Here is a 327,427-nt window from a genome sequence, read left to right as displayed (position 1 = left end):
GAGTTGCAGGAAGAACTGGGACAATATGATTACGGGGCTAGGTTCTATGATCCGGTGATTGGCAGATGGAATGTGGTGGATCCGTTGGCGGATGGGAGAGCTGAAATGACGCCGTATCATTTTGTTAGCAATAATCCTATCAATAGAATAGACCCGGACGGGAGATGGGATTGGTACCAATCAAATGTAACGGGAACCGTTAAATGGTTCGATGGTACTGGGGAACAGGATGGATACAGGCATGTTGGAGAAGCAGGTGCTGTAAAATCAAGTGATGGTGGGATTGTGAATTTAAACGCAAACGGAACAGCTACTAACAGTGAGACGGGGGAGGAAGTTACCTCATCCACTAGTGGATTGACCAGTATCGTTCCCAAAGACCAGACAGGAGCTTTAGCTAAGTTTTTTTATGATGTTTTATCAGGAGGAGCATATAGTCGTCAGGCAAATGCATTGGATGTTCTAGATAGGGATGGAATAGGCGCATACAATAATCAGATGATTGCTGATGCTCGTACTGAAATTCGAGGTGATTGGATGGTTGGTGCATACCATGGGGCATCGGTATCAGCTCCTAAGGCCGCTACAGGAGGAGGACGAGTGTTTTGGTCAGGTGGTGAAGATGCAATGAATGCAGCCGCGAACTATGCTAAGGTAAATGGAATGACTACATTGGAAATGACAAGAGCAGGGCAGAATTTGACAAAGTTAACACAAGGTATGCCTTGGGAAAAAGCAGGGCCAATGTGGCAACGGTTATCTTCGGCTTATGCAAAAGGAGCAACAGGTTCAGTCCACGTATTCCAAAATGCATCTACAGGAGTACGATTAAATAGTGTTTGGCGAACTGTTGAGTATCCATTATTGAATGGGAAAAATAATTTAATCTTTCATAATGTCTTTAAGCCATGATTACAATAGATAAAATAGGAATATATAAGCGTTTCAATGGGGATATTGATGGTTGGTCAAGAGTTGGGACCAAAGAAGAGAAATCAATTATGACTGACAAAGATTGGTTTTTAATTGAAGGTTTCATTCAAGATATAAACCTTGTCAAAAAAAGCCTTACTTCGGATTCTTTTATGAAATTAGTAAGTGAAAGACTTAATGAAAATTGTGATACTGATGAAACTATTCAAGCATTAAAGGAATTAACTTAAAACAATAAAAGCTCAATTGGTAGAGCTTTGTTATACCCCCTACTGGTCTTAGCATCTCGTTAAGACCAAAATGTAACTTACATAATAAAGCTCGGCAATTTTTAAACTGCCGAGCTTTGTTTCTGTAAAAGTTTAATTAACTTGGCTTTAATTGCTCCAGATGCCCTGTCGTGGAGTTTCTTTATAATGGTAAGGAGTTGCTGGAAGAGCTAGGACAGTACGATTACGGCGCTAGGTTCTATGATCCGGTGATCGGAAGATGGAATGTGGTGGATCCGTTGGCGGAGAAAGGAAGGAGATGGTCTACCTATACCTATGCGTTCAATAATCCTATTTTATTTATCGATCCGGATGGAATGTTTGGTGATTATTATGGTACTGATGGTAAATGGCTAGGAACTGATCATATTGAAGATGATAGAGCATACGTTGCCAAGGATGGCTCATATACCAAACAAGGCGATGGGTATGCTATAAAGAAGTCAGGAATTACAGAGCTAGAAGTTGGCAATAATGAATTAATGCAATTGGCATCAACTTCTTATGGAGAATCCGGGACTTCAAATGTTAAAGAAGAAGTATACGGGATCGCCAGTGCAATTATGAATAATAAGGAAGCGAGAGGTGATGATGCAACGATTTCGTCCACTATAAAAGGCTTTGCTTTTGCTGCAACAGATGGTAATCCAAGAACTACCCAATTTAACGATGCCAGTAACGGCGAAAGAAATGGCACCTTTATGCAGACAGCAATAGGGGGAGCAATAAATGCAGTAAATGGTGGAGTAGATTATTCAAATGGCGCGACGCATTGGGCGGGTTCAGATATAGGTTCTAGTGCAGAAAAAAGAGCCACCGGCGGTTTGTTGTTTACTGATCAATCACATGATATGCAAAGGTTAGGTAGTAAGACTGTTAACGGTGCACCAATTACAACTCACTATTACAATAGCAGTGGAAAGGCAACTGGAGTAAGAGGCAGTTATTCTTATCGATGGGAAACAACAGCAGCACATGGAGGTACAACATTCATGAAAAAAACTAATTCTTTTATTAAAGCATCGGGAGAAAGGCGTTACTAAATATTATGAGAAAATTTATAATAATAATCCAGATAATTGCAATATGTTCACTTTTCGGTTATGTGAACGCTCAAGGACTTAAAAATGATCAAAACCATGTTAATAAGCGTCAACAAGTAAAAAGTATTGAAGGCGTTTATATTAGTTTGTCAAAATCTAGAGTTCTTGTCAACAAAGAAATTCAATGTGAACTTTTGCTTTTTGAAACAACCAAAGGTATAAATAAATATGTAGCTAAAATTGAATCCAAAGAAGTAGCGCAATCCATTAATTATTTTAGTCAAGAAGGTAATCACGAAGATTTATTTGTATTTGGCTTGCAAAAATTCCATCTGCAAAATAAAGTTGATCCTCTTTCTTTATCTGCCTACATGATTTTCAGGAATAGTAAAAAGTATCTATGTTTTATTGGTAAAGGGCAATCAGCATCAGGAACTGGGGTACAAGTGTCTTACTTTAACATTTTTGAACTCGATCGATTAGGCAAGGCGATTCTTCATTATGAATTCAATAGCCGTTTTGGAAATATCCATAGCATCGTTGATTACAATAATAATGGTAGTATAAATTATTTCAAGATCGTAAATGGAAATAAAATAGGTCAGTATATACTTACGATAAATAATGTTAAAAGTGGTAAGCCGATAAATAATAGATCGGTTCTGTTGGATTATAAATTGAATGACAAATTCGTGGTATTGAAAAATACCTTCTAAACTGTTAGATTATGGGGCAAGGTTTTACGATCCTGAGATAGGCAGGTGGAATGTGGTGGATCCATTGGCGGAAAAGTTTCATTCAGTTAATCCATATGCCTATACTGACAATAGTCCGATAAATAATATGGATCCAAATGGAATGGAAACGTTATATAACGAAGATGCTCAAAATGCGGTTCGCCAATTGCAAAGCCAAAATTCTTCGCAAAATCGAAACCATCCTCCAGATTGGTTTGTGGATAATTCAAATGGTAGTGTGTATTATTTTAGGGGTATAAAGAATATGACACAAGAAATTCTCGATAAATTTGGCTTTGGGATATCTGCTAAAAATTTAGAAAATTTTGGACCAGATAACATGTTTGGTAATAACCCAAAAGGACTTTATGAAAATTCATTAAGTCAAAGTATTCTGGTTATTGAGAATTCAAAATCTTTTATGGCGCAGAATGGGTATAGTGCAGTAGAAAATGTTACGGTTAAGGAACAGGAATTCGTTAGTGGGGGACGAATGGATGGGAACGAAAATATTAAAACGACTATTTCAGAAATATCTCAAATTGGTAAGACAAAGTTAACATATGTTTTGCCAAGCCTTGTAAATTTGAAATACGATGTTATGGAGGTTTCATCAGGAAATAATTCGAAGCTTAGTGCTTTTAGCTCAGCGAGTTCAAGTTCAAAAATAAATTATAGCATAAACAAACCTATTGGGCAAAGCATAAGGGCTACAGCTAAATATTATGAGAATAAGCAGCCAACAGCATCGAAAATTGGTTTTCTATTGAAGTTTATTTCTAAGCTTTTTTAGACCCAATTTAGTTAAATTTACAAACCATGAAAAATATAAGTGTAGTTTTTATTTTATTGATTGTTAGTGTATTTAATGGCTGCGGCCAGAATCAACCAAATACTGGCCAGTTTTATCTTGAAAAGAAAAAGGATTACGAAAAAAAATTCGTTGATCAGTTTCCAGAAAAAGTTTCTTCTTCATCGGATAGTAATCGTGTTTTTTCGTATAGGTATGAATCAAAAAATGATGTAGCATTCATGTTATATGAATACGGTTTACCCGAAAAGGAATTAAAATTGGTTAGAAATAGATCTCAAAAACAGGCAGTTGCTACTTACAATTATTTAGATTCATGTTTGTTGATTGTTAATCGTTTTGAAACAAAAAAGACAATGGATAATTATGAGTTGCCTGATATTAAAGATAGTACACTTCTTGATAAAGAATGCTACCATAATAAACTTCCTATTCCAAATTTCATTATTTACGAGGGGAATAATGGCAATCAGAGTTTTGGATTAGATACGTCCTTCACCATTTATGTATTCGAAGCAAAAAAAATAAATTCCTGGTTAAAAGAATTTAACATGAAACCTGCTTATCAAATGCCAAAACAATGGCAAAATGGTTATTCAAAGGGGATTGCTATTAGTAAAGAAAAAAGAACTGTAATATACTGGACTGTCATTTGGTAATCGGTTTTAACTTATCCCCATCTATCCGTAGTCTTGTGAATTGGAGATAGGGTGCATAAACCAATTTGATTGACCCCATCCCACCAATTTTAGTATATAGCGAAATTAGCTATAAATCAGGATCTTGCTGATTATTTGTTTTTGGTGAAGAGGGGTCAATATGCTATGGTTTATCCAACCAAAGCATATTTAATAAAAATTATATGATAAATAACAAGCTAGATTTCTTAAAAAGAAAAAATAAGGGAAAGTTTTTGCTGAAAAAATATGAAGATATGTTTATTGCTGCTGGTTTGAATGATCTAGAATACATTGATTTAGAGAAATCAGATAACTTAATAAACAGAGTTAGAGAGGTTTTTCCAGGAGTTCAAGGACAATCTGAAATTCTTTCAGATAATATTACTGCTTTTGATTCAGAATTATTGATTAAAGCATTTTCAATTGCTGATTCTGAATATTGTTATGTGTATTCTGATGATGTGTATTATTGTGGGATGTATCTGACTAATTCGAAATCTGCACAACAATGTTGTTTAGATATTGCAAAATTAGGTTATAGTGGTACATGCTTTCTTCTTGATAAGGAATTGAAGTTTTTAGTTCGGATTAACTTCTATAATGAAGATCATAATGAATATAGAAATAAGTTTGATATTCAGCTTAAACAAGCTAATCTCAAATAGATAGAATACCCTCGCTGGCGCACGACTGTGGCGTGTGATAAATAAATATAATTGTGACAAAGTCCAGAAATGCTGGGCTTTGTTATTTTAGGCCAGTTGGAGTTTGATTAACCTTGCTCTGGTTTAAGTTGTGCCGTGAGTGAATAATGAGGCTGTACTTATTATTGATAGTAGGTTCATCATTTCGTTGTGCAAGCGAATTTTGGCGCAAGTCTCAAGTGGAATTCCAATTGTTTACTGAAGTTTTATTTTTGTCACATCATTTTCATAGAGAAGCGCCATTTCTGATGGAGTTGCTACACCACTCCAATTCTGGGCATCGATTGAACTAGATAGCCGAAGCCCGCGCCGGTGGCCCTTATCGGGTTTCTTTTGACGGATGATATTTCGTTGTTAAATTTCGTCACCTATAAAAAGGCGTTCATGGTAAAAAAGCGATCGTTCGTCAAAAAGTTTAGGGACATTTCGTTTTTTTCTTGACATTCGGCCGTTGTTCTATGGTTTAGTTACTTATTTAGTAGCCATTATCGTCGATAAATCTATAAGCGTTTATGAAAAGGATTATTTTATTTTCGCGTTTTTTTTTGCTAGCCCTGTTATTCTTTAGCAAAATTGTCTATTCACAATTGCCGGTTGCATCGGTCAATAATCTTACCGGCGGGGGAACTGTGAGTATTCCGCTACACCAGTTACAGATTGGAAAAATTTCTATGCCTATCAGTGTTTTCTACAATGGTAGCGGAATCAAAGTGAAACAGGCCGAGGGAAATGCAGGGCTTGGCTGGAACCTGCAGGCTGGGGGAGCAATCTATCGCCAATTGAGGGGGCTACCTGATGAAACACAAAAGGATGATCAGGGAAATCAGCGTTTAGGCTGGCTCAGCAATACGAATGGGACAAAGATCAATGCTTTTAATATTGTAAACGATAACAATCAGTCGACCTGTGCGGATGAGGCTACAGACCTCGGATATATCAATGCTAACTTTTCTGATCTTTCTGATACTGAGCCTGATGTATTTGTTGTGAGTGCTCCGGGGCTTGATTGTAAGCTTGTGTTTGATGCAGACCATACCGTAAGAACAATTCCATATATGGATATTAAGGTGACCTATGATCTTGAAACATCGGTGCCTCAGCATTATTCGAGCTACGGGAGGATTAAAAGTTTTGTAATTACAACCGCATCAGGTACAAAGTATGTTTTTGCCGCCTTAGAAACAGCAAGGAAAGCTACAAATTCTTCAAATCCAAACGCGATCAATTTTTTTAAGCGTGAGTACCAGCAGTTCCAGAATGGAATCAGTTATGTTGCTGCCTGGAAGCTGACAAGTATAAAGGATATTGGAGGCGCTGGTTTAGATTTTTTTTATACTGAACCTTCTTTTACTGGTGGGACTGATCGGGTTGCGCTCAGTCAGGGAACAAGCAATACAACATTATATCCTTTTGCCATTACCAATTGGACTTTTGCTATTAACCTTTCCAGGGTTACCTATGGTGGGTGGGATGATGTAGCTTATGAACAGGGCTTAAATTTTTATTACCATAATGCTCCGACCTCGAATGTTCCGTTGATCGATTCTATTACCGGAATGGGGAAAAAATGCGTCTTTCAATACGACTTTTACAAATCTAATAATAATGGCAATGTTTACCGTTCACTTTTGATGAATGTTTCTGCTGGTCAGAATGATCTTTTATCCTTAGGGTACAATGGCTTACTTGAAAATCGAAATATAAACCTTCCGGACTCTGCATCGATGGCCGTAGATGTTTGGGGATATTACAATGGGAGTACGGAAACATCCTTGCTCCCTCAGGTTTACATAAACCCATCCAGTTCGGCCTATGAACATTACAGGAATATTCCGGGAGGGAATCCAGGGGTATTTAGTTATAACATTCCAGGTTCGGTAAGGCCGGTATCGCAGTCTTCCATGATGGCCGGTACGCTCGCCACGATATATTCACGGTATACGGGAGGCAGTACCCGGTTGGAATATGAACCCAATGATTATTATGATGCAACGGCCGGAACGGTAGTACAGGGCGGTGGTTTACGAATCAAAAAAATCAGTTCAACAGACGGAACTAATCCTTCTGGCGATATTATCACCAACTACAGTTATGTTGATCCGACAACTGGACTGTCTAGCGGAAAACCTGTAAATGTGCCTTTGTTATCTTTTACTACCCCGTTTTATGGATCTGGTACAGCAGAATATATGCTACAGAACTCGGTAATCCGGTTGGAAGAAAATATCTCCCAGGAAGAAACGGGGGTACTCTACAGTCACGTGCGAGTTTCGAAAGCAGGAATAGGAAGTTCTCTTTATGAGTACCTGCTGCCGGCTACCAATTGGGATGCCAGCTGGGGCAGCGACTGGTTTCCAACGCTAAATAACTTTGGAAGAACATCTTGTGTCAGCGGTGGCTATATGACCAATGAAAAAAATACTTACCCTTTCGCGCCGAACACAAATTATGACTTTGAAAGAGGGCTTCTTAAAAAACTTGCGCAGTATGATGAGAATGGAAACAAAGTAAGGGAATCAGTTTACAACTATGCCAGGACTGGATCGCCTTTGGTAATCGGTGCCTTAAGATTTGAAGAAAATGCGGGCGCTATGGCTTATGCAAAATATACTGTTTTTTCTGGAGTGGGTAATTTAACCGTGCAGGAAGACAATACGGTTTTCGATGCGCCATCACTGAGCCAGGCGAATCATACCACAACGAGTTATACCTATGGCAGTTCAGCGCATAAGGAAGTAACAGCAAAAAACCAGGTGCTGAGTGATGGAAGTATCGCAAGGACCTTTTTTAAATATATTAAGGATTATGGTGCTTCTCCTTCAGCTGATCCCTTTGTACAATCGATATATAACCTCTCACAGCAAGGAATAAATATACCGTTGGAGTCTTATAATCAGCTAGAGCGGAATGGCATAAACCGGACGATATCGGCATCTCTTACCGGGTTGAAAACATGGGGGTTTTCTTATCGTCCGAGTCTGGATCTGCCGGATAGCCAGTTTAGTTTTCTTAACGCTGCCGGGGTGAGCGATTTCCAACCTTCATCTATTTCTGGCGGTGTCTTTTCGAAGGATTCAAGGTATATTAATAAACAGCAAATACTTGACTATGATAAAAATGCTAACGCGACAACCGTTCTAATGAATGGGATTAATCGTAAGGCTGTGGTTACCGATCAATTGAATTCTCAGCCTGTAGCTGTATTCGAGAACGCCGGGATTGGTGAGATCGCTTACGAAAACTTTGAATTTCATTATCTGGAAACTAATTTTACTTACAGTGTTAATCCAAGTAATAACAGTTTCGTCTTACAGCCAAGGTCGGGAAATTATGCCTTCAATATAACTGCTGATAATGTGCTCTCCCGGTCAATAACAAAGTTGGCCGGTAGAAAGTATTACATTTTTTCTTTGTGGATGAATACTTCTGTTTCAGGAAACATCAATATTTCGCTAAGCGGTACACAGGCCGTCGTCCTGCCATACCCGAGTACCGGGGGACAGTGGAAGTACTACCAGGTAAAAGTACCTGTTGCCAACCTTCAGGCTAACTTTACGCTATCTTTCCAGTGTTCCAGCGCTGCGCTGATTGATGATATTATTTTTTATCCCGCCGATGCAACGGTATCCAGCTTTGGATACGATAAAGATTCTTTTCTGAAGACCTCCGCTACGAATACCAATGGAATTGCGGAGTATTATCAATATGATAAATACCTCAGGCTGAAGAATGTGTTGGATCAGGATAAAAACATTGTATTGAAAAAGACCTATATATCAAAAGAAGATCAGGATAATTTTAAAGCTGAAATCGGGGGATATCAAAATCCGCTGGTAAATTATCCCTATACGTTTATAGATGGTAGCCCTGGTACTACTTGGAATTCAGCGGGAATTTCCTATACCTGGAACTTCGGAGATGGTACCGGTACACAATCGACCAGCCAGCTTTTTGGTGAGCTATCACATACCTATGCTGCCGCGGGAAGTTACGTAGTAACGTTTACGAAAACCCTGCAGCCATTTGGGACCGTTAGTGCCACCCAAACAGTTGTCGTGGGCAATTCTACCGATCCGGTAAAGGTTTATGGTGCTGGTTCAATGACGTTGACATTTTCTCAGAATTCGGTGATTAAATACGTTTTTAATGCTGCTGATCTTGCTACTGGCATGTCAACAGTAGAGCCTGGAGTATACGATTTGAAGCTTGCTGCAAGTGGACAATACTCCTCGTCAAATCCATCCGGATACAAGGCTGTTGGCTACCATGCTTATTCGACCCCAAATACTGGTTTAGTTGAGGATTGTCGGGCGTCTATGCCAACTTCAAATCAATATTATTTTAATGGATTAAATCTTACAGGAAAGTACTCCATTAGCTTCTATCTGGATACTAATGCAACATGCATACCTAACGAAATTGAATAACAAGGTCAAAAAGAATACGATCATGAGAACACAGTATATATTTACTACAATATTTTTGGCATTAATTTCTTTGGTTGGCTCTGTTTTTGGGCAAAACCGGAGCTACATCCAGGAGGATGTAGTAAAGGTGCCGGGAATAAGTACAGACGTTCAGGTCTTTGCGCTCCCTGTAGCAGACCGGACTACGTCGCGTACCTATTTTGATGGTCTGGGCAGGCCTGTTCTGTCTGTCGCCGTGGGGGCGAGCCCTGGTGGAAAAGACATTGTCCAACCTGTTGTATACGACAACCTTGGGAGGCAGAGCATTAGTTACCTGCCCTATGCCTCATCAAATGCGGGCGGGGCATTCAGGACGAATGCAAGCTCAGAGCAGTCCGGTTTTTATGCAACTACGGGGCAAAAAACGGCGGTTGATGCAAACCCATACAGTCAGCAGCTTTTTGATAACAGCCCATTGCAGCGGGTGCTTCAGGCAGGGTCTTTTGGCAGCGGTTTTCAGCCTGGTCAGCACCAGACAGGTTTTACCTACCGGACGAACCTTTCCAGCGAAACCGTCCGGAGATGGAATGCGGACGGGTCGGCCAATGGTATCTTTGATGCGGGCACGCTCTCTGTAAACGGGGCAACTGATGGAGAAAACGGTCAGATTATGGTCTATACCGACAATAACGGGAAAACGGTGCTAAAAAAGCAGCTTTTGGACCAGGGAGGCGTAACATGGGTGGAGACCTATTATGTTTACGACGATCTGGGTCAATTGGTTTTTGTGGTGCCGCCCAAGGCTGTAGCACTTATGGCCAGTTATGGGAACTACAGTCTTCAGCAGGCAGAAATACAGAAACTACTCTTTGTTTATGTTTATGATGACAGGGGCAGGCAGGTTGAACGGACGGTTCCGGGAGGCGGCACCAGTTACCTGGTGTACGATCCTTTTGACAGGGTCGTGCTTGCCCAGGATGCAAACCTGAGGTCACAGCAGAAATGGAACTATATCAAATATGACAGCCGTAACACCCCGGTGATGCAGGGTATTTACCATAACAGCAGTTATACCACAAGGTCGTCGATGCAAGGGCTGGTGAACGGTCTGGATTTTTCGGTCAATACGGCCGAGGAACGGAACGGGGATGGGGCAAACGGTTATTATACCAATAACTGTTTCCCGAACTTGGAGATTGAGCCTTTGGCCTACAGTTATTATGATGATTACGATCTTGACGGCAATGGTTCGGCCGATTATACCTATCAGAACCAGGGCATGGGCGGAGAAGGCGCACAGGCTGCCTATATTAGCGGAATGCCGACGGTAGTGAGAAAACGCACTGTGGGCAGCGGTCTTTCCAATGTCTGGCTGACCGCTGTGATGTTCTACGATGCGAAAGGAAGAGTGGTCCAGAGCCAGAGCAACAACCAACTGAATACAGCAGTGAGCAGTACAAGTACGACCGTTCTGGGCTTTACCGGCAAGGCAGTCAGGGCGAGAACGGTGCAGGTAGCCTCGGTAACGACCGTTGTGCAGACCGAATATGGTTATGACCACAGGGACAGGCTCAAAACGGTGGATGAGTCCCATAATTGGGGAACTGCGGTAAGGGTGGGTGCTTATGAATACAATGAACTTGGACAGTTGGTGGACCGTAAGCTGCACAGTACCAACGGTGGCGGAAGTTACCTGCAGTCTGTAGATTACCGTTACAACATCCAGGGGCAGATGACCAGTATCAATAACAGTAGCCTGAGCGTAGATGAGCGGAACGATGATTACAATGATGTGTTCGGGATGGACCTGTTGTACAGTCAGGGAGATGGGGACATCGGTAGTAGCGGTTATTTCAATGGGATGCTATCTGCGGTAAAGTGGAAAGTCAATGCACTGGGCGTGGCCACGGGGAACGAAAGGAGTTATAGGTTTGTTTATGATAAGCTGATGCGTTTGAATGCGGCTGTTTATGCAGAGCGCAGCGGTGGCGGTGCCTGGGACGGTAATGGAGCTTTTGATGAAAAGAACATCAGTTATGACCTTAACGGAAATATCTTAACTTTACAGCGCAATGCGATATTGAGCGGCAGCATAACTGCAGTTGACGACCTGAACTATAGTTACGACGGAAACCAACTCAGCAATGTAAGCGATGGAACAGGTGGGGCCTATGGTATCTTTGGTTTCAAGAACCTGACCGGTTCGGGAGCAGGTTACGCTTATGATGCCGCGGGCAATATGACCGGTGATGCGAAGAAGGGCATCAGCCTTGACTATAATATACTGAACCGTACCGATAAGGTAACGATAAATACTGCAACAGGGCGGTATATTGCCTATACCTACGATGCAGGCGGAGGGCTGATCCGCAAGCAGGCCTTCGATAACAATAACCTGGTGAAGACCACCGATTACATCGGAGGTTTTGTTTACGAGGATAATGTGCTGTCCTATTTTGGTATGGCAGAGGGCAGGGTCCGCAACAGCAACGGTACGCTGAAGCTGGAGTATATGATCAAGGACCAGCAGGGCAATGTGAGGGTGAGCTTTGAGGAGCAGGGCGGGGTGGCCGTGGTAAGGCAGGAGAACAGTTATTATCCGTTTGGACTGACAATGCCGGGAAGCGTGATGCCGACGGCGGCAAACAAAAACCTGTACAACGGTGGCAGCGAATGGCAGGACGACTTTGGAGATCTGCCGGATCTGCAGCAGACGTTTTACCGGATGTACGATGCGGCATTGGGCAGGTTTGTATCGGCTGATCCGATGGCGGAGGCGAGTGAAAGCATGACGGTTTACCAGTATGCACTGAACAGCCCGTTGATCTTCAATGATCCGTTGGGGGATAAGGCAGCTGGGGGAGTAACTGGACAATACGCTGATTTTTGGAATACTGCACTTTCCTATACCAGGAGTTATGGCGCATCTTGGGATGGCGCATCTGGCTTTAGTGCCTTTGGGTCCGATCTGGAAGGTTTCACGAGAGGCGCAGCAACCATGAGTGAGAATGGCACTTGGGGAATGAATGGTTGGGCTCAGGACTATGCTTCTGCATCACAGGCTTTTTATGATAATACAGGTACTAGGGCACTGAATGCTGATAAAGATGGTTACATTTCTACCGGATTCTATTACAGAGATGGACAAGGGAAAGCTGTAACTAAGAATGGTGTAAGTGGAGAAAGTACTGCTTACTTTGTTGGTCAGAAAAGTGTTGGGGAGAAAATTTGGGATTACTTTTATGATGAAGGCGCCAAAAAAAGGGTTAGTAGCCTTCTCAAAGGAGATTTTTTGGGGTATATTGATTATGGCGATGCGCCTGTGATCAGTTTAGGAGGGGTAGGAAATGCAGGGAAAACGATAAACGGAGTAAGAGTTGCACTTAGCGGTTCTAAAAGCGCTTCTCCAGTACTCTATACTGTTTACAAAGCCATAACGAAAAATGGTGGGGTTTATTGGGGAATGACTAAAAATTTAAGTTTGCGAACAGCGCAGCATGGAGAAAGATTTGTTTCAATTATCGGARTCCACGTAGGTATTGCTGGGAGAGGGGCAGCGAGGGGTGTAGAGCAGCTCATGATTGATGGAGCCGGTGGAATTAAAAATTTAGAAAATACAATAAACAGTATAGGTTTACATAATCCAAATATTTTAAAATATTACCAAGATGCAGTTAAATTTTTAACTAATTAAGGATTGAAGAGAATATAGTAATATTTTGAGTAAAAAATCTTTAGTATTGTTAAAACAAAATTGGGGATTGATATTCAGGCCATTTGCCATATGGGCATTGGGATAGTAAGATAATTAGAATTAAAATTCTTAAAGAGAAATAAAATTATTGTAATAGCCAAATTTGGCTATGTCATGAAGCAAACTATTATTTAATATAAAATGGCAAGAGTGAAAGTTAAAAGTGGAGATATTTATCAGATTGGTCTACCCAATAATCTTGGTTTTGCATATGTAAAGTGTGTTAATCTCTTGGAATTTATGCCTGATACTCAATATGCCACGATGATTATGGTTTATAATATCAGGTCTTCTATATCATTACAATTGGGTAGCGAAATCATAGATAAAGAACTTATCTTATGTCCACTTTTGATTGCAGGAATCTTGCCTGCAATTAAAAGTGGAACATGGAAATTAATAGGGAATATACCCACAAGTGCAGCTGATTTTATATTGCCGGAATACAAGAGGGGTGAGCCGGATGATAGCCCCAAAAAATGGTATTTTATATCTAATTTGGATATTCGTGAAAAAGTGGAATCTGATTTTAATCAGGTTAAGCATTTAGAAACTTTCGGAGCGACAGGATCTGAACTTGTTGGGGTAAAAATTGCAATGGCACTGCTGCAAGATGAAGGTAAAGCAATAGAGGAATATTTTGAGCTTGATGAGTTTTATATTAAGTATTATTATAATGAGGTTACTACGATAGCTCCTTATTATAAGCAACCAGAATACATGCAAGGAAAAGCCATTCGATGATCTGCAGCATGCCGAATTATTATTGCCCGGTCATATTCTTATAATTGAGGTTTCACAAGAGGCACAGCAACCATGAGTGAGAACGGCACCGGGGAATGAACGGTAAGGCTCAAGACTATGCTTCTGCATCCCAGGCTTTTTATGATAATGCAGGTACCAAGCCGGATGTACGATGCGGCACTGGACAGGTTTGTATCGGCTTATCCGATGGCGGAGGAGTGAAAGCATGACGGTTTATCAGTATGCGCTGAACAGCCCGTTGATCTTCAATGATCCGTTAGGGGATAAGGCAGCTGGGGGAGTAACTGGACAATACGCTGATTTTTGGAATACTGCACTTTCCTATACCAGGAGTTATGGCGCATCTGGCTTTAGTGCCTTTGGGTCCGATCTGGAAGGTTTCACGAGAGGCGCAGCAACCATGAGTGAGAACGGGACTTGGGGGATGAACGGTTGGGCTCAGGACTATGCTTCTGCTTCACAGGCTTTTTATGATAATACAGGTGCCAGAGCACTGACTGCTGATAAAGATGGTTACATTTCTACCGGGTTCTATTACAGAGATGGACAAGGGAAAGCTGTAACTAAGAATGGTGTAAGTGGAGAATACACTACGGTCTATATTGGCAAACAAGAACACTCTGCGCGAGCGGCAGGAAGCTTTACAGATGAACTTGGGCAAGTGTTGAATCTAGGAGGTATAGTTTGGGGTGGAACTGAACTAGCTTTGCAAACAATTCGACAAAATAATGGTCCACAAGCAATTGGGCGATTCCTGGGATTTGGAACGCAAAGGACTGCCGGAGCGTTGAAAGGAACACTAGGGTATGGTGTAATCGAATTAGGTTCCTGGCTTTACAATGGAAAGTCCATAGAGCAGAATATTTTTGACAAATAAAGATTTTAGACAAGATGATATTAGATCTTTTAATGTTTATAACGCATAGTTTTTTAATGCTTATTAAAAGGGCGAATCCAAAAGGCATTGTGCTACGAAGTCTCAACATCGTTTCTGTGATGATTGCCAATATACTTGTATTCCTTTTTTCGGTCGTTTATATGTTCTTAATCAGTTTAAAGTTAATAGGTTATAGCAGGCCATTGGTCGTGACCATAATATTGCTGCTTTGGTTAATGGCTTTTATTGGAATGCGATGGAAGTACAGAAATGTTTACAGTAAAGTAATAAAAAAAGCCACAGGCAGGTACCCCTTCAGTGATCGAAAAATTACTGTTCTCTTTTTTGTATGCTTTTTGACTTCCTTTATAATTGTTGGTTTTGGAGTTTTATGTTTCAGGATGTATTTTTACGGATAAGTTCAACGCCAGCAGTGTCCTTTCTAAGGGTTTCTTTAATTTCCTCATGATCTGATCATTCGCTAAGTGCAAAAATATGGCTCATCGGAGAATGCCTTTTATGGTGGGGCTGAGAACATGCAAGCAACTGGGCAATGGGGTCTTTATAACGGCTGGGCAACCGATTACATTTCGGCAGCTAACGAGTATAATAGCCTTGTTGGAGACAGTGCCCATGTTACTACAAATATAAATGATGGATATATTCAAACAACAGCATGGTATAGAGATGCTGGAGGTAATGGGGCTACGGTTAATGGGAATAGCGCATACGGAATAATTTACAAGGTAGGTATGAGTGCCTCGGATGGCACGCCTGAAAGAAAAGGTGTTGGGCAGCTAGGGGAATTAGAGAGTCTGATACCGGTTTGGGGTTCTGGACGTGCGGCTATCGATCACTTTCAAAATGGGGAATACTGGAGAGGATTAGCTTATACTGCGTTAGCTGTGAGTGACGTTTTTCTAGTAGAATCGGTGGCAAAGGGCATTGGCAAAGGGGCTTGGAAATTAGGCTCCCATTCTTGGAGCGCAACGCGCAAATGGATGGTAAATAAAGGGTATGCTGGAGCAGGTGAGCCCCTGCATCATTGGGCTATTACTCAAGCCATCGCTAAAAAATATGGGCTAGAAGCTGTTTCAGATCAGCCGTGGAATCTAGTCAAGTTCTCTAATCAAAGCATACACATTAGAGCAGGTCACGGACTAAATTATTTAGGACAACCGGGTTATAGCATGTTGGGACAATTTTGGCATGGCACACCAACTTGGTTTAAAGCTGGAGTTGTTTCAGTGGGCGGGCGTAGTGTAAATTAATTATAAGGTAAAATGAAAGTGGAATTAAATTACCCAATTATTGTTCTTTCTAAGAAGGATAACATGGTTTATGTTTATTTTAAAGAAAAGGATTTTAAATCAACAAGTGAAGAACTTTTAAAGAAGATCGACTTTGCAAATTTGGAGGTCATAGATAGCTTAGGGCATAACTATAAAATAAACAAGGCTTATAAAATAAAATACCTTGGATTGTGGGGATATAACCCACTATTGAAAGGAAGACAGATACTTATTGATTTTGAATATGATTCAGAGGTTCAAATGATATCACTTGAAGATTTTAAAGCGGAAATTATCAAAAGACTCGAGAAAAAAAAGAAACTTTGGGAGATGAGCTACGATTTTCAAGAATTAAAACATAGAGTATATCACAGTCCGAGCTTTAGTACGATAGCTCAGCTACTAAAATAGTTTTTTATAACATTAGCGAAAAACATTAAATCTTAGTTGGTATTGAGCCAACGTTTTTCCATTAGGTTTGCAGCTTATATATGAAAAATATTAAATTATCTATCAATCAGGTCTTATCTGATTGGGATCCTTTAAATGTGGGTAGAGATATAGCCTCAGATGAATATAGCAAATACATTGGTGGTATCTTGAAATACATAAATAATCAAGAACAGTTAACCAGTTATTTGGAGAAAATCCTTGTGCAGGATCTCGATACAGGGTACGATAAGCACAATCGCGAAGATAAGGATTCAGTTGCGCTCATTGTTGAAAAGTTAAAAAAATTGGTTCTCGAGGAGTAAAGGCAAGCGATAGTATGAACAGCTGTTATGAGCTTGTCCGATCGCTAAAATATTAATCGTTACAACCAGATCGATCGAACTGGTTGTAATTGCATAAGCCAGGGTTGGCTGAACCTCATTCGTTAATTGTATATGTTGTGTAATTTACTGAATTTAATTTGTTATAGGTTGATTGGCAATGAAGCGAAAATTTGAAATTCGTAATATATTGGCGCGGTTGTAGACGCTAATACATATAGCTTTATTAAAGGATGTCAGCTTTTAAATGATAAAAAGTATAAGAGCGGAGCAGAAAAAGTCGGAGTCGACTATAATTAACTTATAGTAAAGCTTGGCAGAACTTCTGGGCTTTGTTATTTCTTTAGCAATCCAAGCCAGCTTGGCTTCGATTGCCCGTATGTGCCAGCGTGGACTTTGGAAAGCTGGCTTTTTACCTTACATGCAGTGATCCTGTTTGAGGCACTTTGCTTTTGTCAGATGCTTTCACATCTTATAATAAAATTGATTTTTTATATTTGAATATGAAGGAGTTTGCCTTGCATACCATCCTTAAAACAGATGGCAGATATTTGGAGATCGTTGACCAATTCCCTTCCGGAGCCTGGTATAAGCTGATGGAGTTGGAGGGTGACCATGTGATGGGCATTGATGCCAGGGTTATATCTGAGGGGATTGAGGCGGGGACGTGGGAGATTGTGGAGTGATTGTCCGGAAAGCTTTGGTTTGTTCAGTTTGTTAGGACTACAAGGAAATTGTGATTTCGAACAGTAGCCGGACGGATCACCTCCATTGGTCCTAAGGTGTTCTTATTTAATGAGCATATTGTTGCTGTAGATTTTGTTTGAAATTTATTTCGTTGTCCGGTAGAGCAGTCGCTAAAGCTGGCCTAGGTGGATATCCTATTGGGCAGCAGTCTGTCAACAGCATTGTCTAAATATGATTTCTATCCGGGAAATTTTATCCAGATGATCCATATAGTGGAAGGGTTGAACAAACTGGAACACTTTTTTGAGCAGCTGTCCCAGCGGTAGACCGAGGAAGTGGAATATAAGACCAATGCGATCAGCGGGATGCTGGAACCTTTGATTATCATCTTTTTAGGTCTGGTAGTAGGGGTAATCCTGATTGCGATGTACCTGCCGATGTTCTAGATGAAGGGTGCTTTTTTAGCGCATTATTTCTTCACTGGCATTTAATTGTTTGGATAGTTTTTGTAATTAAAACATTTTAGATATGATCGTATTGTATTCTGGCCTATAACCTCAAGACTGTTAAATTTTATCAAGATTTATTTCGTCGCATAAAGAGAGGGGTTGGTGTAAGATTTCAGATACAAATTAAAATTGTTGAAAGACGATTGAATTATTCCTATTTTAAGTTTGGTCATAAAAACTGATATGTTCGTGTAATTTTTTTGGTTTTGTTTTTTTTAAAATGGTATTTCGTGACATCTAAAATTATTAAACAAGTACAGATATGTCTCTCAGAACTTCCTCCTATTCCAGTTTTATTTTCTATCAGCAAGCTCTAAACAGGAATAATATTTCGTGATCTTTTTAATTGCTCGACCCAATTGATCAATAAAAGTACAGATGGCCTGGTTTGTCCAAATAAATATGGATTCATTTGCTATCCTTTTACTGATTGACCACACACTCCTGTTTCATCCAAATCTAATTATCATGAATTTATTTTAATTGATGTTCCTGCATCCCGATAAAACTGTCCAAAATCTATATTTAAACACGTTATGCTCAAAAAAATATTAGCATCAGTGGTGCTGCTTTTAGGCACACTATATGGTGTCCGCGCCCAGATTGACCCAAAATCTCTTTCCAGCATCACCAATGTGGTCCCTGCATCGCCTGACGTATCGGCAATTGCCCGCTATGGGGGAATTCCGATAAACAGGTCGACCGGTGCAGTTAATTACTCCTTACCGCTTGTGAATATATCAGCAGGGAAATTAAGCTATGCGCTAAGCCTATCTTACGGAGCGGAGGGGATCAAGGTAGATCAGACTGCGGCTCGAACAGGCCTGGGCTGGGTGCTCAACGGCACCGGGGTAGTCAGCAGGACTATTATGGACGAACCGGATGAGTTCGCGACAAGGATCACTGCCCCCTCCAGCCTTGCCCAGTCAAGAGCGCTGCTGGACTTTCTTGAAAAGGGTATAGAACAGACTGATGGTTTTGACAACCAGCCGGATGTGTTCTCTTTTTCGGTCAATGGAATCTCTGGAAAATTCGTACTCGATGCGCAGGGGAATGTCCAGCAGATCCCCAGGACTGCACTGCGTATAGAGACCAACTTCTCCGGCACTGGTTATAACATAAAAATCACCGATCAGGCAGGGGTTGCCTATTACTTTGGCGGGACCGCTGCAACTGAATATACCAAGACACTCAACAGCGGAGTGGGTTGCGGAAGCAACCGCCCGACATTGAATGACGGGGCGCCCACGGCCTGGTACCTGACCAGGATCGAGCATCCCCTTGGAAAGAACCCCGGTAGGGACAACCTGCAGTTCAGTTATACGCCGGTCACCTTTAGTTACCCTTCAGGTGTAAGCCAGACGCAGATCAGGACACCGTACAATACAACAGTGACGGGCTGTGATTTTGTGGGCGGGACCATCGAGGCCTGCGCGACGATACATGAAAATACAACCTGCGTAAGCAGCCTGCAGACCAATGGTTATTATTTATCCGGGATCACCTCAAGTGATGGCAGCAGGGTACAGCTCAATTATACGTCCGATCGGCTGGATCTGCCCGGTGATGTATCACTGACCGGGGTGGAGCTCTTCAATAGTCGAAATGACCGCATCAGAAAGTTCGTGCTCGACTTTGAGCAGGTACAGAGTACCAGTGCGATGCTCTCTCCCCTGGTTGGTTCCCCAACGGGTGCAACCTATAGGATGTACCTGAAGAAACTGACCGAATACGGAAGGACCGAGGTGCCACTTGGTAACCATGACTTCAGGTACTATCTGCCATCGGCTCTGCCCGCAAGGCTTTCTTTCTCCCAGGACCACTTCGGGTTCTTCAACGGGCAGCAGAATGCCAGTCTGATCGGTGCCCCGTCCTATATGCTCCCTACGCTGATGAACCCTTTCGAGACGGGTAACCGTGAGAGCAGTTCAACCCATTTTGCCTTTGGGATGCTGAGTGGTATAACCTACCCGACCAAGGGGCGGGACTCATTGGTCTATGAGGCCAATATTGTGCGTGAAAGTACCCTGGTGGAGCCGCCCTTACAGAACGTTCCTTTGAGTGTCCGCGGCGTTGGGCAATCCAGTTCCGTAACGGTGCAGTCGCAGGATTTTTATATTGCCTATAACCAGGTAACGGATCTGGGTTACAGTGTTGATACCTTCCAGGATACGGGTTATGAATATGATCCCCTGCATAACTTCGGAAGGATACAGCTTTATGATATCACCACAGGTACCTACGTTGTAAGCCTGTTGAAGGTCAACCCGCCAAATGTCAACAGTGTAAGGGTTGTGCTTACCGCCGGACACACCTACAGGTTTATACTTGCCTCGTTCGGGGATATCATAAGGACCGATGGATCGATCAGCTATAGGGACGGTGCGCCTACCATACAGATGGTCGACAAAGTGGTCGGGGGTGCCAGGCTTAGCCGTTCTATCAGCTATGACGGGAATACACAGGTATTGTACAAAAGCTACAAGTATACCGAGATTGATGGTGTCTCTTCCGGTGCCCGCGCCCAGTCCGCTCCGCAATACTACGGTGTGCTCAACAACAATAAGGATTGCTCCAGATATGGTCAGGTAGGTGGGTATACCGATTGCTGGGGCACTACATGTACTTATATTACGGGACATTCGAACAGCACGGTATCGTTGTTCGGGAGCATGGGTTCGCATGTTTACTATCAGTCCTGTCTGGAGAGCAATGGAGGGGATGATTTTGAAGGCGGTGGGATACAGACGAGGTATTCCTTCAGTCCTGAAAATCCTGCCCTGGTATTTTTGGGACAGGAGATCCAGAATACGCCGATGAGCAATTTTTCCTGGCAGAGCGGTGATGAGATCTATTCACTTCAGTTCAAGAAGAAAAATGGGGAGTTGATCAAAGTGAAGGAGACGGACCGTCACTTTACCATAGCGCCCGGACAGTCTGCGATCAGGGGATACGTGATCAAGAAGAACTTTAGCGTACGCTGTGTCTCGGATGTCCAGGTAGCGCCGGATGAGTGGGAGTTCGCTCCATACGACGCGGCCTATTATGAGCTGATCTCTGGCTGGAAATACCTCGATCAGGAAACGGTAACAGACTATGACCTCAACGGTGGGCAACCGGTTACGGTACAATCAAACTTTAACTACAACCCATCTACCCAACTGATGTCCTCAACAAATAGATTGTCAAGCGATGGCGGTACCCGGTCCACGGAGTATTTTTATAGTGCTGATTATGCATCGGTTCTCGGGCTGGATCCCGCACAGGCCTCAATACTCTCGCAGATGAGCACAACGGGCAATACCTCGGCACCGGTTTTAACCCTCAATAAGGTCAATGGAAACGTGGTAGAGGCTTCAAGGATAGACTATCAGTACAATCCGAAGACCAATCACATTGTAGCCTCTTCCATCAATGCCTTCAATACTGTTGGCCAGATCTATGAACCATCGGTACAGCTTATTGAATATAATGATGCGGACAGGCTGACGATGACCTCAAAGAGGGGCGCATCGCCTGTGTCTTATCATTGGAGGTCTGACAATACCAGTCCAAACGCCATGGCAAATAATGCCTCTCCTTCAGAGTTCTATTCAGAAAATTATGAGGAGGATCCCTTGGCGCTGGTGGGGCAGGCCCATTCAGGCAGCAGGTATACTACTGCCACCTCAATAAGCTGGCCTGCACCGAACGGAAAAACCTATCTCATTTCTTATTGGTACAGATTGTCCGGTAAATGGTACCAAACCAGGGCGGGCTATAACGGAGCTACTCATACCTTAAGCGGTGGGGATGCATATGATGACATCAATATTTATCCAGTCGATGCGCTGATAACCAGTTATACCTTTGAGCCGCTGGTGGGGATGACTGGACAGACCGATGCGAAAGGGTTATCGACATTTTATGAGTACGATGGTTTTGGAAGATTGTCGCTGGTTAAAGACCAGAACGGTGATATTGTCAAGCATTTGGTCTATAATTATATTACTTCTGCAGTTGGTACTTATGGTAATGATCTGCTTAGCCAGGTATTTACGCGTAATAATTGCGCCACGGGACAGATACCCGGGCAGATAACTTATACTGTTCAGGCCGATACCTATACGGCTACCAGTAAATCCGCTGCCAATGCACTCGCACAGGCTGATATCAATACGAACGGTCAGGCCTATGCAAATGCCAATGCTGTTTGTACAACCTGTAGTGGAAATGACAAAAAGATAATCAATGGGATATGTGAAACAGGGGTAAAGGTCTATACATCCTCTATTCCCAAGCCTGGTGGGGTCTACCAGTGCAGATACCATTACCAGTTTTCTGACAATACATTTAGTATAGAGTATGTAGAACAAAATATGCCATCACCTTGCATTCCTGAATAACGCCATGAAAAGAACAATGATCTTCACAGGACTTTTCCTGTTCAGCTTTTATAATACATTTTCTCAAACCCCTAGCGCTGACCGTAATTACGTGATGGAAAGTACGGTGAGGGCCGCAGGACATAAGACCGTGGGCAGCCTGGTAGGTTATCCGGTGGATTCCGTGAACCGTAACATCCGGTATTTCGACGGTCTTGGCCGTCCTTTGCAGGCGGTACAGTGGCAGGGGAGTCCGGGCAAAAAAGATATAGTGCAGGTCAGCGAATACGATGCCTTTGGCCGGGAAGCGAAAAAGTACCTTCCCTATGCGGAGCAATCGGGAGCTGACGGTAGTTATAAAGCCACTGGCATTTCTTCCCTGGATGCTTATTACTCCCCTGGCAGCTGGGATGCCGGGGTGGTAAGGACAGGTTCGCCCTTCAGTCTGACAGTATTTGAGCCGAGTCCTTTGAATAGGACGGTAGAACAAGGAGCACCGGGGGCAGACTGGCAGCCGGTAACGGGAAGTACCGCTGGTCATACGGCAAAGATAGTGTACGGGAGTAATATCGCAAACGATGTGCTGATGTGGCAGGTCAGTGGGGCGGGCGCGTCGGCAGGGGCATATTTTCCTGCGGGCAGGCTTTATAAAACGGTGTCGATGGATGAGAACTGGGTTTCTGGCAATGCCGGTAATACCGAGGAGTATAAAGACCTGGAGGGAAGGGTAGTGCTGAGAAGGGTATACAAAAGCGATACCGAAAAACTGAATACCTATTATATCTATGATGGCCTTGGGAACCTGCGGTATGTGGTGCCCCCAGCGGTGACGGTCAACAGTTTTACCGAAGCGGATTCAGATCCGGTGTTCGGCTATTTTATATATGGTTACCATTACGATGGCAGGAGACGGCTGGTGGAGAAAAAGGTGCCGGGCAAGGGCTGGGAGTATCTGGTATATAACAAGTTGGATCAATTGGTTTATAGTCAGGATGCCAACCAGCGCAACAATCATCAGTGGAGCTGGACAAAGCGGGATGGTTTAGGCAGGGTGGTGCTGACAGGGGTTCAGAACGGGATTGACATGTCCAGGCAGACCCTTCAGGGTGATTATATTGATACGATGAGCGGTCAGCTCTGGGAATCGCGGACGGGATCAAGGTCAGAAGGTTATACTGCTGACACCCATCCAATGGCAGGGGAGGAATATGTTAACATAGAGTTTCACAACATGAACTATTATGACAATTACAGCTTTCCGGGCTATAACAGCAGTTATGCGGCGAGTGTTGCAGTAAGCTATAAACTGAACGGGCTTTTAACAGGAAGTTTCGTGCGTATACTGGGCAGTGCCACCAAACTATTGACGGTTACCTATTATGATGAGGACGGGAGGGTGAAGGAAACGGTATCCGATAACGCCAAGGGCGGCAAGGACCGTACGGTGAACACTTATAACTTTGCAGGAGAACTGACCTCAAGTGTGAGAACACATGAAGTTGGTGGTGCGGTAACCACCATTGTTTCTGGTTATGATTATGACCATGTTGGCCGTAAACATAGCACCAATAAGCAGATCAATAACGGCAGCGTAACCGGACCGAATATCGTGCTTGATGAATTTGTGTACAATGAAATAGGCCAGCTGGCCATGAAGAAACTGCATAATGGTATGCAGACCACTGGTATGGCCTATAACGAACGGGGCTGGCTGAAGAGCAGCATCAGCGGGGAGTTCAGTATCCAGCTGGACTACCAGGAGAATGGTGGCAACCAGTGGAACGGGAACATCAGCAGGCAATACTGGTCGCAGAATATTTCACCTTCAACCTCGCCTAATGTGTTCAGCTATGGTTATGACAAACTGGGCCGGTTGACCAGCGGAACGAGTACCGGGATCTACATGAGCGAGGTGCTGAACTACGACAATATGGGCAACATCAACCAGCTGGGCAGGAACGGCGGGGCAATGAACCAGTATTATTATAACGGGAACAGGCTGGATAGGGTAGACAATGTTGCAGGAACCTATGTCTATGATGCGAACGGAAATGCCACTACTGATGGCAGAACTGGGATGAGCCTGAGCTATAACCTGTTGAACCTGCCTTCTGGTGCCAGTGGAAACGGTAAGGTATTGAGTTACGTTTATGATGCCGGAGGCAGCAAGCTGAGAAAAGTCATAACAGAGAGCGGCTTGACCACTTCGAGGGAATATATTGACGGGATCGAATATGATGGGGACAATATCGACATTATCCATACCGAGGAAGGTGTGGCGCAGCGGAACGGCGATAACAGTTACAGTTACCATTATAACCTTTCTGACCATCTGGGCAATGTGCGCTATACCTTTGATGTTTACAATGGCCTGATCAGGCCGTTGCAGGTAGACAATTATTATCCTTTCGGCAAGCGCAATCCTTTAGCATCCGGAAATAATAAATATCTTTACAATGGAAAAGAGGCTCAGGATGAGCTTGGAGGACAGTTGGATTACGGGGCAAGGTTTTATGATCCGGAGATAGGCAGGTGGAATGTGGTGGATCCGCTGGCTGAGAAGATGCGTAGGCATTCACCATATAATTATGGTTTCAACAACCCGATAAGGTTTGTTGATCCTGATGGGATGGCGGGTAACGATTGGGTAAAGAAGGATAATCGTTGGACTTTTGATGATAACATTAAAACTGCAGAACAAGCAACTAATGCGGGTTACGATGATTATAAAGCACCAGGTTCTGTAGTAAAAGCGAAACTAGGGGATGATGGAGAAGTGGGTAGTGTATATTTAGGAGAAAACGCAGCAGATACACATTACGTATCAAGTAATCAAGAAAGTAGTATGAAAGATGCTTTAAGTTGGGCGTCAACTGCTTTAACAGCTGGTGGCGCAGGATTTGAACTGGCAGGAGAAAGCCACGTAACATCTTTATTTAAACAAGGAGTTCGAGGAGGGTCTTCTGGAAATTACACCTTAGCGGGAAGAAATCTTTCTTTGTTTGGTAACGCAAGCATGACTTCAGCATCAGCTCCTACAAGTGCAATGACAACTATCGGAAAAGGGATTGGTACAACTGCAACGGCTATTACAGTAGGGGTATTAGCTTATGAAGCTTATCAGGTTAACCAAGGTAAAATGGATGGAGGAAGATTTACCTATCACTTGGGAGCTGCCGCAACCTCTTTCGGTGTGGGAATGCGATATGGGGGACCCTATGGAGCCGTCGTTGGATTAAGTGCGTCATCAGCTGAATTTGCATATGACACATCGAAGCAAACTGTTATGACTATGAATGGACAGTGGAATAACTTTGTTCAATCAATTATAAACGCTACAATGGGAGGTAGATAAAAATGTAATGGAAATATTTAAAGTAAATTTTAAGAATCATATTATAAATGGATGGCCAACAATTTTGGTAATAATAATTTGTTTAGCTTTTCCTTTTGGATTATCAACTTTTACTCATGAAAATGCTAAATCTTTTTATTGGATTGGAGCATGCATATTCATAATTGTTGCCCTTCCTGCTATAATTGTACACTTGAATTACTATATGGTCAACAAGGGAGATGTATTTGAATTTTGTTTTGAGAAAAGTGAAATAGTTATAAAGCAGAACGGAACTTCAACACGTTTTACCCTCAACGATATTGACTTTGTTAAACGATCTATGTCATTCAATCAGGCAGCCAATAGATCCACTATAGTTCCCTGGGAAGGATATAACCATTCCTATATTCAATTAAAAAACGGGCGAACATTCACAATAACAAGCCTTTTGGTTCCAAATCTAAATTTGCCATTAGAAGCGAACAAGATAATTGTTAAACAAAATTTCTACAGATTGGCTAAGAAATATTAATTGTTCATGATTATACCTTTCCCCAGCTGGCAACATTGTGTATTTATTCGGTCAGCTGGTGTAGGCCTGTCGCTGGTCTCAAAATAGAAAATAAAACGCCCAGCAGTTTAAAAATATGGCACCAATACCTATAGCAGCTATGTCGGCAACCAGCTCAAAACAATCAGCGGGTTTACTAATAGAAGCTATGTCTATAACGAAAATGGAGTAGCACGCAACAGCAATGGAAGTTATAGCTATGAATATAACCTGTTGGACCATTTAAGAAATGTAAGGGCGAGTTTTCTGAAAAACCCGGTATCGGGTACAGTGGAACCGATACAGAGGGACGATTACTATGCCTTTGGATTAAGAAAACCTGCAAGTGGGGGGACGAATAAGTATCTTTATAATGGTAAAGAATTTCAGGAAGAACTTGAACAATATGACTATACAACGAGGTTCTATGATCCGGTGATCGGACGTTTTAAATCAGCGGATTTTTACTCGGAGTCTTTTCCTTGGATGAGTAATTATCAATATGGATCAAACTCTCCATCAAGTAAAATAGATTTAGATGGCTTAGAGGGGTTTAGTACTATTTTCTTGGAGAATACAACTTTTATGCCTGCGGAACTACCGATGGAGAATGCTGTAGGTAATTTAGCTAAGGCGGGCGGGGAAGTGAATGGTGCGCGCATCTCAATACCGACTGAAGTGGTATTTGGGGGCATTAATTGAAACAGTTAGGCAAATATAACATTTCAGCCGCTACTAACATTGGTATATGGAGTATAACAATGTTTAAGCAATAAGTTCAGTTTCAAAACTATTATCTACGAAAATTTCGTCACCTCAAAACGCACGTTCATGTTAAAAAAAGCATCGTTCATCAAAAAGATTTCCCAAAATTTGATTTTTATCCGATTTTGACGCACGGATTAATATGTTCCGGAGAACACTTCGCAGACATCGCAAACCGCTCATCAATCATTACAATATTTCATGAAAAACCTAAAAGCTCTTTTTAAGCTCATCTGTCTGGCTGTGCCTTTGTTCCAGATTGGCATATCCAATGCGCAGATTGTCAATGTAAGCCAGTTGTCTGGGGCGGCGACGATCAATATCCCGGTGTATACGATTACTCGAGGGAAAATTGCTGTACCAATTTCACTTTTTTACTATGGTAACGGGGTAAGGGCAAAGGATATTGAAGGCGCTGCGGGGATGAACTGGCAGCTTTCGGCCGGAGGGGTGATTACCCGCGAACTGAGGGATGTACCCGATGACCTGGCCGATAACTCAAAAGGATGGCTTTACAATAACAATGCTTCAAAGATCAGTAATTTTTCCATTGCCAACGATGGAAATGCAGGGACCTGTGGTGATGAGGATGCGGACCTGTCCTATATCAACAGCAATTTTGGAGATCTTTCGGACACTGAACCGGATGTATTCAATATCAATCTGCCGGGCCTTTCCTGTAAGCTTGTCTTCGATGGAAACCACCAGCCCAGAACCATTCCATACAGGGATATTAAGGTAAGCTATACTACGGATTATATTGGTATAGAACACTTCAAGATTATAAGCGACAAGGGGATTACTTACGAATTTAACACCTCTGAACTGGTCAACCGCAAAGCGTTTTCTGCAAATGCATCTGCAATACAGTTTTTTAAGCGGAAATTTCAGGTCTCCCAGTCGGTAGACTTCAGAAGAAAATGGTTCCTGACTTCCATAAAAGACAATGAGGGGAATGAAGTTACTTTCAGCTATGGTAAATATAATGACTATTACCGGGTAAGTAGGAAATATTTTGACTTTTATATCGGTAATTCTACGAATAAGACCACTCAGTTTTATGTGGAAGATGGCAATTTTACGTATATGCTTACCGGGATCGACTATATCACGGATGACGCGCCCACCGGGGTTCCAAAATTCGGGTTTACTTATTCCTACAATGCCAATACTTATATGCCGCTCCTTCAGAGTATTTATGGCATGGGCCGCGGTTGGTCACTGGCTTATCATGAAGCATGGGTGTCCAATGTCAACTATAAGCGGTATTTTTTAAAGGAATTCAGGGAAGCGTCTGAAGAAAGCCAGGTACGTTATCGTTTTGATTACAACGGTCTTTCGGTGGGTAGCTTTAACACAGTATATACTTCTCTACCCGATTCAAGTTCGAAGCAGCTCGACCGGTGGGGTTATTATAATGCCTCTACAGCCAGTTCGCTTTTGCCCGAGGTGTATATTAATCCTGCAACAGCTGGTATGGAGCGGTTACGGTATGAGCCGGTTCCTACGTTAAGCGGATACTATCCCTATTCCCTCAGTGGGAACTCAAGGGCGGTTTACCCCGCTGCACTGATCAGCGGGAGTCTTTCCAAAGTGAGTATGCTTGACGGGGGGACTACTGAAATTGAATATGAATCCAATACCTATTTTGATCCGCAGGCTGGTGCAGATGCCAATGCGGCCGGAATACGGGTAAAGAAACTGACTACTCATGATGCGACAAATCCTGGGGTTCAAAAGATAGTAAGCTACAGTTATACCGATCCTATAACAGGCCGTACGAGCGGGAGGGCACTATCGCTACCGGTATTTGCTTTTATAAGGCCTCAATCGTTCAGCGCTAATCCAGAAGCTGACTGGAAGAACGCGGTTGTACGCTCCGATGAAGACCTTTCTGAGGTTGATGATGGGGTGATGTATGGTTTTTTTAAGGAAAGTATTACCGGACAAGGTTATATGACTTCCGAGTTTTCTCTTCCTGCCACACATTTTGACCTGACTGCTGGTTTGGACTGGAGCAGGGTGATTACCAATATAGCCGGATGTAACGGAACGGGTGGTACGCTCAACAACGATAGGGATCTGTATCCTTTCGTACCGAATATGGATATTGGTTTTGAAAGGGGGATGCCAACAAGGGAAGCGGTATACAATGAAGCTGGTCAGAAATTATCGGAAACGCTTTACAGCTTTTCCAGAGTAGGCAGCGCCCAGTATATCCCGGCATTTAAAAGGGAATACAATAACGGGGTACTCGCCTATGCCAAATACAACATACTTACCGGGGTAGAAAGTACGGTCCAGCAAAAACAGGACTTCAGTTTTGATGTGGCAGGCGGCCAGCAGCAGCAAAGTACAAGCAGTTATTTCTATCAGGGTAACGGGCATATTTATCCAACAAAGGTGGAGTCCCAGAATGGAGACGGGAAACTGCTGCGCGTGCTCACCAGGTACACAAAAGACTACGATGTATCTACAGCAGTTGATTCGGCGGCACTTGCCCTAAAGGGCATGGCGCTGAAAAATATCAATGTTCCTATTGAGAGCATCAACCAGATAGAACGTAGCGGAATCACCAGGACCGTTTCAGCAAGCCTGACCAAATTTGCGGTATTTAACCCTGGTGCTGAGCAGCCTTCCAAAACATTGGTGTTCAGAAATAGCGCAGGTGTTACGGACTTTCAGCCATCCAACATCCAGTCGGGCAATTTTACGGGTGATGCAAGGTATTATACGACCGGGAATTTTACAGATTACAATTCGTACGGACAGCTCCTTTCTGCAAATGATGGTAAAGGGCATTCGAGCTCAGCCTTATATGACGATTATTCTAGATTGCCTTTAGCCAGCATTACAAATGCAAGGCATGACGAAGTATTATATAGCAATTTTGAGGAAGGAAGTCTTACAGGCTTATGGTTCGAAGCTAACGGCCAGTCTTCCGTGACAGCCCATAGCGGTAAATATAGTGTGGTTACAGGGCCTTCAGCAGTATTATATAAAGAACTGAAGAAAAAAACAGGTGCAGTAGCCTATGTTTTTTCTGCCTGGATAAATTCTGGCACGGCCAATACCCTTAATATTTCTATTACCAACAATAGTACCAGCCAGGTGGTTTCCAATACGGTAGGTATAGCTGCTGGCAATTGGAAGTATTACCAGCTGAGGATACCTGTTGAAGCAATGAATCAGGATTTCAGGCTTAGGGTATGGGGATCGGCAGCTTTGCTAATTGATGATGTGGTTTTTAGACCAGAGGAAGCCGATGTGCAAGCGAACTCTTATGATGTAACCACACAGAATAAGCTTGCGACATCTGGTGCAAACGGGGTGTTTGCGCAGTTTGGTTATGACAGTGCAAACCGGATAAAATATGTATTTGATCAGGACAGGAATATTGTGCAGAAAACTAGTTACATCCTGGGTACGAACCAGGATCAGTTTGCGCCAAGTTTTTACACGGCCCAGAACCAACTTGTGAATGAGCCGGTCTACTTTAGTTTAACTAACTATCCTGTGTCTACAGCGGACGGGTTGACTTATACCCTCAACTTTGGGGATGGAAGCCCAGTAGTTACCATTTCTGGTCCCAATGATTTAAGGCATACCTATACACAGGTGGGCAGTTACACGGCAAGCGTAACTAAATCTTCACCTTATTATGGTTCAGTTACCGTTAGCACGAACGTGGTTGTATCTCAGGCCCAGGTAACCTCTACGCAGCTTTCTTCTCTATCGGGAGATATCATACTCACTTTCTCTAATGCGAGTAATCAGATCGTAGCGCAGTTTACCCAAAGCCAGCTCAGCGCAGGAACAAGTACAATTGCACCGGGCGTTTATACTTTAAGGATTGGCACCTCATCAAGTGCTTACAGTAGTTCAAACCCTTCCGGTTATAAAAGTGTCCGTTATACAACCTATGGGCCTGACTATTCAAATCCAATGCCCTATTGTATGCCTTCCGAGCCTGGAAAAAACACCTATGACTTTACTATTGATCTTACAGGAAAAGCCAGGCTTAGTGTTTCAACAGACGCCCAGGTATGTCCGGTTTCGGAAATAGAATAAATTCAAAAATCTAAAGACAATCATGAAAAGATATATCGTTTTCTCCGTTTTTATATGCTTAAATGTCTGGTTGGGTATGTTGTCAGCATCTGCCCAGAACAGAACTTTCGTGCAGCAGGAGGTAGTCAAAGTTGCAGGCGTGCTCACCGAGCAGCAACTGAACGGCTTGGGTCCAACAGAAAAGCAGGTGACCAGGACCTATGGCGATGGTTTCGGGCGTGCCCAGCAGGTAATCGTTGTTGGGGGCAGCCCGAACGGAAAGGACCTGATCCAGCATAAAAGTTATGACAATATGGGAAGGGAAAGCACAAGCTACCTGCCTTATGCCTCGGCGAACAATAATGCAGCCTTTAGGGGCAATGCAGCCACTGAACAGAATACTTTTTATAATACTTCCGGTCAGAAGACGGCTACCGATGCCAGTCCTTTTTCACAGCAGGTGTTCGAGAACAGCCCGTTGCAGCGCGTGCTGCAGCAGGGATCTGTGGGGACTGGTTTCCAGCCTGGTGAGCATTATAAAACAATGGCTTACGGCACAAACCTTTCTTCCGAAACGGTGCGCAGGTGGCAGCCTGATGGCAGCGACGGGGGGACATGGACCGCAGGCACATTAAGCGTAAGCACCGTGACCGATGAGAACGGTGCAAAAACGACTGTGTATACCGATGCAATGGGGCAGACGGTATTTAAACGCCAATGGCTGGGTCAGGGCGGTGTAAGCTGGCTGAATACCGGTTATGTTTATGACGACCTTGGTCAGCTGGTTTTTGTTGTGCCGCCAAAGGCTTTTGCACTGATGGAATCGGTTGGCAACTATTCTTTGGCACAGCCTGATGTAGCCAAACTGATCTTCAGTTATGTGTACGATGAAAAAGGCAGACAGGTGGAAAGAACAGTACCGGGAAGTTCGGCGGTTTATATGATCTATGACCGGATGGACAGGCTGGTACTGGCACAGGATGGAAACCTGCGCACGATGGGGAAATGGAACTACATCAAATACGATAGCAGACAGAGCCCTATAAGTCAGGGGATCTATAATGATGGGAACGGCCGTGCCGCACTACAGGCCTATGTATCGGGACTTAATTACAACAATATTTATTTTGAGGCTCGCAATGGTGATGCGGGCACGGGTTATTATACCAACAATACCTTTCCCACAGTCAATATCGAACCGCTGGCCTACAGTTACTTTGATAATTATGATCTGGATGGTAACGGTTCTGCTGATTATACCTACCAGGCCCAAGGGCTTGGAGGCGAAGCTACCGCATCTGATTATATCAGTGGTAGACCAACAGTCATCCGTAAACGTACGGTAGGTACAGGGCTTTCCAATATCTGGCTGAGCACAGTGATGTTTTATGACCGCAAGGGGCAGGTGATCCAGACGATTGGCAATAACCAGCTCAATGGCAATTTGGCTTCTGTTAAAACCTTTGTGCGTGATTTTACAGGTAAAACAACACTGACCAAAATCACCCATTCGGCTGCTGCAACAGTCACCGTACAGACGGCGTATGCCTTTGACCATATGGACAGGCTGAAAACAGTGGATGAAAGTTATAACGGTGCGGCAGCTATACGTGTGGCGGCCTATGAATATAATGAAATCGGGCAACTGGTGGATAAAAAGCTCCATAGCACCAATGGTGGGGGGAGTTACCTGCAGTCGGTAGATTACCGTTACAACATCAGGGGGCAATTGACCAGTATCAATAACAGTGAACTGTCCGTTGATAGCAGGAATGATGATGCAAATGATGTATTCGGGATGGAACTGCTTTATGAGCAGAGCGATGGGGGGATAGGAAATACCGGATATTATAATGGAATGGTCTCGGCGGTGAAATGGAAGACAAATGCCCCAGGGGTCACCAGTGGCAACGAAAGAAGTTACCGTTTTAATTATGATGCCCTGCTCAGGCTAACGGCCGCGAATTACGCCGACCGCCAGGCGGGCAATGGCTGGGGAAATATTGGCGCTTTTGATGAAAAAAATATCGGATATGACCTGAACGGAAATATATTATCTTTACAGCGCAATGCGATATTGAACGGCAGTATTACCGCTGTTGATGACTTGAACTATAGTTACGATGGCAACAGGCTTGCCAATGTAAGCGATGGAGCAGGGGGAAGCTACAATGTATTCGGTTTCAAGAACCTTACCGGTTCTGGAGATCCTTACATATATGCCGATAACGGAAACCTAACCACTGATACCAAGAAGGGGCTTACGTTAGCTTACAATATTCTTAACCGTACAGAAAGGATTACGATAAATACCGCTTCTGGCAGGTATATCGATTATACCTATGATGCAGGTGGAGCGATAATCCGTAAGCAGGCGGTCGATAATGGAAGCCTGGTAAAAACAACCGATTACATCGAGGGGTTTGTTTACGAGAATGGAACGCTGGCCTATTTTGGTATGAGTGAGGGAAGGGTGAGGAATGCTGCTGGCAGTCTGAAACCGGAGTACATCATCCAGGATCAGCAGGGCAATGCACGGGTAAGTTTTGAAGAGCAGGGCGGTGTAGCAGTGGTACGGCAGGAAAACAGTTATTATCCTTTTGGTTTGAGCATGCCGGGCAATGCATTGCCGACAGCAGCGAACAAAAACCTATATAACTCTGGAGCGGAATGGCAGGATGACTTTGGGGATATGCCCGATTTGCAACAGACCTTTTATAGGATGTACGATGCAGCGCTGGGCAGGTTTATTGCGGTTGACCCGATGGCCGAGGCAAGCGAGAGTTTTGGTACTTATCATTATTCTTTCGATAATCCGGTGATGTTCAATGATCCATTGGGTGACCAGGCAGATCCAACAACACAAAGTTATGGAGGGATGCATGGGGGCTACGGGAGGGTAAGTCCCGGGTCGGGTAACCATTGGAGTGATGGAATGACATATAATGATTGGAATCCCTGGACTGGAAGCGATACCTATAGGAATTTATTGGCGGATGGTTATTCTGACTGGGGTGGAGACCTAGTTAAATATGGCCAGTCTGGAAAAATGACATATGGAGAGCGAAAAGGTAAAAGTGGATACTGGATTGATAATAACGGAAATCCAAGTTATGGTGGGCCAGGTCAGCTGTCCACAATAAATATTGGTAGGAAATTTGTTGAAACGGACGATAAACATATAGCTACAAGTTTGGCTAAAGCTACATTAGGATTTATCTCTGCAGATATTCTAATATTGGAACCTACAGATGCTGTTTTACCTAAATGGGTTGGATACGGAGCTGCTGCTGCTTTGGCTGGTACATACCTTTATTTTAAATCTGACCATAATGGACGTGACTTTTATTACGTCACTTATACTAAAACAAGCAGTGCTGGTAAGGTGTACGTGGGTAGGAGTAGTGGTACAGGATTTCCAGATCAAATTGTCAAAGAAAGAGATTATAACCATCATATGAAAGGTTTTGGCCCAGCTGTGCTTTCTTCGTTTGTGCCCGCCGGAATTCCAGGGGGATACTCGACAAGAGCTTTAGACCCTTCATACTGGTTTATCAGAGGTAGTGAACAGCTACAAATAAATCATTACATATCTCTTGGGATTTCTGCTAATAGCATTAACGGAATCGGCCCCAATAATCCTAATATAGGTAAGTACATCCAAGAAGCTTCTAGATTTATATTTTAGGCATATTAATCAGGAAAAAAGATATTATATCTTTTTTCCTGATTTTTCATAATTCTTAATGAGTTGGTTTAGTGTTATTACTTCTATATCACTAATAAGATGCTCTTGCTGGTATGGCACAATTACATCAATGACATAATCATATTCAAACTGATTATTGATTTTTCCTCTTTTTAATATTTTAACCAAATTGTTTTTACGTTTGAAGCCAAGTTGGAGGTGATTTACTTTGTTCCAGAAGAAATTAACCGCTTCGCCTGAACCTTCTTGAAAATAGACGAAAATATCATTAGATAGATAATTCAGACTTTTAATATTATGGAATTCAGGCTTTGGGTTCAATAATTGATCTTTCCAATCTAAATATGTGTTAATAATATGCTTTTTATTAACTTCACTCCATTCTTTTGGAGCTTGAGACTCTATAGCAAGAATAGCAATATCTATAATATTCGAGAGATTTTCAGCTTGCTCTTCGTAAGTTAATTTTTTCATGAGAAGTCTATTTAGGTGGATTCTGTAAATAAAGGTTTGGTATAATTAATATTGATTATATAATTGCCTTTGGGAAAAAAATAATTTGGCTTAACAAATTTTAAAGTTGGGAAATTAGTGATTTTTAGCCTAAATATTGTGAAAGCAAAAAAATAAAAGATTAATGAAACAAAACTTTTATATGGCACTTATAACCTTGGTTTTTGCAGGTTGTGAGAATTCGTCAAAAAATATCGGAAATCATGATATTAATAACAATTCTGTGATAACACAAAATAGCATCATCTCTAAAGATCCAGTATCTATACCTAAGGTAGAGAAAATTGATCATTTGGGCTATGATAAGGTATTGCTTTTTGAAAAGGATTCGGAGCGAGAGCTACTTTATATCAATATGGCAAAGAAAAATCTTAATTTTAAAATATCATATAAAAATGATACGTCCAAATTCGAACTCTCAGGAAATGCAAAATTACTCAATATTGGAGAAGAGTCGATTTCTGATGAAAACAATAACAATATAGATGTGGCCGAATATGTCTACTACTATCAAGGTTGTGAACTTGTATTCAGGATTGAAGAAGATGGGGCAACAGCTGCATCCGTTTTTCCAAGAGCGTGCAAAACAAATCAATTTGAGATGCTCAAATACAAAAGGGTTTTGAAAATTGTAAAGAAATAAAATAATTTAAGTGGTATTAAAATGACTAAAGAAGAAATATATAACTTTTTAAAGTTAAATGGCTTTAAGTTAGTTCACCAAGATACTTCGGAGTATTTTAACGATTATTTCGATGTATTTGCGAATGATGTATTTGCGGTAAGATTTAGTAGTACAAAATCTTTTGAAACTGTTGATATACGCAGTAATAAAGAGGAAGAGAATTGGTATGATTTGGCTTTAATAAAGGCATTATTATTTAATGAAGTAGAGCTAAATCAGGTCACTACCATCCAAACTCATATTGAGTTTTTAAGACAAGAATTCCACCGAATTAGTCAATTGTTTGATAAGCAACAATATCTAAACACGAAGATAAGACTTGACGAATTAGGGAATAAGCGAGCAAAGCAAATGTTTCCATCTCAGTTTTAGCATTTAGCTTCCCTCACTGGGTTAAGTTTGAATGATGGCAAAAGCAGAGGTAAAAAAGACCTTACTGTCCGTAGTCTTCAGCGCAGCGTTTGCTTCAACCTCATATTTTTTACATTCTCAATCAAATGGAAACCTTATTTCGGAAATTTTGAAAAATGGCCTAGAAAGAAGAAAATTACTGGAAGTTTGATCATATGGGGTATTTCAGGGAAAATGGCCGGTCGTTCCGTTTTCAAAGTGACGCCGCATTTCGCTTCAAACTGACGCTCGATTACGGAGCAAAGTGGCCGTTTTGAAATGATGTTTGGACCTTTCGTTAAATAAAATAATATAGTATAAAATGGAAACCGACAATTTTAAAATATTAAGAGATAAATGCCTTTTGTTTAATCAGTTCATGATTGATAAAGGATATATTCCTCGGGAACTAATTGAAGCTTATCAAGAAACGAATAAATTGATAGAAATTGCTTATCAGGAAAGAAAAATTAAGCCACTCAAAGCTGCAAGTAAAGATATTGATGATCAGGTAATGAGGCACATGCCACTGTCAGTTGCCTTCGAATTGAAAAAGCTTTTTAAAGAACGGTTAAATGTTGATTTTGAAGCAGTTGATGAGGCTCGCATAAAAGCACTAAAAAAAATTTTAAAGAAAGGAAAAATCAGCTCAGAAAACGAATACGAATTAGTGTTAAATCGCATTGACGAAATTTACGCAGATGATAGTAAATCAGAAGAAATTGAGGAATTAAATAACCTTATCCTGATTTATGATAAAGGCAAGTAATTGTCAATAGTATAATGAAATCGTTAGTAGATACTAGCCCGGCTAACAGTCGGGCTTTGTAATTTAATTAAGGTAAGCTTTCTTTATTTTTGCATTGAACAAATGATTTTTGATACCCTGGAAACCGTATTTTTAGGTAAAATAATATGAATATAGGATTAGCAGTAACAATTACGCAGGAAATCAATAGTAAATAGAAGATCATCCATTCAGTTTCAGATGAGCTTAAGCTGTATTTTCAAAATCGGGATTATGGAGGCGGGATCAAAAGCCTCACCATCGGTATAGTTTGTGTCTCTCCCGGTTTTGAAAAATTTTTCAAAAATGAGAAAGCGAAGTATACCAAAGGCAGAAAAGAATCGATTGTTGAAGGTATACCCTATATAGTGGAAGATTCTTTTGAATATACTGTCAAACTTGAGTATGAAGCCTTCAGAAATGCAAATGACGAGGAAATAAGAAAAATCTTGGCCATGGAGATTTTAGCATCCTTAGTGATTTTTGAAAAGTTTAAATCAAAAATAAAGGACTTTGATTTAGATCGTTTTGAAATGGATTTACACGAATACTTTAAAAGTCAGAATCTGATTTAGTAAGCTTGGAAACTGCCAATCGATTACCAATAATGTGTTCCCTGTAAGGATGCAGAGACGCTGGGATACTTCCTTATTAATGGTATTTACGTAAATATTGGATTTTAGGGGGGCTTATCAAAACTATTTTATGCAGTTCTTATTGAAAGCTGGGTATTTAGTCTAAAATTATGATAAGGGATCATTGAAATTGGTTTATATTTATTCCGAAAAAATGTGACTCTGAAGCTAATCCTGTTTTGGCTTCAGAATTTATTAAGAAAAAAAGATTTTATGATCGGACAATCAAAAAAAATTGAAGAACTTGAATTGCTTAAGGAAGAGGGAATATTCTCGGATCTTGAAAATCTTGCTTTGACTGATGGCTATGTTATTTCAATATTAAAAAATAGTGTAACTGAATTCCAGAACATTGTTAAGCAGAATGGTAGTGACGGTGTGTTCCGTGAAGTAATGTCCTCTACAATAGAAAAGATTGAAGGAAATGAAACTGGATTGGATACCGAAGGTAAAGAAGCAATCTGCTTGTATTTTGAGAAAATGATGGATGCAGTTGAATTAGAATCCTCCGGTGGAATATTGAATACTTGGTTATATGGATTTGATCCACTAGACTTTGAGACAATCGTATAAGTCACATCAAGAATCTTTTTAAAGTGTTATCCAATAAAGGAATTGAATTTATTTTGAATACCAGACTTTAGTTCAYGATAAAAATGGTAAAAAGTAAAGTCTGGATATATATAGCAAATTCCATTACCTAATGAATTGGGATTTGCCTATGCTAAATTAATTGATTTATTGGAAATCGACACTAATGCTCTATATCCAACACTCATCAAAGTTTATAACCATAGGTACAAAAGTCTTGATAAGTCTCTATCAGATATCTTGGATATGCAATTAATTTTATGTCCATTGTTGATTGCAGGGATTCTACCAGCCGTAAACCAAGGGGTATGGAAAATTCTTGGCAATGTGGGGCTTAAAGCAATGTAACTAAGGTGTATTTCGAAAAGATAAGATTTAATTTGAAAATATTGATTGATGTTTTTTAGTTTTAGGAAGTTGATTACAGTCAAATAGTTGCAATCTATGGAGGCTATACCTTTTATTGGCTCAAGGTAAAAAAGAAATAAAATATTAGGGTTGAGATATTAGACATGAAATTGAACCCAGAAAAATTAGGTAATTGAATGGCTTTGAGTGGAACAAGGCCCGATTGGGCAAGGTATCAGAGGGAATAAAGGCAAAAAGTTATATCCTTTTGTCTTTAGTATCAATTCTCTAAAAAAAGTACAACGATCTCAATGGGGTAATCAGTAAAAAACTTTACTAGCTGCAAGAATTTACAGAAAAGAAACTGGATGGTCTGGGCTGGAAAGTATCAATTACAGATTGACAATTGTTATTGGCCAGACTATCATTCATTGGAGAAATGATGGCGATGTTATAGCAAAAGAATATCCTACACACTATTATGGTTAGAACAGGTGGTATACAGGTTTAAATGAAATGAGCATTGTATTTAATAACTTAGATGAAACAAAACTTATATATCACACTTATAACCTTGATTTTTACAGGCTGTGGAAACCCGTCAAAAAATGCCAGAAATGATGTTGCTGGTAGCAATTCTTTATCCGTAAAAGACAGTGCTGTGAAAACTCAGGATAATAATATAATTTCTAAGGATACCCTAGTTGCCCCTAAGGTAGAGAAAATTGATCATTTGGGCTATGATAAGGTATTGCTTTTTGAAAAGGATTCAGAGCGGGAGCTACTTTATATCAATGTGGCAAAGAAAAGTCTTAATTTTAAAATATCGTATAAAAATGATACGTCGAAATTCGAACTCTCAGGAAATGCAAAATTACTCAATATTGGAGAGGAGTCGATTTCTGATGAAAACAATAACAATATAGATGTGGCCGAATATGTCTACTACGATCAGGGTTGTGAACTTGTATTCAGGATTGAAGAAGTTGGGGCAACAGTTGCATCCGTTTTTCCAAGAGCGTGCAAAACAAGTCAATTTGAGATGCTAAAATACAAAAGGGTTTTGAAAATTGTAAAGAAATAATTTGATTGTTATGACTCTTTATTAAAAATAACCTGAGGATATGAACATGCTATTTTTTGGAGTGTTAAAATTCTAATTATCAAAGATATATGGATTCTGTACAAGTCCCGTCTATTCCGCGAAAATAATTTCATAGTTTAGCTAAAATCCTGTGAGTTAAACGCTTGCAGGATTTTTCGTTTTCTGGAAGCACTAAGTTATTCATTTCTTCGTAAGAAAAAGGTGAGCAATTCAGCGAGCACATTAAACGGTAGGGGAGCAAAAAAAATGGGAAAATAGGATGGGAGTCTATTTTCAGAATCAGGATCATGGAGGGGGCATCAAAAGCCTTATAGTCGGCGTAGTATGTGTTTCTCCCGGTTTTGATAAATTTTTCAAAAATGAGAAGCGATGTATACCAAAGGCAGAAAGAATCGATTATGAAGGTATACCTTTTACGGTGAAGATTCTTTTAAATACACGCTCAAACTTGAATATGATATTTTGAAAAAAGCAGATAAAGAGGAAATAAGAAAAATCTTGACCGTGGAGATTTTAGCATCCTTAGTGGTTTTTGAAAAGTTTAGATCAAGAATAAAGGACTTTGATTTTGATGGTTTTAGAAAAATTCTTTAAAAGCCAGGAGCTGATTTAGTAAGCTTGGAAGCCGCTAAAATCAATTGTTGCTTCAGGTTCAGCGTTACATTCATTATGTGACAGAATTTGTACTAATTATCAGATTTAATTTGCATTTTAGAGGCGATAATATCTTTCGGGATATTGTCGCTCAAAACGCTTTATCTAATGAGAATACAGACTACCAAAAAACTTGATGCTTATACGCTGACTGAAATCCTGATCGTGCTTGCGATCATCGGGATCCTGATCCTGCTGGCACTGCCCAACCTGATGCCGCTGATCACCAAGGCTAAAACGACTGAAGCGAAGCTGCAGCTGGAACATGTGGCCAAGCTCGAACAGAGTTATTTCTATGAACACTCGAAATATTCGGCCGATCTGGTGGAGATCGGTTTTATCCAGGAGAAACTGACCTCGGATGCGAAGGACGGGAAGGCCAACTATAAGGTTGAAGTGACTGCGGCATCGAACAATACCTTTACGGCAAAGGCCACTGCGGTGGCGGATTTTGACGGTGACGGGACTTTCAATGTATGGCAGATCGACCAGGACAAGAACTTAAAGGAAATTGTGGCGGACTGATGTTGTTTTTGCAGGGAGGGATTATGATGGTACTGGCTGGGATGGTGTATCAGGATTTTAGGTTCAGGGGCATTTACTGGTGGCTTTTTCCGCTATTGTTAATGCTTTTTGTACTGGATGTTTGGCTACGATACTCTTTTGCCCGCCTGGCAGCTACGGCTGGAAGTAATATCATTTTTCTTGTGGTACAGATGTTCTTGCTGACCGGTTATGTTTCATTTAAGAGGCGGAAGCTCACTAATATTTTTAAAGGTTATTTTGGGCTTGGGGATCTTCTTTTTCTCTTGTGCATAGCATTTTATTTTTCTTGTTTGAATTATATTGCTTTTTACCTGCTGAGCCTGATGGTGGTGATTGTACTGACGCTGATCTTTGGCGGCCGTAGCCGTGCAAAAAAGGAAAAGATTCCGCTTGCGGGTTATCAGGCGCTGCTCTTGATCCTGATCATGACAGTCAGTTTTTTTATAAAAAGCGTTAATATCCATTCGGACGAGGTATTTTTTAATCTTTTGCCCTATGGAAATTAGAGCGGAGATATTGGCGCTGGTATCCAAGGAAACCGCTATGCAGTATAGGGTGTTTCCAAAGGAGAATGGTCCACAGGGTGGAATCGAACTTTACTGGGACGGGAATGGTGATGAAGGATCCCTTAGGGACGAACTCGAAGTTGTTCTGGGCTGCGGGGTGAGTCTGTTGGCGCTGGAAAATGCAGAACTGAGTAGACTATTGTCCAAGCATTATCTTGGTGATGTCTCGGTGGGTGCTGAAAAAAAGGAGGTTTCGGTGATCTCGGCGGGGGATGATTTCCTGGGTGTGTTGATCGAGGAGGCGAGAAGGCTCAAGAGCAGTGATATCCATATCGAGACTTTTGAAAAACGCTCCCGGGTACGCGTGCGGATCGATGGGATGATGATTGAGCGTTACCAGATCGAAAAAAAGGATTATCCTTCACTGATCAACAAGATCAAGATCATGGCCAACCTGGATATTGCCGAAAAACGCCTGCCACAGGATGGACGGATCCAGTACAGTTCGGCAAGGCAGAGTGCCTTTGATATCCGGGTTTCGGTGCTGCCTACCCTTTATGGGGAAAAGGTGGTGCTGAGGCTACTCAACAACAGCAGTACGGACATCGACCTGAATACTTTGGGATTGTCCGATCAGGATATGCGGCATTACCTGGAAGGGGTACAGCGCCCGAACGGGATCATCCTGATCAGTGGTCCGACAGGGTCTGGAAAGACGACGACCCTGTATGCAACACTTAAACTATTAAATAAAAGTACGCGCAATATCCTCACGATCGAGGACCCCATAGAATATACCCTGGAAGGGGTCAACCAAGTACAGCTCAGGGAGAATATCGGGCTGGGTTTTGCAGCTACCCTGCGGACTTTTTTAAGGCAGGATCCGGATGTGATCATGGTCGGGGAGATCCGCGACCCGGAGACGGCCAATATGGCCATCCGTGCGGCTTTGACTGGTCACCTGGTTCTGTCAACGATCCATACCAATTCGGCATGGGGTACGGTGGCTAGGCTGATGGATATGGGCATCCCGGGTTTTCTGGTCGCCAATACACTCAATACTACCGTGGCGCAGCGCCTGGTGAGGCTGCTTTGCCCTATTTGCAAAAAAGAGGAAGCGCTGGATACGGGGCTTTATCCGAGGCAGTTCAGGGCGCCTTCAACAGTCGAAAGGCATTTTGTTGCTGCAGGCTGCGAGAAATGTTATTATACCGGTTATAGTGGCAGAAAGGCGGTCTATGAGGTCGTGCCGATCGATGCAGACCTTTCCCAGCAGATCAGGAACGGGAACATGTCCATTGATGGGGTGCTGGCCGAAAAAGGAATCAATACCCTTTCGGGAAATGCCTTTTCGCTCTTTGCGGATGGTCTCACCAGTCTGGAAGAAATTTACCCCTTATTGTTAGCCATCTAGATAATTTTTACGCTCAGAATAATGAAAAACACAAATATATTTTTTAAGACAGGTTGTCTAGTGATGTTACTGCTCGTGCTGAGCTTCTTTAAGGGGTATTCACAGGGAACCGAACAGTCGCAGCGGCTGAAAGCAGTGGAAGAAAGGCTAAAGAATCTTGCGGTGACGGTGCCGGGGCTTAACCAGCCGGTCCAGATCTCGATTTCGGGTGCCTCTGCGCAGGAGTTTTTAAGGGCGCTTGCCCAGTCGAACAACCTGAACATCAATATCGATCCCCAGCTGAGCTTTAAGGTCTATACCAATTTCAGGAACGAAACGGCACTGAACGTGCTGCTTTTTATGGTGAAGGAATATGACCTGGACATCAACCTGATCGGTTCGATCATGTCGGTGACCAAAGCTGCGGTAGCGAAAACCGTTGTAGCGCCGCGGGATATCCGGGTGAATTATAATTCATCGAACGAATATTTGGGTTTTGAGCTCAATAACGATACCTTGGGTCAGGTGGCCAAGAAGATCAGCCAGCTTTCCCAGAAAAATGTGGTGGTGCCGGTCAACCTGATGGACATAAGGGTAAGTGGTTTTATCGCGGCGGCACCCTTTGAGGTAGCACTGGAAAAACTGGCCTATGCCAATTCCCTCAAGATGGACAGGACCAATGACGGGGTGTTTATCTTTCAGTCTTTGCGTGAGGGTGAAGAACTTTACGTGAACGGGGACAAGGCCACTGCAGTGAAAAAATCCAATAAACCGTCTGGACAGGGCGGCGGACAGCCACAGGGGAATTTTAACCTCAGTGCCAGGAAAGATGCACAGGGCAACCGGACAGTAAGCGTTGATGCACTGAATACCCCGATCCTGGACCTGATCAAGTCGGCTTCTGCCGAGGCGGGCGCAAATTATTTTATCTATTCGGATATCAAGGGTACGGTGACTACCAGGCTCAGCGGGATCGGTTACGATTCTTTTCTGACTGCGCTTTTGCAGGGAACTGAATATACCTATAAAAAAGATGGCGGGGTCTACCTGATCGGGGACAGGAAACTGGAAGGCCTTAGGGCTAACCGGATCGTGCAGTTGCAGCACCGGTCTCTGGATACCATCCAGATGATGATCCCGGCAGAATGGAAAAAAGGGGTGGAGATCAAGGAGTTCAGGGAGCAGAATACACTCCTGCTTTCAGGATCATCACCACAGGTGAATGAGATCGAAAACTACATTAAACAGATTGACCGCGTGGTGCCGATGGTGCTGATTGAGGTAACCCTGGTGGATGTACGCAAAGGCAAAACCGTCAAGACCGGGATTTCTGCAGGGGTATCGGACAGTGTGAGGACCGGTGGCACGATCCTGCCGGGGATCGATTATACTTTTGGGGCCAATTCGATCAATGATTTTCTCTCACGGCTGGGGCGCAACGGCTCGGTGAACCTGGGCAGGGTGACCCCGAATTTTTATGTCAAGCTGAGCGCACTGGAGAACAACAGTAATGTGGATATCCGCTCGGTGCCGAAACTCTCTACGCTTAATGGGCATTCAGCAAGCCTGAGTATTGGGAGTTCGCGTTATTATAGCCAAAGGACACAGAACGTGATCCCTTCGCTCAATGCGCAGACGGTGGTAACCGAGCAGTTTACGGAGGTGAATGCCAACCTGGAAATCGATATCAGGCCGGTGGTGTCGGGCGATGACCAGGTGACTTTAAATATTAAAGTGAACATCTCGGACTTTATCGGTAATCCGCCGCTGAACGCGCCGCCGCCCAAATCCACGAGTAAGTTTACCTCGATGATCAGAGCGAGAAATGAAGATATGATCGTGCTGGGCGGCCTGGAAAGGACAGAAAGTAATGAAAGCGGATCCGGTATCCCTATACTTTCGCGTATCCCGGTACTGAAATGGCTATTTAGCAGCAGGGAAAAATCCAATAACAAAGTGGTGACCCTGGTTTTTATCAAACCTACAATCCTGTACTGATCATGTTTGCGCCTTTTGACCATTTGCTCGGGATTGAGATCGTGCTGCTCCAGGAGGGGCAGTACCGCTGCAGCTATGCTGTGGTGTACAGGAAGGGAAATGCCCTGGAGATCCTGGAACATAAACAGGTTGAAGGATCTTTGGTAAAGGTGCTGGAATCCCTTCCAAGGAAATATCCGGTTGCATTGGCACTGAGCGGAAAGGGGATCATCCACAAACAGCTTGAGGCTAAGGGGAACGGACAGTCCGGTTTTTTTAAAGCAGCTTTTCCATCGGTGGAGCAGAAAGAATTTTATCTGCAGGAATTACTGCAGGAAAAGCAGGCCTGGATCAGTATTGTCCGGAAATCCCTGGCTGATGACCTATTGGGTAAACTGAAGGCGGCAGGACTTAAGGTGTATGCCCTGAGCCTGGGCGGGCTGCCCGTTGTGGGGATATGGGACCTGCTTGGGGAAACGGATGGGGGATTTTCGGCTGATGGACATGTTTTTTCGGTGGCCGAGGATGGAAGCTTTTCGGGTTACGGTCATACAGCGGTGCAGGCAGGAGAAAGTAAGGTGGCGCTGGGGAAAAATAAAGTAGCTTCCAGGTGCATATTGCCTTATGCGCTGGCCTTCCAGCTTTTTCTGCATGACCGGGTTGAAATGGTCAAAGCCGACAACGAGAGGGTTGATCTTGTTTTTAGCACCTTTTTGGAAGATTCCGGCCTTAAAAAAATGGCTTCAGTATTTGTTTTTGTGCTTCTGGGCCTGCTGCTCATCAGCTTTTTTATGCTGAGTCATTATAATGCGGAGAATGCAGTTTTGAACGAAAAGGCGGGTCATTTGACGGCTACAGCCGATCAGGGCGATGTACTGAAAAAAGAGATTGCCCAGCAGAAGGCCTTGTTGAAGAAAATGGGATGGAACGGTGGATACAGTTATGCTTTTCTGCTGAACGAGGTCGGAAGCTCCAGGCCCAGGCTGCTGAACCTGACGCAGGTGCAGTTCGGGGAGGAAAAGAAAACGGGTTCTGTGGAACCGGCGGAAAATACGATAAAGATATCGGGAGAAACTGCCGACCTGAGCGCAGTGAACAACTGGATATTTATGCTAAAGGAAAAAAAATGGGTGCGCAGTGTCAGGCTGTTGCGCTACCAGCAGGAGATGGGCGCTGATCGTTATTTCTTTAATCTTTTGATCGGATATTGATATGTTGGAGAAATTAAGTTTAAAGACGAAAAAACTGGCTTTAGGGCTGTTGATGCTGCTGGTGCTTTACCTGGCCTATGTGCTTTCCTTTAAAAAGGCCATTTCGGCAGCGGTGCTTAATACCCAGCTGAAAGCGGTTGGCGCGGGTGGTACAGAACCGCCATTAGCGGTGGCGCAGCTGGAGCGGGAACACGGTTTCTATCTGGCTGTGCTGAAGGGCTATCAGGTACGTTCGGAAGACCGCGAAAGCAGGCTCTGGCAGTCGGTTTCGGGGATGGCGATCACGACGGGGACCGCTATCGGTTTTTCTCCGGAAACAGTTACGGCATTTTCGGATACTGCGGCTGTGGACAGTACGGTGATTTTTGATCGTTTTACTTTTTCGGGCGGGTATAAGAACCTGGTGAGGTTGCTGGATACCCTTTCGAAAGCAAAGGGGATCGGCAGGATCGCGGCTGCGAATCTTGGCAAGGAAAAGGTTTCTTCGCAGGATGAGGGGAAAGAAAAACTGGTGCTCAGACTCAAAATGGCTGGGGTAGGAAGATAACCAAAATATGCCTGACATTTTATTTGTAATGTCTTAACTGGTACGATCTGATATTCCGTGAAAAACCACTGCCTCGCGGAGTTGAAGTAAAACAATCATGGCATATTATAATTGGTATATCAATAGAAAGTCAGCGGGTTTGTAATTGTGTTTTTGACACTTCATATCAGCAAATGTCGATCTTGAGAATTTTAGCTGTTTTTGAAGTCTTATTTTTATTACAGTTTTTTGATTTTATGTTCGGTTTTAATGCGGTGTTGTTTGGGTTGAATGTGTGTTTTGGCGTTTGCTGTGATGGATTCGCCGATTTCTTTTTTTTGTAGTTATTTTTTTGGAATATATTTTTTTATTGGGATATTGTCTGCATAAATTTCTACTGATCATGCATTTATCTATTTCAAACGCTCTCGGTTCCGGCAGCCTTTTGTGGCACCGGGAACAATCCCTTTTTATTTGTTGTCAGGTACGGAATTTAGGTGGCTGAAATCAGCTACCGGCAATGGATCCTCCGTTTTGACCTTAGAAACAAATTAAAATTACGCTCATGATAAGCTGTTACGTGATCGGTGAACTTTCCACCGTAGAGTCGCTCTGTACCTATATCCTTGATTATCCGCTTACGGTCCTGAAGGGCTATTCGGTGCAGCGGCCCGAAAGTTTTGATGCGGTGTATTCGCTCCGGCCCGATATTGTTTTTATTGATTCGGCACTTAATGGTGAACAGGACGCCTGGCTGGAACGCATCAGGCAGTTTTCTTCGGTCGTACTGGTGTCTTCGGGGACCGAACAGGCTTTTGCGGCCTTTGAGCATTTTGCCTTCGATTACCTGATCAAGCCTATAGCTTTTAACCGCTTTGTGAAAAGCATCAACAAGTTCGACCATCTTTCCCATTTGGCAAGTTCCGTCTATGTCAAAAACAGGCCGCAGGCTATCGATTCGTTTTTTATAAAGGCAGATTCCAAGGGCTTTAAGGAGGTACTGATCAGATGCGATCAGCTGATCTATATCGAAGCACTGCAGAACTATGTGATTCTGCATATGGAAGGGGGACAGCGTTTTTCCTGCCACAATTCAATGAAGGAAATGGAGGACAGTTTATGTGGGGCCTCTTTTAGCAGGATACATAAGTCTTTCATTATCAATGAGGAAAAGATCACCTCGATCGAGGGGAATATCCTGATCATGAACGGGAACGAAACGGAAAGACTTCCGATAGGCAATACTTACCGGAAGGCTTTTTTTGAAAAAAAAGCACATAAGATGATTAGAAAACAGAAGACAGCGGTGCAGGTACTTTCCTATTCCAAACTGGCGATGTGGCTATTGGGGTTTGGGATGCTGATTGTGGAAATGCAGGCATCGGTTGAGATTTTTATACGGGGCTGAAGAGAATGAAGAATAAAAAATTTTTGATATTGCTGCTGCCGCTATTGGCCGCCTGTAGTGAATTTATTGAACCATCGATCGGATCACGGGAGATTGATCTGCTTGCCCCTGCCAATCGGCTGGAGACCAACAGCTATCAGCAGACTTTTTGGTGGAACCCGATGGCCGATGCGCTTTATTATCGGCTTCAGGTGGTTTCGCCGCGTTTTGACAGTGTGAGCAAGGTTTTGCTGGATACGCTGATCAACAAGGATAAATTTGTCTATACCCTTGATCCAGGAAGCTATGAGTGGCGGGTGAGGGGAGAGAACGGTAGCAGTGCAAGCGCTTATACGCAAAGGTCGCTGGTGATCTATCCTTCTTCGTTGAGTGATCAGGTGCTGCAGCTGAGCCTGCCTTCAAACGGCCTTTCGGTATCGAAGCCGCAGGTGCGGTATGAATGGCTGAAACTTTTTGGGGCCACAACTTACCGCTTACAGGTGGACCGGAACAACTTTCTTGACGAAAAGAACATGGACCTGAACATCACGACCGAAAACCTGGTTTTTCTGCAGACCCTGAGCGCGGAGGGCAATTACCAGTTTAGGGTAAGGGCAGAAAATGCCACGCAGAACTCAAAATGGAGCACGATAAGAACGCTCACTTATGATGCCACCGGGCCCGAGCGTCCGGTGCTGAGTACGCCCCTGAACAGGCAGTTGGTTTCAAGGCCGGTCAGACTGGTCTGGAACAAGGTTTCGGATGCGGACAAGTATGAGCTATGGGTATACAAAAGCGATGGGGACACGCCCTACAATTCCAGTTATCCAAAAATCCTGACCGCAACCGAGTTCAGTTTTGATGCGGGGGATCCTGGCGAGGTGGTGGCCTGGAGGCTGAGGGCGTTTGATAAGGCGGGCAATGTTGGGGCATACAGCGAACTGCGGACTTTTACCATTCAATAAAGGCTGATGAAAGATAAGAAAATGACCTACCTTTTGATCTGCTGCGTAGCGGTGGTATGGGGCGTGATCTTTTACCGTGTGTTTTCCGGCCTGGCATCCGAAGCACCTGAGCTGCCGGTAGCCAAAACCCTTAAGGGGGGGTATTTTAACCTGGTCGACCATGCAGGCGATACGGTACGGCTTGATCTTTCCTATAACGATCCCTTTTCGGAAACTTATGCGGAAACACCGCCGGAAACGCTTCCTGAAAAGAGTTCATTAATTTCCCAGCCCCAGGTGGTACCTTTAAAGCCTAAAACGGACTGGTCGGGGATTGTTTACAGCGGCCAGCTCTACAACAGTGTGCAGCGCAGGCACGTGGCGATTATCAATGTCAAGGGCCGTGAAGTGATGCTTAGTGAGGGGGAGCGTGGGGAAGGACTGAAATTTGTCAAACGTATAGGTGACTCCATCAAAGTGGAGTACCAGGGCGCAAGCCGGTATTTATCGATTATTAGATGAGATTTTTATATATAACTTTATTGCTGCTTCCGATGTGCACCTTCGTGGCCAGGGCGCAGCGCATGCGGAATTATTTTGATGCGGATAGCTATACCCATACCATCAGTTTCGAGGGCTATAAGGCGGTTTTTCGTCTGCAGTCGCCAGATAAAAGCCCTCAGGCTATCGGGATGGACGTGAAATATGCCTGGTTCAGCGGGAACCGGATCAACTGGACCCAAGGGGGCTATAGTGGTAAGCTCCTGGATGGACCTTACTCGGAATTCTATGAGAACAAGGCATTAAAAACACAAGGGTATTTTGACATGGGCCTGAAAAGCGGAGAGTGGAAAAGCTGGAATGAAAAGGGACTGCCGGATTCGGTGGCGAACTATTCCAACGGAAAGCTCAGCGGACGTTTCGAACGTTATGATGCATCAGGTGGGCTATTGGTAAAAGGGAAATACCGTAAAGGACTGATCAACGGGAAACTGGAAAGGCGCGTTTCGGCTGACAGCGTGCTGGTGACCAGGTATAAAAACGGAAAGATCAGCCCGGAAAAACCTTCAAAGATAAAGGCTTGGGTGAAAAAAATATTCAGGAAGGATAAAAAACGTACAGATGGAACAAAGGGCAAGGAGAGACCAAAAAACTAATGATTCCTTTGAAGATTGTTTCAGCGGTTTGACATTGGATGGCGATTGGTGGAACCTAGGTGTTGTTGCTAAGCGCCATAAATTCCCAGGCCCATGTTAAAGGCCGGCGCACTGTATTTTGCGGTGATCTCCGCTTTTCTGATCGCGGTCATCTGCGCTTCGCTGATCATGATCGCGGCCTATTACAGGGAAAGTTACCTCAGGGAGCTGAGACGGGCCAGGCTGGAGAGGAACATGGATTCCTCGGTTGCTTATGTGTTAAAGCATCGGGGGTCTTTGGGGATGGACAGCATAAGGATGGATCTTTTGGGAGAAGGCACGGACAGCGTGAGCATCAACAGCGGCTTGTGGGGGATTTTTGAATGTCCGGTCATCAGGGCATTCGTCTCTACCGATACGATAAAGAAAAGTTTTTTGATCGGCATGGATACGCGGATGGATACCCTTGCACTTTACCTGAGCGATGAGGACCGGCCGTTGTCGGTCAGTGGCGATACACGGGTTACTGGAGATGCAGAAGTTCCGAAATCGGGGATGCGCAAATCTTATGTGGAGAACAGGCCCTATTCAGGGGACAGGCTCGTTTACGGGAAAATACTGGAAAGTGGTCGTACACTTTCTCCCTTATCGGGCGATATGATAAAGGCGCTGGAAAAGGAACTGAACAGAGATCTTTCAACAATGGAGGTGTTAACTGGGCAAAATATGGAGGTTTCCTTTTTTGGACCTAGAAAGGTCTTTTCGGTTCCCCAGGCCGGACAGGTTACCGGGGAGCTCTCGGGACAGCTTGTGCTGCATTCGGATACTTCGGTATTTATTTCCAGGACTGCAAAGCTGAACAATGTTATCGTTTATGCGCATAGCATTACCGTGGAGGAAGGATTTGAGGGCAACTGCCAGCTATTTGCAAGGGATTCCATTGTCGTTGGTGACAAAGTAGTGCTGCATTATCCTTCGGTGCTGGGACTGGTAGCTAAGGAAAAAATGGTCGACCAGGCCAGGATTTTGGTGGGGAAAGATGTAAGTATCGCTGGAATGGTGTTTAGCTATGAGCCAAAAAGATCGGCGCTGCAGACCATGATCAGTCTTTCAGAGCGGACGGAGGTAAAGGGAGAGGTTTATTCAACGGGCCTGGTGAAGCTGGGTAAAGGGGTGAGCGTGGAAGGCAAGACTTCCTGTAACCGCTTTATCATGCAGACGCCGACAACACTATATGAGAATTTTTTGGTGGATGTCACGCTGAACCGCAGGGCAAGGGACAGGCATTATCTTTCTTCGCCATTATTTGAGGCAAAGGTACAACAGAAAGGGATATTGAAATGGTTAAACTAAAGGCGAAGAAAATAGAAGCTTCGACACTCGTCGAAGTGCTTATTGCCATGGTGGTGATCATGGCGGTATTCTCGGTGGCTATTGGTGTGTTCAGCAATGTGCTGAGCGGTGGGATTTCCCTAAAAAAAATACAGGTGCAGGCACAGATGGAGGTGCTCATCAAACAGTTCAGGGAAGAAGGTTTAAAGGAGGATCGGATGCTGAAGATTGACAGTGTGGATTATGAACTGATCTGCAGTGAAAGTGATATCCAGGGCATGTCGCGGCTGGAGATCAGGGCGAGCGAGCGGGGAAGGTCCTTGGGCAGTCTAAAATGTTTATTAAGCGGTGATAATGGAAAAGGGGAAGATTGAGGCCTATACACTGATGGAAATCGCAGTGTCCATGCTGCTGGCAGGGCTCTGTATCAGCATCTGTTATATGGCCTATGGGCTGATCGGGAATTATTTTAGTGCCTTTGAAAAAAAGAACAATAGTGTACAGCTCGTGCTTGGCCTGCAGCGGGCGATGGGCAGGGACATTGATCAGGGCAGGGTTTTGCTAAGGACTGCTGATGGTTTTGAAGTGCGTCAGGACAGTATCCTGGTCCGCTACCGTTTCGGTGGCGGGGTAATCAGCCGGGAGGTGGAAGGCTTGAGAACAGACAGTTTTGTGTTTGCGCCGACAGAAGTAGGTTTTCGTTTTGAAGGCCGGGAGGCTGTTGAAGGAGATACGGTTGACCAGGTGGGCTTTGTGCTCGGCCTGGAAAAAGGAGGAAAAGTGCCCATGGTATTTAAAAAGTTTTACAGTGCCCAGGATTTATTCAGATAATCAGCTATGGCATCAATAGATATATCGGCGTACGGAAAAAAGAACAGACCAAAGGCAAAGCCTGGGGGTAATGGGCTATTGGAGCTGCTGGGCAAGGATATTTCCTTTGGTGATGGCCAGCTCAGTGACCGAAAAAAAGAAGGTTTTTACAATGAGCTGGGCACGCTGATCCGTTCGGGAATTGATCTCCGATCGGCTTTGGAGCTTACTGCGGGATCCTATACCAATAAAAAGGATATGGCGCTTTTTGCTTCGGTGCTGCAGCAGGTGATCAGCGGAAAATCCCTTTCCGAAACGATGCAGGGAGAAAAGAAATTCAGTGCCTATGAGTTTTACAGTATCAGGATCGGGGAGGAAACCGGAAGGCTGGCTGAGGTGCTGGGTGAACTGGCGAAATACTACAGGGCCAAGATCAGCCAGCGCAGGAAGATCATAGGGGCAATCACCTATCCGCTGCTGGTCCTGGTGACTTCGTTTGCCGCGGTATTTTTTATGATCAAGTTTGTGGTACCGATGTTTGCCGATGTTTTTAAACGTTTTGGTGGAAAACTGCCTTATCTGACCTCGTTGATTGTTAGTTTTTCAGACTGGTTCGACCGTTATATCTACCTGATGCTCGGCATCATTGTACTGATGGTGGTACTGGTCCTGGTGAACCGGAAAATGCCTTGGTTCAAGAAGTATAGTGCGCTGACGCTGCTGCGGATCCCGGTGGTGGGTGAGATTACCAAGAAGATCTACCTGGCACAGTTTGCCAATACGATGAGGCTGCTGACCGAGACCAATACCCCATTGCTTCAGGCACTGGAACTGGTGCGGCAGATGATTACTTTTTATCCGGTGGAACAGTCGCTCAGGCTGGCCCAGGGGGATATCCTGTTGGGCAGCAGTCTGTCAACAGCATTGTCCAAATATGATTTTTATCCGGTAAAGTTTATCCAGATGATCCGTATAGCGGAAGAGGTGAACAAGCTGGAGCACTTCTTTGAGCAGCTGTCCCAGCAGTATACCGAGGAAGTGGAATATAAGACCAATGCGATCAGCGGACTGCTGGAGCCTTTGATCATTATCTTTCTAGGCCTGGTGGTTGGGGTAATCCTGATCGCAATGTACCTGCCCATGTTCCAGATGAGCAGTACTTTTTAAAATATTAGTCGCCAAAAAAAGTCATCACTCCAGAAGCTCAGTTCGTCACTTGATTCCGATCGTTCGTCAAAAAGATTTAATAATTTTTTAACAGTAGCCTATCTTTAAAATGAAGATTTTATAAATACCAATGGATAGTATGATGTAGTAGTAACTATCGTCAACTAACTTTTGGCAAAATTATACCAATCCATTATTCTAAAAATAGGAAATATGCTAAAAAACCTCTCAACACTGTTGCTGATTTTCAGCTCTTTTGTTTTTCGCGTACATGCACAATTTGGAACTGCCTCAGTAATGCCGCCGGGCCCCGAGGCAGCTGCACTTTCAAAATATGCTGATGTTCCTGTTAGTTATTATAGCGGTAAACCCGAAATCGACATTCCACTGTATACACTAAAATCGGGAGATATATCAGTGCCATTGTCAATTTCTTACTATACATCCGGCGTCAAAGTCGAAGATCCGTCTACCTGTTTAGGTGTGGGCTGGGTAATTAACTCTGGTGGCGTGATCTCAAGATCAATCCGCGGTAGTTCTGATGGCGTTGGTACCAATGTTAATAATGGATTGCCAATTGCCTCGTCAACTACGGTTGCTGATTATATTACAATCTCCAATTTGGCGGCGACACCTTACCCAAGTATCGAGCCCGATATCTTTTACTATAATTTTGCAGGATATTCGGGATCTTTTTACTTAAAGGGCGATAAAGTGCTCCTAAAAAAAGCTGCAGATATAAAGATAGAACCCATTATTGTCGTAAATCAAGCTATTCAAGGCTTTATTGTAACTACCAAAAATGGTACCCGATATTATTTTCGACATGGAGCAGCAAGCGCGGGTGCGATTGATACAACTGAATGGTTTTTAACTAAAATTGAGGACTTTAATAATACGCACACTATAAATTTTGAGTACAACAACAGCGGGAATGATTTTGTTGTGCCACCGAAAAATTCAAAATTCTATTATTTTTTTGGTCAATCCCCTGTTCCGCATCAAATATTTAATACTCCTGGAGTAATGTGGCATAATGACAATACAGGGCCGGTTATTAGTAAAATCTACACATCTGAACACGATTCTATCAGTTTCACATTTAAAAATCTTATATACGATGAGGTTGTCAGCGGCACACATACGGCGCTCGATAAAATGTTTGTTTATAATTCAAAGAAAGAAGAAGTAAAGGCTTTCAAATTTGTATCAAATAACATCAAAACAATAAAGCCTTATTCAACGGTAGGATATGGATATCCTCTTACAAATTACGACTACGCTGTCAACTATAGATTGTATCTTGATGGGTTAAGCGAGTTAGGTGAAAATGGAGCAGAAATTAAACATCGCTTTGAATATTTCGGTCGTAGTGTTTACAACACTGATTCTCTTCCAAGCAGATTATCACTTGGTCAGGATATGGGTGGCTTTTACAATGGAATAGACACTAATCAAACGCTTATTCCAACTTATCATGATGCACTTAACCCCATGATTGTAGATGTTGGGACTGTTGGATCGCCGGGCGCTGTAGATCCTGCTTATCCATATGATGTAGTATACATACCTGGAGCCAACAGAGAAATTGATTTTAATTACCTAAAAATGGGTACACTCAAATCTATTCAATATCCAACTGGGGGTAAAACTGAATTTTATTTCTCGCAACAGGCTTTTCCGGCGACCGGTCTGCCATATTGGGGATTAAAAATTGATATGATAAAATATCTTGATCAGAATAATAATTTATTACGCAAGAAAAGATATGAATATTTGAACGGTAGTTCAGGACACAATATTCCACCGTTTTTAACATATACACATTATAGTCCTGATCTAGGTTCAATAAGTATGTTTCCAGGTCTGTTGATCAGTGGTATTGGAAGCCCATATTACCATACTTATAAAACAGCCGTAGAACTCACTCCGGTTGGAAGGGAAGATTTTGGATTGTTTGAAGGACCTACGGTAGGTTATGGTACTGTCTATGAGATTGAAGACGGAATCGGGGTAACCACCTACCAATATCAAAATGAAAGCGGCTCGAATGAAACGCTCACCCATGAAGTGAAGACTATAAATAATTTCGGTTATTGGGGGCAAATCGGACTTGGAGACTTTTGGCCTCTGGGGCCTTTTCCACAGGAAACATGGAAAAGAGGTAGCCTATTAAGTAAAAAAATATATGACGCGAGCTCCAATGTGATACAAAGTTCAGACTATCATTATTCATTTCTTGTTACGGATACAATTCCAGCTATAAAGGTTCTTACTGTTGTTCAGGATGGGTATTACTTTTACTATGAATATAAAAATTTTTCAACTTATTCGAAATTAGATAGTGTAACAGAAAATAACCGAGGCGTAATAACTCATATTGCCTATGAATACAATAACCCTATTTACAGACAAAAGACCAAGGAAACAAGAGTATCAAGTAGTAACCATGTTAAGTCAACTCAATATCTATATCCTTATGATTTTTCTGTAGAGCCGTACTTGTCTATGACAACGAAATATAATATCGCTCCGGTAGTCGAAGAGAAAGTCAGTTATGATGGGGTGGTCAGATCGACAGTAAAAAGTTCGTATGATTTTTTCAATAGTAATACTATGATAAAGCCCTCCCAAATTCAAAGTCAGTTATATGGACGCCCATTGGAGCCAATGATCAGCTATAATGAATATGATGCAAAAGGTAACTTAATTAGTTTAAGTAAACCGGGTGGAATCAACACCGCATACGTTTACGGGTACAATGGTGGATACCCAGTTTTAGAAGTACAGAATGCGACATATTCAGCTATGCAAGTTGCGTTGGGCGGTACCTCAACTGTCACACAGGTACTAAATTCTTCTCCAGATAAAGCAACAATTGATGGTTTGGTTTCAACACTTCGCAATGCGCTGCCAAATAGCAAAATTTCGAGCTATGTATATAAACCACTTGTGGGCATTTTGAGCACTACAGATGCCAAGGGCTTGACAACATATTTTGAATACGATGAATTTCAACGTCTGATGAATACAAAAGATCAGAATGGAAATATAACTAAAAGTCTAGATTATCATTATAAACAATTTTAATACTTCGATATGAAAATTTCTATTTGCCTAACAATGTTATTGTTCTTTTTAACGGCCTTGAATCAAAAGTTATCCGCTCAGGAGAAGAACGAGATTAATAGATCAAAAGAACAGCGGATTTACTATAGCAAAAATTTACTTATAGATTCAGCAAAAGCAGAACAGGTACTTGCAATACAGGGCAGTTATAAGAAAGGCGTATCCCTGGTGATTGCAGATTCAAGCCTTAGTGAAACGGGCAGGCATGCAAAAATACAATTGCTCATTAGAGATAAGAACAGAAAGCTTCGCAGCTTACTTACCCCTGCACAACAGCAGAAGATTATACCGACCACCGAGCGGGATGTCCGGGATAACCCAAAACAAAATAACTAGTAATGGTTCCTATCTAAACTAACCTCCGATGAATTCCAAATCTCACACTATACAACCTGTCAGCAGATGGGTATACAGGATTATTTTACCGTTTTTGCTTCTTTTCCCATTTTTTGGCGCTTTTGGACAAAGTGGTATGGGACAGTACGATGCGATACCGATTGCAGTTGGTGCCTGTGGTAATACCAGTTTTTATGATTACCGTTCCAATGCCTATCCCTATTCAAACACGTATGGCAACATAAGTCCTGATATTTGGTATACATTTACATTATCTGCTTCCACCAATGTTAATATTTCCCTTTGTGGCTCAGGTTTTGATACTTATTTATGGATTCTTGACCAGAATGGTAATCAAGTTGCCTATAATGATGATAATGGTGTGCTGTGTTCGGGTACAAGTTCTTCCGTTAGCCAAATTTTTTCGGCGGGTACTTATTTTATCGTAACTGAGGGGTACGGAAGTTATACAGGAAATATCAATCTCGCAGTTGATATTATGGGCAATGGGAGCGGTCCTTCATCGGGGGCAGGTATGGCATATGCCATTAATGCCGGAATTTTTTCCGGATCGGGCAGTTTCACAGATACACGGAGTAATGCTGACGCCTGTTTAGGAAACAACTACGGACAGATGAGCAATGATATCTTTTACCGATTTACTTTGACAAATTCCGCGACGGTGAGCTTATCGCACTGTGGAAGTAGTTTTGATACCTATATGTACCTTTTGGACCAATCAGGTAATTTGATCACCTTCAGTGATGATAGTTGGACAACGGGCCCTTGTCCGGGCTCTCAATCTTATATCCAGACTACCCTTGGGGCAGGAACCTATTATGTGGTTTCTGAGGGATACAGCACGAATACAGGTAGCATCACTACAAATATTAGTGTAAACGGAAGTAGTTCCGGACAGTCAATCAGCTACACGAGCCCAAATACACAATCTGTTGGATTGGCTGTTAACCTAAGTCCAACTGTAACGGGAGGCTCGATATCGGCCACTAGTACCGTATCAACCTTTACAAACAGTGGGGCAGGGTTGTATAATCCTATTTCTACCGCCACCGATGCGGCTGGAAATGTTTATGTCGCAGATGCAGGGAATCATATGATTCGGAAGATTTCGCCCAATGGAACCGTGAGCACTTTGGCTGGGGCTGGCTATGCCGGTTATGCAGACGGACAGGGCACATCGGCAGTTTTTCAGCATCCGAGTGCTATTGCGGTAGATGGTTCGGGAAATGTTTTTGTTTCCGATCAGCAGAACCACCGTATACGCAAGATTACCCCTTCTGGTTCGGTTACTACATTTGCAGGTAGTGGTTCACCTGGTTTTGCAGATGGAACAGGTACCGGGGCGAGTTTTCAATATCCAATGGGATTGGCATTTGATGGATTGGGTAATCTTTTTGTAGCAGATGCGTACAATCACAGGATCCGAAAGATCACACCGTCTGGAACGGTAAGTACGTATGCAGGTACTGGGGCAGTTGGAAGTGTAAACAGTACAGCACTTTTGTCTACCTTCAATTACCCGATGGGGCTAGCACTTGATGCAGCCGGAAATCTGTATATAGCTGACCGGTTCAATCATATGGTGAGAAAGATCAGCGCTTCGGGTAATGTTACTACCCTTGCGGGAAGTGGTTCAATCGGTTCATCTAACGGAGCGGGTACGGGGGCAAGTTTCAATTATGCCAACGGTGTTGCCGTTGATGGTTCCGGCAATGTTTATGTGGCCGATCAGCAGAATAACATGATCCGAAAAATTACTCAGGCTGGAGTGGTGACTACGCTAGCTGGTACCACTTCTGCCGGATCTGACGATGGTGATACCAATGTTGCGCGTTTCACTTCACCATATGGATTGTGCATTGATACGCAAGGAAACTTATACATTGCAGAAAATTCATCTAACCGAATAAGAAAGATTACAATGGGTGGCTACACAATTAGTCCGGCACTCCCTTCCGGTTTAGCGATTAATCCGCTTACCGGTGTTATTTCAGGAATACCAATAAATACATCGCCGATGACAGTGTATACTATTACTGTTTCAGGCACATCAGGAATTTTAACAACGACTATCAGCTTAGAGGTAGTATCCGCAGTAAGTTGCCTTCAACCAAGTTTGGATCAAAATTATGTGGTTACTTACATACCCCGTGAGGAAAATTTCACAACAAGATCTTCGGTTATGGCCGCCAGCTGTGATAAAGATAGGATACAAACAAGCATCGCTTATTTCGATGCACTTGGCAGACCTCTACAAAACGTGCAGGTAATGGGAAGTCCATCAGGAAAAGATTTGATCGTTCCAATGGCCTTTGATGCTTATGGGCGAGAGGCACTCAAATATCTTCCATATGCAGAAAGTACAAATGGCGGTGCTTACCGTAGCAATGCGCTGTTGCCAGGGGTTGGTCAGTCTTTTTTTTACAATAATGGCTCGTCCGGCATCACATCAAATCCATTCCCCTACTCAAAAACAATATTTGAGACGAGTTCTCTGGGGGTCGCTCTAGAGCAGGGAGCACCTGGGGCAGTTTGGCAACCATTAGATAATTCTATTGCAGAATCAGGCCATACTTTAAGAACGGATTATGGAAAAAATAATAGTGATTTGAGTAATTCTACAACTGGATTCGCAGTAAGGATTTTCCGAGCTGAACTAATTAATTCTCCTGGCCAGGAACATATCACTACACTTTCAAGCCCAGGCTTTTATCCGAGCAATCAACTTATTGTTAAGATCATAAAAGATGAGAACTGGAATCCATCAGATGGAAAAGCTGGGACAGTAGAAGATTATAAGGATAATGAAGGTCATACTGTGTTGAAAAGGCATTTTAATCTAAAAGGAAATGTTATAGAAGTAATTAGTTGCTATTATGTTTATGATGACTTAGGAAATTTATGCTATGTACTGCCCGCTGGTGCAAACCCTGATAACGGCGTACCCTCCCAAAGTGAACTGGATAATTATTGCTATCAGTATAGGTATGACAGTCGAAAAAGATTGATCGAGAAACAATTACCTGGTAAAAAATGGGAATTAATGGTCTACAATCCCCTTGATCAGCTTGTGTTTAGTCAGGACCCAAATTTAAGAGATACGGGCAAATGGTTATTTACTAAATATGATGCCTTTGGTAGGATAATTATTACAGGCACTTATGATAGTGGCTCTGATCGTGCAACTCTTCAAGATGCTGTAAATTCTCATGCCACAAACTTTGAGGAAGTAGCTGCAACGGGCATTGGCTATACAAACAATGCGCTTCCGCAATCTATTTCATATTACCATAGCATAAATTACTACGATAACTATAATTTTCCAAGCAATGGATTTGGTGCACCCTCAGCCAGTCAGGCTAGTGGCGATCGTGTAAATACACTATTAACTGCCACAAAAACGACTGTACTTGGTACTGGAACTATGCTATTAACTGTTAATTATTATGATTTGGAGGGAAGAATCGTTCAACAGAAGAGTGAAGACTTGATGGGGGGAAGTGATGGAGTTAGTAAAACTTATAATTTTCAAAATGAGTTAAGATATCAGGCAAGAACTCATTTACTTTTAGGTGTGCAAACTGATATAAATAATGAATACAGATATGATCATCTGGGAAGAAAAACAGAAACCCTACAGCAGATCAGCACAAATGGCCTGGCGGGACAAAATATTACTTTAAGCAAAAATATTTACAACGAACTTGGGCAACTAACACAAAAGCAATTGAATGATAATTTGCAGCATACAGATTATTCTTACAATCAACGTGGATGGTTGAAGACCAGTACAAGCAATGAATTTTCACTTCAATTAACCTATAATGATGGTGTGATTCCACAATTTAATGGCAATATTTCCGGGCAGACGTATACAAATGGACAAAGTAATTCCTTTGAGTATAAATACGACAAACTAAATCGATTGGAAAAATCAACAGCAGGTAATAATTTAGGTGAAGAGATAAGTTACGATGTGATGGGCAATATCGTAAGTCTGAGAAGGGATAATTTTGGATTGAACAATTACAGCGGTTACAATGGAAATCGATTAACTAGTATATCGGGCTTCATTAATAGTAACTATGGATATGATAATAATGGTAATCTTAAAGTAGATACCCAAAAAGGCATTACTGATATAGAATATAATTTCCTCAATCTCCCAAGAGTTATTTCCGGATCACAGAGTATTACTTTTACTTATGACGCTAATGGCAATAAATTGAGAAAACAAAGTAGTTTAACTGGCGATCGTTATTATATAAATGGAATTGAATACGTTGGTGGAGCAATAGAACTTATTCATACTGAAGAGGGGGTGGCAAGAAATCAGAATGGCAATTATAGCTATGAATTTAATCTGCCTGATCATCTAGGTAATGTTAGAGCAACATTTTATAAGAACCCTAATAACCAATCTTTGGAGTTGTTACAAAGGGATGATTATTATGCATTTGGTTTACGTAAAGACCCCAAAACACTTGTATCTTCTAACGATAACAAGTATCTTTATAACGGTAAAGAGTTTCAGGATGATTTAAAGGAATACGATTATGGCGCCCGATTCTATGATCCGGCACTTGGAAGATGGAATGTAATAGATCCAATGGCTGAAAATGATCGGAAAACGAATCCTTACGCTTATGTTTTTAATAATCCCATAAATGTAACAGACCCTGATGGAATGTTTGGGGAACATAGGACCTGGGATGGGATTTGGCAGGCTTCAGAGGGTAAGGATGAGGACGCAGAATTATGGAAAGGCCTAAATTTTAGAATTCATGCAAGTAGTGTGATTGGACGAAATGATGGCTCGAACGATGCCCAATCTGCTGGTTTAGATCAACTTGAGGCTAGTTATCAAGCTCAGGTTACTGATAGAGGACCTAAGCCAAAGAAAAAAACTTCGGAGCAGATAGAAAAGGAGCATAAGACAGAGCTTAAAAAATATGGAAAGATTGTTGCTTACTCAGTCTTGGGCGCTTATTTCCAGACAGGTGAGGGAATTTCAGTGGAGTATGGAGAAATAATAACGGATAGTGGCTATGGACAACGTTATCGTACTATATCTGTTGGATGGGGAGTTGGAGGAGGAATAACTAGCGGCGGAGGTGCGATAATATCGAAAGGTGACTACGAAGCAACATTCAGTGATTGGTCCGGAGACAGTTTCGGAGGATCTGCGAGTTACTCTGTAGCTACCGTATCTTTAGCCTCTGCCAGTGCCTATTATACAATTGGCTTTGCTGTTGGGTTTTCGAGTAATTTAGGCGTTAAAATTAAAAGTAGCCCGAGTGCAAATATCAACATTACTACATTAGTTGGTAAGCCGTACAAGTTGCGAGATTATAGTGGCTTTTCAGGTAATTATATCAAAACAAATGGACAACACTAGATGGTTGGTTAGAGAGTATCAAATAAAAGGAACGCTGACAGAGTTAAAAGCTGTCAGCGAAATAATTTCAATTTTGCAGAAAAAGGGGTATACGATAACAAGCAATACCCCTTCATTAATCGCTTTTGAAAACAATAGATTGATACAGTTAAATACCAGTAGGACGAGAATTTCTGAGGGAAGGATTATTTTCGATCAAAAACTCGATGGATATTGCTTTATCTATATTGATAAACACTTTTATGATTTATTGATTTTAGGTATTACTGTAATATTGTTTACCTGTATAGCGGGTTGGATGGGTTTAATAGGAAGTTTGATTTTATCAATTATCGTATTTGGCTTTGCTTATTTCAATTATAAGAACGTTGTAGGTAAAGAATTCCTTAATGATTTAAAGCTAAATCCTGACTCAAACGTTTAATAATATTTTAGATCTCATACGACCACCTGAAAAGATGAGATTAAGGAAGGTACTTTGATAAATAGAAAATGGATTTGTTCTATTTTGTTAATTCGGTGTTTCACAGATCCTATGATGCCTTTACACTTCCCCGTTGTTCTATCGAATGGTTCGTCGATCATTAGTGGCAGGCTGTAAAGGCAACAGACTATGCCTTTGCTGAAACAGTGTTTGAAGCCTCCCCTTTAAACCGGATACAGCAGCAGGGGGCACCGGGCGAAGCCTGGCAGATCAGCGGAGGGCATACCCTGAAAACTGAATATGCTTTTTTGGCCTTCTGATCCGTAATATCCTGCAGTTGTTTTATATGAAAAATCCAAAGACAGAATATCTTTCAGTCTGTGATAAAAATTATCCTTAGGAACATGATCTGAAAGTTGAAAACTCATGAACAGCTTTTCCTGATATTTTTTTCTTCCTTGCATATCATCAATTTACCGAATAATACCTCCTTTAACTGGATTCGTTTTCAACACTTGTGAGTTGTGCAACAGTCACGTGTCGCGTGTGGGAGATGAATAAAATTGTAGTAAGGTCCGGCGGAGATGTCGGGCTTTGTTATTTACTTGGCGAACGCCTTTTTAGTCTTGAAGTTCTGTATGTAAAATGGTAGCCAAAAATGAAAGTTAAGTTAGACAGTATAGAGCAAATGCTATCCGTAATTCTTTTAAGGTATAAAGAGTTGTATGTTAATGAGATAGAAATAGAAAATGATTATTATTGGAGACTTGATGAAAAAGAGATTTATACTCTTGATGAAGAACCCAAGGACTTTACCATAGGTCAATTAACCGATGATTGGGAAACCGTTCAACACAATTTTAAGACAGACGACTTAATTCCATACGATTTACAAAAAATATCAAGTATTCTCACGGCTTTAAGTGTCGAGAAGCCTGTTTTGATTTAAAATTATAAGTAATCAACAATAAAGATGCCGAAAAGTAGCCACCAATTTGGTCTTAGCGTCTCGCTAAGACCAAAATGTAGCTTGGATTGTTATTTCTGTAGGAGTTCGAGTTTGATTAGCCTTGCTTTTATTGCTCCGTAGGTACGAGAATGGAATTTGGCAAGCTGGGTAATCTTGATGCCTTCGCTGAAACGCTCCGAAAGCAATTCATCTTCTATATTGTTGGCTCATTACAGGCTTATGACAACCGCGAGACAATGGATTATTCAAATGGCGCTATTAGTTGGAGTGCAACCCCTTTGACTCCCCAAGCAAGAGCTAAGGATAGTAATTTTCAGCAAGTAAGTTCTGGGAAATTCATCATTACTGTAGTGGCGGCAATTCAACATTTTTTAAATTTAGATAACAGCTAATAAAATTTTGAGCTATGATAAAGAAGATAATTATTGTATTATTGATATGTTTATATGTTACGATTGGATCAACAAAAGCCCAATCTTATAACATACAATCTTTTGAGGGCAATAAAGCAAACATTAATTTGTATTATAAGCCTTCAAGTGGGATGCTAACCATTAGTTATTTACGAGATACCTTATTGATAAATAACTATATGAGTGTTGATACTGTCAATATATTAAATAAAGTTTTTTTACAAATCAACTACGTGAAAAGGGCTGGGTCAAACGAGGACGTAATAAACCAGTTAATACTGTATGTTTCCAATGGCAAGCTCTGCCAAGCTCTACATGTTAACTCACTTACGACTTACGATATCAGACCCAGTGAGTATTCACTTTTTAAACTGAAGGTAACATTGGCTGGGCATGATACAAACACCTATAAGTTGAGTTTAAATATTCATAACGAAAAGAGCTCTAAACGTAGTCCTAAGTTGAATTATAAATATAATAAAACAGCGTTTTTAGCTTTTGATAAAAAAAATAAAGCTTTTTACAACAGCTACGAGCCTACAATGGGTTACTACACATTTCATGATCTAAACGATAACAGCACTAGGAAGAAGTATATAAAAAGTGATATTCCTATAGTTAAAGTAGAAAAGGATAAGTATTACTACATCGATGGCCATTGGTACACTAGAGACAAAAGCGATTTTTATTCCATGCTGTTATAAATCTATGTCATTTCAGCTTAACAGCCCGGCTAACAAGATAGGTGGCCTTATGTAAGAACCGAAGAGAGCTGTTTGGATTCTGTTTTACGCTGCTTCCATTTACTCAGAAGGTTAAGGCAGATGGCAAGTTCATCAGCAATCTCTCCAATAGACCCTCGGCTATTGGATAAGGCGGTATTAAAAAAGCATAACTGTATGCAAGAACTCTTATTTTACAACAGGAAACAATTGACTGAAGCTTTACAAAAGGGGGGATTAATTATCCAATCTTACAGATCCCGTCCGATATTAATTTATGGCAACATCCTGAACGTGACATGCGTCCACCAGTGTTTTAATCCATAAATTTAAACCTATTATGCGCTTACTTAAAATTTCAGCTATTGTTTGTTTTGTCGGTCTTTTATTTCAGATTTTTGCTTTCATAAATTTGAAAGTCAGTTATAAATCTGAAGTTGATTTAATGGAGACACATGTTGAAGTTTCCAAGATGAGTTTAAGAGAAAAAAATAAAGAATATCAACGAATAGCGGTGATAAAACAGAATATCTTACACCAACGGTTTGTTGCTAAAGTTCTATTTTGGTTTTTTTTGATTGGTCTGATCATTTCCGTTGTGATATTATATAGACGGATGTGATGAGCGGTTGTGATAAGTTTGATTAGACGATTCAACAGTTCATCCCCAATCATAATTAATTTAAAGCAATAGATAAGTACGCTATGGGCATCAGTTAGAAGGATATCTACGGCTCTGTTTAATTTGGGCTGTCAACAATATGAGAATAATATAAATGCTGTTATTGATGAGTCTATTTGGGTGCAAAAATGAGGGGGACGAGCCCTATAAAACATCAAATAAAGATAAAAGAAAACTCATCTAGTTTTAGCGTCCCGCTAAGGCCATTTAACTTGCATAGCAAAGCCCGGCAGTTTTAAAAATTGCCGGGCTTTGTTATTTCATGAGCAGTCCAAGTTGGAGAAGACTAGCCATATAATTTCATATGTTCTGGGTATACCATAAAAGATAATTAAATGGATCAGGGGTGAATTGAAACAGAAATCAGGAAAGAAACTTATTAGTGGTCATCTATTTCGTATCAACTGTTGTTCCGATTGAGGGTTGGTTTTATTTGACGACGGAACAACAAGGGATTAATATGAGGTGGGTGCCGATTTTCTGATCGCTCCAGAATTGAAGTGATGATAAAGCAACCATTAATTTAGTTTTAGCAGATCTTTTTTAAATAAAAAAATGCCTGTTGTGTTTTAGCGGTTTTGTGTCTGGTGACACATTCTGGTTTTTTTTCTGCGGATTCTGCTCAGTGTTTCACGGCTGATGCCGAGGTAGGAGGCGATGTTCTGTTGGGTAGTCTGCTGTTCGATTTCGGGATGGTTTTGGAGTAACAGGTCATAGCGTTGTTCGGGGCTTCGGGTGTGCAGCAGTATTGCCCTTTCTTCGCTTAGGATAAAGTACCGCTGGGTGATGAGCCTGCCCAACAGGTTGCCTTCGCTGAAGTCAGCGTAGTAAGCATTCAGCTCGAGCCAGGTAAGGGACTGCAGTGTGCAGTCCTGAAGCACTTCTATGTACTCATTTGCAGGCTGCTGGGTGAAAAAGCTATGTACAGAGATCATCAGATCGCCTTTGCCGGTAAACCAGGTGGTGCATTCGTTTCCGCTGTCGTCAATGAAATAGGCGCGCAGGAATCCACTGCGTATGAAGTAGATACGGCGTGCAGTTTCGCCGGGTGATAAAAGTAATTTTTTGCGCTCGAAAGTTTCAATTAGGCTTTCTTCTTTCACCCGGTTTTGCATGGGGGTTGGAAGGGGGATGATGAAGCTTAATGTTTCCAGTAGGTCGGCTTCGCAGTCGTTAAATTGTGGCATGGTGATCGATTGTGTCACAGATCAACCATTGTTATTTTTAAACGGGGTAATATTGTCCTGTCGGGACGGATACTCTTTTATAACGGCTTATTGAGCGGTTTAGTACGGGTATTGCTGTTCGGGTGATGTTAATGCTTTTGTTTATGATCTGACCAAAAAATGGTATCAGTGAAGAAAGTGGAATAACGTATCAGAAGGGGCTGAACTGGATATGACTGGACCTTGCCAGTTTGCAAGACTTCTGAAATATACGCAGTGAAAACCATGTAAGAAAGGATCTGATCACTGTGGGGCGTTTTTGCTTATATCTGGAACAGACCATTAGTCCATGATGAATTTACTTTTTCTGCCTGTGAGAGTTGTTGCCAGTTAACGGGCAAGGTGGGAATTTATCTAAATATCAACCTATGTACAACAAGTTTAGTGAAAATCTGCTGGGAGAACTTCATGCCCGGCTGGAATCTTTGTCCCTCGTTGAATTGTCTCCTGTGCCACTGCTTAAGGCGCAGATTGCTGCAGTTGCGGATGCGCTGAAGGAATTGACTGATTTTGTAGCTGCCCATCCGCCTATGGATGCACAGGAAGAGATCGGTTATTATAAATTCACCTATCCCAGGTTTAAGTCTTTGATCGTGTATTACACCGCATACCATCATTTTTTGGTGGGTGTTCCCGAATCCGGGCCGAAGGCGAAAAAGAAATATTATCTCTCCAGGCTGAGCGCTATTGCTGCTTTTTTTGAGCGGCATACGCTGCATTATGATTATTTCAGATTGGATGGATGCATGCTGGATGACCTTTTTTATACCAGGCGTGATCCAGGGAATGTACTTCAGCCGGTTGTATTGGGTTATGAGCCGTTTTTGGGTACTGCGATGGCTGAGCTGGTCAGCTCATTTTTAGCACAGGAGCGCTTGCGTAATGAAATCCTGGCGCTGTTGCATGCGCTTTCGGGGCGGGGTCCTCTGTCTTCGACAGTGGTTGACCCTTTGGGCGGTCTGCAGCGGGAGTTCAAATGGACGGGGGAGGATATCCACCTGATCGAGCTGGTACATGGCATCCATTTAACAGGTCAGGTGAATAATGGCAGTATCGGGATTGTGGAGCTGTTCAAGGTGGTGGGTACGTTCTTTGGGGTGAACCTTCGGGTGCCCAAACGCGGCTTTGATGACCTGAAGGCGAGGAAAACGATGAGCAAGACAGCATTTCTGGATATGATGAGACTAGCGGTGCTGAAGAAAATGGATGAGGATGATGCCTATGATCCGGAAAAGGCGAGGCGGAGGAATGGGTTTTAGTAGATGTCTTTAGTAATAGCGCAATATGGGTTATCGGGTGTTTTAAGAGCGGTTCAGATTCCAATCTATCCAATATTGGATAGGAGGATCTGGAGCTTGCGCAACTTTGCTTTATCAAATCCCGGTACAATGGGGTGCCGGGAAAAAGTTGAGCGGTTATGTTGCAAGGTTTTTCTACGCTTCAGTTTATGGTGGTGTTATTGGTTCTGGCACTGGTCTGGTATGGTGGTGTTTTGCTGTTTTTTTATCTGAAAAGAAAGCGTGGGCCATTGGATTTCAGGAACGCTGGAAAGCAGGATGGTGGGCATGCTCCCCAGGGTCAGCAGCATACCGGTCCGGTTAGTGCAGGAATTCCTTTGGCGGATGACCTGATGGGCAAAGCAAAATTACCTGAAGGCATGAGCTCAGTGGGAATGGAAGAGATCGGTTTTGTGGATCTCGAAGGGCGTGAGGTGGAGGATCAACAGGGGCTGGTGCCGGATCTGTTGGAAGAAATCAAAAATGTGTTTTTGTTGCTGGCAAAGGAAGACGGATCAAAAAGGGATTTCCTGAAGCTGATGAAAGCGGTGAAGGAGAATTATCCGGGCATGGCTTCGCATCCCAGGATCAGGCGAATCAATGAATTTATCAGTTCGCATGCGGCTTTTCACCTTTCTGTGGAAGAGCTGGAGAATCTCTGGTATTAACTTATCGTTTCTGATCGGTCGGTCATTTATTTCCAGTTCAACATCAATCAATTTATTTTCATCTGTTTTTTATGAAAAACCAATTCAATAGTCCTTTTAGGACGCTTTTTGCCAAACTTTTATTGGTAGTATATATCTTTTGCTGGTGTCAGTTTTGGTCTACATTCCCACTTTTTGCGCAGGATGGCGATGCAGGGATTCAGGAAGCGACAAATAAGGTTAAGGGGTATTTTGATAGCGGCTGTGACCTGATGTATGCCATCGGTGCAGTGATGGGTATTATAGGTGCGGTCAAGGTTTTTAACAAGTGGAATGCTGGGGAGCCGGATACTTCCAAGGTGGCTTCTGCCTGGTTTGGTAGCTGCGTGTTTCTGGTGATTGTGGCTACGGTTTTAAAATCATTTTTCGGGATTTAGTTATGGCTATAGTATATCATATCAATAAAGGCGTGGGAAGGCCGATTGTGTTCAAGGGCTTAAAGGCGCAGTATATCGCTTATCTGGCTTTGGGTTTGGTGCTGCTGTTGATCGGTTTTGCGGTGGGTTATGTGTCGGGTGTGCCGTTGGTGGTTTTGATGGTATTGGTTGCGCTGTCTGGCGGTGGCCTGTTTGCAGTGGTGTTCCGCATGAGTGCAAAGTTTGGGGAACATGGCTTGCTGAAGTATCTGGCCAAGCGTGCCTTGCCTAAATATCTGGTGTTCCGCTCGAGACGGTTGTTTACAGGATTAAAAAACGTTCGGTCATGATAGAGGCAGCTGATATATTTCCGATATATAAGGTAGAGCATGACTGCATCCAGTCGATGCAGGGGGATCTGACGGTGGTGTTCAGGTTAAACTTGCCGGAAATTTTTACGCTTTCGGAAAGGGATTACGAAAGTTATCACCAGGCCTGGGTAAAGGCGATCAGGGTGTTGCCTGTTGGCACGGTGCTGCATAAACAGGATTGGTTCCTGGAAAGTCAGTTTAAGGCAGATTTTTCGGTGGAGCACAGCTTTTTATCGGGAGCCTCGGAACGCTTTTTTAATGAGCGGGAATTTCTGGAACATGAGTGTTATGTGATGCTGACCGCGAAGCCGATGGGACGGAAACTTTCAAATTCGGCTTACAGCAATATCCTGCGCAGGCGTATTGTGCCGGAACAGACGATAGATCCTGCTGTGTTCAGTTCTTTTTTGGATCATGTGGGGCAGTTTGTCCGGATTTTGTCTGATAGTGGTTTTGTATCGCTGGTGCGCTTGACTGATGATGAGGTTGCTGGAACGGCAAATAAACCAGGCTTGATCGAGCGTTACTGCTTTTTATTGGGCAAAGCGGAAATGCCGCTGATCTCAGATATCCATTTGCGTGATGAAATACGGGTGGGTGATAAACGCTGTGAGCTTTATACGCTTTCCGATGTGGAAGAACTGCCTGCACTGTGCGGCCCACGCATCAATTATGATAAATACAGTTCGGACAGGTCAAAGTTCAGTATCGGTTTTGCCAGTCCACTGGGATCGCTGCTCTCCTGCAACCATATTTTGAACCAGTATATTTTTATAGGTGATAGGGATAAAGTGCTGAAGAGGTTGGAGGCAAAGAAACTGCGTTTGCAGTCACTGTCGGCGTATTCGAGGGAGAATGCATTGTCCCGCGATGCGGTAAATGACTTTTTAAATGAGGCGGTAGCATCACAACGTTTGCCGGTAAAAGCGCACTTTAATGTGCTGGCCTGGTCTTCGGACCGATCGAAGTCGTTGGATCTGAAAAACCTGGTGGGCTCGGCGATGGCGGGACTGGATGCCTCAGCAAAACGGGAAACGGATGGACAGGCGCAGATCTGGTGGGCTGGCCTGCCGGGAAATGCGGCAGATTTTCCAATGAATGACTCCTTTGATACTTTTTTAGAGCAGGCGGCTTGTTTTTTTAACCTGGAAACGGCTTACCAGAGTTCTTTAAGCCCATTCGGGATTAGATTAGGGGACCGATTGACAGGGAAACCGGTACACGTGGATATCAGCGATGAACCCTGGGAAAAGGGGCTGATTACTAACCGGGCAAAGCTTTTGATCGGGCCATCGGGATCCGGGAAATCTTTTGCAGTGAACCATATGATGCGCTCTTATTATGAGCAGGGAGCACACTGCATTTTGGTGGATATCGGGCACAGTTATAAAGGGCTTTGCGAGCTGGTGGGAGGCTATTATTTCACCTATAGCGAGGAGGATCCGATCAAGTTTAATCCATTTTACCTCTCCGATGGGGATCAGATGGATACCGAGAAAAAGGAAAGCATCAAAACTTTGCTTTTGGCGCTTTGGAAAAAGGATGATGAACCCTATAGACGGTCAGAATATGTAGCGATTTCTAATGCCCTGAAACTGTATTACGAGCACCTGGAGCTTAGGAGTGATATTTTTCCCTGCTTTAATTCCTTCTATGAGTTTCTGATGTCGGAATATATGCAGGTATTATCTGATGGAAAAGTAAAGGAGAAGGATTTTGATATCGGGAATTTCCTTTATGTGCTCAATCCCTATTACCGGGGCGGGGAGTTTGATTACCTGCTCAATGCCTCGGAAAACCTGGATATGTTATCTGAAAGGTTTATTGTTTTCGAACTGGATAATGTGAAAGATCACCCGATTTTATTTCCGGTAGTGACGCTGATCATTATGGAAATGGTGATTTCCAAGATGCGAAAGCTGAAAGGTATCCGAAAGGTGGTGCTGATCGAAGAATGCTGGAAAGCGATAGCGAAGGAGGGTATGGCTGAATACATCCGCTATTTATTTAAAACGATGCGTAAGTTTTTTGGGGAACCGATCGTGGTGACCCAGGAGATTGAGGACGTGATCTCGTCACCAATTGTGAAACAGGCGATCATCAATAATGCGGATTGTAAGATCTTGCTCGATCAGCGTAAATACCAGAACAAGTTTGACCAGATCCAGGAGCTATTGGGGCTAACGGATAAGGAAAAGGCGTTGGTGCTGTCACTGAACAAAGCAAACGATCCCAAACTGAAATACAAGGAAATCTTTTTCTCGCTGGGTGGGCAGATGAGTAAAGTCTACCGGACAGAAGTAAGTTTAGAGGAGTATTTGGCTTATACCACCGAAGAGCGGGAAAAGATATTGGTGCAGGAATACGCGGCGCGTTATGGCAGCATCCAGAAAGGAATATCGGTTCTGGCGGCTGAGATGAGGGCTAAGCAGAAGGAATTAACAGATACACTTCATAAACCAATCCAATCGTAAACAATGCTAACCAAATACAAATCAATCATGAAAACAAAAACTCTTTTTCTGTTGCTCAGCGTGCTGGGTTTTACTGCCTGCAAAAGTAATGGGAACCTGCAATCTTTTATCCCAGGTACCTATGTGGATGACGCCAAGGGAGAGTACAGTGAATCTTGGGATACACTGATCATTGGGGATTTTAACAAAGTCAAGGGTTCCTATTCTATAGTTCGAAAGACGGGTTTTAGGCGGCTGGAGAATGGAAAGCTGGGCCGCTTGGAGCATGATACTGAGCGATGGATGGGGATTTGGGATGAGGAAAGCGGGTCGGTCCAGGTGCCCAGGAATTCCAAGATCATCAGCTTTTATCCCGATTCTGGAGTGCTGCTGCTAGGAACTCGGGAATTTCGAAAGTTGGTCGGAAATTAATCTGAAGGCAAGTCATTTGCCTGGCTACATGTATAAGGGATAAAAATCAATTAACGTATGAAAAATCTATTGGGCCGGTCTGCTGACCGGCTGGGAAAACTATGGACTAAAATTCGGAGCACGATGAAACAATATATGGTAATTCTGCCGGTAAGTACGATGACTTTGATCGTGGGGCTACCAAAAGGAGCAGATGCGCAGATCGCGGTGGTAGAAGTGATCAAGGCGGGCGTAAAAAAAGTAATCAAGGCGGTAGACCTGAAGATCCAGCGATTGCAGAATGAGACGATTTGGCTGCAGAATGCGCAGAAGGTTTTGGAAAACCAGCTATCCAAATTAAAGCTGACAGAGATCGCAGACTGGACGCAACGGCAGAAGGAGCTTTACCGGGAATATTACGAGGAACTCTGGAAGATCAAATCAGCCATTGCCTATTATAAAAAAGTGAAGGATCTGACGGCGAAACAGGTTGCTATTGTGGATGAATACAAGTGGGCCTGGAACTTATTCAAGCAGGATAAACATTTTGAAGCCTCGGAACTGGATTATATGCAAAAGGTGTATTCGGGGATATTGGATGAAAGCATCAAAAATATTGATCAGCTGCTATTGGTGGTCAATTCCTTTAAAACGCAAATGAGTGATGCGGAAAGACTGGAGATCATTTCAAAGGCATCTGAAAAGATGGATGCGAATTATACCGACCTGAAAAGTTTTAACCGGGGCAATGCGGTCTTAAGTATTCAACGTGCTTCTTCAATAGAGGAAAGCGCTAAACTAAAAGAAATCTATGGAATCGAAAATTAAGTGTTGCGCTAAGGCCGGAAACGTTTCGGTATTGGCGGTTGGTCTAGTAAAGCGTTCGGCTTTTAAAGTGAGGGCTTCGGTGCTTGGTCTGTTGGTTTTGATGTTCTGCTATGGTGGCGCAGCTCATGCACAGACCTTTGGCGAATTTTTTAACCAGAAGAAAACGCAGAAAAAATACCTGCTGGAACAGATTGCTGCTTTACAGCTTTCCTTAAGTTATGCCAAGAAGGGTTACCAGTTGGTCGATGGGGGACTGCAGACCGTGCGTGATATCACAAATGGAGAATTCAGTCTGCATGAGGCATTTATTTCTTCCTTGAAAACGGTAAGCCCGGCGGTTCGAAAAAATGTGAAGGTGGCAGAAATCCTGGCATACCAGATCAGTATCGCAAGATGGTTTGGGGAGTTTAAGGGAAATGCCATGCTTTCGCCAGCTGATCAGCTGTATATCCTGGAAGTGAAAGCAGCAGTACTGGCGGACTGTTCGCTTGATCTGGAATCGCTGCTTTTGGTGGTGACTTCGGGCAGGCTGGAGATGGGGGAAGCTGAGCGGATCAGGCGCATTGATCTGTTATATGAAGCGATGCAGGATAAGGCTGCTTTTACTGCCGATTTTATGGGAAAGGTGGAACGGTTGGTTAGGAACCGGGAAAGGGATCATTTGGATATTTTAGACTTGAGGAGGGCTTATGGTTTTGAATAGGGATCAGTTTGAGTATTTCGCTGAGTTATTGCTCGGCTCAGTATTAAAAAGACTTTTTAGGCGCTTTTCCGTGGTACTTTGCTGCCTTTTGACCGTGTTTTCTTCCCCTGGTTACGGCCAGTCTACTGAAGCACAGCAGTTGCTTTTAAATGTCGAAAAGCTCAGTCAGTTGAAGAATATTTTAGCCGATATGAAGAAAGGCTATTTGCTGATTTCCAGTGGTTATAAGGCGGTAAAGGATATCGCTGAAGGGAATTTTTCCTTGCATGAAGTCTTTCTGGACGGCATGATGCTGGTGAGCCCGGAGATCAAAAGATATCACAAAGTGGCGGATATTATCACTTATCAGGGTCGTATCGTTTCCGGATATAAGCGCGCGTTTAAGCGTTTTTCCGCTTCGGGCAATTTTTCGGAAGAAGATATCGCTTATATGGCCGGGGTGTACAGACAGCTTTTTGAGCTGAGCAAGGATAACCTGGATGAACTGCTCACAGTGATTACTTCGTCGAATCTGCGCATGAGTGACCAGGAAAGGTTGGCAGCGATTGACCGGATCTTTGCGGATACGGAAGAAAAGCTGATGTTTTTGCGGGCATTTAATGATCAGGCGGCCATGCTGGATCTGCAAAGGAGCAAAGAAAGAGCGGATGTAAAGGGGCTGAGTAATGTGCTTATGGGGAAGAATTAAGCCTGTTTAAAGGGATAGCTTGGTTGGTGGATGGGTTTTTAGCATCGCTATCAGCCAGATCAATATAATCAGAACAACAAATCAAGGGTTTATGAAAAAAGTGGTTTATCTGTCTGTGGCCTTCTTAGCAGTAATATTTCTGCCTTCTTATGTGATGGCTCAGGGAATGGCACAGAGTATTTCCGGCCTGCAGCCTGTGCTGGACAGGGTATATAGTGAAATGTTGCCGCTATGTTCGGGCATGATCAATGTCGGCAGGGGACTCGCTGGTTTTGGGGCTTTGTGGTATATCGCTTCACGCGTATGGCGGCAGCTGGCATCGGCGGAGTCTATTGATTTTTACCCGTTGTTGCGGCCATTTGCATTGGGCATGGCGGTGATGCTTTTTCCGGCGGTGCTGGGCATGATCAATGGGGTATTACAACCAACGGTATCGGCTACCAATGCCATGGTTGCTAACAGCAATAAAGCAATCGAGCGGTTGCTTAAAATGAAGGAAGCCGCAATAAAAAAGAGCCGCTATTGGCAGATGTATGTCGGGGAAGATGGCAGCGGGGATATGGATAAATGGCATAAATACGCTTATCCGAAGGATCCAAACGGGGAAGAAGAAACTTTTTTGGATGGACTGTCGCGTGGGCTGGAGTTCAATATTGCTAAGGCATCGTATAATTTCAGAAATTCGATCAAGCAGTGGCTGAGTGAGGTGCTGGAGATTCTTTATGCCGCGGCTGCGCTGTGCATCAATACCGTGCGTACCTTTTTTCTGATCGTACTGGCCATCCTTGGACCACTGGTGTTTGGATTTGCGGTCTTTGACGGTTTTCAGAATACTTTGACGGTATGGATCGCGCGTTATGTGAATATTTTTCTCTGGTTACCCATCTGTAATATCTTTTCGAGTATCCTGGGAAAGGTGCAGGAAAATATGCTAAAGCTGGATTTAGCGCAGATCGAACAGCAGGGGAATACTTTCTTTTCCAGTTTAGATACCGCTTACCTGATTTTTTTGATCATCGGCATCGTGGGTTATTTCTGTGTACCGAATGTGGCCAATTATGTGGTGCATGCAGGTGGGGGAAATACGATCCTGCAAAAAGTGAATTCGATCGTGTCTGCTACTACCCGTTCTGGATCGCAGGCTGCAAAGTCAGGTGGTGGGATGGTGGCAGATGCGCTGGGCGATGGTTACCGCAACATCAAGCAGAGTTTTTCTTCCGGTGCACAGGGCGATTATTTCCCGGACAATCCCCACCAGCAACAGCGTATTGAAGGAAGGTAGCCGCAGGGCTGGCCCCTGCCTATCATTTAATTATTAAGTATTCACCGATTATTTCATTCATATGTTCAGCCAGTTTAAGAATATCGATACTGCTTTTAAGCACATCCGCATGTTCAGCTTTTTTCTGATACTGGCCTGCTTTGGGATAAGCTGTTTTGCGGTTTATCAATACTACCGGTTTTATAACCTCAAGGATCAGCGGATATACATATTACATAATGGTAAGCTGTTAACGGCTTTGGCTTCTGACCGTAAGAGCAACCTACCGGTAGAACTGCGTGACCATATCAGGACCTTTCACCAGTATTTCTTTGCCTTGGTCCCTGATGATAAAGCGATCAAGGCGAGTGTCACCAGGGCGTTATACCTGGCCGATGAATCTGCCAAAAAGCAGTATGATAACTTTCAGGAAAACGGTTATTACAATAACCTGATTGCAGCCAATATCTCCCAGGAAATCACCATAGACAGTATACAATTGGATGTGGACCAGTTTCCTTATCCTTTCAGGTGTTTTGCCACACAAAAACTGGTACGGTCTTCTTCGACGGTTTTTAGAAAATTGGTGAGTCAGGGGATGATAGATGACCTTAAAAACCAGACGGATAACAATCCCCATGGCTTTCTGATCAGGAAATTTGAGCTGCTGGAGAACAGGGCTGAACCGTTAAAGGGGGAGGAACCATGAGGATCTGGAACTATTTTTTAAGGGATAGGGCAGCGAAAAGTGATGGTGCTATTGGTGGTGGAACGTTGCCTCTAGGTAAGCGGGATGTTGGACGGATAAATAAAAACGATCTGGCATTTCAATTGGCCAGGAAAATTCTTAAAGCCCAGCGTTTAGTGGCTACCTATTTAAACAGCAAAACAAGAGGCATTTCTAAGTCAAAAATCCGGCTATCCTTGGTCTGCTTTATAGCGCTTGGCTGCATGTACTGTCTGTACCTTATCCTTTCAGCGGTGCTGCTCTTTTTGCCATAAAATTATTAACCGATAAAAAACAATCAAGATGGAAAACAGGAAAAAAATAGACAAAAAGAAAGTGTTGCTGATTTTTTTGCCGTTGCTGGCAGCAGCTGTATTGACCACCGGTTTTTTTATGCTGGGCGGTGGAAAGGGCGAGGTCAAAGATACTGCTGTTCGTGGAAAGGTAGATTTTTCGCTGCCTGACGCGGCAATCAAAAAACAGCAACCGGCAGATAAAATGGCTTTTTATGAGCAGGCGGAGCGGGATTCTGCTTCGAGGGGATCCGCTTCACTTTCACGCATGAGCGAAAACCTAGGTTTTAAAAACAGTCGGGAGGAGCAGACCGGAGAGATCTCGCTGAAACTCGAAGCCTTGAAACGTGAGATTGACCGCCCGGCGGAAACTGCCAGTGGTGTTGGGAGCGTTGCTGGTACTAGAGCTGGATATGGTCCGGGTGATGTGGCCGGTTCTGCTAATGGAAACATGAAAAACGATGTGGATAGGCTCGAGGCACTGATGAAGATGATGCAGGATAACAAAAATGCTGGCGAAGATCCGGAGATGAAACAGCTGAATGCGATGATGGAGAACATTATCGATATCCAGCATCCTGAACGGGTAAAGCAAAAAATCGCTGGAGCGAAAAAAATCAATACTGATAGCCTGTTCAAAGCAATCCCTGCGGTGATCGCTTCAGATAAAAAAGTGGTTCAGGGCGCAACAATCAAGCTTTTATTGCTGGATACTTTACGGGTGAACGGGGTATTGATCCCAAAAGGGCATGAACTTTTTGGGGCCTGCAAGATTACCAACCAGCGCCTGCTGCTGGATATCAAGCAGATCCGTTTGGGCAATGCGATTATCCCTTCTGATCTGTCGCTGTACAGTTATGATGGCATGCTGGGGCTGGATGCACCGGAAGCGATATTGACTGAAACGGTGAATGATGGGGCAGGGAATGCCATTGGTGATGTGGCGCTGAATACGTTTGATCAGTCCTTGGTCACGCAGGTTGCGGGGGCCGGGATCGATGCGGCGAAGTCAATGCTGACTAAAAAGCTGCGCAAAATTAAGGTGAAGTTAAAAGGTGGTCAGGCGGTGCTGCTTCGTGACAATAAATTAAAACTGCGTTAGCTCATGGATCCGGGGATAAATAGAGCGGAACAACTGTACCTGGCCTGGGAGGAGCGGCAGAAATCACTTTCTGGGCTTATGGGTGCTAATCTGGATGAGCGTAAGATGAGGCAATTGAAATATAAGTTTTTATCTCAGGGACTTTTTAGGGTATCGGTCAGGCCATCGGAAATGGAACGGCTATATATCCAGGTGCTCCAATCGGTAACGGCTAAACTTAGTAGGCAGCTTTACCCAAATCGGGTGTTACGTTTTTTTGTAGGGCTTAAGGCTGCGCTGATCGATAAACCAATGCACCTCCGACGGTTTTCCAGGCTTAGGGATGAAAATATGTATGCGCTAAAAGGGCGGCTTTCTTCATTGGGATTAGGAGGGATGGGTATGAAGCTTGAAGATCAGCTCGATTATGAAAGGCAGCGAGTTGTTTTGGAAGTCGTGCGGGGTTTAAACACAGGCGAAAAACTATCGCTTCAGGTTTCGCTGGATAAGGAAGATCTAGGGAGTTACCACTTTAAAGGGTTTGATGCAAGGCTGTTGCAGGTGGATGGAACTGAAAAGTCCTGTTTTTTTTCTAAGAGCACTGGAGTTGATCTGGCTGAAGCGATCAATCTGTTGCGTGGTGGATCTGTGCTGAAAAACTATCAAGGGTTGGATGGTAAATGGGAGAAAAGCTGGGTGAGGGTGAATGATACCGCTAAGGATTTTTCTCACTCGCCATTACTGTTTTCTTCTAGTATCGGGCAGGATTATGATCTCAAAAAACAATTATTGAATCATGCCATTGCGCTTGAATGTTACGCGATCAGTACTGATTTGGTATTGCGTGGATTGGAACAGGGGAACAGGGTGGAAATCAGTGTCCCGGGGAAAGATAAATTTTATATCCGTGCCGGGCCGTTTGAAAACAGGCTGGAATTCTTTGATTCGGCTAAAAATGAAATTGGCTTTGAACAGCTTAAAGAAATGTTTGTGCCAGTGAAATTGCAGCCTTCGTTTGAACTAGGTACGGTCAAGCCGTTGGAGCAATCAAAGGAATCGCAGCTGGAGCTTAGCAGATAAAAAGAAATTTTATGGTTGAACTTATCGATAAGGTAGGGCTGGCAGCTGAGCTGAGCGCATATCTCGAAGAACAGCATGCGCTGGGCTGTAAATGGGTGGTTTATGACAGTGACAATCCGATCTCATCGGAGTTTGAGCTGAACTGTTTTGCTGATGAAGCTTCTGCCTTTTTCTTTGAACGGGAACACCAGCAGATCTTTAATTGGCACCTGGCAATACCGGTTGCTGATATGATCAACGGGCTTAAAGTCCTGGAGAAATTGGAAGTTGGGCCGGCCCATAAATTAAATAATCCTAAAACTTTATTAAAAACAAAAGCTATGAATTTAAACAATTTAGAAGACCGAAAGGAAGAAATGAAAGCGCTCGGTGCATCGGAGCAGACCATTGCTAAAATGGAGGAACTGATGAAAAATGGGGATGCCAAATTTAAAGTTCATCAGGTGATGCCTGCCAACAAGGGGCAGGTGGATGTGGAATTTTATTTACAGCAGTCCTCCAAATCGGAGTATTATTTCCTCAATAAATTTACGGTCGCCCATAACCTGGGTAAGCCTTTGGAGCAGGATCAGCATTACCTGATTATTACGCCGGGTGAAAAGGGTAAGGCCGGTGCTGTTAAACAGTTTGATCTGGTTACCGATGCAGTTGAGGCTTTCAAAAAACGCGAAGGTGCTGCAGAACTGGCGATCGGAAAAGACGCGGCCCATAAACAGACGGTAGCAACTTTGGACGAGGGCAAGGTAAATTTTGTAGCCAAATCTTTCAGGGGGATTTTTTATGGAAAACCAGCGATGCAGACCATGTGGCCTGACCGGGGCAAGGGATTTACGGTTCAGCAGTCCGCCCAGATGATCCAGGGTTATGCGGTATACCGGGATGATTTGGTGAATTTTAATTCGGGAGAGGTTTATGCGGCCTGGGTGAAGTTTGATATGGATAAAGGGGCTGGGGCAAACGGTAATTTCAATCTGCAACAATACCATGATCCACAGTACGGCTTTGATCTGCCTAAGGTATTGGATAATTATAAGATCAAAGAGTTGTCTGTTCCTGAGAAACGCGAAAAACTGGAAGCGGATCTGCGCAATGGGTTGACGCCATTAGTGAGCGTGGAGAAAGATGGGCAATCGGTAAAACTTTTGCTGGAAGCGGTTCCAAGGTATGGTAAAGTGAATTTTTATACCCCTGAAGGCACGATGGAAAAACGTGAGCAGTTCTTGACCAAAGCTGCCTTAGCCACTGTGCTGGATGCCGGACAGGGGAAGGAGAAAAATAAAGATAAACAGCAGGAAGCAGGAATGGGGATTGGGAACTAGGTCTGTCTTGCTATTTATTGGAGGCTATTGATTCCGCTTGGAGGTAGTGGGAGTGCTATGGAAGAGGAGAATAAAAAATTGGTTGCTGTTGGTTACGCCAGAATTGTGCGCTTTGGGGACCTGCGCGACCTGGACCGCCAGGCTCAGCGAATATATGATTTCTGCCAGGAGCACGGTATCGAACTCAGGGTTGGGCTTTCTGAGGAAGGTGATAGGGGCATGTCATGGAAGATTTTGGAGGATATGATGCAGCATGATTATGGTACGCTGGATATGGTGGTTGTGGCTGAGATGGACGCGATCTCCAAGGACGTAGGCTGGTTATTGTTAAAACAAGCGGAATTTGAGGCCGAGTATGGGGTAACTATAGTATCGGCCAAGGGTAGTCAACTAAGCTTGGATAAACATGGCGGCATGACCATGGGTTAATTTTAATTCATTAATTTTTTAGTCGATAAAACTATTAATATGAAAACATTTGATTCGTTAAAGGCGCTTGTTCTGGGAGCAGAGGAAGACGCACTGAAGTTTTTTGGTAAAGGTAATAAGACAGCTGGGACCAGGCTCCGCCTTGCCATGCAGCAGGCTAAGGCGCTCGCACAGCAGATCCGTATTGAGGTCAGTGAAAATAAAAAGAAGTCGAAATAGATTGGTTTTGTGGTTTGTTGGGGTGCCTGGCCGTTTTGGTCAGGCATTTTTTTTACTGGATGCCTTTTTCTTTTGCTCTAAATATATTTTATTAATATAAGAAGCAACAAGTGGGTCGGATAAATATTCAGAACTATCGTGGTGGTCATCTGAGTTATTTTCTACCGCAAAATTATCTATTGCTGGGTTTATTGCAAAATTTTCCTCATCGAGAGGATTCAAAGAAACTATATCTAATCGATCATAAATATTAATCCATTTTCCGTTCAAGCAAGCTGGTCTTTTTAAAGGGATTTCAAGCTGCGCTTTTATGCGCTTCATCCCCAATGGAGAGCCAAGGGTAATGAAGAGCTTTAGATCAGGAGCATTTTTGATCAGCACACCAAGTATATTGTAGCTTATTACAGATCCAAGCGAATGGGCGATAACCATATCGGTATCGGGAGAAATAGCGGAACTGACCTCCTGATCGATCTTATTACGGATCAACTTAACACTTAAGTAGGCTGCGACCTCTGTAGTTGTTTTTACTAGAGAAAGATTCCCCAAATATCTAATATTATCTAGTTTCCTAGCGATTGCTAGCCAGGGGGCATGGTTGTACCATGCTTTCTCCCTTATTTCTGGCTGTTCATGGGTTATATTTAAAGCTTGAAGATCGATATCCGAAAGTATTTCCTCAAGGACTTTCTCCTGCAAAGTCTCAATGGGATCATCCCCCGGGGAAGAAGATTTTAGGATGTAGCTGCCTCCGTTCTTTTCCTTTTCGTATGCTTCCTGCAAAGAGATCAGTAGATCTCCATAATAGGGAAAGTCAAAGACCAGGTCCGCAGGGAATGTCAGACTGGCATTTTTAAACCCATTTTTCAGCGCTGAAATCCATTCCTGCTTGATCTCCCCAGCATCCTTATTTTGTTGGTTTATACCATGAATCATTAATATTCTCATAATTTTTGTTTTAATAGTGCAATTAAAAGTTTAACCCCTTTTTCATCGAAGGAAGTCCAAAGGCCAGGAATCAGGGAGGTGGATAGTTCAAAAAGATTATCATCATTGCTCAGATTCATATAGGACCAGCCCTGTGTTAATAGCGGCATAAAAGAGCTGTTGCTTTTTTTGCGTTTTAAACCAACATCCTTTCCATTTAGTTCGGTAAATTTGTTTAATAGTGCTACATCAAACAGCACGGGCTCTTTTTCACGCGCCATGTGATCGTATACAGATCTTATTTCGTTAAAATCTCCGGATAAGGCATAAGCATATGCTGCAAAAAGTCCAAGTGTCGGATCTATAGCTTTATATCTTCTGATGTAGTCTGCAAACATAGAGAGCTTCTTCTCGCTGGGCGAAAAGACGCCGAATTGCGCAGCTGCAATGATCTCTGCTTTTTGCTTTTTGATTTCCTGCTCTAATCTCACATAATCAAAACGCTTGTAACTGAACGGAGAGGGGATATAGTTGATGTTGATCAGGCGTTTGTCTCTAAAAACAGCATTGGCATGGTAACCTTTAATTAATGTAAAAGGGATGCCCGTTCCATCCTCCAATTGAATGAGAACTGTAGATGAGCGATCGGTAGATGACTCAAAGAATATTCCAGAGTTTGAGGTCTGCTTTGCTATTTCTTGTTCATGTCCGTCTGTCCAAATTTTTTCTGGAAGGACTCCCGTGATTTTCAAGCCGGTATTCGCTTCCATACCAGGAAGGATATCAGACTCGCTTAGAGAATCCATTATGTCAGTAATGTTCCGATCAATTTCTTTCCGGACCTCTGGTTTGTTTATAAAAGATTTTGGAAGACCAAAGTTCGAACCATCTTCATCAGGTTTTTCCGGTGGATATGAATGTGCAGTTCTTTCCGGCGCGTAGCCTGTTATTTTTGAAAGAAAAATAGGATTTCTGGATGTAATTTCTCCTAAGGGTTGTTGTTCTTGAAACAGGCCTAACTCAATCAGTTTTTTTGGTACCGCATTTTCTAGGTAGTCATTGAGCTCATATGCTAGGACGACGTGTCTATATTCAGTGCCAGTGGATAAGGTCGTGATTATCTCGGGAATTACCCCATTTAAGCCTTCCAATAAGCATTCAGTGTAAATACTTTCATAGGTTCCAGAAGATGTCAAAATCTCGTGGGAAGGTTTACCTGGCAGACTGGCATAAAACTCGTCAACCTTCATCAATGAAGCTTCCTCATTATCTGTTTTAAATATTGAAAGGCCATTGTTTCCGAGAAAATTAATAGCGGTATTGGCAGTTCGGCATGCATCGGAAATAAATACCACATTTTTGATTTTGGTGAATCTCGAATACATTATACTCTGAGAAAGACCGATGCACTGACCTGGGTTAGACTTTGCGTCTGAAAGTGTCCATACCTCTTGTCTGGGACCAGCTAGGTAGCCATGCCCTGAAAAATAAATAACCATTTGTTCATATTCATAGGTTTTTACATAGCTATCTACTGCTTCTAAAATCTCATCATACCTTACGGGTACATTTTCGTCAGTAAAAAGACTTGTTATGAAGCCTTGACTAAGTGCCCATTCATTCATTTTCTTTGCATTATCCTGTGCAGCAGAAAGTGGTGGAAGGCCATGGGTATTGTTTACCCCAATAAGTATTGCACATTTTTTCATCGTGAGCGTTTAATCGTGTTGTTTTAGGATGAGCTAATTTATTAATTTTTAACAACTATCTGTTTTCTGATCAATCAATTTTGAATCAGGTGGGTGGCAACGTTTTTATTAATTAGTAGGGTTTTTGAAATAGGTAGCGATCTAAAGAAATTTTTTTTCATTATATCCTTAAGCAATTTTTAACTTCATGGCGATGAAAAACGCTGATCAACAGGAAAACCTTATTTTAGCCATTGCCATAGACGAATATGGCGAACCACACGGACCTCTATATAATGCCAAAACCGACCTCGGCCGTTTTTTAAAGGTGATGGAGGAACGCTATAATTTTGAGCTGTTTTGTCCTTTATTAGATGACCAAAGAGCGACAAGGGCAAATATTCTTGAAGAATTTGAGAAACTTGGTCCGAATACAACTGAATGCAAAAATCTCATTATCTACTTTGCAGGGCATGGAGAGATAGATAAAAACACGAAGCTGGGTTGCTGGGTACCGATCGATGCTGGTGAAAAAAAATATAACTATATTCCCAATTCTACAGTCAACGACTATATCAGGGCAATCAGCGCCGATCACGTGCTGCTGATCTCCGATTGCTGTTACTCAGGAACGTTTATTTTCGAGCATGGTGTCCAGGAAAAGATAGATGCGAGAACTTCCTTGACCAGTGATAACTCAAGATGGGTATTGACCTCTGGGGAAATCACCAAAGTCAGTGATGGAATAAAAGGTGAAGGTAGCCCATTTGCACAATGTCTTAATGCTTTTCTGGAAAGTAACAAAAGCCCTGATTTGAAAATGACCAGCGTTTTTAATGAAGTTATCGTGAATACCAAAGGTCGCCAAGGACAGCAACCCGGTGCTGCGCGGTTAAAATATTATGCCGGAATAGCTGGCGAGATGACTCTTGAGTTGGACAGAGATGCCCCAAAAATATATCCAGAAGGAAAACAGGATTTTGAGTTTCCAGGGATAAATCTTCCAGAAACGTATATTTCGCGGCACATCACTTATGCCGCGGCAGAAGACGGCGATTTTGCTTCTTTTTTTGCACAGGAAGCTGGTAGGGTTTATCTAGAAGATCTCATCAAAACACAAAAAAAGATCGTACTTCTGGGCGGAGCAGGTTCGGGCAAATCCATTGAGTTGATTCGTTTGGCTTTAAAACTAAAACATATTGATCACCCAATGACCCCTATCCTGGTAAAGCTGAATATGTTCCAGGAACAAAATCTCGAAGACTTCCTTCCCCGGGGATGGGATCAGACCGATCCTGCAGCTCTCGTCATATTTTTGGATGGACTCGATGAGGTACAACCGGAATTCTTTGGACAGGCAGTTCGGGCGATTAAGGATTTTTTTGAAACAAATTATCAGATTACAGCTGTTGTTTCCTGTCGGACTAATTTTTATGAAAACCCCTCTAATGACAATCTGGGGACCTTAGGCGGTTTCAAAGCTTTCTTTATCAGTGAAGTGACGCTCGAGATCGTTGAGTCTATTTTGTCCAGAATTCAGGGTATAGATGCAGAAACCTTTATTGCTAAAATTTATGATGCCCAGTTTCTGGATCTGATTCAAAAACCATTTTTCCTGAAAGTATTGATCGCTTATTATCTGGAAAACGGGGATTTTAGCGGTGGCAGAGGAAAGATCATGGAAAAAAGTATAGTCGATCAGGATAAAGGCTTTCTGCGGAAAACCGAAGGGGGTGAAACAAATGAAGTAACGTTATTTTCCATGCTTGAAAATATTGCATTTGTGATGGAGATGACAGGGAAAAACTACCTGACGGATGAGGATCTTCACAGTATTTTTCCGGATCAAGAGAAATATCTCCAATGTAAAACATTACCGGCATTCAACTACGATCGGGCTAAAGATAACTGGAGCTTTGAACATAACAATATTCAGGAATACCTAGCTTCAAGGGTTCTTGCCAGACAAACATTCGGTAAATTACAGAAGCTTTTATTTATCGAGTCAGCAGGGTCAAAAAGAGTTAAGCCGACTTGGACCAATACCCTTTCTTTTTTGATCAGCATTGATAAAGGAACGACGGTTACCCAGTTGGTAGATATGATTCTTCAAGAAGATCGTGAGGTGATCATCAAATTTGAAACTGATAGATTTGATGAGCAGCAGCGTACTGATATTTTTAAAAATATCTTTAATTTTTATGTTGATAAAGAAATCTGGGTAAGCTCAAATAAGTTTAGTCCCGCAGATCTGGTTCGATTTGGCAGAACTAAAGAAACATTACATTATTTAAAAAACATTCTTAGTGATAGGGACAGTTCGAGAATAAAAAAAATAAATACAACTTATCTTTTGCTTTATTTCGATTTTAAAGGCTTTGAAACAGAAGCGATGGAATTTCAGTTCCTTTTATTGGATTCTCTTTTGGAAGAAAGTCATGAGCCGGCAGATATACATAGAATGATGTCGTTGATTGCACGAATTCCAGAGGTAAATGATGATCATATCCTGAAGATCGTAGAAAAATTCAAGAAGCATAAAAACCAATACATACGGGCCGGATTATATGAACTCATTACTGTTTCTGCTTTGTTGGAGAAATACATAGATATCCTCTTGGACGGATTGTCCCTTAACGAATTGCCTGACGCAATCGAAGATAGAGAGAATTTCAGTTTAGGGGATGAGGATTATCATTGGGAAGAAGCAATAAAAAAGGTCATTTCAGCTAACGGTTTAGAATCTATTTTTAAAATATTAAAAGACACTCCCCAAAAAAGGTTGTCAGTTGTACATAATCACCGCGAAACTTTGGAGCATCTGATAAAAAATGCGATTTCAAGCTACGATCAAGACGCCGATATTTTTCAGGTAGTATTCGACCTTGCAATAGTCCTGGCCAAAGAATATGAAGAAACTAGTGTGGAGGTGCTCTCGCAGTTTTTCAAAAAAACAGCTAGCAATGGAAAGGCATTAAGCAAAATCTCTGAAATAGAAAATGATGATGAATTTTATTATCTGCATAATTTGATCATTAATTTAATAGATAGTGATGCTTTAAGTGAATGGATCGATTATTCTGCGAAAACAAATGTTAATGAAAAGCTACTGAATTTTATCAATCATTACCTTTGGGAGCAAGGCAATCAAGTATCATGGGCACAGGATTTCGACGCAGAGGTTAGGCAAAAACTTGAAATAATTCTGGTAAAACCTGTTGCTGTCCAGAGACCCGATATTTGGGGGCAACGTATGACTAATAACTTTGAACTACTCTTCAGGCCCGACCTAATAAAGATCGAAATCGAGAAAGTTTTTGAACGTTTGAACAGACGAGAGATAAATCAAGAAGATATCAGAATACTTTCGAAAGATAATCGCAATGATGATAGATTATATATTCCCAGTATTTGTATGATCATCTTGCGCAGATTTACTCATAATAACAGAATTGGCAATTTGTCAGAAATTGTTAATTGGGTTGATTACGGGCCTAGTTTTTTGGGGTTTAGGATTTCTCAGATCCATCAACAATTGAAAAGTTATAGCCAATTAAATGTAGAACCAGCAATGTTGGACTTTATCAGAAGTTGGACAGTTTTTAAAGGTGATCCATTGGATATATCATGGTATTTTATTAACCGCTTTAAATTTGAAATGCCAACGGATAAAATTCTTGAGTTTACCCTTTACTATAATTTTAGCTGGGAGCTTGGGGTCAGACAACCGGGGGGGATTGAAGCGCTGGAAGCGCTGGTAGGTCTTGGACCGTTACTACAGCGGGTTGTAGAAAATATCAACAATCCCGAGGTTAAAGGATTGGCCTGGTTGGGCAATGCATCTTATGCATTAAGAAAAAAAATGCGGGATACATACCCATCTATTATCCAGCGCCTACAGGAAAGTCAGGAAGAGGAATATAGGCATGAGGCACTACTTGATTTTTGGTTCGAATTAACTGGAGAGCCGGAACGATTGGAAATTTTCATTACAAATGTTTACAGCCGGTCACTAAGGTTCAAAGGTATTGATATTCTGTCAACCGTCCCGGTGAATTCAATTGTTCTAAACGAAATTTTACTTAGCGATTTAAATAATGATGAAATCGTTTACGAGGAGCGGTTAACCGCTGCCAATTACCTTTTGAAGAACGGGGATTCGAAGGGGTTTGATTTTCTTTTCAAAGAGTTGCAAGAGCAGGCAGAAGAGGCATTCGACTATAGAAGAAACCTTTTTGGTTTTGCGTTCATTCAGGATATTAAAAGCCTTGATCGGCTAATGATACTTTTGGAGATGGCCAAAAAATCCAAGTATCAAGGCGATATTTTCAATAATCTTGAATCAAAGGTGCTGGAAGCACTAAAGAGTGTAGCTAGTATGTCGGAGGACAATTATAAAGCAGTCAGCGCAAAAATTACTGATTTGATCAATCAAAAGAACAAAGATATTAAGAATTGGAGCAATTTATATTATTTTATTATACAGCTTGAGGAGCAGAATGTTGGTAATAAAATTTCTGGAGCAGACATAGGAAATGCGATTGAGGAATATAATGAACTTCAATAGACTCGTTGTTCGCAAAATTCTGCATATGTTACATAAGTAGGGTTTACCTGTTTGCTTCAACATCAGATTTTGATGGAAATAAAATCAATGAAATTGATTTTCAGTCAAGTACAACAATTTTTCTTAACTATTTAATGGATATTGCCAACGATGAGATAAACTCCAAAGAATAGATTTAATTTTTACATCTCAAAGGGATAATTAATTAGTTTTCGGATTTATGAACGTTCAGCCAATTGTTGGGATAGAGAGGGACACAAGCGAAATTGTGCCGATTTCCAAGGTTACTCAGACCGGATTAAAATGCAATTGTGTCTGCTACAATTGTAGTGGCAGGCTTGAAGCGGTTCTTAATACTGTTCGGCGGAAACATTTTAGGCATAGTAACAAGGGAAACTGTAATCCGATGCCGGAAACGGAGCTGCATTTACTTGCAAAGCAGATTATTTTGGATAACAACAGGATACATGTGCCTTATTTGGGAATGCTTGATTATTGCGATCCGGTTGCAGAGGTTGGCTATAACGATTTGATTCCAGATGCAACGATTACTATTGATGGGCATCCTTTTTATATCGAAGTAGTAGTGACCAATCCGATTGATGTGTTAAAATTTGCTAAATACAAAGCGGATCATGCGAAGGTAATGGTGATTGATCTTGAAGAAGAGGATAGGGATTTAGAATATGAAGCGCTAGCGGATATTGTACTTAAAAAAAGTTCCAATAAATATATGTTGGACTATGATGAGCATCCTCGTATTGTTCCTGATAGTGAGGACGGTTCTGGATTAGGGTGGATTTTAGCAGGTATTGCTGCGGTTTTGTTATTGTTGAACTTAGGAAAGAAAAAGCCTGTTAAGCGATACCAGTCTAAGAGAAGATAGGTAAGGAGAAATAGTTATTTTTCTAGGTTCTTTTTTGTTGGGTTCTAAAGAATCGTAAAGTTTAAGCTATATGCGGAACCGTAAGGCGATATTTTTTGCGATTGCTTTGATCAGTCCATGGTCATCCTCAATTGTCCGTTCACGGGCATCCCATTCTTTGTTCTGGTTTTGTACCAGTGTCAGTTCTTCACCCTGTAAACTGATCTTTATTTCCTTTGTTTCGTTATTGATGATCTTGGTGAGAACCGTATAGGTGTAATCGTTGTTCTCAAAGGTGATGCGCATGGGTAGACTCATTGGGGCAAAGATAATGGATTGAGGGCTTTGCCCGAAAATCTTTTATTCCACAAATTTTTAATATTTGCTGCTGTTGTTGAGGTAGGGATCGCATTTCAGGTATAGGTAGTTTTCGTCCTCGTGCCAGCAAAAAGTAAAGCAGCACTTCCAAAGCCTGTTATTCTCTACGACGGCACCTGTGCAAAATCTTTGGTCAAAGCCTTGTCTTTTCAGTTCGGTTTTCTTGACCATGCTTTCTCCGATATCTCCCGGTTTAAGGTCGTAATCCAGAAGTATTCTGTAATTGTTTTTTATTGCTTTGAGTACATCCGGAAAAAGTTTGTTTTCTTCTGCACGTTTTACTGACCGGATGCGGCTGTTGAAGTTGTTTTTGCAATCTACATTACAAAAGATTTTTCCTGCTCTGCCGTGGAGTTCTTTTTCGCAGTAGCGGCAGCGTGTTTTTTCAGTTGGTGTGGTATGCTGGTTCACGGACTTGTTCTTGGTTTTCAATGGTTTACAATATCTAATATCGGATAATTTTTTCTGAAAACTGTTAGGCTGTTTTGGAAACTGTTATCTATTTTCCTTATCAGATAAGTTGATTTTTTCTGCTGTAATTTTTTGGGCTGCATGGAATTTTGGTCTGGAATTAAATTTTATAGATTATGAAAAAACACAACATTTTGGTGTCGGAGAGTTTCTCACGAGGAAACAGGCGTTACTTTTTAGATTATAAGGTTGCCAGTAACAGGAGCAATTATATCTGTTTTACCAGGAGCGACGCGCAAGAAGACGGCACTTACAATATGGAGCGCTTGCGTGTATTCCAGGAGGATTTTGAAATGCTGATCGGAAGCTTTTCTTCATTGATGACAATGGCCGCTTATTATGGGCAAGGCTATGAATCCGTTCAGGATATGCACTTTTTGAACCAGAAGAAGGAGGTGCGGGGGATTAAAGGAATGGAGGTAGAACTGCGGCCAAGGGAAAAAATGCTGGAGAATGGTCCGGCTGCAATGACCGATACTGAGCTGCTGGCCATGCTGATCGGTTCGGGTACGCCCAATGAATCGGCGATTGACCTGGCTTACCGTATACTGGGTAGTGTAGAAGGAAACTTGCAGGAATTATCTGTTTTGGATTTTCCCGGGCTTTGCCGTTTTGCGGGGATGGGGATTGCCAAATCGAGTTCGGTTATGGCGGCGATGGAACTGGGCAGACGGCTTGGGCAGTATTAGATTATTGTTTTCTGATTTTTTTGCCTCTGGCGCTCGCCAGGGGCTTTTTAATTCTGGTTTTTTTACGGGTCAAAAAGTTTGGGTTTTAGTGAATGATAGGTTTGGGAGGAATAAGGTAGATGTGAGCGGTTAAGGTGTTTTTAACTGCACAAAATTTTGCTTCTACCTTTTTTGAACACAAATTTCTGAACAATCCCTTTTCCGCCAAGACCGGTGCCCTGCGGGTTTGCTGGAAAAAAATCTTCCCTGTGAGCTAGCGCTCACGAGGTTTTTTTTTCCGCAAAGTCTTGTCTTGAAAAATGGATTGTGTTCAGGTGAGGGTGACTATCAAAAAGGCAGGAGGCTCCTGCCGACTGATATTTTTTAAACCCAGAGTACCATGAACACGATAAAAGGCAGAAGCCCACCGATCCTATTTTTTTGACCTTGTTAGCACCGAAGGTGCTAGCAGGATTTGGCCGCTGATGGCGGCTGTTTCAATTTTTTTTCCATTCACATTTAAATTTTAAAAAATTATGAAAACGACAGTAATTAATTCTAGTGCAATTGCAAATAATGGTTCAGTGGATAATAAAGCTCATGGCTTAACTGGTGCCGCTGCTGCTAATGGTAGTGCGATTGTGCCGAACAAGGATTTTGATAAATCCTCGGATAATACTAAAACAGAGGTAAAAGCAGGGGCAAAGGTGGAAACCCTAAAAGGTAAAATGGACGACGAAAAAGGGAAAACAGAGGTGGCAGATAAAACCGAGCGTAAAACGCCTGCCGAGAAGGTTAAGACTGCTAGAAATTTGGATACTACGATTAAACTGGCTTTAGATCTCACCCGCCGTATCAACCAAAGGGGCAAGTTATTGGAAACCATTGGCACCTTAGAGGCTTTCGAGGTGGCGCAGCAGGATGATGCGGAGGAAACGGACGTTAATTTCTTTCAGGGATGTACGCTGACCATTGAAGATGACAATGGCAGGGAGTTTTCGACCAAAAACCCTTTTATCATTAAAGCGGTGGCGGATGATGTTAACCGTCTTTGCGTGGATAAATTGGCAGAGATTGAAAGCGAGATTTTTATTCCTACTTAAAATGCTCATGCCCTTTGGTGCGTATCAAAGGGCATTTATTTTTTGATTGAATTTTTTGAGAGATGAAACACGATTTTAATGAGCGCAAAGAAAACCGCATTAATTATGCGAAGGTTCAGGCTGCCAAAAACGAAAAGGAATCCGATCGGCTTTACAGCTCGGCCACAGATATGGCTTCGGTCATTCCCATGGGACAACCGATTTTAATTGGTCACCATAGTGAAAAACGTGACCGCAGATACAGGGAGAAGATACATGATACCATGGGGCGTTCTGTGGATAAGCAGAAATAGGCGGCTTATTATGCAGACAAGGCAGAAACCATTGCCTCGAATGATGCTATTTTTTCCGATGATCCCGAGGCCTTAACAAAATTAAAGGAGAAACTCTCTCGGCTGCAAGCCTTGCAGGATTTTATGAAATCTGCCAATAGGTGTTTGAGGAAACAGGATAAAGCGGCCTTTTTATTATTGCCCTCAGCAACCGCTGAAATCTGGGCGCAGCTGAATGATACCAGCCGCGGCGGTTATGTTGGCTTTCCCTCTTACCGTTTGACCAATAACAATGCAAAGATCAAAACGGTAGAAAGCCGCATTAAAATGCTGGAAGCAATCAAGGCAAGAGCGGAATTTGATATGCAGGTTGGCAACGTCCGGATATGGGAGAACAAAGAGGCAGGAAGGCTTCAAATGATTTTTGAGGGTAAACCTAATGAAGAAATCCGCAAGGAATTAAAACGCCATGGTTTCCGCTGGAGCGGCTCACAGGGGGCTTGGCAGCGCCATATTTCAGCGAATGCGCTTTATTGGGCTAAGCTGATCGCAGCCAAAGCAAGTTAATGTTTGACCAGCTGGGAGGAATTCGTTTCCTCTCTGCTTAATTTTTAGATCATGAAAGCTTTACATGAATTGACCAATACGATGAAAGGGAGACTTTTATTCGAACTTTTTCCCGATGAAATGCCTGCGCTGCTGGATCACCTTGCCGAGGTCTGCGCTGATTTCCGCAAGAATCAAGAAGCCTATAAAAAGGATTGGCATAACGGGTTTATGCCCTTTGATTACTGGTTCAGCCTGTCCGAAGAATGTGCAGGCTTGCTAAAAAAGCATGGTCACGCCATGCGTAAAAACAGCAAGGTGTTTTCTGACCAGCTTTTTTACGGTTATACCGCGCTTTTTGTCAATGACCGAACCGTTAAATATGCCGCCCGTTCGGGAAACAGCAAATTTAAACAGGCGGTAGAACTTCTTTATACCTAAACGATGAGCCATGAAACAATATATCACAGACAACGAAGGGAATCTAATTGAAGTAGATGACCTGCAGGCGGCCATTTATCAGGTTGCTGATTATATCCACTACCTGCACAGCGATGATGCGCCCGAGATGCACCGCTTTGATCAGAAACGGCAGGCCTACTGGCGCGATATTTTTATCAAGCTGAACCTGTTAAAAAATAGAAAGGAGTCTGATTATGATCACAATTAAGGTATCCCTGCTGTTAAAACAGAAATTGCGGGAAGCAGAAACCGAGATCATCAGCGCAATACAAAACGAGGTGATTCGGATCGAAAGGCGTGTGGATAGCAGGGAGCTGGAACAGTATATTGAAGGCCTGCGCTTAGATATGAATGGAGCAATCTGGGTAGATACTTCTTTTGGGGATATCACAGAAAAACGGCTGATCGATTTTCTGTCAGACAGGGAGATATGCCTTGAGTTTCTGCTGGATTTGCTAACCCTGCTCGAAGAAATCAGTTAATTTTTTTGGTTTGGCTTAGCTGCCTAAAGCCCTGATCACTTTTTTTCGGGAGGGGCTTTTTCGCGGCGCTTTAAGTGATGGATGAAGTGAAACGGATGATCTGGGGACGCTTTAAAATATGAGATAGTCGGAAGCTATCACGGATAACCTTGCCATAGGATTATATATGATATATTTGTATTTTGTTGGCCGTTGACGAAAAAAATGATCAGCCTAAAGGGAGTTGGGGCTTAAGGCTAATGCATTGATAACCAGAAATACTCAAAATGAAACGATCCATAACAGTAACTGCAATCTGTTTATTCCTCACGCTTTTTGGCTGCGGTGGGGATAGGCTTAATAATAAACCCTTAACTATTGAGGGTGTTAAAGCGATGTCTGTGCCGGTAGAGCATATTCAGGCTACCAAAGAGCAGATGGAAAGGCGGAAAAGATCGGAGGCGGTCTGCAGATCTCATGCAGTACCCATTTATACCAATCCCAATGCAATGTTCCTGGATCCGGCGGATCAGGTTGCTGTCAGGACCAGTGATGAAATCGTCGACAGGGCGATAGCATTGTGCTATCTGGAGCTAAAAAGTGAAAAAGCTRACAGAAAAATGCTTGCCGAGGTTGAAAAGAAGTATAAGGTGATGGAAAAGCTCACCGCTGCTGAAAAAGAATTTGCACTTAATGAAAATCCCAGTTCACAGCAGCTAACCGATGCCAACTGGAGGGCGGAGGGTTATCACGTTATGCTCTGGGCACTCGGTTATATCGATACGCTGGTATACCCCGATAAACTGTGTGATGTAAGGAGTGATGTAAAGCATTTGTTCTCGCGGAGCGAAAAAGAATTCAGGGAGCAGGCAAAACTTAGGAGCAAGGCCGAGATTCTTGATCAGGCCGATCTGATATTACGTTTAGACTGGGCATGTGTTAATTCCAGGGTAAATAATGAGGCGGTTCCGGGAAACCTTGATAAAGGTGTAGTTTATGAAAGGCACTATGCGCTCAACTGGATTATCAGGCTGATGGATCAGGATTGGGATGGTGTCACGACTGATACCTAAATCTTTTTTACTTCCTTAAAAAAGCCTTGGAACTGTTAAACTTAGAATGTTTTTCTAGATTAGTGCTCCTGGCAAGACCATTAACGAACTTTTTTATTGAAGATTTGAAGCAAATTGCTGATCTTAAAATTCCTAAATAGTTTTGCTCGAAAAATTTGAATTAGGTTAATTGAATCTCCCTGGATCATTTTAGGAAATTCAAGGTTCGGCTCCGAAAGGGAGTCGAACCTGGTGGTGCAATTGGTTGTGAATTAGTGTTTTGAGTTTTGTTAATTCTGGTTTGATGCCAAAAACTCACCTTTAATTAATTCTTATTTCTTTATTAAAGGATTCTTTAGGATGTCGTGTAAAAATCAATTAAGTGCTAACTGAAATGTATATACCAGCTTCCAGGATTTTGATCAAATGATAAAACTCAGCACTTCTGGAATTTGTTGTAGTACTAAGTGTTTAGGTGATATGTTGTGAAAAGTTCGTTAATGAAGATTGCTTTAGTAGAAAGCTTTTTAAAACTATCAATCAATAGAAGGCGAAAAATTATATAACAAATTCATAAAATTATATAAAGTTCTTGCGAGAGAAAAATGTTACTTGCGATCATGAAAGTCATCGCGTTTTTTATGGTTATCTGCATGAGCCTAGTTTCAGTTGTTACTGGAACAGTACAGGCTATGCAATACGATAAAGAGCCGAAATGCTGTATGCAATCGGGTATGGCTAAGCCATGCAAGTCGCACAAAACGGATAAAGCAATGGGCATGTGTTTGACCAAACTATGCTGCAATGTGCCAGGATTCACCATAAACAAAGTGGTTCAAATAGTACCAGCCGCTCCTATAGAGGTTGAAAACTGCTCAGGTAATCTGGCGCGTGAAAGTACAATTGACTTTTCATTCCCTTTCTGGCACCCGCCGAAAGTATTGTTGATATAAATAAACTAAAATTGACGCTGGTTTTTTATCACAACATTAAAATATTCAAATGAAAAAGTTCCTTATCATCACATCAATGATGTTGATCAGTCTATCTACCTATACGTTCGCAGGCAACACACCATGCTGCAACCGTAAAATGAACAATTGCACCAAATGCTCAAAATCCTGTACAAAAGGAGTATGTGAAGATTATTGCAGTAAACAGTGCAAAGATACTGGTGGATGCAAAAAATGTAAATAATTACAAAGCCGGGAACTTTTCCCGGCTTTGCTGTTTATAACAGCCGGTAGCCAACTGATGTGATCAAACCATTTTGCTATGGTATTGGCAGCTTTTTTTAAGAAAGATAAATACTGGGTAAATAACTAAATTTAAGCTACCAGCCAATGAAAAACAACAACATGGAACACACCTATAAAATAACCGGAATGAGCTGTCAGGGCTGCCGGACCAAAGTTGAAAATGCGCTGAATACCATTGATGGCATTTTCGCAAACGTGTCCCTGGAGCCCGCCGAAGCCATCATTACAATGGAAAAACATATACCAACTGAGAAATTGCAGGAGGCGCTTTCTGCTGTTGGACATTACGGCATTGAAATGGGCGCTGTTGAAAAACATGTTTTAAAAGCAAATGAACATATAGATGATCACCATCATGGATTATCCCAAGGGCAAAATTCCTCCAGACAAGAGCTTGGTGGAAAAGAAGCTGGAGCATTATTTTATTGTCCGATGCACTGCGAAGGCGAAAAGACCTATGATAAGCCAGGGCACTGCCCTGTGTGTGGAATGGACCTGATAAAACAGCCCGTTCTTAAGCATACGGCAAAATTTACCTGCCCCATGCATCCCGAGATCATTAGTGACAAACCCGGCGCATGCCCAATCTGCGGCATGGAGCTAATTCCATTAGGGGTAGATATTGAAGAGGAAGATAAAACTTATGAAACCCTGCTCAAAAAATTCCGGGTAGCCACAATTTTTACCATACCCATTTTTGTTATAGCCATGACTGAAATGATTCCAAATAATCCCTTGTTTGATTTATTGGAACTTAAGTACTGGAACTGGGTTCAGTTCGCGCTTTCTATTCCGGTGGTTTTTTATGCTACCTGGATGTTCTTTCAGCGGGCATGGCAGTCTATCATAACCTGGAAACTGAATATGTTTACCCTGATCGGAATTGGCGCAGGGGTAGCATGGGTTTTTAGCCTTGTCGCACTTCTTTTTCCTGATTTTTTCCCTGATCAGTTTAAAACACATCATGGTACCGTTTTTGTTTATTTTGAGGCGGCAACCGTGATCCTGACCTTGGTATTGCTTGGCCAGCTTTTGGAAGCCGGGGCACATAGCAAAACCAACAGCGCCATTAAGGAGCTGCTGAAGCTGGCCCCGAATACAGCAACAAAAGTGGTTGGGGATAAGGAAATATCAGTATCTATTGATGACATCCATAAAGGAGATCTGTTGAGGGTAAAGCCAGGTGAAAAAATCCCGGTAGATGGTAGTATTAAGACCGGGGAAGCTATTATTGATGAATCCATGATTTCAGGTGAACCCGTTCCTGTGGAGAAAAATATTGGGGACAAGGTAAGTTCGGGCACTATCAATGGAAATAAAACCTTTGTGATGCTTGCGGAGAAGGTGGGTTCAGAAACGCTTTTGTCGCAGATCATCGAAATGGTGAATTCGGCAAGCCGCTCAAAAGCGCCCATCCAAAAAATGGCGGATAAAATCTCAGGTTATTTCGTGCCTGTTGTGGTATTGATTTCTATTGTAACGTTCGTGGTATGGGCTGTATATGGCCCCGATCCGGCCTACGTTTATGCTTTTGTAAATGCAATAGCGGTATTGATTATTGCATGTCCATGTGCGCTGGGCCTTGCTACGCCAATGTCAGTAATGGTGGGAGTAGGTAAGGGTGCCCAGTCTGGTATACTGATCAAGAATGCTGAATCCCTTGAGAAAATGAATGCGATTGATGTAGTGATCGTAGATAAGACTGGTACAGTAACCGAAGGTAAGCCATCGGTAGAAAAGGTGGTCAGTGTAAATCCGGATTTTACAGAGCAGGATGTTCTTGAAAAAATTGTGGCTTTGAATAGCAGCAGCGAACATCCATTGGCTCAGGCAACTTTGCGTTATGGGGAAGAAAACAAGATAGATGTTAAACCCATATCAAACTTTGAGGCGATCACGGGAAAGGGAGTAATGGGTATCTTGGATGGAGAAAGGTTGGCTTTGGGGAATCAAAAATTAATGGAACATGTTAAAACGACAATTAATCCTGAATCAGAGGAACAGGTTAGGGCCGCTCAAAAGCAGGGTAAAACCGTTTCTTATTTAGCTGTAGGAAATAAAGCTGTCGGATTTGTTGTGATTTCTGATAAGATCAAGCCTTCCAGTGCAGATGCAATCCGAAAACTCCAACATGAGGGAATCAAGGTAATCATGTTTACAGGCGACAATGAGGATACAGCAAGAGCAGTAAGCGAAACCTTGAATTTGGACGGTTTTAAGGCTCAGATGCTGCCGGAGGACAAACTGAATGAAATAAAAAAACTACAGGCCCAAGGCAAAAAGGTAGCCATGGCAGGCGATGGCATCAATGATGCACCTGCACTTTCTCAGGCTGATATCGGCATTGCGATGGGCACGGGAACGGATGTAGCCATCCAGAGCGCAGCCATCACATTGGTGAAGGGAGATTTAAACGGGATCGCAAAGGCCCGGTTGTTGAGCCATAAGGTTATGGCAAATATCAAAGGAAACCTGTTTTTCGCTCTTGGATACAATATATTGGGGATTCCGATAGCAGCAGGTATTTTATATCCGTTTTTTGGGATTTTACTTTCTCCAATGATTGCTGCATTGGCGATGAGCTTTAGTTCCGTTTCTGTTATCTTGAATTCTTTGCGCTTGAGAAGTACAAAGATTGATTAGATTTTAATGGACACTGAAAGCCTATGCAATGGCGACATGTTTTACCATTGATGGGGGAAGCTGATGTTGATCTGGTTTTTTTTTAGCGGTTGAAAACATAAAGTGCACCTTTTGACTTTATGGTCACTACAAATAAAATCAAATTTATTTTGGGTCATTAATTTTATATCGTAATATTTATACTCCACTTAAATGCAGGCAGTTCCACAACCGATAAAAATAGTGTCGAATTGAATTCAGGCGTGTTGAGTACGATGTGGAAGCATCCGCCACAGCCATCATAAACAGCCCCCTGCCCGATGAGTTTGCTGATGCCTTGAGGCTTGCAAAATAACCTCAATCAATTGGATAATCAAATTTGAGGGTGCAGTGCTCTATTCTTTATTTACAGGCTTTGCAACCGGTAATATCATATAATAACGGCGCGGGTATCAGTAAATTTTATACTTTTACACCGTGAAATTCATTGCCCTGGTTTTATCTCTCATCGTATTTACGCTAACCGCGGTACCATGCTGTGCTTTAGCGCGAGAAGATAGCCATGCACTGAAAACCGATAAAGCGGAAAAACATGCTTGCAGTGAACATAGTGATAATTGCTGCAAAGGTTGTTCACCGTTTTATGTCTGCGGTACCTGTATTGGCTTTACCATCACTACACGTTCAACGATCGTTTTTGCGGTCCAGCTTTTACCTGTTCAGCACAATACGGCTTATATTCCACTTGAACTCCAGGCTATTTCTATTTCCATCTGGCAGCCGCCCAAACTTTCGTAGTTTATTTTCCTATCGTCCTAAACGGACATATTTATCGAAATCATTATTTAAAGATCATTATGAAAAGAACGATTGTGGTTTTGGCTATACTGTTGTTTACAGTTACCGCCTTTGCCCAAAATACGTATAAAGCCGTCATCAAAGACGCAAAGACGAACCAGGTACTTTCAGGAGCTACATTAAAAGTGCTTGGAACGACCATTGGCACGAAATCAGATAGTGCAGGTAATGCAAGTATTAGTGGTATACCTTCAGGTAAACAGACCATTCAGTTTAGTTATGTAGGCTACCAGACTAAAACGGATACACTGACCTTTCCCCTTGCTGAAACTAACCTTTTGACCGTTTTACTTACTGCAGCTGAAGAAGACGAGGACTTGGAGGATGTAGTGATCTCAGCGACAAGGAGCAGCCGTACCATTGATAATATTCCTACACGGGTCGAGGTCATCGCGGGGGAAGAACTGGATGAAAAGGGAAATATGAAACCTGGCGACATCCGCATGATGCTGGCAGAAAGTACCGGGATCCAGACCCAGCAGACTTCTGCTACCAGCGGAAACTCCAGTATCCGCATACAGGGACTGGACGGAAAATATACCCAGATCATTAGAGATGGTTTTCCGTTATACGCTGGTTTCTCGGGTGGATTGGGCCTGCTTCAGATTGCCCCATTGGATCTGCAGCAGGTAGAGGTGATCAAAGGTTCATCTTCTACGCTTTACGGTGGTGGAGCAATTGCTGGACTGGTAAACCTGGTTTCTAAAAAACCGACGGAAGCGCGTCGGCTTAATTTCCTTTTGAACGGTACTTCTGCTTTGGGACTGGATGCCAGTGCTTTTTATGGACAGAAATTTGATAAAATAGGTATCACGGTTTACGGTGCATATAACAAAGGAACAGCCTATGATCCTTCAAATGCCGGTTTGACCGCTATCCCCAAGTTTGACCGTTTCACCCTGAACCCCAAATTATATTTTTATTTCAATGATGCGACTACGCTTTCGGCCGGAATCAACGCTACAACTGAAAAACGGATCGGTGGCGATCTGGAATATGTGAAGGGAAATGGCAGTGTTGCCCATTCTTATTTTGAACAGAATAAAACCGGGCGTTACAGTTCTCAGGTTGAATTGGATCATAAACTAAGCGAAAGGGAAAAGCTGGTCATTCGCAATTCAGTGAGTTATTACGACCGCAGCATCGATCTTCCAAACTACCTGTTTTCAGGCGTTCAGGTATCTACTTATAGCGAGGCAAATTATAGCCGTAACGGAGAAAAAGCAGACTGGGTATTGGGTATAAACTTTCTGACCGATAATTTTAAGGAAGATCAGAACAGTAAGAATGCACTAAGAAGTTACAATTATAACACGGTCGGCGCATTTGCGCAGAACACCTGGAGCCTTTCAGAGAAATTTAGTATCGAATCTGGGGTAAGGGGAGATTACCACAATGAATACGGGTTTTTCTTTTTACCGAGAATTTCTGGATTGTGGAAGATCAATGAACATTTTTCTATCCGCTTGGGCGGTGGTCTGGGTTATAAGGCGCCAACTGTATTTACCGAAGATGCAGAGCGGATCCAGTTCAGAAATGTAGCGCCTTTAGATGTGGCAAATACAAAGGCGGAACGCTCTTATGGTGCCAACTATGATGTGAACTACCGCACCTCGTTGTTTGACGGTGCGGTTGGATTCAGCATCAATCAGATGTTTTTTTATACCCGAATCAATAACCCGATATTGTTGACGGCTGCTACTGGAACCAATCTGGCCTATGTCCAACCAACAGGTAATTTAGATACCAGGGGTATGGAAACAAATGCCAAAGTGACCTATGGTGATTTTAAACTTTTTATAGGTTATACGCTAGCTGATGTGAACCAGCACACGGGAAGCACCAGTACAAGTTATCCGCTGGTTTCAAAGCACAGGTTAAACAATGTATTGATGTATGAGCTTGAAGATAAGTGGAAGATTGGCGCCGAGGCATACTATTTCAGCAAACAGATGCTTAATGATGGCGCCACTGGTAAAAGCTATTGGACTGCTGGCCTGATGGCAGAAAAGCTATGGGAACGGTTTTCAATTTTTGTAAATTTTGAGAATTTAACGGACACCAGGCAGACCAGCTTTGATTCGATCTATACTGGAAGCATTACAAGTCCTGTTTTCAGGGACATCTATGCACCTGTCGATGGATTTGTGGTAAACGGAGGGATAAAATTCAAACTTTAAACCTTTAGTAATTGACTTTTCTGTATAATTATTGCACACTTTACACCGGCCAGGGATTTGATATCCAAAAAATCCCTGGCTTGCTGGATAATTGAAGTTTTCAGCGCGATAAAAAGACAGGTCTGTTTGGCAGCCACCTAAATTAAGTTAAAAATCGATCTTCATTTCGATGTTATGTTTTTGCCCATAGAATCCATACTAGGCTGTTCCGGATAGGGTATTTTGTTGGCGGATGCTACGGTTTATCCTTTGTAAGCAGAGGTAATAAGGGCAGGCAATAGTGCCGGGATTCGGAATTTTTAATAGTTCTTTTTGAATTTTGGTTGAAATGTTTAGTTTTAGGGCTGGAATACGGTTTCCTAGATAAAAAACAATACCCGGGCCATTTGGCCCTTTAAAAAACAGTTATGGACAAATTCAAACAGGTACAGGAAGTGATCGCTTCAGTTGAAGCTGATGTAGCAAAATTTTATGATGGTGGAAACGCTGCAGCTGGTACGCGTGTACGTAAAGCTATGCAGGATCTTAAAAACCTTGCCCAGGAGATCAGGGCTGAGGTGACCGAGAAAAAGAACAGCGCAAAATAAACAGGAGACTGTTTTGGGAAATAAGGCCACTGGTTTAGATCAGTGGCTTTTTTGTGGGTATAGATGTTTAATGCTTTTGTTTTTTTTGGCAACGCCGGGCTATCCGCTCATATGGCTTCAGGCCTTAACCACGGACTGGTATCCGCGGCTATCGCTGTCGCAGAATAATACGTATTCCAATGACCCGGTGTAATTTGATGATTATTTAAAATTTCTGCCTCCCGGAATGGCTGAGGCTGGAGCACCTTTTTCTGTTACATCTCTGTTGCCGGAATATGGTGCGGTCCTTTCATCGGATCTGGAGAAAGCGACTGTCGGGAAACCATTGTTCTCTTCCCTGTCCATTGATCGCAGGAGGCTGGTGAGATCAAAGCAGCGCTTGACGATCACATGGATCACTTCGCCTTCTATCTGCAGCTTCCCTTCAACCATAAGTAGTCTGGATTGGATGATTTCTTTTCGGAATTTTTCGAAGAGGTTTTCAAAGACGACCAGGTTGGTAAATCCTGTTTCATCCTCAATGGTGATAAAACATACGCCTTTGGCTGTTCCGGGTCGCTGGCGGACCAGGACGAGACCTGCTACTTTGATGGTCTGTCCGTCTTTTGCCTGGGCAAGGTCCTGGGTTGGCAAAACGCGGAGGAGGCTTAACTGTTCACGCACAAAACTGACCGGATGTGCTTTTAATGATAGGGATGTGGAGGCATAGTCCTGGATCACATGCTCGCCTTTGCTCATCAGGGGCAGGGTGGCCTGCATTTCCAGGCTGCTTTCTGAAGGCTGGTTTTCAAAGAGTGCAACCGGGCGGTCGGCCATGGCGGATACTTCCCAAAGGGCAGCTCTTCTGTCCAGACCAATGGAGCGGAAGGCATCGGCATCGGCAAGCCGTTCCAGTGCAGATAGGCTGAGCCCAGCATCCATCAGTTCGTGGATATGACTATATGCTTTTTTTCTGCCATTGGTCAGGTATTCGATATCTTTAGCATTCATGCCCTTGATCTGCCTGAAACCTAAGCGGAGCGCATGATATTTTCCGGACCTTTCTTCCAGCCGGTTATCCCAGGTGGAATAATTGATGTCTATGGGCCTGATTTCCACGCCATGCTTTTTAGCATCGATGACGATCTGTGCAGGCTGATAAAAGCCCATGGGCATACTGTTGAGCAGGGCTGCGGCAAAGACATCGGGATAATAACATTTGAGCCAGCAGGAAACATAGACCAGCAGGGCAAAACTGGCTGCATGGCTTTCTGGGAAACCATAGCTTCCAAATCCTTCCAGCTGCTTGAATACGCGTTTGGCAAAGTCCTCGGTATAACCTTTGCTGGTCATGCCGGTGATGAGTTTTTCTTCAAATTTGGAGACCATACCTTTAGCTTTAAAGGTGGCCATGCTCCTGCGCAGTTCATCGGCTTCTGCTGGGGTAAAGCCTGCGGCAACAATGGCGATCTTCATGGCCTGTTCCTGAAAGAGGGGAACGCCCAATGTTCGGTGCAGGATATCTTTTAATTCTTCGGAAGGATATTCCACGTTTTCTTCTCCGTTACGCCGTCTTAAGTAGGGATGGACCATATCACCCTGGATGGGGCCCGGACGGACAATGGCTACTTCGATCACCAGGTCATAAAAACATTTGGGTCTCAGGCGTGGCAGCATGGACATCTGGGCACGGCTTTCGATCTGGAAAACGCCCAGGGTATCGGCATGGCTGATCATTTCATAAACCTTGGGATCTTCTTTTTCGTTGATCTTGGCCATGGTCAGATCAAGGCTGTAATGTGCTTTGGCCAGATCGAATCCTTTTCTGATGCAGGTGAGCATGCCCAGGGCAAGTACATCGATTTTGAGGAAACCCAATGTGTCGATATCGTCTTTGTTCCACTCGATATTGGTCCGGTCTTCCATTCTGGCGTTCAGGATGGGGCAGAGGTCGGTCAGTTTGCCCCTGGTGATGACAAAGCCTCCGGTATGCTGGCCCAACTGTCTTGGAAAGCCCATCATCTGGGCAGTAAGGCTGAGTACTTTTCTAAGCAGTGGATCATTGGGGTTAAGGCCCTGCTCGGTAAGTTTTCCGCCTTCGAACCATTCATCGGTAAACTCCCAGATGGAGGAGGAGAGCCGGTTGATGGTATCCACCGATAGCCCCATCACTTTACCCACATCGCGGATCGCGCCTTTCTGGCGCTGCTGGGTGACGGTGGCTACAATGGCCGCGCGGTCGCGCCCGTATTTATTGTAGATATATTGGATTACTTCTTCCCTGCGTTCATGTTCAAAGTCCACATCGATATCAGGCGGCTCATTACGGGCGGAAGAGATAAAACGCTCAAAAAGGAGGTCAAATTTGGTGGGGTCTACCGAGGTAATGCCCAAACAGTAGCAGATGGTGGAATTGGCGGCAGAGCCGCGGCCCTGGCAAAGGATATGCTGGCTCCTTGCAAACCGCACGATATCATAAACGGTGAGAAAATAGGAAGCATAGTTCATTTCCTTCACAAATTTCATTTCATGGCTGATGTTATCGGTTACTTTTTTGGGCAGGTGCTCGCCAAAGATTTCGTGGGCACCTTTCATGGTCAGGTATTCCAGTTCCTCTTGCGGCGTTCTGCCCTCAGAGGTGATTTCCTCTGGATAGATGTATTTTAAGCTGTCGAGACTAAAAGTGCAGGCATCGGAGATTTTTACTGCATTTTTGAGTGCGTCGGGATATTGGCGGAAAAGTCTTTTCATTTCCTCTTCCGGTTTCAAATGGTGCTCGGCATTCTGGAAAAGCAGGTAGCCTGCATTATAGATGGTGCATTTTTCCCTTACGCAGGTCAGCACATCCTGCAGTTCACGTCTTTCGGGGCTGTGGTAATAGACATCATTGGTTGCCACCAGCGGGATACCGGTTTTTTTGGAGGTTTCTGAAAGGCGGAACATCCTTTTCTGGTCTTCTCCCTGATAGCTCCTGTTAATACCTAGGTATAGGTTTTCCCCGAGTGCCTGTTTGTAGGTCTGAAGGTCTGCATAAAAGTCCGCCTGAAAATCAAAATTCCCTGAAAGGCTATCGGGCGCGATGGCGATGAAAATAATATCTTTTGAATATTCGAATATGTCTTTTTTATAAAGTTCGCAACTCCCTTTTTCGGTGCGCAGGTTGCCAAGGCTGAGCAGGGCGGACAGCCTTCCATAACTTTCAGTGTTTGTGGGATAGGCAAGCAGGGATGCACCGTCCATGAGGTTTAACCTGCAGGCAGGGATGAGCTGGAAATCAAGTTTTCTGGCAGCGGCGTGTGCACGCACGATCCCGGCGAGGGTATTGTGATCGGTAATGGCAATTTTTTTATAACCCATCCTGGCTGCTTCTTCCACGATTTCTTCGGGGTGCGAAGCGCCGCGCAAGAAACTGAAGTTACTGGTGACCTGAAGTTCGGTATATTCCATCGCTTTTCTTTTTAGGGTTTAGGCAAAAAAGCCATGGATGAACCAGGCCGAGTTTTCTGCTGCATAGTGGCCTGAGCGGAAGAGCCAGTAGCGGTTTCCTTTTTCATCTTCAACGGTATAATAATCACGGTGTTCTCCTTCTTCCAGCCACCAGGCACGCTCCAGTCTTTCCGGCCCGTCTGCTTTTTTGATGCTGTGGCGCACGCCCTGGTAGATAAAGAGCATGGGCGGATAATCGGGGATAGGTGCAGTAACCTCGATGCGTTCCGGTTTTGGAAGCAGCTGTATGGGGCGGTTCAAGGGGTTATGGAAACTTATTCCGCTGTCTTCGCTGAGATCTTTGGCCTGTTTAACTGCCCTTTCCGGCCAATAATCTGCCCTTGGCAGATAACGGTGGATGGCGTTTTTACCTACTTTTCCAGCGACGCGGTCCAGTAATTCTGCCAGTGGCTGGCTGTCAAGGCCGGCCTGACCGGCCCAGATTTTTTCCTGTGGACGTTCCATTTTTTCGGTCTTTTCAGCACTTAGCGTGAAAAGCTCGATGCCCATGCCAGGTGCAATTCCAGAAATGTTGAGTGCAAAGAGTTTCATCAGGTGTATGGGATCATCACTTGGACGGTTGGTGCCGATAGCCGTTGATATTGTTTTTCCATCTATCCGGTAACCTTTCAGTGCTGCTTTTCTCAGGCCCAGGCCTTCTTTTTTAAGACTTAAGCAAAGTTTTTCCAGTAGTCTTTCGATGGCGATTTCTATGGCCTTGGCGGTGCGGATAGGCTCCAGGCAGGCCAATCTTTCTTCGAATTCCTGAATGGTCGTAATTGGGATGAAGGCCTCAGGTTCATCGCCCATGGCCTGTGCTATTTTGATGAGCAGGTCCTCGCCAAACCTTCTGCGCAAGGTGCTGCGCGGCATCTGGATGAAACGTTCGATCCTGTTTAAGCCCAGTTTATGCAGTTTTTCGGTGGTTTCATCCGGGATCCGCAGGGCAGCAGGCGGAAGGGATAGCAGGGCAGAATGCTGTCCATATGGCAGTACGATTTCGGCGCCCTTTCCGTAGTGTGAAACAGCCCAGGAAGTACCAATGGTATCGGCGATTGCCGCTTTCACGGTATAACCCGATGACTGGAGTCTGCTGGTGATGTGTTTAAGGTAGGCTTCTTCTCCGCCCCATAAATGACAGCATCCCGTGATGTCAAGCAGGATGCCATCAGGATCGGTAGAAGAGAGCGGGGTATAACGGATGGCCCATCTGGCCAGGCCTTCGAGCAGTTTTTCTTTTCTTCCCGGTTTTTCATCAAAAACTTCGAGCTCATGGACAATGGCGCGCGCATCTGCAAGTGGCATTCCGTTGTGGATGCCCTGGGCGTTTGCTTCCTTGTTTGCAGCGATGACCATCATACGGCCGTGACTGGCTCCAGCACATACCATGGCCCGTTCTTTCCATTCCGGGCGGCGGATGGTCTTCCAGTCCGTTAGCAGAAACGGAAACCATATGCTTAAGAACCGCTTTGTCATCTCTATCCTGCCTGCAGTTCATGGATAGGTAAGGCCCTGATGTTTTCTTTTTGTGGCTGCTCGAATGTGCTGCCAGACCAGTATACCTCAAAGGTGCCGCCCTCGCCGTTGCGCACTTTTAACAGTTCTGCTTTCCAGCTGGGCTGACCAACGCCCGGCATGCCTTCGGGCAATATGCTGGGTAATGGACTGATCTTCCAGCGGGCTAAACAGGTGGTATTGGAAAGAATCCTGGGGTTTTCCCTTAAGAACAGGGCCGTGACCTTGCTTTTTTCGATCACCAGCTGAAATCTTCTGGAAGTGGCAAAATTCAAGTCCGGGATTTCGGAGACCACAGCCGCGAGCCCCTCGCATTTAAGTGCTTCTTCGGTTACCCATAAGAGTTCTTTTTCATTTTGCAGGTCGATGAAGATAATGGATGTCGCATTTAGCGAAAACCTTTTGGCTGCCGGCGGGAAGAATTTTCTGGAGGCACTGATCCAGATACAGGGACTGCCGTCTTTCATCAGTGCGGCCAGTATCCCGCTGATAAAGCCACTGCTGGCCGCGGTCTGTTCGCGGCTTTCCGATATGAATTCATGGATGCCCTGCAGGGGAAAGCACTGACCTGGAAAAGCAGGTGCAAAAAGCTCAAGACCGGAGATGTTTTGCTGGTTTTTGGATACGGTCTTATAACCCTGCATGGAAAGGATCTGCTCCCTTAAGCCCTCAATGACCTGTTTTTTTGCTGCCTGTTCCATGATCAACCTCCTTTTTTAGAATTACATGGACAAATATAATGCTAAAAATATTAGTATTTTGAAATTATTTTGCACATTTGTATTGGATATGGAACAGCTGAGTTTTTTTAGGGAATCGGGCCAGACACCAGGGCTGCCAAAAGAGGTGCTGGAGTATGTGCCGGGATTTATCGATGTTGAAGAGGCAGATGTTCTGCTTTCATCTTTTATTTCAACTACCCCCTGGACGCAGAAGATCGTGAAAATGTATGATAAAGAAGTAATTACGCCCAGGCTTTCTGCATGGTACGGGGATCCTAAGGGGACAGATTATAATGCCCTTGGGAAATCCACGCCTTTGCCCTGGACAGCTGATCTTTTGAAGCTGAAGGGTTCGGTCGAAGAGGCGGCAGGGATCAGCTTTAATAGTGTACTGCTTAACTATTACCGGGATGGACAGGATTCGGTTGCCTGGCATAGTGACAACGAAACGGTGATGGGTTCACATCCCGTTATTGCATCTGTGTCTTTCGGGCAGGTGAGGGGCTTTGATATCCGCCGGAAAACTGATCATGCTGAAAGATATACCGTCAGGCTTGAGCATGGTTCGCTGTTGCTGATGAAAGGAGACCTGCAGACCAAGTGGGACCATAGGATTGCAAAATCGACCAGGCCTATGGGGCCAAGGGTCAATCTGACTTTTAGAAAAATCATTGGGACCTGAAAATTCTCATATAATTGCATGATTATCTGGTATCGCCATGGCGACTTCAGGGCTGAAGCGCCTGGCAGGATAGAGGTGAATGCTATTCGAAAAGTTCCTGGCCCGATCAATTAACATATAGTATTTCTTTGCCAAAGTTCTGGTTTAAATCAGCGCTGCATCGAACTTTTCGCGGAGTAAATTGTTGAATCATAAAAAGCAATATGGAAACCACAGGAGACCGCCAGCAGCCAAAAAAAGAAAAGGGAGAGCAAAAAGTCCTCCTGGATCCTGCCATCACTGCAGAGACGGATGAGCTGGATCCCGGATTCCAGCTGGATCAGACAGCTAATGACAAGCCTGCAGAGGCAGGCAATAATATACCTAATCAAAAACAGAACATGGAACAGTTCAGAATCGAAGTGGCAGTAGAGAACCAGGGCAGGTTTTACGACATCCGTCCTTTGGGAAATGCCCGGTATGAAATATCAGAAAATGGAGAAGTTATCGGCACTATTCAATTGGATGAGCGAGATCATGCCCGATGCGAAAGCCAGGGCTGCGAACTGGACCTTCCGGCATTGCATGCGGTCCGCGAAGGCATACAGGCTTATGAAGGTTGGGATGAGGCTATAGGGCATGCCTAGCAAAGCCTGACCTGCTTAAATAATTCCTTGATAATGAGTTTCACATTTTTCGTCAAGCTCATTCAATGTGCAGTGTTTTAGGCTAAGGGGTAGGGAATTCCATTTTCCCTTCTCGCCTGGCAGTTCTTTGGACCAATACCAAACCGGTTGATTGATCTTTACTGGTTAAGTTGGCGGGGCAATATCGATAGCAGGTCTGTATTCATGTATTTTTTCATATAATCTATTGTCTTTTACGCAGGCATATACCCTTGCGGCGATTTTTAACCGGATTGCATTGAGTACTGACATCTTGTTTTCCTTCTATATCCATTTTACGGTGATAGTAAGCTTTGATATCCGGGATAAACCTTCTGGCCAGAACGGCAGAGTTATGTAGCAGGGCTTTCACTTTTTTTATTGGCGATCTTTGAGATCCGGGTTTTCTTATGGATCGTGGTGCCCGATTTATAAGGGAAGGGCGCTATTCCAGCGTATGATGCGAACTTTCTGATGGTCCTTATGTTTTTAAATTCGTTGGTGCAGATGAGGATTTTCAGTGCGACCACGGGAGAGCGGTTTTTTCCGTTTTCAACATAATACCTAAAATTATTTCAATCAGTTGCTATTATCAGCGAGTCGCCTTTTTGTCATTGAAAGCCAACAGGTAAATAGTATTTTTAAATATATTTATCTAGTTGCAATAAGTGCCGGTTTTATCCTTTCAATAATTACTGAGTATCTGTTAAATGCATGGGAACTACCGGGACTTGTTCCATAAGCCTATCTTTATTATAGAAGGGTATATCTAAAAGGTCTGGTAGTTCACCACTTTTTTTTTCTAAAAGATAATAACGAATGATTTTATACAAATCTAATTGTGTTACCAACTTGCTTGAGGAATATTCAGAGGTAAGTTTAGGTGCCCAATTATACGGATAAACTTGCTTCTTATCATCTAATTGTTTTTTGGCTATAGCGAAATCGACTAACCGCAAATACTTTTTTGATCTTCTTTGTATTGTATTTATTTTTCCATAATATACTTTAGCTAATGAATCACGTTTCATAACTATCGATTGAGATGCACTTACATGATTTGATAAATTAAGATAATAATGATATATGCCCCTAACATAGCCCAAAGACTTGAATTCTGATTCCACCTTTGTTTTCGTCAAAGATTGCCCAGATACAAACTGACATACAGTAACCATAAAAAACAAAAGAATATTCTTTTTCATTAAATCAATTTTTTAAACGGTAATACATTCTTGATGGATATTCTTTATTATTTAAAGTAAAAGTTGGTTCAGGAGACCCATAGTCGGATGGTATGTCCCTTGGATGGTGTTCAATAACATCATAATCTCCCATTTTACTGCTTATTTTCGTTGCATAGCCCTCATTGTCCACTTCGACAACAATACCAGAATGTAGCCAGCCATTAGGAAGGCCTTTATAAGGTTTCAAATAAATTATACGATCACCAACTTGAACGTTTCCCGTGACCAAATTAAACTTTGAAAAGTCAACAGAAATTACCCACTTTGGCTGATTCTCTGCCGCCAATGTTTCTTTTGCCTGATCTTTAAATGCCCAATAATGACAATTAAATGCTTCTGGGTTATAATTTCCATCACTAAGAATTTGTGGCTGCGATTTTGTAAAGACAGCGTTGTAGTCATTTCCATTCGCTGACAATGCCGCTCTCCATGGACTTGTTGCAGGTGCCCGATCCCGCGGCCGGTAACTATTTTGTCTAATAGCCTCCAGGAAATTATCAAACTCTTTTTCAGTAATAGTAGGATTCGATGTCAAAAATGATTGAACCCAAGCTACGAAAATTCGGTTATCGGCAGTATTTCCTCCATTTTCAAGCACATAGTTAACTATTTTATTTGCTAAAAATGGTTTGTTCAAAAAGAAATCCTGAGCAGATGGAGCTAACTTAACTAAATCGATGAGAAGGTTTACATCAGGAGGAACAACTATTCCCCCTATTTCGCCGATAGTTGTCGTATTGTTAGGATCGACCGTGCCATTTCCATCTGGAGTTTGGTAACCATAATATTGTGAATAATATGTAACGCTATAATCGGCTAGACCAGTTGAATTTCCCCAACTTAAAAGATTTTGAATTGAGCCAAAATCAGGGGGAGCAATGTAGGAATTATAATCATCAGATACTACAAAGGCTTTTATAGTGTCCCATACCTGCTGTAAATCTAGTCCATAACAACCTGGTCCGTCTTCACCATTTTCCTTCCAAACAGAAAATGTGATCCAACAACGTACGTGTTGCCAAAAGCTCGTCATAAGCAATTGATTTTTTAGTGTTGATTCATGACTTGTTTCTTTTTGCAAGGATCGCTTCCCATTTTCAATAATCGACGAGGTCATTTTTTTTAAGAAAAAATTAATAGGTAAAAATACCATGCGTCTATGTTTAAAATATGCTGCAATATACTCTTTACCATCTTCGAGATTGACAGATATCACAAAGTCAATAGTCTTGCCACTTTGACTATCGATAAGAGCTTGGTGTTTGTTGTAGTAACAACTAAGCTTGTCATTGACATTTGCAAAAACTATATCCACATCATCTGTTACTTTAAATTGCAAAAACTCCTCTCCACCGGACTTCTTTATTACTGCATTACTCCAATCAAGTTGATAAGATTGTCCTTCCCCAGCAAAGTAAACATTCTGTTTTTTGTAATGGTCAAAAAAGGATTGAATTTGCGACTGTTCAATACCAATAAATTGGGGGTTTGATTCAACTCTTTCTTTCCGGCAAGACTGAAAGAAAAAACATATTGTAAATATCGGGATCATAACCCGAGAAAAATTGAAATTCATGAGAACGTTAAAATTTGAAATAAATATAATGGTTTTAACATGAAAATTCTTGAAATAAAAAATAATTACCGCCTACTAATTCTTCACCTTTCCCAGTCTCCGATTGTCACTAAAGATCGCACAATGCCCAATTCAAATAGATTCTGTTAAAAGTCTGGCAGGAATTTTTTTAAATGCAAAAATCTGCCAAGAAATAAATTTCCTTTTTTCTTGCGAAAGCACCGAATGCCACCGACAGGTTGAAAGAAACCGGGGATCTTTTTTCCGGAGTTTTGGGTAAGGGGATAGATATGGCTGCAGTAATCAAAAAAGCACAGGGAATATTGGGATAAAATTTAAAACGGCAGTATTTTTGTTTAGAAGCTCAGGCTTATGGAGAAGTTTTAAAAAAGAAAAAATTGCTCCTTTATTGGTATTAAAAAGGGACGGAATTTTTCATCCCTCATCTTATAAGCTTATGAAGCCAAAGCTGAAGCTTTTTGAAGGTCAGCCATATTGATAATCGTCGGTCCGCGCGAGTATCAACATGGTCTTTTGTTCTTTATCAAGGGATGTAGGTTGTGGGTCTGTATTCGTGTTTTTTCTCATACAATCTATTGTTTTTGACACAGGCATATACCCTTGCGGCGATTTTTAACCGGATTGCATTGAGTACTGACATTTTGTGTTTTCCTTCTATGTCTATTTTGCGGTGATAGTAAGCCTTGATATCCGGGATGAACCTTCTGGCCAGAACTGCAGAGTTATGTAGCAGGGCTTTCATTTTTTTATTGGCAATCTTTGATATCCGGGTTTTCTTATGGACCGTGGTACCAGATTTATAAGGGAAGGGCGCTACTCCAGCGTAAGATGCGAACTGTCTGATGGTCTTTATGTTTTTAAATTCGTTGGTGCAGATAAGGATTTCCAGTGCGATCACGGGCCCGACACAGGGCACTGACTGCATTAAGGTCATCAGTCGGTTTGTTTCTTCATCCGCTTTCCATGTCGCCTCGATCGAATCTTCAACGTCCTGTATATCCAGTCTAAGGGCATCGATACTCCTGGAGCAAAGCCTGTTATTCTGTTCGATCAGGCCTTTCTTCACAAAGCCTGTATTCTCTTTTAAGGGTACCCGCATCGCGATATGAAGCGATTGTAAGCGCTTTCTTAAAGTGGATAAACCGGCCAATTGTTCGATGATCGGCCGCTTTGGTACCCTTAATCTTAATACATCCCTGGATTTATAGAGGTACAGCGCGATTCTTTCGGCGTCTTTTTTATCGGTTTTTCCTCGGATTAAACCCAAAGAATTTTTAATACGAAGGGGCGAGTCGACGACAGTATCGATTTTAAGCGTCTTCAGTTTGTTGATCAGGTAATTGCCATAGATTCCAGTATCTTCCATGCCAACAACGGCGTTTCTGGTGGTAAACTTCAAAGACGCTTTCAGGTGTAGCATATGGTCCTTGATCGCTTTTGGTTCATTGGGGATGGTATTGTGGACCAAAATAGATCCCCGAACCATGACAGCGATATCCAGGGTTTCTTTTGATATGTCGATCCCGATGAAATAGACATACTTTTTTGTCTTATTCAGTGCATCCATAGCTGACGGTTTTATAAGTCCCATCTTAAACGGTCAGGCGTTTTCTACAATTTAGATCTTACCTTTAGCAAACGCTCTGACTCACCTGACCGTTCTTTTAATTTGTGCTGACCATTAACTTATCGGGCCTCTTGCTTGCTGATTGGTCTTTCCAGAGTGTGCGCCTAAGTCTTCTCCCTATAATCATGATAAGTCAATTAAAATTTTGATGGGACTTGATTTCAAATCCAGTTTATTTAATACATACTTTTTTGTCTTATTCAATGCATCCATAGGCAATGGTTTTATTTCCCATCTTGAACGGTCAGGCGTTTTCTACAATTTAGGTCTTACCTAAGCAATAAGCCTGACTCACCCGACCGTTCTTTTAACTTGTGCCGACCATTAACTTATCGGGCCTCTTGCTTGCTGATTGGTCTTTCCAGAGTGTGCGCCTAAGTCTTCTCCCGATAATCATGATAAGTCAATTAAAATTTTGATGGGACTTGATTTCAAATCCAGTTTATTCGATATAGGCAGTTTTCCGGTCGCTTTTAAACAAATTTAGAAATCAAAAGTGATTTAATCAATTTGGTTTTTTTAAAATATACCTATTCGGGCCGGGCCATCAGTTGTATCTTTTGTTCTGGAACGATGCCGCGTCTGTCCCTGACGGGGGGAAGTATCATGGTCAGGGTTTCTTTAGCAGAGTTCCCTGTGGCTATCGGAAATATAAATAATCTGCACAACTAACACTTGGATATATTAAACTGATAACACGCACACAACCGGAAGCCCGACAGTAGGGTATGGCCAGATCAATAGATTAACAAATAGGTAATATGAGCATAATTTGCCTGGTTTACATTTGGCTAACCTAAGCTAAATGTAGTCAGGTGATGTTCAATTGTGGGTCCCTGATTTTAAAATGTAAAATATATCTTACGAAAAGAGTATGGAGGGTTTACAGTTTTGCCTTTGGAATATATAAACCTTGGATGGTCCGTCCACCAAAGATCAATTTAAAATCTAACTAAAATTAATTAACAAATGAAACTTATCAGGAAATTGCCTTTTAGGCGTTTATCTCGTATAGCTGAATAACCTGACACCAATGAGGCTGATTGTTGAAAATAAGCATGTCACAATGCAAGGCTGTTAAGCCGGCCTTTTGCATTTAAAGGCGGATCATATTTTTACCAATTATCTATTAACTATGAAAACAAAAATGAATCTACTCACACTTTGCGCGGTAACTGTCATTTGCGGATGCAGTAAGCCAATCGTTACTGAAGATCCGGCAGATTTGAGTGCTGGCCTGGTGCCCGGAAAACAATTGGTAGCCGCTGCGCTAGGGCGGGTAAGCACTGTTGTACACCCAGGGATGCTTCATTCTGCGGCTGATTTTACGCGGATGACCAGTAAGGTAAATGCAGGGGCACAACCCTGGCTGGATGGCTGGAATAAACTTGTAGCCAATGGCCGTTCTGCAGCCACCTATGTTCCGCGGCCGGTTGATACCATTGTGCGTGGAAGAGCAGCAAGCGGAAGGGCTGAAAATTATATCCTGGCCTGTCAGGATGCTGCAGCTGCCTATCAGAATGCACTACGATGGAAAATTAAGGGCGATGCTGCTTGTGGCGCAAATGCCATAGCGATTATGAATGCCTGGGCTGTTAAGTGCAAGTATATTGATGGGGACAGCAACAAACAGCTGGCGGCAGGCCTGCAGGGTTACCAATGGGCCAATGCTGCAGAAATTATGCGGAGTTATAATGGTTGGTCGGCAGCAGATTTTACGGCTTTTAAAAATTTTATGCTGAATGTATACTATCCGGTTTCGAGCGATTTTCTGAATAGACATAACAATACCTGTAATACACATTACTGGTTTAACTGGGATATGTCCAACTTATGTACGGTGTTGGCCATAGGCATTCTTTGCGATGATGTGGCCAAGATTAATTATGCAATAGATTATTACCAGCATAGCGGGACCGGCACCGCCTTTATCGGAAGAGTGACTACGGCTACATATCCAAATGGTATGGACCAGGGCCAGGAGGCGGGGAGAGATCAGGGGCATGCAACAATGGAGGTTCCTCTTTTCGGTACTTTTTGCCAAATGCTGTATAATCAGGGACAAAACTTTTTCGATTATAACCCCTGGAGCCATGTTAATCCGCCCCTTTTAGGGGTTAGTGAATATATCGCGGCCTATAACATCAATACAACCAATACCGTCCCGTTTACAACTTATAACAACTGTGAAAATTCAAATCATACGGTTATTTCAAGCGCTGGACGTGGCACCATACGCCCGGGATGGGAACTGGTTTACAATTATTATGTGAAGGTAAAAGGGAAAACAGCTGCCTATACTACCCAATTTGCTGCAAAAGTACGGCCTGAGGGCGGTGGTGGAGATTATGGACCAAATAGTGGAGGTTATGATCAGCTCGGCTTCGGAACCCTTACTTTTTCCCGTTGATCGGCAATTGCTTAATACTTCAAGACAAAGACTTTATCGATCAGGATGAAGTCTTTGCCGTATATGATGCGGTTGTTAGTTTATCTGCTGAATTTACTTTATAAATTTTTAAAAATTTTTGATTATGGGAGCGGTAAAATGGCGTCCTTGAGTGGTTTTGTGATCCCGAAGGGCTATTTGACCAGGTATAATTTTTAAATGGAACAACTGTTTTTTGCGGATGCGGGACCAAAATACCGGATTGCAGGCAGAGGTTTTTCCAGGGCCGGATTTTTTGTAGGTCCACAGGTAAAGCGTGAAAGGGGAAATACGGGATTGATATGAAGTTTTATTCAGGGGAAGGGAGATCACTGCTTAACAAAACTGGATAAAAAAACCGGGAAGAATGAGTCTTTAGGTATTCAAGTTTGTATAAGAAATCATCAGATAAGGCGTTATTGTATAGTTTGGTTAAAAAAGTCTCCACCATACCCGCATCCGAAATAGCCATAGCATCAAAAAACAGCATTCTTTGGAAATCTGTATTGGTATGTAAAATGCAAATGTATTTTCCAACAATGTTTATACTTACTACGTCATCCGTGTATATAGATTTTCTTATTTCTATATCTTGGGCATATTCTTCTCCAAAATGATTGATATTTTTAGCAATCTTATCTGGATCTTGAGTATAGCTCAGAAAGCTGTCGTTTTTATTGGCATCTATGTATAATACGATCGGGTTCTGCTTCATAAAGGTTCGTTTCTTAAACTTAATAAAGCTCTGGCGTAAAAACAAGTTGTTTTCATATTTTGCAGACTATTGGTCAGGATAGCAAGGTTGCCATTCTTTTTTATGGACAATATACAGCAGTGTTAATCTGTAACATGGACTTTTGCGGCATAAAGCGCTTCGCTGTTTATTCCACGGTTCCCTGTACATTTTAACTTGATGCTGTCTCTGTCTGGCAAAAAAAGTATGGTGCTGATCCAGGTGTTGAGATAAAAACTTCTCGTGGATTTTCGTTTGTATGTTGTTCTGTTTCCAAGATTAAGGCTTTCTGGGCATAGCTTAAGGAATGCTTTTTTAGTAGTCATTGTATTTAATATTGTAGCGTTCAATTTTTTATTTTAGAAAGTCCCTCATGATTAAGTACCGTTATTTTTGTTCCGTTCCTATCAATAATCTGCTGATCCTCAAAATCAGATAAGGTGCAGCTTACCGTTTCAGTGGCTATGCAGGCCATCGCGGTAAGATCTTCCCAGGAGATATTTATTAAATTATCATTTACCTTTGTCTGTCCATAAAGCTGGAACAGTGTATCCGGCCATTTTTTTTCTCGCTGAATTATAGGCAAGATCTAAAAGCTGCTTTTCCTTTTCCCTATTATCTCTTGAAAGTAAATGGATAAATTTTCGGACCACCTCATGGCTATATTTATCAGTCGGGGGGTATTGCAGCGAACAACACAACAGAAAATGATGAAATACAAAAAAATAAAACCTTGCAAAGAATTAGACCCCTTTATTCATTTCTATTGGGAACTGAAGGGGAATGAGCTTGAAAGACAATGGGAGCGGGTTTTTCCAGATGGCTGTGCTGGTATAGTAGTGAATTTGGGAAATACTTGTTTGACAGATAATGGCTCGGTTTCGATGGACTTTGGGAAAACTTATGTAGTCGGTGCAATGAATTCTTTCAAAGACAGCTTAATTGACCGCGATACACGTTTAATGGGCGTGTGCCTGAAACCTGCAACTTTTGCTAATTTCTATAACTATGCTTCACAAAATGAGTTGACTAATGATACCGTTGAGTTTGAAAAATATAACTCATTTAATGTTGATAAAATACTTGACAACCCATTTAATTATTTTGACCATTTTTTTTCAGAAAGAATAAAAAGCAAAAACAACCAACTGCGATCAGCTATCGATGACATACATTCAACGAACGGACAAATCAGTATTTATGAGCTATCAAAACGGAATTTCACAACGGTACGACAATTGGAGCGAAATTTTAAAAAGCTCATTGGTCTGTCACCAAAAGAATATTCAAATATTATCCGTTTTCGAAATGCTTTGAGTTTAATCAAAAATTCAAGGCAAAACCGGAGCTTATTGGATATTGCATTTGAATGTGGCTATTATGACCATTCGCACCTTAGCAATGAAATCAAGCGAAATACTGGACTTTCACCGTCACTACTTTAATTTGTCGCATTTTTACAAAGTGCAATAGGTTGTAGAAAAGTAATTTTGCCGAAACATTAAAATTTAAAATATATGCGAACAATATCACTTTTCATTGCAATGAGCCTAGATGGTTACATTGCAAAACCAAATGATGACCTAAGCTTTTTGAAACTTGTAGAAAAAGAAGGGGAAGATTATGGTTATGCGGAATTTACGTCCAAAATTGACACCATAATTATTGGTAGAAGAACCTATGACTATGTAGTTAACGAAATCGGAGCATCTCATTACGATAACGGACAACGGGATGTTTATGTCATAACAAGAACTGAAAGGCCGAAAGTAGGCAGAACGACTTTCTATACGGGAGATATAACTGAATTACTCAAAGGTTTAAGGTCTGAAAAAGGAAAGAATATTTATTGTGACGGTGGTGCTGAAGTTATAAATGAATTATTGAAACAAAACTTAATAGACGAGTTTATCATTTCGGTTATCCCAGTTTTATTAGGTAACGGGATAAGACTTTTTAAAGACGAAAGACCTGAGCAAGCAATTGAACTCAAAACAGCAAAAACATTTGATACTGGACTGATACAATTACGGTACGCGCGGAAAAAGTAAACAAAGGACGACCAACAATGGGTTGCATTAGGCGGCCTAAACAGCAAACTCAATGGCAGCTTACTTTTGTTTCACAGATAGCAACTCGTACGTCAAATGGAAAATAATTGTCCTAGAAAAGAAGTGTCTTGTACCCATTTAGGTTTGCAGCTTTTGTGATAAATTTGGTTATCTCCTGCGGACCTGGCCATTTGCTGTATCTTTTGTTCTGGAACGATGCCTGCTCTGTCCCTGACAGGACAGTTGGTATGCAAGACAGGGATATTAATTAATGATTTTTTGGACTAAGCTTCCTCTATTTCGGAGCTATTTTTTGATAATCTTTACTGCATATTTCAGAGGAAATGGGGAAGAACATGAATTCTTAATTTTTAAGCTATTTAAATACAAAACCTGCAAGTATCATAGTAGTTGCAGGTTTTAGCTGTTACCAAAACAAAGGCTTGGGTTCAGTTTTCCAAAAAATTATCCTGAATTCCTCTGAATGGTTGCCGTCTCCTATGGTATGGCTGTCCTGGCCTTCGCCCAGGCGGAGCTTATGGAGCATTCCGGAGTGGGAGCCCACCCAAAGGGTCTGCTCGTCGTCGGAAATAGCCATGCCGCTGATGCTAGAGCCCAAATGGTGTCTCCATAAAGTTTTTCCGTCTTTGTCAATTGCCCTGATATAGCCATACGCGTCGCCAAGGATATAATATTTGGAGGCTGCTATTCCCGAATAAACGCGCATCTGGTCATCCAGTAGCGTAAAATCCCCGTTTTCTTCATAAGCAGGTATAGAGATGCCGTTCAATCTGTCTGTATCTACGCCGATGCTGATCCCGTTGTAGAAATGGCAGGAATTGGTCAGCAGCTGGCTGCCGTCTTTGGAAAACAGACAGTAATGCGGATAGGAGGATTGTGGCCCGATTACTCCAATCTGGTTCCCTTGGGGATCGAGAATGCGGTGATCGCTGCACTGATCGGCTACTATGATGAACTGGTTGTCGTCAGATATGGCGGCATTTTCCATATCAATGTTAGGGTTCCATTCTTCATCATCTTCATCTGCTACCGGATGGATCATCTGTTCTCCTTGGCGGGACAGGATGAAAATGCCTTCAGCGGTTGTCAGTAGGATTTTTTTGCCGTCGTTGAAGGGGACCATTTCGGTAATGCCGTGATCTGAATCTTCGCTGAGCGTAAATTCTGCGATTATTTCCCCCTGCCAGCCTTGGGTTGTGGTAATCTTGTCCTTTACCGCAATGGCAAATACCGCTCCGATTTTGGATTTACCGATGGCGCGGATATTTTCATCCAGTTCCACGAGGTCGCTGCCGTTTAGCAAAAAGGCCTGTCGCTGCTCATAAGGGGATCCGGTAAGGAAAATAATCTTTTGCCCTTCGATGAACTGGAGTTGGCAGATGCTTTGTGAATTGTTGTTCATCAGGCCGGTCAGCGGTGCATGTGCAGGTGGGAAATCCTGCCTGAATTTTTGAGTTTCTCCTTTTTCATTGGCTTCTTTTAGCAAGGCCAGTACCGCCTGGGCAAGGTGTTCCCGATCATCGCTCGGGTCTTTTCCTTTCCAGTTGTCCCAGCCATGTTCTTCTGCAAAGCGGACCATTTCGTTTACGGCGCTGGCATATTCGGCGCCTTTTGTTTGCCATTCCTGCTGAATGTTGCTGTTTTTTTTCTTGAAGAGATTAAACACGGTATCGTTTTTTTGTTTTTCCAATATAGAAATTATGCGTCGATGTGAAGTATTTTATCGACCGTTTTGCAGCCGTTGAGATAGTTTGCACTATTTGCCGAGCGTGATTTTTCTGATTAAATTATTTCCCTGGTCTGACACATATAAGATGGTTTGGTCAGGACTTAGTGCCAATCCGGCTGGATGGTTGAACGATGCCGTTAAGGCGGCACCGTCAGCGTGTCCCTTGATGCCTGAACCGGCCAAAGTTGTGACCATGCCTGTACTTGAAATTTTTCTGATCACATTGTTCGATGCATCTGCAACATATAGATTGGCTTCCCTGTCCATCACGATTGCCTTGGGATTGTAAAATGTTGCAGCTGTGCCCAAGCCATCCCCCCGGCCATAAATGGCAAAATTTCCGGCGCTCTGCATCCCTGCGAGCACTGTAAAAGAACCACTGTCATTAACTGATTTACAGATACGGTGATTGCCGGAATCGGCCAGATAAATGTAACCTTTATCATCTACCCAGATCTGATAAGGTTGTTGCCAAAATAAACCACTAGGCCCTGAGGTTCCCGAGGCCAGTTCGATAATATCTCCCGTGGCACTGCGCTTATAGATCCAGCCATATCCGCTATCGGAAAAGAAGATCTGATCGTTTTTATCCACAAAAATACCTGTTGGTGCGGTAATTCCGTGGGGCTTATTCTTGATTACTGAGGTAACTGCACCGGATATACTGATTTTGCGAATGGCATAGTTGCCTGAATCTGCAACAAAAATTTCATTCTTTGTATTGATAGATAAGCCAACCGGATTTAAGAAGCTGGCATTTGAACCCAGGCCGTCGCTGTAACCTGATTGTATTTTTCCGGCAACAAAAGTGACGTTTCCCGATGGGCTGATTTTGCGGATCATGTTATTCCCTCCATCGGCTACAAATAAATTGCCCTGACTATCGGTAGACATTCCGCTCGGGTGTTTGAAATAGACTGTTGTCCCAATGCCGTCGGTCGGCGTAAAATCCCCCAAAATAGTACTGACTATCTGATCAGCTGAAATTTTTCTTATCTGGAAATTGTTTGCATCACCAACATACATGGTACCGTCTGAAGTCAGTTCAACAGAGACGGGATAATTAAAACTTGCCGTGCTGACGGGGCCATTAACCACGCCACTGCTACCGGTCCCTGCATAAGTGGTGACCGATCCTGTTGGGGTGATTTTTCTGATTGTCTGGTTTCCAGAGTCAGCCGCATATAGATTACCTGTAGCATCGATGGTCAATCCCATCGGGAATTTAAACGATGCGACATTGCCGCTACCGTTGGCAGACCCTGGCTGGCCGGTTCCGGCCAACGTGGATACGTTGCCGTTTTTATCGATCTTCCGGATGCTATGGTTCTGCCTGTCTGTTATGAAAAGATTATCTGCTGCATCTATTGCGATATCTTGGGGGGCATTAAATAATGCCGCTGTACCCAGACCATCGCGGTTTCCCTGGTTTACGCCTCCTGCAAAGGTGCTTACATTGCCTGTCGCATCTAGTTTTCTGATCAATGAATTATTATCGGTGATATAGATATTCCCTTTTGAATCTATGCCTATACCTCTTGGAAATGTGAATGAGGCTGAAAGTGCCGGTCCGTTTACAATTGCCAAAGGACCATTTCCAGTTGTTTGTACACCGTTTCCGGCAATGGTGGATACCGTTCCGTCCGGCGTAATTTTACGGATGTATCCTGTTCCGCAATCTACGGCCAGAATATTTCCGGACCGGTCGAGTACCATGCCCGAGATATTACTAAAAATTGCGTCTGTTCCCTTGCCGTCCTTATGGCCAGCGATACCGGTTGTACTCCCGGCCAAAATTGAAGCAGTTCCGTCTGGTGCAATCTTCCTGATGCAGTATTTCCCTTCATCTGCTACAAATACGTTGCCATTAGCGTCTGCGACTATACCGTTCGGGGATTTTAGTTTGTTTATGTCCGCAACAAAAATCCCCGCAAATGTGCTAACTGTTGACGTGGTTGCACCGGGTGAGGGAATAGTCGGCCCAGGCTCTGTTCTTGGTTTTTGGCATGACAAAATAAAAAAAGAAGATATAAGGATGCCACAACTGAATAGTTGGACCGTGTTTTTGGAGAGTTGTGTTAACATTCGAATAATTATATATGCAATTATAACAAATATTGGATATAATGTCTTGCTACAATCAATTTTAGCAATTGGGATTCCGAGAATAATGTTTGTTGCTGGGTTTAGTTAATGTTGTTAGGGGGTGGGTTGTTTTTGGCTGACCCCTAAAGGACCGGGCAATCTGCTATATCTTTTGCTCCAAAAGGATGCCGCTTCTTTCCCTGGCAGGGAGATTGCGTCCAAGTTAAAAAATGGAATGCACATTTTTTTATCCGGTCCAAAGTTTATCGCATACGTTTTCGATCTCTTTGCCTTGGTACTGAGGAGATGAGGCGGTTCACCTTGCGGTGCAATTTGGCATAGTCAAAGGGCTTAAATATGATCCCTTCGGCTTGGCTGGGTATCTGGTAGGCTTCCGATTCCAGCATTGCTGTGATCAAAAGGACGGGGATGTCCTGCGTCGCGGGATCACCTTTGATGGTATTGCACAGTTCCCTTCCGTCAGCATTGTCGAGCAGGATATCCATGACGATAAGATCGGGTTGGAAGTCTGTGATCGCAGTCTGGAGCTCATCGCTATTGTTGATGCCCGTAACAAGGTAGGACTGGTCCTCCAGTACCGCCTGAATAACTTCGGCATTGCTCTGATCATCATCCAGTACAAGAATCTTGAACATAAAATTTTCCTGTTAAATGAAATTAAATAAAGCTATTGTCCGTTTGTCTTCTGGGAAGCATGGGCGGTATCCGGCGATTGTCATTTATGATCGCAGTCTAAACTGGATATCTACGGTTCGCCATGGTGGCGGGTATCCGATTAAATGCCGTCTTTTGGACCTTGCCTTTGATCCCCTGTGGATTTATGGAAGAGCTTAAATTTAAGTAATAAGGGGATAAAAAACAAAAATTGATGGTAAAAACATTGTGATGGTGGTTTATTGATTTCCCTTTGGGATACCGGAGCTGTCAGCTTCTAAGCATATCGTCAGATCTTTGATAAAAGGTCATCGATCGGTTGACTAATGGTCAGGATACGGTGTTTTTTTCTGAAACAGGGATTTTAGCTGTTTTTCAGGGGGACCTAACCAAACCGTCCCTAATATTGCCTTTGGGTCTGCCATCCGCCTCAGCCAGGTGTCTACAAAACATACTTTGAGCTGTGCCATACCGATGGAAGTAAAGAAAACCCAGCAGGTACTAGGGACTTTATCAAACCCAGTCACGATAGCAATTTAGAAACAATACCATTGGAGCAGGGCAAATCCTAAAACGGGAAGTTTAAAATTTTTGCAATACATCAAAGTCCAATTCCCCCAATATTGGATAATAGCAGCAAAATAATGCCCAAAATTGCGGTAAATTAAACTGTGCTATGGAATCATTTGGCTTTGAGAAACTTCCTGAGATCATCCGTCAGTTATTTGAAAAAGTAGAACGGATCGAAGAAATGGTCTCAGATCTTAATCCGGTTGACGACGGATCGAATGACCTTTTAACGGTTAAGGAAGCTGCTGATTACCTGAAGGTTTCCGTGCAATCCTTATATTCTAAAGTCAGTAGAATGGAAATACCGGTAAGCAAGCCGGGCAGGCGATTGTACTTTAGCCAATCGGAACTCAAAAATTGGGTTTCAGCTTCCAGACGTAAAACTGCATCTGAAATCATTCAGGAATCGCAAAGTAAAAGCAATCATTCGGATAAAAAGGACATGTTCATTTAGCTTGTGCCAAGTTTTTCCTCATTTCGGTGCAGGATAAAAATCGCTGGTCTTTTTTCTTGACCATCACGGACACTTTCATCCTCAACATCTTTAAGCAGCATCCTGGCTGCCGCCTGGCGCTTGGTCTTATCCACGATTTTTGCATAAATTTCGGTATTTTTTAAGGAGCGGTGACCTAGCAGTTTAGATACCGTGTAAATATCAGTACCCAGTTCAAGCTGAAGTGTAGCAAAAGTGTGCCTGAAACTGTGGAAGGTGATATTCTTAAAAATGCCCGCGGCAGTACACCAGTTCGTGAAGAATGATTTAAGCTGACTGTACTTCAGACCAGGAAAAAGTAAATCTCCCGGTTTCATTCGGTCTCCAAGGCGGGCTACAGCCTGATCCGATATTGGCATTACCTCTGCCTTCTCTGTCTTACCTTGCGAAAATTGAATTTCGAAACTGCCCGGTCTGCCCCTAAGTTCAGACCAGTGTAAGGTACTTACGTCTGACCACCTAAGGCCGGTAAGTCCGGAAAAAATCGCTGCATTTTTCATCAGATCCGAACTGGCAGGCGTATCTGCCAACTGCTGAAATTCTTCCATCGTCAGTCTTTCCCTGTTCGTTTCCTTTGGTGGTATAGGATCGACCATGGCATGCAGATCCAGCGGGATGAGCTTTCGTCTGTAGACATGGCGTAATACCGCCCGGAATTTGGCATAATAAGTAACTGCTGTATTCCTTTTGATCGGCCGCCCGTAGCGCGAGATCCCAGGTCCGCTCAACAGATAGTTTTTGTAATCCTCGCACAGAAAGTCAGAGAGTTCAGGCAGACGCAAATCCTGACCGCTAAAAGCGATAAAGTAACGCAGTCCCATTTCCCAGTGATCGTTCATTGATTTCCGGCGGCTTTTGGACACTTGCCTAAAAATCTCGGTAAAGCTTGCATTTCGATCCTGTTCTGAAATGATCCCGAAGCGCCTGTTCTGTATTTCTATCTGGCGTTGCGCACAGACAGTCTGTGCGGTGAGCAGTGTTTCTTTGTTATGAATGCGCTGCAGTTCATTCTCGGGTTTTGTGAACAGGTATAATTTCAGCGTAACCGAACGCTGGGCTTTTCCGGTCTTACTATTTAAAAACGGTGGATAATAATCCAGATAAAGGCTTTGCCTTCCGGTACTAAGATTTTTCCTTCTGAGTGTAACGCTTCCCATAACTTATTAACTTTTATAGAATATTTGATTCAATGCTGAGCGGAGTACATAGCTGAACTTTCCGCTAGAGAATACTTCGAGATCGTTCCGTTTGATCAGGTCATAAAGTGCTTTTTCTGATATACCAAAATGCTGTTGGGCATCAGCCATACTTATGCAGTAGACTAATGCAGGATTTTTAGTTCTTTCAGTTCGCTGAACCGGCTGGAAATCGATCTGTTTAAAGGCCTTATCCAGATGCTTTCTTTTGATCAGTGTTTTCCGTTCGCTAAGCTGTATTGCTTTAATCCTGCCATTTTTGATCTGCTGATAAATTATCCTTTCACTGCAATGAAGCAGGCGCGCGGCCTGTTTCACCGTAAGGAACTCTGCGGGCTGGTCATTGATCGCTTTTGTACGGATACTAAGCGTCTGTTCATTGCTGGCAGTAATCTTTATATTACGGATTTTTTGTTTGTAGTGCCGCCTGTTACAATTCAGGCTGCAGTACTTCGTGACCGTGGTTTTTGCCAAGAATGTCTTACCGCAGTGTTCGCAGATTCGCTCAACTGTTATATTGCTACTCATTTCATCCTTTTTTGCTGCATCTGCTGCAGGTCGACAGGACTTTTAGACCCTAAAACATCGGTGGTAATTTCCCCCTCAAATAGTGGCTTATTAGCGCCGTTTAATGTTTTTTAGTGTCGTTAAGTGTCGATAAGCGACATAATTTCACCCATGATTTTTTTGGGAAAAATTTCAGTCGCTCGAGCAACAAATGAGCAACAAAAATGCGAAAAATAGTGGTAAACCTCCAAGAAATTGGTGGAGAAATATTAACATAACTTATTAACAATCAGTAAGTTGATTGTCGTAAGTTGTCGAAATTAGTGGTTGTTTTGGGGGATTATTTGCCGATACAAAACTTCGTAAATATATTCTCCAACAAATCATCGGTAGTCACTGTACCCGTAATTTCACCAAGATAATGAAGCGCCTGTTTGATGTCCATTGCTAAGAAATCAGAGGTAACCGGATTATCTACATTAGCCAAAACCCTTTGCAGGGCATGTTCGGTTTGTTTTAAAGCTTCTACATGGCGGATATTCGTTACCAGGGTTTCGCTGGTATTAATATGGTGCAAGTTAACCTGCTCCAATAAAGTGGTTTTTAATTCATCGATACCCTGTTTCTCTTTAGCCGAAATAAAAACAACATCTAAAGCTTCGAAAGCTTTACGCTGTGCATCTGCCATGAGGTCGGCTTTATTGACTAAAATTAAATAGGGGATAGCCAATTGCGCTAAACCCCGAACCTGCTCTTCAATTTCTGAATTACTTTGAGCGGCATCGGCCATGTAAATAATCAGTTTAGCCTGTTTCATTTTCTCTAAGGTACGTTCTACGCCTAAAGCTTCGATAATATCAGCAGTATCTCGGATTCCGGCCGTATCGATAAAACGGAAAACAATGCCGCCAATGGTGAGTTCATCTTCAATGGTATCGCGTGTGGTTCCGGCAATGTCCGAAACTATAGCGCGTTCTTCGTTCAGGAGTGCATTCAATAGAGTAGATTTACCCACATTAGGTTTGCCAGCAATAACAATTGGAACCCCATTTTTAATCACATTTCCCATTTCGAAAGAGGAGATTAAACGTTGCAGAACGTAGTTGATTTTGTTCACGAGGTTTTTTAGCTGTTCGCGGTTGGCAAACTCTACATCCTCTTCTGCAAAATCGAGTTCAAGCTCAATCATCGAGGCGAAATGGATCAATTGCTCTCGTAAACCCTTTAATTCATTGGCAAAGCCGCCACGCATCTGTTGCATGGCCACATCATGCGAAGCCTTCGAATTTGAGGCAATTAAATCGGCTACTGCTTCGGCCTGACTTAGATCGAAAGCACCGTTTAAAAAGGCACGTAAAGTAAATTCGCCAGGTTTGGCAGCGCGGGCTCCTTTACTAATTAACAGGTTAATAATCTGTTGGATAATATAATTAGAGCCATGGCAGGAAATTTCTACCACATTTTCTTTGGTATATGATTTTGGGGCAACAAATAAACCCGCTACCACTTCATCAACAATATGATCGCCATCTTTAACCAGACCAAAATGTAAAGTATGCGAGGCCTGCTTTTCTAAATCTTTTCCTGCAAATACGGCATTGGTAAGTGAGATAGCCTCCGGACCAGATAAACGGATTACGCCAATGGCGCCAGAACCTGAGGGAGTAGATAAAGCAATAATGGTATCTTGATTGTTCATGTGTGGTATTAAAGTTGCAAAAATAAGGCTAATCTGTGGGTATATCGTGTAAGGGAAGTAATTTTTTTAAGCATTGATTAATCGGTTAACTGACGCCAAACGCAAATCGCTCAACGCCAAATCAACTAGCAGCCCTTCGACTCCGCTCAGGGTGACTTATCGAGGGGAGATCGATTAATTGACTCTCAATGCTAAGCGCCCAACTCCAAACTGGTTAATGAGTTAATTGACTTCGGACTCCAGACTGCCGACTTCGGACTATAAACTCATTCCGCTTTTCAATATTAAAGGTTATCTTAAAACATTTTAACACCGATTGTGTTTAAACCTCAAATCAGAATAAGCTTTTATGACGAACAATTTACCCCTGACCGTTAAACGATCGATAGAATTATTGGGTCTAATGGCCATTGTAGCCGTTATGGTAATTGGAAGAGATATTATCATGCCGATGTTGATGGCTTTTTTTATCAGCATTATGTTGCTACCGGTGTATCGCTTTTTAAAAAGAAAAAAAATACCCGAATCGTTAGCCATTATCTTATCCATTTTATTAGTGGCACTGTTTGTAGCTTTGATTATTTGGTTTTTTTCGAACCAGATTGGCATTTTGGTTAAAGATTTTCCACAGATAAAAGCGAACGTAACACAGCATATCAATTCATTAAGTGATTGGATCAGTCGCATTACCCATTACGATGATAAGGAACAAAAAGCCTTCATAAAAACTAAAAGCGACGATTTGATGAACATGGGCACCTCGCTTGCAGGTGGTGCTGCCGTTACCTTAAGTGGCATTTTTGTATTTATCGGTTTGTTGCCCATTTATATTTACCTGATGCTTTTTTATAAAGACATTTTATTGCGCTTTATCTTCATGTGGTTTAAAACAGATGATCATCCAAAAGTGAAAGAAGCTATTTATGAAACCGAATCGATCATTAAAAGCTACCTAATCGGACTGTTAATCCAGATAACCTATATGACGATTTTGTTGGGTGGAATATTGATGTTAATTGGTATAAAACATGCTTTGTTAATCGGGGTAATCTTTGCCATCTTAAACCTGATTCCTTACGTGGGAGCCTTAATTGGTAACTTGATAGGGGTGCTGCTTACGCTTACTTCATCGCAAGAATTGTGGCCGGTAATTACCGTTTTAGGCGTAATTGCATTTGTTCAATTTTTAGATAACAACATACTCATGCCGCGTATTGTTGGCTCTAAGGTAAAAATCAATGCTTTATTTGCCATCCTAGGGGTATTTATCGGTGGCAGTATAGCCGGGGTTTCGGGGATGTTCCTCGCACTGCCTATTGTGGCTGTACTCAAAATTGTCTTCGATCGCACAGAATCATTCAAACAATGGGGTGTGCTGCTGGGAGATGAACGCCCGGCTAAAAGTCCGATGACTTTTCCCAACTTTAGGAAGAAAAAACCAGTGGCTACTAAAACGGGAATAGAAAAGGGATAAGGCTAAGGGGAGAGAATGGGAAATGTAGTCAGTTCTGTGGTAATCATTGTAATTTGCGGGAGGCAGTTGCTGCATAGGTTTCCCGCAGATTTAAGAAGATAAACGCAGATGATATTTAATCTCTCTTCGTCGTGATAATCTTAACCTCCAAATTTACGCACTCTATAAATAGTTATTTCTGCGGTAATCAGTGTAATCTGCGGGAGCAGTTGGTGTATAGGCTCCCCGCAGATTTAAGAAGATAAACGTAGGCGATATTTAATCTTTCTTTACAGTAAAAATTATAACCCAGTTTTAACTTCCAAATTTACGCACTCTATAAATGAGTGATAACATGAAATACCGTCCCAGTCGGTTAACTTGCTTATCCACAATTACGTTATCGAACACATCTCTTGATATCCCTGAGTTCTGATCAAAAAGATCGAATCCTTCTACACGGATAGCGGCCATATCGTTCTTCATAAACTTATATTCCATTGATAAACGAAGCAAAGTTGGATTACGCACCGCACCGTTATCAAAACCAGAGTTAATCTGTTTGGTAAAATCGTAGCCCAGGGTAAGGTCTTTAAAGAAATAATTACGACCTTCTATGCCACACTCAAAACGGTTAGACTGGCGGTCGGTAAACGTATCATTCGAATATTTAGTCAGGTTTTGCGAATAAGAGGTTTCTACCTCAAAATTAACAATATCTTTCAGGTCTACCCTAAATTCGAGTTCCTGGCGCCAGGCCATATTGCGTGCTTCTATTCTGCTGTTATCGGTAAAAGTAATGTTGTTGTTCAGTTGCCCAGAACCAGAATAACCAATGGTAAACTTTCGCTCTGGCGAGAGCGGTTTACTGATGTCGTAATCGCCCTGTAGGGTGTAATATCCATCTGTGTTAATGTAACTGGTAAGCTGATTAACAGTGCCTGGTACACGCTCTTTAGTGGTTACAATCCTATCGTTGGTGCGTTCGTACTTAAAATTGGCCATGATCACTTTTCCGGCGCTCCAATCGGCTTGTTTGTAATGGGCATTGATACTCTGGATAAACTCGGGCTTTAGATTAGGGTTACCCGTAACCACGTTCTGTAAGTTAGAATTGTCGGATATAGGTTGTAATTGTAAGAATCCAGGTTGGTTATTTCTGCCCCAATAATTTACATCCAGCGATTGCTGGTTAGAAAATTTATACGAGAACCGACCAGAGGGGATGAGGTTAAAAGTACGGTTAACGGTTTCAATATTATTACTTAAATTCTGTCCCTGAAGTAAAGCTGGCTGTGCATTGATGCCTAGTGTATAGTTCAGCTTTTCGCCGATATACCGGTAATTCAGCCCTACTTTATTGGTTATGAACTGGTAATCGTAAATATTGCTAAGGTTTGGATTAAATACCTGATTACCATTAGCCACATCATAAGCATCTCTCGAATTATTTGTTGATGATCGGTTCCAGCTGTAGTTTACTTCTAAAAAGGTTTTTTTCCAAAGAGGCTCCATATATGATGCACCTACATTAAGGCCTAAATTCCGGCTATTCTGGTTGTTCAGCTGGTTTTGTAGCACCGAATCGGCTGCGTTAGTATGAATGTTGATGTATTTGTTGTACACATTCCCAAAATTTTCGCCATTGGTGTAATTGATGTTACCCCAGGAAGTCAGGTTCCGGCCTTTCTTCGAAAATTTATGGTTGTAAAATATATTGGTACGCGCATTCAGGTTATTCGAATTACTGAAATTATTGCTTTCTCTTCGCGTAAACAAGGTATCCTGGGTAATAAGCGAGCTACCCGTATTATTGCCGCTATTGGTATTGTAAGAAAAGTTTGGAGAAATTTTAAGGTAATTCATCGTATCTATTTTATACTCCAAATTACCGCCAAACCAATGGCTATAGTTATCGCTCTTACTGTTGTTTCGGGCATCTTCAAGTCTGCTCAACGGATTTTGCCCCGCATCTTGTAAAACACTTTGTGTATAGGTAGAACTAATGGTGTTGTTTTTATTGTTGTTGAAATTATATCCGGCATCTGCCGAGAGTTTGGTGTTAAACTCATTTTTATAGTTAAGTCCGGCAACATTTCTGGTTGTAATGCCATCGCCGCCACCACCACGCATATTGGCATTTGCCGAAGTGCCATCGAATGAAATCTGCTGTTCACCCTTCATGCTATTTCCCCGTATATTGGTATTATAGCGATCGGCGTTGCCCAAACCTGCAGAGGCCCTGGCAAAATAACCTTTCTTTTTATCTTCTTCAATGGTCAGGTTCAGCACCTTTTCCGGCTCGCCCGTTTTAATGCCTGTAAGTTTGGCCTGATCGCCATAATCATCGATGAACTGAAGGTTTTTGATAATATCGGCAGGAAGATTTTTAATGGCTGTGGCTACATCTGTTCCGAAGAAATCTTTACCGTTAACACGTATTTTGGTTACAGGCGAACCCTGACTGGTTACATTCCCATCCTTATCCACCTTAATACCGGGTAGTTTTTTCAGTACTTCGTCAACAGCATCGCCATCTCTAACAGGAAAGGCTTTGGCGCTAAAACTCACGGTATCTTCGGTTACTTTAACAGGAGGAACACCCGAGATCACTACGCCCTCTAATGTGTTCGATGATGGTTTAAGTTTGATATCGGTGATGTTTAAAATACTACCCTTTTCGATCTGATACTGTTTAATAAATGTATCGAAGCCTATAAAAGCTGCTGATAAGGTAAACTGTTTAGATTTAATTTTATCCAATGCAAATGTACCATCATTATTGGCAGAGGTGCCTATACTGTCGGCGCCGAATTTAATCCTGACTACCGCACCGGGTAGTGGTAAGCCTGCAGTATCTAACACTATACCCTTCACGGTATAATTTTGTGCGTTACTGTTTGTGAAAATACCTGCAAAGAGCAGGAGTAGCAAAATCGATTTAGTAAAAGCCCTCATGAATTTATTTGTGTGTGGCATAAAAGTACGGAGCAGCGCGTTAACCCTGTTCAGCGTAATCAACATGTTACTGATTTTGGCTATTTTAGCTATTGATGTGATGGTTTTTTGCTGCCTTCCTCTTGGGTATCAGGCCGAATGGCAGACGTAAGTTGGTAGGAGATGGTATTTAAGATTGAGCTACCACTCATCAGGTATTTTATTTTGTATGTGCCTTCAGTACCACATTCCGGCCAAGGGTTTTAAACCTCACGGCATTGTCTTGTTCTACAGTAATGGTAATGTGGCCTGTTTTACTCGTGTTTATATCGCTTACCTTGCCAGACTTACCGATATGCGTTCCTTTAACCACAACGCAGTAGTCGCCATCTTTTAAATTTGTTGTTTCCATTTTAGTTTTTACAGGCCTGAGTTTGTTTCTGAACCCCGTAATTTTATTTCAGTATTTAATTGACTTAATTTAATTGCAACGGGTAACCAAGCGAGCATACAGCCTGGAATAACGGCAAGTAGCACAAAGTTTTGTTTTTTAACAATCAGATATAAAAGTGCACTAAACAGAAACAACATCACAATAGCACTTCCAATTAACAGGCCGCTCAATTGTTTTTTCTGTTTGTTTAATTCGGTTAGGCTAAGTTCGGATAGTTTGTTGTTTTTCATAGTGGAACAGTTAAGCTTCTAAGTAAAATTATTAAATTTTTAATGTTTTTAAAACCCTGAATGATTAAAGATGTAAAATGCTGGTTATCCAGTCTCATTTAAGCACAAATTCCATTATCTTGTAAACGTTCGGTTTAATACATCCAAAACCATTATTTTTGGTTGAAAACTGACGCTGTTTTAATGCTTATACCAAATATATCATGATCAAAAGATTAGTATCTTTATTGTTGCTATTGATTTCTTTCGCGGGCTTTTCGCAGGAAACTACTAAAACCTATCTTTCCGGAACGGATAAAGACCATACCAAACAATGGGATTTTTATTGTACTGCCGGTCGTAAAAGCGGCATATGGACTAAAATACCTGTGCCATCTAACTGGGAATTACAGGGCTTTGGAACTTACAACTATGGGCATGATAAAGTTAAAGCCAGCGAACAGGGCATTTATCGTTATGAGTTTCCGGTGGGTAAAATCACAGGAAAAAAAGTATTCCTGGTTTTTGAAGGCGCTATGACCGATACTAAGGTTAGTATTAACGGAAAGCTGGCGGGAGACCTGCACCAGGGCGGATTTTATCGGTTTAAATATGATATTACCACACTGTTAAAACCAGGACAGAAGAACCTATTGGAAGTTACGGTTGATAAAGTATCGGCAAATGCGTCGATTAATAAAGCCGAAAGAACGAGCGATTTTTGGATTTTTGGTGGCATTTTCCGTCCGGTTTACCTGGAAACTGTACCAAACAAATTTATAGAAAGAGTTGCTGTTAATGCTAAGGCCGATGGAACCTTTCAGCTTGATGTTTATGGCCAAAATTTGGCTGCTGATGATATTCTTGAAGCCCAGGTGAAAAAACTAACTGGCGAAAATGTAGGGAAAGCATTTGCTGTAAAAGCGAATTTAGCGAATGGTATGCAGACCCTGAAGGCTACTTTCTCAAACCCTTTATTATGGAGTAGCGAATTCCCCAATTTATATCAGGTGGTGGTGCGGATCAAAAATAAACAGAAAATTATTCATCAGGTAAAACAAAAGTTCGGTTTTCGTACGCTTGAACTGCGTAATGGCGATGGTTTTTATGTTAATGGTTCGAAAATGATTTTAAAAGGTGTTAATCGCCATAGCTTTTGGCCCGAAAGCGGACGTACATTAAGTCGCGAGGTACATTTAATGGATGTGAGGCTAATGAAAGAAATGAATATGAACGCTGTTCGCATGTCGCATTATCCACCCGATGCGGAGTTTTTGGATATCTGCGACTCGTTAGGACTGTATGTGATTAATGAATTAACGGGCTGGCAGGCAAAATACGATAACACAGTTGGGCACAGGCTCGTAAAAGAACTTGTAATCAGGGATGTAAACCATCCATCTATTGTTTTTTGGGCCAATGGCAACGAGGGAGGGTTTAATACCGATCTTGATAATGATTATGCTTTATACGATCCTCAGAAACGTACCGTAATTCATCCATGGGAGAAATTTAACGGAACCGATACCAAACATTACCCAGATTATAACTATATGATTAAGGCCGCTGCTTCAGGACAGGAGGTTTTCTTTCCGACTGAATTTATGCACGCGCTTTATGATGGTGGTGCTGGTGCGGCTTTAGATGATTTCTGGAATCAAATGTTGATTCACCCGCATGGTGCCGGTGGTTTTATTTGGGCTTTGGTGGATGAAAACGTAATCCGTACAGATAAAAACGGTATTTACGATGGTGATGGAAACCATGCGCCTGATGGAATTATTGGCCCACACCGCGAAAAGGAAGCCAGTTTTTACACCATAAAAGAGATATGGTCTCCGGTTTTTGTCGATCTGGTAAAAATTGACAGTGATTTTAATGGTAAAATCGCGATCGAGAACCGTTTCAATTTTACTAATCTTGATCAATGTACTTTTAAATGGAAATTGCTTAGTTTTCCCTCAGCTAACACAGCAGGAACAAAAGCTATTGTAAATGCCAGTGGAGCAACGGCTTCTAAGCTTAAGCCTGGCGCAAAAGGTACGCTTGATCTGGCTTTGCCAAAATCGTGGACACAAAGTGACGCTTTATATTTAACCGCTTATGGGGCTGATAAGAAGGAAATATTTACCTGGAGCTGGCCGATAAAAACTGCCCGTTTGGTTGCAGAGAAGCAAGAAACTACGCTGTCCAACTCAGTAGTAAAAGCCGAAGAAACTAACCAGTCGCTCCTGATTAAACAGGATGGTATGAGCTACTATTTTGAAAAGGCAACGGGTTATCTGGAGAAAGTTGTTAAAGGGAATACCATTATTTCTTTGTCAAAAGGTCCGGTGTTGGCTGGTGTAAATACCGAATTGAAAAATTTTAGCCATAAAGCAGAAGGCGCAAAATATATCGTTGAGTCTGATTATCAGGGTGCTGGTAATTTGCATGCGAAGTGGACATTTGAAACCGGAAAGCTGGTAAAACTCGAATATCAATTTAACCAACAGGGTGATGCTGATTTTATGGGTATTACCTTTAATTATCCTGAAGATAAAATTACCGGAATGAAATATCTTGGCCGTGGCCCGTATAGGGTTTGGAAAAACAGGCTAAAAGGGCAGCAGTTTGGGGTTTGGCATAAAGATTATAATAATTCGATCACTGGTGAAACCTGGGGCTACCCTGAGTTTAAAGGTTATCATGCCGAAGTGAACTGGGTGACTGTAGAAAATAAGGAAGCCCCGTTTACGGTTTACATACCCGATCAGGATACTTATCTGCAAATGTTAAGGCCTGCCCGTGAAGCTGCGGCACTAAGCAACAACAATGTAGAGCCCGCTTTCCCAGAAGGGAGTATAGGTTTCTTAAAAGGGGTAAGTGCCATCGGGACCAAGTTTCAGTCTGCTTTATTATTGGGACCCCAAAGCCAGAAAAACAAAACAGACGGAAAAACTTTTAAGGGGACGCTATTATTTGATTTTGGAAAATAAGCGTTTTGACTCCTAGGTTAAAACAGGACAGCAAAATCCTATTTAATCTGTATTTTTAACGATATGAAGATTGTGTTTTTTTCTGCGAAGCCTTACGACCGTGAATTTTTTGAAAGCTGTAATAAACATTATGATTTTGAATTAGAATTTTGGGAAACTCATCTGGGGCCTCATATTGCCGACGCGATAAAAACAGGTACTGATGCTGTTTGTGTATTTGTGAACGATAAACTAACGGCTGATGTTATAGCCATACTGGCACAAAAAGGGGTGAAAATTATTGCTTTGCGTTGTGCAGGCTTTAACAATGTGGATCTGAATGCGGCCAAACAATACGGGATTCGCGTTTGCCGCGTTCCGGCTTATTCGCCACAGGCTGTGGCAGAACATGCAGTAGCCATGTTGCTTACCCTAAACCGTAAAACCCATAAGGCCTACAACCGCATACGCGAACAGAATTTTTCGCTTTCAGGTTTAATGGGGTTCAATCTTTTTGGCAAAACAGTTGGCGTAATCGGCACAGGGAAAATTGGCGCTGCTTTCTGTAAAATTATGCTTGGTTTTGGCTGTACTGTACTGGCTTCTGATCCTTTTGTGGATAAATCATTACAAATTGCAGGAGTAAAGTATTTGCCTTTTCATGAAGTGATAAAAGAAGCTGATATTATTTCGCTGCACTGCCCGCTTACACCAGAAAACCATTATCTGATAGGATCAAATAGCTTATTGACGATGAAAAAAGGTGTTACGCTAATCAATACAAGCAGAGGCGGGTTGATTAATACACGAGAGGTGATTGAAGCACTAAAAACAGGCCAACTTGCGGCGCTGGGAATTGATGTATACGAGCAGGAAGAACAACTCTTTTTTAAAGATCTTTCAGCAAGTATTATTGGTGACGATGATATTCAGCGGCTAATTAGTTTTCCGAATGTTTTGCTTACCGGGCATCAGGCTTTTTTTACGCAAGAGGCCTTAACAGAAATTGCGGAGTCTACCCTAAAAACGGTTAAAATATTGTTAGAAGATAATGCTGAGGCGATAGTTTCAGATGCAATATTGGTGTAATAAGATAGATGGTTACATGGAGTTTTTTGAGAAACTGATCTCTCCAAAACCTCCATGCGCCCATTGTATTGCTATTTAGTAATAAGAAGTATTAAGGTTGCTGTTCTGCTTTTCAGCAGCCTCAATAGGGGCATAATTAGAAAGAATAAGTGCTTCCCCTTTTTTCACACATACATCATGTTCAAAATGTACAGATGGACTTCCATCAGCAGTTCTGATCGTCCAGCCGTCATCATCTAGAAAAACGTCTTTTTTGCCCATATTTATCATAGGTTCTATGGCCATTACCAGGTTTTCTCTTAGGAGTAAACCGTTGCCTTTACGGCCATAATTCGGTACCTGTGGATCTTCATGCATATCTTTCCCTAAGCCATGGCCTACCAGATCTCTTACTACGCCGTAGCCTTGCTTTTCGTTATGGCTTTGGATAGCTGCACCAATATCGCCAATGCGTTTGCCCACAACAGCTTCTTTAATTCCAAGAAAAAGCGATTCTTTAGTTGTTTTTACCAGGTTTAGTACTGCTGGCGATACTTCGCCGACGATAAAGGTATATGCATGATCGCCATGAAAACCGTTTTTTATGGTACCCACATCTACTGAGATAATATCGCCATCTTTCAGCTCATCTTTAGTCGGAAAGCCATGTACAACCACATCGTTTACCGAGGTAATAATATGGAAAGGAAAACCATTATAGTTGTAAAAGGAAGGTACAGCGCCATTATCAAGTATAAATTCGTTGGCTATTCTATCAATCTCGAGGGTTGTAATGCCTGGCTTTAATATTTTAGCTACTTCTGCAAGGGTATCGCTAACCAGTAGGGCACTGATCCGCATCAGTTCTACTTCTTCGTTGGTTTTATATAAAATCATTGCTGCAAATTTAGCAAAAGAAGCGGAAAGGAAAAAAGTTGAAAAGGTAGTGGCTAAAAGGCTTGAATGTTTGCGTGATCGAATGACTGCACGTTAGAATGATTGATTGTTTTTTCGCTAAATTAAGAGCACAACCGGTAATCGGGTGTTAAAATTTTATTTCTGATTCTACTCAGGGTTTCTAAGCGCATGCCAAGGTAGCTGGCCAGATAACGCTGCGGTATTCTGTTGATATCCAAATCGCTTTCCTGGAGTTTACGGTACCTGCTTATTGCTTTTGGTATCCTGGCCAGGATTGATCTTTCTGATGCTGCATAATAATGAAGCGCCAAAAGCTTTCTGCCGATTAGGTTGGCCTCTGGATAGTTTGCGTACATCGAATCGATTAGGGTATAAGGAATGCAGATGAGTTGACTTTCTTCCAGGGCCTGAAGATATTCTATCGAATGATTGGGCTGCTGATCGGGATGACGTATGGCGCCAATTAATTCATTTCCACAGCTAAACCAAGTGCTGATATCTTTTTTGCCATCGCGTATGAAGCCACGAACGAGTCCGTGTACCAAAAAATAGAGCGAAGCATTACTGTCTATTGGTGAAAGGATGTGTTTGTTCTTTTTAACATGGATGAGCTTACAAGATTTTTCATGTTCGGCCTTAAAGGCTTCAGATAAAGGATAAAATTGCTCAATATAATCGAAAAGCGGGCGTAAAAACGATGTTGAATAAAGCATAGTTAAGGCTTGTTAGATTTCTGAGAAATGGATTAAAGCATATTTATTTGAAATACCATACTCATATGATGATCAGAAACCAAAGGTATCTGGCATTTCAATATTTAGAGAAATAAAACGTGGTTGTGGCCTCTAACGATACGATCGTTAGAGTAAAAAAAGAGGGAATAACAGGTTAACGGCTTAATTCCTGTGCAAAATAGGTGGTTGGCATTAAGCCCGTTTCTTTTTTAAATGCATTGTAAAACGTAGCCAGACTTTTAAAGCCAGCTTCAGAAGCAATAGCTTCTATTGTTATTTTATCCGATTGGAGCGGGTACTGTATTAGGAAATGATTTACCCGGTAACTGTTTATCCAGTCGCGGAAATTTTTGCCGATGTGTTTATTAATTACGAAAGAGCAATGATGGATCGGGAGGTTAAGTTTTGCCGCTAGGTCGATAATCTGAAAATCGTGTATCAGGTAAAGGCGTTCAGCTTCCATTATTTCTTTCATGGCAAGGGCATAGTCAGACAGTTGCGCATCTAAAAGATTACTTTTTTTGACAGCTTTAAGTATACGTTTTGGATCTTCTTCCAATAAAGGAGCTAATGAGGAATCAGTTTCAGTTTTTTTGGTTGCAGCTTTTTTAGTCCAATCAACAGCTACCAGCAGGTAGCCATAAAAAATATAAGGCTTGTGAAGCGCATATAATAAAATGACTAATAGAGCCAAACAATTGAGCACAATAAAAGAGGCATTAACATATGGGATGTGTAAGCTTCTTAAAATAATGGGCACTAAACTAAACAACTGGAAAAAGGTCGCAATCCGGAGAAAAAAGATGATCCATTTTCTGCCTTCACCTTCGAGTATTTGTTGTGGTTTGTTTTTTAAACGGAGTACTGCAATCCAGGTAAGACACAAATAACCAAATACCAGCATTGGCCTAAATAAGTAATGAAAATATGGAGGAAACAGGCCACTTTTTGCTTTTAGTGAGAAGTAACCATTTTCTGCTAATTGGTTTCCTATCAAATCCCAATCTAGTGTTGTAGAAAAATGCCAGGGGATAACGTGGATAACAGCCAACAAAGCTGGTACAAAATGAAGCCATTCTATTTTTTGTAAACTTTTACGATCTTGAAGAAAGCCTGTTATGTAAAGGTAAAAGCAGGCTGGGGCAGCGTAATAAAACGGAGTAAAAGTTTGATGAAAAAAGGCTAGGGTATTAGGTTGACCCGATTTAAAGAGCAGCGAAGTTAAAATCTGCCCAAACCGGGCAAAAAATATAACCGAAAGTAGAACGTTAAGCAGCTTATTCCCTTTTTTTGCGAAAAAAAGATGCATAGAGAATAAAAGTAAGAATAGGCAACTGGTACTAACTATAAGGTTCAACGACTGCATATTTCCAACCAAGATAAAACATAATTGTTAAATTAAGTTACCTTCATTGTAAATGTTTGATGTGCAAAAGATGCTAAGAATGGAATGTTTTGGCTAAAAATAGGCTAATATTGCTGCTGTTGCCATTGCTTTTATACTATTCCGCAATAATGATTTGGCATAAACGTTTGTTTAATTTATAAAAAACAATAGTTTTGCGGCCCGTTTATTGTGAGCGGAAAGGAATATATTTAATTAATGGATGTTTACCATCCCGATAAAAGAAAAATTATGGACAAATTTAAAAAAGTGCAAGATCTAATCTCTTCTGTTGAAGCAGATGCAACTAAATTTTATGATGGTGGTAATGCAGCAGCAGGTACACGTGTACGTAAAGCAATGCAAGACCTAAAAGTTTTAGCCCAAGAAATTAGAGCTGAAGTAACTGATAAAAAAAATAGCGCTAAATAATTTGTTTTCGCTTTTAAAAAGAAAGCCCGCGTGTTACGTGGGCTTTCTTTTTATATGCTAGTCTAGGCCATAGCCTTTTATCTATCCTTAACCGTTATTTATTCCGTTTACTGGTAATAAGTTTATCGGTGAAGAAATCCCGGAAATCATTGTAGTAGAGGTCGCCAACAGTAAAGCTGGTATGGTTAGAAAGTGTTACTCTTGTTCCCTCAACATGTAAAATATGATTGATGGAAATAATATACCCCCTATGCAGCTGGATGAAGCCCTTTTTAAGGTTCAGTTGTTCTTTAACATCTTTCAAACTTAAATAAGCAATAATTATCTTCTCTTTTGTATGTATTTTGATATAGTTGTGGAAACTTTCAAAAGCAATTATATCTGCATACCGCACTAAAACCGCTTTGTGGTCTTCTGATTTATTTTTGACCAAAAAATAAGTTTCCTGCCCTATATTTTCTATTTCTTCCTCAAAAACACGGTTTACCGTTAAGGCAAATTTAGCATATCCATAAGGTTTAAGTAAATACGCATCTGCTTCTGCTTCGAATGCTTCAAAGGCATATTCTTCATGAGAGGTGGTAAATATCAGTTTCCTGGTTTTGGAGCGGATTGCTTTAGAAAGTTCGATTCCCGAAATCTGTGGCATTTGAATGTCCATAAATATCACATCTACCTGGTCAATCTTTTTAAGCTCGTTCAAGGCCACCACCGGATCGGTGTAACTCGCCAGAAGCTTCATATTCGGAGTATCTGCTATATATTTTTCAAGCCCCGAAATTGAGTTTTGTTGGTCATCAATGGCTATACACTTAATCATTTGTTAATTTTCCTTTGTATACATAACGAAATTACGCCTTTTCATACCGAAAATAGAACGCTTTATCCTGTTTCGTAGTAAATTTTCTTTCAGTTGGCTAATTTAGGGTAAAAAATTGCGTTATGATGTATACAGGAGTGATTAAATGGTATAATCCGATACGAGGTTTCGGATTTATTGCACCCGATGATGGAAGGGAAATGGTTTATGCAGATAACCAGAAATTGATAGGGATTTACCGTCGTTCTTTAGTTGTAGGAACCAAAGTTCGCTTTAATTTAGAACAAGGGCAGGTAGGATGCCAAGCTACTGATATTGTAGTTCTAAATATAGGTTCTGATTAACATTTGCACCGATCTATAACGAAAACAGACCGATCTATGTAACCTAGTGCTGAAGATAAAGACAGAATGCGATCTTCGTTTACAATCAATGAAAATGTAGAAATTTTAATCTAGACGGCGTTTGTTTGGGAGCAATAAACATTAAAATTTTTTATTTAACATCTACCTATTAACTTTTCATATCTAGATTATCTCTCTTCCTATCTAAATTAGCGCTCTTTTTTAGATAGGAATTATTTTTTTTCAGCTAACGTTTTTGCTTAAATTCGTCATACTCCTTAGGGTAAGGATATATTTAAAGCAATTGTTTATGAATTTCAAAACCTTGGTTCTTTTGTTGAGTACAGTTTCTACTGCACTTATTGGTGGTCTTTTTTATGCGTACTCTTGTTCGGTTATTCCAGGCCTTGCACGTCTTTCTGATGCTTCTTTTTTACAAGCCATGCAATCAATCAACCGGGCTATTTTAAATCCGTTGTTTTTTATTTCTTTTATGGGTACGCTAGTCATATTACCCATAAGTGTTTGGTTTTTTAGAGAACAAGCTATGGTATTTTACCTGCTTTTAGCGGCAACCTTATTATACTTTGGCGGTGTTTTTCTGGTCACCATCATTGGTAATGTCCCCCTTAACAACCTTTTGGATGGGGCAGACCTGAGTAGACTTGGTGCAACAGACCTCACTGCATTGCGAGAAAAATTTGAGCCCAGCTGGAATTTATTCCATCGGATCAGAACCATTGCCTCATTTATCTGTATTGTACTGGTAGCGTATGCAGCAATATTAAGCCGCGAAGTTTAAGGCTTGTATGTCAGGTTTATTGGCAGTTATAAATCCCTGTTTATCTGTGTGCATCTGTGGTTGAAAACGCATAATTTAGCTGTCGGAATCTCGTCAATTGAAACCTAATAATAACTAATTGTATCTATTTTGGTCTTTTTTTAATGACAAAGGCTTTAAAAACTGCTTGTTTTTCTTTTTAGGGCGCAAAATACGCCGATTTATGTAAAAAATTGCAAATGTCAAGAGATAAGTAAGATAAGACTCGATACAAGCCAGTGAAACCGATTGTATTTATATTATCTTTGTGTTATCTCTATGCGTGTTTACGGTTCATATTCTGATAGCGAATTGGCATTCTTGTTAACTCAAGGTGATGAGTTGGCGTTTACCGAAATTTATAACCGCTTTTATGGCCTGCTTTTTATCCATGCCAATAAACGCTTAAATGACGATGAAGAAGCAAAGGATGTATTACACCAGTTGTTCGAATCGCTTTGGGTTAAACGTTTACAGGTAGCGCCTGATGGTAATTTATCAGCATATTTATATACAGCAGTGCGTAACCGTGTACTGGATGTGTTTGCGCATCAAAAAGTAGAAAGCAAATACGTTGATTCCTTGCAGGATTTTATAGATCAAGATCATGTGTTAACTGACTATATGGTGCGCGAAAAGCAGATGGCGCTATTAATTGAGCAGGAAATTGATGCTTTGCCGCCAAAAATGCGCGAAATATTTATATTAAGCCGTAAAGAGAATAAATCGCATAAAGAAATAGCGGTCGAATTAGGGCTTTCTGAGTTAACTGTTAAAACGCAGGTTAAAAAAGCACTACGAATCCTTAAAACTCGGCTTGGGGTAGCAGTTTATGTTGTTTTCTTGTTAAAAACCTATAGTTAGCCACTGTGGTTGTAATTTAAATTCGATTTTTTTTCTTTTAAATGGGTGTTGAATCAAATTATTAAAAAAAAAATAATTTTTTGATACCCCCAAGGCTATAGCTTCGCCGTATATATAATAATCAACCAAACTAGATTTCTTTTTAATGGAGAAAAATGCAAAAAAGCTTTTAGATAAATACCGTGCAGGCCATTGTACGCCAGAAGAAATTGCTATTGTAGAAGCATGGTACCTTCAGTTGCCTTTCGAAAAAGAGGCTCCTGACCACTTGCTCATTGAAACCAGTAAAGAAGAAGTATGGAACCGGTTAAGCCCAGGAAGAAGATCTGTAAAATTGGTCACGGTTAAGCGCATAGCGATAGCTGCCAGTATTATTTTATGCTTTAGCGTAGGACTCTATTTTATGGCAGGTCGTAATACTTTGCCATTAACAGCTAAAACCGAATTAAAAGATATTCTTCCAGGTGGAAATAAAGCTATGTTAACACTAGCCGATGGAACGGTGGTAAATCTGGATGATGCTAAAAACGGTCAGATTGCGAGCCAAAACGGTATCGAAATCCGTAAGGCAAAAAACGGCCAGCTCGAATACATCATTAAAGAAATCCCAAATGCATCAGTTACAGGCTCCAATACGATTAGCACGCCCCGCGGCGGACAATACCAGGTAAGCCTGCCCGATGGTACAAAAGTTTGGCTTAATGCAGCCACGACCTTAAAATACCCTTATGCCTTTGCTAAAAACGAAAGAGTAGTAGAACTTAATGGAGAAGCCTACTTTGAGGTTTCAAAAGACCATACCCGCCCTTTTAGGGTAAAAACAGAGGGCCAGACGGTAGAAGTTTTGGGTACTCATTTTAATATTAATGCCTATAATGATGAAGCCGCTGTTAAAACCACGCTTTTAGAAGGTGCTGTAAAAGTGAGCAATGCCTCTGGTAGTGTAAATCTGCACCCGGGAGAACAATCGAAATTAAATATAAACACGGCTAAATTAATTGTCGATCAGGAAATTGATATTGATAAAGAAATGGCCTGGAAGAATAATATTTTCTCTTTTGATAATGATGATCTCCAAAGCATTATGCGGCAAATTTCGCGTTGGTACGATGTAGATGTAGTTTATCAGGGCAAAATTTCAACAGAAAAATATGTAGGCGAAATTCCGAGAAATAGCAACCTGGCAGAGGTATTTAAAATATTAGAACTTAATCACGTTCATATTGATGCAAAAGGCAAGGTGCTCACTGTAACTAGAAATTAAACAAGAATGGCTTTTCTTTAAACAGCCGAGAAATCAACCAACCAATTCACGAACTAACTAAACTTTATGATGAAAAAACTACCAGAAATTTAGCATCCTACCTTAAAAAAAACCGAAAGCGCGATAACGCTTCCGGTAGAAATTTGGACAAGCAGCTTGCTTCGAAACCCAGCTGCTATTTTTTAACCTCATTCATTACAAAGGTATGAAATTAACTACCCTTTACAACCCCGTGTGCGACATGCGGAGGGTAAAGATTAAATTTTTATTGGTCATGAAATTGACTACAATTTTACTACTGGTTGGTGCCCTACATGTTTCGGCAGCCACCTTTTCACAAACCGTAACGCTCTCTCGAAGAAAAACTTCGCTAAAACAGGTTTTTAAGGAGATCAAAAAGCAAACGGGCTATTTTTTCTTTTATAAAGGTCAGTTGTTGCAGGATAAACCCGAAGTAATTATAGAATTAATGAAGGCTTCGCTAACCGAGGCGTTAAATGCCGCTTTAAAAGATCAGAACCTCAGTTTTAATATTGTTAACAAAACTGTCGTAATCAGCGGTAAAGAGGATTTACCGGCGCCAACCGCAGTTGTTAACGCCAAAATTGAAGTAAAAGGTGTTGTTGCTGATAAAGCTACAGGAGAAACCATTCCGGGCGTTAATATTTCCATTAAAAATGGTGCAAGCGTAGGCATTACCAACGATAAAGGCGAATTCAAAGTAAATGTTGATGAAGGAAGCATTTTGGTTTTTAGTTATGTGGGCTACGACTTGTTTGAAACCAAGGTTACAGGTACTAAAACGTTAAACGTTAAGCTTGTCTCTAAGATGACCCAAATGAACGATGTAGTGGTAACGGGTTATCAAACGATTAAAAAAGATAACTATACCGGTAATGCGATTACGATATCCGGAGATCAGCTGAGAAGGGTAAACCCACAGAGTTTGCTTCAAAGTATCGGAACATTCGATCCTTCATTTAAACTGATAGATAATAATCTTGCAGGCTCTAATCCCAACAGAATTCCTTCTATCAATGTTAGAGGAGCTTCTGCACTGCCAAGCGGCGATGGGCAGGTGCTGAGAAGAGATGATATTCTTGGAACAGCGAACATGCCTGTTTTTATGCTTGACGGATATGAAGTAAGCGTGCAGAAAGTATTTGATCTGGATGTGAATAGAATTGCATCGGTTACCTCATTAAAAGATGCGGCTGCAACGGCAATTTATGGTTCACGCGCGGCCAATGGTGTAATTGTGATAACGACTAAAATACCTTTAGAAGGGAAACTAAGGATAGAATACAACTACGAATTGAATCTTACCGCTGCAGATCTAACTGATTATCAGGTGTTAAATGCAGCTGAAAAACTAGATTATGAAGTTTTGGCAGGATTATATAATTCTTCGAAACAACAGGTATCTCAAGATCAGCTCGATGAAATCTATTACCATAAAAAAGCCAATGTTGTTGGTGGTGTTAACAGTTATTGGCTATCGCAACCCCTGCGTAATACCATAGGGCATAAACATGCTGTAAATTTAGATGGAGGTTCACAAGCATTTCGGTACAATGTAAACCTTCGTTACCAAACCAGGCCCGGAGCAATGAAAGGATCGGAAAGGGACCAATATTCAGGAGGAATGAGTTTTCAGTATAATGTAAAGAAAATTCAGTTCAGAAATGAATTATCCATAACACAAGTAGGCGCTACCGAATCTCCATATGGCGATTTTTCTAATTATGTACGGATGAATCCTTATTACCCATTGCAAGATGCCAATGGCATGACGATGAGGATTTCTGATATATATGAAAAACAAGATCGATCGAGAGAATATGTTTTTAATCCGCTGTTCGATGCTGGCTTAAGCAGTTTCAACAAATCGAAGTACACCGAAATTATTGATAACCTTTCTGCTGATGTAGAGGTGGCGAACAACCTTCGGTTAAGGGCTCAAATGAGCGTAACCACACGGTCAAATTCTGATGACATATTCACCTCTCCACTAGCAAATAAATATTACCTGTACACAACAGATAAAATAGATGAAAAGGGCGAATACATGAATAGGGAAATGAAAGAAACCTATTGGGATAGTAATATCAGGTTAACCTGGCTAAAGCAGATTGGTGGCAATTATTTTAACGCATTAGTAGGTGTAAATGCCCGTACAGAGCTGCGCGATCAAAAAGAATTTACCGCTATCGGATTTGCTAATGATCGTTTTACGAGCATAGGATTTGCCAAGGGGTACGCTGAAGATGGAAAACCGCAAAGCAGGCTCGAAAAAGCACGACTTTTTGGTTCTTTCTTTACGATGAACTACTCCTATAAAAACCGCTACCTTATGGATGGAACCGTTCGTATTGATGGTTCTTCAAAATTCGGAGTGAACAATAAACTGGCTCCTTTTTGGTCGTTCGGCTTAGGATGGAATGTACACCAGGAGGAATTTCTGCAAGGTAATCCTGTAATTAGCCAACTTAGAATAAAAGCCTCTACGGGTCTCACCGGTTCGGTAGAGTTCGATCCTTACTTATCAAAAACCATTTATAAATATAATACAGGAAACTGGTATTCATCTGGTATTGGTGCCGGAGTAAACAGTTATGGAAATGATAACCTTGGGTGGCAAAAAACGAGGATGACGGATATTGGTATCGATATCGGTCTGTTTAAAGATCGTGTAATGATTACGCCGAGAATATATAAGAAGTTTACCAAAGATATTCTGGCCGATATTACATTACCGCCATCAACAGGATTTCTGTCTTATAAGGAAAACCTTGGCGACATGGAGAACAAAGGCGCTGAGCTGGGGCTAACCATAGATGCAGTAAGAAGTAAAGACTGGTCGGTAAACCTGAATGCAAGTATGGTTTCCAACAAAAACAAAGTGGTGAGAATCTCCAACGCATTAAAAAAATACAATGACAGGGCAGACGAATTGCAGTCGGTAAAACCAGGAGATGGTGGTTACAGGGGCATTCCCTTACTTAGATTTAGCGAAGGGCAACCTTTTAATGCCATTTATGGCGTTCGCTCGCTAGGCATAGATCCGGAAAACGGACGTGAATTATACCTGAAAAAAGATGGTACACTTACATACGACTACGATAAGAGAGATTATGTTGTAATTGGCGATCCTAATCCTAAAGTGAGCGGTTACTTTGGTGGAACGGTTAACTACAAAAGATTTAGTCTGTATGTACAGTTTCAAACTTTTTTCGGTGGCGACAAATATAACCTGACACTGGTAGAGCGTGTTGAAAATGCTGATCCAAAATATAATGTTGATAAGCGTGTATTCGAAGAAAAGTGGAAGCAGTCTGGCGACCTCTCTTTTTATAAAAATATAGCGGATAATGGCGAGACTGATGTAAGCTCGAGATTTATACAGCCAGATAATCTGATCAATCTTCAATCAGTAAACCTTTCTTATGATATGAATAAAAAAATCGCATCTAAATTATCGATGTCGAGTCTCATGTTTCAGATAACGGCCAATGATGTAGTGCGCTGGTCATCAGTAAAAGAAGAAAGAGGCATTAATTATCCGTTTACGAGGAGTTTAACCTTTTCTGTTAGAGCAGCTTTTTAAGCTATTAATGAACAGATTTAAAATATAAGAACATGAAAATTAGATTGTTAATATGCCTTGTCTTGATAACAGGGTTATTGAGTTCCTGCAAGAAATGGCTGGAAGTTGAGCCGGAATCAGAAATTGCTGCTCCAATTTTATTCAGTACAGAAAATGGCTTTATGGAAGCCATAAACGGCGTATATAACCGTAGTACAGAATCAGATCTGTACGGTAAAGAACTCACATTTGGCACAACAGAGGTGCTGGCCCAAAATTTTTCGATGCGTGATGACGGACAGGATTACAGACAGACCTCATTGTACAATTATAAACATGGAGAGTTTATCAAGCGCAAGGATAAAATATGGGCCGGTTTATACAATGCCATTGTAAACTGTAACCTGATCCTTGAAAATGTAGATGCAAAAAGGAGCATTTTTAGTGGCGCCAATTATTCCATTGTCAAAGGAGAAGCACTTGCCTTAAGAGCATACTTGCATTTCGACCTGTTGCGTCTTTTTGCGCCTTCTTATTTGAGAAACCCCTCTGCAAAAGGAATTCCATATGCTAATAAATACACGAAAGAGATTACTCCCGTTGCTAACGTATCAGAAACCCTTGATTTGATCATCAAAGATCTGGAAGAGTCGAAACAATTATTGGTTGTAGATCCGATTCGGAGTGCCAGTTATATGGTGAATTATCCCTTAGTAACCGATACGCTGAAAAATACAGAAGAGAAAAACCCAAGTCTTTTCTTACAGAACAGAAGGCATCGTTTAAATTATTATGCTGTATGCGGAACGCTTGCCCGGGTTTACCTTTATAAAAATGATAAGGTTAAGGCCTTACTTAACGCTAAGGAGGTTATTGACTCGAAAAAATTCCCATGGACAGCAAAAAGTGATTTTGAGGCATTCGAAGATTCGAAAAAAGATCGTATTCTTTATAAGGAACTCGTTTTTGGATGGTACATTCCAGGTGCTGCAAAAGAAATAAAAGACAATTGGTTTCAAAGTGGCACTAGGGGTTTTTACTTGATTGAGGATGCCGCAGATTATATTTACGAAAAGGCAACAGCCGGAGCGAGTGATTCCCGTTATAAATACTGGTTATCGGCTACTTCCAGCCAATCGTCAAGGTCTTACGATATCGTTAAATACCGCAGAAACCCCTTAAGTGCTGAAACAGGCGCAAATTTACATTATCTGATGGCTCCTGCAATCAGGCTTAGTGAGATGTATTACATCGCTGCCGAGTGTTCATATGCAAATAATCCCACAACCGCGGTCAATTACCTTACACAGGTTCGTGAAGCGAGGCAAATAGGTGACCCTTTGACCATAAACAACGAAGAAGATTTATTAAAAGAACTGCTTAAAGATGCCCGTAAAGAATGGTTAGCCGAAGGCCAGTTATTCTATATGTATAAGCGGCTTAATAGAGGTATAGTAGGGCAAACTGGTGTAACCATTCCTGCTTCCGATAACATTTTCGTACTTCCTCTTCCTAACGATGAGATTGTTTATGGTGGCAGATAAAACAATTTGAAATTCTATTAATAGCAAATTATGAAAATATATATATTAATATTCGCAATTATCTGCCTTGTTTCATGCAAGAAAGCAGAAGAAATGCGTTTTGATCACAGTGCTAATGTCTATTTCGACATTTATAATGGTGATAAAGACAGTATAGTAAGAACCTTTGCCTATAATCCTACACTGGCCCAGGATACCGTGTGGCTACCTGTACGTTTATCCGGAATCAGAGCAGATGTAGAGCGGAAATTTAGTGCACGGGTAGATGCTGATTCTTCTACGGCAACTCTCGGAATTCATTACGAAGCTTTGAAAACTCAATATTCAATCCTTCCTAATAAAGGATTAGGATACATTCCTGTGGTTATTTATAATAAGGATAAGGAACTTGAAAACAGATCGGTTTCCATACTCATCAAATTAACCGGTACACCAGATCTGGGCATCGAAAACCCATATCTGATCAGGGCAAAAGTGGTGTTCTCCTCCAAACTGGAAAAACCAAATTGGTGGGATACCTGGCCGCTTCCTCCTTATTCGAGAACCAAACACGAGTTGTTTATTCTGGTAACCGGGCAAACCTCCCTTACTACCGATGGACTGGACGCACCAAAAAACCTCTATTATATAGGTTTATTAACCACTATGCTAAATAATCCATTTAATTGGGTAACTAAAAATGAAGCAAAAGGCTATGTAATTGAAGAGGTAACTGCAGGTAATACTAATAGTTATTATTTCTACAATAAAAAAAATCCGGCCAAAAAAACGCTGTTGAGAAAAAACATGCAGAATGGCAAATACTATTTTATAGATGAAAACGGTAATGAGGTTATTTAAATGTAAAAACATGGATATTAAAAAATTAATCTTGTTAATAATTGGTGTGGTTTCTCTTGCCGCATGTCATAAAGACCTTGGCAATTATGATATCGATATGCCTATTGAGCCTAAACTGGCCAACCTCGATTCTGTTTACACTGCAAGTGTAGGTGATAGTTTGATCATCAAACCAAAAATAGAAGGTGTGGATGCGGCCAATATAGAACTTCAATGGAAAATCAGTGTAATGGAAGGGAATGACGTTCTTTATACCGGACCAGCTTTAAGAATCATATTTGGTTTGCAGGCTAAAAGATACGCTGCCCGTCTTACAGTGTTCAACAAAGCAAATGGAATGAAATATTTCCATAAGTTTTACATAGACGGGGGAACCGAGTTTGCCAGTGGTACAACGGTATTGAGTGTCGAAAATGGAATAACACAGTTTTCATTTGTAAAACCGGACGGTAGTGTAAAGGCCCGTTTATACAGGGCAATGCAGGGGAAAGATTTGCCTGCAAACCCTACAAATTTATTTCTGCTTAGGAATGCATTTACGGGCGGCACAATGTTAGGGTATTGGATTATTACAAAAAATGGCGGAATCAGGTTGGAGCCCAATACCATGCAGGAAGATCCAAAATACCCAAATACACTTAAGGATAACTTCTTTACGCAACCGGATAATCTTGAGGTTGGTTCACTGATCTCGCATCCTCAAGGGGTAATGATGGGCGTTGTAAATGGTAAGTTTTATGGTGGAACAACGAGCACATGGGATCAGGCTGCTACTTATGGAATGTTCGGCTTACCTGCTGATGGTGATTACGAATTGGCCCCGTCTTTTGTAATGAGCTTTACGCAATCGGCTACCTATTTTATTGGCTTCGACAAAAACAGAAAGCAATTTGTCAGGATCAATCTTTATGGAGCGCCTGTTTATTTTGGTACTCAATACTCGGTTACCACAACAAATGCTTTCGATCCATTAAATGTAGGTATGGATCTTATTCATTTGGAGCAACTTAATAACGCAGATTGTTTTGCCTATAGTAAGGGAACCGATGGAAAGATTTATGAATTAAAGTTCAATGTTCAGTTTAACGGGCCGTTTACCTTTACCCCTCAACATAAGCGTCTTTTTGTACGCCAGGAGTTAATTAACGAAAATACAAAATGGAGTGGTGCTAAAAATGGGGTAATCTATATTGCCAATGGTAGTAAAGTGTATCGGTATAATCCTGTAAATGAAGAGCTTATGGAGCTTGTTACTAGCTTTAGTGGTAAATCGATTACGATGCTAAAACTTACTGAAGACGAAGAAACATTGATGGTAGGAACAGAAGAAACCGTTTCATTTCTAAATATAGCTACAGGAATGAATGGTGTACTCATTAAAAAGATCGAAGGAATTCCCGGCGCTCCGGTTGATATCGCGATCAGAAAATAATGCTGTTCCACGCTTGGGCTTAAATCTGAGCGTGGAACTTATTTAAACATAAAGAAACATACAAATGAAAATCATAAAATTAGCAGTATTGGCCATTTTGTTACCAGTTTTAAGCTGGGCACAAGCGCCGAATTTTAGTTTAACAGGTAAAATAGGCACATTGGGAGCACCAGCGAAAGCCTATATCGATTACATGGACAATGGTGTAAGTCACGAAGATTCAGTAGCGCTTGTTAACGGAAGTTTCAAGTTTGCCGGACATATTTCTGGTAATGCCTACGCCCGTATGGCACTCGATCATACTGGTGGCGGTAAAGGTAAGGCAGTTTATACCGGAGATGTTATTTACTTTTATTTTGGTAAGGAACAGGTAACGATCACTTCAAAGGATTCTTTGGAAAACGCTGTTTTTAGTGGTTCGAAAGTTTACCAGGAATATGATGCCTATAACAAAGCTATTGGTGGTACCATTATGGCACTTACCAAAGCCGTTAATATAGATTTTAACCGTGGCACACCCGAGCAGCAAAAAGATACCGCTTACATGAAAGCAGTAGACCTGCGCTTCAGAAAAAACATCCAGAACAGAACCGATAAACAATTTCAATTTGCTAAAGAACACCCAAATTCATATTTCGCTTTGGTAGCACTTTCAGAAGCTGCCGGAAGTAAGGTTGATGTAGCCAAAGTTGAACCGCTTTTTATTGCCTTGAACAAAGCGTACCGTGAAACCGATATGGGAAAAGAACTCGCTCAGCGTATTGCCGCAAGTGGCATTACTGCTGTTGGAAATGTTGCGCCGCTTTTTACACAGAACAATGTGGTAGGCAAGCCAGTTTCGTTAGCCAGTTTAAAAGGAAAAGTGGTACTGGTTGAGTTTTGGGCAAGCTGGTGCGGTCCCTGCAGGGCCGAAAATCCGAACCTGGTAAAACAATATCAAACCTATAAAGATAAAGGCTTCGAAATTATTTCGGTTTCATTGGATAATGTAAAAGAACGCTGGTTAGAAGCGATTGAAAAAGATGGTTTAGACTGGATTCATGTTTCTGACCTGAAAGGATGGAACAATGAAGTAGGCCGTTTATATGGTGTACGCGCAGTACCTGCAAGTTTTCTGGTAGATGCGCAGGGTAAAATTATCGGTAATGGCTTGCGTGGTGAACCTTTGAACAAAAAGCTTGCTGAAATATTCAATTAGTTATTGGTTGATAAAATATAGATGATGAAAAAGATGCTAACGGCATGCCTGATGCTGGTTTCGCTGCTCACTTTTGGAACTGCGAAATATCGGGAGAAAATTGTATTGAAGGTTTTGTATGTTGGATATAATCCCGATAAACCAATGCCGAAAAATGTAGTTTATTATTCAACTACACCAGCTGTTGTCGAAAAAATATACAAAACCAGAATGGCAGATTTTAAAACCTTTTTGGAACAGCGCTTTACCGAGGTTAAAGTAATAGATGTGGCTGATTATAAGGTAGAAATGTCTGATGAGGTAGATGTAACCTTAATGGATGCCGGCCCTGTTAACATGCCCGCAAAATTTAGTCGCCCAATGGTTTTAATGCACGCCATGGCACCCAATGTGGGTTTACCTTTAGGTTTAAAGTTCGACTGGTACTGCCAGTGTCTGGATGACGAAGCCTTGAACATCAGAACCGATCATCCCATTTTTAATACCCCAAATGCTGTAAAATTAACTATGGTGAAAAAACCCACGCCTGGTTCTTTTTTTAATGGTCATCAGGGAGTTGGTACACCCAAAGAAATGAATAGGTGGCAGGTGGTAAAGCAAGGCTTTTCTTCCAAAGAACCTTATCTAATCGGCATGGTTTCGCACGGCGAAGGATTTAACGATTCGCCAGATGCTGAATCTATTTCAGGTGGCGTTTGTCTTAAAAATGCCGAAGCAGTGGCATTAGGTCGCCAAGGAAATTATTTTATGTGGGGTTTTGCAGGCTCTCCTGATTATATGACAGATGAGGCCAAAGATGTTTTTGTAAACACGATCTGTTACATCAAAAAATTCGATCATCTTCCGGCTATTGTTAAAAAAGTACAGATCGAAACCCGTAGTGGCATAGATGAACTGATTTATCGGTTAAGCAAAGATCTTTATAATCAGGCCATTGTATCACGTCGTGAAGGGAACCTGCGTATGCTGAAAATGCAACAGGAATTAAAAGATAAAAAAGCAAAAGGTGAAGATATTGGCCATGGCAACGAAATGTTTTTGAAAATGCCGGTAACCAACGATACCCAATCTTTTGAGGACTATGTAAAAAGTTATGCCGGAGATAGTTTATTTGCTATTTATGGTACTAATATCAGTCTCTATCACAAGTATTACCGTCAAAATTATGAATATTTCTATCCTTCTAGCGTGTATACCCTTCTGTTAGACCGTGATGCACAAAAGCTAGGTATTTCTAACCGTAAAGTGGCGCTTTTAGATAAATGTGTAACTTTATTGGAGGCCAACAAAGAGGTAGCGATGGCGCAACGTTTGCTCGAACGTTACACTACTCAAAAATTCAACAAAGCAGCTGAATGGAGAAATTGGCTCAATCTAAACCTTAATAATCTATTTTATACCGAATCTGGTGGCTTTAAATTCATGGTCAATACCTATGGAAAAAGCTTTCCTACTGGTCAACAGCAAAGTTACCAGTTGCCAAAAGCGATTGTTAATGATGAGCCTACCACGGCCGATCCGGTTGCGGTTTCTGCAAGGTTTATTCCTGGTAATGGCAATAAAAAAGACAGTTTGCTTATCGAAGCCAAAATTTTAAAAGGCTGGCATATTTATGCCTATGTATCTAAAGATAATCCATTTGTGGTTACCGAAACCAGATTGGAACTTCCTGAAGGTGCAGTGGCCGATAAAGAATGGAAAACAACAGCAGCTATTCCTTATCCGGGCAACGAGGGCATGTTTATTTTTGAAGGAAAGGCAAACTTTAGGATAATGGTCGATTACAGCAAGGCAAAAGCAGGCACTAAAATTAAATGTGGTCTGTACTATCAGGTGTGTGATGAAACCAAGTGTTACCCACCGAAAGAAAAAATATTGGAGATCCTTATTTAAGCTATCTATGCGATCGGCATGGCCGGTAAAATGGCCTTGCCGGTTTTTTAACCCTTTAACTTAAAATATGAAACTTTTTTTAAGGCTTTGCCTTTTGGCTTCTTTGTGCCTGTTTACATGTATTTCTGTATCGGCACAAACTGCTGTAAACAAAGCTGATTCCTTGCACAATAAGCTTTTATCAGAAATGATCGGTTTACCTGCAGCCAATTTTACTTTAAAAGATCTCGATGGAAATGCAGTATCGCTAAAGGATCTAAAAGGGAAAGTAGTTGTGCTCGATTTTTGGTCGACATGGTGTGTGCCCTGCAAAAAATCTTTTCCTGCGATGCAGCTTGCCGTTAATACCTATAAAAATGATCCTTCTGTAAAGTTCTTATTTATCCATACCTGGGAAACCACCAAAACACCAGTTGAAGATGTAAAAAAATACATCGCACAATCGGGTTTTAATTTTCAGGTGCTAATGGACCTGAAAGATGGGACTGGACGTAATGCTGCGGTTGAAGCTTACGGCGTAAGTGCCATCCCTGCAAAATTTATTATCGATAAAGCAGGCAACATTGTATTTAAACTAACCGGCTTCACCGGAACCGATGCCGCTGCGCTCCAGGAAATTTCTGAGCGGATTACATTGGCAAAAAATCATAAATAACAAATGAATAACGCTATAAAGGGAATAGTAGTAACGATAGTTATGCTTCTCGGCTTAAATGCTGTGGCCCAGAAAAAACAGGTTGCCAAATTTCAGAAAACCATTGCCGAAGCAGTTAAAAAGGCGTACCCTGCAAGTGTACGGATGTGGGGTTTCGATGTACAGCAAAACCAAAGAACCAGTGCTCAGTTTAGTGGGGTGGTGGTTAGTGCCGATGGTTATATCCTAACCGCTGCACACACCATTTTGCCCGGTAAAAATTATAAGGTTTTTTTTCCTGATGGCCGCGAATGCATCGCGCTGGCACTTGGTAAAATAGAAAATAAAGAGACGCCAGGCATTCCAGATGTGGGCATGATGAAAATTACCGATAAAGGCACCTATCCATTTGCTGAGATGGGTTATTCGGCAAGTTTGCTTAAAAACGAACCTTGTATCAGCATTTCTTATCCCGAAACCTTAAATCAAACGATGCCAACCTTAAGGTTAGGGAATATTGCAGAAGTGAAAAATGAATATGGTTTTATCCGCTCCACCTGCAAAATGGAACCAGGTGATTCTGGCGGCCCTTTATTTGATTATTATGGCCGCGTAATCGGATTGCACAGTGCCATTGATGTTTCGGAAGAAATGAATTTCGAAATTCCTGTTGACCTTTACCGCCGTTATTGGACGGCTTTAAACAGCGAAAAACTTTATACCGTTTTCCCTGAAAAGAGGGATAGTGTGAAAACAGATCCCTTGTCTTTGCTATTACAGAAAGAAAGCAAACAGAAGGCTTTACACCCTGATTTTAATATGCCAACGCTTAAAAACAGCTGCTTTTCCATCAAAAGTATGATAAAAGGAAAAAACCAGGATATTTACGCCGCTTTATTGAATGTTAACACAGCAAATGGAGCTAAAAAACAACTTCTACTCAGTAAAAACACGATGGTTGGCGAACAAGCAAAAGGTGATATTAATGGAGTTGCGGTGCCAATTAAGTTAATAGGAAAAGATCAGGAGAATGACCTGGTTTTATTTGAACTTGACCAACGGATAACCGGTGGGATTGATTTAAATATTTCTGATAGCGACAGCGTTAGAATAGAGATGGGTAAACTTCTTTATAGCATTGATCCTGCTGGCAAGGTGATGCGCAGTGTTTTGGGCAGTAAGCTATTTAATTTGCCGAAAATTAATAGTCAGCCTTATTTAGGCGCAATGGTGGTTTATAATTCCAGTCCCGTTCAGTTTTCGTTAATCAAAGAAGGCAGTCCGGCAGAAAAAGCAGGCATAAAAGTTGGCGATGAACTGATCAGCATGAATGGTAAACTGATAAAAAAAGCGAGTGAATTTGCCCCAGAAATAATGAAATATTGGGCAGATGATGAGGTTTCTTTTGAATGGGAAAATGCTTCAGGTAAGATGAGTAAAACATTAAAACTAGAGGGGCGGGGTCACTCGGTATTTAATCACCCGGCAGAGAAATTTGAAGGTGGAAAGTCGGAGCGAAGAGATGGCTTTAATGCCATTTTTACTCACGATTCAGCCGTTAAGATCAATGCATGCGGTTCTCCTGTTTTCGATTGGAAGGGTAATTTTTATGGGATTAACATCGCCAGGTTTAGCCGAACAACCACTGTAGTGGTTCCAAAGAAAACGATAATAGATTTTGTTTTGAAGACTATTCAGTAAAGTATCTTCCTAATCTTGTCTAAAAATAAATGTCATTCTGAACGCAGTGAAGAATCTCAGGCTAAAGAGAGTCGGACCAAAATTTCTCTATTGGAATAAATCTATCTTAAAAAGATTCTTCACTGCGTTCAGAATGACAACTATGGGATGTCACCCTGAGCGTAGTCGAAGGGCTTTTATTTGCGATTTATTAATCTCAACAAGTCTTCGACTACGCTCAGACTGACAACCACGGCGTTTAACTTAATGACATTAATGATGCCGCTACGCCCGGGGCTAAGCACTTTTTTTCTGCAAGGAAGCTGATGCATACGTAATTACCTGAATTTATCTAAACACCCCGGCCCTGTGATGAATTAACTTTGGTAAGCTCGCTTTCGGCTTTGTTTACTACACAGCCCCCGGTAAAATAAACCTTATTGTAGCGGCTATCCTTTTTGTTGCAAGACTATAATCGTTTATGCAATTAATTCACAAAAAGATAGAAGCGGAAAGAAGGACTGCTTAAACCGAAGAGCGCTGCACCTGCTTTCCAAAAAACAATACGTTATGCATAATTATTCTTTCAAGTAGGTGGTGTCTCACCGACCACTGAGGAAGATTCTTCACTGCGTTCAGAATGACAACTAAGGAATGAAACGATGAGTCTATTTCTTCAGCAAGGTATCAATCTCTGTATTAAATTCTTTCACAAATTCATCATAAAATTTACCGGTTGCGGGGCCATTAAAACCCGTATGGATCTGCGCTACATTGCCCTGTTTATCGATGATTATTGTGGTTGGAAACGATAAAAAAGAATCGAGTGCAGGCAACGATTCTGATACGACCTGCTTATCGGCAGTACCTGCAATAACCTGGTCGTAATCTATTCCAAAACGTTCGCGGAAACGCGTCATCACCTTTTTTGCATATTCAGGTTCGGTTGAGCGTTCATAATGCAAAGCAATAATTTCTACACCACGTTTCTTGTTTTCTTTATACCAGGGCGCAATAAAAGTAGCTTCATCAACACAATTTGGGCACCAGCTTCCGGTTATGGTTAAAATCACCACCTTGTTTTTATATTTTTCATCCTTTAACGAAATCTTTTTACCGTTTACATCAGGAAAGCTAAAATCAAGCGTTTTGTAGCCTTTTTTCAGGTAGGTAAGTTTGTAAGGATCGGGCAGTGCAGCATCTTTATTTTTAGTTCCGGTAAAAGGCTGGCTTCCCCTTGCGCCTAAAATTTCGCCGGTTAATGAGCCATCTGCTTGGAAAGTTCCTTTGTAATAGGAAGGAGAGGAGCCAATAAAGCTCGAAAGTTGAAATTCATTTCCTTCTACTACACCTTCCAGATAACGTGAATCGCCTGTTACACGGAGAAAAGTGCCGGTAAGTTTGTTACCAGTTTGCTTAAATAAACCTACTGTTTTCTCTTCCTTACCATTTGGCGATTTAAAAACTACATCATAACTGCCAGAATAGTCTGCCTTTGCAGGTTTATCTGTTGTTTTAAAACGGTAATTTTTTCGTTCAGCAACAATGGTTAAAGGTTTGCCGGCTTTATCCTGTTTCCTTAATGTGCCTGTTAATTGATCACCATCTATTGCAAATGCGAGTTCGTTATCAAATTGATCCAGTTTTACGAAAAGCGAATCAGCTGTTTGTTTTACAAGGCCACCTTCGAAACTTTCTTCAGCATTGCGGAAGTATAATTTCTGCTGACCGCTTTTTTCGCTGATTTCGAAGTTAAAGGGGATTTCTAATCCTTCCTTAACCTTAGCTATTCCACGCCAGATGCCGAGGGCAACAAAAACATTTTGTTTTTTCTCTTTAAGCTTTGCTGCTTGATTATTTGCTAATGCAATATGGTTCTGAGCATAGGTGAAAGTTATTGATATAGCCAATACGGCTGTTAAAATGGATTTTAGTTTCATTGGGATGTGTATTTGTCGACTAAACTAGTAGACAAATATATGGATGTAATTGGCAAAGAAAAAATTTTTCAACAAAAATCTATAAAAACTATAGGATAAATGGAATTAATTATACCTTTGCCCCAGTTATTTTAAAATACTTATCAAGAAAGGCGGAGGGAATGGCCCTGTGAAGCCTTAGCAACCATCTAAATTTTTAGAAATGGTGCTAATTCCATCCCAGATGAATCTGGGGTAGTTAAGTCAGTTGTTTGCGTTATCCTTATAAGAACTATATGGAGCACTTCTGATTTAAGGGGTGCTTTTTTTTTGCCCTGAATGCGTTCTTGAAATTAAATTATGCATTAAATAAAATCATTCAAATGAAAAAGACAGACGAGCTGAAATCTATTAATGTAAACCTTAACGCATGCTTCCGAATGCGTGGAGTCTGTTAAAATTGCTCCATTTTAACAGGCTTTTTTAGGCTAACCATTCCTTTTTCTCTTTAAAAACAAATACACTTTTAGCCGTGGTAAAATTGTTTTACCCAAAATTATTATCCCTTTTAATTGATTATTAACTACACACTTATGTTTAAAATTTTAAAGTCAATAGCGTTTATCTTTCTGCTCTTTATTGTGCAAAAGCTTTCCGCTCAAAATGCCGCGGTTACCGGAACGGTAAAGTCGGCAGATGGTGAAACACTCCCTGGTGTTTCCATTTTAATAAAAGAAACCAAACAAGCCACCATTTCTGATGCAAAAGGAGCTTTTTCTATTCATGCACCAGATAAGGGTACATTGGTATTTTCTTATATCGGTTTTAAGAGCCAGGAAATACAGATCAATAAAAACGCCGGCCCCATTTCGATCATTCTTCAGTCAAGCGATAATGCGCTTGATGAGGTAGTGGTTACTGCATTGGGTATTTCGAGGCAGAAGAAATCGCTTGGTTATGCTGTTCAGGAATTAAAAGGACAGGATTTGGCCGAAGCTAAAGAGTCTAACCTGGTAAATGCACTGGCCGGAAAAATAGCAGGTGTAAGGGTAACCAATAGTCAGGGGAGCATGGGTTCCTCGCGTGTGGTCATCAGGGGGGAAACATCTATTGCCGGAAATAACCAGCCATTATTTGTGGTTGATGGGATTCCGGTAGATAATTCTCAGTTAAATTCGGCTGGGGCCAGAGATTATGCCAATACCATTTCAGACATTAATCCAGAAGATATAGAATCGATGAGTGTATTAAAAGGACCAAATGCCGCTGCATTATACGGTTCGAGGGCTGCGGCAGGTGTCATCCTCATTAAAACCAAAACAGGTAAATCGAAAAAAGGATTAGGCATTGCCATCAATTCAAACGCGGTTTTAGAAACCTTGCTTACGCTACCCGTGTATCAAAATGCTTTCGGTCAGGGATCGGAGGGCAAATTTAGTTATGTAGATGGTGCAGGTAAAGGCATTAACGATGGAGTAGATGAAAGCTGGGGTCCTAAATTGGATGGTAGGCTAATCCCACAATTTTATTCGAAAGGAGTAGCCGTTCCATTTGTGGCGCATCCTGATAATGTACGTGATTTCTTCCAAACCGGATATTCATTAAACAATGGGGTATCTATTGCAGATGCAGGCGAAAAGTACGACTTCCGATTATCGTACAATAACCTGAAACAGGTAGGTATAGTACCAAACTCCGGACAGGGCAAAAATTCATTTGTATTGAATACTACAATAAAAGTAACACCCAAATTAAGTTTAACCGCAAATGCAAACTACAGCAAACTTAATTCTGATAATTTACCGGGAACGGGTGGTTCGAGATCTACCAGTACCATGTTGCAGTTTACCTGGTTCGGCCGTCAGGTTGATATCAACCAATTGAAAGATTATTTGGATGAAAATGGAAAAACGTTTAACTGGAACAATAGCTATTACAGCAATCCTTATTGGGTAGCTTACGAAAATACCGTATCACAAAACCGTAGCCGGATTATTGGAAGTTTAGCGCTGAATTATAAGATTATTGATGGACTTGATTTCAATTTCAGATCAGGAACGGATTATTATAATGATAGGCGCAAAGTTAGGATTGCATATGGTACCAATGGAACGCCTTTTGGCTCTTATACTGAGAGTGCCTTTACAGTAAGTGAAAATAATACAGATGCGACATTAAACTTTAACAAACAGTTGAATGACGATTTTAGTCTTGAATTGTTAGGTGGTGGGAACATCCGCAGGCAATATATCGAGCAGAACGATCAAAGTGCGCCTAAATTGGCCATTGCAGGACTGTATACCCTTAAGAATTCACGCGATCCTTTAATTTCATCAAATAATTTATCGCGGTTAAAATCTTACAGTGTTTATGCCTCTGGACAGATTGGTTTCAGGAATTACCTTTTTGCCAACATCACGGCCCGTAACGATTGGTCATCTACCTTACCAGCGCAAAACAGATCGTATTTTTACCCATCATTTAACGGAAGTTTTGTAGCAACAGAAGCATTTGACATTAAAAGTGAAGCGCTTAACTACTTAAAAATACGTGGAGGCTGGTCTAAAGTAGGTAAAGATGCAGATCCTTATCGCTTGATCAATACTTATGCATTTAGTGCGCCATTTAACGCAAACCCTCAACTTACCACAAGTAATATCGACCTTAATCCTAACCTTAAACCAGAAACTACCACCTCAACAGAACTGGGCGTTGAGGCTGTTTTCTTTAACAAAAGGTTACGTTTCGATTTAAGTGCATATAACACCAATAGTTACAATCAGATTTTGGCTGCCGATGTAAGTCAAAGTACCGGGTTTAGTTCAAAACTGCTTAATGCCGGAAAAATAAACAACAAAGGTATAGAAGCACAGTTGGGGATTACACCAATTAAAAAACAGTTTACCTGGGATATTGATTTCAATTTTGCTGCGAATAGAAGTAGGGTAATTGAACTTGATGCTGAAAAATTATTGACGAATTATATTGTGGCTACCAACTCAGCACAGGTTATTGCTACCGTTGGACAACCTTATGGATCATTGTTCGGAACCGCCTTTTTAAGAGATGGCAATGGAAATATCATTGTAAACGCTACAGGTGCGCCAGCAACAAACCCAACCAAACAGGTACTGGGAAAATATACACCAGATTGGATTGGCGGGGTGTACAATACCTTCACGTATAAAGGCATAAGTTTAGGTGTATTGGTTGATGCGAGTATTGGTGGTTCTATCTACAATGGTACCTATGCAACAGGCACGTATACAGGAGTATTGGCTTCTACACTTCCTGGAAGAGCAACAGAATATGGCGGAATCTCATATTATTATCCGGATAATAAAAAGGAAAATAGCACCGTAAGGGTAAACGGAACCACTCCGGCAGGTGTAACGGTTTATGATGATGGGATTGTTTTTGATGGCGTAACTGCCGATGGTAAACGCAATGAAAAAGTATTGCCTGCGCAACAATATTATAAATCGTTCAGAAACATTGATGAAGCAAATATATTCGATGCTTCATATGTAAAACTCCGTGAGGTTAAATTAAGTTACAACCTGCCATCAAAATGGCTCCGCCCATTAAGTTTACAGGGCGTTTCAGTATCGCTTGTGGGACGCAATCTTTGGATTATCCACCGCAACACAGTAGATATCGATCCGGAAGTAGCTTTTAATACGGGTAACGGTCAGGGTTTAGAAAGTCTTTCTAATCCAAGCACACGCAGTTACGGTATAAACCTGAATGTTAAATTTTAATCTTACCATCATGAAAAATAAAAAACTATATATACTGGCTATTCTGGCAATTGCATTTTCATCTTGTAATAAAGAGCTTGATGAGGTAAATATTAATCCGAATGCTCCGGAAATTCCACAACCAGATTATTTACTTACTGGTACCACTAAAACTACAGCTGATACGTATTGGGGGGTAACCAATAACATGAACTCGAGTCTGCTTTTTGCACAACAATGGGCTAAAGTTCAATATACCGAAGAAGATCGTTATATCTTTTCTAACAGTAGTTTTACTTCGTTATGGTCTACCGGTTATGCGCAAAGTATTGCTGGCTTTAATAAAATTATCGAATTGGGCGATGCACAGGGCAATCCAAATTATAAAGGTGTAGCCCTGATACTGAGATCGTGGGTGTTTTTGTTACTTACCGATGCTTATGGAGATATACCGTACGCACAGGCTGGGAAAATCAAACAGTTTGTTACACCAGTTTACGATAAACAAAAGGACGTTTACTACGGTATTCTTAACGATTTAAAGACTGCACAGGCAGCTTTAGATCCAGCTTCAGGAAAAGTTATAGGGGGAGATGTGATTTATAGCGGCAATATTGCTTTATGGAAAAAGTTTGCCAATTCTTTACGCCTTCGTATCGCATTACGCATTGCAGATAAAGAGCCAGCTAAAGCTAAACAGGTAATAGATGAAATACTTGCAGAAGGTGGTACTTATATTAATAGCAAATCGGAGAATGCACAACTGTTCTACAGTGATTCACCTCAGCAAAATCCGGTAGCAGCCTCATTCGAAACCAGGAATGATTACCGGATCAGCAAAACCATTGTGGATAAACTTTTTGCACTAAATGATCCTAGGTTACCAGTTTATGCAAGCAAAACTGATAATGCTACACCTCAAACGTATGTAGGCATTCCGAATGGCTCAACAAATTCAGAAGCCAGTGCAATAGGTTTGGCAAATTCTTCCAGACCAGGAACTTATTTTTTAGCACCAAAAGCACCTGCTGTGATTTTTAGCTATGCCGAACTGCTTTTTGATAGGGCAGAAGCAGCTGCAAGAGGTTTTACTGCCGAAAATGCCGCTGATCTGTATAAACAGGCCATCAGGGCATCATTTGATCAATACAGTATTGGTGGAAGTGTTGTTGATGATTATATTAATCAGACTTCAATACAATATGATGCAGGTAATTATAAAAAATCAATCGGTGAACAAAAATGGATCGCTTTATTTGGTCAGGGGTTAGAAGCCTGGACAGAGCAGAGAAGGTTAGATTATCCGCAATTAACTGCATCTGTTAATACCGTGTTGAATGGCAAAATTCCGGTACGTTTTATTTATCCAGGTTCTGAACAATCGTTAAACGGACAGAATTATAAAAATGCGGTGAGCAGTCAGGGTGCAGATTTATTAACCACCAAACTTTGGTTTGATGCTTTTTAATCCGATAGTGGTAATAGTGGTGTCAGATGTTGCCATCTGACACAAAAAACAAAAACGTCCCGGTTTAAATCGGGACGTTTTTGTTTGAAATTTTAAAGAAAGAGGTATCTCGTGTGTTGGAGTTCCTGCTTTCTTCCAGGTATTCATCTGGCTAAGTCTTCGGCAGCATTACTTGCCCTGTTTTTCAGATCTTCGGTATATCCTTTTGCTTTATCTACCCATCCCGGAGCCTTATCCAATAGCTCATCAACTATCGATTGGCCGGTAATTGGATCTTTCTTCGTGATATATTTTACACCGGCATAAACTGCGGCGCCAATAATTGCTGTTTTTAAAATTCCCATGTTCTTTCTTTTTTTTCTTAATTAAACATTTTGAGACCGTTAAAAGTTTTAGACAATTTCTTATACCGGTTGTTACATATTGTTGTTGCATGGCGCATTTTTATTCCGCTCATTTAACATTATTTTGTCGCTGTACTGCAGGATATTACGTATAATACGCTATTTATTCATTGCAATTACTAAAGTTAATAATGCCGGATAATAACAGCTGGCTTCACATTAAAAAAAGAATTTAGCTCGTTTCTCAGTTCCAAATGATTGCTTTTTAAGCAAGTAATTGCGTGGCCGGCTTGCCTCGCCATGATGAATTTTCTTAAATGCCATCGATAAACATCTGGTATGGCGATAAAAATTTTACAGATTATCACTATTAAATTTATATATTTCGAGCAAATTAACCTCCAGTAAATCGATTAAACCAAATATTGCTGCATGAATAAGAAAAAGCTGTTCAATGAAATTAAGGAGTTGAGCATCATAAATTCTTTCTCGAAACACGAACAGCTTGTACAGAGAATCATCAATGGCCTAAACCATAAGCTGATTGCTAAGGGAGATATTTTGCCTTCACCCGATTAACATTGAAAACACAAATGAACAAGTCAGATCAAATTACCGGTTACATCAAGCATGGGGCATTGGCGATTACCATTTCACTCTTTACCGTTGGCAATATTAACGCCCAAACCATTATTCCTATTGAAACCGCGCACAATGCCGTGGTATTACAGGCCGATGTAAAGAAAGATGTAAACACTATCTTTTTTGGAAAAAAACTGGCAAATAAGCAAGAATACGCCCAAGTTACTGCGCAATATAAACAGACTGAAGATTATACTGGTCAGCTAAATTCGGTGTATACACCTTCAGGATCAAGGAATTTGGTAGAACCAGCTATTAGCGTTACCCATGCCGATGGCAATAACTCACTCGATCTGAAATACGTTGATCATACCGTAACGGCTATTGATAATAATGTGAGTCTACTTAAAATCAGGTTGAAAGACCCGGTTTACAATTTCGAAGTCACCATGTTTTATAAGTCTTTTTATAAACAAGATGTAATAGAACAATGGACGGAGATTAAACATAATGAGAAAGGTACAGTGGTATTACATAAATACGCCTCGGCCAATCTGCACTTAAAATCACCACGTTTTTGGTTAAATCAGTATCATGGCGATTGGGCCAAAGAAATGCAGCCAGAACAAAGTGAAATTACCCATGGTATTAAAACTTTGGATAGCAAACTGGGTACGAGGGCAAATTTGTTTCAACCTTCTGTTTTTATGATTTCGTTAGATAAGCCTGCTGAAGAAAATGAAGGCAATGTTTTGTATGGTGCGATGGAATGGAGCGGTAATTTTAAGATCGATCTTGAGCTGGATTACCAGGATAACCTCCGCATTATTGCCGGAATGAACAATTATGCTTCGCCATACAGCTTAAAGCCAGGTGAAGTTTTTACAACCCCTGCTTTTTTGTACACTTTTTCTGATCAGGGAAAAGGAGACGCCAGTAGGAAATTGCAAGATTGGGCACGTAATTATAAGATATTAGATGGAAAGGGTAGCAGATTAACCCTTTTGAATAACTGGGAAGCTACTTATTTCGATTTTAATGAACAAAAATTGGCCGATTTGTTAAAAGATACCAAAAAACTGGGTGTCGATTTCTTTTTACTTGATGATGGTTGGTTCGGGAACAAATATCCACGTAACGATGATCATGCCGGGCTTGGCGATTGGCAGGAAAACAAGAAGAAATTGCCAAACGGAATAGCATCTTTAGTAAAAGAGGCCGATAATGTAGGAACCAGATTCGGAATTTGGATAGAACCCGAAATGGTTAATCCTAAAAGCGAACTTTATGAAAAACATCCAGATTGGGTGGTAAAACAGCCGAACAGACCTGAATACTATTTTAGAAACCAATTAGAGCTCGATCTGAGTAACCCAAAAGTACAGGATTTTGTTTTCGGTGTGGTAGATGGTCTGTTTACCAAAAATCCTAAACTGGCTTACATTAAATGGGATTGTAATGCCGTAATTTACAATGCATACTCCGCACATTTAAAAAATCAATCTCATTTTTACATCGATTATGTAAGAGGATTGTATAGTGTATTGCAAAGAATCCGTGCAAAATATCCAACTGTGCCTATGATGTTATGCTCTGGTGGAGGTGGTAGGGTAGATTATGCTGCCTTACAGTATTTTACAGAGTTTTGGCCTAGTGATAATACCGACCCATTAGAGCGCATATTTATGCAATGGGAATACTCTTATTTTTATCCGGCCATTAGTAGTTCCAACCATGTAACCGATTGGGGAAAACAGCCAATAAAATTCCGTACCGATGTAGCCATGATGGGTAAATTGGGTTTCGATATCGTAGTGAGTAAATTACCTGAAAAAGAGCTTCAGTTCTGTCAGGAGGCCATTAAAAACTATAATGATGTAAAACAAACGATCTGGCAAGGCGAACAGTATCGTTTGGCTAATCCACGTACCGGTAGCATAGCATCGATGTTATATGTAAATGCGCAAAAAACAGAAGGGGTAATTTTCAATTACCTGGTAAACTTCCGTTATGGTGAAAATAGTAAGTATCCGATTAAATTGAACGGTTTAGATGCGACAAAGAAGTACCACATTAAAGAAATTAACCTTTATCCAGGAACAAAATCATCAATAGATGCTACTAAAACCTATACTGGCGATTTCTTGATGAAAGTGGGCTTTAATCCTATTCTTAATGCTACAAGAACTAGTGTGGTGCTAAAATTGGAGGAAGCAAAATAGTACGGCTCGTCTTTAAATATAGTCCGTCATTGCGAGAAGGCTTTTTCAGCCGACGAAGCAATCTTACAACTATCACTGGTAGCGAGCACTTTAAGATTGCTTCGTCGTTCCTCCACGCAATGACGATTCTTCGCGAGGTAAGATAACAAAAGGATGCCTAATCCGTATTCTATGTGTTGGTGGCCCACCAAACAATTATCCTTAATTCAACTCTTACAATTGGTCATTCTGAATGAAATGAAGAATCCTTTAATTCACGATATAGGCCCTTCGACTACGCTCAGGGTGACAGACCAAGGGAGTCGACGGAAGACTTCAGACTACCGACTGAGGACTAACCTTCATCCTCTCCATTCATAAACGCCCGCGGACTTTTTCCAAATTGTTTTTTAAACTCCCTGCTAAAATATTTTGGATCGTTAAAGCCAACCTGATAAGCCACTTCATAAATGGTAAACCTATTTTGTTTAAACAGCTCCATCGCTTTCTTTAAACGGATCGATTTAACGAAATCATTTACGGAGAGGTTAGTAAGTTTTCTAATTTTTTTATACAAAATAGGCCTACTCATACCAACCATTGAAGCTAATTCAGATACCCCAAAATCTTCATCGGCGATATGTTCATCAATGTATTTTAAGAGTTTTAGCATAAAAGCTTCATCAATGGCATTTATGGTGAGCTCTTTCGGCTGTAAATGGATGTGTTTCAGGAATTTTTGACGCATTGTCTGTCTCGACATCAGTAGATTGCGAACATTCAGTAAAAGCAATTCAGGACTAAAAGGTTTGGTGATATAAGCATCGGCTCCTGTTTCCAAGCCGCTAACCTGGTGGATATGAGAAGAACGGGCTGTAAGGATAATAACAGGTATGTGGCTGGTCCGTTCATCTTCCTTAAGTCTGCGGCAAAGCACTATACCATCCATTATCGGCATCATAATGTCGCAGATAATCAGATCGGGCAGCGTTTCTACTGCTGTTTCCCAACCCATTAATCCATTTTCACTTTCCGCTATCTGGTAATGTTTGCCAACCAGTGATGTAATTAGTAGTCTGATTTCGCTATTGTCTTCCACCACCAATATGGTTTCGGTTGAAATATCAGTTTCTTTTTCGGATTTTAAAATTGCTACCGCTTGTTCTGCTTGTTGCGTATAGATATCAGGAAGGCTTGAATAATCTTTTACACCATCAAAAAGAGCCGTTTTAAAATGTGATTTCCCTTTCTTTAATCTTACGGTAAAGTTGGTGAAACCACGCTCGCCATTTTCAGCAGGTGTGCTTTCTACGGCAATATGCCCTTTGTGTTCCTCTACAATTGCTTTAGAAAGTGCCAAACCTATTCCCGAACCGATTTGATTTGAATGTTGCTCATCTACCTGGAAATAATCGCTAAAAAGATTCTTTAAGCTTTCTGCAGGTATGCCCAACCCATTATCTGAAATGCTAATCGCTACTTCATTCTCCATTTCCAATAGAGAAACAGATATTTTGCCACCTTTATTGCAGAATTTAAAGGCATTAGATAACAGGTTAAACAATACTTTTTCGAGCTGCCGTTTATCAAAAAACAGACTGATGTTTTCCTGCTCGTGTACAAACTCGTACTGTATATCATTTGTTTGGGCGAGATGAGAGAAGGAGATGAAAATTTCGTTAATAAAATCGACAATATTATCTTCTGTAACATGTAGGGTAAGGTGCCCGGTTTCAGCTTTTCTAAAATCCATTAATTCGGTAATAAGCCGCATTAGCCTATTTGCATTATTTTTTATAGGAATAATCTGCCGATTTAGCTCGGTATCGGTTTGATATTGCTTAGAAAGATTTTCTAACGGGCCAAGAATTAGGGTAAGTGGTGTTCTGATTTCGTGGGCCACATAGGTGAAGAAATTCAGTTTCATTTTCTGGATGTCTTCCGTACGTTTAAGCAGGGCACGTACAAAAAGATAACGTACAATTAAAAACAGTAAGCCCGAAAAGAAAGCCAAATAAATAAGATAGGCCCACCAGGTAGCCCAAAAGGGTGGAAGCACCGTTATTTTAAGGGTTGCAGCTTTGCCACCAGGATTGCCATCATTATTGCTTCCTGTAACCATAAAGGTATAATTGCCAGCAGGAAGATCGGTATAGGTAACACTGGGTACATCGGTTTTTACCCAATTTTTACTATGACCTTTGAGGATATAACGGTAACTGTTTTTTTCTGGTTTAATGTAATTTAATAAGGCAAAACCGAGGCTGAAATTGTTGTTGTCGTGTTTAAACGTAATTTGTTTGGTGCTTTTGATATCTTCCTTTAACAATCCATCTGGTGCATTTACTGCTACGGGTTGATCGAATAGTTTGAGTTCGGTAAAAGTGACTGGTGCAACATTCTTATTAATATCAATTTGGCTGGGATAAAAGGCCGTTAAACCATCGTAACCGCCAAAAAATAATTCGCCTTTACTATCTTTTAAAAACGATCTGATATTAAAATCGTTACCCGCTAGTCCATCACTTTTGGTATAATTAATAAACTTTCCTGTTTTGGTAACCAATTTGGATAATCCCTTATCTGTACTGATCCACAAGTTATTTTCCTTATCCTCAATTATTCCCAATACATTACCATTTGGCAGGCCATCCTTTTCGCTGTAGTTCCTGAATTTTCTGCTTTTATTATCAAAAATGCTCAAGCCTCCAAAAGAAGTTCCAACACAAATATTTCCATTTTGTATTTGAATGATGCAATTAATATAATCTGAATTTAAACTGCCTGCACTGTTCTTTTTCTGATCATGATAATAGGCTGTAATTCTTTTAGTAGATGGGTGGTAAGCATATAATCCGGCCTTGGTTCCAATCCACAGATTTTTAGCCTTATCTTCAAATATAACCTGGATGTAGTTGTTCCTCAGGTACTGCTCTAAAGGGCTTTTAACAGTTGTAGAAGCATATTGTCCATTTGTTTTTTTTAATGTAGATAATCCATCTTTGGAGCCTACCCAAACAGTACCATCGCTATCTTCAGTTATTGCAATTATTTCGGCGCCACCCAGGTTGTTTTTTACATCTTTAACATTAATTATTTTTTTGAAATTATGGCCTGAGGGGCTAAATACGTATAAGCCCCCGCGATGTGTACCCACCAATAATTGACCTGTTTTATCAAGACAGAGCGTTTTAATTAGGTTCGAATTGAGTCCATTGCTGTTATTTGGTTCCGATTTATAGTAGGTAAAGGTGTTGTTGCTCCTGTTTATATAATTTAAGCCGCCGCCTTCGGTACCCACCCACAGGTTATGGTATCGATCTTCGGCTATGGCACTTACAATGTTGCTGCTCAAGCCCTGGTGTTTTTTCGAATTCCGGAATACGGTAAATGGTGTAGCAGATGGATAGACTACGTTTACACCTTTATAAAAGGTACCAACATACATCGAACCGTTTAAATCCTCAAAAATGCTATGGATGGAGTTTTGGCTTAAGCCGCTGCTCTGTTCAGGATCGTAACGATAATTGCTGAATTTTTGGTTAATGGGATCGAGGATACTTAATCCTTCCTGTGTACCAATCCAGATGTTGCCCGCTTTGTCGCAGGTTAGTTTTCTAATGTCGTTATTTACAATCGAATTTTGATCTGTAGCACTGGTTTGGAATCGTTTAAATGTTTTATGTTCGTAATCGAATAGATTTAAACCATTATACGTGCCTAACCATAGCCGCTTTTGTTTATCGATTACAATACTTTTTACAGCATTAGAACTGATGCTGTTCTTGTTATTGGGATTATGCCTGAAAATTTCGAAACGATATTTGCCTTTTACCTGGTAAATGCGCACTAAACCATTATAAGTGCCTACCCAAAGGTTTTGTTTTTCATCTTTAAAAATCGAAAAAATCCAGTTGAGTGCAGATTTACGATTGGGCTTGTCAAAAAGAAATTTCTTGAAAATCTGCTTTTCAGCGTCTATCACCAAATTTAGCCCATTGTATGTTCCAATCCAGATGTTTTTTTGAGGATCTTCATAAACGCATTCTACCGAATCGCAGCTAAAGGAATGTACAGAGCTCCGTTTGTTGATGCGGAAAAAATGGTCGGTTTGTCCGTTGTAAATATTCAACCCGTTTTCTGTTCCCACCCACAACCTCCCCTTGGTATCGCTCAGTAGGGCCGAAATTACATTGTTCGAAATGCTATTTTGATTATCTGGGCTGTTGCTGTAAATTTTAAGGCGGTAGCCATCATAGCGGTTTAGGCCGTGCTGAGTACCCATCCAAATAAACTGGTTTTTGTCTTGCGCAATGGCCATCACCGAATTTTGCGACAGGCCATTTTCCATCCTAAGGTGGTTAAAAACAATAGGCTTCTGGGCACACAAAGAGGTGCAGATAAAAAGCATTGACAAAAACCATAAAGCGTTTAAACGCAGATTCATAAAATTAAGCTAGTTTTTTGGCCATCCTATAGCTAATAGTAAAATAGCTTTTGATGTATTTCCTTTAAATATAGCGTGAACTTATTAAAATATTGAAAGATTACAGTTTTTCTACCCTTTCATTTACAATTTTCGACCTTTTTCATTTTGCACCCAATTAGTTTTGGAAAAGCTAATGCAAGGTGATAAAAGAGCTATCATCAGTAGAAATTAACCATTCCTGTTATTGGCTTAACCAAATTTAACTAACAACCAACGCTGCAGTTAAATGTGATATCAACCTATCACAAAGCTGACAGTAAATATTAACCAAACCAACCATGAAACAAAAACTACTTTCACCAAAAGCAGTGCTTTTAAAATTTAGGGACTTGTATAGGCAGTTCTTGTTCGTACACGTGAATCAACAAAAATGGATGATCAACTAAATCAACGTCCTTAAGCAATCAACAACCAAATTTATGAACCTATTTACACTGAAAAGGCATTGCCTGATGCCTGCGCTTGCGCTGCTGTTTTTTAGCGCCTGCAAAAAAGATACCTACACCTCTGAAGTTTTTATTAAGAAACAATGGAAGGTAGACCTATCGGCCTCAAAAGTTTTGCCAGCCATTAGCGGGAGAACAGACCATGCCGTAGCGATGGTATACCTGATGGATAATATGGAAGTGCATTACGACATCTATTTCGACAAGGCACTCGAAAACAGTGATACCCCTGGAAGTGCCAAAATCTATCTCGGCACTGAAACCACATCGGGTGCAGTTTTTATCGATTTAAAAACACCTGCATTTAATGCCAACCGCGAAACTTCAGGATCGGTAGGAGTTGATGCGGCAACGGCCACAAAACTGCAGAGCGAAAAAATATATCTGCAGATTTCTTCTACCCAGCAACCTAATGGCCTGGTGCGCGGACAGCTTAATTAAATAGGAAACCTAAACCAAACAAAATGATTAAAATAATTACTTTTCAAAATCGGGTGTCGGGTTTTAGAACACTTTGCATAAGCTGTTTGCTTTTTGCATTGGGCAATAACATGCTTTACGCCCAAAAAACAGGCGACTCGTTGGTGAAAGATTCTGTGATGGCAAAATTACCTTTACAGGATAGGCATGTAGACCAATGGTTTAAAACCATATCAAAACTCCGTAATGTTGCCGGTACCACCACCATTTATAACGAAGATGTAAATACCACTCCGGTTTCTGACCTTACCAATGCCATAGCTGGAAGAATCCCAGGTTTATACAGTAACAGAAGTTCGGGCCGCACAGGGCCACTGTTCGATGTTTCTTCGTTTACACTTCGCGGCCAATCGCCCCTAATTGTGGTAGATGGCGTTGTGCGTTCGTTTACGAGTTTCAATTTAGACGATATCAAAAGCATAACTGTATTAAAAGATGCGGTTTCGGCCAATATGTATGGTTTAAGATCATCGGGCGGTATTGTTTACATCACCACCAAAGATAAATCGCTGGAAAAACCCTTCGAACTGAACTTTTCGGCGCAGTACGGCGTGCTGAACCAGTTTAAAAGACCAAATTTTATTACAGGTGGTAGTTATGCCGAACTATACAACGAAGCACAACAGAATACTTTTCCAGGCGCCACACCAACCTATCCGGCTGATTTAATCGCCGCTTATAAAAACGGCACCAATAATCCCTTTTTACAGCCCAATAACGACTGGTACAACAGTATTTATAAAAAGAACGCTGCACAACAACGTTACACCATCAATGCGGCAGGGAACGGCAAAAACTATCGCTATTATACTTCTGTAGAGCATTTCAGTCAGGATGGAAACTTTATTTCCGGTCCCGATAATAGCTACGAAACCACCAATTACTATAAGCGCTACAACTTAAGGACCAATGCCCAGATCGATTTTAACGATAACATCCAATTAGGGCTGAACATTTTTGCATCGATAGAAAATAGTAACGAACCAGGCAACCTGGCTTCAAATATCATGAACAGCATTTTTCAGACTTCGCCACTTGGTTACCCTGAAAAAAATCCGGATGGCACTTATGGTGGCAGCAGTCAGTACAGCAACAACATTTTGGCCAGTACCATTGCTTCGGGTTATAACAGTTTTAACGAACGTTCTTTAAATGCCGATGTAAGTTTAAAATTTAAGCTAGATGACATTACAAAAGGATTGTGGGCCAAAGGTTTGTTATCGATCAATAATTATTACCTGCAAACCATTTCTCGTAATAAAACTTTTGCTATTTATTATCCTGTCACCACTAGTACGGGTACCAGTTATACAAAAGTGGGCAGCGATGGTACCATTATTGCCAACAGTGGCGCACCAACCTTAGGCACGCAGAACAAGCAGACTTTTGTTAACGGTTTGTTGGGTTACGATAAAACCTTTGGCAAAAGCACATTGAACGTGCTGGGTACTTTTAACTTAACCAACCTGATTGATTCTTATACCCAGCTAAATCAGATTTATCAGAATGCGGGCATTAGTGCCAATTACGATTTCGATCAAAAATACCTTGCCGAAATTTCGATGGTTTACAGCGGATACAACCGTTATGCACCAGGCAAAAGATGGGGCTTTTTACCCTCGGCAGGTTTGGGATGGGTGCTTTCTAAAGAAGATTGGTTTAACAGTAAAGTTGTTAATTTTTTGAAAATACGCGGAAGTATAGGCGAAACCGCCTGGGCTGATCCAGGAAATTATTATACTTACTTACAGAATTATACTATCGGATCAACCGGTTATAACTTCGGCGCTACAGCTACTGCAGTTTCGGGCAGTTTAGAAAATGCTTTGAAAAACCCCAACATTACCTGGGAGAAAGCTTTAAAAGTTGATGCCGGAATTGAAGCACAGTTTTTAAAAAACCGTTTAAATGTAGAGGTTAATTATTACAATAATAAATATACCGACGAGCTGATTACCCCTGCAAATGGTTATGCTTCGGGAATTATCGGGCAAAGTTACCCAACCGTTAACGGCGGAAGCACCAGGTACAATGGGCTAGAAGCAAGCGTTCAGTTTGCCGATCATAAGAAAGATTTTTCCTACTTCGTTAAAGGCAATTTTACTTACGCCAAAAACAAGGTGATCAGTTTACAGGAAGGTAATTATCCTTACCCGTGGATGTACCGTGCTGGCCAACCTGGTACCACTTTTGGTTACGAGGCTATCGGTTTTTATCAGGTAGGCGAGGATATCAACAAAACTGCAAATATCCCTGGTTACACGCCAAGTCCGGGCGACATCAAATACAAAGACTTAAATAATGATGGCGTAATTAACTTTTTAGACACCAAAGCGCTTAATACCCGTCCGCTTTTCATTTTTGGTTTAAACTTTGGTTTTGCCTATAAAGGTTTTGATTTTAATGCTCTGGTTGAAGGCAGGTTACCAAGGGAGATCTACTACAATCCATCATCAATGCTCGCCTTTAACAACGGTTATGGTTATGTACTCGATTATACCACTGAAAACCGCTGGACACCGCAAAACCCGGTAAATGCAACCCTGCCACGTTTAACCCTCGGTAACGACACCTACAATACCCAAACTTCGAGCTTTTGGTACAGAAGAGCCGATTATATCCGCCTTAAAAATGTAGAAATAGGTTACACCGTGCCAGTTAAATTATTGGCGAGAGCAAAAATCAGCAAGCTGCGGTTTTTTGTTAACGGTTACAACCTCTTAACCTGGAGCAAACTCGATTATTTCGACCCCGAAACAGGTTTGTCTGGCTTTGCCAACTACCGCATTATCAATGGTGGTTTATCACTTAAACTATAAGCGTATCCAAGATGAAGAATTTTAATAAAATTACCCTAATATACACCCTGTTTGCCATATTATTTGCCAGCGGGTGTAAAAAAATGATTGAGGATGGACCTTTAGAAAATGCCAATAAAGACCTGGTATTCGATCCAACTGATTCACTTGGCGTTTATGCCGAAGCTTTCCTCAATAACACCTATTCGAGCCTGCCAAATGGTTTTAACCGGATATCTTCCAACATGCTCGATGCCGGTACCGATGATGCCATTCCATCTTCAACCTCCGCACAGGTGCAGTTCTATTCAAATGGCGCCTTTAACCAGGTGGCTTTGCCCGATAATACCTGGGATGCCAATTATGCGGGCATCAGAAAAGTAAATATTTTTCTGGCGAACATCGATCAGGTGCCCATTAAAACCACAGGATTTAAAAAACGCTTTAAAGCAGAGGCACGGGCATTAAGGGCCATGTTTTATTTCGAACTGGTTAAACGCTGGGGTGGTGTTCCCTTAATCGGTAATAAAATTTTCGAGCTGAACGATCAGATAAACCTTCCGCGCAATAGCTATCAGGACTGTGTAAACTACATCAATAGCGAACTTGATGCTGTTATGCCCGATCTGTTGGGTCCAAATGCAACAAGTGGTTATACCACCATCTATTTCGGACGTTTTACACGCGGTGCCGCCATGGCATTAAAATCGAGGTTGCTATTGTATGCAGCAAGCCCTTTAAATAATGCTGGTAATGATGCCTCAAAGTGGACGGCCGCCGCATTGGCTGCCAAAGCAGTGATGGATAGTGTTGTAGCGGGCAAATTTGTTTATGGTTTATCAACCTCAACAGCAACGGCCCATTACACCACCACGAATATGAGTGCATTGGCCCCATCTACTTCCTTAAGCAATTATGTGGCAGGGGTGAATAAATTTTTAAATGTGTTTTCTTCAAGGTATAATGCCGAAATCATATTGCCTTATTTAAGGGCTACCACTACCGATGTAGAGCAGAACAATGAACCTGTGGGCTATACCCGGCAGGGACAGGGCTTAACTAACCCCACTCAGGAACTGGTTGATGAGTTTGAAACTTTTGCCGGTAAAACCATCCAGGAGAGTAGCTCCGGTTATACGCTTGCCGCACCATACTATAACCGCGATCCGCGATTGGCCGGAACGGTTTCATTTGATGGCTTATTTTGGCTTAACCGTAATGTTCAAACTTACGATGGAGGTAAAGACAGGCCTAAAGGATATGGTAATGCCGTATCGGATGAAACCAGAACAGGTTACTACCTGCGTAAATTTATGACGGGTACCACCAGCGAAAGTGCCTATACTGCACAGAACCATAATTTTCCGATTTTCAGGTATGCCGAAATCCTCCTCAACTTTGCCGAGGCTCAAAATGAAGCTGTAGGGCCAGATGCCGATGTATATAAAAGTATCAACGCCATTAGGGCAAGGGTAAATATGCCGGCTTTGCCAACGGGTTTAACCCAACAACAGATGCGTGATAGGATCCGCCACGAGCGTAGGGTAGAAATGGCTTTCGAAGAACAGCGTTTCTGGGATATCCGCCGCTGGAAAATTGCCGAAAATGTATTAAACGGAACATTACATGGGATTAAGGGAACGCTAAATGGTACCATGGTAAGTTATGCTATTGTAACGGCAGCACCTACCAGGTTCGAGTCTGCTAAAATGTACCTCTACCCAATACCATTTAAAGAAATGGCATCTAACAGCAACATGGTTCAAAATCCAAACTGGTAGCTAATCAACAACATGATGAAAAGATTTTTAACATATATTATATTACTATCAGCCCTTTTGGTACAAACCGTGTATGGGCAGGTAGGAAAAACGGTTTCGGGTGTAATTTCCGATAACCGTGGCCCAATACCCGGTGCCAGCATTTACGAAAAAGAAGCCACGGCCAATGGTACCACTTCCGACCAGGATGGTAAATTTACCTTGCGCCTTAAAAGTTCCAGTGGCGTACTGATCATTAAATCAGTAGGTTATTTAACCAAAGAAATCGGCACAGAGAGCAGAACCAGTGTAAATGTTACCCTCGAGGAAGACGCCAAAGGACTGGAAGAAGTGGTTGTATTGGGTTTCGGTGAAAAAGCAAAAAAAATTACCAATACTGGGGCGGTGAGTTCTATTTCGGGTAAAGAAATAAGACAAAGTCCTACAGCGAGCATTCAAAACTCATTGGCAGGCCGTTTACCAGGGTTTTTCTCCCAGCAAAGAAGCGGTCAGCCCGGTAAAGATGGTGCAGCTTTTCAGATCCGAGGGATCAGCACCTACCAGGGAACAACCACGCCTTTAATTATTGTGGATGATATTGAGGTAACTGCTGATCAGATCAATATGCTCGATCAGAATGAGATCGAAAGTTTAACCATCTTAAAAGATGCTTCTACAACAGCCGTTTATGGTGTACGTGGTGCCAATGGTGTTGTGGTGGTGCGTACGCGCAGGGGAGAATCAGGCAAGCCACAGTTAACCTTTAGACAGGAAACTGGTTTAACCCGATCGGCTGTGAATTTTAAAACCAACGACGGTTATACTACCTTAAAAATGCTGAACGAGTACACCACCGAGCAGTACATGGATCCGGCCACCCAATACCCTAAATTTTTTGGCGGGAATAACCTCGAGCATTACCGCCTGCAGGATGACCCTTACAATTATCCATTTGTGGATTGGTGGGATGAACTGACAAAAGATTACAGCATACAAAACCGCAGTAACTTTGATATCAGCGGTGGTACTCAAAAAACGAAATACTTTGTTTCGCTTGGTTATTTCAGTCAGGGTGGGATGTACAAAGATTTTACCAAAGATGAAGGTTACAATGGCGATTATCAGTTCGACCGTTACAATTTCCGCTCAAATGTAGATTTAGATCCCAATAAAAATTTGCATATCCGTTTTGATTTATCAGGAAGATTCGGGGTAACCAATTCACCAAACGATTCGCCCGGGAACGGTGGTGCACCAACCCTGCAATATTTATGGAACGGGCAATTATCGGCTTTTGGCTTTCCCGCTTACAATGCAAACGGCACTTACGGTGGTTCTACCAGCGGGTCGACAAAAATAAACCCAATAGCCAATTTAAGATGGTCGGGTTATAGTCGCGATTACACCAATAACCTTGGGTTTGTAACACAGGTAGATCAAAAATTGAATTTCATTACAGAAGGACTTACCGCAAATGCATTGTTATCGTATGCCAGCGATTATAGTTTCAATCGCTCTTTAAAAAGAAGCTCCTCTGAAATACCTACTTATTACTATGATGCCAATACCAGCAGTTACCTGCCAGTTGTAAACAACCTCTACCGTTTGGGTAAGTTAACAAGGAGCGGAGGTTATACCGGATCGAACCGTTTAACCAATTTACAGGCCTCATTAAAATACAACAGAAGTTTTGCCAACCATAATATAAATGCTTTTGTATTGCTTAACCAAACTACAAAAACTGAAGAAACGAGTGCTGTTGCTTATGATCCCTACAATGTGAGGGGGATTGTTACATCTTTCAGTTATAACTACAAACAGAAATACCTGCTCGATTTTAAAGGTGCATACAATGGATCGGATAAATTCCAGTCGAGCAAAAAATACCAGTTTTTTCCAGCGGTAAGTGTAGCCTACAACATCAGTGAAGAACCTTTTTTTAAAAACAATATCAATTTTATTGATAATTTAAAAATCAGGGGATCTTATGGTATGGTGGGTAACGATGGTATCGGATCATCTGTATATTCTTACGAGAAAACCTATGTTGGCGGAAGTGGTAAAGGCTATATTTTTGGCGAAACAGGCAATACAACCTATGGTGGTTTAATTGAACCCACTTTGGCCAATACCGAAATTACCTGGGAAACCCAACGTGATGCCAATATTGGGCTTGAGCTTAGGATGTTTAAAGGCCGATTGGGTTTGAATGTTGATTTTTACAAAAAACGCCGCGAAGATATTTTAACACAGCGTGCATCAGTTGCTGCTGCATTTGGTGCTTCGCTACCTTTCGTAAACCTGGGCATTGTTGATAACAAAGGATATGAAGTAGAGTTAACCTATAAAGACAATCTTTTCTCTAACAAACTATCGTATTTTGTTAATGCGCAGATAAGTCATTCAGAAAACAAAGTAATTTTCCGCGATGAAGGTGCCGTACGCTACCCTTGGTTAGGTTTAACCGGAAAACCTGTTGGTGCCCTCTTTGCTTACCAGGATGCAGGGCTTTACCAATCACTGGCTGATTTATATAACAGTCCGAAATTGATCACCGCCACCCCTTTAAGCAATTTATCGCTCGGAGGTGTTAAACTGGTTGATTTAAATGGCGATGGTATTATCGATCAATACGATTTAGGTTATATCGGAACCAATCAGCCCGAGTATATTGCGGGTTTAAGTTTTGGCTTCTCTTACAAAAACTTCGATTTCAGTACCTTATTCCAAAGTTCATTTAAATATTTCATCAATATCAACCGTGGTGTAATCGGTTATAGCCGTCCCGAAAATCAATCTATTCCTTATAACCTGGGCCGTTGGACACCCGTTACCCGTCAGGAAGCTACATTCCCTGTATTGGCAGGCAGTGGTTCGCAAAGTGGTGTGTTTTCTACTTACTGGACAAAACGCGGTGATTACATCCGTTGGAAAAACGTAGAAATAGGTTACCGTTTACCCACTTCGTTTGCTAAAAAACTCCACATGAACAACATCAGAGTATATGCCAATGGTTACAACCTTGGCTTGCTTTACACGGCGTTGCCTGTGTTTATAGATCCAGAATCGGTAACTGGAACGGCCAGCACCACAAACCTTGGCGATGTAAACGAATACCCGCAACAGAGCATATTCAATTTTGGGATCCAGTTTGGGCTATAATTCAAAAAAGATAAAGAAATGAGAAAGAAATTTTATATCATCAATATCATTGCAGTAGCACTTTTTAGTTTGGCTGCATGTAAAAAATCTAGTTTTTTGGATAGGAAAACAGAAACTTTAACCGAGGATAAGGTTTTTGCAGATAGCGCGCTTACCATCGGCTTTGTAAATGACATGTATGCCTATACCGGACAAGACATTGTTTTGCAGCGGGCGGGTTATATCACCAGTCCCAATGGTAACGATTGGGCCTGTTTTGATGAACAGACAAGTTTAGCACTAAGTTACTATAGTACACCACAAACAGGGGTAATTCAGGGTACCTATACCGCTAGCAATTACTCACTGAACAATTACTGGACAACTTATTATAAAAAAATCAGACAAGCATCGCTGTTTTTGCAGAGTATAGGTAAAACGCCGATTTCAGCTGTTCGTAAGAATAGGTTGATTGCTGAAGCGCGTTACCTTAGGGCATTCTTTTATATCGGTTTGATCCGCTTTTATGGCGGTGTACAGTTAATGCCCGATGTTCCACTCAATGCAGATGAAATTTTAATATCCAAACGCAATACCTACAAAGAATGTGTTGATTATGCTGTTGCCGAACTTGATGAAGCAGCAAAAGGTTTGCCCAATGCATTGGCGCAGGAAGCCGCAGAATACGGACATGCTACGAGAGGTGCTGCATTGGCCCTTAAGGCAAGGATTTTACTTACAGCAGCGAGTCCGCTTTTTAATGGTAAATCGCATAGTACAGATGCTTCCTTATTGCCTTATATTACCTATTCGGCAACTTATAATGCAACACTTTGGCAGAAAGCAGCTGATGCATTAAAAGCAGTGGTTGATCTGCCTGATTACGCATTGGTAGAAGATAATGTAACCCGTCCTGGCCATGGTTTTTGGAAAATGTTTATCAAAGGCAGAAAAAATACCGAAGTAATTACACCTTTCGTGGTTTCTTCGGGAGCAGTGAGCTTTTTGGGCGGAACAAATTTTGAATCTTATCGTTTTCCAAGAAGCAGACAATCTACTACTTATACCTTTTGTAACCCGACCGAATCTGCGGTAGAAAATTTTGGAACTAAAGAGGGGAAGGCAATTGATGATCCTGCTTCGGGCTACAATTCCAATAATCCTTATATAAACCGCGATCCACGTTTTTATTTCTCTATCATTTACAACCAAGCGCCTTTATGGAAAAGTGGTTCGGGTACTACATTGGTTCCGGTTGATATCTATTTTAACAAGGCCACAAATGCACTGGCTGCTGATGGGATACAAGCTTATTATACCAAAACGGGATACTATTCGAGGAAAATGGCTAACGATTCTACCGGTACATCCGCCAGTATTGAAAGATGTTTGCCGGTGATCCGCCTGGCAGAAATATATATGGGCTATGCAGAGGCATTAAACGAATTGGGTCAAACAGAACAGGCTGTTTCATGGCTTGTCAAAATCAGAAAACGTGCAGGGATTACCGCGGGAACTGATAACCGTTATGGCATCGTTGCAGGCATATCGCAAGCTGCATTTAGAATATTGTTACAAAAAGAATCTGTTGCCGAGTTTTTCTCAGAGGGGCATTTCTGGTACGATACCCGCAGGTGGAGAACAGCAGAGCTAACCGAAAGCAAGAATATTATGCAGACATACATCTCAAAGGAAGCCAATGGAACTTTTACTTACGATAGAACAAAGCTGGCATTATCGGTTAATTGGCAACAACGAGCTTATCTCGCACCAATTCCTCAAACAGAGATTGATAAATCGGCAACGTTAATGCAAAACCCAGGTTGGTAATAATCAGCTTAAACAATTTTTTTAGTTGAGTTAGTCCCAGACCAGTTGCCTGCCAAAATAAGGTAGGCAACATCATGGTCGGGTAAAAACCTTAAACCTTTTATACACCATTACGATATCAATACGATCATCTTAAATATCCACTATGCCTACCGATCAACAAGAAAGCCCGGTTTTAGCTAAACTCAAAACCTCAATTGATATCAGAACACTTGAGCCCATTATGTTTTATTCGGGGAAGGATGATGAACTACAGGTTTTTTTAAATGAAAGCGAATATGGCGAACTGATCATTATTTCACTTGCTAATGATCAGTTTTTAGTGAAAGAGGTATTGTTAGAAGAAACAAATGAAAAACTCGAGTGGAAACAGGATCATAAAGGACTGAGGATTTCGGTACCCGAAGGATTACAAAAAAGTAGTGGGGATATGGGGCGTGTATTGAAAGTTACTTTTTGAGTCGTGAGTTGGCAGTTCAGCGTCAATTACTGATAAAAGCCCTCGGAGTCGAAAGGAATAGTTTGAAGTTAATTAACCAATAAAGATTGCTTAGGCTCCAGCTTATCTGGCCCCGCAATGACGGATTGGGTAATGGAGCATCTACTAATGAACTAATGACAAGTGAACTAATAAACCAATAACAATCAATTAACCATAAACCTTTAACCATTAAACAATGAAAAACAAAAAACAACTTTGCTTTGCACTGCTTTTGATGATTTCAAGCGGTCTTTTAATGACTGCCTGTAAAAAAGCACCTGTTTCAGAACCAGAAACACTTGGCACAAAACCAACTACATTGGCACTAAACTCTGAAACCACACCGCCTAGTTTTGTAACCAACACCAAAAACCTGAATATTGTAATGTTTGTGCCTACCGATAACCCGGCGCTTTCTGATTACAAAACCCGCTTAACCTCTTTATTGGTTCATTTTCAGGGCTGGTTCCATACCGAAATGTTAAGGTATGGCTATGATAAATACATGGGATTGCCCAAAATCGATTCAACCGGATTGGTGCGTTTTATCGAAATACCAGCTCAGTTTGCACAATCTGCCTATCCTTACGATGCCAGTATTTCTGCAACTAAAATCCTGAACGAAATTGCGGCCTACAAAGCCACACACGCTTCAGAGTTTTCAAATTCAAGCCATACGCTGATCTTATTGCCCCAGCGTACCGATGGTAGTTTTGATCAGCCTTTTTACGGTTATGGTAAAAATTGCTTCGCTACTGACAATTCGAACATGGCGGTTGATAAAATCCCTAATGCAACATCAAATTTACTTGGCGGCATGCTGCACGAGCTGGGACATGGCTTAAATTTACCGCACGATCATGCCAAATATGCTTCAGAACAACCAACTTTAGGTACTTCTTTAATGGGATCAGGAAATGTAACTTTCAGTAAAGGTCAGCCAACATTCTTAACCGAGGTTGATGCTGCCATTTTAAACCGTAACGAAGTGTTCCAGAATCCTTTGCCTACAGAAATACCTTACGAAGCAGCCACCACCACGATTGATGCGCAGTTTGCCTACAATGCAACAACACAGGCTTTCAATGTTACAGGTTCATTTACAAGTAATAAAGAGGTAAATGATATTCTAATTTACATGGACCCAGATTTGGGTAGTAGCGATGCTGATTATAATGCCGTGGCATGGAGATCGAACCCAGGTACTGGAAATACAATTTCGGCAACTATTCCTTTTAGCGAGCTTTATTATAAAAACAACGAAGCTTACAACATCAGGGTGAAATTGCTATTGAAAAATGGTGCTAATGTGAGCAAAACCTATTCATTTTCATTTTTAAATGGTGTGCCGCAAATCGGTGCAAATGGTTCTGCTAAATTTCATCAGAATGCCAGTTATGGTGGCTATGGTATATCATTACCTGTTGGCCAGTATACCACCGCCGATTTAATAAGCCGTGGTATTAGCAATAACGATGTATCATCCGTTAATTTAGGTCTTGGTGTTAAAGTAATTATGTATGATGGAGATAACTTTACCGGAAGTAGTATCGAATTAACGTCGTCAAGTACTTACGTTTCTACTTTTAACGATAAGGCATCATCCATAAAAGTGATTGCCCTTTAATTATTATTATTTATAAACAGGCTTATTTTTAATGTTTTAAACCAAATCAAAAATGAGAAAACCGCTTTTTTTAAGTCTGTTATTTGTACTGTTTGTCCAGCTATTGGTTGGGCAAACAGTACAAAATAATGCATTAGAACAGTTTAGGACAGAAAAATTCGGCATGTTTTTACATTGGGGCTTGTATGCCCAAACTGCTGGCGATTGGAAAGGCCATAAGGTTAAAGGAGGAGAGCATTTTATGCTTTACGAACGTATTCCGGTACAAGAGTACGGAACCATTGCCGATCAATTTAATCCCATAAAGTTCGATGCAGATGCCTGGGTTAAACAAGCCAAAGAAACAGGGATGAAGTATATCGTTTTTACGGCCAAACATCATGACGGATTTGCCATGTACAACTCAGCCAGCAGTGATTATAACATGGTGAAAAGGAGCCCCTTTAAGCGCGATCCAATTGCAGAGCTGGCAAAAGCCTGCAAAAAATATAAAATCACGCTTTGTCTTTATTATTCCTTAGGGAGAGATTGGCAAGATCCGGATGTGCCAACCAATTGGCCTGTAAAAGCGGGCAGAAGCAACACCTGGGATTATCCGAATGAAGATGAAAAAGTTTTTAACCGCTATTTCGAAAGAAAGGTTAAACCACAGATCACGGAGCTTTTAAGTAACTATGGCCCAATTGGCGCACTTTGGTTCGATACGCCTGAGCTTATCAGTAAAACAGAGAGCCAAGAACTTAAAGCGTTAGTTAATAAATTACAGCCAAACTGCTTGGTTAACAATAGAATTGGGAATGGTTATGGCGATTTTTCAATTTCTGAACAGTCTTTGTCGCCATCATCAAAAAAAGCATGGGAGTCTTGTTTAACCATTGGCCAAAACTGGGGTTACAACAAACACGATAGCCTTTGGAAATCACCAGAAATGCTGGTACGGCACTTGGTAGAAGTAGTAGCTAATGGTGGCAACCTGCTGTTAAATGTTGGCCCTAAAGGCGATGGTACATTTCCAGATTGGGCAACTGCCCGATTAAAAGAAGTAGGTAAATGGATGGATATTAATCATGAGGCCATTTACGCCAGCCATCCATGGTTAGCTATAAAAGAAAATAGGAGTGAAAAGACCGACAATATTTCCATCGAAGAAAGTAAAAATGCCATTAAAGATGCCGTTTTTGATGGTACACCAAAATCTTTAACACCAGATGTTTACTATACCGCAAAAGACAAGACTGTATATGCTTTTTTAAGAAGCTGGCAAAAGCCAGATGTACTGTTAAAGCAGATAAACAAAAGCACACTGTCTGTTAAAGATATTGAACTCCTGGGAAACAATAAAAAAATTAAATGGACAGTAAATAGTGAGGGGCTTAACCTTGATTTACCAGGTGATTATAATAAAGGAAATCAAATTCCTGTTTATGTATTAAAAATAACAGCCAACTAATGAGGTTACTACATATATTATCTATATTACTTGTTTATTCAACTGCGTTTGCGCAACAACAGGGAATTATTCCTATGCCAGTGCAATTTGTAAAAGGTAGTGGCTACTTTGCCCTTAACAATTACAGTAGTATTGGTTACAATAACGAACAGTTAAAAACAATAGCCTATTATTTTCAGAACGAATTATTAAGCCAAAAAGGAATTACCATTCAACAGAAAGCGAAATCGGCAAATATTATGCTATTGCTAAAAACAGGGAGGAAAAATGCAGATTCATGCGCTTATCAGATCAGTATCAAACCTGGCCAGATTATCGTTTCTGGTACACATCCCAATGGCATTTTTTATGGAGTGGTTTCACTGCTGCAATTGGCGCTAACCAATAAAAACACCCAGCTTCCTGCTGTAGAAATAAGTGATGCACCGGCTTATGGCTGGCGTGGCTTTATGCTCGACGAATCGCGCCATTTTTTTGGCAAACAAAAAGTGAAATCCATTTTAAACTGGATGGCTTTTTATAAACTAAATACTTTTCATTGGCATTTAACCGATGAGCCTGCCTGGCGCCTAGAGATTAAAAAGTATCCAAATTTGGCCCTTATTGGCGGTATTGGTGATTATTTAAACCCCAATTTGCCAGCACAGTTTTACACACAGGCCGATATTAGGGAAATTGTGGCTTACGCTGCTGAACGCTACATTAAAGTAATACCTGAAATTGATATGCCCGGACATGCTACTGCAGCCAATAAAGCCTATCCAGAATACTCAGGAGGCGGTTCAATAGGGCATCCAGAGTTTACCTTTAACCCTGGCCTGGAAAAAACCTACGGTTATTTAACCGATATTCTAAAAGAAACCAATGTGCTTTTTCCTTCGGGATTAATCCATTTGGGAGGGGATGAAGTGAGCTACGGAAATGAAAAATGGAAAAGCAATCCAGATATTTTAAAACTCCGCGAGCGTGAAAAGCTTAAGGATGATGCTGCGGTAGAACACTATTTTATGAAACGTATGGCCGATTCGCTCTACCAATTAAATGCCAAGGCTATTTTTTGGGATGAAATGGCCGAAGCCGACCTACCCAAAGAGAAAACCATTATGTTTTGGTGGCGCCAGGAAAAACCTGCTCAGCTTCGCACTGCTTTAAGTAAAGGTTATCAAACAGTTTTATGCCCACGCTTGCCATTGTATTTCGATTTTGTTCAGGATAGTACCCATCAATACGGTAGAAAATGGAATAAATTATATAGTCCGATTGAGCAGGTATATCAGTTCGATGCACAGTCTTTTGCCGAAAATAAAAAAGAAAAACAGCTTATTTTAGGTATACAGGCAAACCTTTGGACAGAAACAGTAGATAATGACAACCGTTTAGATTATTTGCTTTTTCCGCGGATTGCCGCCCTGGCAGAGGCTGCATGGACGGCGCAAAATCATAAAGATTTTAAAACCTTCAGTAATAATTTAACCCAGCACCTGGCGCTTTATGGCAAAGCAGGAATTTATTATTATCATCCCTCAAAACCTTTACAAAACCCAGAAATACCGGTTAAGAGAAAGAAGCCATTAAATTATAAAGATTAACACGCACACGAATAAAATTTGAATATGAAGAATATATTAAAGTTTGCCTTGGTTACCCTTGCTGCTGTAGTTGTAGAACACCCTGTAGATGCGCAATGGACAGGGCCGAAGAGCAAGCCTACAAAAGAAGTTGAAGTTAAATACGGAACCCTAACACCGCCAAACCGTACCGATGCCGATATGGAAGCCTTTCGCAGTTATGGTTTAGGGCAGTTTATCCATTGGGGAATTTATTCTATCGCGGGTAACGAATGGAATGGGGTAAGTGCAAGGGGAGGTGCAGCAGCATCAGAATGGATCCGATCCTGGGGCGGGCCTACAGCGCCAAAAGATTGGGCCAAAACTTACGATAACCTGTACAAACAGTTTAACCCGAAAAACTTTGATGCTAAACGCTGGGCTAAACAAGCTAAGGATATGGGCGCGAAGTATGTGATTTTTACCACCAAACATCATGATGGCTTTGCACTTTGGCCAACCAAATATTCTGATTATAATGTTTCTGCATCGCCGTATAAAAAAGATATTGTAAAACAGATTGTAGATGCTTATACCGCCGAAGGTATTGATGTATATCTCTATTACTCGATTTTAGAATGGAATAACCCAAATTATATGGGGAAAGCTCCAAAAACAGACGAAGAGAAAGAAAAATTCGGTAAATTTTTAGCTTATACCCGAAACCAGCTTTTAGAGCAACTGGATAACTATCCGAAAATTAAAGGTTTCTGGTTTGATGGTACCTGGGATGCCTCGTGGAAAAGTGCCTACGAATTTACCTACAATTTAGAAAAAGAACTCCGAGAAAAACATCCTGGATTAATTATTGGCTCGCGTTTCCGTAACGATGAACATGGCTCAAGACACTTCGATTCGAATGGTAATATTTTAGGCGATTACGAACAAGGCTGGGAGCGTAAGTTACCTGCAGAATTTGAGTGGTTAAACGGTAACGATTGGGATGCGGTAATGACTATCCCGCCAAACGGTTGGGGATATATGAAAGATTGGTCGGGGATTTATACCAAAACTACCGACGATTTATTGGATATGCTGATGCGTTCGGTATCAATGAATGGCAATTTTGTACTAAACTTTGGACCCGATGGCAATGGAAATATGCATCCCGAAGAGGATAAAATTGCAAAGGAAATTGGCGAATGGATAAAAATAAATGCCGAGGCGGTATATGGGGCGCGCCATGCTGCATTAACCCCTTCTAAATTAGGTTACTTTACTCAAAAAGCCGATAATCTTTATTTAACTGTTTTTAACCAACCCGTAAATGGCATTGTGCGTATTGCGGTGCCTAAAAATGCCAAACAAGTTCCCGGTACAGCTGCGCTTTTAGTAAACAGTAAGAATTTAACCTTAAAACAAGCAGACCTTGGTTTGGATCTGGATAAGAATACCTATTACGATGTAATACTGCCAAAAGATTTTCAATCCAACAAAGCATTTGTAATTAAAATGAAACTGGTGGCGCCAAAAGCAAAAGCAGCAAAGTTAATGGATGCTAAAATGTAGCCTGGATGAATGGTTTTTTCTTAAATGTTTTAATACGATTTATAGTAAACCGTGCGGTTGTATACTATCAAACCATGCTGTGCGATAAATGGAAGTAATGGCCGAGAGGGCATAAACCGGGTTTTGACAGGAAAATTTAAATGTAAACGACAAGGTAATGAATAGGTTGATTAGTGCCCGAATTTTACCTTCTATGCTAAGCGTACTTTAGACTGGTTATCTGATGTTACGCCTGGTAAATACATTTATTTGGTTAGTTAATGATTGCGTAGCGATGGATGTTTCTACGCGATCTTAATCCTAACCCCGTGGGTATACATCCATATCAGAATTATCAAATCAAATAATCCTTAAGCCTGATATCTTAATATAAATCACGGGTACGATAATATAAATCATGGGTGCGGTAATATAAATCGCAAGTGCAATAATATAAATCGCGGGTGCGGTAATATAAAACGTGAGTGCAGTAATATAAAACGTGAGTGCAGTAATATAAATCGTGGGTGCAGTTATATAAATCACACTATTGGCTTGATACATTTAATATTGTATTAAACCGGTGTCGTAACCTTAACAATTTAATAACGCTAACTAACTATCTTACTAATAACATCGGTTCATCTTTGTTAAAAGATCCTAACCAAATAATAGGATAATTTAAGCACAATGATATGAGACTGATTTCTTGCGTAGCGCTTTTAATGGTTATACCGGCAGTTGGGCTTTTAACCAAAGCCAATAAATTTAGTGAAGATAAAAGGCCTGAAGCCCCAGTGCATGAGCATATTGTAAATGATTCAGCTTCATTAAAATTGTTTAAACCTATTGGTATGGCTGCTAAGCTTGAGGCTGCACCTGTTGTATTTACAACTGATTATCGGTTGAGTTTTTTTAAGCCTGTGTATCTCCACTCAACCCCTTTATTTACCATTCATAAAATAAAGTAGCGCAGCCGCGCTAAGAAAAATATGGACAGGAGGTCGTTATTAGAAGTAGACTTGGCTCATTAGTCGCTTTCATGTCTGAAAAGCTGGCAGATCATGTGGTGTCAGATATTTCTATCTGACACTCTATTTAGTATTTAATTCGAATTCTGTGTTTTTCATAGGCTGTATTATAAATATAGATTTGTCATCCTGAGCCTGTCGAAGGACCTGTTTAAATATCCCGAAAGGCGTTTCGACAAGCTCAACGTGACAAATTCGAATGGAAATTACAAATATGATACAGCCTGCAATTTTAATCGACTTTAGATTAAGGACTTCAAACTAAAGACCCCAAACTATTTACCTTCCCACCAGGCTAAAGGAAACTTAATTTCATCAACGGAGCTTGCAATCATGTCGGGTTTAAAAGCATAATGCCCTAAAGTATCTTTGCTTGAGATACCCGAAAGTACCAGAATGGTTTTATAGCCCATTTGTACACCTCCTTGTATATCAGTTTCCATGGTATCGCCAATAACCGTAGTTTCACTGGTTTCTAATCCTAAAAATTTACGTGCCGAGCGCATCATCACGGGACTTGGTTTGCCTGTAACAAACGCTTTTCTGCCGGTTGCTTCCTCAATCATGGCAGTGGTTGCGGCAATGCCTAAATTATTCCACCCTGGTTTTTTGGGCGATGGATCTCTGTTGGTAGTAATAAATTTAGCTCCCGCAAGAATCATATCAACAGCACGCTGCACCATTTCGAGCGTAAAGTTTCTACCTTCTCCCAGCACAACAAATTCCGGATCGGTGTTTACCAAAGTAATACCATGATCGTGTAAACTGCTTAGTAAACCGCCTTCTCCCAATACATACGCGGTACCATTCGGGCTTTGATCGGACAGAAATTTTCCAGTAGCCATCGCACTGGTGTATACATGACTTTCTTCTACCTTTATACCTAATCCTTTAAGTTTGCGTACTACCTCCAAAGCTGTTCTCTGACTATTGTTGGTCATAAATGCAAAAGGAATATCTTCATCAATTAAGTTCTTAATGAATTTATCAGCACCAAATATCAATTCTTCCCCGCTATAAATCACCCCATCCATATCTATTAATAATCCTTGTTTCATGTTTTGTAGATTTAATCTGTTTATGTGCAAACTTAATATTTTCTTGTTCAATCAATGTTAAAATAAAGTCTTTTGAGCATGGAACGCTAAATAATTTTAAGCAATTTTCTTGTTAATTTATTTAACATAAACTTAATATGCAGGCTGTAGCGTCACTCCAACAAGTTACGTATTTGTATAAAATACTAAATAATGAAAAACGCCTTCAAACCAATTGCCATTCTTCTTTTAATCGCATTGAACACTTTGTTCGCCTGTAAAAAGAAAACCGATGATCCGACAGACTTTACAGTAGATGACAAAAACTTAACCGACTGCCCGCAAGGTTCAACCTGCTATTTTCAATATGTTAATTATGCCTCGCTTGTAGATAATCAGCTCACCTTAGCAACAGGCCAGTACCGTGTTTTTTGGACAAGGAGCGAGGGAAATTATGCTTCAAGGATTTTGTATTTTCTTGCTCCAATGACAGGTGATCGGTTCTTGTTGAAAGACAAGGATGTAGCTGAGGGCAGGGTGAAATATGTGTCCGGTTGCCCTTCATGTAATTCAATCGGTTCATTAAGAGCTATTGCTGGGGCAGTTAAAGGTGTAAAAATTGCTAAAAGTAATGCCGGATATGAAAAGTGGCTGTTAGAATCGAATATTGTGTTGGCTTTGGAAGGTAGTACAAGGCCACTAGATACAATATACATTAAGCAATATTATTATGCTGCCGTACAGTAATAATTAAGTTTATAGATTCTAGATGTATATAGGCGCCATTTTTCGCCAGTAATGGGGGCGGTGCGCGTTGCTCTCCCAGGTATGAAACTGATTGGGGATACCTTTCTCCCATAACAGGCTGCTTAGGTGCTGGTTTCCACTCAAAAATGGATCAGTTTCGCCCACAGCAAGAATAATTTCCATGTTTCGAACTGCTGATAGCAATCGATCATCGTTTAGGTTAGCAATATACTGCGCTGGCATATTAAAATAAACTTTTTCGTCGTGAAACCCGTTCAGTAGGTCTCTAAAATCGCCTATACTGTCTGTAAGGTCATATCTGCCGCTTATGCCAACGGCTTTTTTAAATAACCAGGGATATTTCATAGCCAGGTTTATAGCATGGTAAGCGCCCATACTACAGCCTGCGGTTTCTATGTAATCGCCATCATTTTTCTGATAGATAAGCGATAATACTTCTTCGAGGAGATATTTTTCATATTGTAAATGCCGGTCTATGCGTACCGATGGAAACACCTCATCGTTATAAAAGCTTTCTCCATCTATACTATCCACGCAGAAAATTTGGAGTTCGCCATTTTCAATCTGTGTACTTAATGAAGCTATAATTCCCCAGTTTTCGTAATCGTAAAACCTGGCCATACGGGTGGGGAAAAAGATAACTGCTCTTCCGGCATGACCGAAAACCAATAATTCCATATCCCGTTGAAGATGATGGCTGAACCACTTGTGATATTCCCTGTTCATTGGCTTCAATTCTTTTGCGGAAAATTAAGGCATGTATGTTATCGGGATATTAATTAAGCGTAATGATTAACCTAATTTCTCTTTAACAGTAGCTGCCCACAAACGATAACCTTCTTCGCTCAGATGCAATCCATCGTGATCGTAAAGTGCAGGGTCTGGATTGCCTTCTTTGTTGAGCATTTTCTTAAATACATCAATAAATTTCCAATTGCTATTGAGTTTAATGATTTCGCTTTCGATAAGGTTATTGGTATATCTAAACTGATCGGCCATTTGCCAGCGGGTAAGACTGGGTTTTAGCGATATAAAATAACAGGGTAATATGCCAAACCGCTGGTTAACTTTAACCATGAGCTGCTGGAAAAAGATAAATATCTCTTCAGGGTTTCTGCCATCGCCAAGATCGTTATCGCCTGCATATACTACAAGTGCCTTCGGCCTGTAGTCTATCATAATCCGCTCAAAAAACCATACACATGCTGCTAACGTAGAGCCGCCAAAGCCTAAATTGGTTACTTTCATGTCATCAAAATCATCTTCGAGACTATTCCACAACCGGATAGATGAACTGCCATAGAAAATAACACCAGGATGCTCCCGATCTAAGCGATGCGCCCTTTCCAATTGTTTAACTTCTTCTTCGTACCAGTACATATGGTTAAAGATAAAAAGATCTGCCTGTTGAAGGAATGTATTGTATGTTAAGTTTATGTTATTAGGTGTTGTTTTATTGGTTCATTAGTCATTTGTTCATGCGTATCGCACAATTTTACAGGCGCTCAAAACTTAATGCCCTAAACTTCTTAATGATGAAATAAATAAGATTTAAAGACTTTTCCCTTTAAGGGGATAAGAATATTAAGATCAAATTTGCATGATCTTAATGCCCTAAACTGCTTAATGATGAAAAAATAAGATTAAGGATTTTTACCATTAAGGGAATAAGAATATTAAGGTTGAATTATCGCCCTTAACTTAATAGCCACTAAATTGTTTCCGGTTGTCCCATTCTCTTTAGGATGCGGTAATGGGAGCGAAGTGCCGATAAGAAAGTGCTGTTTTCATGATAGGGCAATCCAAATTCTAACGCAGTTTGTTTTACAATGATGGAGATCCGTCCATAATGAACATGGCATATTTTAGGGAAAAGGTGGTGTTCTATTTGCCGGTTCAATCCACCAAGAAAGAATGCTGAGATTGGCGATTGGGTTGCAAAATTAGCTGTAGTTCGCATTTGGTGTTCGGCCCAGGCTTCTTCCATATTGCCTTCTGCATTGGTTATTGGAAAAGTTGTTCCTTCCACCACATGAGCAAGTTGGAAAACGAGTCCCATGGTTAAGCCCTGAGCCATGTGTAACACCACAAAACCGATTGCAATCTGCCACCAGGCAAGCGGTATAACCAGTATCGGTAAACCAATAAAAATAAAGTAGTACAGAAACTTATAGAAAAAGAGGTTAAAGTATTCAACCTTCGGATGCTTGTTCTGGCAGGCACCCACACTTTTTTGAAAAAACTTTTTATAATCTTTACGAAACACCCAGGAAAGCGAAGCCAGGCTATATAAAGGGAAAGCATACCATTGCTGGAAGCGCTGGTGTGGTTTTAATTCATCTTCTGTACAGATGCGTATAAGGCCTGGTGCTACTTCTATATCTTCGTCATGGCCCGGTATATTGGTATAGGTATGGTGTACCACATTGTGGGTAATGTTCCACACATACGGATTGGCGCCAACCATATTAAAAAGAAAACTGAAAAAAGAATTGATGCGTTTAGAACTCGAAAACGCACCGTGAATGGCATCGTGGCAGATATTAAAACCAATAAATGCACAAGTTGCACCAAGTAAAATGGTAAGTCCCAAAAGTATAGTGCTATGCACGTTTAAAAGGAGTATGGAAAAGTAAAGTGCCAGAAATATAGTAAGGAAAAGAAAGGCTTTAAACCACATCAGCACATTGGCATTGATACTTCTATTGTTTTCTTTAAAGTCGTTGTTTACTCTGCGGCGAACTTCCGAGTAAAATGTATTCCCTGTTAAACATGGGAATTTTGCTTTTGATTTCATGATCCTGTGCGCTAATCTACCCCATGTACGAGGTCGATAACTCCAAGTTCATTAAGCTTTATGTATAACCTGGCTAATTGGCCAAGCTTAGTTATAAACGTAAACTACTGTGTTTTAGTTTTCGGCGAAGATAATAAATTAACTGTGATGCATCTGGCAATCATCTTAAATAATTACAACTTTCTTAACAAGAAAGTAAATAATTTACTTTCAATGGCTGTATCAATAAATTAATAATGAGATGAAAGCAAAAAGAAAGGGTAAAATATTGGTCACTAATATTTTAGCTCCAGATTATATTCAATCGGAGAATTCAATTTAATTAAGACACAGACTACTCGCTGTAGTTCCTCTTACTAGCAGCATAAATATGGTACCAAATGTAAAAAATCCATATTAATACCACTGTGCTATAAACCAATTCGGGTTCAAATGAATCCTTGGTAATTAACAGTGCAATGGAGGAGATCAGGGCAGTCAGGAAGAAATAAAGAATATTTTTCATAACGTACTGATTTAATGAATGTTGGATTTAGTAAATATAATAAAATATCTCGTTTGGAGCAAGAGTTTTACGAAATAATTTACCTGATTCTGATGAAAGCGGTTTTTTATCTTATTTATAAGGCGTTTTTTCTTCATTTAATTTGTGTTTTACTTGTTGTTATGCATAATTATAGCGGTTTGAAGCTTATTTAGTTGTCCATAGTAATTAGTTTGAATTGTTGCTTTAATTAATACGGATCTTTATCAGGATAACGTCTGTGAAGTTGTTTTACTTTAAAATGAAGTAAATAAGTTTAGCGGCTAGTAAGTAAAAGTGTTAAATGGTTAAGAATTAAGTTGAAATGCACAAAATTGTGGCACAAGAGAATTTATATTTTTTTGTAAGTTTACGCGGCACAACCAATCAAGAAACCAATAACACACACAAATGATTAAATTTTCTTTAAGCTTAATTTCTTTTACACTAGTTTTTTTTGGATTAAGAAACTTCTTTAGCGAACCAAAAATACAACGCGTATCACCCCCTGAATTAACGATAACCAATTTCGCAGGACCTGATGTTACACCCAGCCCAGCCTGTTTAGCCGTAGCGCCAACCGGAGAAGTATATGTTGGTGTTGATATGATCGGCTCTTTAGGCAAAGATCCTGGTAAAGGTCATATTCTTAAATTGATAGATAAGGATAACGATGGTAAAATGGACGAACATGTAGATTTTGCCGAAGTGGATAATCCACGCGGTATTATTGTTCAAGGTAGCCAGGTATATGTATTACATACCACTTTTTCTAAAGAAACAAAACAGGCTACAGGCATGAATTTAGTAGTTTTCGAAGATAAAGATGGCGATGGAAAAGCCGATGGACCCGAAAAACCGCTTATAGAGCATATCAGTAATGCCAAATATATCCGCGAACGTGGTACCGACCATGCTACTAATGGCATTAGAATGGGTATTGATGGATGGATTTACATTTCCGTTGGAGATTTTGGATTCCATGATGCGGTAGATCGTTCAGGTAAAAAACTAACTATGCTAGGTGGTGGAATTATGCGTGTTCGTCCTGACGGAACTGAAATGGAAGTATATACACATGGTACACGTAATGTTTATGATGTTGCTATTGATCCTTACATGAACGTTTTTACCAGAGAAAATACCAATGATGGCGGTGGATGGAACGTTCGTTTCTCGCACCATATACAATCTGGAGAATATGGTTACCCTGTGTTATTTCAGAATTTTACCGACGAAATTATTCCTGCGCTTGCAGATTTAGGTGGAGGATCGGGTACCGGTGCATTGTTTATGGATGAACCGAACTGGCCTGAACAATATAACCATGTACCAATGATGGCCGATTGGGGCAGAAGCATGCTTTATATTCATAGAGTTACCACTGATGGCCCAACCTTTACGCAGAAAGATGAAGAGTTTATTAAACTTCCTCAGATTACCGACCTTGATGTAGACGGTTCAGGAAGACTTTATCTATCGGCTTGGGATGGCGCTGGTTATTCTGGCAGCCCGAATAAAGGCTACGTTGTTCGGGCAGTGCCAAACAACTGGACATACAAAGCTTTTCCTGATGTTAAAAAAGCTTCAATTAAAAAACTAACTGAGCTACTTAAATCGAATAGTGCGGTAGGCCGTTTAACCGCTTCGCAGGAATTGGTTTTGCGCAACAATAAACAAGCTATTGCAACGGCCTTAAAAGTGGCTTCCGATCAAAGTTTAGCGCTTGATGTCCGTATAGCCGGTATTTATACCTATGCACAGCTCACCAAAGAAAACGGTATTGCAACTTTAGTTGAATTTACTAAAGATAAAGCAGTTAAGGAATTTGCCTTAAAAGCACTTGCAGATCGTAAAGCCAATATAGACAAAGTACCAGCTGAGCCATTTTTAGAAGGTTTAAAGGATCCTTCTCTTCGCGTTCAGGCTGCTTCGATAATTGGTTTAAACCGTTTGGGCAGGGCAGAAGTTGCCAATGTGCTTTTACAAACGAAGGTGCCTGCTTCATTTACAGTACCTGCCAAAGGTACTGAAGGTCCTCATGCAACGCCAAATTCAGCCATTATTTTGCCTCACTTAGCTGTTAGGGCCTTAGTTGATCTTCAGGCGGTAGATGCTTTGCTTGCTGCAGTTAAAACTGAAAATTCTACCCTTGCACTTTGGGCATTACGTTATATACATACCGAAAAAGCGGTTAACGGACTGATCGAAAACTATAAACAATCGACAGATGAAAAATTAAAACAGCAGATCCTGGTTACCTTGGGCCGTTTGTATAAAAAAGAAATTGCCTACGACGCTTCTTGGTGGTGGGGTACACGTCCTGATTCTCACGGACCATACTTTAAAGCTGTTTCATGGGAAGGTTCTCCTATTATCGAGAAATTCCTGAAAGAAGAGGCTACGAAAGCCGGAGCACAGGGAAAACAATTTTTCGTTGATTTAAATGCGCGTCAAAGGATGGATATCCCTGAGTTTGCCGAAGAAGAAAAAGTAGCTGCAGCTGAAGAACCAAAAATTGATTTAGATAAAATCAAAAACAAAAAAGGTCAGGTAGGTAAATCATCTATCGAAGATGTATTGTTGGCGATCAATAAGTTACAGGGCAATCCGTTGAAAGGAAAAAATATTTTCAACAGTCAGGGTTGTATTGCCTGTCATAGTTTGAGCAAAAGCGAGAAAATGAAAGGCCCTTTTATGGGGCAGATCGGCTCTATTATGAGCCGTGAGCAGATTGCAGAATCGATATTAAAACCTAATGCTTCAATTTCTCAGGGATTTGCTTCAGTAATGATTACCGCCAAAGGCGACCATACCTATATGGGCTTTATCACAGAAGAAACGGCTGCCAAAGTAGTGATTCGTAATATTGCAGGAGAAGTTTTTACCATCAAAGTGGGCGATATCCTGTCGAGAAAAGAAATGGAAACTTCGATGATGCCAGAAGGCATGGCCAATTCATTATCATATGAAGAACTGGCTTCATTAGTTTCTTTCTTATCTGAACAGAAAAAATAATTTCTCGTAGTAAAATTGATAAGTATGATCTGTAAACCATGAAGAAAAATCAGCTTATCACAATTATATGTACCATCATAACCTTGTTTTGCTCAACGTTTGCAGTAGGGCAAAACAAGGAAATTGATTCAACTTTTAAGATGCCTTCGCATCCAAGGTTATTGATAAGTCATGACCTTGAAAAACAGATCTTAGAAAATGTAAAACGCGACGCGAGGTTTAAACAAATCCATCAAGCCATACTATCAGAAGCAGATCATGTTTTAAATAAACCCGTATTAGAGCGGGTGATGATCGGAAAACGTTTGCTTGATGTATCTAGAGAAGCACTTAAAAGGATTTATTACCTCTCTTATGCTTTTAGGCTTAACCATGATAAAAAGTATGTAGCCAGAGCAGAAAAAGAAATGCTGGCAGTTTCTGGTTTTAAAGATTGGAACCCAAGTCATTTTCTTGATGTGGGTGAAATGACAATGGCTTTATCAATAGGTTACGATTGGTTATATCAGGATTTACCCCAATCAACCAGAAGTATAGTCGCACTTGCCATTCTCGAAAAGGGAATACAGCCTTCAACAAACAATAAGTACAATAACTGGTTAAATGTTACCAATAACTGGAATCAGGTTTGTAATGCGAGTATCTCGTTTGGTGCAATAGCTACTTTCGAAGAACACCCGGCCTTATCGGCGAAACTGATTAACCGGGCAATAAAAAGTGTAATCCTACCCATGCAACAATATGGTCCCGATGGTGCTTATCCGGAAGGTTATGGCTATTGGGAATACGGCACTTCTTTTAATGTAATGTTTATCAGTGCTTTAGAAGGTGTTTTTCATCAGGATTTTAATTTAAGCGCTCAGCCAGGGTTCCTTAAAACAGCTGATTATCTGGCTAATGTGACCGCTCCTTCAGGAAAACCTTTTAATTATTCAGATAGTAGAGCGGTGGCAGAATTTAATCCCGCACTTTTTTGGTTTGCATCGAAACTGAACGACCCTGGTTTACTTTGGGTAACTAAAAAACAGCTTGATGAACAAATGCCTTTACAGAATAGATTACTGCCATCGGCAATGTTGTGGGGAGCAAAACTATCGCTTAATAACATTCAGCCTAAAACTGCACACTTTTGGATCGGAAATGGCCCTAATCCAGTTGCTTTGATGCGGAGTTCGTGGACAGATCCGCTGGCTACTTTTGTGGGCTTTAAAGGTGGCTCACCCGGCGTTAGCCATGGTCATATGGATGTAGGCTCTTTCATCATGGAATCGCAAGGGGTGCGTTGGGCAATGGATTTTGGGATGCAGGAATATGAATCGCTCGAATCGAAGGGTATTAATCTTTGGGATACTAAACAAAATTCACAGCGCTGGAAAATATTCCGCTATAATAATCTCGCACACAATACACTTTCCATTGATAGTACTTTTCAGCTTGTTAAGGGCAATGCTGCTTTCATCAGTAGCGCTAATAATGGCCTGTTTATGAATGCTGTTGCCGATCTGAGTAGCTTATATGCTGATAAACTAAAAAAATCAATTAGAGGGGTGGCCTTGATCAATAAAAAAACAGTACTGATCCGCGATGAAATAACCGTGGGAAACACTGATGTAACCCTTCGGTGGTCGATGGTTACACCTGCTACAGTACACATTATTGATAAGCATACCATAGAATTAAGTTATAAAAGCAAAAAATGTTATCTCTTTGTAGATACCAAAAGCGAAGTTAAAATGAAAACCTGGTCAACAGATCCGGGAACCGATTATGATGCTAAAAACCCGGGGACTTCTATTGTAGGGTTCGAAGTAAGGCTCAAAGCTAATAGTGAACAGGCCATATCAGTTTTTCTAGATGCTGGGAAACCATCACAAAAGAACTTTTCTGCTAAACCGATAACCAGTTGGCCGAAAAATAAATAAGCTTGGTAGCTGATGTGTTTCCAGATTTACCTTCTAAGGCTTGATTTTACTGATAATTCTTTCTAAAAGCTATATTCATGAATTTTATTGTTATTGCCGAGCAATTTTTACCATAAAAATGCGCCAGTTGTTTTGGTTTAAAAAAACAAAACTTACATTTAGCGATTAAATCTATATACCTAGTCGATGAGCAGATCGGGCAGGTATGACCACCAGTTATGGAAGACCATTTTTTTGAACAAATTATTAAGAACCCTCTTGAACAACCAAATATTCCACCCAATGAAGTGATATCCCTTTGGGCAGAAAAACTAATTCAAGTGCTTTTTCCTGAAAATTCTCCTAAAGTATTTTCAACAATTATAGATGTAAAGGAATATGTTGCTATTTTGGAACTTGAACTTTATGATATCATATCGGCCAGTTGTAAGCTTAAAAATAGCGAATGTAAAAATGCAGCAGGTCAGTTTTTTGAAGAACTTCCAGCGCTTTACCGTGTATTGAACACCGATATAGTCGCCATTTATGAAGGCGATCCGGCTGCACAGAGCAGGTTTGAGGTAATTAGAACCTATCCGGGTTTTTATGCCATCTGTTTCTACAGAATTGCCCATATGCTTTATAATTTCGGTATACCGCTGGTTCCAAGAATTCTTACCGAATATGCCCATTCTAAAACAGGTATCGATATCCATCCGGCAGCCAGTATTGGCGAATACTTCCATATTGATCATGGAACTGGGATTGTTATTGGCGAAACCAGTAAAATAGGCCGTTATGTGAAACTTTATCAAGGAGTAACACTTGGCGCACTGAGTGTTAAAAAAACATTAGCGGGCAGCAAACGCCACCCAACAGTAGAAGATAGGGTAGTAATCTATTCTGGGGCAACCATACTGGGCGGCGAAACCACCATTGGGCACGATAGTATCATCGGGGGAAACGTATGGCTTACTGAAAGTATCCCAGCTTTTTCTACGGCTTATCATTCTCCAATAATTACCATTAGAAACCATAAAGAAACCAATTAATATATTAAAATATGGCAGGAATAATCGATCTGATCGGAAATACGCCAATGGCTGAACTTCAAAAGCTGAATATTAACCCGGCGGTAAGGGTATTTGCCAAATTAGAGGGAAACAATCCGGGCGGTAGTGTTAAAGATAGAGCTTCGCTTAATATGATCAGAAGTGCGATAGAACGTGGGGATATAGCTCCTGGAACTAAACTGGTAGAGGCCACAAGTGGTAATACCGGAATTGCATTGGCTATGATTGCAAGTTTATATAATTTAGAAATTGAACTGGTTATGCCAGCCAATTCTACACGCGAACGTAAGGTAACTATGGAAGCCTTTGGTGCAAAAGTAACCCTGTTAGAAAGTATAGAAGAATGCAGGGATTATGCGGAAGAAAAAGGTGTTTCAAAGGGATATTTTTTATTAAATCAATTTGCAAACCCTGATAATTACCTGGCTCATTATAAAACAACCGGACCAGAAATATGGAGAGATACAGAGGGGCAGATTACGCATTTTGTAAGCTCAATGGGAACAACGGGAACCATTATGGGCTGCTCCCGATTTTTTAAGGAAAAAGATAATAATATTCAGATTGTAGGCTGTCAACCTACTGAGGGCTCTTCAATTCCAGGTATCAGGCGTTGGCCAGAAGAATATCTACCAAAAATATTCGATCCGCTACGGGTAGATCGGGTAATGGATATTGCGCAGGAAGAAGCAACCTTAATGTCGAGAAGAATGGCTAAAGAAGAAGGTTTGTTTGCAGGCATGAGCTCTGGCGGTGCCTGCGCGGCTGCTTTGAAGCTTGCTGGTGAACTAGATAAAGGAACCATTGTTTTTATCGCCTGCGATCGGGGAGACCGCTACCTGAGCAGCGATCTTTTTGGTTGAGCGTAAATCAATAATCTTGTTGGGCTTTTTTTGATAAAAGCATGCGAACCCTTTGAATAATGACCTCCATTTCGAAGGGTTTTTCTATGTAATCGTCCCAATGGGTTTTATAATAAGCGCTATTATGGATGCCATTTCGCGATGACATGAGTAGGATAGGAATGGACCCATGTGCCGATAACTTTAATTCTGTGCATATGGCCCGCCCGTCGGTCATGCCCAACAAAATATCGATTAAAATAATATCAGGTTGGAAGGCAGCAACCTTGGTGTGTAAATCAATCGCGTCGGAAAGATCCATCGTAATGTATCCTTCAAATTCGAAGATCATCTTTATAGCATCAAGTGTTGCGGGGTGATCTTCAATAATTAATATTTTTGGTTGGGATAAAGAGAACATTTCTTCGTGTTATTAATTAAGGAAAGCTAAGATTGCCAGTACCTCGCTTTTTAAGCAATAACTCAAATATTTTCGAGTCTGTTCTGGTGAGGCTATCAAGAGAATTACGCAGGCTCTGGTTTACCAGGCTTAAATTGGTAAACATCGCTCTTAGGCTATCGTTTTCATCTCGCAGCTCCAAAAGCTCATTGGCAATACCCCCAAAATCTCTAATCCAGCTTTCAAAACAGTTTTTATCAATTTCTAATGCATTATAAATTTCTTCAGGATCTCGGCCGTTGTAAAATTCTTGGATGCTTTCAATAATTTTGGTAGGAGTGTTATTCGGTTTCATGGTTGGTTTTCCAGATGCTGTTTGCGCAGAAGGCTAAACCGTCCCCTGTTTAGATCTCCTGCGGTACAGCAATGTTTTAAAATTTTTCGTTTAAGGATAGGGACAAAGAAATAGAGCATTTAAAGATTATCAAAATTTTTGTCTACGCAGTAATACGCACCAATTTTAAATGTTTGTATTTCAGGTAGTAAAATAAAATGTAATTGGTATTCGGTTCATTATATATAGTTTTTGATGAATTAGCGTTTTAAATAAACCATGCCGCCAGGCGTGTAACAAATCATCCCGGAAAAGACCGTTTCTGTCGACATGGTTCAAAATATGAGTACAATCCAGACAAAATGCATTAAGCCTGTTTGTAAAAAAAACGGTATCGCACCGCTTGCACTCTATCAGCTATATGCAAAGAGGGTGCGGCAGGTGGATCTTAGCGGTACGCATTTCTACGCACAGGTATTCAAGTTGTTGTAGTAAAGCACGTTAAGTGGTTCTTGCTAATTTATTGTTGAAATAAAGACAAAGAAAAAGTAACCTATTTTCGTATATTATTTAGGACGATTTAGTGAGATCTAACATCCAAGCGTGCATATTAGTTTCGCCATCTATCCCCAGTTTTTTACGAATTCTATATTTGCGGCTTTCTACAGCACATACACTAAGTTTGCAGGTTCGGGCAATTTCTTTAGTATCAAAATTTAACATGATGTAAGCACAAAGTGTTAACTCAGCAGGTAGTAGTTGTGGTGAAATCTGAAGTAATCTTTCGATAAAGGTAGATTCAGCCTCACTAAACCGTTTCATAAATGAAGGGTCTCTGGCGTGTGCAAGTTCGATAAGTGCTTTTAAAGAAAAATGTTCAACAGGTTTTTCTGTTTTTGCATCGAGCTGTTTACGGTAACCTTCCACCTGTTCTTGAAGCAGAATACGTTGCCTCCGAAAATGTGCGTTATGCCGCGTTAATAACCTTAATCGTTGGCCATAAAGACCGAGGCTGATGAGCACTCCTTCAATTATCCCAGCTAAAGTGAGTAAATTATAACTGTAAGATTGAAAGGGTATTAACTCCGATAAACAAAAAACAAGGTAAATAGAAATCAAGGCCACGGGGATCCATCCCAGGACGTAACACCAGATAAGAGGATTTTTTTTGGCATAACCGCGGATGATAATCACTTTAATGCTACTGAACAGAAAAAGTAATGAGGTTAATAAAAATAAAACATGTGTAAGTACATTGGTGATGCTTCTTGCATCCCATAAAGAGCAGATTAGGATTAAACCCCATCCAAACATTAACACCTTGAAGAATTTATTGAGTTGCGGAAGTTGGCGTTTAAGTTTTAAAAAATAACTGTTAAACAGAATCGTAGCAATGTAACCAGCTGCAATAAAAAAATGGGCATGCACTAAAATAAACCTGGCTATCGAAGGGCCTAGCAATAAGCCATAGCCTTGAAGATAACAGACCATTACAATGAAATAAAGCAAAATAATCCGCGCTATATAAAGCGCAAAGAGTTTACTCCGCGTAACAACGTACATAAAAACATGAAAAATGAGAATCATCAATGCAATGCCCATATAAATAGGTTGCACGCTATGTGCTTTAAATAAAGCATGGTTTAATACCGATTCGGTAACAAGCTTAACCGGTACAAGTAAAGTATTCATTGCCCGCATTCTTACATACACTTCGCCAATTGGAGTTTTTACCTGCTTTAAGGGAAATACATAGCCGGTACCCAGAATGTTATCATTTTGTTTCAGGTTGAACATGCCAGCGCTTACCTGGTTTATCATCCCTCGTTCATCCCGATAAAATACGGTAATAGAATCGATGTTTGCATAATCGATAAATAGATAGGGAGTGGTTTGGTTGTTATTTTTAAAACGGAGCTTCATCCACCATACTTTACCGCTGGTGCCACCGTTAAAAATTGCCGACTTGCCTTTTGAAAAACATTCTGGCTTAAATTGCGCTACCTTTTCAAAAGATGTTGTTTCGAGCGTGTCCTGCCAAAAGTATCCTGCTTTGCCAATGTTAACAAAAGTTTGTTTCTCCACCCGGATCACCGGTTGAGCTACGCAAAGACTGCTTTTTATCAAAAAAGCAATAAGAATAAAAATGGTCTTCATGAATTAAACCAATGTAAAAAAGCTGGGATGACTTATTACAGAGGAGAAATTATAGCTTTATAATAGAAATTCCAAATTTTATCTGAAAAAGAACATCATGTTAATGGTTTGGCATTCGCTTCAAATTTGTATTTTAGACCAAGCTCAAAATTATATGCACCAGCTGATTATACAATACGCTTTCTTGCTTGCAATTATTCTGTTTGTGGTAATGCTCGCACAAAAAATCCGTGTGGCATATCCTATTTTATTGGTAATTGCAGGTTTAGCCTTAAGTTTTTTACCAGTACTTCGTAATATTGAGATTGAACCAGAACTCATTTTTGTAATCTTTTTACCTCCATTGTTGTATGAAGCTGCTTGGAATACTTCATGGAAAGATTTCTGGAAGTGGCGTAGGGTAATCAGCAGTTTTGCTTTTCCAATTGTTATTCTTACCTCTAGTATTGTTGCGCTGATTTCCCAAAGCCTTATTCCGGGTTTTACATGGGCCCTGGGTTTTTTGTTGGGGGGTATTATTTCTCCGCCAGATGCGGTATCAGCATCAGCAATACTTAAAAATGTTAAAGTGCCTAAAAGGCTCACCACAATATTGGAAGGCGAAAGTTTACTAAACGATGCATCCAGTTTAGTGGTGTTCCGCTTTGCTTTAGCCGCAGTAATGACCGGAAGTTTCGTGTTTAGTAAAGCTGCTGGTAATTTTGTAATTGTTATTGTAATGGGAATTTTGGTCGGAATTGCAGTAGCCTTAGTTTTTTATGCTTTGCACAGATGGTTGCCAACCACTACAAATATTGATATTATCCTTACTTTTTTAACGCCATATGTAATGTACATAACCGCAGAGGAGTTTGGGTTTTCTGGTGTGTTGGCTGTAGTAAGTGGTGGTTTGTTTCTTTCGGCCCGCAGAGACCAGATTCTTACTCACCGTAGCAGGTTACAGGGTATAAATGTTTGGGAAGCGGTAGCTTTTGTGCTGAATGGCTTTGTTTTCTTGTTAATTGGTTTAGAGTTTCCGGTAATTATTCGTGGTTTGGGCAACGATGGGCTTTTACCAGCCATCCGTTACAGTGCCATTATTTGCGCGGTTTTAATTGTTACGAGGTTAGCAAGTACCTATGGTGCTTTATACTTTACGCGTTTCATTAGTCGTTATATTACCACTGCCGATCCCAATCCAAGCATGAAGGCACCCTTACTTTTTGGCTGGGCAGGAATGAGAGGAGTGGTTTCTTTGGCTGCAGCGCTTTCTATTCCGGTCGCATTAAAATCAGGTGAAGCTTTTCCTCAGCGTAACTTAATCTTGTTTATCACTTTTAGTGTAATATTGGTCACTTTAGTTTTGCAAGGTTTAACCTTGCCCGCATTGATAAAATGGGTGGATATGCCCGATCCGGATTATACTGTTCCTTTCGAGCAACAAAAACAAATGGTGAGAAAGAAATTATCAATGTTATCGCTTAAAATCCTGGATGAAAAGTATCATGATGCCTTATTGCATAACGATATGATCAGATCGATAAAAATTCGCATTGAGGCAGAAATGGAATTATTGAGAGATTGGGAAAAAGAAGAAAACATTTCAAGGTCTGACGGCTTTTATCACGACTATCGCATAGCACTTGAAGATATTATGGCTGAACAGCGCATTTTATTGAAAGGATTAAATAAAAAAGAGCAGATTAATGATGAGCTGATTAGAGAACAACTAGAGCTGCTTGATCTGGAAGAAGAAAAACTTCGCAGGCATTTTAGTCATCGGGATATATAAATCTCTTTAATACACTAAAACCGGTTAGTGTTGTGTTAATAGTAAAATGGCGGTTCTATTTTCCCGCTGATTTCGGTGATAATCGCTGAACATATAAATCAGCGTATTCCGCGTAATCAGCGGGAGTATAAAATGACAATTCATACTTAACTTAGCACTAGTTTATTTTGTGTGTAAAACTTGCCATATCAACAAAGCAATGATTAAAATATAATCATATATTTGCTAATTAATTTAGTAAGCATGTCGGTAAAGGTTAATATTACTTCAAAGGGAATACAAAAGGTTCTTAGAAATTATAATGAAAGGCAAGCCATTGCGGAGTACATTTGGAATGGTTTTGATGCCAATGCGAACATCATACGGGTAGATTATATAGCCAATTCGCTTGGCCTTTTAGAGCAGTTAACTATTGCTGATAATGGTTATGGAATTAATTTTGATCGCTTACAACAAAAATTCGATCCTTTCTTCGAATCTGAAAAATCCATTCAGATTGTAGCGCCAAAGCATACTTCAAAAATGCATGGCCGTAATGGAGTAGGGAGGCTTACTTTTTTTACTTTTGCGCATGATGCCGTTTGGCACACCACTTACCAATCAGAACAAGGGTTTCGTTATGGCGAAATACACATTAGTACTGGTGGTCTAAACAGCTATAGTCACGATTTTACCACCGCTCCAGGCAGTTCTGGTGAAACTGGAACAACTGTTTCATTTACTAATCTGAGGATCAGTCAGCAAGATGTAGAAGAAACGGTACTTCCTTTCCTGATAAACGAATTCTGTTGGTTTATTGAATTGAACAGGCATAAAAACTATTCGGTCATTGTAAATGGCAAAACATTGGATTTTAGTAGCAATGTTAAAACTTTAGAAGAGTTTAATCTTTTTTACCCCGATACAGCCGTTACTTTTAAGATTAAATACGTTCATTGGAAAGAAAACCTGCATAAAGAACTGTCTAAATACTATTTTTTGACCGGTGGCGAAGAAATTTATAAAGATTACACCACCCTAAATAAAAAGAGCGACGATTATTTCCATAGTGTTTATATCGATAGTGATTTTTTTCGTGATTTCGATTTTAAGAGTTTCGAAAATGAAGGACAGGTGGCCATATTTGGAGCCGCTAAGTCTTCCGCAGAGTATCGGTTTCTAATTAAAGCGTTAACAGAATATCTTAAAAGTAAACGTAAACCATTTTTAAAAGAATATGCCATTCGCCTGGTTGAAACTTACGAACAGGATGAAATATTTCCGGTTTATGCTACCGAAAGAGAAAAAGAATTAAGGAAACCAGCGCTGGTTAATTTAATTAAGGGATTATATGAAGTAGAACCTAAATTGTTTAGTAGTTTAAATACCGATCAGAAGAAAACTTTTGTGCGATTGATGGATCTTTTAATGCGCTCCAACCTGCGTGATGAGATTTTTGAAATGTTCAATGGTATGATCGAATTGGAGGCCGAAGAGCGGGATGAACTATTGCAGTTGATAAAAGGCCTTGAACCGATGAAAAATTAGATTTATATTAATAAGTAAAATTAGTAATTTGTTGCCGATAAAAACAGCTTTAGATGAAAAGATACCTATTATTGATCAGTATTTTACTAATTAACATCCCATTATTGTCTGCACAGCATAAGAAGAGAAATCTTAATATTGTTTTTATCGGCAATAGTATCACGCAAGGCGTTCAGATCGCCGATGCTGCTGATGCCCCACCTGCTGTAGCCGTAGCTTACCTGCTTAAGCAAAAAGGAATAAACGAAGTTAAATTCAGTAATCAGGGCCATAGCGGTTATACCACTTTTGATTTTTTACCCAGTGCAAGCCGTACTTTTAACAAAGTTGAAGAAGCAGCCAGTGCATTTACCAATAAAGAGGCATTATTGATTTTTTCGTTAAAGCTCGGTACCAACGATAGCGCTATAAAAGGACCGCATGGAGCTCCGGTTTCGCCTGATCGATATATTGAAAATGTAAAAACCATTGTAGATAAGTTATTGGCCGATTTTCCTAAGGCCATTGTGGTGTTGCAGCATCCTATCTGGTATAGTCCCAATACCTATAATAGCTCAAAATATATGGAAGAGGGCTTGTTGAGATTACAGGCTTATATTCCAAAAATTGATAGCCTTGTGGCAAATTATGGTTTAACTAATCCAAAGCATGTTTTTGTAGGGGATAAAAAAGCATTCAATTATTTTAAAAAACACCACCTTACCGAGTTGATTCCTGAGAAAGGGCAGGCTGGTACTTTTTACCTGCATCCAAATAAATTAGGCGCCGCATCTTTAGGCGAATTTTGGGGCAAAGCGATTGAAAGGATAGTGAAAAGGAATTTTTAAGGCCTTGCCTGGCTATTGATTTTAATAGATTACTAAGAATCAAGTACCCGTATAGCCATTTAAAAATACTTCTTTATTGTTTTTTGCGCACAGTTAGCTACGATTATTCACAAAACTTGTGATTTTGATATTATATAGTCATTTTTATAGCAGCAGTTTAGTTGTTTGGTCCGTTTTATGAAGAACACTTATTATTAAATCTTACTGTTTTTGTATGACTGAGCAGGTAGGGTATTTTGGAGCAAACATTCCCATAAAAATTTACGGGTTGAGTGAAAAATCGGTTACTATAGGATTCGGAACAGCAATCGATCACGATTTGCTGGCCCTGATCACCGATTTTAATCAATTGTTGTTGCAAAACCCTTTTTCTGGTTTAATAACCACAGTTCCGGCTTATACTACATTAACTGTTTTTTTTGATCCCTTAAGTGTGATGTTATCAGATCTTCCGGGTCAGGTTTGTTTCGAAAAGGTATCAGCACATTTAAATAAAATTGCTCAAACAAAAAGAGAAAAATCAAGCAAAATACCTGATAAATTGATTATTCCTGTATGTTATGGTGGCGATTTCGGACAGGATCTTTCAACGGTAGCCCGCACAAACAGGCTTAGCGAAACTGAGGTAATTGATATACATACTGCCGGGCAATATACGGTTTTCATGATCGGCTTTGTGCCGGGTTTCGCCTATATGGGCGGAATGGATGCCAGATTATCAACCCCTAGAAAAGAGATTCCCAATGCTAAAATACCCACTGGATCTGTAGGGATTGCAGGCAATCAGACCGGTATTTATCCTATGGAGACACCTGGCGGATGGCAGATTATTGGAAGAACACCATTAAAGATGTTTGATGTAAACCGCTTACAGCCATCACTTTTAAAGGGAGGGGATATGGTTACTTTTAAAGCCATTGGTATAAAGGAGTTTAATGCTTATGCTGAAATATGAGTATGAAAATCAGCATCATTAAGCCAGGTTCATTAAGTACCATTCAGGATATGGGACGATACCGATATCTTTCGCAAGCTGTACCTATATCGGGCGCCATGGATGAGCTGGCCCACCGGTTAGCGAATAAAGCAGTTGGTAACGATGATAATAATGCTACCATTGAGTTTACCTATGCCGATGCTTCATTTAAAGCTGAAACACCTGTTCTAATTTCTTATTCTGGCGATGGTGCAACCTTAGTTTACAATAATGAATTAATGCCTGCAGAAAAGCCATTGTTTTTTCCGGCAGGTTCCGTTATAAAGCTGATCCATAATGCAATTGGGCTGCGTACCTATTTGGCTATTGCGGGTGGATGGAATGTGCCTGATCTAATGGAAAGTAAAAGTACCTATCTTACTGCTGCTTTTGGGGGCTTTAAGGGAAGGGCATTGCAAAAGGCAGATGTTTTGATCGGCGGTGCTTTACTTAGCGATGTATCAAATGGAATATTGAATCATTTGATTGAAAGATCGTTAACCTATCCAAATTGGCGCATTTCGCGCGAAAGCTTACTGCCAGAGAATAGACAAAGCATTAGAGTTGTACTTGCCAATGAAATCAGCTGGTTTGACGCAACATCCATTATTTCATTTTTAACCAATTCTTATACCATCGATAGAAGGAGTAATCGTATGGGGTATCATTTATCTGGAAAGCCATTGGTGAGGAAAGTTAAAAAGGAATTGCTCAGCACGGCAGTAACCCCTGGCGTTATCCAGGTAACTGGAAGTGGCGATTTGGTGATACTCATGGCCGACTGCCAAACAACAGGTGGTTACCCACATATCGCCCACGTTGCAGCGGTCGATTTACCTTTATGTGCCCAGTTAAAACCCGGCGATACTATTCATTTTTCTGAAATTTCGAGAGATGAAGCAGAAGCACTTTACCTTGAACGTGAACACGATTTATCGTTGATTACCATGGCAATAGGCCTTAAATATATTAAAACATGAAAATGATCGATCTTAATTGCGACATGGGAGAAGCATTTGGGAATTATACCATGCCCAATGATGAAAAACTGATGGATTATATTTCATCGGCAAATATTGCCTGTGGTTTCCATGCCGGCGATCCGGCTGTAATGCAGCAAACTGTAGCTTTAGCCTTAAAAAAAGGAGTGGCCATTGGTGCGCACCCTGGTTTGCCCGATCTGCAGGGCTTTGGTCGTAGAGAAATGAAGATTACCCCAAATGAGGCTTATCAGCTTACTTTATATCAAATGGGTGCATTAAGCGGTTTTGTCAAAGCTGCAGGTAGTAAATTGCATCATGTTAAAGCACATGGCGCATTGTATAATATGGCTGCAAAGGATACCGCTTTGGCAAAAGCCATTGTACAGGCCGTTTACGATTTCGACCCTGGTCTGATCTTATATGCTTTAGCAGGAAGTAAGATGATCGATGAAGCTGAAAAAAAGGGGATTGTAACCGCATCAGAAGTTTTTGCCGATCGCAGTTATCAGGATGATGGTTTACTTACCCCTCGGTCAGCAGACAATGCTTTAATTACGAATGAAGAAGATGCCATCAATCAGGTACTGGGATTTGCTTTAAACCAGGAAGTAAATAGTGTAAATGGAAATCGCATTGCGGTTAAGGCCGAAACGGTTTGTTTGCATGGCGATGGTGAACACGCTGTTGCTTTTGCTAAATTAATAGCCGAAAGGTTAAAAAAAGAAGGCATAGCTATTAAAGTCCCAACTATATGAAGCCAAAATACAATTGGAGTGTACTTTTAGGGGCAGCTTTTTTAATGGCTTCATCAGCCATTGGCCCTGGATTTTTAACACAAACCGCAGTTTTTACCCAGCAATTAGGCGCAAGTTTTGCGTTTGTGATATTACTGTCCATCATATTAGATGCCATTGCACAGTTAAACATCTGGCGGATTATTGCTGTTGCCGATAAACCTGCTCAAGATATAGCCAATAAGGTATTTCCAGGTTTGGGATACTTTATTTCTTTCCTGGTTTTTTTAGGTGGCTTGGCTTTTAATATTGGTAATATTGCCGGCGCTGGCTTAGGACTCAATGTATTATTCGGCATTAGTGTAGGACAGGGTGCTGTAATAAGCGCAATTATGGCAATAGGTATCTTTATTTACAAAGAAGCAGGCAAGGCAATGGATGTTTTTGCCAAAACCATGGGGCTGATTAAAATTGTACTTGCCTTAATTATCGCTTACACCAGTTCGCCACCATTGGCAGAAGCTGCATTAAGGGCAGTAAATCCTACGCAGTTTAGTTTTACGGCAGTATTAACCATAGTTGGTGGAACAGTGGGTGGTTATATCACCTTTTCGGGTGCTCACCGTTTATTGGATGCCAGGCAAACTGGGATCCATAATTTAGGTGCTGTAAATAAAGGGGCATTAAGTGCCATTGGATTGGCCTCTATTATGCGTTTGTTGTTGTTTATTGCAGCTTTAGGGGTGGTAAGCAAAGGTTTTACCTTAGATCCATCCAATCCAGCTGCTTCGGTTTTTAAATTGGCCAGCGGCGAAATCGGATATAAGATTTTTGGTGTGGTAATATGGGCTGCGGGAATTTCTTCAGTTGTGGGCTCCGCCTATACCTCCATTTCATTTATTAAGAGTTTTCATCCGTTGATATTAAAGTTTAATAGAGAGATTATCATTGCCTTTATATCTATCTCTTGTGTTATTTTTATCCTAATCGGTAAACCAGTTAAAATATTACTCACTGTAGGCGCTATTAATGGTTTTATTCTGCCAATTGCCCTGGGGATTATGCTTATTGCGGCCTATAGAACTAAAATTATCGCAAATTACAAACAACCGCTTTGGCTAACGCTAACGGGTTTAGCTGTGGTATTAACCATGGTTTGGATGAGTTACGGAACCATTTTACAGATGATTAACGGAGAATAAATCTTTATTAAATGACTACAATTACGAAATATCTTTGCCTTTTATTACTATTAAGCGCTAGTTGTTTTGCACAAGAGGTTACTAATCCCATAGCCGTTGAGCCTGGAGTTTCTCTTGCATTAGCAAGTTCCAGAAGTGCAGCCGTAAGTAATATTCAATATAAACTTCACTTTACCATTCCAACAGAACAAACAGCGCCAATTCAATCAACTGAAAATATTGATTTTAAGTTAAATAAGTTAATTCATCTGCAGATCGACTTTAAGCAGAATGCACAGCATATAAAACGAGTATCGGTTAATGGCAAAACGATACCGATTGATTTTAAAGCAGAACATATCTTAGTAAAACAAGAGTATTTAAAAATAGGTGCTAACCATATCGAGATCGGATTTATTGCGGGTAACGAATCATTAAACCGAAACAAAGACTTTTTGTATGCGCTCTTTGTTCCTGATCATGCCAGAACGGTATTCCCGTGCTTTGATCAACCCGATTTAAAAGCTAAATTTTTACTTTCGTTAACTGTTCCAACTGATTGGAAAATAATGGCTAACGCCGTTAAAAAAGATTCAGTTGTGCAAGGGAATTCTACTACCTATCATTTCAATAATTCGGATAAATTACCCACTTATTTATTTTCCTTCACTGCGGGTAAATATACCTTGATAAATAGGGAAATGAAAAATAATAAAATGGAATTTTTGCACCGCGAAACTGATTCAGCCAAAATTAAGCTCAGTGTGGATTCTGTTTTTGTAGCACATCGCGATGCCATCGATTTTTTGGAAGACTGGACAGCGATAAAATATCCTTTTCAAAAAGTGGGTTTTGTTAGTATTCCAGATTTCCAGTTTGGCGGTATGGAACATCCTGGGGAGGTACAATATAAAGCATCAGCATTGTTTTTAGATCAAGGTGCAACCAAGGATCAGTTCATTTCGCGTTCTAATCTGATTTCGCATGAAACCGCACACATGTGGTTTGGCGATCTGGTAACCATGAAATGGTTTAACGATGTTTGGATGAAAGAGGTTTTTGCCAATTTTATGGCCGATAAGGTAACTGAAAAGTTAATGGGTAAAAGTACTTTCGACCTTAAGTTTTTACAAGACCATTATCCGGCAGCTTACGGGGTAGATAGAACACTGGGCGCCAATCCCATTCGCCAGCAATTGGATAATTTACAAGAAGCAGGATCAATGTATGGAAATATAATTTACCATAAAGCACCAATTATGATGCGTCAATTGGAATTATTGATGGGAAAACAGAATTTTCAACAGGGTATAAGGGAGTATCTGAAAAAGTACAGTTATAGCAACGCTACATGGAATGATTTGATTGCCATTTTAAGTAAATATAGCAAAAGTGATCTCCATAGTTGGAACAAAGTTTGGGTAAATGAACCTGGTAGGCCGGTTTTTAGTTATGAAATTAAATACAAAGGAGATAAAATTAGCGATTTAAGCTTAAACCAAAGCAGTGAGATGGGGCAGCCACGGGTATGGCCGCAATCTTTTACGGTTAAGCTGGTTTACCCATCGGAGCATAAGATTTTGGTTGTAAATGCTAAAAATGCTAAAGCAGATTTAATTGAAGCAAAAGGTCTTCCAAAACCACAGTATATTTTATTTAATGCAAACGGTGCGGGATATGGCCTTTTTCCGATTGATAAAGAGATGATGGCAAATCTTTATGATCTTGCTGACCCGTTAGAACGGGCATCAGCCTATATCAATGCCTACGAAAATATGCTTTCGGGCAAAAGCACTAAGCCTAAAGAACTTTTGGCTGTGTTTTTACAAGGATTATCGGTTGAGAAAAACGAGATGAACCTTAGATTAATTACGGGATACCTAACCAATATTTACTGGACTTTTCTTACTGCTGAAGCACGGAATGCGATGTATGAAAGTATGGAGAAAACAATATGGAATGCAATGGAGCAACAGCAAACGCAAAATAATAAGAAGATTTTGTTCAATGCTTATCAGAATGTATATCTGAGTGCTGATGCTGGAAAACGCATGTATAATATCTGGCTCAAACAAACCGCACCAAATGGAATTAAATTGTTAGAAGATGATTATAGCGCGTTAGCTTTAACGCTAGCCCTTAAAACAGATACTGCAAATACGATCTTAAAAGATCAGTTGGCACGGACCAAAAATGAAGATCGTAAAAACCGGCTTATTTATTTAATGCCTGCCTTATCTTTAGATGTTAAGGAAAGAGATATTTTTTTTAACGGCTTAATAGACCGGAAAAACCGCCAGAAAGAAGCCTGGGTAACTACGGCTTTATCTTATTTACATCACCCCATTAGGCAAAAAACATCTATCCATTATCTGAAAGAAAGTTTAGATTTATTGGTAGAAATACAGAAAACAGGGGATATATTTTTTCCACAATCATGGTTGGCGGCTATATTTTCGAGTTATAACAATGAAAAAGCTAATGCAGTTGTGCAGGATTTCTTGAAATCACATCCTAACTACAACCCAAAATTAAAGGATAAAATTTTGCAGACTACAGATAATCTTCGCCGGGCAAAGATCATTGTACATTAACTTTAATGTAAATAAATTTGTTACATACAGGTTTAAGAAGAATTTATACTTTTGTCGCGAGAGCGTTAATTTAGATTGAAAGGGGTAAACATGAATTTGTTTGCCCTTTTCTTTTGCGATTAATCGTAATCGTCATGCTGAACTCGGTTCAGCATCTTTCTTGCTATAAAGACCCTGAAATGAATTACCTTCGGTGAGCTCGCTAATGCTCCGTTCAGGGTGATGAAGCTAAACCTCCTCAATTAAATTGACATAATCAATTACACTAATTAAAAGACTCTGTTTGACTGTTCAGATCGTCTAACAAACTGTTCAATAAAATATCTCTTTTATCTTCAATTGAAGAATCATCCTGGATAAAAACGGTAAGGTTCGTGTTTTCTGTTGTTTGAGTTTGCATATAAGGCTGCGGTTTATGTTTGTCAATTAAATGTCTACAATTATCTAACGTCGATTTTGGAATATAGTTTGTAACTTTTTTATTCGAACTTGTAATGTCTCAATTGAACATAGTATAAATCAATATTGACCAAACATTGGACTCGTATTTAGGTTATATCTTTCAGGACAAAACAAATTCTATTAATCTGGAAATCGATGAAACACTACGACGCAATAATCATAGGCGCAGGTCAGGCAGGAACGCCTTTGGCCAAAAGACTTGCCGAAGCAGGCAAAAAAACAGCGATTGTTGAAAAAAGATATGTTGGCGGTACATGTATTAATGATGGTTGTACACCAACAAAAGCAATGATCGCTTCTGCAAGGGCAGTGTATCAAGCCAGAAGAGCAACTGAACTGGGCATAGAAGTTGGAGCGATCAAAATTGATTTTAGAAAGATAAAGCAACGCAAGGACGATATCGTAAACCAGTTCAGGTCATCATCTGAAAAAGGCCTTAAAAATACCAAAGGACTTGAGCTTATATTTGGAACAGCAAGATTTAGTAGTGAAAAAGAACTGTCTATTGCACTCAACGATGGCGGTGAAGAAAAAGTAACTGCCGAATGGATTTTTATCAACACTGGTGCAAAAACTACCATACCGGATATTGAAGGATTAGATGAAATTAATTATCTTACATCGACAACAATTTTAGATCTTAAAACTGTTCCAGAACACCTGGTGGTTATTGGCGGAAATTACATCGGGCTTGAGTTTGGACAAATGTTTAATCGATTTGGCAGTAAAGTAACCGTTTTGGAAAAATCATCAGGCATATTAGCGAGAGAAGATCAGGATATCTCATTAGCACTTACTGAAATTTTAACCGACGAAAACATCGAACTGATCACTGATGTTAAAATCAAGAAAATAGCGCAGGATAAAAAACAGATTAGCATTACGCTGGAGTCTGGGAAAATAAAAAAAGAAATAACTACGAGCCATGTGTTGGTAGCCGCAGGCCGTACGCCTCAGACTGCAGATTTAGATCTTGGAAACTGTGGCGTAAAATTGGATGACAAAGGGCATATTCTTGTCAATGAAAAACTCGAAACCAATATTAAAGGGATTTATGCACTCGGTGATGTAAAAGGTGGCCCTTCATTTACACATATTGCTTATAACGATTATACCATTGTTTACCGGAACCTAATGGAGGGCACAAATTATGCTATTCACGATCGGCCGGTGCCATATTGCATGTTTACCGACCCTCAACTTGGGCGGATAGGTATTTCTGAAAAAGAAGCAAAAGAAAAGAAATTGAATTATAAAGTTGCCGTTCTACCGATGTCGAATGTTGCACGGGGTATTGAAACAAATGAAACTTTAGGGCTGATGAAAGCAATTGTAGATGCTGATAGTAAAAAGATACTGGGAGCTGCTATCCTGGCCTCAGAAGGCGGAGAAATCATGTCTGTTCTTCAAATGGCGATGGAAGGCGGGATTACTTACGATAGGATCAGATATTGTGTATTCGCACACCCTACATATTCCGAATCGTTAAATAATCTATTTATGAAAATCGATAACTAAGTATGATCCAATTAAAAGAGATAAGTAAGGAATTTGGAGATACCTTAGCGGTAAATAAAGCCTCTTTTAAGGTAGAAGAAAAGGAAACGCTGGTATTGTTGGGCACAAGTGGCTGTGGTAAAACCACCACGCTAAAAATGATCAACCGGTTAATTGAGCCCGATGCAGGTCAGGTTTTTATCAATGGCGAAAATATAACCAATCAAGATCCTGATGTTTTACGAAGGGGGATTGGTTATGTGATGCAGAACATTGGGCTTTTTCCACACTATACCGTCGCTGAGAATATTGCCGTTGTGCCGAAGCTTTTAAAATGGGATAAAGAAAAAATTAAAGTCCGAACGCAGGAGCTGATCAAAAAACTCCATCTTCCTGAAAATAGCCTGTTGATGTTTCCACATGAGCTTAGTGGTGGGCAACAGCAGCGTGTAGGCCTTGCCCGTGCTTTGGTTACAGACCCTTCTGTATTGTTAATGGACGAACCTTTTGGCGCTTTAGACAACGTTACCCGAACCAGTATCCAAAAAGAATTTAAGGGATTAGAAGAACTAAAAAGGAAAACCATTGTAATGGTTACGCATGATGTTCAGGAAGCTTTTGAATTGGCAGATCGCATTTGTTTAATGGATAAGGGGAAAATCATCCAGATCGGAACACCCAAAGAATTACTTTATCAACCGGTAAATGATTTTGCAAGGAAATTTTTAGCCGGACAAAGGTTAGCCCTCGAATTTAAAGTAGTTAAAATACAGGATATTTGGCCTTATTTACCTAAAGGGACACTACAAGATGGGAAAAGCCTTTCTACTGATATGAATATATGGGATGCGATGGAGTTGTTGCGGAGTTCTGATCGGAGTGAACTTCTTGTTTCTGGTGCCAATAAAGAAAGCAAAGCCATTAATTTCGAACAGTTAACCAAAGGATTTAACCAATTTCAAAACGCGCAGGTACATGAATGAGCATCAGCAAACTTTATGGCAGTTTATGCATGAGCAATCTGATAAATTGTTTGCTCAAACCCTGCAACATGTTGGTTTAACCTTTATTTCCTTACTTTTTGCCATTGCCATTGGCTTACCATTAGGCATATTGATTGCCAGAAAAAGAAAACTTTCTGGAACGGTTTTAGGGATTGCCGGCGTATTGCAAACGGTTCCGAGTATTGCCTTATTGGGTTTTATGATTCCCGTTTTAGGGATTGGTGCAAAACCTGCAATTGTTGCGCTGCTCATTTATGCCTTGTTACCGATTATCCGCAATACCTATACAGGAATTATTGGCATTGATCAGCATGTTAAAGAAGCGGCCAGGGCAATGGGCATGAGCAAAAGTCAGATTTTGCTAAAGGTTGAGTTGCCATTGGCTATGCCCGTTATATTGGCGGGTATCCGTACTGCAACAGTCATCAATGTAGGCGTAGCCACATTGGCCTCTTTTATTGCTGCGGGTGGATTAGGGGAATTTATTTTTGGGGGCATTTCGCTCAACAACACCAACATGATCTTAGCTGGGGCTATTCCTGCTGCGCTATTGGCCATTATTCTCGATGCTTTACTTTCCCTGGTACAGAAAATGGATTTTAAAAAGCTGAGAAAAGCATTGTACATTTTGCCTATTGTGATTTTAATTTTAGGTGGTTTTTATGCACTTCCATCGGCTTATGGTTCTACCTTAACCGCCGGATTTACTCCTGAATTTATGGGCAGGCAAGACGGCGATCTTGGATTGAAATCTATCTATGGCTTAAAAATCCATACCATTGTAATCAGTGATGCGGTAATGTACAAGGCCGCTTTTTCAAAAGAATTGGATGTGATTAGCGGTTATTCTACTGATGGCCGTTTGAAAGCTTTCGATCTGAAAATTTTAAAAGACGATAAAGTCATTTTTCCGCCTTACTACGCTGCACCAATAGTTCGGAATGAAGCTTTTAAACAATTTCCAAAGCTGGAAGAAACATTAAATCTGTTAGCAGGCAAAATAACTGATTCAGTAATGACCGATCTTAATTACAGAACAGATTACCTCCACCAAACACCGGAACGTGTTGCAAAGGATTTCCTCATCAGTACTGGTTTGTATAAAGCACCAAAAAACGGACATAATGGTGTAGTGAGGATAGGCTCAAAGATTTTTGGTGAGCAATATATTCTGGCCGAAATGTACAGCATGTTGATTAAAGGAAATACAGATTATGAGGTATCTACCAAAACAGGACTTGGTGGAACAAAAATCTGTTTTGATGCACTGATGAATGATCAGATCGATTTTTATCCCGAATATACCGGAACAGGTTTATTGGTTTTGTTGCAACCGGATCCAAAAATTGCTAAGGAAATGGCGCACGATAAAGATAAAACTTATGATTATGTCTACAACGAATTTGAGAAAAAGTTTAATATCAAATGGCTTAAACCTATAGGTTTTAATAATTCTTATGCTTTGATGATGCGGCAAAAACAATCAAAAGATCTGAATGTTAATACCATCACAGATCTTAAAAACTATCTAGATAAAAATTAATGACACTGGTAGAAGAATACTTGCAGATCAGGAAATACTCCGAACAAATTTGCGAACCATTGCAAACAGAAGATTATGTAGTACAGCCTATCGTGGATGTAAGTCCACCGAAGTGGCATTTGGGACATACCACCTGGTTCTACGAAACCTTTATATTAAAGCCGTTTTCTGTTAATTATCAGGTGTATAACGATGAGTATAATTTCGTTTTTAATAGTTATTATGAAACCGTTGGTAACCGCGTAATCCGGACAGATCGTGGTAATTTAAGTAGACCGAGCGTAAATGAGATTTACCAGTACAGGGCTTATGTAGATGAAGCCATGGTGAAATTCCTGGCCACGACACTAAAAGATGAAGTAGAAGAATTGTTGATTTTGGGTTTTAACCATGAGCAGCAGCACCAGGAACTTTTACTTACCGATATTAAATATATTTTAGGAAACAACCCACTTTTTCCAACTTATTCAAAGAACCAAAAAGAAGTTTTAACCATAAGTAAAATAGAGCCTGGCTTTATCCAAATTTCTGAAGGTGTTTATGAGATCGGTTATGATGGAAAGGATTTCAGCTTTGATAATGAATTAAACAGGCATAAGGTTTACCTGCACGATTTTTCAATCAGTAAAACATTGGTGAGTAATGCAGAATTTATTGAATTCATTAGTGCAGGCGGTTATGAAAATTTCAATTTCTGGCATGCTGAAGGATGGGATTGGGTGAAAAACAATAACATTAATGCACCAATGTATTGGCATTTAATAGGCGGAAAATGGTTTAATTATACTTTAGCTGGCCTTTTAGCTATTGATTTAACCGCACCGTTAAGCCACATCAGTTATTATGAAGCTTATGCTTTTGCAAGCTGGAAAGGCATGCGTTTACCCACTGAATTTGAATGGGAGATAGCAGCCAAACACTTTAACTGGGGCGAACGATGGGAGTGGACCGAAAGTGCCTATTTGCCATATCCTGGTTTTAGTAAAGCACCGGGTGCCATTGGCGAGTACAATGGAAAGTTTATGGTTAACCAGAAAGTGCTTCGCGGTGCATCAATTGCCACGCCCGAAAATCACTCGCGTATTACTTATAGAAATTTCTTCCACCCACATTTAAGGTGGCAATATACAGGCATCCGATTAGTAAAATAGTATAGATATGACCACCACCACTATCGAAACAGCGACAGACAACAAAACACAGTTCCTTCAAGAAACCTTGGCAGGCTTACACTCCGAGCCAAAATTTATGCGCTCTAAGTATTTTTACGATGCTACCGGAGACCGTATTTTTCAGCAGATTATGGAAATGGAGGAATATTATTTAACCAATGCAGAAATGGAAATCCTGCAATACCAAGCCAACCAGATTTCTCAGGCGATATCGGCTGATGGAAGCACTTTTGATTTAATCGAACTGGGTGCTGGCGATGCAACAAAATCCATTCACCTGCTAAAATCATTGTTGGATAGTCAGTTGAAATTTAGTTATTTTCCGATTGACATTTCCGCACATGTAATTTCAGATCTGGAAGAAAGTTTGCCTAAAAAACTTCCTGGATTGGATATGAAGGGTTTAAATGGTGATTATTTTAATATGCTTAAAAAGGCCACAGAATTATCCAGCCGCAGAAAGGTTGTGCTTTTTATGGGCGCAAATATCGGAAACATGAGTATAGCCGATGCCGGAAAATTCTGCTCGTCATTAAAAAAACTGCTTTCTCCTAAGGATTTATTGATCATTGGATTCGACCTAAAAAAAAATCCCCAGCAGATTCTTTCTGCCTATAATGATAAAGGTGGAATTACCAGATCATTTAACCTCAATTTGCTTCATCGCATCAATAAAGAATTGGATGGCAATTTTGATCTGAACAATTTTGAGCACTATGCCAGTTACGATCCAGAATCTGGAGCCTGTAAAAGTTACCTCATCAGTTTAAAAAAACAGATTGTTAATATTGGTCAAAATGCCATTCATTTTGCAGAAAACGAACATATTTTTATGGAAATATCACAAAAGTATTCGCTTAATGATATCGATCAGCTTGCAGAAAAAACCGGATTTAAACCGCTTAAGCGTTTCTTCGATCAACATCAGTATTTTGTAGATGCCATCTGGAAAGTAGACTAACTGCGGTTATCCAAAACCTGGAGCAGTTGATTTAAATCCTCTTCTGTATTATAAAAGTGAAATGAAATCCTTGTGCCTTTGCCACGTGGTGAGCAAAGTATTTTGGCTGCAGCGATTTTGTCAACTGTTTTTTGATCCAATGGCATGCTCATAATAGTAGATTGGTATTTTCGCTCCAATGTCCAATCTGGAATTAAGCCTCTTGAATTTAATGCTAGCCTGGCTTTGTTGGAAATTGCTTGTGCGGTTTTTTCAATCCAATCGAAACCGATTGAGCCAAGCTCGTTTAAGCTTTCGTTTAGTGTACCAAAATTTAAAGTGTCTAAATGCCCGGGTTCGAAACACATAGATAGGTGGTCTTTACCTTTTAAGAAAGGTGCTGTAGGTAAGTCGGCCAGTTTGTTTTTGCTATAAATCGCATCTTTCATCTGATCGGAAAGAAAGGCATAACCGTTTCCATACCCCGCTAAAAGCCATTTATAGCCACTTCCGATTAAAGCATCCAAGCCTGATTTTTCAAAGTTAAAATTTGTTGTGCCTAAAAACTGAGTGCCATCACCGATCAACAAAAGATCTGGATATGTAGCTTTTAATTTCTGGATAAATTCATCATCCATCCTTAATCCACTAATATATTGTACCATACTAAATGCCAGCACGGTAGGTTTAAATTTTTCAATGGCAATGATGATGTTTTCTTCTAGCTTTTCATCAATGGCTATGCTATTGTACCCAAAACCCATACTGATTACAGGATAACTCACAGATGGATATTCCTCCTCCAGTAATAGAAAACGATGGTTTTTGTCCAATCCACTCAGTAAAGTATTAAAACCTACTGAAAAATTCTGAACCAGATAGGTGTTCTCGGATTTTGAACTGAAAAGTTTAGCTATGTTATTTCTGAGGTCAGTAATGATGGGCAGATTTTCCATTCTGAAAATACTTCCTCCTGAAATAAAGTTTTGATCATGTTTAGTTCTCCATTCTGCCAAATTGGTAGATAAAATGCCAGAATTAGCGGTGTTGAGATAGGTATATGCTGTGAGGATCGGAAAAGATAGGTTCATGCCCAAATTTAAAAGAATTGTGCGTTAAAAAAATAGATGCTGCCACCGAAATTGATTTTTATACAAACCTATGAGAATCACGTTTGTTAGATTTATACAATCTGCTAATGTTATATGGAAAATCAAACATCAATACTGGTTACGGAACTTAAAAAATTATTAAATGGGGGTGGAGCGCATGTAGGGTTTAAAGATGCTGTTGCCAATTTGCCTTTTAATCTATTGGGCGAAAAGCCTTACAACTTACCTTACAGCATTTGGCAATTGGTAGAACATATCAAAATTGCCCAGTGGGATATGCTCGAATTTAGCAAGGATGGATCGCATCGATCGCCTAAATGGCCAGAGGAATATTGGCCTAAAGAACTGGTGCCTAAAGATGAACATGCCTGGAACAATACACTAAAACAGATTGATGCTGATCTGAAAGAATTTATTGCTTTGTTAGATTCTTCAGACTTATATGTGCCAATTCCGCATGGCGATGGACAAACTGTATTACGCGAAGCCCTACAGATTGCCGATCATAATGCCTACCACGTTGCCGAAATTGTAGTCATCAGACGTTTATTGGGTGCCTGGAAAAGTTAATGGAAGTTGTCTCGTTTGGGCCTGTACTTTGCCGCTTATACAGCCTGTTACTATTGTTTTAATCCACTAAATTTAACTGTCCGTTCTCGTAAATTGATTTAAAAAAAGATTATGTTACAAAACTCAAAAGCATTCAGCTCGTTTTCTGTAGACGATGTACAGAAAGCAAAAGATTTTTATCAAGGCGTATTGGGTATCGAAGTTAAAGATAACCCGATGGGCGTAATTGAACTGGTTATTTCCGGATCAGCAAATGTATTACTTTACCCAAAGCCAAATCATGTTCCGGCAACTTTTACGGTACTTAATTTTCCTGTCGAAAATATAGATCAAGCGGCCGATGAACTTATTGCCAAGGGAATAAAATTCGAGATTTACAATGAAGAATATTTCAAGACGGATAGTAAAGGCATCTCACGGGGAAACGGAGGGCCAAACATTGCCTGGTTTAGAGATCCTGCGGGCAATATTTTGTCTATTTTGGAAACGGCCTAAGCCTAGCTAGACTTTCGAAATTGGCAAAGCGCAAAAGCCATAGCGTAATCTAAAAGTGAAATTCCATGGCTGGTGGCTCACCAGCCAAAGATAATCTTGCTCTAATTAAGACTTCCGAAGTTAGCCAGGCGCATTGCCATTGGCGCAAACTTCGGAAGTTTAGTCTATAAGTTCAAAACATTGATGGGCAATTTCATATTCTTCGTTGGTTGGAATAACCAGGATTTTTACTTTAGCGCTTGCCTTGTTAATTTCTTTCAATTCTCCATTATAGGCTGTATTTTGATCTGAATCTAATTCAATACCCAGATAATTCAGCTCCGAACATACAGACTCACGCATGTTACTGTCGTTTTCGCCTACACCAGCGGTAAATACTATCGCATCTATGCCGTTTAAAATAGCTGCATAAGCTCCAATAAATTTCTTGATCCTATAGGCATAAAGTTTTAGCGCCAAAATTGCAGCTGCATCGCCTTCACTAACCATTTTTCTGATGTCGCGCATGTCGCTCGAGCCTCCTACACCTAACAATCCTGATTGTTTGTTAACCAAGGTGCTTAACTGTTCTAAAGTATATCCAGAATGCTCCATTAAATGAAAAATAACCGATGGATCGATGTCTCCAGAGCGGGTGCCCATCATTAATCCACTTAATGGGCCAAATCCCATACTCGTATCTATCGATTTACCATTTCTAATGGCCGTAATGCTGCAGCCGTTGCCCAAGTGGATGCTGATAATTTTTGTATCAACTTTATTTAACCATTTAATGGCCTGTTCACTTACATATTTATGGCTGGTACCATGAAATCCATATACCCTGATGCCATGTTCTTTGTAATACCATTCCGGAATGGCATAACGATAGGCCTGTTCTGGTATGGTTTGATGAAATGCTGTATCGAAAACGGCAATTTGTTTCGCGTTTACAAAAGTCTGTTCGGCTACTTCAATACATTTATAATTAACCGGATTATGTAGTGGGGCAAGTGAAAACAGCCTTTTGATCTGATGTTTTACCTCATCTGTAATAAGGGTTGCACCTGTAAAATGTTCACCTCCATGCACTACTCTATGGCCAACAGCTGCAATATCATCAGGGCTGGCTATTACCGCGTATTCTCCCTCAGTTAGCAATGCTAAAACCTGTTTTAAGCCTTCGCCGTGGTTAGCAATAAAACCTGATTGTTCTATGCTATGCTTTTCGTTGTTGCGATAAACTGTATGTTTAACAAACGAGCCTTCAATGCCAATACGCTCTACCAGACCGCTGCAAGCCGGAGCTTTTTCTGGCATGTTAAAAAGCTGGTATTTTAAGGAACTGCTTCCTGAGTTGATTACTAAAATGTTCATATTAAATGTCTTGGCATTGGATCGCTGTAATTACAACGGTATTAAAAATATCATCTACAGTACAGCCACGGCTTAAATCGTTTATTGGTTTATTTAAGCCCTGCAACATTGGGCCAATAGCCAGTGCACCGGTTTCGCGCTGTACGGCTTTATAGGTGTTGTTGCCGGTATTTAAATCAGGGAAGATTAATACACTTGCTCTACCTGCTACCTCAGAGCCTGGTAATTTTTGTTTGCCTACAAGTGGATCTACAGCAGCATCATATTGTATCGGACCTTCAATTTTCAATTCCGGATGCCTTGCTTTAACTATGGCAGTGGCTTCTCTTACGCGTTCTACATCTTCACCTTCGCCTGATGTACCAGAAGAATAAGATAACATCGCTATCCGGGGTTCAATGCCAAATTTGGCGCTGCTTTCTGCTGAAGAAATTGCTATTTCTGCCAGCTGTTGGGCAGTAGGATTGGGGTTAACCGCACAATCTCCAAATATGGCCACCCTTTCTGGCAGGCACATAAAGAAAATGGATGAAACCACCGATACGCCTGGCTTGGTTTTAACAAACTGTAAAGCAGGCCTGATGGTGTGCTGAGTGGTATGAACCGCACCCGAAACCATCCCATCAGCATCACCCTTGTAAACCATCATGGTTCCGAAATAAGAAACATCGGTCATCATATCCCTGGCCATTTCGAGGTTTACATTCTTGGCTTTACGTAGTTCGTGCAAGGTATCTACATAATCGTTATAATGAGCCGATTGGCCAGGATTATGTATTTTTATAGCATTGGGATCCAGATTTAATCCAAGTCTTTTAATCGTGTTGGTAATTTCGGTTGGGTCGCCCAAGAGCGTGATGTCTACAATATCCTGGGTAATGAGTTTCTCCACTGCTTTTAAAATGCGTTCGTCATTTCCTTCTGGTAAAACAATATGTTTTTTATCGCGTTTGGCCCATTTAACCAGTTGGTATTGAAACATGTGCGGAGTAATTCCCTGATAGCTAAAAGTGATAATTTTATCATCAAGCGCTTTAATGTCGACATATTTTTCGAAAAGCTCTATTGCCACTGCAATTTTCTTCTTGTTTTCGATTGTAATTTTGGAGTGGATACTGCCAATGGTTGTAGTGGTTTCGAAAGTTCCCTTTTTAACCGCTATTATTGGAATAATGGTTTGTAAACCTTCAATCAATTTAATAATGGGCTCATCCGGTAAACTGCCTGCGGTTAAAACAATGCCTGCAATTTTTGGGTAATTGGCTGATAAGTTGGCCTGAAGTGCGCCTATAATGATATCGCCACGATCGCCGGGAGTAACAATAAGCAGGTTATCTTTTATGTGCCTTAAAAAATTGGGCAGCATCATGGCACCGGTCACAAAATTATCAACCTGGTTATCCAATAGTTCAGATCCAAAAAGCACCTCACCACCCAGTGCCAATGTAATTTCTTTCATTGTTGGACTTTGTAGGCCTGTTTCGGTAGGAATAACGGCGATAAGTAATTCGGCAGGCAATTGATTGGTTAAAGCTTGTTTAATACGGTCCGCCTCCTCTGGATTCACCATATTGGCCACTACGCCTAATACCTGCACATCGCGCAACAGGAAGTTACGGTAAATGTTGATGGCAGATTTAAAAAGCTGACTTGCTGTTTTATTCTTTCCCGATACCACTATTAAAACTGGTGCACCTAAGTTTTTGGCCATTAAAGCATTCGATTCGAACTCAAATGCCATACCTTCGCCTAAAAAATCGCTGCCTTCAATTACCGTGAAATCGTAATTATCTTCCAGTTTTTTATATTTACTGATAATGGTATTGATAATTGCTCCACTATCTTCTGCTTGATGCAGCATTTCTTGCCGGGTAAAGGCAAAAGCATCCTCATATTTAACAGGGAGTGAGAAATAATCCAACATGGCTTCTACATGTTCATCTTTTTTATTCTGATCGTCTTGCGCAATAATGGGTTTAAAGTAACCTACTTTTTGCGTTTTAGCCAATAACATATTGATCATTCCGAAAGCAATTACTGATTTTCCGGTATAGGGTTCGGCCGAAGCAATGAATATATTTTTAGTCATAAATAAGGGTCAATGTATAGGAATAACCAATCACGGCCAATATAGTTGGAAATATCTATTTTAAAAACTAAAAGAGGTTAAGTTTTTAATTGCCTGATTAGAAAACCGGAGTCAACTATTCCAACAACCATAAACATGAATAGGAAAGGCATGAATTGGACGTATGACAAATATAGATTTGTCATCCTGAGGGGTAATTTATTGTATAAAAGTCAATATAGATGACAGAGATTTTTTTGTGCAATAATAAGCTGCGAGGCATCGTCATTGCTGAGAAGGCTTTTTCAGCCGACGAAGCAATCTTACAACGATCGTTACTTACCTGCGCTTTAAGATTATTCATTTTTGCAGTTGTTTTTAAAGGCATTCATGAGCTCGCTTCGTTCGGTTATCTTCGTTCCTCGCAATGACGAGCTTTCTATTGGATTCTGTCAATGATAGCCTGTCGAAAGACCAGTTTAACAGATAGTAAGTGTTTCGATTACTTGTGTTGCGATTCAAATTGGTCCCTTCTTACCAATGATGGCGCTGTAACAGCTAAATTGAATCGTTTTTATGCATTTGATTCAATCAATAACTTTAACATTTTTAGCCTATGTATTAGTGGTAGGTTCACTTTTGCATCAGGATTAAGCTTTAAAGGCATAAAATGACTTTCCAGAAAATGGGCATAATCGGTAATTACGGTAGCCTGATTAAGATAAATTGGAACCTCTTGCTTTCCTGCCTGGGTAAAAAAATCTTCTAGCTGTTGTATTTCTTGGATGGTCATACTACAAAGTTATCATTCTATTTTGAGCAGATTGAAATAATTTTTTTTAACAGGTGGTATATGCCTAATGCTCAGTCATAATGATTTTTAAATATTGTCCGTTTATATCTTAAGTCTATTTTTTTACTAAAAATTTTAGTTTAAATTTGTTTTCCCTAATTAATTGTTTTAGTGATTTAATCACATTGAAAGAGAATGAACAATAGTGAAATGAAAAGTGATATCCTCCGTTCAGATATGATTCAGGATATTTCATCACTTAAAAAAGAATATTGCCGAAAGGAGACCGCATGGCACCGAGATTGGAAATTGGCTTTCCCGCCATCATTTAGAGAAGTTGCTTTTTATGATGCAGCCAATGCTGATATTCACCGTGCTGATGTATTTTCCCCATCAGGTTATACCATCGAGTTTCAAAATTCTCCGATCACATTGATTGAACTTAATAGCAGAGAGGCGTTTTATCCAAATTTAATATGGGTATTGAATGGCAAAAAATTTAAAGGATTTAAAATATTGAAACATTTGCCTGATGTAGATGACCCAAAGCTAAAGGATTACGAGTTTTGCCATTCCGATCACCTTTCGATGGTGAGGAAATCGGAGGTAATGCAGGGGCTGCCCAATCCAAAAATACTTAATTTTTACCATCCCGAACTTCAGGGCATTAAGCTCACCTCAAACCTTTATTCTTTTTGTTGGAAACAGCCACATAGTGTATGGTATTTAGCTACCGCAAAAATAATTGTAGACTTAGGTGGGCATTTTTTATATGAGCTAAAACAGCGTAACCAATTAAATGGAAATTATCCTTACCTGAAAATGTTAAGTAGGAAAGCCTTTATCGATTGGCATACCCCGCCAGAGCTTTAAGTATAACCTTCGAAAAATAAATTCAGTAATTAATGATAAGATCTGGAGAGATCAAAGTGTGACGGGAAAAGTAGCGTATTAAATCCCTTTATCTAAGAAATTTAATACGCTAAACCGCATTATTTCATGCTATCGTTAATTTTATTGATCATCACCAAATGGCTTTGAACTATTGGTGCTGTTTTAGTCGCAAATGCCTTAAGATCTGCATCTTTAGCATCTCTTAATTCATCTTCCATTAATTTTAGTGTAGATTTATGCCCACTCACCATGGCATCAACATAAGCTTTGTCAAAATCTGCACCTGATTTTTTGCTCAGGTCATCCATTTTTTTCTTGTGCTCATCGTCTACAGTGCTTGGTAGTGTAATGTTTTTTTGTTTCGCAATGGCCATTAATTCGGTGTTTGCCATGCCGTGGTCTTTTACCATCATGGTTGCAAATTCTTTAACCTGTGGATTGCTACTTTTTTCGAGGGCCAGTTTTCCTAGTTCTACTTCAGCCATACCGCCAACTGCTGCCTGTGTAGTAAACTTCGCATCAGCTTCATCTACCGCAATTCCTCCGGTGGCAGCTGCATTGGTTGAACTGTCTTTAGCCATGTTTAAACTATCGGCACTTTCTTTGGCATCCTTGTTTCCTCCATTGCAGGCCTGAAATGCTAATGCAGAAATGGCGAATACATAAATTAACTTTTTCATATGCTTTGTTTTTTGTTGTATCTACATAAACATGTTTTAAACTAAAAGGGTTTTAAGCTTTTAAAATAATCAGATTTCGGTAAATGTCAGGTGCTCAGCTGAGTAAGCCGGTTTTCGTTGTAGGAGTGATGGAGAAGGTTTTGAAATTACTAATTCTTATTTGGGCTTGATCTAAATATTAGATATATTTTCCCAGGTAAAGTGATGGCTTTTTTTGCGTCACTAATAGGTGCAAGTTTGCCTATAACCGGCTTTCTAATCTGGTATGGTAGGAAATTCAAAAAGAAAGCTGTAAAGAAAGCGCCCGTTTTAACCGAAGGCGATAATAAGCCTGCTGGTTTTAAGCCGAGAGCTAAAATTCCGGAAAAAAAAGTGGAAGAAGTTTTGGAATAACACCATTTGTTTTTAACACATATTCCTGAGACGATCGTCATGCTGAATTTAATTCAGCATCTTTTCTACTATTAAGACCCTGAAATGAATTCAGGGTGACGAAACAAGAAAACCCGGACATTGTCCGGGTTTTCTTGTTTTAATGCCTTACAATTTTACCTTTTTAGTTTTTGGTTCTGGTTTTTCAGGTAATTGTATCGATAAAATCAAATCAATGCTTTCCGAGTTGGTTTCATAATCGGCTGCAATTTTTTCCCATCTTTTTAATTCTGATTGTAAGCTTTCGATTTCCTTGCCCAATGATTCGATCTTATTCTGGATTGATTTTCTAACGTTTGTATTTGCCATAACACAAAATTATGATTTGATGGCATATCTTTAAACTTCTTTGTGATGAAGATGCCTGTAAAAAATGCTAAGTGTTCTCTTTCAATGAGTTTTATTCTTATAAAATTTTCAACAATAGTGAAGAATCACCGAATTTGCTTACGATACCCAATAATTGTGCAATGATTTGCTATTTTTACCCAACATCCCCAATAAAATATGAAGAAAAATAATAACTGCGATCTTGAAACTTGTTTTATGTGCCAACTCACATTAAAAGAATGGCATTCTGCTATCGAGGGCCATAAACGAAATTTTATCGCTAAAAAAGGGGAAATAATTATCAAAGAGGGCGATCCGGTGAGTGGTGTTTATTTTGTTACTTCGGGTAATGTAAAAGTGCATAAACAATGGGGCGACAAAGAATTGATTTTACGTTTTGCAAACGATGGAGCCATAATTGGACATAGGGGAATCAGCAGCAGTATTTCTACCTATCCAATATCGGCAACAGCTTTAGAAACCACCAAACTTTGTTTTGTAGATATCGATTTTTTTAAAACTACCATAAAAGTAAACCAGGAATTTGCTTACGGTTTGTTGATGTTTTATGCAGATGAATTACATGCCTCAGAAAAGAAAATGCGTAATTTAGCTTTAATGTCGGTTAAGGGGAGGCTTGCCGTGGCTATTCTAGGATTAAGAGACCAATTTGGATTAGATGCCGAAGGATTTTTAAATTTAGCATTAAGCCGTCAGGATCTGGCTGCTTTTACCGGTGCCACTTACGAAACCGTTTTTAGGACCATGAACGAGCTGTTAGCAGAAAAGTTAATAATAGTGAAAGGAAAGCAAATTGGCATTTTAAACGAAGCTGGACTAACAGATTTGAGTAATAAATAATTAAGGTTTATAATTTTAATTTTTTAAAATTTATTGTTGTTATACTGAGCGTAGTCGAAGTATCTTTTCAAAATATTTATTTCGCTTAGCTTAATTAATAACCAGTTTTTAAATTATTAATATAATATGTTGGGAATCGTTTTATGTGGTGGGCAGAGTTTAAGAATGGGCACTGATAAAGGTTTGCTCAGTCATCAGGATAAATTATGGGCACAGATGGCAGCTGATAAATTAAGTGCGCTTGATCTCCCGGTAAAATTTTCAGTTAATCCATCGCAGCATGAAACCTATGCAGGTTATTTTGGGAATGAACACCTGATAGTTGACCATTCTTTACCTGATATCAAGGGACCATTATTGGGGGTGCTTTCTGCGCACTTATCAAATCCAGAGGAAGATCTGTTCTTATTGGCCTGCGATATGTTGTTGATGGAAGTCAGGTTGCTGGAAAAGCTAATCCATTCACTTAAAGCTGATGATTCTTTCGAGGCTTATATTTTCACCAAAGATGGTCAGCAAGAACCTTTATGCGGGATTTATAAAGTTGAGGGTTTGAAAAAAATTGTACACCTGCTTCAAACCAATGGTTTGGCCAAACACAGCATGAAATACGTTTTAAGTAATTTGCGAGTTTGCGAAATTGCCATTGAGGACCAGGATTATCGTTATTTCAGTAATTTTAATTCCCATGCAGAAATAAACGGCTTATAACAATTGCAAGGCTGATTGATCAATTTTAGTGAAATTGTCTTTTTCTCCTTCACAAAGCACACAACAATAACCTTCTGGTAAATCTTTAAATGCCGTACCTGGGTTAATGTTGTTTTCAATTTCGCCAATGCGCTCATTGTACACTGTTAAACAATTGTTACACTGATATAAAAACTCGCCATCTTTTTTTATCGTTTCTTCAGTTTGAAAGCTCTGTTTTTGATTACCGGTTTTTATCGCATTTAAACGGTATTTGTAAAACTTAAATATCGAACGCCTTACTTGTTCTGGTAATAAAAAACTAGGATTACTCCTGCTAAAAATTTCGCCGGTACGCTCGTTGGGGTTAAAATCCTTAGCACAAAGGATATCGTAAACGGGGAGTAGTTTTAAACCCAGTATATTAATCAAGTGGCGTTTTTGGATCAGGATACTACTGAAAACCTCACTTTTTTTGCGTGTTTTAATGCCAAAGCAGATTCCAAACGTCCTGGTATCATCAATGCTCAAATGTTTAACAAGGAAATTTTTTAACGCTAGACCTTCGTTACAATTGTCTTCCACCTGAAAGTTAAGTTCGTTGGCCGCATGCCGCATATTGATCTCAAATTCTTCGAGCAAGCCATTCCAAAGGTTTTTGTCTTTTTCATCAATCCCTTTTATAATAATGGTTTTCCAGGAGGTACAGCACAACTGACCGAGTTTGGTATCTAAACAAAGCTGGCAGAGTTTCTTTAAGAATGGAATGCTGAACAATTCATCGCGCCTGTAGATACCCAACCAATATTTATTGTTATATCGGTTTAAGCCCTCGTAATAAGGTAGGTTAAAAGAAGATAGGGACACGGTATTTTCGGCCTGTTTAAGAATGAAGTTGTCCTGATCTAAAAGTGCAAAGAGCGCTTCACCATTGGCTTGTGGATTATCTACAAACTGTGACTGATTGTTTTTGATAATACCCTCCAGCGCTTTGGTAACCTGTGCAATATGGTTGGTGTAACAAAGCTGATTCCATTCATAGGTTACATTGGTTTTTGGAAACCGGATAATCAAATGCCAATAATGTTCGGATTGTGAAGAGGCAATCCAGTTGATATTACCCGTTAACATGGGGGTAAAACTTTGGTCGCTATCGCAGATATTGACTTTAACGGAAGGTCTAAAGTCGATATCGTCTAAAACATCTTTGTATACCCCTTCAGTAAGCCAGGTTTTGCGGATAAAAATCTCTTCAGCAGGATAAGAACTGATAATATTCGGGAAATTATTGGTGTCTACTTCATAATCGATCCCAAATTTATCCATTTCGCCTGTAAATATGGCAATATTATAGGTTGTAGTATCAATCAATAACTGCTGGCGGAGGCCAAAACGGACATATTGGATCCGCGCTTTTGTTGCCGCAACCAGGATATTATACAAATTGCCCGGTGATATGATGCCGCCTGGAAAGTTAATGATGATGGTTTGATACATGATTTAGCTATTTAAAAGTCCAAATTCTACTATTGCCTTTGGGAAGTTTTTGTTTTCGTGCCCTGGTCTGCATAATTTTAAAAGCGCAAACCTTTGGATATTAGTGAGTTTTCGCCACTGGTTTATGGAAAGCTGTAATGCTAATTCTGTCGCCTTTTCTTTTAGCATCGTAGGGATTTGATGTAGGTTTCCCCAATCGGGTAGCGGATCGATAGCTAGCGTGGTAGCTTGATTTCCAGTATATTTTGTAATCAGGCCAATCAGAAATTGATGGTACTTATCTGTTTGTTCCTGAGTTGAAACCGGTAGTAAAGCCAGTTGGATTCTTTCTGATGGATGAAATTTACTCCATTCAGCCAATTTTAGTTTTATTCCTGCGGCATCCATTTTAAAACGTACGATCATCGGGATACAACGCACATTTTCTTCAATAAAATCTTCCTCGAACTTAAAATATTCAATCCCTTTTAGGTTTTTAAATTCTGAAGGACCTATTTTTACTTTCATCACTTTGTTCAATTTTAAATATTATTCTCTGAACCTTCATTAAAGAAAGAGAACTTACTCTTCTTATTCTGTCATGTTGTTCGTAGGAGTCCTATGGACAGGATGACAATTCATACTATGATACACGCTTATGAAGAATCACGAAAATCTATCATTTCTCTACTAAAACCTGCTTAGGTTCCGTTTTTAATACATTTACAAAAGAATCTAATATGGCTTTTACCTCGGGCCTGCAACTGCCACAGCCCATTCCAGCGCCAGTTAACTGGCAAAGCTGCAAATGATCTTTACAGCCGTCTTTAATTTTGTTGATCAGGTTGCCTTCGCCAACATTGTTGCAGCTGCATACGGTTTTGCCGATAATGGGTTCGGTTGTTTTGCCACTTCTTAACAATTGAAGCCGCTTTTCGCTCAACTCCATTTTATTTTCGATCAGGTTGCGGAATTCCAAAAACTCACTTTTATCGCCAATTAATATGGCTCCAACCAGTTTATCATTGTGTACAATACATTTTTTATAGTAGCGCTTTGCTTTATCAATAAAAACAATTTCCTCATAAGTCGGATCGTTGTCCGGTATTTCGGCCAAACCTAATGAACAGAGTTCTAAACTGTGCATTTTAAGGATATTCATGAGCAGGCTGCCCTGGTAAAATTTAGCAATGTCTCCGCAAAGAAACCGGGCTACAATTTCGGCCTGTTGTTCTGCTGCTGCGGTAATGCCATACATCTGGCCATTAAATTCGGCAATTTCTCCAATAGCATAAATGTCTTTTTCGTTGGTTCTCAGGTATTCATCAACTACAACACCTCTCTTGCATTCTATACCTGCTTCTTTAATCAGTTCGGTATTCGGAACAGTACCTATGGCAATTACTAAAGATTCGCAATCGATCAATAAACCACTTTTTAAACGGATGCCCGAAATGCTTTTTTCACCGATAATCCGGTCTACTTCATCATTGTAAAAAATCTCAATGCCTTTGCTGATCAGTTCTTCATGTAGTAACTGACTGCCTAATGCATCCAACTGGCGACCCATTAATCTTGATATCCGTTGGATAATCGTCACTTTTGATCCTGTTTCGGCCAAAGATGTAGCGAGTTCGATACCCAATAAACCGCCACCAACAATTACTACTTTTCCATTTGTGGTATCCACGTGTTTTTTAAAACTGTCGGCATCGTTACGGCTGCGCATGGTAAATATGCCGTTTAGTTTCGGGATATCTTTAAGCACAAAAGCCCTGCTTCCCGTGGCCAGGAGCAGGATATCGTAATGGTGGGTTTCTCCGTTACTATCAATAACGGTTTTATTTTCTTTGTTGATTTTTTCGATACCTAACCCACGGTGCAGTTTAATTCTATAATCGGTTTCTTCACTATCGCTCATTTTAATGAGGTTATGCCATGGTAAAGTGCCAATAATGTAATCGGGGAGAAGTACCCTGTTGTAAAAAGGGAAATTCTCTTTGCTAAAGATCTCGATATCATCTTCGGTATTTAAGGCCCTGTAACTTTTAACAAAACCACAGGCACCAGCTCCCGCACCAATAACAATGATCTTTTGTCGGGCTTTTTGATATAATTTTACTTCTACAGCACTAAATTTAAAATCGGGTTCTTTGCTTAGTGGATCAACCAGGTTATTGGTGAGGTTATTCACCCGGTTTAGGTCACTTTTTAAGATTTTGCCCCAGTGCATGGGCATAAAAACCACTCCAGGTTTAATATCTTCCGAAAATTTTGCTTTTACACGAACATTTCCACGTAAACTGGAAATTTCGATAATATCATTGTCTTTAATGTTCCGGGCTTCAGCATCAATTGGGTTGATCTCTAAAAAAGATTCACTAATATGCTGGTTCAATTTATTTACCTTGCCTGTTTTGCTTCGGGTATGCCATTGATCTCTGATTCTTCCGGTGGTTAAAATCAATGGATGTTCCGGTGTTAAAGCTTCCGATTGGTTTTGGTCATCAAATGATAAAATATTGGCTTTTTTATCTGGTGTGTAAAACTGGTGATCGGTAAATAACCTGGCTGTTCCGAATGCTTTTTCTTGCTTCGGGTAAGGCCATTGAACGGCTCTTTTTTTTCTTAAAATCTCATAATTAAGTCCGCTGATATCAATGTTGGTTCCTTCCGTAAGGGCTGCATGCTCGTTATATATTTCGGAAGCACTTTTGAAATCGAAACCGTGATAACCCATTTTTTTTGCAAACCGGCAGATAATTTCCGAATCTGGTAAGGCTTCTCCAGGTGCTTCGGTTACTTTACTGAGATAAGAAATATAGCGGCCTGCATTGGTCATGGTGCCCTCTTTTTCTACCCAGGCAGCTGCAGGTAAAACCACATCAGCGTATTTTAAGGTTTCTACTTTGTTGCTAATATCCTGAACAACTACAAATTTCGCTTTTTTTAATCCTTCTTCGGCTACACGAACATCTGGTAGGCTAATCAATGGATTGGTACATAAAATCCATACTGCTTTGAGCTTTCCTGTATTCAGTTCATCAAACATTTCGGTTGCAGTTAAGCCCGGTTTAGATTGTATGGTGCCCAATGGGATCTGCCAAAATTTTTCGACCTCATTGCGGTGACTTTCGTTGGCTAAAACCCGATGTGCCGGCAATAAATTGCTTAAACCACCAACTTCTCGTCCGCCCATAGCATTTGGTTGTCCAGTGAGTGAAAAAGGTCCGCTTCCAGGTTTGCCAATATGGCCGGTAATCAGGTTTAGATTGATTAATGAAAGGTTTTTATTAGTACCCACCACACTTTGGTTAAGCCCCATGGTCCACATGCTGATGAAACCTTTTGCATTGCCGATGTACGATGCGGCCAAGCGGATATCACTTTCTTTTATGCCACAAACAACTGCTGCTTCGGCCAGTGAGGTTTCGAAAACGGTAGCATGGTATTTTTCATAACCATTGGTGCTGTTGATGATAAAATCAGCATCGATTTTTCCATCTTCAATTAAACATCGGCCAATGGCGTGGTGAAGGGTAATATCGGTGCCTGGATTGAGTTGCAGATGGACATTGGCGAGCGAGCAGGTCTGCGTTTTTCGCGGGTCACTGACAATGATCTTTAAGTCTGGATTTTTTTGCTTTGCGGCTTCAACACGGCGCCAAAGGATAGGATGGCACCATGCTGGATTTGCACCCGCAACAAAAATGCAATCGGCAATTTCAATATCATCGTAACTAATGGGCACAGTATCTTCACCTAAGCTCATTTTATAACCAACAACCGCACTGCTCATACATAAGCGGCTGTTGGTATCGATATTATTGCTACCGATAAAACCTTTAATCAATTTGTTTACTACATAATACTCTTCCGTTAAACATTGTCCGCTTGCATAAAAAGCCACACTATCGGGACCATGTTTTTTAATCAGTGCTTTAAAAACGGCTGCCGTTCTTTCTAGTGCGGTATCCCAACTAACCCTTTGTAGGGGCATATTCTTGTTGTAGCGCATTTCGGGGTACAGCAGTCTGTCACTTTTGTCATTCGCCGTGTAATGAAGATTCATGCCTTTACTGCACAACATGCCTTTGTTTACAGGGTGGTTTTTGTCTCCTTCAACTGTTATCCGCTCATGGATATCTTTATTTACCACAATACCACAGCCCACTCCGCAATAGCAGCATGTTGTTGTATTATTTAGCGATATATTCTTTTCTTCTTTCAAATGATCAACGGTATTGTAGGTAGATTTTTACTTTTGGTATGACTATTTGCTCGGTGTAAGTACAAGATCTTCTATCTCTGCGCTTTTCTGTGCCATAATGGTTCTGAAAATAAATATAGCAATGCCAATTCCGAGGATGATAAAGCCTAGAAAGGTAAATGCACTGGTATAATCGATCAGATCTTTTTGAATAGAATGCCCATTTTCGATTACATTTTTAGTAGCATGACCAGCTTTGGCTTTAAACATAAATGCAATAAGCATAGCGCCGATATTTCCGCCAGCACCTACAATACCTGCTACACTACCAACCGCAAGTGGATTAATGAAAGGAACAAGGCTGTAAGTTGCGCCGTTGGCCATTTTTAAACTTAGACCGAAAACGAACATCATAAAAATAGCCATTCCAATATTGCCCGATTTTGCGAACCAGATCAGGCCGATTCCTTCTATCAGAAGCAATAGCGCAAGTAAAAGTGTTTTGCCATCAAATCCCCAGGTTTTACCGATTTTATCAGCAACAATTCCACCCAATGGTCTGGCAAAAACATTGATCCAGCCAAAAATACCTGCAACCATTCCGGCTATGGCGATTGTTGCACCGAATGAATCAGTAAAAAAGATCGGGGCGAAGTTGTCAACCGTTATTTCTACACCAAAACAGGCAGCGTAGGCAATGGTTAAAATCCAGGTGCGGTAATCTTTTGCGGCGATTAAAAATGTGTTTTTGGTGCTTTTTATGTTTTCATCTTTTAAATCCTTAAAATCTCCCTGTGGGGTATCTAAAGTATAACGGTGATATAAAAAAGCACATACTAAAAGCATTACACCGGGAAAAATCATAGCATAACGCCAGCTGTCTTCAGTGCTACAAAAGCCCAGAGCGGTAATGCCAGATGCGATTAATGGCATAAATAAATTGGCAGCACCACCACCTGCATTACCGAAGCCACCTGCAGTTGCATTTGCGGTTCCTTTAATGTTCGAAGCAAACATAATGGAGGTGTGGAATTGGGTAATTACAAATGAAGCGCCGATTACGCCAATGGCCAAGCGGAAAAGTAAAAATGAAGTATAAGAATGGCTGGTTCCGATTAACAGTACCGGAATGGCACACAGTACCAAAAGCCAGGTGTAAATGAGTTTAGGACCAAATTTATCAATTAGCCGTCCGATCAGTAAACGGGCAATAATGGTAGCTGATACTGAAGCAATCTGAATGTTGCCCACCTGATCTTTGGTAAGGTGTAATTGCTCTCTTGCAATTTTCATTAAGGGGGCCATGCCGAACCAGGCGAAAAAACAAAAGAAGAAAGTTAGCCAGGTGATGTGAAAGGTTTTCATCTGAACACCTTTGAACGAAAATATATTTAATTTATCTAGCGGTTTAGTAATGGAGTTTAGTGTCATAACGATCTGTTTAAGCGTAAATAAATAAATGGGTTCTTTTAAAATTTATAGCCTAAGCCTACGCCAACGTTCCATTCGCCATTTTTGACTGCGGTTTTAGGGTTGTAGTATAAAGGGAGTTGTAAAGCTACATGCCGAAATGCAGCTGTTAAGCCAAAACCAAGGCTAGGTGTAAGTAATTTGTTTTTTGGGGCACCCGATGCCACTTTGTCTTCTTTAATTCTTAAAGTAGGTAACAGACCTAATAATACACTATAGGGCTTTTTGCTGAATTTAATGCCCGGTCCAGCGCAATTGAGAAATGCACCGCCATCTACATATCCGGCAACTAAAGTGCCGTCAAAAAGAACAGCTTTTGTTTGCGATTTGGCCGAAAAAAAGAACAAGGTAAGTGCAAGGCAGCATGATACTGCTGCATAATTTTGAATTTTCATGTTTGTTTGGTTTAAGTTTATACCGAATATAGTTAATCTTACTGGGTCAGGTTAAGATTTTGGTGTTGTACCAATGTAAACGGTTCCGTTTTCTATCTTTACAGGATAGGTTTTTATTGCGCATTCATCACCGCTTAAACATTCGCCAGTGCTCAATGAGAATGTTTTTTTGTGGAAAGGGCAGGCTACCTTAGGTTCATCGGTAGTAGATCCAATCATTCCACGGCTTAATGCCATCTGTTTTTTATGCGGGCACTCATTTTGTGTGGCGTACCACTCATTTCTTCTGGTGAAATAGAAAAGTGCAATCTGATCTTCACCATGTTTTACGCAAACGCCACCGTTCTCAATGGCATCCTCGACTCGGCAGGCTGCTAGCCAATTTGATTGTTCATTCATAATTTTTGGGTTTTATAAGGTTTGTAAAGATTATTTATTAAACTGTTTTCCATTCGGCGGTTCTTTTTTGTCCGCGCATCTCAACAAATTCTATAGTTGGATCTTTGTCTTCCGGTGCATTTACAAAATGAGAGAAGCGTTTTCTGATCGCAGGATTTTCTACAGCTTCTTTCCATTCGCATTTGTAAGAGGCAATTAAGTTTTCAATTTCATTTTCCCATTGGGCGGCCATTCCTAAACTATCGTTAATGATTACGTTCCGCAGGTAATCTATTCCACCTTCCATTTTGTTCAGCCAGGTTGCTGTTCTGGTAAGGGGATCGGCAGTGCGGATGTAAAACATCAAAAATCTATCAATGTATTTAATACAGGTTTCACTATCTAAGTCTGTTGCCAGTAAAAGGGCATGTTGAGGTTTGCTACCGCCATTACCACATACATATAAGTTCCAGCCTTTTTCAGTAGCAATAATGCCGAAGTCTTTGCTCTGTGCTTCTGCACACTCTCTGATACAGCCACTTACAGCTGATTTAAACTTGTGCGGTGCACGGATACCCCTGTATCTTTCTTCGATCCGGATGGCGAAACTTACACTGTCATGCAAGCCAAATCTGCACCAGGTACTACCTACGCAGCTTTTAACCGTTCTTAAGCCTTTTCCGTAAGCATGTCCGCTTTCAAAACCTGCAGCGATTAATTCCTCCCAGATAATAGGAAGGTCGTTAAGGTGTGCACCGAACATATCAATACGCTGACCTCCGGTAATTTTGGTGTAGAGGTTATATTTTTTAGCTACTTCGCCAATTACTATCAATTTATCGGGTGTAATTTCGCCACCCGGAACCCTTGGTACCACTGAGTATGAGCCGCCTTTTTGGATGTTGGCTAGAAAACGGTCGTTACTATCCTGGGCCACATCATTTCCTTTTTTAAGGATCATTTCGTTCCAAAGGCTGGCTAGGAGCGATGACACTAATGGTTTACATACCTCACAACCGTCATTTTTGCCTAAAGCATCCAATACTTCATCATAACTTTTTAGTTCGTGGATATGAATAAGGTCAAAAAGTTCTTGTCGGCTATAGTTAAAGTGTTCGCAAATTACATTTTTGATATACTTACCTTGTGATTTTAAGGTATAAGTCATCAAATCTTTAACCATTGGCAAGCATCCACCACAGCCTGTGCCTGCTTTGGTGCATTTTTTTAAGTCATCAATGTTTTCGCAAGAGCCATCAGCAACTGCAGCGCAGATATCGCCTTTGCTCACGCCTTCACAGCTACAGATCAATGCACCATCGGGTAAACCTGTAATTCCGGCTCCGCCAGCAGGCTCGCTTCCGCCACGTGCACCCAGAATCAGTTCTTCAGGGTTTTCTGGTAATACAATCCGGTTATTAGAGGTCTGCAACAGCAGGTTGTAAGCTGTTGCATCTCCAATTAATATACCTCCTAAAAGGTATTGCCCGTCATTACTAACATTTATTCTTTTATAAACGCCTTTGTGTTTGTTTTCGAAGATGATGGTGCGGCAATCGGGTTCGGTAATAAAATTATCACCAAAACTGGCCACATCGATACCGATCAGTTTCAGTTTAGTGCTCATATCAAACCCTGTAAAGGTTTTTTCACCTTCGCAAAGGTTTGCAGCCAACACTTCAGCCATTTCGTAACCAGGAGCAATTAAGCCATAAATCATTCCATCGTACAAAGCGCATTCACCAATGGCAAAAATAGCCGGATCATTGGTTTGCATTTTTTGGTCCACAACAATTCCACCGCGCGGACCAACCTCGATACCGCAGGCTTTTGCCAGTTCATCACGTGGTTTTATACCAGCAGAGATGACAAGCATATCTACATCTAAAGCAGTATCATCGCTAAACTTTAATGCGGTAATACGGCCATCGCCTTCAATACTTGTCGTGTTTTTATTTAAGTGGATCTGTAAACCAAGATCTGCGAGTTTAGATTTAAGCATATCGCTACCTGCAGTATCAATTTGTCTTGGCATTAAGCGCGGTGCAAATTCAATAATGCTCGTTTTTTCGATGCCCAGATCTATTAATGCTTTAGCAGCCTCTAGTCCCAGTAAACCACCACCGATAACCGAAGCTGTTTTGGCCTTTTTGGCATAACCGCTAATCAGGTCAAGATCTTCAATGGTACGGTAAACAAAAACACCTTCTTTCTCGATACCAGGGATATTGGGAACGAAAGCCCCCGAGCCGGTTGCAAAAACAAGAATATCGTAATGATAATCAAGGCCACTGGCTGTATAAACTTTTTGAAGTTCGCGATCTATTTTAACGATTGGATTATTTAAGAAAAGGGTAATATTTTGCTCTTGATACCAGTTTTCAGTAGAAAGAGAAAGATCATCAGCAGTTTTTCCGTTAAAATATTCACTTAAATGAACACGGTCATAAGCTCTGCGGGGTTCTTCGCCAAAAACAATAAGATTAAAAGAAGAGGTTTTTGATCTTAGCTTTTCGCAGAATTTATATCCCACCATTCCATTTCCTATTACGATTATTTGTGGTTCTTTCATAAATCTTAAAGGTATTTTGTGTTTGTTGGTTTCTGTTGGTTGTTTTTTGTTTCGAATTATTTGTTTTATTGTTTTTTATTGATAATAATCGATTCAAAAATTCATATTTTAATATTTATATGATTTTTGATATTCAAATATAGGTTAAAATTCAATTAAAAGTTGTTTTTGTGTGATTTTTATCATAAAAAATTTAATTTTTTAATAAATTTTCATCACTTTTATGTTTAAATAGTTAAATCATTAAAATTATGAATCAAAAAACTAACGATTTTGGACTTTTTATAATGGGTGGAGGTCCTGGAGATCCTGAATTGATCACTATGAAAGCTTTTAATGTGCTAAAAAGAGCAGAAGTTATTCTGTATGATAACTTAAGTAATGAGAAATTGCTAGAGATTGCACCGAAAAATTGCAAAATGATCTATGTTGGCAAGCAACCTTATGGAAAATACACACCACAAGAGAAAATAAATGAATTAATTGTCGAAAATGCCCAAAATTATCAAGTAGTGGTGCGTTTAAAGGGGGGAGATCCTTTTATTTTTGGCAGAGGCTTCGAAGAATTGATTTATGCGGAGGCTAGGGGCATCAAATGTCATTACATTCCAGGTATAAGTAGTATGCAGGGCGCAGGTTTTATTGATGTTCCTTTAACACACCGCGGCATTAGTGAAAGTGTTTGGATCCTTACCGGAACCAAGAAGGACGGAAGTTTGACCAACGATTTAAAGTGTGCCATGAAAAGTTCCGCTACAGTTGTTATATATATGGGTATGAAAAAAGTTGGCGAAATCTCTAAAGCTTATTGTGATGCGGGCTTAGGTGATATGCCTGCGGCAGTTATTCAGCATGCTACCTTGCCCAACCAAAAACAAGTGGTATGTTCAGTGCAAAATTTACAGGAATCTGCTGAACAGGCAGGCTTAACTTATCCTGCTATTATTATTATAGGTAATGTGGTGCAGGCTAAAGCTTATGCGAACTTAAATCAGGGAGAACTTTTATCAGCGTAGAACGGTTCATTAGTTCATTCGTAATTGATCATTACTACATTGGTTGATAGTTTATAGATTCATGGTTGATTGCATACGTGATAACTAAAATCTTAACTCCCTTAAATCCCAATGGTCAGCCAAATAGATTAACTGTCTAAATGTTATCAATAAAAAAGCCCGCAAGGTTTAACTTGCAGGCCAATAATTAATATGGATTGATTAATTTAAAGTCAATTCGATTACCGGGATTTCGAAGTCGGGTTTTTTCTTTGGTAGTTTTAACACCAAGGTATTCCCGGTCGATTTTTGAGCGTCAATCTGTATTTCAGAGTTGTCATGTAAAAACTGCGCGTATTTCGCCTTCTCTTTATATCCATCCAGCGTAATGTAGCCCGTATTTGGATATTCGAACAAATGCAAATACAGTTTTTTGGTGTCGCTATTGTAAGTGAGTTTTACTCCTTCGGGCGCTTTAAATTCGGTTGGGGCGAAAGTACAATGATAAATAGATTTCGAATTGGCGTGCATCCAAAGGCTTAGGCTATCTAAAGCAACGTTTGCTCTGCTATCAAACTCACCACGCGCAGTGGGCCCAACATTTAATAATAAATTTCCTCCATTGGCTACTGAAGTAATCAAAAGATCTAATAACTTCCTGTTGCTTTTCCAGGTGTTTTCGTCACGGTGGTAGCCCCACGAGCCTGAAAAGGTTTGGCAGGTTTCCCAAACTTTGCCGCGGTATTTTTCTAATTCCTTCGGACTAACCTGTTCAGGTGTTTCGAAATCTGTACCATCTTCATAATCATTAAGATCCAGGCGGTTATCTACAATAATTTGTGGCTGCAGTTTTCTAATCTGCTTAAGTAATGCTACCGAACCCCAATCATCACGACCCTTACCATGTTTGCCCGGATAAGAGAAATCTGCCCAAAGAATGTCGATTTTGCCATATTTAGTAAGTAACTCGGTTACCTGATCGTATAGGTACTTACGGTATTTGGCTATATCCCTGTTTTTGTTCAATACCGCATACTGATCTTCATGGTCCTTATCAGGCCTTAAAGGATGGTGCATATCAACAGGAAAATCGGGATGATGCCAATCAATCAGCGAATAATAAAAGCCTACTTTTATACCCTCGGCGCGAAAAGCCTCAACAAATTCTTTAACCAAATCTCTTTTGGCTTGTGTATTGGTTGCCTTATAATCAGTAAATTTACTATCAAATAAAGTAAAACCTTCATGGTGTTTGGTGGTTAACACGGCATATTTCATGCCTGCTTCTTTAGCTTCTCTGGCCCATTTTTTAGGGTTAAATAAATCGGGATTAAACTGATCGAAGTATTTCTGATAGTTTTCGTTGGTAATGTGTTCGTAATTTCTTACCCACTCATGACGGGCTGGTAATGCATATAGGCCCCAGTGGATAAACATGCCGAAGCGTGCATCGGTCCACCATTCCATTCTTTTGGTTTTTTGGGCAACGGTTTCATTGCCTAATCGTTTTTGAGCAAAGCCAGGTAAGGTTAAGCCCAGTATGAACAAAGCTGATAAAATTGTTTTTCTCATTTTCGGTTTCTTTTGGTTAGCATTTAATGGGCTAATTTACTGAGGTATATCCTTTCAAAATGATGGAATATGAGCAAAATATTAAGTTAAATTGGTTTAAGTTTTAACGGAGAAGGTTGAGTTTCTTAAAACTTTGAAGATGCTATTCTTGTTTAATTGGCAATGTTGTGAAACTTAATTTGACAAAAGAAACGATGGAAACTCAAAAAACACCTGCTAAACAGAACAAACAACCAGGGATAGAGGCGAAGATGGATCCAAGACCTGAAGTAATTAAAGCAAACTATAAGGGAGCAGGAAAACTGAATGATAAGGTTGCCCTGATTACCGGTGGAGATAGTGGCATTGGTCGTTCGGTAGCAGTTCATTTTGCAAGGGAAGGTGCCAACATTGCTATTGTTTATCTGGATGAGGATGTTGATGCAAAAGAAACCCAGAAAATGGTTGAAGTTGAGGGTAAAAATTGTTTATTGATTAAAGGAGATGTTAAAAAGCCTTCATTTTGTAGAAAAGCAGTAAAAACAACTGTTAAAAAGTTTGGAAAGATCAATATTTTGGTAAATAATGCCGGCATGCAGGTTCCGCAGAAAGATCCAAAAAAGATCGACGATAAACAGTTGGAAGATACTTTCCGTACTAACATATTTGGCTATTTTTACTTTGCGCATGAGGTATTGGAATATTTTCAGGCAGGCGATACCATTATCAATACCACCTCAGTAACGGCTTATCGTTCTTCGCCAAATCTGATCGATTACTCTTCAACAAAAGGCGCAATAACTTCTTTTACACGTTCGCTCGCTACAAATTTAGCCAAAAAAGGTATCCGGGTAAACGCTGTCGCACCGGGACCCGTGTGGACACCACTCATTGTATCTACTTTCGATGAAAAAAAGATTAAGTCATTTGGGTGTGAAACAGCCATGGAAAGGGCTGGTCAACCCTCAGAACTTGGACCATCTTATGTATTTCTCGCTTCAGACGATGCTTCATTTATCACCGGACAGGTAATCCATGTAAATGGCGGAGAAGTGGTAAACGGTTAATTTCTTTACCTTTAATCATATTTAAACCATTTCCATGGCATCAGATCCACCTAAAGATTGGCGTTTTAAGCTTCATGAAGTTATTTACGAATCGAATACACCTGCAGGTAAGGCATTTGATATTGGTTTATTGATTGCCATATTTTCGAGTATCATTGTGGTAATGCTCGATAGCGTTATTGGTATCCATCGGCAATACGGCAAACTGTTTAATATTATGGAATGGATTTTCGCCGCGCTTTTCACAGTCGAATACATTTTAAGATTGGTGAGTATCAGAAAACCGATCAGTTATGTGATCAGTCCATTAGGTATTATCGATCTGATTGCATTGTTACCGTCTTATTTGAGTATCTTTTTTATTGGTGCACAATCTTTACTGGTTTTTAGGGCACTAAGGTTACTTCGTGTTTTCAGGATATTCAAACTCGGACATTTTTTAACAGAGATTAATTTTTTAACCCAGGCACTGAAAAACAGTGTGCGGAAAATCAGCATATTCCTGCTAACCGTTTTAACCATCACCGTAATTCTTGGTTCTATTATGTATTTGGTAGAAAAGCGCGAAAATGGATTTTCGAATATCCCCGAAAGTATTTATTGGGCCATTGTAACCATTACAACTGTTGGTTATGGCGATATTTCGCCCATCACGCCACTGGGTAAGTTTGTGGCTTCTGTAGTGATGCTGATCGGTTATGCCATTATTGCTGTACCCACCGGGATTATTACCCACGATATTGCTGTTGCGGCCAGACAGAAAAAAGAATTACCCGAATCCTGTCCGAGCTGTAGTAGAGAAGGGCATGATAGCGATGCCTTGTTTTGCAAATATTGTGGATCCTCTTTGTTTAAATAAAAATGCCAGATAATTACTAACCTGGCATCTTTTATAATGGAAATAATGACTTATAACATTTCGCTATCTTCATCATCGTATGCATTCGGATCTTTATTCAGTTCTTCTATATCAGATTCGTTATAGTCATCCGTTTCTGCTTCATCGTCATCGTCATCCTCATCTTCTTCGTCTTCCGGACCTTTGATTTCTTCATTTAATTGTGTGCCTTCGCCATCAGCATATTGCACTTCATCATCTGTATATTCATTGTCTTCAGATGGCTCAGGAGTGGCGTGACCCTCGGCTGCATTTCCTTCCGAACGGTTGATCTGGAACTGTTCGATATTCTGAATTTCTTCTTCAGGTTGATTGTTTTCTAGATTTTCCATAGTAAAAGTCTTTTATAGTAGAACAGATTCTGATCAGATTAAGTTTAGAGAAAATTTAAAATCTTAAACCACTGGTGTTGTAAGGTTTTTAAAACATGGATATGATTTGCTCAAACTTTTTAAATGTTAACGGGGTTTTATAAATGCATTTACCTTAATTACTTAACCATGAAAAACCATTTCGATACCAGGAAAATAGCAGTAGTGGGAATGATTATTTCAGCTACTTCATTTAATGCTGTTGCAAAAGCAGACTGGCATTATGCAGGATCATTTGATTATATTAATCAACAAGATAGTTTAACCACCACACAATTTTTGCAACAGGCGGCTATTGCCGGAATGAAAGAGGTATCAACCGGGAAACTTGCGGCAGAGAAAGCAACAGATCAAAAGATAAAGGCATTTGGCCAGATGATGGTTGACAATCATACCAAGGCCAATGAAGAATTAAGATCCTTGGCGAAACTTAAGAAAGTAAATTTGCCAATGAGTAGGCCAGAAGGTGAACTACGACCAGATGGCAGGGTAGATTCATCACCTGAAAACATGAAAGATACCTCAAGAACCAAAAATGCCGGAGGTGAGGCAGGCAATACCGGTCTGGCGAAAAAAATCGCGAATGGTGCTACCGAAGCTGACGTGACGAATGCGATTGAAAAATTAAATAATTTAAACGGGGCTTCATTTGATAAAGCTTATGTCCAGATGATGGTTACAGATCATCAAAATGCGGTTTCTTTATTTGAAAAAGCATCACGGTCTGCTGATCTTGAGGTTAAAACATATGCCAATAAATATTTATCAGTATTGAAAAAACACTTAAAACAGATTCAAGCCCTGGCTAAATAGTAGCTTAAGTTATTTAGCATGGTAACCTTTTGCTTTCATATTCTTCTAAAACGATTTATTGGATTTGTAAGTTTAAATAATTAATATATTTGTTTAAACCTCGCCAATATATGTTTTCAATAAAACATTTTTCAGATTTAGGATTTTTCATCCTTTCAAAACAAGAAAATGAAACCCAATATGCAGAAATTTATAGTAAACGCTGTAGGTTTTCTTTGCAGACAATCCTCATACCAACCAGGAAAATTTTAATATGCTTTTTAGCCTTGAGCTCAATCTTTTTTACGGTTTGTGCTAAGCCAGGAGCGGAACACCATCAGGCAGATATTGTAATTTATGGAGGAACATCAGCCGGTATAATTGCAGCCGTACAAGCTACCAAAATGGGTAAAAGCGTTATTGTAGTTTCACCCGACCGCCATCTTGGTGGTTTATCATCTTCAGGGCTGGGCTTTACCGATACGGGAGACAAATCCGTAATTGGTGGCCTCGCCAGAACATTTTATCAAAAGGTTTATCAGCATTACCAGCAAGCTAGCGCCTGGAAATGGCAGAAAAAAGAAGAATACGGTAACAAAGGACAGGGTACACCTGCTATTGATGGAACGGACCGTACCATGTGGATTTTTGAACCTCATGTTGCTGAGCAGGTTATGGAAGGTTTTGTTAAAGAAAATAAATTAAAAATTTACCGCGATGAATGGCTGGAGCGAAAACAGGGTGTAAAAATGAAAGATGGTAAGATTATCAGTATCAAAACCTTATCTGGCAAAATTTTTAGTGCAAAAATGTATATCGATGCTACTTATGAAGGCGATTTAATGGCTGCAGCTAAAGTAAGTTACCATGTGGGCAGGGAAGCAAACCATATCTATAACGAACAGTGGAATGGGGTACAGGCCTTGGTTTTTCAGCATGCGCATTATTTTAAAAATAATATCGATCCCTATAAAATTCCAGGAGATAAAAAAAGCGGCTTGTTGACGGGTATTTCTACTGATCAACCTGGACCGAACGGAACGGCAGACCATAAACTTCAGGCGTATTGTTATAGGATGTGCCTGACCAATAAAGCCGAAAACAAAATAGCGTTTCCAAAACCAGACCGCTACAATGCAATGGATTACGAATTGCTGTTAAGTGTGTTTAATGCCGGTTGGAACGAGCTTTTTAATAAATACGATCCTATTCCGAACCATAAAACAGATACCAATAACCACGGACCATTTAGTACCGATTTTATTGGAATGAATTATGCCTATCCTGAAGCAGACTACACAAAGCGGAAAGAAATTATTAAAGCTCACGAAAATTATCAAAAAGGATTAATGTACTTCATGGCCAACGATCCAAGGATGCCCGAAAAAATTCAGCAGCAGGTTAAAAAATGGGGTTTGGCGAAAGATGAATTTAAGGATAATGGAAACTGGCCATATCAGCTTTATGTACGGGAGGCGAGGAGAATGATTGGAGATTTTGTGATGACCGAGCATGAAGTACTCGGCAAAAAAGAAGTGTCAAATCCGATAGGGATGGGCTCTTACGCCTTAGATTCTCATAATGTGCAACGTTATATTACGCCCGAAGGTTATGTGCAAAATGAGGGCGATATCGGCGTTAAAGCACCGAAACCTTACAGTATCTCCTACCAGGCCATCGTACCCAGGAAAACCGAATGCAAAAATTTATTGGTTCCCGTTTGTTTGTCATCATCCCATATTGCGTACGGTTCTGTACGCATGGAGCCTGTATTTATGATCCTGGGTGAATCAGCTGCCACTGCCGCATCCTTGGCTATCGATCATAAAATCAACATTCAGGATGTAAACTACAATGAATTAAAAAACTTGTTGTTAAATCAAAAGCAGTGTTTAATTTTAGAGACTAAAACGATTTATTAGCCTTAAAATGTAAGAACCAAAAATTTTTATTAAACAAACAAACTTTAAAATGAAAAAATATCTGTCATTTGCCGCCTTAATGCTGGTTTTTACAATAAAACTCTTTAGCGCCCCTATAGAGCTCCTATCTCCAGATAAGCGGATCAAAATATCGGTAGCCATTAAAGAAAAAATTGGCTACGCGGTTACATTTAATGGTAATCCTTTATTAGCCGATTCCTATTTACAGTTAAATCTGGCTCAGGCAAAGCTTGGTGAGCATGCAAAATTGATCAAAAAAACATTTTCATCTATAAACACCAGTTCAAATCCTGTTGTACCGCTTAAAAATGCCACAGTGATTAACCATTATAACTTGTTAAGGTTAGATTTTAAAGGCGATTTTAGTGTAGAATTTCGAGTTTATAACGATGGGATAGCTTACCGGTTTATTACCAATAAAAAAGACTCGATCATTATAAACAGCGAAGATGTACACCTTAATTTTAATAATCCCGTTAAAGCGGCTTATTTAGAAACAGGCGGTTTTAAAACTTCGTATGAGATTTTATACCGCCAAAACGAGCTTGGAAAAGTGAATAAAGAGAAGATGAATGTATTGCCAATATTGTTCAACACAGGAAAATATAAAACACTTTTATCAGAAGCAGATCTATACGATTACCCTTGTTTGTTTATAAAAGCCACAGATGATAAAACTGTTGATGCTATTTTTCCAAAGGTGCCATTGGCTTTTGGAGAAGATGGAGACAGAAGTCGGAAAATTTTAAAAGAAGCCGATTATATTGCAAAAACAGCTGGTAAAAGATCGTTTCCATGGCGTTTTTTTGTTATTACCGATAAGGATACGCAATTGGCTGCTAACGAAATGGTTTATAAGTTAAGTACACCTAACCAGTTACAAGATACCAAATGGATAAAACCTGGCCAGGTAACCTGGGAGTGGTGGCATAATGCCTATGTATACGGCGTGGATTTTAAATCGGGTTATAATCAGGATACTTATAAATATTACATCGATTTTGCTTCGAAATTTGGTATTCCTTACATCATTATGGATGAAGGATGGGCAAAAACAACACTTAATCCTTTCGAACCTAATCCAACCATTAACCTGCAAGAGTTAATTGCTTATGGCAAACAGAAAAATGTAAAAATTGTACTTTGGTTTACCTGGCTGGCAGTCGAAAATAACTTCAACATTTTCGAAACCCTGGAAAAATGGGGAATTGCAGGAGTGAAAATTGATTTCATGGATAGGAGCGATCAATGGATGGTAAATTACTACACCCGTGTAGCTAAAAAGGCGGCTAAACACCATATATTGGTCGATTTTCATGGTGCATTTAAACCAGCTGGTTTGGAAGTAGCTTATCCCAATGTGCTCTCTTATGAAGGCGTTATAGGTATGGAACAAAATATTGGAGGCGGTTTGGCCACGCCAAACAACAACTTATTCCTTCCATTTTTACGTAATGCAGTGGGGCCGATGGATTACACGCCCGGGGCCATGCGTTCGGCACATAAAGAGGATTATAAACCTAGCTGGGTAAATACCATGAGCATTGGTACCAGGGCGCATCAGCTGGCCATGTATATTGTTTTTGAAAGTGGTTTTCAAATGCTGGCCGATAATCCTTTTAACTATTTAAGAGAGCCCGAAACCACTTCGTTTATTACCAGCGTTCCCGTAACCTGGGATGAAACTAAAATCCTGGATGCAAGCGTTGGCGAATATATCGTTACAGCTAAACGTAAAGGCGACAAATGGTTTATTGGTGCTATGGGCAACGATCAAAAACACGACTTGAAAATTGAAACCGGTTTTTTGAAACCAAATGCAAATTACCAGATCAACCTGATCAAAGATGGCATCAATGCCGATTTTCAGGCAATGGATTTTAAACGCATCGTAAAACCAATTAAAGCAGGAGAAACGATCGATATCAATATGGTAAAAGACGGTGGCTTTGTTGCTGTAATTGAGCAAGTTAAATGACAGTATTAATGTTTTTGTTGAAGGAGCTTATTAGTTAAATAAGCTCCTTTTTTATTGAGATGAAGTAGCAACTATACCAAAGGATAGCACTATCCTCTGGTATAGTAGTAGCTTTTTGATACTTCGTATCTATAATTTTGCCAGACATAAAAAGGCAAAAAAAATGAAAATATTACATCTTATATCAAGCCCGAGAGGCGAAGCATCATTCAGTATTAAATTGGGAAATGCGATTGTTGAAAAATTACAGGCTGCAAATCCGGGAAGCACTTTAACTACACATGATCTTACCAATACCCCATTTCCACATTTGGAAGAGGTACACATCAATTCTTTTTTTACACCGCAAGAAAATCACACGGCAGAATTTTCGGAAGCAATAAGACATTCAAATGAGGCCATTGCCGAACTTAAAGATGCTGATGTGATTGTAATTGGTGCGCCGTTGTATAATTTCGGTATTCCTTCTACTTTAAAAGCATGGATCGATCATATTGCACGTGCCGGTCAAACCTTCAGCTACTCAGAAAAAGGCCCCGAAGGTTTGGTAAAAAACAAAAAAGTATATCTGGCCATTTCGTCTGGCGGCGTGTATTCGGAGGGACCAATGAAGCCTTACGACTTTACAGAATCATATTTAAGATCTGTTTTAGGCTTTATGGGCATGGTTGACATTACAGCATTCAGGGCCGAAGGCTTAAGCATGCCTACTATAAAAGATGTAGCGCTGGGTAAAGCAGTTGAAAGTATAATACTTTAAGGGGGTTAATTCGTCATTGCGAGGAGGAACGACAGCCTGTCCCGACTTTTCGGGAAAGCAATCTTTCATACTGCCTGGTACAAGATTGCTTCATCCAATGAAAAATTGGCTTCGCAATGACGATTTCCTTTAATTAAGCAAATATTTATCTACTCTATTAACAAAATCGTTCAGATCGAAAGGTTTGTTGATGAAATCTTCCGCATCACATTTAGCCTTAACTGCGTTCAAATGGTTGTTAGCCGACATCATCATTACCGGAATATCATGTGTTTTAATATTTCGCTTTAGCGTATTACAGATATCCAGACCATTTCCATCAGGCAACATAATATCAAGAATTACCATATCTGGCCGGTGTTTACTCATTTGAAACCAAAAATCGTTGGTGTTAGGGCAGGTCTTTACTTCGTAAAGTTCTTCGATCAATAAAAATTCGATGATTTCTCTAATACTCGGATTGTCTTCTACTACATAGATGCACTTTTTCATAAGCTCTATTTTTATTATATAGATAACTAGTCTAGCTATCAGATGTTTAAGATAGTTATGCACAATACTGGAGTTATTAACCTTTTGGTACGCCGTGTCATGCATTTCTATAATTTTTGTGCTGACTAAAAAAAATACAAAAATAAATTTTGATACTAATTTTTTTAGTATAGATTTGCTTTTGAAGAGACAGAATACAGGAGATATCATAAAGATAATCCGATGTATTTAATTGATGATTTTAAACAAAAAGCTTCTTGCTTGGTTTGTTTGCTGATATATTTATTTTTTCTATGACCGTTACCGTTTTAGCCATATTCGAAACAGATTTTAGACCAGATCTTTCATTAGGTAAAATCATGAATGAAAGACTGAGGATTGCTGCTGCAGATCTGCAGGACATTCATTTGCAGCATTTACAGGCCATTGGGCAACGTAGTGATGATTTAGTGGTGTATATAAGTTATAACCCCAAATATAAAATAAGATGGCGTGTTGTTAACGACGTGCCTGAGGATGTAGAAAACTTTGTAGCCCAAACCTGCGGTAATTTAGGTTACATCCACTGGAAAACAGCTTCTCTTAATGTTTTTAAAGGAAGTGAATAAAAAAAAGACTTCTATCGTGATATTTTATGGCGGTCGTCATTCTCGCCTAAGCGGGAATCTTAATTCGATAAACTTACTTTTATGATGGATAGATTATAGAAGTCTAAAATAAATAGATGGCATGAAAGATGTTGAAATAAATCCGATAGCTATCGAATCAGCATGACGATTTCTCGACTATAGCCTAATAAAATTCAAACAAAAAGAGGTTGTGTCATAAATATAGATTTGTCATCCTGAGCCTGTCGAAGGACCTATTTAAATACTCTTTAAGGTGTTTCGACAGGCTCAACATGACATCATCTGAGCTGAAATTGCCTTTATGATAAACCTCTTTCGTTTTCTATGGTCGTAAATGGATCTCAGCGATTAAACTAAAAATCCTCCGCCCAATAAATCATTTCCTTCGTAAAATACCGCCGATTGTCCTGGTGCAATTGCTGAAACATTGTGATCGAACACCACACGCATTTTATCTTTTTCCTGAACAATTGTACTTAGCATACCCGTATCTTTGTAGCGGATTTTGGTAATCACATCATTCATTGGTTCTTCAATGCTTGCATATTTTATCAGGTTAATGTTACGTACCATGGCTTCGCGGCGTTCAAGCTCATCAGCTTTACCCAAAACTACCGTATTACTTTCTGGCAGGATCTGCGTTACAAACATGGGCTCGCCAAAGGCAACGCCTAAACCTTTACGTTGGCCAATGGTGTAAAAAGGATAACCTTTATGTTGCCCAACAACCATTCCATTACTTAAAATGAAATTTCCGCCGGCTACTCTATCTTCTAAATCTTCTACTTTATGTTTTAGGAAAGCCCTGTAATCGTTATCCGGAACAAAACAGATTTCGTAACTCTCCGATTTTTTTGCCAGTTCTTCCTGTCCCATATCCAAAGCCATTTGTCTGATTTCAGATTTTGCAAAACTGCCCAATGGGAATTTAGTACGCGAAAGATTTTCTTGCGAAACGCCCCACAGTACATAAGATTGATCCTTGTTTTCGTCTTTTCCTTTTGAAATTACATAACGGCCGCTGTCTTGCTGGCGGATATTGGCATAGTGCCCTGTTGCGATAAATTCGCAATCGAGTTTATTGGCACGTTTTAAAAGTGCTTCCCATTTAATGTGTGTATTGCACAAAACACATGGATTTGGGGTTCTTCCGGCAAGGTATTCATCAACAAAATTATCGATTACATAATCGCCAAATTCATCCCTGATATCAAGGATATAATGGGGAAAGCCATAGTTTACGGCAAGTGTACGGGCATCGTTGATACTATCTAATGAGCAACAGCCAGTTTCTTTACTGCTACCGCCAGAAGTAGCATAATCCCAGGTCTTCATGGTTAAGCCAATAACCTCATAACCCTGCTCATGCAACATTACAGCCGCTACCGAACTATCAACCCCGCCACTCATGGCAACCAGAATTCTACCGTGTTTACTCATCTTAAAAATATTGGATGCAAAAATAAGGTTTATTTAGCTGAAATTATTTAAAGCAAGTCAGTTACTTGTAAAAAGCGGTTGTTAAATAACTTGCTTATCACTTAGATGCGCTAAAGTGGCTCAGGTGTTCAGTAATATTTTGAAAATGGGTGGTCCGGTGTTAGTGGCTGTCAGTAGTCCTGCTATCCCTTCAAGTCCTTCCCGATGAATCGGGATACCTCACCTCCGGGCTTTCCGTTCCATCAGGTTTACATTATAAAGTCTGTGGTCTTTGGCAATTACAAAAAACTCACATAAATCACTCAGCTTTTCGAAACTTGAAGGGAAACCGCAATAAATTGTATCTTCAAGCTTATTAAATGTATTTTTTATTTTACTTAAACGTTTTAGTTATATGTTTTATACATATTTGAAGATAAATTAATACCTTAGAATTTTCAACAAAACAAGCTAAATTTTAAAAAGATATGATTAAAAAAATTATCCTGCCCTGTCTTTTGCTATCGGTCCTGGTTACATCGGCACAACAGAATCTGGTGCAGTATGTTAAGCCCATTATTGGTACGTCTAAAATGGGGCATACTTATCCAGGCGCAACAGTTCCATTTGGTTCGGTACAGCTAAGTCCCGAAACGGATACTTTATCTTACGAAGTAAACGGAAAATACAATGGCGATGTATATAAATACTGTGCGGGTTATAAATATGAAGATAAAACCATTACCGGCTTTAGTCATACCCATTTTAGCGGTACTGGTCACTCCGATTTGGGTGATTTTCTCATTATGCCTACACAAGGTAAATTGCAATTGAATCCTGGTACTGCATCAGATCCGAAAAGTGGTTACCGTTCGGCATTTTCGCATACCAATGAAGTTGCAGAGGCCGGTTATTACAAAGTAAAATTAGATGATGATAACATTACCGCCGAATTAACTTCGACCACGAGGGTAGGGATGCATCAATATACTTTTCCTAAATCGGATCAATCGCACATTATTCTCGATCTGATGGCCGGTATTTACAATTACGAAGAAAAAACCGTTTGGACTTACGTTCGCGTAGTGAACGATACCCTGATTACCGGTTACCGCCAAACCAATGGATGGGCCAGAACCAGAACCGTATATTTTGCGATGAGCTTTTCTAAACCTTTTAAAAGCTACGGACGTAAAAGCTACGATGCCAAACAGGCTTATAGAGGCTTTTGGGGCAAGTTTAACCAGGAGCAGAACTTTCCTGAAATTGCAGGCAAAAAACTGAAAATGTACTTCGACTTCGATACCCAGGAAGGAGAGAAGATTAAAATTAAATTTGCTTTATCGCCGGTTAGCCAGGAAAATGCTTTGCAAAATATGCGTGCAGAAACTTCGGGCTGGGATTTCGAAAAAGTGAAGGCTCAGGCACAGGCTACCTGGAATAAAGAATTGAATAAAATACAGGTAACTACTTCTAACGATAATAAAATCAATTTTTACACCGCTTTATATCATGCTTTTATCAATCCAACAACCTATACCGATATTAATGGCGAGTATAAAGGTTTAGATCAGGGGATACATAAAGCTGAAGGCTTTACCAATTACACCACATTCTCGCTTTGGGATACTTACCGGGCCTTACATCCATTCTTTAATATTATGCAGCCAAGCCGAAGTAATGATATGGTAAAATCGATGATGGCGCATTACGATCAGAGTAGTTTGCACATGTTGCCGATCTGGTCGCATTATGCCAACGATAACTGGTGCATGAGTGGTTACCACAGTGTTTCTGTAATTTCTGATGCGATTATAAAAGGCACCTACAATGGCGATGCGAACAAAGCATTGGATGCCTGTATTGCAACAGCAAAACACCGCGACTACGAGGGAATCGGCTATTATATGGATAAAGGTTATATCCCGGCAGAAAAATCGGGCATTTCGGTTTCCAATAACTTAGAATATTCTTACGATGACTGGTCGATTGCACAACTGGCCAAGAAATTAAACCGTATGGATGTTTACGACGAATTTATCAAACGTTCTAACAACTGGAAAAACAACTACGATAGTGCTTCTGGTTTCATGCGCCCTAAATTGGCAGATGGCTCTTTTAAAAAGCAATTTGATCCAAAAGATACTGAAGGGCAGGGTTTTATTGAAGGAAACAGCTGGAACTACAGTTTCTTTGTTCCGCAGGATCCGGCTTCACTGATTGAAATGATGGGTGGCAAAAAGAAATTTGCAACCCGTTTAGATACTTTGTTTACCATGCACTTACCTGACGAATTTTTTGCGCATACTGAAGACATTACCCGCGAAGGTATTATTGGCGGATATGTACATGGTAACGAACCTGCACACCATATCGCTTACCTTTACAACTGGACCGATCAGCCATGGAAAACGCAGGCGCAGATCCGTCACATCTTAAACATGCAGTACAAACCTACAGCCGATGGTTTGGGTGGAAATGATGATTGCGGGCAGATGAGCGCCTGGTATATGTTCTCTTCGTTAGGTTTTTATCCGGTAGCACCAGGTTCTGATGTATATTCATTAGGCAGTCCATTGGTTAACAACGCAGTAATTAATTTAGAAAACGGTAAAACATTTACTGTTGAGGCCATTAAACAAAGCGATAAAAATGTTTATGTAGAAAAAGTTTTATTGAACGGCAAAGAAATTACCGATCATAAAATTAAACATGCCGATATCACCAACGGCGGAAAGCTTACTTTTTACATGAGCGCAAAACCTAAGAAATAATTTTTCTCATCCCTGTACAAATTGAACCGTTGACTTTAATTAGTCGACGGTTTTTTTGTTTACCCTTCAAATGTCGTCATTTCGAGCGGAGTGCAACGTAGTCGAGAACCCGAAGGCTCTGCGAAGCAAAATCTATCTCAAGATAGATCTCTCCATTCCACTGTGTTCCAGTCGAGATGACGATACTTTTTATTAAATTCTCTGAATTGATAACGGAGTGAAGTGAAGGCAAGGGCTATTATCAACCAAATTTCCGTGTTTTTCCTTGCCTCCGTGGCTAAAAAAACACACTTGCTCTTTCTCTAGGTAATCTATTATTGAAATCGAAATTAAAATAAATTTTGATATCTAAATTATCTATCGTAATATTGCGATATAAAATTATGGGACTTACCAAAACAGAAATCTTCACCGAAGAGCAGAATCAAATGGCAGCGTTATTAAAAGCGATGGCTCATCCTGCGCGGATTGCGATTCTTCAGCGTATCCTTAAATCGAATACCTGTATCTGTGGCGATTTAGTTGAGGAACTCGGCTTAGCTCAGGCTACTATTTCTCAGCATTTAAAAGAACTTAAAAATGCAGGTATTATACAAGGCACTATCGAGGGGGTGAGTATTTGCTATTGTATAGAACCTAAAACCTGGAAGTTATTACAAACACAGTTGGGCGATTTCTTTGCCTCATATAAAGGCGGCCAGAACTGTTGTTAAAAATTTTTTATTTAAATCAATCGTTAAATTGCAATATTATGATCAATATGTCTTCAATAACATGGAGCAGCTTTAAGGCTAATCTTCAGCAGCATCCAGAATTGGTATTACAGTTTCAATATGCTCCAGGCAAGTGGGTAAATGCCAATTATCACATCACTGAAATTAAACAGGCGCCGATTGTTTCGGTAGATTGTGGAGGCGTAATGAACGCCTGGACTGAGATTATTGTACAATTATGGGAACCTACCGAACAAGAAACGGGTAGGGCCATGCAGGTGAAAAAAGCACTATCCATTATCAATCTGGTAGAAAGCAAACTGCCGTTAAACCCCAATGGAATTGTGAAAATTGAATTTGGCAATTCTGCGTTCGATACGAGGCAAATGTTTCCAGGTGAATTTAAAATTGATGGGGAAAACCTGATTTTGGATCTAACACCTGATGCTACCCAATGTAAAGCGATTAACCGTGGCGGAAGCTGTGGTACCACCGAAATTGGTGAAGAATGTTGTGCGCCTGCTCAGCCGATAAAGCAAAAGGTCGAATTGGTTAATCTAGCAGCCAGTCAAAATAGTTGTTCTCCAGGAAGTGGATGTTGTTAATGATTCAAAAGTTATAGGAATGAAAAATGTATTGGTGCTTTGCACCGGAAATAGTTGCAGAAGTCAACTGGCAGAAGGCTATTTGAAACATTTCGCCCAAAATAAGGCCAAAATTTACAGCGCTGGTATCGAAGTTCATGGCGTTAACCCTAGGGCGATAAAAGTAATGGCTGAAGATGGAATCGATATTTCAGGACAAACCTCTAACAATATCGAGGAGTATTTTGATGTTCCTTTCGATTATGTGATTACCGTTTGCGATCATGCGAAAGAAAGTTGTCCATATTTCCCAACGCAGGCTATAAAAATGCACCATAATTTTCCCGATCCTGCAAAAGCCGTAGGTACAGATGAAGAAATTATGGCCGAATTTAGAAATACAAGAGATCTGGTAAAGGTTTATATGGAAGATTTTGTAAACAAAAACCTGAAAAGCTAATATGTCTGCAGATATTTGTGCCCCGGCAGCTCAAAGAAAACATCTAAGCTTTTTAGATCGTTATCTAACATTGTGGATTTTCTTAGCCATGTTATTAGGGGTGGGCTTAGGTTTTTTGTTCCCATCATCAGCAGTCTTGATCAATTCATTTTCGAGCGGGAGTACAAACATTCCTTTGGCCATCGGATTGATCCTGATGATGTATCCGCCTTTAGCAAAAGTTAAATACCAGAATTTAGGCGAAGTATTTAAAAATGTAAAAATATTAAGCGCTTCGCTTGTTTTAAACTGGATAATCGGCCCGATTCTGATGTTTTTCCTGGCCATTGCATTTTTACATGATTATCCCGAATACATGGCTGGCTTAATTATGATCGGCCTCGCCAGGTGTATTGCGATGGTGGTGGTATGGAATGAGCTTGCCGATGGGAACCGCGAGTATGCAGCTGGTTTAATTGCCCTGAACAGTATTTTTCAGGTATTGCTTTACAGTGTATTTGCCTATTTTTTTATTACGGTTTTACCACCCGTTTTTGGTTTAAAAGGCCTTTCTGTATCAATTTCCATTGCAGAAATTGCAAAGAGTGTAGGGGTTTATCTTGGGATTCCGTTTGTACTCGGTATTTTAAGTCAAAAAGTACTGATCAAGTGGAAAGGCGATGAATGGTTTTATTCCACTTTTGTACCGATGATTTCTCCTATAACCTTAATTGCTTTGTTATTTACCATTGTAGTGATGTTTAGTTTGAAAGGAGAATTAATTGTGCAAATTCCGTTTGATGTACTGCGAATTGCTTTACCCTTGGTGATTTATTTTGTGATCATGTTTGTGATCAGTTTTTTTGCGGGCAGGTATTTTGGAGCCGATTATGGCAAAAGTACCGCTATTGCATTTACGGCAACTGGTAATAACTTTGAATTGGCTATCGCTGTGGCTATAGGTGTATTCGGTATTCATTCAGGGCAGGCATTTGCCGGTGTAATCGGTCCGTTGGTTGAGGTACCAGCATTAATTGCACTGGTTAACCTGGCGCAATGGTTTAGGAAGAAGTATTTCAAAGAGTTGTAAGAGCCTGTTGAAATTTCATCCAATTATTTACTTATCTAACATTTCTATCACACTGAGCGGAGTCGAAGTGTCTTTAATATATCAAAAAAGGGTTTTTTACTAACCTACCATTAACAGACTCCAAAAGAAAAATCGTCATCTCGACTGAAACGCAGTGAAATGGAGAGGTTTATCCAGACAGATTTTGCTTCGCAGAGCTTTCGGGTTCTCGGCTTCGCTGCACTCCGCTCGAAATGACGATTGCTCTAGATATTACGCATCAATCTCATCAAAATTAGTGGCAGTTGCCAGATATTTCCAATTGGCCATATCCCTTTGTACGTCTGCAATTTTTGCATCAGCTACCTGATAAGCATCAGGCCCTAAGAATAAATGGAGCGGTGGGTTTTCACTTTTCGAAGCTTCAATAATTACCTCAACTGCTTTGGCCGGATCGCCTGGCTGTTGGTTATTGATGTCGTTCTGATGTGCCGCTTGCGAGTCGCGTACCTCTTTGTAGGCATCAATTGGTTTATTCGGTACCGCTAATGATCCTGCAGTTAGGAATGCCGTTCTGAAATAACCCGGCTCTACAATCGTTGCTTTGATTCCCATCGATTTTACTTCAGCCGCTAACGATTCGGTAAAACCAACGACCGCAAATTTTGTAGCGCAATATATTCCGAAACCAGGGAAGTTACCTGAAAAGCCACCGATTGAAGAAATATTGAAAATGTGACCTGATTGTTGTTTTCGCAATTGAGGAAGTACTTTTCTGATGACGTTTAACGAACCAAAAACGTTTACATCAAAATTTTGACGTGATTCTTTATCGCTCAATTCTTCTAAAGCACCAAGCATGCCATAGCCTGCATTGTTTACCACCACATCAACCTGACCGAATTTGCTGATCGTTTGGCTAATTGCCGCTTCTACACTGCTTTCGTCGATTAAATCAACAGCTAGTGGTAAAAAGTTTTCATGTTCACCAACTGCGTTAATTAAATCGTTCAGGTTTCTTGAAGTTGCAGCAACGCTAAGGCCATTGCTTAATAATGTTTTTACTAATGTAAGTCCCAGGCCTTTTGATGCGCCTGTTACAAACCATACTTTTTGATTTTCCATAATGTTTTTGTCTATTGAATTAATTTTCGTCGAAATCCGTTGAAATTGTAATGGCTTTCCAGTCTCTAAATTCCTTTTGTAGTGATTCTAACTTGTTGTTTGCTCTTTGAAAAGCGTCGTTCCCTAAAAGTAAATGAAGGGGTGGATTAGGCATACTTGCCAATGAGATCATTGCAGCAGCAGCTTTCTCCGGGTCACCGATCTGTTGACCGTCCATTTTTAGGTATTTGCTGTGTATTGCCCGCACTTCTTCGTATTCTGCAATTGGATTGGCAGCCAAAATCAACGAATCAGTAGTTAAAAAACTGGTTCTGAATGCGCCGGGAGCCACAACAGTTACTTTTATGCCAAATTCTTTTAGGTCTTCTGCCGATACTTCTGACAATGCAATCACAGCCGATTTTGCCGCTGCATATACTGCCCAGCCTGTTGCGCCTGCAATACCTGCAATTGATGCAATGTTGATGATATGTCCGGCTCGTTGTGCCCTTAAATAAGGTGAAGCTTTTCTGATGACATTCAGTGTTCCGAAAACGTTAACATCAAAACTGTTGCGTGTTTCTGCATCGCTAAGCTCTTCAATACTGCCTCCGATTCCGTAACCTGCATTATTGATGACCACATCGATTCTTTCGAATTTTGTAATAGTCGTCTTTATCGCATTCTCAACGCTTTGTTCATCGGCGAGGTTAACGGCTAGAGGAAGGAATTTTCCGCTATCATTATTTACTGCTTTTTTAAGTTCACTGATATTTCTTGATGTGGCCGCAACATATTGGCCAGCATTTAGCAACTGATGAACCAAACTTAATCCTAAGCCCTTTGAAGCTCCGGTAATAAACCAAACTTTTTTCTTGCCCATAGTTTTTTCCTTTTTGTTAAGACAAAATTACAGTGCAAATGGATTCGTTTTATTACGTTAATCAAACTTATGATTACGAAATTCAAACAATTCGGTAAGAAGTAGGGGTGTGGTTAGTTAGTTTTTTAAAAAAGTTATTAAAATGGGTAGGCTCTTCAAAACCAAGGCAATAACCTATTTCTGATATATTCCAGTCGGTATGCTTGAGTAAAGCTTTAGCTTCGCTTAATAAACGCTCAGTAATATAATGTGTGGTGGTTTTGCCAGTGGTTTCTTTAATTGCACGGTTTAAGTGGTTTACATGTACCGAAAGTTGCGAAGCATAATCTTTGGCTGAGCGCATGGTAAGCCTTTGCGTAGTTGTTTCGATGGGGAATTGACGCTCTAATAACTCCGTAAAGACAGAAGTGATCCTTGTATTGGCATCAGTATGTTTAAATAGTGTTTCAGATGGTTGTGTTTTTAGCGCAAAGTGTGTAATCTCAGTAATATAGTTTCTGAGCAGGTCGTATTTATAGACGTAATCGGTATTGATTTCCTCGAACATTTTATCGAAAATGCTTTCTATTTGAGCATCTTGTTTTTCATTTAAAATATACGCCGGTTTCCCGCCAGGTACGAACATGGGTAAATCACCAATGTTTCCGCGGATCTTTTCGGTAAAAAAAGCTTCTGTAAAAATACAAAAATAGCCTGTCACCTCGCTTTGTTTACCACTGGCCAATTCCCATGTATAAGGTACAAGCGGATTGAAGAAGATTAGAGCCGTTCCATTAATCTCAATGCTTTTGTCTGCATAGTGGTAAACATTATGTCCGCGGGTAAGGCAGATTTTGTAATAATCCCTACGGTTATAACTCATTGGCTTATGATCATCCTTTAAACAATCTTCTAACTTGAAAACGTTAAAGTGCCCCACGCCGTTTTGTAGGTTGTCTGGTAAGAAACTAAATTTGTTCTGGTAAAAATCTTCAATTGTCTCCGGCTTGTTCATAAATCAAAGTTACAAAATTCAAACGTAAATTAAATTACTGTAATTAAAAGGAGATTTCGATGATAAAAATATTTGCATTAAATATACCGATTGGTATATATTTGCATCGTCAATTTAAAAGAGCATGACTAAGGCAGAAAAAACAAGAAATTTCATTGTAGAGAAAACCGCACCTATTTTTAATATGAAAGGTTATGCAGGCACTTCTTTAAATGATATTACTGCTGCCACGGGTTTAACCAAAGGCAGTATTTACGGTAACTTCGCCAATAAGGATGAAGTGGCGCTGGCGGCTTTTGATTATAACCTGAAAAATGTTTCATCAAGGATAGATGCTGACATGAACAAACAGGTCAGCGTAAAGGATAAGCTTTTGGTGTACATCAATATTTACCAGAAATTTATCGATGGTTCTGTATCAGAAGGAGGTTGCCCTGTTTTAAATACTGCTGTTGATGCTGATGATACCCATCCCGAATTGCGGGAAAAAGTTTTGAAAGCAGTTTTAGGCTGGAAAAATAAAATTGCTAAACTGGTTGAATCAGGTATTTATGCCAAAGAAATCAATGCAGATCACAATCCAGAGCAGGTTGCGCTAACAATTATTGCTATAATAGAAGGCGGCATTATGATTTCGAGGTTGACCGCAAAACCTGCACACTGGAATTTAATTATGGACTCATTAAAAAAATATATCAATAGCCTCAGCTAAAAATTTTTAAACTAAAATATACCGATTGGTATTTTATTATGAAAAGAACCAGAATAATAACTTGGGAAGACCCAATGAAAGGAGCGAAGGAAGCTATGCAGATGGATGGTGTTGATTATCTGCAGGCCATGAGCGATCATAAATTTCCGCTGCCGCCATTATTACATACCTTGGATTTTAGTGTAAGCCTGATCGAAAAGGGCAATGTGGTTTTCGAATTTACACCTCAAGAGTTTCATTACAACCCAATTGGCACTGTGCATGGCGGGGTAATCACTGCTATTTTAGATTCTGCTATGGGCTGTTCGGTCCATTCGCTTTTACCTGTGGGAAAAGGATATACCACTTTAGAGCTGAAGATAAATTTCCTGAAAGCTGTTACCATCCAAACCGGGAAACTAAAAACCGTAGGGAAGGTGATCAACCTTGGTGGACGTACCGCCTTGGTAGAAGCGCAATTAATTGATGAAAATAATAGCGTTTATGCTCACGCGGTGAGCACTTGTTTAATCTTAAAATTTTAAAAAAAAAATATAAAATGAAAACTTCACAAAATACCGTTTTATTGATCGGCGGAACAGCTGGTATCGGTTTAGAAATTGCAAAACAGTTGACTGCTTTAGATAATCATGTAATTATTACTGGTAGAAACCAGGAACGACTAGATGCAGCTGCTGCATCATTACAAAATGTAACCACCATTCTTTCTGATGTAAGCAAGGCTGAGGATGTAGATCAATTGGTAGCCCGCATCAAAGCTGATTTCCCTCAATTAAATATCGTGATCAATAATGCAGGAAGAGCAATCCTGTACAATTTAGCTGACCCCAATGAAGATGCTTTTGCGAATGCAGAAGATGAAATGTTGACCAATTATTTATCAATTATCAGGATCAATCAAAAATTGTTGCCTGTTTTAAAAGCACAGCGCGAATCAGCTATCGTAAACGTTTCATCTATTGTGGCTTATGTTCCCGGAGTTACTTTGCCAACTTACGCGGCCAGTAAAGCAGCATTACATTCTTACAGCACTTCGTTAAGGTTAAGTTTAGAAGAAACTGCTGTTAAGGTTTTCGAATTGATGCCACCATTGGTGGATACTGAATTCTCAAAAGAAATTGGCGGTCATAACGGCATTAAACCATCGGTTGTTGCAGATGATCTGTTGGCGGCTTTAGCCAATGATGAGTTTGAAATCAGGGTAGGTGATACTGCAAAGATTTATGAGTTGTTCAGACAATCGCCGGTTGATGCTTTAAATGTGATGAATGCAAATAGAAAAGCCTGGACCGATTCTGTTCAAAATTAATCAGATAACTGGAATGAAAAAGAAGGTGGCATTTGCATTTATTATGGCGGTTTTTACTACAGGAATAGTTACTTTCGCGGCCATAAGTGTTAATCTTGGATTTACATCGATCTTTATGAAGGTTTGGTTAAAATCATGGGGCATTTCTTACATTGTAGCCATTCCTGCTATATTAATTATTGCCCCACGCGTACAATCATTGGTCGATTATTTATTCAAGGATATTGACTAAAAATTAAAAAAATGAAAAGAGTAGTAGTAACAGGTTTAGGTGCAATAACACCGCTTGGTAATACCGTTGAGCAATTCTGGCAACAGATATTGACCGGAAAAAGTGGCATCGGTCCCATTACAAAATTTGATGCCAGTAAATTCAAAACCCGTTTTGCGGGCGAGGTGAAGGATTTTAATCCTGAAGAATACCTGGAGAAAAAAGAAATTAAAAAGTACGACCTTTTTACCCAATATGCAATCGGATCGAGCGATCAGGCGATAAAGGATGCAGGATTAGATTTTGCTGCAATGACCGATGATCAATTGGCTGAAGTTGGCGTAATCTGGGCAACCGGAAATGGCGGGATCGGTACTTTTGAAGCGCAGTTGGAAGAATTTCATGCAGGTGATGGAACACCAAGGTTTAATCCTTATTTCATTCCAAAAATGATTGTCGATATTGCCGCCGGAGCCATTTCCATCCGTCATAAATTGCGTGGACCAAATTATTGTACCGTATCAGCCTGTGCATCATCTAATACTGCCATTATCAATGCTTTCGATACCATTCGTTTAGGAAAAGCAAGTGTAATGATTGCCGGTGGTTCTGAAGCTGCGTTGACCAAGTCATCTGTAGGTGGCTTTAATGCTGCTCAGGCTCTATCTAAAAATAACGAGGATCCACAAGGGGCTTCTAAACCTTTTGATGCCGACAGAGATGGTTTTGTAATGAGCGAAGGTGCAGGTGCATTGATTTTAGAAGATCTGGATCATGCTTTAGCACGTGGTGCCCACATTTATGCCGAAATTATTGGTGGTGGAATGGCCGCTGATGCATATCACCTAACCGGAACCCCTCCTGATGGGATCGGTGCGGCTTTGGGTATGACAAAAGCTTTAAAAGATGCTGGAATTACTGCTGATAAAATCGATTATATTAATGCACACGCCACTTCAACCGGATTGGGCGATTTAAGTGAATTACAGGCGATTAATACTGTATTCAAAGGTTTACCAGTCGTAATTGGTGCAACTAAATCGATGACGGGTCATTTGCTTGGTGCTGCCGGAGCGGTTGAAAGTGTAATCAGTGTTTTATCGATCAGAGATAATGTGGTACCGCCTACTATTAATACCAAAAATCTTGACGAAAACATTCCAAAAGGATTGAATTTTGTGTTGAGAGAAAGTATTAAAAAGGAGATCAATTATGTTTTAAATAACACTTTTGGCTTTGGTGGTCACACCGCGAGTACTATCTTTAAAAAGTATGAGGCTTAATTGATTTTGTTATTCTCAACCTGATTGGGAATTTTTAAAGTGTTTGGTTAATCGCCAAGCACTTTTTTTGTTTTAGATAGGTTTAAATCGTGTCGTCATCTCGACTGGAGTGAAATGGAGAGACCTATTTTTTCAGGGTACAAAAATTAAAACTATACTGGTCTTAGCGTCTCCCTAAGACCTAATAATTTTCTGCCACGGAAACACAGAAGCACGGAAAATGTAATATAACAGTCTTCAATTACGCTCAGACCAACAATCACTTTGGGTTATGCCAATGGGTTAGAAACCAATGAACCAATGCCTAATGACCCCATTATTTATCCATCAATAAATTAACAAGCTCTTTCAATTCTTCAATTTCCAGTTCTAGTTTCTCTATTCTGTTTTCCAGTTCAGTAGGATCAAATTGCGGGGTGCTTATTGTTTCGGTTTCAGGTTCTGAAGTAGTTTCGGCCTGTTCGCCTAAAAGATGAACAAAACGAGCCTCTTTTTGACCAGCTTTTTTTGCCAGTTGTTTTACAAATGCTGGTTCTTCATCTGATAGTTTCTGAAGCTGTTCTAAGACTTCTTCTATGCTTTCAAATTCATACAATCTTCCCGAATTGCTATTGATTTCACCAGGTGTTAGTGGTCCGCGTAAAAGCAATAAACAAATAATGGCCAACTCCGAAGGCAATAAAGGATAAACAATAGCCAGATTATGTTTGTATTTAGTTGCGCGACTTGATCCTCCTGTGGCAGTGGAGATTAAACCTTTTGTTTTAAGTTGATTTAGTGTTAAAGTTATGGTTTCTTCATCGTAATTTACCACAGGATTTCTTGAGCTTTTTTGATTACATGCAGCTGTTAAACTGTTCAAAGTCATTGGGTAATAATCGGGCGTGGTGCGGCTTTTTTCTATTAATGCGCCTAAAACACGTTGTTCTTCTGCTGATAAATCGGGTAGTGGTTTTACGTTGTCCATGTTATAAAAGTATAAATTGGTTGAACATTTTGGAAATTATTTTGTTAATGATTTATTTCTAATGAGTTATATAAAAATACTAACGATAGAATAATTCTAAATTTCTGAATTGCTACATTCTGAGCTTTAGAATTACGAACTTAGGAGTACATCCCAATATCTAAATATCCAATTATGAAATCTTCCGATCAGAAACCAAATCAGGGTGATAGCAGGCGCGATTTTCTCAAAAAAAGTTCGGTAATTACAGCCATTGCATTAACGCCTGGCGTTGCGGTTAAAGCAGCAGAAAGTAATGCCGATGAACGTTTCGCTCAACTTTTCGAGAAAATCCCATTAAAACTTACGGTAAATAATAAAGCATATCAAACTACGGTTGAGCCGAGGGTAACGCTTTTAGATTATTTGCGTGAAGAATTACACCTAACGGGGACTAAAAAAGGATGCGACCATGGCCAGTGTGGCGCTTGCACCGTTCATGTTGATGGACAAAGGGTAAATTCATGCCTCAGTTTAGCTGTGATGAATGAGGGAAAGAAAATTACCACGATTGAAGGATTGGCCAACGGCGAAACTTTGCATCCCATGCAGGCTGCATTTATCAAGCATGATGGTTTTCAATGTGGCTATTGTACGCCGGGACAGATTATGTCGGCTGTGGCCTGTGTACGCGAAGGGCATACTGGTTCGAGAGCAGAAATAAGTGAATATATGAGTGGAAATATCTGTAGATGTGGTGCTTATCCTAATATAGTTGATGCGATTATTGAAGTTAAGGAAGGAGGCGAAAAGGTATGATCAATTTTCAATACTTAAGAACAACCACGGCAAAATCAGCAATTGCCTTGTTGGTAAAAGATAAAAACGCAAAATTCCTGGCCGGAGGTACCAACCTGATCGATTTAATGAAAAGAGGTGTTACGGCGCCCGAAAAACTCATCGATATCAATCATGTTCCATTAAAGCAGATCGAGCAGATTGGAAATAAAATCCATATTGGTGCTTTGGCTTCTAATTCTGCAGTTGCAGACAATGCGCTGATTAAAGAGAAACTGCCATTACTTTCCTGGGCTTTACAAGCGGGCGCATCTGCCCAGCTGAGAAATGTAGCTACTGTTGGTGGTAATATGATGCAGCGTACACGTTGTGGTTATTTTTACGACACCGAAATGCCTTGTAATAAGCGTCAACCCGGTACAGGCTGTGGTGCCATGGAAGGTTTTAACCGCATGCATGCTATTTTCGGGACTTCAGAGAAATGTATTGCCGTTCATCCAAGCGATATGTGCGTAGCATTAACGGCTTTAGATGCTGAAGTGTTGGTGGCCAATGCTAAAGGAGAACGTAAAATACCATTTAAAGATTTTCATCGTCTGGCAGGAGATACTCCGCAGTTAGACAATAACTTAAAAGCAGACGAAATGATTATTCGTTTGGAAATTCCGATGAATAACCTCGCTAAAAATTACCATTATCTTAAAGTTAGAGATCGGGCTTCTTATGCTTTTGCACTTGTTTCTGTAGCTGCAGCATTTGAGCTCAGCAATAATAAAATTACCGATATTCGTTTGGCAATGGGTGGAGTCGCGCACAAACCCTGGCGTTTAACAGCATCCGAAAATTTCTTAAAAGGAAAAGAAGCCACCTTATCGAATTTTGAACAGGCAGCCCAGTTGGCCATGAAGGATGCAAAAGGTTTTGGAGGAAATGACTTTAAACTTAAACTGGCACCCAATACAATAATCGAGGCGTTGAATCTTGCAAAATCTAAAGCTTAGTTATGGAAAAGAGAATTTTAAAAGACGACAACGACCGCGTAGATGGAATTTTAAAAGTTACGGGGCAAGCTAAATATTTTGCGGAATACGAACTGCCGGGTTTAACCTATGGTGTTTTGGTAACCAGTACCATTACCAAAGGAAAAATTACAGCGCTCGATACCAAGGCGGCTGAAAAAGCACCAGGTGTAATTGCTGTGATTTCGCATTTAAATAAGCCATCGGCAGCTGCTTACGAGCAGGAAGGCGGTCCACAGATGAAGATTTTTTATACCGACAAAATTTTCTACAATGGACAGCCAATCGCAATTGTAGTGGCCAATACCTTCGAAAGGGCAACTCATGCGGCATCATTGGTTAAAGCAACTTATGCTAAAGAGGATTTTAACACTGATTTTGAAAAAGCTTTAAAAGATCCTAAAGCAAAGAAACTTCAAGGTCAGGCCGACTATAAACGTGGCATAGAAAACGCTTATAAAACAGCAGAGGTGAAGCTCGAAGAAAGATATTTCCTGCCTATCGAAACACATAACCCGATGGAACTGCACGGAATTATCGCTGATTGGAGGCCAAATAACCAGCTTACCGTTTATGCCAAAACACAAGGTGTAAAAGCTACTCAGGGTACCATTGCAAATGTTTTTAAAATTCCAATGGAGAATATTCAGGTAAATTCGGAGTTTGTTGGCGGTGGTTTTGGAATGGCTTTACGCACATGGCCATTGGAAATTGCAACAGTAATGGCCTCTAAACATATTGGTAAACCTGTAAAAGTGGTGATTACCAGGATGCAAATGTTTACCATGGTGGGTAATCGGCCGGCAGCCATACAAACCATTGGTTTGGGGGCAAACAAAGATGGTAAATTAACAGGGATTACACACAGGGCTTATGGCGAAACCTCTACTTACGAGAACTTTACCGAAGGCGTGGTGAACATGGCAAAGTTTATGTACCAATGCGATAACGTAAATACGGCTTATGCCATTGTTCCGGTAGATCTTGGCGTTCCAATATGGATGCGTGGTCCAGGAGAGGCTACAGGAGCTTTTGCCCTGGAAAGTGCAATTGATGAAATGGCGCATGCTTTGGATATGGATCCATTGGATTTCAGGATAAAAAACGATCCTGAAACCGATCAACAGAAAAACAAACCCTTTTCGAGCAAAAACATTAAAGAAGCCTATAAAATCGGGGCAGAAAAAATAGGGTGGGGCAACCGGAAAAATAAGCCTGGCAGTTTGATTGAAGGACCATGGCAAACAGGTTATGGGGTAAGTGTTGGCGTTTTTAACGCCAATAGAGGTAAAGCCAGTGTGAAAGGCATTTTAAAGGCTGATGGATCGCTGCTTTTGCAAAGTGCAACCAGCGATATCGGTCCGGGAACAGGAACTGGCATGACTTTAATCGCCAATAAATTAATGAAAATTCCTGTAAATAAAATTACATTCGAATTAGGCGATTCTTCTTTGCCACCAGCGCCAAGTCAGGGCGGTTCGGCTACGTTATCTACAGTAGGTTCGGCAGTTAATGATGTTTGCGTAGCGTTAAAATCAGCCATCGCAGAACTGGCTGCAAATTCGAATATGGATGCAACGGCTAATTTTGTTGATGTTTTAAAAAAGAATAATCTTCCGCAAATAGAAGTAACCAAAGAAAGTCAAGGGGGAAAGGAAAGAGATAATTTCTCTATGTATTCGTTTTCCATTCACTTTGTACAGGTAAAGGTTCATTCGCTTACAGGCGTAGTAAAAGTGAGTAAAATCGTTTCTGTAGGCGATTCCGGTACCATTGTAAGTCCAAAAACGGCCCGAAGCCAGATGCTCGGTGGTGCTGTTGGCGGTATTGGTATGGCTTTAACCGAAGAATCGATTATCGACCACCGTTATGGAAGATATATCAATAATAATTTTGCCGATTACCATGTTCCGGTAAATGCTGATGTGCCAGAAATTGATGTGAATTTTATCAATAAGCCCGATCCTTACATTAATCCGATGGGTGCAAAGGGAATGGGTGAAATTGCGCTGATCGGTTTTTCTGCTGCTGTAGCTAATGCTGTTTTTAATGCCACCGGAAAGAGGATCAGGACATTGCCGATAACGCCGGATAAGATATTGGCTTAGTTAAGTTGTCTTTTAGTTTAATTCCAAACGCGGTTTGTCATCCTGAGCATAGTCGAAGGATCTTTACTTAGATAGATAACTGAACTTGATTTGGAATTACGAAGTGCTAATCGAAGATAATCTTATTGCTTTGGATCTACGTGCCTCGAAATGATAACCATTCAAATAAACAAAAAATGCATCCAGATTTTACATTGGGACGCATTTTTTGTTTATTTATCTTGTTAAGGGTAACAGTTTGAAGATTTTTCGCTTTCGCTCAGAATGACAAACAGAAAAATTATTTCGCAACTGCTTTACCCGAGTAAGTTGCCGCTAGCTTTAATGCATTGTAAGTATTAACAATTCCGCCACTGATACAAAGATCAGAGAATGGGATAGAAACTTTTTCTGCGTCTGGTTCTTCGCCTTTAGCATACTGTACGTTATGGTTAACTTTGGTAACCGATTTAACAATGATTTCTTTTACCTGCGCCGCTGTTAATTTTGGATAATAAGAGCGGATTAATCCTGCTAAGCCAGCTACAACAGGAGATGCCATACTGGTTCCGTCTAAATTTTTGTATTTAGAACCCGGTACAGTAGAATAAATCTGAACGCCTGGAGCAAAAACATCTACCTGGGTTTTGCCGAAATTAGAGAAACTGGCTTTTAGTGTTTCATCATCTTTAGGGCCTGAAGCACCAACGGTAATCCACGATGCAATAGTTTTCTCATCTAAATCTTTGTGGTTAGGGAAATTATTTTCTACATCGATATTTTTGTTTTCGTTACCCGCTGCCTGAACGATCAATACATCTTTAGATGCCGCATATTTCATAGCTTCATTAACGATGGCCTTGTCCCAGCTATAAGCCTTGCCAAAACTCATGTTGATTACTTTTGCACCGTTATCAACAGCGTAACGAATAGCATTAGCAACATCTTTATCCCTTTCATCACCATTTGGCGTACAACGAACACCCATAATGGCAACGTTATCTGCTACACCTAAAATACCAAGTTTGTTGGTTCTATCAGCCGCAATGATACCGGCTACGTGTGTGCCGTGCATCGCATCAGGACCTGCAACATCGTTATTGCCATAAAATTTCTCCTTAACATTGTTCGGATCATCGCCAACAATAGCGCGCGGATCATAGTCAAGATTTAAGTTGTAATTAACCTGGCGACTATAATAATCAAATCCTTCTGTAATCTGATCTTCGTAAAAATCTTTGAAGTTGCCTTTTTCTAATTGCTGGCTCAGTATATTTTGGATCCTGCCTTCAACCTCTGTAGAAGGTTTGAAGTTTTTAAAATCTTCTACGGTTGGGTTTTCTTTACCGATTTTCTTTACCACAGCATCTAAAGCTGTTTTAAAACCAGTAATACCTGCCAGATTTTCCCTGGCTTCTGCCAATTGTTTTTCTAAGTCGGCTCTTTCTGCTTTAAAAATTTCAAAATCCTTTTTATCTTTTTCTGCTACATTTGCATCTGTGGTATTGGCAAAACGTGCCTGATCGCGACGAACCAAACGGGTTAATTCTAAGGTTTCGAAGTTTACAGATTCTTTAGGGCCGCCAATAAAGTTCCAGCCATTTATATCGTCGATATAACCATTCTTATCATCGTCCTTGCCATTGCCGGTTATCTCTTTGGTATTTACCCACATAATTCGTTTTAAGTCTTCATGGGTAGCTTCTACACCACCATCATTAACTGCTACGATAACTTTAACAGATTTTTTACCTTTTAAAAGTTCTTTATATGCTTTTTCGGTACTGATTCCGAATGTACTATCACTTTTAAGATCAAGATTTTGCCAATTGGCTTTTTGCGCACTGACCAAAGTTGGTACCGCACTTACAAGCGCAACACTTAACAGCGCGCTAAAAATTCTACTCTTATTCATTTATGTATTTTTGTATTAAACGGCGAAAGTTAATTTTAATTTTTTTATTGGAAGAAATTGTATTAAAAATGATGTTTTTCACACATTTTGGTAACGAAAAAAATCCTGAAATTCATTATTCAGGATTTTGATCTTTAAAGCAAAATTTGCCTCTGTTTATTTCATATTGGCAACGATTTTTTTTGCCATTTCATCATGAGATTCGATTACACTTAAAGTGTTGCCAGCCCAGCTTTTAATTGCCTGATCGCGGTTTTGCATCCCCAGTTTAAATAAGGCTACTGTTTTTTCATGATCGGTAACCATCATAACCATATAATGTTTATCAAAAGCTGTACCCGTCATTTTCTTCATTTCATCCAAATGAATCTGATCTTCGGCCGGCAATGCATCTGGGGTGATTACTTTTTTGTTGACAGCCAAAGCTTTCAACTCTGTATTGGCTTTTGTGTGATCAGTCAACATTTTAGCGGCGAAATCTTTCACCTCAGCACTTTTGGCATTTTTCTGTGCAATCTTAGCGGCTTCAACTTCCATGATACCTCCAATTGCTGCTTTTCTTAAAAAAGTTGCACCCGCTTCATCAACACCCGATTCTGTACTTTCGGCTCCTGTAGCATGGTTGCCATTTACCATATTGGTATCGCCAGCAACACTGTCTTTTGTTGTTGCCGATTTCTTATCTGCAGTTTGACAAGCCTGAAATGAAAGCACCAGGGCAAAAGCAGTGGATAATAAAAATATCTTTTTCATGTTTTCTCTATGTTTTGATGTGTATGAAAAACAAGAGAGTTGAAAAAAGGTTTTAGCTGCTGAATGGCGATTATTCCGCTCCGTATGGATTTTTAACAACAATGGCCATTAAACGCTCCGGATTTTCAATTGGCTCGAAACCAAATTGTTTGTACAATCCGTGTGCATCTAAGGTACCGAGCCGATAAGTTCTTAATCCCTGTAGATCGGGGTGGAAGATCATAAACGACATTAGTTTTTTTGATAAGCCCAAACCGCGGTAACTTTCTTTAACGTACACATCGCAAAGCCATGCAAAGGTGGCCTTATCGGTTACCCAACGGGCAAAACCTACCTGCTCTGTTCCTTTGTAAATGCCAAAACAAAGTGAGTTTTCAATAGAACGTTTTACGGTATCTAAGGGGATGCCTTTTGCCCAATAAGATTCTACACTTAAATAATGATGTATGGCTTCGGGATCTAAAAGCTCTTTTTTATCGGAAAATATAAAACCGTTTTCGCTGATTTCCATGAGTTGAATGGTTAATCGGTTAATTGTTTAAATTGGTTAATTGTAGTAATACAGCAGTACGGTTAACCGATTAACCAGTTTAAACAGTTAAGCTTTCTAATTGCGCATATTAATAAACTGTAATGGCTGACCAAAATCTTCATTTCTACAAAGATTCATCACAGCTTGCAGATCATCGATTTTTTTTGCGGTTACTCTAACCTGATCGTCCATAATAGCAGGCTGAACTTTTAATCCACTCGCTTTGATCTTTGCCACAACCTTTTTTGCTGCTTCCTTATCTAATCCTTCTTTAATACTGATTTCTTTTCTGATCATGTTACCGGAGGCCTGATGCTCATCGCCAAAATCTAAACTTTTCGGATCTAAATTCTGTTTCATCATCCGCGAGATAATGGAACCTTCGATTGCTTTTAATCGCATATCATCTTCAGTAACAATGGTTACCACGTTTGTTTTTTTATCCAGATCGATGGTGCTTTTCGATCCGTTAAAGTCGAATCGGTTAAGGATTTCTTTTTTAGCATTGTTAATTGCGTTGTCCAATGTTTGCGCATCAACTTTACTTACAATATCAAAAGAAGGCATGGTTTTAGCTTTAAAGTAAAAAAATAAGTAGATTTAATAGAAATTAATCCATCCTCACAAAAAAACGAAAAATAATATGAAAACCACTAAACCGAAGTCTCAAAAAAAGATCACCAAAAAAGAAGTGAAGAAACAATTGGAGCAGTCGATTACAGATAAGTTCTTAGATGTGATCAAAAGTTTAGGTCATGATGTATCGGAAATTAGTACGGAGGTAGGGAAAGCGAGTAAGCGTGTGGCTAAAAAATTAACTAAGAAGTTCACCATCGTAAAGGCAGATGTGGGACAGAAAATTGATGATTTGCTACATGCATCAAAAGAGAAAGCAAAAGCAGCGAAGAAACCAGTTGCCAAAGCGGTAAGTAAATCTGAAAGAACTGCTCAGAAAGTTGTTAAAAAAGCCGTTGCAAAGGCTAAACCAGTAGTACAAAGCATTAAGGTTGCTGCAATAGAAACAGAAGAAAAGGCAGAAAAAGTATTGGCAAAGCCAGTTATAAAAGCAAAAGAAGCAGCAAAAGAGTCGACAACAGTTGCCAAAAAAGCGGCAAGTACCGCAGGTAAAGCACCAGCAAAAGCTGCTACAGCAGTTAAAAAAGTAATAGCGCCGGCCGCTACTCCTGCAAAAGCAGCCCCTGTTGTTAAAAAAACGGTTGCTAAAACTTCAACATCGGTTAATAAAGAGACGAAAACACCTACTAAAAAATAAATTTGTTAACGTTAACGTGTAAATGAATTAACATCAATTTAACAAATTAATGTGCAGTTTTGAGCATCCCTGTTTTGGCAGGGATTTTTTATTTTTTTAAATGAGCAATAAGAAGATCCCTTTTTTAAACCGCGAAATCAGTTGGCTTTACTTTAACGAACGTGTACTGCAGGAAGCCGCCGATGAAACGGTTCCGCTGATTGAACGGATTAAATTTCTATCTATATTTTCTTCAAATTTAGAGGAATTTTACCGTGTGCGAGTGGCCACCATGACCCGGCTAACCAATCTGAACGATAAGGCTAAAGCACTTTTGGGATTTAATCCAAAGAAAATTCTGAATGAGATTAAAAATATTGTTGTAAAACAGGAAAGAAAATTCGACCAGCTTTTTCAGGCTACCCTGATAAACGAACTTGCTCAAAACAGGATTTTTATCTTAAACGATACTCAACTGAATGTAAGCAGGGGAGAATTCGTTAAAAATCATTTCAGGGATAAGATTTTATCTAACCTGGTTCCCATTATGCTGGATATGGATAAACCTTTTCCAGAACTGAAAGACCGGTACCTTTACTTTTTTGTTAAACTTTCGAAAAAGGATACAAAAATTAAAGAGAAATATGCACTGATTGAAATTCCGCCTAATTTGCCACGGTTTTTGGTCCTGCCTGAAACAAACGATTTAAAATTTATTATTCTTGCCGAAGACATTATCAGGTATTGTTTGGATGATATATTTTATGTTTTTACTTACGATAATTTAGAGGCTTATTCGATCCAGCTAACGCGGGATGCCGAATTAGATATCGATAAAAACATTAATGATAAGTTTATCGAAGATTTAAAAAGCAGTTTAGAAAAACGTAAAAAAGGAAAACCAATGCGTTTGCTTTATGATTCGGCGATGCCTTTAAATATGCTTACTGTACTGGTGAATAAACTTAAGCTTGAGGCCGAAAGTTTAATTCCGGGTAACCGTTACCATAAGTTTGGCGATTTTATTGCTTTCCCAAATGTAGGTAAAAAGGAATTGGAATATGCGCCGAATGTGCCACTGAAGGTTCACGATTTGCACAGAACCCAAAGTATGTTTAATAAAGTTGCCCAGCGCGATTATTTGGTAAATTTACCCTACCAATCGTATGACTATATTATTTTGTTCTTACGTGAAGCTGCAATTGATCCGAAAGTAACCGAAATACAGATTACTTTATACCGGTTAGCCGAAAACTCAAAAGTAATCAATGCATTAATCAACGCAGCTAAAAATGGTAAAGCAGTTTCTGTTTTATTAGAACTTAAAGCACGTTTTGATGAACAGGCTAATATTTACTGGACCAGCCGCTTAATGGAGGAGGGGGTTAAGGTAAATTACGGTTTAACCGACTATAAAGTGCACTCTAAAATTTGTTTGGTTAAACGGATTGAAAAAGACAAGCCAGTTTACTATGCAAACTTAGCAACAGGAAACTTTAACGAGAAAACCGCAGGTTTATACTGTGATCATAGTATTTTCACCGCAAAGAAAGAGATTACGAACGATCTGGTAAAACTTTTTGATGCGTTGAGCAAACGTACAGTAACTAAGGGATTTAAACACCTGATTGTTTCGCCGCTGGAGAGCCGTTCGAAACTGGTCAATTTTATTAACCGTGAAATCAGGAATGCTAAACAGGGCAAACTTGCTTACATCATGTTAAAGGTAAATAGTTTAGCGGATGAAGGAATTATTGCCAAACTTTACGATGCGAGCAATGCTGGGGTTAAAGTTCAGCTGATTATCCGTGGTATCTGCTGTCTGGTACCTGGAGTAAAGGGCTTTAGTGAAAATATTACCGCCATTAGTATTATCGATAAGTTTTTGGAGCATGCCAGGGTTTATATTTTTGGTAATAACGGTAAAAACGACATGTATTTATCATCTGCAGATTTAATGAGCAGGAATTTCGAACACCGCGTAGAGGTAGGATTCCCGGTTTTAGATCATGATGTGAAACAGGAGATACAGGATATTATCGATCTGCAACTGCAGGATAATACCAAATCAAGGCAGATTAATACTTTGAACAATAATAAATACCATAAAAACAGATTAAGTAAAAAGATAAGGGCGCAGGTAGACATCTACAACTATTTAAAAACAAAGCATCAATCATAATGTTAAGATACGCAGCTATAGATATCGGTTCGAATGCGGTGAGGTTACTCATCGCTGATATTAGCAAACAAGACGGAAAATATAAGTATAAAAAGAACACTCTTATACGTGTGCCGCTCCGGTTGGGAGATGATGCATTCTTAGATCAATATATTTCGGAAAAAAAATCTGCAGATCTGGTAAAAACCATGACTGCTTTTAAAAATCTGATGGATGTTTATCATGTTTCGGAATATTTAGCCTGTGCAACATCTGCCATGCGTGAGGCCCGTAATGGAGAAGATATTGTTAAGCTGATTAAAAAGGAAGCAGACGTTACTTTAGAGATTATTGAGGGGCAGCGGGAAGCAAATATTATTTATGCTAACCATATTGAAGAAGAGTTAGACGAAAATAAAAATTACCTATATATTGATGTGGGTGGAGGTAGTACCGAACTGTCAGTTTTTGTAAAAGGTGCTCCAGAAGCATCAAGATCCTTCAATATTGGTACAATCAGGATGCTCGATAACCAGGATAAGGAAGAAACCTGGGATGAAATGAAAGATTGGGTAAAAGAACATACAAAAGCATATAAACATTTGGCAGGCATAGGTACCGGTGGTAACATCAATAAACTCTTCCGCATGTCGGATGAGAAGGAAAATGCACCTCTGTCTTTGCAAAAGCTAAATTCGATGTATAATAAATTAACCAGTTATTCACTGAAAGAAAGAATTAATACGCTGGGCTTAAATCCCGACCGTGCAGACGTAATTATCCCGGCTTGTGAGATTTATTTAACCTTAATGAAATGGACTGGTATAAAACAGATTTATGTGCCTAAAGTGGGTATGGCCGATGGCATTATTAAGTTGTTGATTGAAGAGAAATTGGATTAAATTAAGCTACTTGATCGTCATTTCGACCGAAGTGGGAGAAATCTATCAAACAGATTTCTCTCCCGACTTAACATCGGGACTACGATGCAGTCGAAATAACGAATTTGGTTTCGAATGAATAACATCAGAAGAAAATTCTCTCCGCCTCGTCATCCTGAACTTGTTTCAGGATCTTTTTAGTCAGGAAAATCATCACAACAAAGACCCTGAAATGAATTCAGGGTTACATATTTTGTTTCATAGCCATTTTTAAAAAACCTTTCACCTCATCATTAACATCTTCTTCGAAATAAATCCTCAAATGATGGTTAAATTGATCGGTTCCTGGCACCTGCGCAATCTTAATGAAGCAAAGATTGTTTTCATAAGGTTGATTGAAAGGAACAACCACATGAATAAAGTTTTTCCCCAATTGCGTAATATATGCAAAACTTTTTCTTGATTCGATCGCAATCATGGATTTTGTAGGTCTGAGATTTATCTCTCCTAATCTGGTCAATTGTTCAATAAAAAAACGGAATAACCCTAGGGTATATTCCGTTTTTCCGTTTAAAAAGTCTGACAAATGTTTTTCTTCAGACATCATTATCTTTAATCTTCTAGTAATTTTGTTGCAGCCTCATCGGTAAACCAGGTTAATTTTCCATCAATCGGATCAATTAACTGTGAAGGGTAAGTTGCAACATCTTTTTGCTCATCGCCAATAACATGTTTTAAAGCTTCGGCTTTATTCTCTCCAAAAACCAAAAATGCTACATTATCGGCTTTGTTGATTAACGGTGCTGTAAAACTGATGCGGTACGTATCCAATTTCTCTACATAAACTGAAGCCACATTTACTTCTTCATCTTTAACCAAAGTGGTGTGTGGGAAAATCGAAGCCGTATGTGCATCATCGCCCATACCCAAAAGGATTAAATCGAAAATGAGATCTTCACCGTTAAAGTGTTTATCGATTGCTTTTTTATATTCGATAGCTGCTTTTTCTGGAGCCAAAGTGGTATCAACGTAAAAAATATGGTCTTCTTTAATGCCTAGTGGATCTAAAATGGTTTTCTTGGCCATTAATCCGTTGTAGTTATCATCATTGGCCGGAACGTTGCGCTCATCGCCAAAGAAGAAGTATACTTTTTCCCAATCAATTCTGTGCTGACCTTCTGTTGCCAGAAGATGATAAAGTGCTTTAGGAGAACTGCCGCCAGTTAATACGAAATTAAAGCGGTCGTTTTCTTCGATAGACATTTCTGCAATTTTAATTACATAATCTGCCAGATCCTGGTTTAGTTCTTCTAATGTTTTGTATATGAGTAGATTCATTTTTATAACTAATAAGAGCCGTCATGCTGAATTTATTTCAGCATCTATTTATTAAAAAGACCCTGAAACAAATTACCTTCGGTGAGCTCGCTAAGGCTCGGTTCAGGGTGACGACCTGAGTAAAAATTTATTCCTTATTCTTCAATGGCAGGTTAAACCAGTGGAAACCATCTCTTGCAATAAGTGCTTCAGCTTCTTCTGGTCCCCAGCTATCGGCAGGGTAGTTAGGGAAGTTGATTGATTTTTTGCTTTCCCAAGTATTTAAAATCGGCATGACCAGTTCCCATGCTGCTTCCACTTGGTCGCCACGCATGAACAAGGTTTGATCGCCCATCATGGCATCTAATAATAAGGTTTCGTAAGCCTCAGGGGTATCACCCTCGTAAGTTCCTTTATAATCGAAAATCATATCAACAGGATTCAATACCATATCCAATCCAGGTCTTTTGGCCTGTACCTGCATACGGATACTCATTTCTGGCTGTATGCTGATTACTAACCTGTTTTGTTGCCAGTTTTCGGTTACGCCTGATGAGAAAATCTGATGCGGAACATCTCTAAATTGAATGGTAATTAAAGATGAAGTTTGGTTTAAGCGTTTTCCAGTTCTTAAATAGAAAGGAATACCTTGCCATCTCCAGTTATCGATATGGAATTTAACAGCAGCAAAAGTTTCTGTATTAGAATGTGCATCAACACCTTTTTCCTGACGGTATCCAGGCACTTCCTTACCTTCAACCCAACCTTTACTATATTGACCCCGAACAGTATGAAAACGGATATCTTCGGCAGAAAAAGGACGCATTGCTCTTAAAACCTCCACCTTACGGTTCCTGATTTCATCAGCATCAAAATTAATTGGCGCTTCCATTCCAACCAAACAAAGCAATTGCAACAGGTGATTCTGAATCATATCTCTTAAAGCACCAGAACCTTCATAATAACCTCCACGATCGCCCACGCCTAACTGCTCGGTTACCGAAATTTGAACGTGATCGATATAAGACCTGTTCCATAACGGCTCGAACAATGCATTGGCAAAACGGAAAGCCATCATGTTTTGTACAGTTTCTTTACCCAAATAATGATCGATGCGATAGATCTGCTTTTCGGTAAAAATGGTGCTCAATAATGTATTCAGTTCTTTTGCTGATTCTAAATCATGGCCGAAAGGTTTTTCGATAACGATACGGCTATTGTCTTCATCTTGTGTAAGTTTATATTTCTGCAAACATTCAGCAATAATCGGGAAGAAATTAGGCGCAACTGCCAGATAGAAAATTACCTGTGTTCCGACTCCAAATTCTTTTTGATATTTTTCTACAGTTGCTTTAAGGTTTTCGAAAGTTTTTGGCTGGGCAAAATCGGTAGGACAGTAACTCATAGTCTTTGCAAAATCGTCCCATTTCTCTTTTTTTACTTTTCCGCTGCGAGAAAACTGGTTTACAGCATCTTCTAAAGCAGCTTTGTAGCTATCGTCGGTAAATTCGGTTCTACCGGTACCAATAACGGCAAATTTATCTGGCATGTAACCCTCAATAAATAAATTATATAGGGCAGGTGCTAATTTTCTTTTGTTTAAATCACCTGTTCCACCAAATATTACAAAAATGGTAGGGTTTAATGCGGTTTTGGTTTTCATTTTATGTTCTTGTTCGTGAATCTAATAGGTTATGATAATTTATTCCAATCAGCATGGAAAACACCATCTTTATCGATACGCTCGAAGGTGTGTGCTCCAAAGAAATCTCTTTGTGCCTGGATTAAGTTAGAAGGCATTCTAGCTGTGGTAATGGTATCGAAATAGGTTAGCGTAGACGCAAATGCAGGGATACCCAAACCAGAATTGATACATGCACTAATTGTTTTGCGTGTACCAGCTAAAGTACCTTTGATAATGTTCTGGATACCCGCATCCCCGAATAGATGTTCTAAAGCGTTGTTTTTATCGTAAGCCTGATAAATATCTTCTAAAAATTTAGCCCTGATGATACAGCCACCACGCCAGATTTTAGCAATTTCCTGTAACTGTAAATCGTATTGGTATTCTTTTGAAGCCTGAACCAGTAAATGCATACCCTGTGCATAAGCACTGATCATAGAGAAGTAAAATGCATCTTCCAGTTCATCAATAGTAACAGCAATTTTGGTGTCTTTTTTGCCAAAAGCCTCTTCTAAAGAAACCCTTAGTTTTTTGAATTTAGATAAATCACGGTTAGAAACAGCTTCGTTAATGGTTGGTACAGGTAACTGAAGTTCCATTGAAACCTCCGAAGTYCATTTTCCGGTGCCTTTTGAGCGTGCTTCATCTTTAATCTGATCTAAAAGATTGTTTTGCGTTTCTGTATCTTTAAAAAGAAAGATTTCGGCAGTAATTTCCAATAAGAAGGATTGCAATCTGCCTTCGTTCCATTTTTTGAAAACCTTATATATATCATCGTTTGAATAGCCTAAGCCATTTTTAAGGATGCCATAAACCTCGGCAATAAGCTCCATAATGGCATACTCAATTCCGTTGTGCACCATTTTAACAAAGTGGCCAGAAGCACCAGGGCCAATATAGGTTACGCATGGATCGGTTCCAACTTTTGCCGCTACAGCATCAAAAACATCTTTAACTACGTTATAAGCCTGTTTATCGCCACCTGGCATCATACTCGGACCAAAACGTGCACCTTCTTCACCACCAGAAATACCCATTCCGAAGAAATGTAAACCATCTTTCTCCAGTTCGTCAACACGGCGGTTGGTATCGGTAAAATGTGAATTTCCGCTATCGATAATAATATCGCCCTTGCTTAAAAGTGGTTTTAGTTCTGCAATAACGCTATCTACAATTGGTCCGGCTGGTACTAATAAGATTAATGTACGTGGTGTTTGTAAGCTAGAAATAAAGCTTTCAATATCGTCAAATCCTTCTAAATTGTGTTTCTTGCCTTCTTCTTCAAGTTTCGAGATCATTTTCCTGTCTTTATCGTAACCTGTTACAGAGAAGCCTTTATCAGCCATGTTTAATAATAAGTTCCGGCCCATTGTGCCTAAACCGATCATTCCCAATTTATATTTTTTCGAATCGTTATTTGCCATTTTTTATTTTTTATAATGCACCCAAAATTAGGGTTTACAAATTAATATTGCAGCTATTGTTGTTAAAAGATTGTAATAAAGATTATTATTTTTTAGGCTCAACTGTAAAGATATTGTACTTGTCGGCCAGTTTCCAGAGTTTAGCACCACCTTTAATCCCGTCTCTGTTGGTTACAATTTTAATATTGCTTTCCAGTTTAAAGTCTATTTGTTTAGAATTGCCACCACCAATATATAAGGTATCATAATTGAAAACCGTTTTGTAGATTTCGATTACTTTTTTGAGCCTTTTATTCCAGCGCTCAGTCCCGATTTTTTCAAAAGCCTTATTTCCGATATAATCGTCATAGTCTTCTTCCTTGCTGATCGGGAAATGGGCAAGTTCTAAATGCGGTAGTAATTCTCCATCGAATAATAAAGCTGTTCCAAAACCTGTACCTACTGTGAAAACAATTTCAAAGCCTTTGCCCTCAACTACACCTAAGCCTTGTTGATCGGCATCATTTACCAAACGTACCGATTTACCTAACTCGTTAGCAACACGCTGAGCGAGATCAACATCTGCCCATTTGTTTTTTGCCAGGTTAGGGGCGGTTTTAACAATTCCGTTTTTAACATAACCGGGAAAACCGATCGATACGCGGTTGTAGCTAACAGGAAAAGGCTTAATCAACTCTATAATTCCAGAAACAATATCCTTTGGAGTAGCTTCTGGTGGGGTTTTGCTTTTTAAATATTCGGTAAGCATATTTCCGCTTTCATCCAAAAGAACTGTTTTAATGCTTGTGCCGCCTATATCAATAGATAATATATTGTTGTTTTCAGCTTTTTTATCTGTAGCCATAATTGTGTATTTATAATTTCGAAGTTCTACAAATAAATTAAAACAACAAACATTAAATGAAGATCGAAGTAATTTAGGTGTAATAATATATTCTATAAAATCTATGTATTTAATAGAATATATTTAAGTTTGTTCCGTTAAACTAAAAAAGACCACAAAAGTTATGACGGTAAACTACCTTGCATTTGCTATTCCAGCGTTTTTTATTTTTGTATTTATTGAGTTTAGGATCGCTCAGCACCAAAAAAAAGCGAAAATATTTAAATATGAAAGTACGGTTGCAAATTTTAGTGTAGGTATTGCCGAAAGGTTATTGAACTTATTTATTGCGGCAAGTTTTTATCAGGTGTACGATTGGGTGTATTTAAATTATGCAATTTTTGATATTTCTACAAAATGGTATGTGTGGATATTATTGCTATTGTCAACAGATCTTGTTTGGTACTGGTACCATAGACTAGGCCACGAAATCAATTTTTTGTGGGCTGCACATATCGTTCATCACCAGAGCGAAGAGTTTAATTTATCCGCGGCTGCGAGGATTACGACCATTCAAGCCATTTTCCGCAACGTGTTTTGGTGTATATTACCATTAATTGGTTTTCATCCCAATATGATTATTACCATACTTTTGGCCCATGGAGCCTATTCATTTTTTACGCATACACAATTAATCGGTAAGCTGGGTTGGCTTGAACGTATATTCATCACGCCTTCTTTGCATGGTGTTCATCATGCCTCTGACGAAAAATACCTGGATAAAAACTATGGCGATGTTTTTGTATTCTGGGATAAATTATTTGGTACTTTTCAGGCCGAAGAAGAGGCGCCTAAATATGGGTTAACACATCCTATTAAGAGTTATAGTTTCCTATGGCAGCATTTTCACTACTATTTAGAAATAGGAGAGGCGTACAAGCGTGCAAATGGATTTAGGGCCAAATGGAATGCCGTGTTCGGGAGCCCAGCGTTGATGGATCAAAACATCCGGCCCATTTTAGAAGAGCGTTACTTTCAAAATAAAATACAACGAGCTGCTAAACCTAAGTTTAAAAACTATTTAAATATACAGTTGATAACAGTGGTTGCAATGCTTACCGGCACGACCTTGTTTTACAGTTTTTTAACACCATTCAATAAAGCTGCAATACTTGTCTTTATCTTGCTTACTTTAATCAACATCGGTGCGCTTTTAGAACAACGTAAATGGATCTATTACCTCGAGTGTTTCAGGCTCATATTAATTTTTGGCTATTTTTTCTACGCTTTTAACCTGCTTGGTTTTTTAATATTTCCGGTGATTATCTTAATTGCACTTGAACGGACATTCTCTTTACGTAAACTTTACATGAAGCATGTATTTGAGTACGCAAAGGCAGGTTAGTTATGTTTCTTTATCTTTCGGTTTAGGTTGATATATAAATGTTACAACGCGATGTTTCGTTTTGTTGCTCTATTTATTTTCCTGTCACCATGCCTTGTAATAAAATTATTACGTGGTGCTTTTGTGTTGATGATTTAATCTGCTGGCGCCTTGTTTTTCTTTATATATTATTAATAAAGCCATTTTTTGCTTTATTTAGGAATAACTCGCTTATTCTATTCTTCTTACTATCATCGTTATTTCTGTCTGTTTAAACATTCAATTAAAAAATATTTCTTGCTGATTTATTTTATTGTTTTTAGTTTCGATTTGTTTTGTTAATTTTAATTAACGAAATATATAGTAAGTAAAAATAAATAAATCGCAATCTATTTGGGTTGCTTTTCAATACGTTAATGTTTGCTTAATATATTTTTAACATAAACAGGCTTACTTTGCCCGCAAATCCGGACAAAATAAATCGCACATATGAACCCTATTACTAACCGGATATACTATAATAATTATGATCAAAAATTTTACTCAACAGATTTCGTGGCATCAATGCGTTCTGCATGTAAAGCAAAGCAGTCCCGATAATCACCAAAAGAAAAGCCGAACTTTTTTTAAGGGTAGACTAAAACGCTTTAGTTTTTTAGTTTGTATTATGCTGATACAATTAATTTGTATTAATGAAAGTTTTGCGCAAACTCCGGCACAAAATATTGTAATTAAAGGTACGGTGTTGGATGACCAGGATGGTCAGATATTAATTGGAACAACGATAACGGATAACAATAAGAAGTTTTTGGGGGTATCTAACGATAAAGGAGATTATACCATCACAATTGCAAAGGGAACTACTGTTCTTTATAATATGATTGGTTATACAACCCTAACCAGAACATTTAATAATAACGAAAATAATGTGATTGTTAGGCTTAGTTCTTCTACAAGTCAATTAAACGAAGTGGTTGTTACGGCATTAGGCATAAAGCGTGAGGAAAAATCGTTAGGTTATGCAGTTTCTAAATTAGATAGTACGGCCTTTACCAATGCGGTTTCTAGTAACTGGACAGATGCTTTATCGGGCAAAGTTGCAGGTTTAAATTTGGTTAGAAATAGTGGCCCAGCCGGTTCAAATAAAATTATTCTTCGTGGTGAAAATAATTTGACAGGAGATAACGAAGCCTTAATTGTAATTGATGGCGTTGTGGCGAGTAGTTCGGCAAGGCGTACAGGCGGTACAGGAGGCGGTGTTTACGGTACATCAGGAGATATTATGCCTGCCGATTTTGGTAGTGGGTTAAATGATTTAAATCCTGATGATATAGAAAATGTAACCGTATTGAAGGGTCCTGCTGCATCAGCATTGTATGGACAGCGTGGAGCAAATGGGGCTATCATCATCACAACAAAATCTGCCAGTTTAAATAAAAAGAAAGTTAATATCTCTTTTACTTCAAATAGTGCATGGGAAGAAATTAACAAAAGTCCTGATAGGCAAACACAATACGGCGCTGGGGTATCTGGCAATTCATATTACTCATATGGAGCGAGTGCCGATGGAGCAAACACCAATTCTACAAGTTCTACTTATGGCCCTGAGTTTTCTCCTGGAGCGATGTTTTTTCAATATGACCCTGCAACCAGAGCGCAAGGATTAACCAGAACACCATGGGTGGCAACTCCTGATCCAATTGATGCATTTTTTAAAACCGGTTTCGAATCATCCAATTCATTTGGTATAGATGGTACTTATAAAAAAGTGGGTTTACGCTTCTCTGCAAGCCATGGCAATAACGAATGGATTGTGCCAAATACAGGTTTGGAGCGAACTACTGCTGCATTAAATATTACAAGTAACGTAACTAAAAAACTAAACATTAACGCCAAGGTGCAATATAGCAATAGAAAAAGCGATAATTTACCAGCCACGGGTTATGGTAATCAGTCGTTAATGTATTGGTTTATGTTTGCACAACCAAATATGAATATTGATTGGTATAAAGATTATTGGGCAACAAACTTAGTTTACAGACAGTTTACAAATTTAACTACCACTTTCCCTGAAGGCCCTTATGCTATATCAGAGCAATATTTAAACGGACAAAGACGGAATGGTTGGTTAGGAAACATCCAAGCGACTTATAGATTTACGGATGCATTGAGTTTAATGCTTAGAGCATCGGGAGATTTGAATAATGACGTTCGCGAAACTCTTCGCCCTTGGGATGCTGCAGGTAATAAATTCGCACATGGTTCTTATCGCGTTGCGGATATACGATCTTACGAAATAAGTGCCGATTTTTTATTAAAGTATAATAAACAATTAACTAAAGATATTCAGCTTACTGCCAATTTAGGTGGCAGCCAAATGCGTAATCAATACAACAAGCTAGAAAAAAGAGCTGATGGATTAGTTATTCCAAATCTTTATGAGTTAAGCAATAACGAAAATCCTTTAGTTTATTCCCCCGATACGGCACAATACAGGCTCAATAGCTTTTATGCTTTAGCTTCTTTAAGCTTTAAAAACTACCTTTATTTAGATATAACAGCCCGTCAGGATTGGAACAGTACATTAGCAACAATTACCAGAACTGATAATGTTGGTTTTTTCTATCCTTCTGCAAGTTTGGCTTTTGTTGCTTCCGATTTTTGGAAACTACCAAAAGTAATCAGCTTTGCTAAATTAAGAGCCTCTATTGCCAGTGTTGGTAGTGGTGGCACCACGCCTTACAGAACTGCTTATAATTATTTGTACGCAGCAGATGGTATTTACCCTGATAGCGCGATGAATAATCCACGTGTTTTGCCAAATCCCGATTTAAAGCCACTAAAAACGACTACAATTGAGCTTGGTTTAGATTTAAAATTATTTAACAACCGATTAAACTTTGATTTTGCAGCGTATAGCGGAAACACCAAAAATCAGATTTTGAGTCGCATTGTTGATAAGGCCTCCGGTTATAATGTTCAAGTAATAAATGTGGGTAGGGTAGATAATAAAGGCATTGAGCTTGCTATAAATGCTACACCGCTAAAATCTCGTACTTTTAAATGGGAGGTAAATGCAAACTTCTCGGCCAATAGAAATAAAATTAGAGAACTGGCAGATAGTTCAGTTGTGTTACGTACTGGTGCGCTAGGTGGCGGACAAGTGGTTGCCAATGTTGGCGGTAGCATGGGCGATATGTATGGTAGAGGTTATTTACGTTCACCAGATGGGCAAATAGTTTTTAATCCGACCACAGGAGTAGCGCTAGAAAATCCTGATTTGCTGTATTTAGGTAACACAATACCTCAATTTAGGTTTGGTTTTGGCACTAGTATTACTTATAAAAATGTTAGTGTTAGTGCATTGTTTGATGCACAATTAGGCGCAGTTGGGCATTCTTTAACATTTTCTAGAATGGCATCGTTAGGTAAACATAGTATTACCTTGCCAGGAAGATATAATGGCATAGTTGGCGACGGGGTACTTCTAAATCCTGATGGAACGTACCGTAAAAATGATGTGGTAGCCACCGATATGAATGCCTATTACGAATCAATTTATGGTAGTGGGCAAGCAGAAGGAAGTGTATTTAGAACGGATTACTTAAAATTTAGAGAAGCAAATTTAACATACAATTTTGGGCAAAAAGTGCTTAAAAGTATAGGTTTTACTAAATTGAGTCTAGGCGTTTATGGGCGTAACTTATTTATTTGGTCGCCTTGGCCAGCTTTCGATCCCGAGTTTGGAACATTAGCGGGAGGAGATATAGTTCAAGGTTTTGAAACAGGCCAATTGCCTTCAACCAGAACTTTTGGAGCCCGTTTAGTAGTTGGACTTTAATTTTATCAACATGAAAAATTATAAACAAACATTAGCATATACTTTTTTAGCCATTATTGGTTTAACCTTTAATTCTTGTACAAAAGACTTTACCGGAGTTAATACCGATCCTATTGGCAAGAGCACAACAACAGCAAACCAATTATTAGCACCTGCTTTAGTTGGTGTTCTTAACGCAAATATGAGCAGAAATTGGAATTTTAATAACCAGCTAATGCAAGTAACGGTTGAAATTAACGATTCGGAAGGTCGTGTTTTTAGGTACGATGTACGAAGAACACAGGCAGATTATACCTGGAACAATTGGTACTTATTTTTAACTGATTTAAAAGATATTTATACCATTGCCAGCAAGCCAGAATCGCTAAACAAATCATATCAAGGCATATCACTTGTTGCTCAAACTTGGGTATCTCAATTATTAACTGATACTTATGGAGATGTACCTTATAGCGAAGCCAATTTAGGTAAAGAGGGAAACGTACAACCTAAATTTGACAGACAAAAAGATATTTATGCTGATATGTTTGCCAAATTAGAACAAGCTAACCAACTTTTAAAAGAGGGTACGCCAATTAATACCACTGGCGATCCTGTTTTTCAAGGCGATGTTTCAAAATGGAGAAGGTTTTGCAACTCGTTATATTTACGATTATTATTAAGGGCATCGGGCAAAGCCGAAGTTGCGCCAACTATAATTGCCAAAATAAAACAAATTGTTGATGGCAACCCATCAGAATATCCGATAATGCAAAATAATACCCACACGGCTAAAATTTTATGGAACGGAACAAACAGTAGTACCGCAGTTTTTTCATCACCATTTATGGTGAATATTAGAGCTGCTGATTTCAGAGGAATTCCTATTTGCAATTTCTTTTTGGGTAATCTGGTAACATGGGATGACCCCCGTATGAATAGTAATTTAACAGGTAACAATGTTAATCGTTTTTGTATAGATGCTGCACCAAATGGTGGTTTTGTTGGTATTCCAAGTGGTTATGCTCAGGGATCTGGTCTTTCGGTTTTATCTCACTTTAATTCTGATGCTGAAAATAAGCCCACCTTACAAACTGATCGTTTTACAGGTATAATTATGAATGCTGCCGAAGTTGATTTTATTTTGGCAGAAGCTGCTGCAAGAGGATGGATTAGTGGCCCAACTGAAAAATATTACTACAAAGGAATGGTTGATGCGATAAATTATTGGTTGCCAAATTACATCAGTACAACAACTGATAGTAGGTTTATTGATTATGTACAGGCAGCCAATTTAGATTGGGATTCAACACTTCCATTGGATAATACCACATCCGGAAATAGTCAGTTAGAGATGATTCATATACAAAAATACTACGCAATGTTTTTGGTGGATTTTCAGCAATGGTTTGAATATCGCCGTACCGGGCATCCTATTTTACCAAAAGGACCCGGTTTGGTTAACAACCAAAAAATGCCAGCAAGGTTAAATTATCCAGTGGTAACACAATCAACAAATCCAACTAGGTATAATAATGCAATAGCTGCACAAGGTGCTGATGACATAAATACCTTAATGTGGTGGCAGAAACCATAATTATTTAAAATTGAATTAAAAAGTTATGAATAAAATAATAAGAAATATGCTGTTTGCACTAGGGTGTATTGCAGTTATAATAAGTTGTAAAAGAGATACCGATTACGTATTATCAACACCGAGTATGTTTATCCCAAATGTTGATTTACGCAAAATTTATAAAAATACCGAAGTAACGCTTACAACCGAAAATATGCGTGGGGCCAGTATGGTTAAAGGGCAGGTAATTTCTGATCATTCTACCAATAATTTGCCATCGGGTTTGCTCATCATTCAAAATACTAGAATTGTTGGTGGGCTAGATTCATTAAGAGGTATTGCCATAAACATTGGTGTCGATGCCGCGAAATATGTTCCTGGCGATTCTGTTCATGTTAAAATTGAAGGTGGAGTATTGAAACGTGTTGATGGTACGTTACAAATTATGGGCAAAACTGCTGCTGATGTTACTAAAATTGCTTCAGGTAAAACTTTATATATTTCTAGAGGATATGGCAATCTAATAGCTACTTATCCGGATAGGTACGAATGTACTTTGCTAACTATTTATAAATGTACATTCAATCCAACGTTATCTGCTACAGAAACCTTAGCGGGCGATAAAGTTTTAAATGATGGTACAAATGATTTCGGATTCTATACCGATCCAAAAGCGTCATTTGCATCTGTAAAGCCACCATATTCTGGTAATTATAAAGGGATAATAATCAATAAAATCGTTAATGATAAAATACTTCCACAACTACGCATAACTAATGCAAATGATATTGGCGCTTTAAGCACTAACATTGATGCTCCTGAATGTGTAATTTCAGGCTTTATAAGTGATGTAAATGGTGGTGATGGCAACAATGAATACGTTCAGCTCAGGGCTACTAAAGATATTAATTTTGCCAACACGCCTTTTTCTTTGATAGTTTCTAACAATGCTGGAGCATCTGTACCAACGGGTGTACCAGCACAAGGTTGGGCAACTGGCCAGCAGCGTACATACAAAATAAATCTAACTTCTGGCACTGTAAGCAAAGGCGAATTTTTTTATGTTGGTGGTATAAATAAATTAATTAACGGCGCTAATTCTACATCAATTGCCTCATCAAAATGGATTAGGGCATTAGATTATAATAAGGTGAGCGATCGTTTTAACTCAGCTAGTACAGTAACTGGTAATGCCACCACTGGTTTAATGGCAAATAGTGGTAATGCATTCGGAATGGCAGTATTTAGAGGTATTGAGGTTACCGGAGCTACTGTACCTATCGATGTATTGTGGGTTAGTACTGGCGGGCTTTTATATCAATCTGGCGGTGCCCCTAATTATGGTGGAGGTTACAGAATTGGTAATACTGATATTTACGATGTCATTAATCCTCAAAATTTAGTTCCTCAACCTTTTTACAGGGCAGGTACAAATACACAATCGTTAACCTATTTAACTGCAGATTTAGGCTATTTCTACCTTTTAGGCGGTGCTTATGATACAAAATTAAATAAATGGGTAAAAGCAAGAACGCAAACTCCAATTCTTTTAACTAAAACCTCAGCACTCACAGATATTGAGCCTGCTAACGCAACTGAAATAAGATAATAAATTATAAAAAGTTAAAAATATCTATAAAAATCTTTGTCATCTGCGGAAGAAATTATTTTATATTCTTCCGCAGTAAATAAAAAATCATTCACAATGAATAGAAGATCCTTTATTCAAAAATCTGCACTCTTAGGTACAACGCTATTCGTTAGTATCAAAGCTTTTTCTTTTTCATCGCTATTAGAAAACAAAATTTCTGGTAGGATATTAAGTAAAGGAAAAGCTATTTCAGGAGTAGTGATTTCTGATGGTTACAGTGTGGTGCAGACCGATAAAAACGGAAACTATGAAATTAAACTCCATGAGCTTGCCCGTTTTGTTTGGATAAGCACACCTTCTGGTTATGAGTTTAAAACTGAGAGCAGTATCGCACGCCATTATTATAAACCAGATACAGCAGGTAAATTAAACTTCGATCTTAAGCCGCTAAAACAAAATGATAACAAACATAATTTTATCATTTGGGCCGATCCTCAGGTGAAGAATAAGAAAGATGTCGCGCAGATGATGGAAACCTCGGTTCCTGATACAAGAGAAGTGGTAAAAGCAATGGGGAAAACACCAGTTCATGGCATCGGCGTCGGTGATTTAGTTTGGGATAATTTTGATCTTTTTCCTGCATATGATGAGGCTATTGCCAAAATCGGGATTCCATTTTTCCAGGCATTAGGAAATCATGATCAGGATTACAGGCAAGGAGGAGATGATACCTCTGACCGCACTTTTCAAGCACATTATGGCCCAACTTATTACTCTTTTAACAGAGGTAAGGCTCATTATGTGGTTTTAGATGATGTACGTTATTTGGGGGTAGAAAGAACTTACGATGGGTACATCACCCCAACGCAGTTAGAATGGCTAGCCAAAGATCTGCAGCTGGTGCCTAAAGATGCATTGCTGATTATCTGCCTCCATATTCCGGTACATAATGCAGTTAAAAATAACAATGATTTTTATGCCGTATTAAAAGATTTCAAAAATGTTCATATCATGTCAGGACATACGCATTTTAATAAAAATGTAATCAAGAACGGCATTTACGAACATAACCATGGTACTGTTTGTGGTGGCTGGTGGACAGGCCCCATTTGCGAGGATGGTACACCACGTGGCTACGGCGTTTACGAAGTAGATGGAACCAATTTGAAATGGTACTATAAATCTACCGGAAGAGATAGGAAAGAACAGCTTGATATTTATGTAGATACCTTAACGAATCAGAAAAGATTAATTGCCAACGTTTGGAATTATGATCCTGAATGGAAAGTAGAATATTTCCTTGACGGCAAACCAATGGGCTTGTTAGCTCAACAAGATGGATTTGACCCTTTAGCCCTTAAATTGTACAAAGGTGATAAACTGCCAAATCCGCGACCATTTGTGGAACCAAGATCAACAGATCATTTGTTTATGGCACATTTCGAACCATCGGTTAAAAAAGTAAAGGTTGTGGCCACCGACCGCTTCGGAGAAAAATTTGAGGCGGAAATTAATGCTTAACATCCTTATATCTGTTCCGTGCTGTCGGATCCTGTGCTGTCAGATGTTACCATCTGACAGATTATTAATTTTAAAAGCTAAACCAATTATAGATTAATAGTGTCAGATGGTAACAGCTGACGCCACTATAAAATCCCTTCTAAATATGAAACTTAATACAACAGCAATTTTTATTTTCTTGTCTGCATTTGCAGTTAAATCATTTAGTCAGGAAGTTAAATTTCCGGTATTTAGCGCAGAAGCACATCGTGGCGGAAGGGGGCTTATGCCCGAAAACACCATTTTGGCGATGTTAAACGCCATGAAAATAGAAGGAATTACTACTTTGGAAATGGATACCCATATCTCTAAAGACCGTAAAGTGGTAGTAACGCACGATGATTATCTAAGTCCGGCATTTATGCTTACACCAGAAGGGAAAGATATTCCGATAACAGATGCTAAGAAATATCCGATTTTTGGAATGAACTACGCTGAAATTAAACAGTTTGATCTGGGTACCAAGTATTATGAGCAATTTCCTCAGCAGAAAAAAGAAAAAACATATCTTCCATTACTTTCTGACCTAGTAGATGCGGTTCAGCACGATATTAAGGCAAATAAGCGCATGCAGTTTTTTTATAACATAGAAACTAAATGTAACGAAAAAGAAGATGGGATTACCAACCCTAAACCCGAAGAGTTTGTTAAACTTTTAATGGATGTAATTTTAAAGAAAAAAATCGCTGATTTTGTAGTAATCCAATCTTTTGATAAAAGGACGATCCAGATTATTCACGAAAAGTATCCTAAAATAAAAACCTCTTTTTTGGTTGCCAATAAAAAAACATATGAAGAAAATATTGCCGATTTAGGTTATAAACCCTTTATTTTAAGTCCGGTTTGGCAAATGGTGAATGAAGAATTGGTTAAAAAAGCACATGCTGATGGTGTAAAAATCATTCCCTGGACTGCCAATACCTTAGCCGATATTCAGAAATTAAAAGCCTTAAATGTTGATGGTATTATTTCTGATTATCCGGATATTTTAGTTCAGGCAAAATAGTATTTTAGGCCTTTATAAAAGTATAATATGAAAGCACTTTTTAACAAGTTATTGGTAACCGTTGTTGTATTTACACTGAGTTTTACAGCAGCTACGGCTCAGGTAGTTAAATGGGACAGCACTTACCGTCCTGGGAAATATGTTGAGCAGGTAGCGAAGTTTAAAGCCGATCCAAAATCTAAAACAGATTTTGTCTTTTTGGGTAACAGCATTACAGCTGGCACGGATTGGGCTAAACTTTTAGATCTGCCACAGGCAAAAAACAGGGGAATTTCTGGCGATATTACTTTTGGTGTTTTAGAGCGTTTACAAGATGTAATTGATGGCAAACCGACAAAGGTTTTTATCCTGATTGGTATAAATGATATCTCCCGGAATATTCCAGATAGTGTGATCTTAAGAAATTATAAAACAATGATTGCCAGAATCAGAAAAGGTTCTAAGAAAACACACATCTATTTCAATACGCTTTTACCAGTAAACAGTGCTTTCGAAAAATTTAAAAACCATTATGGCAAAGACGAACATATTCTTTGGTTAAATGATGAAATCAGAAAATTTACGGCTAAAAATGTAACGGTTATCGATCTGTATCCAAATTTTACCGATCAGGACAAACACTTAAGAGCAGAACTTACCAAAGATGGTTTACACCTTATTCCGGCAGGATACCAGGTTTGGGCCGATTTTCTTAAAAAGTCTGGTTATTTAACTGAGAAATAAATACTTGAGTCTGCAGCAATAGGCTTCGGCGGTGCGTCATTCCCAACTTGATTGGGAACCACGGAGTGCTCATGAATGCCTCCAAAAAAAGGAAAACTTATGAATAATCTTAATGCAATATGTTTTAAGATTCCCGCCTGCGCGGGAATGACGCCAGATTTTTAGAATATGTAATTGGTAGAGATAATTTTGTTTTTTCGAAACCAATTAAAGGAAAAGCTCCTGACCGGCAGTCAGCACTTTTTCTTTATCGATATTGTTGAAGCTAGGTATATTGCCTAGCTTTTTTATTTTGGTATATTGCTGGATATATCTTTCCGTTTCCACATTCTCGTTACCATTAAAAATGATGCCTTTAACCGGAATTTCGTATTGTTTAAGCAGATTGACGGATAAAAGTGTATGGTTAATGCTGCCTAAATAATTTTGTGAAACCAGTATCACTTCAACATTCAACTTTTTGATCAGGTCGATAATCAGCTCTTTTTCGTTTAAGGGTACCATTAAACCCCCAGCACCTTCAATAATCAAATTGTTCTCCGTTAAAGGCATATTGATTTTGTTCAGATCAATCTCAATACCATCTAATCTCGCTGATAAATGCGGTGATAGGGGTTGTGTTAATCTGTAGCTTTCCGGGTGGATAACGGTTTGCGTATTGCTTATTAAACTACCTAATGTTATGCTATCGCTGGTATCTAAATCTCCCGATTGGATTGGTTTCCAATAATCTGCTTTTAGTTTTTCGGTTAAAATGGCACTGATTAATGTTTTTCCGATACCTGTTCCAATGCCTGTGATAAAATATTTAGCCATTTAATTCAATTCTTTAAGATGGTTAACCAACGAAATAATTTCCTCGTCGGTATTAAAGTTGTGAAGACAGATTCTGAGCCGTTCTTTGCTCAAAGCTACTGTTGGGCTTAATATTGCCCGTACATCAAAACCTTTGCTTTGCAGTGCCGTAGCGGCCAGTTTAGTCGCTTGATTTGATGAAAACAAAATACCCTGAATAGTACTTTTGCTATCAAGTGCACTAATGTTTTGCTCTTTTAACATTTTTCTAAACAATGCAATTTTTTGATGAATCAGCTGATGATCAATTTTATTTAAGTGTTGGTATGCCGATCTAACTGCAACTATATTATGAATGGGAGCAGCTGTGGTGTAAATGAACGATCTTGCAAAATTAATAAGGTAATGGCGTAAGTTTTTACTTCCTAAAATAATGGCTCCGTGTACGCCTAAGGCTTTTCCAAAGGTTACAATTCGTGCAAATACTTTACTGGTCAGGTTAAGCTGGCTGATTAATCCGCTGCCACTTGCACCAAAAACTCCCGTAGCATGAGCTTCATCTACAATCAGGTTGGCCTGGTAGCGTTCGCAAAGGTTAGACACGTCTATTAATGGTGCAATATCTCCATCCATAGAATAAACACTTTCTACCACCACAAATATGTTTCCTTTTGCCAGTTTCAGTTTAGTTTCAAGATCGTTTATATCGTTATGAAGAAATTTATAACGTGTAGCATGACTTAACCTACAGCCATCTATAATACTCGCATGAATCAATTCGTCAGTGATAATCGTATCGCCACGCTGCGGGATGCTCGATAATAGCCCTACATTGGCATCATAACCGGAATTAAAGATCAATCCACTTTCAGCCAGGTGAAAATCGGCAATAAACTGTTCGGTTTCTTCAATAAATGCGGTATTTCCGCTTAACAGTCGCGAACCACCAGCTCCGTTCAGGTAATTAGGGAGTGTGGCTATGGTATCGTCGATCAGTTTTTTTAATTCACTAGATCTAGCAAAACCTAAATAATCATTAGAACAAAAATCAAAAGGAGGAATGTTCGTCGATAAATTCCTGATCGAAAGGTTATCTTTTCGTTCCTGAAGTTTGCCGTTAAGAAACTGTTCAATTTTGCTCATCGGTCAAAAGTAAAAAAAGCGCCCCGAATAATCGGAACGCTTTCAAAAATATAATTAATTAATGTTTGAGCTATTTATCCTTGTGCAGGAGGATTAGAAACTACAGGTGCTTTGTCTTTTTTACCTCTTCCACCCATTCCTTTTCTCATTTTCTCACCCTTTTCTTTGGCTTCGGCGCGGAAAGCATCCATTTTGGTTTTTTGTTCAGCAGTTAAAATGTCATCTATTTTAGCTTTTTGCTCATCAATAGCGGCTTTGCGTTCTTTCATTTTGCCTTTCATATCGCCTTGATCAGCAGATCTCCAAGCCTCCATTTTCTTTGCGTTTTCCAATTCAATGGCGTAAATTTTGGTCTTTTGATCAGCGGTTAAGCTTAGCTGTTTCTCTAATCTGGCGGTAACCTTTTCTGCTCTTTGCTCGGCAGTCATTTTAGGCATTGCCCGTCTTACTCTCTTTGTAGTGTCTTGAGCAAATGCAGCGGTTAATCCCATTACTGCAATTGCTATTGTTAAAATTGCTTTTTTCATGTTCTGTTTTTTATGTGTTTGTTAAATGAATAGATACATAAAAACGCAAACGGTTTAATCGGGCCTTGTTAAAAAAAGTTAATTTTTATTTAATTGAGAGATTGACTTCTGCATTTGCGCCATCATCTGAGTCAAAGTTTCCATTGTTGGATCTGGTGCAGGTTCTGGTAATGAGGTAGATATATATGCCTTGGCTTTCCAGATTTCCAGGATGTCGTCGGCAGCAATTGTATAGGCATCATATACCTTATTGTCTGATATCAGCTTTAAATCTTTATTCTCTCTGAAACGGTTACCCGCTCTTTTGTATACTACACCTTCATTTTTACTAATCACGATGTACGTTTCGCCGGTTTTTACTTCATTCCAGTTATCCAGGTATTCGCCAATAATCACACTACCTGGTTGAACTGGTAACATACTATCGCCCATAATTTCAAAAGCCCTAAAGGTACCTTGTCTTAATGCAGCTAATGGAAGTTGGAATTTAGGTAGGTCGCTAATATATTGAGGATCAGAAAAACCGTTCAAGTAACCAGCGCTTGCTTTAACCGGAACCAATTCGATATTTTCGCGATCGTTCTGATCAACAGAAATGCTCAGTACCCTTAGGTTGGATCCCTGGCTTTTTGGCTTCGGTTTCCAGCTGTCAGATATTTTCTCATTGATGAATTCATCGATGGTAAGATCAAAGTATTCGGCTATTTTTTTTAGCAAATCATATTTAGGTTCCGCCCGGTCTTCCTCGTAAGCCCCGATGAGCGATCTCTTGATTTCCATTATATCAGCGAAATTTTGCTGTGTATGGCCTTTTTTCTTCCTGAGGTACTTTAAATTATTTGAAATATTTGACATAAAAATAAATTTTAAAATAAATTTGGAATTACTAAAATAGTTAGTAATTTTATGCTCATAAAGTTAGTAATATTATTTTGATTTGCAAGAGGGTATACTAAATAGTTTAGTTTTAAGTTTTAAACACAAGATCATGAAAAAGTTTGTTTATATCGTTACCGACAGAAATCGTACAAGTATGCACGTGGGCATGAGCTCTGATTTAATGAAGACGCTGGATTTCTACAAACAGATGCCAAACTTATTTTTTGATAACGGGCAACAATTAACCCGCCTTGTTTATTTTGAAGAGTTTAAAACAGAAGCACAAGCTTTGCTGCGTTTTAAATCAATTAGCCGGTTTACACGCATGCAAAAAGAACGTTTGGTAAGATCTTGTAATCCAGATTGGATTGATTTAACTATAGGGCTCGATTTCGAAAATATTCTTTTACATCGGAATATAAGCAATCAGGTAAAACTATCATTTACGAGTTTGTCTTAATTGTTACGTTTATTAAACTAAAAGAAATTAAACTATCTCCAAAAAAAAAAAGCGATTATTTGTATTTAATCGCTTTTAACAAGTTAGGAAAAGGTTAATTTTTTATTTTTTCGAGGAAAATATTTTCCAGATCTTCAAGATTCTTGAAAAATTTACTTTTATCCATAAAGACTTTTGGATTATAAGGGGCTCCTGATTTACGCTTATCATGGAGCTCAAACTGACTTGCGTGAGAGGCAACCCAAAGATCAAAGTCAAGCTTTTTCATTGCTTTAAAAGTTTCAGTATAATCTTTTTGGATATCTTTATATGATGCTATTTCTGAGAATTTTCTATCAACAATTATGGATGGCATATTGGCAATCAAAATTTTGTAGCTAGAATTTTTATCTTTTGTATCAAATATAAAACTACACGATCCTTTAGTATGCCCAGGATGATGAAGCATTGTTAAAGTAGTGCTGCCTAATTTAATCTTATCGTTATTCTTCAATAGGAAATCAGGTTTTACAGGCTTGAAACTTATGCCATATTTCCCAAGCTCATAATCTAATTTTCCGCCTGTTTCAAGAGCATCCGCATCTTTCTCATCTACATAAAGTTTCGCGCCGGTTTCTTTTTTAATCTCGGCCATTGCACCCAAATGATCAAAATGAGCTTGGGTTAAGAGCAAAATTTTGATTGATTTATAATCAAATCCCAAAGCTTTTATATTTTCTTTTATTATTGAAAGCGAATTAGCTAAACCTGTATTTATTAATATATTTCCTTTTTCTGTTACAATTAAATAAGAAGCTAAATCATAAGTGCCAACATAATACAAATTACCTGCAATTCTAAATGGCGCTGTAGCTTGAGACCATTCTTTTGGATTATTAGCTGGCTCTGTTACTGTTTGAGCAAAACCCAAAAGACTGCAAGACAATAAAACCATTAAAAATATTTTTTTCATATGCAATTTCCTAATTAATTTCCTTTTACCACCCTGGAGCGAATGTTAAACCAAATACTCCAGTTTTAACATCCTTCCTTTGGAAAGGAATCGCATAATAAGGCTCTAATACAAAATAGCCAAAAACGTTTACCCGTAACGATATACCAATACTCATTGCTGGCACACGTTCCGTTGTAGATTGATAGGTAACTGGATTTCCTTTATCATCTTTAACAGGAACACCATTGTTATCTAATACAGGTTCTGTCGTATAGGTCGGTTCACTTTTAAACTTCACCTTGGTGTCGTTTGTCCAGGCCAATCCTGCGTCAAAGAATAAATTCAGATCAGAGAATAAAAATTTAGAAGGTATTGCAGCTAACTTTTTAGGCCCTGTAAAAGGTAAGCGTACCTCGAAGTTAAAAACGGCTATTTTACTTCCTGTTAACTGGTTAATATCGAAAGATTCTGACGATTGAGCCGAGGTGCTTTTGTAAATTGAATTTGATTCGTAACCTCTAATTAGATAAGGATAACCCAGATACATTGGATAAAGTCTATCCGCATCTTTACCAATCCTTAGGGTGTTATAACTTCGAACGGCAAATGTTACTGGCTTAGCCCTCCAATATTTACGGAGATCTGCAGTTACACCAGCAAAATTATAGGTACCAAAATACTTTTCCCCACTTACGCGATATCTAAAACCATCAAGCGGACCAGTAAGCCCAAAAATAGAGTTATCACCAATAAAGCCAGCATTTAACTGATAAAGTGTAAAAGAATTAAACGGAATGCCGTAGTCCTGAGAAGCAACGTCGTTAGAAATCCTGCTTTTGTCGGAACCAATGTAGTAACCCGCCGAATTGTAATAATTGCTATATCGGTCAACTCTATAACTATAATGCGAAAATGATCCACCCAATTCAAATCTGTGAATTTTGCTAAATGGATAAGCCCCAAAAACCTGGATCTGATCTTCAAACGTTCTGATAATATCCGTTCTGTCTGCTAAGGCATTAACAGTTTGATTATCACCTGTAGGGATATTTTCATATCCGTAAGACCTGAAACCAGATACATATGGAATGTGCGAAACTGCAGCGCCCCAGTTGATTCTGCTTTTCTGATTGATGTAACCCACTAATCCACCAAAATCGTAAATTTCTCCATTTACGGATAGATTTGCTATGATTTGATTCGTGCCTAATATATCGCTAAACATACCCACAATACCACCTGAAACACCGGTTCCGAAACGGCTGGTAGAAACACCAACACCACTATTTGCTAAATAATCTAACCTGAATTTCGGTTTGTATGGCACAGTTTTCATCGAATCGGCTATGGTTTTTTCGAAACGATCAAAATTATTTAAATTAGAATTGATGATGTTTACACCAATGTTTTCCATCGGGGGAAGGATAGCAGCATCAAAGTTTTCATCCTGATTACCAATTCGTTTCGCTTTAAAGCTGCTTAACTTAGCATTATACAAAGTATAACGTTGGTAGCGATAATAGCTATATACAATATCATCAGTTGTAGATACTGAAATTGCAGGCGAAAACTCGGTAATCCCGCTAATTCCTGTAAAATAATCAGTTAACTGATCTACTGTATTATCTGCGAAATTGTATTTATATAAATTTCTAAATCCATCTCTGTTAGAAAGGAAATAGATATTTTGACTGTTTGAAGAGAACTGTGCATTTAGGTTATTTGCTCCTGGAAAAACATTTAAATTGCTCACCGTTTTAGAAGCGATATCGTAAACAGCTAGGTTTATAGGCAGTACTGCATTAACTATATTCGCCTGAATTGCCGCTCTATCTGATGAAAATACCAATTTTTTACCATCTGGAGAGTAACTAGGTGCATAATCAGAATAAACATCGTTAGTAATTTGAGTAATTGTTTTGGTGTCTAAATTGTAGGAGAAGATATCACTTTGTCCTTCAACCATGCCCGAAAAAGCCACATCTTTTCCATTTGGCGACCATGTTAAATTACCAAATTGCTGCACCTGATCCATCGCTGTTTGAGAAACTGTGGTTCCGTTTGAAACATTGATAATCATCATCTGGTTTTTACCATGGCTGAATATACTGAAGGCAAACTGTTTACTATCCGGCGACCATGCTCCAGCTGACTCTATAAAATTGAAATCATCAATATGGCCGTTAGAAATCTGACTGCTCAACTTCCTGATAATTCTGCCGGTTTTGGCATCTGCAAGAAATAAATCAATGCCAAAAAGGTCTTTTTCTGACATGAAAGCCAAATATTTCCCATCTGGACTAAGGGCAGGGGCAACGTTCATATTGCCTGCGTTTTTATTATCGATGATTTTCGTGCCCGTAATTTTGATCTGCGAACTATCTGCTTTTAACATTGGTTTATAATGCGCGTCGATAGAATTTTTCCATAAACCCGACAATGTTTTGTCATCATAGCCAAAAGTATACCTGATGGCGTTTTCATAACCATATTTTGCAGTATTCTTAAACAACGGAACGATGGTGGTATCGCCGTACTGAGAACCTATGTAAGTCCAAAATGCCTGGCCATAACGGTAAGGGAAATATTTATTAGAGTTGGTTAAATCTTTCAATGAAGGGATATCACGGTTCAACATGGCATCGCGCATCCACATCGAAGTAAATGCATCCTTTTTTCCGATTGACAAGTATTCAGCCATACCTTCAACCATCCATAGTGGTGTTTGCCCAACATTTTCTAAGCTAATCGAATCTTTTTCGAGCAAAAGGTGATATTGAAAAGCATGAACAAGCTCGTGCCCTAAAACGTGTCTTGTTTGGCTATTTAGCTCCATAACAGGCATAATTACCCTGTTTTTTAGTGCCTCTGTAACTCCACCGGTACCAATTCCAATTTCTCCGTTAAGAGCTGTTGTTTGCTGGAAGTCAGGATGGTTGTTGTATAATATAATAGGATTTTTCTTTAAAAAAGTATCTCTAAAAACTTCCTGATGCATTTTGTACCAGGTTTCGGCGTCTTGCGAAAACCGTTTTAGAAGTTTCTCGTTTTTGATATAATAATAAATCTCGAAATGGGGGGTTTGCAAAACTTTAAAATCGAGTTTTTTATACCTTACCTTGTTTTGTCCGAAATATTGGGCCTTAACAGAAAAAGAAAGAATAAGCAGAAGCAATAAAGAAGAATATCGCTTTAATAAAGTAGAGCCTATTTTCATATATGTGGTTTTAGTAATGAAGTTCAATAATTTGCGAAAATGAAATTGTAAGAGATTTGGGAAATAAAAATAGCAATTGTTTAAAACAGTATTAAAATTTTAACACTTTTTAGAATTTTTCTGCTCAAAAGCGCAGATAGTTGAGGTATCTGGTTATTTATCGCGATAAAAACTAAGGCTGATTGTTCTCGTTCTTTTTCTTTTCTTTTTCTTCCTGACGTTGCTTTCTTCTCAGTTCTCTTTCTTCCTTTCTGGTTAAAGGAACAGTAGTTGCTGGAGGAGTTTGAACAGGTTCAACTTTCTTTTCTTCTTTTTTTACTTCAGGTTCAATGGTTACAGGAATAACCGTTTCTGGTGTTTCAGGAACGGTAAAATCTGTTGAATCTACTGCTAAGCTATCGGTTGATGTGGTATCTCTTATAATCCGTGGACTAGGGCAGTTGTAGGTTCTAGTAATATCAACTGTTGCTTTAGGGAATGGACCATATGTATAACCGGATTTTGGATCGAGGTATACTTTCTCCATAAACTTAGCGAAAATGGGTAGTGCCGTTCTTGAGCCTTCTCCTTGTTCACCGTTTTTAAAGTGTGCTGTTCTTTCATCACAACCTACCCAAACGCCAGTTACCAGATCTTTGGTTAAACCCATATACCAGGCGTCTACATAATCAGAAGAAGTACCCGTTTTACCGCCAATTTGATTGTTTTTTCTAAATAGATCCGGCCATTCCCATAATGCCTGCGATGTACCTTCTGGCTCTTCCATACCGCCACGGAACATATAAGTCATTAACCAGGCAATTTCTTCTGTTAAAACCCTTTTTGTTTTAGGTTTAAACTCATCAATTACATTGTTATCCTGGTCGGTAATTTTCTCAACTAAAATGGGATCAGTTTTGATGCCTTTATTCATGAAGGTAGCATAAGCTTTTACCATTTCGTAAACTGTAACATCGTTTGAACCCAAACTTACAGATGGAACAGATTCTAGATGGCTATCGATTCCGCACTCGTGCGCATATTTTACAACATTATCCCAGCCCACCTTTTCGGTTACCTGGGCGGTAATGGTATTTACTGATTTCGCCATTGCCCACCTTAAACTCATTTCGCGGTACGAAACACTGTAATCAGCGTTTTTTGGCTCCCAATATTTCGTTTCACCTTTATCCTGATAAGCAATTTTAACAGGTTTATCTGTAAATTTATCACAAGGACTCATGCCTTGTTCTAATGCCGTTAAATAAGCAAAAGGTTTAAAAGTAGAACCTGCCTGGCGTTTAGATTGATTAACGTGATCGTATTTGAAAAATTTATGGTCGATACCACCAACCCAAACTTTAATCTTACCACTTGCGGGTTCCATGGTCATCATTCCGGTATTCATGATTTTACCATAATAACGGATAGAATCCAAAGTAGAGAATGAAGTATCACGATCGCCTTTGTAAGTGAAGATCTGCATCCTTTTCTTTTTATTAAAATAAGCGGTAACAGAATCTGGACTGTTAGGGAATTTCTTTTGTAAAAGTGTGTAAATCGGCAAGTTTTTCATCGCCCTGTCTGGATAATTAACCTTTTGTTTTTCCGAATCGTACCAAGGATCTTCGTTGCCCCACACATTATAGAACCTGCGCTGCAAAATCCTCATCTGATCGGCAACTGCTTCCTCAGCATATTTTTGAAGTTTAGAATCTATAGTAGTGTAAATTTTTAATCCATCTTCATAAAGGTCGTAACCATTATCAGTACACCATTTCTCCAAGTATTTTGCCACAGCAGCCCTTAAATAAGAGTCACCATCGCTGCCATCCTGCATTTTGCCTTCTTTTAGTTTAATCGGCTCCTTTGATAATTCTGTCAAACTATCTTTGCTTAGGTACTTGTACTTGTTCATTTGTGCAAGCACCACATTTCTTCTTTCTAATGCTTTTGCCGGGTTTTTAGTTGGATTATATAACGTTGTGCCCTTTAGCATACCCACAAGCATGGCTGCATCTGTAGTGGCTAAATCTTTTGCTTCCTTATCAAAGTAAATCCGGCTGGCTGTTTTTATCCCATAAGTATTGTTACCGAAAGAAACGGTATTCAGGTACATAGTGATAATATCATTTTTAGAATAGTTAGATTCTAACTTTACAGCAGTCATCCATTCCTTTAATTTTACAATTAAGGTTCTTACTAGAGGTATTTTGATCAATAATCCCTGCGATTTATTATACCGCGTACGATAAAGGTTTTTTGCCAATTGTTGGGTAATGGTACTGGCCCCGCCATCTTTTCCTAAACCAACAACTGCACGGCCAACCGCTTGCACATCGATACCCCAATGTTTGTAGAAACGCACGTCTTCGGTAGCGACCAAAGCCTGCACTACGCTTGGTGCAATTTCATTATAATTTACAGGCGTTCTGTTTTCTTTAAAGTATCTGCCAATCAGTTTTCCATCGGCAGTGTAAAGTTCCGAACCTACACGAAGGGTAGGCGCTTTAATATCTCGAACACTTGGTGAGTAGCCAAATAGCCACAAAAAGTTTAATTGAAGGGCAGAAAAGAAAATTATTATAAAAAATAAAAATATTGTAGAATAACGTAAGTACTTGTTTTTTATCTCTTTAAACATATTGGATAAGATGATCTTTAGGTAAAAGCTGTGGCGTTAAATATAAAAAACTCTATATGCAAATTAACGTATTTAATTTACTTATTTTTTAGTTCTATATTTAAATTATTGATGCATCGATTTATCTAAAACCAATACATGATTATGAAAAACGAATTTAAAGGATTAATTGTACAAGGCAATAAGAAATTTTCTTTAAAAAATCACAAAACAGATTATACTGGCGGTTATAATAAAGAAAAAGCTAAAGATGCATTGGTGAATTCGAAAATAGAACTCAATCATTTACAGGAGAAATTATATGCATCTGGAAAACATTCCGTTCTGATTATTTTTCAGGCAATGGATGCTGCAGGGAAAGACAGTGCAATCGAACATGTAATGAGTGGACTAAATCCACAGGGATGCCAGGTTTATACTTTTAAAGTGCCAACGTCAGAAGAATATGAACATGATTTTTTGTGGAGACATTATAAAGCTTTGCCAGAACGTGGCAGGATAGGTATTCATAACCGTTCGCATTATGAAAACGTTTTGGTTTGTAAGGTGCATCCCGAATATGTTTTAAGCGAAAATATCCCAGGGCTTAATGATGTAAAAAAGATCAATAAAAGCTTTTGGCAACAGCGCTATAAGAGTATCAGAAATTTTGAAGAACATTTAACGGCCAATGGAACGGTAATTTTGAAGTTTTTTTTAAATGTGAGCAGAGATGAACAAAAACAACGCTTTTTAGAACGTATTGATGATCCTACTAAAAACTGGAAATTCTCTTCGGGCGATATTAAAGAAAGGGCTTTATGGGATAAGTATATGGAAGCTTACCAGGACGCGATTAACGAAACAAGCACAGTAGAATCGCCTTGGCACATCATACCTGCCGATAAAAAATGGTTTGCCCGATTGGCAATAAGTGAAATTATTGAAGATAAATTAAAAAATCTGGATCTGAAGTTTCCTGTTTTGGGCGAAGCAGAAGTGGCCAAACTCGACGAAACAAAAAGTATTTTATTAAGTGAATAAAAAAATGCAGGTCTATAAGCCGGGTTCTGTTTCCTGATTGCTCAGGATTTCTATCATTTATCCACTATAAACGTTGCCGTTTATCTCTAACGACCTACCCACTAACATCGGACGGGCAGCCCTACATACGTTAGCCTATTTGGTCTTTCAACTCTCGGGGTTTACAAACCACTACAGTCGCCTGTAATGCTCGTGCGCTCTTACCGCACGTTTTCACCCTTATCCCGACGTAAAGTCAGGACGGTATATTTTCTGTTGCACTAATCCGTAATTCAGGTTTTCATTCCTGAACCCCTTTCCGTTAGAAAGCGAGATGCCCTGCGTTGCCCGGACTTTCCTCTCTCTCGATTTTACCCGAGACAGCGATAGAATAACCTGCATTTTGCGTAAAGATGGGGTTTTTATCCATATTATCACAATCGTGATAATACTATTCATTTGCGAGTGCATATATTTCATCTAGCACCTTTTTAGAAAATCTAAAATTTGTTTCTTGTATTTTCTGAATAATAGGTTTTATTGAAGGGATAATACCGACATTTTTTGCTTTTAAAATTATGCCCAATGTGCCCGTGAAAAGGAGATTTAGTCTTCTAGCCAGTTTCCTGCCTTTGTTATCGTCTAAAATAAGAAGCGAACTTTCTGATTCTAGTGCTAAAGTAATAGCACTTGCTTCGCCAGCATCAATATCTAATGAGTTTTGAAAAGTAATATTTTTAGGCGTTCTAATTTGGATCCAAGGAGGTAAAGGTGAACCAAATTCTGAAGCAATAGTATCTGTTGTGATAATTTCTGAAAAAAGTAATTTCAAAAGGCCCAGCTCCCCAATTTTTTCTAATAGAATGAAGCAACTGGTATCAGCGATTACTATTTCATATTTTTTCTGCATCACTTAACATTTCTGAAACGGGATAGTTAAGTATTGAAACGCCATAATCAGAAAGTAATTCTGCAAAAGTATGTTTTGATAAACCAACCATAGCTGCTGCTTGGCCTAATGATAGTTTTCCAGATTCGTACAACTTTGCAGCGATAAAGCGCACCGTATCGTGCTCATGTTCGCCTAAGCTATCTGGAACTTGTAGAGTTATCGTTGTCATACCTTAAATATACAAAATATTATTTATTTACAATTCTGCAAATCCTTTGAGACCTGCGAATAGGGTACAAATCCCTGCTTATTGCCAAACGAATTGGTGATATAAACCATTACCTGTGCTACGTCAATATCAGCCAGTTCAGGGAAAGCGGGCATTTTTTCTTTGTATTCTTTTCCATGGACGATCAAAGATTCGTTTGCCCCGTTTTTGATAAAACAAGCTAAGCGGTTTTTGTTTGTTTTTAAAAATACCGAATCAGTTAATGGAGGTGCGAGCTCACCCAATCCTTCGCCATTTTCGCCATGACAATTCTGGCACTTGGCTTTATAAATATCTTTTCCGTTCGACATGTAATTCTGCAGATCGATTGTTTCCTGGTTTTGGCAAGATAAGATGATGCCTATAATGAAAAGGAAAAAGATTGAATTGATAATGTACTTGCGCATTGATGTTTTGTTAATATTAACCACAGATAACTAAAGATAAACACAGATTTAGTTATTATCTGTGTTTATCCTGTATATCTGTGGTAAAAACTAGTTTGGTTATAGAGCAAATCATTGGAGATAAATTCTTTTTATTCCGTGTAGATCCGTGTCTCCGTGGCTAATAATTTTACTTTTTGTACTCAGCCAATAAAACCGGGATATCCTTTTTTAATTGTTCTACCTGCTCTTCTTTAGTGCCATCATAAGCACCGCGGATCCGTCTGTCTTTATCGATTAAAACCAGATATCCTTGATGGATATACCCATCTTTAGCAGTACTATCTTCGCCAACAGCCACTAAATAGTTCTTTTCTGCCAGTGTATATACGCTGTCTTTACTTCCATAAAGAAACTGCCATTTTGGTCCGTCTACACCTAATTTTTGAGCGTATTTTTTCAGAACGTGTGGTCTGTCATATTTAAAATCGATGGTGTGCGATACAAACATCACATCCGGATTAGTTTTAAATTCATTGTAAACCGACATTAAGTTGCGGTGCATGGTAGGGCAGATGGTGGTACAAGAAGTAAAGAAAAAATCAGCAATGTAGATTTTACCATCTGTTGCCTTGTTCGTTGTTACTATGCTATCCTGGTTTAAGAAAGACCAATTTGGAATAGTTTGGTAAACGGTATCAATTTTCTCTATTCCAGCTGCATCTCTAACGGTTTCGGCATGACGTTCGCCATAAAAGGGAAGTTTTCTATCTTGTTTACAAGCGGTAAATATGGAAACAACTAGCAGACAGGTTGCAATGTAAGCAGTAATTTTATTCATGATTTTATGTTAAAAGTGTAAATATACGAGGTATTCTGTCTAGAACGTTAATTGTTTGGAAAAGTCCGGGGCCAGATGTCCGAAAGTTCGAAGTTTGGGCGTTTAAAACGATTTTGGCTCCATATCTTCCAACTCTGGTCTTTGGACTTCCGATTATTACTTTTTAATGTATTTCGTCGGCTCCGCTACAAATTTCTGTTTACAGCTCTCCGAACAGAAACTATAGCTAACCTTATTATAAACCGTAGTTTTAGCTGCCTGGGCTTTTACTTTCATTTTACAAACCGGATCTACCGTTGCTTTCTTTGCAGAATCGATACGGCTTGTTTTTGATCCGTTGATTACCAGTGTCGCATTTGATTTTAATGATAGAGTTGTTAATCCAATTAGGATTATTGCGAAATTTAATTTTTTCATTTTGAATTGTTTTAAAGTCCAGGGCCGGATGTTCGAAGACCGAGGTTTAGATACTTAAATTGTTAAGATCTATATCTTCGGCCTTCTGACATCTGACTTCCCGACTGTTTTATTTAACTTGATATACGTTTATCAACGAATCTGATTCTCTGGTAACCTTGATGTAACTATCTTCAACGGCCCTTATTTTCACCATTTCGGATTTATAATAATCAAGATCTTCCTGTTCGGTTTTTCCTTTAAAATCGTCTTTGAAGAAGTGCATCCAATCCATCATTTTTTCATCGGCTGCATTTAACCGTATAATTAAATCGTTTATTTTTTGTTTTTGTAGTACCGAATCCTGAGCAAGTTTAATCTGATCTGAAACCAAGAGTTTGTCTAATTTCATTTTGTTCTTTACTACTTTTTCCCCATCAATCATTAATTTATCGTGGATGTTAAGTACTTCCTGGCGTATCGCTTTCGAATCAGGTTCCGTTTTACAGGAAAAAAGCAAAGTAGTTACTAGGTACAATACCGTAAGATTTAATCTGTTCATATGCTGTGATTTAAAAATTATAAGTAATTCCAACATAAACCTTTCCTGCACTCATTGGGTGATCGGTTTCAGCTTCCCAGATATTCTTTTGAATACCTGCATTTAGCGCCACATTCTTATAAAAAACATCTATACCTGCGCCGCCCATCAGATTATTCATGACGTGTTCTCCTGTTTTTTGGCCCTGGTATTTTTCTCCGCCAGAATATTCATAAAAAAACTGCGCTGATGGCATAACCTGAATATCTTTGCCAACTCTTTGGGTATAAAAAATATTTAAGAAACTGGTCGTGCTGTTAGCAATACTTTCATCGCGGCTGTTGGTTCCATTAACCTTGTATGAGGTATTTAGGCTCGCCCCAAATTTTCCTAAGCCTACCATGTAGTTTAGGTATACAAAACCATCGGTACTTCCTGTCCCAGCTTGCATCAGCGAAGAATAACGGATACCCGCCGCATTTTTGAAATCGTTTTTACCTGTTGGCAATTTTATACCAGCTCCGGCAATCAATTGTTGTTTGAAATTATCTTCTAGTTTTTGCACGAGATGGTAACCTGCATACAAATTAATATCGCCCAGGCTAGAAATGGAGGAGGTATAACCATTATAGCGCTCGCTATTGGAAACATAAGGTAAAATGGCATTGATTTCCAGTTTGCTGTTGATGAAATATTTACCTCTAACCTCTAAAGAACGGTAAAGTTCATAATCATCTGGATTGCCCGCATGATTGGTTATTGGTGAATCCTGACTTCGCGCTGGGATAAAGAAATTTCCTCCATTAGGGAATAATGAATGTGATTGCCCTTCATAGCCGCTAAATGAACGATAACGGTATAAAACGCTGATGCTGTTGCGGTTGTAATAAGGGGTGATGCCCATAAAACAACCGCAGATATCGCAGGCAAAAGCCTGACTGCTCATGAGTAGGAAAATTAAAATCAATAATTTACGACTCGCTGTATAGTGTGTTTTTGATAAATTCATTGTCTGTTAATGTTTTTAAAAAGGCCTTGATCTGCTCTTTTTCTGTGGTATTTAAAGGGATGCCATTTTTTAGTTGAACGTCGAGATTTACTGATGCTTTAACGCCCGAATTATAATGTTCTAAAACCTCATCCAAGCTGTAAAAGCGCCCGTCGTGCATATATGGACTCGTATATTCGATATTGCGTAAGGTAGGTACCCGGAACTTTCCTAAATCTGAAGCTACACCCGTAATATGCGATCGCCCTTCATCGGTACTTACCAGATCTAATCCGTTACTGCGGTAAGAAAAATCTGTGAAAAATGGCGCTGCATGGCAGGATGTGCATTTTTCTTTGAACAGATTGTAACCCGCCAATTCTGCAGAGGTAAAAGAAATACCACTCTCTTTACGCATTACCTTATCGTATTTCGAATTGCCAGAAACCAATACTGCCGTAAATTGTGCAATCGACTTTAAAATCAGCTGCGAATTGATTTCTGTTGAACCAAAAGCTTGCTTAAATAAATCAGGATAAGGAGCCGTGTTTTTCAGGAACGCAACGATTGTTTGTATATCAGTACCCATTTCGCAGGCATCGGTAATGGCATTGAGCGGAGAAGTTTCGATGTTTTTTACACCTCCATCCCAAAAGAACGCTTTTTGCCATGCCAGATTAAAAAGTGGAGGCGTATTCCGTTTTCCCTGGCAATTATTTACGCCATGACTCACTTTATGATCAAGTTGTGTAAAAGCAGCAAATTGTTGGTGGCAGCTTCCACATGAAACGCTTTTATCGGCCGATAAGCGAGCTTCGTAAAATAACTTCTTGCCCAGTGCAAAACCTGCATTACTTAGTTTATTGTCTTCGAAATTGTATACAGGAGCAGGGAAGTTGGCAGGAACCAAAAAGGTAATTTTCTTTTCCTCAGGCGTTACTTCATCTTCATTCTTGCTACAGGCATACATCAACGCAATGCTTAAAAAAAGCATTGCGAAGACGGTTGTTTTCCTTAACATTTAGTTGTGAATGTGATCTAAACGAAATAAGCCATTTGCATAGTTGTTGGCTACAATTACAGAATTTGCCCCACCCATGGTCATATTCAAAGTAGCGAAACTCACGTCGGTTTTACCTGTAAATAATGCAGCTGCATTTACCTTAAAGTGCATATTCGGTTTACCATCTGTTCTCACGCGAAGCGGGTTTGCCGCATTAATCTCCGTAGTAAAAGTTCTAATGGTATTGTTTGGGTCAATAACGCCACCAATGTGGAAGGTAATTGTATTTCCAGTTGCTGTTGATTGTGGTGAAGTTCCCTCTAGTTTAACGAATATGTAACCACTGTTCCAGGTCCAGAACATGCCGTTGGTCGGATCTAGGGCACCAGTTTGTGCTCCAGCAAAATTACGGGCATAATCTACGCCAATGGTGTATTCTATTTTGGTATAATCACCCGTTGGTACATCTTTTAGCGTAATGTTTGTCGATTCTGTCTTCGAAGCATCGATTAAGAAATAACTTTCCGGAATGAGATAAGTTGTACCATCGACTTTGCTTAATTTGATATTGCTTACGTAGTATTTAAATACATTGATCTTAAAATCTTCGCCTTTGGCATTTTTGTAAGTTGTAGTGTTTAAAACCAACGGACTTCCGTTTACCTGATTTTCGAATTCAATAGAGAAAGTAGATTTGGTATCTGCAGCAACTTCATCGGTATTTTTTTTGCAAGAAGATAATAATATAATAGGGCATAACAATGCCAAAAAGTATTGTGATAATTTCATTTTAAGAAAATTGGATAAGTAAAAAGTATTTTAAGAAATTTTAATACGGCCGTCATGCTGAATTTATTTCAGCATCTTATTGACAATAATAGACTGATCCCCAATTATCAGGACAAGGTGACGATCGTAAAATAAAAAGATTTACTTAAACCGTTTTCGGTGGATGAAAGATGGAAATGGAAAGATCTTTAACCGGTTTTTCGATATAAAGATTTTCGGAAGTGATGATGAAATAAGGAAGATGATGGTTTAATGCAATAGCCTGAAATCTTGGTTCAGCCTCTGCAACCCTTTTCAGGTTTTCCTGAGCCTGTTTGTTTTTACCCTCAAGCTCTTTTAGTTTTTTAGCTAGGAAACATTGTCCATCACAGTGTAATTCTGGATGTTCTTTATTGATACAAAATACACTTGTGATGTATTCTTTGTTCATTTTATAACCAGAATAGATTACCAATTGCATGGCGCCGTTAGAAACGGTACACGTAATGATAAGATATATTAAGATTTTTTTGAACATGGGTATTGCGCTGCAAAAGTATTAAAGAAATTGGTTGCAGCAAAGAAAAAATAAGAAAGAGCAAGATTTTAAATATTAAAGTCAAACTTAAATGGTTACTTCTACATCGCGCCGAGGACGGCATTGCAGATCTTACCACATTGTAGCTCTCAAGCTCTAATATCATCAATGTAACCAGGAATCTGCATTGTAAGCAAAAATACCTCACATGTAGAAGTCTAATGGTAAATTTGATTTACAATCATATCTTACTATATTCGTACATCACTAAACGCTCTGTATGCTCCCAATTTACTATTATTCTGGTGCCACTTTACTTCTCATTCCCGTGGTTATTTTCTTAGTTAAATTGCTCCGGGATAGTATTACCGAAAAAGTGAAATTAAGCCTAAAACATGACTACGACGAAAGAATAGAGAAATTTAAAGATGATTTAACTTCGAACCAGACTATTCTAAACAATATTCTTTCTTCGAGCAGTTCAAGCTATCAAGCATATCAAGCTGAAAGGATAAAAGCTATAAAAAAATTCTGGGAAAATTATTTGCTTATAAGAGAGTCTATCTCCATGGTTCGATCATTGGATAGTTTTATTTTAAAGGAAGAATTTGGTGATCTTTACAATCCAAAGTGGAATGGAACTAACACAGTAGAGATTCAACTTCAATCAATAGATTTAAGCAGATTGAGTATATTAAGCAAATATCAAAATGATATTGAAAGTGTTAGACCTTACCTAAATGAATCAATATGGATCAAGACCTTATTTCTTGTTACATTTGTTGGTCGTATTCAGTATTTATACAAAATCGGAACTACCTCAAAAAGTGTTGAGCATTTTATGAACGATAAGGCATTGTTGAACCTTCTTAAAGATCATCTAAAGTCAGAGGAATTTAAATACATTAGTGGCTTGAAATTTAATATTATCAATTCTGTTCAATCTTTTGTTGAACAAACCATTTTATTTAATATACAAGAAATTTTAAAGGGTAGCGAACACACTGATAATACTTTCACGAAAGCTAAATCCCTTATTGATTTGATGTCGGTTCAAAAGAATTAATAATAGAAGACATTTTTTACATACTCAAAGCTTTTGACTCTTGTCTGGTCTTAGCGTCTCGCTAAGACTTTATTATTTGCCACGGAAACTTGAGAACACAAATAAATTGAAGAAAATAATGTCGTCATTCCGCTGCGCTTCAGTCGAGATGACGACACTAAGAAAACTATGCCTGCAAATCAGCCATTACTGCTTTGATTTTATCGCCAAGTTGTGCGTTAACCTTGTCAAAATCTTTTCTATCTGCTAAAGGAGCATTAACGCTGCAATAGAATTTAATTTTCGGTTCTGTTCCACTCGGGCGGGCTGAAACAATACTTCCATCTTCGGTAATAAACTGTAAAACATCTGAAATAGGATAATCCAGCTTAGTTACTTTTCCTGTTGCCAAATCAGTTTCCTGACTTAATTCGTAATCCTTTAGCACTGAAACTTTCGAACCGCCCAATGTTGCGGGAGGGTTTTCCCTAAATTTAACCATCATGGCTTTAATTTCTTCAGCACCTGATTTGCCTTTTTTGGTTAGCGAAACCAGATCTTCTTTGTAAAGACCATATTCAACATACATATCTAATAATGCATTGTATAAACTTGCACCCTTATCTTTATAATAAGCAGTCATTTCAGAGATAAAAGCCGCAGAAACCACAGCATCTTTATCACGTACTAAATCGCCGATTAAGTAACCGTAACTTTCTTCACCACCACCAATAAAGTATTTTTTACCTTCTAGTTCCGTCATTAACTGACCGATATATTTAAACCCAGTTAAGGTATTGTAGTAGGTTACATTTTTCTTTTTGGCAATTTCTTCGATCAGGTTAGAGGTTACAATGGTTTTCACAATAAACTGATTGCCATCTAATTTGCCGCTGTCTTGCCAAGCTGATAACAGGTAATTGATTAATAAACTGCCCGTTTGGTTACCGTTGAGCAATACCCATTCGCCATCATTATCTTTTACCGCAATACCTACACGGTCAGCATCAGGATCTGTAGCCAAAACTAAATCAGCATCAATTTCCTTTGCTTTGTTCATTGCTAAAGTCAATGCATCTTTTTCCTCCGGATTTGGATATACTACGGTAGGGAAATTTCCATCTGGCGTGCTTTGTTCTTCAACCAGGGTTACATTTGTAAAACCAAACTGAGCCAAAGCTTTTGGTACCAGGGTAATCCCAGTTCCGTGGATAGGAGAGTATACAATTTTTAAATCGTGCTGTCTTTTTATCGCTTCCGGAGAAATAGAAAGTGCAGTGATTCCGTCTAAATACAGTTTGTCTACATCTTCTCCAATGAGTTCGATATTCGCCTCAACACGGTCGAATTTAACTTCGTCGATACTTTTAATCTTATTTACTTCATCGATCACCAATTTATCATCAGGAGAAGTAAATTGACCACCATCTGCACCATAGGCCTTATACCCATTATATTCTTTAGGATTATGCGAGGCTGTTAGCATTACACCGCTTTTGCAACCAAAATGGCGCACAGCGAAAGAAAGTTCTGGAGTTGGTCTTAATGCAGAGAAGAAATAAACATGGATGCCGTTTGCAGAGAAAACATCTGCTGTAATTTTAGCAAAATAATCGGAGTTATTGCGACTGTCGTGGGCAATGGCCACCTTGATTTTTTCGTGAGGGTACTTGTTGTTTAAATAATTGGCCAATCCTTGTGTAGCCGTTCCAATAGTGTATTTGTTGATCCGGTTAGAACCCGCACCCATAATGCCACGTAGGCCACCAGTTCCAAATTCTAAACTTCTATAAAATGCATCTGTTAATTCGGTAGTTGCATCTTTATCCACAAGGGCCTGAATTTCTGCCTTGGTATTTTCATCATAATTTCCACTTAACCACTGATTAATTGTGGCTTGTGTTGATTGGTCAATTGCCTGCATTGAGCTGTTTTTTAAATTTAATATCTGGTGTTGAACAAATTTTATTGAATGATGTTTGGTTGAAACGCATTTATTTCAGCACATCCAAATTTTATTTTGTTGAGGGTGTTGCTTTTAAGCTGCTTTTGTTTAATTTCACGCCCCGATACAATAATAAAGAAAATTACATATTCTAGTATTTAAAATTGAAACCATCATAATTTTCTATAGCCAAAAGTAAATAAATAAATTATGATAGCTTCATTACCGTTAAAAACAATAAGCATTAAATGAAAATATTAAAATTTGGGGGTACTTCAGTAGGTAGTCCTGAGCGCATGACGAAGTTGTTGGATATCGTTAATCCAAATGAAGAGCAGATTGTAGTATTATCAGCCGTGTCTGGTACTACAAATAGTTTAGTAGAAATTGCAAATTATTTTTTAGCTGGAGATAAGAAGAAGGGAAGCGAGTGCGTGGAAAATCTATACCAGAAATATAAAGCTTTTGTTGTTGAATTGTTGCCTGCTGACGAGTTTCAAGAGCAGGGAAATGAAGTGATCGATTATCACTTTGGTTTCTTAGCTGGCTTAGCGAACGATATTTTTACTCCAATTGAAGAGAAGGTAGTGTTGGCCCAAGGAGAATTGTTATCTACAACTTTATACCATATTTATTTAAAATCTATCGGCGTACCCTCGGTATTATTGCCGGCTTTAGATTTTATGAAAACGGATGAAGATAATGAGCCTGATATTCCTTTTACAACGAAACATTTAATGCCTCTTTTGGAGCAGCATAAAGACAATAAACTGTTCATTACACAGGGATACATCTGCCGCAACAGTTTTGGCGAGGTAGATAATCTACGTCGAGGTGGTAGTGATTATACGGCATCATTATTAGGTGCAGCAATTATGGCGGAAGAAGTTCAAATCTGGACGGATATTGACGGCATGCACAACAACGATCCACGTATTGTTAAAGGCACTAAACCAATTGCACAGTTATCTTTTGATGAAGCAGCTGAGTTGGCTTATTTTGGCGCAAAGATTTTGCACCCTCAATCGGTTTTCCCAGCACAAAAATATAAAATTCCGGTTCGTTTGTTAAACACGATGGAACCTTCAGCTGCAGGTACTTTGATTACTCACGATAGCGAAAAAGGAAAAATTAAATCAATAGCAGCGAAAGATGGCATCACGGCAATCCGTATCCAATCGAGTCGTATGTTGTTGGCTTATGGTTTCTTACGGAGGGTTTTTGAAGTTTTTGAGCGGTATAAAACACCGATTGATATGATTACCACTTCTGAGGTTGCCGTATCGTTAACCATTGATGAAACAGCTCATTTGCCGCAGATTATCGAAGAGTTGGAAAGTTTCGGAACAGTAGAAGTAGATACCGACCACAGCATTGTATGTGTAGTGGGCGATTTCGGTTCGGAGAAGCATGGTTTCGCCAGCAGGGTTTTAGAAGGTTTAAAACACATTCCGATCCGTATGATTTCTTACGGTGGAAGCAACTACAACGTTTCGCTTTTAATATTAAGTGAGTATAAAACCGAAGCTTTAAGAAGCCTGCACAATAGATTATTCGAATAAGAGGAAAAAAGCGCCGATTATTACCAGTAATCCGATAAGAAAGTGAAAAGCCAGAAAGCTTGCCGGTAGCAAACCGTTTTTATGCTTTTTGTAAGAGTTATACAATCCTGCAGAAAGAATAAGAATAATAAATATGGCAGCTGCTATCTTCATTTTTTGATAAATAAGAGGAACAGTACAATGAAGAGTAACACGATAAAAAACCGGACTTTTCCATTATATTGTTTCTGGGTAATTCTTCCATGCTTTAAATCCAGGTAGTTACCCAAATAAATTAGCCCAAAGAATAAAATTAAAATTATAATAAGGAATTTGAACATGTTCGCCGATAAAGATATATCAAAGTTTAACAATATAGAAACGCCTTTTTACTACTATGATACCGATCTGTTGCAAAAAACCTTGCGTACCTGCGCAGATGCAGCGGCTCCGTATCAATTTCACATTCACTATGCACTAAAGGCAAATTTTAATTCTGTGCTGTTAAACCAGATTAAAGAAATTGGTTTCGGTGCAGATTGCGTGAGTGCAGGAGAGGTGAGAAGAGCAGTTGAAGTAGGTTTTGATCACAAAAAAATCGTTTTTGCCGGAGTAGGTAAATCGGATAAAGAAATCAACGAAGCCCTTGATCTTGATATTTTCTGCTTTAATGTAGAATCTATCCAGGAATTAGAGGTACTAAATGAACTTGCCGGTAAAAAAGGTAAAACAGCTCAGGTGGCTATCCGCATCAATCCCAATGTGGATGCACATACACACCACAACATTACCACTGGTTTAGACGAAAATAAATTTGGGATCAACTCATGGGATTTGCCAGAGTGCGCAGAAACTTTAAAAGCATCTCCAAACCTGAAATTTATTGGTATCCATTTTCACATTGGTTCGCAGATTACCAATTTGGATGTGTACAAAAACCTTTGTGTGCGTGTAAACGAATTTGCAGCCTGGTTTGAAGATAAGGGTTTTAACCTAAAAGTATTAAATGTTGGTGGCGGCTTAGGCATCGATTATTACAATCCTGATCACCAGATTCCTGACTTTGAATCTTATTTTAAGATTTTCAATGAATTTTTGACTGTTAAACCTGGTCAGGAAGTACATTTTGAATTGGGCAGGGCATTGGTTGGTCAATCGGCTTCATTGATTACGCGTGTACTTTACATTAAAAACGGAAAGAAAAAAAATTTCGTGGTTTTAGATGCCGGTATGACTGAATTGATGCGCCCAGCCTTATATCAAGCCTATCACAAAATCGAAAATCTTAGTCAGTCTGGAGTAACGAGTTCGAAGTCCGAAGTCGTTAAATACGATATTGTAGGGCCCATCTGTGAAAGTACCGATTGCTTTGGTAAAGAAGTAGAGCAACCTGAATCGTTCAGGGGCGATATTTTTGCCATCCGCAGTGCTGGTGCCTATGGAGAGGTGATGGCTTCGAAGTATAACTTAAGGGATGCGATAAGATCGGTTTATAGTTCAGAGATATAAATTGTCACATTGAGCCTGTCGAAATGCTTCAAAGTTCTTCGACGGGCTCAGAATGACAGATCAATTATTTCTTCTTCGACGCTACAAATACAATTACACCAGCTACCAGAATAATACCACCTGCATAAGGAGGCCAATTGATAGATTTTTCTTTATCGGCAGATATTTGAATGGGACCTGCATCAACAATTTTTTCTTTTTTAGTGTAAGAGAAGCCAGTCCAGATGAGCATAGCAATGCCCACAACGATTAATATAATTCCTAATGTTCTGTTCATAATATTATATTTATATCAGAACAGTAATAATGTCGATAAGTTTTATTAGAATTTATAACCCAAAGAAATCTTACTTGCTAAATTTATATTTTCGGCTATTTCAAATGAAAGTGTGATTTTTTTTACGTTTAAAAAGTAGCTAAGATTCCATGCTCCAGAACTTTTAATTATTTTATCAATATCTGCGAAATCCCCGTATTTAAAACTGTTAGCTAGTCCTGGTGTTCCACCGATGAAAAGCCTAAAAGCATGTTTAATATCATGATTACGCATTCCTCTAAAGATCACTTCTGTCGATAAACCTGTGGTCCAAAATCTTTTCCTATTTGAAACACCTGCATAATTGTAAACTTTACCATTATAAACTTCTTCTCTAAAATCAGCGTACGCTCCACTTTCGGTACTTAAAGCGTTTTCCCAATTTATAAATCTAAAATCTGTATTTCCATTAGCAGACGTGCTATGGAAGCCTATAGAAGTTCTCAAGCCAAAGCCATACATATTTTTGTTAAAAGAAGGTGGGTAATCTGCTTTGGCATTGTTAGCATTATCTTGGTAGGTATTTTCTGCGCTCCCTAAATAACCAAAAACACCGTATGCAACGTTAAATCCTTTAAACGTATGGGCACGGTTGATATTCAACATACCCAATTCAAATGAAACGCTACCATTTCCTGGAGAAGACGCCCCGGCAAAACTTGCTGATGCATGTGTTAAAGATTTAACACTGTCGGCTTCCATCGGACGAGGCAGATAGCCCATGTTATTTCCCGGCAAGGCAGGTGTAAGATACGTTCTGCAGGAGCTGGCTAAAATAACCACAAGCAAAAAAGGAAAGAGAGTATTAATTTTAGTTTTCATTTTTTTAAGTTAAGTTGATTTATTCGTCAAAGAAATCTACCAAACCTCCCAGGAAATATTCTTGAATACCTTCCGTAAAATCTTTATAATCTTCATCAGGGATATTGGTTTGTTTAAATTCCAGTGAAGTTCCTTTTTTATCTTCGTGAAGTTTTATGGTTACGATAGAAGGTTCGTTTTCTTCTCCAAAATACCATTGTTGAACAATTTGTTTGCCGTAAACAAACTCAATGTTTTTGCCCGTAATATCTCCATCCCAGAAAGAAAATTCTGTTTCTGGGAATTCTTCAAACTCTACTTCAGCACCAGTCCATAATTTTATGCTGGTTTCTTTGGTAAGGGCTAAATAAACTTCTTCAGGTGGGGCAGGGATATAGGTGTATTTTTTAAAGTCTTTCATTTTCTGCTAATATTTCTTGCTTTTCAATTATTTCTTGCTCTTTAAGTTTCTCCGATCTAAATTTTTCATTTAAATCCTGAATAACAGCCGTTCTCCATGCTGAAGCCGGATACGCAAATACAAAGGTACTTTTTACGCGGGTAGATTTAATAAAATAAGCTATCCAAAGCGAATAAATGATTATTTTTCTAATTAATGTCGTAGCATCTGAGGCGGTAAAGAGTTGATTGCCTATATGATTACCCATTGTAAACAGAAATGCGAAATCTAGAATGGCAACAATAATAGCGGCTATTTTCAATCCTATATAATATTTTGTAAATATTTTTTGGCGATTAAAAAATAAAAATATCACCAGTATGCTAAATGCAATCATACAGATGTTCAATGCCGTTTCGATAAGCAAACAGAGTTGGTAAACGAACGTTGTAAATCGATCATAACGTTCAAGGTTATCCCAAACACTTTGACTAAATGTTTCTGCCTTAATTATGGTAAATAGCGAGGTAAAGGGTAAAACTACAATTCCAATGCCTGCAACAATGAGCCAGCCACCGATTTTTGGAGCATCTTTTATTTCATCAAGGTCAAACGGTCTTTTTCGGGTATAGATAAATACGCACACACCCATCATTATGATGAAAACAAATACGCTTAAAGTTACCATCCAGTAATTTAAATCCGATTCATTTTCTGTCTCATAGTCATTACCCCAATATAAACTGTAGCTCAGTTTGTCCATTATATTGCTTCTATCTTTAATGTATTGCTTGGTATCGGCACCCGAAATTTCATCGGTTAAGTTTTGATAGCTATAATTTATTGTTAAAGTATCTGATTCGCTTTTCTGTGTGTAATTAAATTTATAGCTAGATCGATCAATACTAAATTTATTATCTTTTAGATCCCAATTATCTGGGAAAATGATTTTTAGTTTTTGATTGATATTGCATGGATAAACAAGATCCATCGGTACGTCACGCGATTTTTTGAGTTTTCTTAAATCATTGCTAATCAGATCGCCATAAAAATAGATGTCAAATCTATTAGAAAGCGAGTCGTCTCTTACCCAAATGTTGTCAATCTCATAATTTTCAGTTAAATAAACAATGTTGTTAGTCTCATCATCTTTAACAGTTATGTTTTTTACGGTTTGTATACCAGGGTATAATTTTGCATAATAACTTAAATAATCCTTTTCTAGTTTATCTGTCCCATCACTATTTAAATCTGCCCTGATTTGATCGGCACAATTGTGTGTGTAGACCGTTTTAATTTGGAGGGTCGCTTTTTTACCCTGGATTGTATCCGGTACATTAAAAATTGAAGTGGCATCAATTTTTCCCTTAGGATTACTTTTAACCTCTTCAAGTTTGTCGTTGCCAGATTTTATTACCAGAACACTTGCAGAATAAGGGAAATAATTTTCTGTTATAGGTCCACGCTGATCAGACATGGTTGCATCAATCCAGATTTTTTTATTCTTGAATTCAACTAATACCACAACATGGTCAAATGCACCTGTTGAGGGTAACCTTTCTTTTGTTTTATTCTTTAGATAGGTGTTTATATACACGGGATAGGCTTGTATACCTATATTTTTTAACAGGTAAACGAGTAAAAGCGACTTGTCTTTACAGTCGCCGTAGCGTTGTCTTAAAACTTTTTCGGGAGAATTTGGGCGATGGGAATACTGTCCCATCTCTACCCCCATATACCTGATCTCGTCTTGTACAAACCGGGTAGCAAGTTGTAAATATTGTTCTGGATTGTTGTTTGATTTAGCTTTTAGCTCCTTAACCTTAGCATTGAGGATGGCTGAACTTTTTAAGTCGTAAGTGTTTAAACGGACAGACCAATCTACTATGTCTTTCCAGCTGTGGTATTCACTGATTTGAACCCGGCCGTAAGGGTTGTACCAATCGGGTTCATAGTCGTAACTGGTGAAAGTTTTAGATACCTGGCTTTGCCATTGGTATATTTTTAAATCACCCGTCTCCGTAGTTTTTATAGGAGGAACAAAGTTAAAGTTTTTGAGTTTTATATCGCGTTTCTTATTAAAAAGCAGGCTAGCATAAACATTTGAAATTTGACTTCCACCTTCAAAATAAATGATGTTACTGTAGCGCGAATCGAAAACCGGATTTTTTCCTGTAATGGTGTACGAAAAGTCAATTCTATCTCCTTTCCGAACATCATCTAAAATCAAATAAGCATTAAATGTTCCGCTATAAATAAATTTATTGAGCTCTTTCTCATTCTGGATAATTTTGAAATTACTGGCGTTAAGTTTATCAATAGGTTTGTTATCTCTCCAGATAATTATCTTATGAAAAACAAGTTTCTGGTAAGATGGATCAAATGTAACCGATATTTCAGAGCCATTTTGTACACCTGTATCTGAAATAATCTCACGGATATCATGCTCGTATTCTTCGGATGTTTCTATATTGGTTTGTTGCTCATAAAGAAATAAATACCAGCCATCCTGAACATCCCTTGCTGCCGGCCGTTTATCAACAGTTTTTACTTTTTGTAGCCACTGTGGCTCAGTTTTGGAAATGAAAAAATTATTTTTTTGAGCAAAAGATATATTGATCCAAAAAGCTAAAACAAGTAGAATAAGTTTTTTGAGAGCGTTTTTATTTAGCATATTATTAATTAATAGTTTATTTAAATGCGTTTAATCCGGTTACATCCATTCCGGTGATCAGTAAATGTATATCATGTGTACCCTCGTAAGTTACTACCGATTCTAAGTTCATCATGTGGCGCATAATCGAATATTCTCCGGTAATTCCCATTCCGCCAAGCATTTGGCGGGCATTACGGGCGATGTCCAATGCAATTTCTACACTGTTTCTTTTAGCCATCGATATTTGTTCTGCAGAAGCCCTGTTTTCACTTTTTAATACGCCCAAACGCCAAACCAACAGCTGCCCTTTGGTAATTTCGGTCACCATTTCGGCCAGTTTCTTTTGCTGTAACTGGAAACCACCAATGGGTTTTCCAAACTGTACACGCTCTTTTGAGTAACGCAAAGCGGTATCATAACAGTCCATAGCTGCACCCAAAGCTCCCCAGGCAATGCCATAACGTGCTTGATTTAAACAACCCAATGGACCTTTTAATCCGCTGATTTCGGGAAAAATATTCTCTTTTGGCACTTTAACGTTATCGAAAACAAGTTCGCCTGTAGCTGAAGCACGTAAACTCCATTTGTTGTGTGTTTCAGGGGTAGAAAAACCTTCCATTCCGCGTTCCACAACTAATCCTCTTATTTTTCCAGATTCGTCTTTTGCCCAAACTACTGCAATATCGGCAAATGGTGCATTGCTGATCCACATTTTGGCACCGTTTAAAATGTAGTGGCTTCCTGCGTCTTTGATATTGGTTACCATTCCGCCAGGGTTAGAGCCGTGATCAGGTTCTGTTAATCCAAAACAGCCCATCATTTCGCCACTCGCCAGTTTTGGTAGGTATTTTTTACGTTGTTCTTCAGTACCATAAGCATAAATAGGATACATCACCAACGAACCTTGCACAGAGGCTGTAGAACGGATACCAGAATCACCGCGTTCAATTTCCTGCATCAAAATCCCATAAGCGGTATAATCTAAACCAGCACCACCATATTCAACCGGGATAGTTGGTCCGAAAGCACCAATATCAGCCAAACCTTTAATTAGGTGTTTTGGAAATTCTGCTTTTTGCGCATAATCTTCAATAATCGGACTTACTTCTTTTTTTACCCAATCTCTGGCCGTTGCACGAATTAATTTATGCTCATCGGTTAACAATTCGTCCAATAAATAATAGTCTGGTGCCTCATAAAGGTCCTTTTTTGYTGATTTGCTCATGTAATTTCGTGTTATCTGGTTAAGAAATCGCGTTCATTTCAAAGGTAACAATTTACGGCAATGGGCATTATATTCATGAATAAAAATTTAATTTTGCAGCTTACAGAACATACATGAGCCATTTTAAACAAACCGTAGCCTTAAAAGATGTTAAATGCTTTGCCCTACATGGTTATTACCCGGAAGAGCAACTTATTGGAAATCATTTTGTTGTAGATTTAGTAACAGAATTTACCCCGCAGGGTTTTGATGATGAACTGGCACAGACGGTTAATTATGAGGATCTGAATCACATCATCATGGAAGAAATGAAACACACTCAAAAGCTTTTAGAAACGGTATTAAAGAATATCATTTCGAAAGTTATCGAATTGTATCCTTTTGTTGAAATGGTTAATGTGAGTATGAAAAAACTAAATCCACCTATGCCCGGTCAAATTGGGCATTCTTTTGTTAAATTATCTTATACATCAGCAAAATAAAATGAATTTTACGAAGATCAATCCCGAAATTTTAGCAGAAATTAAGGCTGCAATAGGAGC

At 40.0% G+C, this 327,427-nt stretch carries 269 protein-coding genes, 1 other RNA gene, 4 pseudogenes and 1 riboswitch (1 of these 275 cut by a window edge); of the genes and pseudogenes, 179 read left to right on the top strand and 95 right to left on the bottom strand.

Annotated elements, in window-relative coordinates; all coding sequences use genetic code 11:
- The 21 genes and pseudogenes from AC1DNH_RS05580 to AC1DNH_RS05480 all read left to right on the top strand — a co-directional run.
- A partial coding sequence (locus tag AC1DNH_RS05580; protein ID WP_477625249.1) for an RHS repeat-associated core domain-containing protein occupies positions 1–912 on the top strand: 912 nt, incomplete at its 5' end.
- Positions 909–1,163: a hypothetical protein gene (locus tag AC1DNH_RS05575; RefSeq protein WP_477583493.1), complete on the top strand. Its 255-nt coding sequence runs from the start codon at positions 909–911 to the stop codon at positions 1,161–1,163. The genes AC1DNH_RS05580 and AC1DNH_RS05575, both read left to right, overlap by 4 nt.
- A 173-nt stretch (positions 1,164–1,336) precedes the next feature.
- Positions 1,337–1,522, top strand: a pseudogene (locus tag AC1DNH_RS05570) (RHS repeat-associated core domain-containing protein); the annotation flags it as partial.
- Between the two features lie 728 nt (positions 1,523–2,250).
- The gene (locus AC1DNH_RS05565; protein ID WP_477583495.1) at positions 2,251–2,961 is read left to right on the top strand and encodes a hypothetical protein; all 711 of its coding nucleotides are present in this window, start codon (positions 2,251–2,253) and stop codon (positions 2,959–2,961) included.
- A 142-nt stretch (positions 2,962–3,103) separates the two neighbouring features.
- Positions 3,104–3,775, top strand: coding sequence for a hypothetical protein (locus tag AC1DNH_RS05560; protein WP_477625251.1), 672 nt, complete (start codon positions 3,104–3,106; stop codon positions 3,773–3,775).
- Positions 3,776–3,801: 26 nt separating this feature from the next.
- A complete protein-coding gene (locus AC1DNH_RS05555) occupies positions 3,802–4,452 on the top strand; it encodes a hypothetical protein (RefSeq protein ID WP_477611638.1) in 651 nt (216 codons plus the stop codon).
- A 203-nt stretch (positions 4,453–4,655) separates the two neighbouring features.
- On the top strand, positions 4,656–5,138 hold the full coding sequence (locus tag AC1DNH_RS05550) for a hypothetical protein (RefSeq protein WP_477625248.1): 483 nt from the start codon (positions 4,656–4,658) through the stop codon (positions 5,136–5,138).
- A gap of 551 nt (positions 5,139–5,689) precedes the next feature.
- Positions 5,690–9,604: a PKD domain-containing protein gene (locus tag AC1DNH_RS05545; RefSeq protein ID WP_477608980.1), complete on the top strand. Its 3,915-nt coding sequence runs from the start codon at positions 5,690–5,692 to the stop codon at positions 9,602–9,604.
- Between the two features lie 22 nt (positions 9,605–9,626).
- Positions 9,627–13,277, top strand: coding sequence for a DUF6443 domain-containing protein (locus AC1DNH_RS05540; RefSeq protein ID WP_477625247.1), 3,651 nt, complete (start codon positions 9,627–9,629; stop codon positions 13,275–13,277).
- Positions 13,278–13,478: 201 nt separating this feature from the next.
- Positions 13,479–14,081 (top strand): Imm26 family immunity protein, encoded by a 603-nt coding sequence (locus AC1DNH_RS05535; RefSeq protein WP_477583153.1) that lies wholly within the window; start codon positions 13,479–13,481, stop codon positions 14,079–14,081.
- 226 nt (positions 14,082–14,307) lie between these two features.
- Positions 14,308–14,979 carry a hypothetical protein gene (locus tag AC1DNH_RS05530; protein WP_477583155.1) on the top strand — a complete coding sequence of 224 codons (672 nt, stop codon included), beginning with the start codon at positions 14,308–14,310 and terminating at the stop codon, positions 14,977–14,979.
- Between the two features lie 485 nt (positions 14,980–15,464).
- The gene (locus tag AC1DNH_RS05525) at positions 15,465–16,250 is read left to right on the top strand and encodes a hypothetical protein (protein WP_477583157.1); all 786 of its coding nucleotides are present in this window, start codon (positions 15,465–15,467) and stop codon (positions 16,248–16,250) included.
- A gap of 12 nt (positions 16,251–16,262) precedes the next feature.
- Positions 16,263–16,682, top strand: coding sequence for a hypothetical protein (locus AC1DNH_RS05520; protein WP_477583158.1), 420 nt, complete (start codon positions 16,263–16,265; stop codon positions 16,680–16,682).
- An 80-nt stretch (positions 16,683–16,762) separates the two neighbouring features.
- Positions 16,763–17,026: a hypothetical protein gene (locus tag AC1DNH_RS05515; RefSeq protein ID WP_477583160.1), complete on the top strand. Its 264-nt coding sequence runs from the start codon at positions 16,763–16,765 to the stop codon at positions 17,024–17,026.
- A 1,040-nt stretch (positions 17,027–18,066) separates the two neighbouring features.
- Positions 18,067–18,177 (top strand): hypothetical protein, encoded by a 111-nt coding sequence (locus tag AC1DNH_RS05510; protein ID WP_477583290.1) that lies wholly within the window; start codon positions 18,067–18,069, stop codon positions 18,175–18,177.
- Positions 18,178–20,252: 2,075 nt separating this feature from the next.
- On the top strand, positions 20,253–22,625 hold the full coding sequence (locus AC1DNH_RS05505; RefSeq protein WP_477625246.1) for a DUF5977 domain-containing protein: 2,373 nt from the start codon (positions 20,253–20,255) through the stop codon (positions 22,623–22,625).
- Between the two features lie 4 nt (positions 22,626–22,629).
- On the top strand, positions 22,630–25,959 hold the full coding sequence (locus AC1DNH_RS05500) for a DUF6443 domain-containing protein (protein WP_477625245.1): 3,330 nt from the start codon (positions 22,630–22,632) through the stop codon (positions 25,957–25,959).
- A 7-nt stretch (positions 25,960–25,966) separates the two neighbouring features.
- Positions 25,967–26,473, top strand: a complete 507-nt coding sequence (locus tag AC1DNH_RS05495; protein ID WP_477610659.1) for a PH domain-containing protein — start codon at positions 25,967–25,969, stop codon at positions 26,471–26,473.
- 309 nt (positions 26,474–26,782) lie between these two features.
- Positions 26,783–27,193: an RHS repeat domain-containing protein gene (locus AC1DNH_RS05490; RefSeq protein WP_477583284.1), complete on the top strand. Its 411-nt coding sequence runs from the start codon at positions 26,783–26,785 to the stop codon at positions 27,191–27,193.
- 264 nt (positions 27,194–27,457) lie between these two features.
- Positions 27,458–31,327 carry a PKD domain-containing protein gene (locus AC1DNH_RS05485; RefSeq protein ID WP_477608823.1) on the top strand — a complete coding sequence of 1,290 codons (3,870 nt, stop codon included), beginning with the start codon at positions 27,458–27,460 and terminating at the stop codon, positions 31,325–31,327.
- A gap of 22 nt (positions 31,328–31,349) precedes the next feature.
- On the top strand, positions 31,350–34,994 hold the full coding sequence (locus AC1DNH_RS05480) for a DUF6443 domain-containing protein (RefSeq protein ID WP_477608825.1): 3,645 nt from the start codon (positions 31,350–31,352) through the stop codon (positions 34,992–34,994).
- 24 nt (positions 34,995–35,018) lie between these two features.
- Here the strand turns inward: AC1DNH_RS05480 and AC1DNH_RS05475 are convergent, their stop codons facing one another.
- Entirely contained in the window at positions 35,019–35,489 is a 471-nt protein-coding gene (locus tag AC1DNH_RS05475) for a hypothetical protein (protein WP_477582319.1), read from the bottom strand.
- A 163-nt stretch (positions 35,490–35,652) separates the two neighbouring features.
- Between AC1DNH_RS05475 and AC1DNH_RS05470 the strand changes: the two genes are divergently transcribed.
- The 29 genes and pseudogenes from AC1DNH_RS05470 to AC1DNH_RS05330 all read left to right on the top strand — a co-directional run bounded on the left by AC1DNH_RS05470 (position 35,653) and on the right by AC1DNH_RS05330 (position 65,053).
- On the top strand, positions 35,653–36,171 hold the full coding sequence (locus AC1DNH_RS05470; RefSeq protein WP_477625244.1) for a hypothetical protein: 519 nt from the start codon (positions 35,653–35,655) through the stop codon (positions 36,169–36,171).
- Positions 36,172–36,192: 21 nt separating this feature from the next.
- The gene (locus AC1DNH_RS05465; RefSeq protein WP_477585296.1) at positions 36,193–36,585 is read left to right on the top strand and encodes a hypothetical protein; all 393 of its coding nucleotides are present in this window, start codon (positions 36,193–36,195) and stop codon (positions 36,583–36,585) included.
- A 340-nt stretch (positions 36,586–36,925) separates the two neighbouring features.
- Entirely contained in the window at positions 36,926–37,372 is a 447-nt protein-coding gene (locus tag AC1DNH_RS05460; RefSeq protein WP_477585297.1) for a hypothetical protein, read from the top strand.
- Between the two features lie 386 nt (positions 37,373–37,758).
- On the top strand, positions 37,759–37,965 hold the full coding sequence (locus AC1DNH_RS05455) for a hypothetical protein (protein ID WP_477585298.1): 207 nt from the start codon (positions 37,759–37,761) through the stop codon (positions 37,963–37,965).
- 216 nt (positions 37,966–38,181) lie between these two features.
- On the top strand, positions 38,182–38,598 hold the full coding sequence (locus AC1DNH_RS05450) for a DUF4844 domain-containing protein (protein WP_477585299.1): 417 nt from the start codon (positions 38,182–38,184) through the stop codon (positions 38,596–38,598).
- A 117-nt stretch (positions 38,599–38,715) separates the two neighbouring features.
- A complete protein-coding gene (locus tag AC1DNH_RS05445; protein WP_477582177.1) occupies positions 38,716–38,964 on the top strand; it encodes a hypothetical protein in 249 nt (82 codons plus the stop codon).
- A 541-nt stretch (positions 38,965–39,505) separates the two neighbouring features.
- Complete coding sequence (locus AC1DNH_RS05440) at positions 39,506–40,048, top strand: hypothetical protein (RefSeq protein ID WP_477607708.1); 543 nt, start codon at positions 39,506–39,508, stop codon at positions 40,046–40,048.
- Between the two features lie 783 nt (positions 40,049–40,831).
- Positions 40,832–41,248 carry a type IV pilin protein gene (locus AC1DNH_RS05435; protein ID WP_138821434.1) on the top strand — a complete coding sequence of 139 codons (417 nt, stop codon included), beginning with the start codon at positions 40,832–40,834 and terminating at the stop codon, positions 41,246–41,248.
- On the top strand, positions 41,200–41,775 hold the full coding sequence (locus AC1DNH_RS05430; RefSeq protein WP_477582167.1) for a hypothetical protein: 576 nt from the start codon (positions 41,200–41,202) through the stop codon (positions 41,773–41,775). The genes AC1DNH_RS05435 and AC1DNH_RS05430 overlap by 49 nt, the downstream gene beginning before the upstream one ends.
- Positions 41,765–43,189, top strand: a complete 1,425-nt coding sequence (locus tag AC1DNH_RS05425; RefSeq protein WP_477582169.1) for a GspE/PulE family protein — start codon at positions 41,765–41,767, stop codon at positions 43,187–43,189. Before AC1DNH_RS05430 ends, AC1DNH_RS05425 begins: the two co-directional genes overlap by 11 nt.
- A 21-nt stretch (positions 43,190–43,210) precedes the next feature.
- The gene (locus AC1DNH_RS05420) at positions 43,211–45,166 is read left to right on the top strand and encodes a type II secretion system protein GspD (RefSeq protein ID WP_477582171.1); all 1,956 of its coding nucleotides are present in this window, start codon (positions 43,211–43,213) and stop codon (positions 45,164–45,166) included.
- A 2-nt stretch (positions 45,167–45,168) separates the two neighbouring features.
- Entirely contained in the window at positions 45,169–46,356 is a 1,188-nt protein-coding gene (locus AC1DNH_RS05415; RefSeq protein ID WP_477625243.1) for a hypothetical protein, read from the top strand.
- A gap of 1 nt (position 46,357) precedes the next feature.
- Complete coding sequence (locus AC1DNH_RS05410) at positions 46,358–46,903, top strand: hypothetical protein (RefSeq protein WP_477607712.1); 546 nt, start codon at positions 46,358–46,360, stop codon at positions 46,901–46,903.
- Between the two features lie 544 nt (positions 46,904–47,447).
- Positions 47,448–48,290 (top strand): LytR/AlgR family response regulator transcription factor, encoded by an 843-nt coding sequence (locus AC1DNH_RS05405; RefSeq protein ID WP_477584959.1) that lies wholly within the window; start codon positions 47,448–47,450, stop codon positions 48,288–48,290.
- 5 nt (positions 48,291–48,295) lie between these two features.
- Entirely contained in the window at positions 48,296–49,234 is a 939-nt protein-coding gene (locus AC1DNH_RS05400) for a hypothetical protein (RefSeq protein WP_477607716.1), read from the top strand.
- Between the two features lie 6 nt (positions 49,235–49,240).
- A complete protein-coding gene (locus AC1DNH_RS05395; protein ID WP_477607718.1) occupies positions 49,241–49,735 on the top strand; it encodes a hypothetical protein in 495 nt (164 codons plus the stop codon).
- Positions 49,732–50,370 carry a toxin-antitoxin system YwqK family antitoxin gene (locus AC1DNH_RS05390; RefSeq protein WP_477607720.1) on the top strand — a complete coding sequence of 213 codons (639 nt, stop codon included), beginning with the start codon at positions 49,732–49,734 and terminating at the stop codon, positions 50,368–50,370. Before AC1DNH_RS05395 ends, AC1DNH_RS05390 begins: the two co-directional genes overlap by 4 nt.
- A 93-nt stretch (positions 50,371–50,463) precedes the next feature.
- Positions 50,464–51,702, top strand: coding sequence for a hypothetical protein (locus AC1DNH_RS05385; RefSeq protein WP_477584955.1), 1,239 nt, complete (start codon positions 50,464–50,466; stop codon positions 51,700–51,702).
- Entirely contained in the window at positions 51,690–52,055 is a 366-nt protein-coding gene (locus AC1DNH_RS05380; protein WP_477607722.1) for a type II secretion system protein, read from the top strand. Before AC1DNH_RS05385 ends, AC1DNH_RS05380 begins: the two co-directional genes overlap by 13 nt.
- Positions 52,036–52,512: a hypothetical protein gene (locus AC1DNH_RS05375; RefSeq protein ID WP_477584900.1), complete on the top strand. Its 477-nt coding sequence runs from the start codon at positions 52,036–52,038 to the stop codon at positions 52,510–52,512. The genes AC1DNH_RS05380 and AC1DNH_RS05375 overlap by 20 nt, the downstream gene beginning before the upstream one ends.
- Before the next feature lie 6 nt (positions 52,513–52,518).
- Positions 52,519–53,658 (top strand): type II secretion system F family protein, encoded by a 1,140-nt coding sequence (locus AC1DNH_RS05370; protein ID WP_477584901.1) that lies wholly within the window; start codon positions 52,519–52,521, stop codon positions 53,656–53,658.
- 213 nt (positions 53,659–53,871) lie between these two features.
- Positions 53,872–56,748: an RHS repeat domain-containing protein gene (locus AC1DNH_RS05365; protein WP_477625242.1), complete on the top strand. Its 2,877-nt coding sequence runs from the start codon at positions 53,872–53,874 to the stop codon at positions 56,746–56,748.
- 9 nt (positions 56,749–56,757) lie between these two features.
- Entirely contained in the window at positions 56,758–57,123 is a 366-nt protein-coding gene (locus AC1DNH_RS05360; protein ID WP_477585070.1) for a hypothetical protein, read from the top strand.
- A gap of 28 nt (positions 57,124–57,151) precedes the next feature.
- Complete coding sequence (locus tag AC1DNH_RS05355; protein ID WP_477625241.1) at positions 57,152–62,542, top strand: DUF6443 domain-containing protein; 5,391 nt, start codon at positions 57,152–57,154, stop codon at positions 62,540–62,542.
- Positions 62,529–62,966 carry a hypothetical protein gene (locus AC1DNH_RS05350; RefSeq protein ID WP_477584595.1) on the top strand — a complete coding sequence of 146 codons (438 nt, stop codon included), beginning with the start codon at positions 62,529–62,531 and terminating at the stop codon, positions 62,964–62,966. The genes AC1DNH_RS05355 and AC1DNH_RS05350 overlap by 14 nt, the downstream gene beginning before the upstream one ends.
- Before the next feature lie 188 nt (positions 62,967–63,154).
- A pseudogene (locus AC1DNH_RS05345) lies at positions 63,155–63,286 on the top strand (DUF6443 domain-containing protein); the annotation flags it as partial.
- 338 nt (positions 63,287–63,624) lie between these two features.
- Positions 63,625–63,915 carry a hypothetical protein gene (locus AC1DNH_RS05340; protein ID WP_477584596.1) on the top strand — a complete coding sequence of 97 codons (291 nt, stop codon included), beginning with the start codon at positions 63,625–63,627 and terminating at the stop codon, positions 63,913–63,915.
- A gap of 149 nt (positions 63,916–64,064) precedes the next feature.
- Positions 64,065–64,328 (top strand): hypothetical protein, encoded by a 264-nt coding sequence (locus tag AC1DNH_RS05335; protein WP_477584597.1) that lies wholly within the window; start codon positions 64,065–64,067, stop codon positions 64,326–64,328.
- A gap of 14 nt (positions 64,329–64,342) precedes the next feature.
- On the top strand, positions 64,343–65,053 hold the full coding sequence (locus AC1DNH_RS05330; RefSeq protein ID WP_477584598.1) for a hypothetical protein: 711 nt from the start codon (positions 64,343–64,345) through the stop codon (positions 65,051–65,053).
- A gap of 1,269 nt (positions 65,054–66,322) precedes the next feature.
- On the opposite strand, the gene AC1DNH_RS05325 is transcribed toward AC1DNH_RS05330, so the two are convergent.
- Positions 66,323–66,940: a Crp/Fnr family transcriptional regulator gene (locus AC1DNH_RS05325; RefSeq protein ID WP_477582910.1), complete on the bottom strand. Its 618-nt coding sequence runs from the start codon at positions 66,938–66,940 to the stop codon at positions 66,323–66,325.
- 407 nt (positions 66,941–67,347) lie between these two features.
- On the opposite strand from AC1DNH_RS05325, the gene AC1DNH_RS05320 reads away from it, so the two are divergent.
- The 17 genes from AC1DNH_RS05320 (at position 67,348) to AC1DNH_RS05240 (ending at position 81,182) form a co-directional block, all read left to right on the top strand.
- The gene (locus AC1DNH_RS05320) at positions 67,348–68,238 is read left to right on the top strand and encodes an RteC domain-containing protein (RefSeq protein ID WP_477608112.1); all 891 of its coding nucleotides are present in this window, start codon (positions 67,348–67,350) and stop codon (positions 68,236–68,238) included.
- A 158-nt stretch (positions 68,239–68,396) separates the two neighbouring features.
- Positions 68,397–68,924 (top strand): hypothetical protein, encoded by a 528-nt coding sequence (locus AC1DNH_RS05315; RefSeq protein WP_477582912.1) that lies wholly within the window; start codon positions 68,397–68,399, stop codon positions 68,922–68,924.
- A gap of 71 nt (positions 68,925–68,995) precedes the next feature.
- Positions 68,996–69,340 (top strand): DUF4134 domain-containing protein, encoded by a 345-nt coding sequence (locus AC1DNH_RS05310; RefSeq protein ID WP_477582914.1) that lies wholly within the window; start codon positions 68,996–68,998, stop codon positions 69,338–69,340.
- A 2-nt stretch (positions 69,341–69,342) separates the two neighbouring features.
- Positions 69,343–69,669 carry a DUF4133 domain-containing protein gene (locus AC1DNH_RS05305; protein WP_477582916.1) on the top strand — a complete coding sequence of 109 codons (327 nt, stop codon included), beginning with the start codon at positions 69,343–69,345 and terminating at the stop codon, positions 69,667–69,669.
- A complete protein-coding gene (locus AC1DNH_RS05300; RefSeq protein ID WP_477582918.1) occupies positions 69,666–72,164 on the top strand; it encodes a TraG family conjugative transposon ATPase in 2,499 nt (832 codons plus the stop codon). Before AC1DNH_RS05305 ends, AC1DNH_RS05300 begins: the two co-directional genes overlap by 4 nt.
- A 27-nt stretch (positions 72,165–72,191) precedes the next feature.
- Positions 72,192–72,575, top strand: coding sequence for a hypothetical protein (locus tag AC1DNH_RS05295; protein WP_477625240.1), 384 nt, complete (start codon positions 72,192–72,194; stop codon positions 72,573–72,575).
- Positions 72,576–72,632: 57 nt separating this feature from the next.
- Positions 72,633–73,382 carry a conjugal transfer protein TraI gene (locus AC1DNH_RS05290; RefSeq protein ID WP_477625239.1) on the top strand — a complete coding sequence of 250 codons (750 nt, stop codon included), beginning with the start codon at positions 72,633–72,635 and terminating at the stop codon, positions 73,380–73,382.
- Positions 73,366–74,085, top strand: coding sequence for a hypothetical protein (locus AC1DNH_RS05285; RefSeq protein ID WP_477608116.1), 720 nt, complete (start codon positions 73,366–73,368; stop codon positions 74,083–74,085). Before AC1DNH_RS05290 ends, AC1DNH_RS05285 begins: the two co-directional genes overlap by 17 nt.
- A complete protein-coding gene (locus AC1DNH_RS05280; protein ID WP_477582924.1) occupies positions 74,072–74,773 on the top strand; it encodes a TerB family tellurite resistance protein in 702 nt (233 codons plus the stop codon). The genes AC1DNH_RS05285 and AC1DNH_RS05280 overlap by 14 nt, the downstream gene beginning before the upstream one ends.
- Before the next feature lie 91 nt (positions 74,774–74,864).
- Positions 74,865–76,055 carry a conjugative transposon protein TraJ gene (traJ, locus tag AC1DNH_RS05275; protein WP_477608118.1) on the top strand — a complete coding sequence of 397 codons (1,191 nt, stop codon included), beginning with the start codon at positions 74,865–74,867 and terminating at the stop codon, positions 76,053–76,055.
- Between the two features lie 61 nt (positions 76,056–76,116).
- Positions 76,117–76,743, top strand: a complete 627-nt coding sequence (traK, locus tag AC1DNH_RS05270; RefSeq protein WP_477582928.1) for a conjugative transposon protein TraK — start codon at positions 76,117–76,119, stop codon at positions 76,741–76,743.
- Positions 76,740–77,036 carry a hypothetical protein gene (locus AC1DNH_RS05265; RefSeq protein ID WP_477582930.1) on the top strand — a complete coding sequence of 99 codons (297 nt, stop codon included), beginning with the start codon at positions 76,740–76,742 and terminating at the stop codon, positions 77,034–77,036. The genes traK and AC1DNH_RS05265 overlap by 4 nt, the downstream gene beginning before the upstream one ends.
- Before the next feature lie 28 nt (positions 77,037–77,064).
- Positions 77,065–78,156 carry a conjugative transposon protein TraM gene (gene traM / locus AC1DNH_RS05260; protein ID WP_477582931.1) on the top strand — a complete coding sequence of 364 codons (1,092 nt, stop codon included), beginning with the start codon at positions 77,065–77,067 and terminating at the stop codon, positions 78,154–78,156.
- Positions 78,157–78,159: 3 nt separating this feature from the next.
- Positions 78,160–79,215 carry a hypothetical protein gene (locus AC1DNH_RS05255; protein ID WP_477582933.1) on the top strand — a complete coding sequence of 352 codons (1,056 nt, stop codon included), beginning with the start codon at positions 78,160–78,162 and terminating at the stop codon, positions 79,213–79,215.
- 11 nt (positions 79,216–79,226) lie between these two features.
- Positions 79,227–80,534: a hypothetical protein gene (locus AC1DNH_RS05250; protein WP_477625238.1), complete on the top strand. Its 1,308-nt coding sequence runs from the start codon at positions 79,227–79,229 to the stop codon at positions 80,532–80,534.
- Between the two features lie 57 nt (positions 80,535–80,591).
- Positions 80,592–80,963 carry a recombinase family protein gene (locus AC1DNH_RS05245; RefSeq protein WP_477582937.1) on the top strand — a complete coding sequence of 124 codons (372 nt, stop codon included), beginning with the start codon at positions 80,592–80,594 and terminating at the stop codon, positions 80,961–80,963.
- Between the two features lie 39 nt (positions 80,964–81,002).
- Positions 81,003–81,182 carry a histone H1 gene (locus tag AC1DNH_RS05240; RefSeq protein ID WP_477582939.1) on the top strand — a complete coding sequence of 60 codons (180 nt, stop codon included), beginning with the start codon at positions 81,003–81,005 and terminating at the stop codon, positions 81,180–81,182.
- 39 nt (positions 81,183–81,221) lie between these two features.
- On the opposite strand, the gene AC1DNH_RS05235 is transcribed toward AC1DNH_RS05240, so the two are convergent.
- Together AC1DNH_RS05235 and AC1DNH_RS05230 are read right to left on the bottom strand one after the other, a co-directional pair.
- Complete coding sequence (locus tag AC1DNH_RS05235) at positions 81,222–82,130, bottom strand: hypothetical protein (RefSeq protein WP_477608803.1); 909 nt, start codon at positions 82,128–82,130, stop codon at positions 81,222–81,224.
- Complete coding sequence (locus tag AC1DNH_RS05230; protein WP_477608805.1) at positions 82,127–83,818, bottom strand: caspase family protein; 1,692 nt, start codon at positions 83,816–83,818, stop codon at positions 82,127–82,129. Before AC1DNH_RS05230 ends, AC1DNH_RS05235 begins: the two co-directional genes overlap by 4 nt.
- Before the next feature lie 193 nt (positions 83,819–84,011).
- Here AC1DNH_RS05230 and AC1DNH_RS05225 point away from each other — a divergent pair, with 193 nt between their 5' ends.
- Together AC1DNH_RS05225 and AC1DNH_RS05220 are read left to right on the top strand one after the other, a co-directional pair.
- On the top strand, positions 84,012–88,364 hold the full coding sequence (locus AC1DNH_RS05225; protein WP_477608807.1) for a hypothetical protein: 4,353 nt from the start codon (positions 84,012–84,014) through the stop codon (positions 88,362–88,364).
- 406 nt (positions 88,365–88,770) lie between these two features.
- Positions 88,771–89,250 carry a hypothetical protein gene (locus AC1DNH_RS05220; protein ID WP_477625237.1) on the top strand — a complete coding sequence of 160 codons (480 nt, stop codon included), beginning with the start codon at positions 88,771–88,773 and terminating at the stop codon, positions 89,248–89,250.
- A gap of 66 nt (positions 89,251–89,316) precedes the next feature.
- Here AC1DNH_RS05220 and AC1DNH_RS05215 read toward each other — a convergent pair whose 3' ends face one another.
- Both AC1DNH_RS05215 and AC1DNH_RS05210 read right to left on the bottom strand, forming a co-directional pair.
- Positions 89,317–89,547: a hypothetical protein gene (locus AC1DNH_RS05215; protein WP_477585182.1), complete on the bottom strand. Its 231-nt coding sequence runs from the start codon at positions 89,545–89,547 to the stop codon at positions 89,317–89,319.
- Positions 89,548–89,604: 57 nt separating this feature from the next.
- Positions 89,605–90,039, bottom strand: a complete 435-nt coding sequence (locus AC1DNH_RS05210; protein WP_477585181.1) for a hypothetical protein — start codon at positions 90,037–90,039, stop codon at positions 89,605–89,607.
- A 155-nt stretch (positions 90,040–90,194) separates the two neighbouring features.
- Here AC1DNH_RS05210 and AC1DNH_RS05205 point away from each other — a divergent pair, with 155 nt between their 5' ends.
- The 11 genes and pseudogenes from AC1DNH_RS05205 to AC1DNH_RS05155 all read left to right on the top strand — a co-directional run bounded on the left by AC1DNH_RS05205 (position 90,195) and on the right by AC1DNH_RS05155 (position 102,148).
- The gene (locus AC1DNH_RS05205) at positions 90,195–90,767 is read left to right on the top strand and encodes a UPF0758 domain-containing protein (protein WP_477585180.1); all 573 of its coding nucleotides are present in this window, start codon (positions 90,195–90,197) and stop codon (positions 90,765–90,767) included.
- Between the two features lie 515 nt (positions 90,768–91,282).
- On the top strand, positions 91,283–91,849 hold the full coding sequence (locus tag AC1DNH_RS05200) for a hypothetical protein (RefSeq protein ID WP_477585179.1): 567 nt from the start codon (positions 91,283–91,285) through the stop codon (positions 91,847–91,849).
- 62 nt (positions 91,850–91,911) lie between these two features.
- Positions 91,912–92,688 (top strand): annotated as a pseudogene (locus tag AC1DNH_RS05195) (DUF3560 domain-containing protein).
- Positions 92,689–92,739: 51 nt separating this feature from the next.
- Positions 92,740–93,108 carry a hypothetical protein gene (locus AC1DNH_RS05190; protein ID WP_477586061.1) on the top strand — a complete coding sequence of 123 codons (369 nt, stop codon included), beginning with the start codon at positions 92,740–92,742 and terminating at the stop codon, positions 93,106–93,108.
- Between the two features lie 10 nt (positions 93,109–93,118).
- Positions 93,119–93,337: a hypothetical protein gene (locus AC1DNH_RS05185; protein ID WP_477586063.1), complete on the top strand. Its 219-nt coding sequence runs from the start codon at positions 93,119–93,121 to the stop codon at positions 93,335–93,337.
- Complete coding sequence (locus AC1DNH_RS05180) at positions 93,324–93,611, top strand: hypothetical protein (RefSeq protein WP_477610345.1); 288 nt, start codon at positions 93,324–93,326, stop codon at positions 93,609–93,611. The genes AC1DNH_RS05185 and AC1DNH_RS05180 overlap by 14 nt, the downstream gene beginning before the upstream one ends.
- Before the next feature lie 266 nt (positions 93,612–93,877).
- Positions 93,878–94,663, top strand: a complete 786-nt coding sequence (locus tag AC1DNH_RS05175) for a DUF4272 domain-containing protein (RefSeq protein WP_477625236.1) — start codon at positions 93,878–93,880, stop codon at positions 94,661–94,663.
- Positions 94,664–95,295: 632 nt separating this feature from the next.
- Positions 95,296–95,595, top strand: a complete 300-nt coding sequence (locus AC1DNH_RS05170) for a hypothetical protein (RefSeq protein ID WP_477610788.1) — start codon at positions 95,296–95,298, stop codon at positions 95,593–95,595.
- Between the two features lie 390 nt (positions 95,596–95,985).
- Entirely contained in the window at positions 95,986–98,544 is a 2,559-nt protein-coding gene (locus tag AC1DNH_RS05165; RefSeq protein ID WP_477610789.1) for a heavy metal translocating P-type ATPase, read from the top strand.
- Positions 98,545–99,380: 836 nt separating this feature from the next.
- Positions 99,381–101,561: a TonB-dependent receptor gene (locus tag AC1DNH_RS05160; RefSeq protein WP_477583348.1), complete on the top strand. Its 2,181-nt coding sequence runs from the start codon at positions 99,381–99,383 to the stop codon at positions 101,559–101,561.
- 407 nt (positions 101,562–101,968) lie between these two features.
- On the top strand, positions 101,969–102,148 hold the full coding sequence (locus AC1DNH_RS05155) for a histone H1 (protein ID WP_167294634.1): 180 nt from the start codon (positions 101,969–101,971) through the stop codon (positions 102,146–102,148).
- A gap of 201 nt (positions 102,149–102,349) precedes the next feature.
- Here the strand turns inward: AC1DNH_RS05155 and AC1DNH_RS05150 are convergent, their stop codons facing one another.
- The 3 genes from AC1DNH_RS05150 to AC1DNH_RS05140 are packed head-to-tail and all read right to left on the bottom strand — an operon-like array spanning position 102,350 to position 107,829.
- Positions 102,350–105,574: an error-prone DNA polymerase gene (locus tag AC1DNH_RS05150; protein ID WP_477625235.1), complete on the bottom strand. Its 3,225-nt coding sequence runs from the start codon at positions 105,572–105,574 to the stop codon at positions 102,350–102,352.
- 18 nt (positions 105,575–105,592) lie between these two features.
- Complete coding sequence (locus AC1DNH_RS05145) at positions 105,593–107,089, bottom strand: Y-family DNA polymerase (RefSeq protein WP_477582631.1); 1,497 nt, start codon at positions 107,087–107,089, stop codon at positions 105,593–105,595.
- A gap of 2 nt (positions 107,090–107,091) precedes the next feature.
- A complete protein-coding gene (locus tag AC1DNH_RS05140; protein ID WP_477582629.1) occupies positions 107,092–107,829 on the bottom strand; it encodes an ImuA family protein in 738 nt (245 codons plus the stop codon).
- A 58-nt stretch (positions 107,830–107,887) separates the two neighbouring features.
- Between AC1DNH_RS05140 and AC1DNH_RS05135 the strand changes: the two genes are divergently transcribed.
- Positions 107,888–108,532: an alpha-ketoglutarate-dependent dioxygenase AlkB family protein gene (locus AC1DNH_RS05135; RefSeq protein ID WP_477582627.1), complete on the top strand. Its 645-nt coding sequence runs from the start codon at positions 107,888–107,890 to the stop codon at positions 108,530–108,532.
- A 380-nt stretch (positions 108,533–108,912) separates the two neighbouring features.
- Positions 108,913–109,158, top strand: a complete 246-nt coding sequence (locus AC1DNH_RS05130; protein WP_477625234.1) for a hypothetical protein — start codon at positions 108,913–108,915, stop codon at positions 109,156–109,158.
- A gap of 165 nt (positions 109,159–109,323) precedes the next feature.
- Here AC1DNH_RS05130 and AC1DNH_RS05125 read toward each other — a convergent pair whose 3' ends face one another.
- The 5 genes from AC1DNH_RS05125 to AC1DNH_RS05105 all read right to left on the bottom strand — a co-directional run bounded on the left by AC1DNH_RS05125 (position 109,324) and on the right by AC1DNH_RS05105 (position 113,587).
- Positions 109,324–109,449, bottom strand: a complete 126-nt coding sequence (locus tag AC1DNH_RS05125) for a hypothetical protein (protein ID WP_477582623.1) — start codon at positions 109,447–109,449, stop codon at positions 109,324–109,326.
- An 80-nt stretch (positions 109,450–109,529) separates the two neighbouring features.
- Positions 109,530–109,706, bottom strand: coding sequence for a transposase (locus AC1DNH_RS05120; RefSeq protein WP_477582621.1), 177 nt, complete (start codon positions 109,704–109,706; stop codon positions 109,530–109,532).
- 162 nt (positions 109,707–109,868) lie between these two features.
- Complete coding sequence (locus AC1DNH_RS05115) at positions 109,869–110,381, bottom strand: hypothetical protein (protein ID WP_477582619.1); 513 nt, start codon at positions 110,379–110,381, stop codon at positions 109,869–109,871.
- A gap of 4 nt (positions 110,382–110,385) precedes the next feature.
- Positions 110,386–111,999, bottom strand: a complete 1,614-nt coding sequence (locus tag AC1DNH_RS05110) for a hypothetical protein (protein ID WP_477625233.1) — start codon at positions 111,997–111,999, stop codon at positions 110,386–110,388.
- A 544-nt stretch (positions 112,000–112,543) separates the two neighbouring features.
- A complete protein-coding gene (locus AC1DNH_RS05105) occupies positions 112,544–113,587 on the bottom strand; it encodes an IS110 family RNA-guided transposase (RefSeq protein WP_477579498.1) in 1,044 nt (347 codons plus the stop codon).
- Between the two features lie 1,195 nt (positions 113,588–114,782).
- Between AC1DNH_RS05105 and AC1DNH_RS05100 the strand changes: the two genes are divergently transcribed.
- On the top strand, positions 114,783–116,057 hold the full coding sequence (locus AC1DNH_RS05100) for an alginate lyase family protein (protein ID WP_477625232.1): 1,275 nt from the start codon (positions 114,783–114,785) through the stop codon (positions 116,055–116,057).
- A 328-nt stretch (positions 116,058–116,385) separates the two neighbouring features.
- Here AC1DNH_RS05100 and AC1DNH_RS05095 read toward each other — a convergent pair whose 3' ends face one another.
- Positions 116,386–116,790 (bottom strand): hypothetical protein, encoded by a 405-nt coding sequence (locus AC1DNH_RS05095; RefSeq protein WP_477579501.1) that lies wholly within the window; start codon positions 116,788–116,790, stop codon positions 116,386–116,388.
- Positions 116,791–117,154: 364 nt separating this feature from the next.
- Positions 117,155–117,394, bottom strand: a complete 240-nt coding sequence (locus AC1DNH_RS05090) for a helix-turn-helix domain-containing protein (RefSeq protein ID WP_477579503.1) — start codon at positions 117,392–117,394, stop codon at positions 117,155–117,157.
- Positions 117,395–117,464: 70 nt separating this feature from the next.
- On the opposite strand from AC1DNH_RS05090, the gene AC1DNH_RS05085 reads away from it, so the two are divergent.
- Together AC1DNH_RS05085 and AC1DNH_RS05080 are read left to right on the top strand one after the other, a co-directional pair.
- Complete coding sequence (locus tag AC1DNH_RS05085) at positions 117,465–118,253, top strand: DUF6597 domain-containing transcriptional factor (RefSeq protein WP_477579505.1); 789 nt, start codon at positions 117,465–117,467, stop codon at positions 118,251–118,253.
- A 72-nt stretch (positions 118,254–118,325) separates the two neighbouring features.
- Positions 118,326–118,859 carry a dihydrofolate reductase family protein gene (locus AC1DNH_RS05080; protein ID WP_477579507.1) on the top strand — a complete coding sequence of 178 codons (534 nt, stop codon included), beginning with the start codon at positions 118,326–118,328 and terminating at the stop codon, positions 118,857–118,859.
- A gap of 427 nt (positions 118,860–119,286) precedes the next feature.
- Here AC1DNH_RS05080 and AC1DNH_RS05075 read toward each other — a convergent pair whose 3' ends face one another.
- From AC1DNH_RS05075 to AC1DNH_RS05065, 3 genes are all read right to left on the bottom strand, one after another.
- On the bottom strand, positions 119,287–120,570 hold the full coding sequence (locus AC1DNH_RS05075; protein WP_477579509.1) for a WD40 repeat domain-containing protein: 1,284 nt from the start codon (positions 120,568–120,570) through the stop codon (positions 119,287–119,289).
- Between the two features lie 66 nt (positions 120,571–120,636).
- The gene (locus tag AC1DNH_RS05070) at positions 120,637–122,622 is read right to left on the bottom strand and encodes a hypothetical protein (protein ID WP_477579511.1); all 1,986 of its coding nucleotides are present in this window, start codon (positions 122,620–122,622) and stop codon (positions 120,637–120,639) included.
- Between the two features lie 335 nt (positions 122,623–122,957).
- Positions 122,958–123,350, bottom strand: coding sequence for a response regulator (locus tag AC1DNH_RS05065; RefSeq protein WP_477579513.1), 393 nt, complete (start codon positions 123,348–123,350; stop codon positions 122,958–122,960).
- Positions 123,351–124,045: 695 nt separating this feature from the next.
- Here AC1DNH_RS05065 and AC1DNH_RS05060 point away from each other — a divergent pair.
- Entirely contained in the window at positions 124,046–124,393 is a 348-nt protein-coding gene (locus AC1DNH_RS05060) for a helix-turn-helix domain-containing protein (protein WP_477608429.1), read from the top strand.
- Here AC1DNH_RS05060 and AC1DNH_RS05055 read toward each other — a convergent pair.
- From AC1DNH_RS05055 to mnmE, 3 genes are all read right to left on the bottom strand, one after another.
- Complete coding sequence (locus AC1DNH_RS05055; RefSeq protein WP_477625231.1) at positions 124,390–125,589, bottom strand: tyrosine-type recombinase/integrase; 1,200 nt, start codon at positions 125,587–125,589, stop codon at positions 124,390–124,392. The two genes, AC1DNH_RS05060 and AC1DNH_RS05055, sit on opposite strands and share 4 nt — an antisense overlap.
- A 6-nt stretch (positions 125,590–125,595) precedes the next feature.
- Complete coding sequence (locus tag AC1DNH_RS05050; RefSeq protein WP_477586343.1) at positions 125,596–126,156, bottom strand: helix-turn-helix domain-containing protein; 561 nt, start codon at positions 126,154–126,156, stop codon at positions 125,596–125,598.
- 319 nt (positions 126,157–126,475) lie between these two features.
- Entirely contained in the window at positions 126,476–127,834 is a 1,359-nt protein-coding gene (gene mnmE / locus AC1DNH_RS05045; protein WP_477625230.1) for a tRNA uridine-5-carboxymethylaminomethyl(34) synthesis GTPase MnmE, read from the bottom strand.
- Between the two features lie 349 nt (positions 127,835–128,183).
- Here mnmE and AC1DNH_RS05040 point away from each other — a divergent pair, with 349 nt between their 5' ends.
- Positions 128,184–129,308, top strand: a complete 1,125-nt coding sequence (locus tag AC1DNH_RS05040) for an AI-2E family transporter (RefSeq protein WP_477585648.1) — start codon at positions 128,184–128,186, stop codon at positions 129,306–129,308.
- Between the two features lie 294 nt (positions 129,309–129,602).
- Here AC1DNH_RS05040 and AC1DNH_RS05035 read toward each other — a convergent pair whose 3' ends face one another.
- The 3 genes from AC1DNH_RS05035 to AC1DNH_RS05025 all read right to left on the bottom strand — a co-directional run bounded on the left by AC1DNH_RS05035 (position 129,603) and on the right by AC1DNH_RS05025 (position 132,908).
- Positions 129,603–132,311 (bottom strand): outer membrane beta-barrel protein, encoded by a 2,709-nt coding sequence (locus AC1DNH_RS05035; protein ID WP_477625229.1) that lies wholly within the window; start codon positions 132,309–132,311, stop codon positions 129,603–129,605.
- A gap of 133 nt (positions 132,312–132,444) precedes the next feature.
- Positions 132,445–132,636: an RNA-binding protein gene (locus tag AC1DNH_RS05030; RefSeq protein WP_029279221.1), complete on the bottom strand. Its 192-nt coding sequence runs from the start codon at positions 132,634–132,636 to the stop codon at positions 132,445–132,447.
- Positions 132,637–132,644: 8 nt separating this feature from the next.
- Positions 132,645–132,908, bottom strand: coding sequence for a hypothetical protein (locus tag AC1DNH_RS05025; protein ID WP_477610666.1), 264 nt, complete (start codon positions 132,906–132,908; stop codon positions 132,645–132,647).
- A gap of 203 nt (positions 132,909–133,111) precedes the next feature.
- Between AC1DNH_RS05025 and AC1DNH_RS05020 the strand changes: the two genes are divergently transcribed.
- Positions 133,112–135,865, top strand: a complete 2,754-nt coding sequence (locus AC1DNH_RS05020; RefSeq protein ID WP_477625228.1) for a glycoside hydrolase family 2 protein — start codon at positions 133,112–133,114, stop codon at positions 135,863–135,865.
- A 63-nt stretch (positions 135,866–135,928) separates the two neighbouring features.
- A complete protein-coding gene (locus AC1DNH_RS05015; RefSeq protein WP_477581854.1) occupies positions 135,929–136,933 on the top strand; it encodes a 2-hydroxyacid dehydrogenase in 1,005 nt (334 codons plus the stop codon).
- A 75-nt stretch (positions 136,934–137,008) separates the two neighbouring features.
- On the opposite strand, the gene map is transcribed toward AC1DNH_RS05015, so the two are convergent.
- The 3 genes from map to AC1DNH_RS05000 form a co-directional block, all read right to left on the bottom strand.
- The gene (gene map, locus AC1DNH_RS05010) at positions 137,009–137,809 is read right to left on the bottom strand and encodes a type I methionyl aminopeptidase (RefSeq protein ID WP_477625227.1); all 801 of its coding nucleotides are present in this window, start codon (positions 137,807–137,809) and stop codon (positions 137,009–137,011) included.
- Positions 137,810–137,931: 122 nt separating this feature from the next.
- The gene (locus tag AC1DNH_RS05005; RefSeq protein ID WP_215128193.1) at positions 137,932–138,543 is read right to left on the bottom strand and encodes a Crp/Fnr family transcriptional regulator; all 612 of its coding nucleotides are present in this window, start codon (positions 138,541–138,543) and stop codon (positions 137,932–137,934) included.
- Between the two features lie 175 nt (positions 138,544–138,718).
- Positions 138,719–139,873 carry a helix-turn-helix domain-containing protein gene (locus tag AC1DNH_RS05000; RefSeq protein ID WP_477581851.1) on the bottom strand — a complete coding sequence of 385 codons (1,155 nt, stop codon included), beginning with the start codon at positions 139,871–139,873 and terminating at the stop codon, positions 138,719–138,721.
- Between the two features lie 327 nt (positions 139,874–140,200).
- Between AC1DNH_RS05000 and AC1DNH_RS04995 the strand changes: the two genes are divergently transcribed.
- Positions 140,201–140,380 (top strand): histone H1, encoded by a 180-nt coding sequence (locus AC1DNH_RS04995; protein ID WP_029279213.1) that lies wholly within the window; start codon positions 140,201–140,203, stop codon positions 140,378–140,380.
- A gap of 94 nt (positions 140,381–140,474) precedes the next feature.
- Here the strand turns inward: AC1DNH_RS04995 and AC1DNH_RS04990 are convergent, their stop codons facing one another.
- Positions 140,475–141,200, bottom strand: a complete 726-nt coding sequence (locus AC1DNH_RS04990) for a LytR/AlgR family response regulator transcription factor (RefSeq protein ID WP_477581849.1) — start codon at positions 141,198–141,200, stop codon at positions 140,475–140,477.
- A 122-nt stretch (positions 141,201–141,322) separates the two neighbouring features.
- Here AC1DNH_RS04990 and AC1DNH_RS04985 point away from each other — a divergent pair, with 122 nt between their 5' ends.
- The 12 genes from AC1DNH_RS04985 to AC1DNH_RS04930 all read left to right on the top strand — a co-directional run bounded on the left by AC1DNH_RS04985 (position 141,323) and on the right by AC1DNH_RS04930 (position 157,320).
- Positions 141,323–141,544, top strand: coding sequence for a cold-shock protein (locus AC1DNH_RS04985; RefSeq protein ID WP_477581847.1), 222 nt, complete (start codon positions 141,323–141,325; stop codon positions 141,542–141,544).
- 310 nt (positions 141,545–141,854) lie between these two features.
- The gene (locus tag AC1DNH_RS04980; RefSeq protein WP_477625226.1) at positions 141,855–142,346 is read left to right on the top strand and encodes an anthrone oxygenase family protein; all 492 of its coding nucleotides are present in this window, start codon (positions 141,855–141,857) and stop codon (positions 142,344–142,346) included.
- 297 nt (positions 142,347–142,643) lie between these two features.
- Positions 142,644–143,228: an RNA polymerase sigma factor gene (locus AC1DNH_RS04975; protein WP_477583580.1), complete on the top strand. Its 585-nt coding sequence runs from the start codon at positions 142,644–142,646 to the stop codon at positions 143,226–143,228.
- A gap of 145 nt (positions 143,229–143,373) precedes the next feature.
- Complete coding sequence (locus AC1DNH_RS04970) at positions 143,374–144,492, top strand: FecR family protein (RefSeq protein WP_477583582.1); 1,119 nt, start codon at positions 143,374–143,376, stop codon at positions 144,490–144,492.
- A gap of 274 nt (positions 144,493–144,766) precedes the next feature.
- Positions 144,767–148,099 (top strand): SusC/RagA family TonB-linked outer membrane protein, encoded by a 3,333-nt coding sequence (locus AC1DNH_RS04965; RefSeq protein ID WP_477609657.1) that lies wholly within the window; start codon positions 144,767–144,769, stop codon positions 148,097–148,099.
- 32 nt (positions 148,100–148,131) lie between these two features.
- Positions 148,132–149,622: a RagB/SusD family nutrient uptake outer membrane protein gene (locus AC1DNH_RS04960; protein WP_477583585.1), complete on the top strand. Its 1,491-nt coding sequence runs from the start codon at positions 148,132–148,134 to the stop codon at positions 149,620–149,622.
- Positions 149,623–149,652: 30 nt separating this feature from the next.
- Positions 149,653–150,462 (top strand): DUF4843 domain-containing protein, encoded by an 810-nt coding sequence (locus AC1DNH_RS04955; protein ID WP_477625225.1) that lies wholly within the window; start codon positions 149,653–149,655, stop codon positions 150,460–150,462.
- A gap of 10 nt (positions 150,463–150,472) precedes the next feature.
- Positions 150,473–151,894: a PKD-like family lipoprotein gene (locus AC1DNH_RS04950; protein WP_477610179.1), complete on the top strand. Its 1,422-nt coding sequence runs from the start codon at positions 150,473–150,475 to the stop codon at positions 151,892–151,894.
- 64 nt (positions 151,895–151,958) lie between these two features.
- On the top strand, positions 151,959–153,092 hold the full coding sequence (locus AC1DNH_RS04945) for a redoxin domain-containing protein (RefSeq protein WP_477583590.1): 1,134 nt from the start codon (positions 151,959–151,961) through the stop codon (positions 153,090–153,092).
- Between the two features lie 24 nt (positions 153,093–153,116).
- Positions 153,117–154,985 carry a protein-disulfide reductase DsbD domain-containing protein gene (locus tag AC1DNH_RS04940; RefSeq protein ID WP_477625224.1) on the top strand — a complete coding sequence of 623 codons (1,869 nt, stop codon included), beginning with the start codon at positions 153,117–153,119 and terminating at the stop codon, positions 154,983–154,985.
- Between the two features lie 67 nt (positions 154,986–155,052).
- Positions 155,053–155,640 (top strand): TlpA family protein disulfide reductase, encoded by a 588-nt coding sequence (locus tag AC1DNH_RS04935; protein WP_477584666.1) that lies wholly within the window; start codon positions 155,053–155,055, stop codon positions 155,638–155,640.
- A gap of 3 nt (positions 155,641–155,643) precedes the next feature.
- Entirely contained in the window at positions 155,644–157,320 is a 1,677-nt protein-coding gene (locus tag AC1DNH_RS04930) for a trypsin-like peptidase domain-containing protein (protein ID WP_477584665.1), read from the top strand.
- Positions 157,321–157,967: 647 nt separating this feature from the next.
- Here the strand turns inward: AC1DNH_RS04930 and AC1DNH_RS04925 are convergent.
- Positions 157,968–159,239 (bottom strand): peroxiredoxin family protein, encoded by a 1,272-nt coding sequence (locus AC1DNH_RS04925; protein ID WP_477625223.1) that lies wholly within the window; start codon positions 159,237–159,239, stop codon positions 157,968–157,970.
- Between the two features lie 137 nt (positions 159,240–159,376).
- Positions 159,377–159,484: riboswitch (SAM riboswitch) on the top strand.
- 327 nt (positions 159,485–159,811) lie between these two features.
- Between AC1DNH_RS04925 and AC1DNH_RS04920 the strand changes: the two genes are divergently transcribed.
- Together AC1DNH_RS04920 and AC1DNH_RS04915 are read left to right on the top strand one after the other, a co-directional pair.
- Positions 159,812–162,979 carry a SusC/RagA family TonB-linked outer membrane protein gene (locus AC1DNH_RS04920; RefSeq protein WP_477609571.1) on the top strand — a complete coding sequence of 1,056 codons (3,168 nt, stop codon included), beginning with the start codon at positions 159,812–159,814 and terminating at the stop codon, positions 162,977–162,979.
- A gap of 10 nt (positions 162,980–162,989) precedes the next feature.
- A complete protein-coding gene (locus AC1DNH_RS04915) occupies positions 162,990–164,426 on the top strand; it encodes a SusD/RagB family nutrient-binding outer membrane lipoprotein (RefSeq protein WP_477609569.1) in 1,437 nt (478 codons plus the stop codon).
- A gap of 143 nt (positions 164,427–164,569) precedes the next feature.
- Here the strand turns inward: AC1DNH_RS04915 and AC1DNH_RS04910 are convergent, their stop codons facing one another.
- A complete protein-coding gene (locus tag AC1DNH_RS04910; protein WP_036670470.1) occupies positions 164,570–164,770 on the bottom strand; it encodes a hypothetical protein in 201 nt (66 codons plus the stop codon).
- 432 nt (positions 164,771–165,202) lie between these two features.
- Here AC1DNH_RS04910 and AC1DNH_RS04905 point away from each other — a divergent pair, with 432 nt between their 5' ends.
- Together AC1DNH_RS04905 and AC1DNH_RS04900 are read left to right on the top strand one after the other, a co-directional pair.
- On the top strand, positions 165,203–165,349 hold the full coding sequence (locus AC1DNH_RS04905) for a hypothetical protein (RefSeq protein ID WP_477583258.1): 147 nt from the start codon (positions 165,203–165,205) through the stop codon (positions 165,347–165,349).
- A 14-nt stretch (positions 165,350–165,363) separates the two neighbouring features.
- Positions 165,364–167,574 carry an alpha-galactosidase gene (locus AC1DNH_RS04900; protein WP_477625222.1) on the top strand — a complete coding sequence of 737 codons (2,211 nt, stop codon included), beginning with the start codon at positions 165,364–165,366 and terminating at the stop codon, positions 167,572–167,574.
- A 334-nt stretch (positions 167,575–167,908) separates the two neighbouring features.
- Here AC1DNH_RS04900 and AC1DNH_RS04895 read toward each other — a convergent pair whose 3' ends face one another.
- The gene (locus AC1DNH_RS04895) at positions 167,909–171,904 is read right to left on the bottom strand and encodes a hybrid sensor histidine kinase/response regulator transcription factor (RefSeq protein ID WP_477625221.1); all 3,996 of its coding nucleotides are present in this window, start codon (positions 171,902–171,904) and stop codon (positions 167,909–167,911) included.
- Between the two features lie 557 nt (positions 171,905–172,461).
- Here AC1DNH_RS04895 and AC1DNH_RS04890 point away from each other — a divergent pair.
- The 11 genes from AC1DNH_RS04890 to AC1DNH_RS04840 all read left to right on the top strand — a co-directional run bounded on the left by AC1DNH_RS04890 (position 172,462) and on the right by AC1DNH_RS04840 (position 190,121).
- Entirely contained in the window at positions 172,462–172,929 is a 468-nt protein-coding gene (locus AC1DNH_RS04890; protein WP_477580867.1) for a CHRD domain-containing protein, read from the top strand.
- Between the two features lie 23 nt (positions 172,930–172,952).
- Positions 172,953–175,787: a SusC/RagA family TonB-linked outer membrane protein gene (locus tag AC1DNH_RS04885; protein ID WP_477608059.1), complete on the top strand. Its 2,835-nt coding sequence runs from the start codon at positions 172,953–172,955 to the stop codon at positions 175,785–175,787.
- 11 nt (positions 175,788–175,798) lie between these two features.
- Positions 175,799–177,547 (top strand): RagB/SusD family nutrient uptake outer membrane protein, encoded by a 1,749-nt coding sequence (locus AC1DNH_RS04880; RefSeq protein WP_477580871.1) that lies wholly within the window; start codon positions 175,799–175,801, stop codon positions 177,545–177,547.
- A gap of 15 nt (positions 177,548–177,562) precedes the next feature.
- Entirely contained in the window at positions 177,563–180,688 is a 3,126-nt protein-coding gene (locus AC1DNH_RS04875) for a SusC/RagA family TonB-linked outer membrane protein (RefSeq protein WP_477580873.1), read from the top strand.
- A gap of 18 nt (positions 180,689–180,706) precedes the next feature.
- Entirely contained in the window at positions 180,707–182,497 is a 1,791-nt protein-coding gene (locus AC1DNH_RS04870) for a RagB/SusD family nutrient uptake outer membrane protein (protein WP_477608053.1), read from the top strand.
- Positions 182,498–182,642: 145 nt separating this feature from the next.
- The gene (locus AC1DNH_RS04865) at positions 182,643–182,957 is read left to right on the top strand and encodes a hypothetical protein (RefSeq protein WP_477580877.1); all 315 of its coding nucleotides are present in this window, start codon (positions 182,643–182,645) and stop codon (positions 182,955–182,957) included.
- Between the two features lie 217 nt (positions 182,958–183,174).
- Positions 183,175–184,605: a hypothetical protein gene (locus AC1DNH_RS04860; RefSeq protein ID WP_477625220.1), complete on the top strand. Its 1,431-nt coding sequence runs from the start codon at positions 183,175–183,177 to the stop codon at positions 184,603–184,605.
- Between the two features lie 52 nt (positions 184,606–184,657).
- Positions 184,658–186,055, top strand: a complete 1,398-nt coding sequence (locus AC1DNH_RS04855) for an alpha-L-fucosidase (protein WP_477582818.1) — start codon at positions 184,658–184,660, stop codon at positions 186,053–186,055.
- On the top strand, positions 186,055–187,644 hold the full coding sequence (locus tag AC1DNH_RS04850; RefSeq protein WP_477582820.1) for a beta-N-acetylhexosaminidase: 1,590 nt from the start codon (positions 186,055–186,057) through the stop codon (positions 187,642–187,644). Before AC1DNH_RS04855 ends, AC1DNH_RS04850 begins: the two co-directional genes overlap by 1 nt.
- A 24-nt stretch (positions 187,645–187,668) precedes the next feature.
- The gene (locus tag AC1DNH_RS04845) at positions 187,669–189,171 is read left to right on the top strand and encodes an alpha-L-fucosidase (protein WP_477582822.1); all 1,503 of its coding nucleotides are present in this window, start codon (positions 187,669–187,671) and stop codon (positions 189,169–189,171) included.
- Between the two features lie 674 nt (positions 189,172–189,845).
- Positions 189,846–190,121, top strand: coding sequence for a hypothetical protein (locus AC1DNH_RS04840; protein WP_477582824.1), 276 nt, complete (start codon positions 189,846–189,848; stop codon positions 190,119–190,121).
- 335 nt (positions 190,122–190,456) lie between these two features.
- Here the strand turns inward: AC1DNH_RS04840 and AC1DNH_RS04835 are convergent, their stop codons facing one another.
- The gene (locus AC1DNH_RS04835) at positions 190,457–191,239 is read right to left on the bottom strand and encodes an HAD-IIA family hydrolase (protein WP_029280385.1); all 783 of its coding nucleotides are present in this window, start codon (positions 191,237–191,239) and stop codon (positions 190,457–190,459) included.
- A 192-nt stretch (positions 191,240–191,431) separates the two neighbouring features.
- On the opposite strand from AC1DNH_RS04835, the gene AC1DNH_RS04830 reads away from it, so the two are divergent.
- Positions 191,432–191,965 (top strand): hypothetical protein, encoded by a 534-nt coding sequence (locus tag AC1DNH_RS04830; RefSeq protein WP_477581360.1) that lies wholly within the window; start codon positions 191,432–191,434, stop codon positions 191,963–191,965.
- Between the two features lie 18 nt (positions 191,966–191,983).
- Here the strand turns inward: AC1DNH_RS04830 and AC1DNH_RS04825 are convergent, their stop codons facing one another.
- The 4 genes from AC1DNH_RS04825 to AC1DNH_RS04810 form a co-directional block, all read right to left on the bottom strand.
- Complete coding sequence (locus AC1DNH_RS04825) at positions 191,984–192,712, bottom strand: esterase family protein (protein ID WP_477581358.1); 729 nt, start codon at positions 192,710–192,712, stop codon at positions 191,984–191,986.
- A gap of 66 nt (positions 192,713–192,778) precedes the next feature.
- Positions 192,779–193,366, bottom strand: coding sequence for a GDSL-type esterase/lipase family protein (locus AC1DNH_RS04820; RefSeq protein WP_477581356.1), 588 nt, complete (start codon positions 193,364–193,366; stop codon positions 192,779–192,781).
- Between the two features lie 331 nt (positions 193,367–193,697).
- Positions 193,698–194,783 carry a fatty acid desaturase family protein gene (locus tag AC1DNH_RS04815; RefSeq protein ID WP_477581354.1) on the bottom strand — a complete coding sequence of 362 codons (1,086 nt, stop codon included), beginning with the start codon at positions 194,781–194,783 and terminating at the stop codon, positions 193,698–193,700.
- Between the two features lie 334 nt (positions 194,784–195,117).
- Positions 195,118–195,288 (bottom strand): hypothetical protein, encoded by a 171-nt coding sequence (locus AC1DNH_RS04810; protein WP_215129139.1) that lies wholly within the window; start codon positions 195,286–195,288, stop codon positions 195,118–195,120.
- 429 nt (positions 195,289–195,717) lie between these two features.
- Here AC1DNH_RS04810 and AC1DNH_RS04805 point away from each other — a divergent pair, with 429 nt between their 5' ends.
- From AC1DNH_RS04805 to cysM, 4 genes are all read left to right on the top strand, one after another.
- Positions 195,718–198,324 (top strand): DUF7133 domain-containing protein, encoded by a 2,607-nt coding sequence (locus AC1DNH_RS04805; RefSeq protein WP_477608072.1) that lies wholly within the window; start codon positions 195,718–195,720, stop codon positions 198,322–198,324.
- A gap of 38 nt (positions 198,325–198,362) precedes the next feature.
- Entirely contained in the window at positions 198,363–200,246 is a 1,884-nt protein-coding gene (locus tag AC1DNH_RS04800; RefSeq protein WP_477581350.1) for a heparinase II/III domain-containing protein, read from the top strand.
- Between the two features lie 218 nt (positions 200,247–200,464).
- The gene (gene epsC / locus AC1DNH_RS04795; RefSeq protein WP_477610674.1) at positions 200,465–201,277 is read left to right on the top strand and encodes a serine O-acetyltransferase EpsC; all 813 of its coding nucleotides are present in this window, start codon (positions 200,465–200,467) and stop codon (positions 201,275–201,277) included.
- An 11-nt stretch (positions 201,278–201,288) separates the two neighbouring features.
- Positions 201,289–202,161: a cysteine synthase CysM gene (gene cysM / locus AC1DNH_RS04790; protein ID WP_477582643.1), complete on the top strand. Its 873-nt coding sequence runs from the start codon at positions 201,289–201,291 to the stop codon at positions 202,159–202,161.
- A 7-nt stretch (positions 202,162–202,168) separates the two neighbouring features.
- Here the strand turns inward: cysM and AC1DNH_RS04785 are convergent, their stop codons facing one another.
- The 3 genes from AC1DNH_RS04785 to AC1DNH_RS04775 all read right to left on the bottom strand — a co-directional run bounded on the left by AC1DNH_RS04785 (position 202,169) and on the right by AC1DNH_RS04775 (position 205,031).
- On the bottom strand, positions 202,169–202,561 hold the full coding sequence (locus tag AC1DNH_RS04785) for a response regulator transcription factor (protein WP_477582641.1): 393 nt from the start codon (positions 202,559–202,561) through the stop codon (positions 202,169–202,171).
- A 16-nt stretch (positions 202,562–202,577) separates the two neighbouring features.
- Positions 202,578–202,895 (bottom strand): hypothetical protein, encoded by a 318-nt coding sequence (locus AC1DNH_RS04780; protein ID WP_477582639.1) that lies wholly within the window; start codon positions 202,893–202,895, stop codon positions 202,578–202,580.
- Positions 202,896–203,444: 549 nt separating this feature from the next.
- Complete coding sequence (locus tag AC1DNH_RS04775) at positions 203,445–205,031, bottom strand: 7TM diverse intracellular signaling domain-containing protein (protein WP_477582637.1); 1,587 nt, start codon at positions 205,029–205,031, stop codon at positions 203,445–203,447.
- Between the two features lie 154 nt (positions 205,032–205,185).
- Here AC1DNH_RS04775 and AC1DNH_RS04770 point away from each other — a divergent pair, with 154 nt between their 5' ends.
- The 8 genes from AC1DNH_RS04770 (at position 205,186) to AC1DNH_RS04735 (ending at position 215,624) form a co-directional block, all read left to right on the top strand.
- Positions 205,186–206,802, top strand: a complete 1,617-nt coding sequence (locus AC1DNH_RS04770) for a Na+/H+ antiporter (protein WP_230141746.1) — start codon at positions 205,186–205,188, stop codon at positions 206,800–206,802.
- 243 nt (positions 206,803–207,045) lie between these two features.
- A complete protein-coding gene (locus AC1DNH_RS04765; protein ID WP_477625219.1) occupies positions 207,046–208,329 on the top strand; it encodes an ATP-binding protein in 1,284 nt (427 codons plus the stop codon).
- A gap of 53 nt (positions 208,330–208,382) precedes the next feature.
- On the top strand, positions 208,383–209,156 hold the full coding sequence (locus tag AC1DNH_RS04760) for a GDSL-type esterase/lipase family protein (RefSeq protein ID WP_477625218.1): 774 nt from the start codon (positions 208,383–208,385) through the stop codon (positions 209,154–209,156).
- Positions 209,157–209,370: 214 nt separating this feature from the next.
- Positions 209,371–210,111, top strand: coding sequence for a 5-oxoprolinase subunit PxpB (gene pxpB / locus AC1DNH_RS04755; RefSeq protein WP_477580008.1), 741 nt, complete (start codon positions 209,371–209,373; stop codon positions 210,109–210,111).
- A 2-nt stretch (positions 210,112–210,113) separates the two neighbouring features.
- On the top strand, positions 210,114–211,112 hold the full coding sequence (locus tag AC1DNH_RS04750) for a 5-oxoprolinase subunit C family protein (protein ID WP_477580006.1): 999 nt from the start codon (positions 210,114–210,116) through the stop codon (positions 211,110–211,112).
- Positions 211,109–211,870: a 5-oxoprolinase subunit PxpA gene (locus tag AC1DNH_RS04745; protein WP_477625217.1), complete on the top strand. Its 762-nt coding sequence runs from the start codon at positions 211,109–211,111 to the stop codon at positions 211,868–211,870. The genes AC1DNH_RS04750 and AC1DNH_RS04745 overlap by 4 nt, the downstream gene beginning before the upstream one ends.
- Entirely contained in the window at positions 211,867–213,051 is a 1,185-nt protein-coding gene (locus AC1DNH_RS04740; RefSeq protein ID WP_477610076.1) for an NRAMP family divalent metal transporter, read from the top strand. Before AC1DNH_RS04745 ends, AC1DNH_RS04740 begins: the two co-directional genes overlap by 4 nt.
- 11 nt (positions 213,052–213,062) lie before the next feature.
- Entirely contained in the window at positions 213,063–215,624 is a 2,562-nt protein-coding gene (locus AC1DNH_RS04735) for a M1 family aminopeptidase (protein ID WP_477580000.1), read from the top strand.
- Positions 215,625–215,889: 265 nt separating this feature from the next.
- On the opposite strand, the gene AC1DNH_RS04730 is transcribed toward AC1DNH_RS04735, so the two are convergent.
- Complete coding sequence (locus tag AC1DNH_RS04730) at positions 215,890–216,024, bottom strand: hypothetical protein (protein ID WP_262711985.1); 135 nt, start codon at positions 216,022–216,024, stop codon at positions 215,890–215,892.
- 197 nt (positions 216,025–216,221) lie between these two features.
- Between AC1DNH_RS04730 and AC1DNH_RS04725 the strand changes: the two genes are divergently transcribed.
- The 5 genes from AC1DNH_RS04725 to AC1DNH_RS04705 are packed head-to-tail and all read left to right on the top strand — an operon-like array spanning position 216,222 to position 222,263.
- Positions 216,222–217,604 (top strand): mercuric reductase, encoded by a 1,383-nt coding sequence (locus tag AC1DNH_RS04725; RefSeq protein ID WP_477625216.1) that lies wholly within the window; start codon positions 216,222–216,224, stop codon positions 217,602–217,604.
- 2 nt (positions 217,605–217,606) lie between these two features.
- Complete coding sequence (locus AC1DNH_RS04720) at positions 217,607–218,566, top strand: ABC transporter ATP-binding protein (protein WP_477579996.1); 960 nt, start codon at positions 217,607–217,609, stop codon at positions 218,564–218,566.
- On the top strand, positions 218,559–220,130 hold the full coding sequence (locus tag AC1DNH_RS04715; protein ID WP_477579994.1) for an ABC transporter permease/substrate-binding protein: 1,572 nt from the start codon (positions 218,559–218,561) through the stop codon (positions 220,128–220,130). Before AC1DNH_RS04720 ends, AC1DNH_RS04715 begins: the two co-directional genes overlap by 8 nt.
- Positions 220,130–221,281 (top strand): ergothioneine biosynthesis protein EgtB, encoded by a 1,152-nt coding sequence (gene egtB / locus AC1DNH_RS04710; protein ID WP_477579992.1) that lies wholly within the window; start codon positions 220,130–220,132, stop codon positions 221,279–221,281. The genes AC1DNH_RS04715 and egtB overlap by 1 nt, the downstream gene beginning before the upstream one ends.
- Positions 221,282–221,288: 7 nt before the next feature.
- A complete protein-coding gene (locus AC1DNH_RS04705; protein ID WP_477625215.1) occupies positions 221,289–222,263 on the top strand; it encodes an L-histidine N(alpha)-methyltransferase in 975 nt (324 codons plus the stop codon).
- Here AC1DNH_RS04705 and AC1DNH_RS04700 read toward each other — a convergent pair.
- A complete protein-coding gene (locus tag AC1DNH_RS04700; RefSeq protein WP_477585008.1) occupies positions 222,260–223,333 on the bottom strand; it encodes an aminotransferase class V-fold PLP-dependent enzyme in 1,074 nt (357 codons plus the stop codon). The genes AC1DNH_RS04705 and AC1DNH_RS04700 overlap by 4 nt on opposite strands.
- Positions 223,334–223,447: 114 nt before the next feature.
- On the opposite strand from AC1DNH_RS04700, the gene AC1DNH_RS04695 reads away from it, so the two are divergent.
- Both AC1DNH_RS04695 and AC1DNH_RS04690 read left to right on the top strand, forming a co-directional pair.
- Positions 223,448–223,924, top strand: coding sequence for a DinB family protein (locus tag AC1DNH_RS04695; RefSeq protein WP_477585009.1), 477 nt, complete (start codon positions 223,448–223,450; stop codon positions 223,922–223,924).
- Between the two features lie 111 nt (positions 223,925–224,035).
- A complete protein-coding gene (locus AC1DNH_RS04690; RefSeq protein ID WP_477611422.1) occupies positions 224,036–224,419 on the top strand; it encodes a VOC family protein in 384 nt (127 codons plus the stop codon).
- Between the two features lie 159 nt (positions 224,420–224,578).
- On the opposite strand, the gene AC1DNH_RS04685 is transcribed toward AC1DNH_RS04690, so the two are convergent.
- The 3 genes from AC1DNH_RS04685 to AC1DNH_RS04675 form a co-directional block, all read right to left on the bottom strand.
- The gene (locus AC1DNH_RS04685; RefSeq protein WP_477625214.1) at positions 224,579–225,775 is read right to left on the bottom strand and encodes an acetate/propionate family kinase; all 1,197 of its coding nucleotides are present in this window, start codon (positions 225,773–225,775) and stop codon (positions 224,579–224,581) included.
- 1 nt (position 225,776) lies between these two features.
- Positions 225,777–227,864 carry a phosphate acetyltransferase gene (gene pta, locus AC1DNH_RS04680; RefSeq protein ID WP_477625213.1) on the bottom strand — a complete coding sequence of 696 codons (2,088 nt, stop codon included), beginning with the start codon at positions 227,862–227,864 and terminating at the stop codon, positions 225,777–225,779.
- 553 nt (positions 227,865–228,417) lie between these two features.
- Positions 228,418–228,636, bottom strand: a complete 219-nt coding sequence (locus tag AC1DNH_RS04675) for a DUF6965 family protein (protein WP_029276033.1) — start codon at positions 228,634–228,636, stop codon at positions 228,418–228,420.
- Positions 228,637–228,831: 195 nt separating this feature from the next.
- Here AC1DNH_RS04675 and AC1DNH_RS04670 point away from each other — a divergent pair, with 195 nt between their 5' ends.
- Positions 228,832–229,509 carry a competence protein CoiA family protein gene (locus AC1DNH_RS04670; protein WP_477585966.1) on the top strand — a complete coding sequence of 226 codons (678 nt, stop codon included), beginning with the start codon at positions 228,832–228,834 and terminating at the stop codon, positions 229,507–229,509.
- Positions 229,510–229,628: 119 nt separating this feature from the next.
- Here AC1DNH_RS04670 and AC1DNH_RS04665 read toward each other — a convergent pair whose 3' ends face one another.
- Positions 229,629–230,210 (bottom strand): DUF4142 domain-containing protein, encoded by a 582-nt coding sequence (locus AC1DNH_RS04665; RefSeq protein WP_215129083.1) that lies wholly within the window; start codon positions 230,208–230,210, stop codon positions 229,629–229,631.
- Positions 230,211–230,399: 189 nt separating this feature from the next.
- Here AC1DNH_RS04665 and AC1DNH_RS04660 point away from each other — a divergent pair.
- A pseudogene (locus AC1DNH_RS04660) lies at positions 230,400–230,603 on the top strand (PepSY-associated TM helix domain-containing protein); the annotation flags it as partial.
- Positions 230,604–230,750: 147 nt separating this feature from the next.
- Here AC1DNH_RS04660 and AC1DNH_RS04655 read toward each other — a convergent pair.
- Positions 230,751–230,951 (bottom strand): hypothetical protein, encoded by a 201-nt coding sequence (locus AC1DNH_RS04655; RefSeq protein ID WP_477585170.1) that lies wholly within the window; start codon positions 230,949–230,951, stop codon positions 230,751–230,753.
- Positions 230,952–231,188: 237 nt separating this feature from the next.
- Here AC1DNH_RS04655 and AC1DNH_RS04650 point away from each other — a divergent pair, with 237 nt between their 5' ends.
- Positions 231,189–231,833, top strand: a complete 645-nt coding sequence (locus AC1DNH_RS04650) for a Crp/Fnr family transcriptional regulator (RefSeq protein ID WP_477585169.1) — start codon at positions 231,189–231,191, stop codon at positions 231,831–231,833.
- A 126-nt stretch (positions 231,834–231,959) separates the two neighbouring features.
- A complete protein-coding gene (locus AC1DNH_RS04645) occupies positions 231,960–232,544 on the top strand; it encodes a molybdenum cofactor guanylyltransferase (RefSeq protein ID WP_477585168.1) in 585 nt (194 codons plus the stop codon).
- Here the strand turns inward: AC1DNH_RS04645 and AC1DNH_RS04640 are convergent.
- From AC1DNH_RS04640 to nirB, 7 genes are all read right to left on the bottom strand, one after another.
- A complete protein-coding gene (locus tag AC1DNH_RS04640) occupies positions 232,539–234,020 on the bottom strand; it encodes a rubredoxin (RefSeq protein ID WP_477609059.1) in 1,482 nt (493 codons plus the stop codon). The two genes, AC1DNH_RS04645 and AC1DNH_RS04640, sit on opposite strands and share 6 nt — an antisense overlap.
- A gap of 3 nt (positions 234,021–234,023) precedes the next feature.
- Complete coding sequence (locus AC1DNH_RS04635; protein WP_477609057.1) at positions 234,024–234,527, bottom strand: nitrate reductase associated protein; 504 nt, start codon at positions 234,525–234,527, stop codon at positions 234,024–234,026.
- A 151-nt stretch (positions 234,528–234,678) separates the two neighbouring features.
- Positions 234,679–238,230 (bottom strand): molybdopterin-dependent oxidoreductase, encoded by a 3,552-nt coding sequence (locus AC1DNH_RS04630; RefSeq protein WP_477609055.1) that lies wholly within the window; start codon positions 238,228–238,230, stop codon positions 234,679–234,681.
- A 42-nt stretch (positions 238,231–238,272) separates the two neighbouring features.
- The gene (locus AC1DNH_RS04625; RefSeq protein ID WP_477582100.1) at positions 238,273–239,640 is read right to left on the bottom strand and encodes an MFS transporter; all 1,368 of its coding nucleotides are present in this window, start codon (positions 239,638–239,640) and stop codon (positions 238,273–238,275) included.
- Between the two features lie 38 nt (positions 239,641–239,678).
- Positions 239,679–240,074 (bottom strand): hypothetical protein, encoded by a 396-nt coding sequence (locus AC1DNH_RS04620; protein ID WP_251029902.1) that lies wholly within the window; start codon positions 240,072–240,074, stop codon positions 239,679–239,681.
- Positions 240,075–240,125: 51 nt separating this feature from the next.
- The gene (gene nirD, locus AC1DNH_RS04615; RefSeq protein ID WP_029276048.1) at positions 240,126–240,473 is read right to left on the bottom strand and encodes a nitrite reductase small subunit NirD; all 348 of its coding nucleotides are present in this window, start codon (positions 240,471–240,473) and stop codon (positions 240,126–240,128) included.
- Positions 240,474–240,510: 37 nt separating this feature from the next.
- Positions 240,511–243,024 (bottom strand): nitrite reductase large subunit NirB, encoded by a 2,514-nt coding sequence (nirB, locus tag AC1DNH_RS04610; RefSeq protein WP_477610763.1) that lies wholly within the window; start codon positions 243,022–243,024, stop codon positions 240,511–240,513.
- A gap of 251 nt (positions 243,025–243,275) precedes the next feature.
- Here nirB and cobA point away from each other — a divergent pair, with 251 nt between their 5' ends.
- Positions 243,276–244,040: a uroporphyrinogen-III C-methyltransferase gene (gene cobA / locus AC1DNH_RS04605; RefSeq protein WP_230141651.1), complete on the top strand. Its 765-nt coding sequence runs from the start codon at positions 243,276–243,278 to the stop codon at positions 244,038–244,040.
- A gap of 201 nt (positions 244,041–244,241) precedes the next feature.
- Here the strand turns inward: cobA and AC1DNH_RS04600 are convergent, their stop codons facing one another.
- Positions 244,242–245,591 carry an alpha-L-fucosidase gene (locus tag AC1DNH_RS04600; RefSeq protein WP_477610495.1) on the bottom strand — a complete coding sequence of 450 codons (1,350 nt, stop codon included), beginning with the start codon at positions 245,589–245,591 and terminating at the stop codon, positions 244,242–244,244.
- Between the two features lie 194 nt (positions 245,592–245,785).
- On the opposite strand from AC1DNH_RS04600, the gene AC1DNH_RS04595 reads away from it, so the two are divergent.
- Positions 245,786–246,637 (top strand): SDR family oxidoreductase, encoded by an 852-nt coding sequence (locus AC1DNH_RS04595; RefSeq protein ID WP_477625212.1) that lies wholly within the window; start codon positions 245,786–245,788, stop codon positions 246,635–246,637.
- Positions 246,638–246,671: 34 nt separating this feature from the next.
- Positions 246,672–247,496 (top strand): ion transporter, encoded by an 825-nt coding sequence (locus tag AC1DNH_RS04590; protein ID WP_477610493.1) that lies wholly within the window; start codon positions 246,672–246,674, stop codon positions 247,494–247,496.
- Positions 247,497–247,546: 50 nt separating this feature from the next.
- On the opposite strand, the gene AC1DNH_RS04585 is transcribed toward AC1DNH_RS04590, so the two are convergent.
- The gene (locus tag AC1DNH_RS04585) at positions 247,547–247,867 is read right to left on the bottom strand and encodes a hypothetical protein (protein WP_477584772.1); all 321 of its coding nucleotides are present in this window, start codon (positions 247,865–247,867) and stop codon (positions 247,547–247,549) included.
- Positions 247,868–248,035: 168 nt separating this feature from the next.
- Between AC1DNH_RS04585 and AC1DNH_RS04580 the strand changes: the two genes are divergently transcribed.
- The 4 genes from AC1DNH_RS04580 (at position 248,036) to AC1DNH_RS04565 (ending at position 253,379) form a co-directional block, all read left to right on the top strand.
- A complete protein-coding gene (locus tag AC1DNH_RS04580; RefSeq protein ID WP_477611683.1) occupies positions 248,036–248,719 on the top strand; it encodes a DUF4142 domain-containing protein in 684 nt (227 codons plus the stop codon).
- A gap of 266 nt (positions 248,720–248,985) precedes the next feature.
- Positions 248,986–250,620, top strand: a complete 1,635-nt coding sequence (locus tag AC1DNH_RS04575; protein ID WP_477584770.1) for an FAD-dependent oxidoreductase — start codon at positions 248,986–248,988, stop codon at positions 250,618–250,620.
- A gap of 49 nt (positions 250,621–250,669) precedes the next feature.
- Entirely contained in the window at positions 250,670–252,619 is a 1,950-nt protein-coding gene (locus AC1DNH_RS04570) for a glycoside hydrolase family 97 protein (protein WP_477625211.1), read from the top strand.
- A gap of 163 nt (positions 252,620–252,782) precedes the next feature.
- A complete protein-coding gene (locus tag AC1DNH_RS04565) occupies positions 252,783–253,379 on the top strand; it encodes an FMN-dependent NADH-azoreductase (protein ID WP_477585021.1) in 597 nt (198 codons plus the stop codon).
- Between the two features lie 129 nt (positions 253,380–253,508).
- On the opposite strand, the gene AC1DNH_RS04560 is transcribed toward AC1DNH_RS04565, so the two are convergent.
- The gene (locus tag AC1DNH_RS04560; protein ID WP_477585022.1) at positions 253,509–253,871 is read right to left on the bottom strand and encodes a response regulator transcription factor; all 363 of its coding nucleotides are present in this window, start codon (positions 253,869–253,871) and stop codon (positions 253,509–253,511) included.
- Between the two features lie 293 nt (positions 253,872–254,164).
- Between AC1DNH_RS04560 and AC1DNH_RS04555 the strand changes: the two genes are divergently transcribed.
- Positions 254,165–254,479 (top strand): hypothetical protein, encoded by a 315-nt coding sequence (locus tag AC1DNH_RS04555; RefSeq protein ID WP_477585023.1) that lies wholly within the window; start codon positions 254,165–254,167, stop codon positions 254,477–254,479.
- 369 nt (positions 254,480–254,848) lie between these two features.
- Here the strand turns inward: AC1DNH_RS04555 and mnmA are convergent, their stop codons facing one another.
- Positions 254,849–255,940, bottom strand: coding sequence for a tRNA 2-thiouridine(34) synthase MnmA (gene mnmA / locus AC1DNH_RS04550; RefSeq protein ID WP_477611162.1), 1,092 nt, complete (start codon positions 255,938–255,940; stop codon positions 254,849–254,851).
- 467 nt (positions 255,941–256,407) lie between these two features.
- On the opposite strand from mnmA, the gene AC1DNH_RS04545 reads away from it, so the two are divergent.
- From AC1DNH_RS04545 to arsB, 5 genes are all read left to right on the top strand, one after another.
- The gene (locus tag AC1DNH_RS04545) at positions 256,408–258,693 is read left to right on the top strand and encodes a GH92 family glycosyl hydrolase (RefSeq protein WP_477625210.1); all 2,286 of its coding nucleotides are present in this window, start codon (positions 256,408–256,410) and stop codon (positions 258,691–258,693) included.
- Positions 258,694–259,076: 383 nt separating this feature from the next.
- Positions 259,077–259,406: an ArsR/SmtB family transcription factor gene (locus tag AC1DNH_RS04540; RefSeq protein WP_477581973.1), complete on the top strand. Its 330-nt coding sequence runs from the start codon at positions 259,077–259,079 to the stop codon at positions 259,404–259,406.
- A 47-nt stretch (positions 259,407–259,453) separates the two neighbouring features.
- Positions 259,454–260,011, top strand: coding sequence for a DUF6428 family protein (locus AC1DNH_RS04535; RefSeq protein WP_477607539.1), 558 nt, complete (start codon positions 259,454–259,456; stop codon positions 260,009–260,011).
- A gap of 19 nt (positions 260,012–260,030) precedes the next feature.
- On the top strand, positions 260,031–260,450 hold the full coding sequence (locus AC1DNH_RS04530) for an arsenate reductase ArsC (RefSeq protein ID WP_477581969.1): 420 nt from the start codon (positions 260,031–260,033) through the stop codon (positions 260,448–260,450).
- A 1-nt stretch (position 260,451) separates the two neighbouring features.
- Positions 260,452–261,519, top strand: a complete 1,068-nt coding sequence (gene arsB / locus AC1DNH_RS04525) for an ACR3 family arsenite efflux transporter (protein ID WP_477607538.1) — start codon at positions 260,452–260,454, stop codon at positions 261,517–261,519.
- Between the two features lie 252 nt (positions 261,520–261,771).
- Here arsB and AC1DNH_RS04520 read toward each other — a convergent pair whose 3' ends face one another.
- The 3 genes from AC1DNH_RS04520 to AC1DNH_RS04510 form a co-directional block, all read right to left on the bottom strand.
- The gene (locus tag AC1DNH_RS04520; RefSeq protein ID WP_477581966.1) at positions 261,772–262,623 is read right to left on the bottom strand and encodes an SDR family NAD(P)-dependent oxidoreductase; all 852 of its coding nucleotides are present in this window, start codon (positions 262,621–262,623) and stop codon (positions 261,772–261,774) included.
- Between the two features lie 19 nt (positions 262,624–262,642).
- Positions 262,643–263,485: an SDR family NAD(P)-dependent oxidoreductase gene (locus AC1DNH_RS04515; protein WP_477581965.1), complete on the bottom strand. Its 843-nt coding sequence runs from the start codon at positions 263,483–263,485 to the stop codon at positions 262,643–262,645.
- An 82-nt stretch (positions 263,486–263,567) separates the two neighbouring features.
- Positions 263,568–264,479 carry a helix-turn-helix domain-containing protein gene (locus AC1DNH_RS04510; RefSeq protein WP_477581963.1) on the bottom strand — a complete coding sequence of 304 codons (912 nt, stop codon included), beginning with the start codon at positions 264,477–264,479 and terminating at the stop codon, positions 263,568–263,570.
- A 124-nt stretch (positions 264,480–264,603) separates the two neighbouring features.
- On the opposite strand from AC1DNH_RS04510, the gene AC1DNH_RS04505 reads away from it, so the two are divergent.
- From AC1DNH_RS04505 to fabF, 5 genes are read left to right on the top strand one after another with little or no spacing between them, the layout of a single operon-like run.
- The gene (locus AC1DNH_RS04505) at positions 264,604–265,191 is read left to right on the top strand and encodes a TetR/AcrR family transcriptional regulator (RefSeq protein WP_477581961.1); all 588 of its coding nucleotides are present in this window, start codon (positions 264,604–264,606) and stop codon (positions 265,189–265,191) included.
- A gap of 38 nt (positions 265,192–265,229) precedes the next feature.
- Positions 265,230–265,715 carry a PaaI family thioesterase gene (locus AC1DNH_RS04500; protein ID WP_477581959.1) on the top strand — a complete coding sequence of 162 codons (486 nt, stop codon included), beginning with the start codon at positions 265,230–265,232 and terminating at the stop codon, positions 265,713–265,715.
- A 14-nt stretch (positions 265,716–265,729) separates the two neighbouring features.
- Positions 265,730–266,500 carry an SDR family oxidoreductase gene (locus AC1DNH_RS04495; protein WP_477581957.1) on the top strand — a complete coding sequence of 257 codons (771 nt, stop codon included), beginning with the start codon at positions 265,730–265,732 and terminating at the stop codon, positions 266,498–266,500.
- 13 nt (positions 266,501–266,513) lie between these two features.
- The gene (locus AC1DNH_RS04490) at positions 266,514–266,732 is read left to right on the top strand and encodes a DUF2798 domain-containing protein (RefSeq protein WP_477581955.1); all 219 of its coding nucleotides are present in this window, start codon (positions 266,514–266,516) and stop codon (positions 266,730–266,732) included.
- A gap of 11 nt (positions 266,733–266,743) precedes the next feature.
- On the top strand, positions 266,744–267,994 hold the full coding sequence (gene fabF, locus AC1DNH_RS04485; RefSeq protein WP_477607532.1) for a beta-ketoacyl-ACP synthase II: 1,251 nt from the start codon (positions 266,744–266,746) through the stop codon (positions 267,992–267,994).
- A 316-nt stretch (positions 267,995–268,310) separates the two neighbouring features.
- Here fabF and AC1DNH_RS04480 read toward each other — a convergent pair whose 3' ends face one another.
- Entirely contained in the window at positions 268,311–268,961 is a 651-nt protein-coding gene (locus AC1DNH_RS04480) for a YceH family protein (RefSeq protein ID WP_477584003.1), read from the bottom strand.
- 174 nt (positions 268,962–269,135) lie between these two features.
- Between AC1DNH_RS04480 and AC1DNH_RS04475 the strand changes: the two genes are divergently transcribed.
- From AC1DNH_RS04475 to AC1DNH_RS04465, 3 genes are read left to right on the top strand one after another with little or no spacing between them, the layout of a single operon-like run.
- Positions 269,136–269,759 (top strand): (2Fe-2S)-binding protein, encoded by a 624-nt coding sequence (locus tag AC1DNH_RS04475; protein ID WP_230149977.1) that lies wholly within the window; start codon positions 269,136–269,138, stop codon positions 269,757–269,759.
- Positions 269,756–270,739 carry an FAD binding domain-containing protein gene (locus AC1DNH_RS04470; RefSeq protein WP_477607530.1) on the top strand — a complete coding sequence of 328 codons (984 nt, stop codon included), beginning with the start codon at positions 269,756–269,758 and terminating at the stop codon, positions 270,737–270,739. Before AC1DNH_RS04475 ends, AC1DNH_RS04470 begins: the two co-directional genes overlap by 4 nt.
- 2 nt (positions 270,740–270,741) lie before the next feature.
- Positions 270,742–272,865 (top strand): xanthine dehydrogenase family protein molybdopterin-binding subunit, encoded by a 2,124-nt coding sequence (locus AC1DNH_RS04465; protein WP_477607528.1) that lies wholly within the window; start codon positions 270,742–270,744, stop codon positions 272,863–272,865.
- A gap of 280 nt (positions 272,866–273,145) precedes the next feature.
- On the opposite strand, the gene AC1DNH_RS04460 is transcribed toward AC1DNH_RS04465, so the two are convergent.
- The 4 genes from AC1DNH_RS04460 to AC1DNH_RS04445 all read right to left on the bottom strand — a co-directional run bounded on the left by AC1DNH_RS04460 (position 273,146) and on the right by AC1DNH_RS04445 (position 276,611).
- Entirely contained in the window at positions 273,146–274,759 is a 1,614-nt protein-coding gene (locus tag AC1DNH_RS04460) for a S8 family peptidase (protein ID WP_477583996.1), read from the bottom strand.
- Between the two features lie 156 nt (positions 274,760–274,915).
- Positions 274,916–275,512 carry a DUF4142 domain-containing protein gene (locus AC1DNH_RS04455; RefSeq protein ID WP_477583995.1) on the bottom strand — a complete coding sequence of 199 codons (597 nt, stop codon included), beginning with the start codon at positions 275,510–275,512 and terminating at the stop codon, positions 274,916–274,918.
- Between the two features lie 70 nt (positions 275,513–275,582).
- Positions 275,583–276,023, bottom strand: coding sequence for a GNAT family N-acetyltransferase (locus tag AC1DNH_RS04450; protein WP_477583994.1), 441 nt, complete (start codon positions 276,021–276,023; stop codon positions 275,583–275,585).
- A gap of 96 nt (positions 276,024–276,119) precedes the next feature.
- Positions 276,120–276,611, bottom strand: a complete 492-nt coding sequence (locus tag AC1DNH_RS04445; RefSeq protein WP_029275247.1) for a YajQ family cyclic di-GMP-binding protein — start codon at positions 276,609–276,611, stop codon at positions 276,120–276,122.
- A 76-nt stretch (positions 276,612–276,687) separates the two neighbouring features.
- On the opposite strand from AC1DNH_RS04445, the gene AC1DNH_RS04440 reads away from it, so the two are divergent.
- From AC1DNH_RS04440 to AC1DNH_RS04430, 3 genes are all read left to right on the top strand, one after another.
- Positions 276,688–277,317 (top strand): hypothetical protein, encoded by a 630-nt coding sequence (locus AC1DNH_RS04440; RefSeq protein ID WP_477583992.1) that lies wholly within the window; start codon positions 276,688–276,690, stop codon positions 277,315–277,317.
- Between the two features lie 100 nt (positions 277,318–277,417).
- Positions 277,418–279,478 (top strand): polyphosphate kinase 1, encoded by a 2,061-nt coding sequence (gene ppk1 / locus AC1DNH_RS04435; protein ID WP_477607524.1) that lies wholly within the window; start codon positions 277,418–277,420, stop codon positions 279,476–279,478.
- Complete coding sequence (locus tag AC1DNH_RS04430) at positions 279,478–280,359, top strand: Ppx/GppA phosphatase family protein (RefSeq protein WP_029275244.1); 882 nt, start codon at positions 279,478–279,480, stop codon at positions 280,357–280,359. Before ppk1 ends, AC1DNH_RS04430 begins: the two co-directional genes overlap by 1 nt.
- 223 nt (positions 280,360–280,582) lie before the next feature.
- Here AC1DNH_RS04430 and AC1DNH_RS04425 read toward each other — a convergent pair whose 3' ends face one another.
- From AC1DNH_RS04425 to AC1DNH_RS04405, 5 genes are all read right to left on the bottom strand, one after another.
- Positions 280,583–280,942, bottom strand: a complete 360-nt coding sequence (locus AC1DNH_RS04425; RefSeq protein WP_477625209.1) for a DUF5655 domain-containing protein — start codon at positions 280,940–280,942, stop codon at positions 280,583–280,585.
- Positions 280,943–280,950: 8 nt separating this feature from the next.
- On the bottom strand, positions 280,951–281,676 hold the full coding sequence (gene pgl, locus AC1DNH_RS04420) for a 6-phosphogluconolactonase (protein ID WP_477610111.1): 726 nt from the start codon (positions 281,674–281,676) through the stop codon (positions 280,951–280,953).
- Between the two features lie 127 nt (positions 281,677–281,803).
- Positions 281,804–283,318, bottom strand: a complete 1,515-nt coding sequence (gene zwf, locus AC1DNH_RS04415; RefSeq protein ID WP_477583401.1) for a glucose-6-phosphate dehydrogenase — start codon at positions 283,316–283,318, stop codon at positions 281,804–281,806.
- Positions 283,319–283,347: 29 nt separating this feature from the next.
- On the bottom strand, positions 283,348–284,763 hold the full coding sequence (gene gndA / locus AC1DNH_RS04410; RefSeq protein WP_477625208.1) for an NADP-dependent phosphogluconate dehydrogenase: 1,416 nt from the start codon (positions 284,761–284,763) through the stop codon (positions 283,348–283,350).
- 85 nt (positions 284,764–284,848) lie between these two features.
- Entirely contained in the window at positions 284,849–285,607 is a 759-nt protein-coding gene (locus AC1DNH_RS04405) for an ROK family protein (RefSeq protein WP_029275239.1), read from the bottom strand.
- Between the two features lie 163 nt (positions 285,608–285,770).
- Here AC1DNH_RS04405 and AC1DNH_RS04400 point away from each other — a divergent pair, with 163 nt between their 5' ends.
- The 7 genes from AC1DNH_RS04400 to AC1DNH_RS04370 all read left to right on the top strand — a co-directional run bounded on the left by AC1DNH_RS04400 (position 285,771) and on the right by AC1DNH_RS04370 (position 297,246).
- Complete coding sequence (locus tag AC1DNH_RS04400) at positions 285,771–286,991, top strand: sterol desaturase family protein (protein ID WP_477583407.1); 1,221 nt, start codon at positions 285,771–285,773, stop codon at positions 286,989–286,991.
- 646 nt (positions 286,992–287,637) lie between these two features.
- On the top strand, positions 287,638–290,811 hold the full coding sequence (locus AC1DNH_RS04395; protein WP_477584359.1) for a SusC/RagA family TonB-linked outer membrane protein: 3,174 nt from the start codon (positions 287,638–287,640) through the stop codon (positions 290,809–290,811).
- Positions 290,812–290,821: 10 nt separating this feature from the next.
- Positions 290,822–292,387 carry a SusD/RagB family nutrient-binding outer membrane lipoprotein gene (locus tag AC1DNH_RS04390; RefSeq protein WP_477609318.1) on the top strand — a complete coding sequence of 522 codons (1,566 nt, stop codon included), beginning with the start codon at positions 290,822–290,824 and terminating at the stop codon, positions 292,385–292,387.
- A gap of 25 nt (positions 292,388–292,412) precedes the next feature.
- Positions 292,413–293,975, top strand: coding sequence for a DUF5689 domain-containing protein (locus AC1DNH_RS04385; protein ID WP_477609320.1), 1,563 nt, complete (start codon positions 292,413–292,415; stop codon positions 293,973–293,975).
- Positions 293,976–294,071: 96 nt separating this feature from the next.
- On the top strand, positions 294,072–295,478 hold the full coding sequence (locus AC1DNH_RS04380) for a calcineurin-like phosphoesterase C-terminal domain-containing protein (RefSeq protein ID WP_477583738.1): 1,407 nt from the start codon (positions 294,072–294,074) through the stop codon (positions 295,476–295,478).
- Between the two features lie 145 nt (positions 295,479–295,623).
- Positions 295,624–296,523 (top strand): glycerophosphodiester phosphodiesterase family protein, encoded by a 900-nt coding sequence (locus AC1DNH_RS04375; RefSeq protein ID WP_477583740.1) that lies wholly within the window; start codon positions 295,624–295,626, stop codon positions 296,521–296,523.
- 27 nt (positions 296,524–296,550) lie between these two features.
- Positions 296,551–297,246: a GDSL-type esterase/lipase family protein gene (locus AC1DNH_RS04370; RefSeq protein ID WP_477583741.1), complete on the top strand. Its 696-nt coding sequence runs from the start codon at positions 296,551–296,553 to the stop codon at positions 297,244–297,246.
- Positions 297,247–297,453: 207 nt separating this feature from the next.
- Here AC1DNH_RS04370 and bioD read toward each other — a convergent pair whose 3' ends face one another.
- From bioD to AC1DNH_RS04350, 4 genes are all read right to left on the bottom strand, one after another.
- Positions 297,454–298,062, bottom strand: a complete 609-nt coding sequence (gene bioD / locus AC1DNH_RS04365) for a dethiobiotin synthase (protein WP_477583743.1) — start codon at positions 298,060–298,062, stop codon at positions 297,454–297,456.
- Positions 298,063–299,184, bottom strand: coding sequence for an aminotransferase class I/II-fold pyridoxal phosphate-dependent enzyme (locus tag AC1DNH_RS04360; protein ID WP_477625207.1), 1,122 nt, complete (start codon positions 299,182–299,184; stop codon positions 298,063–298,065).
- Between the two features lie 74 nt (positions 299,185–299,258).
- A complete protein-coding gene (locus tag AC1DNH_RS04355; protein WP_477586271.1) occupies positions 299,259–299,711 on the bottom strand; it encodes a hypothetical protein in 453 nt (150 codons plus the stop codon).
- A gap of 78 nt (positions 299,712–299,789) precedes the next feature.
- The gene (locus tag AC1DNH_RS04350) at positions 299,790–300,566 is read right to left on the bottom strand and encodes an XRE family transcriptional regulator (RefSeq protein ID WP_086546492.1); all 777 of its coding nucleotides are present in this window, start codon (positions 300,564–300,566) and stop codon (positions 299,790–299,792) included.
- Positions 300,567–300,699: 133 nt separating this feature from the next.
- Between AC1DNH_RS04350 and AC1DNH_RS04345 the strand changes: the two genes are divergently transcribed.
- Positions 300,700–301,050, top strand: a complete 351-nt coding sequence (locus tag AC1DNH_RS04345; protein WP_029275228.1) for a GIY-YIG nuclease family protein — start codon at positions 300,700–300,702, stop codon at positions 301,048–301,050.
- A 94-nt stretch (positions 301,051–301,144) separates the two neighbouring features.
- On the opposite strand, the gene blaB3PEDO is transcribed toward AC1DNH_RS04345, so the two are convergent.
- From blaB3PEDO to AC1DNH_RS04330, 3 genes are all read right to left on the bottom strand, one after another.
- Entirely contained in the window at positions 301,145–302,002 is an 858-nt protein-coding gene (gene blaB3PEDO, locus AC1DNH_RS04340; protein WP_477609811.1) for a PEDO-2 family subclass B3 metallo-beta-lactamase, read from the bottom strand.
- 25 nt (positions 302,003–302,027) lie between these two features.
- A complete protein-coding gene (locus tag AC1DNH_RS04335; RefSeq protein ID WP_477609813.1) occupies positions 302,028–305,201 on the bottom strand; it encodes a TolB family protein in 3,174 nt (1,057 codons plus the stop codon).
- Between the two features lie 172 nt (positions 305,202–305,373).
- Positions 305,374–307,824, bottom strand: coding sequence for a transglycosylase domain-containing protein (locus AC1DNH_RS04330; RefSeq protein ID WP_477625206.1), 2,451 nt, complete (start codon positions 307,822–307,824; stop codon positions 305,374–305,376).
- Positions 307,825–307,968: 144 nt separating this feature from the next.
- On the opposite strand from AC1DNH_RS04330, the gene AC1DNH_RS04325 reads away from it, so the two are divergent.
- The gene (locus tag AC1DNH_RS04325; protein ID WP_477584175.1) at positions 307,969–308,847 is read left to right on the top strand and encodes a polyphosphate kinase 2 family protein; all 879 of its coding nucleotides are present in this window, start codon (positions 307,969–307,971) and stop codon (positions 308,845–308,847) included.
- On the opposite strand, the gene rnpB is transcribed toward AC1DNH_RS04325, so the two are convergent.
- The 11 genes from rnpB to AC1DNH_RS04270 all read right to left on the bottom strand — a co-directional run bounded on the left by rnpB (position 308,847) and on the right by AC1DNH_RS04270 (position 315,447).
- Positions 308,847–309,229: RNase P RNA component class A (gene rnpB / locus AC1DNH_RS04320), an RNA gene on the bottom strand. The genes AC1DNH_RS04325 and rnpB overlap by 1 nt on opposite strands.
- Positions 309,230–309,277: 48 nt before the next feature.
- Positions 309,278–309,736: a PIN domain-containing protein gene (locus AC1DNH_RS04315; protein WP_477584177.1), complete on the bottom strand. Its 459-nt coding sequence runs from the start codon at positions 309,734–309,736 to the stop codon at positions 309,278–309,280.
- Positions 309,720–309,947, bottom strand: coding sequence for a UPF0175 family protein (locus tag AC1DNH_RS04310; RefSeq protein ID WP_477584179.1), 228 nt, complete (start codon positions 309,945–309,947; stop codon positions 309,720–309,722). The genes AC1DNH_RS04315 and AC1DNH_RS04310 overlap by 17 nt, the downstream gene beginning before the upstream one ends.
- 23 nt (positions 309,948–309,970) lie before the next feature.
- On the bottom strand, positions 309,971–310,393 hold the full coding sequence (locus AC1DNH_RS04305; protein ID WP_477584181.1) for a c-type cytochrome: 423 nt from the start codon (positions 310,391–310,393) through the stop codon (positions 309,971–309,973).
- 169 nt (positions 310,394–310,562) lie between these two features.
- Entirely contained in the window at positions 310,563–311,213 is a 651-nt protein-coding gene (locus AC1DNH_RS04300; protein WP_477584183.1) for an SCO family protein, read from the bottom strand.
- A gap of 156 nt (positions 311,214–311,369) precedes the next feature.
- Positions 311,370–311,630 (bottom strand): YHS domain-containing protein, encoded by a 261-nt coding sequence (locus tag AC1DNH_RS04295; protein ID WP_477584185.1) that lies wholly within the window; start codon positions 311,628–311,630, stop codon positions 311,370–311,372.
- Positions 311,631–311,739: 109 nt separating this feature from the next.
- A complete protein-coding gene (locus AC1DNH_RS04290; RefSeq protein ID WP_477584186.1) occupies positions 311,740–312,171 on the bottom strand; it encodes a hypothetical protein in 432 nt (143 codons plus the stop codon).
- A 10-nt stretch (positions 312,172–312,181) separates the two neighbouring features.
- The gene (locus tag AC1DNH_RS04285; protein ID WP_477611133.1) at positions 312,182–313,159 is read right to left on the bottom strand and encodes a transporter; all 978 of its coding nucleotides are present in this window, start codon (positions 313,157–313,159) and stop codon (positions 312,182–312,184) included.
- Positions 313,122–314,132 (bottom strand): cytochrome-c peroxidase, encoded by a 1,011-nt coding sequence (locus AC1DNH_RS04280; protein ID WP_477581761.1) that lies wholly within the window; start codon positions 314,130–314,132, stop codon positions 313,122–313,124. Before AC1DNH_RS04280 ends, AC1DNH_RS04285 begins: the two co-directional genes overlap by 38 nt.
- Positions 314,133–314,159: 27 nt before the next feature.
- Positions 314,160–314,930: an MbnP family protein gene (locus AC1DNH_RS04275; protein ID WP_477581759.1), complete on the bottom strand. Its 771-nt coding sequence runs from the start codon at positions 314,928–314,930 to the stop codon at positions 314,160–314,162.
- Positions 314,931–315,075: 145 nt separating this feature from the next.
- Complete coding sequence (locus tag AC1DNH_RS04270; RefSeq protein WP_477581757.1) at positions 315,076–315,447, bottom strand: hypothetical protein; 372 nt, start codon at positions 315,445–315,447, stop codon at positions 315,076–315,078.
- A 280-nt stretch (positions 315,448–315,727) separates the two neighbouring features.
- On the opposite strand from AC1DNH_RS04270, the gene AC1DNH_RS04265 reads away from it, so the two are divergent.
- Positions 315,728–316,513: a hypothetical protein gene (locus AC1DNH_RS04265; protein WP_477581755.1), complete on the top strand. Its 786-nt coding sequence runs from the start codon at positions 315,728–315,730 to the stop codon at positions 316,511–316,513.
- Between the two features lie 166 nt (positions 316,514–316,679).
- Here the strand turns inward: AC1DNH_RS04265 and AC1DNH_RS04260 are convergent, their stop codons facing one another.
- Positions 316,680–318,416: a phospho-sugar mutase gene (locus tag AC1DNH_RS04260; protein ID WP_477581753.1), complete on the bottom strand. Its 1,737-nt coding sequence runs from the start codon at positions 318,414–318,416 to the stop codon at positions 316,680–316,682.
- 269 nt (positions 318,417–318,685) lie between these two features.
- On the opposite strand from AC1DNH_RS04260, the gene AC1DNH_RS04255 reads away from it, so the two are divergent.
- Positions 318,686–319,999 carry an aspartate kinase gene (locus AC1DNH_RS04255; RefSeq protein WP_215128933.1) on the top strand — a complete coding sequence of 438 codons (1,314 nt, stop codon included), beginning with the start codon at positions 318,686–318,688 and terminating at the stop codon, positions 319,997–319,999.
- Positions 320,000–320,317: 318 nt separating this feature from the next.
- Positions 320,318–321,487 carry a diaminopimelate decarboxylase gene (gene lysA, locus AC1DNH_RS04250; protein WP_477610875.1) on the top strand — a complete coding sequence of 390 codons (1,170 nt, stop codon included), beginning with the start codon at positions 320,318–320,320 and terminating at the stop codon, positions 321,485–321,487.
- 64 nt (positions 321,488–321,551) lie between these two features.
- Here lysA and AC1DNH_RS04245 read toward each other — a convergent pair whose 3' ends face one another.
- From AC1DNH_RS04245 to AC1DNH_RS04225, 5 genes are read right to left on the bottom strand one after another with little or no spacing between them, the layout of a single operon-like run.
- Complete coding sequence (locus tag AC1DNH_RS04245; protein ID WP_029275212.1) at positions 321,552–321,764, bottom strand: hypothetical protein; 213 nt, start codon at positions 321,762–321,764, stop codon at positions 321,552–321,554.
- Positions 321,765–321,809: 45 nt separating this feature from the next.
- On the bottom strand, positions 321,810–322,625 hold the full coding sequence (locus AC1DNH_RS04240) for a hypothetical protein (RefSeq protein WP_477581748.1): 816 nt from the start codon (positions 322,623–322,625) through the stop codon (positions 321,810–321,812).
- A gap of 19 nt (positions 322,626–322,644) precedes the next feature.
- Positions 322,645–323,025, bottom strand: coding sequence for an SRPBCC domain-containing protein (locus tag AC1DNH_RS04235; RefSeq protein ID WP_477625205.1), 381 nt, complete (start codon positions 323,023–323,025; stop codon positions 322,645–322,647).
- Positions 323,012–325,678, bottom strand: coding sequence for a DUF3857 domain-containing protein (locus AC1DNH_RS04230; RefSeq protein ID WP_477609829.1), 2,667 nt, complete (start codon positions 325,676–325,678; stop codon positions 323,012–323,014). Before AC1DNH_RS04230 ends, AC1DNH_RS04235 begins: the two co-directional genes overlap by 14 nt.
- Before the next feature lie 16 nt (positions 325,679–325,694).
- Positions 325,695–326,885, bottom strand: a complete 1,191-nt coding sequence (locus AC1DNH_RS04225; RefSeq protein WP_477625204.1) for an acyl-CoA dehydrogenase family protein — start codon at positions 326,883–326,885, stop codon at positions 325,695–325,697.
- Between the two features lie 113 nt (positions 326,886–326,998).
- Between AC1DNH_RS04225 and folB the strand changes: the two genes are divergently transcribed.
- Together folB and AC1DNH_RS04215 are read left to right on the top strand one after the other, a co-directional pair.
- On the top strand, positions 326,999–327,367 hold the full coding sequence (folB, locus tag AC1DNH_RS04220; RefSeq protein ID WP_477583375.1) for a dihydroneopterin aldolase: 369 nt from the start codon (positions 326,999–327,001) through the stop codon (positions 327,365–327,367).
- Between the two features lies 1 nt (position 327,368).
- Positions 327,369–327,427, top strand: the 5' portion of a protein-coding gene (locus tag AC1DNH_RS04215) for an FAD-binding oxidoreductase (RefSeq protein WP_477625203.1). Its footprint extends 1,345 nt past the window's final position; the window shows 59 of its 1,404 coding nt (coding positions 1–59); its start codon is at positions 327,369–327,371; the stop codon falls past the right edge of the window.

The organism is Pedobacter sp. 01N310, from assembly GCF_056399805.1.
This window is presented reverse-complemented; position numbering and strand designations above follow the sequence as displayed.

Excerpts from the sequence above, each read along its gene's own strand:
- AC1DNH_RS04890 (WP_477580867.1), top strand. The coding sequence starts at position 172,462 with ATGAACCTATTTACACTGAAAAGGCATTGCCTGATGCCTGCGCTTGCG.
- AC1DNH_RS05375 (WP_477584900.1), top strand. The coding sequence starts at position 52,036 with ATGGAAAAGGGGAAGATTGAGGCCTATACACTGATGGAAATCGCAGTG.
- AC1DNH_RS05535 (WP_477583153.1), top strand. The coding sequence starts at position 13,479 with ATGGCAAGAGTGAAAGTTAAAAGTGGAGATATTTATCAGATTGGTCTA.
- AC1DNH_RS04900 (WP_477625222.1), top strand. The coding sequence starts at position 165,364 with ATGAACAAGTCAGATCAAATTACCGGTTACATCAAGCATGGGGCATTG.
- AC1DNH_RS04830 (WP_477581360.1), top strand. The coding sequence starts at position 191,432 with ATGAAAAACGCCTTCAAACCAATTGCCATTCTTCTTTTAATCGCATTG.
- AC1DNH_RS04370 (WP_477583741.1), top strand. The coding sequence starts at position 296,551 with ATGAAAGCACTTTTTAACAAGTTATTGGTAACCGTTGTTGTATTTACA.
- AC1DNH_RS05340 (WP_477584596.1), top strand. The coding sequence starts at position 63,625 with ATGAAAGTTAAGTTAGACAGTATAGAGCAAATGCTATCCGTAATTCTT.
- AC1DNH_RS04965 (WP_477609657.1), top strand. The coding sequence starts at position 144,767 with ATGAAATTGACTACAATTTTACTACTGGTTGGTGCCCTACATGTTTCG.
- AC1DNH_RS04925 (WP_477625223.1), bottom strand. The coding sequence starts at position 159,239 with ATGAAACTAAAATCCATTTTAACAGCCGTATTGGCTATATCAATAACT.
- AC1DNH_RS05435 (WP_138821434.1), top strand. The coding sequence starts at position 40,832 with ATGAGAATACAGACTACCAAAAAACTTGATGCTTATACGCTGACTGAA.
- pta (WP_477625213.1), bottom strand. The coding sequence starts at position 227,864 with ATGACTAAAAATATATTCATTGCTTCGGCCGAACCCTATACCGGAAAA.
- AC1DNH_RS05290 (WP_477625239.1), top strand. The coding sequence starts at position 72,633 with ATGAAAAATCTATTGGGCCGGTCTGCTGACCGGCTGGGAAAACTATGG.
- AC1DNH_RS05400 (WP_477607716.1), top strand. The coding sequence starts at position 48,296 with ATGAAGAATAAAAAATTTTTGATATTGCTGCTGCCGCTATTGGCCGCC.
- AC1DNH_RS04985 (WP_477581847.1), top strand. The coding sequence starts at position 141,323 with ATGATGTATACAGGAGTGATTAAATGGTATAATCCGATACGAGGTTTC.
- AC1DNH_RS04240 (WP_477581748.1), bottom strand. The coding sequence starts at position 322,625 with ATGAAAACTAAAATTAATACTCTCTTTCCTTTTTTGCTTGTGGTTATT.
- AC1DNH_RS04835 (WP_029280385.1), bottom strand. The coding sequence starts at position 191,239 with ATGAAACAAGGATTATTAATAGATATGGATGGGGTGATTTATAGCGGG.
- AC1DNH_RS04545 (WP_477625210.1), top strand. The coding sequence starts at position 256,408 with ATGATTAAAAAAATTATCCTGCCCTGTCTTTTGCTATCGGTCCTGGTT.
- AC1DNH_RS05025 (WP_477610666.1), bottom strand. The coding sequence starts at position 132,908 with ATGAAAAACAACAAACTATCCGAACTTAGCCTAACCGAATTAAACAAA.
- AC1DNH_RS05425 (WP_477582169.1), top strand. The coding sequence starts at position 41,765 with ATGGAAATTAGAGCGGAGATATTGGCGCTGGTATCCAAGGAAACCGCT.
- AC1DNH_RS04895 (WP_477625221.1), bottom strand. The coding sequence starts at position 171,904 with ATGGAAAATGGCCTGTCGCAAAATTCGGTGATGGCCATTGCGCAAGAC.
- AC1DNH_RS05430 (WP_477582167.1), top strand. The coding sequence starts at position 41,200 with ATGGCAGATCGACCAGGACAAGAACTTAAAGGAAATTGTGGCGGACTG.
- AC1DNH_RS04880 (WP_477580871.1), top strand. The coding sequence starts at position 175,799 with ATGAAGAATTTTAATAAAATTACCCTAATATACACCCTGTTTGCCATA.
- AC1DNH_RS04640 (WP_477609059.1), bottom strand. The coding sequence starts at position 234,020 with ATGTATCAAACCATCATCATTAACTTTCCAGGCGGCATCATATCACCG.
- AC1DNH_RS04635 (WP_477609057.1), bottom strand. The coding sequence starts at position 234,527 with ATGAAAGTAAAAATAGGTCCTTCAGAATTTAAAAACCTAAAAGGGATT.
- AC1DNH_RS04270 (WP_477581757.1), bottom strand. The coding sequence starts at position 315,447 with ATGTTCAAAAAAATCTTAATATATCTTATCATTACGTGTACCGTTTCT.
- AC1DNH_RS05360 (WP_477585070.1), top strand. The coding sequence starts at position 56,758 with ATGAAAATTTCTATTTGCCTAACAATGTTATTGTTCTTTTTAACGGCC.
- AC1DNH_RS05245 (WP_477582937.1), top strand. The coding sequence starts at position 80,592 with ATGGAAGAGGAGAATAAAAAATTGGTTGCTGTTGGTTACGCCAGAATT.
- AC1DNH_RS04530 (WP_477581969.1), top strand. The coding sequence starts at position 260,031 with ATGAAAAATGTATTGGTGCTTTGCACCGGAAATAGTTGCAGAAGTCAA.
- AC1DNH_RS05575 (WP_477583493.1), top strand. The coding sequence starts at position 909 with ATGATTACAATAGATAAAATAGGAATATATAAGCGTTTCAATGGGGAT.
- AC1DNH_RS04885 (WP_477608059.1), top strand. The coding sequence starts at position 172,953 with ATGATTAAAATAATTACTTTTCAAAATCGGGTGTCGGGTTTTAGAACA.
- AC1DNH_RS05545 (WP_477608980.1), top strand. The coding sequence starts at position 5,690 with ATGAAAAGGATTATTTTATTTTCGCGTTTTTTTTTGCTAGCCCTGTTA.
- AC1DNH_RS04695 (WP_477585009.1), top strand. The coding sequence starts at position 223,448 with ATGGAAAATCAAACATCAATACTGGTTACGGAACTTAAAAAATTATTA.
- AC1DNH_RS04305 (WP_477584181.1), bottom strand. The coding sequence starts at position 310,393 with ATGCGCAAGTACATTATCAATTCAATCTTTTTCCTTTTCATTATAGGC.
- AC1DNH_RS04690 (WP_477611422.1), top strand. The coding sequence starts at position 224,036 with ATGTTACAAAACTCAAAAGCATTCAGCTCGTTTTCTGTAGACGATGTA.
- epsC (WP_477610674.1), top strand. The coding sequence starts at position 200,465 with ATGGAAGACCATTTTTTTGAACAAATTATTAAGAACCCTCTTGAACAA.
- pgl (WP_477610111.1), bottom strand. The coding sequence starts at position 281,676 with ATGAATCTACTCATATACAAAACATTAGAAGAACTAAACCAGGATCTG.
- AC1DNH_RS05095 (WP_477579501.1), bottom strand. The coding sequence starts at position 116,790 with ATGAAGCAGAACCCGATCGTATTATACATAGATGCCAATAAAAACGAC.
- AC1DNH_RS05215 (WP_477585182.1), bottom strand. The coding sequence starts at position 89,547 with ATGAGTCTACCCATGCGCATCACCTTTGAGAACAACGATTACACCTAT.
- AC1DNH_RS04655 (WP_477585170.1), bottom strand. The coding sequence starts at position 230,951 with ATGGCAAATACAAACGTTAGAAAATCAATCCAGAATAAGATCGAATCA.
- AC1DNH_RS04950 (WP_477610179.1), top strand. The coding sequence starts at position 150,473 with ATGGATATTAAAAAATTAATCTTGTTAATAATTGGTGTGGTTTCTCTT.
- AC1DNH_RS04505 (WP_477581961.1), top strand. The coding sequence starts at position 264,604 with ATGACTAAGGCAGAAAAAACAAGAAATTTCATTGTAGAGAAAACCGCA.
- AC1DNH_RS04395 (WP_477584359.1), top strand. The coding sequence starts at position 287,638 with ATGCTGATACAATTAATTTGTATTAATGAAAGTTTTGCGCAAACTCCG.
- AC1DNH_RS05225 (WP_477608807.1), top strand. The coding sequence starts at position 84,012 with ATGAAAAACGCTGATCAACAGGAAAACCTTATTTTAGCCATTGCCATA.
- lysA (WP_477610875.1), top strand. The coding sequence starts at position 320,318 with ATGTTCGCCGATAAAGATATATCAAAGTTTAACAATATAGAAACGCCT.
- AC1DNH_RS04490 (WP_477581955.1), top strand. The coding sequence starts at position 266,514 with ATGAAAAAGAAGGTGGCATTTGCATTTATTATGGCGGTTTTTACTACA.
- AC1DNH_RS05305 (WP_477582916.1), top strand. The coding sequence starts at position 69,343 with ATGGCTATAGTATATCATATCAATAAAGGCGTGGGAAGGCCGATTGTG.
- AC1DNH_RS04700 (WP_477585008.1), bottom strand. The coding sequence starts at position 223,333 with ATGAACCTATCTTTTCCGATCCTCACAGCATATACCTATCTCAACACC.
- AC1DNH_RS04735 (WP_477580000.1), top strand. The coding sequence starts at position 213,063 with ATGACTACAATTACGAAATATCTTTGCCTTTTATTACTATTAAGCGCT.
- AC1DNH_RS04580 (WP_477611683.1), top strand. The coding sequence starts at position 248,036 with ATGAAAAACCATTTCGATACCAGGAAAATAGCAGTAGTGGGAATGATT.
- AC1DNH_RS04945 (WP_477583590.1), top strand. The coding sequence starts at position 151,959 with ATGAAAATCATAAAATTAGCAGTATTGGCCATTTTGTTACCAGTTTTA.
- AC1DNH_RS04345 (WP_029275228.1), top strand. The coding sequence starts at position 300,700 with ATGAAAAAGTTTGTTTATATCGTTACCGACAGAAATCGTACAAGTATG.
- AC1DNH_RS04290 (WP_477584186.1), bottom strand. The coding sequence starts at position 312,171 with ATGAACAGATTAAATCTTACGGTATTGTACCTAGTAACTACTTTGCTT.
- AC1DNH_RS05055 (WP_477625231.1), bottom strand. The coding sequence starts at position 125,589 with ATGGGAAGCGTTACACTCAGAAGGAAAAATCTTAGTACCGGAAGGCAA.
- AC1DNH_RS04975 (WP_477583580.1), top strand. The coding sequence starts at position 142,644 with ATGCGTGTTTACGGTTCATATTCTGATAGCGAATTGGCATTCTTGTTA.
- traK (WP_477582928.1), top strand. The coding sequence starts at position 76,117 with ATGTTCAGCCAGTTTAAGAATATCGATACTGCTTTTAAGCACATCCGC.
- AC1DNH_RS05160 (WP_477583348.1), top strand. The coding sequence starts at position 99,381 with ATGAAAAGAACGATTGTGGTTTTGGCTATACTGTTGTTTACAGTTACC.
- AC1DNH_RS05020 (WP_477625228.1), top strand. The coding sequence starts at position 133,112 with ATGATCAAAAGATTAGTATCTTTATTGTTGCTATTGATTTCTTTCGCG.
- AC1DNH_RS05390 (WP_477607720.1), top strand. The coding sequence starts at position 49,732 with ATGAGATTTTTATATATAACTTTATTGCTGCTTCCGATGTGCACCTTC.
- AC1DNH_RS05265 (WP_477582930.1), top strand. The coding sequence starts at position 76,740 with ATGAGGATCTGGAACTATTTTTTAAGGGATAGGGCAGCGAAAAGTGAT.
- AC1DNH_RS04570 (WP_477625211.1), top strand. The coding sequence starts at position 250,670 with ATGAAAAAATATCTGTCATTTGCCGCCTTAATGCTGGTTTTTACAATA.
- AC1DNH_RS05165 (WP_477610789.1), top strand. The coding sequence starts at position 95,986 with ATGAAAAACAACAACATGGAACACACCTATAAAATAACCGGAATGAGC.
- AC1DNH_RS04820 (WP_477581356.1), bottom strand. The coding sequence starts at position 193,366 with ATGTACTGGTACGAAGAAGAAGTTAAACAATTGGAAAGGGCGCATCGC.
- AC1DNH_RS04445 (WP_029275247.1), bottom strand. The coding sequence starts at position 276,611 with ATGCCTTCTTTTGATATTGTAAGTAAAGTTGATGCGCAAACATTGGAC.
- AC1DNH_RS04595 (WP_477625212.1), top strand. The coding sequence starts at position 245,786 with ATGGAAACTCAAAAAACACCTGCTAAACAGAACAAACAACCAGGGATA.
- AC1DNH_RS04645 (WP_477585168.1), top strand. The coding sequence starts at position 231,960 with ATGTTGGGAATCGTTTTATGTGGTGGGCAGAGTTTAAGAATGGGCACT.
- AC1DNH_RS05315 (WP_477582912.1), top strand. The coding sequence starts at position 68,397 with ATGTTGCAAGGTTTTTCTACGCTTCAGTTTATGGTGGTGTTATTGGTT.
- AC1DNH_RS05285 (WP_477608116.1), top strand. The coding sequence starts at position 73,366 with ATGGAATCGAAAATTAAGTGTTGCGCTAAGGCCGGAAACGTTTCGGTA.
- AC1DNH_RS04675 (WP_029276033.1), bottom strand. The coding sequence starts at position 228,636 with ATGACCATCCAAGAAATACAACAGCTAGAAGATTTTTTTACCCAGGCA.
- AC1DNH_RS04500 (WP_477581959.1), top strand. The coding sequence starts at position 265,230 with ATGAAAAGAACCAGAATAATAACTTGGGAAGACCCAATGAAAGGAGCG.
- AC1DNH_RS04800 (WP_477581350.1), top strand. The coding sequence starts at position 198,363 with ATGAAGAAAAATCAGCTTATCACAATTATATGTACCATCATAACCTTG.
- AC1DNH_RS05280 (WP_477582924.1), top strand. The coding sequence starts at position 74,072 with ATGGTTTTGAATAGGGATCAGTTTGAGTATTTCGCTGAGTTATTGCTC.
- AC1DNH_RS04585 (WP_477584772.1), bottom strand. The coding sequence starts at position 247,867 with ATGGAAAATCTAGAAAACAATCAACCTGAAGAAGAAATTCAGAATATC.
- arsB (WP_477607538.1), top strand. The coding sequence starts at position 260,452 with ATGTCTGCAGATATTTGTGCCCCGGCAGCTCAAAGAAAACATCTAAGC.
- AC1DNH_RS05015 (WP_477581854.1), top strand. The coding sequence starts at position 135,929 with ATGAAGATTGTGTTTTTTTCTGCGAAGCCTTACGACCGTGAATTTTTT.
- AC1DNH_RS04455 (WP_477583995.1), bottom strand. The coding sequence starts at position 275,512 with ATGAAAAAGATATTTTTATTATCCACTGCTTTTGCCCTGGTGCTTTCA.
- AC1DNH_RS04515 (WP_477581965.1), bottom strand. The coding sequence starts at position 263,485 with ATGGGCAAGAAAAAAGTTTGGTTTATTACCGGAGCTTCAAAGGGCTTA.
- AC1DNH_RS04325 (WP_477584175.1), top strand. The coding sequence starts at position 307,969 with ATGAAAAACGAATTTAAAGGATTAATTGTACAAGGCAATAAGAAATTT.
- AC1DNH_RS04715 (WP_477579994.1), top strand. The coding sequence starts at position 218,559 with ATGAATGAGCATCAGCAAACTTTATGGCAGTTTATGCATGAGCAATCT.
- AC1DNH_RS05395 (WP_477607718.1), top strand. The coding sequence starts at position 49,241 with ATGAAAGATAAGAAAATGACCTACCTTTTGATCTGCTGCGTAGCGGTG.
- AC1DNH_RS05515 (WP_477583160.1), top strand. The coding sequence starts at position 16,763 with ATGAAAAATATTAAATTATCTATCAATCAGGTCTTATCTGATTGGGAT.
- AC1DNH_RS04805 (WP_477608072.1), top strand. The coding sequence starts at position 195,718 with ATGATTAAATTTTCTTTAAGCTTAATTTCTTTTACACTAGTTTTTTTT.
- AC1DNH_RS05325 (WP_477582910.1), bottom strand. The coding sequence starts at position 66,940 with ATGCCACAATTTAACGACTGCGAAGCCGACCTACTGGAAACATTAAGC.
- traJ (WP_477608118.1), top strand. The coding sequence starts at position 74,865 with ATGAAAAAAGTGGTTTATCTGTCTGTGGCCTTCTTAGCAGTAATATTT.
- AC1DNH_RS05130 (WP_477625234.1), top strand. The coding sequence starts at position 108,913 with ATGGAACAGTTCAGAATCGAAGTGGCAGTAGAGAACCAGGGCAGGTTT.
- AC1DNH_RS04565 (WP_477585021.1), top strand. The coding sequence starts at position 252,783 with ATGAAAATATTACATCTTATATCAAGCCCGAGAGGCGAAGCATCATTC.
- AC1DNH_RS04875 (WP_477580873.1), top strand. The coding sequence starts at position 177,563 with ATGAAAAGATTTTTAACATATATTATATTACTATCAGCCCTTTTGGTA.
- AC1DNH_RS04385 (WP_477609320.1), top strand. The coding sequence starts at position 292,413 with ATGAATAAAATAATAAGAAATATGCTGTTTGCACTAGGGTGTATTGCA.
- AC1DNH_RS05180 (WP_477610345.1), top strand. The coding sequence starts at position 93,324 with ATGATCACAATTAAGGTATCCCTGCTGTTAAAACAGAAATTGCGGGAA.
- AC1DNH_RS04860 (WP_477625220.1), top strand. The coding sequence starts at position 183,175 with ATGAAAAACAAAAAACAACTTTGCTTTGCACTGCTTTTGATGATTTCA.
- AC1DNH_RS04405 (WP_029275239.1), bottom strand. The coding sequence starts at position 285,607 with ATGGCTACAGATAAAAAAGCTGAAAACAACAATATATTATCTATTGAT.
- AC1DNH_RS04265 (WP_477581755.1), top strand. The coding sequence starts at position 315,728 with ATGCTCCCAATTTACTATTATTCTGGTGCCACTTTACTTCTCATTCCC.
- AC1DNH_RS04915 (WP_477609569.1), top strand. The coding sequence starts at position 162,990 with ATGAAAAATAAAAAACTATATATACTGGCTATTCTGGCAATTGCATTT.
- folB (WP_477583375.1), top strand. The coding sequence starts at position 326,999 with ATGAGCCATTTTAAACAAACCGTAGCCTTAAAAGATGTTAAATGCTTT.
- mnmE (WP_477625230.1), bottom strand. The coding sequence starts at position 127,834 with ATGAACAATCAAGATACCATTATTGCTTTATCTACTCCCTCAGGTTCT.
- AC1DNH_RS04360 (WP_477625207.1), bottom strand. The coding sequence starts at position 299,184 with ATGAGCAAAATTGAACAGTTTCTTAACGGCAAACTTCAGGAACGAAAA.
- AC1DNH_RS04555 (WP_477585023.1), top strand. The coding sequence starts at position 254,165 with ATGACCGTTACCGTTTTAGCCATATTCGAAACAGATTTTAGACCAGAT.
- nirB (WP_477610763.1), bottom strand. The coding sequence starts at position 243,024 with ATGAAAGAACCACAAATAATCGTAATAGGAAATGGAATGGTGGGATAT.
- AC1DNH_RS04520 (WP_477581966.1), bottom strand. The coding sequence starts at position 262,623 with ATGGAAAATCAAAAAGTATGGTTTGTAACAGGCGCATCAAAAGGCCTG.
- AC1DNH_RS04375 (WP_477583740.1), top strand. The coding sequence starts at position 295,624 with ATGAAACTTAATACAACAGCAATTTTTATTTTCTTGTCTGCATTTGCA.
- map (WP_477625227.1), bottom strand. The coding sequence starts at position 137,809 with ATGATTTTATATAAAACCAACGAAGAAGTAGAACTGATGCGGATCAGT.
- AC1DNH_RS04315 (WP_477584177.1), bottom strand. The coding sequence starts at position 309,736 with ATGCAGAAAAAATATGAAATAGTAATCGCTGATACCAGTTGCTTCATT.
- AC1DNH_RS05520 (WP_477583158.1), top strand. The coding sequence starts at position 16,263 with ATGAAAGTGGAATTAAATTACCCAATTATTGTTCTTTCTAAGAAGGAT.
- AC1DNH_RS04300 (WP_477584183.1), bottom strand. The coding sequence starts at position 311,213 with ATGAATAAAATTACTGCTTACATTGCAACCTGTCTGCTAGTTGTTTCC.
- AC1DNH_RS05060 (WP_477608429.1), top strand. The coding sequence starts at position 124,046 with ATGGAATCATTTGGCTTTGAGAAACTTCCTGAGATCATCCGTCAGTTA.
- AC1DNH_RS05115 (WP_477582619.1), bottom strand. The coding sequence starts at position 110,381 with ATGAAAAAGAATATTCTTTTGTTTTTTATGGTTACTGTATGTCAGTTT.
- AC1DNH_RS05410 (WP_477607712.1), top strand. The coding sequence starts at position 46,358 with ATGTTGGAGAAATTAAGTTTAAAGACGAAAAAACTGGCTTTAGGGCTG.
- AC1DNH_RS04255 (WP_215128933.1), top strand. The coding sequence starts at position 318,686 with ATGAAAATATTAAAATTTGGGGGTACTTCAGTAGGTAGTCCTGAGCGC.
- AC1DNH_RS04430 (WP_029275244.1), top strand. The coding sequence starts at position 279,478 with ATGTTAAGATACGCAGCTATAGATATCGGTTCGAATGCGGTGAGGTTA.
- AC1DNH_RS05035 (WP_477625229.1), bottom strand. The coding sequence starts at position 132,311 with ATGTTGATTACGCTGAACAGGGTTAACGCGCTGCTCCGTACTTTTATG.
- AC1DNH_RS05085 (WP_477579505.1), top strand. The coding sequence starts at position 117,465 with ATGGCTATATTTATCAGTCGGGGGGTATTGCAGCGAACAACACAACAG.
- AC1DNH_RS04620 (WP_251029902.1), bottom strand. The coding sequence starts at position 240,074 with ATGAAAATTCAAAATTATGCAGCAGTATCATGCTGCCTTGCACTTACC.
- AC1DNH_RS04970 (WP_477583582.1), top strand. The coding sequence starts at position 143,374 with ATGGAGAAAAATGCAAAAAAGCTTTTAGATAAATACCGTGCAGGCCAT.
- AC1DNH_RS04450 (WP_477583994.1), bottom strand. The coding sequence starts at position 276,023 with ATGGAAATCAGCGAAAACGGTTTTATATTTTCCGATAAAAAAGAGCTT.
- AC1DNH_RS05300 (WP_477582918.1), top strand. The coding sequence starts at position 69,666 with ATGATAGAGGCAGCTGATATATTTCCGATATATAAGGTAGAGCATGAC.
- AC1DNH_RS04705 (WP_477625215.1), top strand. The coding sequence starts at position 221,289 with ATGACCACCACCACTATCGAAACAGCGACAGACAACAAAACACAGTTC.
- AC1DNH_RS04285 (WP_477611133.1), bottom strand. The coding sequence starts at position 313,159 with ATGAATTTATCAAAAACACACTATACAGCGAGTCGTAAATTATTGATT.
- AC1DNH_RS04540 (WP_477581973.1), top strand. The coding sequence starts at position 259,077 with ATGGGACTTACCAAAACAGAAATCTTCACCGAAGAGCAGAATCAAATG.
- AC1DNH_RS04905 (WP_477583258.1), top strand. The coding sequence starts at position 165,203 with ATGAATAAGAAAAAGCTGTTCAATGAAATTAAGGAGTTGAGCATCATA.
- AC1DNH_RS04995 (WP_029279213.1), top strand. The coding sequence starts at position 140,201 with ATGGACAAATTTAAAAAAGTGCAAGATCTAATCTCTTCTGTTGAAGCA.
- AC1DNH_RS05145 (WP_477582631.1), bottom strand. The coding sequence starts at position 107,089 with ATGACAAAGCGGTTCTTAAGCATATGGTTTCCGTTTCTGCTAACGGAC.
- AC1DNH_RS05310 (WP_477582914.1), top strand. The coding sequence starts at position 68,996 with ATGAAAAACCAATTCAATAGTCCTTTTAGGACGCTTTTTGCCAAACTT.
- AC1DNH_RS05565 (WP_477583495.1), top strand. The coding sequence starts at position 2,251 with ATGAGAAAATTTATAATAATAATCCAGATAATTGCAATATGTTCACTT.
- AC1DNH_RS04495 (WP_477581957.1), top strand. The coding sequence starts at position 265,730 with ATGAAAACTTCACAAAATACCGTTTTATTGATCGGCGGAACAGCTGGT.
- AC1DNH_RS05480 (WP_477608825.1), top strand. The coding sequence starts at position 31,350 with ATGAAAAGATATATCGTTTTCTCCGTTTTTATATGCTTAAATGTCTGG.
- AC1DNH_RS04865 (WP_477580877.1), top strand. The coding sequence starts at position 182,643 with ATGCCTACCGATCAACAAGAAAGCCCGGTTTTAGCTAAACTCAAAACC.
- AC1DNH_RS05065 (WP_477579513.1), bottom strand. The coding sequence starts at position 123,350 with ATGTTCAAGATTCTTGTACTGGATGATGATCAGAGCAATGCCGAAGTT.
- AC1DNH_RS04730 (WP_262711985.1), bottom strand. The coding sequence starts at position 216,024 with ATGCAAACTCAAACAACAGAAAACACGAACCTTACCGTTTTTATCCAG.
- AC1DNH_RS05380 (WP_477607722.1), top strand. The coding sequence starts at position 51,690 with ATGGTTAAACTAAAGGCGAAGAAAATAGAAGCTTCGACACTCGTCGAA.
- cobA (WP_230141651.1), top strand. The coding sequence starts at position 243,276 with ATGAATCAAAAAACTAACGATTTTGGACTTTTTATAATGGGTGGAGGT.
- AC1DNH_RS04650 (WP_477585169.1), top strand. The coding sequence starts at position 231,189 with ATGTGCCAACTCACATTAAAAGAATGGCATTCTGCTATCGAGGGCCAT.
- AC1DNH_RS05335 (WP_477584597.1), top strand. The coding sequence starts at position 64,065 with ATGGAATTTGGCAAGCTGGGTAATCTTGATGCCTTCGCTGAAACGCTC.
- AC1DNH_RS04400 (WP_477583407.1), top strand. The coding sequence starts at position 285,771 with ATGACGGTAAACTACCTTGCATTTGCTATTCCAGCGTTTTTTATTTTT.
- AC1DNH_RS04535 (WP_477607539.1), top strand. The coding sequence starts at position 259,454 with ATGTCTTCAATAACATGGAGCAGCTTTAAGGCTAATCTTCAGCAGCAT.
- AC1DNH_RS05350 (WP_477584595.1), top strand. The coding sequence starts at position 62,529 with ATGGACAACACTAGATGGTTGGTTAGAGAGTATCAAATAAAAGGAACG.
- AC1DNH_RS05255 (WP_477582933.1), top strand. The coding sequence starts at position 78,160 with ATGGATCCGGGGATAAATAGAGCGGAACAACTGTACCTGGCCTGGGAG.
- AC1DNH_RS05330 (WP_477584598.1), top strand. The coding sequence starts at position 64,343 with ATGATAAAGAAGATAATTATTGTATTATTGATATGTTTATATGTTACG.
- AC1DNH_RS04910 (WP_036670470.1), bottom strand. The coding sequence starts at position 164,770 with ATGGGAATTTTAAAAACAGCAATTATTGGCGCCGCAGTTTATGCCGGT.
- AC1DNH_RS05240 (WP_477582939.1), top strand. The coding sequence starts at position 81,003 with ATGAAAACATTTGATTCGTTAAAGGCGCTTGTTCTGGGAGCAGAGGAA.
- AC1DNH_RS04940 (WP_477625224.1), top strand. The coding sequence starts at position 153,117 with ATGAAAAAGATGCTAACGGCATGCCTGATGCTGGTTTCGCTGCTCACT.
- AC1DNH_RS05530 (WP_477583155.1), top strand. The coding sequence starts at position 14,308 with ATGACGGTTTATCAGTATGCGCTGAACAGCCCGTTGATCTTCAATGAT.
- AC1DNH_RS04720 (WP_477579996.1), top strand. The coding sequence starts at position 217,607 with ATGATCCAATTAAAAGAGATAAGTAAGGAATTTGGAGATACCTTAGCG.
- AC1DNH_RS04590 (WP_477610493.1), top strand. The coding sequence starts at position 246,672 with ATGGCATCAGATCCACCTAAAGATTGGCGTTTTAAGCTTCATGAAGTT.
- AC1DNH_RS04670 (WP_477585966.1), top strand. The coding sequence starts at position 228,832 with ATGAACAATAGTGAAATGAAAAGTGATATCCTCCGTTCAGATATGATT.
- AC1DNH_RS05220 (WP_477625237.1), top strand. The coding sequence starts at position 88,771 with ATGCCGGAAACGGAGCTGCATTTACTTGCAAAGCAGATTATTTTGGAT.
- AC1DNH_RS04380 (WP_477583738.1), top strand. The coding sequence starts at position 294,072 with ATGAATAGAAGATCCTTTATTCAAAAATCTGCACTCTTAGGTACAACG.
- AC1DNH_RS05415 (WP_477625243.1), top strand. The coding sequence starts at position 45,169 with ATGTTTGCGCCTTTTGACCATTTGCTCGGGATTGAGATCGTGCTGCTC.
- AC1DNH_RS04560 (WP_477585022.1), bottom strand. The coding sequence starts at position 253,871 with ATGAAAAAGTGCATCTATGTAGTAGAAGACAATCCGAGTATTAGAGAA.
- AC1DNH_RS05050 (WP_477586343.1), bottom strand. The coding sequence starts at position 126,156 with ATGAGTAGCAATATAACAGTTGAGCGAATCTGCGAACACTGCGGTAAG.
- AC1DNH_RS05560 (WP_477625251.1), top strand. The coding sequence starts at position 3,104 with ATGGAAACGTTATATAACGAAGATGCTCAAAATGCGGTTCGCCAATTG.
- AC1DNH_RS04935 (WP_477584666.1), top strand. The coding sequence starts at position 155,053 with ATGAAACTTTTTTTAAGGCTTTGCCTTTTGGCTTCTTTGTGCCTGTTT.
- AC1DNH_RS05470 (WP_477625244.1), top strand. The coding sequence starts at position 35,653 with ATGAAACAAAACTTTTATATGGCACTTATAACCTTGGTTTTTGCAGGT.
- AC1DNH_RS05040 (WP_477585648.1), top strand. The coding sequence starts at position 128,184 with ATGACGAACAATTTACCCCTGACCGTTAAACGATCGATAGAATTATTG.
- AC1DNH_RS05475 (WP_477582319.1), bottom strand. The coding sequence starts at position 35,489 with ATGAAAAAATTAACTTACGAAGAGCAAGCTGAAAATCTCTCGAATATT.
- AC1DNH_RS05235 (WP_477608803.1), bottom strand. The coding sequence starts at position 82,130 with ATGAGAATATTAATGATTCATGGTATAAACCAACAAAATAAGGATGCT.
- AC1DNH_RS04390 (WP_477609318.1), top strand. The coding sequence starts at position 290,822 with ATGAAAAATTATAAACAAACATTAGCATATACTTTTTTAGCCATTATT.
- AC1DNH_RS04850 (WP_477582820.1), top strand. The coding sequence starts at position 186,055 with ATGAGGTTACTACATATATTATCTATATTACTTGTTTATTCAACTGCG.
- AC1DNH_RS05495 (WP_477610659.1), top strand. The coding sequence starts at position 25,967 with ATGGAAATATTTAAAGTAAATTTTAAGAATCATATTATAAATGGATGG.
- fabF (WP_477607532.1), top strand. The coding sequence starts at position 266,744 with ATGAAAAGAGTAGTAGTAACAGGTTTAGGTGCAATAACACCGCTTGGT.
- AC1DNH_RS04780 (WP_477582639.1), bottom strand. The coding sequence starts at position 202,895 with ATGAAACCGAATAACACTCCTACCAAAATTATTGAAAGCATCCAAGAA.
- AC1DNH_RS04330 (WP_477625206.1), bottom strand. The coding sequence starts at position 307,824 with ATGTTTAAAGAGATAAAAAACAAGTACTTACGTTATTCTACAATATTT.
- AC1DNH_RS05100 (WP_477625232.1), top strand. The coding sequence starts at position 114,783 with ATGAAAACAAAAATGAATCTACTCACACTTTGCGCGGTAACTGTCATT.
- AC1DNH_RS05320 (WP_477608112.1), top strand. The coding sequence starts at position 67,348 with ATGTACAACAAGTTTAGTGAAAATCTGCTGGGAGAACTTCATGCCCGG.
- AC1DNH_RS05355 (WP_477625241.1), top strand. The coding sequence starts at position 57,152 with ATGAATTCCAAATCTCACACTATACAACCTGTCAGCAGATGGGTATAC.
- AC1DNH_RS04825 (WP_477581358.1), bottom strand. The coding sequence starts at position 192,712 with ATGAACAGGGAATATCACAAGTGGTTCAGCCATCATCTTCAACGGGAT.
- AC1DNH_RS04355 (WP_477586271.1), bottom strand. The coding sequence starts at position 299,711 with ATGAAAAAAGCAATTTTAACAATAGCAATTGCAGTAATGGGATTAACC.
- AC1DNH_RS04980 (WP_477625226.1), top strand. The coding sequence starts at position 141,855 with ATGAATTTCAAAACCTTGGTTCTTTTGTTGAGTACAGTTTCTACTGCA.
- AC1DNH_RS04725 (WP_477625216.1), top strand. The coding sequence starts at position 216,222 with ATGAAACACTACGACGCAATAATCATAGGCGCAGGTCAGGCAGGAACG.
- AC1DNH_RS05370 (WP_477584901.1), top strand. The coding sequence starts at position 52,519 with ATGGCATCAATAGATATATCGGCGTACGGAAAAAAGAACAGACCAAAG.
- AC1DNH_RS05365 (WP_477625242.1), top strand. The coding sequence starts at position 53,872 with ATGCTAAAAAACCTCTCAACACTGTTGCTGATTTTCAGCTCTTTTGTT.
- AC1DNH_RS05485 (WP_477608823.1), top strand. The coding sequence starts at position 27,458 with ATGAAAAACCTAAAAGCTCTTTTTAAGCTCATCTGTCTGGCTGTGCCT.
- AC1DNH_RS04350 (WP_086546492.1), bottom strand. The coding sequence starts at position 300,566 with ATGTCAAATATTTCAAATAATTTAAAGTACCTCAGGAAGAAAAAAGGC.
- AC1DNH_RS04765 (WP_477625219.1), top strand. The coding sequence starts at position 207,046 with ATGTCGGTAAAGGTTAATATTACTTCAAAGGGAATACAAAAGGTTCTT.
- AC1DNH_RS04310 (WP_477584179.1), bottom strand. The coding sequence starts at position 309,947 with ATGACAACGATAACTCTACAAGTTCCAGATAGCTTAGGCGAACATGAG.
- AC1DNH_RS05105 (WP_477579498.1), bottom strand. The coding sequence starts at position 113,587 with ATGGATGCACTGAATAAGACAAAAAAGTATGTCTATTTCATCGGGATC.
- AC1DNH_RS04960 (WP_477583585.1), top strand. The coding sequence starts at position 148,132 with ATGAAAATTAGATTGTTAATATGCCTTGTCTTGATAACAGGGTTATTG.
- AC1DNH_RS05385 (WP_477584955.1), top strand. The coding sequence starts at position 50,464 with ATGTTAAAGGCCGGCGCACTGTATTTTGCGGTGATCTCCGCTTTTCTG.
- egtB (WP_477579992.1), top strand. The coding sequence starts at position 220,130 with ATGACACTGGTAGAAGAATACTTGCAGATCAGGAAATACTCCGAACAA.
- AC1DNH_RS04480 (WP_477584003.1), bottom strand. The coding sequence starts at position 268,961 with ATGGACAACGTAAAACCACTACCCGATTTATCAGCAGAAGAACAACGT.
- pxpB (WP_477580008.1), top strand. The coding sequence starts at position 209,371 with ATGACTGAGCAGGTAGGGTATTTTGGAGCAAACATTCCCATAAAAATT.
- AC1DNH_RS04855 (WP_477582818.1), top strand. The coding sequence starts at position 184,658 with ATGAGAAAACCGCTTTTTTTAAGTCTGTTATTTGTACTGTTTGTCCAG.
- AC1DNH_RS04815 (WP_477581354.1), bottom strand. The coding sequence starts at position 194,783 with ATGAAATCAAAAGCAAAATTCCCATGTTTAACAGGGAATACATTTTAC.
- AC1DNH_RS05140 (WP_477582629.1), bottom strand. The coding sequence starts at position 107,829 with ATGGAACAGGCAGCAAAAAAACAGGTCATTGAGGGCTTAAGGGAGCAG.
- AC1DNH_RS05230 (WP_477608805.1), bottom strand. The coding sequence starts at position 83,818 with ATGAAAAAATGTGCAATACTTATTGGGGTAAACAATACCCATGGCCTT.
- AC1DNH_RS05110 (WP_477625233.1), bottom strand. The coding sequence starts at position 111,999 with ATGAATTTCAATTTTTCTCGGGTTATGATCCCGATATTTACAATATGT.
- AC1DNH_RS04990 (WP_477581849.1), bottom strand. The coding sequence starts at position 141,200 with ATGATTAAGTGTATAGCCATTGATGACCAACAAAACTCAATTTCGGGG.
- AC1DNH_RS04425 (WP_477625209.1), bottom strand. The coding sequence starts at position 280,942 with ATGTCTGAAGAAAAACATTTGTCAGACTTTTTAAACGGAAAAACGGAA.
- AC1DNH_RS04460 (WP_477583996.1), bottom strand. The coding sequence starts at position 274,759 with ATGAATAAGAGTAGAATTTTTAGCGCGCTGTTAAGTGTTGCGCTTGTA.
- bioD (WP_477583743.1), bottom strand. The coding sequence starts at position 298,062 with ATGGCTAAATATTTTATCACAGGCATTGGAACAGGTATCGGAAAAACA.
- AC1DNH_RS05150 (WP_477625235.1), bottom strand. The coding sequence starts at position 105,574 with ATGGAATATACCGAACTTCAGGTCACCAGTAACTTCAGTTTCTTGCGC.
- AC1DNH_RS04465 (WP_477607528.1), top strand. The coding sequence starts at position 270,742 with ATGGAAAAGAGAATTTTAAAAGACGACAACGACCGCGTAGATGGAATT.
- AC1DNH_RS04845 (WP_477582822.1), top strand. The coding sequence starts at position 187,669 with ATGAAGAATATATTAAAGTTTGCCTTGGTTACCCTTGCTGCTGTAGTT.
- AC1DNH_RS05555 (WP_477611638.1), top strand. The coding sequence starts at position 3,802 with ATGAAAAATATAAGTGTAGTTTTTATTTTATTGATTGTTAGTGTATTT.
- zwf (WP_477583401.1), bottom strand. The coding sequence starts at position 283,318 with ATGAAAACCAAAACCGCATTAAACCCTACCATTTTTGTAATATTTGGT.
- ppk1 (WP_477607524.1), top strand. The coding sequence starts at position 277,418 with ATGAGCAATAAGAAGATCCCTTTTTTAAACCGCGAAATCAGTTGGCTT.
- AC1DNH_RS04810 (WP_215129139.1), bottom strand. The coding sequence starts at position 195,288 with ATGAAAAATATTCTTTATTTCTTCCTGACTGCCCTGATCTCCTCCATT.
- AC1DNH_RS05205 (WP_477585180.1), top strand. The coding sequence starts at position 90,195 with ATGAAAAAACACAACATTTTGGTGTCGGAGAGTTTCTCACGAGGAAAC.
- AC1DNH_RS05030 (WP_029279221.1), bottom strand. The coding sequence starts at position 132,636 with ATGGAAACAACAAATTTAAAAGATGGCGACTACTGCGTTGTGGTTAAA.
- AC1DNH_RS05295 (WP_477625240.1), top strand. The coding sequence starts at position 72,192 with ATGAAAACAAAAACTCTTTTTCTGTTGCTCAGCGTGCTGGGTTTTACT.
- AC1DNH_RS04600 (WP_477610495.1), bottom strand. The coding sequence starts at position 245,591 with ATGAGAAAAACAATTTTATCAGCTTTGTTCATACTGGGCTTAACCTTA.
- AC1DNH_RS04740 (WP_477610076.1), top strand. The coding sequence starts at position 211,867 with ATGAAGCCAAAATACAATTGGAGTGTACTTTTAGGGGCAGCTTTTTTA.
- AC1DNH_RS04955 (WP_477625225.1), top strand. The coding sequence starts at position 149,653 with ATGAAAATATATATATTAATATTCGCAATTATCTGCCTTGTTTCATGC.
- AC1DNH_RS05170 (WP_477610788.1), top strand. The coding sequence starts at position 95,296 with ATGAGCCTAGTTTCAGTTGTTACTGGAACAGTACAGGCTATGCAATAC.
- AC1DNH_RS04785 (WP_477582641.1), bottom strand. The coding sequence starts at position 202,561 with ATGTTCTCTTTATCCCAACCAAAAATATTAATTATTGAAGATCACCCC.
- AC1DNH_RS04295 (WP_477584185.1), bottom strand. The coding sequence starts at position 311,630 with ATGAAAAAATTAAATTTCGCAATAATCCTAATTGGATTAACAACTCTA.
- AC1DNH_RS05125 (WP_477582623.1), bottom strand. The coding sequence starts at position 109,449 with ATGTCAGTACTCAATGCAATCCGGTTAAAAATCGCCGCAAGGGTATAT.
- AC1DNH_RS05080 (WP_477579507.1), top strand. The coding sequence starts at position 118,326 with ATGCGAACAATATCACTTTTCATTGCAATGAGCCTAGATGGTTACATT.
- AC1DNH_RS05460 (WP_477585297.1), top strand. The coding sequence starts at position 36,926 with ATGGAAACCGACAATTTTAAAATATTAAGAGATAAATGCCTTTTGTTT.
- AC1DNH_RS04275 (WP_477581759.1), bottom strand. The coding sequence starts at position 314,930 with ATGAAATTATCACAATACTTTTTGGCATTGTTATGCCCTATTATATTA.
- AC1DNH_RS05190 (WP_477586061.1), top strand. The coding sequence starts at position 92,740 with ATGAAAGCTTTACATGAATTGACCAATACGATGAAAGGGAGACTTTTA.
- AC1DNH_RS04745 (WP_477625217.1), top strand. The coding sequence starts at position 211,109 with ATGAAAATGATCGATCTTAATTGCGACATGGGAGAAGCATTTGGGAAT.
- AC1DNH_RS04775 (WP_477582637.1), bottom strand. The coding sequence starts at position 205,031 with ATGAAGACCATTTTTATTCTTATTGCTTTTTTGATAAAAAGCAGTCTT.
- AC1DNH_RS05000 (WP_477581851.1), bottom strand. The coding sequence starts at position 139,873 with ATGCATCTTTTTTTCGCAAAAAAAGGGAATAAGCTGCTTAACGTTCTA.
- AC1DNH_RS04475 (WP_230149977.1), top strand. The coding sequence starts at position 269,136 with ATGAAATCTTCCGATCAGAAACCAAATCAGGGTGATAGCAGGCGCGAT.
- cysM (WP_477582643.1), top strand. The coding sequence starts at position 201,289 with ATGGCAGGAATAATCGATCTGATCGGAAATACGCCAATGGCTGAACTT.
- AC1DNH_RS04440 (WP_477583992.1), top strand. The coding sequence starts at position 276,688 with ATGAAAACCACTAAACCGAAGTCTCAAAAAAAGATCACCAAAAAAGAA.
- AC1DNH_RS04870 (WP_477608053.1), top strand. The coding sequence starts at position 180,707 with ATGAGAAAGAAATTTTATATCATCAATATCATTGCAGTAGCACTTTTT.
- AC1DNH_RS04230 (WP_477609829.1), bottom strand. The coding sequence starts at position 325,678 with ATGCTAAATAAAAACGCTCTCAAAAAACTTATTCTACTTGTTTTAGCT.
- AC1DNH_RS04760 (WP_477625218.1), top strand. The coding sequence starts at position 208,383 with ATGAAAAGATACCTATTATTGATCAGTATTTTACTAATTAACATCCCA.
- AC1DNH_RS05420 (WP_477582171.1), top strand. The coding sequence starts at position 43,211 with ATGAAAAACACAAATATATTTTTTAAGACAGGTTGTCTAGTGATGTTA.
- AC1DNH_RS04260 (WP_477581753.1), bottom strand. The coding sequence starts at position 318,416 with ATGCAGGCAATTGACCAATCAACACAAGCCACAATTAATCAGTGGTTA.
- AC1DNH_RS05155 (WP_167294634.1), top strand. The coding sequence starts at position 101,969 with ATGGACAAATTCAAACAGGTACAGGAAGTGATCGCTTCAGTTGAAGCT.
- AC1DNH_RS05005 (WP_215128193.1), bottom strand. The coding sequence starts at position 138,543 with ATGCTTTATTCAACATCGTTTTTACGCCCGCTTTTCGATTATATTGAG.
- AC1DNH_RS04840 (WP_477582824.1), top strand. The coding sequence starts at position 189,846 with ATGAGACTGATTTCTTGCGTAGCGCTTTTAATGGTTATACCGGCAGTT.
- AC1DNH_RS05440 (WP_477607708.1), top strand. The coding sequence starts at position 39,506 with ATGAAACAAAACTTATATATCACACTTATAACCTTGATTTTTACAGGC.
- AC1DNH_RS05550 (WP_477625248.1), top strand. The coding sequence starts at position 4,656 with ATGATAAATAACAAGCTAGATTTCTTAAAAAGAAAAAATAAGGGAAAG.
- AC1DNH_RS04685 (WP_477625214.1), bottom strand. The coding sequence starts at position 225,775 with ATGAACATTTTAGTAATCAACTCAGGAAGCAGTTCCTTAAAATACCAG.
- AC1DNH_RS05465 (WP_477585296.1), top strand. The coding sequence starts at position 36,193 with ATGACTAAAGAAGAAATATATAACTTTTTAAAGTTAAATGGCTTTAAG.
- traM (WP_477582931.1), top strand. The coding sequence starts at position 77,065 with ATGGAAAACAGGAAAAAAATAGACAAAAAGAAAGTGTTGCTGATTTTT.
- AC1DNH_RS05200 (WP_477585179.1), top strand. The coding sequence starts at position 91,283 with ATGAAAACGACAGTAATTAATTCTAGTGCAATTGCAAATAATGGTTCA.
- AC1DNH_RS05250 (WP_477625238.1), top strand. The coding sequence starts at position 79,227 with ATGGTTGAACTTATCGATAAGGTAGGGCTGGCAGCTGAGCTGAGCGCA.
- AC1DNH_RS04750 (WP_477580006.1), top strand. The coding sequence starts at position 210,114 with ATGAAAATCAGCATCATTAAGCCAGGTTCATTAAGTACCATTCAGGAT.
- AC1DNH_RS05405 (WP_477584959.1), top strand. The coding sequence starts at position 47,448 with ATGATAAGCTGTTACGTGATCGGTGAACTTTCCACCGTAGAGTCGCTC.
- mnmA (WP_477611162.1), bottom strand. The coding sequence starts at position 255,940 with ATGAGTAAACACGGTAGAATTCTGGTTGCCATGAGTGGCGGGGTTGAT.
- AC1DNH_RS04625 (WP_477582100.1), bottom strand. The coding sequence starts at position 239,640 with ATGACACTAAACTCCATTACTAAACCGCTAGATAAATTAAATATATTT.
- AC1DNH_RS04770 (WP_230141746.1), top strand. The coding sequence starts at position 205,186 with ATGCACCAGCTGATTATACAATACGCTTTCTTGCTTGCAATTATTCTG.
- AC1DNH_RS04280 (WP_477581761.1), bottom strand. The coding sequence starts at position 314,132 with ATGCTTTTTTTAAGCATTGCGTTGATGTATGCCTGTAGCAAGAATGAA.
- AC1DNH_RS04930 (WP_477584665.1), top strand. The coding sequence starts at position 155,644 with ATGAATAACGCTATAAAGGGAATAGTAGTAACGATAGTTATGCTTCTC.
- AC1DNH_RS04920 (WP_477609571.1), top strand. The coding sequence starts at position 159,812 with ATGTTTAAAATTTTAAAGTCAATAGCGTTTATCTTTCTGCTCTTTATT.
- AC1DNH_RS04335 (WP_477609813.1), bottom strand. The coding sequence starts at position 305,201 with ATGAAAATAGGCTCTACTTTATTAAAGCGATATTCTTCTTTATTGCTT.
- AC1DNH_RS04510 (WP_477581963.1), bottom strand. The coding sequence starts at position 264,479 with ATGAACAAGCCGGAGACAATTGAAGATTTTTACCAGAACAAATTTAGT.
- AC1DNH_RS04245 (WP_029275212.1), bottom strand. The coding sequence starts at position 321,764 with ATGAACAGAACATTAGGAATTATATTAATCGTTGTGGGCATTGCTATG.
- blaB3PEDO (WP_477609811.1), bottom strand. The coding sequence starts at position 302,002 with ATGAAAAAAATATTTTTAATGGTTTTATTGTCTTGCAGTCTTTTGGGT.
- AC1DNH_RS05185 (WP_477586063.1), top strand. The coding sequence starts at position 93,119 with ATGAAACAATATATCACAGACAACGAAGGGAATCTAATTGAAGTAGAT.
- nirD (WP_029276048.1), bottom strand. The coding sequence starts at position 240,473 with ATGAATGAACAATCAAATTGGCTAGCAGCCTGCCGAGTCGAGGATGCC.
- AC1DNH_RS05500 (WP_477625245.1), top strand. The coding sequence starts at position 22,630 with ATGAAAAGAACAATGATCTTCACAGGACTTTTCCTGTTCAGCTTTTAT.
- AC1DNH_RS04665 (WP_215129083.1), bottom strand. The coding sequence starts at position 230,210 with ATGAAAAAGTTAATTTATGTATTCGCCATTTCTGCATTAGCATTTCAG.
- AC1DNH_RS04235 (WP_477625205.1), bottom strand. The coding sequence starts at position 323,025 with ATGAAAGACTTTAAAAAATACACCTATATCCCTGCCCCACCTGAAGAA.
- AC1DNH_RS04470 (WP_477607530.1), top strand. The coding sequence starts at position 269,756 with ATGATCAATTTTCAATACTTAAGAACAACCACGGCAAAATCAGCAATT.